434 protein-coding genes, 9 tRNA genes, 5 pseudogenes and 1 other annotated feature (1 of these 449 cut by a window edge) are annotated in these 455332 nt (G+C 68.8%); of the genes and pseudogenes, 202 read left to right on the top strand and 246 right to left on the bottom strand.

Annotated elements, in window-relative coordinates:
* Nucleotides 1–1956: the 3' portion of a DEAD/DEAH box helicase gene (locus tag IE660_RS02230; RefSeq protein ID WP_328701803.1), read on the top strand. The gene continues 867 nt to the left of window position 1, outside the view; only the last 1956 of its 2823 coding nucleotides appear in the window; the start codon falls outside the window, past its left edge; the stop codon is at nucleotides 1954–1956.
* A 505-nt stretch (nucleotides 1957–2461) separates the two neighbouring features.
* On the opposite strand, the gene IE660_RS02225 is transcribed toward IE660_RS02230, so the two are convergent.
* The 3 genes from IE660_RS02225 to IE660_RS02215 are packed head-to-tail and all read right to left on the bottom strand — an operon-like array spanning nucleotide 2462 to nucleotide 6044.
* A complete protein-coding gene (locus tag IE660_RS02225; protein ID WP_203566669.1) occupies nucleotides 2462–3883 on the bottom strand; it encodes a metallopeptidase TldD-related protein in 1422 nt (473 codons plus the stop codon).
* Nucleotides 3883–5388 (bottom strand): TldD/PmbA family protein, encoded by a 1506-nt coding sequence (locus tag IE660_RS02220; RefSeq protein WP_203566668.1) that lies wholly within the window; start codon nucleotides 5386–5388, stop codon nucleotides 3883–3885. Before IE660_RS02220 ends, IE660_RS02225 begins: the two co-directional genes overlap by 1 nt.
* A gap of 17 nt (nucleotides 5389–5405) precedes the next feature.
* Nucleotides 5406–6044 carry a polysaccharide deacetylase family protein gene (locus tag IE660_RS02215; protein WP_203566667.1) on the bottom strand — a complete coding sequence of 213 codons (639 nt, stop codon included), beginning with the start codon at nucleotides 6042–6044 and terminating at the stop codon, nucleotides 5406–5408.
* Between the two features lie 16 nt (nucleotides 6045–6060).
* Between IE660_RS02215 and IE660_RS16305 the strand changes: the two genes are divergently transcribed.
* The 11 genes from IE660_RS16305 to IE660_RS02160 all read left to right on the top strand — a co-directional run bounded on the left by IE660_RS16305 (nucleotide 6061) and on the right by IE660_RS02160 (nucleotide 16010).
* A complete protein-coding gene (locus IE660_RS16305; protein WP_203566666.1) occupies nucleotides 6061–6336 on the top strand; it encodes a hypothetical protein in 276 nt (91 codons plus the stop codon).
* 95 nt (nucleotides 6337–6431) lie between these two features.
* Nucleotides 6432–7076 carry an imidazole glycerol phosphate synthase subunit HisH gene (gene hisH, locus IE660_RS02205; RefSeq protein WP_203566665.1) on the top strand — a complete coding sequence of 215 codons (645 nt, stop codon included), beginning with the start codon at nucleotides 6432–6434 and terminating at the stop codon, nucleotides 7074–7076.
* Nucleotides 7073–7888 carry an imidazole glycerol phosphate synthase subunit HisF gene (gene hisF / locus IE660_RS02200; protein ID WP_203566664.1) on the top strand — a complete coding sequence of 272 codons (816 nt, stop codon included), beginning with the start codon at nucleotides 7073–7075 and terminating at the stop codon, nucleotides 7886–7888. The genes hisH and hisF overlap by 4 nt, the downstream gene beginning before the upstream one ends.
* Complete coding sequence (locus IE660_RS15585) at nucleotides 7885–8817, top strand: 2-hydroxyacid dehydrogenase (RefSeq protein ID WP_203566663.1); 933 nt, start codon at nucleotides 7885–7887, stop codon at nucleotides 8815–8817. The genes hisF and IE660_RS15585 overlap by 4 nt, the downstream gene beginning before the upstream one ends.
* A complete protein-coding gene (locus IE660_RS02190) occupies nucleotides 8814–9194 on the top strand; it encodes an HIT family protein (RefSeq protein ID WP_203566662.1) in 381 nt (126 codons plus the stop codon). The genes IE660_RS15585 and IE660_RS02190 overlap by 4 nt, the downstream gene beginning before the upstream one ends.
* A gap of 289 nt (nucleotides 9195–9483) precedes the next feature.
* A complete protein-coding gene (locus IE660_RS02185; RefSeq protein ID WP_203566661.1) occupies nucleotides 9484–10110 on the top strand; it encodes a hypothetical protein in 627 nt (208 codons plus the stop codon).
* A 286-nt stretch (nucleotides 10111–10396) separates the two neighbouring features.
* On the top strand, nucleotides 10397–12151 hold the full coding sequence (locus tag IE660_RS02180) for an acetolactate synthase large subunit (RefSeq protein ID WP_203566660.1): 1755 nt from the start codon (nucleotides 10397–10399) through the stop codon (nucleotides 12149–12151).
* A complete protein-coding gene (ilvN, locus tag IE660_RS02175) occupies nucleotides 12148–12678 on the top strand; it encodes an acetolactate synthase small subunit (RefSeq protein ID WP_203566659.1) in 531 nt (176 codons plus the stop codon). Before IE660_RS02180 ends, ilvN begins: the two co-directional genes overlap by 4 nt.
* A 39-nt stretch (nucleotides 12679–12717) precedes the next feature.
* Complete coding sequence (ilvC, locus tag IE660_RS02170) at nucleotides 12718–13746, top strand: ketol-acid reductoisomerase (protein ID WP_328701801.1); 1029 nt, start codon at nucleotides 12718–12720, stop codon at nucleotides 13744–13746.
* A 116-nt stretch (nucleotides 13747–13862) separates the two neighbouring features.
* Entirely contained in the window at nucleotides 13863–14399 is a 537-nt protein-coding gene (locus tag IE660_RS02165; RefSeq protein ID WP_203566658.1) for a hypothetical protein, read from the top strand.
* Between the two features lie 72 nt (nucleotides 14400–14471).
* On the top strand, nucleotides 14472–16010 hold the full coding sequence (locus tag IE660_RS02160) for a flotillin family protein (protein WP_203566657.1): 1539 nt from the start codon (nucleotides 14472–14474) through the stop codon (nucleotides 16008–16010).
* A 44-nt stretch (nucleotides 16011–16054) separates the two neighbouring features.
* On the opposite strand, the gene IE660_RS02155 is transcribed toward IE660_RS02160, so the two are convergent.
* The 3 genes from IE660_RS02155 to IE660_RS02145 are packed head-to-tail and all read right to left on the bottom strand — an operon-like array spanning nucleotide 16055 to nucleotide 18660.
* Nucleotides 16055–17014 carry an alpha/beta hydrolase gene (locus IE660_RS02155; protein WP_203566656.1) on the bottom strand — a complete coding sequence of 320 codons (960 nt, stop codon included), beginning with the start codon at nucleotides 17012–17014 and terminating at the stop codon, nucleotides 16055–16057.
* A gap of 37 nt (nucleotides 17015–17051) precedes the next feature.
* Nucleotides 17052–18131 carry a 3-isopropylmalate dehydrogenase gene (locus IE660_RS02150; RefSeq protein WP_203566655.1) on the bottom strand — a complete coding sequence of 360 codons (1080 nt, stop codon included), beginning with the start codon at nucleotides 18129–18131 and terminating at the stop codon, nucleotides 17052–17054.
* Nucleotides 18132–18174: 43 nt separating this feature from the next.
* Nucleotides 18175–18660, bottom strand: a complete 486-nt coding sequence (locus IE660_RS02145; RefSeq protein ID WP_203566654.1) for a GNAT family N-acetyltransferase — start codon at nucleotides 18658–18660, stop codon at nucleotides 18175–18177.
* 92 nt (nucleotides 18661–18752) lie between these two features.
* Here IE660_RS02145 and IE660_RS02140 point away from each other — a divergent pair, with 92 nt between their 5' ends.
* The 4 genes from IE660_RS02140 to IE660_RS02125 all read left to right on the top strand — a co-directional run bounded on the left by IE660_RS02140 (nucleotide 18753) and on the right by IE660_RS02125 (nucleotide 21182).
* Nucleotides 18753–19094, top strand: a complete 342-nt coding sequence (locus IE660_RS02140; RefSeq protein ID WP_203566653.1) for a hypothetical protein — start codon at nucleotides 18753–18755, stop codon at nucleotides 19092–19094.
* Entirely contained in the window at nucleotides 19084–19368 is a 285-nt protein-coding gene (locus tag IE660_RS02135) for a hypothetical protein (RefSeq protein ID WP_203566652.1), read from the top strand. Before IE660_RS02140 ends, IE660_RS02135 begins: the two co-directional genes overlap by 11 nt.
* Before the next feature lie 62 nt (nucleotides 19369–19430).
* Entirely contained in the window at nucleotides 19431–20180 is a 750-nt protein-coding gene (locus IE660_RS02130; protein WP_203566651.1) for an aminoglycoside phosphotransferase family protein, read from the top strand.
* Nucleotides 20181–20264: 84 nt separating this feature from the next.
* Nucleotides 20265–21182 carry a hypothetical protein gene (locus IE660_RS02125; RefSeq protein ID WP_203566650.1) on the top strand — a complete coding sequence of 306 codons (918 nt, stop codon included), beginning with the start codon at nucleotides 20265–20267 and terminating at the stop codon, nucleotides 21180–21182.
* An 80-nt stretch (nucleotides 21183–21262) separates the two neighbouring features.
* Here the strand turns inward: IE660_RS02125 and IE660_RS02120 are convergent, their stop codons facing one another.
* Nucleotides 21263–21667, bottom strand: a complete 405-nt coding sequence (locus IE660_RS02120; protein ID WP_203566649.1) for a VOC family protein — start codon at nucleotides 21665–21667, stop codon at nucleotides 21263–21265.
* A gap of 34 nt (nucleotides 21668–21701) precedes the next feature.
* Between IE660_RS02120 and IE660_RS02115 the strand changes: the two genes are divergently transcribed.
* Entirely contained in the window at nucleotides 21702–22784 is a 1083-nt protein-coding gene (locus tag IE660_RS02115) for a branched-chain amino acid aminotransferase (RefSeq protein ID WP_203566648.1), read from the top strand.
* 109 nt (nucleotides 22785–22893) lie between these two features.
* Entirely contained in the window at nucleotides 22894–24477 is a 1584-nt protein-coding gene (cimA, locus tag IE660_RS02110; RefSeq protein ID WP_203566647.1) for a citramalate synthase, read from the top strand.
* A 9-nt stretch (nucleotides 24478–24486) separates the two neighbouring features.
* Here cimA and IE660_RS02105 read toward each other — a convergent pair whose 3' ends face one another.
* Complete coding sequence (locus IE660_RS02105) at nucleotides 24487–25782, bottom strand: thymidine phosphorylase (RefSeq protein WP_203566646.1); 1296 nt, start codon at nucleotides 25780–25782, stop codon at nucleotides 24487–24489.
* A 35-nt stretch (nucleotides 25783–25817) separates the two neighbouring features.
* On the opposite strand from IE660_RS02105, the gene IE660_RS02100 reads away from it, so the two are divergent.
* The 4 genes from IE660_RS02100 to IE660_RS02085 all read left to right on the top strand — a co-directional run bounded on the left by IE660_RS02100 (nucleotide 25818) and on the right by IE660_RS02085 (nucleotide 27863).
* Nucleotides 25818–26624: a fumarylacetoacetate hydrolase family protein gene (locus tag IE660_RS02100; protein ID WP_203566645.1), complete on the top strand. Its 807-nt coding sequence runs from the start codon at nucleotides 25818–25820 to the stop codon at nucleotides 26622–26624.
* Nucleotides 26621–27553 (top strand): CPBP family intramembrane glutamic endopeptidase, encoded by a 933-nt coding sequence (locus IE660_RS02095; protein WP_328701800.1) that lies wholly within the window; start codon nucleotides 26621–26623, stop codon nucleotides 27551–27553. Before IE660_RS02100 ends, IE660_RS02095 begins: the two co-directional genes overlap by 4 nt.
* Before the next feature lie 89 nt (nucleotides 27554–27642).
* Nucleotides 27643–27714: transfer RNA gene (locus IE660_RS02090), tRNA-Gln, on the top strand.
* A 73-nt stretch (nucleotides 27715–27787) separates the two neighbouring features.
* Nucleotides 27788–27863 (top strand) — tRNA-Glu (locus IE660_RS02085).
* A 57-nt stretch (nucleotides 27864–27920) separates the two neighbouring features.
* Here IE660_RS02085 and IE660_RS02080 read toward each other — a convergent pair.
* Together IE660_RS02080 and IE660_RS02075 are read right to left on the bottom strand one after the other, a co-directional pair.
* Nucleotides 27921–28811, bottom strand: a complete 891-nt coding sequence (locus IE660_RS02080; protein ID WP_203566644.1) for a phosphotransferase family protein — start codon at nucleotides 28809–28811, stop codon at nucleotides 27921–27923.
* Complete coding sequence (locus IE660_RS02075) at nucleotides 28808–29533, bottom strand: IclR family transcriptional regulator (protein WP_203566643.1); 726 nt, start codon at nucleotides 29531–29533, stop codon at nucleotides 28808–28810. Before IE660_RS02075 ends, IE660_RS02080 begins: the two co-directional genes overlap by 4 nt.
* A 52-nt stretch (nucleotides 29534–29585) precedes the next feature.
* On the opposite strand from IE660_RS02075, the gene leuC reads away from it, so the two are divergent.
* From leuC to IE660_RS02055, 4 genes are read left to right on the top strand one after another with little or no spacing between them, the layout of a single operon-like run.
* Nucleotides 29586–31004, top strand: coding sequence for a 3-isopropylmalate dehydratase large subunit (gene leuC / locus IE660_RS02070; RefSeq protein ID WP_203566642.1), 1419 nt, complete (start codon nucleotides 29586–29588; stop codon nucleotides 31002–31004).
* A 2-nt stretch (nucleotides 31005–31006) separates the two neighbouring features.
* Entirely contained in the window at nucleotides 31007–31612 is a 606-nt protein-coding gene (leuD, locus tag IE660_RS02065) for a 3-isopropylmalate dehydratase small subunit (protein WP_203566641.1), read from the top strand.
* Between the two features lie 17 nt (nucleotides 31613–31629).
* Entirely contained in the window at nucleotides 31630–32397 is a 768-nt protein-coding gene (locus IE660_RS02060) for a lysophospholipid acyltransferase family protein (RefSeq protein WP_207730862.1), read from the top strand.
* Between the two features lie 51 nt (nucleotides 32398–32448).
* The gene (locus tag IE660_RS02055) at nucleotides 32449–33579 is read left to right on the top strand and encodes a D-alanine--D-alanine ligase family protein (RefSeq protein WP_203566640.1); all 1131 of its coding nucleotides are present in this window, start codon (nucleotides 32449–32451) and stop codon (nucleotides 33577–33579) included.
* A gap of 18 nt (nucleotides 33580–33597) precedes the next feature.
* Here IE660_RS02055 and IE660_RS02050 read toward each other — a convergent pair whose 3' ends face one another.
* Both IE660_RS02050 and IE660_RS02045 read right to left on the bottom strand, forming a co-directional pair.
* On the bottom strand, nucleotides 33598–34062 hold the full coding sequence (locus tag IE660_RS02050) for a DUF3515 domain-containing protein (RefSeq protein WP_203566639.1): 465 nt from the start codon (nucleotides 34060–34062) through the stop codon (nucleotides 33598–33600).
* Nucleotides 34062–34295 carry an Lrp/AsnC family transcriptional regulator gene (locus tag IE660_RS02045; protein WP_203566638.1) on the bottom strand — a complete coding sequence of 78 codons (234 nt, stop codon included), beginning with the start codon at nucleotides 34293–34295 and terminating at the stop codon, nucleotides 34062–34064. The genes IE660_RS02050 and IE660_RS02045 overlap by 1 nt, the downstream gene beginning before the upstream one ends.
* A 100-nt stretch (nucleotides 34296–34395) precedes the next feature.
* Here IE660_RS02045 and IE660_RS02040 point away from each other — a divergent pair, with 100 nt between their 5' ends.
* From IE660_RS02040 to IE660_RS02005, 8 genes are all read left to right on the top strand, one after another.
* Nucleotides 34396–35379 (top strand): thiamine-phosphate kinase, encoded by a 984-nt coding sequence (locus IE660_RS02040; protein ID WP_203566637.1) that lies wholly within the window; start codon nucleotides 34396–34398, stop codon nucleotides 35377–35379.
* Nucleotides 35380–35428: 49 nt separating this feature from the next.
* On the top strand, nucleotides 35429–37957 hold the full coding sequence (locus IE660_RS02035; RefSeq protein ID WP_203566636.1) for a DNA translocase FtsK: 2529 nt from the start codon (nucleotides 35429–35431) through the stop codon (nucleotides 37955–37957).
* Between the two features lie 67 nt (nucleotides 37958–38024).
* Nucleotides 38025–39506, top strand: a complete 1482-nt coding sequence (locus IE660_RS02030) for a DNA-3-methyladenine glycosylase 2 family protein (RefSeq protein WP_203566635.1) — start codon at nucleotides 38025–38027, stop codon at nucleotides 39504–39506.
* On the top strand, nucleotides 39503–40006 hold the full coding sequence (locus tag IE660_RS02025) for a methylated-DNA--[protein]-cysteine S-methyltransferase (protein WP_203566634.1): 504 nt from the start codon (nucleotides 39503–39505) through the stop codon (nucleotides 40004–40006). Before IE660_RS02030 ends, IE660_RS02025 begins: the two co-directional genes overlap by 4 nt.
* 8 nt (nucleotides 40007–40014) lie before the next feature.
* Nucleotides 40015–41433, top strand: coding sequence for a 30S ribosomal protein S12 methylthiotransferase RimO (rimO, locus tag IE660_RS02020; RefSeq protein WP_203566967.1), 1419 nt, complete (start codon nucleotides 40015–40017; stop codon nucleotides 41431–41433).
* On the top strand, nucleotides 41430–42038 hold the full coding sequence (gene pgsA, locus IE660_RS02015) for a CDP-diacylglycerol--glycerol-3-phosphate 3-phosphatidyltransferase (RefSeq protein WP_203566633.1): 609 nt from the start codon (nucleotides 41430–41432) through the stop codon (nucleotides 42036–42038). The genes rimO and pgsA (IE660_RS02015) overlap by 4 nt, the downstream gene beginning before the upstream one ends.
* Nucleotides 42035–42532: a CinA family protein gene (locus IE660_RS02010; protein ID WP_203566632.1), complete on the top strand. Its 498-nt coding sequence runs from the start codon at nucleotides 42035–42037 to the stop codon at nucleotides 42530–42532. The genes pgsA (IE660_RS02015) and IE660_RS02010 overlap by 4 nt, the downstream gene beginning before the upstream one ends.
* A gap of 102 nt (nucleotides 42533–42634) precedes the next feature.
* Nucleotides 42635–42913: a helix-turn-helix domain-containing protein gene (locus IE660_RS02005; protein WP_203566631.1), complete on the top strand. Its 279-nt coding sequence runs from the start codon at nucleotides 42635–42637 to the stop codon at nucleotides 42911–42913.
* 66 nt (nucleotides 42914–42979) lie between these two features.
* On the opposite strand, the gene IE660_RS02000 is transcribed toward IE660_RS02005, so the two are convergent.
* The gene (locus tag IE660_RS02000) at nucleotides 42980–43738 is read right to left on the bottom strand and encodes a DeoR/GlpR family DNA-binding transcription regulator (RefSeq protein ID WP_203566966.1); all 759 of its coding nucleotides are present in this window, start codon (nucleotides 43736–43738) and stop codon (nucleotides 42980–42982) included.
* 128 nt (nucleotides 43739–43866) lie between these two features.
* Nucleotides 43867–48327: a DEAD/DEAH box helicase gene (locus tag IE660_RS01995; RefSeq protein WP_203566630.1), complete on the bottom strand. Its 4461-nt coding sequence runs from the start codon at nucleotides 48325–48327 to the stop codon at nucleotides 43867–43869.
* 67 nt (nucleotides 48328–48394) lie between these two features.
* Here IE660_RS01995 and IE660_RS01990 point away from each other — a divergent pair, with 67 nt between their 5' ends.
* The 4 genes from IE660_RS01990 to rny all read left to right on the top strand — a co-directional run bounded on the left by IE660_RS01990 (nucleotide 48395) and on the right by rny (nucleotide 51990).
* Nucleotides 48395–48589, top strand: a complete 195-nt coding sequence (locus IE660_RS01990) for a DUF3046 domain-containing protein (protein ID WP_203566629.1) — start codon at nucleotides 48395–48397, stop codon at nucleotides 48587–48589.
* A 211-nt stretch (nucleotides 48590–48800) separates the two neighbouring features.
* A complete protein-coding gene (recA, locus tag IE660_RS01985) occupies nucleotides 48801–49850 on the top strand; it encodes a recombinase RecA (protein WP_203566628.1) in 1050 nt (349 codons plus the stop codon).
* Between the two features lie 98 nt (nucleotides 49851–49948).
* Nucleotides 49949–50410, top strand: coding sequence for a regulatory protein RecX (locus IE660_RS01980; protein WP_203566627.1), 462 nt, complete (start codon nucleotides 49949–49951; stop codon nucleotides 50408–50410).
* 56 nt (nucleotides 50411–50466) lie between these two features.
* Complete coding sequence (rny, locus tag IE660_RS01975; RefSeq protein ID WP_203566626.1) at nucleotides 50467–51990, top strand: ribonuclease Y; 1524 nt, start codon at nucleotides 50467–50469, stop codon at nucleotides 51988–51990.
* Here rny and IE660_RS01970 read toward each other — a convergent pair.
* Nucleotides 51964–52731 (bottom strand): amino acid ABC transporter ATP-binding protein, encoded by a 768-nt coding sequence (locus IE660_RS01970; RefSeq protein ID WP_328701799.1) that lies wholly within the window; start codon nucleotides 52729–52731, stop codon nucleotides 51964–51966. The genes rny and IE660_RS01970 overlap by 27 nt on opposite strands.
* Entirely contained in the window at nucleotides 52728–53645 is a 918-nt protein-coding gene (locus IE660_RS01965) for an aldose 1-epimerase family protein (RefSeq protein ID WP_203566625.1), read from the bottom strand. The genes IE660_RS01970 and IE660_RS01965 overlap by 4 nt, the downstream gene beginning before the upstream one ends.
* Nucleotides 53646–53726: 81 nt before the next feature.
* On the opposite strand from IE660_RS01965, the gene miaB reads away from it, so the two are divergent.
* Complete coding sequence (miaB, locus tag IE660_RS01960) at nucleotides 53727–55196, top strand: tRNA (N6-isopentenyl adenosine(37)-C2)-methylthiotransferase MiaB (protein WP_203566624.1); 1470 nt, start codon at nucleotides 53727–53729, stop codon at nucleotides 55194–55196.
* 79 nt (nucleotides 55197–55275) lie between these two features.
* On the opposite strand, the gene IE660_RS01955 is transcribed toward miaB, so the two are convergent.
* From IE660_RS01955 to IE660_RS15580, 3 genes are all read right to left on the bottom strand, one after another.
* Nucleotides 55276–55536, bottom strand: a complete 261-nt coding sequence (locus tag IE660_RS01955) for an antitoxin (RefSeq protein ID WP_328701798.1) — start codon at nucleotides 55534–55536, stop codon at nucleotides 55276–55278.
* 113 nt (nucleotides 55537–55649) lie between these two features.
* Nucleotides 55650–56084 (bottom strand): hypothetical protein, encoded by a 435-nt coding sequence (locus IE660_RS01950; protein ID WP_203566623.1) that lies wholly within the window; start codon nucleotides 56082–56084, stop codon nucleotides 55650–55652.
* Between the two features lie 22 nt (nucleotides 56085–56106).
* Entirely contained in the window at nucleotides 56107–56427 is a 321-nt protein-coding gene (locus tag IE660_RS15580) for a hypothetical protein (protein ID WP_235996703.1), read from the bottom strand.
* 132 nt (nucleotides 56428–56559) lie between these two features.
* Between IE660_RS15580 and miaA the strand changes: the two genes are divergently transcribed.
* The 4 genes from miaA (at nucleotide 56560) to IE660_RS01930 (ending at nucleotide 62007) form a co-directional block, all read left to right on the top strand.
* The gene (miaA, locus tag IE660_RS01945) at nucleotides 56560–57525 is read left to right on the top strand and encodes a tRNA (adenosine(37)-N6)-dimethylallyltransferase MiaA (RefSeq protein WP_328701797.1); all 966 of its coding nucleotides are present in this window, start codon (nucleotides 56560–56562) and stop codon (nucleotides 57523–57525) included.
* Nucleotides 57526–57538: 13 nt separating this feature from the next.
* Nucleotides 57539–58393 (top strand): diaminopimelate epimerase, encoded by an 855-nt coding sequence (gene dapF, locus IE660_RS01940; protein ID WP_203566621.1) that lies wholly within the window; start codon nucleotides 57539–57541, stop codon nucleotides 58391–58393.
* 61 nt (nucleotides 58394–58454) lie between these two features.
* Nucleotides 58455–59948 (top strand): GTPase HflX, encoded by a 1494-nt coding sequence (hflX, locus tag IE660_RS01935; RefSeq protein ID WP_203566620.1) that lies wholly within the window; start codon nucleotides 58455–58457, stop codon nucleotides 59946–59948.
* A 103-nt stretch (nucleotides 59949–60051) separates the two neighbouring features.
* The gene (locus IE660_RS01930) at nucleotides 60052–62007 is read left to right on the top strand and encodes an ATP-dependent DNA helicase (protein WP_203566963.1); all 1956 of its coding nucleotides are present in this window, start codon (nucleotides 60052–60054) and stop codon (nucleotides 62005–62007) included.
* Between the two features lie 11 nt (nucleotides 62008–62018).
* Here the strand turns inward: IE660_RS01930 and lexA are convergent, their stop codons facing one another.
* A complete protein-coding gene (gene lexA / locus IE660_RS01925; RefSeq protein WP_203566619.1) occupies nucleotides 62019–62834 on the bottom strand; it encodes a transcriptional repressor LexA in 816 nt (271 codons plus the stop codon).
* Nucleotides 62835–63110: 276 nt separating this feature from the next.
* Between lexA and IE660_RS01920 the strand changes: the two genes are divergently transcribed.
* Nucleotides 63111–63446 (top strand): hypothetical protein, encoded by a 336-nt coding sequence (locus IE660_RS01920; protein ID WP_203566618.1) that lies wholly within the window; start codon nucleotides 63111–63113, stop codon nucleotides 63444–63446.
* A gap of 72 nt (nucleotides 63447–63518) precedes the next feature.
* Here the strand turns inward: IE660_RS01920 and IE660_RS16300 are convergent, their stop codons facing one another.
* The gene (locus IE660_RS16300) at nucleotides 63519–64220 is read right to left on the bottom strand and encodes an RDD family protein (RefSeq protein ID WP_203566617.1); all 702 of its coding nucleotides are present in this window, start codon (nucleotides 64218–64220) and stop codon (nucleotides 63519–63521) included.
* Nucleotides 64221–64295: 75 nt separating this feature from the next.
* Here IE660_RS16300 and IE660_RS01910 point away from each other — a divergent pair, with 75 nt between their 5' ends.
* The 3 genes from IE660_RS01910 (at nucleotide 64296) to IE660_RS01900 (ending at nucleotide 68275) form a co-directional block, all read left to right on the top strand.
* Complete coding sequence (locus tag IE660_RS01910) at nucleotides 64296–64697, top strand: DUF2752 domain-containing protein (RefSeq protein WP_328701796.1); 402 nt, start codon at nucleotides 64296–64298, stop codon at nucleotides 64695–64697.
* 178 nt (nucleotides 64698–64875) lie between these two features.
* Nucleotides 64876–65358: a transcriptional regulator NrdR gene (gene nrdR, locus IE660_RS01905; protein WP_203566616.1), complete on the top strand. Its 483-nt coding sequence runs from the start codon at nucleotides 64876–64878 to the stop codon at nucleotides 65356–65358.
* Between the two features lie 58 nt (nucleotides 65359–65416).
* Nucleotides 65417–68275 (top strand): vitamin B12-dependent ribonucleotide reductase, encoded by a 2859-nt coding sequence (locus IE660_RS01900; RefSeq protein WP_203566615.1) that lies wholly within the window; start codon nucleotides 65417–65419, stop codon nucleotides 68273–68275.
* 183 nt (nucleotides 68276–68458) lie between these two features.
* Here IE660_RS01900 and IE660_RS01895 read toward each other — a convergent pair whose 3' ends face one another.
* From IE660_RS01895 to IE660_RS01885, 3 genes are read right to left on the bottom strand one after another with little or no spacing between them, the layout of a single operon-like run.
* On the bottom strand, nucleotides 68459–69784 hold the full coding sequence (locus IE660_RS01895) for a carbohydrate-binding domain-containing protein (RefSeq protein ID WP_203566614.1): 1326 nt from the start codon (nucleotides 69782–69784) through the stop codon (nucleotides 68459–68461).
* 20 nt (nucleotides 69785–69804) lie between these two features.
* Complete coding sequence (locus IE660_RS01890) at nucleotides 69805–70632, bottom strand: polyphosphate polymerase domain-containing protein (RefSeq protein ID WP_203566613.1); 828 nt, start codon at nucleotides 70630–70632, stop codon at nucleotides 69805–69807.
* Nucleotides 70629–71213 (bottom strand): DUF4956 domain-containing protein, encoded by a 585-nt coding sequence (locus IE660_RS01885; RefSeq protein WP_203566612.1) that lies wholly within the window; start codon nucleotides 71211–71213, stop codon nucleotides 70629–70631. The genes IE660_RS01890 and IE660_RS01885 overlap by 4 nt, the downstream gene beginning before the upstream one ends.
* Before the next feature lie 442 nt (nucleotides 71214–71655).
* Here IE660_RS01885 and IE660_RS01880 point away from each other — a divergent pair, with 442 nt between their 5' ends.
* The 7 genes and pseudogenes from IE660_RS01880 (at nucleotide 71656) to IE660_RS01850 (ending at nucleotide 75609) form a co-directional block, all read left to right on the top strand.
* The gene (locus tag IE660_RS01880; RefSeq protein WP_203566611.1) at nucleotides 71656–71913 is read left to right on the top strand and encodes a hypothetical protein; all 258 of its coding nucleotides are present in this window, start codon (nucleotides 71656–71658) and stop codon (nucleotides 71911–71913) included.
* 15 nt (nucleotides 71914–71928) lie between these two features.
* Nucleotides 71929–72114, top strand: coding sequence for a hypothetical protein (locus tag IE660_RS01875; RefSeq protein WP_203566610.1), 186 nt, complete (start codon nucleotides 71929–71931; stop codon nucleotides 72112–72114).
* 15 nt (nucleotides 72115–72129) lie between these two features.
* A pseudogene (locus IE660_RS01870) lies at nucleotides 72130–72735 on the top strand (alpha/beta hydrolase); the annotation flags it as partial.
* Between the two features lie 71 nt (nucleotides 72736–72806).
* Nucleotides 72807–73664: an alpha/beta hydrolase gene (locus tag IE660_RS01865; RefSeq protein ID WP_203566608.1), complete on the top strand. Its 858-nt coding sequence runs from the start codon at nucleotides 72807–72809 to the stop codon at nucleotides 73662–73664.
* A 99-nt stretch (nucleotides 73665–73763) separates the two neighbouring features.
* Nucleotides 73764–74105 (top strand): YciI family protein, encoded by a 342-nt coding sequence (locus IE660_RS01860; protein ID WP_203566607.1) that lies wholly within the window; start codon nucleotides 73764–73766, stop codon nucleotides 74103–74105.
* Nucleotides 74105–74758, top strand: a complete 654-nt coding sequence (locus tag IE660_RS01855) for a nucleoside/nucleotide kinase family protein (RefSeq protein ID WP_203566606.1) — start codon at nucleotides 74105–74107, stop codon at nucleotides 74756–74758. Before IE660_RS01860 ends, IE660_RS01855 begins: the two co-directional genes overlap by 1 nt.
* A gap of 68 nt (nucleotides 74759–74826) precedes the next feature.
* The gene (locus IE660_RS01850; RefSeq protein WP_203566605.1) at nucleotides 74827–75609 is read left to right on the top strand and encodes an SDR family oxidoreductase; all 783 of its coding nucleotides are present in this window, start codon (nucleotides 74827–74829) and stop codon (nucleotides 75607–75609) included.
* A 17-nt stretch (nucleotides 75610–75626) separates the two neighbouring features.
* Here the strand turns inward: IE660_RS01850 and IE660_RS01845 are convergent, their stop codons facing one another.
* Both IE660_RS01845 and IE660_RS01840 read right to left on the bottom strand, forming a co-directional pair.
* Entirely contained in the window at nucleotides 75627–76340 is a 714-nt protein-coding gene (locus IE660_RS01845) for an LrgB family protein (RefSeq protein ID WP_203566604.1), read from the bottom strand.
* Nucleotides 76337–76693 (bottom strand): CidA/LrgA family protein, encoded by a 357-nt coding sequence (locus IE660_RS01840; protein WP_203566603.1) that lies wholly within the window; start codon nucleotides 76691–76693, stop codon nucleotides 76337–76339. Before IE660_RS01840 ends, IE660_RS01845 begins: the two co-directional genes overlap by 4 nt.
* Nucleotides 76694–76777: 84 nt before the next feature.
* Between IE660_RS01840 and IE660_RS01835 the strand changes: the two genes are divergently transcribed.
* Nucleotides 76778–78454 carry an ABC1 kinase family protein gene (locus tag IE660_RS01835; protein ID WP_203566602.1) on the top strand — a complete coding sequence of 559 codons (1677 nt, stop codon included), beginning with the start codon at nucleotides 76778–76780 and terminating at the stop codon, nucleotides 78452–78454.
* Nucleotides 78455–78887: 433 nt separating this feature from the next.
* On the opposite strand, the gene IE660_RS01830 is transcribed toward IE660_RS01835, so the two are convergent.
* Nucleotides 78888–80336: a DEAD/DEAH box helicase gene (locus IE660_RS01830; protein WP_203566601.1), complete on the bottom strand. Its 1449-nt coding sequence runs from the start codon at nucleotides 80334–80336 to the stop codon at nucleotides 78888–78890.
* 548 nt (nucleotides 80337–80884) lie between these two features.
* Between IE660_RS01830 and IE660_RS01825 the strand changes: the two genes are divergently transcribed.
* The 7 genes from IE660_RS01825 to IE660_RS01795 are packed head-to-tail and all read left to right on the top strand — an operon-like array spanning nucleotide 80885 to nucleotide 88269.
* Nucleotides 80885–82561: a TIGR04028 family ABC transporter substrate-binding protein gene (locus IE660_RS01825; protein ID WP_203566600.1), complete on the top strand. Its 1677-nt coding sequence runs from the start codon at nucleotides 80885–80887 to the stop codon at nucleotides 82559–82561.
* Entirely contained in the window at nucleotides 82558–83505 is a 948-nt protein-coding gene (locus IE660_RS01820; RefSeq protein ID WP_203566599.1) for an ABC transporter permease, read from the top strand. Before IE660_RS01825 ends, IE660_RS01820 begins: the two co-directional genes overlap by 4 nt.
* The gene (locus IE660_RS01815) at nucleotides 83502–84392 is read left to right on the top strand and encodes an ABC transporter permease (RefSeq protein ID WP_203566598.1); all 891 of its coding nucleotides are present in this window, start codon (nucleotides 83502–83504) and stop codon (nucleotides 84390–84392) included. The genes IE660_RS01820 and IE660_RS01815 overlap by 4 nt, the downstream gene beginning before the upstream one ends.
* Nucleotides 84389–86029, top strand: coding sequence for a dipeptide ABC transporter ATP-binding protein (locus IE660_RS01810; protein ID WP_203566597.1), 1641 nt, complete (start codon nucleotides 84389–84391; stop codon nucleotides 86027–86029). Before IE660_RS01815 ends, IE660_RS01810 begins: the two co-directional genes overlap by 4 nt.
* 19 nt (nucleotides 86030–86048) lie before the next feature.
* The gene (locus IE660_RS01805; protein WP_203566596.1) at nucleotides 86049–87068 is read left to right on the top strand and encodes a putative FMN-dependent luciferase-like monooxygenase; all 1020 of its coding nucleotides are present in this window, start codon (nucleotides 86049–86051) and stop codon (nucleotides 87066–87068) included.
* Entirely contained in the window at nucleotides 87065–87676 is a 612-nt protein-coding gene (locus tag IE660_RS01800; protein WP_203566595.1) for a CMD domain protein, read from the top strand. Before IE660_RS01805 ends, IE660_RS01800 begins: the two co-directional genes overlap by 4 nt.
* Complete coding sequence (locus IE660_RS01795) at nucleotides 87673–88269, top strand: alkylhydroperoxidase domain protein (RefSeq protein ID WP_203566594.1); 597 nt, start codon at nucleotides 87673–87675, stop codon at nucleotides 88267–88269. Before IE660_RS01800 ends, IE660_RS01795 begins: the two co-directional genes overlap by 4 nt.
* A 2-nt stretch (nucleotides 88270–88271) precedes the next feature.
* Here IE660_RS01795 and IE660_RS01790 read toward each other — a convergent pair whose 3' ends face one another.
* Entirely contained in the window at nucleotides 88272–88745 is a 474-nt protein-coding gene (locus IE660_RS01790) for a DedA family protein (RefSeq protein WP_328701795.1), read from the bottom strand.
* Nucleotides 88746–88823: 78 nt separating this feature from the next.
* On the opposite strand from IE660_RS01790, the gene IE660_RS01785 reads away from it, so the two are divergent.
* The 5 genes from IE660_RS01785 to IE660_RS01765 all read left to right on the top strand — a co-directional run bounded on the left by IE660_RS01785 (nucleotide 88824) and on the right by IE660_RS01765 (nucleotide 96584).
* The gene (locus IE660_RS01785; protein ID WP_203566593.1) at nucleotides 88824–89759 is read left to right on the top strand and encodes an AEC family transporter; all 936 of its coding nucleotides are present in this window, start codon (nucleotides 88824–88826) and stop codon (nucleotides 89757–89759) included.
* Nucleotides 89760–89786: 27 nt separating this feature from the next.
* A complete protein-coding gene (locus IE660_RS01780) occupies nucleotides 89787–90704 on the top strand; it encodes a T3SS (YopN, CesT) and YbjN peptide-binding chaperone 1 (RefSeq protein WP_203566592.1) in 918 nt (305 codons plus the stop codon).
* 46 nt (nucleotides 90705–90750) lie between these two features.
* Nucleotides 90751–91656, top strand: a complete 906-nt coding sequence (locus tag IE660_RS01775) for a universal stress protein (protein WP_203566591.1) — start codon at nucleotides 90751–90753, stop codon at nucleotides 91654–91656.
* 136 nt (nucleotides 91657–91792) lie between these two features.
* Complete coding sequence (gene hrpA, locus IE660_RS01770; protein ID WP_235996904.1) at nucleotides 91793–95662, top strand: ATP-dependent RNA helicase HrpA; 3870 nt, start codon at nucleotides 91793–91795, stop codon at nucleotides 95660–95662.
* Between the two features lie 64 nt (nucleotides 95663–95726).
* Nucleotides 95727–96584, top strand: a complete 858-nt coding sequence (locus tag IE660_RS01765) for an acyl-CoA thioesterase (protein ID WP_203566589.1) — start codon at nucleotides 95727–95729, stop codon at nucleotides 96582–96584.
* A 3-nt stretch (nucleotides 96585–96587) separates the two neighbouring features.
* Here IE660_RS01765 and IE660_RS01760 read toward each other — a convergent pair whose 3' ends face one another.
* The 4 genes from IE660_RS01760 to IE660_RS01745 form a co-directional block, all read right to left on the bottom strand.
* Nucleotides 96588–96743, bottom strand: a complete 156-nt coding sequence (locus IE660_RS01760) for an META domain-containing protein (protein ID WP_203566588.1) — start codon at nucleotides 96741–96743, stop codon at nucleotides 96588–96590.
* A 57-nt stretch (nucleotides 96744–96800) separates the two neighbouring features.
* Nucleotides 96801–97724 (bottom strand): sigma-70 family RNA polymerase sigma factor, encoded by a 924-nt coding sequence (locus IE660_RS01755; RefSeq protein WP_203566587.1) that lies wholly within the window; start codon nucleotides 97722–97724, stop codon nucleotides 96801–96803.
* Nucleotides 97725–98010: 286 nt separating this feature from the next.
* The gene (locus tag IE660_RS01750) at nucleotides 98011–98493 is read right to left on the bottom strand and encodes a hypothetical protein (RefSeq protein WP_203566586.1); all 483 of its coding nucleotides are present in this window, start codon (nucleotides 98491–98493) and stop codon (nucleotides 98011–98013) included.
* 27 nt (nucleotides 98494–98520) lie between these two features.
* Complete coding sequence (locus IE660_RS01745) at nucleotides 98521–100686, bottom strand: S9 family peptidase (protein ID WP_203566585.1); 2166 nt, start codon at nucleotides 100684–100686, stop codon at nucleotides 98521–98523.
* A 131-nt stretch (nucleotides 100687–100817) separates the two neighbouring features.
* Between IE660_RS01745 and IE660_RS01740 the strand changes: the two genes are divergently transcribed.
* Complete coding sequence (locus IE660_RS01740; RefSeq protein ID WP_203566584.1) at nucleotides 100818–102461, top strand: RNA polymerase sigma factor; 1644 nt, start codon at nucleotides 100818–100820, stop codon at nucleotides 102459–102461.
* Nucleotides 102445–102996 carry a GNAT family N-acetyltransferase gene (locus IE660_RS01735; RefSeq protein ID WP_328701794.1) on the top strand — a complete coding sequence of 184 codons (552 nt, stop codon included), beginning with the start codon at nucleotides 102445–102447 and terminating at the stop codon, nucleotides 102994–102996. The genes IE660_RS01740 and IE660_RS01735 overlap by 17 nt, the downstream gene beginning before the upstream one ends.
* A 136-nt stretch (nucleotides 102997–103132) precedes the next feature.
* Here IE660_RS01735 and IE660_RS01730 read toward each other — a convergent pair whose 3' ends face one another.
* Both IE660_RS01730 and IE660_RS01725 read right to left on the bottom strand, forming a co-directional pair.
* A complete protein-coding gene (locus IE660_RS01730; protein WP_203566583.1) occupies nucleotides 103133–105082 on the bottom strand; it encodes an acyl-CoA dehydrogenase family protein in 1950 nt (649 codons plus the stop codon).
* Nucleotides 105079–105750 carry a TetR/AcrR family transcriptional regulator gene (locus IE660_RS01725; protein ID WP_203566582.1) on the bottom strand — a complete coding sequence of 224 codons (672 nt, stop codon included), beginning with the start codon at nucleotides 105748–105750 and terminating at the stop codon, nucleotides 105079–105081. The genes IE660_RS01730 and IE660_RS01725 overlap by 4 nt, the downstream gene beginning before the upstream one ends.
* An 89-nt stretch (nucleotides 105751–105839) precedes the next feature.
* On the opposite strand from IE660_RS01725, the gene IE660_RS01720 reads away from it, so the two are divergent.
* From IE660_RS01720 to IE660_RS01710, 3 genes are read left to right on the top strand one after another with little or no spacing between them, the layout of a single operon-like run.
* On the top strand, nucleotides 105840–107084 hold the full coding sequence (locus IE660_RS01720; RefSeq protein WP_203566581.1) for an acetyl-CoA C-acetyltransferase: 1245 nt from the start codon (nucleotides 105840–105842) through the stop codon (nucleotides 107082–107084).
* Between the two features lie 2 nt (nucleotides 107085–107086).
* Entirely contained in the window at nucleotides 107087–108490 is a 1404-nt protein-coding gene (locus tag IE660_RS01715; RefSeq protein ID WP_203566580.1) for a 3-oxoacyl-ACP reductase, read from the top strand.
* On the top strand, nucleotides 108490–109377 hold the full coding sequence (locus tag IE660_RS01710) for a MaoC family dehydratase (protein WP_203566579.1): 888 nt from the start codon (nucleotides 108490–108492) through the stop codon (nucleotides 109375–109377). Before IE660_RS01715 ends, IE660_RS01710 begins: the two co-directional genes overlap by 1 nt.
* A 231-nt stretch (nucleotides 109378–109608) precedes the next feature.
* On the opposite strand, the gene IE660_RS01705 is transcribed toward IE660_RS01710, so the two are convergent.
* Together IE660_RS01705 and IE660_RS01700 are read right to left on the bottom strand one after the other, a co-directional pair.
* Nucleotides 109609–110463: an aldo/keto reductase gene (locus tag IE660_RS01705; protein ID WP_203566578.1), complete on the bottom strand. Its 855-nt coding sequence runs from the start codon at nucleotides 110461–110463 to the stop codon at nucleotides 109609–109611.
* 144 nt (nucleotides 110464–110607) lie between these two features.
* Nucleotides 110608–110805 carry a DUF7455 domain-containing protein gene (locus IE660_RS01700; RefSeq protein WP_203566577.1) on the bottom strand — a complete coding sequence of 66 codons (198 nt, stop codon included), beginning with the start codon at nucleotides 110803–110805 and terminating at the stop codon, nucleotides 110608–110610.
* 257 nt (nucleotides 110806–111062) lie between these two features.
* On the opposite strand from IE660_RS01700, the gene IE660_RS01695 reads away from it, so the two are divergent.
* Nucleotides 111063–113132 (top strand): DNA gyrase/topoisomerase IV subunit B, encoded by a 2070-nt coding sequence (locus IE660_RS01695; RefSeq protein WP_203566959.1) that lies wholly within the window; start codon nucleotides 111063–111065, stop codon nucleotides 113130–113132.
* A 143-nt stretch (nucleotides 113133–113275) separates the two neighbouring features.
* Entirely contained in the window at nucleotides 113276–114538 is a 1263-nt protein-coding gene (locus IE660_RS01690) for an MFS transporter (RefSeq protein ID WP_203566958.1), read from the top strand.
* A 4-nt stretch (nucleotides 114539–114542) separates the two neighbouring features.
* Here IE660_RS01690 and IE660_RS01685 read toward each other — a convergent pair whose 3' ends face one another.
* The 6 genes from IE660_RS01685 to IE660_RS01660 all read right to left on the bottom strand — a co-directional run bounded on the left by IE660_RS01685 (nucleotide 114543) and on the right by IE660_RS01660 (nucleotide 121111).
* Nucleotides 114543–115037: a beta-class carbonic anhydrase gene (locus IE660_RS01685; RefSeq protein ID WP_203566576.1), complete on the bottom strand. Its 495-nt coding sequence runs from the start codon at nucleotides 115035–115037 to the stop codon at nucleotides 114543–114545.
* 10 nt (nucleotides 115038–115047) lie between these two features.
* On the bottom strand, nucleotides 115048–115911 hold the full coding sequence (locus tag IE660_RS01680) for a type 1 glutamine amidotransferase family protein (protein WP_203566575.1): 864 nt from the start codon (nucleotides 115909–115911) through the stop codon (nucleotides 115048–115050).
* Between the two features lie 212 nt (nucleotides 115912–116123).
* Nucleotides 116124–117188: an SIS domain-containing protein gene (locus IE660_RS01675; protein ID WP_203566574.1), complete on the bottom strand. Its 1065-nt coding sequence runs from the start codon at nucleotides 117186–117188 to the stop codon at nucleotides 116124–116126.
* A 9-nt stretch (nucleotides 117189–117197) separates the two neighbouring features.
* Entirely contained in the window at nucleotides 117198–119690 is a 2493-nt protein-coding gene (locus IE660_RS01670; protein ID WP_203566573.1) for a DNA gyrase/topoisomerase IV subunit A, read from the bottom strand.
* A 103-nt stretch (nucleotides 119691–119793) separates the two neighbouring features.
* Nucleotides 119794–120837, bottom strand: a complete 1044-nt coding sequence (locus IE660_RS01665; RefSeq protein ID WP_203566572.1) for an App1 family protein — start codon at nucleotides 120835–120837, stop codon at nucleotides 119794–119796.
* Nucleotides 120838–120898: 61 nt separating this feature from the next.
* Nucleotides 120899–121111 (bottom strand): hypothetical protein, encoded by a 213-nt coding sequence (locus tag IE660_RS01660; protein ID WP_203566571.1) that lies wholly within the window; start codon nucleotides 121109–121111, stop codon nucleotides 120899–120901.
* 95 nt (nucleotides 121112–121206) lie between these two features.
* Between IE660_RS01660 and IE660_RS01655 the strand changes: the two genes are divergently transcribed.
* The 4 genes from IE660_RS01655 to IE660_RS01640 are packed head-to-tail and all read left to right on the top strand — an operon-like array spanning nucleotide 121207 to nucleotide 124433.
* Nucleotides 121207–121794 (top strand): DUF5998 family protein, encoded by a 588-nt coding sequence (locus IE660_RS01655; protein ID WP_203566957.1) that lies wholly within the window; start codon nucleotides 121207–121209, stop codon nucleotides 121792–121794.
* 38 nt (nucleotides 121795–121832) lie between these two features.
* Complete coding sequence (locus tag IE660_RS01650; protein WP_203566956.1) at nucleotides 121833–122942, top strand: alkaline phosphatase family protein; 1110 nt, start codon at nucleotides 121833–121835, stop codon at nucleotides 122940–122942.
* Nucleotides 122935–123606: a thymidine kinase gene (locus tag IE660_RS01645; RefSeq protein WP_203566570.1), complete on the top strand. Its 672-nt coding sequence runs from the start codon at nucleotides 122935–122937 to the stop codon at nucleotides 123604–123606. The genes IE660_RS01650 and IE660_RS01645 overlap by 8 nt, the downstream gene beginning before the upstream one ends.
* A complete protein-coding gene (locus IE660_RS01640) occupies nucleotides 123603–124433 on the top strand; it encodes a sulfurtransferase (RefSeq protein ID WP_203566569.1) in 831 nt (276 codons plus the stop codon). The genes IE660_RS01645 and IE660_RS01640 overlap by 4 nt, the downstream gene beginning before the upstream one ends.
* Nucleotides 124434–124463: 30 nt before the next feature.
* On the opposite strand, the gene sepH is transcribed toward IE660_RS01640, so the two are convergent.
* Both sepH and IE660_RS01630 read right to left on the bottom strand, forming a co-directional pair.
* The gene (gene sepH / locus IE660_RS01635) at nucleotides 124464–125492 is read right to left on the bottom strand and encodes a septation protein SepH (RefSeq protein WP_328701793.1); all 1029 of its coding nucleotides are present in this window, start codon (nucleotides 125490–125492) and stop codon (nucleotides 124464–124466) included.
* A 165-nt stretch (nucleotides 125493–125657) separates the two neighbouring features.
* On the bottom strand, nucleotides 125658–125870 hold the full coding sequence (locus IE660_RS01630) for a DUF6458 family protein (protein WP_203566567.1): 213 nt from the start codon (nucleotides 125868–125870) through the stop codon (nucleotides 125658–125660).
* A 212-nt stretch (nucleotides 125871–126082) separates the two neighbouring features.
* Between IE660_RS01630 and IE660_RS01625 the strand changes: the two genes are divergently transcribed.
* On the top strand, nucleotides 126083–126379 hold the full coding sequence (locus IE660_RS01625) for a DUF4193 domain-containing protein (protein ID WP_203566566.1): 297 nt from the start codon (nucleotides 126083–126085) through the stop codon (nucleotides 126377–126379).
* 35 nt (nucleotides 126380–126414) lie between these two features.
* Here IE660_RS01625 and IE660_RS01620 read toward each other — a convergent pair whose 3' ends face one another.
* A complete protein-coding gene (locus IE660_RS01620; RefSeq protein ID WP_203566565.1) occupies nucleotides 126415–126684 on the bottom strand; it encodes a DUF4235 domain-containing protein in 270 nt (89 codons plus the stop codon).
* Nucleotides 126685–126751: 67 nt separating this feature from the next.
* On the opposite strand from IE660_RS01620, the gene IE660_RS01615 reads away from it, so the two are divergent.
* Genes IE660_RS01615 through IE660_RS01600 form a run of 4 tightly spaced genes read left to right on the top strand, consistent with a single transcriptional unit; the run spans nucleotide 126752 to nucleotide 128902 of the window.
* Nucleotides 126752–127216 carry a DUF3093 domain-containing protein gene (locus IE660_RS01615; protein ID WP_203566564.1) on the top strand — a complete coding sequence of 155 codons (465 nt, stop codon included), beginning with the start codon at nucleotides 126752–126754 and terminating at the stop codon, nucleotides 127214–127216.
* 20 nt (nucleotides 127217–127236) lie between these two features.
* Entirely contained in the window at nucleotides 127237–127692 is a 456-nt protein-coding gene (gene dut / locus IE660_RS01610; RefSeq protein WP_203566563.1) for a dUTP diphosphatase, read from the top strand.
* Nucleotides 127693–127732: 40 nt separating this feature from the next.
* Nucleotides 127733–128521, top strand: a complete 789-nt coding sequence (locus IE660_RS01605) for a DUF3710 domain-containing protein (RefSeq protein ID WP_203566955.1) — start codon at nucleotides 127733–127735, stop codon at nucleotides 128519–128521.
* Nucleotides 128522–128524: 3 nt separating this feature from the next.
* On the top strand, nucleotides 128525–128902 hold the full coding sequence (locus IE660_RS01600; RefSeq protein WP_203566562.1) for an OB-fold nucleic acid binding domain-containing protein: 378 nt from the start codon (nucleotides 128525–128527) through the stop codon (nucleotides 128900–128902).
* 33 nt (nucleotides 128903–128935) lie between these two features.
* On the opposite strand, the gene IE660_RS01595 is transcribed toward IE660_RS01600, so the two are convergent.
* Both IE660_RS01595 and IE660_RS01590 read right to left on the bottom strand, forming a co-directional pair.
* A complete protein-coding gene (locus tag IE660_RS01595; protein WP_203566561.1) occupies nucleotides 128936–129625 on the bottom strand; it encodes a potassium channel family protein in 690 nt (229 codons plus the stop codon).
* Between the two features lie 27 nt (nucleotides 129626–129652).
* Complete coding sequence (locus tag IE660_RS01590; protein WP_235996880.1) at nucleotides 129653–130300, bottom strand: potassium channel family protein; 648 nt, start codon at nucleotides 130298–130300, stop codon at nucleotides 129653–129655.
* A 140-nt stretch (nucleotides 130301–130440) separates the two neighbouring features.
* Between IE660_RS01590 and IE660_RS01585 the strand changes: the two genes are divergently transcribed.
* From IE660_RS01585 to acnA, 3 genes are all read left to right on the top strand, one after another.
* Nucleotides 130441–132459: an APC family permease gene (locus tag IE660_RS01585; protein WP_203566560.1), complete on the top strand. Its 2019-nt coding sequence runs from the start codon at nucleotides 130441–130443 to the stop codon at nucleotides 132457–132459.
* Nucleotides 132404–133642: a class I SAM-dependent RNA methyltransferase gene (locus IE660_RS01580; protein ID WP_203566559.1), complete on the top strand. Its 1239-nt coding sequence runs from the start codon at nucleotides 132404–132406 to the stop codon at nucleotides 133640–133642. The genes IE660_RS01585 and IE660_RS01580 overlap by 56 nt, the downstream gene beginning before the upstream one ends.
* A gap of 95 nt (nucleotides 133643–133737) precedes the next feature.
* Nucleotides 133738–136416 carry an aconitate hydratase AcnA gene (gene acnA / locus IE660_RS01575; RefSeq protein ID WP_203566558.1) on the top strand — a complete coding sequence of 893 codons (2679 nt, stop codon included), beginning with the start codon at nucleotides 133738–133740 and terminating at the stop codon, nucleotides 136414–136416.
* A gap of 76 nt (nucleotides 136417–136492) precedes the next feature.
* Here the strand turns inward: acnA and IE660_RS01570 are convergent, their stop codons facing one another.
* Nucleotides 136493–137188, bottom strand: coding sequence for a hypothetical protein (locus tag IE660_RS01570; protein WP_203566557.1), 696 nt, complete (start codon nucleotides 137186–137188; stop codon nucleotides 136493–136495).
* Nucleotides 137189–137332: 144 nt separating this feature from the next.
* Here IE660_RS01570 and IE660_RS01565 point away from each other — a divergent pair, with 144 nt between their 5' ends.
* Together IE660_RS01565 and dxs are read left to right on the top strand one after the other, a co-directional pair.
* Nucleotides 137333–137812 (top strand): hypothetical protein, encoded by a 480-nt coding sequence (locus tag IE660_RS01565; RefSeq protein WP_203566556.1) that lies wholly within the window; start codon nucleotides 137333–137335, stop codon nucleotides 137810–137812.
* A gap of 90 nt (nucleotides 137813–137902) precedes the next feature.
* The gene (gene dxs, locus IE660_RS01560; protein WP_203566555.1) at nucleotides 137903–139837 is read left to right on the top strand and encodes a 1-deoxy-D-xylulose-5-phosphate synthase; all 1935 of its coding nucleotides are present in this window, start codon (nucleotides 137903–137905) and stop codon (nucleotides 139835–139837) included.
* Here dxs and IE660_RS01555 read toward each other — a convergent pair.
* From IE660_RS01555 to msrB, 3 genes are read right to left on the bottom strand one after another with little or no spacing between them, the layout of a single operon-like run.
* Nucleotides 139808–141049 (bottom strand): HRDC domain-containing protein, encoded by a 1242-nt coding sequence (locus tag IE660_RS01555; protein ID WP_203566554.1) that lies wholly within the window; start codon nucleotides 141047–141049, stop codon nucleotides 139808–139810. The genes dxs and IE660_RS01555 overlap by 30 nt on opposite strands.
* A 7-nt stretch (nucleotides 141050–141056) precedes the next feature.
* Nucleotides 141057–141656 (bottom strand): DUF3000 domain-containing protein, encoded by a 600-nt coding sequence (locus IE660_RS01550; RefSeq protein ID WP_328701791.1) that lies wholly within the window; start codon nucleotides 141654–141656, stop codon nucleotides 141057–141059.
* Between the two features lie 55 nt (nucleotides 141657–141711).
* A complete protein-coding gene (gene msrB, locus IE660_RS01545) occupies nucleotides 141712–142143 on the bottom strand; it encodes a peptide-methionine (R)-S-oxide reductase MsrB (RefSeq protein WP_203566552.1) in 432 nt (143 codons plus the stop codon).
* 63 nt (nucleotides 142144–142206) lie between these two features.
* Here msrB and IE660_RS01540 point away from each other — a divergent pair, with 63 nt between their 5' ends.
* The gene (locus IE660_RS01540) at nucleotides 142207–143145 is read left to right on the top strand and encodes a PPK2 family polyphosphate kinase (protein ID WP_407928975.1); all 939 of its coding nucleotides are present in this window, start codon (nucleotides 142207–142209) and stop codon (nucleotides 143143–143145) included.
* Nucleotides 143146–143176: 31 nt separating this feature from the next.
* Here the strand turns inward: IE660_RS01540 and IE660_RS01535 are convergent, their stop codons facing one another.
* Nucleotides 143177–144001: a sirohydrochlorin chelatase gene (locus IE660_RS01535; protein ID WP_203566551.1), complete on the bottom strand. Its 825-nt coding sequence runs from the start codon at nucleotides 143999–144001 to the stop codon at nucleotides 143177–143179.
* 117 nt (nucleotides 144002–144118) lie between these two features.
* A complete protein-coding gene (locus tag IE660_RS01530; protein WP_203566550.1) occupies nucleotides 144119–145075 on the bottom strand; it encodes a YihY/virulence factor BrkB family protein in 957 nt (318 codons plus the stop codon).
* A 154-nt stretch (nucleotides 145076–145229) separates the two neighbouring features.
* Here IE660_RS01530 and IE660_RS01525 point away from each other — a divergent pair, with 154 nt between their 5' ends.
* Entirely contained in the window at nucleotides 145230–146132 is a 903-nt protein-coding gene (locus tag IE660_RS01525; RefSeq protein ID WP_203566549.1) for an NAD-dependent epimerase/dehydratase family protein, read from the top strand.
* Nucleotides 146133–146135: 3 nt separating this feature from the next.
* Nucleotides 146136–147389 carry an enolase C-terminal domain-like protein gene (locus IE660_RS01520; RefSeq protein WP_203566548.1) on the top strand — a complete coding sequence of 418 codons (1254 nt, stop codon included), beginning with the start codon at nucleotides 146136–146138 and terminating at the stop codon, nucleotides 147387–147389.
* A gap of 56 nt (nucleotides 147390–147445) precedes the next feature.
* On the opposite strand, the gene IE660_RS01515 is transcribed toward IE660_RS01520, so the two are convergent.
* Nucleotides 147446–147517 (bottom strand) — tRNA-Val (locus tag IE660_RS01515).
* Between the two features lie 159 nt (nucleotides 147518–147676).
* On the opposite strand from IE660_RS01515, the gene IE660_RS01510 reads away from it, so the two are divergent.
* The 19 genes from IE660_RS01510 to gcvP all read left to right on the top strand — a co-directional run bounded on the left by IE660_RS01510 (nucleotide 147677) and on the right by gcvP (nucleotide 164999).
* Nucleotides 147677–147749, top strand: a tRNA-Gly gene (locus IE660_RS01510).
* A gap of 43 nt (nucleotides 147750–147792) precedes the next feature.
* Nucleotides 147793–147863: transfer RNA gene (locus IE660_RS01505), tRNA-Cys, on the top strand.
* 1 nt (nucleotide 147864) lies between these two features.
* Nucleotides 147865–147939: transfer RNA gene (locus IE660_RS01500), tRNA-Val, on the top strand.
* 184 nt (nucleotides 147940–148123) lie between these two features.
* Nucleotides 148124–151030 (top strand): family 49 glycosyl hydrolase, encoded by a 2907-nt coding sequence (locus IE660_RS01495; protein ID WP_203566547.1) that lies wholly within the window; start codon nucleotides 148124–148126, stop codon nucleotides 151028–151030.
* A 142-nt stretch (nucleotides 151031–151172) separates the two neighbouring features.
* On the top strand, nucleotides 151173–153200 hold the full coding sequence (gene thrS / locus IE660_RS01490) for a threonine--tRNA ligase (protein ID WP_203566546.1): 2028 nt from the start codon (nucleotides 151173–151175) through the stop codon (nucleotides 153198–153200).
* A gap of 1 nt (nucleotide 153201) precedes the next feature.
* Nucleotides 153202–153771 (top strand): HIT family protein, encoded by a 570-nt coding sequence (locus IE660_RS01485; RefSeq protein WP_328701790.1) that lies wholly within the window; start codon nucleotides 153202–153204, stop codon nucleotides 153769–153771.
* The gene (gene pgsA / locus IE660_RS01480; RefSeq protein WP_203566545.1) at nucleotides 153771–154385 is read left to right on the top strand and encodes a phosphatidylinositol phosphate synthase; all 615 of its coding nucleotides are present in this window, start codon (nucleotides 153771–153773) and stop codon (nucleotides 154383–154385) included. Before IE660_RS01485 ends, pgsA (IE660_RS01480) begins: the two co-directional genes overlap by 1 nt.
* Entirely contained in the window at nucleotides 154372–155247 is an 876-nt protein-coding gene (locus tag IE660_RS01475) for an LpxL/LpxP family acyltransferase (protein ID WP_203566544.1), read from the top strand. Before pgsA (IE660_RS01480) ends, IE660_RS01475 begins: the two co-directional genes overlap by 14 nt.
* Nucleotides 155244–156359, top strand: coding sequence for a glycosyltransferase family 4 protein (locus tag IE660_RS01470; protein WP_203566543.1), 1116 nt, complete (start codon nucleotides 155244–155246; stop codon nucleotides 156357–156359). Before IE660_RS01475 ends, IE660_RS01470 begins: the two co-directional genes overlap by 4 nt.
* A 9-nt stretch (nucleotides 156360–156368) precedes the next feature.
* On the top strand, nucleotides 156369–156983 hold the full coding sequence (locus IE660_RS01465) for a CDP-alcohol phosphatidyltransferase family protein (protein WP_203566542.1): 615 nt from the start codon (nucleotides 156369–156371) through the stop codon (nucleotides 156981–156983).
* Nucleotides 156984–157045: 62 nt separating this feature from the next.
* Entirely contained in the window at nucleotides 157046–157804 is a 759-nt protein-coding gene (locus IE660_RS01460) for a DUF881 domain-containing protein (protein ID WP_203566541.1), read from the top strand.
* 34 nt (nucleotides 157805–157838) lie between these two features.
* On the top strand, nucleotides 157839–158171 hold the full coding sequence (locus IE660_RS01455; RefSeq protein WP_203566540.1) for a small basic family protein: 333 nt from the start codon (nucleotides 157839–157841) through the stop codon (nucleotides 158169–158171).
* On the top strand, nucleotides 158164–159114 hold the full coding sequence (locus tag IE660_RS16295; protein WP_328701789.1) for a DUF881 domain-containing protein: 951 nt from the start codon (nucleotides 158164–158166) through the stop codon (nucleotides 159112–159114). The genes IE660_RS01455 and IE660_RS16295 overlap by 8 nt, the downstream gene beginning before the upstream one ends.
* Nucleotides 159115–159216: 102 nt before the next feature.
* Nucleotides 159217–159603, top strand: a complete 387-nt coding sequence (gene gcvH, locus IE660_RS01445) for a glycine cleavage system protein GcvH (RefSeq protein WP_203566539.1) — start codon at nucleotides 159217–159219, stop codon at nucleotides 159601–159603.
* Nucleotides 159604–159655: 52 nt separating this feature from the next.
* A complete protein-coding gene (locus IE660_RS01440) occupies nucleotides 159656–160147 on the top strand; it encodes an FHA domain-containing protein (RefSeq protein WP_203566538.1) in 492 nt (163 codons plus the stop codon).
* Nucleotides 160147–160845, top strand: coding sequence for a transcriptional regulator FtsR (gene ftsR / locus IE660_RS01435; protein ID WP_203566537.1), 699 nt, complete (start codon nucleotides 160147–160149; stop codon nucleotides 160843–160845). Before IE660_RS01440 ends, ftsR begins: the two co-directional genes overlap by 1 nt.
* 15 nt (nucleotides 160846–160860) lie before the next feature.
* Nucleotides 160861–161355 (top strand): bifunctional nuclease family protein, encoded by a 495-nt coding sequence (locus IE660_RS01430; protein WP_203566536.1) that lies wholly within the window; start codon nucleotides 160861–160863, stop codon nucleotides 161353–161355.
* A 162-nt stretch (nucleotides 161356–161517) separates the two neighbouring features.
* Nucleotides 161518–162105 carry a MerR family transcriptional regulator gene (locus tag IE660_RS01425; RefSeq protein WP_328701787.1) on the top strand — a complete coding sequence of 196 codons (588 nt, stop codon included), beginning with the start codon at nucleotides 161518–161520 and terminating at the stop codon, nucleotides 162103–162105.
* 29 nt (nucleotides 162106–162134) lie between these two features.
* Entirely contained in the window at nucleotides 162135–164999 is a 2865-nt protein-coding gene (gene gcvP / locus IE660_RS01420; protein WP_203566534.1) for an aminomethyl-transferring glycine dehydrogenase, read from the top strand.
* A gap of 49 nt (nucleotides 165000–165048) precedes the next feature.
* Here the strand turns inward: gcvP and IE660_RS01415 are convergent, their stop codons facing one another.
* The gene (locus IE660_RS01415; RefSeq protein WP_203566533.1) at nucleotides 165049–165204 is read right to left on the bottom strand and encodes a hypothetical protein; all 156 of its coding nucleotides are present in this window, start codon (nucleotides 165202–165204) and stop codon (nucleotides 165049–165051) included.
* A gap of 108 nt (nucleotides 165205–165312) precedes the next feature.
* On the opposite strand from IE660_RS01415, the gene IE660_RS01410 reads away from it, so the two are divergent.
* Nucleotides 165313–166596 carry a YhjD/YihY/BrkB family envelope integrity protein gene (locus IE660_RS01410; protein ID WP_203566532.1) on the top strand — a complete coding sequence of 428 codons (1284 nt, stop codon included), beginning with the start codon at nucleotides 165313–165315 and terminating at the stop codon, nucleotides 166594–166596.
* A gap of 18 nt (nucleotides 166597–166614) precedes the next feature.
* Here IE660_RS01410 and IE660_RS01405 read toward each other — a convergent pair whose 3' ends face one another.
* From IE660_RS01405 to IE660_RS01390, 4 genes and pseudogenes are all read right to left on the bottom strand, one after another.
* Nucleotides 166615–169833, bottom strand: a complete 3219-nt coding sequence (locus IE660_RS01405; protein ID WP_203566531.1) for an efflux RND transporter permease subunit — start codon at nucleotides 169831–169833, stop codon at nucleotides 166615–166617.
* Nucleotides 169834–169895: 62 nt separating this feature from the next.
* A complete protein-coding gene (locus IE660_RS01400; protein ID WP_203566530.1) occupies nucleotides 169896–171116 on the bottom strand; it encodes a pyrophosphate--fructose-6-phosphate 1-phosphotransferase in 1221 nt (406 codons plus the stop codon).
* A gap of 102 nt (nucleotides 171117–171218) precedes the next feature.
* Complete coding sequence (locus IE660_RS01395; RefSeq protein ID WP_203566529.1) at nucleotides 171219–171827, bottom strand: TetR/AcrR family transcriptional regulator; 609 nt, start codon at nucleotides 171825–171827, stop codon at nucleotides 171219–171221.
* 114 nt (nucleotides 171828–171941) lie between these two features.
* Nucleotides 171942–172169 (bottom strand): annotated as a pseudogene (locus IE660_RS01390) (MFS transporter); the annotation flags it as partial.
* 113 nt (nucleotides 172170–172282) lie between these two features.
* Between IE660_RS01390 and IE660_RS16075 the strand changes: the two are divergent.
* Both IE660_RS16075 and IE660_RS01380 read left to right on the top strand, forming a co-directional pair.
* Nucleotides 172283–172687, top strand: a complete 405-nt coding sequence (locus IE660_RS16075) for a pilus assembly protein TadG-related protein (protein ID WP_203566527.1) — start codon at nucleotides 172283–172285, stop codon at nucleotides 172685–172687.
* A gap of 43 nt (nucleotides 172688–172730) precedes the next feature.
* Complete coding sequence (locus IE660_RS01380) at nucleotides 172731–173354, top strand: L-threonylcarbamoyladenylate synthase (protein ID WP_203566526.1); 624 nt, start codon at nucleotides 172731–172733, stop codon at nucleotides 173352–173354.
* Nucleotides 173355–173369: 15 nt separating this feature from the next.
* Here IE660_RS01380 and IE660_RS01375 read toward each other — a convergent pair whose 3' ends face one another.
* The 3 genes from IE660_RS01375 to IE660_RS01365 all read right to left on the bottom strand — a co-directional run bounded on the left by IE660_RS01375 (nucleotide 173370) and on the right by IE660_RS01365 (nucleotide 177489).
* A complete protein-coding gene (locus IE660_RS01375; protein WP_203566525.1) occupies nucleotides 173370–174296 on the bottom strand; it encodes an HpcH/HpaI aldolase/citrate lyase family protein in 927 nt (308 codons plus the stop codon).
* A 109-nt stretch (nucleotides 174297–174405) separates the two neighbouring features.
* Complete coding sequence (locus IE660_RS01370; protein WP_407928974.1) at nucleotides 174406–176940, bottom strand: sodium-translocating pyrophosphatase; 2535 nt, start codon at nucleotides 176938–176940, stop codon at nucleotides 174406–174408.
* A 165-nt stretch (nucleotides 176941–177105) separates the two neighbouring features.
* Nucleotides 177106–177489, bottom strand: a complete 384-nt coding sequence (locus tag IE660_RS01365) for a DUF4870 domain-containing protein (protein WP_203566524.1) — start codon at nucleotides 177487–177489, stop codon at nucleotides 177106–177108.
* A 142-nt stretch (nucleotides 177490–177631) separates the two neighbouring features.
* Here IE660_RS01365 and IE660_RS01360 point away from each other — a divergent pair, with 142 nt between their 5' ends.
* The gene (locus IE660_RS01360; protein WP_203566523.1) at nucleotides 177632–178126 is read left to right on the top strand and encodes a DUF456 domain-containing protein; all 495 of its coding nucleotides are present in this window, start codon (nucleotides 177632–177634) and stop codon (nucleotides 178124–178126) included.
* Between the two features lie 31 nt (nucleotides 178127–178157).
* On the top strand, nucleotides 178158–178427 hold the full coding sequence (locus tag IE660_RS01355) for a DUF2277 domain-containing protein (protein ID WP_203566522.1): 270 nt from the start codon (nucleotides 178158–178160) through the stop codon (nucleotides 178425–178427).
* Nucleotides 178428–178478: 51 nt separating this feature from the next.
* On the opposite strand, the gene IE660_RS01350 is transcribed toward IE660_RS01355, so the two are convergent.
* The 5 genes from IE660_RS01350 to IE660_RS01330 form a co-directional block, all read right to left on the bottom strand.
* On the bottom strand, nucleotides 178479–179150 hold the full coding sequence (locus tag IE660_RS01350; RefSeq protein ID WP_203566521.1) for a rhomboid family intramembrane serine protease: 672 nt from the start codon (nucleotides 179148–179150) through the stop codon (nucleotides 178479–178481).
* 83 nt (nucleotides 179151–179233) lie between these two features.
* A complete protein-coding gene (locus IE660_RS01345) occupies nucleotides 179234–179881 on the bottom strand; it encodes an IMPACT family protein (RefSeq protein ID WP_328701786.1) in 648 nt (215 codons plus the stop codon).
* Nucleotides 179878–180495: an HD domain-containing protein gene (locus tag IE660_RS01340; RefSeq protein WP_203566520.1), complete on the bottom strand. Its 618-nt coding sequence runs from the start codon at nucleotides 180493–180495 to the stop codon at nucleotides 179878–179880. The genes IE660_RS01345 and IE660_RS01340 overlap by 4 nt, the downstream gene beginning before the upstream one ends.
* Entirely contained in the window at nucleotides 180474–180884 is a 411-nt protein-coding gene (locus IE660_RS01335) for a hypothetical protein (RefSeq protein ID WP_203566519.1), read from the bottom strand. Before IE660_RS01335 ends, IE660_RS01340 begins: the two co-directional genes overlap by 22 nt.
* Nucleotides 180884–181504, bottom strand: coding sequence for a transposase (locus IE660_RS01330; RefSeq protein ID WP_203566518.1), 621 nt, complete (start codon nucleotides 181502–181504; stop codon nucleotides 180884–180886). The genes IE660_RS01335 and IE660_RS01330 overlap by 1 nt, the downstream gene beginning before the upstream one ends.
* Nucleotides 181505–181639: 135 nt before the next feature.
* Between IE660_RS01330 and IE660_RS01325 the strand changes: the two genes are divergently transcribed.
* Entirely contained in the window at nucleotides 181640–182017 is a 378-nt protein-coding gene (locus IE660_RS01325; protein WP_203566517.1) for a VOC family protein, read from the top strand.
* Here IE660_RS01325 and IE660_RS01320 read toward each other — a convergent pair.
* Nucleotides 182004–182942 carry a PAC2 family protein gene (locus IE660_RS01320; protein WP_203566516.1) on the bottom strand — a complete coding sequence of 313 codons (939 nt, stop codon included), beginning with the start codon at nucleotides 182940–182942 and terminating at the stop codon, nucleotides 182004–182006. The two genes, IE660_RS01325 and IE660_RS01320, sit on opposite strands and share 14 nt — an antisense overlap.
* 173 nt (nucleotides 182943–183115) lie before the next feature.
* Between IE660_RS01320 and IE660_RS01315 the strand changes: the two genes are divergently transcribed.
* The 3 genes from IE660_RS01315 to IE660_RS01305 are packed head-to-tail and all read left to right on the top strand — an operon-like array spanning nucleotide 183116 to nucleotide 186631.
* Entirely contained in the window at nucleotides 183116–183994 is an 879-nt protein-coding gene (locus IE660_RS01315; RefSeq protein WP_203566515.1) for a bifunctional 5,10-methylenetetrahydrofolate dehydrogenase/5,10-methenyltetrahydrofolate cyclohydrolase, read from the top strand.
* A 50-nt stretch (nucleotides 183995–184044) separates the two neighbouring features.
* Nucleotides 184045–184356 carry a metal-sensitive transcriptional regulator gene (locus IE660_RS01310; protein ID WP_203566948.1) on the top strand — a complete coding sequence of 104 codons (312 nt, stop codon included), beginning with the start codon at nucleotides 184045–184047 and terminating at the stop codon, nucleotides 184354–184356.
* A 1-nt stretch (nucleotide 184357) separates the two neighbouring features.
* Complete coding sequence (locus IE660_RS01305) at nucleotides 184358–186631, top strand: heavy metal translocating P-type ATPase (RefSeq protein WP_203566514.1); 2274 nt, start codon at nucleotides 184358–184360, stop codon at nucleotides 186629–186631.
* 4 nt (nucleotides 186632–186635) lie between these two features.
* Here the strand turns inward: IE660_RS01305 and IE660_RS01300 are convergent, their stop codons facing one another.
* From IE660_RS01300 to IE660_RS01280, 5 genes are all read right to left on the bottom strand, one after another.
* A complete protein-coding gene (locus IE660_RS01300) occupies nucleotides 186636–186989 on the bottom strand; it encodes a DUF2200 domain-containing protein (protein WP_203566513.1) in 354 nt (117 codons plus the stop codon).
* 1 nt (nucleotide 186990) lies between these two features.
* On the bottom strand, nucleotides 186991–187239 hold the full coding sequence (locus IE660_RS01295; RefSeq protein ID WP_203566512.1) for a hypothetical protein: 249 nt from the start codon (nucleotides 187237–187239) through the stop codon (nucleotides 186991–186993).
* A gap of 83 nt (nucleotides 187240–187322) precedes the next feature.
* On the bottom strand, nucleotides 187323–187520 hold the full coding sequence (locus IE660_RS01290; RefSeq protein ID WP_203566511.1) for a hypothetical protein: 198 nt from the start codon (nucleotides 187518–187520) through the stop codon (nucleotides 187323–187325).
* A gap of 113 nt (nucleotides 187521–187633) precedes the next feature.
* Nucleotides 187634–187804 carry a CsbD family protein gene (locus IE660_RS01285; RefSeq protein ID WP_203566510.1) on the bottom strand — a complete coding sequence of 57 codons (171 nt, stop codon included), beginning with the start codon at nucleotides 187802–187804 and terminating at the stop codon, nucleotides 187634–187636.
* A gap of 96 nt (nucleotides 187805–187900) precedes the next feature.
* Nucleotides 187901–189442: a glycoside hydrolase family 31 protein gene (locus IE660_RS01280; RefSeq protein WP_328701784.1), complete on the bottom strand. Its 1542-nt coding sequence runs from the start codon at nucleotides 189440–189442 to the stop codon at nucleotides 187901–187903.
* 41 nt (nucleotides 189443–189483) lie between these two features.
* On the opposite strand from IE660_RS01280, the gene IE660_RS01275 reads away from it, so the two are divergent.
* Nucleotides 189484–190194, top strand: a complete 711-nt coding sequence (locus tag IE660_RS01275; protein ID WP_203566509.1) for a tocopherol cyclase family protein — start codon at nucleotides 189484–189486, stop codon at nucleotides 190192–190194.
* Between the two features lie 7 nt (nucleotides 190195–190201).
* On the opposite strand, the gene IE660_RS01270 is transcribed toward IE660_RS01275, so the two are convergent.
* The 8 genes from IE660_RS01270 to IE660_RS01235 all read right to left on the bottom strand — a co-directional run bounded on the left by IE660_RS01270 (nucleotide 190202) and on the right by IE660_RS01235 (nucleotide 198619).
* Entirely contained in the window at nucleotides 190202–190993 is a 792-nt protein-coding gene (locus IE660_RS01270) for a nitrilase-related carbon-nitrogen hydrolase (protein ID WP_203566508.1), read from the bottom strand.
* A 52-nt stretch (nucleotides 190994–191045) separates the two neighbouring features.
* Entirely contained in the window at nucleotides 191046–192086 is a 1041-nt protein-coding gene (locus IE660_RS01265; protein WP_203566507.1) for an ester cyclase, read from the bottom strand.
* On the bottom strand, nucleotides 192083–193114 hold the full coding sequence (locus IE660_RS01260; RefSeq protein ID WP_203566506.1) for a LacI family DNA-binding transcriptional regulator: 1032 nt from the start codon (nucleotides 193112–193114) through the stop codon (nucleotides 192083–192085). Before IE660_RS01260 ends, IE660_RS01265 begins: the two co-directional genes overlap by 4 nt.
* The gene (gene hisD / locus IE660_RS01255) at nucleotides 193111–194445 is read right to left on the bottom strand and encodes a histidinol dehydrogenase (RefSeq protein WP_203566505.1); all 1335 of its coding nucleotides are present in this window, start codon (nucleotides 194443–194445) and stop codon (nucleotides 193111–193113) included. The genes IE660_RS01260 and hisD (IE660_RS01255) overlap by 4 nt, the downstream gene beginning before the upstream one ends.
* A 78-nt stretch (nucleotides 194446–194523) precedes the next feature.
* Entirely contained in the window at nucleotides 194524–195411 is an 888-nt protein-coding gene (locus IE660_RS01250) for a GNAT family N-acetyltransferase (protein ID WP_203566504.1), read from the bottom strand.
* A 47-nt stretch (nucleotides 195412–195458) separates the two neighbouring features.
* Entirely contained in the window at nucleotides 195459–195809 is a 351-nt protein-coding gene (locus tag IE660_RS01245) for a ribonuclease E inhibitor RraB (protein WP_203566503.1), read from the bottom strand.
* A gap of 27 nt (nucleotides 195810–195836) precedes the next feature.
* Nucleotides 195837–196724, bottom strand: a complete 888-nt coding sequence (locus tag IE660_RS01240; protein ID WP_203566502.1) for an alpha/beta hydrolase — start codon at nucleotides 196722–196724, stop codon at nucleotides 195837–195839.
* Between the two features lie 275 nt (nucleotides 196725–196999).
* Entirely contained in the window at nucleotides 197000–198619 is a 1620-nt protein-coding gene (locus tag IE660_RS01235) for an ABC-F family ATP-binding cassette domain-containing protein (RefSeq protein WP_203566501.1), read from the bottom strand.
* 182 nt (nucleotides 198620–198801) lie between these two features.
* On the opposite strand from IE660_RS01235, the gene IE660_RS01230 reads away from it, so the two are divergent.
* The 3 genes from IE660_RS01230 (at nucleotide 198802) to IE660_RS01220 (ending at nucleotide 200204) form a co-directional block, all read left to right on the top strand.
* Nucleotides 198802–199032, top strand: coding sequence for a type II toxin-antitoxin system Phd/YefM family antitoxin (locus IE660_RS01230; RefSeq protein WP_203566500.1), 231 nt, complete (start codon nucleotides 198802–198804; stop codon nucleotides 199030–199032).
* Nucleotides 199029–199430: a type II toxin-antitoxin system VapC family toxin gene (locus IE660_RS01225; RefSeq protein WP_203566499.1), complete on the top strand. Its 402-nt coding sequence runs from the start codon at nucleotides 199029–199031 to the stop codon at nucleotides 199428–199430. Before IE660_RS01230 ends, IE660_RS01225 begins: the two co-directional genes overlap by 4 nt.
* Nucleotides 199431–199895: 465 nt before the next feature.
* On the top strand, nucleotides 199896–200204 hold the full coding sequence (locus IE660_RS01220; RefSeq protein ID WP_203566498.1) for a putative quinol monooxygenase: 309 nt from the start codon (nucleotides 199896–199898) through the stop codon (nucleotides 200202–200204).
* 45 nt (nucleotides 200205–200249) lie between these two features.
* Here the strand turns inward: IE660_RS01220 and IE660_RS01215 are convergent, their stop codons facing one another.
* The 3 genes from IE660_RS01215 to IE660_RS01205 are packed head-to-tail and all read right to left on the bottom strand — an operon-like array spanning nucleotide 200250 to nucleotide 203319.
* Complete coding sequence (locus tag IE660_RS01215) at nucleotides 200250–201764, bottom strand: hypothetical protein (protein ID WP_203566497.1); 1515 nt, start codon at nucleotides 201762–201764, stop codon at nucleotides 200250–200252.
* Between the two features lie 14 nt (nucleotides 201765–201778).
* The gene (locus IE660_RS01210) at nucleotides 201779–202111 is read right to left on the bottom strand and encodes a helix-turn-helix domain-containing protein (RefSeq protein WP_071416681.1); all 333 of its coding nucleotides are present in this window, start codon (nucleotides 202109–202111) and stop codon (nucleotides 201779–201781) included.
* Entirely contained in the window at nucleotides 202108–203319 is a 1212-nt protein-coding gene (locus IE660_RS01205; protein WP_203566496.1) for a tyrosine-type recombinase/integrase, read from the bottom strand. Before IE660_RS01205 ends, IE660_RS01210 begins: the two co-directional genes overlap by 4 nt.
* Before the next feature lie 520 nt (nucleotides 203320–203839).
* On the opposite strand from IE660_RS01205, the gene IE660_RS01200 reads away from it, so the two are divergent.
* Nucleotides 203840–204409 (top strand): protein-L-isoaspartate O-methyltransferase family protein, encoded by a 570-nt coding sequence (locus tag IE660_RS01200; protein ID WP_203566495.1) that lies wholly within the window; start codon nucleotides 203840–203842, stop codon nucleotides 204407–204409.
* A 4-nt stretch (nucleotides 204410–204413) separates the two neighbouring features.
* Here the strand turns inward: IE660_RS01200 and IE660_RS01195 are convergent, their stop codons facing one another.
* Nucleotides 204414–205766 carry a permease prefix domain 1-containing protein gene (locus IE660_RS01195; protein WP_203566494.1) on the bottom strand — a complete coding sequence of 451 codons (1353 nt, stop codon included), beginning with the start codon at nucleotides 205764–205766 and terminating at the stop codon, nucleotides 204414–204416.
* Nucleotide 205767: 1 nt separating this feature from the next.
* Entirely contained in the window at nucleotides 205768–206136 is a 369-nt protein-coding gene (locus tag IE660_RS01190; RefSeq protein WP_203566493.1) for a PadR family transcriptional regulator, read from the bottom strand.
* A 106-nt stretch (nucleotides 206137–206242) separates the two neighbouring features.
* Here IE660_RS01190 and IE660_RS01185 point away from each other — a divergent pair, with 106 nt between their 5' ends.
* The 5 genes from IE660_RS01185 to IE660_RS01165 all read left to right on the top strand — a co-directional run bounded on the left by IE660_RS01185 (nucleotide 206243) and on the right by IE660_RS01165 (nucleotide 208388).
* Nucleotides 206243–206575: a hypothetical protein gene (locus IE660_RS01185; RefSeq protein ID WP_203566492.1), complete on the top strand. Its 333-nt coding sequence runs from the start codon at nucleotides 206243–206245 to the stop codon at nucleotides 206573–206575.
* Between the two features lie 80 nt (nucleotides 206576–206655).
* Nucleotides 206656–207387 carry a type 1 glutamine amidotransferase domain-containing protein gene (locus IE660_RS01180; protein WP_203566491.1) on the top strand — a complete coding sequence of 244 codons (732 nt, stop codon included), beginning with the start codon at nucleotides 206656–206658 and terminating at the stop codon, nucleotides 207385–207387.
* A 13-nt stretch (nucleotides 207388–207400) separates the two neighbouring features.
* A complete protein-coding gene (locus tag IE660_RS01175) occupies nucleotides 207401–207745 on the top strand; it encodes a DUF1801 domain-containing protein (protein WP_203566490.1) in 345 nt (114 codons plus the stop codon).
* A gap of 60 nt (nucleotides 207746–207805) precedes the next feature.
* The gene (locus tag IE660_RS16290; RefSeq protein WP_203566489.1) at nucleotides 207806–208138 is read left to right on the top strand and encodes a TraR/DksA family transcriptional regulator; all 333 of its coding nucleotides are present in this window, start codon (nucleotides 207806–207808) and stop codon (nucleotides 208136–208138) included.
* Nucleotides 208139–208148: 10 nt separating this feature from the next.
* Nucleotides 208149–208388, top strand: a complete 240-nt coding sequence (locus tag IE660_RS01165) for a hypothetical protein (protein ID WP_203566488.1) — start codon at nucleotides 208149–208151, stop codon at nucleotides 208386–208388.
* 31 nt (nucleotides 208389–208419) lie between these two features.
* Here the strand turns inward: IE660_RS01165 and IE660_RS01160 are convergent, their stop codons facing one another.
* The 3 genes from IE660_RS01160 to IE660_RS01150 are packed head-to-tail and all read right to left on the bottom strand — an operon-like array spanning nucleotide 208420 to nucleotide 212224.
* The gene (locus IE660_RS01160) at nucleotides 208420–210789 is read right to left on the bottom strand and encodes an ATP-binding cassette domain-containing protein (protein WP_203566487.1); all 2370 of its coding nucleotides are present in this window, start codon (nucleotides 210787–210789) and stop codon (nucleotides 208420–208422) included.
* Nucleotides 210790–210846: 57 nt separating this feature from the next.
* Nucleotides 210847–211581: a class I SAM-dependent methyltransferase gene (locus IE660_RS01155; protein ID WP_203566486.1), complete on the bottom strand. Its 735-nt coding sequence runs from the start codon at nucleotides 211579–211581 to the stop codon at nucleotides 210847–210849.
* A 31-nt stretch (nucleotides 211582–211612) separates the two neighbouring features.
* Nucleotides 211613–212224 carry a cation transporter gene (locus IE660_RS01150; RefSeq protein ID WP_203566485.1) on the bottom strand — a complete coding sequence of 204 codons (612 nt, stop codon included), beginning with the start codon at nucleotides 212222–212224 and terminating at the stop codon, nucleotides 211613–211615.
* Nucleotides 212225–212274: 50 nt separating this feature from the next.
* On the opposite strand from IE660_RS01150, the gene IE660_RS01145 reads away from it, so the two are divergent.
* The 3 genes from IE660_RS01145 to IE660_RS01135 all read left to right on the top strand — a co-directional run bounded on the left by IE660_RS01145 (nucleotide 212275) and on the right by IE660_RS01135 (nucleotide 214461).
* On the top strand, nucleotides 212275–212730 hold the full coding sequence (locus IE660_RS01145) for a hypothetical protein (protein WP_203566484.1): 456 nt from the start codon (nucleotides 212275–212277) through the stop codon (nucleotides 212728–212730).
* Between the two features lie 32 nt (nucleotides 212731–212762).
* The gene (gene yaaA / locus IE660_RS01140) at nucleotides 212763–213539 is read left to right on the top strand and encodes a peroxide stress protein YaaA (RefSeq protein ID WP_203566483.1); all 777 of its coding nucleotides are present in this window, start codon (nucleotides 212763–212765) and stop codon (nucleotides 213537–213539) included.
* A gap of 82 nt (nucleotides 213540–213621) precedes the next feature.
* A complete protein-coding gene (locus IE660_RS01135; protein WP_203566946.1) occupies nucleotides 213622–214461 on the top strand; it encodes a pseudouridine synthase in 840 nt (279 codons plus the stop codon).
* On the opposite strand, the gene treS is transcribed toward IE660_RS01135, so the two are convergent.
* The gene (treS, locus tag IE660_RS01130; protein WP_203566482.1) at nucleotides 214453–216681 is read right to left on the bottom strand and encodes a maltose alpha-D-glucosyltransferase; all 2229 of its coding nucleotides are present in this window, start codon (nucleotides 216679–216681) and stop codon (nucleotides 214453–214455) included. The genes IE660_RS01135 and treS overlap by 9 nt on opposite strands.
* A gap of 45 nt (nucleotides 216682–216726) precedes the next feature.
* Between treS and IE660_RS01125 the strand changes: the two genes are divergently transcribed.
* The 4 genes from IE660_RS01125 (at nucleotide 216727) to IE660_RS01110 (ending at nucleotide 220458) form a co-directional block, all read left to right on the top strand.
* Nucleotides 216727–217638: an AEC family transporter gene (locus IE660_RS01125; RefSeq protein WP_203566481.1), complete on the top strand. Its 912-nt coding sequence runs from the start codon at nucleotides 216727–216729 to the stop codon at nucleotides 217636–217638.
* A 69-nt stretch (nucleotides 217639–217707) separates the two neighbouring features.
* Nucleotides 217708–217893, top strand: a complete 186-nt coding sequence (locus IE660_RS01120) for a hypothetical protein (protein WP_203566480.1) — start codon at nucleotides 217708–217710, stop codon at nucleotides 217891–217893.
* Between the two features lie 121 nt (nucleotides 217894–218014).
* A complete protein-coding gene (locus IE660_RS01115; RefSeq protein WP_235996693.1) occupies nucleotides 218015–219424 on the top strand; it encodes a hemolysin family protein in 1410 nt (469 codons plus the stop codon).
* Nucleotides 219421–220458, top strand: a complete 1038-nt coding sequence (locus IE660_RS01110; protein WP_203566479.1) for a CNNM domain-containing protein — start codon at nucleotides 219421–219423, stop codon at nucleotides 220456–220458. Before IE660_RS01115 ends, IE660_RS01110 begins: the two co-directional genes overlap by 4 nt.
* Nucleotides 220459–220469: 11 nt before the next feature.
* Here IE660_RS01110 and lpdA read toward each other — a convergent pair whose 3' ends face one another.
* Complete coding sequence (gene lpdA, locus IE660_RS01105; protein WP_203566478.1) at nucleotides 220470–221870, bottom strand: dihydrolipoyl dehydrogenase; 1401 nt, start codon at nucleotides 221868–221870, stop codon at nucleotides 220470–220472.
* An 84-nt stretch (nucleotides 221871–221954) separates the two neighbouring features.
* On the opposite strand from lpdA, the gene IE660_RS01100 reads away from it, so the two are divergent.
* The gene (locus IE660_RS01100; protein WP_203566477.1) at nucleotides 221955–223481 is read left to right on the top strand and encodes a helix-turn-helix domain-containing protein; all 1527 of its coding nucleotides are present in this window, start codon (nucleotides 221955–221957) and stop codon (nucleotides 223479–223481) included.
* Nucleotide 223482: 1 nt separating this feature from the next.
* Here the strand turns inward: IE660_RS01100 and pdxY are convergent, their stop codons facing one another.
* The gene (gene pdxY / locus IE660_RS01095) at nucleotides 223483–224340 is read right to left on the bottom strand and encodes a pyridoxal kinase PdxY (RefSeq protein ID WP_203566476.1); all 858 of its coding nucleotides are present in this window, start codon (nucleotides 224338–224340) and stop codon (nucleotides 223483–223485) included.
* Between the two features lie 92 nt (nucleotides 224341–224432).
* On the opposite strand from pdxY, the gene IE660_RS01090 reads away from it, so the two are divergent.
* Nucleotides 224433–225212: a glycerophosphodiester phosphodiesterase family protein gene (locus tag IE660_RS01090; protein WP_235996692.1), complete on the top strand. Its 780-nt coding sequence runs from the start codon at nucleotides 224433–224435 to the stop codon at nucleotides 225210–225212.
* Between the two features lie 96 nt (nucleotides 225213–225308).
* On the top strand, nucleotides 225309–225647 hold the full coding sequence (locus IE660_RS01085) for an RNA polymerase-binding protein RbpA (protein ID WP_203566475.1): 339 nt from the start codon (nucleotides 225309–225311) through the stop codon (nucleotides 225645–225647).
* Nucleotides 225648–225683: 36 nt separating this feature from the next.
* Here IE660_RS01085 and IE660_RS01080 read toward each other — a convergent pair whose 3' ends face one another.
* The 4 genes from IE660_RS01080 to IE660_RS01065 are packed head-to-tail and all read right to left on the bottom strand — an operon-like array spanning nucleotide 225684 to nucleotide 229076.
* Nucleotides 225684–226229 (bottom strand): FxsA family protein, encoded by a 546-nt coding sequence (locus tag IE660_RS01080; RefSeq protein WP_203566474.1) that lies wholly within the window; start codon nucleotides 226227–226229, stop codon nucleotides 225684–225686.
* On the bottom strand, nucleotides 226226–227008 hold the full coding sequence (locus IE660_RS01075) for a polyprenol monophosphomannose synthase (RefSeq protein WP_203566473.1): 783 nt from the start codon (nucleotides 227006–227008) through the stop codon (nucleotides 226226–226228). Before IE660_RS01075 ends, IE660_RS01080 begins: the two co-directional genes overlap by 4 nt.
* A 44-nt stretch (nucleotides 227009–227052) precedes the next feature.
* Nucleotides 227053–228627, bottom strand: a complete 1575-nt coding sequence (gene lnt, locus IE660_RS01070) for an apolipoprotein N-acyltransferase (RefSeq protein WP_203566472.1) — start codon at nucleotides 228625–228627, stop codon at nucleotides 227053–227055.
* Complete coding sequence (locus tag IE660_RS01065) at nucleotides 228624–229076, bottom strand: Lrp/AsnC family transcriptional regulator (protein ID WP_203566471.1); 453 nt, start codon at nucleotides 229074–229076, stop codon at nucleotides 228624–228626. The genes lnt and IE660_RS01065 overlap by 4 nt, the downstream gene beginning before the upstream one ends.
* A gap of 18 nt (nucleotides 229077–229094) precedes the next feature.
* Between IE660_RS01065 and IE660_RS01060 the strand changes: the two genes are divergently transcribed.
* Nucleotides 229095–230057 (top strand): 5'-3' exonuclease, encoded by a 963-nt coding sequence (locus tag IE660_RS01060; protein ID WP_235996690.1) that lies wholly within the window; start codon nucleotides 229095–229097, stop codon nucleotides 230055–230057.
* Between the two features lie 9 nt (nucleotides 230058–230066).
* Here IE660_RS01060 and metW read toward each other — a convergent pair whose 3' ends face one another.
* Together metW and metX are read right to left on the bottom strand one after the other, a co-directional pair.
* A complete protein-coding gene (gene metW / locus IE660_RS01055; RefSeq protein WP_328701782.1) occupies nucleotides 230067–230690 on the bottom strand; it encodes a methionine biosynthesis protein MetW in 624 nt (207 codons plus the stop codon).
* The gene (gene metX, locus IE660_RS01050) at nucleotides 230687–231829 is read right to left on the bottom strand and encodes a homoserine O-acetyltransferase MetX (protein WP_203566470.1); all 1143 of its coding nucleotides are present in this window, start codon (nucleotides 231827–231829) and stop codon (nucleotides 230687–230689) included. Before metX ends, metW begins: the two co-directional genes overlap by 4 nt.
* Nucleotides 231830–231851: 22 nt before the next feature.
* Here metX and IE660_RS01045 point away from each other — a divergent pair, with 22 nt between their 5' ends.
* The gene (locus IE660_RS01045; protein ID WP_203566469.1) at nucleotides 231852–232058 is read left to right on the top strand and encodes a hypothetical protein; all 207 of its coding nucleotides are present in this window, start codon (nucleotides 231852–231854) and stop codon (nucleotides 232056–232058) included.
* A 21-nt stretch (nucleotides 232059–232079) separates the two neighbouring features.
* On the opposite strand, the gene IE660_RS01040 is transcribed toward IE660_RS01045, so the two are convergent.
* The 3 genes from IE660_RS01040 to IE660_RS01030 all read right to left on the bottom strand — a co-directional run bounded on the left by IE660_RS01040 (nucleotide 232080) and on the right by IE660_RS01030 (nucleotide 235254).
* Nucleotides 232080–233366: an O-acetylhomoserine aminocarboxypropyltransferase/cysteine synthase family protein gene (locus tag IE660_RS01040; RefSeq protein ID WP_203566468.1), complete on the bottom strand. Its 1287-nt coding sequence runs from the start codon at nucleotides 233364–233366 to the stop codon at nucleotides 232080–232082.
* A 92-nt stretch (nucleotides 233367–233458) separates the two neighbouring features.
* On the bottom strand, nucleotides 233459–234223 hold the full coding sequence (locus IE660_RS01035) for a VIT1/CCC1 transporter family protein (protein ID WP_203566467.1): 765 nt from the start codon (nucleotides 234221–234223) through the stop codon (nucleotides 233459–233461).
* Between the two features lie 209 nt (nucleotides 234224–234432).
* Nucleotides 234433–235254 carry a sugar phosphate isomerase/epimerase family protein gene (locus IE660_RS01030; RefSeq protein WP_235996684.1) on the bottom strand — a complete coding sequence of 274 codons (822 nt, stop codon included), beginning with the start codon at nucleotides 235252–235254 and terminating at the stop codon, nucleotides 234433–234435.
* Between the two features lie 56 nt (nucleotides 235255–235310).
* On the opposite strand from IE660_RS01030, the gene IE660_RS01025 reads away from it, so the two are divergent.
* The gene (locus tag IE660_RS01025; RefSeq protein ID WP_203566466.1) at nucleotides 235311–235709 is read left to right on the top strand and encodes a (deoxy)nucleoside triphosphate pyrophosphohydrolase; all 399 of its coding nucleotides are present in this window, start codon (nucleotides 235311–235313) and stop codon (nucleotides 235707–235709) included.
* Here the strand turns inward: IE660_RS01025 and IE660_RS01020 are convergent.
* Nucleotides 235693–237660 carry a GMC family oxidoreductase gene (locus IE660_RS01020; RefSeq protein WP_203566465.1) on the bottom strand — a complete coding sequence of 656 codons (1968 nt, stop codon included), beginning with the start codon at nucleotides 237658–237660 and terminating at the stop codon, nucleotides 235693–235695. The two genes, IE660_RS01025 and IE660_RS01020, sit on opposite strands and share 17 nt — an antisense overlap.
* A 134-nt stretch (nucleotides 237661–237794) precedes the next feature.
* Here IE660_RS01020 and IE660_RS01015 point away from each other — a divergent pair, with 134 nt between their 5' ends.
* From IE660_RS01015 to IE660_RS01005, 3 genes are all read left to right on the top strand, one after another.
* Complete coding sequence (locus tag IE660_RS01015) at nucleotides 237795–237980, top strand: DUF6767 domain-containing protein (RefSeq protein WP_203567007.1); 186 nt, start codon at nucleotides 237795–237797, stop codon at nucleotides 237978–237980.
* Between the two features lie 91 nt (nucleotides 237981–238071).
* Nucleotides 238072–240675, top strand: coding sequence for a glycoside hydrolase family 2 protein (locus tag IE660_RS01010; RefSeq protein ID WP_203566464.1), 2604 nt, complete (start codon nucleotides 238072–238074; stop codon nucleotides 240673–240675).
* 3 nt (nucleotides 240676–240678) lie between these two features.
* Entirely contained in the window at nucleotides 240679–241503 is an 825-nt protein-coding gene (locus tag IE660_RS01005; protein WP_203566463.1) for an SAM-dependent methyltransferase, read from the top strand.
* Nucleotide 241504: 1 nt separating this feature from the next.
* Here IE660_RS01005 and IE660_RS01000 read toward each other — a convergent pair whose 3' ends face one another.
* Nucleotides 241505–242512 (bottom strand): phosphotransferase family protein, encoded by a 1008-nt coding sequence (locus tag IE660_RS01000; RefSeq protein ID WP_203566462.1) that lies wholly within the window; start codon nucleotides 242510–242512, stop codon nucleotides 241505–241507.
* Between IE660_RS01000 and IE660_RS00995 the strand changes: the two genes are divergently transcribed.
* Nucleotides 242463–243341, top strand: a complete 879-nt coding sequence (locus IE660_RS00995) for a sulfite exporter TauE/SafE family protein (protein ID WP_328701781.1) — start codon at nucleotides 242463–242465, stop codon at nucleotides 243339–243341. The genes IE660_RS01000 and IE660_RS00995 overlap by 50 nt on opposite strands.
* A gap of 81 nt (nucleotides 243342–243422) precedes the next feature.
* On the top strand, nucleotides 243423–244190 hold the full coding sequence (locus IE660_RS00990; protein WP_203566460.1) for a nucleotidyltransferase domain-containing protein: 768 nt from the start codon (nucleotides 243423–243425) through the stop codon (nucleotides 244188–244190).
* A gap of 269 nt (nucleotides 244191–244459) precedes the next feature.
* Here IE660_RS00990 and IE660_RS00985 read toward each other — a convergent pair whose 3' ends face one another.
* The 3 genes from IE660_RS00985 to IE660_RS00975 all read right to left on the bottom strand — a co-directional run bounded on the left by IE660_RS00985 (nucleotide 244460) and on the right by IE660_RS00975 (nucleotide 248820).
* Nucleotides 244460–247075 carry an ATP-binding protein gene (locus tag IE660_RS00985; protein WP_203566459.1) on the bottom strand — a complete coding sequence of 872 codons (2616 nt, stop codon included), beginning with the start codon at nucleotides 247073–247075 and terminating at the stop codon, nucleotides 244460–244462.
* Nucleotides 247076–247198: 123 nt separating this feature from the next.
* Complete coding sequence (locus tag IE660_RS00980; RefSeq protein ID WP_203566458.1) at nucleotides 247199–248344, bottom strand: site-specific DNA-methyltransferase; 1146 nt, start codon at nucleotides 248342–248344, stop codon at nucleotides 247199–247201.
* A gap of 128 nt (nucleotides 248345–248472) precedes the next feature.
* The gene (locus tag IE660_RS00975; RefSeq protein WP_203566457.1) at nucleotides 248473–248820 is read right to left on the bottom strand and encodes a hypothetical protein; all 348 of its coding nucleotides are present in this window, start codon (nucleotides 248818–248820) and stop codon (nucleotides 248473–248475) included.
* Nucleotides 248821–249031: 211 nt separating this feature from the next.
* Here IE660_RS00975 and IE660_RS00970 point away from each other — a divergent pair, with 211 nt between their 5' ends.
* Nucleotides 249032–250423, top strand: coding sequence for a tyrosine-type recombinase/integrase (locus tag IE660_RS00970; protein WP_203566456.1), 1392 nt, complete (start codon nucleotides 249032–249034; stop codon nucleotides 250421–250423).
* Nucleotides 250424–250463: 40 nt separating this feature from the next.
* Here IE660_RS00970 and IE660_RS00965 read toward each other — a convergent pair.
* The 7 genes from IE660_RS00965 to dop all read right to left on the bottom strand — a co-directional run bounded on the left by IE660_RS00965 (nucleotide 250464) and on the right by dop (nucleotide 256371).
* Nucleotides 250464–250537 (bottom strand) — tRNA-Pro (locus tag IE660_RS00965).
* A 103-nt stretch (nucleotides 250538–250640) separates the two neighbouring features.
* Nucleotides 250641–252077, bottom strand: coding sequence for a ribosome biogenesis GTPase Der (gene der, locus IE660_RS00960; RefSeq protein WP_203566455.1), 1437 nt, complete (start codon nucleotides 252075–252077; stop codon nucleotides 250641–250643).
* Nucleotides 252037–252801, bottom strand: coding sequence for a lysophospholipid acyltransferase family protein (locus IE660_RS00955; RefSeq protein ID WP_203566454.1), 765 nt, complete (start codon nucleotides 252799–252801; stop codon nucleotides 252037–252039). The genes der and IE660_RS00955 overlap by 41 nt, the downstream gene beginning before the upstream one ends.
* A gap of 4 nt (nucleotides 252802–252805) precedes the next feature.
* On the bottom strand, nucleotides 252806–253477 hold the full coding sequence (cmk, locus tag IE660_RS00950) for a (d)CMP kinase (RefSeq protein WP_203566940.1): 672 nt from the start codon (nucleotides 253475–253477) through the stop codon (nucleotides 252806–252808).
* A 97-nt stretch (nucleotides 253478–253574) separates the two neighbouring features.
* Nucleotides 253575–254648 (bottom strand): prephenate dehydrogenase, encoded by a 1074-nt coding sequence (locus IE660_RS00945; RefSeq protein ID WP_203566453.1) that lies wholly within the window; start codon nucleotides 254646–254648, stop codon nucleotides 253575–253577.
* Nucleotides 254645–254848, bottom strand: coding sequence for a ubiquitin-like protein Pup (locus tag IE660_RS00940; protein ID WP_203566452.1), 204 nt, complete (start codon nucleotides 254846–254848; stop codon nucleotides 254645–254647). The genes IE660_RS00945 and IE660_RS00940 overlap by 4 nt, the downstream gene beginning before the upstream one ends.
* 26 nt (nucleotides 254849–254874) lie before the next feature.
* Entirely contained in the window at nucleotides 254875–256371 is a 1497-nt protein-coding gene (gene dop / locus IE660_RS00935; RefSeq protein WP_203566451.1) for a depupylase/deamidase Dop, read from the bottom strand.
* A 24-nt stretch (nucleotides 256372–256395) separates the two neighbouring features.
* On the opposite strand from dop, the gene IE660_RS00930 reads away from it, so the two are divergent.
* Nucleotides 256396–256809, top strand: a complete 414-nt coding sequence (locus IE660_RS00930) for a DUF3054 domain-containing protein (protein ID WP_203566450.1) — start codon at nucleotides 256396–256398, stop codon at nucleotides 256807–256809.
* A 5-nt stretch (nucleotides 256810–256814) separates the two neighbouring features.
* Here IE660_RS00930 and IE660_RS00925 read toward each other — a convergent pair whose 3' ends face one another.
* From IE660_RS00925 to IE660_RS16510, 3 genes and pseudogenes are all read right to left on the bottom strand, one after another.
* Nucleotides 256815–257285: an HNH endonuclease gene (locus tag IE660_RS00925; RefSeq protein WP_203566449.1), complete on the bottom strand. Its 471-nt coding sequence runs from the start codon at nucleotides 257283–257285 to the stop codon at nucleotides 256815–256817.
* A gap of 59 nt (nucleotides 257286–257344) precedes the next feature.
* Nucleotides 257345–258958, bottom strand: a complete 1614-nt coding sequence (gene arc / locus IE660_RS00920) for a proteasome ATPase (protein WP_203566448.1) — start codon at nucleotides 258956–258958, stop codon at nucleotides 257345–257347.
* A gap of 50 nt (nucleotides 258959–259008) precedes the next feature.
* A pseudogene (locus IE660_RS16510) lies at nucleotides 259009–260659 on the bottom strand (HAD-IA family hydrolase).
* 80 nt (nucleotides 260660–260739) lie between these two features.
* On the opposite strand from IE660_RS16510, the gene IE660_RS00905 reads away from it, so the two are divergent.
* Nucleotides 260740–261948: an MFS transporter gene (locus IE660_RS00905; RefSeq protein WP_328701779.1), complete on the top strand. Its 1209-nt coding sequence runs from the start codon at nucleotides 260740–260742 to the stop codon at nucleotides 261946–261948.
* Nucleotides 261949–261951: 3 nt separating this feature from the next.
* On the opposite strand, the gene metH is transcribed toward IE660_RS00905, so the two are convergent.
* On the bottom strand, nucleotides 261952–265446 hold the full coding sequence (gene metH, locus IE660_RS00900) for a methionine synthase (RefSeq protein WP_203566445.1): 3495 nt from the start codon (nucleotides 265444–265446) through the stop codon (nucleotides 261952–261954).
* 91 nt (nucleotides 265447–265537) lie between these two features.
* On the opposite strand from metH, the gene IE660_RS00895 reads away from it, so the two are divergent.
* Nucleotides 265538–266380: a PAC2 family protein gene (locus IE660_RS00895; protein WP_203566444.1), complete on the top strand. Its 843-nt coding sequence runs from the start codon at nucleotides 265538–265540 to the stop codon at nucleotides 266378–266380.
* 5 nt (nucleotides 266381–266385) lie between these two features.
* On the opposite strand, the gene rpe is transcribed toward IE660_RS00895, so the two are convergent.
* The 15 genes from rpe to IE660_RS00820 all read right to left on the bottom strand — a co-directional run bounded on the left by rpe (nucleotide 266386) and on the right by IE660_RS00820 (nucleotide 282764).
* Nucleotides 266386–267060 (bottom strand): ribulose-phosphate 3-epimerase, encoded by a 675-nt coding sequence (gene rpe / locus IE660_RS00890; RefSeq protein ID WP_203566443.1) that lies wholly within the window; start codon nucleotides 267058–267060, stop codon nucleotides 266386–266388.
* 29 nt (nucleotides 267061–267089) lie between these two features.
* Nucleotides 267090–268436, bottom strand: coding sequence for an RsmB/NOP family class I SAM-dependent RNA methyltransferase (locus IE660_RS00885; protein WP_203566442.1), 1347 nt, complete (start codon nucleotides 268434–268436; stop codon nucleotides 267090–267092).
* The gene (fmt, locus tag IE660_RS00880) at nucleotides 268433–269359 is read right to left on the bottom strand and encodes a methionyl-tRNA formyltransferase (protein WP_203566441.1); all 927 of its coding nucleotides are present in this window, start codon (nucleotides 269357–269359) and stop codon (nucleotides 268433–268435) included. Before fmt ends, IE660_RS00885 begins: the two co-directional genes overlap by 4 nt.
* 30 nt (nucleotides 269360–269389) lie before the next feature.
* A complete protein-coding gene (locus IE660_RS00875) occupies nucleotides 269390–269650 on the bottom strand; it encodes a hypothetical protein (protein WP_203566440.1) in 261 nt (86 codons plus the stop codon).
* Between the two features lie 17 nt (nucleotides 269651–269667).
* Nucleotides 269668–271656, bottom strand: coding sequence for a primosomal protein N' (locus IE660_RS00870; RefSeq protein WP_203566439.1), 1989 nt, complete (start codon nucleotides 271654–271656; stop codon nucleotides 269668–269670).
* A gap of 47 nt (nucleotides 271657–271703) precedes the next feature.
* A complete protein-coding gene (gene metK / locus IE660_RS00865) occupies nucleotides 271704–272891 on the bottom strand; it encodes a methionine adenosyltransferase (RefSeq protein ID WP_203566438.1) in 1188 nt (395 codons plus the stop codon).
* A gap of 1 nt (nucleotide 272892) precedes the next feature.
* Entirely contained in the window at nucleotides 272893–273234 is a 342-nt protein-coding gene (rpoZ, locus tag IE660_RS00860; protein WP_203566937.1) for a DNA-directed RNA polymerase subunit omega, read from the bottom strand.
* 63 nt (nucleotides 273235–273297) lie between these two features.
* Nucleotides 273298–273864: a guanylate kinase gene (gene gmk / locus IE660_RS00855; RefSeq protein ID WP_328701778.1), complete on the bottom strand. Its 567-nt coding sequence runs from the start codon at nucleotides 273862–273864 to the stop codon at nucleotides 273298–273300.
* 8 nt (nucleotides 273865–273872) lie between these two features.
* Nucleotides 273873–274184 (bottom strand): integration host factor, actinobacterial type, encoded by a 312-nt coding sequence (gene mihF / locus IE660_RS00850; protein ID WP_203566437.1) that lies wholly within the window; start codon nucleotides 274182–274184, stop codon nucleotides 273873–273875.
* A 102-nt stretch (nucleotides 274185–274286) separates the two neighbouring features.
* A complete protein-coding gene (gene pyrF, locus IE660_RS00845) occupies nucleotides 274287–275102 on the bottom strand; it encodes an orotidine-5'-phosphate decarboxylase (protein WP_203566436.1) in 816 nt (271 codons plus the stop codon).
* Nucleotides 275099–276238 (bottom strand): quinone-dependent dihydroorotate dehydrogenase, encoded by a 1140-nt coding sequence (locus IE660_RS00840; RefSeq protein ID WP_203566435.1) that lies wholly within the window; start codon nucleotides 276236–276238, stop codon nucleotides 275099–275101. The genes pyrF and IE660_RS00840 overlap by 4 nt, the downstream gene beginning before the upstream one ends.
* Nucleotides 276235–279540 (bottom strand): carbamoyl-phosphate synthase large subunit, encoded by a 3306-nt coding sequence (carB, locus tag IE660_RS00835; RefSeq protein WP_203566434.1) that lies wholly within the window; start codon nucleotides 279538–279540, stop codon nucleotides 276235–276237. The genes IE660_RS00840 and carB overlap by 4 nt, the downstream gene beginning before the upstream one ends.
* The gene (gene carA / locus IE660_RS00830; RefSeq protein WP_203566433.1) at nucleotides 279540–280682 is read right to left on the bottom strand and encodes a glutamine-hydrolyzing carbamoyl-phosphate synthase small subunit; all 1143 of its coding nucleotides are present in this window, start codon (nucleotides 280680–280682) and stop codon (nucleotides 279540–279542) included. Before carA ends, carB begins: the two co-directional genes overlap by 1 nt.
* Before the next feature lie 153 nt (nucleotides 280683–280835).
* On the bottom strand, nucleotides 280836–281531 hold the full coding sequence (locus tag IE660_RS00825; protein ID WP_203566432.1) for a ThuA domain-containing protein: 696 nt from the start codon (nucleotides 281529–281531) through the stop codon (nucleotides 280836–280838).
* A 9-nt stretch (nucleotides 281532–281540) separates the two neighbouring features.
* On the bottom strand, nucleotides 281541–282764 hold the full coding sequence (locus IE660_RS00820; protein ID WP_203566431.1) for a Gfo/Idh/MocA family protein: 1224 nt from the start codon (nucleotides 282762–282764) through the stop codon (nucleotides 281541–281543).
* Nucleotides 282765–283078: 314 nt separating this feature from the next.
* Here IE660_RS00820 and IE660_RS00815 point away from each other — a divergent pair, with 314 nt between their 5' ends.
* Nucleotides 283079–283669, top strand: a complete 591-nt coding sequence (locus tag IE660_RS00815) for a hypothetical protein (RefSeq protein ID WP_203566430.1) — start codon at nucleotides 283079–283081, stop codon at nucleotides 283667–283669.
* Between the two features lies 1 nt (nucleotide 283670).
* Here the strand turns inward: IE660_RS00815 and nusB are convergent, their stop codons facing one another.
* The 3 genes from nusB to IE660_RS00800 all read right to left on the bottom strand — a co-directional run bounded on the left by nusB (nucleotide 283671) and on the right by IE660_RS00800 (nucleotide 286856).
* Nucleotides 283671–284189: a transcription antitermination factor NusB gene (nusB, locus tag IE660_RS00810; RefSeq protein ID WP_203566429.1), complete on the bottom strand. Its 519-nt coding sequence runs from the start codon at nucleotides 284187–284189 to the stop codon at nucleotides 283671–283673.
* Nucleotides 284189–284749 (bottom strand): elongation factor P, encoded by a 561-nt coding sequence (gene efp / locus IE660_RS00805; protein WP_203566428.1) that lies wholly within the window; start codon nucleotides 284747–284749, stop codon nucleotides 284189–284191. Before efp ends, nusB begins: the two co-directional genes overlap by 1 nt.
* Before the next feature lie 214 nt (nucleotides 284750–284963).
* On the bottom strand, nucleotides 284964–286856 hold the full coding sequence (locus IE660_RS00800; RefSeq protein ID WP_203566427.1) for an alpha-amylase family protein: 1893 nt from the start codon (nucleotides 286854–286856) through the stop codon (nucleotides 284964–284966).
* A 57-nt stretch (nucleotides 286857–286913) separates the two neighbouring features.
* Between IE660_RS00800 and IE660_RS00795 the strand changes: the two genes are divergently transcribed.
* Complete coding sequence (locus IE660_RS00795) at nucleotides 286914–287582, top strand: pentapeptide repeat-containing protein (protein ID WP_203566426.1); 669 nt, start codon at nucleotides 286914–286916, stop codon at nucleotides 287580–287582.
* A gap of 99 nt (nucleotides 287583–287681) precedes the next feature.
* Nucleotides 287682–288572 (top strand): universal stress protein, encoded by an 891-nt coding sequence (locus IE660_RS00790; protein ID WP_203566425.1) that lies wholly within the window; start codon nucleotides 287682–287684, stop codon nucleotides 288570–288572.
* Here the strand turns inward: IE660_RS00790 and IE660_RS00785 are convergent.
* The 9 genes from IE660_RS00785 to alaS are packed head-to-tail and all read right to left on the bottom strand — an operon-like array spanning nucleotide 288536 to nucleotide 297094.
* On the bottom strand, nucleotides 288536–288865 hold the full coding sequence (locus IE660_RS00785) for a hypothetical protein (protein WP_203566424.1): 330 nt from the start codon (nucleotides 288863–288865) through the stop codon (nucleotides 288536–288538). The genes IE660_RS00790 and IE660_RS00785 overlap by 37 nt on opposite strands.
* Nucleotides 288862–289167 carry a hypothetical protein gene (locus tag IE660_RS00780; RefSeq protein ID WP_203566423.1) on the bottom strand — a complete coding sequence of 102 codons (306 nt, stop codon included), beginning with the start codon at nucleotides 289165–289167 and terminating at the stop codon, nucleotides 288862–288864. Before IE660_RS00780 ends, IE660_RS00785 begins: the two co-directional genes overlap by 4 nt.
* Before the next feature lie 28 nt (nucleotides 289168–289195).
* Nucleotides 289196–290278, bottom strand: a complete 1083-nt coding sequence (gene aroB / locus IE660_RS00775; protein ID WP_203566422.1) for a 3-dehydroquinate synthase — start codon at nucleotides 290276–290278, stop codon at nucleotides 289196–289198.
* Nucleotides 290275–290766 carry a shikimate kinase gene (locus IE660_RS00770; RefSeq protein ID WP_203566421.1) on the bottom strand — a complete coding sequence of 164 codons (492 nt, stop codon included), beginning with the start codon at nucleotides 290764–290766 and terminating at the stop codon, nucleotides 290275–290277. The genes aroB and IE660_RS00770 overlap by 4 nt, the downstream gene beginning before the upstream one ends.
* Nucleotides 290766–291983, bottom strand: coding sequence for a chorismate synthase (gene aroC / locus IE660_RS00765; protein WP_203566420.1), 1218 nt, complete (start codon nucleotides 291981–291983; stop codon nucleotides 290766–290768). Before aroC ends, IE660_RS00770 begins: the two co-directional genes overlap by 1 nt.
* Before the next feature lie 13 nt (nucleotides 291984–291996).
* Nucleotides 291997–292818 (bottom strand): shikimate dehydrogenase, encoded by an 822-nt coding sequence (locus tag IE660_RS00760; protein ID WP_203566936.1) that lies wholly within the window; start codon nucleotides 292816–292818, stop codon nucleotides 291997–291999.
* Between the two features lie 8 nt (nucleotides 292819–292826).
* Nucleotides 292827–293945 carry an endolytic transglycosylase MltG gene (gene mltG / locus IE660_RS00755; protein WP_203566419.1) on the bottom strand — a complete coding sequence of 373 codons (1119 nt, stop codon included), beginning with the start codon at nucleotides 293943–293945 and terminating at the stop codon, nucleotides 292827–292829.
* Between the two features lie 40 nt (nucleotides 293946–293985).
* Nucleotides 293986–294396: a Holliday junction resolvase RuvX gene (gene ruvX / locus IE660_RS00750; RefSeq protein WP_203566935.1), complete on the bottom strand. Its 411-nt coding sequence runs from the start codon at nucleotides 294394–294396 to the stop codon at nucleotides 293986–293988.
* 22 nt (nucleotides 294397–294418) lie between these two features.
* A complete protein-coding gene (gene alaS / locus IE660_RS00745) occupies nucleotides 294419–297094 on the bottom strand; it encodes an alanine--tRNA ligase (RefSeq protein ID WP_203566418.1) in 2676 nt (891 codons plus the stop codon).
* Nucleotides 297095–297163: 69 nt separating this feature from the next.
* On the opposite strand from alaS, the gene IE660_RS16285 reads away from it, so the two are divergent.
* Complete coding sequence (locus IE660_RS16285) at nucleotides 297164–298492, top strand: HAD-IIIA family hydrolase (protein WP_203566417.1); 1329 nt, start codon at nucleotides 297164–297166, stop codon at nucleotides 298490–298492.
* Between the two features lie 49 nt (nucleotides 298493–298541).
* Nucleotides 298542–299279, top strand: coding sequence for a hypothetical protein (locus IE660_RS00735; RefSeq protein ID WP_203566416.1), 738 nt, complete (start codon nucleotides 298542–298544; stop codon nucleotides 299277–299279).
* A 23-nt stretch (nucleotides 299280–299302) separates the two neighbouring features.
* Here IE660_RS00735 and IE660_RS00730 read toward each other — a convergent pair whose 3' ends face one another.
* The 9 genes from IE660_RS00730 to IE660_RS00690 form a co-directional block, all read right to left on the bottom strand.
* A complete protein-coding gene (locus tag IE660_RS00730; RefSeq protein WP_203566415.1) occupies nucleotides 299303–299551 on the bottom strand; it encodes a hypothetical protein in 249 nt (82 codons plus the stop codon).
* Nucleotide 299552: 1 nt separating this feature from the next.
* On the bottom strand, nucleotides 299553–299933 hold the full coding sequence (locus IE660_RS00725) for a DUF948 domain-containing protein (RefSeq protein WP_203566414.1): 381 nt from the start codon (nucleotides 299931–299933) through the stop codon (nucleotides 299553–299555).
* Between the two features lie 65 nt (nucleotides 299934–299998).
* Nucleotides 299999–301411, bottom strand: a complete 1413-nt coding sequence (locus tag IE660_RS00720; RefSeq protein WP_203566413.1) for a replication-associated recombination protein A — start codon at nucleotides 301409–301411, stop codon at nucleotides 299999–300001.
* Nucleotides 301412–301696: 285 nt separating this feature from the next.
* Nucleotides 301697–302371, bottom strand: coding sequence for an MOSC domain-containing protein (locus IE660_RS00715; protein ID WP_203566412.1), 675 nt, complete (start codon nucleotides 302369–302371; stop codon nucleotides 301697–301699).
* The gene (locus IE660_RS00710) at nucleotides 302368–303060 is read right to left on the bottom strand and encodes a dienelactone hydrolase family protein (RefSeq protein WP_203566411.1); all 693 of its coding nucleotides are present in this window, start codon (nucleotides 303058–303060) and stop codon (nucleotides 302368–302370) included. The genes IE660_RS00715 and IE660_RS00710 overlap by 4 nt, the downstream gene beginning before the upstream one ends.
* A 49-nt stretch (nucleotides 303061–303109) precedes the next feature.
* The gene (aspS, locus tag IE660_RS00705; protein WP_203566410.1) at nucleotides 303110–304924 is read right to left on the bottom strand and encodes an aspartate--tRNA ligase; all 1815 of its coding nucleotides are present in this window, start codon (nucleotides 304922–304924) and stop codon (nucleotides 303110–303112) included.
* Nucleotides 304925–304979: 55 nt separating this feature from the next.
* Nucleotides 304980–305579 carry a histidine phosphatase family protein gene (locus IE660_RS00700; protein WP_203566409.1) on the bottom strand — a complete coding sequence of 200 codons (600 nt, stop codon included), beginning with the start codon at nucleotides 305577–305579 and terminating at the stop codon, nucleotides 304980–304982.
* On the bottom strand, nucleotides 305576–306931 hold the full coding sequence (hisS, locus tag IE660_RS00695) for a histidine--tRNA ligase (protein ID WP_203566408.1): 1356 nt from the start codon (nucleotides 306929–306931) through the stop codon (nucleotides 305576–305578). Before hisS ends, IE660_RS00700 begins: the two co-directional genes overlap by 4 nt.
* Entirely contained in the window at nucleotides 306931–307647 is a 717-nt protein-coding gene (locus IE660_RS00690; protein ID WP_203566407.1) for an MBL fold metallo-hydrolase, read from the bottom strand. The genes hisS and IE660_RS00690 overlap by 1 nt, the downstream gene beginning before the upstream one ends.
* A 30-nt stretch (nucleotides 307648–307677) precedes the next feature.
* Between IE660_RS00690 and IE660_RS00685 the strand changes: the two genes are divergently transcribed.
* Both IE660_RS00685 and IE660_RS00680 read left to right on the top strand, forming a co-directional pair.
* Nucleotides 307678–308922 carry a DUF349 domain-containing protein gene (locus tag IE660_RS00685; protein WP_203566406.1) on the top strand — a complete coding sequence of 415 codons (1245 nt, stop codon included), beginning with the start codon at nucleotides 307678–307680 and terminating at the stop codon, nucleotides 308920–308922.
* Nucleotides 308923–308937: 15 nt separating this feature from the next.
* Nucleotides 308938–309489, top strand: coding sequence for a nucleotidyltransferase domain-containing protein (locus tag IE660_RS00680; protein WP_203566405.1), 552 nt, complete (start codon nucleotides 308938–308940; stop codon nucleotides 309487–309489).
* On the opposite strand, the gene IE660_RS00675 is transcribed toward IE660_RS00680, so the two are convergent.
* From IE660_RS00675 to hisD (IE660_RS00600), 16 genes are all read right to left on the bottom strand, one after another.
* Nucleotides 309479–311812 carry a RelA/SpoT family protein gene (locus tag IE660_RS00675; protein WP_407928973.1) on the bottom strand — a complete coding sequence of 778 codons (2334 nt, stop codon included), beginning with the start codon at nucleotides 311810–311812 and terminating at the stop codon, nucleotides 309479–309481. The genes IE660_RS00680 and IE660_RS00675 overlap by 11 nt on opposite strands.
* A 65-nt stretch (nucleotides 311813–311877) precedes the next feature.
* On the bottom strand, nucleotides 311878–312969 hold the full coding sequence (locus IE660_RS00670) for a potassium channel family protein (protein ID WP_203566404.1): 1092 nt from the start codon (nucleotides 312967–312969) through the stop codon (nucleotides 311878–311880).
* An 18-nt stretch (nucleotides 312970–312987) separates the two neighbouring features.
* On the bottom strand, nucleotides 312988–313518 hold the full coding sequence (locus tag IE660_RS00665; RefSeq protein WP_203566403.1) for an adenine phosphoribosyltransferase: 531 nt from the start codon (nucleotides 313516–313518) through the stop codon (nucleotides 312988–312990).
* Nucleotides 313519–313546: 28 nt separating this feature from the next.
* The gene (gene secF / locus IE660_RS00660) at nucleotides 313547–314695 is read right to left on the bottom strand and encodes a protein translocase subunit SecF (RefSeq protein WP_203566402.1); all 1149 of its coding nucleotides are present in this window, start codon (nucleotides 314693–314695) and stop codon (nucleotides 313547–313549) included.
* Nucleotides 314696–314698: 3 nt separating this feature from the next.
* Nucleotides 314699–316393, bottom strand: a complete 1695-nt coding sequence (secD, locus tag IE660_RS00655) for a protein translocase subunit SecD (RefSeq protein ID WP_203566401.1) — start codon at nucleotides 316391–316393, stop codon at nucleotides 314699–314701.
* A 23-nt stretch (nucleotides 316394–316416) separates the two neighbouring features.
* Nucleotides 316417–316938, bottom strand: a complete 522-nt coding sequence (yajC, locus tag IE660_RS00650; RefSeq protein ID WP_203566400.1) for a preprotein translocase subunit YajC — start codon at nucleotides 316936–316938, stop codon at nucleotides 316417–316419.
* 93 nt (nucleotides 316939–317031) lie between these two features.
* Nucleotides 317032–318054: a Holliday junction branch migration DNA helicase RuvB gene (ruvB, locus tag IE660_RS00645; protein ID WP_328701777.1), complete on the bottom strand. Its 1023-nt coding sequence runs from the start codon at nucleotides 318052–318054 to the stop codon at nucleotides 317032–317034.
* Nucleotides 318055–318074: 20 nt separating this feature from the next.
* Entirely contained in the window at nucleotides 318075–318680 is a 606-nt protein-coding gene (ruvA, locus tag IE660_RS00640; protein ID WP_203566398.1) for a Holliday junction branch migration protein RuvA, read from the bottom strand.
* Nucleotides 318677–319258, bottom strand: a complete 582-nt coding sequence (ruvC, locus tag IE660_RS00635; protein WP_203566397.1) for a crossover junction endodeoxyribonuclease RuvC — start codon at nucleotides 319256–319258, stop codon at nucleotides 318677–318679. Before ruvC ends, ruvA begins: the two co-directional genes overlap by 4 nt.
* Nucleotides 319259–319327: 69 nt before the next feature.
* Nucleotides 319328–320098, bottom strand: a complete 771-nt coding sequence (locus IE660_RS00630) for a YebC/PmpR family DNA-binding transcriptional regulator (RefSeq protein WP_203566396.1) — start codon at nucleotides 320096–320098, stop codon at nucleotides 319328–319330.
* Nucleotides 320099–320135: 37 nt separating this feature from the next.
* A complete protein-coding gene (locus tag IE660_RS16280) occupies nucleotides 320136–321149 on the bottom strand; it encodes a GNAT family N-acetyltransferase (protein ID WP_203566395.1) in 1014 nt (337 codons plus the stop codon).
* Nucleotides 321146–323506, bottom strand: a complete 2361-nt coding sequence (locus tag IE660_RS00620) for an HAD-IB family hydrolase (RefSeq protein ID WP_203566394.1) — start codon at nucleotides 323504–323506, stop codon at nucleotides 321146–321148. The genes IE660_RS16280 and IE660_RS00620 overlap by 4 nt, the downstream gene beginning before the upstream one ends.
* A complete protein-coding gene (priA, locus tag IE660_RS00615) occupies nucleotides 323503–324273 on the bottom strand; it encodes a bifunctional 1-(5-phosphoribosyl)-5-((5-phosphoribosylamino)methylideneamino)imidazole-4-carboxamide isomerase/phosphoribosylanthranilate isomerase PriA (RefSeq protein WP_203566393.1) in 771 nt (256 codons plus the stop codon). The genes IE660_RS00620 and priA overlap by 4 nt, the downstream gene beginning before the upstream one ends.
* A gap of 44 nt (nucleotides 324274–324317) precedes the next feature.
* Nucleotides 324318–324932: an imidazoleglycerol-phosphate dehydratase HisB gene (gene hisB / locus IE660_RS00610; protein WP_203566392.1), complete on the bottom strand. Its 615-nt coding sequence runs from the start codon at nucleotides 324930–324932 to the stop codon at nucleotides 324318–324320.
* Nucleotides 324932–326071, bottom strand: coding sequence for a histidinol-phosphate transaminase (locus IE660_RS00605; RefSeq protein WP_203566391.1), 1140 nt, complete (start codon nucleotides 326069–326071; stop codon nucleotides 324932–324934). The genes hisB and IE660_RS00605 overlap by 1 nt, the downstream gene beginning before the upstream one ends.
* Nucleotides 326064–327386 carry a histidinol dehydrogenase gene (hisD, locus tag IE660_RS00600; protein ID WP_203566390.1) on the bottom strand — a complete coding sequence of 441 codons (1323 nt, stop codon included), beginning with the start codon at nucleotides 327384–327386 and terminating at the stop codon, nucleotides 326064–326066. Before hisD (IE660_RS00600) ends, IE660_RS00605 begins: the two co-directional genes overlap by 8 nt.
* A gap of 41 nt (nucleotides 327387–327427) precedes the next feature.
* Between hisD (IE660_RS00600) and IE660_RS00595 the strand changes: the two genes are divergently transcribed.
* Entirely contained in the window at nucleotides 327428–328204 is a 777-nt protein-coding gene (locus IE660_RS00595) for a DUF554 domain-containing protein (protein WP_328701776.1), read from the top strand.
* A gap of 694 nt (nucleotides 328205–328898) precedes the next feature.
* On the opposite strand, the gene dnaE is transcribed toward IE660_RS00595, so the two are convergent.
* Nucleotides 328899–332471, bottom strand: coding sequence for a DNA polymerase III subunit alpha (dnaE, locus tag IE660_RS00590; protein WP_203566389.1), 3573 nt, complete (start codon nucleotides 332469–332471; stop codon nucleotides 328899–328901).
* 323 nt (nucleotides 332472–332794) lie between these two features.
* On the opposite strand from dnaE, the gene IE660_RS00585 reads away from it, so the two are divergent.
* Nucleotides 332795–333142: a hypothetical protein gene (locus IE660_RS00585; RefSeq protein ID WP_203566388.1), complete on the top strand. Its 348-nt coding sequence runs from the start codon at nucleotides 332795–332797 to the stop codon at nucleotides 333140–333142.
* 14 nt (nucleotides 333143–333156) lie between these two features.
* Here the strand turns inward: IE660_RS00585 and IE660_RS00580 are convergent, their stop codons facing one another.
* Nucleotides 333157–333882 carry an SDR family oxidoreductase gene (locus tag IE660_RS00580; RefSeq protein WP_203566387.1) on the bottom strand — a complete coding sequence of 242 codons (726 nt, stop codon included), beginning with the start codon at nucleotides 333880–333882 and terminating at the stop codon, nucleotides 333157–333159.
* Between the two features lie 57 nt (nucleotides 333883–333939).
* Between IE660_RS00580 and IE660_RS16275 the strand changes: the two genes are divergently transcribed.
* Both IE660_RS16275 and IE660_RS16270 read left to right on the top strand, forming a co-directional pair.
* Nucleotides 333940–334596 carry a phosphotransferase gene (locus IE660_RS16275; RefSeq protein WP_203566386.1) on the top strand — a complete coding sequence of 219 codons (657 nt, stop codon included), beginning with the start codon at nucleotides 333940–333942 and terminating at the stop codon, nucleotides 334594–334596.
* Nucleotides 334556–334837 (top strand): phosphotransferase, encoded by a 282-nt coding sequence (locus IE660_RS16270; RefSeq protein ID WP_328701823.1) that lies wholly within the window; start codon nucleotides 334556–334558, stop codon nucleotides 334835–334837. The genes IE660_RS16275 and IE660_RS16270 overlap by 41 nt, the downstream gene beginning before the upstream one ends.
* On the opposite strand, the gene IE660_RS00565 is transcribed toward IE660_RS16270, so the two are convergent.
* The 9 genes from IE660_RS00565 to IE660_RS00525 all read right to left on the bottom strand — a co-directional run bounded on the left by IE660_RS00565 (nucleotide 334822) and on the right by IE660_RS00525 (nucleotide 346289).
* A complete protein-coding gene (locus tag IE660_RS00565; RefSeq protein WP_203566385.1) occupies nucleotides 334822–336291 on the bottom strand; it encodes a glutamate synthase subunit beta in 1470 nt (489 codons plus the stop codon). The two genes, IE660_RS16270 and IE660_RS00565, sit on opposite strands and share 16 nt — an antisense overlap.
* Nucleotides 336284–340810: a glutamate synthase large subunit gene (gene gltB / locus IE660_RS00560; protein ID WP_203566384.1), complete on the bottom strand. Its 4527-nt coding sequence runs from the start codon at nucleotides 340808–340810 to the stop codon at nucleotides 336284–336286. Before gltB ends, IE660_RS00565 begins: the two co-directional genes overlap by 8 nt.
* Nucleotides 340811–340900: 90 nt before the next feature.
* Nucleotides 340901–341758, bottom strand: a complete 858-nt coding sequence (gene lgt / locus IE660_RS00555; protein ID WP_203566932.1) for a prolipoprotein diacylglyceryl transferase — start codon at nucleotides 341756–341758, stop codon at nucleotides 340901–340903.
* A 43-nt stretch (nucleotides 341759–341801) separates the two neighbouring features.
* On the bottom strand, nucleotides 341802–342446 hold the full coding sequence (locus IE660_RS00550) for an SCO family protein (protein ID WP_203566383.1): 645 nt from the start codon (nucleotides 342444–342446) through the stop codon (nucleotides 341802–341804).
* Nucleotides 342446–343270, bottom strand: a complete 825-nt coding sequence (trpA, locus tag IE660_RS00545) for a tryptophan synthase subunit alpha (protein WP_203566382.1) — start codon at nucleotides 343268–343270, stop codon at nucleotides 342446–342448. Before trpA ends, IE660_RS00550 begins: the two co-directional genes overlap by 1 nt.
* Nucleotides 343267–344520: a tryptophan synthase subunit beta gene (gene trpB, locus IE660_RS00540; protein WP_203566381.1), complete on the bottom strand. Its 1254-nt coding sequence runs from the start codon at nucleotides 344518–344520 to the stop codon at nucleotides 343267–343269. Before trpB ends, trpA begins: the two co-directional genes overlap by 4 nt.
* A gap of 33 nt (nucleotides 344521–344553) precedes the next feature.
* Nucleotides 344554–345336 carry an indole-3-glycerol phosphate synthase TrpC gene (trpC, locus tag IE660_RS00535; RefSeq protein ID WP_203566380.1) on the bottom strand — a complete coding sequence of 261 codons (783 nt, stop codon included), beginning with the start codon at nucleotides 345334–345336 and terminating at the stop codon, nucleotides 344554–344556.
* A gap of 2 nt (nucleotides 345337–345338) precedes the next feature.
* A complete protein-coding gene (locus IE660_RS00530; RefSeq protein WP_203566379.1) occupies nucleotides 345339–345632 on the bottom strand; it encodes an HGxxPAAW family protein in 294 nt (97 codons plus the stop codon).
* Between the two features lie 33 nt (nucleotides 345633–345665).
* Nucleotides 345666–346289 (bottom strand): Trp biosynthesis-associated membrane protein, encoded by a 624-nt coding sequence (locus IE660_RS00525; protein WP_203566378.1) that lies wholly within the window; start codon nucleotides 346287–346289, stop codon nucleotides 345666–345668.
* Between the two features lie 36 nt (nucleotides 346290–346325).
* Here IE660_RS00525 and IE660_RS00520 point away from each other — a divergent pair, with 36 nt between their 5' ends.
* Nucleotides 346326–348218 carry an anthranilate synthase family protein gene (locus tag IE660_RS00520; RefSeq protein ID WP_203566377.1) on the top strand — a complete coding sequence of 631 codons (1893 nt, stop codon included), beginning with the start codon at nucleotides 346326–346328 and terminating at the stop codon, nucleotides 348216–348218.
* A 7-nt stretch (nucleotides 348219–348225) separates the two neighbouring features.
* Here IE660_RS00520 and hisI read toward each other — a convergent pair whose 3' ends face one another.
* Entirely contained in the window at nucleotides 348226–348606 is a 381-nt protein-coding gene (gene hisI / locus IE660_RS00515) for a phosphoribosyl-AMP cyclohydrolase (RefSeq protein WP_203566376.1), read from the bottom strand.
* Between the two features lie 32 nt (nucleotides 348607–348638).
* Between hisI and IE660_RS00510 the strand changes: the two genes are divergently transcribed.
* Nucleotides 348639–349280, top strand: coding sequence for a TIGR03085 family metal-binding protein (locus tag IE660_RS00510; RefSeq protein ID WP_203566375.1), 642 nt, complete (start codon nucleotides 348639–348641; stop codon nucleotides 349278–349280).
* 1 nt (nucleotide 349281) lies between these two features.
* Here the strand turns inward: IE660_RS00510 and IE660_RS00505 are convergent, their stop codons facing one another.
* The 4 genes from IE660_RS00505 to gatC are packed head-to-tail and all read right to left on the bottom strand — an operon-like array spanning nucleotide 349282 to nucleotide 353502.
* Nucleotides 349282–350136 (bottom strand): SMP-30/gluconolactonase/LRE family protein, encoded by an 855-nt coding sequence (locus tag IE660_RS00505; protein WP_203566374.1) that lies wholly within the window; start codon nucleotides 350134–350136, stop codon nucleotides 349282–349284.
* Between the two features lie 10 nt (nucleotides 350137–350146).
* The gene (gene gatB / locus IE660_RS00500) at nucleotides 350147–351655 is read right to left on the bottom strand and encodes an Asp-tRNA(Asn)/Glu-tRNA(Gln) amidotransferase subunit GatB (RefSeq protein WP_203566373.1); all 1509 of its coding nucleotides are present in this window, start codon (nucleotides 351653–351655) and stop codon (nucleotides 350147–350149) included.
* Nucleotide 351656: 1 nt separating this feature from the next.
* Nucleotides 351657–353192 carry an Asp-tRNA(Asn)/Glu-tRNA(Gln) amidotransferase subunit GatA gene (gene gatA, locus IE660_RS00495; protein ID WP_203566372.1) on the bottom strand — a complete coding sequence of 512 codons (1536 nt, stop codon included), beginning with the start codon at nucleotides 353190–353192 and terminating at the stop codon, nucleotides 351657–351659.
* A 1-nt stretch (nucleotide 353193) separates the two neighbouring features.
* Entirely contained in the window at nucleotides 353194–353502 is a 309-nt protein-coding gene (gatC, locus tag IE660_RS00490) for an Asp-tRNA(Asn)/Glu-tRNA(Gln) amidotransferase subunit GatC (protein WP_328701775.1), read from the bottom strand.
* A gap of 106 nt (nucleotides 353503–353608) precedes the next feature.
* Between gatC and IE660_RS00485 the strand changes: the two genes are divergently transcribed.
* Nucleotides 353609–354220, top strand: a complete 612-nt coding sequence (locus IE660_RS00485) for an ACT domain-containing protein (protein ID WP_203566931.1) — start codon at nucleotides 353609–353611, stop codon at nucleotides 354218–354220.
* 26 nt (nucleotides 354221–354246) lie between these two features.
* On the opposite strand, the gene IE660_RS00480 is transcribed toward IE660_RS00485, so the two are convergent.
* The 5 genes from IE660_RS00480 to IE660_RS00460 are packed head-to-tail and all read right to left on the bottom strand — an operon-like array spanning nucleotide 354247 to nucleotide 358541.
* The gene (locus IE660_RS00480) at nucleotides 354247–354444 is read right to left on the bottom strand and encodes a hypothetical protein (RefSeq protein WP_207730882.1); all 198 of its coding nucleotides are present in this window, start codon (nucleotides 354442–354444) and stop codon (nucleotides 354247–354249) included.
* Nucleotides 354445–354479: 35 nt separating this feature from the next.
* Nucleotides 354480–355469 carry a uroporphyrinogen decarboxylase/cobalamine-independent methonine synthase family protein gene (locus tag IE660_RS00475; RefSeq protein ID WP_203566369.1) on the bottom strand — a complete coding sequence of 330 codons (990 nt, stop codon included), beginning with the start codon at nucleotides 355467–355469 and terminating at the stop codon, nucleotides 354480–354482.
* The gene (mnmA, locus tag IE660_RS00470) at nucleotides 355469–356554 is read right to left on the bottom strand and encodes a tRNA 2-thiouridine(34) synthase MnmA (protein ID WP_203566930.1); all 1086 of its coding nucleotides are present in this window, start codon (nucleotides 356552–356554) and stop codon (nucleotides 355469–355471) included. Before mnmA ends, IE660_RS00475 begins: the two co-directional genes overlap by 1 nt.
* Nucleotides 356551–357747 carry a cysteine desulfurase family protein gene (locus IE660_RS00465; RefSeq protein WP_203566368.1) on the bottom strand — a complete coding sequence of 399 codons (1197 nt, stop codon included), beginning with the start codon at nucleotides 357745–357747 and terminating at the stop codon, nucleotides 356551–356553. Before IE660_RS00465 ends, mnmA begins: the two co-directional genes overlap by 4 nt.
* Entirely contained in the window at nucleotides 357744–358541 is a 798-nt protein-coding gene (locus tag IE660_RS00460; RefSeq protein WP_203566367.1) for an enoyl-CoA hydratase/isomerase family protein, read from the bottom strand. Before IE660_RS00460 ends, IE660_RS00465 begins: the two co-directional genes overlap by 4 nt.
* Nucleotides 358542–358650: 109 nt before the next feature.
* On the opposite strand from IE660_RS00460, the gene glgX reads away from it, so the two are divergent.
* From glgX to glgB, 4 genes are all read left to right on the top strand, one after another.
* A complete protein-coding gene (glgX, locus tag IE660_RS00455; RefSeq protein ID WP_203566366.1) occupies nucleotides 358651–360813 on the top strand; it encodes a glycogen debranching protein GlgX in 2163 nt (720 codons plus the stop codon).
* Nucleotides 360814–360918: 105 nt separating this feature from the next.
* On the top strand, nucleotides 360919–362895 hold the full coding sequence (locus tag IE660_RS00450) for an alpha-1,4-glucan--maltose-1-phosphate maltosyltransferase (RefSeq protein ID WP_328701822.1): 1977 nt from the start codon (nucleotides 360919–360921) through the stop codon (nucleotides 362893–362895).
* Between the two features lie 8 nt (nucleotides 362896–362903).
* On the top strand, nucleotides 362904–364244 hold the full coding sequence (locus IE660_RS00445; RefSeq protein WP_203566364.1) for a maltokinase N-terminal cap-like domain-containing protein: 1341 nt from the start codon (nucleotides 362904–362906) through the stop codon (nucleotides 364242–364244).
* A gap of 2 nt (nucleotides 364245–364246) precedes the next feature.
* A complete protein-coding gene (glgB, locus tag IE660_RS00440; protein ID WP_203566363.1) occupies nucleotides 364247–366181 on the top strand; it encodes a 1,4-alpha-glucan branching protein GlgB in 1935 nt (644 codons plus the stop codon).
* 22 nt (nucleotides 366182–366203) lie between these two features.
* On the opposite strand, the gene IE660_RS00435 is transcribed toward glgB, so the two are convergent.
* Nucleotides 366204–367154, bottom strand: coding sequence for a tetratricopeptide repeat protein (locus IE660_RS00435; RefSeq protein ID WP_203566362.1), 951 nt, complete (start codon nucleotides 367152–367154; stop codon nucleotides 366204–366206).
* Between the two features lie 77 nt (nucleotides 367155–367231).
* Between IE660_RS00435 and pgm the strand changes: the two genes are divergently transcribed.
* Nucleotides 367232–368860: a phosphoglucomutase (alpha-D-glucose-1,6-bisphosphate-dependent) gene (gene pgm, locus IE660_RS00430; RefSeq protein WP_203566361.1), complete on the top strand. Its 1629-nt coding sequence runs from the start codon at nucleotides 367232–367234 to the stop codon at nucleotides 368858–368860.
* 4 nt (nucleotides 368861–368864) lie between these two features.
* Complete coding sequence (locus tag IE660_RS00425) at nucleotides 368865–369644, top strand: hypothetical protein (RefSeq protein ID WP_203566360.1); 780 nt, start codon at nucleotides 368865–368867, stop codon at nucleotides 369642–369644.
* 23 nt (nucleotides 369645–369667) lie between these two features.
* Here the strand turns inward: IE660_RS00425 and IE660_RS00420 are convergent, their stop codons facing one another.
* From IE660_RS00420 to IE660_RS00410, 3 genes are all read right to left on the bottom strand, one after another.
* Nucleotides 369668–370912, bottom strand: coding sequence for a potassium channel family protein (locus IE660_RS00420; RefSeq protein ID WP_203566359.1), 1245 nt, complete (start codon nucleotides 370910–370912; stop codon nucleotides 369668–369670).
* 174 nt (nucleotides 370913–371086) lie between these two features.
* Nucleotides 371087–371632 carry a PH domain-containing protein gene (locus IE660_RS00415; protein ID WP_203566358.1) on the bottom strand — a complete coding sequence of 182 codons (546 nt, stop codon included), beginning with the start codon at nucleotides 371630–371632 and terminating at the stop codon, nucleotides 371087–371089.
* Nucleotides 371633–371661: 29 nt separating this feature from the next.
* Nucleotides 371662–371805 (bottom strand): hypothetical protein, encoded by a 144-nt coding sequence (locus IE660_RS00410; RefSeq protein WP_203566357.1) that lies wholly within the window; start codon nucleotides 371803–371805, stop codon nucleotides 371662–371664.
* Nucleotides 371806–371992: 187 nt separating this feature from the next.
* Between IE660_RS00410 and mce the strand changes: the two genes are divergently transcribed.
* Together mce and IE660_RS00400 are read left to right on the top strand one after the other, a co-directional pair.
* Nucleotides 371993–372436 carry a methylmalonyl-CoA epimerase gene (mce, locus tag IE660_RS00405; RefSeq protein ID WP_203566356.1) on the top strand — a complete coding sequence of 148 codons (444 nt, stop codon included), beginning with the start codon at nucleotides 371993–371995 and terminating at the stop codon, nucleotides 372434–372436.
* Nucleotides 372437–372561: 125 nt separating this feature from the next.
* A complete protein-coding gene (locus IE660_RS00400) occupies nucleotides 372562–373794 on the top strand; it encodes a coiled-coil domain-containing protein (protein WP_203566355.1) in 1233 nt (410 codons plus the stop codon).
* A 3-nt stretch (nucleotides 373795–373797) separates the two neighbouring features.
* Here IE660_RS00400 and nucS read toward each other — a convergent pair whose 3' ends face one another.
* Entirely contained in the window at nucleotides 373798–374508 is a 711-nt protein-coding gene (gene nucS, locus IE660_RS00395; protein ID WP_203566354.1) for an endonuclease NucS, read from the bottom strand.
* A gap of 53 nt (nucleotides 374509–374561) precedes the next feature.
* Between nucS and IE660_RS00390 the strand changes: the two genes are divergently transcribed.
* Nucleotides 374562–374834, top strand: a complete 273-nt coding sequence (locus tag IE660_RS00390; RefSeq protein WP_203566353.1) for a hypothetical protein — start codon at nucleotides 374562–374564, stop codon at nucleotides 374832–374834.
* Entirely contained in the window at nucleotides 374831–375667 is an 837-nt protein-coding gene (locus tag IE660_RS00385; RefSeq protein WP_328701774.1) for an alpha/beta fold hydrolase, read from the top strand. Before IE660_RS00390 ends, IE660_RS00385 begins: the two co-directional genes overlap by 4 nt.
* Nucleotides 375668–375674: 7 nt before the next feature.
* Here the strand turns inward: IE660_RS00385 and IE660_RS00380 are convergent, their stop codons facing one another.
* Entirely contained in the window at nucleotides 375675–376328 is a 654-nt protein-coding gene (locus IE660_RS00380) for a peptidylprolyl isomerase (protein ID WP_203566352.1), read from the bottom strand.
* A gap of 29 nt (nucleotides 376329–376357) precedes the next feature.
* Here IE660_RS00380 and IE660_RS00375 point away from each other — a divergent pair, with 29 nt between their 5' ends.
* A complete protein-coding gene (locus IE660_RS00375) occupies nucleotides 376358–376987 on the top strand; it encodes a cob(I)yrinic acid a,c-diamide adenosyltransferase (RefSeq protein ID WP_203566351.1) in 630 nt (209 codons plus the stop codon).
* Between the two features lie 33 nt (nucleotides 376988–377020).
* Here IE660_RS00375 and IE660_RS00370 read toward each other — a convergent pair whose 3' ends face one another.
* From IE660_RS00370 to IE660_RS00245, 26 genes are all read right to left on the bottom strand, one after another.
* Entirely contained in the window at nucleotides 377021–377473 is a 453-nt protein-coding gene (locus IE660_RS00370; RefSeq protein ID WP_203566350.1) for a DUF2550 domain-containing protein, read from the bottom strand.
* A gap of 46 nt (nucleotides 377474–377519) precedes the next feature.
* Nucleotides 377520–377921, bottom strand: coding sequence for a F0F1 ATP synthase subunit epsilon (locus IE660_RS00365; RefSeq protein ID WP_203566349.1), 402 nt, complete (start codon nucleotides 377919–377921; stop codon nucleotides 377520–377522).
* A gap of 1 nt (nucleotide 377922) precedes the next feature.
* The gene (atpD, locus tag IE660_RS00360) at nucleotides 377923–379377 is read right to left on the bottom strand and encodes a F0F1 ATP synthase subunit beta (RefSeq protein ID WP_203566348.1); all 1455 of its coding nucleotides are present in this window, start codon (nucleotides 379375–379377) and stop codon (nucleotides 377923–377925) included.
* 27 nt (nucleotides 379378–379404) lie between these two features.
* Nucleotides 379405–380325 (bottom strand): F0F1 ATP synthase subunit gamma, encoded by a 921-nt coding sequence (locus IE660_RS00355; RefSeq protein ID WP_203566347.1) that lies wholly within the window; start codon nucleotides 380323–380325, stop codon nucleotides 379405–379407.
* A gap of 3 nt (nucleotides 380326–380328) precedes the next feature.
* The gene (atpA, locus tag IE660_RS00350) at nucleotides 380329–381963 is read right to left on the bottom strand and encodes a F0F1 ATP synthase subunit alpha (protein WP_203566346.1); all 1635 of its coding nucleotides are present in this window, start codon (nucleotides 381961–381963) and stop codon (nucleotides 380329–380331) included.
* Nucleotides 381964–382035: 72 nt separating this feature from the next.
* Nucleotides 382036–382830, bottom strand: coding sequence for a F0F1 ATP synthase subunit delta (locus tag IE660_RS00345; RefSeq protein WP_203566345.1), 795 nt, complete (start codon nucleotides 382828–382830; stop codon nucleotides 382036–382038).
* Complete coding sequence (locus IE660_RS00340; RefSeq protein WP_203566928.1) at nucleotides 382830–383369, bottom strand: F0F1 ATP synthase subunit B; 540 nt, start codon at nucleotides 383367–383369, stop codon at nucleotides 382830–382832. The genes IE660_RS00345 and IE660_RS00340 overlap by 1 nt, the downstream gene beginning before the upstream one ends.
* Nucleotides 383370–383389: 20 nt before the next feature.
* The gene (gene atpE / locus IE660_RS00335; RefSeq protein ID WP_203566344.1) at nucleotides 383390–383608 is read right to left on the bottom strand and encodes an ATP synthase F0 subunit C; all 219 of its coding nucleotides are present in this window, start codon (nucleotides 383606–383608) and stop codon (nucleotides 383390–383392) included.
* 64 nt (nucleotides 383609–383672) lie between these two features.
* Nucleotides 383673–384446, bottom strand: coding sequence for a F0F1 ATP synthase subunit A (atpB, locus tag IE660_RS00330; RefSeq protein WP_203566927.1), 774 nt, complete (start codon nucleotides 384444–384446; stop codon nucleotides 383673–383675).
* Between the two features lie 46 nt (nucleotides 384447–384492).
* Nucleotides 384493–384723 (bottom strand): hypothetical protein, encoded by a 231-nt coding sequence (locus IE660_RS00325; protein ID WP_203567005.1) that lies wholly within the window; start codon nucleotides 384721–384723, stop codon nucleotides 384493–384495.
* A 35-nt stretch (nucleotides 384724–384758) separates the two neighbouring features.
* Entirely contained in the window at nucleotides 384759–385223 is a 465-nt protein-coding gene (locus IE660_RS00320; protein WP_203566343.1) for a hypothetical protein, read from the bottom strand.
* Complete coding sequence (locus IE660_RS00315; protein WP_203566342.1) at nucleotides 385216–386328, bottom strand: MraY family glycosyltransferase; 1113 nt, start codon at nucleotides 386326–386328, stop codon at nucleotides 385216–385218. Before IE660_RS00315 ends, IE660_RS00320 begins: the two co-directional genes overlap by 8 nt.
* Nucleotides 386328–387431, bottom strand: coding sequence for an L-threonylcarbamoyladenylate synthase (locus IE660_RS00310; RefSeq protein ID WP_328701773.1), 1104 nt, complete (start codon nucleotides 387429–387431; stop codon nucleotides 386328–386330). The genes IE660_RS00315 and IE660_RS00310 overlap by 1 nt, the downstream gene beginning before the upstream one ends.
* Nucleotides 387428–388300: a peptide chain release factor N(5)-glutamine methyltransferase gene (gene prmC / locus IE660_RS00305; RefSeq protein WP_203566341.1), complete on the bottom strand. Its 873-nt coding sequence runs from the start codon at nucleotides 388298–388300 to the stop codon at nucleotides 387428–387430. Before prmC ends, IE660_RS00310 begins: the two co-directional genes overlap by 4 nt.
* Entirely contained in the window at nucleotides 388290–389360 is a 1071-nt protein-coding gene (prfA, locus tag IE660_RS00300) for a peptide chain release factor 1 (protein WP_203566340.1), read from the bottom strand. Before prfA ends, prmC begins: the two co-directional genes overlap by 11 nt.
* 89 nt (nucleotides 389361–389449) lie before the next feature.
* Nucleotides 389450–389653 carry a 50S ribosomal protein L31 gene (gene rpmE, locus IE660_RS00295; protein WP_203566339.1) on the bottom strand — a complete coding sequence of 68 codons (204 nt, stop codon included), beginning with the start codon at nucleotides 389651–389653 and terminating at the stop codon, nucleotides 389450–389452.
* Nucleotides 389654–389832: 179 nt separating this feature from the next.
* Nucleotides 389833–390621: an ABC transporter ATP-binding protein gene (locus IE660_RS00290; RefSeq protein ID WP_203566338.1), complete on the bottom strand. Its 789-nt coding sequence runs from the start codon at nucleotides 390619–390621 to the stop codon at nucleotides 389833–389835.
* On the bottom strand, nucleotides 390621–391655 hold the full coding sequence (locus IE660_RS00285; RefSeq protein WP_203566337.1) for an ABC transporter ATP-binding protein: 1035 nt from the start codon (nucleotides 391653–391655) through the stop codon (nucleotides 390621–390623). The genes IE660_RS00290 and IE660_RS00285 overlap by 1 nt, the downstream gene beginning before the upstream one ends.
* Nucleotides 391652–392632 (bottom strand): ABC transporter permease, encoded by a 981-nt coding sequence (locus IE660_RS00280; RefSeq protein ID WP_203566336.1) that lies wholly within the window; start codon nucleotides 392630–392632, stop codon nucleotides 391652–391654. The genes IE660_RS00285 and IE660_RS00280 overlap by 4 nt, the downstream gene beginning before the upstream one ends.
* Nucleotides 392629–393639 carry an ABC transporter permease gene (locus tag IE660_RS00275; RefSeq protein WP_203566335.1) on the bottom strand — a complete coding sequence of 337 codons (1011 nt, stop codon included), beginning with the start codon at nucleotides 393637–393639 and terminating at the stop codon, nucleotides 392629–392631. The genes IE660_RS00280 and IE660_RS00275 overlap by 4 nt, the downstream gene beginning before the upstream one ends.
* 80 nt (nucleotides 393640–393719) lie before the next feature.
* Nucleotides 393720–395501 (bottom strand): ABC transporter substrate-binding protein, encoded by a 1782-nt coding sequence (locus IE660_RS00270; protein WP_235996672.1) that lies wholly within the window; start codon nucleotides 395499–395501, stop codon nucleotides 393720–393722.
* Between the two features lie 315 nt (nucleotides 395502–395816).
* On the bottom strand, nucleotides 395817–397694 hold the full coding sequence (gene rho / locus IE660_RS00265) for a transcription termination factor Rho (protein ID WP_203566334.1): 1878 nt from the start codon (nucleotides 397692–397694) through the stop codon (nucleotides 395817–395819).
* A 210-nt stretch (nucleotides 397695–397904) separates the two neighbouring features.
* Nucleotides 397905–398795, bottom strand: a complete 891-nt coding sequence (gene thrB / locus IE660_RS00260; RefSeq protein WP_203566333.1) for a homoserine kinase — start codon at nucleotides 398793–398795, stop codon at nucleotides 397905–397907.
* A complete protein-coding gene (locus IE660_RS00255) occupies nucleotides 398795–400138 on the bottom strand; it encodes a homoserine dehydrogenase (RefSeq protein WP_407928972.1) in 1344 nt (447 codons plus the stop codon). The genes thrB and IE660_RS00255 overlap by 1 nt, the downstream gene beginning before the upstream one ends.
* Before the next feature lie 53 nt (nucleotides 400139–400191).
* A complete protein-coding gene (gene lysA, locus IE660_RS00250; RefSeq protein ID WP_203566332.1) occupies nucleotides 400192–401592 on the bottom strand; it encodes a diaminopimelate decarboxylase in 1401 nt (466 codons plus the stop codon).
* Nucleotides 401593–401659: 67 nt separating this feature from the next.
* Nucleotides 401660–402211: a hypothetical protein gene (locus IE660_RS00245; RefSeq protein ID WP_203566331.1), complete on the bottom strand. Its 552-nt coding sequence runs from the start codon at nucleotides 402209–402211 to the stop codon at nucleotides 401660–401662.
* Nucleotides 402212–402298: 87 nt separating this feature from the next.
* Between IE660_RS00245 and IE660_RS00240 the strand changes: the two genes are divergently transcribed.
* The 6 genes from IE660_RS00240 to galK all read left to right on the top strand — a co-directional run bounded on the left by IE660_RS00240 (nucleotide 402299) and on the right by galK (nucleotide 410351).
* Nucleotides 402299–402373: transfer RNA gene (locus IE660_RS00240), tRNA-Arg, on the top strand.
* Between the two features lie 181 nt (nucleotides 402374–402554).
* A complete protein-coding gene (locus IE660_RS00235; RefSeq protein WP_203566330.1) occupies nucleotides 402555–403781 on the top strand; it encodes a glycosyltransferase family 87 protein in 1227 nt (408 codons plus the stop codon).
* Nucleotides 403781–405040 (top strand): glycosyltransferase family 87 protein, encoded by a 1260-nt coding sequence (locus IE660_RS00230; protein WP_203566329.1) that lies wholly within the window; start codon nucleotides 403781–403783, stop codon nucleotides 405038–405040. Before IE660_RS00235 ends, IE660_RS00230 begins: the two co-directional genes overlap by 1 nt.
* A 112-nt stretch (nucleotides 405041–405152) precedes the next feature.
* The gene (locus tag IE660_RS00225; protein ID WP_203566328.1) at nucleotides 405153–409001 is read left to right on the top strand and encodes a multifunctional oxoglutarate decarboxylase/oxoglutarate dehydrogenase thiamine pyrophosphate-binding subunit/dihydrolipoyllysine-residue succinyltransferase subunit; all 3849 of its coding nucleotides are present in this window, start codon (nucleotides 405153–405155) and stop codon (nucleotides 408999–409001) included.
* A 1-nt stretch (nucleotide 409002) separates the two neighbouring features.
* Nucleotides 409003–409182: a DUF6104 family protein gene (locus IE660_RS00220; protein WP_203566327.1), complete on the top strand. Its 180-nt coding sequence runs from the start codon at nucleotides 409003–409005 to the stop codon at nucleotides 409180–409182.
* Nucleotides 409179–410351 carry a galactokinase gene (gene galK / locus IE660_RS00215; protein ID WP_203566326.1) on the top strand — a complete coding sequence of 391 codons (1173 nt, stop codon included), beginning with the start codon at nucleotides 409179–409181 and terminating at the stop codon, nucleotides 410349–410351. Before IE660_RS00220 ends, galK begins: the two co-directional genes overlap by 4 nt.
* 7 nt (nucleotides 410352–410358) lie before the next feature.
* Here galK and IE660_RS00210 read toward each other — a convergent pair whose 3' ends face one another.
* Nucleotides 410359–410757, bottom strand: coding sequence for a hypothetical protein (locus tag IE660_RS00210; RefSeq protein WP_203566325.1), 399 nt, complete (start codon nucleotides 410755–410757; stop codon nucleotides 410359–410361).
* A gap of 193 nt (nucleotides 410758–410950) precedes the next feature.
* On the opposite strand from IE660_RS00210, the gene IE660_RS00205 reads away from it, so the two are divergent.
* Nucleotides 410951–411202 carry a WhiB family transcriptional regulator gene (locus tag IE660_RS00205; RefSeq protein ID WP_203566324.1) on the top strand — a complete coding sequence of 84 codons (252 nt, stop codon included), beginning with the start codon at nucleotides 410951–410953 and terminating at the stop codon, nucleotides 411200–411202.
* A gap of 30 nt (nucleotides 411203–411232) precedes the next feature.
* Here IE660_RS00205 and IE660_RS00200 read toward each other — a convergent pair whose 3' ends face one another.
* Nucleotides 411233–412690, bottom strand: coding sequence for a sensor histidine kinase (locus IE660_RS00200; protein WP_203566323.1), 1458 nt, complete (start codon nucleotides 412688–412690; stop codon nucleotides 411233–411235).
* A 102-nt stretch (nucleotides 412691–412792) separates the two neighbouring features.
* Here IE660_RS00200 and IE660_RS16505 point away from each other — a divergent pair, with 102 nt between their 5' ends.
* Nucleotides 412793–412867, top strand: coding sequence for a 50S ribosomal protein bL37 (locus tag IE660_RS16505; RefSeq protein ID WP_407928980.1), 75 nt, complete (start codon nucleotides 412793–412795; stop codon nucleotides 412865–412867).
* 77 nt (nucleotides 412868–412944) lie between these two features.
* On the opposite strand, the gene IE660_RS00195 is transcribed toward IE660_RS16505, so the two are convergent.
* The 4 genes from IE660_RS00195 to IE660_RS00180 all read right to left on the bottom strand — a co-directional run bounded on the left by IE660_RS00195 (nucleotide 412945) and on the right by IE660_RS00180 (nucleotide 415430).
* Nucleotides 412945–413220 carry a zf-HC2 domain-containing protein gene (locus IE660_RS00195; protein ID WP_235996671.1) on the bottom strand — a complete coding sequence of 92 codons (276 nt, stop codon included), beginning with the start codon at nucleotides 413218–413220 and terminating at the stop codon, nucleotides 412945–412947.
* Complete coding sequence (locus tag IE660_RS00190) at nucleotides 413220–413864, bottom strand: sigma-70 family RNA polymerase sigma factor (RefSeq protein WP_235996741.1); 645 nt, start codon at nucleotides 413862–413864, stop codon at nucleotides 413220–413222. Before IE660_RS00190 ends, IE660_RS00195 begins: the two co-directional genes overlap by 1 nt.
* Before the next feature lie 127 nt (nucleotides 413865–413991).
* A complete protein-coding gene (locus IE660_RS00185; RefSeq protein WP_235996669.1) occupies nucleotides 413992–414573 on the bottom strand; it encodes an alpha/beta hydrolase family protein in 582 nt (193 codons plus the stop codon).
* A gap of 74 nt (nucleotides 414574–414647) precedes the next feature.
* Nucleotides 414648–415430, bottom strand: coding sequence for an SOS response-associated peptidase (locus tag IE660_RS00180; RefSeq protein ID WP_203566321.1), 783 nt, complete (start codon nucleotides 415428–415430; stop codon nucleotides 414648–414650).
* Nucleotides 415431–415526: 96 nt separating this feature from the next.
* Here IE660_RS00180 and IE660_RS00175 point away from each other — a divergent pair, with 96 nt between their 5' ends.
* Genes IE660_RS00175 through IE660_RS00160 form a run of 4 tightly spaced genes read left to right on the top strand, consistent with a single transcriptional unit; the run spans nucleotide 415527 to nucleotide 419263 of the window.
* Nucleotides 415527–416108, top strand: coding sequence for a DoxX family protein (locus tag IE660_RS00175; protein ID WP_203566320.1), 582 nt, complete (start codon nucleotides 415527–415529; stop codon nucleotides 416106–416108).
* Nucleotides 416105–417406 (top strand): 3-phosphoshikimate 1-carboxyvinyltransferase, encoded by a 1302-nt coding sequence (gene aroA, locus IE660_RS00170; protein WP_407928971.1) that lies wholly within the window; start codon nucleotides 416105–416107, stop codon nucleotides 417404–417406. The genes IE660_RS00175 and aroA overlap by 4 nt, the downstream gene beginning before the upstream one ends.
* The gene (gene rsgA, locus IE660_RS00165; RefSeq protein ID WP_203566319.1) at nucleotides 417403–418431 is read left to right on the top strand and encodes a ribosome small subunit-dependent GTPase A; all 1029 of its coding nucleotides are present in this window, start codon (nucleotides 417403–417405) and stop codon (nucleotides 418429–418431) included. Before aroA ends, rsgA begins: the two co-directional genes overlap by 4 nt.
* A 37-nt stretch (nucleotides 418432–418468) precedes the next feature.
* On the top strand, nucleotides 418469–419263 hold the full coding sequence (locus tag IE660_RS00160) for an inositol monophosphatase family protein (RefSeq protein WP_203566318.1): 795 nt from the start codon (nucleotides 418469–418471) through the stop codon (nucleotides 419261–419263).
* A 28-nt stretch (nucleotides 419264–419291) separates the two neighbouring features.
* Here the strand turns inward: IE660_RS00160 and serA are convergent, their stop codons facing one another.
* Genes serA through IE660_RS00130 form a run of 6 tightly spaced genes read right to left on the bottom strand, consistent with a single transcriptional unit; the run spans nucleotide 419292 to nucleotide 425481 of the window.
* Entirely contained in the window at nucleotides 419292–420488 is a 1197-nt protein-coding gene (serA, locus tag IE660_RS00155; RefSeq protein ID WP_203566317.1) for a phosphoglycerate dehydrogenase, read from the bottom strand.
* A 44-nt stretch (nucleotides 420489–420532) separates the two neighbouring features.
* Nucleotides 420533–421336 carry an ATP-binding cassette domain-containing protein gene (locus IE660_RS00150; protein WP_203566316.1) on the bottom strand — a complete coding sequence of 268 codons (804 nt, stop codon included), beginning with the start codon at nucleotides 421334–421336 and terminating at the stop codon, nucleotides 420533–420535.
* Nucleotides 421333–422172 (bottom strand): ATP-binding cassette domain-containing protein, encoded by an 840-nt coding sequence (locus IE660_RS00145; RefSeq protein ID WP_203566315.1) that lies wholly within the window; start codon nucleotides 422170–422172, stop codon nucleotides 421333–421335. The genes IE660_RS00150 and IE660_RS00145 overlap by 4 nt, the downstream gene beginning before the upstream one ends.
* A complete protein-coding gene (locus IE660_RS00140; protein ID WP_203566920.1) occupies nucleotides 422169–422984 on the bottom strand; it encodes an ABC transporter permease in 816 nt (271 codons plus the stop codon). Before IE660_RS00140 ends, IE660_RS00145 begins: the two co-directional genes overlap by 4 nt.
* Nucleotides 422984–423943 carry an ABC transporter permease gene (locus IE660_RS00135; RefSeq protein WP_203566919.1) on the bottom strand — a complete coding sequence of 320 codons (960 nt, stop codon included), beginning with the start codon at nucleotides 423941–423943 and terminating at the stop codon, nucleotides 422984–422986. Before IE660_RS00135 ends, IE660_RS00140 begins: the two co-directional genes overlap by 1 nt.
* Nucleotides 423940–425481 (bottom strand): ABC transporter substrate-binding protein, encoded by a 1542-nt coding sequence (locus IE660_RS00130; RefSeq protein WP_203566314.1) that lies wholly within the window; start codon nucleotides 425479–425481, stop codon nucleotides 423940–423942. Before IE660_RS00130 ends, IE660_RS00135 begins: the two co-directional genes overlap by 4 nt.
* Nucleotides 425482–425640: 159 nt before the next feature.
* Here IE660_RS00130 and IE660_RS00125 point away from each other — a divergent pair.
* Nucleotides 425641–425717: transfer RNA gene (locus tag IE660_RS00125), tRNA-Met, on the top strand.
* An 82-nt stretch (nucleotides 425718–425799) separates the two neighbouring features.
* Nucleotides 425800–426492 carry a hypothetical protein gene (locus IE660_RS00120; protein ID WP_203566313.1) on the top strand — a complete coding sequence of 231 codons (693 nt, stop codon included), beginning with the start codon at nucleotides 425800–425802 and terminating at the stop codon, nucleotides 426490–426492.
* 90 nt (nucleotides 426493–426582) lie between these two features.
* On the opposite strand, the gene IE660_RS00115 is transcribed toward IE660_RS00120, so the two are convergent.
* From IE660_RS00115 to IE660_RS16500, 6 genes are all read right to left on the bottom strand, one after another.
* Nucleotides 426583–429360: a DUF4365 domain-containing protein gene (locus IE660_RS00115; protein ID WP_203566312.1), complete on the bottom strand. Its 2778-nt coding sequence runs from the start codon at nucleotides 429358–429360 to the stop codon at nucleotides 426583–426585.
* Between the two features lie 8 nt (nucleotides 429361–429368).
* Nucleotides 429369–430094 carry a M48 family metallopeptidase gene (locus IE660_RS00110; RefSeq protein ID WP_203566311.1) on the bottom strand — a complete coding sequence of 242 codons (726 nt, stop codon included), beginning with the start codon at nucleotides 430092–430094 and terminating at the stop codon, nucleotides 429369–429371.
* Complete coding sequence (locus IE660_RS00105; protein WP_203566310.1) at nucleotides 430081–433173, bottom strand: type I restriction endonuclease subunit R; 3093 nt, start codon at nucleotides 433171–433173, stop codon at nucleotides 430081–430083. The genes IE660_RS00110 and IE660_RS00105 overlap by 14 nt, the downstream gene beginning before the upstream one ends.
* Nucleotides 433170–434363 carry a restriction endonuclease subunit S gene (locus IE660_RS00100; RefSeq protein ID WP_203566309.1) on the bottom strand — a complete coding sequence of 398 codons (1194 nt, stop codon included), beginning with the start codon at nucleotides 434361–434363 and terminating at the stop codon, nucleotides 433170–433172. Before IE660_RS00100 ends, IE660_RS00105 begins: the two co-directional genes overlap by 4 nt.
* The gene (locus IE660_RS00095; RefSeq protein ID WP_203566308.1) at nucleotides 434363–436795 is read right to left on the bottom strand and encodes a type I restriction-modification system subunit M; all 2433 of its coding nucleotides are present in this window, start codon (nucleotides 436793–436795) and stop codon (nucleotides 434363–434365) included. Before IE660_RS00095 ends, IE660_RS00100 begins: the two co-directional genes overlap by 1 nt.
* A 181-nt stretch (nucleotides 436796–436976) precedes the next feature.
* Nucleotides 436977–437291, bottom strand: a complete 315-nt coding sequence (locus tag IE660_RS16500) for a helix-turn-helix domain-containing protein (RefSeq protein WP_203566307.1) — start codon at nucleotides 437289–437291, stop codon at nucleotides 436977–436979.
* 108 nt (nucleotides 437292–437399) lie between these two features.
* Here IE660_RS16500 and IE660_RS00085 point away from each other — a divergent pair, with 108 nt between their 5' ends.
* Both IE660_RS00085 and IE660_RS00080 read left to right on the top strand, forming a co-directional pair.
* Entirely contained in the window at nucleotides 437400–437606 is a 207-nt protein-coding gene (locus IE660_RS00085; RefSeq protein WP_203566306.1) for a helix-turn-helix transcriptional regulator, read from the top strand.
* Nucleotides 437599–438258 (top strand): hypothetical protein, encoded by a 660-nt coding sequence (locus IE660_RS00080; RefSeq protein WP_203566305.1) that lies wholly within the window; start codon nucleotides 437599–437601, stop codon nucleotides 438256–438258. The genes IE660_RS00085 and IE660_RS00080 overlap by 8 nt, the downstream gene beginning before the upstream one ends.
* Here the strand turns inward: IE660_RS00080 and IE660_RS00075 are convergent.
* Together IE660_RS00075 and IE660_RS00070 are read right to left on the bottom strand one after the other, a co-directional pair.
* Nucleotides 438180–438689, bottom strand: a complete 510-nt coding sequence (locus tag IE660_RS00075) for a nucleotidyl transferase AbiEii/AbiGii toxin family protein (protein WP_203566304.1) — start codon at nucleotides 438687–438689, stop codon at nucleotides 438180–438182. The genes IE660_RS00080 and IE660_RS00075 overlap by 79 nt on opposite strands.
* On the bottom strand, nucleotides 438686–439198 hold the full coding sequence (locus IE660_RS00070; RefSeq protein ID WP_203566303.1) for a helix-turn-helix domain-containing protein: 513 nt from the start codon (nucleotides 439196–439198) through the stop codon (nucleotides 438686–438688). Before IE660_RS00070 ends, IE660_RS00075 begins: the two co-directional genes overlap by 4 nt.
* 138 nt (nucleotides 439199–439336) lie before the next feature.
* On the opposite strand from IE660_RS00070, the gene IE660_RS00065 reads away from it, so the two are divergent.
* Nucleotides 439337–439840 carry a hypothetical protein gene (locus IE660_RS00065; protein ID WP_203566302.1) on the top strand — a complete coding sequence of 168 codons (504 nt, stop codon included), beginning with the start codon at nucleotides 439337–439339 and terminating at the stop codon, nucleotides 439838–439840.
* Nucleotides 439841–439847: 7 nt separating this feature from the next.
* On the opposite strand, the gene IE660_RS00060 is transcribed toward IE660_RS00065, so the two are convergent.
* Complete coding sequence (locus tag IE660_RS00060) at nucleotides 439848–440552, bottom strand: hypothetical protein (protein WP_203566301.1); 705 nt, start codon at nucleotides 440550–440552, stop codon at nucleotides 439848–439850.
* On the opposite strand from IE660_RS00060, the pseudogene IE660_RS00055 reads away from it, so the two are divergent.
* Nucleotides 440551–441781: pseudogene (locus tag IE660_RS00055) on the top strand (IS3 family transposase). The gene IE660_RS00060 and the pseudogene IE660_RS00055 sit on opposite strands and share 2 nt — an antisense overlap.
* Nucleotides 440831–440959 (top strand) — a sequence feature (AL1L pseudoknot). It overlaps the preceding pseudogene by 129 nt.
* 98 nt (nucleotides 441782–441879) lie before the next feature.
* Here the strand turns inward: IE660_RS00055 and IE660_RS00050 are convergent.
* Nucleotides 441880–442821 (bottom strand): MerR family transcriptional regulator, encoded by a 942-nt coding sequence (locus tag IE660_RS00050; protein WP_203566300.1) that lies wholly within the window; start codon nucleotides 442819–442821, stop codon nucleotides 441880–441882.
* Between the two features lie 134 nt (nucleotides 442822–442955).
* Here IE660_RS00050 and idi point away from each other — a divergent pair.
* The 5 genes and pseudogenes from idi to IE660_RS00030 all read left to right on the top strand — a co-directional run.
* A pseudogene (gene idi, locus IE660_RS15555) lies at nucleotides 442956–443519 on the top strand (isopentenyl-diphosphate Delta-isomerase); the annotation flags it as partial.
* A gap of 165 nt (nucleotides 443520–443684) precedes the next feature.
* A complete protein-coding gene (locus tag IE660_RS15550) occupies nucleotides 443685–444620 on the top strand; it encodes a polyprenyl synthetase family protein (RefSeq protein ID WP_268882456.1) in 936 nt (311 codons plus the stop codon).
* Entirely contained in the window at nucleotides 444617–446104 is a 1488-nt protein-coding gene (crtI, locus tag IE660_RS00040) for a phytoene desaturase family protein (RefSeq protein ID WP_203566298.1), read from the top strand. Before IE660_RS15550 ends, crtI begins: the two co-directional genes overlap by 4 nt.
* Complete coding sequence (locus IE660_RS00035) at nucleotides 446101–447027, top strand: phytoene/squalene synthase family protein (protein ID WP_203566297.1); 927 nt, start codon at nucleotides 446101–446103, stop codon at nucleotides 447025–447027. Before crtI ends, IE660_RS00035 begins: the two co-directional genes overlap by 4 nt.
* Nucleotides 447024–448577 carry an FAD-dependent oxidoreductase gene (locus IE660_RS00030; protein WP_328701772.1) on the top strand — a complete coding sequence of 518 codons (1554 nt, stop codon included), beginning with the start codon at nucleotides 447024–447026 and terminating at the stop codon, nucleotides 448575–448577. Before IE660_RS00035 ends, IE660_RS00030 begins: the two co-directional genes overlap by 4 nt.
* A gap of 57 nt (nucleotides 448578–448634) precedes the next feature.
* Here IE660_RS00030 and IE660_RS00025 read toward each other — a convergent pair whose 3' ends face one another.
* Both IE660_RS00025 and IE660_RS00020 read right to left on the bottom strand, forming a co-directional pair.
* The gene (locus tag IE660_RS00025; RefSeq protein WP_203566296.1) at nucleotides 448635–449855 is read right to left on the bottom strand and encodes a cytochrome P450; all 1221 of its coding nucleotides are present in this window, start codon (nucleotides 449853–449855) and stop codon (nucleotides 448635–448637) included.
* On the bottom strand, nucleotides 449852–450940 hold the full coding sequence (locus tag IE660_RS00020) for a lycopene cyclase family protein (protein WP_203566295.1): 1089 nt from the start codon (nucleotides 450938–450940) through the stop codon (nucleotides 449852–449854). Before IE660_RS00020 ends, IE660_RS00025 begins: the two co-directional genes overlap by 4 nt.
* Before the next feature lie 243 nt (nucleotides 450941–451183).
* On the opposite strand from IE660_RS00020, the gene IE660_RS00015 reads away from it, so the two are divergent.
* From IE660_RS00015 to IE660_RS00005, 3 genes are read left to right on the top strand one after another with little or no spacing between them, the layout of a single operon-like run.
* The gene (locus IE660_RS00015; protein ID WP_203566294.1) at nucleotides 451184–452449 is read left to right on the top strand and encodes an NAD(P)/FAD-dependent oxidoreductase; all 1266 of its coding nucleotides are present in this window, start codon (nucleotides 451184–451186) and stop codon (nucleotides 452447–452449) included.
* Nucleotides 452446–453882 (top strand): cryptochrome/photolyase family protein, encoded by a 1437-nt coding sequence (locus tag IE660_RS00010; RefSeq protein WP_203566293.1) that lies wholly within the window; start codon nucleotides 452446–452448, stop codon nucleotides 453880–453882. Before IE660_RS00015 ends, IE660_RS00010 begins: the two co-directional genes overlap by 4 nt.
* Before the next feature lie 29 nt (nucleotides 453883–453911).
* On the top strand, nucleotides 453912–455261 hold the full coding sequence (locus tag IE660_RS00005) for an IS3 family transposase (RefSeq protein WP_203566292.1): 1350 nt from the start codon (nucleotides 453912–453914) through the stop codon (nucleotides 455259–455261).
* The last annotated feature ends 71 nt before the right edge of the window (nucleotides 455262–455332 follow it).

Genomic DNA, 455332 nt, shown 5'->3' with positions numbered 1-455332 from the left:
CGTGACCGTCGTCCCAGTCTGACTCCACGCCGAGACGCAACCGTCGAGGTGCTGCGCAGCCACGACCTGCTGCCGGCGATCGTGTTCATCTTCTCCCGCCAGGGCTGCGACGGTGCCGTGAGGCAGCTGTTGGGCAGCGGCATCCGGCTCACCAACGCCGCGGAGGCGCGTGAACTGCGCGAGATCGTCGACCGCCACACTGGCGGGCTGGACGACGCCGAACGACGCGCCCTCGACCACGACACCTTCGTCGAGGCCCTCACCCGCGGCATCGCTGCGCACCACGCCGGCATCCTGCCCGCCTACAAGGCGGTGGTCGAGGAGGGATTCGAGGCCGGGCTGATCAAGGTGGTCTACGCCACCGAGACGCTGGCCCTGGGCATCAACATGCCCGCCCGCACCGTGGTGATCGAGAAGCTGGTCAAGTACAACGGCGAGACCCACGCCGACATCACCCCCGGTGAGTACACGCAGCTGACCGGACGAGCGGGCCGGCGCGGCATCGACGTCGAGGGCCATGCCGTCGTGCTCTGGCAGGCCGGGATCGACCCCAGGGCCCTGGCCGGACTGGCGTCGCGTCGCACCTACCCGCTGCGCAGTTCGTTCGCCCCGACCTACAACATGGCGGTCAACCTGGTCGCCCGCCTGGGACGTGCCCAGGCCCGTAGCCTGCTCGAGCAGAGCTTCGCCCAGTTCCAGACCGACCGCACCGTGGTCGGCATGGCACGCGAGGCCAACCGGGATGAGGAGGCGATCGCCGGCTACCTCGAGTCGGCCAGTTGCCACCTGGGGGACTTCGCCGAGTACGCCCGGCTGCGAGAGCAACTGTCGAGGCTCGAGGCCGAGGCGGCTCGGGGACGCAAGGCTGACCACCGGGCCGAGTCGCTGAGTGCCCTGTTGGCCCTCGAGCCGGGCGACATCATCTGGGTGCCGCACGGTCGCCACGGTGGCTGGGCGGCGGTCGTCGACCCCGGGCGGGGACGAGACGCCGAACCGCACCCGCTGGTGATGACCGAGAAGCGTGACCTGGTCAGGCTCACGTTGAAGGACTTCCCGACCCCCACCGCCAGCGTCGGCCGGATCAGGATCCCTCGCCGCTTCGACCCCAAGTCGGCCCCGGCGCGCAAGTCACTGGCGGCGTCACTGCTCGACCGGCTCTCGCTGCTGCAACCCGAGCCCCCGGCCCGGTCTCGTCCCGATCGGGACGAGGAGGTCGCCCGCGAGGTCGACCGGCTGCGCAGGGCGCTGCGCCAACACCCCTGCCATGCCTGCCCCGACCGGGAGTCGCATGCCAGGTTCGCCGAGCGGGCGATGCGGCTGGAGCGCAAGCACACCGAGCTGTCCGAGCGGATGGCCCGGCGCACCAACACCATCGCGGTGAGGTTCGACCGGATCTGCCAGGTGCTGGTCAGCCTGGGCTACCTCGACGCGGAGGATCCCGACGTGGTGACCACCGAGGGGCTGCGGTTGCAGCGCATCTACTCCGAACTCGACCTGGTCGCCGCCGAGAGCCTGCGTGACGGTGCCTTCGACGACCTCGACGTGCCGCAGTTGGCGGCGGTGCTGTCGACCTTCGTCTACGAGGCCCGTCGGGTCGACCACGCCCGGATCGCCCGGATGCCCGACCGCACTTCGGAGCAGGCCGGGCAACTGGTGCGCCAGACCTGGCGTCGGGTGAGCCTCGTCGAGCGCGACTTCAAGCTCGACCGTGCCCCCGAACCCGACATCGGCTTCGCCGAGGCGGCCCACGCCTGGGCCGGGGGAGCGGGACTCGACGTGGTGCTGTACACCTCGGGCCTGCCCGCCGGCGACTTCGTCCGCTGGGTGCGCCAGGTGGTCGACTTCGCCGGTCAGGTCGCCGACGCTGCCGGCCCGGGCGACCTGCGCCGCCGCTGCCGTGACGTGATCAGCGCCATGCGCCGCGGCGTGGTCGAGTTCGATCCCGACGAGGACTGAGAGTGAGGGGCGGGCGGGCTCAGCGCTTGAAGGTCATCGTCCCGTAGGCCCCGGTCAGCAACTTTGATCAGCCGACCCGTGGTGCTGCCCGCGGGCTCGCGCGAGCCGACCATCGTCCTCGCGGGCTTGACCACGACGAAACTGTCGCCCTCGGCGCGCAGTGTGCCCGCCGTGCGGTTGATCGAGTCGTGGAACCACACCCACTGTCGGGTGATCTCGAAGCCGGGACGCATCGTCCGCTGGTGCATCGAGACGTCGACTGTGCCCTGCTGGTCGGTGAGGCTGATCGGGTGCCACTCGACGTCGAGTGGGATGTCAGCGACCGGTGTGCCCGGGGAGGGCGTCGGCGTCGTTGACGGTGTTGCCGGTGATGGCGAGGGGGCCGCCGGGGCCGTCGGCGATCCACTGACCGACGGTGAGGGCGCCGGCACGTCTTTCTGCGAGCAGGCCGCAGCCGCGACGACGATCCCGGCAAGCACGCTCCGTCGGGCGATGTCCATGCGGATCAGTAGGCCTTCGACACCGTCGACATGGTGAAGTCGGGCACCCGCAGCGCCGGGGCGCTGGTCAGGGTGAACCAGTCGTTCCACTCCCGGCAGAGCACCTTCTCGGCGACCGAGGCCTCGGTGGCGCGCCCCAGCAGCGAGATCGGTGACTCGTTCCAGCGGAAGTTGTTCACCATGCCGGTCACGCGGCCGTCCTCGACCAGGTAGACGCCATCGCGGGTGAGGCCGGTGAGCAACAGCGTCTCGGGGTCGACCTCGCGGATGTACCACAGACAGGTCAGCAGCAGTCCGCGCTTGGTCGAGGCGATCATCTCGTCCAGGCTCGCGGTCCCGCCGGCGTCGACCAGCAGGTTGTCGGTCGGCCACGGCAGCGGTGACTCAGGGCCTCCGGTCTTGGCCAGCTCGGCCCGGGTCTCGATCAACTGGACGAGCCTGCCGTCGCGCAGCCAGTCCACCCGTGCCGCCGGGAGGCCGTTGTCGAACACCGACGCCGTGCCGGCTTGTGAGGAACCCGTGACGGCGAACCCGGGCTGCTCGAGCCCGGCCGCGGTCGGATCGCTCCAGATCGAGACCGGCAGCGTCGCCAGTCGCTCACCTACCCGGGTGGTGCCACCCTTGCCGGCGAACACGGTGCGTCCCTCGCGGGCGTCTCGACCCGACGAAGTCCAGTAGGCGTAGATCAGCAGGTCGGCGACCGCGCTGCCGGGCAGGATCGTCTCGTAGGAGCCCGCGGGCAACTCGATCCGGTTCTCACACCAGGCCAGCCTCTGCAGCACCTCGTCGACGCACGCGGCGATGTCGACGTCGCTGAAGTCGGTGGTCGCTCGTCCGACCCAGGCCGAGCCGATCATGTCGGGGTGCTTGGCGTTCAGCTCCATCCGACCCAGGCGGGTGACCGCACGGCGGCGGGTGCCGGCGGTGGTGCCCAGCCAGGTGGTGGTCGAGGTGTGCTCGGCGAACCCGAAGAACAGGTGGTGCTCACCGGCCGCCTCGAACGCGGCACCCAATCCGGCGGCGAGGTCGCTGAACACCTCCACCGAGGTGGGCACCGCAGCAGCACCGAAGTCGTCATCGGTGCCGCCGTCGGCCAGGGGCATGGCGTCGGGGTCGGCCGGGGTCTGGGTTGCCGCCCGGGCAGCGGCCCGCACCAACGCGACCAGGTCGTCTGCGCTGGCGACGGGTGCGTCGAGGCAGCCCGCGGCCACACCGTCGTCCACCTGGGCCAGCGCCACGACCTGCCCGGTGCGCGAGTGCATGATGCCGTTGGTGGTCAGGTGGTTGTTGGCCCAGCGCAGGTTGACCTGGCTGGTCTCGTTGACGATCACCACGCAGCCCTGCTCGGTGCCGGGCAGACCGTCGGCGGTCTGCAGCGCCTGCTCGATCCAGTCGTTGACCTGGGAGATCTGTTCGAGGTGCGACATCACTGGCCGCCTTCCTGGGTGGTGTTGAGCACGTTGACCTCGCGGAACAGCGCCACCGGGGCGCCGTGACTGACCGCGGCGACCTGGCCGGGCTGGCCCTTGCCGCAGTTGAAGGCACCCGACAACAGCCACGTCTGCTCGCCGCCGACCGCCTCCATCGAACCCCAGAAGTCGGTGGTGGTGGCCTGGTAGGCCGCGTCACGCACCTGTTCCCCGGTGAGGCGGCCGTTCTCGATCACCAGGAACCGCTGCGCGGTGAACTGGAAGTTGTAGCGCTGCATGTCGATCGACCACGACTTGTCGCCGACCACGTAGAGGCCACGGTCGACCTTGGAGACCAGGTCATCGAGCGAGATGTCGTCCGGGCTGGGTTGCAGGCTGACATTGGGCATCCGCTGCAGCGGGAGGTGCCCGGCGGAGTCGGCGAAGGCGCAGCCGTTCGATCGTCCCAGCGCCTGCTCATGGGCCATCTGCCGGTTGAGCTGGTAGCCGACCAGGGTGCCGTCGCGGATGATGTCGAAGGTCTGCGCCCCGACACCTTCGTCGTCCCAGGCGACGGTGGCCAAGCCGTGCTCGGTGACCCGGTCGCCGGTGACGTTCATCACGGGGCTGCCGTAGCGAAGGCTGCCGAGCTGGTCGAAGGTGGCGAACGAGGTGCCGGCATAGGCGGCCTCGTAGCCCAGGGCCCGGTCGAGCTCGGTCGCGTGGGCGACCGACTCGTGGATGGTCAGGAACAGCTGGGTCGGGTCGATCACCAGGTCGAGCGGACCGGCCTCGACGCTGCGGGCGGCGACATTGCCGGCCAGGTGGCCACCCATCTCGGCGATCTCCTGATCGAAGTCCCAGCCGGTGCCGGTCAGGTACTCCCAGCCGCGTCCGGCGGGCGGTGCGATCGTCCGCATGGACGAGTAGCCGCGCTCACTGACGTTGCTGGCCTCGAGTTCGGGGTGCACGCGGACGCGCTGCTGCCGGGTGCGGGTGCCGGCCAGGTTGGCGAAGAACTTGTTCTCCTGCACCACCATCAACCGGGCCTCGGTGTGGGTGACGCCGGGTTGCCCGCCGAGTGCCCGTGAGAGCTCGACCAGCCGGTCGAGGCGCTGACGCTCCGGCACCTCGAACGGGTTGACCTCGTAGGCCGAGACCCATTCCCCGGTGTGTACAGGCTCGTCGGCGAGTTCCACACTGCGCGGGTTGAGCGGTGCCGACACCTTCGCCATCGCGACCGCCTGGTCGGCCAGGTCGCGGGCGGCCTGCGTGGTCAACGTGATGCCGGCGGCGAAGCCCCACGACCCGGCGTGCACGACGCGCAGGCTGATCCCGAGGTCGACCGAGTCGGACGAGGACGCCAGCTCGGCGTCGCGCAGCACCGTGGTGGCGGTGCGGTGCCGCTCGATCCGCACGTCAGCGTGGCTGGCGCCGAGCTCCGCTGCCCGGGCGAGCGCAGCGTCGGCGAGGTCGTCCAACGGCAGCGCGACGAAGTCGGCGTCCATCTCGTGGTGGGTCATGAGCCGACACTAGCGGCTCAATCGAGGGCGGCCTCCAGGGTCACGAAGGTGTATCCCAACGCTTGTAGTCCGGCGATGATGCCCGGCAGCGCGTCCGCATCGAGGACCGAACCGTCGTCGGGGTTGGCCCCCACGTGCATCAGCACGATCTGGCCGGGTTGGGCGTTGGCGAGGACCCGGCTGGTGACGCTCTGCACGGACTGTCCGCCGGAGGTGCCCTTCCACCCCAGCGTGTCGACGCTCCAGCGGAACGGCACGTAGCACTCGTCGTTGACCAGGGCGATGGTGCGCTGGTCGACCGCGCCGAACGGGAACCGGAACAGCGGCTGAGGATCCTGACCGGTGACCGCACGGATCCGGGTCGCTGCGCTGCGCAACTCCGTGCGGACACCCGAGTCACCCAAGGTCGTCAGGTCGGGATGGTTCTGGGTGTGGTTGCCCACCGGTCCCCAGGACGCCATCGCCTTCGCGCTCGTGGGGAAGACGTCGACGAAGTCACCGGTGAGGAAGAAGGTGGCCGGCACACCCTCACGCTGGAGCGTCGCCAGGATCCGCGCCACGCCCGCGTCGCTGCCACCGGCGTCGAAGGTGAGCGCCACCACCTTGCGCTGGGTACCGAGGGTCTGCAGGTCACGTCCGAGCAGCGATGTCGGCACATGGCAGGACGATGTGGTGGCCGGCGGCGGAGTCGTGCTCGCCGGGGGAGTGCTGACCGACGTCTGCGAGGACGGTGAGGCTGGGGTCGACGGTGGGTACGACACCGGCAGCGACGACGAGTGTGCTGGAGACGACGGTGCCGGGCTCGGAGGCTGGTGCACCGCCGGGGTCGACGTCGGCGGTGGCGTCAGCGCACTGTCACTGGCGCAACCTGCGAGGGCGAGAGCCAGCACTACCACGGTGGTGAACCGCTGCACTCTGGTGAAACCCCGCACCGCGCTCATGGCCTGATCCTCCACCCGTACCACGCTCGAGTGGGCCTGCGGGTTGACCGTCGGCTGGGACGAGCCGATCCTGACGCTGTGGCCGCTCGATAGTCTGGGCGCATGTCCACCCCGCAGCGTCCCGAACCCGGCGCCCGCGTGGCCCTGGTCGACTCGGGTGGCACCAACATCGCCTCGGTCGCCCACGCCATCGAACGGCTGGGATCGCACGCGTCACTGACCGCCGACCCGGACGAGATCCTGTCCGCCGACCGGGTGATCCTGCCCGGTGTCGGTGCCGCTGCCGCCGGCATGGCCAGGCTGCGAGAACTCGGTCTGGTCGAGGTGCTGCGCGAGGTCACTGCACCTGTGCTGGGCGTCTGCCTGGGCATGCAGTTGTTGTTCGAGCACTCCGAGGAGGACGGCGGCGTCGACCTGCTCGGCTTCCTGCCCGGACGGGTCCGCCGCATCCCTGCGGTCCCGGGCCTTCGCGTGCCGCACATGGGCTGGAACATCCTCGACCTGCACCGAACCCAGGCCCCGCTGTTGGCCGGCCTGTCCAGCGGTCAGCGCGCCTACTTCGTCCACTCCTATGTCGCAGAGCTCGGAGAAGCCACCCTGGCCACCACCACCCACGGCGTCGAGTTCTCGGCGGTCGTTGGTGACGGTCGGGTCTGGGGTGCCCAGTTCCATCCCGAGAAGTCGGCCGACGTCGGCGCCCGGTTGCTCGCCAACTTCCTCTCACCGTCGATCCAGGAGACCCCGTGACCGCGAACCCGACCAGCCGCCTCGCCAAGCGGATCATCCCCTGCCTCGACGTGCAGGACGGGCGGGTGGTCAAGGGCACGCAGTTCCGCAACCACGTCGACATGGGCGACATCGTCGACCTGGCCACCCGCTACCGCGCCGAGGGCGCCGATGAGCTGGTCTTCTACGACATCACCGCCTCACCCGATGGTCGCGGTCCCGACATCGAGTGGGTGCGCCGCGTCGCCCGCACCCTCGACATCCCGTTCTGTGTCGCCGGCGGCATCACCTCGGGCGAGACCGCCCGGGAGGTGCTGCACGCCGGCGCCGACAAGGTGTCGGTCAACACCCCCGCCACCCAGCGCCCCGAACTGGTCACCGAACTGGCCGAAGCCTTCGGTGTGCAGTGCGTCGTGGTCGGTGTCGACTCGCTGCGCGACCCCGACGGGATCTGGCGGATCCGCCAGTTCACCGGACGACCTGACGCCACCAAGGCGCTCGAGGTCACCACGCTCGACTGGGTGCAGCGCGTCCAGGACCTGGGTGCCGGCGAGATCGTGCTCAACTGCATGGGCAGCGACGGTGTGCGGGCAGGCTATGACCTGGAGCAGCTGTCGGCGGTCCGCGAGATCTGTCGAGTCCCCCTGGTCGCCTCGGGTGGGGCTGGTGAGATCGAGCACTTCGTCGACGTCTTCCGTGAGGCCGACGTCGACGCCGCCCTGGCGGCCTCGGTGTTCCACTCCGGCCACGTGCCGATCGGTCAGCTGAAGGACCGGCTCGCCGAGGCCGGCATCGAGGTTCGTCGTCCCGACCACGAAGGAGTCACGAAGTGAGCCGCATCGCCTGGGTCCCCTATGCCGATGCCGACGAGGCCTGCAGCATCCTCGGCGAGCACGAGGGCGTCACCTACCGCAGCTACACGAAGGTCGACGAGCCCCCGGCCGACCCGGCCGAGGTGAACTTCCTGGTCATGCCCTACATGAGCAGCCCGAGCCTGCTCGACGACCCCTCACGCCTCAGCGGCCTCGAGGTCGTCCAGATGCAGAGCGCCGGCTACGACAACGTGCCCGAACTGCCCGAGGGTGTGCTGCTGTGCAACGGCGGGGGCATCCACGACTCGGCCACCGCCGAACTCGCCGTCGCGCTGACCCTCGCCCACGCGCGCCACTTGGACGACTTCGCCCGCAACATGACCACCGGCACGTGGAAGGGGCAGTGGGGCACCGGACTGGCCTACCGCCGGGTGACCATCGTCGGCTACGGCAAGATCGGCAAGGCGATCGAGCGTCGGATCGAGGGCTTCGACGCCACCTCGATCACCCGCGTCGCCCGCACCCCGCGCACCGACCCCGAGGTGCGCCCGGTGAGCGACCTGCCCCAGGTGCTCGCCGAGACCGACGTCTGCATCATCATCCTGCCGCTGACCGACGACACCCGAGGCCTGTTCGACGCCCAGATGCTCGCGCACCTGCCCGACGGGGCCCTGCTGGTCAACGTCGGACGAGGCCCCATCGTCGACACCGAGGCGCTGCTGGCCGAGGTCAGCAGCGGTCGGCTGCATGCCGCCCTCGACGTCACCGACCCCGAGCCGCTGCCAGCCGATCATGGCCTGTGGAGCCAGCCCAACGTGCTGATCAGTCCCCACGTCGGTGGCTACACCAATGCCTTCGAGCCTCGCCGTGATGCCCTGCTGCGCTCCCAGGTCGAGGCTTGGGCGCAGGGCCGTCCGCTCGACCACGTCGTTCGTGGGGGTCAGCCGTGAGCGAACAGCAGGCCTGCGTCTTCTGTCGAATCGTCGCGGGCGAACTGCCCGCCTCGGTGGTGCACAGCGACGAGCACGCGGTGGCGATCCTCGACCTGTCGCCCGAGGAGCCCGGGCACACGCTCGTGCTCTCGCGCCGCCACGTGGCCGACCTGGTGGACGATCCCATGGCTCTCGCCGAGGTGGCCCCGACCGTCTCGTCCGTAGCCGCAGTGCTGCTGGAGCGACTGGGGGCCACCGGCATCAACGCCGTCGTCAACTGTGGTGAGTCGGCGGGCCAGACCGTCGACCACCTGCACGTGCACCTGCTGCCGCGCGAGGTCGCTGATCTCGACAAGGACGATGCTGCGGCCGTGCTGGCACGGATCACTGGTTGAACTGCCGGGTCCCACCAGCCTGATGTGTTGCTGATGGCGGCTGCGCGGCGTCGCCCATTCCTCAGGTGAATCGTTGTGGAGTCCACCGATCGAAGCGGCCATAGTCATGGATCTCTGCGGTGGCCGCCGTCATGTCACGTGAGGCGGTTGTTGATCGCTTGATTGTGTACCCCCGCACAGTTCAGCGATGGACCACTGCCGTAGCGTTTCCTCGGGTCAGCGGCCACCCCGTGTCGTTGAGCCAGTCCCCCCGTTTGGGTGCCGTCAAACCCAGAAAGGTTGCCCTCGCATGAGTGCAAAGCCCGCCAAGATCGTTGGCATCATCTCCCTCATCGCCGGTCTCGTCATGCTGATCGCCGGCGCCATCACCTGGGGCATCGTCTCCTCGCAGCTCAAGGACGAGCGCATCACCGTCCCCGGCGATGCCAAGCCCGTGCTCGGCATGCCGGTCGCCGGCAAGAAGGTCAATGGCCCGATCACCGCCTTCGGGCAGGCCGAGATCATCAAGGAGCACGCGCTCCGCAGCAGTGAGAACAAGACCTACGCCGAGCTCGGCGCCGAGCAGACCCGCGTGCGCAACAAGGCCAAGGAACTCGGTGTCGAGGACCTCAACAGCACCGATCCGGCCGTCGTCGGCAAGATCGAGGGCGATCCCGAGCTCAAGGCCCTCAAGGAGGAGCTGGACAAGTGGACCGCCGCTCGTACCAGCAACATGAACGGCGCCTTCCTGCGTACCTCGCTGTTCAGCTCGGTCATCACCTACGGCGTGGCCGCCCTGGTCATGGGCCTGGGCCTGATGAACCTGCTGTACGGCTGGGCCTTCCTGAACCTGGCCAAGCGCGCCCCGGTTGCCGCCCGCGACAACGTGGTTGTCGACCGTGACCGCGACGGTGTTCGCGACCGCGACGAGGCCTGATCGCTCGTCCGCACCAGATCGGCGTTGGCCGTCCCGCACTCGCGGGGCGGCCAACGCCATGTGGGGCCCAGTGACCTGGGGTGCAGGTCGTCGTCCATGATGTGGAACCCGAGCGGGTCGGTCTTGACGACTGGGGTTGGATGACGACATGGTGGAGACGTGCAGCAGTCCCTTCTCGTAGTCACATCGCGCTGAGTCGTCCCTCGACCCAGCGCTCCCTCGTGTGCCATCCCTGGCGGCGGGGGTTTTTTGTTGCACGGACCACCTCAAGACGAAGGACGAGACCATGGCAGGCGAAACGCCCACGGCCCCGACGACGATGACTGGTGCGCAGGCACTCGTTGCCTCGCTCGAGCGGATGGGTGTCGACGTAGTCTTCGGGATCCCGGGAGGGGCGATCCTGCCCGCCTACGACCCGCTCTACGATTCGAAGGTGCGCCACATCCTGGTGCGCCACGAGCAGGGGGCCGGTCACGCTGCCGAGGGCTATGCCGTCGCCACTGGCCGCGTGGGCGTCTGCATCGCCACTTCTGGCCCCGGTGCCACCAACCTGGTCACCCCGCTGGCCGATGCCTACATGGACTCGGTGCCGATCGTGGCGATCACCGGACAGGTGAACTCCTCGTTCATCGGCACCGACGCCTTCCAGGAGGCCGACATCCGCGGCATCACGATGCCGGTGACCAAGCACAACTACCTGATCACCCGCACCGAGGACATTCCCAAGGCGATCAAGGAGGCCTTTCACATCGCCTCCACCGGTCGTCCGGGACCGGTGCTGGTCGACATCTCCAAGGACGCCCTGGTCGACTCCGCTCGCTTCGTGTGGCCGGCTCAGGTCAAGATGGCCAGCTACCGTCCGACCGTGCGTCCGCACCTGGGCCAGGTGCGCCAGGCCGCGAAGATGATCGCCGAGGCAGAGCGCCCGGTGCTCTACATCGGCGGTGGTGTGCTCAAGGCGCGGGCATCTGAGGAACTCAAGACCTTTGTCGAGATGACCGGCATCCCGGTGGTCACCACGTTGATGGCGCGTGGCGCGTTCCCCGACAGCCACGACCTGGCCCTCGGCATGCCCGGCATGCACGGTGCGGTGGCCGCCGTCGGCGCCATCCAGCGCAGCGACCTGCTGATCGCGATCGGCACCCGGTTCGACGACCGGGTGACCGGACGTCTGGACAGCTTCGCGCCGCTGGCCAAGGTGATCCACGCCGACATCGACCCGGCCGAGATCAGCAAGAACAGGGTTGCCGACCTGCCCATCGTGGGTGACGCCAAGGCCGTGCTCGAGGGCCTGATCACCGCCAGCCAAGACCTGCAGCGCACAGACCTGACCGCGTGGCAGACCTGGGTCGACAGCCTGAAGCGTCGCTACCCGACCCGCTTCGACGACCAGACCGAGGACGGATCGCTGTCGCCGCAGTACGTGATCCGCCGACTCGGCGAGATCAGCGGACCCGAGACGATCTTCGCCGCCGGTGTCGGTCAGCACCAGATGTGGGCTGCCCACTTCCTGCCCTTCGAGCGCCCCGACAAGTGGCTCAACTCAGGCGGACTGGGGACGATGGGCTACTGCGTCCCTGCGGCCATGGGCGCCAAGGTCGGCCAACCCGATGCCGTGGTGTGGGGGATCGATGGTGACGGGTGCTTCCAGATGACCAACCAGGAGTTGGTCACCTGTGCGCTCAACGACATCCCGGTCAAGATCGCGGTGATCAACAACGAGTCGCTGGGCATGGTCCGACAGTGGCAGACGCTGTTCTACGAGGGCCGCTACTCCAACACCGACCTGCAGTCGCGCCGCATCCCCGACTTCCCCAAGCTCGCCGAGGCGATGGGCGCGGTCGGGCTGCGCGCCGAGACCGTCGACGAGGTCGACGAGGTGATCAACCAGGCCATGGCGATCAACGATCGTCCGGTGGTGGTCGAGTTCGTCGTCCACAAGGACGCCATGGTGTGGCCGATGGTGGCCGCCGGCACCAGCAATGACGAGATCAAGATCGCGCGCGACCTCGCGCCCGAGTGGGAGGAGGAGGTGCTGTGAGCACCCACACCCTGAGCGTGCTGGTCTACAACCGGCCAGGCGTGCTGACCCGGATCGCGGGTCTGTTCTCGCGGCGTGGCTTCAACATCGAGTCGCTGACCGTCGGCGTCACCGAGAAGCCCGAACTGTCGCGAATGACCGTCGTGGCCACCGTGGACGACGAGATCGCCCTGGAGCAGATCGTCAAGCAGCTCAACAAGCTGATCGAGGTGCTCAAGGTCATCGAACTCGAGGACAACGCCGTGCAGCGGATGATGGCGCTGATCAAGGTGCGTTCTGACTCCGACCACCGCAGCCAGATCATCGACACCGTCAGCCTGTTCCGCGGCAAGGCGGTCGACGTCAGCCACGACTCGATCACGGTCGAGGCCACCGGCAGCCGTGACAAGATCAGCGCCCTGATCTCGATGCTCGAGCCATTCGGCATCCTCGAACTGGTCCAGTCGGGCCAGGTCTCGCTGGGCCGTGGCGCCCGATCGATCACCGACCGCACCCGCTCGGACCTTCGGCGCGCAGCCGAGGACTGACCACCACCACCCGAACCACGCCAACACAAGGAGAAACCCGTGGCAGAAATGTTCTACGACCAGGACGCCGACCTGTCGATCATCCAGGGCCGCAGCGTGGCCGTCATCGGCTACGGCTCGCAGGGCCACGCCCACGCGCTCAGCCTGCGCGACTCCGGTGTCGACGTGCGCGTCGGCCTGAGCGAGGGCAGCAAGTCGCGGGCCAAGGCCGAGGCCGAGGGCCTGCGGGTGCTCACCGTGGCCGAGGCGGTCGAAGAGGCCGACGTGATCATGATCCTCACCCCCGACCAGACCCAGCGCAAGCTCTACGCCGAGCAGATCGAGCCCCACCTGGTGCCCGGCGACGCGCTGTTCTTCGCCCACGGCTTCAACATCCGCTTCGGCTACATCACCGCCCCCGAGGGTGTCGACGTGTGCATGGTCGCGCCCAAGGGCCCCGGCCACCTGGTGCGCCGCGAGTACGCCGACGGACGAGGCGTGCCGGTGATCGTGGCTGTCGAGAAGGACGCCTCGGGCAAGGCCTGGGACCTCACACTGAGCTACGCCAAGGCGATCGGAGGCCTGCGCGCCGGCGGCATCAAGACCACCTTCACCGAGGAGTGCGAGACCGACCTGTTCGGTGAGCAGGCCGTGCTCTGCGGTGGCGCGTCCAAGCTGATCCAGACCGGTTTCGAGGTGCTCACCGAGGCCGGCTACCAGCCCGAGGTGGCCTACTTCGAGTGCCTGCACGAGCTGAAGCTGATCGTCGACCTGATGTACGAGGGTGGCATCGCCAAGCAGCGCTGGAGCATCTCCGACACCGCCGAGTTCGGTGACTACGTCTCGGGCCCGCGGGTGATCGACGACCACGTCAAGCAGAACATGCAGGCAGTGCTGGCCGACGTGCAGTCGGGCGCCTTCGCCAAGCGGTTCATCGACGACCAAGACGCCGGCGCCCCGGAGTTCAAGCGTCTGCGCGCCGAGGGCGAGCAGCACCCGATCGAGAAGACCGGACGCGAACTGCGCCAGCTGATGGCCTGGGTCAAGAGCTCCGACTCCGACTACGTCGAGGGCACCGCCGCTCGCTGAGCAGCCGCCCTGTCGCACGACCTGACCAGCGCGTCGTCCACCCCGGTGGGCGGCGCGCTGGCGTCTTCCGGGCTGGTCCGGCCCACCAGTAGACTGTCCCCAAAGGGGGAACCAGCGTGGTCTTCATGGTGATCGGCGTCATCGGCGCGCTGGTCCTGCTGTTGTCGCTGGTCATCGGAGACATCGGTGACGTCGACTTCGGCCACGACTGGGACTTCGGCGCTGACCTGTTCTCGATCGCCGCCCTGGCCGGCTTCGCCGGGGCGTTCGGCTTCGGTGCGGCGCTGGTCGAGTCACTGACCGGGCAGACCTGGCTCGGGGTGCTCGCCGGTGTGCTGGTGGGTGCGGTGATCGCGTGGCTGGTCGCCAGGCTCACCCGCGCGCTCAAGACCGGCGGAACGGCGGGCACCGTCAGGACGTCGAACCTCGTGGGGTTGGAGGGTGTGGTGCTCTCCAGCATCCCGGCAGGAGGATTCGGCGAGGTCCGCATCCGCGCCCACGGACAACAACTCAAGCTCAACGCCCGCTCCGAGGCCGCCCTCGAGACCGGGCAACGGGTCTGGGTGAGCGGTGTCGTCTCACCCACCGCGGTCGAGGTGCGCGACAGCGACCCCCTCGACTCAGCCTTCGCCCCTGGGGCCATCGAGTCCTGACCCGCACGACCAGCACAGCACGAACAGAACCACACGCAAAGAACCGCACGAACACGAGGGAGAACCGCGCCCATGCCCGACATCTCGTCCGTCGCGATCGCGATCATCGGCCTGGTGGCCGTGGTCGTGCTCGCCGTCCTGCTGGTGATCAGCCGCTACAAGGTGGCCGGTCCCAACGAGGCCTACATCGTCACCGGCCGCAAGGGCAAGGAGGTGCGCAACCTCGAGACCGGGGTGGTCTCCACCGATCTGTCCGGCCAGAAGGTGGTCATGGGCGGTGGCGTGTTCGTGCTTCCGTTCGTGCAGCGCCGCCACGTGCTCGACCTGTCCAGCCGCCGCATCATGGTGCAGATCCGAGGCGCCGTCTCGGGCCAGGGCATCAAGCTGAACCTCGACGGTGTCGCCATCGTCAAGGTCGGTGGCAACGAGGACTCGATCCGGGCCGCCGCCCAGCGCTTCCTCACCCAGCAGGAGGAGATCGAGACCTTCACCCAGGAGACGCTGGCGGGTTCGCTGCGTTCGATCGTCGGTTCGCTGTCGGTCGAGCAGATCATTCGTGACCGTGCTGCCTTCGCCCAGCGGGTGGCCGACGAGTCGGAGTCGTCGCTGACCGGTCAGGGCCTGGTGCTCGACACCTTCCAGATCCAGGACATCACCGACGACGGGTCCTACCTGTCCGACCTCGGTCGTCCCGAGGCTGCCAAGGTGCAGCAGATCGCCTCGGTCGCCGAGTCGAACGCACGCCAGGAGGCCGAGCAGGCGCGACTGGCCGCTGAGCAGCAGATCCTGGTCTCGCAGCGTCAGCTGATGCTGAAGCAGGCCGAGATCAAGGCCGAGACCGACGCCGCCGCCGCGCAGGCCGCAGCCGCCGGACCGCTGGCCCAGGCCGACCGTGACCAGGCCATCCTCACCGAGCAGGAGAAGGTGGCTGTGCGCCAGGCCGCCCTGAAGGACCGCCAGCTCGACACCGAGGTGCGCAAGCCCGCCGACGCCGAGCGGTACCGCATGGAGACCGAGGCCGAGGCCCGTCGCAACTCCGAGATCTTCCAGGCCGACGCCAGCAAGGCCGCCGCAATCGCGCGCGCCCAGGCCGACGCCGAGACCGCACGGCTCACCGGTGAGGGCGACAAGTCCCGCCGTACCGCCCTGGCCGAGGCCGAGGCGATCGAGGGTGCCCGTCGTGGTGAGGCCGAGAAGGCCCGCCGTATCGCCGAGGCCGAGGCCGTCCGGGCCGAGGGCGAGGCCAAGGCGTCCGCCGTGCTCGCCGTCGGTGAGGCCGAGGCCGCCGCGATGAACAAGCGCGCAGAGGCGTTCGCCCGCTACAACGAGGCCGCCGTGCTGCAGATGCTGGTCGAAGTGCTGCCGCAGGTCGCCGAGAAGGTGGCCGCCCCGATGGCCGGCATCGACAAGCTCACGGTGATCTCGACCGACGGCGCCAGCTCGGTGCCCAAGCAGGTCACCAACAACGTGGTGCAGACCATGGAGCTGATCAAGAACACCACCGGGGTGGACCTGTCGAAGCTGCTCGAGCGCTACCAGGACAAGGCCGAGGAGGCTGTCGCGGGTCAGGCCGACCCGTCCGCCCCCACGGTCACCGGCCCCGTCAAGTGACGCAGCTCAAGTGACCCAGTCCGAATGGCCCGGTTCGTCGATGATCAGTCAGCGATGAACTGGGCCATCCGGTCGAGGGTGGCCATCGTCACCGGGTGACCGAGCAGGTTGAGGTGACCGTGCTTCATGCCCTCCGCGGTCTCGCAGGTCACCTCGACACCGGCCTGCTCCAGTGAGCGCGCCAGCGCCTCGCCCGAGCCGCGCAGTTCGTCGTACTGGTCGTTGATCACCAGGCAGCGTGGCAGACCCTGCAGGTCGTCGCGCTCGCCGATGTAGCCGTAGGGGTCGTCGGCCGTTGCGCCGTAACACTCGCCGACGAAGGCCATCGCCTCAGGGGTGAAGCCCGAGTTGTGCTCGGCCAGGTCGGCCGCGAGTTCGTCCGAACGTTCGGGGCTGGCCACGTGCACCGCCGGGTAGATCGGCAGCCAGGCGTGGGGGAGGGGTCCACCCTCGTCCCGCAACCGGACGACGGCACCCGCGCTCAGGTTCGCGCCGGCAGAAGCACCCCCGAACGCGATCCGATCCGGGTCGAGGCCGAGTTCATGGGCGTGTGCGACCACCCAGAGCCAGGCTGCGTGCACGTCGTCGTGGCCGACCGGGTACTGGTTGGGCAGGCTCTCGGGCACCGGCGGCTGCAACGGTGGGTCGTCCCCACCGGTCAGCCGGTAGTCGACCGAGACGACGACTCCCTGCAGCCTGTCGGCGATGCCGCGGGAGGTCTGGTCAGCCTCGGGCATGTCCAGGTCGCCGAACATGAAGGCGCCGCCGTGGCACCAGACCAGGCCGGGACGGTTGGCTCCCGCGGTGACGCTGGGGTGGGAGTAGATCCGCAGCGGGATCGGGCCGTGTGGTCCGTCGATCGAGCGCTCCCGGACGTCGAGTTCAGCCTCGACGCCGGGGCCGTAAGGACGACCCGTGATGGCTTCGACATCGGCGGGCAGGGCGTTGGGGCCGAGCGCAGCGGCCTCGGCCTCACGGGCGGCGAACAGGGGATTGAGCGGCATGCCGCCCACGTTACTGCGCTGGGACGAGTCGCAGACCCTAGAGCGCTGCAGCGATCGCGTCGCCGATCTCGACCGTGGTGCGGTAGCCCTGCGAGCCCTCGATCCGGCGCACGTCGCCGGCGCTGCGTGAGGCGATGTCGGTCTCGACCGCGGCCTCGACCCGGCGGGCGTCGTCGGCTCGTCCCAGGTGGTCGAGCATCAGCGCGACCGACGAGATCGCCGCTGTCGGGTCGGCCTTGCCGGTGCCCGCGATGTCGGGGGCCGAGCCGTGCACCGGCTCGAACATGCTCGGGTACTCGCGGCTGGGGTTGATGTTGCCGCTGGCGGCCAGGCCGATGCCACCGGTCACCGACGCGGCCAGGTCGGTGACGATGTCGCCGAACAGGTTGTCGGTCACGATCACGTCGAAGCGCGAAGGGTCCTTGGTGAGGTGGATCATCGCGGCGTCGATGTGCTGGTAGTCGCGGGTGACCTCGGGGTACTCCTCACCGACCTGCTCGAAGAGCCGGTTCCAGAGCTGGCCGGCGTTGACCAGCACGTTGTGCTTGTGCAGCAGGGTGAGGTGCTTGCGGCGGCGCATGGCCCGCTCGTAGGCGTCACGAACGACCCGCTCGACCCCGAACGCAGTGTTGATGCTGACCTCGGTGGCGATCTCGTGGGGCGTGCCCACGCGCACCGCGCCGCCGTTGCCGCAGTAGAGGCCCTCGGTGCCCTCGCGGACCACGACGAAGTCGATCGGCTTGCCCGCCACGACGCTCTCGCTCAGCGGCGACGCCACGCCCGGGTACAGCTTGGACGGACGCAGGTTGACCGCGTGGTCGAGTGCGAACCGCAGCTTGAGCAGCAGGCCGCGTTCCAGCAGACCCGACGGGATCGCCTTGTCGCCGGGGGCCGCACCGACCGCGCCGAGCAGGATCGCGTCGACTCCCCTGAGTTCCTCGATCACGCTGTCGGGCAGCACCTCGCCGGTGCGCTGCCAGCGCTGCGCACCCAGGTCGTGCTCGACGATCTCGAAGGCCTGCTCGCCGACGGCAGCCTTGAGCACCTTGATCGCCTCGGCGGTGACCTCGGGGCCGATGTAGTCGCCACCGATGACGGCGAGGGTGGGAGTAGTCATGCAGGGCAGCCTAGTCAACGACGCTCTGGCGGCCCGGCGCGTCTCAGGTCGCGGGGTCGAGCGGTGTGTCGAGGTAGAGGTCGGTCGCCTCGTAGCCCATGCTCCGGTACAGGTCCAGGGCCCGGGTGTTGCCGCCGAAGACGTGCAGCCTGATCACGTTGCAGTTGCGGGCGCTGTCCCGCTGCTCGGCGAACTCCATCGCCGCCCGACCCCAGCCGCGTCCGCGGGCCTCGGGCCTGATCAGCAGGTCGTAGATGAAGAAGGTGCGAGGTCGTGACTGCAGGGCGCCCACCCACAGGAGCCCCGACGGCTCGGCGTCGGGGGCCTCGTGGTCGTCGCGGATCAGGTACACCTCGTGGCCCGGCAGTGGTCGCCCCTCGGGGAACGACTCGGCGGTCTCCTCGATGGCGGCCTTCCTCGCCTCCTCGACCGGCCATCCGCCCTGCTCGACCTTCTGGCGTGCGTACTCCACCTCGATCTGGGCAATCAGGGCGGGCAACTCGCCATCGGTGATCGGGTCGAGCCTCATGGCGGCCACGGTTGCGAACCGCGGCCGGCGATCGGCGCAGACCGGTCCACTGGGGTGCGCCCAGCACGAGCAGGGCAACACCACAAGCGCAGATGCCGGTCGCGGACTCCAAGGACGTCCGGCTCCGCAACCGTGCCCTGTTGCCCAGTTCGTTGCGTGACGTCGGCCAGGCGACCACCACCGAACTGACGGCCGCCACCGGTCTCTCACGACCCACGGTCGAGGCGATCCTCGACGGTGAGCTCGGCGCTGTGGTCTCGCGGGCCGACGGCGTTGTCGCCACCCCCGGGCGACCCGCCCGGGCCTGGCAGCTCGTCCCGCCGCCGGGTCAGGCGCTCGGTGTCGACGTCGGGGTGCACCTCGTCCGAGCGAAGGCGGTAGACCGGTCGGGCACGGTCGTCGCCGGGGTGACGCTGCCGGTCGGTGGTCGATGACCTGTCACGCACCCACCGATCCCGGGTGAGCGTCGACAACGAGATCCGCTTCTTCCTGCTCGGGGCGCAGTCGGTGCAGGTGCCGCTGCCAGCGGTCAAGACCGATCGTGGCGTCGACGCCCATGAGGGTGTGCGCAACGACAAGCTGCCGGTCACCCTGGTCGTCCGCGACTCGAGTGGCAACGAGGTGGCCAGGGCCGAGCTCGCCGCTCGCGTGGCTGCTGCCAAGGGTGCGTGGTCGGGTCACGCACCCACCGCTAGGGTTGCAGCGTGAGCGCAGCCCATGTCGAGGTGGTCACTGTGGCCGACCCTCTGCCCCGCCACTGGCGGTGATCGATGGGGCAACCGGATCAGGACGAAGTTCTTGCTGGCGGCAACTCCGGCGAGGTCGTGCGTCGTGGCGACACCGTGCTGCGGACGGCAGGGGAGTGGACGCCCGCGGTGCACCGCTTGCTGCGCCACCTCGAGTCGGCCGGCATGCCTGGCGTACCGAGGGTGCTCGGTGTCGAGGACGATCGTCGGGAGCGGTTGAGCTTCGTCCCGGGGGAGTGCGCCCAGTACCCACTGCCAGACCATGTCTGGGGCGAGGACGTACTGCTCGATGTCGCCCGGCTGACCAGGCGCCTGCACGACGCCTCGATCGGCTGCGACCGGACCGGCCCCTGGCGAAGCGTCCCGGTCGAACCCTCCGAGGTGATCTGCCACGTCGACATCGCCCCGTACAACGTCACCTTCGACGAGGGCGGACGTGTCGTCGGCCTGATCGACTTCGACCACGCCACCCCTGCCCCGCGAATCTGGGACGTCGCGCACGCCGTCTACCGGTTCGCGCCGCTGACCACCGATCCCTCCACCGACCCGTTCACCGAGGACGAGCGGCTGGCCCGGGTGGACGCCTTCGTCGACGCCTACGGCTGGCCGTGGACGCGTGCCGAGGTGCTCGCGGTGATCGTCCAACGCCTGGTCGGTCTGGAGGACCATGCCACCGCAGAGAGCGTCAAGCAGGCTCGGTCGGACTTGCTGGAACACGCTGCGCTCTACCGCCGCGACGCGGCCTTCGTGAGGTCGTTGATCGGCGTCGTCTGAGTCGCCCGAAGACTGCAGGAAAGTTGTTCACAGATCGCCGTCACCCATTGTCAGAGTGCAATTCGGCACACTACAATGGAACACATGATCGAGGTCGAGGTGGAGTCGCGAGAGCATCGTTGCCGCGCCCAACTCGAGCGCCTGCGCCAAGGGGCCGACATGGTCGTGCGTGGCGAGATCGAACAGATGGAGTCGATCACCGCCCTGTGCTCCGCCCACGGCGTCGACGACCCCGACGAGATCGACCCGTTCGAGCGGATGGTCTCCAGCGGACGCGACGGCACCCCCTCGGTCTCGGAGTTCTGCTGCCTCGAGGTGGGTGCCATGCTCGGGCTCAGCCCCGAGAACGCGGCCGGCCTGATCTGGTCGACCCTCGACCTGGTGCACCGTCACCTGGTGATGCACCAGCAGGTGCGTGAGGGCAGGGTGCGGTTCTGGCAGGCTCGCCGGATCACCGGTGCTTCGTCCCACCTGTCGTGTGAGGCCGCCCAGTGGGTCGACCGTCAGATCAGCCCGGCCTTGGGACGATTCAGCTTCGGTCGGGTGATGCCGATGGTGACCGGCCTGGTCGCCAAGGCTGATCCCGCACTGGCCGCTGAGCGCGCCGACCAGCAGCGCCGGGCCCGCGAGGTGAAGGTGCAGCACGAAGCCGGGTTCGGCGTCAGCCGACTGTTCGCCACGCTCGACCACACCGATGCCATCATGCTCGACTCGGTCTGCACCCTGCCGACGCCTACGAGATTCCCGAGCGCATTCGCCGGGCAGTCCAGTGGCGCACGCCGTACGACGCCTTCCCGTTCGGGGGCCGGCAAGCCGGCTCCTGCGACCTCGACCACGTGGTGCCCCACGACCCGCTCGGGCCACCGGGGCAGACCGCCGTCGGCAACCTCACCCCGCTGGGCCGCCGCTCACACCGGGCCAAGACCTGCCGACGATGGCGCTACCGACTCACCCCGAGCGGGCACCACCACTGGCGAAGTCCGCTCGGCCACCACTACCTGACCGGGCCCAGGGGCACCACCCGGCACGACTCACCGCTCGAAGCTCGCCTGCAGGAGCAGATCGACCTGCTCTGAACCTGCTCAGCCCTCGTCCAGGTAGAGGCAGAACGGGTGGCCATCGGGGTCGATCAGCACCCGCACGTCGTCCTGCGGCTGGAACTCGGCCAGGCTCGCTCCCAACGCCAGCGCCTCGTCGACCGCCGGGCCCAACTCCCGCACCCCGACGTCGAGGTGGAACTGCATCTGCTGGGCACCCTCGAGACCCGGCCAGACTGGTCGCTGGTGCACCTGCTCGAGTTGGAAGGCCAGGTTGCTGCGGGTGGGCACCCCCTCGGCATCGCGCATCAGCATCGTGATCCAGGTCTTGCCGTCGCCGCCGCTGATCGGCCAGCCCATCAGGTCGCGGTAGAACTCAGCGAGTCGCTGAGGTTCGGGGCTGCCCAGCACCACGCCGAGCCAGCCGGTCAGTCCAGTGATCCCTGCCATACCGGCAGCCTATGTCAGCGGTAACCTGACGCCCATGGCCCTGACCTTCACCGTCCCCAGCGACCCCCAGCACAGCACCGCCGAGCAGATCGCCGCAGTGCACGCCGATCCGGGGTTCGGACGGTTCTTCACCGACCACATGACCACCATCCAGTGGTCGGTCGACCAGGGCTGGCACGACGCCCAACTGGTCCCGTATGGGCCGATCACCCTCGATCCCGCAGCGGCGGTGCTGCACTACGGCCAGGAGATCTTCGAGGGCATGAAGGCCTACCGGCACGCCGACGGCTCGGTGTGGACCTTCCGACCCGAGGCCAACGCCGCGCGCTACAACCGCTCCGCCCGCCGGCTCGGTCTGCCCGAACTGCCCGAGCAGGACTTCCTGACTGCGATCGAGAAGCTCGTCCAGGTCGACGAGCGCTGGGTTCCGTCGGTGGGCGAGCAGAGCCTCTACCTTCGTCCCTTCATGTTCGCCAGTGAGTCGTTCCTCGGCGTGCGACCCGCCCACCACGTCACCCACATGGTGATCGCCTCACCGGTCGGCCCGTACTTCCCCGGCGGCGTCCAGCCGGTCGACATCTGGCTCGAGACCGCCTACTCCCGCGCGGCCCCCGGCGGCACCGGTGCCGCCAAGTGCGGCGGCAACTACGCCGCATCGCTGACCGCCCAGGCCGAGGCGTACGAGCGTGGCTGCTCGCAGGTGCTCTTCCTCGACGCGGTCGAGCACCGCTGGCTCGAGGAACTCGGCGGCATGAACATCTTCCTGGTCACCGCCGACGGCCAACTGCTCACCCCGGAGTTGTCCGGCACCATCCTCGAGGGCGTGACCCGCGACTCGGTGCTCACCGTGGCCCGCGACCTCGGCCTGGAGACCGTCGAGCGCCGGATCAGCCACGACGAGTTGGCCGAGGGCGTGCGCTCGGGCCACGTCACCGAGGTGTTCGCCTGTGGCACGGCAGCGGTGATCACGCCGATCCGTGCGATCAAGTCGAGTGGCGACCAGATCGTCCTGCCCGACGCGCCCGACGGGGTGAGCCTGCGGATCCGCCAGCAGTTGGTCGACATCCAGTACGGACGAGCCGCTGACCCCCACGGTTGGTTGCACCGTCTGGCCTGATCGGTCACCGGGTCCGAGTGCTGGAACCGTCGCCCGGGCCCGCGATCAGCGACGACACTGGTCCGCAGCCCCCACGCCGGGGGCCCCGCGGCAGGTCACAGGAGAGCAGATGACGGTCAACCCGGTCGCCCCGGAGCACTTCCACGTCTACGACACCACCCTGCGTGACGGCGCCCAGCAGGAGGGCATCCGGCTCAGCGTCCACGACAAGATGCGGATCGCCACCCTGCTCGACGAGCTCGGTGTCACCCACATCGAGGGCGGTTGGCCCGGCGCCAACCCCAACGACACGGAGTTCTTCCGCCAGGCCGCCGAGAAGCTCACCCTGCGCAACGCCAAGCTGGTCGCCTTCGGCGCCACCCGCCGCGCCGGCGCCAAGGCTGCCGACGACCCGCAGGTGGCCGCCCTGCGTGACGCCGGCACCGAGATCATCTGCCTGGTCGCCAAGAGCCACGACCGCCACGTCGAGCAGGCCCTGCGCACCACCTTGGACGAGAACCTCGCCATGGTCACCGACACGGTCAGCCACCTGGTCGCCGAGGGCAAGCGGGTGTTCGTCGACTGCGAGCACTTCTTCGATGGCTTCCGCCGCAACAGCGCCTACTCCCTCGAGGTCGTCCGCGCAGCCGCCGAGGCCGGCGCCGACGTGGCCGTGCTCTGCGACACCAACGGCGGCATGCTGCCCAGCTGGATGGGCGACATCGTCTCGGCCGCCAGCCAGATCGGTCTCGACCTGGGCATCCACTGCCACAACGACACGGGCTGTGCGGTGGCCAACTCGCTGGCTGCCATCGAGGCAGGCGCCATGCACGTGCAGGGCACCGTCAACGGCTACGGCGAGCGCACCGGCAACGCCGACCTGACCACGGTGGTCGCGAACCTGCAGCTCAAGTACGGCTGGGACCTGCTCGGCGGCCAGGGCCTGGAGTCACTGACCCACATCAGCCACGGCATCGCCGAGATCACCAACCAGCCCCCGCAGGTGCGCCAGCCCTACGTCGGGCACTCGTCCTTTGCCCACAAGGCTGGGCTGCACGCCAGCGCCATCAGGGTCGACCCGAACCTCTACCAGCACATCGAGCCCGAGCTGGTCGGCAACGGCATGCGCATGCTGATCTCTGACATGTCGGGTCGCGCCAACATCCAGATCAAGGCCGAGCAGATCGGGGTCGACCTCACCGATCGCGACCAGGCCGCCAAGGTGGCCGACCGGATCAAGCAGCGTGAGATGGACGGCTACTCCTACGAGGCCTGCGACGCCAGCTTCGAACTGCTGCTCAGCGACGAACTCGGGCAGCTCGACAAGCCGTTCGAGGTCGACGCCTGGGCGGTCACCACGCGCCAGAAGGGCAGCGGCCCCGAGATCTCCGACGCCACCATCGGTCTCACCATCGGTGGTGAGCCGGGGGAGTGGAGCGGCTCGGGCAACGGTCCGGTCAACGCTCTCGACGCCGCCCTGCGCGACGCCCTGGTGCCCCGCTTCGGCCACGTCGACGGCTGGCGGCTCACCGACTACCGGGTGCGCATCCTCGACGACGGCCAGGGCACCGACGCCAAGGTGCGGGTGCTGATCGACACCGACAACGGCGAACAGACCTGGACCACGGTCGGCGTCGGCTTCAACGTCATCGAGGCCTCGTGGGAAGCCCTGTCGGACGCCTACCTGTACGGGCTGTTCAAGCAGTTCGCCTGACGTTGCTGGTCAGCTGATCCGGTCGATCACGATCGGACGACGCTCCGGCGCCTCGACCCCGATCGCCCAGCAGTCGGCCAGCGCCTGGTGCGCTCGCTCGAACGCTGCCGGGGTGTCGGTGTGCAGGGTGGCCAGCACCTGCCCGGCCTGCACCCGCTCGCCGGGCTTCGCGTGCAGGACGACACCGGCACCGGCCTGCACCGCATCCTCCTTGCGGGCACGTCCGGCACCCAGGCGCCAGGCGGCGAGCCCGACCGCCATCGCGTCCACCCTGCTGATGATGCCGTCGACCGCGGCCACCATGTGGTCGGTGTGACTGGCCCGGGGGAGTGGGGCGTCGGGATCGCCGCCCTGGGCGCGGATCATCGCCTTCCACACATCCCTCGCCGACCCGTCGGCCAACTTGTCGGCGGGGTCGACGTCGACACCGGCCGAGGCGACCATCTCGCGGGCCAGCGCCAGCGTGAGCTCGACCACGTCAGCCGGTCCGCCGCCGGCCAGCACCTCGACCGACTCGGCCACCTCGAGCGCGTTGCCGGCGGTCAGGCCCAGCGGGGTGTCCATGTCGGTGAGCAGGGCGGTGGTGTTCACACCTGCGGCGCGACCCAGGGCGACCATCCTGGTCGCGAGCTCTCGGGCCTGGTCGATGGTTGCCATGAACGCACCCGAGCCGACCTTGACGTCGAGGACGAGCGAGTCGGTGCCCTCGGCGATCTTCTTGCTCATGATCGAGCTGGCGATCAGCGGGATCGCCTCGACCGTACCGGTGACGTCGCGCAGCGCGTAGAGCTTCTTGTCGGCCGGGGCCAGACCCGACCCGGCCGCACAGATCACCGCGCCGACCTCGTCGAGTTGGCGCAACATCTGGTCGTTGGTCAGGTCGGCCCGCCAGCCAGGGATCGCCTCGAGCTTGTCGAGGGTGCCGCCGGTGTGGCCGAGGCCTCGTCCACTCAACTGCGGCACGGCCACACCGCAGGCGGCCACCAGCGGGGCCAGCGGCAGGGTGATCTTGTCGCCCACGCCACCGGTGGAGTGCTTGTCGGCGGTGGGACGCGACAGCGACGAGAAGTCCAGTCGTTCACCGGTGTTGATCATCGCGGTGGTCCAGGTCGACAACTCAGCATCGTCCATGCCGCGGAAGTAGACCGCCATCGCCATCGCCGACATCTGCTCGTCGGCCACGTCGCCGCGGGTGTAGGCCGGGATCAACCAGTCGATCTGCTCGTCGGTGAGCCGCTGACCTGAGCGCTTGCGGCGGATCAGTTCGACGGCGTCGAAGGTGGGCGTGCCGGCCGGGTTCGTCATGATCGGCAGTATCCCAGCCCGCTAGGCTCTCAGCCATGCGCATCGCCCGTTTCAGCCTGCCCGGGCAGGACCCGGCCTACGGCATCGTCGAACTCGCCGCAGACGGTGGTGACCACCCCGACACCGTGGCCACGCTGACCGGCGATCCCCTGGCCGGTCCGGTCAACTACACCGGCCAGCGCCACGACATCGAGGCGGTGCGGCTGCTGGCCCCGGTGATCCCGCGATCGAAGGTGGTCGGGGTGGGCCGCAACTACGCCGCCCACGCTGCTGAACTGGGCAACGAGGTGCCCGAGACCCCGCTGCTGTTCTTCAAGCCCAACACCTCGGTGATCGGGCCCGGTGAGCCGATCGTCAAGCCGTCTGAGGTCAACGAACTGCACCACGAGGGTGAACTCGCCGTCGTCATCGGACGGATCTGCAAGCAGGTGCCGCCGGAGCGGGTGCCCGAGGTGATCTTCGGCTACACCGTCGCCAACGACGTCACCGCCCGCGCCCTGCAGAAGACCGAGCCCCAGTGGGCGCGCGCCAAGGGCTGGGACACCTTCTGCCCGCTCGGGCCCTGGATCGTCACCCACCTCAGTCTGGACGAGGCCGGCCAACTGGGGGTCACCACCGAGGTGGACGACGAGGTGCGCCAGCAGGGCAACACCAAGCTGATGATCCACTCGATCGCCGACCTGGTCAGCCACATCTCCGGCTTCACCACCCTGCTGCCCGGTGACGTCATTCTCACCGGGACCCCCGCCGGCGTCGGGCCGATGCTGCCCGGCCAGACCGTGCAGGTCACCGTCGACGGCATCGGCACGCTCAGCAACCCGGTCGTGGACGAGGACGCGTGAGCAGCACACCACCACCCGGAGGGCTGGTCGTCCTCGAGAAGCTCCCGCCGCCCTCGGGCGTGGGCTACACCCAGGTGCTGCGCAGCACCGACGGCCGCGGCGTGGTCAGGGGCGGGTTCGGGGTGGCGTTGGCGCTGGCCGGCTACGCCATCTTCGCGCCACTGATCGCCCAACTGGTGCTCGGCCTGGGCTGGCTGCTGCGCGGACGACCCGACAGCTTCTCGTCCTACTTCCGCACCGCGATGGCCTACGAGCTGCCCGACGGTCTGGTCGCCAGCCACCTCGGTCTGGCCAGCCTGATCGGGTTGAGCATGCTGCTGGTGCGCTGGTGGCACCGCCGCGGGGTGCGGTGGCTGGTCTCGGTGCAGCCCGGCATGCGATGGCGCTACCTGCTCGGCTGCCTGCTGATCGCCGCGGTCGGGCTGAACGTGGTGTTGTGGCTGGGTCAGCTGGGCACCCCGTGGGTGCTCGACGTCGACACCAGGCCCTGGCTGTGGCTGCTGGTGATCATCCTGTTCGCCCCGCTGCAGGCCGCCGGTGAGGAGTTCTTCTTCCGCGGCTACCTGATGCAGGCGCTGGGGGCACTGGTGACCAACCGGTGGTTCGGAGTGGTGCTGTCGGCGCTGGTGTTCGCACTGTTCCACGGTGTGCAGAACACCTGGCTGTTCATCGACCGGCTGGCGTTCGGGCTGCTGGCAGGAGCGTTGGTGCTGATCACTGGCGGGCTCGAGGCCGCGATTGCCGCGCACGTCGCCAACAATCTGTTCGCGTTCGGCTACGCGGTCTTCTTCGGGGGCGTGGCCGCAACGAAGTCGCTGCGTGAGATCGGGCCGGTCGATGCGGCCGTCGACATCGCCGGGTTCCTGGTGGTCGGGCTGGGTGCGTGGTGGCTCGCTCGCCGGATGCGGGTGGCCACCACCACGCCCTGAGCGCAGGTCGGGGGATTTGAGCCCGACGACCCTCGTCCACTAGCATGGTTCCTCGGTGCTGACCGCCCCTCGGGGAGGCCCAGCCACCTAGGGGTATGGTGTAATTGGCAACACGAGTGATTCTGGTTCACTTATTCTAGGTTCGAGTCCTAGTACCCCTGCGACAAGGCCAAATGGCACTCCTCGCGGACGTGCTGCTAACCTTCTCAAGCGCCTCTCGTCGAGGCACGCTAGGGCCCCGTTGTGTAGCGGCCTAGCACGCCGCCCTCTCAAGGCGGTAGCGCGGGTTCGAATCCCGTCGGGGCTACCAAGACCCTCCGTCGATGCGGAGGGTTCTTTGCATTTGGGGGGATGTTCGCGTCCGGCCTCAGCTCAGCACCGGCATGGTGCTGCCGTGCTGCTTGGGGTTGCCCCGGCCGGCCGCGGCTGCGTGGAAGTCCTCGACGAACGAGGCGATCACGCCCGCGTCGCCACCGTGCTGGTCGTTCCACAGCGCCGCCCGCAGCGAGGTGACTGCCGCCCACCAGTGGGCCCGCGTGGTCGCCGCCGGCCACTGGTCGTGCGAGAGGCTGAGCGAGCGCCATGCGGCGTCGTAGTCAGGTCGCGCGCAGTACCACCACAGCATCGTCCCGAGGTCGCGGGCTGGATCTGACAGGCACAGCCCGTCCCAGTCGACCAGGGCGAGGCTGCCATCGCGCAGCTGGATCACGGTGGTGTTGTTGGGGGCGGTGTGGCTGGGGACCAGGTCGGTGTCGTTGTCAGTCCCGGCTTCGGTGCGCAGCCTTGCCGCGGTGCTGGTGCAGGACGCGTCGGTCAGGGTCGGGTCGCTCGCCTCGGCCAGCCACCCCAAGGTCTCGTCGATGACGGTTGTTCGATGGCCGGCCAAGGTGGCGCCCGGCTCCAGTGCTCGCAACTGGTCGGTCAGGTCGGCATCGGTGGCGTAGTGCGCCACCAGGGCGACCACGTCGGCGATGTGCTCACCCATCCAGCCCCAGGTGCGGGCGGTGCCGTCGAGGTAGGACTGCACGTGCACGTCTTCCTCGGCCGCGAGCATGCGGCAGGCGACGCCGAGGTCGGCCAGTCGTCGGTGGCAGGGTGGTGCGGGGGCGAACTTCACCACCACGCGTCCGTCCGCTGAGTCGGCGTAGACGGTCCGGCCATGGATGCCCTTGTCGGGCCAGGCGAATCGCCAAGGACCGGGCAGTCCGGCTCGGGTCAGGACGCCGGCCGCGTCGGAGAGTGAAGCGGGCAGGCTCACTCGCTGACCGCCGAGCGGCGCAACACCTCTGACAGCTTCTCGGCGGCGCTCATCACCGCGGCTGCGTGCAGTCGTCCGGGCTGGCGAGACAGTCGCTCGATCGGACCGGAGACCGACACGGCGGCGATCACCTTGCCGGCGGGGGAGTGCACCGGAGCCGACACCGAGGCCACACCGGCCTCGCGCTCGGCGACCGAGTGGGCCCAGCCCCGGCGACGGACGGCCGCCAGGGCCACCGCGGAGAAGTTCGCCGAGGTGAGCCCCTTCTGCACCTTGTCGGGCTCCTCCCAGGCCAGCAGCACCTGGGCGGCCGACCCGGCCGACATGGTCAACTGGGCGCCGACCGGGATCGTGTCACGCAGTCCCGAGGGACGTTCGGCCGTGGCAGCACAGACGCGGTAATCGCCCTGACGGCGGTAGAGCTGGGCTGACTCGCCGGTGATGTCGCGAAGCCTGGCCAGGATCGGCCCAGCCGTGGCCAGCAGGCGGTCCTCGCCGGCAGCCGAGGCCAGTTCGCTCAGGCGCGGGCCCAGGATGAACCGGCCCTGCAGGTCGCGTCCGACCAGGCGGTGGTGCTCGAGCGCGACGGCGAGACGGTGGGCCGTCGGGCGGGCCAGGCCGGTGGCGGTCACCAGACCGGCCAGCGTCGTCGGGCCCTGCTCCAGTGCGGTCAGCACCAGGGCGGCCTTGTCGAGCACACCCACACCACTTGAGTCGTCCATAGGGTGAGATTACGTCTCGCATGCTGAAACCGCAAGGCGTACAGTGAGCGGCATGGCGACCACTCTCAGTGACAAGGTGTGGGACGCCCACGTCGTACGGACGGCGGAGGGCGAACCAGACCTGCTCTACATCGACCTGCACCTCGTCCACGAGGTGACCAGCCCCCAGGCCTTCGACGGCCTCCGGCTCGCGGGACGCGGCGTGCGTCGCCCGGACCTCACGCTGTGCACCGAGGACCACAACACCCCCACCCTCGACATCCTGAAGCCGATCGCCGACCCGGTCAGCCGGCTGCAGGTCGACACCCTGCGCAAGAACGCCGAGGAGTTCGGTCTTCGGATCCACTCCCTGGGTGACCCCGACCAAGGTGTCGTGCACATCATCGGCCCGCAGTTGGGCATCACCCAGCCCGGCATGACGATCGTCTGCGGCGACTCGCACACCTCGACCCACGGGGCGTTCGGGGCGCTGGCCTTCGGCATCGGCACCAGCGAGGTCGAGCACGTGCTCGCCACCCAGACCCTGCCGCAGGCCCGTCCCAAGACCATGGCCGTCACCGTCAACGGCGAACTGCCCGAGGGTGTCACCGCCAAGGACCTGGTGCTCACCCTGATCGCCAAGGTCGGCACCGGCGGTGGCCAGGGCTACGTCGTCGAGTACCGCGGCTCGGCCATCGAGGCGCTCTCGATGGAGGGCCGGATGACGATCTGCAACATGTCGATCGAGTGGGGCGCCAAGGCCGGCATGGTCGCTCCCGACCAGACCACCTTCGACTACCTCAAGGGCCGCCCGCACGCGCCTCAGGGTGCTGAGTGGGATGCCGCCGTCGAGTACTGGAAGACCCTGCGCACCGACGACGACGCCACCTTCGACGCCGAGGTGGTCATCGACGCCGCCGAACTCACCCCGTTCGTCACCTGGGGCACCAACCCCGGCCAGGGTGTTCCGCTGGGTGCTGCGGTGCCCGCGCCGGAGACCTTCGACGACCCGGTCGAGCGCGGTGCGGCCGAGCGGGCCCTGGAGTACATGGGGCTGTCGGCCGGCACCCCGATGCGCGACATCGCCGTAGACACCGTCTTCCTGGGTTCGTGCACCAACGGACGCATCGAGGACCTGCGCCTGGCTGCCAGCGTGCTGCAGGGCCAGCGGATCGCCGACTCCGTGCGCATGCTGGTCGTCCCCGGATCGGCGCGGGTGCGCCTGCAGGCCGAGAGCGAGGGCCTCGACCAGGTCTTCCTCGCCGCGGGTGCCGAATGGCGCGCCGCTGGGTGCTCGATGTGCCTGGGCATGAACCCCGACCAGCTCGCCCCCGGCGAGCGCAGCGCATCGACCTCGAACCGCAATTTCGAGGGACGCCAGGGCAAGGGTGGCCGCACCCACTTGGTCTCGCCGGCCGTGGCCGCCGCCACCGCCATCACCGGACACCTGTCGGCCCCGGCCGATCTCGCCAACGCCGTGAGTGAGGCCTGAGCATGGACAAGTTCACCAACCACGTCGGCATCCCCGTCCCGCTGCGGCGCGGCAACGTCGACACCGACCAGATCATCCCCGCCGTCTACCTCAAGCGGATCACCCGCACCGGCTTCGAGGACGGGCTGTTCGCCGCCTGGCGCAACGACCCCGACTTCGTGCTCAACCAGGACGCCTGGCGCAACGGGACGATCCTTGTGGCCGGCCCTGACTTCGGCACCGGGTCGAGCCGCGAGCACGCCGTCTGGGCGCTGCAGAACTATGGCTTCAAGGCGGTCATCGGCACCCGGTTCGGTGACATCTTCCGCTCGAACTCGGGCAAGGCCGGGCTGTTGATCGCCACGGTCACCCCCGAGGTGGTCGACAAGCTGTGGGAGCACGCCGAGGCCAACCCCGGCCAGGAGATCGAGGTCTGCCTCGAGAGCCGCACCATCGACACCGGTGCCGAACGATTCGAGTTCAGCATCGACGACCACACCCGGATGCGCCTGCTCGAGGGCCTCGACGACATCGGCTCGACGCTGCAGCACGAGCAGTTGATCAGCGACTACGAGGCCGGTCGTCCCGCCTACAAGCCCGCCACCATCCCGGTGAAGGTCGCCGACTGAACGACCAGCGGGCACGGTTGCCGCTCGCACAGGTCAACCGCGAACCCACCACGCCGGTCTTTCGGGCACTCGCCCGCACGGTCAACCGACTGCTCAACGGCGTCGGCATGCGCCGACTCTGGCTCGACCATCACAACCTGCCCACGACCGGGCAGGTAATCGTGGTCGCCAACCACATGTCGTACTTCGACGCGCTGGCGGTGGGGGAGTTCGTGGTCTGGTCGGGACGATGGCCCCACCACCTGGGCAAGGCCCAACTGTGGCGGGTGCCGATCCTGGGGTGGCTGGCCCGTCGCACCGAACAGATCCCGGTGCACCGCGGCACCACGCACGCTGCCGATGCCCTGGTCGCTGCCCGCGCGGCACTGGCCACCGGCCGGTGCGTGGTGGTCTACCCCGAGGGGACGCTCACCCGCGACCCCGACCTGTGGCCGATGGTGGGACGAACCGGCGCGGCGCGGCTGGCGCTGGCCACCGGGGCGCCGATCGTCCCGGTGGCGCACTGGGGTGCCCAGCAGGTGATCCCTGGCGCGAAGGCCGGGCTGCCGCGGCTGTTCGGCGGCAAGGTCGTCACGGTGCGCTGCGGTGAGCCGATCGACCTGTCCGACCTGCACGCCTGTGTCGGCACCGAGGACGAGCACCGCGCCGTGCAGGTCGCCACGGTGCGGATCATGGACGCGATCACCACGCTGCTCGAGACCCTGCGCGACGAGCCGGCGCCGCCGACGCGATGGGACGAGCGCGCCGGGCGGCGGGTGCAGCCCGGACCGGCCACGCTTGGTTAGGCTGTAGCTCGGTCCCGGCCCTGACGACCGGTGATTGAGGAGGATGCCGCGATGTCCCAGGCCCCCAGCCAAGCCCCTCGTCCCCGTGTGGTCGTGGTGTTCGGTGGCGCGTCGTCGGAGCACCCGGTGTCGTGCCTGACCGCGGCCAGCGTGCTCAAGGCGATCGACCGCGACCGTTACGACGTCGACTGCGTCGGCATCACCGAGGGCGGACGCTGGACCAGGATCGACCCCCTGTGGGCAGCGCGCATGGCCACGACCGCCGGACGCCTGCCGACCGTGCCCGACGACGGGGTCGGTGCGGTGCTGGTGCAGGACGACGAGCGCACCCTGCTCTGCTCGGTGACCGAGGATGGCTTCGCCGACGTGGTGGCTGTCGACGTCGCCTTCAGCCTGCTGCACGGCCCGTTCGGTGAGGACGGCACCATCCAGGGCCAGTTCGAGATGGTCGGTCTGCGCTACGTCGGTTCGGGTGTGGCCGCCAGCGCCATCGGCATGGACAAGCACCTGATGAAGGTGGCCCTGGCCGCTGCTGGGCTGCCCCAGGGTGACTACCGGGTGATCAGGCCCGAGCAGTGGGTGCGCGACCAGGCTGCCGCGCTGGCCAGCCTCGACGGCCTGTCGTACCCGCTGTTCGTCAAGCCCGCCCGCGCCGGGTCGTCCATCGGCATCACCCGGGTGACCAGCCCGGACGAACTGCCCGCGGCGATCGAAGGGGCCCGCAAGCACGATCCCAAGGTGGTCGTCGAGGCCGGCATCGTCGGCGCCCGTGAGATCGAGTGCGCCGTGCTCGGCGGACGAGGCTTCGACACCCCGCGCGCGTCACTGGTCGGCGAGATCCGCATGCACACCGAGGAAGCCTTCTACGACTTCGACGCCAAGTACCTGCCCGAGGAACAGGTCAGCCTCGACATCCCCGCCGACGTCGACGACGACCTGCAGCGACGCGTGCAGGACCTGGCGGTGGCCACCTTCGAGGCGATGGGTGCCGAGGGACTGGGACGGGTCGACACCTTCGTCCTGCCCGACGGCCAGGTGCTGGTCAACGAGATCAACACCATGCCCGGCTTCACCGAACTGTCAATGTTCCCCGCGCTGTGGAACGAGACCGGGATGAGCTACCCCGACCTGGTCGACGAACTGCTCACACTGGCGCTGCAGCGTCCGGTCGGCCTGCGCTGACGATGCCCGCACGGGCACTCACACGCAGGGCTTGACCTCGGCCACCTTCGCCACCGCGCCCGACAGGTCGACCAGGACGTCGGCCTCGGGGGCGTACTTCGACGGCACGACCACCTCGACGAAGGCCGCTCGGCCGATCGTGGTGAACCGGTACCCGTCGTCGGTCTGTTCGGTGAACCAGCCGATCTCGTTCACCACGTCACAACGGCTGGTCTGCTCGAGTGCGGCCGGTTTCGGAACCCCGCAGCGCAGCACCACGGGGTCCTTCTCACCCCAGTAGGCCACCAGGGCGGTGCGGTTGGCCAGGCCGGTGTGGCCGGCGATCGTGCCGGGCAGGTTCTCGAACAACTGCTGGCAGGCCGCCCGCTCGCTGGGCTGCGGGCTGGGCGTGACGATCGACCTGCTCGGATCGCCCGAGCAGGCCGACGTGGTCAGCAGCACCGCCGCCAGGGCAGCCGCTGCCCGAGCGGCCGCCGGGGGCATCAGACGTTGACCACCGGGCAGGTCACGGTGCGGGTGATGCCGGGCACGGCACCGACCTTCGAGATCACCAACTGGCCGAGCTGGTCGACCGACTCGGCCTCGGCGCGCACGATCACGTCGTAGGGTCCGGTGACGTCCTCGGCGAGCACGACGCCCTCGATCTCGCGGACCGCCCGGACCACCTCGGCGGCCTTGCCGACGTTGGTCTGGACCAGGATGTAGGCGTTCACCATGGGGCTGCTCCTTCGCTGCGGCGTCATTGCGCGCCTGACGGGTTGGCGCCCACGGTAGCGTGAGTGCAGAGCCACTGACACCCTCGTTCCGGGAGATGACATGAGTCCTGCCACGCCGACGGACGGTGCCGAGACCTTCGCCGACGTGGGTGAGTTCGCACTGATCTCGCGGCTGGTGCGCGACCTGCCGGCCGCGCCCGCGGTCTCGGTCGGCCCCGGCGACGACGCAGCGGTCTTCCTGGTGAACGGCTCGGCGGTCACGAGCGTCGACCTGCTGGTCGAGGGCGTCCACTTTCGCAGTGACTGGTCGAGCGCCTCCGACATCGGGCGCAAGGCGGTCGCTGTCAACGTGGCCGACCTCGAGGCGATGGGTTGCGAGCCGCTGACCATGGTGATCGGCCTGGGCGCGCCTGCGAGCACCACCACCCAGTGGGCCCGCGAGTTCATGACCGGGGTGCGTGACGAGGCCGAACTGGCCGGGATCACCCTGGTCGGCGGCGACACCACAGCGGCCGACAAGCTGGTGGTCAGCGTGACCGCGATCGGCCAGACCGGCGAACTCGCGCCGGTGCTGCGCAGCGGAGCCCGACCCGGTGACGTCGTCGCCATCCGTGGTCGTCTGGGCTGGGCCGCCGCCGGGCTCACCGTGCTGGGACGAGGCTTCCGCTCACCGAGGGCTGCCGCCGATGCGCACCGCGTGCCGCTGGTGCCCTACGGTGCCGGACGACAGGCCGCGCTGGCCGGTGCCACCGCGATGGTCGACGTCTCCGACGGGCTGCTCGCCGACCTCGGCCACGTCGCCCGTGCCTCCGAGGTGCGGATCGACCTCGACCGGGCCAGGATCCCGGTGGACGAACCGTTGCGGGTGGTCGCCACCGCCATGGGCGGCAGTGACCCGCTGCGGTTCGCGTTGACCGGGGGAGAGGACCACGCCCTGGCCGCCACCTTCCCGCTCGGCCGGGTTCCGGAGGACTGGACCGTGGTCGGGCAGGTGCTCGAGGCCGACGAGGACGATCCGCCGGTCGTGCTGGTCGACGGTCAGCCCTGGCAGGACGAGGCCGCGGGCTGGCAGCACTTCGCCTGACGGCGCGCCACGCGTGGCGCCCGAATCGGGCTCGGCTACCCTGTGCACCATGGCGACCCGCGCGTCTTCCCCACCGCGGTCGTCGACCAAGGCCTCCCCGAGGTCGGCGTCGGCATCGCGGTCGTCCGGAAGCAACTCGAAGAACAGCACCCGCTCCCGCAGTGCGTCCCCACGGACGACGCAGGGGCGATCGGGTGCATCACGAGCAACCGGCAACCGCCGCGCGCCGGCCAAGCGCCAAGGACCCAATCCGATCACCCGCGCCCTGTCCGCCATGTGGCGCGGCACCGCCGGCCTGGTCGGCTCCGGTGCCCGCCGCGTGGGTCACACCGCGCTCGAAGTCGATCCGCCGCTGCGCCGCGACGGTGCCGGGCTCGCCCTGATCGCAGTGGCGATCATCGTCGCCGCCGAGTTCTGGTTCGGCATCCCCGGCATGGTCGGGCGCTGGCTGCACATCGGTGTCTCCACCATCTTCGGGGCGCTGTCGATCGCCCTTCCGCTGTTCGCCCTCGCCATGGCCTGGCGGACCCTGCGCCACCCCACCAAGAACGGACCGGCGGGCCGCCAGGTGGTGGGCTGGAGCGCCCTGCTGCTCGGCCTGCTCGGACTGATCAACCTGGCCAAGGGTTCACCCGGGCCTGACCAGGCCGAGGAACTGCGCATGGCAGGCGGCATGCTCGGCCACATCGCCTCGTCTCTGCCCAGTCAACTGCTGACGGTCTGGGTGACCGTGCCGCTGCTCATCCTGCTCATGCTGTTCGGGCTGATCGTGATCATCGGCATGCCGCTGTACGAGATGGTCGACCGGGCCGGCGAGTACCGCGAGAAGGTCGCCGAGCACCGGGCTGCCCGAGCCGCGAAGGTCAGCGAGATCGAGGTCGGCGTCGACCAGGCCTACGACACCCCCCTGATCGGTGACCCGGGCGACCCGCTCGAGCCTGAGCAGGACGAACTGCCTGCCGAGGTCTACGACCACGACGCGGTCGAGGCCTCGTCCGCTGGCAAGAAGGTCACCGCCGGCCTGCCCGCCGGCGTCGAGGTCGGCCAGCCGCTCGAGGCGCCGCAGCACACCCCGATCCCGCAGCGGGTCGAGCAACTGCAGTTGTCGGGTGACATCGCCTACACCCTGCCCGACTCGCAGGTGCTCAAGCCCGGCTCGACCCCCCGCGCGCGCACCCAAGCCTCGGACGCCATCGTCGGACGCCTGCAGGAGGTGCTGCGCCAGTTCGAGATCGACGCCACCGTCACCGGTTACACCCGTGGCCCGACGGTCACCCGCTACGAGGTCGAACTCGGCACCGCGGTCAAGGTCGAGAAGGTCACCGCCCTGGGCAAGAACATCGCCTACGCGGTGGCCTCGCCCGAGGTGCGGATCCTGTCGCCGATTCCCGGCAAGTCGGCCATCGGCATCGAGATCCCGAACGCCGACAAGGAGACCGTCTCGCTCGGCGACGTGCTGCGCAGCTCACGCGCCCGCAACGACCAGCACCCGATGACCGTCGGTCTGGGCAAGGACGTCGAGGGCGGCTACGTGGTAGCCAACATGGCCAAGATGCCGCACCTGCTGGTGGCCGGTGCCACCGGCTCGGGCAAGTCCAGCTTCATCAACTCGGTGATCACCTCGATCATGATGCGGGCCACTCCTGACGAGGTGCGGCTGATGCTGGTCGACCCCAAGCGCGTCGAACTCACTCAGTACGAGGGCATCCCGCACCTGGTCACGCCGATCATCACCAACCCCAAGAAGGCGGCCGACGCCCTGCAGTGGGTGGTGCGCGAGATGGACATGCGCTACGACGACCTGGCCGCGTTCAACTTCCGCCACGTCGACGACTTCAACAAGGCCGTCCGGGCCGGGCAGGTCAAGCCGCCGCCCGGGTCGGAGCGGGTGATGACTCCCTACCCGTACCTGTTGGTGGTCGTGGACGAGTTGGCCGACCTGATGATGGTCGCCCCGCGTGACGTCGAGGACTCGGTGGTGCGGATCACCCAGTTGGCCCGTGCTGCAGGCATCCACCTGGTGCTGGCCACCCAGCGTCCCTCGACCGACGTGGTCACCGGCCTGATCAAGGCCAACGTGCCGTCACGGCTGGCCTTCGCCACCTCGTCGATGACCGACTCGCGCGTGATCCTCGACCAGCCCGGTGCCGAGAAGCTGGTCGGCCAGGGCGACGGACTGTTCCTGCCGATGGGCGCGGGCAAGCCGATTCGCGTCCAGGGTGCCTGGGTGACCGAGCAGGAGGTGCGCTCGGTGGTCAAGCACGTCACCGCGCAGCTCACCCCGCAGTACCGCGAGGACGTCACCGCACCTGCCGCCGGCTCGCAGAAGGTCGCCGAGGACATCGGTGACGACCTCGAACTGGTGATCGACGCCGCCCGGTTGGTGGTCGAGTTGCAGTTGGGCTCGACCTCGATGCTGCAGCGCAAGCTCAGGGTCGGTTTCGCCAAGGCCGGACGACTGATGGACATCCTCGAGACCAGGGGAGTGGTCGGCCCGTCCGAGGGTTCCAAGCCGCGCGAGGTGCTGGTCAAGCCCGACGACCTGGACGAAGTGCTGGCCAACCTGGCCCAGGGCTGAGGGCCAGGTCACGGTCATGTCCGATTTCCGCCAGCGTCGGGAGCGGTGATCGTCCAGACTGGACGACGTGACCACCGCCCTGCCCGACCACGACAGTTGCTACCGCGCAGTGTCGGGGCGCGATCGCCGCTTCGACGGCTGGATCTACGTCGGCGTCACCTCGACCGGTATCTACTGTCGGCCCAGTTGCCCGGCAGTGACACCGAAGCCCCAGAACTGCCGGTTCTACGCCACCGCCGGTGCCGCGCAGGAGGCGGGCTTCCGGGCCTGCCGCCGTTGCCGTCCCGATGCCGTGCCGGGCTCACCGCTGTGGCGGGTCGGCGACGACGTGACCGCCCGCGCCATGCGGCTGATCGGCGACGGTGTGGTCGACCGTGAAGGGGTCGCCGGCTTGGCGCGACGGCTGGGCTACTCGTCGCGTCAACTGCACCGGCTGATGGTCGACCACGCCGGAGCGTCACCGCTGGCGCTGGCCAGGGCCCAACGTGCGCATGCGGCCAGGATCCTGCTCGAAGGCACCGGCCTGGCCATCACCGACGTGGCCTTCGCCGCTGGTTTCGGCAGCGTGCGGCAGTTCAATGAGACCATCCGCGAGGTCTTCGCCAGGACTCCCCGCCAGGTTCGCCAGTCCGCCCACCCGGTGGACCGCGCCAGCGCGGGCCAGGTCAGTGTTCGCCTGCCGACGCGTGCCCCGTTCGCCGTCGAGCCGCTGCTGGACCACTTCGCCCGTCGCACGGCAGGCGGAGTCGAGTCGTCCCACTGTGACGGGCTGGCCCGGAGCGTCCGGATGGAGCACGGCCCCGGCGTGGTCGTCGTCCGGCGCGACGGTGAGGGCCTGCGCGCCGACCTCGCCCTCACCGACTGGCGCGACCTCGCCCCACTGCTGGCCCGGCTGCGCCGCATGCTCGACCTCGACGCCGACAGCCGGGCGATCGACGCAGCTCTGGCTGCTGACCCCCGGCTCGCCCGCTCGGTGGCTGCTCGACCCGGGGTGCGACTGCCCGGTGCCCTGGATGCCGCCGACCAGGCAGTGCGCACGATCATCGGTCAGCAGATCTCGGTGACCCGGGCCAACCAGATCTGGCATGACCTGGCCGAGCGGCACGGTGAACCACTGCCGCCGGCGCTGGGCGAGGTGGCCGCCGCAGCGGGCCACCGGTTGACCCTGCTGCCTCCGTCGGCCTCAGCGCTGGCAGCCATCGACCCCGAGACCCTGCCGATGCCGCGGGCGAGGGGACGAGCCGTCGTCGGTCTCGCCGCGGCGATCGCGGCTGGAGAGATCGACCTCGGCGCCGGCGCCGACCGTGACGAGGCCCGAGCCAGACTCGAGGCCCTGCCCGGCATCGGCGGGTGGACCAGCGGCTACATCGCGATGCGGGCCCTCAACCACCCCGATGTCGACCTGACCCGCAGCGACCTGGTCGTACGACGATCGGCAGGCCTGCTGGGCATCAGCGATGCCGCACCCTTCGCGCCTTGGCGTTCGTACCTGTGTCAACACCTGTGGCTGCACGCCACCCCCGCACCCGAGGCCGAGGAGACCCGATGAAGTTCAGCACGCTCGACACCCCCGCCGGACCCTTCAGTTGGGTCACTGACGATGGCGCCGTGGCCGCGTCGGGGTGGACGACCGACCCGCACTACCTGTTCGACCTGGCTCGACTGGGGCGTCCCGAGCTGACCGGAGACGACCCCGACACTGCTGCGGCGGTGGCCGACTTCATCGCCGGTGACACGGCCGCGCTCGACCGGGTGAGGGTCCGTCAGCGGTCGGGGGAGTTCATCCAGCACGCCTGGGACGTGCTGCGCACCGTGCCTGCTGGACGCACCATCACCTACACCGAGTACGCCGCACTCGCGGGGCGTCCGGCGGCCGTCCGAGCCGCAGCCTCGGCCTGCGCCACCAACCGCTGCGCGCTGTTCGTCCCCTGCCACCGGGTGCTGCGCAGCGACGGAAGCCTGGGCGGGTTCCGCTACGGGCTGGACGCCAAGCGGGCGATGATCGACTTCGAGGCCACGCTGGGGGATGCGATACTTGCCCGACCATGACTGATCTGATGAACGTGCACCTGGTGACCCTGGGGTGCGCCCGCAACGAGGTCGACTCCGAGGAGTTGGCCGCACGGCTCGCCGACGGCGGCTTCCGCCTGGTCGACGACCCCGAGGATGCCGACGCCGTCATGGTCAACACCTGCGGCTTCATCGAGCAGGCCAAGAAGGACTCGGTCGACACCCTGATGGAGGCCGCCGACCTCAAGGACTCCGGACGGGCGAAGGCCGTCGTCGCCGTCGGCTGCATGGCCGAGCGCTACGGCAACGAACTGGCCCAGGCGATGCCGGAGGCCGACGCCGTCTTCGGCTTCGACGACTACGCCACCATCGCCGACAAACTCTCGGCCATCCTGCACGGCGGCCACCACGAGGCGCACGTGCCCCGCGACCGGCGCCAACTGCTGCCGATCACCCCGATCGACCGCGCCGCGGCAGCGACCGCGGTCTCGGTGCCCGGCCACCACACCGACCTGCCGGCAGGCCTGGCGCCGGCCAGCGGACCCCGCACCCTGCGTCGACGTCTCGGCAACGCCCCGCACGCTCCGTTGAAGATCGCCTCCGGCTGCGACCGCCGCTGCACCTTCTGCGCGATCCCGAGATTTCGTGGCTCCTACCTGTCCCGGCCGGCCGACGAGGTCGTCGAAGAGGCCCGCTGGCTGGTCGACCACGGGGTGAAGGAGGCCTTCCTGGTCAGCGAGAACTCCTCGTCCTACGGCAAGGACCTGGGCGACATGCGCGCGCTGGAGAAGCTGCTGGTCGACCTGAGCGCCATCGACGGTCTGGAGTGGATCCGGGTTTCGTACCTGCAGCCGGCCGAACTGCGTCCCAGCCTGGTCAAGGCGATGCTGGCCACCGAGAAGGTCGTGCCCTACTTCGACCTGTCGTTCCAGCACGCCTCGGCGCCGCTGCTGCGCCGGATGCGCCGCTTCGGGGACGCCGAGAGCTTCCTCAACATCGTCGACCAGATCCGCTACGCCGCACCCACCGCGGGCATCCGCTCGAACTTCATCGTCGGCTTCCCCGGCGAGACCGAGGACGACCTCGAGACGTTGCGCCAGTTCGTCCAGGCCGCCCGCCTCGACGTCGTGGGCATCTTCGGCTACTCCGACGAGGACGACACCGAGGCCAAGGGCCTCGACGGCCACCTCGACGAGGACGAGGTCGCAGCCCGCGCCGCCGAACTGTCCGACCTGACCGCTGAACTGTGCGCCCAGCGCGCCGAGGACCGGATCGGTGAGGTGGTCACCGTGCTGGTCGAGGGCCACGAGGACGGCGACCCGGTCGGCCGTGCTGCCCACCAGGGCCCCGACGTCGACGGCGTCACCACGCTGCTCGGCATGAGCGCCGAGGTCGGTGACTTCGTGGTCGCTGCCGTCACCCAGAACGACGGGGTCGACCTGATCGCCGAGGAGCTGGACCGATGAGACTGCCCGGCACCAACACCACCAGCGAGTGGAACCTGCCCAACTTCCTCACCGCGGTGCGGATGGTGGCGGTGCCGATCTTCGCCTGGATGCTGCTCGCCCATCCCCACGACATGGGGTGGCGGGTCGCCACGACGGTGGTGTTCATCCTCGCCAGTCTCACCGACATGGCCGACGGCAAGATCGCCCGCAAGTACGGGTTGGTCACCAACTTCGGCAAGCTCTGGGACCCGATCGCCGACAAGGCGCTCACCGGCATGGCCTTCGTCGCCTTGAGCATCCTCGGCGAACTGCAGTGGTGGGTGACCATCATCATCCTGGTGCGCGAGTGGGGCATCACCCTGCTGCGCTTCGCCATCCTCAAGTACGGGGTGATGGCCGCCAACCGTGGCGGCAAGGCCAAGACCCTGATGCAGTCGGTCGCGCTGGTGCTCTACCTGCTGTGGCTGCCGCACCTGCCGCCCGTGGTGCAGTGGGCCGGCTGGATCGCCATGGCGATCGCTTTCGCGCTGACCGTGCTCACCGGGCTGGACTACCTGCGTGAGGCCTGGAAGTTGCGGCGAGCCGCGCACCAGCGGTGTTCCGAGGGACGAGGAGACCGATGACCGACACCGTGGAGCGCCTGGTCGCCGAACTCAAGAGCCGCGAGATGACCGTGGCGACCTGCGAATCGCTGACCGCCGGACTGGTCGCGGCCAGGATCGCCGACGTGCCCGGGTCGTCGGCGGTGCTGCGTGGTGGTCTGATCACCTATGCCACCGACCTGAAGGCCTCCCTGGCCGGCGTGGACGAGCACTGGCTCGAGGAGCACGGTGTGGTCGACGAGACCACCGCCGTGGCGATGGCCAGCGGGGCTCGGCATCGTTGCGGCGCGAGCATCGGGCTGTCCTGCACCGGAGTGGCCGGCCCTGATCCCCAGGACGGCGTGGAACCGGGCACCGTGTGGGTCGCCATGGTGATGCCCCGACAAGGGCTCGACGACGCCGTGTACACCCGGCGGCTCAGGCTCGGCGGAGACCGGGCCCAGGTGCGCCGGCAGACGGTCGATGCCCTTCTGACGTGGCTGTTGGACACCCTTGCCCCGGTCGGGGACGACTGATCAGGGTCGAGTCAGGGTCGCCGGTGGGGAATGCGGATGCACCCCGGTGACGTTGAGGTGGTGTGAGTCCGCACCAGCGGACCCCATGAAAGGCGGTACCCAGTGAAGCAACTGCTCGTGCGAGAACTCATCGGCGAGACCCTGCGAGAGCTTCGATTCGGTCAGGGCCGTACCCTGCGTGACGTCTCGCTGTCGGCGCGGGTGAGCCTGGGCTACCTGTCCGAGGTCGAGCGTGGTCAGAAGGAGGCCTCCAGCGAGCTGCTGGCCGCCATCTGCCAGGCGCTGGACGTGCCGCTGTCGCAGGTGCTCGGCCAGGTGAGTGACAAGCTCAGCGTGGCCGAGGCCGCCCAGGCCCGCCCCCAGGTGGTGGTCGCGGCCTGAGGCCGGCCCCCAGACCCACACGTGGCCCCGGAACCCTCGAGGTTCCGGGGCCACGTCATGTCTGGCTCACTGGTGGTCGACGTGGACGACCTGCACCTCCACACCGGAGCGACGGATCCTGGCCAGGGCGGCAGGATCAGCGGTCGAGTCGGTGATCAACAGGTCGATGTCGGTGAGGTCGGCCAGCTTGGCCAGGGTCACTCGTCCGATCTTGGTGCCGTCGGCGACACAGATCACCCGCTGCGCCCGCTCGATCATGGTGTGGTTGGTGCCGGCCTCGACGTGGTCGTGGGTGGTCAGGCCGCCCTCGAGGCTGACCCCGTCGGAGCCGACGATCGCGGTGCCGACGTTGAACTGCTTGAACGTGCTCTCGGTGAGCGAGCCGACCAGTTCGAGGGAGTTGGCCCGCAGGATGCCGCCGGCGATCAGTACCCTGAGCTGGCCGCAGGCCGCGGCCTCGATCGCCAGCGAGACCGAGTTGGTGATGATGGTCAGGTCGTGACGCTCGCCCATCGCCCGCAGCACCTCGGTGGTGGTGGTGCCCCCGGTCAGCGCCACGGCATGGCGTCCGTGGGGGAGTTGGTCGACCGCCGCCTGGGCGATCGCCTGCTTGGCCCGGCGGTTGCGGCCGTCACGAAGCTTGACCGGCAGCTCGTCACCGTGGTTGGTGCGCCGGGCACCACCGTGGGTGCGCACCAGCAGCCCCTGCTCGGCGAGCACGGCCACGTCACGACGGATCGTGGCGGTGGAGGCTCCCAGCTCGACCGCGAGCTCACTGAGGACGACCTCGCCATGCTCAGCCACCGCAGCCAGCAGGGCCACCATCCGCTCGGAGCGCTTCCCCGAGGGGTTGTCCAGGTCGTCCCGCGTGCTCTGCGCCATCGATCCTCCATTGTCGGTTCGCTCATCCGAGCCTACGACCGTGAGCGAATGAGCAGCAAACGCGCAGACGGTCAGTGCCGCAGCCGGTAGCCCTGAGGGGTGATCCGGAAGCCAGCGGCCGTCAGCAATTCACCCCAGGAACGGTCGGTGAGCACCTCGACGCCATTCACCCGGGCAACGGTGACCGAGCGCAGCCGGCCGTCGCGGACGGTGTCCGCGACCAGCGCCAGTGCCCTGGCCCACTGCTCCGGGTCGCCGTCGGCGAAGGTCACCAGCGTGCGCGCCCCGCGCTCCAGGTAGGCCACGCAGGCGCCGTCCTCGATCACCACGAGCGCACCGGCCCGCCTGGTCGGACGGTGTCCCTCAGACGTGGGCCAGGGCAGCGCGGCACCGAACGGGTTGGCTGGGTCACACGCAGCCAGCAGTCGTGCACGGGGGTGCCCCTCGACGTCGGCGGGGACCTCGCGCAGCCGATCGACCGCCCCGGGCAGGGCGAACTGGGCGGCGCCGAGCCCCTCGACGAACCAGCCGCGGCGGATCGCCCCGGTGCCCTCCATCGCACTGAGCACCGCATACGCCTCGGAGAACGAGCCGAACAGGGGATCGGAGGTCACCGCCCCACGGGTGACCACGCCGTGGCGCCCCAGCAGCATGCTCGCGGCCACCACGCCGGCGCGTTCGTCCCGGTCAGGGGCGGGCACCAGCGACCAGCGCCCCGACGGGCCGGCCAAGCGTGGCACCCGCAGTTGGGCGAGCAGGCTGCGTCGTCCCGACCGCGGGGTGGGTGGACGCCGGACCGCCCCAGCCTGGCTGAGCTCGCGCAGCGGGGCCCAGGTGTTCGGACTCACCCGGCCCGCCCAGAACAGCTCCCACAGCGCGTCGGTGTCGGCCGGCGTCACCGGGTGGTCGCACAGTTCGGCCAGCGTCCAGGCCCCACCAGAGGAGAGCCGGTCGAGCAGTTCCCCGGCTCGCTCGCCCAAGGGCTCGTCGGAGGGGCGGGCCAGCACGAACCCCCGGGGCCACAGCTGCACCCAACCGTCGGACGACCCGATCGGGGCGGGCCCGGGGACCACGACGTCGCCCTGGCCCAGGGCCTCGTCGAGCAGGGTGTCGAGTCGTCCGCGTACCCGCGGTCCGAGGATGAACCCGTCGAGCATCGAGGCCGGCACCGGGTGCCCGGCCAGTTGCTCGACCGCGGCGAGCAGGGCATCCATGCCGTGGCCTGGCTCGTCCAGCTCGTGCCACTGGGCCAGGAACCTGGCCAGCTGGCGGGGTTCGACCGCTTCGACGCTTCGGCGCAGCAGCGCCAGGGTGCGGTTGCGCACCATCCGCAGCACGCTGGGGTGCCACCAGCGCTGGTCGAGTCGGGTGAGCCCCTCGATGGGCTGCAGTCGGCGCAGTGACTGGCTGACGACCTCGGTGGCCACCCCGAGCCGTTGGGCGAGGACTTCGTCGTCGACTGCCACGTGGGTGCGCAGCCACCGCAGCACCAGCCGGTCGAGGGCATCCTGTGGGTCGACCGGGTCGACGGTGACGTGGCCCGGGGGCACCGGGACACCCAGGGCGTCGCGCAGCAGGCCCAGGTCGTCGCCGGTGACCAGAACCTGGCTGCCCGCGAGCCCGACCCGGGCGAGCCGGCGCGCCGCGAGCAGGTTGTCGACCCAACCCGGCTCGGCGCCGACGGCAGCAGCCTCGGCCTCGGTGAGTGGACCGGTGGTGCGCACCACGTCCCAGAACGCCTCCGCCGACGTGGGGTGGGTGCTCTCGCTGCGCCGGGCGAGGTCGTCGGCCACCTGGGCGACCGCCTGCTCGTCCAGCAGTTCCGATGACGACTCCCTGCCCAGCAGTTCGGCCAACAGGTGCTGGTTGAGGCTGAAGGCGGCCAGTCGGCGCTCGGCCAGCGGCTGGTCGCCGTCATAGAGGAACTCCCCGACCTGGCTGAACAGCAGGCCGCGGGCGAACGGTGAGGGTTCGACGGTCTCGACCTCGACCAGCCGCACGCGGCGGGCCTGCAGGTCGCGCAGGGTGCCCAGCAGCCCGGGCAGGTCGAACACGTCCTCGAGGCACTCGCGCAGCGTCTCGAGCACGATCGGGAAGTCAGGGTGCTGTGCGGCGACCTGCAACCGCTGGGCCGAGCGCAGCCGCTGCCTCCACAGCGGGGTGCGACGGGTGGGGTCGAGCCGCGGCAGCAACAGCGCGCGCGCCGCGCACTCGCGGAACCGGGCCGCGAACAGCGCCGACCCCTGCACCTGGTCGGTGACCACCTGTTCGACCACATCGAGGTCGATGTCGAGCAGGTCGGCCCCAGGCGGGGCGTCCTCGACGTCGGGGAGCCTGACCAGGATGCCGTCGTTGGTGGCCATCGCCCGGGCCTGGATGCCGTAGCGCTGCTGGGCCTGGTGCTCGATCACCAGGGCCCAGGGCTGCAGCACCGGCTGGCCCAGGGGTGAGTGGATGCAGACCTGCCAGTCGCCCAGTTCGTCGCGGAACCGCTCGACGACGAGGTGGCGCGAGCCGGGCACCGTGCCGGTCGCGCGCTGCTGCTCGTCGAGGTGGGCGAGCAGGTTGTCGCGCGCCCACGGGTCGAGGCCGTGCCCGGCCAGCTTGTCGTCGCGGGCGGACTCGTCGGCGGCCATCAGCTCGTCGGTGAAGTCGCCGATCGCCCGCCCCAGCTCGACTGGGCGAGCCATCGCGTCGCCGTGCCAGAACGGCAGCCGGCCGGGCTGCCCGGGCGCCGGGGTCACCAGCACCTGATGGGGCGTGATCTCGTGGATCCGCCAACTGCTGGTGCCCAGGGTGAACACGTCGCCCACCCGTGACTCGTGCACCATCTCCTCGTCCAGTTCGCCCACGCGACGCCCGGGGCTGCCAGGTTCGCCCACCAGGAAGACCCCGAACAGGCCGCGGTCAGGGATCGTCCCCCCGCTGGTGGTCACCAGACGTCGCGCACCCGGTCGTGCCTGCAGTTCGTCGGTGGCGCGGTCCCAGGTCAGACGGGGACGAAGGTCGGCCCAGTCCTCGCTGGGGTAGCGGCCGGTGAGCATGTCGAGGCAGGCGTCGAAGACGGCTCGTCCCAGCTCGCGGAAGGGATCGCTGCGGCGCACCAGGCGATAGGCCTCCGCCGAAGTGAGCGGCCGGTCGATGGTCATCGAGACCAACTGCTGGGCCAGCACGTCGAGCGGGTTGGAGAGCCTGGGCACCTGTTCGATGCCGCCGGTGACCATCCGCGAGACCACCACCGCGGCCTCGACGATGTCACCGCGGTGGGTGGGCAGCACCACGCCGCGGGAGACCGCGCCCACTTGGTGGCCCGCCCGGCCGACCCGCTGCAGGCCCGAGGCCACCGAGGGCGGCGACGAGACCTGGATCACCTGGTCGACCGCGCCCATGTCGATGCCGAGTTCCAGCGACGAGGTGGCCACCACGCACGGCAGCCGGCCCGACTTCAGGTCGTCCTCGATCTGGGCGCGCCGCTCCTTGCTCACCGAGCCGTGGTGGGCGCGGGCGAGCGTGACCGAGGAGTCAGGGTCACGTCCGGTGCTCGACCCGGACTGGGCCATCACCTGGGCTGGGGCGGCGCCGACGGTGACCGGGTCTTCCCCTTGGCGCACCGCCCAGACCTCGTTGAGTTGGGAGGTCAGCCGCTCGGCAACCCGGCGGGAGTTGACGAAGCACAGCGTGCTGCGGTGACCGGCGACCAGGTCGACGATCCGCTCGGTGACGTGGGGCCAGATCGACTGGTTGGGGGGCGCCTCGCCGGTGACCGGATCGGGGGCCAGTGCCAGTTCGGTCATGTCGGGCAGGGGTGACTGGATCGACAGGTCCCACTGCTTGGGTGAGCCCGGTGCCACCACTTCGACCGGGCGGTCACCGGCCAGGAAGGCGGCGACCCGTTCGGGGGGTCGCACGGTGGCTGACAACCCGATGCGCTGTGCCCCCGGGCCTTCGCGCAGCGCGTCGAGGCGCTCCAGACTCACCGCCAGGTGTGCACCGCGCTTGGTGCCGGCCAGGGCGTGCACCTCGTCCACGATCACGGTCTCGACCCCGGCCAGGATGCGGGCCGACTGGCTGGACAGGATCAGGAACAGCGACTCCGGTGTGGTGATCAGGATGTCGGGCGGACGAGTGAGTTGCCGGCGACGTTCGGCTGCGGGGGTGTCGCCGGTGCGCACCCCGACACTGATCGGGCGATTGGGCAGACCGAGGCGGCCGGCCGCCAGTTCGACGCCACGCAGGGGAGCGGTGAGGTTGCGCTCGACGTCGACAGCCAAGGCCTTCAGCGGTGAGACATAGAGCACCGAGACCGTGCGAGCGCCGTCCTTGGCCGTGGTGGTCGGTTCACGACGGCTGAGCGTGTCGATGCACTGCAGGAAGGCCGCGAGCGTCTTGCCCGACCCGGTGGGGGCGATCAGCAGGCTGTGGTGACCCGACCTGATCGCCTGCCAGGCGGACACCTGGGCGGGGGTGGGAGCGTCGAAGGCGTCGTCGAACCAGGCCCTGGTGGCCGGCCCGAAACCCTCCATGACGTCCATGGCTGCCATCGTGGCACGACGGTGTGACAGTGCGCGTCGGGGTTGGGCTGCGGGGTAGGGTGTGCGGGTGCGTGAGACCGAGCTGTGGGCCAGGCTGAAGCAGCACCTCGGCTCCGGCTACGCCGGGGTGTGGGCCGAGCAGGTGGGCCTGGCCGGGCTGCAGGGACGCACCGTGGTCGAGGCGCTGGCCGATGGCGTCGACTGCAAGACGATCTGGCGCGCGGTGTGGGTGTCACTGGAACTTCCCGACCGCGAGCGCTGAGCACAGCGTCGCTCGGCTTGAAATCGTCGCGACGCGTCGGCGTGTTGCTGGCATTCGAACGTCTGTTCGGTAGAGTCGTCGGCGAAGAGGTTGTTCACAGTCGCGTCGCCGCTCGCAGCGTCATCCACAGGGTGAAGGCGGCTTGACCGAATTGTCGGTGCCGATTCCTACAGTGCAGGTGACGGCATCGAAGACACGGAAAGGTACCCCGATGGCAGTGGCAGACCGGCAGAAGGCGCTCGAGGCAGCGCTCGCCCAGATCGAGAAGCAGCACGGCAAGGGATCGGTGATGCGCCTGGGTGAGGAGACCCGGCAGCCGATCGCCTTCATCCCCACCGGCTCGGTGGCCCTCGACGTCGCGCTCGGCATCGGCGGACTGCCGCGCGGTCGCGTGGTCGAGATCTACGGCCCGGAGTCCTCGGGCAAGACGACGGTGGCGCTGCACGCCATCGCCAACGCGCAGCGCGAGGGCGGCATCTGTGCCTTCATCGACGCCGAGCACGCCCTCGACCCCGAGTACGCCGCGAAGCTGGGCGTCGACACCGACGCGCTGCTGGTGAGCCAGCCCGACAACGGCGAGCAGGCGCTCGAGATCGCCGACATGCTGATTCGTTCAGGCGCCCTGGCCCTGATCGTCATCGACTCGGTGGCCGCGCTCACCCCGCGTGCCGAGATCGAGGGCGAGATGGGCGACTCCCACGTGGGCCTGCAGGCCCGGCTGATGAGCCAGGCCCTGCGCAAGATGACCGGCGCACTCAGCCAGGCCGGCACCACCGCGATCTTCATCAACCAGCTGCGCGAGAAGATCGGCGTGATGTTCGGCTCGCCCGAGACCACCACCGGTGGGCGCGCGCTGAAGTTCTACTCCTCGGTGCGCCTCGACGTTCGGCGCATCGAGACCCTCAAGGACGGCACCGAGTCGGTCGGCAACCGCACCCGGGTGAAGGTGGTCAAGAACAAGGTGGCCCCGCCCTTCAAGCAGGCCGAGTTCGACATCCTCTACGGGCAGGGAATCTCGCGCGAGGGCTCGCTGATCGACCTCGGCGTCGACGCCGGCATCATCCGCAAGGCCGGTGCCTGGTTCACCTACGAGGCCGACCAGCTGGGTCAGGGCAAGGAGAACGCTCGCTCGTTCCTGCGCAACAACCCCGAGGTGGCAGCCGAGATCGAGGGCCGGATCCGCAAGGCTCTGGGTCTGGATCGCAGCAAGGACGATGTGCCCGAGGGCGTCGATCCTGACACCGGCGAGGTGGCGTTCTGAGCTGGAACCGAGGCCGTCGCAGCTCTGGTCGGGGTCGAGAGGAGCCTGACCAGAGCAGCAGCGACATCGCCGGCGACCAGCCCGCCGACCCTGTCGCGGTGGCTCGAGAGATCGCGCTGCGCAAGCTCACCCAGCGTGCCCACAGCCGTGCCGAGTTGGCGCAGGCGATGCAGGCACGCCACGTGCCACAGGAGGCCATTGACGAGGTGCTCGACCGCTTCACCGAGGTGAACCTGGTCGACGACGCGGCCTTCGCTGCCGAGTGGGCACGCAGTCGTCACGAGTACAAGCGCTCGTCCAAGCGGGTGATCACCGAGGAACTGCGCCACAAGGGGATCGACCAGGAGCTGATCGTCGAGGCGGTCAGCGGTATCGACAGGGACTCCGAACTCGCGGCTGCTCGTGAGATCGCCGCCAAGAAGGCGAGGAGCCTCTCCGGGCTCGACCCCGCAGTGGCGCAGCGTCGGCTGGCTGGTGCGCTGGCCCGGCGTGGCTACGGGCCTTCGGTGGTGCAGCAGGTGGTGCGTGAGGCGACCACGGGGTCGGACGAGCACTGGTGACCGGTACGCTGGCCCATGCCGCGGAGCACCGCAGCTGAGGACTCGAGGAGGATCGCATGGGCTGGGCCGAAGCACTGGTGCTCGTGCTTCTGGCTGCCGTGTTGGTGCTGCTCACCCTGGTCTGGCGCACTGTGGCGCAACGACGCGTTGAGGCCGTCGCCACCGAGCCCCCGCGGGCTCCTGTCGAGGCCGGGCCCGATCCGCTCGATGAGCAGCGGCTGCTCCTGCAGCAGCAGGACCGCGAAGTCCACGAACGGCGACGCGAGATCGACGCCCAGCGCCGTGAACTCGACCAGCAGCAGCTCGAGATCGAGCAGCAACGGCTTGTACTCGACCAGGAGCGTCTGGAACTCGATCAGCGTCGTCGTGACGCCGAGGCCGAGACCGAGCGACTGCTCGCGGCACAGCAGGAGGTGCTCGCCCAGCAGGAGTCGGCCTCGTCGGAGTTGGAGCGCATCGCCGGCCTCGACGCCGCCACTGCCAGGACCGAGGTGCTCGCTCGGGTCGAGCACGAGGCTCGACTCGAGGCTGCAGCCCTGACCCGCGACATCGAGCGCGAGGCCCGCGACACCGCCCAGCAGCGAGCCCGCAAGGTGGTGGTGACCGCGATCCAGCGGCTGGCCTCGGAACAGACCACCGAGACCACGGTCAGTTCCGTCGACCTTCCCAGCGACGAGATGAAGGGCCGGATCATCGGTCGCGAGGGTCGCAACATCCGTGCCTTCGAACAGGTCACCGGAGTCAACCTGATGATCGACGACACCCCCGGACTGGTGCTGTTGTCGGCCTTCGACCCGGTCCGCCGCGCAGTGGCCAGACTCACCCTCGAGGAGTTGGTCGCCGACGGCCGGATCCACCCGCAACGCATCGAGGAAGTGCACGCTCGCAGCGAGCGGGCGATCGCTGACCACTGCCTCGAGGCGGCCGAGGACGCCCTGCTCGAGGTGGGGATCTCTGACCTGCACCCCGAGCTCAAGCCCGTGCTGGGAGCCCTGCGCTACCGCACCAGCTACGGTCAGAACGTGCTGGCCCATCTGGTCGAGTGCGCGCACCTGGCGGCGCTGATGGCCACCGAGTTGGGTCTGGACCCCACCCTGGCCAAGCGAGGCGCCTTCCTGCACGACATCGGCAAGGCGCTCACCCACCAGTCCGAGGGATCACACGCCCTGGTCGGCGCCGACCTGGCCAGGCGCCACGGCGAGCACCCCGATGTCGTCCACGCCATCGAGGCCCACCACAACGAGGTCGAACCCACCACCGTCGAGGCCCTGCTCACCCAGGCCGCCGATGCCATCTCGGGATCGCGGCCGGCTGCCCGGCGCGAGTCGCTCGAGGCCTACGTGCAGCGCCTGGAGCAGTTGGAGCAGATCGGGCTGCGCCACGAGGGCGTCGACCGGGTGTTCGCGATGCAGGCAGGCCGCGAGGTGCGGGTGATGGTGCTGCCCGAGGTGGTCGACGACGCTGGAGCCGACGCGCTGGCCCGAGAGATCGCCCGCGAGATCAGCGACGAGCTGACCTTCCCCGGCCAGATCAGGGTGACCGTGGTGCGGGAGTCACGCGCCACCCAAGTCGCCCATTGAGGCCTTCTCGACGAAGGCGCGCGCACGGTCACTGGCCGCTGCTGAGAAGAAGGTGGTCGGGTCGGTGTCGTCGACCACGCGACCACGATCGAGGAACAACACCCTGCTGGCCGCCCGCCGGGCGAATCCCAACTCGTGGGTGACCACGATCATGGTCATGCCCTGGGCGGCCAGGCCTTCCATCACCTCGAGCACCTCGGCCACCATCTCGGGGTCAAGGGCTGAGGTCGGCTCGTCCATCAGCAGCAGCTCGGGCTCCATCGCCAGGGCCCGGGCGATCGCGACTCGCTGCTGCTGTCCGCCCGACAGCTCACGGGGCAGCCGGCCGGCCTGGTCGGCCAGCCCCACGCGGGCGAGCACCTCGCGGGCTCGGCGCTCGGCATCCTCCGTGCCCAGCTTGCGCACCTTGACCAGGCCCAAGGTGAGGTTGTCGAGGGCAGTGCGGCCACTGAACAGGTTCCAGGACTGGAACACCATCCCGACCCGCGAGCGCAGCTCGGCCAGACCCCGGGTGTCGCGGGGCAGCGGCTGTCCGTCGACCAGCAGTTCCCCCGAATCGACCGTCTCCAGTCCGTTGACCAGCCGGCACAGCGTCGACTTGCCCGACCCGGACGGGCCGAGCACCGCGACCACCTCACCTCGCCTGACCGTGGTGGTCACGTGGTCGAGCACCACCACCTCGCCGAAGCTCTTGCAGACGGCGCGGAACTCGACCAGCGAGTCGCCCACGATCGCGTTCACCCAGCCTCGATGCCCCAGCGAAGCGTGTGCTCCTCGCCCGACTCCAGTCGGATGACATCGGCGTGGGTCGGGCCCTCGTTGAACGCGTCCGGTCCGCAAGTCATCGGCTCGACGGCCAGGCTCGCCCGGTCGTCGGGGGTGTAGACCTGCAGCCACGTGCACGGCTGCTCGCTCCACAGGCCGACCCGGTCATCGCCGTGGCTCGCCCTCACCATCCAGCGACCCTGCTGGTCGGTTCGCACGCCTCTGAACGCGGTGTCGAGCGTCGTCCCACCGAAGGTGCGAGCGGTGGTGAAGTCACCAGGCGCACCGGCAACCGGTGACACCTCGATCGGCAGCAGTCGCTCGTCCACCACCAGGAACTCGTCGAAGGGGATCTCGACGGTCCACTCGTCCAGCGGTGCGTCGAGCTTCAGGTAGGGGTGGGCGGCGTAACCGTAGGGGACCGGCGTGGAGCCGGTGTTGCGCACCGTCACCTGCACCTGCAGCCCGTGTTCGTCGACGCGGTGGGTGATGGTGGCCTCGATCACCCCGGGCCAACCGGGTTCGGCCAAGACCACGATGCGCTGGGTGACCGAGTCCTGCTCGTGGCTGACCAGCTGCCAGGGACGCCAGTTCACCAGTCCGTGGATCGCGTTGTTGCGCTCGGGCTCCGAGATCGCCAACTGCAGGCCCTGACCGTCGAAGGTGTAGCGCCCGTCCCTGATCCGGTTCGGCCAGGGCAACAGGTGCTGGCCCTGGCAGCCGACGGGGGAGTCGCCCTCCCCGAAGCCCAGGGCGACCTCTCGTCCGCCACGGGTGAGGCTGCGCAGGGTGGCCCCCTGCTCGGTCACCACGGCTCGCCAGTCGCCGTGGACGATCTCGTACTGTTCGCCCGTGGGCGCACAGGGGGACTGCGGGGTCTGCTCGCTCATGGCCTCCAACCTAGTCCTCGAACCCGGCAGGGAGCCGAGATTGTGGGCGGCGCCAGCCCCACCCCTACAGTGGTGGGCACCATGTCAGCGCCTGTCCTCACCCCGCGCAGCTACCAGGTCATCACCTACGGCTGCCAGATGAACGTGCACGACTCCGAGCGCATCGAGGGACTGCTCGAAGACGCCGGCTACGTGCGCAACGAGGCGCCGGTGGCCCAGGCAGGCGGCGCCGACATCGTGGTCTTCAACACCTGCGCGGTGCGCGAGAACGCCGACAACCGGCTCTACGGCAACCTGGGCCACATGGCCTCGGTCAAGGCCACCCGCCCGGGCATGCAGATCGCTGTCGGTGGCTGCATGGCCCAGAAGGATCGTGACACCATCCTGCGCAAGGCCCCCTGGGTCGACGTGGTCTTCGGCACCCACAACGTCGGCTCGCTGCCGGTGCTGCTCGAGCGCGCCCGGATCGAGCAGGAGGCCCAGGTCGAGATCGTCGAGGCCCTGCAGACCTTCCCGAGCAACCTGCCCACCCGGCGGGACTCGGCCTACGCCGCCTGGGTGAGCATCAGTGTGGGCTGCAACAACACCTGCACCTTCTGCATCGTGCCTGCCCTGCGCGGCAAGGAGACCGACCGGCGCCCAGGTGACATCCTGCGCGAGATCCGCACGCTGGTCGACGAGGGTGTGCAGGAGATCACCCTGCTCGGCCAGAACGTCAACTCCTACGGCGTCGAGTTCGGCGACCGCGGCGCATTCGCCAAGCTGCTGCGCGCCTGCGGCGAGGTCGAGGGCCTCGAGCGGGTGCGCTTCACCAGCCCCCACCCGGCCGCCTTCACCGACGACGTGATCGCCGCCATGGCCGAGACCCCGAACGTGATGCCGCAGCTGCACATGCCGCTGCAGTCGGGCTCGGACCGGGTGTTGCGGGCCATGCGCCGCTCGTACCGCAGCGACCGCTTCCTGGGCATCCTCGACCGGGTGCGCACGGCCATCCCCGACGCCGCGATCACCACCGACATCATCGTCGGCTTCCCCGGCGAGACCGAGGACGACTTCGCCGCCACCTTGTCGGTCGTCGAGCAGTCCCGCTTCGCAGCGGCCTTCACCTTCCAGTACTCGATCCGCCCCGGTACGCCGGCGGCCACCATGGACGACCAGGTGCCCAAGCAGGTCGTCCAGGAGCGCTACGAGCGTCTGGTCGACCTGGTCAACGAGATCACCTGGCGCGAGAACCTCGCCTGGCAGGACCGCGAGGTCGAGGTGATGTTCGCCGACGGTGAGGGCCGCAAGGACGAGGCCACGCACCGGATGTCAGGTCGAGCGCGTGACAACCGGCTCGTCCACGTCACCGTGCCTGACGATCCGGCCGCACGTCCGCGCCCCGGTGACATCGCCTGGACCACGGTCACCCACGCAGCACCACACCACCTCAACGCCGATGCCGGCATCCGCGACCTGCGCCGGACCAGGGGTGGCGACGCCTGGCAGGCACGTCAGCAGGCCCCGACACGAGGCGTGAGCCTGGGCATGCCCACGCTCGGCCCGCGCTGATCGCACGGTCGCCCGCACGACGCGAACGGGGAGGCTGACGTCGTCAGCCTCCCCGCGCGTGTGTATCAGCGTGATGGTGTCACAGGTTGCCGGTGCGATCCTTGATGAGGTCCTGCCCCTGGTCGACCTGACCAGCGAACTTGCCACCTGTCTTGTCGTCAACGAAGTCCGCGGCCTGGTCGACGCCAGCGTCGATCCGGTCGGCGTTCCGATTGGCGAGGTCCTGACCCTTGTTGATCAGTTCGGTGTCGTTGCTGTCGTCACCATCGAACGCATTCTTGATGTCATCGACGATCCCCATACAGCCAGTCCTCTCTCTTGGCGCCGGGCCGTCGTCCACGATGGGGACGGGACCCGACTACCCCAGGTGGGGGTTCAGCGACCAGTGTGCTCCTGCTGACCGATGCTGGCAATGGTTGTCGACGACAACGCCTGCGTGCATCGATCAAGCGATCACATCGGGCCGTCGGCCTCGCGCTCCAGACGCGGTGCGTTCTCGTCGAGCGGACGTTCGTCGCCGTACTGGTCGGCCTCGACGCCGTCCATGGCCTGGTCGCTGGCCGCAGCAGGACGATCACCGATCTCGTCCGGTGCACCGAAACCGGCGTCCGGATCGCGCATCTGGTCCTCCTGGCGCTCGTAGGCGTCGCCCACGGTGTCGCTGGCGCGGTCGTAGTGGGCGTCAGCATCGCCCTTGGCGTCCAGCGGCTGGTCGTCCACGGTGCGGTTCGGGTCGTCGAGCACGGTGGCGTCGATGACGCTGTTCCTCGGGTCGTGGATGTCGGCCTCGTGGCCATCGGTGGCGATGACTTCACCGTTCTCGTCGGTCACGACGTCGTCACGATCGTCATCGTCGAAGGCGTCCTTGATCTTGTCGAAAACTCCCATGGTCATTTCCTCTCGGTGGTGGTCAGTGGTACTCGTCGCTGGGGGTGGCAGTGGCGTCGTCGCCCGTCACGTCAGTGGCGGAGACGTCAGTGGTGGGGAAGTCGGCTGGCAGGTCGCTGGGACCGGCGGGTACGTCCTCGGGCAGCGTGAGCGGGTCCGGGCGTCCGGTGAGGACGTCGGGCGCTGCCTGGTGGGCGTCGTCGGCGGTGATGACCTGGCCCGCACCCAGCGGACCAGTGTCGAGGTCGTCGTCCGTGTGGACCGGATCTGGTGCGGCAGTGGGTTGGTCGTCCGCGCTGTCGTCCGCACCGAACTTGCCCAAGAGGTTGTCGAGCAGCCCCATCGGGTCGTCCTCTCGCAGGGCCGGCCACCTCGTCGTGACCGGTCGGGGAACCAGCACAGCACACCCGCCCGGGCCCGCTGGGAGGCCGTGCGACCAGACCACCCAAACGGGTGGTTGGGGCACAATGCGGGGGTGCCCACGCTGCCCGTTGTCGTCCTGGTCGGTCCGACCGCCAGCGGCAAGTCCTCGCTGGCGGTCGCCCTGGCTTGCGCGCTGCAGCGACGTGGCCAACCGGCCGAGGTGGTCAACACCGACTCGATGGTGGTCTATCGCGGCATGGACATCGGGACCGCCAAGCCCACCGCGAACGAGCGGGCCGGCGTCGTCCACCACTTGGTCGACGTGCTCGACATCACCCGCACCGCGTCGGTCGCAGAGTTCCAGCAGATGGCCCGAGACGTGGTGCAGGACTGCCGTCGACGTGGCGTCGTCGCGATCCTCGTCGGCGGGTCGGCGCTCTACACCCGGGCCGTTGTTGACGAGTTCGAGTTCCCCGGCACGGACCCGGCGGTCCGAGCCCGCTGGCAGGCGCGACTGGACGAGGTGGGGGTCGAGGTGCTGCACGCCGACCTGGCCGAACGAGCCCCAGAGGTGGCCCGCGACATCCTGCCGGGCAACGGGCGCCGTATCGTCCGCGCCCTCGAAGTGCTGGAGCTCACCGGAGGATTCAGGGCCCAGTTGCCGCCGTGGACCTACCACCTCGACGGCGTGCTGCAGTTCGGGCTACGTCTCGACCGCGAGGTCATGGACGAGCGGATCGCCCAACGCGTGCACCAGATGTGGGCCGACGGCCTGGTCGACGAGGTGCGCGCGCTGGTCGGTCAGGGGCTTCGTGAGGGACGGACCGCCTCGCGGGCCCTCGGCTACCAGCAGGTGCTGGCTGTGCTGGACGGGACCCTGGGTGAAGCCGAGGCGATCGAGCAGACCATCACCGGAACCCGGCGCTTCGCGCGCAAGCAGCTGGGCTGGTACCGCCGCGACCCACGGATCACCTGGTTCGACGCCCCCGCCGACGAGGGGCAGCGCGACGAGTTGGCCGAGCTGCTGGCAGGCCTGACCGTCGGCCCCGACCCAGGACGGGGCGACGGTCCGCACTAGGCTTGGCCCCATCATGCGGACGCTCAGCTTCGCCAAGGGCCACGGCACCGGCAACGACTTCGTCATCCTGCTCGACCGCACCGGCCTCACCCCGGTCAGCGCCGCCGAGGTGGCTTGGTTGTGCGACCGCCACTTCGGAATCGGCGCCGACGGCTTGCTGCGGGCGGTACGGGCCGGCCAGGTGCCCGAGTGGGGCGATGACCCACGCATGTGGTTCATGGACTACCGCAACGCCGACGGCTCGATCGCCGAGATGTGCGGCAACGGGCTGCGGGTCTTCGCCCGCTACCTGGTCGAGGAGGGGCTGGTGCCGCACGAGCCGTTCCGGGTCGCGACCCGGGCAGGCGTGCGTCACTGCGACCCGTGGGCCGATGGTCAGGTCAGTGTCAGCATGGGCCGGCCCCGCCTCACCGGACAGGTCGAGGTCGAACTTGCCGGCCAGGTCTGGGCGGCCCAAGGGGTCGACGTCGGCAACCCGCACGCGGTCGTCCTGCTCGACGGAGGCACTGCGCTGGACGACCTGCCGGTGCACCTGCCCCCGTCCTGGCAGCCCGTCGAGGCGTTCCCCGAGGGGGTCAACGTGGAGTTCGTGGTGGCCCAGGGTGACCGCGCGCACGCGCTGCGCGTCCACGAACGCGGATCGGGCGAGACCCTGTCGTGCGGCACCGGGATCGTCGCCAGCGCCGTGGCCCGCGCAGCGGCCGAAGGACTGGCCGATGACCAACCCAGCAGTTGGCAGGTCGACGTGCCGGGCGGCCGGTTGACCGTGGAACTGGGTGGCGACGAGGCCGTGCTGACCGGGCCTGCGGTGGTCGTCGCCCGCGGCCAGGTGCACCTGCCCGACCTGGACCGAGTGGCTACGCCCTGACCGAAATGGTGTGGCGTCGCTTGCGGTGGTGAGGCAGGCTTGGACAACGATGAGTCAACCGATGCCCGCAGACCAGTCCCGAGACGACGACGCCTTCGACCAGTTCGACGAGGCCGACGACTTCGACTGGAGCCAGCCCGATCCCGACGACCTGGAGTTCAGTGACGACTTCAGCGACGAGGTCGACCCCGACGGGCTGCAGATCGACCGAGAGGCCCGCCACTCACTGAAGCGGGTCGCCGGGCTGTCGACCGAACTCGAGGACGTCACCGAGGTCGAGTACCGCCAGTTGCGTCTGGAACGCGTCGTGCTGGTGAGTGTGTGGACCAGTGGCTCGGAGGTGGACGCCGAGAACGCCATGATCGAGCTCAAGCTGCTCGCCGAGACCGCCGGGTCACAGGTGCTCGAAGGGCTGATCCAGCGCCGCCACAAGCCCGACCCGGCCACCTACATCGGCCGCGGCAAGGTCGACGAGGTGCGCGAAGTGGTCATCGCCACTGGTGCCGACACCGTGATCTGCGACGGCGAACTGCAGGCCGCCCAGCTGCGCAACCTGGAGGACCGGCTCAAGGTCAAGGTGGTTGACCGCACCGCACTGATCCTCGACATCTTCGCCCAGCACGCCCACAGCGTCGAGGGCAAGGCCCAGGTCGAACTGGCCCAGCTGAACTACCTCAAGCAGCGCCTGCGCGGTTGGGGTGGCAACCTGTCGCGCCAGGCCGGCGGACGAGCAGCCGGTGGCGCTGGTATCGGCGGACGAGGCCCCGGTGAGACCAAGATCGAGACCGACCGGCGCCGGATCAACACCAGGATCAGCCAACTGCGCGCCAAGCTGCGCGAGATGGACGGCAACCGCGACACCAAGCGTGCCTCCCGCGTGCGCAACCGCATCCCCTCGGTGGCGATCGTCGGCTACACCAATGCCGGCAAGAGCTCGCTGCTCAACCGGCTCACCGGAGCCGGCGTGCTGGTCGAGGACGCGCTGTTCGCCACCCTCGACCCGACCACCCGTCGCACCCAGACCGCCGACGGGCGGGTGTTCACCCTCACCGACACCGTCGGGTTCGTCCGGCACCTGCCCCACGACCTGGTCGAGGCCTTCGCCTCGACGCTGGAGGAGACCACCGCAGCCGACCTGCTGGTGCACGTCGTCGACGGCTCCGACCCCGACCCGGTCGGCCAGATCGGGGCCGTGCGCACCGTGCTCAACGACATCGGCGCAGGATCGGTGCGCGAGCAGATCGTGATCAACAAGATCGACCGTGCCGAGCCCGAGGCGCTGCTGGCGCTGCGCAGCCAGTACCCCGACGCCGTGCTGGTCTCGGCGCGCACCGGCGAGGGCATCGACCAGCTGCGGGCGATCGTGGAGTCACAACTGCCGATGCCCGAGACCGAGGTGCGGGCGCTGGTGCCCTACGACCGCGGCGACCTGCTCGACAAGGTGCACCGGCTCGGCCAGTTCATCACCACCGAGCACACCGCCGAGGGCACCCGGATCGTGGCCATGATGCACCCGGAACTGGCGGCCGAGTTCGAGGGCTACACCCTGAGCTGACCGGGCTACAGTGTGGCGGGTGACCGCCTCCTCCCAGCACCGCGACCTGCTCGCTGCAGCCGTGGGCGAGCTCGGCGGGGCCACCCGCGAGGGCCAGGTGGCGATGGCCGACGCGGTCGCCGAGGCCTTCACCACCGGCGTGCACACCCTGATCCAAGCCGGCACCGGCACCGGCAAGTCGCTGGGCTACCTGGCTCCGGCACTGGTGCACTGTGCCAGCAGCGGCGAGCGGGTGGTGATCGCCACCGCGACCCTGGCGCTGCAGGCACAGTTGGCCAAGAAGGACATTCCCACCGCCCTGGCCGCGGCCGAGAAGGTGCTGGGCAAGCAGCCGCGCACCGAGATCCTCAAGGGCCGCACCAACTACGCCTGCCTGCTCAAGGTGCGCGACGGCGCCGGCGACGAGGCCCAGTCGGCGTTGCTGGGCGGCAGTGAGGTGGTCGAGGCCACCAAGGCGAAGAAGGGCACCCCGGAGTCGCTGCTGGGCGCTGAGGTGGTGATGCTGCGGGAGTGGGCCGAGCAGCAGGCCACCGACGGTCTGGTCGGCGACCGCGACGATGCCCCCGCCCACCAGCCCCGGGCGTGGGAGCAGGTCTCGATGCCGGTGCGCGAGTGCCTGGGTGTGCAGCGCTGCCCCTATGGCAGCGAGTGCCTGGTCGAGGCGTCCCGCGACCGTGCGCGACAGGCCGACCTGGTGGTCACCAACCACGCCCTGCTGGCGATCGATGCCATGCACGGCCAGACCGCGCTGCCCGAGCACGACGTGGTGATCATCGACGAGGCCCACGACCTGGTCTCGAGGGTCACCGGTGCCGCGAGCGACGAACTCAGTCCGCAACTGCTGGAGCGCGTCGCCCGGCGTGCGCTGACCTGGCTGGACGACGACCTCGGGGTCGACCTGCTCGAGTCGTCCGACGTGCTGCGCGAGGCGCTCGAGGCGGCACCGTTGGGCCGGGTGACCGAGCCGGGGACGATGACCGCCGCCTTCGAGTCGGTGCGCGAGGTGACCCGCCGGGCGTTCAGCGCCATGTCGTCCAAGGGCGGTACGCACGAGACCGCGCAGGGGGTGGACGCGGAACGCTCCCAGGCGGCGGCCGCGGTCAAGGAACTGTTCGACATCGCCGAACGGATGGCCGCGCTGAAACCTGCCGACGTGGTCTGGACCAGTGAGCGGGAGCGGTTCGGCCGCTGGGCGCACGTGGCGCCGCTGTCGGTGGCGGCACTGATGCGCGACGCGGTGATGGGCAATGCCACCGCGGTGCTGACCTCGGCCACGCTGACCGTGGGCGGGGAGTTCGAGAACCTGGCCGCGCAGGTGGGGCTTCGCCGAAGCGAGCGGGTCGACGATCCCGCCCAGGTCGATGACGACGTCGAGATGGCCTGGCGGGGCCTCGACGTCGGCTCACCCTTCGACCACCGCCGTCAGGGCATCCTCTACGTGGCCGCCGACCTGCCCAACCCCAGCCGTGACGGCATGGACGAGGTGGTGCTCGCCGAGATCGCCGAGTTGGTCTGGGCGGCGGGGGGACGCACGCTGGGCCTGTTCGCCTCGCAGCGCAACGCCGAGGCCGCGGCCAGGCACGTGCGGGCCCAGCTGCCCGAGATGACCATCCTGTGCCAGGGCGATGCCCAACTGCCCGAACTCACCCGCAGGTTCATCAGCGAGCCCGAGACCTCGCTGTTCGGCACGCTCTCGCTGTGGCAGGGGATCGACGTGCCCGGCGACATCTGCGAGTTGGTGATCATCGACAAGATCCCCTTCCCGCGCCCGGACGACCCGCTGATGCAGGCCCGGCAGCAGGCGGTGGCCGAGGCCGGGGGCAACGGGTTCATGGCGGTGGCCGCCAGCCACGCCGCGTTGCTGCTCGCCCAGGGGTCGGGCCGGCTGATTCGTCGCTCCACCGACCGAGGGGTGGTGGCCATCCTCGACCCTCGTCTGGTGAAGGCGCGCTACGGCAGTTTCCTGCGCGCAAGCATGCCCAACTACTGGATGACCGCCGACCGGGAGACTGCGGTGCAGGCCCTCAAGCGTCTGCAGGAGGCGCGCGACCAGTCCTGAGGGGTGACCCGTCAGACCTTGCGCATCACCGCGACGACCTTGCCCAGGATCGAGGCGTGGTTGCCGTCGATGGGGTCGTAGTCGGGGTTGTGGGGCAGCAGCCAGACCTGGTCACCGGTGCGCTTGAAGGTCTTCACCGTGGCCTCGTGGTCGAGCAGTGCCGCCACGATGTCGCCGTTGACTGCGGTCTGCTGCTGGCGCACGACCACCCAGTCGCCGTCACAGATGGCCGCCTCGATCATCGAGTCGCCACGCACCTCGAGCAGGAACAGCGTGCCCTCGCCGACCAACTGACGCGGCAGCGGGAACACGTCCTCGACCTGCTCCTCGGCCAGGATCGGGCCACCAGCCGCGATCCGGCCGACCACCGGCACGTTGACCGCGGTCGGGAAGCTGTCGCCGATGCCGGTGGGGTCGATGTCGTCGGGCACCTGGTTGCGACGGCTGGGCGTCTTGCGGGCCGGCTCGTCGGGAAGGTGCACCTCGAGGGCGCGCGGACGATTGGGGTCGCGCCGGATGAAGCCCTTGGCCTCGAGTGCGCGCAACTGGTGCGAGACCGATGAGGTCGAGGCAAGACCGACGAACTCACCGACCTCGCGGATGCTCGGCGGGTAGCCACGGGTCTTGACCACGTCGCGGATGACCTCGAGGATCAGCCGCTGGCGCGGCGTGAGCCCGTGGGCGTCGGCAGGGCCGTCGGGCAGTGCCCCGAGTTCGGCTGCCACCTCCTGGTTGGTCGGACGACCGACGCGCCGCTTGGGATGGTCGCTCGGGGTCAGCGTGCGACGCCGCGGCTTCCTGCCCGGGGTCTTGGAGTTGGTGGCCATGAGGTCACGGTAGGGGAGTGCGACCGGCTATTCAAACATCTGTTCGACGTGTCGCGAAACTCGTCCCAATGGCCTGCGCGGAAATTGTCAGAGCCTGCTGGTGGACTCTCGTCATGGCCGAAGAGCGGCCCCTTTCCGGGGTCCGCGACACGCCATTCGAACGGGTGTTTGAAAGGTTGCCGCCGACGTCCTAGGCTGGCCTTTCGAACAGACGTTCGAGATGGTCCACTCGCCGAGTGGCCCGGGTCGAGACCAACACGCCGCAGGAGGCACACCATGAGCACGACCGCCCTTCAGCGTCGGCAGTCCGCGCCGACCACTCGTCCGTCTCGTCGCGTCCGTCGTGACGACCACCGCCGGCCCCAAGCCCGACCAGCTGGCCTTCTGGCCCCGGCCGACCTCTCCTTCGGCAGAGGACTGGCGGGCAGCTCTGCACACGCCCGCGCCTGCCAGGTGCAGGTGCCGGCCCGTCGTCGCGTGGTGGCCGGTGGCTGGCAGTGGACCGAGCGCGGCTACGCCGCCATGGTCTCGTTGAGCGCCGCTGCCGCCCTGTTCCTGGTCTCGATGGTGGTCTGGGCCTTCCTCGGCTTCAGCAACGCACCCCTGGGCTGAGGCCTTGGCGCGCCCACGCACGACGAAGGGCGCCAGCCGAAGCTGGCGCCCTCCGAGTGGGATCGGTGACGATCAGGCGCGGTTGACCGGGCCGGTCTGGCTGATGTCGTAGACCTTGGTGTTCATGATCTTGTCGGCCAGGGTCTGGCGCTGCTTGTCCCACAGCGGGAACCACCAGGTGAGGCCACAGGGGATCGCGAGCAGGTACTGGACGATGTAGCGGCCGAGTCCCTTGCCCAGGCTCACCGGACGCATGTTCTCGTCCAGCAGCTGGGTCTTGGCGACCTTGCGGCCGGGGGTCTGTCCATCCTTCGAGGCGAGGAACGACCAGGCTGCGAACAGGGCGAGCCACAGCAGGATCTGGACTAGGGAGCCGGTGCCCGAGATGCCCAGGTCGACCGAGTCGGCAGTGGTGGTCGCGGTGACGTCCTGCGGGAAGGCGCTGCTGATGATCGTGCCAATGATCAGGCTCGGCACCAGCCAGTCGATCAGCCAGCCGAGGGCGCGCTTGCCCCAGCTCGCCAAGGGGGCGGCCGGAGCGCCGTAGCCAGCGCCGTAGGCAGCAGCGTTGGGGTCCCAACCCTGGGTCGCGGGGTTGTAGTTGCTGGCCTGGGGCTGGTCCCAGCCCTGCTGGGGCTGACCGGGCTGTCCGGGCTGCTGCTGGTTCGGGTCCCAGCCGGGCTGCTGCTGGTTCGGGTCCCAGCCGGGCTGCTGCTGGTTGGGGTCCCAACCACCTTGTGGCTGGTTCTGGTTGTTCCAGTTGTCGTTGGTCACGTACGCGTTCCTCTCTGGTGACGTCGAGGAAGATGATAGGTGGTCAAGGGGCTACCGCCGCGCCATACTTGCACGGTGATCACGCTCGAGTCGTCCTTCGACCCACGGCAGGCGCTGGCGTCGTTGGCCGGCCTCGCCGGCGTGGGCGCAGCGATGGCTGTGGTCAACGTCGCCACGGGTTGGGGCGTGCCGTGCCCGTTTCGGGCGATGACTGGCCTGTGGTGCCCGCTGTGTGGCTCCACCCGCATGGGTGCCTCGCTGGTGCGCGGTGACCTGGCCGCGGCCTGGGCTTGGAACCCGGTCGTGCTGGTCGGGTTCGTGGTGATGGCGGTCTGCGCGGTGTTCTGGGTGGTCGAGGCGCTGGGTGGTCCGGCCTGGCGGCCGCTGCGCCCTTGGGGAGGGTTCAGCCAGCGTCGCCTGTACTGGGTGATCGGGGTCGTCGGCGTGGTCTGGACCGTGGCTCGCAACCTCGTGTGAGCATCTGGGCGTGTCTTTCGCGCCGCTGCTTGACCTTGTGATGATGTCGGCCTAGTCTCCCTACATCTAGTAGTTACACCGTTGTGGTTCGTCCACAGGTTGTGGTTGTTCTCCACATCCTGTCCACAGGCCAATCCACACGCAACCACCGCTGCAGCGTCGCTGAGAGGAGTCCGTCGTGCACTGCCCGTACTGCCGCCACTGCGACTCCCGCGTGCTCGACTCGCGTGTCGCCGAGGACGGCTCGAGCGTGCGCCGTCGCCGCCAGTGCCCGGCCTGCGAACGCCGCTTCACCACTCTGGAGCAGATGCAGTTGGTCGTGGTGAAGAAGTCCGGCGTGATCGAGCCGTTCAGTCGTGACAAGGTCGTCGCCGGAGTGCGCAAGGCGTGCACCGGTCGTCCGGTCTCGGATGCCGACCTGGCCAAGTTGGGCCAACAGGTCGAGGACGCCCTGCGCGCCTCGGGCCAGTCCGAGGTGCCCGCCCAGGACGTGGGCGTGGCGATCCTTGGCCCGCTCGCAGAACTCGACCCGATCGCCTACCTGCGCTTCGCCAGCGTGTACCGCCACTTCACCTCGGTCGACGACTTCGTCACCGAGATCGCCCGGATGCAGTCGCCGTCCGGCCCCAGTTCCACCGCCGACACGCCAGTCACTGTCTGACCGGCCTGTCACCATCACAGCCACCACCCGTCCCAGAAGAGAGCCAGAGAGGGCCACCATGACCGAGACCACCCGCGCCACCAGGAAGTCCGGGGGCAAGAAGCCGTCCGGGCTCACCATCGAGCGCGTGTTCACCACCGAGGGCGTCCACCCGTACGACGAGGTGAACTGGGAAAAGCGCGATGTCGTCCAGACCAACTGGAAGACCGGCGAGAACGTCTTCGAGCAGAAGGGTGTCGACTTCCCCGACTTCTGGAGCCTCAACGCCTCGACCATCGTCACCACCAAGTACTTCCGTGGGGCGCTGGGCACCGAGGCCCGCGAGAAGAGCCTGCGTGAGCTGATCGACCGCGTGGTCAAGACCTACGCGCGGGCCGGCTGGGACCACGGTTACTTCGCCACCGAGGCCGACGCCGAGGTCTTCGAGCACGAGCTCACCTGGATGCTGCTGCACCAGTACTTCAGCTTCAACTCACCGGTCTGGTTCAACGTCGGCACCAAGAGCCCCCAGCAGGTCAGCGCCTGCTTCATCCTCTCGGTCGACGACTCGATGGACTCGATCCTCAACTGGTACAAGGAGGAGGGCTTCATCTTCAAGGGCGGCTCGGGCGCCGGCCTGAACCTTTCGCGCATCCGCTCGTCCAAGGAACTGCTCAGCAGCGGTGGCACCGCCTCGGGTCCGGTCTCGTTCATGCGTGGCGCCGACGCTTCGGCGGGCACCATCAAGTCCGGTGGCGCCACCCGCCGTGCGGCCAAGATGGTCGTGCTCGACGTCGACCACCCCGACATCGAGGAGTTCATCGAGACCAAGGCGCGCGAGGAGGACAAGATCCGCGCCCTGCGCGACGCTGGCTTCGACATGGACCTGGGTGGCAAGGACATCACCTCGGTGCAGTACCAGAACGCCAACAACTCGGTGCGGGTCTCCGACGAGTTCATGACCGCGGTCGAGGAGGACGCCCTGTTCGGCCTGCGCGCCCGCGGCGACGGCTCGGTGGTCGAAGAGGTCAACGCCCGCGAACTGTTCGGCAAGATCGCCAAGGCCGCCTGGGAGTGCGCCGATCCCGGCATCCAGTACGACGACACGATCAACGCCTGGCACACCAACCCCGAGACCGGCCGGATCACCGCGTCGAACCCCTGCTCGGAGTACATGAGCCTCGACAACTCCTCGTGCAACCTGGCCAGCCTCAACCTGCTGAAGTTCCTCACCGACGCCGACACCTTCGACGTCGCCAAGTTCGTCAAGGCCGTCGAGCTGATCATCACCGCGATGGACATCTCGATCTGCTTCGCCGACTTCCCGACCGAGTCGATCGGTGAGACCACCCGCAACTTCCGCCAGCTGGGCATCGGCTACGCCAACCTGGGTGCCCTGCTGATGGCGCTCGGCAAGGGCTACGACTCCGAGGGTGGACGCGCGCTGGCCGCAGCGATCACCTCGCTGATGACCGGCACCTCGTACCGTCGCTCGGCCGAACTCGCGGCGATCGTGGGCCCCTACAACGGCTACGCCCGCAACGAGCAGGCCCACCAGCGGGTCATGCGCAAGCACCAGGTCGCCAACGACAACCTGCGCACTGTCGGCTCGCTCGACGGTGACGTGCAGACCGTGGCCACCCGCGAGTGGGACCAGGTCGGCAAGCTGGGCGCCCAGAACGGCTTCCGCAACGCCCAGGCCTCGGTGCTGGCACCCACCGGCACCATCGGCTTCATGATGGACTGCGACACCACCGGCATCGAGCCCGACTTCTCTCTGGTCAAGTTCAAGAAGCTGGTCGGCGGCGGCTCGATGCAAATCGTCAACCAGACCATCCCGCGGGCGCTGAAGAACCTCGGCTACCCGGCCGAGACCGCTGAGGCGATCGTGGAGTACATCTCCGAGCACGGCCACGTCATCGACGCTCCCGGCCTGCGGATGGACCACTACGAGGTGTTCGACACAGCGATGGGCGCTCGTGCGATCAAGCCGATGGGCCACGTGCGGATGATGGCGGCCACCCAGCCGTTCCTGTCGGGCGCCATCTCGAAGACGGTCAACCTGCCCGAGTCGGCCACCGTCGACGAGATCGCCGACGTCTACATGCAGGGCTGGAAGCTCGGTCTGAAGGCGCTCGCGGTCTACCGCGACAACTGCAAGGTCGGCCAGCCGCTCTCGGACGCCAAGAAGAAGGAGGAGAAGGCCGCCGAGGCTGCCCCTGCTCCCGCGCCGGTGGCGGAGTACCGTCCGCGTCGTCGTCGGATGCCCAAGCGTCGCAACAGCCGCACCACCTCGTTCACCGTGGGTGGGGCCGAGGGCTACCTGACCGCCGGCACCTACGACGACGGCGCCCTGGGTGAGGTCTTCCTCAAGCTCGGCAAGCAGGGTTCGACCCTGGCCGGCGTGATGGACGCCTTCTCGCTGGCGATCTCGATCGGCCTGCAGTACGGCGTGCCGCTGGAGACCTACGTGCAGAAGTACACGAACCTCAAGTTCGAGCCGGCCGGCATGACCGACGACCCGGACGTGCGGATCGCGCAGTCGATCATGGACTACATCTTCCGCCGCCTGGCCCTGGACTACCTGTCCTTCGACGAGCGTGCCGAGCTGGGCATCTACACCGCCACCGAACGGGCCCGCTACGTCGAGACCGGCACCTACCTGTCTGAGGAGGACGAAGCCCAGATGCCGGAGGCCGAGCAGCTCAAGAACGACGACGCCGACAACCTGCGCATCGACGAGGCCGGACCGGTGCAGCCGGCCCTGGTCAGGGTGGAGGAGACCCAGAACTCCCCGCACACCTCGTCGGAGCTGCTGGAGAAGATGACCGGGCACGCGGTCGACGCCCCCCTGTGCGTCACCTGCGGGACGAAGATGCGCCCGTCCGGCTCCTGCTACGTCTGTGAGGGCTGCGGCTCGACCAGCGGCTGCAGCTGAAAGCCCGCCGTACTCAGTAGGGGCATCGCTGGGGGTCGCTCGTTCGACGGGCGGCCCCCAGCGCTTCGGGCCGAGCGGGCGAGGTGAGGCTGCGATGCGCTCGACGAGTTCCGGGGAACCGACTACTGGTCCATTCAGGCCCTTCGTGGCTGGGTACGGCGAGCCGGCAGAGTGTGCCGCAGGTCAGCGGCGGGGCGACGGCGCCATTTCGCCACGGGGTCCGCCACGGTGAACGGCCAGCGGGTCGGCGGAGGTGATCGCGGTGCCGTTGGCGGTCATCTGTGTACCGTCCAGGGTCAGCTCGCCGTTGACATCGACGGGGCTCTCCATCCCGTTGGCGGCGCTGGTGATCGTGATGGTGCCGCCGAGCAGCTCCGCGGAGCCGTTGACGTCGAGACCATCGGTGCCGGCCACGACCGTGACCGTCCCGCCGCTGACCCGGAGCAGCGAGCCGTCGTCGGACTCGGCGCCGCCCTGGATCCCCTCGACGGCGGTCGCGTTGAGGCCGTCGTCGGAGGCGGTGACCGCCACTGTGCCGCCGCTGATCAGGATCGCGGCCGACTCCATACCCTCGACCGAGGAGGTCACGGTGACGGCCCCTGAGGAGACCTGGAGTCCCTGCTCACCCTTGACCCCGTCATCGCCTGCGTCCACGGTGACGTCGGCGCCGCCGACCAGCACCCAGCCGCGGTCGGCATCGGTGGTGTTGTCGGCCTTCACGCCATCGCCGCCGGCGGTGATCGTGAGGGTGCCGCCGAGCAGGTCGACGTAATCCTTGCCGCGGACGCCGTCGTCGACGGCCTTGACGCTGACCCGCCCGGTGCCGGGGGTGAGGACCAGTCCGTCGCTGGAGCTGATGCCGTCGTTCGTGCGACCCGTCACGGTCAGCGACCCGGACCCGGTGAGGGTGAGGTCGGACGCGGAGGCGAGGGCGGCGACCGGGGTCGCGTCGTCGGCCACCTCGTAGCCGACGCCGTCGGGGAGCGTGGTGTCGGTCCCCTCAGCGAGTACGAGGGTGACCTCATCCGCGCTGACAACCGCAAGGGCTGGGCCAGCGGTGCTCGTGATGTCGACACCATCGAGGATCAGTGTCACGGTCTCGTCATCGGGGGCGGTCACGACCACCTGCCCGTCGCTGAGCGTGCCGGTGAGCCGGTAGACGCCGCCGGCGGTGATCGTCACGACGTCTTCGTCCACGGTGACGTCCGCGGAGTCCTCTTCGCTGGCGCCGGCGGCGAGGGCGACGGACTGCTCTTCGGCAGGATCCCAGACCAGATCGTCCTCGTCCCAGTGGGTGTCGAGTGATCCGAACCCCGTCGTCGTGGCGGAGCCGGTGGTGCCGGTAGAGGTGGAGGTGGCCGCGGTGCTGGAGATCTGCGATCCCTGGCTAGTGCCGGTGACGGTGGATGCCGGCGTCTGCGCGCTGCTCGCACCCAGAGTCGTGCAGGCCGCAAGGGTGAGGGCGACCAGGCCGGCGGCGCTGTTGGTGACAAGGCGGTTGATGTTCATGGGTTCTCCTGAGGTGGTGGTCAGCCCGCCAGCGCGAGCGACTTTGTTGATGGGTGTGGGGGGTTGAGGTCGGCGCGGAGCAGGGAGGTCGTGCGGTGCCAACGGTTGGCTTTGAGTCCGTGGGTGAGCGCCATACCTGTCGCATACTTGGACAGCCGGACCGGACGGATCCCGGCTGCCCACAGGGCCCGGTCGGCACGGCCCGGCCGGGAGCCCGACTTGGTCTCGATCACGACGAGGTCGTCCAGCACGGCCGGCGCCCCGGCGCGCACGCCCTGGGGAAGCGACCAGGACAGCCCGGTGTCCAGGGTGACCCGAGCCGCCTCGTCAGGGACGAGCAGCGTGGTGCGACGGTAAGCGGTGACCAGGACGGGATGCAGCCCGTGCAGCGCGAGGCAGTCCCCGGTGCGGGCGGCGAGACGCCCGGCGACGAAGTCGAGCTCCTCGGCCGTGAGCCCCACCCGGTCACCCGCCGTCCCGGCCTGACGCAGGAGCCGCTCCTTGACCGCTGTTCCTCGAGCTTCCCGAGTCTTGACCTCCACGTAGGCCTCACCGCTGTCGAGGTAGGTGCGAAGGCGCACCTTGGGCCTGCGTCGGCGGCCGGTCGCGGCGCAGCGGTAGAAGTCCAGTTCCGGCGTGTCCAGGTAGGTGGATCGGTAGCCGAACTGGCGTTGAGTCCCGATCTGCAGGATCTGGAGCCCGTCATGGTGCGAGCCGGCCAAGGTGGCGACCACTTGGTCGAGGAGTGAGGAGGGCACGAGGTACTTCCGGTCGGTGCGGCTCATCAGGGCCGCCCGCTCCGTCAGCTCGGCCAGCGAGACCGGCCGTAGACGATCGAGCGCACTCATGCCAGGGCCCGCGCTTTGGTGCCGACGACGTCTCGGCTCCCGATTCGGTAGCGGACGTCGACTGTGGTGCTGTCGTTGACCAGGTCGGTCTTGATCAAGGTCACCGCCGACACGTCCGTGCCGAGGAGCTGGGCCAGGTGCTGACGCAGCTGGGCCTCGTCGCAGAACGCTTGGTCGATGACCAGGACCTGGCGGCGGTGACCGGACAGGAACGCCGAGGAGTCGATCGCCGCCATGGTGGCGACGATGAGGGCCATGAAGGCCAGTGCGAGCCAGGGGGTCGTGGTGCTGGCGAGGCCGCCCACGAGGCCGAGCGCCAGAACGGCGAAGTAGTAGGCGATCTCGTGCTGGGCCAGCTCGTCCGAGCGCAGCCGGATGATCGACAGCACGCCGAACAACCCGAGCCCGAGCCCGGCGGTCACCGAGGACGCGGCGAGCAGGGCTGCGACCGCCAAGACCCCGACGTTGACGCCGAGGAAGGCGACCACGAGGTCACGCCGACGGTGCCGGGGCCAGTAGATGCCGACCGTCAGAGTCGCCACTGCGACCAGGTCCGCGGCGTAGAGGACAAGGGTGCTCATCGCGTCTCCTTCAGGGATGGGCCCGCTCTGCCGGGCTGCTGTTCATCACTGTGCGAGATCGAGACAAGCGCCACCTGTGCGGCATCTGTGCGGGACCTGTGGGGTGCGAAGCCGGGCGTTGGACCTGGACGACCCCTCCCTCTCGCCCACCCCATCGGTGACCATGCCAAGCGGTACGTCAAGCCCCTGCAGAAGGCTGGGCGCTGGGCTCGTCGTTCGGAGTACTTTGCGTCTCCGCGCCTGAAGATGGGCTTGCAGAACCTTGTACAGGCGTCCCTCCAGACAATCGTCGATTCGTTTCCGACCAGCGCTGAGTCTTCGGACAGCGGTGGAGCCTGCCGAGAGCAGATGGGAACCACCCAAGCCCTTGTCGCGGAGGGTCTCATCCGACCACCCCCATTTCGCTCTGTTCGCGCGAGCAGGGTGCGACCTATGATCTGGCATGGCGCTGCGTCGGCTGCGCGATCGCGTGCTCGCTCGAGTGGTGCCGCCCACCATGCGGGTGGTGCTGAACCTGCCTGAGTCGGTGCAACGTCGCCCGGCGGGACGACCGATCGCGATGGAAGGGCATCAGCTGGCCACCGACGTGCAGTTGATGCTGAAGCTGCTCAGTCGAGCGCCAGGCCCACCGATCGAGAGCGTGCCGGTCGAGCAGGCACGCCTGACCGTGGCGCAACAGACGAGCGCCGCGGGCGGATGACAGCTGATCGGCTCGGTGTGCGACCTCGAGGTGGACGGCGCCGAAGGCGCGCTGCCAGCAGGGCTGTCCACGCCCACCAACCACCCCGGTACCGAGCAACCGGGCACCGGCCAGCCGACGCCGCTGCTGGTCTTCTTCCACGGTGGTGGGTTCTGTCTGGGCGACCTGGACTCCTATGAGGCAGCGACCCGCTTTCTGTGACAGGCCTCGGGGGTCGGGGTGTTGTCGGTCGGCTACCGGCTGTCACCGCAGGCCAAGTTCCCCGCACCCCATGACGACTGTGTGGCCGCCTACCGCCGGGTGGTCTCTCACCGCGCCCAGCTGGGGGCCGACCTCGATCGGCTCGCCGTGGGTGGTGACTCCGCGGGGGCCAACTTTGCCGCCACCACGGCCATCGAGGTCGCTCGTGAGGGTCTTCCGTTGCGTCTGCAGTTCCTGCTCTACCCGGTCACCGACTTCACCGGGACCCACCTCAGTCGCGTCGCCTTCGGCGAGGGGTTCTTCCTCACGGAGGCCTTCATCCAGGTGTCCACCGACCGCTACCTGCGCGATCGCTCCCAGAGGGACGATCCGGCGGCGTCCCCGCTGTTCGCCGAGATCCCGACCGGTCTGGCGTCCGCCTACATCGCCACCGGAGGCTTCGACCCCCTGCGCGACGAGGGTGAGGCTGACGCTGACCGCCTCGAGGCGGCCGGGGTCCGGGCGATCCGAAGGCGCGTCGGCGACCAACTGCACGGGTTCATGAACGTGGTCGGGGCCGGACGGTCAAGCCGGGCGGCCGTGCGCGAGGCAGCCGGGGTGCTGCGCGCGGAACTCGCGTGATCCGACCTCTGCTGACGGGCCAAAGTGCGCGTTCGCCAGACTCGGGGCTGAGCGGGTGACACAGTCAGTTCATGAAGGAAACCACGATCCAGGTGCCCTCATCTGACGGCATCGACCTGCAGGTCTACGTCTGGGAGCCGGCCGCCGAGCCGCGCGCGATCGTCCAGGTGCAGCACGGCCTGGGCGAGCATGCTGGCCGCTACAAGCGCTTCGCTGAGGCGCTCACCGCCGCCGGCTACCTGGTCTACGGGGCTGACGTCCGGGGTGCCGGACGTACCGCCCAGGGCAACTACGGGCAGTACGGCGACCTCGGCTGGCCCGGCTGGGTCGACGACGTGGTGCAGGTCAACCGACGCATCCGCGCCGACCATCCCGACGTCAAGCTCGTCCTGTTCGGGCACAGCATGGGCTCGTTCGCCAGCCAGCACTTCCTGCTCGACCACTCCGGCGACATCGACGCGGTCGTGCTGTGCGGCAGCACCGAGGTGGGAGGGATCGCCGACATGTTCGGCGCAGACGAGCCCGCCGACCTCAGTTCGCTCAACGCCGCCTTCGAGCACCGCACCGGCTTCGAGTGGCTGAGTCGCGACGAGGCCGAGGTCGACGCCTACATGGCAGACCAGGCCAACGGCTGGGCCTACGCCATCGGCAGGTTCAACGACATCGACAAGCTCCGCGAGGCCACCGACCCCGAACGGTTGAGCGCCATCCGCGACGACCTGCCGATCCTGCTGATCTCGGGCACCGCCGACCCGATCGCTGGTGGCGGACAGGCGATCCAGTTGGTCGCCCAGCGCTACCGCGACGCGGGCGTCAACGACGTCGAGGTGATCCTCTACCCCGACGCTCGCCACGAGATCCTCAACGAGACGAACCGGGACGAGGTCACCCAGGACGTGTTGGAGTTCCTGCAGCGCACCGTGGGCTGACGAGGTCTGTCACGCGGGCGAACAGCAATTCGGGTACCGCTGTCGAATCCTCGACCCCGGGCGCGTCATCGTGGTGACAGTGACACTCGAGGAGGACCCATGCAGTTCCTGATGTTCGTCGTGACCGACCCCGACCACACCGCTGCCGATGTCGAGTCTGCTCCTGACGTCGAGCAGTGGTGGACCCAGCTCAACGACGCCGGGCAGTGGCTCGCCGGTGACCCGCTTCGTCCTGCCCCCGAGGCCCGATCGGTCCGGGTACGTGGCGGAGAGGTGCTGGTCACCGACGGCCCCTACCTGGAGTCGACCGAGGCGATCGTCGGCTTCGACGTGATCAAGGCCGCCGACATCGACGAGGCGATCCGCATCGCCGCCGGGCACCCGATGGCCTGGGGTGGGCGGATCGAGGTGCGTCCGATCCAACCGATTGACGAGGCCTGATGCCTGCCGAACTGCCCTGGGTCGAAGCCGCTGGCCGCCTCGCCGGCCTGGTCGAGGCGGCCCACGGTGCGCGCGTCCTGCTGGGCATCGTCGGGGTGCCGGGTGCCGGCAAGTCCACGCTCGCGGAGCACCTGGTCGCGCGGGCACAGGCCGACGGTGTGTCAGCGGTGAACGTGCCGATGGACGGCTACCACTTGGCTGACGTCGAACTCGAGCGGCTCGGACGCCGTGATCGCAAGGGCGCCATTGACACCTTCGACGGCCACGGCTACCTCGGCATGCTGCGACGCGTCGCCGCTGACGACGGCACGATCGTCTACGCACCGACCTTCGAGCGTGACCTCGAGCAGCCGATTGCCGGGGCGATCGCGGTGCTGCCCGAGCACCGGCTCGTGGTGACCGAGGGCAACTACCTGCTCGACGCTGACGACCCCTGGCCCGAACTGGCGGGGGTGCTCACCGAGGTCTGGGCCGTGGTCGGCGACGACGAGGTCCGCCGCTCCTGGCTGGTGGCCCGCCACATCGAGTTCGGCAAGACGCCCGACGCCGCAGCCGCGTGGGTCGCCGCCGTGGACGAACCCAACGCCGCCCGGATCCGGGCTCGGATGGTCTCTGCCGACGTGCTGGTCGTCCAGCCTGCCCCTGGGAGGTGACGGCCGACCCTCCCTCGCCGGCGGTAATCCGGCTTGACTGGACCCACCACCGTCGAAGGAGAGACCGCATGAGCCAGCTCGCCGTCCTGGTCGTCGGAGCCACCGGCAGCATCGGGCGCCACGTCGTCCAGAAGTGCCTGCAGGCCGGTCACGCCACCCGTGCGCTGGTGCGCAACCCGGCGCGGGCCGACCTGCCCGCCGGGGTCGAGGTCGTGGTCGGTGACCTCACCGACCCAGCGTCCCTCGCAGCGGCAGTCGACGGCGTCGACGCGGTGGTGTTCACCCACGGTTCGGATGGCGGTGGAAAGGTTGGTGCCCGCACCGTCGACTACGGCGGCGTGCACCAGGTACTCACGGCCCTGGGCGACCAGCCGGCCCGGATCGCGCTGATGACCGCGATCGGCACCACGGTGCGCAACACCTCCTACAACCAGAGCACCGAGTCGCACGACTGGAAGCGCCGCGCCGAACGACTGGTGCGGGCCTCGGGTCGCGACTACACGATCGTGCGCCCGGCGTGGTTCGACTACAACGCCGACGACCAACTCGCGATCACCCTCTTGCAGGGCGACACCCGCCGCTCGGGAACGCCGGCTGACGGCGCCATCGCCCGCCGCCAGATCGCCAAGGTGCTGGTCGACAGCCTGACCAGTGAGGCAGCCAACCACAAGACCTTCGAACTGGTCGCCGAGACCGGTCCCGAACCCGACGACCTGGACCCCTTGTTCGCCGCGCTCGACGCGGACGAGCCCGACGCCATCGACTCGGTGCACGACATCGACAACCAGCCCTGGGACGACGAGCCCGAGCAGGTGAGGGCCGAGTTGGAGGTCCTTCGGCGTCCTCGCTGAGGTTGACGGGGGACGGCTCAGCCGGGCACCAGCCAGGTGATCACCAGCGAGATCGTCAAGCCGGTCAGGCCCATCGCCAGACCCGAGAAGGCGCCCTGGGTCTCGCCCTCGAGCAGCGCCCGGGAGGTGCCGATGCCGTGGGACGACACTCCCATCGCCAGCCCGCGCGCCCGGGGATCGGTGACCCGAGCCAGGTCGAGCAGCTTGGGGCCGAGCACCGCGCCCGAGAGTCCTGAGACCATGACGAACGCCACGGCGATCGACGCAACACCGCCGATCTGTTCGGCCAACGGCATCGCGATCGGCGCGGTCGCCGACTTGGGGGCCATCGATGCCGCCAGTTCGGCAGTGCCCCCCAGTGCCCTCACCACCCAGTAGCCGGCGAGCACTGAGAGCACCGCGCCCGCGGTGACCGCTCCCAGCACCATCGGTGCTGCTCGTTGCACCAGCTTCAGTTGCCGGTGCAGCGGCAGCGCCAGCGCCACGGTGGCCGGTCCCAGCAGGAAGGTGAGGATCTTCGCGCCCTCGGCATAGGTGGCGTAGTCGATGCGCAGCACCACCAGCACCACGCCGATCACGACGACCGTGACCAGCAGGGGAGTGAGCAGGGCGCGCCGCCCCAGTCGGTCCCACAGCTTCTCGGCCAGCCAGTAGGTGCCCACGGTCAGTGCCAGGGCTAACAGCGGCGAGGTCGACAACCACGCCCAGGTCTGGTCGAGCCGCTCGTTCACGATGCCTCCTGCCGGGGTCGTGGACGAAGCAACATCGCCACCCAGCCGACCAGCACGAAGGTGAGCAGCCACGTGCCGAACGAGCCGACCACTGCCGGCAGCCACTGGCTGGCCAGTTGTCGTCCGTGGACGACGATGCCGACGGTGACCGGCACGAACATGATCGACAGGTAGCGCATCAGCGTCGAAGCCGCCCGCACCGACCCGGACTGGTCATCCGGGCGACGCCATTGCAGCCATCCGAAGAAGAGCACCATGCCGGCCACGGGGCCAGGGACCGGCATCCCGGTCAGTCGGACGAGCACCTCGCCGACCACCTGGCACGCCAGGATCACCGCCAGACCACCCATCATGCTGGCAGTCTCTCACCCGCCTCCCGGCACCGAGCCGTAGGCTCGGGGGTGCACCCACCCCGGTCGCGCGAACAAGGAGACCCCATGAGCAATGCCGCCCGTCTGGCCAAGCTGGTGCGTCTGGCGGCCAAGCACTCAGGGCTCGGACTGTCGGCCGCCAAGGGTGACCCGGAGTTCCTCGTCGACGCCGACCCGGCCGACCTCACGCCCGGTCGTCCCGACGAGTTGGCCGGCGAACTGGAGGAACTGGGCCCGACCTTCGTCAAGCTCGGCCAGCTGATGTCGACCCGATACGACCTGCTGCCGCCGGCCTACAGCGAGGCCCTCGGCCGGCTGCAGGACGGCGTCGAGCCCTTCGACGCCGCCGAGGCCCGACAGATCATCGAGTACGAACTCGGGGCCCCGGTCTCGACCCTGTTCACCGAGTTCGACGACACCCCGCTGGCGTCGGCCTCGCTGGGGCAGGTGCACCGTGGCATCACCCGCAGCGGACGAGACGTCGTGGTCAAGGTGCAGCGACCCGGTGTGCGCGAGCAGGTGCGCGACGACATGGAACTGCTCAGCTCGTTGGCCGGACTGGTCGACCAGACCAAGGCCGGCCAGCGCGTCGGCACCGCCGCCATGCTCGCCCACTTCCGGCGCTCGCTGGCCGACGAACTCGACTACCGCAAGGAGGCGTCCAACCTCGAGCGGTTCGGTGCACTGACCGCCGACGAGAAGCTGATCGCCGTCCCCGCCCCGCTGCGTGACTACTCCACCTCGAGGGTGCTCACCATGGAGCGCGTCGTCGGCCGCAAGGTCACCGACATCGGGCCGCTCGGCCTGATGGACCTCGACGGTCCCGAACTGGCCGACGCCCTGTTCCGGTTCACCCTGACCACGCTGCTCAGCGAGGGCCTGCTGCACGCCGACCCGCACCCGGGCAACCTGCTGGTCAACGACCAGGGTCAGGTCGCCATCATCGACCTCGGCATGGTGGCCACCATCCCGCGCAGGGTGCAGAGCCGCCTGATCAAGCTGCTGCTGGCGGTCGCCGAGGGCGACGGCGAGGGTGCAGCGGTCGTACTTGCCGGCATGGGGCACCCACTCGACGACTACGACGCCGCGGCCTTCCGCGACGACGTCTCGCACCTGGTCTCGGGCACCGTCGCCCTGGGCGCGGAACTGCAGGCCGGCTCGGTGCTGGTCGAGCTCGCGCGGATGTCAGGGGCCCACGGGCTGCGACCGCCCGCCGAGATGTCGATGGTGGGCAAGGCACTGCTCAACCTCGACCAGGCCACCCAACACCTCGACCCCGACTTCGTCCCCGTCGATGCGATCGCCGAGCACCTGCCCCGGGTCCTGGTCACCTCGATGGCGCCGACACCGGCCACCGTCGCCACCAGCGCACTCGAGACCAAGGAGTTCGTCCAGGACCTGCCCAGACGCGCCAACCGGATCATGGACCAGCTCACCGAGGGCGAACTGGCGCTGCGCGTCCACGCGATCGACGAGGACCGGGTGCTGCGGCAGGGCCAGAAGTGGGTGAACCGGCTCACCACCGGCATCGTGCTCGCCGCGATCACGGTGGCCGCAGCCCTGATGATGGGCGTCGAGGGCGGCCCGCGGCTGTTCGGCTACCCGGCTGTGGCCATGCTGTTCTTCCTGATGGCGGCGATCACCGGATTCGGGTTGGTGATCAGCATCTTCCTCACCGACCGCCGCGTGGCACGCCGTGCCAAGCATTCCGAGGACCGTCGCGACCGCATCCCCGGCGCTTGACTCAGTCGGCCAGGACCACCTCGGCGCGAAGCCCCAGGAACTCGCCGTAACGACCAGCTGCCCATCGACCAGGGCCATGCCGACCGAGGCCCCCCGCTCGTGCGGGGTCACCCCCGCAGCGTCGAGCGTCCAGCGCGAGTCCTGGTAACCGCGATACATCTCGTCCAGCAACTGCAGCAGGAACGCGCGCGGCTCGCCACGGCTGGTCGGTGGCTCGCTGTCGGCAGCGTGCCAGAACGTGCGCCCGTCGTGGGTGAAGCTGCCGAGCTGGTCCGCGACGGCGCCCAGGCCGCGTGAGTTCAGCATCGGTCAGGGCGTTGACCACCACGTCGGTCATGGCAGGCACGTCGGCGGCGTCGGGTTGCACGGTGCGCACCGCAACCGCCCAGGCCGACTGGCTGGCCGGTTGGGGGGCAGCTGGGACGAGGGCGCGTCAGCGGCCGCGCCGGAAACCCGCGCTGAAGGCAGCCGCGGAGCGAGTCTGGCCTGCCGGCTGGGTTGCCCTGCGGGTGTCGCTCCGGCGAGCCTGTCCCTGGCGAGCCTGCCCCGACCGGCCTTCGGGGCGACCCTGGCCCTGTCGTCCCTGTCCCTGCGCCGGTGCGCTGGTGGCCCGCGACGATCCGTTGCGGCGCGGGGTGCCGGTGCGCGGACGACGCGGTGCCTGCGGCTGCGGGGTGTGCCCGTTGCGGGCGGCCTCAGCGGCCTGTTCGGGCGTCAGGTAGGTACGCTCGCCGGGAGCCAGGTCGGTCAGTACCGGGTGCCCGACTCGGGCATCGGTGGTGGTCGCGGTGATTTTGGCGGCCCGCATCAGCGAGCGCACCTCGGCGGTCTGCTCGGGGGTGGCCAGGGTGAGCACGGTGCCGGCCTTGCCGGCGCGCGCGGTGCGTCCCGAGCGGTGCAGGTAGGCCTTGTGCTCGGCGGGCGGATCGGCATGGACGACCAGCGCCACGTCGTCGACGTGGATGCCGCGGGCGGCGATGTCGGTGGCGACCAGGGTCTGCACCGCGCCGGAGTGGAAGGCATCCAGGTTGCGGGTACGAGCGTTCTGGGCGAGGTTGCCGTGCAGGTCGACCGCGGGCACCCCGTGGCCGAGCAACTGCTTGGCCAGCTTCTTGGCGCCGTGCTTGGTGCGGGTGAACACGATCACCTTGCCCGGTGCCGCGGCCAGGTCGGCGATCACCGCGGTGCGGTCGCTGCTGGCGACTCGCAGCACGTGGTGGTCCATGGTGGCCACCGGCGACTGCGCCGAATCGGCCTGGTGGGTGACCGGACGGGTCAGGTAGTGCTTGACCAGCACGTCGACGCCCTGGTCGAGGGTGGCCGAGAACAGCATCCGCTGACCCTTACGGGGGGTCCTGTCGAGGATGCGGCGCACCATCGGCAGGAATCCCATGTCGGCCATGTGGTCGGCCTCGTCGATGACGGTGATCCCCACCCCCGACAGGTCGACATGGCCCTGCCCGATCAGGTCGAGCAGGCGGCCGGGGCAGGCGATCAGGATGTCGACGCCTGCGGCCATCGCCCGCACCTGCGGGTTCTGATTGACCCCACCGAAGATGATCGCGGTGCGCAGGCCGGCTGCCTTTGCCAGCGGTGCGATGGTGTCCTCGATCTGGCTGGCCAGCTCGCGGGTCGGTGCCAGCACCAGCGAGCGGGCCTGGGTGGGGCGCGGACGGGGTCCGCCGGTGAGCCGGGCCACCAGCGGCAGCGAGAAGGCATAGGTCTTGCCCGAACCGGTGCGGCCACGGCCGAGCACGTCTCGTCCCGACAACGAGTCGGGCAGAGTGGCCGTCTGGATCGGGGTGGGGGTGGTGATGCCGCGCTCACTGAGCACGGCGACAAGGTCAGTGGGCACGCCGAGGCGTGCGAAGTCGTTCGACAAGAGTGGTCTTCCTGGTGGTCGATGGGCCCGTGAGGACTGCGTGCCAGCTCGGGAGAGCCGTCAACCAGCGGTCCAGCGACGGACGGGGTCCAGGCTCACGGAGGCCTGAACAACTGTCCCAGTCTACCGGACGCGGCCTGCAGACCCCGCATCCGTGGTGGTGCCGGCGAGTCAAGACCGCTGGTCTCACAGGATGAGACTCGCATTTGGTCAGCTTGGACGTATGAGTGAAGATCGTCACATGTCAGAGTTCGCGACGCGTCGCCGTCATGTCGACTTCGGTCGTATGTCGACGATGCGCTGTTGCGCCTGACGGTGACGACCTGCGCCGCCTGAGCGCCACGGGACACCATACCGCACCCTGAAAGCACCTCCCTCGATGGAGGTCGTGCGGCGTACCCGCGGCCAGCCCGTCCGGTCCGTCGTCCACGCGGACGAAGCACCACCAGCAAACCTCGCCGGAGTCGACCCGGCGGTCTCGTGCACCCCGCAAGTCGCTGGAGCGTGCACCCACGTCGTCCCCAGAACATTTCCCGAAAGGCCCATCCATGACCCTGGCCCACCGCCACCTGTCCCGCCGCAACCTGTTCGGTCTCGGCATCGCTGCCGCCAGCCTCACCGCCCTGACCGCCTGCGGCGGGGGAGCGCAGGCCAACAACCAGACCGAGGCCCCTGCCGGCGACCCGGTCAAGGGCGGCACCCTGACCTACCTCGACGCCCAGCCGCACACCTCGCTCTATCCGCCGTCGGCCGGCTTCTACCCCAACGGCGGTCTGGTCAACAACATCACCGACCGACTCGTGCACCAGAACGCCGAAACCCTGGAGTTCGAGCCGTGGATCGCCACCGAGTGGACCGTGAACGACGACGCCACCGAGTTCACCTTCACCCTGCGTGACGACGTCACCTTCTCGGACGGCACCAAGCTCGACGCCGCCGCGGTCGCGAAGAACTTCGACCTCTACGGCCTCGGCGACGCCGCCCGCGGCCTGACGGTCTCGGAGGCGATCAACAACTACAAGTCCTCGACGGTGGTCAACCCGACCACGGTCACCTTCCACTTCAGCGCGCCGGCGCCGGGCTTCCTGCAGGCCACCTCGACGATCAACTCGGGACTGCTCTCGCCCAAGACCCTCGACGGAAAGCTCGAGGACTTCGGTGCCGGCAAGGGCCCCACCATCATCGGCACCGGCCCCTTCGTCGTCGCCTCGGAGAAGATTGGCTCCGAGGTCGTGCTCAAGGCCCGCACCGACTACGCCTGGGCACCCAAGTCGGCCCCCAACCAGTCCCGCGCCCACCTCGACCAGATCACCTACGTGGTCACCCCCGAGGCCGGGGTGCGGGTCGGCGGGCTCACCTCGGGCCAGGCCCACATCGCGCGCCAGATCGCGGCCACCGACGAGAAGCAGGTCACCGCAGCCGGAGCCAAGCTGCTCGCCCCGCAGACCCGCGGAGTCAACAACGGCTTCTCGCTGCGGTTCCGCAACGAGGTGCTGGCCGACAAGAACGTGAGGCAGGCGCTCAGCCTGGGCACCAACCGTCAGGAGGTGGTCGACACCCTGTTCACCGAGAACTACCCGCTGGCCACCTCGGTGATCGGCAAGACCGCCCTGGGCTACCAGGACAACTCGTCCAAGCTCGTCCACGACCCCGGCAAGGGTGCCCAGTTGCTCGAGGATGCCGGCTGGAAGCTCGGCTCCGACGGCTACCGCACCAAGGACGGCAAGCGGCTCACGTTCACCGTCAACGAGGCCGCACCCCAGCCGCGGTCGTTCGACGTCACCACCCTGGTCTCGCAGCAGTGGAAGGCGGCGTTGGGCGTCGAGTTGAAGATCCTGCGCGCCGACGCCGGCACGTACACCAAGGCGATCAACGACGCCAACCAGGTGCAGGTCTACCACTCGATGGTCGGACGCGCCGACCTCGACGTGATCAAGAGCCAGTACGCCGGCAAGAACCGCAACACCCTGCTCAACCGCGACCCGGCCGACGACTCGATCGGCGACACCAAGCTCGAGGAACTGCTCACCAAGGTGGCCAGCACCCCCGACCACGACGCGCGGATCAAGGCCAGCCAGGACGTGCAGGCCTACCTGCTCGATGAGTTCTACGTCATCCCGCTGTTCGAGGAGCCGCAGGTCTTCGGTCTCGGCCCCAAGGTGCACGGCTTCGAGGCAGAGTCGGTGGGTCGTCCCACCTTCCACAACACCTGGGTGGCCGAGTGACCCCGCGCGCACTCGCCACCCGCTTGGGCCAGAGCCTGCTGGTCATCGTGCTCGCCTTCACCGGCGCGTTCCTGATGCTGCAGGCCCTGCCCGGTGACGCGGTTCTGATCAAGTTCGAGAACCCCGAACTCGGGCTCACCCCCGCCCAGATCGCCGAGATCCGTGAGGCGTACGGCGCCGACACCCCGATCTGGACCTCGTTCTGGCACACCCTGAGCGGGTTCGTGGTCGGCGACTTCGGCTACTCGATCCAGAACGGCACTGCCGTGCGTGACCTGCTCGCCGAGGTGCTGCCGAGCACCGCCCTGCTCGGGGTGCTCGGTTTCGCCGCGGCCGTCGTGCTGGCCTGCGTGGTCGCCTTCACCGCGATGGGGGTGCGCAACCCGTGGCTGCGCAACACCCTGGCCAGCCTGCCCTCGGTGCTGGTGTCGGTGCCGGTGTTCTGGCTGGCGATGGTGCTGATCCAGGTGTTCTCGTTCCGGCTGGGCCTGGTCAGGGTGATCGGTGGTGGCCCGGTTGAGTCGCTGGTGCTGCCGGTGCTGACCCTGGCCGTGCCGATCAGCGCCCCGCTGGCACAGATCCTGGTGCGCTCGATCGAGGACGTGCAGCGCCAGCCCTTCATCGCCGTCGTCCGCGCGAAGGGTGCCTCGCGCTGGTGGGTGCTCACCCGCAACATCGTGCGCAACGCCCTGGTGCCGACGTTGACCATCGCCGGCGTGCTGCTCGGTGAACTGGTGGCCGGTGCGATCGTCACCGAGACCGTCTTCGGACGAGCCGGCCTGGGTCGGCTCACCGAGCAGGCCGTCGCCAACCAGGACGTGGCCGTGCTGCAGGCGGTGGTGGTGCTCACCGCCGTGATCTTCGTCGTGGTCAATCTCGCCGTCGACCTGGTCGCCCCGCTGGTCGACCCCCGACTCAAGAAGGAAGTGAGGGCCGCCGCATGAGTGACCAGGTGACCACCCAGGCGTTCGTCCTGCCCCGGATCGGGGCCTTCGGACGACGCCTCACCCTCAACCTGCGCGGCCTGCGCCGGATCTGGCGCCAGCCCGGTCTGGTGCTGTCCGTGCTGGTGCTCGCGCTGGTGATCACCGCAGCCCTGCGGCCCGCGGTGTTCACCAGCCACGACCCGATCGCCGGACGTGCCCGGGACGCCCTGCAGGCACCCAGTGCCGCCCACTGGTTCGGCACCGACGCCACCGGACGAGACCTGTTCGCCCGCGTGGTGCACGGGGCCATCCACTCCCTGGGTGGTGCCCTGGTCGCGGTCGCGGTCGGTCTGGTGGTCGGCACCGGCATCGGGCTGCTGGCCGGCTCGATCGGCGGACTGCTCGACCAGGCCCTGATGCGACTGGTCGACGTGCTGCTCGCTGTGCCCGGACTGCTGCTGGCGCTCAGCGTGATCATCCTGCTCGGCTTCGGCACCACCAACGCCGCGATCGCCGTCGGCATCACCTCGGTGGCCATCTTCGCCCGGGTGAGCCGCTCGGAGGTGATCCGGGTGCGGCGCAGCGACTACGTCGAGGCCGCCTTCGGGTCCGGTGCCCGGTTCGGGGAGGTGCTGGTGCGCCACATCCTGCCCAACTCGCTCAACGCCGTCGTCGCGCTGGCCGCACTGCAGTTCGGCACCGCGATCCTGGCCATCTCGACCCTGGGCTTCCTCGGTTACGGCGCCCCGCCGCCCACGCCCGAGTGGGGCCTGCTGATCGCCGAGGGACGCACCTACGTCGCCACCGCCTGGTGGCTGACCACCCTGCCCGGTCTGGTGGTGATGGCCGTGGTGCTGTCGGCCAACCGGCTCAGCCACGCCATCTCGAAGGAGGTCGGACGATGACCGCCCTCACCCAGGCCGCGCCCGACACCGTGTCGGACGACAGCCAGCCGCTGCTCGAGGTCGAAGGCCTCACCCTCAGCTACGACACCCGCCAGGGCCGGGTCGAGGTCGTCCACGACGTCTCGTTCCGGGTCGGACGCGGCGAGGTCGTCGCCCTGGTGGGCGAGTCGGGTTCGGGCAAGACCAGCACCGCCCAGGCCGTCATCGACCTGCTCGCCGACAACGGACGACGCGACTCCGGCCGGGTCGTCCTGGCCGGCAGCGAGCTCACCGGATTGAGCGACAGGGCGATGCGCCAGGTACGCGGACGCCGGATCGGGCTGGTGCCCCAGGACCCGAACAACTCACTCAACCCGGTCAAGACCATCGGTGACTCCCTCGCCGAGGTGCTCAAGATCCACGGCTGGGGCTCCAAGCCGGCGATCGCCCAGCGGGTGCTCGACCTGCTCGAGAAGGTCGGCATCGATCGCCCCGAACTGAGGGTCACCCAGTACCCGCACGAACTGTCCGGGGGCATGAAGCAGCGGGTGCTGATCGCCTCGGCGATCGCCCTCGACCCCGAACTGATCATCGCCGACGAGCCGACCTCGGCCCTCGACGTCACCGTGCAGCGCCGGATCCTGGACCTGATCGACGCCCTGCGTGCCGAGACCGGTGCCTCGGTGCTGCTGGTCACCCACGACCTGGGGGTCGCCAAGGAGCGGGCCGACCGGATCGTGGTGATGCGCGGCGGCCAGATCGTCGAACAGGGCCCCACCGCCCACGTCGTCGAGCACGCCGAGAACCCCTACACCCGCACCCTGCTGCACGAGGCCGCAGCGGTGGCCTGGGCCACCCCGGCCCCACCCCCGGCCGACCTCGCCGAGCGCGATGTGGCCATCGAGGTGACCGACCTGGTGCAGGACTTCGACCAGGGGCGGGGACGCGAACCTTTCCGCGCCGTCGACCACGTCTCGCTGGCGGTCGCGAAGGGCTCGACCCACGCCATCGTGGGGGAGTCCGGTTCGGGCAAGACCTCGACCGTGCGGGCCATCCTCGGCTTCCAGCGCCCCACCTCGGGCGTGGTCCGGGTGGCGGGCCACGAGGTCACCAGCCTGCGTCCTCGCCAACTGCGAGACCTGCGCCGCTCGGCGCAACTGGTGCTGCAGAACCCGTACTCCTCGCTCGACCCCAGGCAGGCGGTCGGTGACATCGTCGCCGAACCACTGGTCAACTTCCGGTTGGGCAACCGGGCCGAGCGGTCCCGCCAGGTCGCCGCCTACCTCGACAAGGTGGCACTGCCCGCCACGATCGCCCAGCGGCTGCCCCGCGAACTGTCCGGTGGCCAGCGCCAGCGGGTCGCGATCGCCCGGGCGCTGATCATCCACCCCGAGGTGGTCGTGCTCGACGAACCGGTCTCGGCCCTCGACGTCACCGTGCAGGCCCAGATCCTTCGCCTGCTCGACGACCTGCAGCGAGACCTGGGGCTCACCTACCTGTTCATCTCCCACGACCTGGGGGTGGTCGGCCAGATCAGCGACACCGTCTCGGTGATGCAGTCCGGTCGCGTCGTCGAGCACGGCACCACCCACGAGGTCTTCTCCGACCCGCAGACCGACTACACCCGCGAACTGCTCGCAGCCATTCCCGGCCGCTGAGCTGGGCGAAAGGACCACCATGACCACCCTTGGGTACTTCACCCGACTGCTCGACGACACCTCCCCGGCCGAGCGCTACCGGATCGCCACCGAGCAGGTGCGCCACGCCGAGGACCTCGGCTTCCAGACCGCCTGGGTCGCCCAGCACCACTTCCACGGAGCCGAGGGCGGCCTGCCCTCACCGCTGGTCTTCCTGGCCCACACCGCGGCGCTGACCAGCCGGATCAGGCTCGGCACCGGGGTGATCTGCATCCCGATGGAGGACGCCGTGCGCACCGCAGAAGACGTGGCCGTGCTCGACGAACTCTCCGACGGCCGCGTCGAGGTGGGCATCTCGACCGGCGGCACCCCGGCCTCGTTCCCCGCCTTCGGTGTCGACTTCGCCGACCGCTACACCCTGTCGGCCGACAAGCTGGCCACCCTGCGCGGTGCCTGGGCCGGCAACGAGATCAACGGCACCGCCAACCGGCTGTACCCGGCCGCCTCGGGACTCAACGACCGCATCTGGCAGGCCACCTTCTCCGCCGACGGTGGCGCACGGGCCGGCCACGACGGCGACGGGCTGATGCTGTCGCGCACGCAGCCTCGTCCCGAGGGTGCCCCCGACGCCACCCTGGCCGACCTGCAGGTGCCGATCGTCGAGCGCTACCTGGCCGAACTGCCCCAGGGTGCCACCCCTCGGGTGATGGCCTCGCGCACGATCTTCGTCGCCGACACCTCCCAAGCCGCCCGCGGTTGGGCCGAGAAGGGTCTGCGGGCCGCGGTCGCCCGCTCGCCGCGCGCCTTCGGGGCCCGGGCCGCAGTTGAGGGAGACCTCGACGCCCTGATCCGCGCCACCGACACATTCGTCGGCTCGCCGCAGGAGGTGGCCGAGGCACTGGCCGCCGACGCCACCTTGGCCCACGCCACCGAACTGTCGGCCCAAGTGCACTCGGTCGACCCGCCGCACCGCGAGGTTCTGCGTTCGCTGGAACTGCTGGCCAGCCAGGTCGCCCCCGCCCTGGGGGTCGAGGTCGCCACCGCGAGGAGTGCCGCATGAGCCCCGAATCGATCGACGTCGACCTGATCGACCAGGTCGTCGGCATCGCTCCCGGTGACCCGCTCGACACCATCCGCCGGGCCCGCCCGGTGGCCCGCGACCAGGTGCAGGCCGCCGAGCAGGCCCTGTTCGAGACCGACACCAACGACATCCCCCGCGACCAGCGGTGGCTGGTGGGGGCTTTCGTCACCGCCCTCACCGTGCCCGGCACGCCGTTGGACGAGCACCGTCGCGCAGGCCTGGACCCGGACCGGGCGGTACTGCTCGAGCAGTTGCTGTCCTCGGCACCCGACCAGGGGCCCCGAGGCAGCTACCGCGAGCCAGGCCTGGCAACCGAGAGCCAACCGGTCGAGCGGTGGCTCGTCCCCGACGACGTGCGCGCACAGCTGGGTGAGCCGCTCGCCGCCGTGGTCGAGCACGCCCACCTGCTGGTGATCCATCCCCGCGACTCACGGCCCGCGGTGCTGGGCCGGCTGGTCGAGGCGGGGTGGACGCGTCAGCAGGTGGTGACCTGGTCGCAGTTGGTGGCCTTCACCAGCTTCCAGACCCGGGTCGTGACCGGCCTGACCGCACTCAAGCAGAACCCCGGAACGGAGCAGGCAGCATGACCGAGATCCTCACCCACCCAGACCTGAGTCGTCCCGAGGCCTTCACCCGTGCCGAACTGGGCTGGGTGCCCTGGATCGAGCCGTCGGCGGCCGAGGACCTGAGCGAGCGCCAGGTCGAGTCGCTGGTGCAGCCCTCCCGCACGGCCAGCCCCTACTTCCGGCTGCTCGCCGACGACCCCGACGTGGTCGAGGCCCGCACCAAGGCCGATCTGGAGATCTTCCAGGCCAAGGGCGGGCTGGAGCGGGCCGACCGTGAACTCGCTGCCGCGGCGGTCTCACGACACAACGGCTGCGTGTTCTGCGCGTCGGTGCACGCCAGGTTCGCCGCCCACTACTCCAAGCAGCCCGACCTGGTCGACCAACTGCTGGACGAGGGAGTGGGTGCCGAGCTGGGGCAGCGCTGGAACGCAGTGGTCGCCGCCTCGGTGGCCCTGACCGACACCCCGGTCGCTTTCGGTGCCGACCAGGTGACCCAGTTGCGTGAGGCCGGGCTGGACGACCTGGAGATCTCAGACGTGGTGCACTCAGCAGGCTTCTTCAACTGGGCCAACCGGCTGATGCTCTCGCTCGGGGAGCCCGAGAACCCCAGCTGAGTTCAGGCGGCGCGCTCGCGGCGGACCCGGCTCACCACGAAGGCGGCCAGCCCACCCACCGCGAGCACGGCCAGCGTCCAGGCCAGCGCCGGTGAGCGCTCGTGCAGGGCCGAGAAGGTGCGCCAGCCCACGAACCCGACCGTGGAGTAGATGATCGCCCACAGCACGCAGCCGACGGTCACCGCCGGCAGGTAGTGGCGAAGCTTCATCCGGGTCGCCCCGGCGGCGAGGTTGACCAGGGTCTGCACCCCGATGGTCAGGAACGACACCGCCACCACCGGTGCGCCCCAACGGTCGAGCCAGGCCTCCGCACGCCGGTAGCCGGGGCTGCCCAGCAGCCGCGAGTAGCGGGTGCGTGCGGTGCCGGCGGCCGCGGCTCGTCCCAGCCAGTAGGTGCCGTTGGCTCGGAACATCACGATGACGAACAGACCTGCGGCGACCACAGTCCAGTGGGCGTTCCACGCCAGTGGATTCACGCAGTTGCTCCCTCACCCACCGGTCTCGGTGCTCGTCGTCCGACGGCCAGCTTAGCGGGCCGCCACTAGGCTGAGCGCGTGCTCGACGTGCTCAGCGGCTTCGCCACGATCTGGATCGTGATCGGGGTCGGCTGGTTGCTCGCACACCTGAAGGTGCTCGACACCACCGGCCAGACCGTGCTCAGCCGGGTCACCTTCTTCGTCGGCGCTCCGGCTCTGCTGTTCACCATGGTCGCCGAGGCCGACGTCAAGCGGATCTTCGCGATGAACCTGGTGGTCAGCGCCCTGGCCACCGTCGCCAGCGGGGCGATCTTCCTGCTGCTCAGCCTGGTGCTGTGGCGGGCGATGGACCTGCCCCACCGGGTGATCGGCACCTACGGTGCCGGCTACGTCAACGCCGCCAACCTGGGCATCCCGATCGCTGCCTACGTGCTCAAGGACGTCACCTGGGTGGTGCCGATCCTGCTGATCCAGGTGCTGATCCTTCAGCCGGTCGCCCTGTCGCTGCTCGACAGCCACTCCGCGAGGAGCACCGGCAACAAGCCCTCGATGGCCAGAAACCTGTCGATCCCGTTCCGCAACCCGATGACGGTGGCCACCCTGGCCGGGCTGGTGGTCAACCTCACCAACCTCAAGCTGCCCACCGTCCTGCTCGACCCGCTGCACCTGCTCGGTGCCCTCAGCGTGCCCGGCATGTTGCTCGCCTACGGCATCTCGCTGCGACTTGGCCCGATGCCCGGACGAGGCGGTCAGACAGGACCCACCGCTCTGGCCGCCGGACTCAAGCTGCTTGGCCAGCCGTTGATCGCGTGGGCGCTGGCCCGGGCGTTCGGGCTCGACCAGACCACGACGCTGGCGGTGGTGGTGATCGCCGGCCTGCCGGTGGCCCAGAACGTGTTCGTCTGGGCGGTGCGCTACGAGAAGGCGATCGTGCTGGCCCGCGACGTGGTGTTCATCACCACCATCGCCTCGATCCCCAGCATCATGCTGTTGTCGGCGCTGGTCGCTCGCTAGGTTGGGCCTCGACGAAAGGACGACCGCATGCCCCAGTCAACCGACTTCGACCTCGACCGCAGCATCACCGAGGCCTGGCAGCAGTTCCAGGACCGGCTCGCCGAGGTGGTCTCGATGGTCGACGACGGCAGCCTCACCATCGGCACCCTGTCGACCAGCGACGACCAGGCCCCCTTCGTCCGATTCAGCCACGCGCGCGGCCGAGATGACATCGTGCTCGAGGCCACCTCGAACGCCAGCCTCGGCGAACACTTCCAGCTCAGCCTCGACCAGCTGAACGCCCTCGAGGCCTTGGGCTACCAACCCCCGTCGGTGGACGAGGGCGCCGGATCGGCGCTGTTCCAGTTGGCCAGGCCGCAGGCCGACTACGTCGAACTGGCCCGGGTCGCCGTGGCCACGCTGCGCGACGTGTTCGGGGTGCAGCACCCGGTGTTCCTGGCCCCCGACCAGCTCGCCGAGGTGTTGACCGACGAGTCGCCGACCAGCCACGAGTCGCTGTCGCGCTACGACGCCGACGACCTGGTCGCCATCGTCCCCGACGACCAGGGCCACCTCGATGCCCTGGTCAGTGCCGAGTTGACCCAGATGTTCGGCCACCCCCCGATCCGTGACTCCGAGGGCGATGTCGCGCTGCGGGTGGGGTCGACCATGGTGTTCATCCGCTCGATGCCCAAGGCCGACGAACTGTTGCTGTTCTCAGCCCTCGTCCACGAGGTCGAGGGACGCTCCCGTGCGGTCGAGGTGCTCAACGACCTCAACGTCGAGTCACGGTTCGGGCGGTTCGCGCTGCACCGCGATCGGGTCTTCGTCACCCTGTCGGTGCTGGCCCACCCCTTCGTGCCTGCCCACCTGCACCAGGCGCTGCGGGTGATCTCAGAGATCGCCGACGGCATCGACGACGAACTGGCGTTGAAGCTCAAGGGCCGCACCACGTTCACCGATTGAACCGGCCGGACCAGCAGTAGGCTTGCACCAAGGAAGGGAGTCACCCATGACCACGCCCGACGCCACCAGCAACCAGAACACCGAGTACCCCCGCATCCTCGTCGGTGTCGACGGATCCGAGGACGGCCTGCGCGCCGTCGCCTACGCCAGCCGTTCGGCCACGCTGTCGGGTGCCGGGTCGATCCACCTGGTGCACGCCGTGGACGATGCCGTCCTGGCCGGCGCCTGGGGTGTGGTCTACGACCCGGGCAGCCTCGAGCGGGTCGGGCGCAGCGCCGTCGAAGAGGCCACCGAGTACGCCGTCGGGCTCGGTGTCGACCCCTCCCGTGTGCATGGCGACGTCGTGCTGGGCAACGCCTCGGCCGTGCTCGCCAAGATGAGCGGTGACCACGACCTGCTGGTCACCGGCCGTCGCGCCGTCAGCGGCTTCGAGCGGATGTTCGTCGGCTCGACCAGCGTCTCGCTGGCCTCCACCGCCAAGTGCCCGCTGGTGGTCATCTCGGCCGCCTCCAGCCCCGACGAGACCGGCCGCAAGCGGTTGATCGCGGTCGGCGTCGACGGTGAACGGCACTCCGAGACCACCCTGCGCTACGCCTTCGAGGAGGCCCAGCGCCGCGGTGCCCGCCTGCTGGTCGCCAACGTGCAGTCCCAGGTTCCGGCCGGTGTCTTCGGCGGCTACCGGCTCACCGAGGAGGCCCAGCAGCAGGTGCTCGACGCCGCCCGTGCGCAGATCGAGTCGCAGGTTGGGGCGCTGGCCGGCCACTACCCCGACGTCGAGTACGAGATCGAGGTGCAGATGGGCCACCCGGTCGACGTGCTCATCGCCACCACCGAGAAGGTCGACCTGCTGGTCATGGGCATGCGCGCCCCGTCGGTGATGGGCTTCTCGATCGGCGGTGTCACCCGCGCCGTGCTGGCGCATGCGGCCTGCCCGCTGTGCATTGTCCGCTGACCGTTCCGCTCCTCACCAGGGCCCACCCGGTACGCCCCCGCCCGCTCGACGGCGGGGGCGTCCCCCTGCTGACCGTCCCCCCACTGGCCGGCGCCGGTCTGGTCAGCAGGGCGCACGGACACGCCCGGTACCCCCGCTGCCCGAGGGCGTGAGGCTCGAGTTCGACCCCAGCCTGCCGATCGCCGAGCACCACGAAGAGATCGCCGCGCTGATCCGCGACCACCAGGTGGTCGTGGTCGCCGGTGAGACCGGCTCGGGCAAGACCACCCAGTTGCCCAAGATCTGCCTGACGCTGGGCCGAGGCCGGATCGCCCACACCCAGCCCCGCCGGATCGCGGCGCGCACCGTCGCCGAACGGATCGCCGAAGAGGTCGGCGTCAGCATCGGTGGCCTGGTCGGCTACCAGGTCAGGTTCACCCGCCAGGCCGGCCGTGACACCCGCGTCAAGGTGCTCACCGACGGCGTGCTTCTGGCCGAGATCGGCCAGGACCGCGACCTTCGCCGCTACGACACGATCATCATCGACGAGGCCCACGAGCGCTCGCTCAACATCGACTTCCTGCTGGGCTACCTCAAGCAGTTGCTGCCGCGGCGGCCCGACCTCAAGGTGATCGTCACCTCGGCCACCATCGACACCGCGCGGTTCGCCGAGCACTTCACCGACCCCGACGGCCGACCCGCGCCGATCATCGAGGTGTCAGGCCGCACCTACCCGGTCGAGGTGCGCCACCGTCCGCTCGACGAGGACGCCGACCAGGTCACCGGCATCTGCGAGGCGGTCGAGGAACTGTTCACCGAGGGCCCCGGCGACATCCTGGTCTTCCTGTCCGGCGAGCGCGAGATCCGTGACACCGCCGAGGCGCTGACCGGAATGGACCTGCCCGACGTGGAGGTGCTGCCGCTGTACGCCAGGCTCTCGGCGGCCGAGCAGCACCGGGTGTTCCAGCGCCACGACCGGCGCCGCATCGTGCTGGCCACCAACGTCGCCGAGACCTCGATCACGGTGCCCGGCATCCGCTACGTGGTCGACCCCGGCACCGCCCGGATCTCACGCTGGTCGGCCCGCACCAAGGTGCAGCGGCTGCCGATCGAGGCGATCTCGCAGGCCAGCGCCAACCAGCGCGCCGGGCGCTGCGGACGCCTCGGGCCAGGTGTCGCGATCCGGCTCTACAGCGAGGACGACTTCCTGTCGCGTCCCGAGTTCACCGAGCCCGAGATCCTGCGCACCAACCTGGCCTCGGTGATCCTGCAGATGGCCGAGGCCGACCTGGGAGACATCGCCTCGTTCCCGTTCGTCGAACGCCCCGACTCCGGCCAGATCACCGACGGCATGCGGTTGCTGGACGAACTGGGCGCGCTCCGCCCCGGCAACCGGCACCGTCCCCGCCTCACCGACGTCGGGCACCAACTGGCCCGGCTGCCGGTCGACCCGCGGCTGGCGCGGATGCTGATCGAGGCCCACAAGCTCGACTGCCTGCGCGAGGTGCTGGTGCTGGTGTCGGCACTGGCCATTCCCGACGTCCGCGAGCGTCCCGCTGAGAAGCGTGAACAGGCCGATGCCATGCACGCCCGGTTCCACCTCGCCACCATTCCGGCGCCAAGGGCCAGCACCGACGACCAGGGTCGCCCCCGTAGTGATCAACCGCTCCGGCACACCGCGCACACCGGCACCCGCAAGGAGGTCGCCCCCGCCGTGGGCGAGGGCGGTGACGTGATCGCGCTGCTGCGGTTGTGGCACCACCTGCGCCAGGCCCGGCGCCACCTGTCGGGCAACGCCTTCCGCCGGCTCTGCCGAGACGAGTTCCTCAACTTCCTGCGGGTGCGCGAGTGGGAGGACCTGCACGCCCAACTGCGCGAGATCTGCCGCGAACTCGACTGGCGACGCAACGACTCACCCGCACCGACCGACCATGTGCTCACCGCCGTGCTGGCCGGGCTGCTCAGCCACGTCGGCCTGGCCGAGGTGCAGCCCACCGAGCAGCCCAAGGGCCAGGCCGGCCGCAGCGGGCCGGGACGTCGCCGTCGTCCCATGCAGGAGTACCTGGGTGCCCGGGGCGCGAAGTTCGCGATCAACCCGGGCTCGGCGCTGGCCAAGAGCCCACCACCGCTGGTGATGGCGGTCGAACTGGTCGAGACCACCCGGCTGTGGGCCCGGACGGTCGCCGAGGTGCGCGCGGAGTGGATCGAGCAGGTCGGCGGCCACCTGATCAAGCGCCATCACTCCGAACCGCACTGGAGCTCCAGTTCCGGATCGGTGATGGCCTACGAGCGGGTCACCCTGTACGGCATCCCGATCGTGGCCGAACGGCCGGTCAACTACGCCCGGATCAACCTCGAAGAGGCCCGCCAGATCTTCATCAGGCAGGCCCTGGTCGAGGGCAACTGGCGCACCCAGCACGAGGTGTTCGCCCACAACGCCGCCATCCGGGCCGAGGCCGAGGCGCTCGAGGAACGCAGCCGACGCCGCGACGTGGTGGTCGACGACCAGGCGATCGTCGACTTCTACGACCGGCGGATCCCGCACGAGGTGGTCTCGGCCAGTCACTTCGACGCCTGGTGGCGCCGCGTCGACGACAAGTCGGTGCTCGAGATGCGCCTGGACGACCTGGTGCACGACACCGACGCCGTCGACCTGTCGGCTTTCCCCGACCAGTGGCGCATCGGTGAGGTGGTGCTGCCGGTTCGCTATGTCTTCGAACCCGGCAGCGGCCACGACGGGGTGACCGTCACCATCCCGATCGCGCAACTCAACCAGGTGACTGCCGAGCCGTTCAGCTGGCAGGTGCCGGGGCTTCGCCAGGAACTGGCGACCGAGCTGATCCGCGGACTGCCGAAGTCGGTGCGCACCCAGTTCGTCCCTGCCCCGAACCATGCCCGTGAGGCGCTGGGCTGGCTGGACGCCCACGGTGGGGGAGACCGGTCGAAGCGGTTCGCCGATGAGCTGGGACGAGCCCTGCAGGCCTTGACCGGGCACCGGGTCGAGGCGGGCGACTGGAACCCCGACCAGGTGCCCAGCCACCTGCAGGTGAGCTTCGAGGTGAGCGAGCGGGGGGTCGCCGAGCCCAAGGGACGAGACTTCGAGACCCTGCGCCGTGAACTGGCCACCCGGGTCAGCACCACGCTCACCCGCGCCACCCAGGATCGGCGGGTGACCGGGGCGACCGCCTGGACATTCCCCGACCTTGAGCCCTCGATCACCGTCACTCGCGGCGGCACCACCGCGGTCGGCTATCCCTGCCTGGTCGACGAGCAGACCAGCGTGGGCGTCGTGGTCGCCGACTCGGTCGAGACCCAGGCCCGCAACCACCGGTTGGGACTTCGGCGGCTGCTGACCCTGACGCTGCCCGACCAGACCAAGTGGGTGGTCAGCCACATGTCCAACACCGAGAAGGTGGCGCTGGCCCACAGCCCCTACGGCAGCGTCGCGGAGTTGCTGGCCGATGCCCGGCTCAAGACCGCCGAGGCGCTCGCCGGCCAGTTCGCGGGTGACCTGGGCCAGGTGAGGACGAAGCAGGCCTTCGACGCCCTCGCGCTGCAGGTCCGTCAGGCCCAGGCCGACCGGATGCGTGAGATCGTCTCGGTGGCCGCGCAGGTCTTGCAGACCCGAGTCGAGGTCACCGGGCTGCTGGAACGCGCACCGGCCTCGACCCGCGCCGACGTCTCGACCCAGCTCGACAACCTGGTCTTCGCCAAGTTCATCTCGGCCACCCCTGACCCCTGGTACGGGCACCTGCCCCGCTACCTCAAGGCGATGGTGGCCCGGCTCGAGGCGGCGATCGCCCAGCCCGCCCGCGACCAACAGGTGCAGGAGCAGGTCGACGACGTCGAGGACCACTACGCCGAACTGTGCGCCGACCAGCCGCCGGGGCCGCTGCCTGCTGCGGTGGAGGCGATCGGCTTCCTGGTCGAGGAGTTGCGGGTCAGCCTGTTCGCCCAACGGCTGCGCACTGCACAACCGGTGTCGGTCAAGCGGTTGCACCAGGCGATGGACGCGATCTCGTCCTGAGCCGGCGCCGACCTGGGGACTGGGGCGGTTGGCGCGCGGTGGCGGTGTGCTGCAACAGTGAGGTGTGCCCGCCACCACTGCTGAACTCGTCTCGCTGCTCGACCTGGAGGAGATCGAGGTCGGCCTGTTCCGCGGCCGCCACCCGCAGACCATGCTGCAGCGCACCTTCGGCGGGCAGGTGCTGGCCCAGGCCCTGATCGCGGCCTACCGCACCGTGCCCACCGAGCGGATCTGCCACTCGCTCAACGCCTATTTCCTGCGCCCTGGACGCAACGACTCACCGATCATCTACGACGTCGAGGTGACCCGCGATGGCGGCAGCTTCTCGTCGCGGAGGGTGCTGGCCCGCCAGAGCGGACAGGTGCTGTTCACGCTGTCGGCCTCGTTCCACGTGCTCGAGGACGGGCTCACCCACTCCGACCCGGTGCCCAGCGACGTCACCGCTCCCGAGGACTGCCCGCGCCTGGCCGACGTGATGAACCAGCGGTTCGGCGTGCAGTCGCGGCTGTGGCGGGAGTGGGACGCGCTCGACGTGCGCTACGCCGGCGACACCAGTCACGAACCCAAACTCACCGGACGACAGCACTCGGCGGCGATGCGGGTCTGGCTCAAGACTGCCGACCCTCTGCCCGACGACATCCGGCTGCACCAGGCAATCACCGCCTACGCCAGCGACATCACCTTGCTCGGGGTCTCGACCGTGCCGCACGAGGTGGTCTTCCTGTCACCGCAGGTGCAGGCGGCCTCGCTCGACCACGCCATGTGGTTCCACCGGGCGCTGCGCGCCGACGAGTGGATGCTCTACGACCAGATCTCGCCGTCGGCCTCGCACGCACTGGGGTTCTCGGTCGGTCGACTCATGCAGCACGACCACCTGGTCGCCTCATGCAGCCAGGAGGGCCTGATCCGGGTGGTCAGTTGACCATCAGCGGGTACGGGTGAACACCACGCCCTGACCGTCGTCAGCGCTGAGGGTGAGGGTGTCGCCATCGACCGACCACGCAGGGTTGCCGGTCAGGAACTGCCAGAACCAGGTGTGGGGCAGGGCGACGAGCAAGACTGCGCCCGAAATCGTGGCCACCGCCGGCGCCCCCGGGAGAGGGTGGGGCAGCCGACGGTGGCCTGTCAGGGGGAGGGGTCAGGCGGCAGCCGCCACCCTCAACTGGGCGAGCGCATTGCGCTCGATCTGGCGGACGCGCTCGGCGGTGATGCCCCACACCGCGCCGATGTCGGCGAGCTTGGCCTGGCGTCCGTCGATCAGTCCGTAGCGGCGACGCACCACGTCGGCGGAGCGCTCGTCCAACTCAGTGAGCATGCCCTCGAGCAGGCCGTGGTTGGCGGCCTCGACCACGAGGTCGTCGGGGCCCGGGGTGGTGTCGCGGGCGAGCAGGTCGCCCAGGGCGGTGCCACCGTCGTCGTCCACGGGCGCATCGAGGCTGACGTGCTCGCGGCTGAAGCGGATCAGCTCGACCACCTTGTCGACGTCGAGTTCGAGCTCGGCGGCGATCTCGGCGACCTCGGGCTCGCGACCCAGGGTGCGCTCGAGCTGGCGCCTGGCGGCGGCCACCTGGTTGACCTGCTCGGCGACGTGCACCGGCAGGCGGACGATGCGTCCCTGCTGGGCGATGCCGCGGCTGATCGACTGGCGCACCCACCAGGTGGCGTAGGTGGAGAACTTGAAGCCCTTGGCGTAGTCGAACTTCTCGACCGCGCGGATCAGGCCGGTGTTGCCCTCCTGGATCATGTCGAGCATCGGCATCGGTGCGCGGTGGTACTTGCGCACCACCGACACCACGAGGCGCAGGTTGGCCTTGATGAAGTGCTGCACCGCGCGGTCGCCGTCCTCGGCGAGGGTGAGCAGTTCGGCATCGGTCGCCTCGACCGTGCGCTCGACGGTGCCGTCGAGGATGGCCCGGGCGAACAGCCCGGCCTCGATCCGGCGGGCCAGCTCGACCTCTTCGACTGCGGTGAGCAGGGGAGTGCGCGCGATCTCGTCCAAGTAGAGCCCGACGGCGTCCTTGCCCTCGATGCCCTCTCCGCTGCGTACGCGATACCTGTCCATGTCACACACCTCTCTGCGTGGCTACACCTGACTCAACGCACGACTGCGCGGATTCGTTTCACCGATCCAGTGAGAACGACCGAAGTACGCCAGAAGCGATCACCGATGTCAGACCGTGGTCGTACACCCCTTCAGGGGGTGGTGGGGGATCGGACCGTCAACCCAGCCAGGTCACGGCGACCTGGTTGGGGTTGACGTCGGTGGCGGTGATCCGGGCTTTCCAGCGCCCCTTGGTCATGGAGGCCACAGGCTGGCCTGGTCGCGTCCGCGGGGGTTGCTTCCAGCCCTACTGTTCGAAGGTCGAGACCAGGTCGTTGCGGGCCTGTTCGAGGGTGTCGGGCACCCGGTGGGTCCGGCTCACCTGCGGAGATCCCTTGAAGCACCAGGTGTTGCCGCGCACGTCCTCGCTGCTGAGCTCCCAGCCGGCTGGCATCGTCGTCGCATCGGCCAGCTTGACCAACCGGGCGGGCTCAGGAGGGGCTGTCCGCCCGACAGCGGTGCCGGCCAGCAGGCCGACCACCACTGGCCCGATCAGCACCCAGCGCTGGTAGGGGAACCGGAACAGCGCCAGGACGCCGACCAGTCCGAGCGCCATGATCGCGCCCGTGGTCAACCAGCCGTACGAGGTGGACGACAGGCCGAGGAACCCGGCGACCATCCACACCGTGAGCAGCCAGACGATGCCCAGCACCAACGCCCCCAGCACCTTGAGCAGCGGCTTGATCGACGAGGACGGCCGCTCGGCGACCGGTGGTGTGGCTGAGGTCATGGGCGGCAGCGTAGGGCAGGGACTGGGTCAGTCGGCGTCGTCGTGCGTGAGGTGGTGAGCGGTGCCCTGGTCGATCGTCCAGGCCAACTCGAAGGCCAGTTCGCGCCACTTCTCGTACCGCCCGGTGACACCGGCGTGCCCGGCCACCATCTCGGTGCGCTGAAGCACCGGACGATCAGGGTCGGCCACGGTGGTGTGGCGCAACTGCTGCACCCACTTGGTCGGCTCGACCACCTCGACCCGGGTGTCGTTCAGGCCGGTGGTGGCCAGGATCGCCGGGTAGCGCACCGCAGCGATGTTCTCGTAGGGGGCATAGGAGGCCATGTAGCGGTAGACCTCGGGGTCGTGCAACGGGTCGCCCCACTCCTCCCACTCGGTCACCACCAGCGGCAGCGACGGGTCGAGCACCGTGGTCAGGCAGTCGACGAAGGCCACCCCGGCGTGCACCGCCCGGAACAATTCCGGGGCCAGGTTGGTCGCCGCACCGACCAGCAGGCCGCCGGCGGATCGTCCCTCGGCGACCAGCCGGTCGGGACTGGTGTAGCCGTGGTCGACCAGCCAGCGAGCGGCGTCGACGAAGTCGGTGAAGGTGTTCTTCTTGGCCAGCGTCTTGCCCTGGTCGTACCAGGCCCGACCCATCTCGCCGCCGCCGCGGATGTGGGCGATGACGTAGGTGAAGCCGTGGTCGAGCAGGCTGAGCCGGGGGATCGAGAAGGTCGGCGGGATGCAGATCTCGTACGACCCGTAGCCGTACAACAAGCACGGTGAGCTGCCGTCGAGCGGGACGTCGGCGCGCCTGATGATCGACAGCGGCACCAGGGTGCCGTCGCCGGCGGTGGCCCACTGCCGTTCCTCGACGTAGTCCTCGCGCCGGTACGGGCCGTGCACCGGGTGGTCGAGCACCGGGGTCACCTTGAGGGTCTCGAGGTCGGCGCTGTCGAAGTGGTACTCCAGCACCGAGGCCGGCGTACGCAGTGAGGTGTAGCGGATCCTGACCCGGTCGGTGTCGACGTCGTCGCCGGAGACCGCCTCGGCCTCGTGCACCGGGTCGTCGAAGACCACCGGACGTACACCTTGGGGTCCAGCGGCGGCGAGGTCGTGCACCTCGATGCCGGCCAGACCGTCGCGCCGGCGGCTGACCACCACATGGCCGCGGTAGGCGTCGACGCCGGTGTAGCGCACCCCGTCGCTCGGCCCGGCGAAGTCGCGCCACGACTCCCGTGGTGCCAACTCGTCGCCCTCGCGCTCCCAGTCCAGCGGTGCCCGCGAGACCTGGAAGTCGTCGGAGTTCGCGTTGTGCAGGATGAAGACCTCACCGTCGCCGACCTCGACCTCGTAGTCGAGTCCCTCGGTGCGACGGGCGACCGGACGAGGGTCGGCCTGCGGTTGGTCGATGGGCAGCAGCCACCACTCCGCAGTGAGCTTGGAGCCGTCGGCGATCACGATCCAGCGCCGGTCGCGGGACTCGACCGCGCCCAGCCAGTAGCGCTCGTCCGGCTCGGAGAAGACCAGGCGGTCGGTGGCAGGGTCGGACTGCAACTCGTGCATCCAGACCTCGTGTGGCCGCCAGGCCTCGTCCACCCGGGTGTAGACCAGACGTTCGTCGCCGACCCAGGCGATGCCGTGCCCGACTCCGGTCAGGAACGGTCCGAAGGTGCGATCCTGCGCGAACACCCTCAGCGACACGTCGAAGCGCTCGTCGCCGGCGTTGTCGACCGAGTAGGCCAGCATCGAGCCGTCGGGGGAGACCGAGAACGCCCCGAGCGAGAAGAACTCATGGCCCTCGGCCTCGATGTTGCCGTCGAGCAGCACCTGCTCGCCCTCGACCGCGGACGAGGGGTCGGGGCGGTGGTCACGATCAGTGGCCGGCACGCGGCACCAGATCGGGTACTGCTGACCCTCGACGGTGCGGGTGTAGTACCAGTAGGCCTGCCCACTGGTGTGGGTGCAGTACTCGGGCACCGAGACGTCGGTGAGCTGGGTGCGGGCCACGATCGAGTCGTAGACCTCGGTGCGCAGCGCCTCGAGGTGGGCGGTCACCTGCTCGGTGTAGGCGTTCTCGGCCTGCAGGTGGGCGATCACCTCAGGGCTGGTCTTGTCACGCATCCACTCGTAGGGGTCCTCGAAGACCTCACCGTGGTGCTCGCGGACGATCGGCCGGCGTTCCGCGACCGGCGGTTGGGGCATCGACATGCGCCCCATCCAACCACGGGGTGGCTGTTGGTTATGGGCGAGTGGCGTGCAAGAATGGACGACTCAGGGTCTTGACAGCCTCGTGCCTTTTCATGCCCTGAATCCGATTCACCCGTACCGAAAGGGTACCTGTGCCATCACGCGCCACTGCTCAGGACAAGACCGTCGCCGCCGCCGAGGACCAGGCCCCGAAGACCACGCGACGCAGGAGCACGGCAGCGAAGGCGGACACCCAGTCGAGCGCTGCTGAGGCCTCCGCCAAGCCCGCCACCTCGCGCCGAGCGAGCACGGCCACCAAGGCTGCTCCCGCGGCGAAGACCGCCCCTGAGACGAAGGCTGCCCCGGCGACCAAGACGGCTGCGGCCAAGACCCCCGTCGCGAAGACGACGACCGCCAAGGCCGCGACTGCGAAGACCGCTGCCGCCAAGGCCGAGGACGTCGAGACCAAGGCCGCTCCTGCTCGGACGCGCGCCAAGGCCGCCCCTGCCAAGACCGCAGCGGCCAAGGCCGCGCCGGCGAAGGCGACCACCACGCGCACCCGGGGCAAGGCTGCCCCCAAGGTCGAGGCGCCGGCCGACGATGTCGACGAGAACACCGAGGTCGACGAGCTCGACGAGGGCGAGGACGAGCCCACCGTCGCTGCTGTCGCCACCCGCGAGATCGAGGTCGAGGCCCAACTCGACGGTGACGACGTCGTCCTCACCGTCGGCGGCAAGAAGCGCTCGCTCGACGACGTCGACGAGTCGACCTTCGAGCCCGCCGAGACCGCCAAGGAGGAGAAGGAGCTCGTCGAGGACGAGGGCTTCACCGTCTCCGACGCCGACGACACCGATGAGCCCGAGCAGCAGGTGATGGCCGCCGGTGCCACCGCCGACCCGGTCAAGGACTACCTCAAGCAGATCGGCAAGGTCGCCCTGCTGAACGCCGAGATGGAGGTCGAGCTCGCCAAGCGGATCGAGGCCGGCCTGTTCGCCGACGAGCAGCTCAACGACCCCGCCGTCACCGTGAAGGCCAACGACTTCGACGACTTCGAGTGGATCGCCGAGGACGGTCGCCGCGCCAAGAACCACCTGCTCGAGGCCAACCTGCGCCTGGTGGTCTCGCTGGCCAAGCGCTACACCGGCCGCGGCATGCTCTTCCTGGACCTGATCCAGGAGGGCAACCTGGGCCTGATCCGTGCGGTCGAGAAGTTCGACTACACCAAGGGCTACAAGTTCTCGACCTACGCCACCTGGTGGATCAAGCAGGCGATCACCCGCGCCATGGCCGACCAGGCCCGCACCATCCGCATCCCGGTGCACATGGTGGAGGTGATCAACAAGCTCGCCCGCGTCCAGCGCCAGATGCTGCAGGACCTCGGTCGCGAACCCACCCCGGAGGAGCTGGCCAAGGAACTCGACATGACCCCTGAGAAGGTCGTCGAGGTGCAGAAGTACGGCCGTGAGCCGATCTCGCTGCACACCCCGCTGGGCGAGGACGGCGACTCCGAGTTCGGTGACCTGATCGAGGACTCCGAGGCCATCGTCCCGGCCGACGCGGTCAACTTCACGCTGTTGCAGGAGCAGTTGCACGACGTGCTCGACACCCTGTCGGAGCGTGAGGCCGGCGTGGTCTCGATGCGCTTCGGCCTGACCGACGGCCAGCCCAAGACGCTGGACGAGATCGGCAAGGTCTACGGCGTCACCCGTGAGCGGATCCGCCAGATCGAGTCGAAGACCATGTCGAAGCTTCGTCACCCGTCGCGCTCCCAGAGCCTGCGTGACTACCTCGACTGATCGCATCGTTGCCCTGTCCAGGCCGGGCAGGTTCCGCATCCGGCAGGCCGGATTGGACGACCTGCCGGCGCTGGCCGCGGTCAAGGCCTTGGCCTGGCGCCAGGCCTACGACTTCGACGAGGCCGTCTTCGTCCGGCAGGACGAGCTGGCCGCCCGCGCGGCCGAGTCATGGCAGCAGCGAGCCCGCCAGGGCAGCTACTTCTGGGCCGTGGTCGACACCCAGACCATCGACCCGGTGAGCGGGCAGCCGTCATTCGTGGGTATTGCACATGCCTGTGCGGCTCGTGACGACGACGCCCCGCAGCCGCTGGAGCTGGCGATGATCTACCTGCTCGAGGTGGCCAAGGGTTCAGGGATCGCCGATCGCCTGCTCGAGATCTGCATCGGCGACGCCCCCGCCTACCTGTGGGTGCTCGAGGGCAACGAACGCGCGATCAGCTTCTATCGTCGGCACGGCTTTGAACTCGACGGGGCCGCCCAGCCCCTGAGTGGGGAGCTGAGCGGCCACCGCGAGGTGCGGATGGTGCGTTCCTGAGGCATGAGGGAGCCGACCCTGGTGGTCGAGCCGGAGTCACGGAAGCGACCGTCAGAGGCGCCCCGCCGACCGCCCGTGAGCCGTCAGGCGCCGTCGCGCCAGGTCGCGGAGTGATCTCCGGTCGACTCACCCTCGCTCAGGAGGCGAGCTCGACCGTGACCTCGGCCGGCTTGGCCTCGTCCAGCATCGCCGAGTTGAGCCAGCGCTCCTCGACCCCGAGCCCCTCGACCAGTTCCAGCGCCACCGGACGCAGCTCCTGGCACAGGTCGTCGACGGCCTGGGTGATCGCCTTGCTGCGCGAGGCGTCGATCCGCTCGTGCTCGAGGTACCAGGCCCGGTGCTCCTCCATCGTGGCCAAGGCGAACAGGTCGCAGACCCGCACCAACAGCGAGTTGATGTAGGGATCGTCGACGTGGTCGATCGCCTCGATGAAGGCCTCGAGCACCACCCGGTCGGTGTGGGCGCGGGCCGCTACCAGCATGTGCTCCTGGCAGGCGTTGATGGCGGCGAAGGCCTCGTCAGCGCCGAGCTTGCCGGCCGCGCGCATCCGCTTGGCCAGGCCCTCGACGACGTGACGCTCGCGGTCCTCGAACATCTGCACGTGCCAGCCGCGGGCGCGCAGCTTGTCAGACTCCGGCTGGCGCGACGCGGTGGTGACCAGACGGTCGATCAGGCTGCGGGCGGTCGTCCGTTCGAGGAAGGTGCCGCCGAGCATCCGGGCCGTCGCCTGGGCGGTGCCGCGCAGGTCGAGGTCGCCCCAGGTCTGCTTGTAGTCGAGCAGCAGGGCCTTGGCCACCAACTGTGACAGCACGGTGTTGTCGCCCTCGAAAGTGGCGAACACGTCCGCGTCCTGACGGATCTGGGTGATGCCGTTGGAGCTCATGTAGCCGGCGCCGCCACAGGCCTCGCGGGCGACCTGGATGGTGTCGTTGGCCCAGCGGGTGAGAGCCACCTTCATGCCCGCGGCGCGGGTCTCGAGCTCACGAGCCGCGCGCGGGTCGGAACCAGCCGCGTCCGAGACCCGCTGCAGCGCCAGCGACAGCTCGTTCATCGCGAACCCGTAGGCGTAGGCGCGGGCGATTTCGGGCAGCAGCTTGCGCTGGTGGGTCTGGTAGTCGAGCAGGGTGATCTCGGCGCCCAGGCCCGGACGACGGAACTGGGTGCGCTGCAGGCCGTAGCGGGTGGCGATGCTGAGGGCCTTGCGGGTGCCCGAGGCAGCGCCACCGGCGACGCAGATTCGGCCGCGCACCAGGGTGCCCAGCATCGTGAAGAAGCGAGCGTTCTTCGACTCGATCGGCGAGGTGTAGGTGCCCGACTCGTCCACGCCGCCGTAGCGGTCGAGCAGCTGCTCGCGGGGAACCCGTAGGTGGTCGAAGGTGATGGTGCCGTTGTCGACACCGAGCAGGCCACCCTTGTGGCCCTGGTCACCGGTGGTCACGCCGGGCATGTCGTTGAGCTCGTCGTCGCGGATCTGCACCAGGGCGACGTGCACGCCATGGTTCTCGCCGTGGACGACGAGCTGGCCGAACACCGCAGCCCACTTGCCGTGCTGGCCGGCGTTGCCGATGTAGGCCTTGGTGGCGCTGGGAGTGGGGGAGTGCACCTCGAACTCCGAGGAGTCCGGCAGCCAGGTGATCGTGGTCTCGACGCTCTGCACGTCGGAGCCGTGACCGAGTTCGGTCATCGCGAAGCAGCCGGTGCGCTCGCAGCTGATCGTGGCAGGCAGGTACTCCAGGTGGTGGCGCTGGGTGCCCAGGTTGGTGATCGCACCGCCGAACAGGCCGTGCTGCACGCCCGACTTGATGGTCAGGCTGAGGTCGCCCATGGCGAGCATCTCGAAGTGTGCGACCGACTGGGCCTGCGTGCCCTGCCCGCCGACCTCTTCGGGGAAGCCGGCGATGGCGAACTTGCGCTCGGCCAGGCCGACCAGCTTCTCCAGCGCCCACTCGCGGGCCTGCTCCAGCGGCATCGCGGGGTCACGGACCATGTCGTCAGCGCTCACCTCGGCGCGCCAACGCTGCTTGACCTCGTGGTGGGGGCCGTCGAGGGCGCGGCGAAGGGCCTCTCCGGTGGGGGTGATCGTCATGACAGGGACTCCTTTGTCTCTCGTGGTGCAACAGTCGTCGTGGTCGGGGCAGTGGTGATCTGGGCCGCGAAGGCCGGTTCGAACAGGTCGAGGACGAAGCCGACGATGTCGGCGCGGGGACGACGCAGGTCGGTGAGGATCCAGCGGTCGGCGACGGCCCAGACGAAACCGACGACACCGTGGCCCCAGGTGTTGGCCGGCGCGGTGTCGTGCCCATGGGCCTCGAGCCAGCGGGCGAAGGTGGCCGAGATCTCGTCGCCGATCACGTTGGTGACCCCGAGCACGGGGTCGGGAGAGTCGCCGGCGGGACGGTTGGCCACGAACCGGTAGATCTCCTGGTCGGCCTCGACCACGGCCAGGTAGGCATCGGCCAGGTCAGCGACCATCGAACTGGGGTCGGCATCGCTCGACAGCGGTTCCGCTAGGTTGCCCAGGATGAACCTGTGCACCGACTCGACGACCGCGGTGTACAGCCCCGCCCGGTCGCCGAAGTGGCGGTAGAACACCGGCTTCGAGGTGCCGGCGGAGGCGGCGATCTCGTCCATGCCCACGTTGTGCCCGTGCTGGCGGATGGCGCGCAGCGTCGCCTCGACCAGTTCGGTGCGCCTGGTGGCGTTGTGCTCGGCCCACCGCGTCGTGCGGCCGTCGACCACCCCGGATGTGCTCATGTCCAGAACAGTACCCGAAACTGTGAGTATCTGCTACCGTCAGTTTCACTCAATTCTCCCTCCCCACATCGGATCCCCGAGGAGACCCCATGGCAGTCCGCAACGCCGTCATCGTCGGCGGCAACCGGATCCCCTTCGTCAAGGCCGGCGGCAAGTACGCCCAGGCCTCCAACGTCGACATGCTCACCGCCACCATCGACGGGTTGGTCGCACGTTTCGGCCTGGCCGGCGAGAAGCTGGACGAGGTGGTCGCCGGTGCCGTGCTCAAGCACTCCCGCGACTTCAACCTGACCCGCGAGGCCGTGCTCGGCTCGGCGCTCGACCCGCACACCCCCGCCTGTGACCTCGCCCAGGCCTGCGCCACCGGCCTGGAGGCCGTCACCTACCTGGCGAACAAGATCCGGCTCGGGCAGGCCGACGTCGGCATCGCCGGCGGCGTCGACTCCGCCTCGGACGCCCCGATCGTGGTCTCGGAGCCACTGCGCCGCGCCCTGCTCAAGGCCAACCGGGCCCGTACCCTGCCCGACCGCCTCAAGGCGTTCGCCTCGGTGCGCCCGGCCGACCTCGCCCCCGTGCCCCCGGGTGTGGTCGAGCCGCGCACCGGTCTCTCCATGGGTGAGAGCCAGGCCCTGACCACCGCCAAGTGGGGCATCAGCCGCGAGGCGCAGGACGAACTGTCGGCCCGCAGCCACCAGCGCCTGGCCGCAGCCTGGGACGCCGGGTTCTTCGACGACCTGGTCACCCCCTACTTGGGCGTCACCCGTGACGGCATCCTGCGCCCCGACACCTCGGTCGCAGCCCTCGGCAAGCTCAGGTCGGTCTTCGGTGGGGCCGACGCCACCATGACCGCCGGCAACTCCACCGCCCTGTCCGACGGGGCCGCGGTCGTCCTGATCGCCGACGAGGACGAGGCCCGCCGCCGCAACTGGCCGGTGCTCGCCCGGGTCGTCGACACCCAAGTCGCCGCCACAGACTACGTCACCGGCAACGAGGACCTGCTGCTCGCCGGTGCCCGCGCCATCCCCGAACTGCTCGAACGCAACGGCCTCACCCTGGCCGACTTCGACGCGGTCGAGGTGCACGAGGCCTTCGCCTCGACCGTGCTCGCCACGCTCGCCGCCCTTGAGCAGGACGGCCACGGCACCGTTGACGTCGACAAGCTCAACGTGCACGGCAGCTCGCTGGCCGCGGGCCACCCGTTCGCCGCCACCGGCGGACGCATCGTCGCCAGCCTGGCCAAGGTGCTCTCCGAGAAGGGCCCCGGATCGCGGGGCCTGATCTCGGTCTGCGCCGCCGGTGGGCAGGCCGTCGCCACCATCCTCGAGGCGGTGTGACCATGAGCATCCTGGAGAAGATCTACACCTCACCGATCGGGCGCACGCTGGCCCCCAAGGTCGGGCTCAACGAGCCGCCGAAGCTGCGTCGCGGCCGCACCATGCCGACCGGGGCGGTGCTGCTCGCTGAACTCGACGGTGGCGGGCTGGCACGCCAGGTGCTCGAGGCGCTCGGCGTTGAGACCGCCGAGCCGCTGCTCGACCTGCCCGAGCACCGCACCCCCGACGACCGTGGTCGGCCGCAACCGCCGCGCTACCCGACCAAGGCCGGAGCCGTCGTGGTGGACGCCACCGGGCTGCGCGAGATCGCCCAACTCGAGGGCATCCGCCAGGTGCTGCGTCCGCTGATGCGCGGGCTGGAGTCGTCGGGTCGGGTGATCATCCTGGCCAGTGATGCCTCGGCGGTCACAGGGCTTGAGGCCAAGGCCGTCGCCCAGGCCATCGATGGCATCAACCGCACCGTTGGCAAGGAACTGCGGGCAGGCGCCACCGCCAACCTGGTCTTCGTGCGTGAGGGCACCACCGCCGACGACCTCACCTCGACCCTGCTGTTCCTGCTGCAGGGACGATCGGCCTTCGTCTCGGGCCAGACCTGGCGGGTCGGCCCGGCCAAGGCCGGCGATCGTCCCGGTGGGGACTACAGGTCGGATCGTCCGTTCGAGGGACGCGTGGTCGTGGTCACCGGAGCCGCCCGCGGCATCGGCGCGGCGATCGCTCGCACCTTCGCCCGTGACGGCGCCAAGGTGGTCGCCCTCGACGTGCCCGCCGCCGGCGACGCCCTGTCGAAGGTGGCGAACGAACTGCGCGGCACCGCCCTGCAACTCGACATCACCTCCCCCGAGGCCGGGGTGCGGATCGCTGCGCACGTCGCCCAAGTGCACGGGGCCGATGCCAAGATCTGGGCGATCGTCCACAATGCCGGCATCCTGCGCGACCGATTGCTCGCCAACCTGGACGAGAAGAGCTGGGCCCAGGTGCTCGAGGTCAACCTCGCCGCCGAGATGCGGATGAACGAGGCGCTGCTCGACACCACGCTGCCCGGAGGGCTCGGCGAGCAGGCCCGGATCATCGGCATCGCCTCGACCTCCGGCGTGGCCGGCAACAAGGGCCAGACCAACTACGCCGCCTCGAAGGCCGGCGTGATGGGCCTGGTCTGGGCCGAGGCCGACGAACTCGCTGACCGGGCCGTCACGGTCAACGCCGTGGCTCCCGGCTTCATCGAGACCGACATGACCGCCAGCATCCCGTTCGTGCAGCGTGAGGTGTTCCGCCGCACCAACTCGCTGCAGCAGGGCGGCCAGCCGGTCGACGTCGCCGAGACGATCGCCTGGCTGAGCGACCCGGCCTCCGGTGGGGTGAACGGCCAGGTCGTGCGGGTCTGTGGCCAGAACCTGGTGGGTGCCTGATGCCTCAGGTGCTGCACTTCGACGAGTTGCCCAGCGTCGCCGGGATGCTCGCCAAGCAGGTGACCCGGGTGCGCCTGCCCCGGCTGGGCTCGGCGCCTGCGCCACGCACCCTGCCCGACCGCCGGGCGGTGGTGACCTCGCACCGACAGGACCCCGACCGGCTCGCCCGCTACGACCGGGTGTGCGGCTACACCGTGCGTGACGAGGTGCCGGCCAGTTGGTTGAACGTGCTGACCTTCCCGCTGCAGACCGCGCTGATGGCCCAACCCGACTTCGGGTTCGGGCTGGCCGGGCTGGTGCACGTCAGCAACACCATGACGCTGCACCGGCCGGTGTCGGTGACCGAACAGTTGTGGCTCTCGGCCTGGGCTGACAACCTCGGCCCCCACCGCCGGGGTGCCACCTTCGACATGCATGGCGAGGTGCGGGTCGGCTCCGAGGTGGTCTGGTCGGGCACCAGTACCTACCTGGTCAACGGCGCCCAGGCGCCGGCGGGGACGACGGCTCGTCCCGTGGTCGAACCCGGCGACGACTGGCCCACGGTGCGCAGCCAGACCTGGCGACTGCCAGCCGACCTGGGCCGCCAGTACGCGGCGGTCTCCGGTGACGTGAACCCGATCCACCTGCACCCGGCGACGGCCCGGTTGTTCGGCTTCAAGCGCCCGATCGTCCACGGCATGTGGACCCACGCCCGAGCGGTCGCGGCCCTGGCCGGTGCGCTGCCCGCCGCCCACACGGTCAGGGTGCGCTTCGCCAAGCCCGTGCTGCTGCCGACCAAGGTCGGCTTCGCGGTCGAGCAGACCGCTGACGGGCACCGGTTCGCCGTGGTCGGGTCTGACGATCGCCCGCGTGTCGTCGGTGTGGTGGAGCCCGCCCAAAAGGGCTGAGACACGCCGAGGCGTCCGACACGATCACACTGGCTGCACGGTTCCGCAAGCGCCGTGCAGCCAGTGTGGTGGCTTGTCCGGCCTACGCCGACAACTCCGTGGTCATCCAGATCCTCGACGGATCGATGGTTCCCGTCTGATCGCCTGAGAGCCTGATCACCTGACACAACAGATCGGCGGTGGTCCCCTTCGGGGGGCCACCGCCGATCTGCGTGGTGTGGGGGAGTGTCGTCAGACGAAGATGGTGCGGTAGTCGTCGACCGCTGCGAGCACCTCGGCGGCCTCGTCCACGCTCATCCGGTTCTGCTCGGCCTGGTAGGCCAGCGGCAGCAGCGTCGACTCTCCCGCGGTGGCCAGGCCGGCGATCTGCGGGAAGCTGCCCAGCACCCACGACACGGCGGCGGTGACATGGGTCTGGTCGTCGAACGGCTCGTACCAGGTGGCGTAGCGGTGGTCGTCCTCGAGCCAGGGGCGGCGGGCGATCGCCTTGATCGTGCGAAGACCCACGTCGCGCTGTTCGACCAGCTCGAGCAGTTCGTTCCAGCCGTCGGCGAACACCGGGTCCTGGTGCAGCTGGTAGTTCATCGGGCACAGCACCGAGTCGAAGTCGAAGCGGCGCAGCGCCTCGGCGTGCACGCGCGGTGCCGCCTCGGTGTGGCCCGTGATGCCGATCCAGCGGGTCAGGCCCTCGTCACGAGCCCGCTCGAAGGCCGCGATCGGGCCGCCCTTGGCGAACACCTTCTCGAGGTCGTCGTCGTTGCAGACCGCGTGCACCTGCAGCAGGTCGACGTGGTCGGTCTTGAGCAGTTCCATCGAGCGGGTGATCTCGGCCCAAGCAGCCTCTTCGGTGCGCTCGGTGGTCTTGGTGGCCAGGAAGATGTCGGCACGGGTCCTGGCCACGAAGTCACCCATGACCTGTTCGGCGTGCCCGTACGAGGCCGCGGTGTCGTAGTGGTTGATGCCGGCGTCCATGGCCAGGGCCAGGGACTCGTCGGCGACCTGCTGGCTGACGCCACCGAGTCCGGCAGCGCCGTAGACCAGCACGCTGGTCTGGTGGTTGGTGCGCCCGAAGCGCCGCAGTTCCATGTTTTGTCCTTCTCGCGAGGGGGTCTGCACCAACGCTACGCCTTCGCCCTGGCTGCTGGACGATCCCGACCCCAAACGCACCGAGGGCCCGACCGCGACGGTCGGGCCCTCGGCCACTGTGTGCTTGGGGGACTGGGCAGGGCCTCAGTTCACCGAGCCGGTCTCGTCCTGGATCTTCAGGGCGACCTGGCGCAGCTTGTCCTCGTGGGCGCGAGCGTGGTGGGCGCAGAACAGCAGCTCTCCGCCGCTGGCAAGGATCACTCGCAGGTAGGCCTGGGCGCCGCAACGGTCACAGCGGTCAGTGGTGTCGAGGGTCCTGTCGTCGAGAACGGGAGAGGTCATGGCTGGCTCCTCACTGCTTGGTGCCTCACGCGCCGATCAGCTGATCGACACTTGGTGGACGCCGGTCACGGACCAAGAGTTCCGTGAGCGGCCTCCTGATCTGCAACACCAGACCGGTGCGGGTTGTTCCCGCCGGCTGGGGCGTCCAGACCAGGTCCAACTGCCACCCACGCTAGCGGGTCGGGTCAAGTGCTTTGCCGGGCGCGCCAGAGCGAGGGTTTGTCAGACCCGGTCGGTAGGCTCATCGGGTGGCACAGATGAAGGCAGTTCCGCAGGGTGGCCGAGACTACGAGGCCAAGCACCTGCTCGTCCTCGAAGGACTCGAGGCCGTGCGCAAGCGTCCTGCGATGTACATCGGGTCGACCGACACCAAGGGCCTGATGCACTGCCTGTGGGAGATCATCGACAACGCGGTCGACGAGGCGCTGGCCGGCTTCGGCACCCAGATCGTCGTCCGGTTGAACGAGGACGGCTCGCTGTTCGTCGCCGACCAGGCCCGAGGCATTCCTGTCGACACCGAACCCCGCACCGGGTTGTCGGGTGTCGAGGTGGTCTTCACCAAGCTGCACGCCGGTGGCAAGTTCGGCTCCGGCTCCTACAACGCCACCGGCGGCCTGCACGGGGTGGGCGCCTCGGTGGTCAACGCGCTGGCCAGCAGGCTCGACGTCGAGGTCGACCGCGGTGGGGTCACCCACCAGATGAGCTTCCGACGCGGGCAGCCCGGCGTCTTCGACGGCCCCGGCCCTGACGCCGGCTTCACCCCCAGCCACGAACTGCGCAAGGTGGGCAAGGTCAAGCGCGGTGTCCAGGGCACCCGGGTGACCTACTGGCCCGACCGCCAGATCTTCCTCAAGGACGCCGAGATCTCACTCGAGCAACTGCTCAACCGGGCCCGCCAGACCAGCTTCCTGGTGCCCGGACTGGAACTGCAGGTGCACGACGAGCGCCACGCTGACCAGGTGCACGAGACCTTCCTGCACGCCGGTGGCATCACAGAGTTCTGTGACTTCCTGGCCGAGGGCGAGAAGGTCTCCGACATCGTCCGGCTGCAGGGCAGCGGCGACTTCACCGAGACGGTCCCGGTGCTCGACGACGCCGGGGCGATGACCCCCACTGATGTCGAGCGCACCCTCGATGTCGACATCGCCCTGTGCTGGACCAACACCTACGACACCACCACCCGGTCGTTCGTCAACGTGGTCGCCACCCCCAAGGGCGGCACCCACGTCGCCGGTTTCGAGCAGGGCCTGACCAAGGCCTTCGTGAACTCGATGCAGGGCACCCGCATCCTCAAGAGCGGTGAAGAGATCGTCAAGGACGACATCCTCGAGGGCATGACCGCGGTGGTCACCGTGCGCCTGGCCGAACCCCAGTTCGAGGGCCAGACCAAGGAGGTGCTGGGAACCCCGCCGGTGCGACGCCTGGTCGCCCGGACGGTCGAGACCGAGGTGGGGAGCTGGCTGACCTCGAACAAGGCCGCGATCAAGGCCCAGGCCCGCACCGTGATGGAGAAGGTGGCCAATGCCTCCCGGGCCCGGGTCTCGGCTCGTGCCCACAAGGAGAACCAGCGCCGCAAGAACGCCCTGGAGTCGTCGACCCTGCCGCCCAAGCTCAAGGACTGTCGCTCCAGCGACGTCGACCGCACCGAGTTGTTCATCGTCGAGGGTGACTCGGCGCTGGGCACGGCCAACGTGGCGCGCAACTCCGAGTTCCAGGCGCTGCTGCCGATCCGGGGCAAGATCCTCAACGTGCAGAAGGCCTCGGTGGGCGACATGCTCAAGAACGCAGAGTGCGCCGCGATCCTGCAGGTGGTCGGTGCCGGGTCGGGACGAAGCTTCGACCTCGACCAGGTGCGCTACGGCAAGATCGTCTTCATGGCCGACGCCGACTCCGACGGCGCCCACATCCGCTGCCTGCTGGCGACGCTGTTCTTCAAGTACATGCGACCACTGGTCGAGGCCGGCAGGGTCTACTCGGCGGTGCCGCCGCTGCACCGCTTCGAGCTGATCAACCCCAAGCGCGGCTACGACAAGTACCTGTACACCTATTCCGACGCCGAGTACCAGCGCAAGCTCGCCGAACTCAGCAAGCGTGGCCAGAACTTCAAGGAGCCGCAGCGCTACAAGGGTCTGGGCGAGATGGACGCCAGCCAGCTGAAGGAGACCACGATGGATCCGCTGCACCGCACCCTGCGGCGGATCACCGTGGACGAGGCCGCTGCCGCCGAGTCGACCTTCGAGATGTTGATGGGCAACGACGTCGCCCCGCGCAAGGAGTTCATCATCGACGGTGCCTACCAGATCGACGCCGCCGCCATCGACGCCTGAGCTCGTCGCACGCTCCGCAGCCGGGGTGGTGCCCTAGAGTGCGGCGTGTGACGAACCCGTACGCCACCAGCATCGTCCAGCCACCCACCACCGCCCTGGAGTCGGCGCCGCCGTCGTCCCCGCGCAAGGTGGCTGCCTGGGCGATGTGGGACTGGGGCACCCAGCCGTTCAACACCGTGATCACCACGTTCGTCTTCTCGGTCTACCTGACCAGCCAGGCGTTCGGCGACACCAACTACACCTCGACCGCCCTGGCGATCTCGACCGCACTCGCCGGTCTGTTGGTCGCCGTGCTGGCGCCCGTGCTGGGCCAGAACGCCGACCGATCCGGCACCACGGTGCGCAACCTGCGCGTCCAGACCTGGGTGCTGGCGGCGCTGTCGGCCTCGCTGTTCTTCGTCAAGCCCGAACCAGGCTTCCTGGTGCTCGGGCTCGTGCTGCTCGGGGTGGGGTCGATCATCTCCGAGATCGCCGGCGTCAACTACAACGCCACCATCGAACAGGTGGCCAGCCCCAGCAACGTGGGCAAGGTGTCGGGCTTCGGCTGGGGGATGGGGTACCTGGGTGGCATCATCGTGCTGCTGGTGATCTTCTTCGCCTTCATCCAACCTGACGTCGGACTGTTCGGGGTGACCGGCGAGGATGGCCTCGACATCCGGGTCTCGATGCTGGTCTGCGGGCTGTGGACCCTGCTGTTCACCATCCCGACCTTCGCGATCCTGCGCGACCGCGCCCCCAACGGACGACCCCGGGTCGGCTTCCTGGCCAGCTACCGTGAGTTGTTCGGCACCATCAGGACGCTGTGGAACACCTCACGCCAGACCGCATGGTTCCTGCTGGCCTCAGCGCTGTTCCGCGACGGCCTGGCCGGCGTCTTCGCCTTCGGTGCGGTGATCGCCGCCGGGACCTTCGGCTTCAGCGCCGGCGACGTGATCATCTTCGGCGCGGTGGCCAACATTGTCGCCGGAGTCTCGACCATGCTGTTCGGGCTGCTGGACGACAAGCTGGGCCCGCGCACCGTCATCCTGTTCGCGCTCGCCGGCCTGAGCATCACCGGCGTGGCGATCTTCATGCTGTACGACCGCGGGGCGACCGTGTTCTGGATCTGCGGGCTGATCATGTCGGCCCTGGTCGGACCGGCCCAGTCGGCGTCCCGCAGCTTCCTCGCCCGGCTGATCCCCGAGGGCAAGTCGGGCGAGATCTTCGGTCTCTACGCGACCACTGGGCGCGTGGTCTCGTTCCTGTCACCGGCCTTCTTCGGTCTGGCCATCGGTATCGGCGCTGCTGTCACCGGCCGGGAGAACACCCAGTACTGGGGGATCCTCGGCATCGTGGTGATCCTGCTCGCAGGGTTCGTGGCGATGCTGTTCGTCAAGGAGCACCACCAGCACTCCACGATGGCCTGATGGTTCAGCTGAGCTGTTCCAGCAAGCCGGTGTCGACGTCATACATGAACCCGCCGACCTTGGCTCGTCCGGTGATCAAGGGGTGGGTGCGCAGCAACTGCACGTCGTAGCGCAGCGCGTTCGCCTGGTCGGGGCTGGCACCCAGACGCATACCGCGGATGTCGGTGTCGTTGCGCTCGAGCACGGCCGCCGCGATCGAGGCGTCGTCACCGCTGGCCATGGCGCACCGGGTGTGCGGCACCAGCATGATCCGGTTCACCCGCAGCAGGTGCACGCCGAGGATGCAGCCGACGAGGGTGTCCTCACTGACCCGGCCACCCGGGGTGCGCAGGATCTTGGCGTCGCCCAGCTTGAGCCCGAGCATGCCCAGGGGTTCGATCCGTGAGTCCATGCAGGTGACCACCAGCACGCCCGCGTGCGCGATGCCGTCGAAGCCGCCGTCGCTGAAGGTCTCGCCGAAGGTCTTGTTGGCGGCGAGCAGGTCGTCGAAGTCACCCATGCCGCACACTCTAGGACGCCTCAGCGACGCCGATGACCACCAACACCTGGTGGGGATCGATGCCGGCCTCGCCCTGGCCAGACCACTCGCCGACCACGACCGTCGGTGCAGCTGCCCCTTCGGGCAACCGAACCGGGGCGCTGATCCGGTCGGCCGTGTGGTTGGTCACCACCAACAGTCCGCCCTCGTCGCCGGTCAGTGCACCGCAGGTGGCGTCGGGGTGTTCGAGCGCGTCGGGCAGCCCAGCACCAGCGAGGTCGGCCAACCCCCGGTACAACTGCCAGGCCCCGCTGTCGGCGAACGGATCGTCCGGCTGCGACGCGAGCAGCAACTCCACCGGGTGGCTCACGGTCACCACCCGCCCTTGACCATGGGTGTGGACGAGCACGGCTGGTCGTCCGAACTGGTCGCGGGCTACCACCTCAGCACCCACCGGCTCCAGCCAGGCGCCACGCAGGGTCATGTCGGTGGTCGGTGCCGGGCACAGCAGCAGTGACCGGTCACCGAGGCCGGCCAGTGACCCGTCGACCTGTTCGCGCTGGAACGAGACCGCCACCTGCGCCTGGCTGGCCAGGATGAAGCTCGCCAGCCAGCCCTGGGTCAGCAGTTGCTCGTCGCGCACCGGGTTCCACACCGGCTCGGTCGGCGTGTAGGGGCCGGACACCCCCTCGCCCAACCCGTATGCGGCCGGGTCGTAGGGCTTGTGGATGACCCGTCGTCCCAGCAACTGCTCGGGGAAGATCCAGAACGGCGGCTCGTCGGTGAGGTCCCAGGCGATGATCTCGGCGTGCCCTGCCCAGCGCCTGGCCAGCATCGCGGCGTGCCGCTCCTGCAGTTCGAGCAGTTCGGGGGTCCCTGTGCGGGTTGCGGCCACGGGCCCAGGGCAGGTCCCAGTAGGCGTCGCCCACCTCGCCACCGACGAACAAGGTCGGGTGCAGCCACAGCCCGTGCCGGTCGAACTCGGCGTCGTCGACTCGCCAAGGCCAGTCCGGCCCACTGCGCGGGACGAAGTGGGTGCCGGTCGGGACGATGCTGCGTCCGTCGCGGCTCAGGAAGTGCCGACCAGTGGTCACCCGCTGTGACATGTCACTCCTTGGTGGTGGTCTTGGCCCCCTTGATGAACTCGCCGGGGGCGCTGGAGCGTTCGTGGGCCAAGGCCCACACCAACAGTTGCATCGGGACGAGCGCGAGCGCGGCGTCGAGCAGTGATCCGTCACCCGGCATGTGCACCAGCGGCCACGGCGGGGGAGTCCGGTCGGGAGCGGCCTCCCCGAGCGTGCTGATCTGGACGAGCCTCGTCCCGTGGCCGGCCAGGTCGTGCAGCAGCGCCTCGTCCAGGCCGGCCACCGAGGGTTCGGTGCTGATCACGGCCACCGCCAGACCGGGACCGGCGAGTTCGAGTGGGCCGTGGCGGAACTCTGCGGCGTCCATGGCGGTGGCCACCTGCATGCCGGCCTCCTTCATCACCAGGGCCGCCACCTCGGCGGTGGTGATGCCCTGTCCCCGGGCCAGCAGGAAGCAGGGAACCTCACCCACCCAGTCGCGCAGCAGTGTGGTCGTGCGCTCCCGGTCGCCGAGCGCCTCGTCGACCCGGGCCGCCAGACGGGTGACGCCGGCCTCGACCCGGTCGAGCACCTGGTCGAGGGGCGCATCGTCGACCAGCACCTGCTCGATCGCGTGGCAGACCACGATGCTCGCCAGCACACTCTTGGTCGAGGGGCCGTGCTCGGGGCCGACAGACATCGGCAGCACGACGTCCGCACGTCGGGCGGTGGGGGAGCCGGGGTCTTTGGTGATGCCCACCACCGACACCTGGTCGACCTCGCCGAGGCGCTCGAGCAGACGGACGAGTTCGGCGCTCAAGCCTGACTGGCTGACCGCGAGCACCACGCTGCCCGGGGCCAGTCGGGTGGAGTTCAGCAACTCGGCGGTGTGTACCGCCACGCTCGGCACCCCGGCCCGACGCAGTCGGCTGTCCAGCCCCAGCAGCACGTCGAACGAACTGCCCATGCCGGTGAGCACGAGCGGTCGTCGATCGCCGGTGACCCACTCGCGCACGCGGCGCAGGCCGTCGGCGTGATCCCGCAACCCCGCGGCAGCCCGGCGCAGCGCCTCTGGCTGCTCAGCGATCTCGTCGCCGAAGTGGTCCACCGGTACTCCTCAGTCGAGCAGGGACTGTTGCGTCGGTTCGTCCTGGGTCGCAGTGGGGGTGCTGCCCCGGGTGGCGACGGCCAGCACGGGCTGGGCACTGGGGGTTCCGGAGCCGTCACGTCGTCCGGTGGCCGGCGGCAGGTCTACCGGTGAGCCGGAGGCCGCACACGCGACCGCTGGCGAGGCTCCCGCCCAGCCGAGCAGCAGTGCGTCCTCACCCTTGAGGAAACGGTGGCATCGCACGCCGCCGGTGGCTCGTCCCTTGCCCGGGTACTCGTCGAACGCGGTGACCTTGACCTGGCCCGCCTCGGTGCCGGGCAGCGACGAGGAGCTGCCCGAGATGGTGACGACCACCGAGCCCTCGGCCGGTGCAGCGCCGAACCAGATCGCGGTGGCGCCGGCGCCGAGCTTGATGCCGGCGATGCCGCCCCCGTTGCGACCCTGCGGACGCACCTGACCAGCACCGAAGTGCAGCAGGTTGGCTTCGCTGGTGATGAAGACCAGCTCGACGTCCTCGGTGGTGAGCTCGAGCGCCCCGACCAACTGGTCGCCGTCGTCGAGCCTGATCACCTCCCAGGAGTCGCGGCCGAGCACCTCGGGGTTGACCCGCTTGACCACACCCCGCTTGGTGCCCAACGCCAGCCCCAGCGAGTCGGTCGACAGGGTGGTCAACGCCAGGGGACGTTCGCCGGTCTGCAGAGGCAGCAACTCGGTCGCCCTCGACCCACCCTGCAGGTGGGGGGCATTGGCGGTGGCGGGCACGGTTGGCAACTCGATCGCCCGGGCCTTGAGCAGCCGGCCGTGTGAGGTCACCACCCCGAACTCGGCATGGGCACTGGCCCTGATCGCCGAGGCGACCACGTCGTGGTTCGCGCGCGGCCCGGTGCTCGACAGGTCGGCGTCGGAGTCGATCCGGGCCAGCAGGCCGGTGGCCGACAGCAGCACCCAGCAGGGGTCGTCCGGTACTTCGAGCGGGGTGGCGGCCACCGCGGTGACCACGCCACCACCGGCCAGGAGCACGGTGCGCCTCGGCGTGCCGAACTGGCCCGCCATCTCACTGAGTTCGGACGAGACCAGCGCACGCAGCACCGCGTCGTCCTCGACGATCTCGGTGAGCCGGGCGATTGTGGCCCGCAGCTCGTCGCGTTCGGCCTCGAGCCTGATCGACGACAGCCGGGTGAGCTGGCGTAGCTGCATGTCGAGGATGTAGTTGGCCTGGGCCTCGGTGAGTTCGAAGGCCTCGATCAGGCGCGCCCTGGCCTCGGCGACGTCGTCGGAGGTGCGCACGATCGCGATCACGTCGTCGATGTCGACGATCGCCAGCAGCAGCCCCTCGACCAGGTGCAGCCGGTCGCTGGCCTTGGCCAGCTGGAACCGGGTGCGGCGCAGGGTGACCTCGAGGCGGTGGTCGAGGTAGACCTGCAGCGCCTCCTTCAGGCTGAGCGTGCGTGGCTGGCCGTCGACCAGGGCGACAGCGTTGATCGAGAACGAGTCCTCGAGCTTGGTCAGCCTGTAGAGCTGCTCAAGGATCGCGTCGGGATTGATGCCGTTCTTGACCTCGATCACCAGCCGGGTACCGTGGGCCAGGTCGGTGAGGTCCTTGACGTCGGCGATGCCCGAGAGCTTCTTGGACTGCACCAGCGTCTTGATCTGCTCGATGATCCGTTCCGGGCCGACCATGTAGGGCAGTTCGGTGACCACGATGCCTCGGCGGCGCGGACTGACCTGTTCGACCCGGGCGGTGGCCCGGATGCGGAAGCTGCCCCGGCCGGTGGCGTAGGCGTCGCGGATGCCGTCGAGCCCGATGATCTTGCCGCCGGTGGGCAGGTCGGGACCGGGGATGAACTGCAGCAGGTCGTCCAGGTCGGCGTCGGGGTGGTTGATCAGGTGCTTGAGCCCCTGCACCACTTCGACCAGGTTGTGCGGCGGCATGTTGGTCGCCATGCCCACCGCGATGCCGGTGGTGCCGTTGACCAGCAGGTTGGGGAAGGCCGCGGGCAGGACCGTCGGTTCGGTCTCCTTGCCGTCGTAGTTGGGCCGGAAGTCGACGGTGTCCTCGTCGAGGCCGGCGGTCATCGCGACCGCAGCCTGGGCCATCCGGCACTCGGTGTAGCGCATGGCAGCGGGGCCGGCGTCGAGCGAGCCGAAGTTGCCGTGGCCGTCGATCAGGGGCAGCCGCATCGCCCACGGCTGCGCAGTGCGCACCAGCGCGTCGTAGATCGCGCCGTCGCCGTGGGGGTGCAACTGGCCCATCACCTGGCCGACCACGCGGGCCGACTTCACGTGCGAACGATCGGGGCGGATGCCCATGTCGTCCATCGAGTAGAGGATGCGCCGCTGCACCGGCTTGAGGCCGTCGCGCGCGTCGGGCAGGGCGCGCGAGTAGATCACCGAGTAGGCGTACTCCAGGAAGCTGGTCTCCATCTCGGTCGAGACGTCGACGTCGATGATCTTCTCGGACAGCTCGTCGTCCAACTGGTCCTGGGTGGGCTTGCTCGCCATCTGCTTCGGTGCGCTCCTTGCTGGTCGTCGCGACCCCTCATTGTCGCGTGCGCCCACTCATGGTTGCACCAGCACACGCCGCGCGCTCGGCCGCCGGTGGCGATCAGCCCTCGTCGAGCACCGCCCAGAGCTTGGGCGCCAGGTCGTCCCCGTCGGGCCCCTTGACCATCGGGGCGACCTCGGGGGTCCACTCGACGTCGTCAGGATCGGCCAGCACCGTGGTGGTGCCGTGGGCCAGCACCTGCTGGGCCATGGTCAGCTGCCGGATCGCGATCAACCGCACCTTGTCGGGCTGCAGGTTCGAGAACTCGGTGTAGAGCACCGGGTCGTGCTGCCCGTCGTCACCGACCAGCACCCAGCGCACGTTGGGGAAGTCGCGAGCCAGTTCGCGTAGCGCGGTGCGCTTGTGGTCGGGGCCGCTGCGGAACCACCCGGTGTTGGTGGGCCCCCAGTCGGTGAGCAGCATCGTGCCCTGCGGGTAGCCGTGGCGACGCAGGAACCGGCTCAGGAACGGGTAGGTGTTCCAGGCGCCGGTCGAGACGTAGACGACCGGGGCCCCTGGGTGGCGCTCGAGCAACTGCTGGTACATCCGCGCCATCCCCGGGACGGGCTCGCGGGCCTGCTCGGTGACCACGAAGCTGTTCCACGCGGCGATCAGGATGCGGGGCAGGAAGGTCGACAGCACGGTGTCGTCGATGTCGCTGACCAGACCGAGGGTCTCGTCGGACTCGATGATCTGCACCGGCACGGTGGCCGTGGTGCCCTCGGCGGTGGTCACCTGCACCTCGTGCCAGCCTGTAGGCAGACCCGGGTTCTTCAGGCGGACGTCGAGGTAGCCCGATCGGTCGGTCTCGATCTCGATCTCGGAGTCGCCGGCCTGCACCCTGACGGTGCGGCGTGCCAGTGGCACGGCGGCGAAGTTGCGCCACCCACGCTGTGACAGGAAGGCGTCGGCAGCCTTGAGCAGGTCGGTGCGTGGCGCCTGCGGGGTCAGCACGACCCGGCCCAGCACCCGCACCTGGTCGGGGGTGCCGTAGCCGGCGTAGGGGATGATCGCCTCGACCCAGCCGCGCTTGCGGAACCGTGAGGCGAGTTGGGCGGTGACACGTTCCTCGGCGCGTGCACCGAAGAAGGGGCGGGTGCTCATGTCACCCAGCCTAACCAGCGGCGAGAAGGCGTCGCCGAAACCGTGTCAACACCCAACCTGCTCAGCACTCGGGGTCTGCGCCCTGGGCGCCGAACAGCAGCAACCGCTGTTGCTCACCGACGTCGACCGCATCGGCACGCACGTCGTCCAGCATGGCCTCGGTGAGCTCGACCGCAGGGTCGAGCAGGTTGGCCACGACGTCGTTGCGGTAGAGCCCGGGGTCGTGGTCACCACCCTCGTGGTCGGGGCGGGCGCGGTGCAGCACGTGGGTCATGGGTCGTCCTCGCGATGCTGGGGGTTGGGCCCACCCTAGGCGCTGGCTCCCGACCGGTCATGGATCAATGACAAGATGGCCCGGTGAGTTCCTCAATGGTGCGCGAGCTGCCCGGCCGGCTGCGTCAGGAGATCGTCGACTGCGGCTACTACCCCGAACTGGTGGCCGACGGGCTCGCCATGACCCTGGGTGCCGAGACGGTGCTCGACCACCTCGTGCACCACGAGGCCACGTTCAACTCCGACGAGGTGCAGCGGCACCTCACCGTGCTGGCGCTCACCGAGCAGCGGCTGGTGGTCAGCCACACCGACGAGTCGAGCGAAGGTGACCTCGAGCACGCTGCTGGTGAGGTGCGCGCGATCAGCTCCACCGAGTCGATCCCGCTCTCGGCGATCACCTCGGTCGGGCTGACCCGAGTGGTGCGCGAGCCGCACCGCTTCGGCCAGGTCGCCCGGCCGGTCGTCGAGACCTGGCTCACCCTGGGCTGGGGGACGATGCGCCGGCTCAACCTCGAACCCGCCACCTGCGGCGACCCCCAGTGCGACGCCGACCACGGCTACGCAGGTTCGTTGGTCGCCGACGACCTGGTGGTGCGGATGAGCCCCTTCGCCGACGGCGAGGACGCCGTGGCCCGCCTGGTTGCCTTCGGCACGGCCATGCAGTGCGCGGTGGGGCACCGGTGACCCAGGTGTTGCCCGGCGCCCATGGCGCCGACCTGTCGATGGTCCTGCCGTCGATCGGGGCGCACCTCGACGTCCCGGGCTGTCAGGACCAGCTCGGCCTGCCTGCTGCCACGCGCTGGGTGGTACTGATGGTCGACGGCCTGGGCTGGCAGCAACTGCAGGACCACCGCCACCTGGCCGCCCAGTTCAGTGACATGCAGGGCAGGCCGATCAGCGCCACCGTGCCCTCGACCACCGGCACCTCGCTGACCAGCCTTGGCACCGGGTTGTGGCCCGGACGCCACGGCATGGTCGGCTACCTGTTCCGCCCCGCTGTCGGCGAACCGCTGGTCAACGCCGTCACCTGGGACAACGGCCCTGATCCGCTGGCGCTGCAGCCCGAACCCACCGTCTTCGAACGCGCCACCGCCGCCGGGGTGGAGGTACGCAGCGTCGTCCCCGCCCGGTTCGAGAACAGCGGTCTGACCGGCGTGGCCCTGCGTGGCACCGAGGTCTCAGGCCTGGTCGACGAGGACGACCTGGACGACCGGCTGCAGCGTACCGTGGAGGCCGTCGGGACCGGCGAGCGCAGCCTGGTCTACGTCTACGAGAGGGCCCTCGACCACACCGGCCACCGGCTCGGTGTCGACTCACCGCAGTGGCGCGAGGTGCTGCGGCGCACCTCGGAGTTCACCGCCGACCTGGTCGACGCCCTTGCCGAGCGCCATGGCGACGAGGTGGCCGTGGTGGTCACCGGTGACCACGGCATGGTCGACGTGCCCGGACACCACCGGGTGATCGTCGAGTGGGAGCCCTCGCTGCTGACCGAGGTCGCCCAGGTCGCCGGAGAAGGCCGGATGCGCCAGCTCTACACCGAGTCGCCCGGGTCGGTCGCGGCCCGCTGGCGGCGGCTGTTGGGCGAGCGAGCCTGGGTGCTGCGCCGCGAGGAGGCCATCGAGGCCGGTTGGTTCGGACCGGTGGACCCCCGGGTGGCACCTCGCATCGGCGACGTGCTGGTCGCGATGCGCAGCGACTGGGCGGTGATGACCACCGCCTACCCCAAGGAACTCGACCTGGTCGGCATGCACGGCAGCCTCACCCCGGACGAGATGCTCGTCCCCCTCCTGGTCGAGGGCGGACGGTCGGTCGATGGTGGGCACCATGGCTGAGTTGGTCTTCTTCACCGGGCCGATGGACTGCGGCAAGTCGACCCTGGCCCTGCAGATGCACCACACCCAGTCGGCCCACGACCGGGTCGGCGAACTGTTCACCTGCCACGACCGCTCGGGCCAGGCGGTGATCACCTCGCGGATCGGTCTGGCCGCACCGGCGCTCGAGGTCGACGCCGACTTCGACTTCTGGACGACGGTGGTCGACCGGCTGCACCACGGGGCGCGCCTGGACTACCTGATCTGCGACGAGGCCCAGTTCTACACCGCCGGCCAGGTCGACGACCTGGCCCGGATCGTGGACGACCTCGGCATCGACGTGTTCTGCTTCGGCATCCTGGCGGACTTCCGCACCGAGCTGTTCCCGGGGTCGAAGCGCCTGGTCGAACTCAGCGACCGGATGGAGACCCTGCAGGTGCAGCCGTTGTGCTGGTGCGGTGAGCGGGCCACCCACAACGCACGCACGATCGACGGCGTGATGGTCACCGAGGGCTCGCAGGTCGTCGTCGGCGACACCGAACTCGATCCCGACCGCCCGGTCAGCGAGGTGCGCTACGAGGTGCTCTGCCGCCGTCACCACCGCCAGCAGATGAACAAGTCGGTGGCCATGGCGACCCTGTCGCCCGAGGTGCTGCCGTTCGACACCAGCCAGGAGGAACTGTGAAGCCACTCGTCCAGCCGGCCGAACTGGCCGAGCTGATCGCATCCGACGACCACGTGATGGTGCTCGACGTGCGCTGGTACCTCACCGATGCCGAGCGCGGACGCCGCGAGTACGACGCCGGCCATGTGCCCGGCTCGCGCTTCGTCCCGATCGAGCACGACCTGTCGGCCCCGGTGGCGGACGACGGACGCGGCGGTCGTCACCCGCTGCCCAGCGCGGACGACCTGCAGGCCGCCCTGCGCCGCGCCGGCATCGATGACGACTCCCACGTGGTCGTGCTCGACCAGGGCCCTTCGCTGGGGGCCGGGCGCGCCTGGTGGATGCTGCGCGACGCCGGTCTGGAGCGAGTGCAGGTGCTCGACGGCGGGTTCGCTGCCTGGCAGGAGTATGGGGGAGCGATCACCACCGACCTGCCCGAGGTGAGGCCGGGAACCGTGACGGTGCGCCCCGGACAGCTGCCCTCGGTCGACGCCGACGGTGTCCGGGCCCACCTCGATGCCGGCGGCAGGGTGGTCGACGTGCGGGCAGCCGAGCGATTCCGTGGCGAAGTCGAACCGATGGACGCGGTGGCCGGTCACATCCCCGGTGCGCTCAACCTTCCCGCCACCGAACTGCAGGACCATGGCAGGTTCCGTCCGGCCGACGAGGTGGCTGAGATGCTGTCAGGACTGCAGCCCGGCGACGTGCTCTCGTGCGGGTCGGGGATCACCGCAGCGCAGGCGCTGCTGGCAGCAGAGCACGCCGGGATCAGCGGGCTGCGGCTCTACCCGGGATCGTGGTCGGACTGGATCAGCGACCCCGACCGGCCGGTGGCCACGGGGGAGTAGCGGCACAGGGCCCGGGGTCCCGGCTGGGACTCAGTCCTTCGGGTCCTTCTTGGGGCCGCCGAACATGATCTCGTCCCAACTGGGCACCTGGGCGCGCTTGCGCCGGCTCTTGGCCTTGCCCTCGCGGGGGCGAACCAGGGTCGGCTCGTTCTCGGCCTCGAGCAGGGAGTCCTGCTCGGGCTCTGCAGTTGAAGCCGGCTTCGGGACGCTCGTGGCCGGCTCCCCCACGGGCGTGGGCTCCTCAGCCAGCGGGGGCTCCTCGGCCGGTGTGGGCTCCTCAACCACCGGTGCGAGGTCGTCCTCCACCACGGGCTGGGTGAGCCCGGCGTAGATGTTGACCGAGTCCTCGTTGAAGCTCGACAGCATCTCGTAGAGCACGTCCATCTGCGACTGCGGCGGGATGATGTCGTAGACCCCGTCGACCTGGCTCAACTCGGCCTCGGAGTAGTCCTCGGGCTCGTCGGCGTCCGCGACCGGTGCGGTGACCGGACGCTCCTCGGTGTCGGGCTGGATCGCCCGCACCAGGGCCAGTTCGTCATTCAGGTCGACGGTCGGTTCCTGGTCGGGGTCGCGGCGCTTGCGCCCGGGCTGGGGGCCGTGCGAGGGGCCGGACTCGTTGATCAGCCAGCGGGCCTCGTCGTTGCGGGCCACGCTGTAGCGGCCACGCACGTCATAGGTGAACAGCGCCTCGTGCTGGGCGCTGCCCGAGGCGTACTCGCCGCGCACCGTCCAGCGGCGGTCGGGGTCGCGCCAGGCCTGCCAGGTCACGTCGTCGATGTCGATGCCACGCTGCTGCAGGCGTTCTGCCACCACAGCCCTGAGCGATCGTGCCGAGGAACTCTCACCGCTTCGGCGTACGGCGGCGGCCAGGGCACTGCCGGCGACGTGCTCGAGCTCGGCGATCACCGGTGCTGCGTACACCTCGATCTGGTCAGCCGGGACACCGGCGGCGCGGGCCACCTCGTCGAGGGACTCGCCGGAGCGGATGCGCGTCTGGATCTCGCGCGGGCTCAGTTCGCTCTGCATGGCTATCTCCAGTGTCTCCTGTTCGAACCGCACGGTGGGGTCTGACGGCCGGTCCGGCACTCGTCCACCACCCCCTGGGTTCCACCTTGGTGCGACCCTACCGCGAGCGCACAGCGTTCCGCCCCCACCGCTGCCGGTGAGGGCGGAACAGATGCGCTGGTGGCGCGTGACTTGCGCCGATGCACGTGCGCGGGGCGATCAGACCTCGCGGTGCACCTCGTCCACGACGACCTCGCTGCGCGCACGCTGCCGCTGGCCCTGAGCCAGGAACGACAGGATGATGGCGGCGATGCCGGCGATGATGAGGATCCATCCGAGGACGTCGTCCGAGATGAAGGGGATGTCGACGTTCACCGCGAAGCTCAGGATGGCGCCGACGACGATGAGGAAGATCCCAAGGCCGATCCACATGGCTGTACTCCTTACCGGCTCCCACGTGGAGCCACCTGCCGGAAACGCTAGCCCAGTGAGTTCTGCGTCACACTGACGGCGCGCGGTGAGGCCACCCCTGCGGGTGGTGTGTCCCAGTGCGGGGGGCCATGGGCGTGGGGCCTTTGCCGCATGTGATACACATGTGCGCGACACCGCGGCGCGGCAGGGCAGGACGAGGGAGAGGCACGCAGATGGCGACTGATTACGACGCACCACGCAAGACCGACGAGGAGATGAACGAGGACTCCATCGAGGAGCTCAAGAGTCGCCGCAACGACAAGAACTCAGGCAAGGTCGACGAGGACGAGGTCGAGGCCGCGGAAGCGTTCGAACTGCCGGGCGCCGACCTCTCCCACGAGGAGCTGACCGTCCGGGTGCTGCCCCGTCAGGCTGACGAGTTCACCTGTGCCTCGTGCTTCCTGGTGAAGAACCGCAGCCAGCTCGCCGAGGAGCGCAAGGGCCAGAGCTACTGCGTCGACTGCGTCTGAGGCGGCCTCAGCGGGCCGGCGGCGTGTGCGCTCGCTCAGCTGGCCTTGTCGACCTGCTGGCGCACCCACGAGCGACGCGCGTTCATCCGCTTGATCGCCAACTGGGCGGCACCCACGCCGACACCGCTGGCCATCGCCCAGACGAAGGCGGTGGTCGCCGGCACCTCGGGATTGGTGGGTTCGGGCGGCTCCTCGCCGGTGGCCAGCTTCCATGCCTGCGCGAGGATCTTCTGGGTCACCAGCGTGACCACGCCGCCGATGGCTGCGGCGTAGACCTTGTTCAGGAGCTTCTCCGAGGTGCTCATGCGCCCAATCCTAGGGTCTGCCGGCCCCCGAACTGCACCTCGTGGCCGAGTCGGTAGCCTGATCGCCATGTACGCAGAGCGACTGCACGTGCCCGCCTGGTGGTGGGCCGTCGCCCTTCCGCTGGCCGGGAGCTTCGTCGTCGCCGTCTGGGCGATCCTGGGCGACCGTTGGGGATTGGCCAGCCTGGTGGTGGCCCTCGGGTTGACCTCGCTGGTGTTGTGGCAGTGGTCGCGCGCCACGGTCGAGGTGGACGAGCGCTCGCTGCAGGCCGGTGGCGCCCGGGTCGAGGGGGAGTGGATCGCCTCGGCGGAAGCGCTCGATCCGGCCCAGACCCGTGACGCCATGGCACGCGCGGCCCGCACCGGTGACCACCTGGTGCTCAGGCCCTGGCTGGGTCACAGCGTGCGCATCGTGCTGGACGACCCGTCCGACCCGCACCCCAGTTGGCTGGTCAGCAGCCGTCGCCCCGACGAGTTGGCTGCTGCGGTCAACGCGTTGGCCGGCCACCAGGTCGCCGAGGCCACGACATGACCGAGTCCGACACTGGTCCCATGACGTCCCAGCCCACCGTCCTGGTGCAGCGGATCGACCCCGATGCCGTCGTGCCGAACTTCGCCCACCCGCTCGACGCGGGTGCCGACCTGGCCTGTGCCGAAGACGTGGTGCTCGCCCCCAGTGAGCGCGCGCTGGTGCGCACCGGCATCGCCATCGCCCTGCCGCCCGGTCATGCCGGCTTCGTGCACCCGCGATCTGGTCTGGCCACGCGCCACGGGCTCAGCATCGTCAACGCTCCCGGCACCGTCGACGCCGGCTATCGCGGCGAGGTCATGATCAACCTGGTCAACCTCGACCCACGCGAGACGGTGCGCCTGAGCAAGGGCGACCGGATCGCCCAACTGGTCGTCCAGAAGGTCGAGTCGCCGGTCTTCGAGGTGGTGGACGAGCTGCCGGCCTCGGTGCGGGGGGAGCGCGGCCACGGATCCTCGGGCGGCATCACCGGTTGGTAGGCTTGATGAGTTCATCGCCCCAGAAGGAGTTCGTTTCGTGATCTTCGGCCGCAGGAAGCGCAGCACCGACGAGGAACTGGTCGCCAGCCCAGCCACCCCCGACGAACGTGAGGACGACGAACTCGACGACGAGCTGGACGACGTGGATGATGACGACCTCGACGAGGACGAGGACGATGACGAGCTCGTCCCCGACACCGAGGAGCTGGATGCCGACCTCGATGAGGTCGACCACGACCTGCGCGACGACGGTCCGTTCGACATCTCCGAGGTCGACCTCGATGCCGACGACATCGATCGGCTCGACTTCGGGGCGGTCGTCCTGACCCCCTTCGACGGGATGCAGGTGCAACTGCAGGTCGACCAGGCCACCAACCAGGTGCAGAGCGCACTGGTGATGTACGAGCGTTCGGCGCTCGAGGTGGCCCTGTTCGCCGCCCCGGCCTCGACCTCGATGGTCGCCGACGTGGCGCAGGCGATCATGGCGGCTGCGCTCGAGCAGGATGGTGCCGCCGAACTGGCCGACGGACCCTTCGGCGACGAGGTGCGTCGTGAGATCCCGGTCATCGGCGAGGACGGCGAGCAGCAGGGCCTGCACATCTCGCGTACTTGGCTGACCCAGGGTCCGCGCTGGCTGCTGCGCGGTGTACTGATGGGTGAGGCGGCGCTGCCCGACGGGCCGGCTGCTGACACCGCCGAGCTTTTCCTGGAGTTCTACCGCAACATCGTGGTGCGCCGTCATGACGCCCCGATGGTGCCCGGTGACGTGATCGCGATGACCCTGCCCGAGGCGATGCTGGCCGAGGCCGAGGGTACCGAAGGGCGCTGACCCATGCCCCAGTCAGCCAAGCCGTCCAGCCCGTTGGCCCGGGCCTGGAAGCGGCTCACCGCCAGCCAGACCGAGCTGGCCCACGACGACCTGGCCGCTGAGGCGCAACGCGCGGGTGCCTCGCCGGTGGCGGAGTGCACGGTGCGCTCACGGGTCGTGCTCCAGGGGCAGATCTCGATGGTGGCGGTCAGCCCTCGCTCGGCCAGGCGTTGGCTCGAGGTGTCGCTCGACGACGGCACCGGTGTGGTGACGCTGATCTGGATGGGTCGCCGCGAGATCCCGGGCATCGAACCCGGGCGACGGCTGCGGGTCGAGGGTCGGTTGGCCGACGACAACGGGCGCCGGGTGATCTACAACCCGCAGTACGAACTGCTCGACTGAACTCGTCCCCACGTCACAGCGGAGGTCGTGCGCTCAGGCGGTCGGCTTCACCGTCGGTGCCAGCATCTGCTTCAGGCTCGGCTCGAACTCCGGTGAGACGATGAACAGCAACTCGTCGCCGGCCTCGATGGCGCCGTCCTTCTCCGGCGGCAGCGGGGCCCCGTCGCGCACGATCGCCACCATCACCGCGTCACCGGGGAAGGTGAAGTCGCGCACCAGGTGACCCACCGAGGCGGCGTCCCTGGGCAGGGTGATCTCGACCAGGTTGGCCGAGTTCTTGGCCTGGTTGCCCTTGTTGAACGACATCAGCCTGACCAGGTCGCCGACGCTGACCGCCTCTTCGACCAGGGCCGACATCAGTCGCGGGGTCGAGACCGCGACGTCGACGCCCCAGACCTCGTTGAACATCCACTCGTTGCCGGGGTGGTTGACGCGTCCGACGGTGCGCGGCACCCCGAACTCGGCCTTGGCGAGCAACGAGTGCACCAGGTTGGCCTTGTCGTCGCCGGTCGCAGCGATCGACACGTCGCACGAGTCGATGCCGGCCTCCTCGAGCGAGTCGAGTTCGCAGGCGTCGGCCAGCAGCCACTCGGCCTCGGGCACCGACTCGGTCTTGAGGGCCTTGGGGTCGCGGTCGATCAGCAGCACCTGGTGGCCGTTGGCGATCAGCTCACGGGCGATGGAGCGGCCGACGTTCCCGGCCCCGACGATGGCGACGCGCATGTGTCACTCCTGGGTGGTGGGTGGAAGTCAGTGGCGGGCGGGCGGCCGGGCGAAGATCGCCTCGAGTTCGCTGACCCGCTCGGTGCTGCAGGCCACGAACAACAGGTCGCCGTCCTGCAGGATGGTGTCGGAGTCGGGCACGACTCCCTTGCCGAAGCGCACCACGAACGGCAGCGGGGTGCCGACCTGGCTCTGGATGGCGTGCACCTTGCGCCCCACCCAGTCATGGTGGGTGTGCATCTGCACCAGCCGCACCAGCCCGGCCGGGTCGCGCCAGACCGGCTCCGACCCCTCGGGCAGCAGGCGGCGGAGCACCTGGTTGGCGGCCCAGCGCACGGTGGCGACCGTCGGAATGCCGAGTCGCTCGTAGACCTCGGCGCGGCCCTGGTCGTAGATCCTGGCCACGACGTTGTGCACACCGAACTGCTCACGCACCACGCGGGCGGCCAGGATGTTGGAGTTGTCGCCGCTGGAGACGGCGGCGAACCCGTCCGCCTCGCGGATGCCGGCCTCGGCGAGCACCTCGCGGTCGAAGCCGACACCCTTGACGGTGCGTCCTCGGAAGTCGGGTCCCAGGCGGCGGAACGAGTCGACGTCGACGTCGATCACCGCGACCGAGTGGCCTCGCTTCTCGAGGCTCTTGGCGAGGCTCGCACCGACGCGGCCGCAGCCCATGATGATGATGTGCACCCGTTCCTCCTCACCGGTCCAACTCGCTGGGGGGATGCCTGCGCTCACGCTATCGCAACCGAACCGTGACGAGTGGTTCGCACCTGGGTCGAGATGCATGGACCTGACAGGTCTACAGTTGCGCCGTGCATGCAGCCTCAGCGCTCAAACGGCTCCTGGTCGGCAGGAAACTCGCCAGCACCCAGTTGGGTGAGACGCTGCTGCCGAAGCGGATCGCCCTGCCGGTGTTCGCCTCGGACGCGCTGAGCTCGGTGGCCTATGCGCCGGACGAGATCCTGCTCACCCTGTCGCTGGCCGGCATGGCCGGTTTCGCGTTCTCGTGGAAGATCGCCCTGGTCGTCGCCGTGGTGATGTTCGTGGTGATCCTGTCGTACCGCCAGAACGTGCACGCCTACCCCAGTGGTGGCGGGGACTACGAGGTCGCCACGGTCAACATCGGCCCCAACGCCGGCCTCACCGTGGCCAGTGCGCTGCTGGTCGACTATGTGCTCACGGTGGCGGTGTCGGTCTCGTCCGGGGTGCAGAACGCCGAGGCCATGCTGCCCTTCATCCGTGGGCACGAGGGCTGGATCGCCGCCGCGGTGATCGCGGTGCTGATGGCGCTCAACCTGCGTGGAGTGCGCGAGTCGGGGACGATCTTCGCCATTCCCACCTACTGCTTCATGGTGGGCGTCATCGGGATGACCCTGTGGGGCTTGGCGAGGATCTTCGTGCTCGGACAAGACCTGCGCTCACCGACCGCGGACTGGGAGGTGATCGGCACCTCGGCCTACGACAACTTCACTGGCTTCGCCATGGTCGCGCTGCTGGCGCGTTCGTTCTCGTCCGGTTGTGCCGCGCTGACCGGTGTCGAGGCGATCTCGAACGGCGTGCCGGCCTTCAAGCCCCCGAAGAGCCGCAACGCGGCCACCACGCTCGCCCTGCTGGGATCGATCGCGGTGGTGATGCTGCTCGGCATCATCACTCTGGCCAACCTCACCAAGGTGCACCTGGTCGACGACCGCGGCGGGTCGATCTACCGACTGCCCGACGGCAGCATTCGTCACGAGCCCGGCAGCACGGTGATGGGCCAATTGGCCCGGGTTGTCTTCTACGACGACTTCAGACCGGCCTTCTACTTCATGGTCGCGGTCACCATGCTGATCCTGTTCCTGGCTGCGAACACCGCCTTCAATGGCTTCCCGGTGCTCGGCTCGATCCTCGCCCGTGACGGCTACCTGCCGCGTCAGTTGCACACCCGGGGCGACCGGCTGGCCTACTCCAACGGCATCGTCGCCCTGGCCCTGGCCGCCATCGGGTTGGTGCTGATCTTCAATGCCTCGGTGACCGCGCTGATCCAGCTCTACGTGGTCGGGGTCTTCGTCTCGTTCACCGTCAGCCAGTGGGGGATGCTGCGGCACTGGACGAGGCGTCTGGCCACCGAGGCCGACCCCGGTGTGCGACGCCAGATGCAACGCTCGCGGGTGATCAACGGTGTCGGCCTGGCGATGACGGGCACGGTGCTGGTGATCGTGCTGATCAGCAAGTTCACCCACGGCGCCTACCTGGCCATCATCGCCATGGTCGTGGTGTTCATGGCGATGAAGCTGATCAGCCGCCACTACAGCGCCGTGGCCCGCGAACTCGCCTACCGCGACGAGTCCGACCGGGTGCTGCCCAGCCGTGTGCGCAACGTGGTGTTCGTCAACCAGTTCAACAAGCCCACGGTGCGTGCGGTGATGTTCGCCAAGGCCGCTGTCGGCTCCTCGCTCGAGGCGGTCATGGTGTCGATCGACCCCGACGAGACCCGCACTCTGCTCGAACAGTGGCAGGCCGCCGACCTCGACGTGCCGCTGAAGGTGATCGCCTCGCCCTACCGCGAGGTCACCACCCCCTTCATCGACCACATCCGAGCGATGCGTACCGAGAACCCGCGCGACGTGGTGAGTGTCTACATCCCCGAGTACGTCGTGGGGCACTGGTGGGAGCACATGCTGCACAACCAGACCGCCCTGCTCATCCGCACCAGGCTGCACTTCATGCAGGGCGTCATGGTCACCTCGGTGCCCTACCAGCTGCGCAGTTCCGCCGATGCCGTCCCGGTTCCCCATGACCCGCAGCCGTGGCGCCGGGTGGGAGTCACGGACCGGTCCAGTGCCGGCTGAGGGCGGTGCCGCCGTCCCGGGGCAACTGATCGGACCGCTCGAGGTCGGGCCGATCGCCCACGGTGGTCACTGGGTGGCCCGCCACGAGGGGCGGGTGGTGTTCGTTCGCCACGCCCTGGCCGGTGAACGGGTGATGGTGCGGCTGACCGACACCAGCCACGCGAGCTTCTGGCGGGGTGATGCCGTCGAGGTGCTCGAGCCCTCACCACATCGGGTCTCGGCACCCTGCCCGATCGCGCACCGCTGCGGTGGTTGCGACCTGCAGCACGTCGACCCGGCAGCCCAGTCGGGGCTGAAGACCCAGGTGCTGCGCGACCAGCTGACCCGACTCTCGCGCGTGGAACCAGCGCTGGTCGAGGCGGTCGAGGTCGAACCGGTCGAGCCGGTGGTGGGCTGGCGCACGCGGATGCAGTACCGCACCGCCCGCGATGCCGACGGACGAACCCGCGTCGGCCTGCGCGCCCACCGCAGCCACGAGGTGGTGCCGCTGCCCGATCATGGCTGCCTGATCGCCGCTCCCGGCCCCTCGGTGGAGGAGTTGGTACAGGTCGCCGAAGCGCACCAGGCCGAGGTGGTGCAGGTGGTGGCCGCCGATCCGCCGACGGTCCTGGCCGACCGTCAGGTGATCAGGGGTGCTGACGTGGTCGCTCACGCCGTGCTGGGACGACGCGATCGGGTCAGGGCTGACGGCTTCTGGCAGGTGCACCCGCGCGCAGCCGAGGTGCTGGTGGGCACGGTGCTGCGGATGCTCGAGCCTCGTCCGGGAGAGCGGGCGCTCGACCTGTACTGCGGCGTCGGGCTGTTCGCCGGGGCGCTGGTCGATGCCGGTGCCGAGGTGGTTGGCGTCGAGACCTCGCGCTCGGCGGTCGCGCTGGCGCGCGAGAACGTGCCCGAGGCCCGGTTCATCGCGGCGCCGTTGGAGCGAGCGTTGGCCCGGCTGCCCCGCAGGGTCGACCTGGTCGTGCTCGACCCGCCGCGGGCTGGAGCCGGGGCGAAGGTGGTGCGCCACGTCGCCGGACTCGGTGCTCGAGCCATCGTCCACGTCGGGTGCGACCCGGCAAGCTTCGCCCGCGACCTGGGCCTGTTCGAGCGAGCCGGCTACCGGACGACCCAACTGCGCGCATTCGACCTGTTCGGCATGACCCACCACTTCGAGTCGGTGGCCCTGCTGCAGCGCATGTAGCAGACTGGGCCTGGGTGGCGCCGCGAGGACGCCGTCCATGATATCTTGACATCAAGATAGTTTTCCCCGGTCTCAGTGAGGAGCAGGACAGTCAGATGAGCGTGAACAGTTTCGGCGCCCAAGCAGATCTCGACGTCAACGGCACGACCTACCAGATCTTCAAGCTCGATGCCGTCGAGGGATCGGAGAAGCTGCCGTACAGCCTCAAGGTGCTGCTCGAGAACCTGCTGCGCACCGAGGACGGCGCCAACGTCACCGCCGAGCAGATCCGTCAGTTGGGGCAGTGGGACGCCACCGCCGAGCCCAACCACGAGATCCAGTTCACCCCGGCCCGGGTGATCATGCAGGACTTCACCGGTGTGCCCTGTGTGGTCGACCTGGCCACCATGCGCGAGGCCGTCACCGAACTCGGTGGTGACCCAGCCAAGGTCAACCCACTGTCGCCGGCCGAGCTGGTCATCGATCACTCGGTGATCGCCGACGTCTTCGGCACCCCCGACGCCTTCGTCCGCAATGTAGAGATCGAGTACGAGCGCAACAAGGAGCGCTACCAGTTCCTGCGCTGGGGCCAGACCGCCTTCGATGACTTCAAGGTCGTCCCCCCGGGCACCGGTATCGTCCACCAGGTCAACATCGAGCACCTGGCCCGCGTGGTGTTCCCGCGTGAAGTGGGCGGCGTGCTGCAGGCCTACCCCGACACCTGTGTCGGCACCGACTCGCACACCACCATGGTCAACGGCCTCGGTGTCGTCGGCTGGGGCGTGGGTGGCATCGAGGCCGAGGCGGCCATGCTGGGCCAGCCGGTGAGCATGCTGGTGCCGCGCGTGGTCGGCTTCAAGCTCTCGGGCAAGCTCAACGAGGGCACCACCGCCACCGACCTGGTGCTGACCATCACCGAGATGCTGCGTGAGCACAAGGTGGTCGGCAAGTTCGTTGAGTTCTACGGCGACGGCGTCTCGCAGGTGCCGCTGGCCAACCGCGCCACCATCGGCAACATGAGCCCCGAGTACGGCTCGACCATCGCGGTCTTCCCGATCGACGACAAGACCATCGACTACATGCGCCTGACTGGACGCGACGAGCAGCAGCTCGCCTTGGTCGAGACCTACGCCAAGGCCCAGGGCCTGTGGCACGATCCCGCGGTCGAGCCGGTCTACTCCGAGTACATCGAACTCGACCTGTCGACCGTGGTCCCCTCGATCGCCGGCCCCAAGCGTCCCCAGGACCGCATCCGGCTGGACGAGTCGAAGGCCAAATTCTCCGGCGCCATCGGTGACTACACCTCCGAGCCCGGCAAGACCGTCCCGGTGTCGCTGGCCGACGGTGCCAACTTCGAGCTCGCCCACGGCGCGGTCACGGTGGCCTCGATCACCAGCTGCACCAACACCTCGAACCCGAGCGTCATGCTCGGTGCCGCACTCGTGGCCAAGAAGGCGGTCGAGAAGGGCCTGACCCGCAAGCCGTGGGTGAAGACCTCACTGGCCCCCGGCTCGCAGGTGGTCACCGACTACTACGAGAAGGCCGGGCTCACCCCCTACCTCGACCAGCTGGGCTTCAACCTGGTCGGCTACGGCTGCGTCACCTGCATCGGCAACACCGGCCCGCTGATCCCCGAGATCAGCTCGGCGGTCAACGACGACGACATGGTGGTCAGCGCGGTGCTCTCGGGCAACCGCAACTTCGAAGGCCGGATCAGCCCCGACGTCAAGATGAACTACCTGGCCAGCCCGATGCTGGTCATCGTCTACGCGATCGCCGGCACGATGGACATCGACCTGTTCAACGACCCGATCGGCACCGACGCCGACGGCCAGCCGGTGTACATGCGCGACATCTGGCCGACCCAGGCCGAGATCGACGAGGTGATCGCCTCGTCCATCAACGCCGACATGTTCTCGTCGCGCTACGCCGACGTGTTCAAGGGCGACGACAAGTGGCGCTCGCTGCCCACGCCCGACGGTGACACCTTCGAGTGGGACGACGCCTCGACCTACGTGCGCAAGCCCCCGTACTTCGAGGGCATGGGTGCGACGCCGGAGCCGGTCACCGACATCGAGGCCGCCCGGGTGCTGCTGAAGCTCGGCGACTCGGTCACCACCGACCACATCTCGCCGGCCGGGTCGATCAAGGTCGACTCGCCCGCGGGCAAGTACCTGGTCGAGCACGGTGTCGAGCGTCGTGACTTCAACTCCTACGGCTCGCGTCGTGGCAACCACGAGGTGATGATCCGCGGCACCTTCGCCAACATCCGGCTGCGCAACCAGGTGGCCGAGGGCACCGAGGGTGGCTTCACCCGCGACTTCACGCTCGAGGACGCCCCGGTGACCACCGTCTACGACGCCTCGATGAACTACCAGGACGCCGGCATTCCGCTGGTCGTGCTGGCCGGCAAGGAGTACGGCTCGGGCTCGTCGCGCGACTGGGCGGCCAAGGGCACCGCGCTGCTGGGGGTCAAGGCGGTCATTGCCGAGAGCTTCGAGCGCATCCACCGCTCGAACCTGATCGGCATGGGCGTGCTGCCGCTGCAGTTCCCCGAGGGCCAGAACGCCGACAGCCTGGGGCTGAGCGGTGAGGAGACCTTCTCGATCTCGGGCGTCACCGAACTCAACGAGGGTCGCACCCCGCGCACCGTCAAGGTCGTGGCGGTCAAGCCCGACGGCGGCCAGGTCGAGTTCGACGCGGTGCTGCGCATCGACACCCCGGGAGAGCGTTCCTACTACACCAACGGCGGCATCATGCAGTACGTGCTGCGCAACCTTGCCAAGGCCAGCTGAGCCGGCCCGGCCCCGGACGAGACGATCGCCCCCACCGCCGAAGCGGTGGGGGCGATCGCGGGTGGTCGGTGCTGGCTCAGGCGGCCCTCGCGGCGGCAGCCTTCTCGACCAGCGGCTTCAGCTGGGCAGCGGTCTTGCCCTGCTGGCTGAGGATCACCTGGTGTGCGGATCCGTCCTTGATGTAGACCAGGTCGACGGTGGCGGCACCGGCGAGCTTGCCCTGGATCATCACGGCCTCCGAGGCGCCCGGCACGCTGGCCTCGACCACTGTCGAGTCCTGGAACTGCACCTGGATCTGCTTCACCAAGGAGTCGAGGGCGATACCACCGGTGGCAGTGATCTGGCTGACCGCGATCGTGGAGTTGTCGCCGGAGTAGGTGCACAGCGACGAGCCCATGATCTCCGACGGCTTGGCGGTGGTCAGCTTCGAACCGGTGGCGGTGTTGAACTCCTCGACCGTGAGCAGTTCGCACGCGTTGCCGGCAGCGGCAGCGGTGCTCGTGGCGGAGGCGCTGGTGGTGGCCGGTGCGCTGGTCTGGGCGGCCGACGTCTCGGCTGCACTGGTCTCAGCTGCGCTGGTCTCAGGGGCACTGGTCTCAGGGGCACTGGTCTCAGGGGCACTGGTCTGGGGCGCGCTGGTGCTCGGGGCGGCGCTGGTGACCGGTGCGGTGGTGGTGGGGGTGTCGCGGGCGGTCTCGTTGCCGCAGGCCGCGATCGCGACCATGGCGAGGACGGCGAGGCCGGCGCGCACGGCGCGGGCTGGGCTGGTCATGGGTGCTCCTCAAGGCTGGGGTTGACCCGTCGAGCGTAGTCGCGGCCGGGGTCAGCACCCCCACGGGTGGCGCTGCCGGGAACAGGGGTGGAAATCGTCAGGGGGTCGTCCTATCATCGAACACACGTTCGAAAAGGAGTAGCGATGAGCACCACCGTGTTTCGCCACGACTGGCACAGGGTCGATGATGCCCCCGAGTCCGGTGGTCGTTCGCGCCACAGGCCGGGGGAGCGCACCAAGGCCGTTCCCGACCACGTGCGTAGCTACGTGCCACCGGGTTGGCCCGAGCAGGTCGTCCCGCCCTGCGAGCTGGACTGGGAGCACTCGGCGGTGGCGTTCCTGCTCGACTGCTGCCCCGCCGACTACCGCGGCTACCCGCTGCTGAGGCGCCAGCCGGTGGTGCTGGCCCGTCTCGCGGCCGAGTTCGTGGAGTCCCAGGTCAGGGCCTGCCGGCAGAGCATCGGCCAGGCCCGGGCCCAACTGGCCGACTACGTCGATGCGCCGGTGCTCGATGGCACAGTCGAGGTGCTGCAGAGCGAGGAGGCGCGTCTGGTGAGGCTGCGCCGCGCCGTGATGCTGGTCGAGGAGACCCTGCGCGGGCGGGTGTTCATCAGCCGATTGTGAGAGCGCTTGGGCCCAGCCGCGCCGAACACACCCCGGCTGACCAGCGCAGGAGGGCGCCACAGCTGGTGTGTGCGGTTTAAACTGGCGGACATGTCTGTTCTGGAGCGCATCGGCGAGCCGCGCGACCTCAGGGGTCTGTCGCGAGACGAGCTCGATGTGCTGGCAGGCGAGATCCGACGCTTCCTGATCCGCTCGGTGAGCCGCACCGGCGGGCATCTGGGCCCGAACCTGGGCGTGGTCGAGCTGACCATGGCGATCCACCGGGTCTTCGATTCCCCCCAGGATCCGATCATCTTCGACACCGGCCACCAGAGCTACGTGCACAAGATGCTCACCGGACGACTGGACGGCTTCGAGCACCTGCGACAGGCCGGAGGTCTCTCCGGATACCCCAACCGCACCGAGTCCGACCACGACTGGGTCGAGAACTCTCACGCCTCGACCGCCCTGTCGTGGGGCGAGGGCATGGCCAAGGGCTTCCGGCTGACCCGTCAGGACCGCACCGTCGTGGTCTTCGTCGGTGACGGCGCGCTCACCGGCGGCATGGCCTGGGAGGCGCTCAACAACATCGCGTCCCAGAAGGACCTGCCGCTGGTCATCGTGGTCAACGACAACGGACGCTCCTACACCCCGACCGTGGGCGGCCTGGCCGACCACCTGGCTGGGCTGCGCACCCACAAGCACTACGAGCAGGCACTCGGCGTGGTCAAGCGCAGCGTCAACAAGACCCCGTTGGTCGGCAAGCGCGCCTACGACCTGCTGCACGGCATCAAGACCGGCCTCAAGGACGTGCTCGCACCGCAGACCATGTTCTCCGACCTCGGGCTGAAGTACATCGGGCCGATCGACGGGCACGACCTGGCCGCCACCGAACGTGCGCTGCAGCAGGCCAAGAACTTCGGCGGACCGGTGATCGTCCACTGCCTGACCCGCAAGGGGGCCGGCTTCGCCGCCGCCGAGAGCCACGAGGAGGACCGCTTCCACGCCGTCGGCCAGATCGACGAGATCACCGGTGAGCCGCTGGCCAGTTCGCCGCGGGCGACCTGGACCGAGGCCTTCGGCGACGAGATGGTGCGCATCGGCGACCAGCGTCCCGACGTGGTCGCGGTCACCGCCGCCATGCTCTACCCGACCGGCCTGGCCCGCTTCGCCGCGGCGCACCCCGAACGCACCTTCGACGTCGGCATCGCCGAGCAGCACGCGGTGGTCTCGGCTGCTGGCATGGCCCGCGCGGGCCTGCACCCGGTGGTGGCGCTGTACGCCACCTTCCTCAACCGGGCCTTCGACCAGGTGCTGATGGATGTGGCCATGCACCGGCTCGGGGTGACCCTGGTGCTCGACCGTGCCGGCGTCACCGGGCCCGACGGGGCCTCGCACCACGGCATGTGGGACATGAGCCTGATGGGGCTGGTGCCCGGGCTGCGCCTGGCCGCCCCACGCGATCAGCAGCGGCTGCAGGATGCCCTGTGGACCAGCATCGACGTCGACGACGCGCCCTGTGTCATCCGCTACTCCAAGGAGAAGCTGCCCGATCCGATCCCGGCGATGCGCCACGAGCACGGCGTCGACGTGCTGCTGGCCTGCGAACGCCCCGAGGTGATCGTGGTCGGCCACGGCCAGTTCGTGGGGTTGGCGCTCGAGGTCGGACGACGCCTCAACGAGCAGGGCATCAGCGCCTGTGTGGTCGACCCGCTGTGGTCGCTGCCGGTCGACGACGGTCTGGTCGAGTTGGCCAGTCGCCACCAGATGGTGGTCAGCATCGAGGACAACGTGCTGGTGGGCGGGGTCGGGCAGCGGCTCGCCCAGCGGCTGCGCGAACGCGACAGCGACGTCCAAGTGCGCGCGTACGGGCTGCCCCCGGAGTTCATCGACCACGCCAGCCGCGAGCAGATCCTCGAGCAGCTCGGCCTGACCGCCCAGACCATCTCGCGCGAGGTGATCGAGCACCACTCCCGGCGCCACGACGCGGTCGGGCAGTTGCCCCTGCTGACCGCCTCAGCCCAGGAGTTCGGCCAGAAGGGCTGACAGCTGCTCGCGCTGCCAGGGCCTGGCCCCCAACTCGGCCAGCCGTGCATCGACCGACTCGCTCGACACCTCGGCCGGCGGCTGCCAGGCCAGACGCCGCAGCACATCGGGCTGCACCAGGTTCTCGGGCGGCAGTTCGAGCTGGCCGGCCAACTCGTTGGCCGCAGGACGGATCGCCTGCCACCGGGCCCACGCCTCGGGGTGGCGCTGCTCCCACGATCGGGGTTGTGGGGGGCCGTCGCTGGGCAGCCGAACCGCCGGCCACTCCCGGCGCGACAGCTGGCCAACCCGATCGATCGCCCCGATCCAGTTGTTCTCGAAGCGGCGGGCGTTGCGGCGCTTGAAGCCGTCGATGGCGCGCAGCTCGGCTCGCCCGGGCAGGGTGAGCTTCTGGGTGTCGACCAGTGCGGCCAGCTCGGTGATCGCGCGGTCCTGCACCACCTTGCCCGGTGCCAAGTCGTAGCGCTCGGCGAGCAGGTCGCGTTCGTCCCACAGCTCCCTGACCAGCGCCATCGCCAGTGCGTGCTTGACCTGGTGCAGCCCGTTGGTGCGTCGCCAACGCTCGGGGTCGTCGGGGCGGGGGCTGGCGAACTGGCGCACCTGCCACTCAAACTCCTGCTCGGCCCACTCCCGCTTGCCGGCGGCGACCAGGGCTTCGTCGAGCCGGTCACGAAGCCCCACCAGCAGCTCGACGTCCAGGGCGGCGTAGGCCAGCCAGTCATGGGGGATCGGCCGCATCGACCAGTTGGCGGCGCTGTGCTCCTTGAGCAGTCGCACGCCGAACTCGTCCTCGAGCAGCGCGCCCAGGCCGACCTTGGGTCGTCCCAGCAGCCTGCCGGCCAGCTCGGTGTCGAAGATCCGCTGCGGCACCAACCCGGCCATGGCCAGGCACGGCAGGTCCTGGCTGGCCGCGTGGATCACCCACTCGTGGGGGGTCATCACCTCAGCGAGCTCGTGCAGGTCGGCGTTGCCGTCGGGGTCCTCCAGGGCCACCGGGTCGACCAGGTGGGTGCCGGCCCCCTCGCGACGCAGTTGCAGCAGGTAGGCCTTGGACGAGTAGCGGAACGACTGTGCCCGCTCGGCGTCGACGGCGATGGGCCCCTGCCCCTGGCCCAGCGCGACCGCGGACTCGTGCAACGCCGCGGGCGAGTCGACCACGTCGGGGATTCCGTCGGCGGGCACCGTCAGCAGAGGCAGTTCGGGTTCGGTCACCAGCGCCTCACCAGGGCCGCAACGTCGTGGTGCGGGGCGTGAGTTGGACGATCCCCTCGGGCAACGGCGAGAGCCCCGAGGTGAGGCAGAGCAGGTCCTCCCAGGCGGCCACGTGCAGGGCCAGCGGGGCGCCGTCGCCGAGCAGCGGCGTCCACGAGGCGCGGATCTCGACCTCGGCGCGGTCGGGTTCGTCCGACATGCCGCCGAACGACCGGCTGACGACCGAGGTGACGGTGCCCGAGGCTGCCGCGTAGGGGGCGCCGCGCTGGTCGAGCGCGTCGGTGAGCCAGGCCCAGCCCACCTCGGTGAGCAGAGGATCGGTGACCATCGCCTGGTCGACGTCGGCGCGGGCGAACGAGACCAGCCGGTAGGTGCCCTGCCAGGCCTCGTTGCCGGCGGGGTCGTGCAGCAGGACGAGGCGCCCGTTGCCGACCTCGGTGCCCGCCACGGTCACCTCGGCTGCGATCGCGGCCGAGTGTGGGGCGATCTTCTGCGGTGCAGGGATCTCGTCGGCGTGCACCTCGGCCCGCCAACGGTGCCCGAGCAGGTCGGCCAGCGCGCTGCGGAACTGGGCCGCGCTGGCCGTGCTGGGCGGATGAGCACTCACATCTCCAGACCCTACGGGGCGGCGCGCCGACCGAGGGCGGTGGCACGCCGAGCCGTCACTGACCGTCGGTGGCGGTCGGCTCGAGCACGAGGCAGACCGAGTTGATGCAGTAGCGCAGGTCGGTCGGGGTGTCGTAGCCCTCGCCCTCGAAGACATGGCCCAGGTGGGAGTCGCAGGAGCTGCAGCGAACCTCGACCCGGGGTCGTCCGGGGATCGACTCGTCCGACAGGTACCGCACCCGGTCCTCGGCCAGCGGGGCGAAGAAGCTCGGCCAGCCACAGTGCGAGCTGAACTTCTCGTCGCTGCGGAACAGTTCCGCCCCACAGGCACGACAGCTGTACACCCCGGCGGTGGTGGTGTCGGTGTACTCGCCGGTGAAGGGGCGCTCGGTGCCGGCCTCGCGCAGCACGTGGTAGGCGAAGTCGCCGAGCTGGGCGCGCCACTGCTCGGGCGACTTCACGACCTGGGGGGTGGGGGACTCGTCCATGCCGCAAGCCTAGGTGAGTGCGCAATCACCCGCGCCCCACCCTCGGTGCGGCAGAATCCCGACATGGCCAAGAAGAGCAAGAAGTCCAAGGCGAAGAAGTCAGCAGCCAAGAAGGCCGAGCAGTTGGCCCAGGCCGTGGTGCCGATCGAGCCGATGGCTCCGCTGCGAGACCTGCTGCGCGTGCCGCAGGGTCCGGTCGAGATGGCTGCCCTCGATGCTCGGGCCACCCCCGGCTATCCGGGCAAGGGCAAGGAGGACGCGGCCGCCTTCACCGCTGCACTGGGTCCGCAGTTGTCCGACCTGCAGGAGCGGCTCTATGCCGACGGTCGTGACGACGCGGCCGGAGCCAAGCGGGTGCTGATGGTGCTGCAGGGCATGGACACCTCGGGCAAGGGTGGCGTGATCAGGCACGCCATCGGCCTGGTCGATCCCCAAGGGGTGCACCTGAAGGCGTTCAAGGCGCCGACCAAGGAGGAGCTCTCCCACCACTTCCTGTGGCGGATCAAGCAGGAGCTGCCTGGCCCCGGCATGATCGGCATCTTCGACCGTTCCCACTACGAGGACGTGCTGATCGGTCGGGTCAACGAGCTGGCCTCGGCGCGCACGATCACCTCGCGCTACGACCAGATCAACCGGTTCGAGGCCGAGCTCGTCGAGCAGGGCATCACCGTCATCAAGTGCTTCCTGCGCATCAGCCGGGACGAACAACTCGCCAGGCTCAACGAGCGGCTCGACAACCCCGAGAAGCACTGGAAGTACAACCCGGGTGACGTCGACTCCCGGGCGCGGTGGGACGACTACGAAGAGGCCTACGCGCTCGCCCTGGAGAAGTGCAACACCGACGTGGCGCCGTGGTACGTGCTGCCCTCGGACCGCAAGTGGTACCGCAACTGGGCTGCGGCGCAGCTGTTGCTGGAGCATCTGGAGGCGCTCGATCCGCAGTGGCCCAAGGCCGACTTCGACGTCGAGGCCGAGAGGCAGCGACTCAACGCGCTGGGCTGACCGGGAGCCGGCCCACCGCGCGCCACACGACTCAGGTGGCGAGGACGACGGCCGTCGCGTCGGAGTCGGACGACAGCTGTGCCGATGCGGTCTCGTCCTGCTCGCAGGCCTCCTCGACGTCGTCGAGCAGGTCCATGGCGGCGTAGGCGTAGCGGCTCATCGCCAGGTCGAGCAGACGGTCGTGGGCACCCAGTGGGGGGCTGACCGCGATCGCACCGTGGGCCAGAGCCTGCTCGCTCATCTGGGCGAAGCCCTCACCGTCGGCGAGGTAGACCGATCCGACCGCGATGTGGCGTCGGCCCTGGCTGCGCAGGCTGGCCAGGGCGGTGACCACGCTGGGACCGGAGTGGTCGCCGACCGCCACGACCACGGGAAGGCGGTGGTGGGCCGACCACTGTCGCGCACGGCGCGAGACCAACGCGTTGCCGCGCACGTCGCCGCCGTGGGGGAGTGCGAGCACCAGTCCATCGAGTTCGGTGGTGCGGCTGGCCCGCAGCGCGGTGCGCAGTCGTTCGTCCACGATGGTGAGCAGTTCGGGTGCGGGGCCCACTGGGCGCGAGACGCTGACCTGCAGCGTGGGGTGGGCGTTGCGCACCTCGGTCACCGTGGCCTGCAGTTCGTCGGAGGCCTCGATGGCCCGGCACAGGTCGATCGGGACGAACACGACCTCGCTGGCGCCGCGCGCGGCCAGGGCCGAGACCACCTGCACACCGGTGGGCGAACCGCCGAGGCAGGCGAGGTGGATCGAGACGGCGGGGCGGGCGATCTGCAGCTGCTTGCGCAGCACGTGGACGACCTGGGCGACCCGGGGGTCGTCGGTGCCATCAGCCACGAGCACGAGAGCGGGCGCTGTCATGGGTCAGCCCTTCGTCAGAGGTTCACCGGTGACGGCTCCGTTGCCGCGTGAGACAAGAGTCCACCTGTTGGACACCCTTGCGCAAGCAGGCATCTCAATCAGTGAGATTCAGTACCACTATGCGGACGAACCGTCGGTGACCTCGTCTGCGATCTCCTGCGCGCGTTGGCGCGAGATGCCGGCGAAATGTGGCCAGACTGAACTGATCGCGGCGTTGAACGAGGCTCCGATCAGGGTGGCCAGGGCCATCAGGTACAGCCACATCATCACCGCGATGGGTGCGGCCAGCGGCCCATAGAGGGCCGACCCGCCCAGTGACCGGTCGAGCACGAGGCGCAGCAGCCACGAACCGCCGAGCCAGATGGCCAGGGTGAGCAGGGCTCCCGGCAGGTCGGCGCGCCAGCGTCGCCGCACCGGCACGGCCGCTGAGAAGAGCGTGGTCAGGGCGAGCACCGAGCCGACCAGGACCACCGGCCAGTAGAGCCGGTTCACCCACTGTGCCTGCGGGGGCAGCACGGCGCTGACCAAGTTGGGTCCGGCCAGCACCAGGGGCAGCAGGATGGCGGCGGTGATCAGCACCGCGACGTAGATGCCGAAGCTCAGCGCGCGGGCTCGGATGATGCCGCGCTTGCCGGCGTGGCCGTACATGATCGAGACGGTGTCGAGGAACACGCTCATCGCTCGTGAGCCCGACCACAGGGCGAGCAGGAAGCCGATCGAGACCACCTCGACCCGGCCGGCGGTGAGCACGTCGTCCAGGGTCGGTGCGAGCACCTGGTCGATGGCCTGCGGGCTGAGTGCCCTCGATGCCAGGGCGACGATGTCGGCCCGGAACTGGGCGACGGTCTGCACGCTGAAGGTCTTGGTGAGGAAGCCGATCGAGCCGGCCAGCCCGAACAGCAGCGGCGGCAGCGACAGCAGTGCGAAGAAGGCCGACTCGGCGGCCAGTCCCAGCACCCGGTAGCGCATGCCGGCCTGGATGGTTCGCCACACGACACGACCGAACGACCCCAGCGCAGCGGTCAGCGGGTTGCGCTGGACGGCTGCGAGGCGGTCACGCAGTGGTGTGGGCACGACGACTACTGTCCCGGTCAGCATGGATGGGGAAGGCTCTCATGACGGTGGGCTACCAGCCGGGGAAGTGACTGGCCACACGATCATTCCATGAGATGGGGTCGTGCCCGTGGCGACGTGCCGGAGCGGGGTCGTGCTGCACTACGGTTGGCGAATGCATCCAGCTGCAGACCTCAGCCGACGAACAGTGCTGGTCACCGGTGCAGCCGGCCAGATCGGACGCGTCACCACCAAGCACCTCGCCGACCACGGAGCGCGCGTGGTCGCGCTGTCGCTCGATGGTGACGAGGTCGAGGGCGCCGCGGTGTGCATCGCCGGCGATGCCTGCCGGGTCGACGACGTCAAGGCTGCCCTCGACGGCGTGGATGCCGTCGTCCACCTGGCCGCCCTGGCCCACCGTGACGTCGGCACGCCCTACGAGGTCTTCGGCATCAACGTGGTCGCCACCTTCACCGTGCTGGTGGCCGCGGCCGAACTGGGCATCAACCGCGCCGTGGTGGCCTCGAGCATCAACCGGTGGGGACTGCCGTTGGGCGTCGACGACGATGCCGCCCCGCCGTACTGGCCGCTCGACGCGCAGACCCCGGCCCAGCTGTCGGACTGGTACAGCCTGTCGAAGTACAGCGACGAGGTGACCTGCCAGATGGTGGCGGCCCGCTGGGGGATGACGATCGTCTCGCTGCGGTTCCCGCTGACCATGCCCCGCGAACGCCTGGAACGGGTGGCCCGCCACCTGCGCGACGAGCCCGGTGACCGGGCGATCGAGGGCTGGAGCTACCTCGACCTCAGGGACGCGGCACGTGCGATCGAGGCCGGGCTGACCGCCGACGTGGACGGTGCCTGCGCCTACTACCTGGCCGCGCCGTTGACCGCCTCGCCGTACCCGACCGAACAGCTGCTGGACAGGTTCTGGCCCACGGTCGAGCGACGTCGTCGCTTCGAGGGACGCGAGGTGCCGATCGACCTGACCGAGGTCGAGCGTGACCTCGGCTTCACCGCCATCCACCTGCTCGACCAGCCGGAGCTGTCGCTGGAGGACCCACCACCACAGGAGTGAACCATGTCGTCGAACTTCGACAACCCCTGGCCGTCGCGCGAGCCGCTCGCCATCACCGGCGTGCGTGCCATCGTCACCGCCCCCGAGGGCATCCCCCTGGTCGTGGTGCGCGTCGACACCGACGAACCAGGCCTGTACGGACTCGGTTGTGCCACCTTCACCCAGCGTTGGAAGGCCGTGGCCACGATCGTCGACGAGTACCTGCCGCGACTGTTGGTCGGCCGTTACCCCGGTGACATCACCGATCTCACCCAGCTGATCGGGCTCACCGGCTACTGGCGCCAGGGTCCGGTGGTCAACAACGCCATCTCCGGCGTCGACCAGGCGCTGTGGGACATCGCCGGCAAGCGTGCGGGCATGCCGGTCCACGAACTGCTCGGCGGCAAGGTTCGGGCCGCGGCCGACTGCTACCTGCACGCGGCCGGGTCGACCATCGACGAGACCCTCGACCGGGCTGAGCAGTTGATCGAGCAGGGCGCCCGCCACGTCCGGCTGCAGGCGTCGACCCCCGGCCGCGCCGGCTACGGCGCCCCGCAGGTACCCAGCGACTACCCCGGAGCCCTCTACCCGAACGGCTGGAGCGTCAAGGCCTACCTGCGTGACGCCCCGAAGCTGTTCAAGGCCGCGCGGGAACGTCTGGGGGAGGAGGTCGAGCTGCTGCACGACGTGCACTCGCGACTGACTCCCAAGGAGGCCGTGGTGCTGGCTCGTTCACTGGAGCCCTACCGGCTGTTCTTCCTCGAGGACGTGCTCGCCCCGGAGTGGTGGGACCAGTTGCCCGCGGTCAGGGCCGCCTCGCCGATGCCGATCGCGGTGGGGGAGTTGGCCACCTCGTGGACCGATGCCGTGCGCCTGGTCACCGGTGGCGGTGTCGACATGATCCGCTGCCACGTGTCGGACATCGGCGGGCTCACCCCGGCCAGGAAGCTGGCCGGCATCGCCGAGGCCGTGGGCGTCCAGACTGCCTGGCACGGTCCCGGTGACACCTCACCGATCGGTGCGGCGGCCAATGTCGCCCTCGACGTCACCTCGCCCAACTTCGGCATCCAGGAGGGCCACGTCTACAGCGAGCCCGTGCACGAGGTGTTCCCGGGCACGCTGCGGGTCACCGATGGCTGGTTGTTCCCCAACGAGGCTCCCGGCTGGGGGATCGAGGTGGACGAGCAGGCGGCGGCCCGCTACCCGGCCGACCTGTCCAACCACGACCGCTGGGCCGCCGGTGCCCGGCTGATCGATGGTTCCCTGGTCAAGCCCTGACCCCCGGAAATGCGGAACGGCTCCTGACGCGCTTGTCAGGAGCCGTTCCAGCAAGGTGGGCGATACTGGGTTCGAACCAGTGACCTCTTCGGTGTGAACGAAGCGCGCTACCACTGCGCCAATCGCCCGTGCGAGAAGCAACGGTAGCGCACCGCTCGTCGGTGCGTGAAATCGGGGCCGGTGGTTGCTCGTCGGCCACGCCGGGCCGGGGTGTTTTGCGCGCCCGTCCCGGGTGGGCTATGGTTTTCTACGCCCCTGAAGCGGTGTCACCGCATCAGACAAGGCATGCGGACGTGGCTCAGTTGGTAGAGCATCACCTTGCCAAGGTGAGGGTCGCGAGTTCGAATCTCGTCGTCCGCTCGGAAGGGTCTCAACCCCATCCAGGCTTGAGGTCACTTCTCCTGGTGGAGTGGCCGAGAGGCGAGGCAACGGACTGCAAATCCGTGTACACGGGTTCAAATCCCGTCTCCACCTCGGGCGGCTGGCGCAGTGGTAGCGCGCTTCCCTGACACGGAAGAGGTCACTGGTTCAAACCCAGTGTCGCCCACCAGACGAACCGGCTCCTCGTGAACCGGTTCGCTGCATTTCGGGCCCGACTGCCCACCCCTGCCGGTGTGGTCAGGCCCCCAAAGGGTCACCATCGGTGAAAACGACACAGCCCGCGAGTTAGCCTGCCGGTGCGCAAGTGACGCACCCCTGCTGACCCCGACGTGCACCGTGAAGGGACCGCTCTCATGAGTCGTGCCGCCCGAACTCCCCGATCTCGAAGCTGGGCCCTGATCGGCGCCCTCAGCCTGGTTGCGGCCCTGGTTGCCCCGGCCAGCACGGCCTTGGCTGAGGCCTCGTTGCCGGCGGCGCCACCGTCGAAGAAGGCGGTGGTCACCACCTGGGACCACGAGAACGCCGTGGCCACCCAAGAGCCGATCGCCGGTGACCAGGTGCGTCGTTCGCGGTTCTACGACGCCACGGTGACCCCGGCCAAGGGCCCCAAGACCTCGCAGCAGTCGTTCGTCTACATGAGCGTGCCCCGGGCAGGCAACGACAAGATCGGCTACACCGAGCAGGACGGGGCCGAGTTCGCTGCCGATGCCGACCTGACGATGAGCTGGACGAGCTTCGTCTACACCGGCGATGTCTGGGTCGACGTGCACCTCAAGACCGGCCAGACCATCAGCTCCGCCGACCAGGTGACCATCCGGCCCACCGACCTGGGCCTGAAGAAGCAGCTGGTCAACTCCTCGACGGTGCGGGTGTGGGTGCCCCACAGCGCCGACGGTTTCCGCTTCTCGGTCGAGTTCGACCCGCAGTTGATCACCTCGTACAACGACCTCAGCGGTGCCAGCGGCACGCTGACCACCCAGGCCGACGGCAACAGGGCCATCCACACCGAGCCGCAGAACGCGATGCTGGTGTTCGCCAACCCGGCCCCGGCTGCCGACTCGATCCCCACCGAGGCCGACGGCACCATCCATCGTCCCCAGCCCGGTGCGGTCACCGACCTGAACACGATCACCGAAGAGATCGTCTACTTCGGGCCCGGCACCTACCACATGGGTTCGCAGTACCACGCCGTGCTGCCCGAGCAGGTCAAGTGGGTCTACCTGGCTCCCGGCGCCTACGTGAAGGGCGCGTTCCGGTTCCTGCACGACCCCCAGCCGAGCTACCGCGTGACCGGTCTGGGGGTGCTGTCGGGTGAGCAGTACGTCTACGAGGCAGACACCACCAACGGCTACCAGCACAACGTCAACGACAACTGCCACGTCACCTGCGTGAAGATGCTGCAGTTCGAGTCGTCCAACGAGGGGCAGACCCTCGACCTGCAGGGCATCACCATCAACGAACCTCCCTACCACTCGTTCGTGGTCTACGCCCATGACGAGGACGGCACCGAGATCGGTGTCGAGAACTTCAAGATGACCGTGCAGAACTACAAGCAGGTCGGCGCCTGGTACTGGCAGACCGACGGCATCGAGTTGTACGCCGACGGCACCATGAAGAACACCTTCTTCCACGCCAACGATGACGTGCTGAAGCTCTACCACTCCCGGGTGACCGTCGAGAACACCGTGATCTGGAAGAACGAGAACGGCCCGGTCATCCAGTGGGGCTGGGTGCCGCGCGAGATCGACGGCGTCCGGGTCACCAACACCGACATCATCCACAACCGGATGTACTGGAAGGACGTGAAGTACAACACCTGCGTGTTCAACTCCTCGTCCCACTACGAGGACATGGGCGCCACCGACCGCGCCGACACCACGATGACGGTGCAGAACATGATCTTCACCGACACCCGGGTCGAGGGCATGGTCAACTGCGCGGTGCGCATCTTCGCGCTGTCGAACACCGAGAACATCGAGATCGACGGACTCGAGATCGAGGCCTGGAACGACCTCGACCCGACCTCGCAGGTCAGCCTGCTCAAGCGCTACACCGACCGTGAGGGCAACAAGGTCACCATCGGCAACGAGATGACCGAGGGCAACGGGCTGCTGCTGCACAACTACACCGTCGGTGGCGAGGCCATCCTCAAGGCCGGCGACAACTGGGCTGCCGACGAACTGGGCCGGCTCAACTTCGACGCCGACACCTGGCTGAGCTGGAACGCCACCAGCGACGACCAGCCCACCGGCGCCGCACCGACGCTGACCGTCAACGGCCCCGAGGACGGCTCGATCGCCGACTCGCGCGAGGTGACCTTCAGCGGCACCAGCAACGCCAAGCAGGTGATCATCCGGGTCAACGGCGAAGACACCGTCGTGCGGGTGCACAAGGGTCAGTGGTCGGCGACTGTCACCCTGCCCGACATCACCAACCGGGTGGTGATCGTGGCCACCGGAAACAGCGGTGTGATGACCGTCGACCGGCGCACCATCACCGCCTACGGCACCGCCATCGGCTCACTGAGCGACCCGACCGGCGACGACCACGGCCCGGGCAGCTACACCTACCCGACCGACAGCGCCTTCAACCCCGGCAGCATGGACCTGACCGGAATGACGGTCTACCGCGACGGCGACACCATCCGTTTCGTCACCACCACGGCCGCCCCGATCACCAACCCGTGGGGCGGCAACGGGATGAGCATCCAGCGGCTGAACATCCACCTCAGTTCGCTGGACTCGACCACCACCACAGCGTTGCTGCCGGGGACGAACACCTTCGCAGCTGGCCCGTGGACCTACGCCATCGTGGCCGACGGTCGCTACGACGACGCACGGTTCGGCAGTGGCGTCTACGGTGCCGACCTGTCCCGGGTCGGTGACATCACCCTCGACGTCGACCCGAGTGGGGTGATCATCGTCTCGGTGGACGCCAGCGTGCTCGACGGTGTCGACCTGGGCACGGCCGGCTACCAGGTGTCGATGTTCAGCGACGCCGAGGACGGCGAGGGCATCGGCAACGTGCGCCCGGTCTACAGCGCCGAGTGCGCCCAGGGGATCGGCTGCCCCTCGTTCATCGGTCCCTACCGGATCGGTGGCGGAGCAGGGGAGTGGACCGACTCGATCCCGTCGCAGGACACCGACACCACCGACTCCAACGCGATCGACATCATCTCGGGCGAGGCCTCACAGGCCGAGGTGATGGACTGGACGAAGGGCCCGGTGGTGGCACCGTACGTGCGTCTCGACCTGGCCTGACCCTCCGCGGGGGCGGTTGGGGGACGCACGGGGGAACCCGTTTCCGTGGCCAGAGCCGATCGGGCAGAATGGCCCATGGCCGCCCCCGAGGCGGCCACCGAGGCAAATCACGGCCTCGGGCCCTGCCTCGAAAGGAACCCTCGTGTCCGCCCAGATCTCCATCCTCCGCAACGGCACCGTTGACGCGGTAGCGGTGGAGACCACCACCACGGGGCTCGACCTGTTCGGCGACGACCGCAGCGTCGTGGCCATGAAGGTCAACGGGGAACTGCGCGACCTGCAGCGCGAACTGGCTGCCGGTGATGAGGTCGAGCCCGTGCTGATGACCTCTGAAGAGGGGCTGTCGATCGTGCGTCACTCGGCGGCCCACGTCGCTGCCCAGGCCGTGCAGGGGCGCTTCGCCGATGCCCGACTCGGTATCGGCCCGCCGATCGTCGATGGCTTCTACTACGACTTCCAGGTCGACCCGTTCAAGCCCGAGGACCTCAAGTCGCTCGAGCAGGACATGGGCCGGATCATCAAGGAGCGCCAGCGCTTCGTGCGTCGCGTGGTCTCCGACGACGAGGCGCGCGCCGAGCTCGCGTCCGAGCCGTTCAAGCTGGAACTGATCGCCGACAAGTCCAACGCGACCGACGCCGATGGCGCCTCGGTCGAGGTCGGCGCCGGCGAACTCACCATCTACGACAACGTGCGTCGCGACGGCTCGGTGGCCTGGAAGGACCTGTGCCGCGGCCCGCACGTGCCGCACACCGGCTACCTGAACGCGGTCGCGCTGACCCGCAGTTCGGCCGCCTACTGGCGTGGCGACCAGCGCAACGCCGGCCTGCAGCGTCTCTACGGCACGGCCTGGGCCACCCGCGACGACCTCAAGGCCCACCAGACCCGGCTCGAGGAGGCCGCCAAGCGCGACCACCGCAAGCTGGGCAACGAACTCGACCTGTTCAGCTTCCCCGACGAGATCGGCTCCGGCCTGGCCGTCTTCCACCCCAAGGGTGAGGCGATCAAGCAGGAGATGGAGGAGTACTCCCGGCGCCAGCACATCGCCCACGACTACTCCTTCGTGAGCACCCCTCACGTCACCAAGGCCCAGCTGTTCCAGACCTCGGGCCACCTGGAGTGGTACGCCGACGGCATGTACCCGCCGATGCGCATCGACGAGGAACGCAACGAGGCTGGTGAGGTCACCCGCCAGGGCGTCGACTACTACCTCAAGCCGATGAACTGCCCGATGCACAACCTGATCTTCGCCAGCCGCGGGCGCTCCTACCGCGAACTGCCGCTGCGGCTGTTCGAGTTCGGCACCGTCTACCGCAACGAGAAGTCCGGCGTGGTGCACGGCCTGACCCGGGCGCGGGGCTTCACCCAGGACGACGCGCACATCTACTGCACCCGCGAGCAGATGCGCGACGAACTCACCGGGCTGCTCACCTTCGTCCTCGACCTGCTCGCCGACTACGGCCTCAACGACTTCTACCTGGAGCTGTCGACCAAGAACCCCGAGAAGTTCGTCGGCGACGACGCCACCTGGGACGAGGCGACCGAGGTGCTGCGCCAGGTTGCCACCGACTCCGGGCTCGACCTGATTCCCGATCCCGGTGGTGCGGCGTTCTACGGCCCGAAGATCTCGGTGCAGGCGCGTGACGCGATCGGGCGCACCTGGCAGATGTCGACCATCCAACTCGACTTCAACCTGCCCGAGCGCTTCGACCTGGAGTACCAGGCCGCAGACGGCACCCGGCAGCGTCCGGTGATGATCCACCGCGCCCTGTTCGGCTCGATCGAGCGCTTCTTCGGCGTGCTGCTGGAGCACTACGCCGGCGCCTTCCCGGCCTGGCTCGCCCCGGTGCAGGTCACCTGCGTGCCGGTCGCCGAGGAGTTCAACGCCCACCTGCTCGAGGTGGCCGCCAAGCTCAAGGCTCACGGCGTGCGGGTCGACGTCGACACCTCCGACGACCGGTTCGGCAAGAAGATCCGCAACGCCACGAAGGACAAGGCGCCGTTCATCCTGATCGCCGGTGGTGACGACCGTGACGCCGGTGCGGTCAGCTTCCGGTTCCGCGACGGTTCCCAGCGCAACGGTGTGCCGGTGGACGAGGCAGTGGCGCTGATCGTGGCGACCATCGCCGAGCGCAGCAACACCAGCCCGACCGCAGCCGAGCCGGAGGCCTGAGGTGGAGGCCGAGCGGGCCGACCAGTTGGCCGGCGTCCCCGATGCCTTCGACCGGTTGTGGACCCCGCACCGGATGGTCTACATCAACGGCGAGAACAAGCCGGCCGACGCCACCTCGGGCCAGTGCCCGTTCTGCCGGGTGCCGGGTGAGGACGACGAGACCGGCCTGATCGTGCACCGTGGCGAGCACTGCTTCGTGGTGCTCAACCTGTACCCCTACAGCCCGGGGCACCTGCTTGTCTGTCCCTACCGTCACGTCTCGGACCTGACCGAACTCACCGAGGGTGAGGCACGTGAGTTGATGCTGCTGAGCCAGCAGGCGATGGGCACGTTGCGAGCCGTCTCGGCCCCGCACGGGTTCAACCTCGGGCTCAACCAGGGTGACGTCGCCGGCGCCGGCATCGCCGCCCACCTGCACCAGCACGTGGTGCCCCGGTGGAAGGGTGATGCGAACTTCATGCCGGTCGTCGCCCAGACCCGCGCCCTGCCCATGCTGCTCGGCGACACCCGCCGGCTGTTGGCCGAGGGCTGGGTCGACCAGGCCGAGCGCACCAGTGGGGGAGAGGCCTGATGCTCGAGCAGTTCCGCGGCCTGTGGACGAAGCTGATGACCCCGCCGGCGAGGCTGTTCATCGCCCTCAAGGTGCATCCGGACGCGATCACCTGGGCGGGCACCCTGATCACGGTGGTCACCGCGATGGTCTTCCTGCCTCGCGGGTGGCTCTGGCAGGGAGCGGCGTTGCTGCTGGTCTTCATGCTGTCGGACGGCATCGACGGCCAGATGGCCCGGATGACCAACCGGGTCTCGACCTGGGGGGCCTTCCTCGACTCCAGCCTGGACCGGATCGGTGACGGCGCGGTCTTCGGCGCCGTCGTGCTCTACTACGCAGGCCGTGGCGACTCGGTGCTGTGGGCAGGCATCGCCCTGGGGGCGCTGGTCATGGGCCAGGTCACCAGCTACGTCAAGGCACGCGGCGAAGCGCTGGACATGAAGGTCGTGGGTGGCCTGGCTGCCCGTGCCGACCGCGTCCTGGTGCTGCTGCTCGGTCTGGCGCTGGCCGGTGTCGGGCTGTTCTGGGCACTGCCGGTGGCCCTGTGCTGGCTGCTGCTGGCCTCGACCATCACCGTGGGCCAACGGATGGCCCAGGTGCATCGACAGGCCGAGGCCCGAGATGCGGCGGTCTGACCGGGTACGCCAGGCCTTCCTGACCACGGCGGCCCGCATCCCGTGGCCGGTGTGGATGCCGGCCGCGGCCTTGGCCTCGGTGGCGATGGCCGTGCTGCCGGCCCGTCCCCTGCGACAGTGGCAGGCCAACGTGGCCGCGCTCACCGGCGACCGACCCGGACGACTGCACACCGCGCGCGCGGTCTGGTCGTGGGCCCGCAACACCGTCGAGTCGATGCACCTGGGCAGCTGGAGCCGGGAACGCATCGACGACTACGCCATCTTCTCCACCGAGGACGAACACCGGCTGCGCAGCCTGGCCGCCGACCCCGGGGCCGTGATCGGCCTGCCCCACATGGGGTCGTGGGACCTCGCCGGTGCGTGGGCGTGCGGGGCGGGCATGCCGGTCTCGACGGTGGCCGAGCAGTTGCTCGCCCCCGAGTTCGCGCTGTTCCGCAGGGTGCGCGAGAACTTGGGCTTCATCGTCCACGGCCACCGGGAGGCCTCGGTCACCAGCGCGCTGGTCGACGAGTCGCGCCAAGGTCGGCTGGTCTGCCTGATGGCCGACCGCGACTTCTCCCGACGCGGCGTGCCGGTGGTCTGGCCCGGTGCCACGGGCGGGGTCACCGCCACCATGCCCACCGGCCCGGCCACCATCGCGCTGCGGGCCGGGGCGGTGCTGCTCGGCGTCGCCTGCCACTACCAGGGACGCCGGATGCGGCTGGTGGTCAGCCAGCCGATCACCCCGCCCGAGGGTGCCGACCACGAGACGGCGGTGGCGGCGATGACCCAGGGCCTGTGCGACTTCTTCGCCGACCAGGTGCGGCGCCACCCCCACGACTGGCACATGCTGCAGCCGATCTTCCCGGGGGTGCGGGCATGAGGATCGCCATGGTCTGCCCCTACTCCCTCGCCGAACCCGGGGGAGTGCAGAACCACGTCATCGGGCTCACCGCGTGGCTCGCCCGGGCTGGTCACGAGGTGTTCGTCCTGGCGCCGGGCCGGGCCGAACCGCAATGGCTGCTGAGGCACGGCGTCGACACCCACACCGTCACCAGCACCGGGCGCACCATCGCGGTCCCGTTCAACGGATCGGTGGCCAGGCTCACCTTCGGCCCGCTGACCTCGGCCCGGGTTCGTCGCTGGCTCGACGAGGTCGTCCCCGACGTCATCCACGTGCACGAGCCGATCACCCCCAGCGCCTCGGTGCTCGCGGTCTGGCACCGCAACGCGCCGATCCTGGCCACCTTCCACACCGCCACCCCCGGCTCGCGCACCATGCGCCTGGCCGGGCAGTTGATGCCCGCCACCGTGGCCGCGCTCGACTCCGGCATCGCGGTGTCGCAGGTGGCCCGCGAGGTGGTGCGCCGCCACATCGGGCTCGACCCGGTGGTGATCGGCAACGGCATCCAGGTCGACGACCACACCCTGGTCGCTCCCGCGGGTCGGTGGCGAGGAGGTCCGCGTCCGCGGGTGACCTTCGTCGGGCGCCACGACGAGCCCCGCAAGGGGTTCGGGGTGTTCGCCGCAGCCATCGACCTGCTTCGAGGCCAGGGAGTCGAGGTCGATGCGGTGGTGGCGGGCGCCGGCAAACGCCGGTCCCATCCTGGCATCCGGTTCGTCGGCCGGGTGACCGACGCCGAACGAGATGCCCTGCTGTCCTGCTCTGACGTCTACGTCGCACCCCACCTGGGCCGGGAGAGCTTCGGCATCGTCCTGCTCGAGGCCCTCGCCTCGGGCGCCTCGGTGGTCGCCAGCGACCTGCCCGCCTTCCGTGAGGTGCTCACCGACCAGTCCGGACCGGTCGGCACGCTGGTCCCGGTCGGAGTCCCGCAGGCCTTCGCCACAGCGATTCGGAACGTCCTGGCCGCGCCGGTCGACCCGCTGCGTGGACGAGCCCGCGCCGCCCAGTTCGACTGGTCGGTGGTCGGCCCCCAGGTGGAGTGGCACTACCGGCACGCCACCGGCCGCGGTCGGATGACCCGGATCGCCTAGGCTGGCCCCGTGGAGCAGCCGACCTACCAGACCGAGCGGGTGTGGACGCTGCCCAATGTGCTCTCGTTCCTGCGCCTGGCCGGGGTGCCGCTGTTCGTCTGGCTGGTGATCAGCCGTCAGGGTGACGTCTGGGCCGTGGTGCTGCTGATGGTGGCCGGTGCCACCGACTGGCTCGACGGTTTCCTGGCCCGGCGGTGGAACCAGGTCTCACGGGTCGGCCAGATGCTCGACCCGGTCGCCGACCGGCTCTACATCCTGGCCATCATCGTCGCGATGGCGGTGCGCGACCTGGTGCCCTGGTGGCTGGTGGCGCTGCTGGTCGCCCGTGACCTCGTCCTGCTGGCCCAGGTGCCCGCGCTCAAGACCCGCGGCTACACCAGCCTGCCGGTGCACTTCCTGGGCAAGGCTGCCACGTTCTGCCTGCTCTACGCCTTCCCGCTGGTGCTGCTGGGCGATGGCAGCAACACCTTCTCGCAGTGGTGCCAGGTGATCGGCTGGGCGTTCGCGATCTGGGGCACCGGCCTGTACTGGTGGGCCGGCCTGCTGTACCTCAAGCAGACCGTCACCCTGGTCAGGACGCTGCCCCCAGTGGCTGATCCGGCACGACTCGGTCGGACTGGTTGATGGTCCGCGGGCGGGACGAGCGGCGCACGACCTCGCCGGCCAGGCGAGCGGTCGACGCGTCCATGTCACTGCTGCGTGACCTCGACGACACCTCGCTCGACCCCGACTACGAGCGGGTCACCCGGACCGGCGCCCCGCCCAGGCGTCGATGGGTGCTGTTCACCACGCTGCTGCTGGCCGGGGCGATGTTCGGTCTGGCGGCGATCCAGACCGCACGCTCGGCCCCGGCGCTGCAACGTGAGCGCGACCAGCTCGTCGGCCACGTCAAGGCCGCCGAGGCAGAGAACCGGCAGTTGCAGCAGACCCTGCTGACCGAACGCCAGGCCGTGCGCGAGCTGCAGGAGCAGGCCCTGGCCAGCGACCCCTCGGCGCAGGCCCAGCTGAGCGAACTCGAGGTCACCACCGGGGCGGTCGCCGTGGTCGGTCCCGGCGTCGTCGTCATCGTGGACGACGCACCCACCCTGGGCAATCCCTCGGCCGTCGTGGTCGACCAGGACCTGCGGCAGCTGGTGAACGGCCTGTGGGCCAGTGGCGCCGAGGCGATCGCGATCAATGGGCACCGACTCAGCACCCGCACGGCGATCAGGGGAGCAGGCAGCGCCATCACCGTCGACTACGTCTCGCTGACCCCGCCCTACCGGGTCGAGGCGATCGGTGACCCCAAGTCCATGCCGGCAGCGCTGCAGGAGTCGTCAGCGGGGGCCTGGTGGCTGTTCCTCAAGCAGAACTACGGCATGCGCTACGAGGTGTCGACGGCGGACGAGCTGCGACTGAATCCCGACGCGAACCTGGCCACGCGGCACGCGGTGCCACCCCGATGACGCGCGGTAGGGTCGACGACGTGAGGAGTGCGGGATGATCGCCATCTTCGGGTTGCTGCTGGGCATCGTGCTGGGTCTGGTGCTCGAGCCCACGCTGCCCGCGATGCTGCAGCCCTACCTGCCGATCATGCTGGTCGCCGCCATGGACGCGATCTTCGGCGCCGCCCGGGCCTACCTCGAGGGCACCTTCGTCGACAAGGTCTTCGTGGTGTCGTTCCTGAGCAACGTGCTGATCGCTGCGCTGATCGTCTTCATCGGTGACCGGATCGGCGTCGGCGCCCAGCTGTCGACCGGTGTGGTCGTCGTGCTGGGCATCAGGATCTTCAACAACGCCGCAGCCATTCGAAGGGCGTTGCTGCGTGCCTGAGCCCGAGACCCCACGTCGTCCCCGGCTCGGCCGATCCGGCCGGCTGGTCGGGGCGGCCCGACGTCGGCAGGCCCGTCGACCGTCAGGCGTCGAGGACGAGCAGGCGCTCGACTCCACGACTAACGAGGCGCCGGCGGCAGCGGTCGTCTCGTCCGACGAGCACGCACTGCTGACCGACGAGGTGAGCAGCGCCCCCTCACGAGACGTCCGCCAGGCCCAGCACCGTCCACTGCCGACCTGGCGCCGGATGCTGCGCGACCTGGTCAGGCCGTCGAGGGCGCAGGCGGTGATGGCGCTGATCCTGTGCCTGTGCGCGATGGCAACCGTGTGGCAGGTGCGCGCCCGCGCGTCCGACCAGGCCTACTCGCAGATGCGCCGACCCGAACTGGTGGCGATGCTCGAACAGCTGAACACCAACTCCGGGCAGCTGCGCGACGAGATCAGACGTCTGGAGACCACCAAGCGCGAGCTGCAGACCGGGGCCAACACCACCAGGGTCGCCCAGGAACAGGCCCGCAAGCGCGTGCAGGAACTCCAGATCCTGGCCGGCACCGCGCCGGCCCAGGGGCCCGGGGTGACGATCACCATCGCCGACCCGCAGGGCAAGGTCAGCCCCGAACTGCTGCTCGACGCCATCGAGGAGATGCGGGACGCCGGTGCCGAGGCGATCGACCTCAACGGTGTACGGGTGGTCGCCAGCTCGTGGCTTGGTCGCGGCACCGACGGCATCGTGGTCGACGGGGTGCCGATCGAGGCGCCCTACGTGCTGGTGGTCATCGGTGACCCGCAGACACTGGAGGAGGGTGCCAGGTTCCGTGGGGGTCTGGTCTCGCAGGCCCAGGCACCACAGGTCGGGGCCCAGGTGACCATCCGGCAGAGCGACGAACTCACGATCACCTCACTGCACACCCCCAAGGCGCCCCAGTTCGCGCGCCCGGCCTGATCACCGCAACAGGTCGTACCATCGGGTCAGTCCGGTCGGTTATTGTGACGGCGGACGACTGCGCACCCGATGTCGCGGCCGCTGTGAAGGAGACATGACACCATGAGCCGTTATCCCGAGGACCTGAAGTACAGCACCGAGCACGAGTGGGTCCGTGAGGGCAATGGGCGCAGTGTGCGGATCGGGATCACCGACTACGCCGCCGACGCCCTGGGCGACATCGTCTACATCTCGCTGCCCACCGTCGGTGAAGAGGTCGCCGCCGGTGACAGCTGCGGCGAGCTGGAGTCGACCAAGAGCGTCAGCGACCTGTTCAGCCCCGTCTCCGGCGTGGTCACCGCGGTCAACGACGTGCTCTCGGACGCTCCCGAGACCGTCAACGCCGACCCCTACGGTGACGGCTGGTTGTTCGAGGTCGAACTGGCCGACGACAGCGAGGACGACGACCTGCTCGACTCCGACGGATACGCCTCCCACGTGGGGGAATGAGTCCCCTAGACTGGTCGGAGCGCAGGATCCGGCGGAAAGTGTGGTCAACACCATGATCAAGTGCCCCAGTTGCGGTACCGACCTGACACCGGGCAGCAGGTTCTGCTCCCAGTGCGGCACGAAGCTGGGCGAGGTGACCGGCGACACCACGCGAACCATCACCGCGATCACCGACGACACCCGCCCGGTGGAGATGACCGCCGACCTGGTCAACGCCATCAACGAGCTGCCCTCAGACCGGGCCCTGCTGGTGGTGCAGCGCGGCCCTGACACCGGCGCGCGGTTCCTGCTCGACACCGATGTCACCACCGTGGGACGCCATCCCGACTCCGACATCTTCCTCGACGACATCACCGTCTCGCGCAACCACGTGAAGTTCATCCGCACCGACGAGGGCTTCGACGTGCAGGACCTGGGCAGCCTGAACGGCACCTACGTGAACAGGTCGCTGGTCGAGGGTGTGACCCGGCTGCGGGCCGGGGACGAGGTGCAGATCGGCAAGTTCCGGATGGTCTTCCACGTGAGCGAGCGTGAGCGGCGCTGATGCCCTCGCCGATGCGCAGCATTGGGCAGGTCCTGGCCGTTCTCAAAGCTGAGTTCCCCGACATCTCGATCTCCAAGATCAGGTTCCTGGAGAGTGAGGGGCTGCTCTCACCCGAACGTGCCCCCTCGGGCTACCGGCGCTACGCCAGCGGCGACATCGAACGACTGACCTACATCCTGCGGGTGCAGCGCGACCAGTACCTGCCGCTCAAGGTGATCCGTGAGCACCTCGAGGTGATGGACGCCGGCGGCGAACCGCCCTCGTCCGAGCAACCCCCGGTACCACCGGTGGCCACCACCGACGACGAGGTGGTGCCGGCGGCCCGTGGGGGCGAGCGGATCCCCAAACGACCGCTGCGGATGAGTCGGCGCGAGCTGCTCACCGTGAGCGGGCTGAGCGAGGGAGTGCTGGTGGAGCTGGAGCGCCAGCAACTGGTGTTCCCCCGCCGGGGCACCAACTGGTACGGCCGCGAGGCGCTGACCATCTGTGTCGTCGCCCGCAAGCTGCAGGCCTACGGCATGGACTCACGCCACCTGCGGGTGGTCAAGCAGTCGGCCGAGCGTGAGGCCGGCCTGGTCGAACAGGCGATCGCCCCCTACCTGCGCCGCCGTGGCGCGGCCAGTGAGGCCGCGGCCGAGGTCACCACCTTGGTACTTCACGCCCATGCTGCGATGATGCACACGATGATCGAACGCTGAGACTGAGGAGTCGTCATGCGCGAGCTGGAGGTCGTCGGGGTCAGGCTCGACGTCTCGAACGCCCCCATCCTGGTGCTGCGCGAGCAGGGTGGACGACGCTGCCTGCCGATCTGGATCGGCGCCAACGAGGCAGCGGCCATCGTCAACGCGCTCGAGGGTGTCGTCCCCCCGCGTCCGATGACCCACGACCTGCTGGTCACCGTGTTGCGCACCCTCGGCGTCACCCAGACGCTGGGCCGGATCGACAGCATGGACGAGGGCACCTACACCGCCAGCATGCAGCTGGGGGAGCACTGGATCCAGGTGCGTCCCAGTGACCTCGCCGCGATCGCCGTGCGCACCGGTATGCGGCTGGAGTGCAGCGAGGAACTGGTCGACGAGATCGGTGTGGTGCTCGACGAGGACGGCGGCGACGACGAGATGGAGAAGTTCCGCGAGTTCCTCGACAGCGTGACCCCCGAGGACTTCGAGGGTGGCGAGCCCGGCGCCGAAGGCTCAACCAGCCCTTGATGCTTGGGCCCTGGTTGGCGTGCCACGGCGTGTCCCAGCCCGGAGCGCTCGACGCCACGTCCTAGCGTCATCTGCACGCACCGCCGTCCCGCGACAGGGCTCCGGATGCGACAATGGAGCCCCAGCCCGACTCGCAGGAGTCGGCGGAACCCGAGGACAGCCGTGAACGAGCAGCGAGACGAGCGCACCGACCTGGCCCCGCAGGATGCCCTGTTCGACCAGGACGTGTTGTTCGACGGAGACTTCTCGCCCCTGCCCAACGACCTCGGCTTCCGTGGCCCGGTCGCCTGTGGTGCTGCAGGCATCACCTACCGCCAGCTCGACTACTGGGACCGCACCGGCTTGGTCAGCCCGAGCGTTCGCGGCGCTGGTGGTTCGGGAACCCAGCGGCTGTACTCCTTCCGTGACGTGCTGATGCTCAAGGTGATCAAGCGGCTGCTCGACGCCGGCATCTCGCTGCAGCAGATCCGTGTCGCTGTCGACCACCTGCGCGCCCGCGGCCACGCCGACCTGACCTCGGTGACACTGATGAGCGACGGGGTGTCGGTCTACGAGTGCACGACCGACCACGAGGTGATCGACCTCTTGCGCGGCGGCCAGGGCATGTTCGTGATCGCCCTGGGCCGGGTCTGGCAGGACATCGAGGGCGACCTGCTCGAGCTTCCGGGTGAGCGCACCGCCGAGGTGGCGCCGGTGGTCGGCGACGACGAGCTGAGCCTTCGCCGGCAGCAGCGTCGCGCCGCCCAGTGAGGCCTGAGCGACCCCGTTAGGCTGGTCGGGTGAGCCAACCCGATCCCTTCGTCAGCCGCCACCTCGGTCCTCGTCACGATGACCTCGCCACCATGCTCGACGTGGTCGGGCAACCGTCGCTGGAGGCACTGGTGTCGTCGGCGATGCCGGCGGCGATCATCATGGACCACCCGATGGAGTTGCCCCCAGCGTTGGACGAGGCCGCCCACCTGGCCAGGATGCGCGAGCTGGCCGCACGCAACGTTCCCGGCCGGTCGATGATCGGCATGGGCTGGTACGGAACCGTCACCCCGGCGGTGATCAGGCGCAATGTGCTCGAGAACCCGGCGTGGTACACCGCCTACACCCCCTACCAGCCCGAGATCAGCCAGGGCCGGCTCGAGGCCCTGCTCGCCTTCCAGACCATGGTCGCCGACCTGGCCGGACTGCCCACGGCGGGCTCGAGCCTGTTGGACGAGTCGACCGCTGCGGCCGAGGCGATGGCGCTGTGCCGCCGCCAGGTCAAGAAGGGCTCGGTCTTCCTGGTCGACTCCCAGACCCTGCCGCAGACCCTGGCCGTGCTGCGCACCCGGGCCGAACCGCTCGACATCGAGGTGGTCGTCGCCGGTGACGACATCGTCGAGTCGTTGCAGCAGCACGAGGCCTTCGGGGTGCTCGTCCAGACCCCCGGCGTCGACGGACGGCTGCAGCCGCTGGCCGAGCTGCAGGCCATCGCACAGAAGGCGCACGACAACGGCGCCATGGTCGTGGCCGCGGCGGACCTGTTGGCGCTCACCCTGGTCGAGGCACCCGGCAGCTGGGGTGCCGACGTCGCGGTGGGCACCACCCAGCGGTTCGGGGTGCCACTATTCTACGGCGGTCCACACGCGGGCTACATCTCGGTGCGTGCCGGGCTCGAGCGCAGCCTGCCCGGCCGCCTGGTCGGCGTCTCCCTCGACGCCGACGGGGTCGCGGCCTACCGGCTGGCGCTGCAGACCCGCGAGCAGCACATCAGGCGTGAGAAGGCGACCTCGAACATCTGCACCGCCCAGGTGCTGCTGGCCGTGGTGGCCGCGATGTATGCGGTCTACCACGGGCCCGACGGCTTGACCTCGATCGCCAAGCGCGTCCACGACCGCACCCGCAGCCTGGCCGGGGCACTGTCCGCTGCCGGGCGCCCGGTGGTGCACTCCAGCTTCTTCGACACCCTTCTCGTCGAGACCGACGACGCTGCCGCGGTCGTCCGGGCAGCGCGCGAGGGGCTCGTCCACCTGCGCCTGGTCGACGAACGCCATGTCGGCATCAGCGTGGGCGAGGACTCCAACGATGACGACCTGGCCACGGTCGCCCGGGCGTTCGGCGCACAGTGGTCGTCCGAGATCGAAGCGTTCGGCGACCTTGCCGGACGCGAACGTGACGCGGACTGGTGTCGCCACGAGGTGTTCACCTCGCACCACAGCGAGACCCGGATGATGCGCTACCTGCGCACGCTCGCCGATCGTGACTTCGCCCTCGACCGGGGCATGATCCCGCTCGGGTCGTGCACGATGAAGCTCAACTCGGCGGCCGAACTCGAACCGATCAGCTATCCCGGTTTCGCCGACCTGCACCCGTACGTTCCGGCCGAGGACGCCACCGGCTACGCCGAACTGATCGGCACGCTCGAGGACTGGCTGGTCGAGGTCACCGGCTACGACCGGGTCTCGCTGCAGCCCAACGCCGGCTCGCAGGGCGAGTTCGCCGGCCTGGTCGCGATCCGCGAGTACCACCGCTCGCGCGGTGACGCCCACCGTGACGTCTGCCTGATCCCGAGTTCGGCGCACGGCACGAACGCCGCCTCGGCCGCGATGGCCGGGCTGCGGGTGGTCGTGGTCAAGGCCGCAGCCGATGGCTCGGTCGACCTGGACGACCTGCGCGACAAGCTCGAGCAGCATGCTGACAACCTCGCGGCGATCATGGTGACCTACCCCTCGACCCACGGGGTGTTCGAGGAGTCGGTCGTCGAACTGTGCGACCTGGTGCACCAGGCCGGGGGACAGGTCTACGTCGATGGCGCCAACATGAACGCCCTGGTCGGACTGGCCAGGCCCGGACGGTTCGGCGCTGATGTGAGCCACCTCAACCTGCACAAGACCTTCGCCATCCCGCACGGCGGCGGTGGCCCGGGCGTCGGGCCGGTGGCGGTGCGCGGGCACCTCGCCCCGTTCCTGCCCAACCACCCGGTGGTCGAGCAGGCCGGTCCGTCCACCTCGGCCGGCGCGGTCTCGGGTGCGCCCTACGGGTCGGCGGGAGTGCTGCCGATCTCGTTCGGCTACATCGCGATGATGGGGGCCGAAGGACTGCGAGAGGCCACCCAACTGGCTCTGCTCAACGCCAACTACGTCGCCGCGCGCCTGCGCGAGCACTACCCGGTGCTCTACACCGGGCGCGGCGGGCTGGTCGCCCACGAGTGCATCCTCGACCTGCGAGAGATCACCCGGACGACCGGTGTGACGGTCGACGACGTCGCCAAGCGGCTGATCGACCACGGCTTCCATGCCCCGACGATGAGCTTCCCGGTGGCCGGCACGCTGATGGTCGAGCCGACCGAGAGCGAAGACCTCGCCGAGCTCGACCGCTTCTGCGACGCGATGATCGCGATCCGGGGCGAGATCGCCCAGGTGCAGGCAGGGGTGTGGCCGGCGGACGACAACCCGCTGCGCAACGCCCCGCACACGATGGCCCGGGTCAGCGCCGACGCGTGGACCCACCCGTACACGCGAAGCCAGGCGGCCTACCCCTCGGGGCAGCACCGGGGCCCGATCGCCGGGTCCGGTCGCGACAAGTACTGGCCGCCGGTGGCCCGGATCGACAACGTCTACGGCGACCGCAACCTGGTCTGTTCGTGCCCACCCCCGGGGGCCTACGAGGACTGAGCGCAGTCTGTTGGTCGCCCAGGAGCGCTTACGCGACGTGTCGAGAGGCTCACGGCTCGCCCAGCACGCACAACTCGTTGCCCCTCGGGTCGCGCATCACCGTCCAGGGCAACTCACCCCAGTCATGCTCTACCAGGCTGCCGCCCAGATGCTCGATGCAGACGTCGAGCCACGTCGGTCCCACCCGCACGTTAGCCAGCACCACAGTCGACCCAGCCCTTCCGGGTGGCATCGAGGCCCGGGCGTGCCACCCCTGGCGCAGGGGTCGGTAGGCTCGCAGCGATCAACGGCACCGACGAGTCAGGGGAGAGCAGTGAAGGACAAGCTGGCCCAGTTGAAGGCCAAGCCCTGGGTGGCGCACCTGCTGCGTGCCTGGGCGCGCTACAGCAACCGGATGGGTGGGCAGTTCGCCGCCGCGGTCACCTACTTCTCGGTGCTGGCGATGGTGCCGATCCTGATGTTCGGCTTCTCAATGCTGGGCATGACCCTGACCGTGCTGCGCCCTGACTGGCTGGCCGTGGTCAAGGACGAGGTGACCGACATCATCGGCACCGGACGCTTCACCGACCTGATCGACCAGTACCTGCAGAACTGGCGAGGCGTCGGCCTGGTCGGCCTGCTCTCGCTGCTCTACGCCGGGTCTGGCTGGGTGGGCAACCTGCGTGGCGCCATCCGGGCCCAGTGGCGCCCGGAGTTCGAGTTCGACGAGAAGAAGCGCAACTTCTTCCTCAAGATCATCATCAACGCCGGCACGCTGATCGTCCTGCTGATCGGCATCGGCCTCACCGGCGCGATGGCGATCATCGGCACCTCGTTGTCGAACGTGGTCGTGCGCTGGCTGGGGCTGACCGAGTCGCTGGTGGGACGACTGGGCGTCCGGGCTGGGGCCATTGTCGTCACCGTGCTGTGTGCCTGGCTGCTGTTCGGCCTGATCTACTGGCTGCTGCCGCGCGAGCCCGCACCGCTCGGGGCCAGGGTCAAGGGTGCGCTGGCGGCCGCGGTCGGCCTGGCCGCCCTGCAGTTGGGCGCCGGATCGCTGATGGGCCTGTTCAGCCAGAACCGGGCTGCCGCGCTGTTCGGGCCGGTGATCGTTCTGATGCTGGTGCTCAACCTGTTCGCCCAACTGGCCCTGTTCATCGCGGCCTGGATCGCCACCGCCAAGCAGCCAGCGATCGCCTATCGCTGGAACGAGGCGGACGAGCTGCTGCGCGGCAGGAGCGACACCGAGACCGCTCCCGGCCACTGGGAACGGGCCGACGAGGACCGCGCCCGGATCGAGGCCGAGGAGGCCGAGGAGGAGCGCAAGGAGGCCGAGGAGAAGGCGCTCAAGGAGGGACGACCATTGCTGCCGTCGTCTGCCGGCGCCCGACGCCCACTGCGCGTCGAGGCGTTCCGGGCCCAGGTCGAGCGTGACCCGGTGTCCATCGCGCCTGACGGCAGCCACCCCGAACCAGATCCCGACGTCCTGGTGCCCCAGGACGTGGCCGCGAACTCGGTCAAGGTGGCCGGTGTCACCGGCTACGCCGTCGGTGCCGCCACCGGCATCGGTCTGGGTGCGATGGTCGCGGCCCTGTTGGGACGACTGGTCCGCCGCTGAGCCCGGCCTGGCGCCGGGTCATTCCTCCAAGGATCGACGGGCGGGACGAGCCGGCGGCTCGTCAGCTTGGGCGGCGTCAGGCAGGTCACCAGTGGTGGCTTGGTCGTCGGTCTCGGCGGGCTCGTCGTCGGCCTGCACCTCTTCGAGCCGGTGACCTGTGACCGGGTCACGACCTTGGGCGATCCGGCGTCGCTCCTGACGTGCCTCGACCAGGTGGTAGAGCACCGGCACCAGCACCAGGGTGAGCAGGGTCGACGACAGCAGGCCGCCGATCACCACGATGGCCAGCGGCTTGGAGATGAACACCCCGCCCCCGCTCAAGCCCAGCGCCATCGGCACCAGGGCGAAGATCGTGGCGATGGCGGTCATCAGGATCGGCCGCAGACGTTGCCGCGCCCCGTTGATCAGGGCATCATCGACCGACTGCCCCTGGGCTCGGTAGTGGTTGACCAGGTCGATCAGCACGATGGCATTGGTCACCACGATGCCGATCAGCATCAGCACACCGATCAGTGACGGCACCCCCAGCGGGGTGTCGGTGATCAGCAACGCGGCCAGGGCCCCGGTCGCCGCGAACGGGATCGACACGGCCAGGATCAGCGGCTGCACCAGGCTCTTGAAGGTCGCCACCATCACCACGTAGACGATCGCGATGGCGATCAGCAGCGCCAAGCCCAACTGGCGGAAGGCGTCGGCCTGCTCGCGGCTGATGCCACCGACCTCGGCGGTCGCGCCCTCGGGCAGGGTGACGCCGGCCAGGGCCTCGTTCACGTCACTGGTCACCTGTCCCAGGTTGTCGCTGACCGGGGTGATCGACACCGTCACCGAGCGTTGCCCATCGGTCCGGGCGATCACGGTGGCGACGTTGGTCCGCTCGACCCTGGCGACATCGCGCAGCGCCACTGGGCCCGACGGTGACTGGATCATCAGTCCGCTCAGCGCCTCCAGGCCTGCTGGGCGGTCCACGGGCACGAGCACGACGTCGATGCTGCCCCCGTCTGCCTGCTCGTAGCGTCCCAGCGTGGTCGGGCTCAACGCGCCACGCACCGCCTGCTGGACGGCAGCGTCGGTGAGCCCCCGAGCCGCCGCCCGGGCCGGATCGGTCACCACGGTCACCTGGGGACGTTCATCGGTCAACGACGAGGTCAGGTCAGTGCCGGTGGTGACCTCACCCAGAGCCTTCACCACAGCGTCGTTGGCCTCGGTGAGGCGCTGCCGGTCAGCTGCCTTGATGATCACCTCGACGTCACTGGATCCCTGCAGCGCGGCAGCGCTGACGGTCAGGTCGCCGTCCTCGCTGAACGGGGCGATCGCGGTGCGCACCCGGGTCTGCACGTCGGCGGCCGCGGCGTCCTCGTCCAGGCTCAGCGAGAAGGTGGCGGTGTCGGCTCGTCCACCGAAACCGAACGGCGTGCCGTCGGAACCCACGGTGACCAGCACGGTCTTGACGCCCTCGACGCCGATCAGCGCCTTCTCGACCTTGGCGGCGCGGGCGTCCTGCTCGGTCAGTGACAGGGCCGATGGGTACTCCTGGCTGACGGTGAGGGTGTCCTGGCCGGCGTCGCCGAGGAAGTTGGTCTTGAGCCTGGGAGCCAGCGCGAGCGTCGTGGCCAGGATCGCCACGGCCACGACCAGGGTGATGACCGGGTGGCGCAGCGTCCACTCAACCGTCGGCACGTAGGCGCGCTGCAGCCAACTGTTGCGCTCCTTCTCGTGGGCGACGCGTTCGACCTCTTCACGATCACCGGTGGGACGACCCTGCGGCAGCAACCAGTAGGCGAGCACGGGGACGATGGTGAGGCTGACCAGCAACGAGCTGAGCAGGGCCAGCGTGACGGTCAGGGCGAACGGTCGGAACAGCTCACCGGTCTGGCCCCCGACCAGGCCGATCGGCAGGAAGACCGCCACGGTGGTGATGGTGGCCGAGGTGATCGCGGTGGCCACCTCGCGCACCGCGGTGAGGATCGCCCTTACCGTCGACTCGCCGTAGGACAGGTGCCGCTTGATGTTCTCGATCACCACGATCGAGTCGTCGACCACGCGGCCGATGGCGATGGTGAGAGCCCCGAGGGTGAGGATGTTCAGGGTGTAGTCGGCGATGTCGAGCCCGATCATCGTCATCAGCACCGACACCGGGATCGAGATCGCGGTGACCAGGGTCGAGCGGATCGACAGCAGGAAGACCAGGATCACCAACACGGCCATCACCAGGCCCATGCCGCCCTCGACCAACAGGTCGTGGATCGACTGGCTGATGAACGGGGCCTGGTCGAAGACCGGGGTGAACCTGGCCTGGTTGCCCAGTTCGGCCTCCAACTCGGGCAGCAGTTCCTTGACGGCGTCACTGACCGCGACCGTGTTGGCGTCGGGCACCTTGGTGACGGCCAGCGTCAACGAGTTGCGTCCGTCGGTGCGTGAGTACGAGGTCAGTGCCCCCTCACCCTCGGTGATGGTGGCCACCTGCCCCAAAGTCAAGGACTGCGGTGGCTGGGTGGCATCGGCGGCCGGCACCGTGATCCGCAGTTGACGCAACTGGTCGAGCGAGGTGTAGCGCTGGCCGACAGTCACGTTGAGGGTTTGGTCGCCGTCGTCGAGGCGTCCGGCCGCCACCAGGGTGCCCGAGCCGGTGACCGCCTGCCTCACCAGCGCCGCCGGCACCGAGGCGGGCAGCTTGTCGAGCTTGATCTGCACCTGGCGTTCAGGTGCGCCGGTGACCTGCACCGCGCTGACGCCCTCGATGCGTTCCAGGCGTGGGACGACCACGGTGCGCAGTCGCTGGGCCAACTCGATCGGTGACGACTCGTCGCTCACCGACAGCGCCAGCACCGGGATCGAGTCGAAGCCGCCGGTGATCACCTGGGTGTCGACGCCCTCGGGCAGGAACGACTCGATCCGTGAGATGGCCGCGCGCGCGTCCTGCTGGACGATCGACATGTTGCTGCCGTAGCGCATCGTCACCACGATGGACGAGGTGCCGCTCACCGAGGTGGACGAGGTCGACTCGACCCCCTGCAGGGTCAGCATCGCCTGTTCGATCGGGACGGTGACCTTCTCCTCCATCACCTCGGGGCCGGCCCCGGGGTAGGAGGAGACGATGAACACCTGCGGGAACTCCACCGAGGGGATGAGTTCCTGCTTGAGCCGCCCGGTGGTGACCACCCCGAACACCAGCACGAAGACGGTGATCAGGGCGATCAGCGCCCGGTTGGCGAGGCTGAGGTCAGCGAGTCGATGCATCCGGGGCTCCTTGGCGGGGGCGGCCCGGCCCACGCCAAGGCCGGACGGTCAGGGGGAGGGGGTCAGTGGGGCGGGGCAGCCACCGGGGCGGGCTGGCCGATGGCCTCGATCATCTCGGTGTACCACGACTGGGTGATGTCGAAGGCCTTGCCACCCTTGATCCGGTCGAAGGCGATGGCGCTCAGCACGTCACCGTTCTCCTCGTCGTGGCCGATCACGCCGGCCTTGCCCTCGAGGGCGCAGTCGACGGCGAGGTCGGTGCACTGCTTGATCAGGTCGAGGTCGGCCTGGTTGGCGGCCGCCGAGCGCGAGAAGTACCCGGACTTCTGGATCATCACCTTCTCGGCACCCAGCAGCTCGGCGAACTGCTCACCGAACCAGGCACCGGGGTTGACCTTGTCGAGCTTGACGTGGCCGAAGGGGTCGCGCGGCACCTCCTTGCCCGACTTCTCCAGCTCGGCGACGATCGAGTCCAGGCCGGCGCCCTCGGAGAGGAAGATCGTCACGTTGCCGACCTCGTCCATCACCTTGTTGAGCCGGGCGGCCTCGGCCTCGAGGTCGATCACGGCCTCGGGCACGTAGACGGCGTGGATGTCCCACGCTTCGCGCGACAGCCCGATCTCGGGCAGCCAGGTCTGGGTGTCGAGCCACTCGCGGTACTTCTGCGCCGTGGCGGCGGTGAGCCAGCCACAGTGGCGTCCCATCACCTCGTGGACGATCAGCATGCGCGAGCCGGAGTTGTGCTCGGCCACGATGTTCTCGGCGAAGACCGCACCCTGCTCGGCGGCGGTCCAGGCGCCCAGCGACTGGCGGATCGGGATCACGTCGTTGTCGATGGTCTTGGGCAGTCCGACGACGGTCAGGCCGTAGTCGTGCTTGGCCAGGTAGGCGGCCAAGTCGGCAGCGGTGGTGTTGGTGTCGTCGCCGCCGATGGTGTGCAGCACGTCGACGCCGTCGGCGACCAGCCGGTCGGCGGCCACCTTGAGGGGGTCGTCACCCTCGGCGACCAGGCCGCGCTTGACCAGGTCCTTGACGTTGGTGAGCTTGACCCGCGAGTTGCCGATCGGGGAACCGCCGAACTTGTGCAGCAGGCCGGCGTTGCGGCGCACCTCGTCGGTCACGGTGAGGAAGTCGCCGCTCAGCAGGCCTTGGTAGCCATGGCGGTAGGCGATGATCTCGACCTCGGGGGCGACCTCGCTGTAGCGCTGGATCAGGCCTGCGATGGCCGATGACAGGCACGGGGCGAAACCGCCGGCGGTGAGCAGGGCAACCTTCGAGACCATCGTGGTCCTCCTTGGACGCTGGAGTGCTGAGGGTTCCAGCCTAGTGGCTGGGTCTGGCGCGATGCGGGGTGGGTCCGGCAGAGGACGACCAGCCGGGGAGCCTCAGCCGTCGGCCTTGCGCAGACGGTCGACCAGGGCATCGGCAGCGAACGCCATGCCTGCGGCCATGTCGATGTCGGGGTTGAGCAACCACTGCACCTGCAGACCGTCCATCACGGCCACCAGGGCCTGGGCGGCGGACCTGCTCGCGGGGGAGCTGCCCTGGGGGTCGAGGCCCGCACGGCAGCGCAGCGCAGCCTCGACTTCCTCGCGGACCGTGACGTACCGGTTGCGGAACCAGTCCTGGGCCGGGTGGTTGGTGGTCACCGACTCCGCCGACAACACCGCGTAGAGCTGGGTCAGGCCCGGGGTGCGTTGGTTGCGCGCGGCAGTATCGACCATGTGGTCGATGAGGGCTGACCCGGTGGTGGCCTGGTTCTCGCGCGAGACCTTGTCGCGCCAGGCCAGCACCTCGGTGAGCAAGTTCTCCTTGGAACCGAAGTGGTGCAGGATGCCGGCAGCGGTCATGCCGAGTTGATCGGAGATCGCGGTCAGTGACGTGTTGTGGTAGCCCGACACCGAGAAGGCCTCGGCGGCGGCCAAGACGATCTCGTCCCGCCTGTTTGGGCGCCCCCCACGGCGCTTCGTCGTGCCGCCCTCAACAACACTCACGCTCCGTATCCTACGCCTGCTGCTGAATGATTGTTAAGCCCCCGCAGGGTGCAATACGCCGCTGATGCGCCCAACGCCGCCACTGACCCCGGTGGGGCGAGGTCAATCGATCAGTCCTGCTGCGCGCGCCGCAGCCATGATCGACAGACCCACGGCATTGACCAAGTACAGGGGCAACACGAACACGAGCGCGAACTCGCCTGCGCTGACCGCCGTCGCGGTCAGGTTTCCCCACGTGAAGGTGGGGATCCGCAGCAGAGTGAGGTCGAGCAGGGCGGAGCGCCCGTTGTTGGCGCGGTGGCGTTCCCAGCCGACGAACAGTCCGAGCATGACCAGGCCGAGGCGACCGCATCAACCCTTTGGTTGGTCGTGGGGCCAGTTCGGTGCGGCCCTGCCTGACGCGGGTGTCCACAGGTTCGCCGCGTGGTGCACCCGCCACCGGCAAGACTGTGCCCGTGAATCGTCCTGAGCACCGCACCGGCCGCGAGCGAGGCGTGAGCCTCTCGGCGTTCTTCGCGGTGGTCGTGGTGTGCCTGCTGCTGTTGGCGGGGCTGGTCATCGATGGGGGAGCGAAGGTGTCGGCCGATCGCCGGGCCGAGGCCGTGGCGGCCCATGCCGCTCGCGCCGGCGCTGACGCCGCCGTGGGCCACCGCCTGGTCGGCAACGACCCGTCCAGTGCGGCCCACCGCGCAGCCCTAGCCGTGCTCGACGACGCCGGGGTCGCCGGACAGGTCACCGTCACCGGCGAGCGGGTCAGCGTCACCACCACGATCACCGTCGAGACCACCTTCCTGTCGCTGATCGGTACCGACACCCTGACTGGTCACGGGCGGGCCAGCGCCACCAGCGTCGAAGGCTGAACCCGCCTCGTCCCGCCCTGACCGGCACACCTAGGCTGCGGCCATGGCCCGCCACCTCGACGTCCACCCGGTCAACCCGCAACCACGCGCGCTGCGCGCCGTGGTGACCACTCTCGAGGACGGCGGACTGGTGGCCCTCCCCACCGACTCCGGCTACGCGCTGGTCTGTTCGATGGGAAACAAGGAGGGGTTGGAGCGCATCCGCAGCATCCGCCACCTCGACCAGCACCACCACTTCACGCTGCTGGTCAGCGAGTTCGGCCAGGTCGGGCAGTGGGTCGAGATGGACAACTGGGTGTTCCGTGCCGTCAAGGCAGCCACTCCCGGGCCCTACACCTTCATCCTCAAGGCGACCCGTGAGGTGCCCCGGGTGATGCAGCACCCGCGCAAGAAGACCATCGGCATCCGGGTGCCCGACCATGTCACCACGCTGGCCGTGCTCGACGCCGTCGGCGCCCCGCTGATGTCGAGCACGCTGATCATGCCCGACCAGGACGTCCCGCTGTCGCAGGGCTGGGTGGTCGCCGACGAACTCGAGCACCTGGTCGACGTGGTGGTCGACTCCGGCGACTGCGGCATCGATCCGACCACCGTGGTCGACCTGTCGAGCGGCGAACCCGAGGTGTTGCGGGTGGGCGCCGGTGACCCGGAGCCGTTCGAGGCCTGAGGCGCGCCGATCGGCTCAGTAGTGGTAGGTGTCGCTGGGCGGCGGGAAGCCGTGGTAGCCCTCCGGCGGCTCCATCGCGAAGGCCTTCGCCAGCGCGAGGATCTTGTTGGCCCTGGCCAGTCGGGGCAGGTCGGAGCCGTTGCGGATCTCGCCGCCCTCGGCCTCGAACTCGGCCAGGAACTCCAGCGCCCACGAGATGTCGCCCAGCGAGGGCGACAGGATCTCGTTGACCGTGTTGCACTGCTCGGGCATCAGGCAGATCTTGCCGGTCATCCCGAAGGTGACGGTCACCCCGGCCGAGTCGGCCAGGGCCACGCCCAGCGCACCCACCGCGGGGCCGTCGATCGGGCCGGGCAGCCCGGCGGCCCGTGAGGCGATGGTGAACTGGCTGCGGGTGTAGGCCAGGGCGTGTGGGTCGTCGGCGAAACCGGTGTCGCGGCGGTAGTCGCCCAGACCGAAGGCCAACCGGAAGGTCGAACCGGACTCGGCGATGGCCGACAGGTTCTGCACACCGCGCGCGGTCTCGACCAGCGCGACGATCTTGCGCCCGGGCAGCGCCTTCTGGGTCACCTTGACCGACTCGGGGGAGTCGACCATGGCGAGCATCACGCCCTGAACGTTGTCGTAGGACGACAGCAGGTCCATGTCGGCGCGCCAGTGCTCGGTGTCGATCGCGTTGACCCGTGCCCAGGTCGGGTGGCCCTGCTCGAGCCACTCCTTGACGTGCTGGCGGGCAGCGCCCTTGTTCTGCGGGGCGACCGCGTCCTCGAGGTCGAGCAGGACGAGGTCAGCCGGCGACGACTGGGCCCGGACGAACCGCTGCGGCACGAACGCGTTGACCAGCAGCCAGGAGCGGGCGAGGTCTGGCCCGAAGGTGGCGCCGTCGGCGGCCTCGACGGTGGGGGCGGTCCGGGACTCGGCCTGGGCGGCGTCGACGGTCACTGCTGCCTTCCTCTCACGTGGGCGACAATGCCAACGGCCACCCTAGCCCTGTCGGCGGGGGAGGTGCGTCCGCGTTCAGGGCCGGGTGGCCGTCGGTGTCAGGTGAGGGTCAGGCGGTGATCTCAGCAGGCTCGTCGGCCGGGTCGATCATCGGTGCGTTGATCCGCATGCCGTAGAACGAACGCAGCACGAAGAAGGCGCTGACCAGGAAGAACACAGCTGACAGGATCCGCACCATCGTGCCCATGCCCTGACCGGTGAGAGCCACGGCCAGTTCGACCGCGAGCAACCCGAACAGGGTGGTGAACTTGATGACCGGGTTCATCGCGACGCTGGAGGTGTCCTTGAAGGGGTCACCCACGGTGTCACCGACGATGGCGGCATCGTGCAGCGGCGTGCCCTTGGCGTCCAGGTCGACCTCGACGATCTTCTTGGCGTTGTCCCAGGCTCCGCCGGCGTTGGCCATGAAGATGGCCTGGTAGAGGCCTGTCACGGCGATGCCGATCAGGTAGCCGATGAAGAAGTACGGCTCGAGGAAGGCGAACGACAAGGTGACGAAGAAGATCGCCAGGAACATGTTGAGCATGCCCTTCTGCGCGTACTGCGTGCAGATCTCGACCACCCGCTTGGAGTCCTCGACCGAGGCCTTGGTCACCCCGTCGAGCTGGATGTTGGCCTTGATGAACTCCACCGCCCGGTAGGCGCCGGTGGTCACGGCCTGGATCGTGGCTCCGGAGAACCAGTAGATCACGGCGCCGCCGGCGATCAGGCCGAGCAGGAACGGCGGGTGCAGCAGGCCGAGCTTGATCAGCTCGTCGGAGTCGGACAGGCCGTGGGTGAGCGCCATGATGATCGAGAAGATCATCGTGGTGGCACCGACCACGGCCGTGCCGATCAGCACCGGCTTGGCGGTCGCCTTGAAGGTGTTGCCGGCGCCGTCATTGTCCTCGAGGAAGTGCTTGGCACGATCCCAGACCGGGGTGAAGCCGTAGTCCCGCTGGATTTCGTCGTCGATGTTGGGCATCTGCTCGATGGTCGACAACTCATAGACGCTCTGCGCGTTGTCGGTCACCGGGCCGTAGGAGTCGACCGCGATGGTCACCGGACCCATGCCGAGGAAGCCGAACGCGACCAGGCCGAAGGCGAAGACCGCCCACTTCACGTGCTCGAGGGTGCCCATGTCGCCCAGGCCGGTCGACGACACCAGGAAGGCGGTGCCCATCAGGCCGATGATGGCCAGACCCAGCCAGTAGGCCGAGAAGTTGCCGGCCACCAGCCCCGAGAGGATGTTGAGAGAGGGTCCGCCCTGCCGGGACGAGACCACGACCTCCTTGGTGTGGGCGGAGTGGGTCGAGGTGAACACCTTGACCAACTCGGGGATCAGCGCGCCGGCGATGGTGCCGCACGACACGATGATCGACAGCTTCCACCACAGGCTGTCGGGGTTGCCGTGGTCGGGGGTTCCCGGACCGATCAGCAGCCAGCTGGTCAGGAAGGTGAGCACGATCGACACGATCGAGGTCAGCCACACCAACGCCGACAGCGGCGTCTCGAAGTTCATCGAGTCGACCTCGTTGTACTTGCGGCGGGCCATCACGTAGTTCCCCAGGTAGCTGACGCCGGAGGCGAGCACCATGACGGCGCGAATGACGAAGATCCAGACCAGGAACTGCACCTGGGTGGCGACGTTGGGCACCGCGAGCAGGATGAAGGTGATCAGCGCGACACCGGTCACGCCATAGGTCTCGAAGCCGTCGGCCGAGGGGCCGACCGAGTCGCCGGCGTTGTCGCCCACACAGTCGGCGATGACGCCGGGGTTGCGGGCGTCGTCTTCCTTGATCTTGAAGACGATCTTCATCAGGTCGGAGCCGATGTCGGCGATCTTGGTGAAGATGCCGCCGGCGATGCGCAGAGCCGAGGCGCCCAGCGACTCACCGATGGCGAAGCCGATGAAGCAGGCACCCGCGATCTCGCCGGGCAGGAACAGCATGATGACCAGCATCATGATCAGCTCGATGCTGATCAGCACCATGCCGACGCTCATGCCCGAGCGCATCGGGATCTCGTAGACCGGGTAGGGCTTGCCACGCAGCGACGCGAACGCGGTGCGCGAGTTGGCGAAGGTGTTGACCCTGATGCCGTACCAGGCGACCGCGTACGAGCCGGCCATGCCGATCAGGCTGAAGAGCAGGACGACCAGGACCTTCCACAGCGGCATGCCGACCAGGGCTGCGAAGTAGAGCACCATGATCGCGGCGATGAACACCCACAGCAGCAGCAGGAACTTGCCCTGCTGCACCAGGTAGGACTTGCAGGTCTCGTAGATCAGTTCGCTGATCTCGCGCATCGACTTGTGCGTCGGCAGCGCCTCGAGCTGCTTGTAGGTCCACAGGCCGAAGCCGAGGCCGGCGATGCAGACGACGATGCCGATCATCAGCAGGTGGGTTCCGGCGATGCCCCCCAGGAACGACACCTGGGACAGGTCGGGAAGGGCCAGGTTGGCCTCGCCCCCGATCTCGGCCCCGCCCTCGCGGGTGCAGCCGGCCAGCAACAACCCGAGTCCGGCGAGCCCGACGGCGGCGAGCCGGCGGAGTCGTCCCGGGTGTCGGGAGGTGGGGGATTGGACGACGGTGTCGGTTTTCACGGCAGTTGGCCTTCTCTCGGCGCGGCCTGTCAGTTCTAGGCCTCCCGAACAGGCTATGACGACCGATTTCGCCCCCGGGCATGGGGGTCGGCGAATGGGTTGCCACACGCCGAACCGGCCGCCGACGGGTCTCGTCGGCGGCCGGTCAGAGCGGGTTTGCGCTGGTCAGCTCAGGATGCGGATCTGGAACGGGTAGTCGTAGGTCTCGCCGCGGCTGGCCCGGAAGGCGCCCTTGATGTGGCACCACAGGGTGGCGATGGCGGCGATGGCCATCAGCACGAGGCCGACCGGGAGCAGCACCACGGTGAAGACGCAGATCCAGCCGACGATCGTCATCACCCACATGCCGATGTTGAAGTTGAACGAGCCGGCGGCGGCCCGGCGAACGAACGGGGAACGGTCCTTGTTGAGCAGCCACATCACCAGTGGTCCGACGAAGCTCAGCCAGCCCACCGAGATGACCATCGAGATGATGGTCGCCAAGTGCGACAGCATGGCTCCGGTGCGCTCGTCGGCGGTGGTGTGCGGGCGGTACGTCGTGTGGGTCATGTCTCCAGTGTGACCCTGCTCGGGTCGCCAGCAGGGCCTTGCCATGGCGGTCTTGGGGTGGGCTCGGGGGAGCCTCAGGGGTGCCACCGAGAGGCGCTCGCCGTCGCGGTCGGCAGCGGGGTCGATGCCTTACCCTGAGGTGGTGCCAGCTGATCTCGCAGCCATCGTCGCCGTGCTGCTCGCCATCGTCGGTGTCGTCGGCATCGTCGTCCCCGTGCTGCCCGGCAGCATCACCATCGTGGTCGCCCTGCTGGTCTGGGCGGTGTGGGGTGGCTCGGCGTGGGGATGGGTGGCGTTCGCCGTCGGGACGGTCGCCGTGCTGGCCGGTGCCACCGCGAGCTTCCTGCTGACCAAGCGCAACCTCGAGGCCCGTGCGGTGCCCAAGTGGCCGCTGCGGGTCTCACTGCTGGTCGGGGTGGTCGCCAACTTCCTGTTGCCGGCGCTGGGGCTGGTGATCGGCTTCCTGGTCACGCTGCTGGTCTGTGAGTGGTTGCGGGTGCGCACCCTGCGCGAGGCGCTGAGCACCAGTTGGCTGGCGGTGCGTTCGATCGGCCTGGGCATGATCATCGAACTGGGCTGTGCCCTGTTCGCCTGCACCCTGCTGGCCATCTCGATCCTCACCTCGCTGGTGATCTGACCCACGCCCCGCCGACCCCAAGGAGCACCGCGTGTGCCGCAACATCCGCCCCCTGCACAACTTCGACCCGCCCGCCACCGAGGACGAACTGCACGCCGCGGCCCTGCAGTTCGTCCGCAAGATCTCGGGCATGAACAAGCCCTCGCACGCCAACCGTGAGGCCTTCGACCGGGCCGTGGACGAGATCGCGCACACCGCCGCTCACCTGCTGGACGACCTGGTCACCAGCGCTCCCAAGAAGGATCGTGAGGTCGAGGCTGCCAAGGCGAAGGCTCGTTCGGCCGCCCGCTTCGCGAGCTGAATCGTTGCGGGGGCGAACCCCCTGCACGCCCCCCGCACGGCGCTCGGGGCCTCAGGCGTAGAACAGGTACTTCACCGCGACCAGAGCCACCAGCGCGAGCCCGAGCGCGGCCAGGCTCGGCCACCATGGCAGCTTCTTGCGCTCCTTGACCGAGCGCTCGAGCGTCCAGAACAGCAGCGCCATCGCGGCCAGCCCGGTCAGGAACCCGCCGATGTGGGCCTGCCAGGCGATGCCGGGGATGACGAACGAGATCACGGCGTTGATCGCGAGCACGCCCCACAGTTGGCTGGTGTTGGCGCCCAGGCGGCGCTGGGCCACGGCCAGTGCGCCGAACAACCCGAACACCGCCCCCGAGGCCCCGACCAGGCCGACGTTCCAGTTCGACCCGAGTGGGTTCATCGCGGTCGGCGGTGTGGCCAGGGCCACGAAGAGCACCGAGCCGCCCAACGCCGACAGCAGGTAGACGCTGAGGAAGCGGCGCCAGCCCAGGAAGTGCTCCAGGCCCTGGCCCACCATCCACAGCGCCATCATGTTGAACATGATGTGCATCGGCGACAGCGAGTGGGTGAAGGCCGAGGTCAGCCAGCGCCAAGGCTGGCTGACGCCCAACGACGGCGCCAGCGCCAGGTCGTCGATCAGGCCTGGGATGGTGAGTTCGGCCACCCAGACGGCCGCGCAGATCGCGATCAGCGACAAGGTGGCAGGGTTGCGCTGGAACTTCATCGGCGGTGCTCCTGTCGTGACGGCCGTCGACGGCTGGTGACGCTGGTCGGCGGGCGTCAGGGGTCAACGATACGCAAGAACCCTCAACCCCAGTCGACCCCGGTCTCGACCACGCCCGCCGTCCCGTGGGTGAGTCGGGCAAGCAACGCACGCAGGTGCTCGTCCTGGTCGTCCACCACGGCCAACGTGAGCACCGCGGAATCAGCGGTGAAGCGGGTGTCGCTCGGGGTGAACCCTTCGGTGATCAATACGTTCTGCACCCGGCCCAGGTCAGCCATCGCCACCGTGGCCTCGAGCAGACGACGCTGCTGCACCAGTCGCCAGCGGGCCACGTCCAGGGTCTGGTTGACCGACTCCGAGTACGCCCGGGTGAGTCCACCCGCACCGAGTTTGGTGCCACCGAACCACCGGGTGACCACCGCCACCACGTCGGTGACCGGCGGCTCGCCGGCGGCGGCGCCGTGGCGCAGCAGCGCCTCGAGCATCGGGATGCCAGCCGTCCCGGCCGGCTCGCCGTCGTCACTGGAGCGCTGCTGGTCGCGCAGCGGGCCCAGCACGAAGGCCGAGCAGTGGTGCCCTGCGTCGTGGTGGGCCCGGCGTGCCGCGGTGATCGCGGCACGAGCCTCGCCCTCACTGGTGACGTGGGTGAGGGCACACCTGAAGGTCGAGCGCTTGACCTCGAGGTCGGTGATGACCGGACGCGAGCCGGCCAGACGTCGGTAGCTGGTCACGACCCGGCCAACTCGTCGAGTTCGCGGCTCAGGTTGGCGCGTGCAGCGGCCTCCCCCACTCCCGTGCCCCTGGAGTGGAACAGCGTCGGTCTGGCGAGCAGTTGCCGCAAGCGGGCGGCGCGAGCCCGCTGCCAGACCTCGAGGTCGAGGTCGAGGCGTTCGGCGCGCAGGGCGGCGACCTGGTCCGTGTAGTCGGGCCACGGTAACGACAGTGGGTGCAGGTCGGTGTCGCAGAGCAGCGCGCCGGGCTGGTCGTCGGGTCGGGGCTGGTGGTGGCTGGTGAGCAGGACGAGCCGGACCACCTCGGCCACCTGGTCGTCCTCGACCAGACCCGACAACTGCTGCTCGGCGAGGGCGGCGGAGGCCTGTTCATCGGCGGGGGAGCGGTTGCTGTGCACGGCGTCGTGGAACCACCAGGCCAGTTCGACGACGTGTGGCGCCTGGGCCTGGTCGAGCAGCGTGAGTCCGTGGTGCAGGTGCGCCGGGCCGTGGTAGTGCCGGTGGGGCTCGTCCCAGCGCTGCAGCAGGTCGAGGCCGATGGCGGGGGGCAACGCGAACCTTCGCTGCCAGCGTTCCAGCAGGTCGGCCTCGCTCACCACAGGTGGATCACCCACCAGGCCAGACCTGCCGCGGCGCAGGCGACCAGGACGCTGACGAAGGTGCCGATGATGAAGCGTTCGGCAGCACCGGTCTGGGTGGCCTTGAGTTCGGGGTAGCGCGCCAACCCCTTGACGGCCAGTGCCAGCGCCATGCCCTCGGGATAGCCGCTGAGCAGGGCGGCATAGATCGCCAGTCGCTCGAGCATGCCGATCCAGGCGCCGCCGCGCAGTTGTGAGGCCGCGGCCTGGGCCTTGGTGGGCACTGGCCCGGCCGTGGTGTCGGATGATCGCGAGGCCCGATCGGCCAGCTTGAACACGGCGTCGACGACTCGTCCGCCCAGCAGCACCGTCACCAGCCCGATGACGAGCACCACGGCCACCGTGGCCACCTGCAGCCAGTCCATCAGGGCTCCAGCCCCAGGTCGACCAGCATCGAGATGGCCAGTTCTCGACCGCGGCGGTCTTCGACGATGTGTGCGCGCGCGCTGCGCTGGCTGACCGCTGAGGGACTGATGCCGAGTTCGGCGGCGACGTCAGCAGCGGTGTTGGCGTGCTCGAGCATCTGAGCCACCTCCCATCCTTGCGGCGTGCGCCGACCCCACACGGTGCGCAGCAGCCACAACACGGTCTCGGCTGCCTGCACCCGATCGTAGGCCCCGGCTGTGACATCAGGGCCGAGCAGCCGCAGCTCGGCGGCCACGCTGCGCGAGCGTTCCACGGCCTCCCGGGCCAACAGATAGGCCGGCCCTCGCGCCTCACGGGTGGTGCCCGGCAGCGGCTGGTCGACCTCGCCGAGCCCCAACCCGATCCGCCAGTCCCCGAGCCGCGAGAGCCGCATGACGGCCTCGACCACGCTCGACGCGCTGCGCACCAGCCCCTGCACCTCGTCCCCTGTCGTCCGCTCGAAGGCGAGCGCCATCCCCGGCAGGTCGTTCAGCACGGCCAAGGCCTCGGGGACCCTGTCGGGTTGCCGTCGGCTCCGGCGCTGGTCAGCGGTCAGCACGATGAAGGGTGATGGCTTCATGCACTCAGAATAAGGTTGTGGACTTCACTTGTCGAGATGAAGCAGCCAGACTCCGGCTGACGAGGGGCCAGTGCAGGCGCTAGGCTGCCTCACCACCCGCCCGGGGACGCCGGACCCTTCAGCGAAGGAGCATCCATGTTGCTGCACCAGGTCGCCCTCAAGGCCGACGACCTCGAACGGGCCACCGAGTTCTGGACCGAGCTGCTCGGTGAGGGGCCGATCGCCAGCTTCGATCCGCCCGGCCTGGTCTTCTTCGGGTTGGGCGAGGTGCGTCTGCTGCTCGAACGCAACGCGCCGGCCTCGCTGGTCTACCTGCGGGTGGACGACGTGGACGCGACCGTCGAGCAGCTTCGCGAGCGCGGAGTGCAGATCGACACCGAGCCGCACACCATCTTCTCCGACGCCGAGGGGCTCTTCGGCAGCCCGGGTGAGGACGAACGGATGGCCTTCCTGCGCGACAGCGAGGGCAACCTGGTCGGGCTGGCCTCGCGCCGGCCGATCACACCGCAGTAGGCGGGCTGTCGTCCTTGCCCTGCTCGTCGGCGAGCTGGCGCAGGAAGTTCTCGGCCTCACGGCCGATGTCGTCGGCGGTCGGCAGGTCTTCGTGGGTCGGCTCGATCGAGGGGCGCGGACGTGCCTCGTGGAAGGCGTCGTACTGCTCCTCGAGCGCCGAGACCAGGGCCTGGGCTTCCTCGGACTGCTCCAGCTCCGCACCGATCTGTGCCCGGGCGGCACCCGCGCTCACCGCCAGTGCCGAGGTGGGAATGGTGTGGCCGGTGGCCTCGGACAGCGCCCTCAGCAGGGCCAGGGTGGCGTCGGGAAAGTCGGACTGGGCCAGGTAGTGCGGCACGTGGGCCGTGATGCCGATGACCTGTCGTTCGGCCTCGGCCAGACGCACCTCGAGCATCGAGGGGAACGACCCGGCCAACTGCACCCGCCCGAACAGCGGCTGGTTGCCCGGAATCAGGCTGGGGTCACTGGCGTGCCGGGTCAGGGTCACCGGACGGGTGTGCGGCACCGCCATCGGGATGGCACCCAGCATCACCGTGGTCTGCACGTCGAAGGTGTCGACCAGTTGCTCGATCGCCTTGGCCAGGCGCTCCCACTGCAGGTCGGGTTCCTGGCCTGCCAGCAGCAGGAAGGGCACCCCGGACTCGTCCACGACCTGGTGCAGGGTCATCGACGGTGCGTGGAACTCCAGGAAGCGGTCGGTGTCGAACACCATGCTCGGACGCTGCCCGCGGTAGTCGACCAACTGGTCGATGTCGAAGGTCGCCACCTTGTGGTTGGGCAGCGTCGAGGTGACGTGTTCGTCGAACAGCCGTTGCGCGTGCCCGGCGTCGACGAACCCGGTCAGGGTCACCACCAGGGTGCGCGCCCTGATCGTGCGCGGGTCGATGTAGCTCTCGAACTCGTACAGTCCAGTGGGGTCCAGCACCATGCGCCTCCTCGATTTCTGTGGTGGTGCAACCGCCTGCGACGAGGCGGCATTCCAGCTGGTCGGGGTTGAGCTCTCAGCTTACCGGCGCACGCTGACACCGACGGGGCACACCGGGTGCGGCGCGTCCGCCGTGGAACAATGCAGACAACGTCCGACGCCGAGGAGCCCCGATGACCGCACGCCTGCTGCCCGGAACCCCTGTTGCCGAGGCGGTGTTCGCCAGCCTCGAGCCGCGGATCGCCGCCCTGCGCGAGGCCGGGCGGACCCCGGGTCTGGCCACCCTGCTGGTCGGTGACGACTCGGCCAGTGCCGGCTACATCAGGATGAAGATCGAGAAGGCCGAGTCGCTGGGCTTCACCGCCCCTCACGTGCACCTGCCCCAGGACGCCAGCCAGGCCCAGGTCAACGACGTGATCGCCGAGTTCAGCGCCGACGACGAGGTCGACGGCATCCTGTTCCAGAACCCGCCGCCGCCGCACATCGACTTCGACGAGGCGATGGGTCTGATGGACCCCGACAAGGACGTCGACGGGCTGCACCCGCTGAACATGGGTCGCCTCGCCCTCGGCATCGCGGCGCCGGTGCCCTGCACCCCCGCCGGCATCGAGGCGCTGCTGGCCCACCACGAGATCCCGGTCTCGGGGCGTCATGTGGTCGTCCTGGGTCGGGGAACCACGCTGGGTCGTCCCCTGGCGATGCTGCTCACCCAGAAGCGCCCCACCGCCAACGCCGCGGTCACCGTCGTCCACACCGGCGTGCCCGACTGGGCGCAGTACACCCGCGAGGCCGACATCGTGATCGCCGCCGCCGGCGTGCCCGGCATCCTGCAGCCCGAGCACATCCGCCCCGGTGCGGTCGTGGTCGGTGGGGGAGTGCGCTACGAGGGCCGCCGCCTGCTGCCCGACGTGGACGAGCGCTGCGCCGAGGTCGCTGGGGCGATCACGCCCCGGATCGGTGGGGTCGGGCCGACCACCATCGCGATGCTGTTCAAGAACGCGGTCGATGCCGCCGAGCGTCGACTCGAGATGGCCGAGTACGACCCCCGGTGAGTTGATTGCATACCCCCTAGGGGTATGATGGTGGGGTGAGCGAGACACCCATGTGCCCCCCTGCCGACACCGGTGAGCAGCACCACGGCTACCACAGTGAGAAAGGCGCCTACCTCCGGCGGATGGGTCGCATCGCAGGCCAGGTCAAGGGCATCGAGCGGATGATCGAGTCCGACACCTACTGCATCGACATCCTCACCCAGGTGTCAGCGGTCACCAAGGCCCTGCAGGCGGTCGCCCTCGGTCTGGTCGACGAGCACATGACCCACTGCGTGCTGGATGCCGCCAAGCGAGGCGGGCCCGAGGCCGACCAGAAGATCAAGGAAGCCAGCGACGCCATCAGGCGCCTGGTCAGGAGCTGAGATGAGCACCACCACCCCCGAGACCATCACCCCCGACACCCTCGACGAACAGACCGAACTGCTGCTGCAGGGCATGACCTGCGCCTCGTGCGCCAACCGGATCGAGAAGAAGCTCAACAAGCTCGACGGCGTCAGCGCCACGGTCAACTACGCCACCGAGAAGGCGCGGGTGCAGCACAACTCGATGATCACCCCCGAGCAGTTGGTGGCCGCGGTCGAGGCCGCCGGCTACGGCGCCACCCTGCCCGAGCCGCCGGCGCCCGTCACTGATCCCGACGCCCCACAGCCGGTCAGCGCCGACGACCTGCACGTGGCCGAGTTGCGCCGCAAGTTGCTGATCGTGGTCGCGCTGACCGTGCCGGTGATCGCGATGGCGATGGTGCCGGCGCTGCAGTTCACCCACTGGCAGTGGCTCTCGCTGGTGCTGGCCGCCCCGGTCGTGGTCTGGGGTGGGTACCAGTTCCACCGGGCCGCGTGGACGAACCTGCGCCACGGCAACGCCACCATGGACACGCTGGTCTCGCTGGGCACGCTGGCCGCCCTGGGCTGGTCACTGGTGGCGCTGTTCTTCGGCCACGCCGGCATGCCCGGGCTCAAGCACCCGTTCGAGCTCACCGTGCAGCGTGGCCATGGCCTGAGCAACATCTACCTTGAGGCCGCCGCCGGGGTGACCATGTTCATCCTGGCCGGGCGCTACTTCGAGGCCAAGGCCAAGCGCCAGGCCGGCGCCGCGCTGCGGGCCCTGCTCGATCTGGGTGCCAAGGAGGTCGCGGTCGTCCGCGACGGTCGAGAACTCAGGATTCCGGTCGACCAGTTGCAGGTCGACGACGAGTTCGTGGTGCGCCCCGGCGAGAAGATCGCCACCGACGGTCTCGTGGTCGAGGGACGCTCGGCGGTCGACGAGTCGATGGTCAGCGGCGAGTCGGTGCCGGTCGAGGTCGACCAGGGCTCGCCCGTGGTCGGTGCGACCGTCAACACCAGCGGACGCCTGCTGGTGCGCGCCACCCGGGTCGGTGCCGACACCCAACTTGCCCAGATGGCCAAGTTGGTCGAGGACGCCCAGACCGGCAAGGCAGCCGCCCAGCGGTTGGCCGACCGAATCTCGGGCATCTTCGTGCCGGTCGTGATCCTGCTCGCCCTGGGCACCCTGGTCGGCTGGTGGCTGGCCGGGGCCGGCTGGACCGCGGCGTTCACCGCTGCGGTCGCCGTGCTGATCATCGCCTGCCCCTGTGCGCTCGGTCTGGCCACGCCGGTCGCGTTGATGGTCGGCACCGGACGAGGTGCCCAGCTCGGCATTCTGATCAAGGGACCCGAAGCGCTCGAACAGACCCGCCGGGTCGACACCGTCGTGCTCGACAAGACCGGCACCGTCACCACCGGCCAGATGGCACTGCGAGAGGTGGTCGCCGCCGAGGGTGTCGAGCAGGACGAGGTGCTGGCCCTGGCGGGGGCCGTCGAGCACGCCTCTGAGCACCCGATCGCCCAGGCGATCTCGTCGGCCGCAGCCGAGCGGGCGCCACTGGCCACGGTCACCGACTTCACCAACCACGAAGGGCTGGGGGTCAGCGGCAGCGTCGACGGCCGTCGTGTCGTGGTCGGGCGGCACGGCTTCGTCACCGACCAGGGCGTCGTCGTCCCGGCCTGGCTCGAGGCCGAACTCGACCGCACCCAGCGTGAGGGTGGCACGGCCGTGGTCGTCGGGCTGGACGACCGAGCCTTCGGCCTGGTGGTGGTGGCTGACCGGGTCAAGGACGGTTCGGCCGAGGCGGTCCGCCGCTTCCGCGACCTCGGACTGACCCCGGTGCTGCTCACCGGTGACCACGAGACCGTGGCCCGATCGGTCGCCGCAGAGGTCGGGATCGACAACGACCAGGTGTTCGCCGGCGTGATGCCCGCCGACAAGGTCGATGTCGTCCAGCGCCTGCAGCAGCAGGGCCGAGTGGTGGCCATGGTCGGCGACGGCGTCAACGATGCCGCGGCACTGGCCCAAGCCGACCTCGGGCTGGCGATGGGCACCGGCACCGACGTCGCCATCGAGGCCAGCGACCTGACCCTGGTGCGCGGAGACCTGCGGGTGGCGGCCGACGCCATCCGGCTGTCGCGGCGCACCCTGGGCACGATCAAGGGCAACCTGTTCTGGGCGTTCGCCTACAACGTGGCGGCGATCCCGCTGGCGATGGCCGGGCTGCTCAACCCGATGATCGCAGGTGCGGCGATGGCCTTCTCATCACTGTTCGTGGTGGGCAACAGCCTGAGGCTGCGCAGCTTCTCCTGACGGCTCAGCCTGCCCGCAGGATCTTGTTCATCTGCTTGCCGCGGGCGAGTTCGTCGACCAGCTTGTCCATCCAGCGGATCTGTTGCAGCAGCGGGTCCTCGATGTCCTGCACGCGGTACCCACAGATCGAGCCAGTGATCAAGGTGGCGTTCGGGTTCATCCGCGGTGCCTGGGCGAAGAACTCCTCCAGGTTGGTGCGCCGCTCGAGTTGGTCGGCCAGGCCCGCGGCGTCGTAGCCGGTGAGCCAGCAGATCACCTCGTCCACCTCGGCGCTGCTGCGCCCCTTGCGCTCGGCCTTGGCCAGGTAGTGGGGGTGGATGTCGGCGAAGGCGGTGTCGAAGATCCGGTGTCGGGCCACGTCAACTCCAGCTGTTGGGATTGGTGAAGACCCGGTAGATCACGGCCACCACCATCGAGGTCAGCAGCACGACCAGGGCCAGCAGGTAGAGCCACCAGCGCCGACGCACCATCGCCCCGCGGGAGGCGATGACGTAGGCGCGCAGCATCATCGTCCAGAAGGCACCGATGATGACGATGCGCACGATGAAGGGGCCCCAGGGCTTGTCGCGCGAGGCGACCTCGAAGCCCAGTTGGACGAAGGCGGTCACCACGACCAAGGTCGTCGCGACCGCGACCCCCCACACCATCGAGGCTGGGGGACCGGCTCGGTGGTGTGGAGCGGGTGGCATCGTCAGGCGTCGCCGGCCTCGGCGGCGGTGTCCTCGTCGTCGTTGCGGCGACGCAGCCACTCGGGCACGTTCTCACCGGGCGGGGTGTTGTTCCAGTTGTCGGCGTGCTCCTGGACGACCTGGCCATCCTGGCCGTCGAGTTCGGTCACATCCTGGGCGGACTGCTCGTCCACCTGTTCCTGGGGGTCGCGCTCACTCATGCTTGGAGCTTAGTTGGCCGGTGCGACAGCGCGCGGCAACCGTGTGCAGACGCGGCGAGGGGAACGACGCCCTCAGACGTCGTCCCCCTCGCGCCGGGAGTGGGTGGGCCGGCCTACTTGAAGGCGTCCTTGACCTTCTCGGCGGCCTGCTTCAGATCGCCCTTGGTCTCCTGGGACTGACCCTCGGCCTCCAGACCGGGATCGTCCTTGGCGTCGCCAGCGGCCTGCTTGATCTTGCCGACAGCTTGGTCCTTGGTGTTCTCGAGCTTGTCATCGACGCCCATGTGGGCCTCCTCTGGTTGGCGTGCAGTGCTGGTCACGCTGCCACACCCGCCTGCACCAGACCTCGACAAGTCGCCCCGGCACACCCCTTTGGGTCGTCAGTCGAGGCGCCGGAACCGGGGCAGCGACCGCAACTGCACCGCCACCTCGACCGTGGTCGGGCCCTCGATCTGGTCGCCGGACTCCTCGTTGCGCCAACGACCCGAGGGCACCACGACAGTGCGCTCGGTGGCGCCCCGGCGAAGCACCGGGGCCACCAACAGGTTCTCACCGAGCAGGAACTGGTCGGTGACGTGACCGAGGTCGGGGTGGTGGAACGCCAACGGACGAAGGATCGGGTCACCGGTGCGGGCCGCGTGCGCGAACAGGGCGGAGATCTCGTCGACCAGTCCCTGTCGGATGGCGACCACCTCGGTGACCGAGGCCAGGTGCTCGTCGTCCAGCACCCGCCACGGCACCAGAGAGAACTGCATCATCGGGAACAGCGCCGAGCACTGGGCGAACCGGACGAACAGCTCCTGGTCGATCTCACCGCCCTGCTCGAACGAGCCCAGCTCGCCGCCGCCGATCATGTCGGGACAGTTGAAGGCGTGACCGATCAGGCCTTGGGCGATGCCCTCGGGAATGAGTGACTCGATGCCCATCTGGCCCCAGGCCCGCGGCTTGTCGTGCAGGCGCTGGGCCAGTGGCTGCCCGCCGAGCTTCCAGCAGGCCCGCATCTCGTTGAGCGGGTACTCGCTGCCCAGCCGGGCCCAGGCCTCGCACTGGGCGACCGCACCCCCGCCGCCGTGGGTGACCTCGGTGTCTGAATAGTAGCGCAGGTCGCCGGCATCGAGCTTGAACCCGTCGACGCCCAGGCCGCGCAGTGCGGCGAACTTGCCTCGCACCCAGTCGAGGGTGGCCGGGTTGGTCAGGTCGAGCACCGACGACCAGCCGTTCCACCAGTGGTGCAGGCTGAGTTCTCCGTCGGGTCGGGTGATCAGCAGCCCCTCGCGGGCCAGCTGTCGCGAGGTCGGGCTGTCCGGGCTCAGGTAGGGCACCACCCAGAGCATCACCTTGAAGCCCATCTCGTGCAGTTCTCGGCACATCGCCCCCGGGTCGGGGAACTGGGTGGGCTCGAACTCCCAGGTGCCGTAGTCGGGGGCCCACAGGTCGTCGATCATGATCACACCCGGCGGCAGGCCGTGCTCGAGCACGCCGTGGGCGTAGTCGAGCACCTTGCCCTGGGTGGGCACGTAGGGCGCCTCGATCCAGGTGTTGTACTGCGGTGCGGTGTACATCAACTCGTCGACGCAGCGCCCCGAGGGCGGGAAGTGCGCCGCCTGGGCGGCACGGTAGGCGCCGGCCAGGTCGTCGCCGGCCTGCTCGATGACGATGTCGTCGCCGATCAGGGTGAGGGTGCGGTCGGGCCCGAACAGGAACCGGAAGGGCTGGTCGCACCACACGTAGCGGCCCTTGGTGCTGACCAGCACCGGCGCGGACTGGTTGGCGCCACCCATGTGGTCCCAGAAGTGGCCGGCGTTGGTGGCCAGGTCGCGGTGGTGGGCCGAGCCGCCCATCGGCATGAACAGACCGTCGGCAACCGCACCCCCGAACCATCCCTCGTCAGCGAGCAGGTCAATGGTGGTGTGGCTGGTCACGACTTCAGCCTAGGGATCACCGTTGCGCCTAGGGTCGTCAGATGAGCCCTTTCATCGCCCCCACTCCCCGGATCGGCGCCGGTTGGCCGAGGCGTCGCTGGGGCGGTTCGAGCGTCTTCCACCTGGTGCCCGGGCTGAACCAGTACTGGCACCCCTGGCTGCTGGGTGGACGTGCCTCGGGCACGGCGGTGGTGGGTGGTGAGACCTGGCTGCTGGACGGTGCCCAGGTCTACGGCGAGAAGAACTGGGGACGCGAGGGCTTCCCGAACTCGTGGTGGTGGGGTCAGGCGCAAGGCTTCGACGACCCGGCTGCCTGTGTCGCCTTCGCCGGTGGCGAGGTGATCGCTGGTCCGCTGCGCACCACGGTGACCGCGCTGGTCGTCCGCCTGCCGTCGGGGCGGGTGCTGCGGCTGGGTGACCCCGTGGTCTCACCGGTGCGCACCTGGGCCAGCGCTGAGTCGTGGTCGCTTCGGGGACGAGGCTTCGGCTGGTCGGTCGAGGTCGAGGCCCACTCACCGGTGGGCAACGCCCACGTGCTGCCGGTGCCGTTGCCCTCGGAGCACCGCAACACCCCGGGAGCGATCGAGCACCTCGATGGCCAGATGACGGTGTGGGTGCGACGCCGCGGGCAGCTGGTCTGGCGCGGTGAGACCGCCCTGGCCGGCCTGGAGTACGGCGGACGAGGCCACGCCGAGGCCGAGCTCGCCCGCCGTGGGGTGCCGATCACCGAGCCAGGTGCCCCGGCCCAATAGGGGGCTGTCAGTACAGGTCGGGACGCCTGTCGTCGACCACGTGGTTGCGCCGGCCCAACGTCTTGTTGCGCGAGGCGGCGAGGTCGACATTGGCCATCAGGACGATCGGGGCGGCGGTCTGGCCCACTGGGGTCACCGGGCCGACCACCGGGTAGCCGTCGGCGTCGACGACCATGCTGCCGCCGATCCACTCGACCCCGCGTTCGGTGCCGCAACGGTCGGCGATCGCGATCGCCACCCGGTAGCTGGCTGCGGCTGCCATCGCCTTCGCGGCCTCGATCGGTCGCTCCCCGTCGGGACGGGGCAGCAGTGGCCAGTTCACCGGCGCCGCGACCAGGTCGGCCCCGGCCTCGGCGGCCAGGCGCACCCACTCGGGGAACTCCAGGTCGTAGCAGACCATCACCCCGACTCGTCCGACCGAGGTGTCGACCACCAGCGGCGGCTGGTCGCCCGGGGTGAACACCGACTGCTCCTCGCCCCACAGGTGCACCTTGCGGTAGGTGCCCAGAAGGCGGCCGGGGTCGACCACGACCGCCGCGTTGTGCCCCTGGTCGCCGTCCACCTCGGCCCACCCGCTGACGATCACCAGGTCGAGGTGTCGCGACCACTGCGCCAGGGTCTCCAGTTGGTGGCGCGACCGGTGGGCGAGGGCACGCGCCTCGTCAGCGTCGTGGAACACGTACCCGGTCCAGGCCAGCTCGGGAAGCACGACCAGGTCGGCGCCCTGGGTGGCGGCGAGCTCGACCGCTGCGGCCAGCCGTGAGCGGGTGCCCCCGGGGTCGTCGATGTCGATCGCCACCTAGGCGACCGCGATGCAGGTCTTGTGGGTCGGCATGGCTCAACCGGCCCGCTCAGTAGAGGTTGGCGAAGGTGAACTCCTCGCCATCACCTCGGCCCGCGTTGACCTGGGCGCGCAGGCAGACGTCGTCCCAGATCCGGATCTCCTTGACGATGCGGCCCTCGTGGAACTGGAACTGGCTGATGCCGAGCAACTCCACCGGCTTGCCGGTGAGCGGGCCGTAGTCGGCCACGCCGTCGTAGTCGCCGACCAACTTCCAGACCACACCGACGCGCACGCCGCCGTAGCGGGTCGACTCGTTGGTGTGCAGGTCACGCACCTCGAACTGGCTGCCGGGGAAGGCGCGGATCAACCGCAGCAGGGCCCGCTGGTAGCCGTCGGCGCGCACGACCGAGGTGTCGCCGATGGTGTGCAGGAACACGTCGCGCTCGACCAGGTCGTTGACCAGGTTGAGGTTGCGGGTGTTCCAGCCCTCGTGGATCAGTTCGAGCACCTTCTCGCACTCGGCACGGTGCTGGTCGGGACGAGGGCCCGAGTCGCCCACGGTCAGCGGGTCGGCTGGTGCCGGCTCGGTGAAGCTGGGCGCGTAGCCAGCGAAGGTGTGCTGCAGGGCCAGTTCGTCGGGGTCATGACCCTCCTGCAGGGCGTGGGCGAGCGAATCGCGCACCACCCACTCCTCGACCATCCGGCCGCGGCGGTACAGGCAGGTGGCGATGGTGCGGCTGCGGATCGTCCGCGGGCCGAGCACACCCTGACGAAGCCTCGCCTCGACCTCGTCGGCAGCCCCGGGGTGCTCGTCGATCGAGAACACCAAGTGGCTCGAGACGAAGGCGTCGTCGCCGCGCTGCTCCCAGATCACGTCCTCGGCCTGGCCGATGTGGCTGGGCACCTGGGCGATGCGCATCATCGAGCCCTGCACCACCTGGTCGACGCCGATGGCGGTGCCGAGTGGGCCGTGGACGATCGAGCCGTGTTCGTAGTTCTCGCGGATGTGGGCGATGTCGCGGTCGACCCAGATGCGGTCGGTGACGTCGCGGATGAAGGCGTCGGGGTCCTTGTGGGGCAGGTGGGCGATCGGGTCGAGGGTGCTCATCGTGTCTCCTGGTGCGGGTGGGCGTTGCGGGGCGTGGTGGGCACTGCGGTCGAGCGTCGGGGGCGGGCGGTGGCGCGGATGCGCCGGTGTTGGGGAGCAGAAGGTTCGTGCTGGTCGATGCGGGCGAGCAACAGGTCGACCGCCTCGGCGGCCAGGTCGTCGACGTCGTAGCCGACGGTCGAGAGTTGGACGAGTGGCCAGCCGGCCATCGGCAGGTCGTCGAAGCCGGTGACGGCCAGGTCGTCGGGCACCCGCAGTCCGAGGGTGGCGGCAGTGTTCAGCACGCCGAGGGCGAGCAGGTCACTGGCGCAGACCACGGCCGTGGGGCGCGGGTCGGCGCTGAGCAGGTCGTGCCCGGCCTGCTGACCGGCCTCCAGGGTGAACGGGAGTTCCCGCCACCACCCGGTCGGCACCTCGATGCCACGGTCGTCCATGACGTCTCGGACGACCCTGGCCCGCTCGAGGCCGGTGCTGGTGTCGGAAGGCCCGCTCAGCACGGCGACCCGCTGGTGGCCCTGGTCGAGCAGCCCGCCGACCAGCTCGGTGAGCGCCTCGGTCGGGTCGACGTCGACCAGGTCGGCACCGGGCGTGCCGCGCTGCAGGCAGACGCAGGGCACGCCGCGTCGACGCAGCTCGTCGGGCAGGTCGGATCCCTCGGTGGTGCTGGTCATCAGCACCCCGTCGAGCCCACTGGCCAGCACACGCTCGGCCACGCGGGCGGGAGTGCCCCCGCCGGCCTGCAGCACCAGTTCGTGGTCGCGAGCAGCCAGTGCCCGGTGCACCGGTTCGATCAGCAGCGGGTAGTAGGCGTTGTCGAGGTCGGTGACCAGCAGCCCGATGCGGCCGGTTCGTCCCAGCGACAGGGCCCGCCCGGCTGCCGACGGCACGTAACCGAGCCGATCGGCGGCCTCACGGACCCGTTGTCGGGTGGCCGGGCTGATCCCCGGAGCCTCGCGCAGGGCCCTGGAGACGGTGGGTTGGCTCACCCCCGCCAGTGCCGCCACGTCGTGGCTGGTGACCGAGCTCACCCGGCGCTCGCGTCGTCCCCGAGCAGGTCGAGTCGCAGCTGGGCCGAATCGCGGTGGGCCGGCATCTGCTCGTAGTCGGCGATGGTGACCACCAGCTCGGCCTGCGAGCGGGTCGACTCCTTGGTCGCCTTCTGGAAGGTCAGCTGCTTGAGGAAGCGCGAGACCGACAGCCCAGCGGTGTAGCGGGCGCCACCGGCGGTGGGCAGCACGTGGTTGGTGCCCGACATGCCCTTGTCGGAGTAGGCGACCGTCGACCACTCGCCCAGGAACAGCGACCCGTAGCTGGTCAGGTTGGTGGCGTACCAGTCGAGGTCACTGGTGAGGATCTCCAGATGCTCCGGTGCCAGGGTGTCCATGATCGCGGCGGCGGTCTCACGCGACTGGGCGACGTAGACCGAGCCGTAGTCGCGCCAGGCGGCGCCGGCGATCTCGTGGGTGGCCAGCCCTTCGAGCTGGCGCTCGATCTCGGCGATGGTCTCGCGACCCACGCGCTCGGAGGTGGTGACCAGACAGGCCGGCGAGGTGGGGCCGTGCTCGGCCTGGGCCAGCAGGTCGGCGGCCACCATCACCGGGTTGGCGGTGTCGTCGGCGATCACCGCGACCTCCGACGGGCCGGCCAGCACGTCGATGCCCACGCGGCCGTAGAGCTGGCGCTTGGCCTCGGCGACGTAGGCGTTGCCGGCGCCGACCAGCATGTCGGCAGGCTGTCCGTCGAGCAGGCCGTAGGCCATGGCGGCCAGGGCCTGAACACCTCCGACGGCGAACACGCGATGGGCACCGGAGGCCTTGGCAGCGTAGAGCACGGCCGGGTGGGCCCGGCCGTCACGCTGCGGGGGAGTGCACGACAGCACGGTCGGCACCCCGGCGGCGCCGGCCACGTTGACGGTCATGAAGGCGCTGGCCAGCAGCGGGAAGCGCCCCGCTGGCAGGTAGGCGCCGACCGACTGCACCGGAACGTAGCGCTGGCCACAGATCACGCCGGGAATCACCTCGGCCTCGAAGTCGACGAGGTGTTCACGCTGCATCTCGGCGAAGCGTCGGGTGCGCTGGGCGCCGGCGTCGAGGGCGCCGCGCAGGCTCGCCGGCAGGTCGTCGCCGCCCCGGGCGATCTCGTCGGCGCTGACCTCGAGCTCGGTGCCGGTGAATCCGTCGAGATCGCGGGAGTACTTGAACACGGCGTCGAGACCGTTGGCCTCGATGTCGGCCAGCATCGACGACACGGTGTCGACGACCTGGGGGTCACGCTGCTGGGGCATGTCGGGGCCGTCGGGCTCCTTGAGGACCGTGAAGTCGGAGGGCAGCCGGTCCTTGTCGCTCTGGTTCAGGTGCATACGTATACGATGCACGCTGATCAAATGCTCGGCAATGGGTCGCCACCCTTTGGACGGGACCCTCGGGCTGGGGGCGTGTCAGGCCGGGGGATAGGGGTGCGAGCGGTACCCCACCAACTCGGCATCGAGGCTGAACCCGAAGCGCTCGTACAGCGCGATGGCTGCGGGGTTGTCGTCGCGCACGGTGAGGTTGACGCTGGCCTGCGGTGAGCTGGCCAGGATGCTGCGGCCGATGGCGGCGAGCAGTCCGCGGGCGAGGCCTCGTCCGCGCGACGACGGCGCGATCACGATGAAGTCGAGGTAGCCCTCACCGTCGGGTTGCACCTGCGCCGAGGCGTATCCGGCGAGCCCGTCGGCGCCGTCGAGGACGAGGGTGGTGCGGTCGTCGTCGGTCAGCAGGCCACGGGCACTGGCGTAGGTGCCGGGGAAGGCCTGGTCGTGCAGGGTGGCCACCGCGGCCAGGTCGTCGTCGGTGGCCGTTCGGGCCTGCGGGCTCGAGGCGGGCCAGCCCTGGTCACTGTGCGCGACGTAGGCACGGTTCACCACGGAGCGGTGCCAGCCACGCGAGCCGGCGAGGTCAGCCATGCGATGGTTGGCCGGGGCTGCACTGACCTCGTGGTCGTCGCTGCCACCGAGGTCTCGGGCGAGGGCGGTCATCGCCTCGAGCAGGTCGTCAGCATGGTCGTCCCAGGCCTGGCCGTCCGCAGCCCATGGACCGTGGATCCAGCTTCGTCCGGTGTCGTCGGCGTCGACGTCGACGCAGGCCGCCGCGACCACCCGGCCGTCACGCAGTCCCACGCGCAAGGTGTCGCGCCAGGTGGGGGACAGGTCGTCCAGCTCAGCGAGCACACCCGAGCGCTCGGTGCCGACGTAGCTGCAGGCGGTCGCCGGGTCGGCCTGCTGGGCGATGATCAGGTCGAGCGCCTCTTCGGCCTGGTCGGCGCTGACCAGCACGGGGTCGTTCATGGGACGTCCTTCGATCCGAGAGTTGGGTGGCGAGCAGCGTACTGCGATCAGTCGGCGCCAGCTTCCCACCCCTGGTAGGTCAACCCAGTGATCTCGCGCTCCAAGGACGAGAAGAACGCGCGTGCCCGGGCGACGCCGCCAGCATCGAGCACCGCTTGGTCGAGCCCTGCGACCACCAGCCAGCCGCCGTCGTCGCTGATGCGCTCGCGCCCGATGATCGTCCACCCGGCTGAGCGGATCCGGTCGGCGGCGGCCCGGGCGCCGGCCTCGTCGAGGCAGTGGACGAAGTGGGTCCAGTCCCGCGGTTGGCTCAGGTCGGAGTGCTTCGCCAGCGCCTTGAGCGTCCTGCGGTCACCACGGTTGACGTGTCTGGCCCAGACCCGGTCGCGAAGTCCCATGGGTCGAGCATCTCACCGTTGCGTGGCTCAGCGTTGGGCAGCACGGTCCCAGAAGTCGACCGCTTGGTCGATCCACCCCTCGGCGCTGGTGCCCACCCCGAGGCCGAAGCCATGACCGAGTCGCGGCAGCAGGTGGAACTCGGTGTCGATCCCGCGTGAGGCCAAGGTGTCGATCCGTCGGCGCATCACCCTCCAGTCGACGATCCCGTCGTGCTCGCCGACATGGGCCCAGGTGGCTGGTTGGTGGCCGCTGACATCGCTGTGCCCGGTGTACTGGGTGACCACGGCAGCGGGGGAGGGCAGCTCGTCCCCACCGAAGGAGCCGGCGCCACGCGACCCGACCAGGGCTGCCACCCTGCCGCCGGCCGACCCTCCCCACAGCGAGTACCCACCGGTGCCGACCTGCCACTCGGTGGCATGGCGGACGATCAGCGACAGGGCACGTGCGAGGTCGGTGCAGCCGACCTCGGCGCCACCGGTGCGGTAGTGGACGGCGAACCCGTGCACGCCGCGGCTGCTCAGTTCGAGGGCGTGCGGCAGGCTCTCGTGGATCGTCCCCACGTAGTGGAAGCCGCCGCCGGCGTTGATCGCGGCGAAGGGGGCGCCGGGGGCTCCCGGCAGGTGGAACAGCCCCGCGCCGGCGCGGGAGGGGTCGGCGCGCACCTCGTCCGCGGTGTACAGCGGGTGGAAGACCTGGTGGCCCGCTTCCACGAGGTCGACCAGGTGGTGCAACACCCGCAGGGTGGTGCTGGGTTCGACGTGGGAGTGGTACGGCAGCAGGTGGTCGGTCTCGGCGAGCGTGAGCCCGCGGGTCGAGCCGAAGGTGGTCGGGAACAGCAGGTGGCCGAACCCGGCCAGAGCGGGGTGGGCGGTGACCTCATCGATCCTCGTGGTGGGCGTGAAGGGTGGGGTCATGGGGTGAGCATCTCATCAGCGTGCACTCGGCCCGGCCCTGGTCGGTCAGGTCGCCGACGTCACCGGGTCGCTGTCGGACGGGCTTGCGGTGGGCACGGTGTTCCCGGTGGTGATGCTGGTCGCCGTGCTGGTGCGGATCCGCCGCCGGTTTCGAGCCAGCCGACCCAGAAGCGTTCGTCGTGACGGGTTAGGAGGGCGTTTGTGGCCACCACGGTCTCGATCAGCCCCGCAAGGCGGTCGTCGAACGTCTGCTCCATGCCTTGACGCTAGCCGCGTCAGCCCAGCGAGGGCATCTCGTGGACGAGCCCAGTCCACCGGCGACGAAGCCAGCGGTCGTGGGTGGCGACCACGACGGTGGCCGGGGTGGCCTGCAGGGCGTCCTCCAACTCCGATGCCAGCACCAGCGAGATGTGGTTGGTCGGCTCGTCCAGCAGCAGCAGTCGCGGATGTTCGGCGATCACGATGGCGAGGGCGAATCGTCGCTGCTGCCCGACCGACAGCGCCCCGACGGGGCGGACGAGGTCGGCGCCGTTGATCAGTCCGAGATCCATCAGGGACGAGCGGTCGTCCAACCCGGTCAATCGCTGGAAGGTGGCCCGGACCGTCCAGGACGGTTGGGCGAAGGTGACGTCCTGGGGCAGGTAGCCGATCCGGCCGGGTGGGGTGAACAGGGCACCGCTGGTGGGCTCGAGTTCGCCGGCGATCGCCTTGAGCAGTGACGACTTGCCGCAGCCGTTGGCACCGGTCAACAGCAGGTGGTCGCCGGAGCTCACGTCGAGCAGCGGTACGTGGATGCGCTCGCGCAGGACGAGGTCGCGCACGCTGATCTCGGTGCGGGATGCCCCGGCGTCCAGCGGTGGCAACTCGAAGGTGAGGCCCTTGCGCGGCTTGCGCACCTGGTTCTGCATGGCCTGGTCGAGCTTGGCCTGGGCGGCGCGGACCCGCCGTGACACCTGCTTCTCGACGGTGCCGGTCTTGAAGTCGTAGGTGGCCAGGCTGTGGTCGCTGCGGGCGTGCACCGGGGTGTGGTTGCTGATCGAGCGCGAGGTGACCTTGAGGTCGCGTTCGAGCTTCTTGATCTCGTCCTGTTGGGCGGCCCAGAGCTGTTCCCACCGGGCACGGGCTGCTCGCTTGGCGTCGAGGTAGTCGCTGAAGGTGCCCGCGAAGGTGTTGCCGCCCTGCCCGTCGATGCCGATCGGGTTGTGGTCGGTGTCGACGATGTGGGTGCAGGCGTTGTCGAGGAAGGTGCGGTCGTGGCTGGCGACCACCACGATGCCGGGCAGGCTGACCAGGAACTCCTCGAGCATGGCCAGGGCGGTGTCGTCGAGGTGGTTGGTCGGTTCGTCCATCACGACGCACTCGGGTCGGCGGGCGATCAGGCAGGCCAAGGCGAGCCGTACCTGCTGGCCACCGGACAGGCTCGAGACCAGCCGCTGCGGTTCGAGGTCGAGACCCAGTTCGTGGGCGGCGACGGTGGCTCGGCGGTCGGCGTCCCACGCGTCGTGGGCCTCGGCCCACTCGAGGCGTTCGGCGTAGTCGTCGTGCAGTTGTTGGTCGTCGGGACGCTCACCCATGGCGATCGCGAGCCGATCGAGGTCGGCCAGGCAGGCGTGCAGGTCACCCAGCGCGTCGGCCAGGGCGTCCTCGATGGTCGAGTCGGCCGGGAACTGCGGCGTCTGGGAGAGGTAGCCCAGGTCGTTGGGCCGAGTGACCGTGCCGTCGTCGGGTGCGTCGATGCCGACCAGAAGGCGGATCAGCGTCGACTTGCCCGAGCCGTTCTCGCCGACCAGCCCGACCCGCTGACCGGGGGAGGCGGTGAGTGAGAAGCCGTCGAGCACGGTGTGGTCGCCGTAGCGCCGGACGAGTCCGGTGCCGATCAGGGGGTGGAATGCCATGGGGGAGAGTCCTCGAGGTCGCTGGGAGCCCACCGGGCGCAGCGCATGTCATGCAGGCCTCGGGCGTGGGCGGGGGCGTCGACTCAATCCGTCATGGTGGCTCCATGCTAGGGCGAGCGCGGCGCTGCAGCCAAGTGCGATTGGCTCTTGATAGCAGACTGGTCGGCGACTAGTCTGATCTTATGATCAGTGTCGGCTCGTACGAAGCCAAGACCCACCTGCCCCGTCTGTTGGACGAGGTGGAGGCGGGCGAGACCTTCGTCATCACCAAGCACGGGCGACCTGTGGCGCGACTTGTCGGCGTCGGTCGGAGCGAGCGACGAGAGGGACTGGTGGAAGCCTTCCGCGCCGCCCGCGAGGGTCAGTATCTGGGCCTTGACGTGGCCGAGGCCAAGGCGGCTGGCCGCCGATGATGGTGGTGGACGCGTCACTTGCCATGGCGTGGTGTTTCGAGGACGAGCGCACCCCAGCCACGGATGCCGCCCTTGCCGAGGTGGTGGCTGATGGTGGAGTCGTTCCAGACCTGTGGGGGCTCGAGGTGGCCAATGTCCTGCTGACGGCTCTCAGGCGAAAGCGGATCACCGAGGCGAGGATGGCGCACCTGGTCGAACTCCTGGAATCTCTTCCGCTGGAGCACGCGGAGACCGAACCCACGATCTCTGAGTTGATCGATCTGGCCGAGCGCCACTCGCTGTCGGCCTACGATGCCGTCTACCTGTCCGTGGCGATGCGCGAGGGACTGGCGCTGGGGACACTGGACCAATCGCTGCGCGCGGCAGCCACGTCGGCGGGTGTGCCGCTCGCGCTCTGAGCTCGATCAGAGGGCGGCGACCAATCGGTCGCAACGCAGGGACAGGAGTCAGCGGTGAAGTACAGCGTCCTCGGAACCACCGGCACCAGGGTGTCGCAGATCTGCTTGGGCTCGGCCACCTTCGGCGTGGCGCCGACCGCGAGTGAGGCCGACGGTACCGATCGGTGGATGAGGCCGGCATGACGGCTCGGGTCGAGGTCCTCGTCGAGGACGCGCTACGGCGACTCGTGTAGCGACAAGGCGAGCCCCCACGAATTCTCGTGGCAGAGAGTCGTGGGCTGGGAGATCGCATGGCCCGATCCGGTGGACGAGGGGAGGCAGAGGGTGCTCCCGTTCGGTCCTTACTGGACAGCCTGCGTATCAAGTTCAGGCGTATGGGTCAGCTCAACCGGAGTTCGACAGCCGCACAGCAGTGCAGCGTCGAGTCCCGACGGAGTGTCAGTGCAGGCTCGTAGAGTGATGGCCATGACATACGCAAACGTTGGCACCTTGGGTGCCGTGCCCGGAAAGCGTGACGAGCTCGTCGCCCACCTCACGAGCTCGAAGCCTGGGCTGGCGGAAGCTGGCTGCCTTCTTTACGAGGTGGGAGTGTCCGATGACGAGCCGGACACCGTGTTCGTCGCCGAGTTGTGGACCTCAGCGGAGGCGCATCGGTCGTCTCTTGAACTCCCCGAGGTGCAGCAAGCGATCGCGGCTGCTCGTCCTCTGCTCTCTGGCCAGTTCGGTGGATTTGCCTTCAACGTGATCGGCTCACCTGTCCGCGCCAACGACTAATCGTCAGGGCAGCATTTCGATAGCCTCATCGTCTCCTGCAAGGTGTCAAGGCGCCTTCAGAGAGCGGCCGGCGTAGCGAGCCCAAGGCTCGGCGGCCTTGTCGGCATGTAGGAAGGCGACCTGGGGGCTGTATCCGAGTGCTTCCGCGACGAGCGAGGGCGGGCACTCGAGGACGAGTTCGCCGATCGCCCGGTTGCGGGCGCCGAGGAGGTTGACGCCGAGGTCGCGGAGCCGGTCCATGACCGTGTTCGGATGCAGGTGGCGGCCGGCGAGGGTGCTGGGGAACATCCAGGGGCTGTCGGTTCCTGCGCCGGTACGGAGATTGGGCCGTGAGGCGAGATGCTCCCTGATGAGTGACGCGAAGGGATCGGGAACGTCAGTCGGGTGCGTGCCGAGCGTGATACTCATGCCGTCGTCGCTGTCGTCGATGATGCTGGTTGGGAAGCTGACGACCTTGACCAGCGGTTGGGCGTAGAGCAGCAGGAGCATGGCGGCCACCCGGTAGGGGAGTGACTCGCTGGTGCCGGTGAGTAGCTCGTGGATCCAAGCGAGCCGCTGGTCCTGGCTCAACGACCGGCTCGTCTTCGCCGCTCGATGCTGAATGGTGACCTCGGTATTGAGGCGCGACTTCTTCGCGAGCACAAAGAAGGTCCGGATCGCGCTGCGCGTCGTCGGGCCAGTGGCTAGCCACTCGTCGACATCTTGCTGTGTGCACGTAGTGGCGGTGCGTTCGTAGGTCTCGTGCAGCCACACGAGGAACTTCACCGTTTCGGTGATCTCCTGCTTCGCAGAGTGGACCGGGCCACGCGTTGCCGCGCCGGCTGCTGCCTTGGCGCGGATACGGCGTAGGTGGTGCCAGGTGGCGAAGTGCTGCACTGGTTGACGCACCTCGTCGGGGAGTCCGTCGAGCTTCCTGTCGATCCATTGTTCGAAGCGGGGGAGGTATGGGTCGCGCTGGGGGAGTAGGCCATGGTGCTGGAGCAGGGCACGCAGATGCTCGGTGGGCTTGCCGGGGATAGTGTCGAGTCCCTCGTGGGTTACCGGGATGGTTCCGTCGCCCAGGTCGCGGAGGAGGCCCTGCACCTTGGGAGAGCGCTTCCAGACTAGGATCGACTCAGGCCGGTCCGATGCACAGAGCGCGTCGACGAGTCCGATCAGCGCGAGATTGCTGGGTTCGCCGCCGAGTAGCCCGTGGAGGTCGTCGCGCAAGGCGCAGCGAGCACACAGGCGGCCGCGGTGGTGGCCGGCTTCGACGTCGCAGCGTTCGCAGTGGAAGTCATAAGGGATGTCAGCGCACGTCGAGCAGATGGGGAGGCCGTCGGCATTGGGCGGTCCCGGCAGCAGGCGGTCCTGGAGGCACTCTGGGCAGGTGCCGCGGGTGTGAATGGCATCGAAGTAGCAGATGTTGCAGAGCCTGCCTTCTGGCCAGCGCGCTGCAAGTCGGGGGATGTTCCGCCCGCAACGCGCGCATGGGTCGTCGCGACCGTTCCGCGATTGGTCCGTTCTGGGCCGTCCGCGCACGGTGGATCGAGGGGAGAGGCCCGTCGGCTTCGGATCCATCGATGCTCCTGGCGCTACTCGTCGAGGATGTTTGCGCGCCGCGGCCGCACGCTGCGGTCGAGCGAGACGACGTTCGGCGGGGAAGCGGTGCCCGTCTTGCGCACGCGTACATCCGTCGCCGTCGTCGTGAACAGGTCCGTCGACTCGCACTCGAAGATGTCGCACAGCGCCGCGATCAACATCAGGGAGACGCGCTCCGGCCGCTGGTTCACCAGCCGGTACACCTGCGGTCGAGACAGATTGATGTCGCGCTCGGCCAGCAGGGGAATGAGATCCGTGGTGTTGTGCAGGCCCCGGGCGGCCATCAGCTCGGCCAGGCGCCACGTGTAGTCGACCTTGCGCTTCATGATGTTCCGTCCTCGGTCTTGCGGGCCATGGCTTCCTTCACCGTACGGTCCAAGGCGCTCCTGAGCGTGGAGCGTCTGAACTCGTCGGACACGAAGTGATAGATGCCGGTTGTCGCCCCGTGCTCATGGCCCATCTGGTCCTGCACGAACCGCGGGTCCCATCCAGCTTCGAGCAGGTGAGTGGCGTACGAACGACGGAACGAGTGGAGATCGAGCCCATCGGAGAATCCCAACTCCTCGCAGTAGCGCCGGACCCGTCGGATCAGAGTCGACTCGACGACCAGTCCGCCGCGTTCGCTGGGGAAGAGGTCCAGGGTGCCCGGATCACCGCGGCCGTTGGCGAGCCAGTCCTCGATGATGCCGGGCGTCCACCGCCAGACAGTGAGAACGCTCCGCGGCTTGTGCGGCGAGGACCGCTTCGCCTTGCCGTAGCGAACCTTGCAGACGCCGAACGCGCCGAACTCTCGGGCGTGTGGGTTGCGGGCGAAGTCGACCGTTTGTAGGTGCCTCAACTCGTTGAACCGGAGCCCGTAGCCGTACGCGATCTTCATCATGACCGCGTCCCGGTACGCGGCCTGCCAGCCCTTGCGGCCCGACTTGCCGATCCGTTCAACCTCGTCGTCGGCGTGGTCGAAGAGTTGACTGATCTCCTCACGGGTGTACGGACGCTTCTTCGGGCGTCCGTCGTACTCCTGGACGTGGGGAGCGGTGTTCCAGTCGAAGAACACCTGCGCCGGGTGGGTGCCGAAGAACCGCTCGCACACGACGTCGAACCCGTAGTCGGGATTGCTGATGTAGCTGGTGAAGGCACGCAACGCGGAGTGGTAGCCGCGCAGCGTCGAGTGGGCAACGTGCTTCTGGGTGCGTAGGTCCGCCGAGAACTCCTCGACGAGCGCGGGCGTCCAGTTCCACGGGTCTTCGTTGACGTGGCTGATGAAGCGCTCCACCATCCGTAGCCGCTGGTCGATGGTCCCGAACTGCAGGTTGCGTGACAGCTGCTGGTTCCGCCAGCCCTCGAGCATCTTCTGGAGCACCTGCTCGTCGGGCCGGAGGACCGGCACCGACTCGACCAGGCGGACCCGTCCGGAGCCATCAACCTGCATCGAATCCTCCCGAGAATCTGGTTTCATCCAGTGATTCCATGATGCATCCGATGAGACGCCGGATGTGTTTGCGCAGGTCAACGGCGTGTCGCGGTGGCCGCGCAACGCCTGATCGTTCCGCCGCCACGCACGGTTTTGACGCCGTTACGTCGACGTTCGGTGCTGCGTTTCCGCTGGTCAGAGCTGGGTTCAGTCCGGCCAGCGGGGCAGTGGGTCAGCCGCCGCGATTGATTCATCCGATGCAATACGCAGACTAAGGAATGACATAATGTCGCTTATCGGACAAACCACCCCGGGGCTAGGGACGCTTCGCGTCCCAGGTGGTGGCAACCCCTTCTGTCTGCCAGGCCGTGAGCAGATCTCGATCACCTGAGATGGCGACCAGTTGGTCGTCGTTGACAGCCAGCGCAGCCGCGCAGTGGGGGGCGTCATAGCTGCGGAGTTCGTGAGTTCGGGCCAAATCCGCTCCAGGATGCGGGCCGTGATCGACGGCTCAGTCAGCACGATCGACGACAGGAACACGTGGTCAAAGCCAGATTGCAGGTAGGGGTTGACCCGCCAGACGTCATCGCCGAACGCGTCGGATCGCACGCACCGCCACCCGTCGTGACATAACGTGAATGGTATGGCGCTCTCCCCCACCGCCCGGGTGCGAGCCGCGTTCGCCGCGGCGCCGCGACATCGGTTCCTACCGGCCGACCTCGTGGGTCATGCCCAGCTCGACACGCCCCTGCCGATCGGCCACGGTGCCACCAACTCCCAGCCCAGCACCGTCGCCACCATGCTCGAACTGCTCGACCCGCAACCCGGCGACCTGGTCCTCGACGTCGGTGCCGGTTCGGGCTGGACGACCGCGCTCTTGGCCCACCTGGTGGGTGACGACGGCCACGTGATCGGGGTCGAACTCGTGCCAGAGCTCGTCCAGACCGCACTCCCCCGCCTCACGCGCCATTCGAACGCCACCATGCAGGTGGCCTCACCTGAGGTTCTCGGACTGCCCGAGCGGGCACCCTTCGACCGCATCCTGGTCTCGGCCATGCCGGACGAGCTGCCGCAGTCGCTGGTCGACCAACTGGCCGACGGTGGACGCATGGTCATCCCAGTCGACGGACTGATGCTGGTGGTCGACAGGTGCGGTGGCGAGGTCGAAGTGCACCGGGCGCCAGGCCGTTACCGGTTCGTCCCGCTGCTGTGAGTGCTCAGCGGAAGCCGAACACCAGCGGCAGCACCACCACGACCACAGCGGCCCAAACCCCCACCACCGGCAGGTAGCGGCTCTGCCAGCGCTCCAGGTCGAGCACCGGGCGACGCCGCCGCAGGAAGCCCAGCAGCAGCCAACCCGACCAGGCCAGGTTCACCAGCAGCACCAGGTTCTCGCCCAGCGCAGCCACCTTGTTCGGGCTCGCCCCGAACTCCTGAATGCGTCCAGCCATCGCGGCCAGCACCACCACGTCGACCACCAAGGTCACCAACACCAGCGCCAGCTGCAGCCAGTCGCCCAGCCGGGGTGGACCGTCCCGTCGAGAGACCACCGAGAACACCACCAGCCCCCAGACCACCACCAGCACCAGGTCGACGATGATCAACACGTCGCGGTCCTCGATGCCTCCGGTCGCCGCCATCGCGGTCAGGAAGCCCAGCAGCAGCACGGTGAACAGCGGGGTGAAGACCGCGGTCAGCACCGGCGCCATGTTCTCGACGGCACTCTTCTTGGCCTCGACCAGCCACGCCGCCACCACGATCGCGCCACCGACGCCGAGCGGCACCACCCACTCGATGACCGGTTCAGGGTTGAGGCCGAGCATGTCGAGCAGCGCCGCGGTCAGTCCGACCAGGACTCCACCGCCCAGTGCGATCAGGGCGTAGTAGACCACCAGTTCACCGACGAACCGCAGGTAGTCGGTCCACGCGGCCACGGTGCGCCAGGCTCGTCTCGCGTGCGCGATGCCGAGGACCACTGCCAGCATGATCGGCAGGTGCATCAACGACAGGAACTGGGTGTCGGCCCAGTCGCTGCGCCACGGGTAGAACGCCTGGGTGAGCAGGCCGACCGCCACCGCGGCCAGCATCGTCACGACCGAGGCGAGCACCGGCGGACGACGACGCCACCAGAACCAGCCCGCGAGCGCCAGGAAGACGCCACTGCCCGCCAGTGCCACGGTGAACTGCGAGCCGCCCTCGTCCATCGACACCCCGAAGGTCAACCGTGCCGCCAGACCGGCCAGCATGGCGAAGACCAGCATCGCCCCTGGATCACGCCAGCCCTTCGGGCCCGGCTCCTCGGGTTCGAGCACCAGGGTGCGCCACAGCCGAGCGGAGTTCTCCTCGGCGAACTCCCGGGCGATGGCGTGCTGGTCACCGACGCGCTTGACCGCGACCAGGAACGCCTCGTCCGGGCTCAGCCCAACCGACTCGAGGGCATCGACATGGCCGAGCAGGTGGTCGGTCAATTCGTCCACGTCACCGGCATCGACGCCGGGGCGCTTGGCGAGCTGCTCCCGCCACAGCCCCACCTGCTGGTCGAGGCCACTCTCGGTCGGATTCACGCTCACGTCACTTCCCCCATGCCAACTGAACCGGGGCCAGGACTCGTGCCATCTGGTCCCACATCGTCGTCAAGGCATCGTTCACCGCACGCCACTGGGTGCGGTGCTCATCGAGTGCCTCACGCCCCGCCCTGGTGAGGCGGTAGTAGCGGCGCCGGCGTCCGGACTCAGCCCTGCCCCACGATGACTCCACCTGGCCCTGCCGCTCGAGCCGGTGCAGCAACGGGTACAGCAGCCCCTCGCTCCACTCCAGGTCGCCGCGAGACAACTCCGCCACTCGCTGGATGATCGCGTAGCCGTAGCTGTCACCCTCGGCCAGCACGCCCAGCACCAACGGTGCCGACGACGCTGCCACCAGGTCCTTTCCGACGCGCATCCGACCTCCATACCTAGAACTTCTAGGTAAGAGCATAGCCCCCCTCTGGGGTGGGCGGTCCACCCGGCCGTCCTGGGAGTCGCCGCGTCCGTGTGAGGCTGGACCCATGAGCATCGAAGGCCACCGTGACCTGCCCGAACCCGAGGACTTCCCCGTGCGTGAAGCGCCTGACCGCGACGCCGTCGAACTGGTCGACCAGGCCGAGGACGAGTTGCTGACCACCCAGTCAGACGTCACCACCGAAGACCTGTCGACCGACGACCTGATTGACAACGGGGCCCTGCCCGAAGACCTCGAACGCTCCCAGTTCGGTGCTCGTGAGGCCGCCCAGGACATGGTCGACCCCAGTCATGACGACACGATCGACGAGCGGGTGCGCCAGGAGGAGTACGACCCGAACTCCGCGGTCGTCCCGCCCCAGCTTCGCGACGACCGCTGACCGCGGGCGGCTCCATCCGCCGGGGTGGGATGCGAACAGGCTGAGGTCGAAGTACCGACCGGGTCTGCCACCGTTGAGCCATGGCGAAGAAGGACAGGAAGACGGCGAGCACCGACCCCACCAAGCGCATCCTGGTCGTGGTCACCTCTGCAGGCTCGTACGAGAAGGTCGGCTACCGCACCGGTCTGTGGCTGGGTGAGTTGACCCACTTCCACGACGTCGTCGAGAAGGCGGGCCACGCCGTGGTGATCGCCAGCGTTGCCGGCGGGCGCGTCCCGATCGACCCCGAGAGCCTCGGCTCGCTGGTGCTGAAGATGGGCGGCACCCAGGAGCGTTACGAGGATCCGGCCTACATGGCCCTGCTCGAGAACACCCTCTCGCTGGACGAGGTGGCCGACCAGCAGTTCGACGCGATCTACCTGGCCGGCGGACACGGGACGATGTTCGACTTCCCGCACAGCGACGCCCTCGGCCGACTCATCGTCGACACCTGGCAGCGTGATGGCATCGTCTCGGCGGTCTGCCACGGGCCCGCCGGCCTGATCACCGTGCGGCTGCCGGACGGCACGGCACTCATCAAGGGCCGCAAGCTCACCGGCTTCTCGTGGGCCGAGGAGAAGCTGGCCGGACGCGACCAGGCCGTGCCCTTCCGACTGGACGAGCAGCTCAAGGCGCAAGGGGCGAAGTACACCAAGGCGCTGCGTCCGATGGCCGAGAAGGTCGTGCGTGACGGCAACCTCGTCACCGGTCAGAACCCGATGAGCGCCAAGGGCGTTGCCGAAGAAGTCGTGAAGTTGCTCGCCCGGTCGTGAGACCATCGACGGCATGGCTGACCTGCATGCCGTCGAAGCCCGGCTGTGGGAACTGCTGCGCGCTCACCAGCCGCCGCTGGTCGACGCCACGATCTACAACATGCCGAGCCTGACCTGGCCAGGCACCAAGGGCCACGAGTACTTCGCCGCGGTCAAGCGAGCCAGCAAGCACGTCGGGTTGTTCATGATCATCATGGAGCGCTACCCCGAGGCCCTCGAGGGCTGTTCGGCTGAGCTGTTGAAGCGACGAACGGGCAAGTCGACGCTGCAGTTCAGCTCGTTGGACGACCTCGCGGCCGAGCTGGAGGAGCTCATCGCCCGACTGTTCGATGCCTACAGCGCCGACCACGCCGGCTGACTGAGCAGGGGTTCACCACGAACCGCTCGCGGCGATGGTGTGCGGGCGGATACTGGACGGGTGACTGTTCCTGACCTGGCCGAGGTCTCGGCCGAACTGGACGCCAAGGCCGCACAGTTGCGTGCCGAACTGGCGCGTCTCACCACTCCGGTCGACTCCGACACCACCATCGGCTTCGGCAAGCGCATCGGTGACGGCACCACCCAGGCGATCGGCCAGATGGAGGACGCCTCGGTCGCCCAGAACGCCCAGACGGTGCTCGACCAGGTCAACCGGGCCCGCCACAAGTTGATCGAGGGCAGCTACGGTCGCTGCGACGTGTGCGATCGTCCGATCGGTGAGGCCAGGCTGGAGTTCCGACCCTGGTCGACCACCTGCGTCGACCACGCCTGAACCGTGGACTATGCGCGACGCCCTGGTGGCCCTGAACCTCGTACGGGTGCCGATCAGCCTGGCGATGCTCGCGATCGGCGGCACGCTGGTGGTCGCGCCGGGCATCGTGTGGATGGCACTGTCGGCGCTGGCCACCTACTTCATCGGTGCCCGCCTGTTCCGGTCGATGGACGCCTCACGCTACGAGGGCCTGGTGCTGATCGCCCTGCTGCTGGCCGCGATCACCGCCGCCGTGACCGCTCTGGCCTAGGCGCAGACGCCCGCCTGCCAGCGCTCCGGCCTCAGCCGACGTAGCGGGCCAGGTGCTTGCCGGTCAGCGTCCCGGAATCTGCGACCAGATCAGCCGGCGTGCCCTCGAAGACGACCCGGCCACCCTCGTGACCGGCTCCGGGGCCAAGATCGATGATCCAGTCGGCGTGGGCCATCACGGCCTGGTGGTGCTCGATCACGATCACCGACTTGCCGGAGTCGACCAACCGGTCGAGCAGGCCGAGCAGTCGATCGACATCGGCCAGGTGCAGGCCCGTGGTCGGCTCGTCCAACACGTACACCTCGCCCTTGTCGCCCATCTGCGAGGCCAGCTTGAGCCTCTGTCGCTCACCACCCGACAACGTGGTGAGCGGCTGGCCGAGCGTGAGGTAACCCAGGCCCACGTCGGACAACCGGGCCAGGATCGCGTGCGCTGCGGGCACCTTGGCCTCGCCCTCGGCGAAGTGCTCGCGGGCCTCGTCCACCGGCATCGCCAGCACCTGGCTGATGTCCTTGCCGCCCAGGGTGTACTGCAGCACCTCGTCCTGGAAGCGGCGTCCCTCGCACACCTCGCACGGGGTGACCACGGTGTCCATGAAGCCCAGTTCGGTGTAGATCTGGCCCTGCCCGTTGCAGGCCGGGCAGGCGCCCTCGGAGTTCGAGCTGAACAGGGCGGGCTTGACCCCGTTGGCCTTGGCGAACGCCTTGCGCACCGGCTCGAGCAACCCGGTGTAGGTGGCCGGCGAACTGCGCCGCGAGCCCTTGATCGCACTCTGGTCGATGGTCACCACCGCCGCGTCGGTCGGCATCGACTGGTTGACCAGTGAACTCTTGCCCGAACCCGCGACCCCGGTCACCACGCACAGCACGCCGAGCGGGATGTCGACGTCGACCCCGGTCAGGTTGTTCGCCCTCGCACCCCGGATCTCGATGGCTCCTGTCGCCGTGCGCACCGACGGCTTCACGCGCGCACGGTCGTCCAGATGCCGACCGGTCACGGTGTCGCTGGCTCGCAGTCCCTCGACAGTGCCCTCGAAGCAGATCTCACCGCCGTGGCTCCCGGCACCCGGGCCGAGGTCGACCACGTGGTCGGCGATGGCGATGGTCTCGGGCTTGTGCTCGACCACCAGCACGGTGTTGCCCTTGTCGCGCAGCCTGAGCAGCAACTCGTTCATGTTCTGGATGTCGTGCGGGTGCAGCCCGATGGTGGGCTCGTCGAACACGTAGGTGACGTCGGTCAGCGATGACCCCAGGTGGCGGATCATCCGGGTGCGCTGGGCCTCACCGCCCGACAGGGTGCCCGACGGACGATCCAGCGACAGGTAGCCCAGCCCGATCTCGACGAACGAGTCGAGCAGGTGCTGTAGGCCCTTGACGATCGGGGCGACCGAGGCCTCGTCCACCACCGGCAGCCAGGCTGCCAGGTCGCTGATCTGCATCGAACACAGGTCGGCGATGCTCTTGCCGTGGATGCGGGACGAACGTGCGCCCTCGCTCAGTCGGGTGCCATCGCACTCGGGGCAGGTCTGGAACGTGACTGCCCGCTCGACGAAGGCGCGCACGTGCGGCTGCATCGCCTCGGGATCCTTCGACAGCATCGACTTCGAGATCTTGGGCACCAAGCCCTCGTAGGTGACGTTGATGCCGTCGACCTTGATGCGAGTGGGCTCCTTGTACAGCAGAGCGTCGAGTTCGCGCTTGCTGTAGTCCCTGATCGGCTTGTCGGGGTCGAAGAAGCCCGAGCCGATGAAGACCCGTCCGTACCAGCCCTCCATCGAGTAGCCGGGGATGGTGAACGGGTTCTCGTTGAGCGACTTGGACGCGTCGTAGAGGGCGGTCAGGTCGATGTCGTTGACCCTGCCCATGCCTTCGCAGCGTGGGCACATGCCGCCGGTGATGCTGAACTCGCGGCGCTCCTTGACCTGGCGGCCGCCCTTGTCGAGGGTCACCGCACCGGCGCCGCTGATCGACGGCACGTTGAAGGCGAACGCCTGCGGCGGGCCGATGTGCGGCTCACCCAGTCGGCTGAACAGCATGCGCAGCAGGGCGTTGGCGTCGGTGGCGGTGCCCACGGTCGAGCGCGGGTTGGCCCCCATCGGCTCCTGGCCGACCAGGATCGCGGTGGTCAGCCCTTCGAGCAGGTCGACGTCGGGACGAGCCATAGTCGGCATGAAGCCCTGGACGAAGGTCGAGTAGGTCTCGTTGATCAGCCGCTGCGACTCCGCGGCGATGGTGTCGAACACCAGCGAGCTCTTGCCCGACCCGGAGACCCCGGTGAACACGGTGAGCCGCCGCTTGGGCAGGTCGACGCTGACGTCACGCAGGTTGTTCTCGCGCGCGCCCTGCACCCGGATCAGGTCATGGGCATCGGCCGGTGGCGCAGTCGGGGCATCAGAAGTCACTGCGCGATGGTGACACGCGACCACCGATGCTGCCAAGGGGCAGCCTGCAAGTCGCGCTCAGCCGGCGCGGTGCGCCTCGATCTCGAGGCGCACGTAGTCGACCACGGGTTCGGGCATCGCCAGCCGGACACCGCGGACGAAGGACGGCTGCTCCTGCTCGGGCAACTCGGCCAGGTAGTTGCCCAGGCACACCGTGGCCAGGTAGGCCTCGAGCTGGGCGTCATCACGCAGCCGGATCGGGTCGCGCCTCAACCGCACGTCCTCGACGACGAACCCAGCCTCTTGCAGGTCGCGTCGGGTCTGGTCGACCCCGGCGAACTCGACACCGCGCTTGGGCCGACCGGTGACGGCCTCGAGGCCCTCCTCGACGTTGGCGATGTTGCCCAGCCCTCCGCAGTCACTGACCAGTCGTCCCCCGGGGACGAGCACCGCGGCCAGGTTGGCGAACAGGCTTCGATGGTCGGCGACCCAGTGGAAGGCGGCCACGCTCATCACCGCATCCACCGGCTCGTCCAGAGGTAGCGGCTGGGTGAGGTCGGCCAGCAGCACAGTGGCGCGATCCCCCAGGCGCTCCCGGGCCGCCTCGACCATCGCCTGGGAGGCATCGACACCGGTGACCCGCAGGCCCGGCCAGCGCTCCAGGGCGGCCTCGGCGTCTCGTCCGGTGCCACACCCGGCGTCGAGCAGGTGTTCTTCACCGCGCAGGTCGAGACGGTCCAGCACCCCGCGTCCCCACGCCACGTGCGGCAGCGGCAGCGCGTCGTAACTGGTGGCGTCCCACTCGTGCACCATCGTCGTCCTCCTCGCAATGTGGGGGTGGGGGTCAGTCGTCGTCGAAGTCGCCGGCCAAGGCTTTGGCTGCCAACTCCTCCTCGGTGGCAGCCTCCCAGACCTCCTTGGCGGCGGTCAGGTTGAGCGCCAGGATGCCCAGCCCGAGGATGATGTCGGGCCAGCCGCTGCGCCACACGAAGGTCACCAGACCCATGGCGATGATCGCGATGTTGGCGAAGACGTCGTTGCGGGCGGTCAAGTAGGCGGCCTTGGTCAGTGAACCACCGTGGTGGCGGTACTGGGCGAGGATCCAGGCGCAGACTGAGTTGACCACGATCGCGCCACCGGCGGTGACCACCATTGAGGTCGGGTCGGGGGCGGTCGGGTCGAAGAACTTCAGCACGGCCTGCACCAGGGCGGCCGCCGCCGGAACGCAGATGATGATCGCCATCAGCTTGCCGACCCGAGCCCGTCTGGCCAGCGACCAGCCCAGCGCGAGGAAGATCAGCAGGTTGACCGCGGTGTCCTCGAGGAAGTCGACCGAGTCGGCGAACAGCGACACCGAGGCGATCGCCAACGCGATGGTGATCTCCACCCAGAAGTAGGCGAAGTTGAGCCCGGCCACCGCCAGCACGGTGCGCCGAAGGCGGCGGGTCTGGTCCACGGCTGCGACGTTAGCGCCGGACGAACCGCAGTCGGGTTAGCGTTCGCGCCATGATCATCTGGCGTGGGTGGGGCATTCTGACGGCGCTGATCGCTCTGGCCGGCATCGGTGGCGGAGCAGTCATCGGCGGTGCCATCGGTGGCACGTCGACGACCGGCATCCTGATGCTGGTCGGCGGACTGGCGGCGGCAGCCGCGAACTGGTTCCTCGGCGTCCACCTCAACCAGACCACGCCGCAGCAGCGCATCGACGCCCATGCCGCCGAGCGCGCACAGTTCCTGCAGGCCTCGGTCGCGCGCGGCGACTTCACGCTTGGTCCCGGGCAGCCTCGTCCGCAGTCGATGGAGGAGGCCCAGGCCCAGGCCGCCTGGCTGCTCGACCAGGAGAAGGCGCAACTGGCCGCCCTGAAGAACCAGCACTCGCTGTTCTTCATCCCGATGCAGTGGTTCAGCGTCGTGCTGGCCATCGTTGCGGTGGTCATCGGCATCAGCGTGCTGACGAACTGACCCCCTCGCCACACCGTCGGTAGGGTGGGCGCATGCTCGTCCTGCTCTCCCCCGCCAAGTCGCTGGACTTCGAGTCCAAGCCGGCCACCCGCAAGCACAGCGAGCCTCGGTTGCTCGAGCGCAGCAGCGAACTCGTCGAGGTGATGCGCACCAAGACCCCTGACGACCTGCGCGCGCTGATGGGCGTCTCGGACGAGTTGGCCCACCTCAACGTCGACCGGTTCCGCGAGTTCCAGACCCCGTTCACCATCCGCAACGCCCGCGCGGCGGTGCTCGCCTTCTCGGGTGACGTCTACCAGGGGCTCGACGTGGCCGAGCGCTTCGACGAGCGTGACTTCACCGAGGCGCAGAAGACGATCAGGATCCTGTCCGGCCTGTACGGCGTGCTCCGCCCGCTCGACCTGATCCAGCCCTACCGACTCGAGATGGGCATCGGTCTGGCCACCGACCGCGGCAAGAACCTCTACGACTACTGGGGCGACACCGTCACCGAACTCCTCAAGGACGACCTCGAGGCCTCACCCGGCGCTGCCGCGGTGGTCAACTTGGCCTCGGAGGAGTACAGCAAGGTGGTCCGGCCCGACGTGCTCGACGCCCGGGTCGTCTCACCGCGCTTCGAAGACGTCTCCAACACCGGTCAGCGCAAGGTGATCTCGTTCAAGGCCAAGCGTGCCCGTGGCGAGATGGCCGGGTGGATGGTGCGCAACCGGGTGCGCTCGGTCAAGGCATTGCAGGAGTTCTCCGAATCCGGCTACCGCTTCGACGCCGACGCCTCCACCGCCGACGTGCCGGTGTTCGTCCGCGACTGAGGTGCCTCGCTCTCCCCTGCCCCAGCGCTTCGGTCTCGAGGCTGCTTGGTTGCGTACCCCACGCGAGCCTGACTGGACGACCATGCGCGACTTCCTGGTTGAGCGACTCGGACGACGCCTCACGGGTGAACGCATCGACCAGATGTTCGACGAGCAGGTCTGGCACGACGAGACCGGCACCCCGATCCCGCTCGACGCCCCGTACCAGCCGCACCGGTTCATCTGGTTCCACCGTGACCTGCCCGATGAGACCCCGCTGCCGTGGGAGCCGGTGGTGCTGCACCGTGACGAGCGCCTGGTGGTGGTCGACAAGCCGCACTTCATGGCCTCGATCCCCCGCGGCAACCACATCCAGCAGACGGTGGTGGTGAAGCTTCGCCAGTCGCTGGACCTGCCCGAACTCGGGCCGGCCCATCGTCTCGACCGCAACACCGCCGGTGTGCTGCTGTGCACCACCGAGCGACGCTGGCGTGGCGCCTACCAGGAGGTGTTCACCCACCGCGGCGTCGCCAAGCGCTACCTGGCCGTCGCCGCCGCCCGCGACGACCTGCTCGAACCAGCCGAGGTGCGCAGCCACATCGTCAAGGAGCGCGGCAACCTGCAGGCCATCCAGCGCCAGGACGTCGAGCCGAACGCGCACACCACGGTGCGGCTGCTCGAGCGGCGAGGTGACCTGGGGCTGTACGAGGCGATCCCGCACACCGGGCGCACCCACCAGATCAGGTTGCACCTGCACCTGCTCGGCATCCCGATCATCAACGACCCGCTCTACCCCGAGGTGCTCGACGTCTCGATCCACGACTTCAGCGCACCCCTGCAACTGCTCGCCGCAGAGCTGTCGTTCACCGACCCGGTCGAGGCCACACCGCGTCTCTTCCGCTCCGCGCGCAGCCTGGCGGTCTGGGACGAGGCCTCAGGCTGACTCCCCCACGGGCTCCTTGACCAGCAGGGCCAAGGCCCCGAAAGCGGGCAGGTTGACGTTGAAGCCGCCCAGGTCGTCCACCTCACCCAGTCGACGGCGGGTGGCGAGGTTGACCACCCGACCGGCCGGGATGTGGGAGGACTGCACCCGGCCGCTGATCGACTCCTCGGAGAAGTTGAACACGCTCACCTGCACTGCGCCGATCGCCAACCGGTTGACCATCACCAGCATCGCCGGGTGTGACACGTCGGGCACGTCGAGCAGGGCACCGGTGGCCAGTCCGTGGCGCTTGCGGACGTCGAGCATCGCCGACAGTCGGCGGGCGAACGAGTTCTGGTCATCCAACTGCTCTGGCAGCGACCCGTACAGCGCTCGGGCCATCGGCAGTCCGCTGGCCGACTGGGTCGCGTCGGGGCGCGCCCCCAGCAGGTCGTAGGCGCCGCGGTTGATCCAGCGGGTGTCGCCGTCGCGGATCAGTGCCGAGACCTTGTCGCGGGGCAGCGTCAGGGCACCGACCAGGTCCCACCCCGACAGCGCGAAGATGCCCGGCTGCCAGGCGTTGTAGCTGGCCAGCAGCAGGTGGGCGCTCTTGATCCGCTCGACGTCGTCGTCGGTGATGGCGTCGTGGTCGCTGATGCCCAGGCTGGCGGTCACGACCGAGGTGGTGGTCGAAGCGATGCCGTTCTCGACGAACTTCAGGTTGTACGGCGCGGCCTTGCCGGTGATCCGGTCACGCAGGGTCTGGCGCACCTGCTCGGCCAGGTCGCGCCCGGTGACCTGCTCACCACCGAACTCGAAGGTCTCGTTGCCATGGCGCTCGAAGTGCACCAGTTCGTAGGTGAGTTCGTCGTGGTTCTGCAGGGCGTGGACGAGCGAGGCCTGGTCGATGCCGAACTTCATCGCCTCGCGCAGCGTCAGCCGCAGGAACTCGGTCTCGCCGGTGGCCAACGCCAACTGGTAGGCCGGCCGGGTGATGAAGTCATAGCTCAGGTCGGGCCCGGTCGAGCCGGTGTCGCGGATGTCGTCCACGGCCAGGTTGAGCTCCTGGAAGGTGAACCCGCCCACCTTGCGCACCATCGAGCCCATCAGCTGGTTGGCCAGTTGCGACATCGGGTGGCCTTCGGACCAGGCTGCTTGGTCGGCGCGCTTCTCGACCCCGAGGAAGCCGTTGGCGTCCAGCCGCAGTCCGCCGGTGCCCAGGTCGGTCAGGGAGTGCATGGCGTCGCCCATCACCATCCGCATACCGGCGAAGGTCGGGTCGATCCAGTTGATCGAGGGCTGGCCGTCCTTGAAGTAGTGCAGGTAGACCCAACGCCGCTCCACTCCGTCGACACCGTGCACCGGGCGGGTCACCGACCAGTTGGTCTCCTTGATGCCGGGCTCGTAGAAGATCACCCGCTGCAGCGCGCCGATGATGTAGCCCTCGTCGGTGAGCACCTGTTCGGTGGCGGCATCGAGGTTCACCGAGTCGGCACCCTCGGCCACGTCGGGCAGCAGGTGCCAGGCCTCGGCGGGGATGTCGACCATGTGGTAGATGCCCGGGTAGTCCTGGTGGTTCAGTTCGGCCAGCCTGAAGTCGGCCCCCTTGCCGGTGTGGGCGGGCACCAGGTCGTCGATGATCGTGCCGCCGAAGCTGGTGGCTGCCGCGCACATGGCCCGGAACTCGTCCTCGGTGCCGAAGACCGGGTCGATGGTCATCGAGATCCGGTCGAAGTGGCCGTCGACGCTGGGGGTGCGGTCCCAGCCGCTGATGCCGCCGGCGAGCTTGACCGGTCCGGTGTGGATCGCCTCGATGCCGATCTCGGCGAAGGCCTTCCACAACTCCTCAGACCCGAGCCCGGCGATGAACGACTCCCCCGCGGCGGTGACCTGCGACAGCGGGTAGGCGGTGTACCAGACCGCGGCACGGTCGGCGGCAGCCCGCGGGTCGGGAGCGGCGTAGGAGTTCGACAGCATCGCGTCGTTGCCCGCCAACTGTCGTGAGATCACGGTGGCGTCAGCGAGCATCGACTGCTCGACCAGCCAGTCGACGTAGGCGCGGTTGCGCCCGTCGGGCTCGAACGGAGGTGGCACGACCGGTGCAGCCACCGCTCCACGACGGTGGGCCCTGGGCCGCAACTTGGCCGGACGAGCCGGGTAGCGCTGGGCGTCGAAGCTGAGCTCCAGGTCGTCGACCAGGTCGGCATCGGTGGTGGGTTCGGGTTCAACGGTGTCAGCCACGCCCCCACGCTAGTGGCTCGACATGGGCGGGCGTAGCCTGAGCCCGTGGTTCAGGTGATCGCCCAGGCGCTGTCGCTGGTGGCGATCATCGGGATCGGTCACCTGATCCGCCGCATCGGCTGGGTCAAGGTCACTGACTTCACGATCTTCTCGCGCATCGTGTTGTGGATCACGCTGCCGGCCGCGCTGGTGACCTACTTCAACACCTTCCACATCACTGTCTCGCTGTTGGGACTGGCCCTGGTCGGCATGCTGGTCAACTTCCTCGACCAGGTCACCTCGTGGGCACTGACCCGGTCGAGGGGACGACGCGCGCAGGCGTTCGGGGTGCTCAACACCGGCACGTTCAACATCGGCGCTTTCGCCACCCCCTACATGAGCGGCTTCGTCGGGCCGGGCGCGATCCTCTACACCTCGATCTTCGACGTCGGGAACTCGCTGGCCGCCGCGGGTGTCGGACGAGCCTGGGGCCTGTCTCTGGCCCGGCCCGAGATCCGCGCCACCATCGGCATGTTCCTTCGGCGGATGTTCAGCTCGGTGGTGTTCGTCACCTACCTCAGCCTGCTGATCATGCGGCTGGCCGGCATCACGCTGCCCTCGCAGGTGATCACCTTCACGTCGACGGTGGGGGCGGCCAACCCGTTCATGGCGATGTTGATGATCGGCATCGGGCTCGACCTGGAGCTGTCGCGTCGCCAACTGCGGGCCGCCGCGTCGTTCCTGGCTGTGCGCTACTTCTGGTCGACGCTGGTGGCGATCGGGTTCTGGCAACTGACCAGCTTCCCGCTCGAGGCCAAGGTCGCCATCACCATGGTGCTGTTCGCGCCGATCGCCGCGATGACCCCGGGCTTCACCGACGAGGGTGGCCTCGACGTGCAACTGTCGAGCTTCATGACCACCGTGTCGATCCTGGTGGCGATCGTCGTGCTGCCCACGCTGTACCTGGCGTTGGGCTGACCCGCCTTTCGGGTGGGTCGGACTGCCCCATCCACGTGCGGCAGCCTTGGGGCTTCCTAGCCTCGTGCCATGACTGAGAAGCCCACCACCGACGAGCGCAAGCACAGCGTCGTCCCCGCCGAAGGACCAGCGGACGAGACGCCCTCGGGCGACCTCGATCCCCGCGAGAGCAGCCAGGCGCCCGCTGAAGGCAAACGTCGCGTCGCGATGGGCGACGGCACCTACGAACAGGACGGCCCTCCCGGGGACGCCTGATCGTCGTTCGCCCATGCCGCTGGTCAGGGGTTTCTCTCACCAGCGGCTGGTAGCCTCCAGCAATGCCACCCCACCAACGCGCGTGTGACCTGTCCCCCTGCCCGCAGCAGGGAGCACAGCGATGATGCAGGCCGCGTTGCTGCTCCTGGGTGGCATCGCGCTGATCCTGGTGATCATTGCCGTCAACGGCTACTTCGTGGCCCAGGAGTTCGCCTACATGTCGGTCGACCGCAACCGGTTGGCCGCTCGAGCCCGGTCGGGCGACGCCTCGGCCGAACGTGCGCTCAAGGTCACCCGTCGCACCTCGTTCATGCTCTCGGGTGCCCAATTGGGCATCACCGTCACCGGTCTGCTGGTCGGCTTCGTCGCCGAACCGATGGTCGGCGAGGCACTGGGCGTCATGCTCGGCGGCGCGGGCATCTCGCCCGCGGTGAGCATCTCGGTCGGCACCGTGGCGGCGCTGGCGATCGCCACGGTCGTCCAGATGCTGATCGGTGAGCTCTACCCCAAGAACCTGGCCATCGCCAACGCTGATCCGATGGCGCGCAGGCTGGCCCGCTCCACGCTGATCTACCTGACCGTGTTCGGCTGGCTGATCGCCTTCTTCGACAAGTCGGCCAACCTGCTGCTGCGCCTGGTCGGCATCGAGCCGATCCACGACCTTGACACCACCGCCACCGCCGACGACCTGGAGCGGATCGTCGCCGACTCCCGTGACTCCGGTGACCTGCCGCACGAACTGTCGATGCTGCTCGACCGGATCCTTGACTTCCCCGACCAGGACGTCGAGCACGCCATGGTGCCCAGGGCCCGGGTCGACGTGGTCGCGCCCGACTGCTCCGCCGACGAGGTGATGGCGCTGATGGCCAGCGGGCACACCCGCTACCCAGTGGTGGGGCCCGAGGGCGAGGCGCTCGGTGTGGTGGCGCTCGGCGACCTGCTGCGGTTGTCTGACGAGCAGCGCTCCCGTGCCACGGCGACCGACGTCTTGCAGCCGCCGACGGTGGTGCCCACGTTGATGCCGCTTCCTGCGGCCGCCGAGGTGTTGGCCGGCGCCGACCACCCGATTGCCTGCGTGGTCGACGAGTACGGCGGATTCGCCGGCATCCTCACCCTGGAGGACCTGGCCGAGGAGTTGGTCGGCGAGATCACCGACGAGCACGACGAGACCACGCCCGAGTTGATCGAGCGCGATGACGACGACCGCTGGACGATGGACGGTGACGTGCACCTGGACGAGGTCGAACGCGCAATCGACCGTGAACTGCCCGAGGGCGACCACGAGACCATCGCCGGCCTGCTGATCGCCCAGGCCGGACGACTGCCCGAGGTGGGTGAAGTGATCGTGGTCGACCTCCCGGACGACCCGGCTGAGGTGGTCAACGACGACCCGCAGGCGCACCGGCTCGAGGTGGAGGTGCTCGAGGTCGCCCGCCACGTGCCCGCCCGGGTGCGGGCGACGCTGGTCAGTCGACCCCTCACTGAGGTGGCCGAGACCGAGGCAGTTGCCGATCAGGAGGAGCAGGCATGAACGGCTGGGTCGTGCTCGCAGTGACGGTGGCACTCATCGTCCTCAGCGGCTTCTTCGTGATCATCGAGTTCGCGCTGCTCGGCGCCCGACGCCACCGGCTGGAGGCCGAGGCCCCGACGTCGCGCGCAGCCCGATCGGCGCTGCGCGGCATGAACGAACTCACCCTGATGCTGGCCGGCGCCCAGTTGGGCATCACCGCCGCCACCTTTGCCCTCGGTGCGATCACCAAACCGGCCATCGACCACTGGCTGGGCCCGGTGCTGCAGGGCTGGGGCGTGCCGGCCTGGCTCGCCGGGGGCACCTCGTTCGCGCTCTCGCTGTTCTTCGTCACCTTCCTGCACCTGGTGGTCGGCGAGATGGCGCCCAAGTCGTGGGCCCTGGCCCATCCCGAGACTGCAGCCAAGCTGGTCTCGCCCGGGGGGCGGGCGTTCATGTGGGTGGTGCGCCCGCTGCTGGTGGGCATCAACAGCCTGGCCAACCGGATGGTCAAGGCCAGCGGCATCACCCCGGTCGCCCGGGCCGCCGCGGGCGGGCAGGACGCCGCGACGATCAGGCAACTGGTCGAGCAGTCGGCTGCCCAGGGTGCGTTGAGCACCCAGGTGCAGGCGCAGATCAGCGAGGTCATCGAACTGCAGGAACTCACCGTCGGTGACTTGGTGCCCGAGGGGCAGACCCGCACCGGGCTCCCCTCCGACGCCACCATGGGGCAGGCGCGACAGGCCGCGGCCGACAGCAGCCACCTGCGCATCCTGGTGGACGACGCCGACGGTGGCCTGCCCTCGGTGGTGCACGTGCGCGACACCCTCACCCACGCCGCCGACGCGCCGGTCGCGGCCGTGGCACGTCCCGCATTCACGCTCGCCTCGACCACCCCGGTCTACGAGGCGCTGGCCAGGATGCGCGCGCAGTCGCAGCAGTTGGTGCTGGTTGTCGACGACGATCAGCCGGTCGGGTTGGTCAGCGTGGCCGACATCCTGCGCCGGGTGATGCCCAGCGCCGAACAGTTGACCGCACCGACTCGCCCGCGGGGCTGATCAGACGCCGATCAGAAGTTGATCATGTGGCCGCCGATGCCCTCGGCAGCCTCCTTGAGCGCCTCCGACAGAGTCGGGTGGGCGTGCACCGCGCGTCCGATCTCATCGGTGGTCAGGTCCCACTGCTGAGCCAGGATCAGCTCGGGCAGCAGTTCGGTCACGTCCGGGCCGACCATGTGGGCGCCCAGGATCTCGTTGTGGGTGGCGTCGGCGACGATCTTGACGAAGCCGACTGCCTCACCCAGGCCCCAGGCCTTGCCGTTGGCCATGAACGGGAACTTGGCCGTCTTGACGTCGAAGCCCTTGTCCTTGGCCTGGGCCTCGGTGTAACCGAACGAGCCGACCTGGGGCTGGCAGTAGGTCGCCCGCGGAATCATGTCGTAGTTGATCGGCATGGTCTCGGCGCCGGCGATGGTCTCGGCGGCCACGACGCCCTGGGCCTCGGCCACGTGGGCGAGCATCAACTTGGCGGTGACGTCACCGATGGCGTAGATGCCGTCGACGTTGGTGCGCATGAAGTCGTCGATCTCGATCGCGCCACGATCGGTGGCCTTCACCCCGGTCTTGTCCAGTCCGTAGCCGTCCAAGCGCGGCGCGAAGCCGATCGCCTGCAGCACCTTGTCGGCCTCGAGCACCTGCTGGTCGCCGCCCTTGGCCGGTGAGACGGTCACCTTGACCTTGTCGCCGGAGTCGTCGATCGACTCCACCTTGGTGCCCGTGAGCACCTTGACGCCAAGCTTCTTGTAGGCCTTGGCCAGCTCGGCCGAGACCTCGGGATCCTCCAGCGGCACCATCCGGTCGAGGAACTCCACGATGGTCACGTCGACGCCGTAGTTGGCCAGCACGAAGGCAAACTCGGTGCCGATCGCGCCCGAGCCGGCGATGATGATCGAGCCCGGCACCTCCTGCGCGAGGATCTGCTCCTCGTAGGTGACCACGCGCTCCGACAGACTGGTGCCCGGCAGCAGACGGGTGGTGGCGCCCACGGCGATGATGCAGTTGTCGAAGGTGACCTGTTCGGACGAGCCGTCGTCGCCGGTCACCGTGATGGTCTTGGCGTCGACGAACTCACCCCAGCCGTTGAACTCGGTGATCTTGTTCTTCTTCATCAGGAAGTGGATGCCCTTGACCATGCGCTCAGACACCGCGCGGCTGCGCTTGAAGGCGGGCTCGTAGTGCGGGGTCATCGTGCCCTCGAGGCCGAAGGTGTCGGCCTCTTTGGTGACGATGTGGGCGATCTCGGCGTTGCGCAGCAGCGACTTGGTCGGGATGCATCCGACGTTGAGGCAGACCCCGCCCCAGTACTTCTTCTCGATGATGGCGGTCTTCTTGCCCAGCTGGGCCGCGCGGATCGCGGCCACGTACCCACCCGGGCCAGCACCCAGGACAACGACGTCGAAATGTGCGCTCATGGCTCCCACCTTAGTGGCTTCCCAGCAGCTGCGAGCACGACGCGAAAGCTGTCGTTATCACATCTGTGAGTTATGGTGGTCGGCATGACCGAGACCTCTCCCACCCTCGTCGGGCGCATGATCCGCGACGCCCGCAAGCAGCGCGGACTCACCCAGGCCCAGCTGGCCGAGGCCCTGTCGACCTCACAGAGCGCGATCGCCCGGATCGAGACCGGCGGGCAGAACCTCAGCCTCGAGACGATCAACAAGATCGCCGAGGCGCTCGAGGCGCCGCTGATCGAGCCCGCGGGCACCGGCACGCTCAACTTCAGGATCCAGGGCCCGACCACGCTGTCGGGTTCGATCGAGGTGCGCTCGTCCAAGAACGCCGCCGTGGCGCTGTTGAACGCCGCCCTGCTCAACCGGGGGACGACGCGCCTGCGCGGGATCGCCCGGATCGAGGAGGTCAACCGGATCCTCGAGGTGCTGGCCAGTATCGGGGTCAACGCGACCTGGAGCGACGACCGCTCCGAACTGGTGCTGACCCGGCCGGCCGAGCTGGCGATCGACCGGATGGACAACGACGCCGCACGACGCACCCGCTCGTACTTCATGTCGCTGCCGACGCTGATGAACGAGTTCGAGGAGTTCAAGCTTCCCTACGCCGGCGGGTGTGACCTCGGCGCGCGCACCATCGAGCCCCACCTGCAGGCTCTTCGTCACTACGGCCTGCGGCTGGTCGCCCACGACGGGTTCTACGCCTGCACCATGGCAAAGGCCGATCCCGGGGTGATCGCCTACACCATGACCGAGCGCGGCGACATGGCCACCGAGAACGCCATCCTGGCCGCTGCCCTGCACCAGGGCACCACGATCATCCGCAACGCCAGCCCGAACTACATGGTGCAGGACCTGTGCTTCTTCCTGGCCGACCTCGGTGTCGACATCGAGGGCATCGGCACCACCACGCTGACGATCACGGGGCGCGAGAGCTTCGACGCCGACATCACCTACGCCCCCAGCGAAGACCCGATCGAGGCGATGAGCCTGATCACCGCGGCCATCGTCACCGATTCCGAGCTCACCATCACCCGGTGCCCGATCGAGTTCCTCGAGATCGAACTGGCGACCCTCGAGACGATGGGCCTGGACTACACCCGGGGCCCGGAGTACACCTCGCACAACGGCCGCACTCGACTGGTCGACCTGACCGTGCGTCCCTCGAGGCTGACCGCACCGCTCGACAAGATCCACCCGATGCCGTTCCCGGGGCTCAACATCGACAACCTGCCGTTCTTCGCCGTGATCGCCGCGGTCGCCCAGGGCCCCACCCTGCTGCACGACTGGGTCTACGAGAACCGGGCGATCCACCTGCTCGACCTCGGCAAGCTCGGGGCCAGCGTGCAGTTGCTCGACCCGCACCGGCTCAACATCGTGGGACCGACCTCGTGGCGGGGACGAGACATCGTCTGCCCGCCGGCACTGCGCCCTGCGGTGTGCCTGCTGCTGGCGGCGTTGGCGGCCCGCGGTGAGAGCGTGCTGCGTGACGTCTACGTGATCAACCGGGGCTATGAGGACCTGCCGGCCCGGTTGAACGCGCTGGGCGCCAGCATCGAGGTGTTCCGGGACTGACTCACCCGGCGACCGGAACCGCCTCGAAGGTGTGCGTCGGGGCGACGATCTGGTCCTGGTTGGGCACCAGCACCAATTCGGACGAGCCTGCGTCGGCAGTCCGGCGCAGGATGCCGTAGACGATGCTCGCGGTGGCCGACAGCGCGGCCGCCGGGTCGCCGGTACGCAGCAGGTGTGCCAGGAACACCGCCGTGGTCAGGTCGCCCGACCCGGTGAAGTTGCGGTCGATCAGGGGTGTCTCGACCTGCCAACTGCCGTCGGCGGTGACCGCCACCATGCGCATCACCTGCTCGTCGCCGGGGTGGACGACCGAGGTGACCAGCACTGTGCGGGGGCCGCGCGCGCGCAGTTCGTGCGCCGCCACGACGGTCTGGGCCACCGTGGTCAGCTCGCTGCGCCCGGTCAGGAACTCCAACTCGAACAGGTTGGGGCTCATCACGTCAGCGGCCGGCACGACGTGGTCGCGCATGAACTCAGGGATGCCCGGACGAGCGTAGAAGCCTCGTCCGAAGTCGCCCATCACCGGGTCGCAGCAGTAGATCGCCTCGGGGTTGCGCTGCTTGACCAGCGCGGCCGCCTCGAGGATCACCCGGCCGACCTCGGCCCCACCCTGGTAGCCCGACAGCAGGGCGTCCACACCGGCCAGCACCCCACGGTCGTCGATGCCGCGCACCACCTCGAGCACGTCGTCGGCGGCGATCAGCGGACCGCGCCACGACCCGTAGCCGGTGTGGTTGGAGAAGTTCACCGTGTAGACCGGCCAGACGTCGATGCCCAGCCTCTGCAGGGGGAAGACGGCCGCGGAGTTGCCCGCGTGCCCGTAGGCGACGGCTGACTGGATGGAGAGGATCTGGGTCACGCCCTCGATTCTCGCCCCGGCCGAACTGGCACGACAAACTCGGAGCTTATGGCAAGCTTGTGGGCCACCAGTCGGCGCACCAGAGCAGGGGGTTGAGGCAGTTGGCCGAGGGCTACTTCGACAGGCAGTTCATCGCCATGGCCCACCGGGGCGGACCCTTGCTCGCCGAGAACGTGGGCAAGGAGAACACCCTGCGGGCCTTCGAGAACGCCTGGCGACTCGGCTACCGGCACATGGAGACCGACGTCCACCTCACCAAGGACGGTCAGCTGGTCGCCTTCCACGACGCCGAACTGGAACGGGTCACCGGCCGACCCGGTGGCATCGGCGAGCACAGCTACGCGCAGTTGCGTGACATCTCGGTCGGCGGTGAGCCGATCCCGCTGATGTCGGAGTTGTTCGAAGCGCTGCCGGGCGCGCGCTTCAACATCGACATCAAGATGGACGGCGCCGAGGAGCCGCTCGCCCACCTGGTCAACTGGCACCAGGCTCGTCACCGGGTGTGCGTCGCCTCGTTCAGCAGCCGCCGCATCCGTCGGTTCCGCCGCTACATGGGGGCACGGGTGGCGACCACGGTCGGTCCAGTCGGCACCTCGATGACCGTCGGCCGCGTGGCCGCCGGCCCGCTGGCGCCCCCCGGGTTGGTCTACCAGGTGCCCGAGCACCACACCGTGGCCGGCCGGCCGGTGCGGATCGTCTCCCCCGCCTTCATCGACCGGGTGCACCGGCTGGGCAAGTTCGTCCACGTCTGGACGGTCAACCAGAGGGCCGACATGGAGCGGCTGATCGACTGGGGGGTCGACGGACTGATCGTCGACAGCATCGACGTGCTCAAGGACGTGCTGGTCGGCCGTGGGCTCTGGGACACCTGAGATCTCGGCCCTTCCACAAACGCCTCGCCGGGCTTGAGGTTCTCGCTACCCTCGACACAGACGAGTGTCGCCAACCAGTTGCACGAAGGAGAGGCCATGGCTGATCGAGCGCTGCGAGGCATGGGCTTGGGCTCGAAGAGCTTCGAGGACGAAGAGGGCATCGAGTTCGCCGCACGGCAGCGGCTGGGATTCGACTGCGAGTTGGGCCACCACTTCGAACTGACCTTCGCCGTCGAGGCCGACCTTCCGGCGGTGTGGGAGTGCCCCCGCTGCGGTCGTGAGGGTCGTCGCACCGACGGCACCCAGCCCGAGGAGAAGGACGAGAAGCCGGCGCGCACCCACTGGGACATGCTGATCGAGCGCCGCTCGATCAGTGACCTGGAGGAACTGCTGCAGGAGCGGCTCGAGCTGCTCCGCAAGGACCAGTTGCCCTGATCACCCGGATCTGATCCCAGCAACTGCTGCCAGGACTCAGTCCAGAACCCTGCCCTCGATCGCGGGCGGGTCGGTCGCGTCCGGGTCACTGCGCCGTGGGTCGCGTCCGGGTGCGTCGTCGACCACACCGTCGACCACCACGCCGGGGATCACGTTGCCGCCACCGCGCGGGACCCGCAGGTCGATGCCGTTGCGACCTGCCTGGCGTCGAGCGATCCAGGCGATCAGCCGACGTGGGATGGCCCGGGTGAACGGAATCAGGCAGACCAGTCCGACCAGGTCGGTGAAGAAACCCGGCATCATGAACAGCGCACCACCCAGTAGCACCAGCGCGGCGTCGGCCAGTTGTCGGCTGGGCATGGCGCCACGGTTCATCGCGCCGCTGAGTGCCTGCCAGGCCCTGTTGCCCTCACGCTTGACCAGCCAGGCACCGAAGATGGCCTCGGCCACCAAGATGGCGATGGTCGGCAACGGTCCGATCGCGCGACCGACCTGGATCAGTCCGAAGACCTCCAGGATCGGGACGACGATCAGCACCAGGGCGATGACGGCGAGCCCGCCACCACCGGCCCGACGGATCACTTGCGCAGTTCCTTGGCCTTGTCGGCGGCCTTGCCCGCAGCGCCCGCGAGCTGCTTGGCCCGGTGGTCCAGGCCCCACAACGTGGTGCGGATCATCGCCTCGATGACGATCGCCCGGTTCATCTTCGACTCACCGAACTCACGCTCGACGAACTCGATCGGCACCTCCGTGATCTTCAGCCCCTTCTTGTGCGTCCGCCAGGCCAGGTCGATCTGGAAGCAGTAGCCGGCTGAGGCGATCTCGTCCAGGTCGATCGCTCGAAGCGTCGAGGCGCGGAAGGCGTTGAACCCGCCGGTGACGTCGCGCAGCGGAAGGCCGAGCACTGCGGCGCTCCACAGGCTGCCGCCCCGGCTGATCAGCTTGCGGCTGACCGGCCAGTTCACGGTGCTGCCGCCCTTGACGTAGCGCGACCCCTTGACCATGTCGGCGTCGGCCAGGGCAGCCAGCAGGCTCGGCAGCTGTTCGGGTTGGTGCGAGCCGTCGGCGTCCATCTCGACGATGGCGTCGTAGCCATGCTCCAGGCCCCAGTCGAAGCCGGCCAGGTAGGCGGCCCCCAGCCCCTGCTTGCCCGCGCGGTGCATGACGTGCACCCGGTCGTCGGACTCAGCCAGCCGGTCGGCGATCGCGCCGGTGCCGTCGGGTGAGTTGTCGTCGGCGATCAGCACGTGCACCGTCGGGTTCGCCGTGTGCAGACGGTTGACGATGCTCTCGATGTTCTCCGCCTCGTTGTAGGTGGGGATCACCACCAAGACCTTGTCGAGGGGACTCCGGTCGCTCATGCCGCTCCAATCTCTGGCCACCGTCGAACGGGGCACCCTCCAGACTACCCGGCGGGCGTGGCGCCCGAGCGTCGACGCCCGACCAGGGCCCACCCCATGCCGACCGTCGCGAGGGCGGCCAGTCCCCAGTCAACCCAGGTGCCGATCCGAGCCGCGAGCGAGACACCTGTGCGGGTCGGCACGGTGTAGGTGCGCGCCGCTGCCGTCGCCTCGTCGGTGACGTCGAGCACCCTGCCCTTCGGGTCGATCGATCCGGAGAACGAACTCGTGGTCGCCACCACCACCTCGCGGCGCAGTTCGATGGCCCGCACCCGGGTGATCTGGAACTGCTGACGGGGTTGGCCGGTCCCGGTGTAGGTCGCGTTGTTCGACTGGACGAGGACGAGTTGGGCGCCACCGCGCACCGTGTCGTAGACGGTGCCGTCATAGGCCAATTCGAAGCAGATCACGTCACCCAGGACGAGGGCTCGTCCGTCGACGTTCACCGGCAGCACCCCGGGCCTGGTGCCCGGAACGCCCTGTGAACCCACCTGTTCGAGGATCGGCAGCAGCGGCAGCAGCAGGTCACGCAACGGGATGTACTCCCCGAACGGCACCAGGTTGCGCTTGTCGTAGCGCGCCCCGACGCCCTGCTCGGGGTCCCACCACAACCCGGTGGTCTGGCGCTGCCCGGGCCCCGGACCCCGGGCGGCGATCCCCATCAGGATCGGGCGATCGGCGATCCTGAGGGCGTCGCCGACCAGGGCGGCGGTCTCGGCGTCATGGGTCGGGTCGATGTCGGTGGAGTTCTCGGGCCACAGTACGAAGGTCGGCATCGGGTCGAGCCCGGTGCGCGCGCGGGCCATCAGGGTGATGGTCTCGGACAGGTGGTTGTTGGTCACCGAGCGGGCATAGCCCATCGCCTGCGACCCAGCTGTGCCGTCGACGTTGCCCTGCACCATGCCGACGGCGACGGTGTCGCCCTCGTCGTTGGGCAACGGCACGGCCCACAGGCCGGCGCCCAGACCGGCGACGGTCACCACACCGGCGGTGGCGAGCACGACCTGGCGGCGCGAGTCACGCTCGGCGACCATCACCAGCAGGGCGGCCACCAGTGCGACCAGGAAGCTCACCCCTGCCACCGACAGCCAGGGCAGGTAACCCCCCAGCGGCTGGTCGGCGGTGGTCCAGGCCAGCCTGAACCAGGGGAACCCACCGACCGGGAAGCGGGCGGCGCAGAACTCGGCGAACGACCACGCGGCGGCAGCCCAGATCGGCCACCAGCGGCTGCGCCGGGTCAAGGCGACACCGGCGCCGGTGACCGCCTGGAAACCGGCCATCACCAGCACCAGCACCACGCCGATCCACCAGCCCAGCACGCTCACCCACCCCACCAGGGCGGTCTGGAAGCCGAGCCCGAACAGGTAGCCGCGGGCCAAGCCGGAGCGGATGCCCAGACTCGACTGGGGCAGGTCGTGGCGTACCAGCCGGAAGAACAGCGCCACACCCACCAGGGCCAACGGCCACCACTGGGCAGGGGCGAACGCCAGCGAGGTGAGGCCACCGGCGCCGACCAAGGCCACCGAGCGGACGATCCTGACCTGCCGGGTGGACGATCGAGTGGGAGCGGGCGCCGTCATGCGTCGCTGGGGGCGACCAGCGTCCGGTCGCGGAAGTGGGTGGTCAGCACCACGGTCGTGGTGGTGTCCATCTTGGCCTGCCCCCGGATGCGGCTGAGCAGGGCATCGAGTTCGGCGGTGTTGGCCACCTGCACCAGCACCACGTACGACGCGTCGCCGGCGACCGACCAGCACGAGACGACCTCGGGCATCGCCTCGAGCAGGCGTGCGGCCTTGTCGTCATCGGCCGGGTCGAACGCCTTGGTCTCGACGAAGGCGGTGAGCGGGTGGCCCAGCGCCTCGGCGCTCAGCGAGGCGTGGTAGCCGGTGATCAGGCCGCGCTGCTCGAGGCGGCGCACCCGTTGCTGTGCCGCCGAGGTCGACAGGCCTGTTGCCTTGCCGATGTCGGTGTACGACATCCGTCCGTCAGCGGACAGCAGCGCCAGGATCTGCCGGTCGGTGCTCTCCATGGGGCTCATCGTGGCACCATGGCCGACGTGACGACCGACCAGCTCATGATCTTTGACACCGCATCATTGTACTTTCGCGCGTTCTTCGGTGTTCCCAGCAGCGTCGTCGCCCCTGACGGCAGCCCGGTGAACGCCGTGCGCGGCCTGCTCGACGCGATGGCCCGGCTGGTTGAGCAGTACTCCCCCACCGACCTGGCCTGTGCCTGGGACAACGACTGGCGTCCGACCTGGCGGGTCGACCTGGTGCCCAGCTACAAGGCCCACCGGGTCGAGCAGGCCGACGCGGGCACGACCGTGGTCGGCGCCGGCGGTGTGGGTGCGGTCAGCGGGCAGGCCGAGGAGGCACCCGCAGGCCTCGAGGCCCAGGTGCCGGTCATCCTCGAGGTGCTGGCCGCACTCGGCGTCCCGGTCATCGGGGTGGACGACCACGAGGCCGACGACGTGCTCGGCACGCTGGCCACCACCAGCCCCTGCCCCACCCTGGTGGTCACCGGTGACCGTGACCTGTTCCAGTTGGCGCACGGCACCACCCGGGTCGTCTACGTGGGACGAGGCGTGGCCAAGCACGACCTGGTCGACTCGGCGTGGGTGCGTGAGCGCTACGGCATCGACGCCGAGCAGTACGTCGACTTCGCGGTGTTGCGCGGTGACCCCTCCGACGGGTTGCCCGGCGTCAAGGGGATCGGCGACAGGTCGGCGGCCAGCCTGCTGCAGACGCACGGCAGCCTCGAGCAGATCGTGGCAGCCGTGGCCGATCCCGACGCGGCCATGTCGGGCTCGCTGCGCAGCAAGATCGCGGCCGCCGTCGACTACCTGGGGCCTGCGACCGAGGTGGTGCGGGTGGTCACCGACCTCGAGATCGAGCCGTTCACCAGCCGGATCACCGACTGGAAGGTGGACGAGGATGCCCTCGCCGCGCTTGACGAGCGCTGGGGCCTGGGCTCGAGCCTGGCCCGGTTCCGGACCGCCTGCGGACTCTGAGCAGCCGCCTCAGGCCTTTCGGCGCAGCACGTAGATCGCAGCACCCGCGAGCAGGTTCGCCACACGTCCACTGTGGCGCGACGGTCGCCCGTCCTCGTCCAGCGGGATGCGCCGCTCGATGCGTAGGCCCAGCTCGGCGAACAGGGCCTCGAGGTCGACCAGGGTGGCGTGGTGCAGGTTGGGGGTGTCGTGCCAGCTGTAGGGCAGGTCCTTCGAGCGCGGCATGTGCCCGCTGAGCAGGCGCAGGCGGTGGCGCCACAGCCCGAAGTTGGGCATCGACACCACCAGTCGCTCACCGATGCGTGACATCTCGGTGAGCAGGTGGCCGGGATGGCGTACGGCCTGCAGGGTGCGTGACAGCACGACCACGTCGTAGGAGCCGTCGGCGAACTCCGACAGTTGCGAGTCGAGGTCGAGTTCGATCACCGGCACGTCGGCGGCGATCGCGGCCAGCACGTCGTCCGGTTCGCGCTCGACGCCGGTGCCGCGGCAGCCCTTGGTCTCGATCAGGTGGGCCAGCAGCGCCCCGTCGCCGCAGCCCAGGTCGAGCACCCTCGAGCCGGCCGGCACCAGGCCGGCCACCAGGGTCAGGTCAGGGCGCAGCAGCCCGGGGCGGGGGGTCTGGTCGGTCACGTCGTGCTCCCCGCGCCGAGGAAGGCCCGCACCGTGTCGTGGTAGTCGTCCAACTGCAGCAGGAAGCTGTCATGACCCCACGGTGACTCCAGTTCGCGGAAGGTCACCGGCAGGCCGGCCTGCTCGAGGTGGCGGACGATGGCTCGCGAGTGCGGGGTGGCGAAGCGCCAGTCCGAGGTGAAGCTGGCGACCAGGAAGCGCACCGGGTGCTGTGTGACCAGGGCGAGGGCGTCGGGGTCGCTGAACGGGTCGAAGTAGTCCATCACCCTGGTCAGGTAGAGGTAGCTGAGCGCATCGAATCGCGTCAGGAACACCTCGCCCTGGTGGTCGAGGTAGCTCTCGACGGCGAAGTCGATGCCGAATCCGCGCCCGTCGCGGCCCTGCTGCAGGGTGCGGCCGAACTTCTCCTGGAAGGCCTGCTCCGACAGGTAGGTGATGTGGGCCATCATCCGGGCGATCGACAGTCCGACGTCGGGGTTGGCGCCATGGGTGCTGAACTGGCCACCGTGGAAGGCCTCGTCGCGCAGGATCGCCTGACGACCGACAGCCGAGAAGGCGATGTTCTGGGCGGTGAGTCGGGCCGAGGCGGCGATCACCACGGCGCGGTCGAGGGTGTCGGGATGGCGCAGCGCCCAGTCCAGCACCTGCATGCCACCCAGCGATCCCCCGATCACGGCATGCCAGTGCTCGATGCCCAGGCGGCGACCCAGCTCGAGGTGGGCGGTGACGAAGTCCTGCACCTCGACCAGGGGGAAGTCCAGTCCGTAGGGGGTCCCGGTGTCGGGGTTGACCGACGAGGGTCCGGTCGTGCCCCGGCAGCCGCCGATCAGGTTGGCGCACACCACGAACCAGCGATCGGTGTCGACCGCCCGGCCCGGGCCGATGAAGTTGTCCCACCAGCCCGGACGACGGTCGCCGGGGTGCCATCCGGCGGCGTGGGCGTCGCCGGTGAGGGCGTGGCAGATGAAGACCGCGTTGCTGCGGTCGGCGTTGAGGGTGCCGTAGGTCTCGTAGGCGATGTCGACTTCGGTCAACGAGGCGCCGCTGGCAAGGGTGAAGGGGCGCCCAGGCTCGGTGATGCGTAGGTGGTGGGTGTCGACGACGCCGATGCCTGGCGGGGCGGGGGCTGGGGTCGTCATGGGGTCAAGTCTGCCGACACCGGTGGGTCTTTGGCCAAACGTGCTCACCGCCCAAGCTGATGACTCACTGAACCAGCAGCCGAGCTCGTTGCCCGGCGCCGAGGCCCGTCGTACTTTTTGCTGGCCGGGCAACCCCGACCCGGCCAAGCTGATCATGAACTCGATGCTGCACCCCGCCGACTTCTCGGGGCTGGGCGGGGCACCGCCTGATCGCACCTCACGCGGCTGAACCGTCAGCCCAGCTGGCGGCTCAGGCCAGCTTGGCCAGTGCCTGGTCGATGTCGGCGATGATGTCGTCGACGTGCTCGATGCCGATGCTGAGGCGCACCATTTCGGCCGGCACCCCGGCGGCGGCGAGTTCGTCCTCGTCGAGCTGGGAGTGCGTGGTGCTGGCGTTGTGAATGACCAGCGACTTGGCGTCACCGATGTTGGCCAGGTGGCTGAACAGCTCCAGGTGACCGACGAACTGCTCGCCGGCCGATCGTCCGCCCTTGAGCCCGAACGACAGGACGCCGGACGCCCCGTGCCCGGTGAGTACGCGCTCGGCGACCGCCTTGTACTTCGAGGAGTCCAGCCCGGGGTAGTTCACCCACTCGACCTGCGGGTGCTGCTCGAGGTGCTGGGCGACGGCCAGGGCGTTGGACGAGTGCCGCTCCATGCGCAGGTGCAGCGTCTCCAGGCCCTGCAGCATCAGGAACGAGTTGAGCGGAGCGGCAGCGGCACCGGTGTTGCGCAGCATCACGGTACGGGCCCGGATGATGTAGGCGGCCTGGCCGACGGCCTCGGTCCAGACCACACCGTGGTAGGCCGCGTCCGGCTTGGTCAGGCCCGGGAAGCGCTCGGCGTGCGCGCTCCAGTCGAAGCGTCCGGAGTCGACGATGACCCCACCCAGCGAGGTTCCGTGGCCACCGACGTACTTGGTGGTGGCGTGCACCACGATGTCTGCGCCATGCTCGAAGGGGCGGCACAGGTAGGGGGTGGGCACGGTGTTGTCGACCACCAGCGGCAGTCCCTGGGCGTGGGCCGCCTCGGCCCAGGCGGGCAGGTCGACCACGTTGATGCTCGGGTTGCCGATGGTCTCGGCGAAGACCAACTTGGTGCGCTCGTCGACGTGCTGGGCCAGGTCTTCGGGGCGATCGGGGTCGACGAACCGGGCCTCGATGCCGAACTGGGCCAGGGTGTGGGCGAACAGGGCGTAGGTGCCGCCGTACAGGGTCGACAGGGCGACGATGTTGTCACCGGCGAAGGTCAGGTTGAGCACGGCGTAGGTGATGGCCGAAGCGCCCGAGGCGGTGGCCAGAGCGCCGACCCCACCCTCGAGGGCGTTCATCCGCTCCTCGAGCACGCTCGAGGTGGGGTTCATCAGCCGGGTGTAGATGTTGCCGGGGGTCTTCAGCGCGAACAGGCTGGCAGCGTGCTCGGCGTCGTCGAAGACGTAGCTGGTGGTCTGGTAGATCGGCACGGCGCGCGCGTTGGTCGCAGGGTCGGCGTTCTCCTGACCGGCGCGGACGGCCAGGGTTTCGGGACGAAGGTTCACGCTGGGGCTCCTCAGGGCAGGTTGGTTCGCCCCACCCTAGGAGCCCTCAGGGGCCCACATGCCGTCAGCCCAGCACGTGGTCAGGGCCCTGGTCAGCCGAAGGTGCCGAACAGGATGCCGACGACATAGGTGATCGCCATGGCCAGCGCACCGCCCAGGACGTTGCGGATGACGGCCGGTCGGATCGGTGCTTCGCCGAGCTTGGCACTCGTCCCACCGGTCAGCGCGAGGGCGACCAGCACGGAGCCGAAGGTGATCGGCACGCGCCACGACGGGCCCGGCAGCAGGATCGCCAGCAGCGGCAGCAGCGCGCCCAGCGAGAAGGCCAGCATCGACGCCCAGGCGGCGTGCCAGGGGTTGGTCAGTTCGTCCGGGTCGACTCCGAGGGCGGTCTCGGCGTGGGCGGCGAGTGCATCGTTGGCGCTGAGTTCCTTGGCGACCTGGACGGCGAGGTCACGGTCGAGTCCCTTGGCCTGGTAGAGCCGGGTCAGGGTCTCGAGTTCGCGTTCGGGGTGGGACGACAGTGCCGACTTCTTGCGGGCGATGATCGCCTTCTCGCTGTCGCGCTGGGTGCTGACCGACACGTACTCCCCCGCCGCCATGCTCAGGGCGCCGGCGACCAGGCCGGCCACGCCGGCGATCACCAGGTGCATGCGGTCGGTGGATGCGCCGGCGACACCGACCACGAGGCCGGCGATGCTGACGATGCCGTCGTTGGCACCCAGCACCGCAGCACGAAGCCAGTTGAGCTTGGTGGTGAAGCCGGCGTTGCCGATCGGGTGCTCGGCGTGGTCCACCAGTGCTCGGTTGCCTTCGGGACCAGTCACGGTGTCGGGGCGGGAAAGCGTCGCGGTCATGCGCACTCCTTCGAGAGTTCTCCCTCCACACTGTGCTCCCGCGACGGCAGGACTTCCAGCAAGGTGAGGCATACCTTCCCAGTCCCACTAGGTGCGTCGTCTCAGTTGTTGACATGAACGAGGGGCACCCGGCCCGACGTGTTCGTCGGTGCTGGGTGCCCCTCGGTGTGCTCGTCTCGTCCCGGGAGATCAACGCCCCGGGTGGGTTGTCACTTGCCGTTGAGGTAGGCGAACGACTCCCGCACGGCGGTGGTCTTGTCGGTGGAGCAGTCGTCGAGTTCGATGACGCCGTAACGCATCGACGGGGCTGCTGCCACGAAGTCCATGATCGGGATGACGCCCTGGCCGGCAGCGACCTGCTTCTTGTTGTCGCGTGAGCCGTCGCCGTCCTTGAGGTGCAGGGCGATCACGCGGTCACCGAGCCGCCCGAGCAGCGCGTTGACATCGGTTCCACCCACGCTTGCCCAGTAGGTGTCGACCTCGATGCGCACGGCCGGATCGACCAGGCTGGCGAGCACGTCGAGACCGGTGCCCTCGTCGAACGGGGTCTCGATCTCCCACCAGTGGTTGTGGTAACCGACCTCGAGGCCGCGCTCGGCAGCCAGGGCGTTGGCCTTGTTGAGCATCTCGGCCACCTGGGCGATGCCGTCGCGGGTCTGCCACAGTTCGGGCGAGCTGGCCGGGCAGATGATGGTCTTGACACCCACCTTCTCCGCGGCGTCGAGCACCTCGTTGGTGTCGACCTCGACCTCACGCGAGCCGGTCAGCGTGCCGAGCATGGAGTGGGTGGTGGGGGCGACCAGACCGTGCTTGGGCAGGCCCTCGGCGAGCACGTCGGCGAAGTTGGTCAGGCCGAAGGGCTCGACGTTCTTGAACCCGATCTCGGCGAGGTCGGCGAGGACCGCCTCGGGCTCCTCGGCGAGCCGCTCACGAAGCGTGTAGAGCTGTACGGACAGGTTGGACTGGTCGAGCAGGTGGCACCTTCCAGGTGGTTCTGTCTGAGGATTACCGTGTGGGGTCCATTCTGCCAATCGGGCCCGGTGCCCGGGCCGTCGGGTGAACGATTGACCAGGTGGAGGGCGATGGCATGGCACGACCGACGATCGTCGTCGCGGCCGGCGTGTTCTCGCGCGGGGACGAGGTGCTGGCCTTCCGGCGTCGACCCGATCTCGCTGCCGGCGGGTCGTGGGAGTTCCCCGGTGGGAAGGTCGAGGCCACGGAGTCCCCCGCGCAGGCGCTCGCCCGCGAACTGGAGGAGGAGCTCGGCTGCCGGGTCGTCGTGGGTGGCTTGGTCGATCGGACGACCACCACCATCGGCGAGGTGGACATCGACCTGGTGGTGCACCGGGTCGAACCAGTCGGGCAGTGGCCGACCACCAGCACCGACCACGACCTCATCCGGTGGGTGCACAGGGCTGACTTGCGCCAGCTCGACTGGGCGCCGCCCGACCTGCCGGCGGTCGCAGCCCTCAGTCCTGGAGCATGAGGGCTGAGGTGCGCCAGGCCAGGGCCAGGCCGGTGTGCACCGGGTTCACTCCCCCATTGGTGACGTGCACCGAGGTGTCGGCGACGTAGAGGTTGGGGTGCCCCCAGACGCGTCCACGCGGGTCGACCACCGAGGTGGCCGGGTCGTCGCCCATCCGGCAGGTACCGGCCTGGTGCTGACCCACCGAGGGGCCACGGGGGGCGACCCGCATCGGCACCACGGTGTGACACCCGGCAGCCCCGACCCATTGCGCGGCACGCTCCATCATGAACTCGGCGGTGCGCAGGTCCTCGGGGTGCACCGAGCCCTCGAGCCTGACCACGGGCACGCCGAGGTGGTCACGAACGCTCGGGTCGAGCCGCACGCGCGAGTCGGGGTTGGGCACCTCCTGCACGGGGCCGAAGACCATGATGTGGCGGCGGTAGTGGTGGCTGAGTCCCTCGTGCACTTCGGCGCCGTGGGTCGGCAGGATGCCGGTGCGGCTCAGCAGGGCGAGCGTGAACTGCGGCAGCGGGACGAAGTCGTTGGCGAGCATGCCGCCGCCGACCAGGCCGGGATTGCCGTGCCGGAAGTGGTTCACCGAGACCGTGGGGCCCGGCCCGATGCCCTCCTGGACGACCTCGTCGGTCAGCCCCAGCGCCCCGGGATACAGGTGTGACTGCAGGTGTCGCCCGACCTGGTCGCTGCGGTTGCCCAGACCGGTCGGCTCGTCATCGGTCGTGCTCAGCAACAGCAGGCGTGCGCTCTCGACCGCACCGGCAGCCAGGACGACCCGTCCGGCGTTGATGGTCCGCTGCTCGCCGGTGGTCACGTCGGCCACGACGACACCGGTGACCCGTCCGTCGGCCCCACACTCCAGCCGCACCGCCCTGGTCTGCAGCACCAGGTCGCAGCGGCCGGTGGCCAGCGCCTCGGGCAGGACGGTGTTGTGGGTGCCGTTCTTGGCCTCGGCCCGGCAGGGGAACCCCACGCAGGCGCCGCAGGAGCGGCAGGCTGGTCGTCCGTCTCGGGCGACGGAGTTGACCAGCAACGGCACCCGGCTGGTGGGCCAGCCCAGCTGTTCGGCCGCCCGGGCCAGCAGTTCGCCCGACCGGTTCAGTGGGGTGGGTGGCATCGGGTAGCGCACGTCGGTGCCGGCGAATCGGTTGCCGGTGGGGTCGCCACTGACGCCGAGTTCGTCCTCGACGATCGCGTACCAAGGGTCGAGCTCGCTGGGGGCGAAGGGCCAGTCGGCCAGCGAACTGCCCTCGGGCACGCCGTAGGTGGTGGCCATCGTGAAGTCCTCGGCCGCGAACCGCCAGGCCTGGGCGCCGTAGACACGCAGCCCCCCGCCGAGGGTGAACGCGTTGTTGCCCCAGCCCGGGCCGGCCGGTCCGACCGCGACACCGGGCTCGCCGACCACCCGTGGCCAGCCGACCAGTGGGGGCCCGGCAGGGGTCTCGAGGCCGGTGCCCAGGCGCTGGTTGCGCAGGGCGTCCGGTGTGAGGGTCTCGCGTCCCATCCACGGACCGGCCTCGACCAGCAGCACGGTGGCGCCGTCCTCGGCCGCCAGCTTGGCGGCGATCGCACCGCAACCGGACCCGATCACCACGACGTCGTAGCCAGTCTTGACCTGCGCGAACGGTGTGGTGGCCGGGTCGTCCAACTCGACCTCGGGCCAGCCTTTCCCATCGGCAGGCTCGGTGGTGTAGCCGATGTCGCGCCAACTGCTCACCTGCTCAGCGGGACGCTTCGAAGGGTTGCCGTACCGCGCCTGGTGGGCCATGGCGATCGCGTGCTGCAGCGCGACGTTGTCAGCATCGAGGTCGGCGTCGGTGGTGCCTGCGTCCGCCAAGGCCAGCACCTGGGCCAGGTCGTCGGGCCGGTCACGACGCCAGGCCTCGGCGACGAGGTCGGCATCACGCAGGTCGAGGCCCGGAGAGAGACGGTCGAGCAACTCGTGCAGGGTCATGGCACCAGCACAGCAGGCCGACACGCGGTTCGGCGTCGAAGCCGATGGATTAGCCGGGAGCGGGCCCAATTGGCCACCCCGGTGCGTCCTGCCTGTACCCACCCTGAGATGATTGAAGCGTGAAGGAGGTCTGCGTGACCACTCGTCCCACCCCCCGTCGCCGACCCGAGGCCAAGTGCCCGCTGCGCCCCGGCGACACCTGCTCGTTGTGCGTCCCCGGCGCGACCGGGCCGCAGGACTGTGGTCTGGTCTACCTGGTGATGGACGATCCCGACCTGCGCGAGGAACTGGCCAGGAAGAGGCGCGCCGCCAAGGCCTGACCTCGCACCCCGGCTCCCGGGACGCACGGGCGCTTTCCTAGGCTTTGGTACACGCGGACGACGCGGTTCGCGTGGGGCGAAGGGGATGGCCATGACCAGGACAACCATGTTCCTCGAGCACTTCGAGCTCGCCGATTCCGAGGTCGGCGGTGAACTCTCCCGCGACGCGACCTGGGTTCCTGCCGTGGTTCCCGGGGGTGTCCACGAGGCGCTCCTGCAGGCTGGACGCATTCCCCATCCCTACCTCGACCAGCACGAGCGCGACATCACCTGGATCGAGCAGCGTGACTGGTGGTACCGCACCGCGTTCGAGGGGCCCACAGACCTGGCAGCCGACGAGCGGGTGCGGCTGGTCTTCCACGGCCTCGACACAGTCGTTGACGTCACGCTGAACGGTGAGCACCTGGCCTCGCACGAGAACATGTTCCGTCCCCTGGTGGTCGACGTGACCCAGCTGCTGCGGCCCAGGAACGAGCTCGTCCTGCGATTCACTCCCCCACTGCACGGGCTGGGCGTGGCCGATGCACCGCGCGAGATGCTGCAGCGCCTGATGGCGGTGATGGGTGCCTCACTCACCGAGGAGGGCGACGAGGGCGGGGGTTCTTCCTTCGAGGTCATGCCGATCGCCTGTCAACGCCGCAAGGCCGCATTCTCGTGGGGTTGGGACTTCGGTCCGCGGGTGCCGTCGGTGGGCATCTGGAGGCCGGTCGAGCTGAGGCGTGAGCGCCGGGGTGTGCTCTCGTCCCACTTCGTCAGTACCGAGCAGGTCGACCGCGAGGCGGGTACCGCCACCGTGCGGCTCAGCGTCGAGGCCGAGGTGTGGGCGAGCAGGGGGGCGCCCTCGGCGCGGATGGTGTTGGCGCCCGCCGACGGGCAGCCCACCATGGTCGTCGTCCCACTCACCGTGGACGACGGCACCGCTCGCGGCGAGGCGTTGGTCACCGTCGACGACGCTCGGCTGTGGTGGACCAACGACCTGGGTGAGGCCCACCTCTACCAGGTCACCACGACGCTGTTCGACGGCGAGGACGAGGTCGACGAACTGGTCGACCGAGTCGGGCTGCGCACCATCTCCCTCCACCAGGCCGAGGATCCCGAGGGTGGCAACCTCTTCCGGTTCGTCCTGAACGGTGTGCCGCTGTTCGCGCGGGGCGCAAACTGGCTGCCGGCCAGCCTCATGGTCGGCTCAGTCGCTCCCGAGACCTACCGGATGCTGATCCAGCGCGCCCACGACGCCGGCATGAACATGATTCGCATCTGGGGCGGGGGCATCTACGAACACCAGGCCTTCTACCAGGCATGCGACGAGCTGGGGGTGCTGGTCTGGCAGGACTTCATGTTCGCCGTGATCGACTACCCCAGCGCCGACCCCCACCTGCAGGACGAGGTGCGCGCCGAGGCGGAGTACCAGGTCAAGCGGCTGCGCAACCACCCCAGCATCGGGCTGTGGTGCGGCAACAACGAGGTGCAGGCCCTCCACGGCTACGCCTACCAGAACTACGAGCCCGGCGACTGGGGCTGGCACTTCTTCCATGACATCCTGCCCACCGCCGTGGCCGAGTTCGCCGGCAAGGTGCCCTACTGGCCCGGGTGTCCGTGGGGCGTGGCCGAGGCCGAGGGCTTCATGGCGGTCAACGGCCAACTCGACGGTGACCGGCACGCTTGGGAGGTGTGGCACGGGCTTGACTACGCCATGGATCCCAGTCGCTTCGCCTCGATCGGGCACGCCCGTCACTTCCGCCGCTACGCCGAAGACCGGGGAAAGTTCATCAGCGAGTTCGGCATCCACGCCTCACCCGAGCTGAGCACCCTGCGCACCTGGATGACCTCCGACGGTTTGGCGCTGCACGACTCTGACTTCCAGCACCGCAACAAGGACCATCCCAAGAACAAGCACAACGCGGTGCTCGAGATCGTCACCGGATTGCCCACCACGCTCGAGGAGTACGCGGACTTCACGATGGTCTCGCAGGCCGAGGGCCTGAAGTTCGGCATCGAGCACTACCGCCGCCGCCAGCCGCACTGCTCGGGCACGCTGGTGTGGCAACTCAACGACGTCTGGCCGGGCTTCAGCTGGTCGGTGATCGACCACCATGGTGTCGGCAAAGCGGGCTACCACTACCTTCGCCGGGTCTACTCGCCCACGTTGGCCAGCTTCCGCGACGGGGACGACGACACGCTGGAGCTGTGGGTGACCCACAACGGGCTCGAGCCGGTGGCCACCCGGTGCGTGGTGACGGTCGAGACGTTCGCTGGAGATGTGACTCGGAGAGACGAGCTCGACGTCGAGGTCTCCCCCGGTGGCAGCCAGATGGTCTGGAGCATTCCGCGGGTAGGCGTCGGCGACCCCACCACCCACCTGCTCAGGGTGACCACTGACGACGGCGCCTTCCCCGCCAACCGGCTGTTCCTGGCAGAGGTCAAGGACCTGCAGTTCGGTGCCGCTCGGCTGGACTGGACGGTCGAACCCACCGGGGTCGGCACGGCCTCGATCACCATCGCCTCGCGGGGATACAGCTACCTGGTGCGCGTGCTGTCACCCACACCCGGGGTGAGCTTCAGCGACAACTACCTCGATCTGCGTGACGGCCAGAGCGTGCGCATCGAGGTCTCCGGCCTGCCGGAGGGCTTCGACCTCGCCGAGTTCGACGTGGGCGGCTACGCCGGTCAGCAGGTGACCTCGGTGAGAGGCTGACGCATGACGGAAGCGGCAAGACCTGAGCCTTGGGGCGCGTTCACCACGCCTGAGTTCTGGGACGACCCCCACATCTCGTCACGGATGCTGGGCTTCCACCTCGCTCCCGACAACGACATGGCCTCCAGGCGCCACGAGTTCATCGATGCCTCCGTGGCCTGGCTGGTCGACGTGCTCGACCTGGACGAGGGGTCGACGCTGCTCGACCTGGGCTGCGGACCCGGTCTCTACGCCAACCGGCTCGCGGCCCGCGGGGTGCGGGTGACCGGGGTCGACGTGTCGGGCAGTTCGCTCGCCCATGCCCGTCAGGTCGCCGCGGCCGACGGCCTGCCTGCGAAGTTCGTCCGGGGTGACTACCTGACGACCGACCTCGGTCACGATCAGAGCGCGGCGATCATGATCTACGAGGACTACTGCGCGCTCAGCCCCGCACAGCGCGCGGCGTTCCTGGCTCGGGTCAGCGATGCACTGGCCGACGGTGGCCGGTTCGCGTTCGACGTGACCAGCGCGGCACGGTTCGCCGGAGAGCAGCCCGGGGTGCGGACGGCCGAGGACTTCCAGGATGGCTTCTGGGGGCCTCCGGGCTACGTCGGCACCGAGGAGACCTTCACCTGGCCCGAGCACAGGCTCGTCCTGTACCGCTACACCATCGAGCGTGACGGCGACTCCAAGCAGTTCTGGAACTGGATGCACTGCCTGACACCGGACGAGGTCGCCGACGAACTGACCGCCGCGGGGTTCGAGGCGCCACAGGTCTTCGGAGACGTCGCAGGTGCCCCGTACGACGAGCACTCCCCCACCTTCGCGGTGGTGGCACGCAAGGCCTGACTCAGCCGCCTGCACGGGTTGGCTGCACGAACTGGGCCACGGCGTCGGCGAGGGTGGCCTTCGCCCACTCGTACTGGGTCGGGTCGGTCAGGCCGCGGAACTCGGTCTCGACCACCATCACCAGCATCTGGTAGAGCACGTACAGTTCGCGGCGTTGGCGTTCGGTCTCGGTGAACTCGGCGCTGCGGCCGTAGCCGCGGAAGAACGCCTCGAGGTCTGAGAAGCCCTCCAGCCAACCACCGTTGAAGCCGCCCTCGAACAACGGGTCACCGAAGACTGCGCGCTCGTGGTCGAGCAGGCTGACGATGCGTCCATCACGGACGATGACATTGCCCGGCCACAGGTCCCACTCGACCAGTTGCGGGCTGCTCACCTCGTCCAGGCTGTCGGCGCGGTCCTCGAACAGCTCCCGGACGCGCTCGTAGGGCATGCCGAGGTTGACGTTGCGGCGTCGTCCGTCGTCGACCACGTCGGCCAGCAGTTGGGTGAAGGCGGCCCGCCAGGTCGGGTGGACCGGTTGGCGCACCGGGCCGTAGCCAGTGCCGACCACGGTGTTGATCTCGCGGTTGAGGGTGCCCAGTTGTTCCCACAGGTCGGCGTTGACGTCGTGGCCCCAGTCCTGGGAGTGCATGCCCCAGGTGTCGCCCTCGACGTAGGGCATCGCAAACCATGGCGTCGGGCACACCTCGAGCGAGTCGTCGGCGAACTCGACCTCGGGCACCGGCACGCTGGTCTGGCCAGCGATCAGGTCCAGGGTGAGCAGTTCGGTCTCCATCGCGCCGATCTCATAGGTCATCACCTCGGGCTCGGGCAGCGGGGCGATCTTGAGGACGACCCGTCGTCCGCCGGCCAGTCGGCACACGTAAGCGGCGTTGAACCAACCGAAACCGAGCTCCTCGAGCCAGTCCGCGGCCTCGTCCAGGGGTGGTGTCTCGGCCTCGCCGTAGGCACGGCGCAGCATGGCTTGGATGGTGGCTGCGGGCTGGCGGAACTTGGTGTTGGAGTCCACGCCGTCACCCCAGTGGGCGGCCCAGGACCGGCAGTGCCAGACTGGATCGGTGAGCACAGAGCAACCAAGACCGAAGTTGGCAGCACTGATCGGCATCGGCCTGGTCGCCGGGTTCCTGTCGGGCATGTTCGGCGTCGGCGGGGGCATCATCATCGTGCCTGCGCTGATCGCGGTGGCCCACTTCGTGCGCAAGCGTGCCTCGGCCACCTCACTGGTCGCGATCATTCCCACCGCGCTGGTCGGCGTGACCACCTATGCCCTGGCCGGCGACGTCGACGTGATCGTGGCGGCGGTGCTGGCTCTGGGTTCGGTCGTGGGTGCGCAGGCCGGGTCGTGGTTGCTGCACCGCTTGCCGGTGGCGGCGGTGCGCTGGACCTTCATCGCCTTCCTGGTGTTCGTGGTGGTGCAGTTGTTCCTCACCACGCCCGCGCGCGATGCCGTCTTCCACTGGTCCGTTGGATCGGCTGTCGCCATCGTGGCGCTCGGGTTGGTGACCGGTGTGCTGTCGGGCCTGCTGGGTGTCGGTGGCGGCATCATCGTGGTGCCGGCTCTGATCCTGGGCTTCGGGATCTCTGACCTGGTGGCCAAGGGCACCTCACTGCTGATGATGATCCCGACAGCGATCTCGGGCACGGTCAGCAACGTCAAGCGTGGGCTGGCCGACGTGAGGGCGGGGCTGATCGTGGGTGGCTCGGCCTGCCTGACCTCGGCGGCCGGCGCCTGGGTGGCGCGGTTGCTCGATCCCCGCACCGCCAACATCGTGTTCGGGGTCTTCGTGGCCGGCGTGATCATCCAGATGGTGGTGCAGGCCCGGCGCAAGCCCGAGTAGGTCCGAGTTCTGCGCGATCGAGTGCGTGTGTGCCTGCGCGTGCTGTGATGAGGCTCTCATCTGCTTGGAGGAGGCCACCCGATGAGTGCGCGCGAGTTCGCCAGCCGAGCGGAACGCTGGGCCGAGGACGAGACGTCGGTCAGGGCAGCGGTGGTGTTCGGGTCGGTGGCGCGGGGTGAGGACAACGAGTTCTCAGACTTGGACCTGATCCTGGTCACCGAGCCCGGCGCTGCCGACGACCTGTGGGCGCGGCGGGCCGACATCGCCACCAGCATCATGGGAGGTGTGCCGGCCTACGTCCAGGAACCGCACTGGCAGGGCGAGCACCGCTACCAGGCGTGGGACGGCGACGGGTACCAACTCGACCTCACGATCGCTGAAGAGCCCGTGCCTGTCTTCGGAGGGCTCGCCCGTGGGTTCACCACGTTGGTTGATCGCGATGGCGTCGCCGAGCGACTCACCGCCCAGATCGAACGCTGGTCGGAGCCCGAGTTCGACGCCGCCGCGATGGACGGCGGCACGTGGGTGTGGCTGGCGTACCTACAGGGCCGGTTGCGCCATGGAGAGCGGTTCGCCGTCCGCGCCGGTCTCACCGACACGCTGATGGGACGCGTCGTGCCCCTGCTGGGAGGGCAGTGGCACTCGGCGCACGCGCAGCTGGCTGCTGTGGACCTTGAGCGTGTGCATGGCGCCATGCCGACCTCGGACGATCCCACCGAACTGGGCCGTGCCCTCCGCGAGACGGCAAGGGTGTACGACTGGGCGCTCGACCGTTGGGTCGAGCGCACTGGGCGTGAGCGGCCGTCGCATCCGTTGGCGTCGATGGTGCTTCGACGACTCGACGCGTGAGCTGGAAGAAGGGGCCTGCCCGAGCGATTTCCCGCTCTGACAAGCCCCTTCATGCGTCGGGCTGACAGGATTTGAACCTGCGACCCCTTGACCCCCAGGCGTCCAGACGGCTCCGACGAGGCCAGATTCCGCATGATTACGGGGATCAGATCATGCAGAGCACGTCACGAGATGCATGGTTTGCATGATTCTGGTCCCCTTCTGGTCCCCCTCGTTCGCTTGAGCAACACGGCGAAGTCACACCAACCGACTCCATGCACGCCAACGCTTTACGCAGCACCCGTCTTCTTGAACTTCTCCGGCAATTGCGCGACCTGAGCCAGAAGGGCCTGGCGAAACTTGTCTGGCCGTGCTCCAAGAAACACGTTGTCACCTTGTACACGAATGAGATGGGGCGTGAGAATCTGCATGCCTTGAAGTACCTTCGCCACATCTTGCTTGGTCGGGAAAGCGGAGCCATTGCGATCGCGTATGGTCTTAGCGATAACCGGACTCGTCAGCATGTCTGGGCTGTCGAACCCAATCTCTTCCAACGCGTCGAAGATTTCGGCGTAACTCAAACTCGGCGCTGCAGCCGAGTCAGCCAAGAACTCATCCACGAACTTAGCGACTTCGGCGGGGTCATACAGCTTGAAAACACCTCGGAGCTTATCGAGGTCAAGTTGTCCTCGCTGGGTCGTTGCTATGATCAAGCGCCCGAGGTCAGCAGCAGTCATCGGCGTGATCAACTGAGTCTTGCACTCCTTCTGTAGAGCGCCGTCCTCAAACCCCGGACCAACGACCAAGGTGTGGTCCGCCTTATGGTCCTCCCTGTGGCGAACTAGCCCACCCGTACCGACGTTACCTGTCTTCACCTTCTTCTTCGCGGATGACTTTGCATCGTACGTAAACGAGTATGACGCTGTCTGCGAAGTCCGTTTTGGAGACAGGGGGGCGACCGCGACGCCTTCAGGGTTGTCACTTCCGCCGAGCCTTTCGACGATGAACCCTAGGGCTTCGAGCGCGTCGCCAAGAATGACTTCAAGGGCTTTGTCCTTCTTGTGGCTGGCAGCTTGGTCCAACAGCTCTGCGATCTGAAAGCCGGTCCTGCGGCGTAGCCTGGCTAGAAGCCGAAGCAACTGATCACGGTAGAGCTCAACTTGCTGAGTCGTGGCATGGTCGACCCCGAGCTGAGTCATATAGGCAGACGTGAGCAAGTCAGCCATAGCCTGGTCCCGAAGGAGAAGCTTGAGTTCGTGACTATCGCCGTACTCCCGCACGAAGGGATGGCTCTCGTTGACAATCACCTCACGCGACTCCAGATCGTACTCAACGACTGGCTCGTCCACTCCCCTTGGCGTGAACTTCACGTCCCGCACAACGTCGGAATGACTAGTGACACCACCCCACGAGGAGCGCTGCGCGTCAGTAGGCTCATCGTCCAACTTGGTAACGAACGACGGCAATTCGCCACTGGAAATGCCTTGCTCAATTGCCGACTTGAGCGGTTCAAAAGGAACCGTACCCCATGCTTCCGTCAGGATGTCGCCTGCGTCTGGCCAGTTCGCCTTGCTCGCGGCATCGTAAACTGAACGCGCGTGGTTGAACATCGCTTTCAGCAAGCCACGCACTATGTCGAGAGAACGGCCTTCAAGAAGCCCCTCGCGGTTGATTGAGACGCTATCGTTCAACCCGTCTATGCGAACAGTAGCGCGGAACCTAGCCCAAGCCGCGTGGTTCAGGTTGGAGAGTCCAAAGTACGGATCGTCTGGGTTTATCACTCGCCCCAGGATGTTCACAAAGAACCCGTTGGATGATTCGAGGATGTTGCTTTTTCCCTGCGAGATGGGCTCTTTGTAAAGAGATAGAGACCCGGTGGCAACACCCAACTCAGGGATCACAAGATGCGGATAACCTTCATCGGAGGGCGATAGCTCTAGTTCTTCGTTGTCCTCATCGCCGCGGCGATCGAGGGAGAATCGTTTGATCGGAAAGTCTGGTCCGAGCGTCCACGACTCCATCTTCTCGATCTCGATCTTGCTCGATTCCAACTGAGTTCCGTTGAAATGAATCGAGAATGTCGATCCGAGGGGAAGGCTTGTGCGAAGCATTCTCTTTAGAATCCCGCTCTTGATGCGGCGCCCTTCGTCCTTGAGTGAAGTCATGATCGCAAGGGTCCAGGTTCCCCGCGGGTCGGGCGGACTAATCTCCTGACCGCCGTACTCATCCGAAGAGCTCCAATCTGGCGGAGCACCGAGAGCTTGAATCTCGCCCCAAATGTCTGATCCACCGTGAATCTTGGAGATCACGTCGCGTACGTCCTGCTCCGTTACTTCCCTCACGGGCAGCGGCACGGGGTCGATGTGCAGAGCGTTCGGCTTATCACCCCCGATCCAGCGGTAGTCCATCGAAACGACCCGAATCGCACCATCCGACGCCCGACAAACGTAGGTGAGCTGATGAGCAAGCAGGTACGTCGCGAGCTTGCCAATCCCGAACTTCCCAATCTGGGGTCGTGGGGCATCGACGCGCGCCGACTTCTCGCTCGTAGCCACTGACCAGAGGCGCTTGAACCCCTCGATATCCATCGACTCGCCGTTGTCCAGCACCCAGATGGCGGAGTCAGAGTCCGAAAGGTCGTCAGGCAGGCCGATTCTGACGTCCGTGGCGCCAGCATCCCAACTGTTGGAAATGAGTTCTTCGAACGTCTTGTTCGGCGAGGTATAGAGCTGGTTGCTAAAGAGCTCGAGGAATTGCGGGCCGATCGTGACCTTAACATCCGCATCAGGGACCACGCTGCCGGTCGACTTAAAAGTGGTGACGACCTGAGACTCGCCTGCACCTACGGACGGCGCTTCTTCGGCATCCGTCCCGTCTGGGTCGATAGACGTATCAGACTCAGTCATGGTGCGCCGCCGACCTCGGCCTAGCCTTGAACTGCCCCATGCGACAGCCGGGATGCTTCATCGTGACGCACGCCCTCTGTGGTTCTGGAGTAGACCTCCTTGATCGTGAGTTCTTCATCGGAATCAAGGCCTTTCTACTGTTAGGACGACTTCGGTGCGCATACGCTTCGCCATCGACGATTCCCGGTTGACGGTCCGAACTGGAAGATACCTGCGGTTTTCTGGCAACTCACGCTCGGCGCGGGCCACCACTCGGAATCCTGAATGCTCATACGCCTTTCGAACGAGAATGTCGTTCTGGATGTAGTTTCCTCGCAGAGTGGAGTTTCCAATCACGGTGACGACTTCAGACTCGGGCTTGCACACACGATGAAGTTCACGTGCGAAAAGAGCAAGATCGTGCGCGTAGCGCGTGATAGTTGCTAATGGAAGTGCATCGGGCTCGTCCACCGAGTCTTTTATGTACTGCACCATATCTTCGACCTGCTTCATGGCGTCGCCGTCGAGCGCTCGCTCAGCACCGATGCTGTGGGAGCGAATCTTTCGTAACTCCGGGATCGTGTGCCCGAACCAGATCAACGACATCTTGTGCCCGCGTAGGTAGTCAATCGCGTTGAGGTATGGCGGTGACGTAATAATCAGATCGACTGATGAGTCAGGAAGGTCGAGCGCGCGCGCATCCCCTCTACGGACCTCCACCTGTCCGGCGATGGCGATGGATCGTTCATCGAGCAACTTCTTGAGGCTGGCGACCGACCCCTCGAACCCGCGGTACACGTCGTAGGCGGATTCAGTCGCTACACGGTGCGGCCTGCTGTGTGATGTGTCGGCTGCCAGCGAGGCCTTGGGCGCCTTCGTGACGATGATCCGACTCAAGGCCAGTTGAAGGGCCTGACGAACGGCATCATCGCTAACCCCGTCCAGCTCCCGTGACAGCCGGTTGAGCTGACTACGCTGCGACGCCGCAAACCAGTACTCAGCGAACTTGACGGTCTCTGCGTCATCCCACCGCGGCTCATCCACGCTGGAGGCTCGCGCACGCGCGCAAATGCGCTCGGCCTCTGCGACAACCTGCGCGGTGTCGACGGCCTGGGTTGCAACCGAACTCATGAGGACAGCGAGAGGATCGACATCGAACCCACGTGCTGCGTGGCCCCGGTCGACCGCTGCGGAGAGGACGGTCCCTGATCCGCACATCGGGTCGAGGACCACCAGCTCCGCCTCGCCCGCCGTGGAGTCCAGGTGGTCGATGGCGATGTCGGGGGCCATCCTGGCAGGGAACGGGTGGATCGTCCTTGCTCCCATGAGCACTCCTTCGACTCGTACGTTCCGGCACGAGCAGGCGTGCTCCTAGAAGCCGTTCACCCTCCCATCATCCCAGGGGCGCGGGAGTCAGGTCAAAGAAGCCTGCCGGCGTGTCCGAGCCTATCGGCAGCCTCCGACACGCTCCTGGCGCCTGCGCCGCACGAGCTGGACGAAGCTGACGGGTCCGATCCAGAGGAACTTGAATGCGTTCCAGACGAACAGCAGGACCACAGGTAGAGCGGGCCGGGGCCTTCGCGCTGGATGATCGTGTAGCAGATCGCCGTGGCGAAGTAGTAGCCGCCGCCCAGGAGCAGCATGGCGGGGATGCCCCACTTCAAGCCTCGGCGGCGATAGCGAATCGCGCCGAGCAGCAGGTTTGTGGGCGCGTACCGGAACAGGCCGTAGCCTCGTTCGCTCAGGTTCATGGATGTGCGGAGCACTGCGGGCCTCTTTCGTCGTCATAGCGCGACGGGTGTCCGTCGTGGAGGCGGCTATGAACCGAGTGCCCGCGAGGGGCCGTCCCGAAGGACCCGCGTAGTTTGCTGAACCTGCCTCGCTCCCGAGTCTAAGGCCGACTCGTGACAGAGGGAACCCCAGCGGCAGATGGGCGTGTACCTCGTCGGTGACCTTGGAGCGGAAGGGACACCGATCATGGCGACGCTGGCGGAGCAGGTGCAGGATGAGCGGATGGCGCGGATCGCGCTGTCGATGATCGCCGAACCGAACGACCCGACCACCGGGTACGTCCTCGCCCGTCACGGCGGGATCGAGACGCTGCCGCTGATCGAGTCCGACGACGAAGTGCCCGGCCTGGCCCGCGCCGACGTACTGATGTGGCGTGAACGGCTGGCCGCGCGGATCACGTCTGGCTTGCTGGATCAGACGGAGCGGCACGGGTTCGGCACCCTCATCCCGGCTGACAAGGAATGGCCCGCCGGTCTGAACGACTTGGGCGAGCGTGCCCCCTACCTGCTGTGGACGCGCGGCGCGGCCTCCTTCTTGACGACGGCGCTGAGCGATCGAGCCACGATCACCGGCTCACGCGGAGCGACCTCCTATGGCGAGCAGGTCGCGGGCGAGCTGGCGATGGGTCTGGCCGATGACGCCCCGCTCGTGCGGGTGCTCGATGAAGCGGTGCGGGACGGGCTGATCCAGATCAACCCGGCGAAGAACCGTGCCAAGCGGAGCCTGAACCGCAACGCCTTCCGCGGACAGTCCGCCGAGCAGTCCTCCCCGCGGGCGCACGCGATCCCGGATATGAAGACTCTCAACCGGCTCGCCAGTGCGTGCGGGAAGGTGCATCAGTCCTACAGCGACTTTGTGATGCTCGCCGCGCTGCTCGCCGCACGGTCTTCGGAGGTGTCCGGGTTGCGGGCCGGGGACGTGGACTACGGCAAGAACCTCGTCGTGATCCGCAGGCAGGTGTTCCCAGGCAAAGGTGGCCTAGTCACAAAGCCGACCAAGAGCCGCAAGGAACGTCGCGTGCCGATCCTCGAACCCCTGCGGCCCGTACTGGAACGCCTTACCAACGGCAAGCAGCCCGAGGACTCGTTGCTGGTCGGGCCGAAAGGCGGCTACCTCACCACCGCGACCGTCCGCGACGCCACCGACTGGGACAGCATCGTCGCGAAGCTCGGGCTACCCGACCTCACCCGACACGGCCTGCGCCACACCGGCGCAACATGGATGGCCGACGCCGGCATCCCGCTGCACGTGCTGCAAGACATCCTCGGGCATGCCTCAATGGAAACCACCCGAGGCTACCTGCACCCCGACGACAGGCATCTCGCGTCGGCGGCCGAGCAGGCCAACGCCTTCTTTCCGCCGCCGGGCAGCGCAAGCAGGCCCGGCTCGGCGGCCCCTCAACCAGGCGCCTGTGATGTGCGCCCGCGGCGCGAGTGGCCTCGCAGGCGTTCTGGTCCCCTTTTGGTCCCCTTATCCACAGGGAAGCGGGTCGAGGCGGTCCGGCTGTCCACAGGCGACCATCCGCCGTCACCCCAGGGGGACCAGAGGGGGACCACGGAAAACGACCCTCGGACATGACGAAGCCCCGGTGAGAAACCTGCTCTCACCTGGGCAAACGTCGGGCTGACAGGATTTGACCCTGCGACCCCTTGACCCCCAGTCAAGTGCGCTACCAAGCTGCGCTACAGCCCGCCGGGTCTTGCGACCCGAGGAGAAACACTATCGCACCTCGTGAACCGGGCACCAATCCCCCGGTCATCTCGACACGGGCGCTCGTACCTCGCGCCCTACTTGATCAACGCTTGGAGCGCTTGGCCCGGGCCCGCACCTCGACGTGCACCGGTGACCCGGTGAACCCGAAGTCCTCACGCAGGCGCCGCTCAACGAACCGGGTGTACTGCGGGTCCAACTGGCCCGAGGTGAACAACACGAAGGTGGGCGGGCAGGCGTGGGCCTGGGTGCCGAACAGGATGCGCGGCTGCTTGCCGCCACGCACCGGGTGCGGGTGGGCGGCGGCGACTCGTCCGAGGAAGGCATTGAGCTTGCTGGTCGGAACCCGGGTCTCCCAGCCCTCCAACGCGGCCTCGATCGCGCGGGCCAACTTGTCGACGTTGCGTCCGGTGAGCGCCGAGATGTTGACGTGCGGCGCCCACGCGAACGCGTACACGTCGCGCTCGATCTCGCGCGACAGGTAGCGGCGACGCTCCTCATCGGTCAGGTCCCACTTGTTGTAGGCAATCACCAAGGCACGGCCGGTCTCCTCGACCCGCGACAGGATCCGCAGGTCCTGCTCGCTGATCTCCTCGCTGGCGTCCACGACGACGATGCAGACCTCGGCCCGCTCGATCGCGCCCTGAGTGCGCAGCGAGGCGTAGTACTCGTGCCCGGAGGCCTCCTTGACCCGGCGTCGGATGCCGGCGGTGTCGATGAAGCGGTAGGTGGTGCCGCCAACCTCGACCAACTCGTCGACGGGGTCGACCGTCGTGCCCGACACGTCGGAGACCACCGAGCGATCGGCGCGGGCCAACTTGTTCAGCAACGACGACTTGCCCACGTTGGGCTTGCCGACGATGGCGACGCGACGAGGACCGGTGCGACGCTCCACCAGCCCCTCCGGGTCGGTCGGCAGCACCTCGAGCAGCGCGTCGAGCATGTCACCGGTGCCGCGACCGTGCAGCGCCGAGACCGGCCACGGCTCCCCCAGCCCGAGGTTCCACATGGTGGCCGCCTCCGACTCGGTGCGCTGGTCGTCCACCTTGTTGGCGACCAGGATCACCGGCTTGCGCGAGCGGCGCAGCACCTGCACGACCGCCTCGTCCTCGTCGGTGGTGCCGACGGTGGCGTCGACCACGAACATCACCGCGTCGGCCAGCGAGATGGCGATCTCGGCCTGCTCGGCGATCTGGGCGGCCATGCCGCGGGCGTCGGAGACCCAGCCACCGGTGTCGACCAGGACGAAGTCACGTCCCGACCAGTCCGCGTCGTAGGAGACCCGGTCGCGGGTCACACCGGGGGTGTCCTGGACGACGGCCTCGCGTCGACCGATGATCCGGTTGACCAGGGTCGACTTGCCGACATTGGGTCGTCCGACAACGGCCACCACGGGACGAGGGACGTACTCCTCGGACTCGTACTCGCTGAACTCGACCTCGTCGATGTCGTAGTCGGTCAGGTCGAAGTCAGCCGGGTCATCAGGGGTGATCTGGAGTTCCGGGCCCTGGGGCTCGCTCATGGGGTGTCCTCGTCCGGGGCAGGTGCGGAAGGCGCATGCCGGTGGTGAGTTCGGCCCAGCGCACGTGCTCGGAACAGATCCGGGTCAGCTGCTGGGTGGCCTGCGCAACATCCGTCGTGCGACGAGGCCACTGCCTGGTCGGCAGGTGAACCTGTTCACCGTACACGATGTGCAGCGCCGACCCCGGTGGAGGAAGCGCACGCTCGTCCGCACCGTTCAGACGGGTGCCCATCAGCGCCACCGGGACGATCGGCGCCCCGGTCACCATCGCCAGGTACGCTGCTCCCCCACGCAGGCTGGTCATGTCGCCGTGCCCGCGACGCCCCTCGGGGAAGATCACCAGCGGACGGTGCTCGAGCAGCACCTGCACGCACCGGCGCACCGCTCCGACGTCGTGCAGGGTCCGGTCGACCGGGAGTTGCCCGGCCAGGTGGAGCATCCGACCGACCGCACCACGGAACAACTCACGCTTGGCCAGGGCCAACGCGCCGGGGTGCAGGCTGACCAGCAGTGGCCCGTCGAGTGCGCCCAGGTGGTTGGCGGCCAGGATCACCGGACCGCTGCCCGGCAGGTGCTGACGCCCATGTTCGTGCACCCGGTAGAGGCGCTGGAACACGGTGGCGGCGGGCTTGCGCACGAGGTCGAGCAACCTGGTCCTCAGCACGGGAAGGTGGTCGGTGCGGGGCAGGTCGAGTCCCGCGCCGGGGCTGAGGTCCACGGTCATCGGGTCACTCCTGCGGGTCGGGGACGAGGGCGCAGATCGCCTCGATCACCTCGTCGAGGCTCAGGTGGGTCGAGTCGATCAGGGTGACCCCGTCGGCGGGGGTCTCGAACTGGCTGACGGTGGCGTCGTCGTGGTCGCGGCGCACAACCTGGTCGGTGACCTCGTCGGTCGAGGCGGCGCCGGCGAGTTCGGCTTCGCGTCTCCGGATCCGGGCGGCGGGGTCGGCGACCAGCAGTACGCGCACCTGGGCCTGGGGCCAGACCACGGTGGTGATGTCTCGTCCCTCGACGACGATGCCCTCGTCGTGGTCGCTGATCAGGCGCCGCATCTGGTCGGTGAGCACCCGACGCACCTCGAGGTTGGTGGCCACCACCGAGACGTGCTGGCTGATCCTGGGCTCGCGGATGGTCGCGGTGACGTCGACCCCGTCGACGGCGGTGGTCGGACGAGCCGGGTCGGTGCCAACCTCGATGCGCACCTGCGAGGCCAGATAGCCGATCGCCTCGACCTCGTCGGCGGCAAGGCCGGACTCGAGGTAGGCGACGGCCACCGCCCGGTACATCGACCCGGTGTCGAGGTAGCCCAGCCCCAGCCGTTGGGCGAGGCCGCGGGCGGTGGACGACTTGCCCGACCCGCTGGGCCCATCGATCGCGACCACCAGTGGCTGCGAGCCCACCTGACCGTGCTGCACGCTGTTCACGCTAGGGACCTCCCGTGACGAATCGGACAACGACATCTTGCCGACACCTGACGCGGCGGCGACGCAGAAGTGCTCAGCTGAGCGTCCAGCCCTTCGTCCGGATCGCCTCGGTGAGCCGGTCGCCGTGCTCAGGGGTGACGTCGACGGCCAGGAAACCGACCTCGCGCACCGGGTCGTGCTCGATCTGCAGGTCTTCGACGTTGACCCCGGCAGCCTCGATGTCGGTGAACAGCCGTGCCAACGAACCGGGTGCGTCGGGGATCTCGATGACCACCCGGACGAGGTCCTGGGCGGCGAGACCGTGCTTGCCGGGAAGCGTGCGGGCACCGGCTCGCCCCCGGGCCAGAAAGGCCTCGAGCTGGTCGGGGTCGTCGAGGGCGGTGAGCAACTCGTCCATGTCGGCGCGCACCCCCTCGAGCTCGGTGCGGATGGCGGCGCGGTTGGCGGAGATGATCTGGCGCCACAGCACCGGGTCGGACCCGGCGATCCGGGTGACGTCACGAATGCCCTGCCCAGCCAGCGGCAGGTGCTCGACCGGCACCAGTCGCAGGTGACCGGCAGTCAGTGAACTCATCAACTGGGGCAGGTGCGACATCTGCGCGACGGCGCGGTCGTGCACCTCGGCCGGCATCTCGACGGTGCGGGCACCACAGGCCTGGGCCAGGTCTGCCACCACCGTCACGGCGTCGGACGAACTCTGCGCGTGCGGGGTGACCACCCAGGTGCGGTCGACGAACAGGTCGGCATCGGCGGTCAGCGGCCCGGTGTGCTGGGAACCGGCCATCGGGTGGGAACCGACGTAGCGGGTGGCGTCGACGCCGGAGTCGTGCAGCGCGTCGATGATGCTGGCCTTGATCGAGGCGACGTCAGTGACGGTGGCCCCGGGGAAGCGCGCGAGGGCGTCGGTGACCACGTCGGGCACCGCTTCAGGGGTGACGGCGACCACCACCAGTGCGACCTCGCGCGAGGGTGCGGGGGTGATCAGGCCCGCCCCTCGTCCGGCCGCGACGATGGCATGGCTGGGCACCCGGTCCTCCAGGTGCACGGTGCGACCGGCACGAGTCAGTGCGCAGCCGATCGAGGCGCCGACCAGACCGGCACCGATCACCACCACCCGCGACGCCGGCTCGCTGGCCTGAGGGGTCACTGGCCACCCTTCTGGACGAAGGAGCGCACGTACTCCTCGGCGTTGGTCTCGAGCACGCTGTCGATCTCGTCGAGCAGGGCGTCGAACTTGGCGTCGTCGCGCTCGCGGTCCTGCCGGCTCGACTGCGCCGAGGGGGTGTCGGCGGCCTGTTCGGGTCGGCGGTGCCGCTCACTGCGGGACAACCACTGCTGCTCACTCATGGTGGCCCCAGCCTATCCGGGGCGGCTCAGCGTCGACGACCACGCCCGAGCGCGATCACCAGCTGCTCGACCGACGCGACGTCGACCAGCGCCTCGGCCCAGTCGTCGGCGGTGTCGGCCAGTGGCTCGGAGAGGTCGATGCCGTGCAGCCTGCCGTCGCGGCTGACCAGGGTGAGGTGGTCCCAGTTAACCCCGGCCAGTTGCGCGCCGAAGCGCGAGACGAGTTGGCCGCGCAGCCAGGCCCGGGTCGTGGTGGGGGCCGCATGCATCGCCCACTCGACGTTCTGGTCGGGCCAGATCGTCTGCAGGGCGCCGGACGCCGCCAGGCGGGTGCCCAGTCCGTCGGTCGGGTCGAGGTCTGACCACTGCAGGTCGAGCGCGGCGAGTTCCGGGGCGCCCCAGTCCAGGTCGCGGCGGCGACGCATCCCCTCGAGCAGGCGAAGCTTGGCGGCCCAGTCGACCCGGTCGGCGAGCAGCATCGGGTCGTCTCTGGCATCGGTGAGCAGGTCGTCCCACGCGCTGAGGACGGTCTCGGCGTCGGTGATCCAGGGGTCGTCCAGACAGGTGTCGACGCAGGCCTGCCACCACTCCCGCTGCAGTTGCAGCGCGGTGCGACGGATGCCGTCGAGGCAGTCGAGTTCGACCGACAGCGTGGTGTCGTGCGAGACCTGGTGGAAGGCGCGGACCGGGTCGGTGAGCACTGGCAGCAGCCGCTGGCCGTCGGCGATCACCTGCAGCACGAGCGCCGCCGAACCCACCTTGACCGAGGTGGCGACCTGACCGATCAGGGCGTCGCCGGTGATCACGTGCAGGCGACGCCAGCGGCGGGGGTCGGCGTGCGGTTCATCGCGGGTGTTGATCACTGGACGCCGGATCGTGGTCTCAAGGCCAGCCCGGGCCTCGAAGAAGTCGGCCCGTTGGGTGAGCTGGAAGCCGGCTTGCTGGCTGCGTTGGCCGAGGCCCACGCGTCCGGCCCCGCACAGAACCGACCGGGTGACCAGGTGGGCGCTGAACTGCGACACGATCCGCTCGAAGGGCACCGAGCGTGGCACCAGGTAGTTCTCGTGGCAGCCGTAGGAGGCGCCCTTGCCGTCGGTGTTGTTCTTGTGGATCCGCACTGGCAGGCCCAGCCGTTCGGAGGCCTTGGCAGCGGCGTCGAGGACGATTCGGTCACCGGCGGCATCCCACAGCACGGCCTCGCCTGCCGAGCGCACCTCGGGCCCGGAGTACTCGGGGTGGGCGTGGTCGACGTAGAACCGGGCGCCGTTGGGCAGCAACCGGTTGGCGTGGCGGGTCTCGTCGGCGATCAGTTCGTTGGTGAGCATCTCGGGCAGCGCCTCGTGCCGGGGCAGGTGGCCGCCGCGCTGGTCGCGCAGCGGCGACTCGTGGCTGAAGTCCCAGCGGGCCGCAAGCGGGGTTCCGGCGGTGACCACGGCGGCCGACAGCGCGACCGGGTCGACGGCGTCACCCGGCACACCGGCCACCGAGATGCCGTACTCGTTCTCGATGCCGATCACCGTCATGGGCACCACCCTAGGCTGGGACCCATGTCAACCACACCCGGCACGAACTCCCGTCTGACCACCAAGCACGGCGTCATCATCGACCTGTTGCTGGTGGCACTGTTCGCGCTGATCGGACGAGCCAGCCACTCGGAGTCGCTGACGCCCAGCGGGGTGTTCCAGACCGCGTGGCCATTCCTGTTCGCCCTGGTCGTGGGCTGGGCGGTGATGCTGGTGCGTCGGCGTCGGGCGTTCACGCTTGGTGCGGGGGTGTTCCTGTGGGTGGTGACCGTGGCCGGTGGCATGGTGCTGCGGGTCTCGTCCGGTGACACCGCAGCGACCGCGTTCATCATCGTGGCCACCTTGGTGCTCGGGGCCTTCCTGGTGGGTTGGCGGCTGCTGTTCGGACGACGGTTCCGCGAGACGGGCGCCGAGCCGGAGGGCTCTGCGCACGCCTGATCACCCTAGGCGGCAATGGCGACCGCTGGCCTCTGGCGTTCACACAGCACCCGGACGCACTCGTGCAGTGAGAACCCAGCACCGGCCTGGCGGGGGAAGATCCGGCTCGGGTCGTCCGACGCCGTGGCCTTGGCGAGATGCTGCAACCGCCAGAGGATGACCTCGTCATTGCTCTGCCGGAACCAGTGCTCGGCGAACGGCGATCCATCGGCGAGCATGAACGTGAACCTTGACGGTTGGTTGCCGGCGGTGATCGTGACGCCGCCCTCGTGGACGAAGGTGTGGTGGCGTCGGCACAGCAGGATCAGGTTGTCGAGGTCGGTTGCCCCTCCTGCCGACCACGGCACCAGGTGGTGGGCGTCGAGGTGGTGGCTCGTGGTGCACCCCGGGAACTGGCAGGTGTTGCGATCGCGCACCCGTAGCGCCCGCCGTTGGGCGCGGGTCGCCAGGCGCACGGTGCGTCCGAGGGTGAGCACGTTGCCCAACCGGCCGACGACCGCCGGCAGCAGGGGTGTTCCACAGGCAGCGACCTGGCTCAGCGTGCCTCGTCGTCCAACCGGTGCGCGTGCTGGCTGACCAGCGACTGCACGAACACGATCCGCTCGCCCTTGCGGCCCGAGATCCTGGCCCAGTCGTCGGGGTTGGTGGTGTTGGGCAGGTCTTCGTTCTCGACGAACTCCTCGCGGCAGGCCGCCACCAAGCCAGTTCTCGAGACTCCCCCGCCTCGCCCCGCCAACTCGTCCTTGATCGCGTACTTCTTGGCCCGGTCGACGACGTTGCGCAGCATGGCACCGGAGGCGAAGTCGGCGAAGTGCAGCACCTCGGTGTCGCCCGAGGCATAGGTCACCCGCAGGAACTCGTTGGCCGGCACCTGGTCATAGATCGAGGCGACGGTGGCCTCGACCAGCGCCGTCACGGTCGCTGCCCGGTCGCCACCGTGCGCGGCCAGGTCGGCAGCATCGAGCGGCACGTCGACGGTGAGGTACTTGCCCAGGATGTCGACGGCACCCCGGCGGCTGGGCCGGTCGAGCTTGATCTTCACGTCCAACCGCCCGGGACGAAGGATGGCCGGGTCGATCATGTCCTCGCGGTTCGAGGCGCCGATGATGATCACGTTGTCGAGGCCCTCGACCCCGTCGATCTCCGAGAGCAACTGCGGCACGATCGTGGACTCGACATCGGACGACACCCCGCTGCCTCGGGTGCGGAACAGCGAGTCCATCTCGTCGAAGAACACCACGACGGGGATGCCCGCGGTGGCCTGCTCACGCGCCCGCTCGAACACCAGCCTGATCTGGCGCTCGGTCTCGCCGACGAACTTGTTCAGCAGTTCGGGTCCCTTCACGGTGATGAAGGACGAGCCGGCGCCGGAGTCGGTGAGCTGGTCTGCCAGCGACTTGGCCACGGCCTTGGCGATCATCGTCTTGCCACAGCCGGGCGGCCCGTACAGCAGGACGCCCTTGGGCGGCTTGAGCTGGTAGCTGCGGTACAGGTCGGGGTGCAGGAATGGCAGTTCGACCGCGTCACGGATGCGCTCGATCTGTTCGTCCAGCCCGCCGATGTCGGTGTAGGCGACGTCGGGCACCTCGTCGAGGACGAGTTCCTGCACGTGCTGCCGGGCCACGGTGGTCAGCACCAGGCCGGCCGTGCGGTCGATCGCGACCGACTCCCCCGCCGACGGGGGTTCGGCGAGCACGCCTGGGCCGAGCCGCAACCGGACCTCGTCGGTGCCGGTGGTGACCACGGCATGCGTGGCGTCGACCTCGACCACGGTGGCCAGGTCGTCGGCACCGCTGGGCTCACCGGGGTTGAGCACGCCGACGATCACCTGCGACTCGTTGAGCAGGACGACGTCGCCGACCTCGAGGCCTGCGATGTCGCCCCACTCGGGGGTGACCGCGACCCGGAGCAGTCGCCCCTGGGTGGCGACGTCGACGATCTGGTCGTGCAGGGCGACCACGCGGCCGCGTCCCAGCGGGGGTTGGCCGAGGGCATCGAGCTGGGCCTTGAGCGAAACCAGGTGGGCCCGGGCTTGCTTGAGCGTCTGGTTCAGCTTCTCGTTGGTCTGGGCGAGTTGGCGGGCATCGGCACGGGCGTCGGCCAGCCGGCGCTCCAGCTGATCGGTGCGTTGCTGCTCAGGACTCGACACGTGGCCACGCTACCGCGGGCGGTCTCGACACGCCGTTCGTTCCTCGCGGGCTACTCGACCGACGTCACCCGGGCTGAAGTCTCGACACCGTGGCGCTGGTGCTCGGCCGACACGTTGGCCGGACGAGGCCCGGTGTAGTCGGGTCCGTACGCACCAGGCGCCGGACGACGCTTGCGCATCGGTGCCTTCACCCCCGGAGCCAGCCGCCTCGAGATCACCAGGAAGCCGGTGTGGCCGCTCGTCCCGTGGCCGGGGCGGATCGCCAGGCCTTCGGCGTGCCACTCCCGGATCGAGTTCTCGGTGGCGTGCGGTTCGGTGAAGCCGCCATGGGCACGTAGGGTGTCCATCGTCCGCCCCAGCTGGGTGGTGGTGGCGACGTAGCAGCACAGCACTCCCCCGGCCACCATCGCCTCGGCCACGGCGTCGATGCACTCCCATGGCGCCAGCATGTCGAGAATCACCCGGTCGATCGGCTCGTCCGGTGCCCGACCGCCTTCGAGCGACTCGACCAGGTCGCCGACGGTGAGCGTCCAGCCCGGGTGCTCGCCCTGGATGAAGGTCTCGACGTTGCGCCGGGCCACGTCGGCGAACTGCTGGCGTCGTTCGTAGGAGTACAACCGGCCGTCCGGGCCCAGCGCCCGCAACAGCGCGATCGACAGGGCGCCTGAGCCGACGCCTGCCTCGAGCACCCGGGCGCCGGGGAAGATGTCGGTCCACATCACGATCTGGGCGGCGTCCTTGGGGTAGATCACCGCCGCCTCGCGCGGCATCGACACCATGAACTCGCTCATCACCGGACGAAGGCACAGGAACTGCATGCCGGCCGCGCTGGTCACCACGACGCCCTCGGGGCCGCCGAGCAAGTCGTCGTGGTTGATGCCGCCCTTGGTGGTGTGGAACACCTTGCCGGGCTCGAGGACGACCGAGTGGCGGCGTCCCTTGGGGTCGGTGAGGGTGACCCGCTCCCCTGGCTGGAGGGGCCCGGTGCGCACCCCGGCGAAGTTGGGCTGGTCAGGCACGATGGGTCCTCCAGATCTCACGCAGCCGGGCCAAGTCGACGCCCGCCAGACCATCCAGTTGCAGGTCGCCGGCCATGTCACCGGCGGTGGTGGCCGAAGGGACGGCGATGGTGAGCGCCCCTGCCGACGAGGCCGACTGCGACCCGGGAATCGAGTCCTCGATCGCGAGGCACAACCTTGGGTCGACGCCCAAGCGCTCAGCGGCGGTCAGGTACGGCTCGGGGTGCGGCTTGCCCTGCGACACCTCGACACCGTTCACGACGGCACCGAAGAAGCCCTGGGGCAGGTGCGCGAGCACCGGGTCGATCAGCAGCGGCGGCGAGGCGGTCACCAACGCCTGCGGGATGCCGGCCTCGTCCAGTTCGTTGAGCAGGGCCTGGGAACCCGGCTGCCAGGGCAGTTCGCGTTGCGACACCTTCTCGACGACCTTGGTCACGACTTCGCGTGCCAGGGCGGCCACCTCGAGGCCCTGCGGTGGGCACTGGGCGATCATCAACCGGCACGACCACTCGTTGCTCTGCCCGGTGGTGCGGTGGGCCAACTCCTCGCTCCAGGTGCCGCCGTAACCCTCGACGACCTCGAACTGCACCTCCATCCAGATCGGCTCGGTGTCGACCAGGGTGCCGTCCATGTCCCACAGGACGGCGGCGAACTGGCCGGGCTCGGAGGTGTCTGGACGCATGGGGTCAAGTCTCTCGTGCCGTTGCGCCACTGGCCAAACCCCCGTGATCGCGACCAGCGTCGGCGGGGCATACTGTCCCGGTGAGCCAGCCCACGAATCTGACCCGCCAGCAGTGGCGCAGGCTCGGGGTGGCCGTCTACCTGCCCACGACCCTGTCCTACATCGGCATCAGCGCGGTCGTCCCGCTGCTCGCCCTCACCGCCCACGACCTGGGCGCATCCACCGCCGAGGCGGCGGTGATCCTCGCGCTGATGAGCGTCGGCGGCCTGGTCGGTGCACTGCCCGCCGGCATCGTCGCCGCCCGCTTCGGCGAACGCAAGGCCCTGGTCGGTTCCTTGGTGGTCGACGCTGCCCTGATGGTGGTGGCTGCGCTGGCCACGTCGGTCTGGGTTCTCGGTGCCGCGGTCTTCGGGCTCGGCCTGTCGGGTGCGGTGGTGCTGATCGCCCGCCAGGTGTTCCTGACCGAGTTCGTCCCGTTCCGCTACCGGGCGCGCGCCCTCTCGACCCTCGGTGGGGTGTTCCGGATCGGCTTCCTGCTCGGGCCGTTGTCGGGGGCGGCGGTGGTGTCGAGCCTCGGGCTGCGGGCCGCCTACTGGTTCGCGGTCGTGATGATCCTGCTGGCCGCTGCGGTCAGCGCACTGCTGCCCGACCTGCCGGATCGTGACGCCGGCGGGGTGTCGACCAGCACGCTCAGCGTGATGAGCCGGCACCGGCGTGCGCTGCTGACGGTCGGGGTGGGTGCGGCGGCCCTGATGCTGGTGCGGGCCTCGCGCGACTCGCTGCTGCCCTTGTGGGCCGCCCACATCGGGTTGGACGCCGCGCAGACCAGCCTGCTGTTCGCCGCGAGTTCGGCGATCGACCTGACCCTGTTCTACCTCGGTGGCTCGATCATGGACCGCTGGGGACGACGGGCCGTGGCAGTGCCGGCGATGGTGATCATGGGCACGGTCTTCGGACTCATCCCGCTGACCAGTTCGATGGTGGGCCTCACCCTGGCCGCGATCGGGCTGGGGCTGGGCAACGGCATCAGTTCCGGGGTGGTGATGACGCTCGGCTCTGATGCCTCCCCTGCGGTCGGACGACACCAGTTCCTGGGTGCCTGGCGACTGACCACCGGCGTCGGCCAAGCGCTCGGGCCGCTGGCGATCGCGGCGATCACCGCGGTCGCACCGCTGGCCTGGGCGTGCCTCACCGTCGCGGCACTCGGTTGGGCGGGTGGTGCCTGGCTGTGGCACCACGGCAGCCCGCAGAAGCTTGCGGCTTTCGGTGACGACCGGGCGTCGAGCTAGCGCTCAGCGCGCGCTGAAGTACTTCGCCTCCGGGTGGTGGACGACGATGGCATCGGTCGACTGCTCCGGGTGCAACTGCAACTCCTCGCTCAACTCCACCCCGATCCGGCTCGGGTCGAGCAGGTCCACCAGCTTGGCCCGGTCCTCCAGGTCGGGGCAGGCCGGGTAGCCGAAGCTGTAGCGCGAGCCGCGGTAGGCCTGGTCGCGGATCGCAGCATCGACCGCACCGTCGTCGCCCAGCAGACCGAGCTCACCGCGCACCCGGTGGTGCCAGTACTCGGCAAGCGCCTCGGTCAGCTGCACGCTCAGCCCGTGCAACTCCATGTAGTCGCGGTAGGAGTTCGCGGCGAACAGCTCACCCGTGCTGCGGGCGACCTCTCGTCCCATGGTCACCAACTGCATCGACAGCACGTCGGGGCCGAGCTCGGCGGCCTCGGCCTCGTCGCGGAAGAAGTCGGCCAGGCACAGCCGCCGGTCGCGCCGCTGCCGTGGGAACGTGAACGAGGTCAGCTCGCGCGAGTGGTCGTCAGGGTCGAGGACGACCAGCGTCTCGTCCCTGCTGACCACCGGCCAGTAGCCGTGGACGACCGCGAACTCGGCGATGCCCTCGGCGCGGATCCGCTCCAGCCACATCCGCAGCCGCGGACGGCCCTCGGTCTCGACCAGTTGCTCGTACGAGACCCCGTCACGAGACCCGCGAAGCCCCCACTGGCCCATGAAGGTCGCCCGCTCGTCCAACCAGGTCGCCACCTCGGCCAGGGCGATGCCCTTGGTCACCCGCGACCCCCAGAACGGTGGGGTCGGCACCTCGACCCCGCCGGTAGGGGTCGGCCGCGCCACGTCGGAGCGCACCCCCAGTTCGGGTTCGGGGATGTCGATCGACGAGCCCCGTCGCACCCGGCGCTCGCGGATCTCGGGCAGCGCCGCCCCCGGTTCGCCTCGCTTGACCGCCATCACCGCGTCCATCAGGGCCAGGCCCTCGAAGGCGTCGCGGGCGTAGCGCACCTCACCGTCGAACATGTCGTTGAGGTCGTGCTCGACGAAGCTCCTGGTCAGCGCGGCGCCACCCAGCAGCACCGGGTAGCGAGAGGCCAGTCCACGGGCGTTGAGTTCGGCCAGGTTGTCCTTCATCACCATGGTCGACTTCACCAAGAGCCCCGACATGCCGATCGCATCGGCCTTGGCCGCCTCGGCGGCTTCGATGATCTCGGTGATCGGGCGCTTGATGCCCAGGTTGACCACGGTGTAGCCGTTGTTGCTGACGATGATGTCGACCAGGTTCTTGCCGATGTCGTGCACGTCGCCCTTGACCGTGGCGAGCACGATGGTGCCCTTGCCGGAGTCGTCGGCGTCGACCTTGTCGATGTGCGGCTCGAGGTGGGCGACCGCCTTCTTCATGGTCTCGGCTGACTGCAGCACGAAGGGCAACTGCATCTGTCCCGACCCGAACAGCTCACCGACGGTCTTCATGCCGGCCAGCAGGTCTTCGTTGATGATCGACAGCGCGGGCTTGTCGGCCAGCGCCTCGTCGAGGTCGGCGGTCAGGCCCTTGTCATTGCCGTCGACGATACGGCGCTGCAGCCGCTCCAGCAGCGGCATCGCAGCCAGTTCGGCCTCACGTTCCTGCTTCATTGACGCCGCGGTGACACCCTCGAACAGTTCCAGGAAGCGCTGCAGCGGGTCGTAGCCCTCGGTGCGGCGGTCGTGGACGAGGTCGAGCGCCACCTGGCGCTGCTCGTCGGGGATCCGGTCCATCGGCACGATCTTGGCGGCGTGGACGATGGCCGAGTCGAGCCCGGCGGCCACGCATTCGGCCAGGAACACCGAGTTGAGCACGATCCTGGCGGCAGGGTTGAGGCCGAAGGAGATGTTCGAGACGCCCAGCGTGGTTCGCACCCCGGGGTAGCGCTGCTTGAGTTGGCGGATCGCCTCGATGGTCTCCAGACCGTCGCGGCGGGTCTCCTCCTGACCGGTGGCGATCGGGAAGGTCAGGCAGTCGACCAGGATGTCGCCGACGTCGAGGCCCCAGTTCTGGGTGAGGTCGTCGATCAGCCTCGACGCGACGCGCACCTTCCACTCCGCGGTTCGGGCCTGGCCCTCCTCGTCGATGGTGAGCGCCACCACGGCCGCACCGTGCTCGACCACCAGCGGCATCACCCGGCCGTAGCGCGAGCCGGGACCGTCGCCGTCCTCGAAGTTCACCGAGTTGATGATGCTGCGCCCGGGCAGGCTCTCCAGACCGGCCTCGACCACCTCGGGCTCGGTCGAGTCGAGCATCACCGGCAGGGTCACCGCGGTGGCGAACCGGCTGGCCACCTGGCGCATGTCGTCGGCGCCGGGTCGTCCGACGTAGTCGACGCACAGGTCGATCAGGTGCGCGCCCTCGCGGGTCTGGCTGCGGGCGATGTCGACGCACTCGTCGAGGTTGCCGGCCAGCATCGCCTCACGGAACGCCTTGGAGCCGTTGGCGTTGGTGCGCTCACCGATGGCCAGATAGCTGGCGTCCTGGGCGAAGGGCACGTCGTGGTAGAGCGAACTCACTGCTCGCTCAGGGGTGACCTCACGCTGCACGACCTCGCGCTCGCCGAGGGTCTCGACCACCCGGCGCAGGTGCTCGGGCGTGGTGCCACAGCAGCCGCCGACCACGGCCAGGCCGTAGTCGCGGGTGAAACGGTCAAGTGCCTCGGCCAACTCGTCGGGGGTGAGCGGGTAGCGGGCACCGTCGGCGGTGAGCTCGGGCAGGCCGGCGTTGGGCATCGTCCCCAGCGCGATGCGGGCGTTCTGCGACAGGTGGCGCAGGTGCTCGGTCATCTCGGCCGGTCCGGTGGCACAGTTGAGGCCGATGACGTCGATGCCGAGCGGTTCCAGGGCGACCAGGGCGGCGCCGATCTCGGATCCGAGCAGCATCGTCCCGGTGGTCTCGACGGTGACATTGACCAGGATCGGCAGGTCGACCCCAGCCTCGGTGCGTGCGCGCTTGGCGCCGATCACCGCGGCCTTGGCCTGCAGCAGGTCCTGGCAGGTCTCGATCTGGACAGCGTCGATGCCGCCACGGATCATCGCCCTGACCTGGGCGTGATAAGCGTCACGCACGGCGGCGAAGGACACCTGGCCCAAGGTCGGCAGCTTGGTGCCCGGGCCGACCGAACCGAGGACGAAGCGCGGCTTGTCGGTGTAGGAGTCGGCCACGCGGCGGGCGATCGCGGCGGCGGCCTCGGCGAGCTCCTCGAGCCGGTCGACGACGTCGTACTCGGCGAGTGCGGCCAGGTTGGCGCCGAAGGTGTTGGTCTCGACGGCGTCACAGCCGACCTCGAAGTAGGCCCGGTGGATGGCCTCGACCACGTCGGGACGGGTGACGTTGAGCACCTCGTTGCAGCCCTCGAGCCCCTCGAAGTCGCGGTCGACGTCCAGGTCGAATTCCTGCAGCATCGTGCCCATGGCCCCGTCGGCGATGATCACGCGGCGGCCCAACAGGTCACGGAAGCTGGCAGAAGTCATGCGGGACAGCCTAGGGCGGACCGGCGGGGGTACCCAATGTCGGTCCACTGTCCATCTCGGTCTCGAGGCGCCCGGCGCTAGGCTGGCGAGCATGGCAGTGTCGTTGAGCACCTTGCGCTCCCCCGTCGTCCTGCTGGCCTTCTCGGGCTGGAACGATGCCGGTGAGGCAGCGACCGGGGTGGTCGAGCACCTCAAGGAGTGCTACGACACCGAAGACCTCGACGCCCTCGACTCCGAGGACTACTACGACTTCTCCCAGAGCCGCCCGCTGGTGCAGACCGACCCGGTCACGGAGAACAGGATCCTGGTCTGGCCCGGCACCGAGTTGTTCCTCGTCCGGCTGGTCGAGCGCGACCTGGTGGTGGTGATCGGGCGCGAGCCCAACATGCGCTGGCGCAGCTACTGCGACGACGTGCTGCGCCGCCTCGACGGTCTTCGTCCCGAGATGGTGGTGGCGCTGGGCTGCATGATCACCGACGACCCGCACACTCGTCCGCTCCCGGTCTACGCCTCGAGCCCCGACCTGGCGGTGCGTGACCGCTTCGGCGCCCAGCCCGAGACCTACCAGGGCCCGACCGGCATCACCGGGGTGATGGCGCGCGCGTTCGCCGACCAGGGCTACGACACGCTGTCGTTGTGGGGGACGACCCCGCACTACAGCACCCGCCACGAGTGCCCGAAGTCGACGCTGGCGTTGCTGCGACGCCTGGGTGAGGTGGTGGACGAGGACCTGGTCGAGGGCGACCTGCCGATGGAGGCCGCCCAGTGGGCGGCCGACGTCAGCGAGGTCGTCGCCGACGACACCGAGTTGTCGAGCTACGTCGCCTCACTCGAGGAGGCCCAGGACGAAGGCCTGGGCGAGACCACCGGCGACGACATCGCCGCGGAGTTCCAGCGCTACCTGCGCCGGGAGCGGCGAGAGCCCAACAGCTGACGCCGCTACTCGACCGACGGCTGCGCGTGCTGGGCGGCCAGCTCACGCAACTCGCGCACCATCGCGTCGGGGTCGTCGGCGCGGTAGACCGCCGAGCCGGCCACGAACACATCGGCTCCGGCCTCGGCGCAGCGACCGATCGTGTCGACCGAGACTCCCCCGTCGATCTGGATCCAGATCTCCTGGCCGGTGGCCTTGACCAGCTCACGTGTGCGGCGAAGCTTCGGCAGCACCATGTCGAGGAATTTCTGGCCACCGAATCCTGGCTCGACGGTCATCAGCAGCACCATGTCGACCTCGGGAATCAGGTCGACCCAGGCCTCGATGGCGGTTGCTGGCTTGAGCGCCATCGCGGCCCTGGATCCCAGCGCCCGCAGCTCGCGGGCCAGACGCACTGGTGCGCCGGCCGCCTCGACGTGGAAGGTCACCGACTCCGCCCCTGCGTCGGCGTAGGCGGGTGCCCAACGGTCGGGGTCGGCGATCATCAGGTGGATGTCGAGTTCCTGCGTGGTCACTGTGCGGATCGCCTCGACCACAGGCAGGCCGATGGTCAGGTTGGGCACGAAGTGGTTGTCCATGACGTCGATGTGCACCATGTCGGCCGAGGGGATCTTGGCGATCTCGCCGCGCAGGTCGGCGAAGTCGGCGTTGAGGATGCTCGGGGTGATCTTCATGCCCATACCGGTGAGCCTAGCCCTCACCCTCCCCGTCAGGTTCGACGCAGCAGCGCGAGGAACATCGCGTCGGTGCCGTGACGATGCGGCCACAACTGGACGAACCGCTCGTCCTCTGTGCGCCGGCAGTCGGACACCTCGGCCAGCACCGCGGGCGCGTCCAGCACCTTGACGTCGGTGCGTGACCCGATCACCGCCCTGACCGCACCCACCGTCTCGTCCGGGTGCGGCGAGCAGGTGACGTAGGCCACCACTCCCCCGGGCGTCACCGACTCCAGCGCCGAGGCCAGCAATGACTGCTGCAGGTCGACCAGGTCGGGCAGGTCGTCCGGGCTCTTGCGCCAGCGTGCCTCAGGACGACGTCGCAGCGCCCCCAATCCGGTGCAGGGCACGTCGGCCATCACCGCGGCGAACTGGTCCGGCCGCCAGGCCGGACGTGTGCCGTCACCGGCGACCACCTGCCATCCGTGGGGGTAGGCGCGAAGCCCCTGCCGCACCAGGGCGGCGCGGTGGGGTTGGGCTTCGTTGGCGAGCAGCCAGGTGCCGGCCTCGCGGGCGAGGCCGGTCAGCAACGCCGCCTTGCCACCGGGTCCGGCGCACAGGTCGAGCCAGGGCTGCTCGTGGTCGGCCACCCGGGCCAGGGCCAGTGCCACCAGTTGGCTGCCCTCGTCCTGCACACCGACCGTGCCGCCCCGCACCTGGCGCAGCTCGCCCGGCGCGGTGGTGCTGGTGAAGCCCCACGGCGACCACCGGGTGGGCTCGGCGCCCTCAACGCTGTCACGGTCGGCGAGCCCGGGCCTGACCACGAGCGTCGGACGAGCAGCCTGGTTGTTCGCGGCCAGCGCCAGCGACGCCTCATCGTCGCCGAGCAGGCCGCGGTGGACGTCGGCGATCCAGCGCGGGTGGTGGTGGCGGACCGCCCACGCCTCGTCGGCGGGAAGGCCGGCGGTGACCACGTCGAGCCACTGGTCGAGGCTTCGGCGGGCGATCTTGCGGGCGACGGCGTTGACCAAGCCGGTGACCCGGTGACCGGCGACCCGGCGAGCCAGGTCGACGGCCTCGTTGACCACGGCGTGGTCGGGTGCGTCCATCACCAGCAGCCGGTGTGAGGTGAGCCTGAGCACGGCGCGCAGCGGCGCGTCCAGTTGGTCGGCACGGCGTCCGGACGCGGCCTCGATGATCCGGTCGTGGGTGCCCAACAGCCGGCAACAGCCGAACGTGAGCTCGGTCGCGAACGGGCGTTGCCGCTCCGGCACGCGGTCGATCTGGTCGGCCAGGGCGAGGTTGGCGTAGGCGTTGGCGGTGTCGACGGCCAACAGGGTGGCGTGGGCCGCGAGCAGCGCTGGGGGCACCTTCGGCGCCCGTGGGGGTCGGCTGCTCACGTCAGTCGGGTGCCGGCGACCAGCCGCACCCCACGCGCCCAGTCGGCCCCGGCCATCGGCTGCTTGCCAAAGGCCTGCACCCGGACCAGTTCCAGCTGTCCGTCACCAGTGCCGACGAACAGGGCCCGCTTGGTCGCCAGCAACTCCCCCGGCGCCAGGCCATCATCGCAGAGGTCGGCGGACTCGATGCCGAGCACCTTGAACCGCTGGTCGTCCAGCAGGCTCCAGGCACCGGGAGCGGGCGTCATCGCCCTGATCTGGCGAGAGACCTCGACCGCCGGGCGCGACCAGTCGATGCGGGCGTCGTCCACGCTGATCTTGGGGGCCAGGGTGAGGCCCTCATCGGTCTGGGGGGTGGGTTCCTGACCTCGTGCGATCCGGTCGAGGGTCGACACGAGCAGGTCGGCGCCGCTGAGCGACAGTGCCTTGAGCACCTCGCCGGAGGTCTCGTCCCCGGTCAGCGGCAGTTCGAGCATGTCGTACACCGGGCCGGCGTCGAGCGCTTTCACGATCCGGAAGGTGGTCGCGCCCGTCACGCTGTCACCGGCCCAGATGGCGTGCTGCACCGGGGCCGCCCCCCGCCACCTGGGCAGCAGCGAGAAGTGCAGGTTGATCCAGCCCCGGGGCACCACGTCGAGCACCGACTGCGGCAGCAGCGCGCCGTAGGCCACGACGGCGACCGCCTCGACGTGGAGGCTCTCCAGTTCCTCGGCGAACCACTCCTCGCGCGGGTGGGTCGGCTTCAGCACCACAAGACCAAGCTCGGCCGCCCGGGCTGCCACCGGTGAGGGAACCAGCTTCTTCGAGCGGCCGACGGCGGCATCCGGGCGGCTCACCACGGCCACCACGTCGTGCGACGAGGCGACCAGGGCGTCCAGGGCCGGCACGGCGACGTCCGGGGTTCCGGCGAAGGCGATTCTCACCCCGTCAGCCTAGCGAGGGCCGACGACCGATCAGGTCGCGAAGAGCTCCTGGCGGATCCGCGCCTCGGGCACACCGGCCTCGAGCAGTTCCTCGTGCAGGCTCTCGATCATCGCCGGTGGTCCGCCCAGCAGGAACTGGTAGCTGGCCAGGTCCTGGGGCAGGTGGCGCCGCAGCACGTCGGCGTCGACGTCTCGCGCGCGCTTTCGGCCTCCAGTCGCTGCCACAGCCGCCGGAACGGGGGTGATCCCGATGCCGCCGGCGATCAGGACCGTCGGCAGGCCGGTGGCCATGGCCGGACGGCCCGGAATCAGCCCACGACCACGGGGTCGACCCTGACCCGGACCGGTGTCCCCTTGCGCGCCGACCGCACCGCCAGACCTTCTCGCACCCGGGTCACCAGCGCCGGGCCGTCGGGCGAACTGGCCCGCAGGGTGAGTCGCACCAGGTCGTCCAGTTCACCGCCGACCGGGCTGATCGAGCGTGGCAGCGGCACCGGACCGAGCATCTCGACGCCGTCGAGGTCGTCCAGACGCGCGGCAGCGACGAGTTCCCGCACCCCGGCGGGGGTGCCCTCCACGGTGACCACCCGCACCGCAGGCGGCAGTCCGGCGTCGCGCCGCTGCTGGAGTTCCCTGCGGGCGAAGCCCTCGGGGTCGGCGCGGACCAGGGCCTGCACCGCCGGGTCGTCGGGTGGCCCGACCACACTGACCGTGCCACCGTCGCCGCCCCCGCGGACCAGTCCGGTGGCGTTGAGCCAGCGGCGAAGCGCCTCCTCCGGCGCACGCAGGTCGGCTCGTCCCAGCAGGCCGGCGGCGTCGAGCAGCACGGCCGCCGCGTAGCCGTCCTCGGCGACTGGCTCGGCCCCCGGGGTGGCCACGACCAACTGCGGCCTGGTGCCAACCCCGGCGACCACGTGATCGCCCGAACTGTCCACCACCGTGGTACCGGGCAGCGCCCGACCCAACTGCTGGGCGGTCAGCGAGGCCCCGACCACCGGCGCCCGCCAGCGGCGGTGGCCGCACTCGGGGCACGGGTGAGCCGACTGGGGACGACCGCACTGCCCGCAACTCAGGCCGCGGTCGGGGTGCCCCTGCACCGTTCCCGCGCACACCTCGCAGCGCACCGGCGTGCGGCAGCGTTCGCAGACCAGCACGACCAGGTGGCCCGCTCGGGGCACCTGCACCAGCACCGGGCCCTGGGCCAGTCCGGTGCGGATCGTGTCGAACACCAGCGCGGGCAGGCGCACCTGCCGGGCGAGGGGGTCCTTGGCCAGGGCCCAGTCGCTGTCAGCAGCGACGTTGACCACGGGCGAGGCGCGGCGGGCCTCGGCCCGGGGCAGGGCGAGTTGGTGCATCCAGCCGTGGTCGAGCCACGCGGCCACCTCGGTGGAGCAGGCCCGCGAGGCGATCAGCAGTCCGCAGTCATCGATCGGCACCCGCAGGGCTGCCACGGTGCGGCTGTGCGGGTAGGGCACCAGTGGGTTGGCGTGCAGGTCGTCGCCGTCGTCGACCAGCACGACCAGACCCAGGTCGCGCATCGGCGCGAAGGCAGCAGCACGGGTGCCCACCGCGACCTTGGCGTGGCCGCGCAGGCAGGCCAGGTAGTTGCGGTAACGAGTGGACGGGCCGAGATCGGCGTGCAGCACCGCCACGGTGCCCTTGCCCAGGACTGACTCGAGGGTGGTCACCATCCGGGTGACGTCTCGCACGTCGGGGACGACCACCAGCGCGCTGCGTCCGCCGGTGAGGGTGGCCGCCACCGCTTCGACGACTCCCCCACCCAGGTCGCCCACCGCGTTCGCGGCGGCCGGCACCTGCCACCAGGCCCGTGGGGCATGGCCATCACGCAGGGCGGTGAGGAAGCCCTGGGCACCGTCGGCAGCCGACAGCGCACCTGGCGGCGTCGAGCCCGGTTCGGGTTCGGCCCAGGGACGCGGCGTGGCCTTCTCGGTGGCAGCATGCCGGGGAGGCACCGCCAGCCGGACGACGTCGGCGAACGATCCGGCGTAGTGGTCGGCCACAGCCCTGACCAGGGCCACCTGCTCGGGAGTGATCGCGACCTGCGCCGACACCACGCGCTCGAGAGGCGCCAGCTTGCCCGGCGCATCGGACTCGACACGTCTTTCCAGGACGAACCCGTCGACCAGGCGGCCGGCGAACCGCACCCGCACCCGGACCCCGGGCTGGGCCTCGGCGTCCATCGCCTCGGGCACGAGGTAGTCGAACGGACGATCAAGGTGCGCCAGCGACACGTCCACGGCAACCCGCGCCACTGGCAGCGCGGGAGCCTCGGTCATGCTGGCCATTCTTGCGCAGAGGGCCGACAGTCGGAGGGCGGGCCGACTCAGCCAGCCAGACGTGCCAGCTGCTCGGCGCGGTCGGTGCGCTCCCAGGTCATCACGTCGAGTTCACGCCCGAAGTGGCCGTAGGCGGTGAACTGCGAGTAGATCGGACGCAGCAGGTCGAGGTCGCGGATGATCGCCCCCGGCCTCAGGTCGAAGGTCTCCTGCACGGCGGCGAGGATCCGTTCGTCCGGGACGACCCCGGTGCCGAAGGTGTCGATGTAGAAGCCGACCGGGTGGGCTCGTCCGATGGCGTAGGCGACCTGCACTTCGCAGCGGGTGGCCAGGCCTGCGGCGACCACGTTCTTGGCGACCCAGCGCATCGCGTACGACGCCGAGCGGTCGACCTTCGAGGGGTCCTTGCCCGAGAAGGCGCCACCGCCGTGGCGGGCCATGCCGCCGTAGGTGTCGACGATGATCTTGCGGCCGGTCACCCCGGCATCGCCCATCGGGCCACCGATCACGAAATTGCCGGTCGGGTTCACGTGCAGCGTGTAGTCGTGGTGGGCCAGCTCGTAGCGCTGGAGCACCGGTTCGATCACCAGGCGACGGATGTCGGGCTCGAGGGTGCCGCGCAGGTCGATGCCCTCAGTGTGCTGGGTCGACAGCACCACGGTGTCGAGCGCCACCGGGCGGTTCTGCTCGTCGTACTCGACGGTGACCTGGGTCTTGCCGTCGGGTCGCAGGTAGTCGAGTTCGCCGCTCTTGCGCACCTGGGTCAGGCGTTCCGACAACCGGTGCGCGAGGTCGATCGGCAGCGGCATCAGCGTGGGGGTCTCGGTGCAGGCGTAACCGAACATCAGGCCCTGGTCGCCGGCACCCTGTCGGTCGAGGGCGTCCCCGGAGCCGTCGCGGGCCTCCTCGGCGGCGTCGACACCCTGCGCGATGTCGGGCGACTGGCTGCCCAGTGCCACCGTGACGCCACAGGAGTGTCCGTCGAAGCTCTTGTCGGAATGGTCGTAGCCGATGTCGAGGATCGTCTGGCGGGCGATCCCGGCGACGTCGGCGTACTCGCTGGTCGTCACCTCACCGGCAACCACCACCAGGCCGGTGGTGACCAGGGTCTCGACCGCGACCCGGGCGAGCGGGTCGACGGCGAGCAGCGCGTCGAGCACCCCGTCCGAGATCGCGTCGGCGACCTTGTCGGGGTGTCCCTCCGTGACCGACTCGGAGGTGAACAGCCGACCCATGTCAGGCAGGGTCGAGGTCGGTGAAGTCGTCGCCGAAGATCAGGTTGGTGTCGACAGCGGCCTCGGCGCGGGCGGCAGCCTCGGCCTCAGGATCGATCTCGGAGCACTCCAGCACTTTGTTCTGGATCTCGCGCATCGCGATCGACAGCGGCTTCTCGGTGACGGTGTGGTCAACCAGCGGGCCGACGTTCTCGAGCAGGCCCTCACCCAGCTGGGAGTAGTAGGCGTTGATCTGGCGTGCGCGCTTGGCGGCGAACAGCACCAGACGGTACTTCGAGTCGACCTGGTCGAGCAGTTCGTCGACCGGCGGGTTGGTGATGCCTTCGGCAGCGTTGATGGACACGGTCACCCTTCGTGGACTGGTGTGGGGTGCGAGCGGATCGTCGACCGACGGGGGTCGTCCGGCTCACAGACTCAGTAACTCTACCAAACGGGCCACGGTTTCATCGATCTCGCCGTTGACCACGATCTCGTCGAACTCCTCGGCGGCTGCCAGTTCCTCGCGCGCGGTGGCCAGTCGACGGTGCTGCTGCTCAGGCGTCTCGGTGCCCCGCCCGACCAGCCGACGCACCAGTTCGTCCCAACTCGGGGGCGCCAGGAAGATCTGGCGGGCCTGTGGGTAGCTGGTGCGCACCTGACGGGCACCCTGCAGGTCGATCTCGAGCAGCACGGTGCGGCCCTGCGCCACCGCACGCTCCACTGGTTCCCGAGGTGTGCCGTACCGGGCCGCGCCGTGGACGACCGCCCACTCCAGCAGGCCCTCGGTGGCGATCAGGGTGTCGAAGGTCTGTTCGGAGACGAAGTGGTAGTGCACGCCCTCGACCTCGCCCGGACGAGGGGCCCGGGTGGTGGCCGACACCGAGACGAAGATCTCGGGATGCAATTCGCGGAGCCGGTTGACGACTGTGCCCTTGCCGACCGAGGTGGGGCCGGCAAGGACGAAGACACCGGCCCGGCGCTCGGGGGGCGACACCTGTTCGGTCAGCTGAACTCGGCCTTGAGTCCAGCGACCTGGTGGCGCCCCAGGCCGCGCAGACGGCGGTTGGGGGCGATCTCGAGGCGCTCCATGATCTCGGCGGCGCGCTTGTCGCCGACACGGGGCATGGCCTTGAGCAGGTCGACCACCTTGAGGTGGGCCAGTGCCTCGTTCTCGTTTGAGGCGTCCAAGGCCTTGGCGAAGCTGGTCTTGCCGCTGCGGACGTCGTTCTTCAGCTCGGCGCGTGCCCGGCGGGCAGCAGTGGCCGCTGCGCGGGCCTGCTGCAGTTGCTCAGGCGTCAGCGTGGGAATCGCCATCGTTACTCCATTCCACCTGCTCGCACCGCGATCGAGGTGCGAGTTCCCTTGCGGACAACCTAGCCCACAGTGCCTGGTGCTGGGTCCCCAGTCAGGTGATCTTCAGGCGTGGTGCGCAGCCAGACCGTTCAGGCGCTGCACCAGGCCGTTCACCGTCGGGCCGCCCAGCAGCACCTCACGGCTCGCGCTGGGCAGCACCACACCCTCGACGTTGCCGAACCGGGCGGCGAGGTCGGCGATCGAGCCGCCCTGGGCGCCGATGCCGGGCACCAGGATCGCGCCGCTGAATCCGGCCAGGTCGATCTTGAGGTCGGCGTGGGTCCCACCGACGACCAGTCCCACGTGACCGACTCCAAAGCGACGGTTGTCGGCCTCGGCCTGGTCGACGACGGCCTGGGCCACGGTGCCGCGCTCGCCCTTGGCCAACTGCACCGCGGCGCCCTCGGGGTTCGAGGTGCGGGCGAGCACGTGCACTCCCCTGCCGTGCTCGGCGGCCAGGTCGAGTGCGGGACGAAGGGACTCATACCCCAGGTAGGGCGAGATGGTGATCGCGTCGACGGACAACGGCGCGTCGGGGCTGAGGTAGGCCTGCGCGTAGCCGGCCATGGTCGAGCCGATGTCGCCCCGCTTCACGTCGAGGATGCTCAGGGCGCCGGCGTCGCGGATGTCACGCAGCACCTGCTCGAGCACGGCGATGCCACCAGAACCGAACACCTCGTAGAAGGCCGACTGCGGCTTGAACACCGCGACCTTGTCACCGAGCGCCTCCACCGTGCGCCGGGCACACAGTTCGACGCTGCGCAGGTCGTGGGGCAGGTCCCAGGCCTGCAGCACCGACGGCTGCGGGTCCAGACCCACGCACAGTGCGCCGCGATCGGCGACCAGTCGGGTGAGTCGGTCACGGTAGGACGAGGTCATCGGGTCTCCCGGTTCTCGTGGGCGTGGGTCGTGGTGGTACGACCGTGGAGTGCGGCCACCTCTCGCACCAGGGCTGGTCCACGGTAGATGAAGCCGGTGTAGAGCTGGACGAGTTGGGCACCGGCGTCGAACATCGCCCGGGCGTGCTCGGCCCGCATCACTCCCCCGACCCCGACCACCGGGATCTCGGCCCGGGCGGCCACCCGCGAGACCACCCGCAGGGCCAACGGGGTCAACGGTGCCCCGGAGAGGCCTCCGGCCTGGTCTGCCAGGTGGCGGTCGACCTCGGCCAGTCCGTCGCGCGACAGCGTGGTGTTGGTGGCGACCAGGGCCGATGCCCCAGCCTCCTGGCAGACCTCGACCAGTTCGTCGAGGGCCTCGTCGGCGAGGTCGGGGGCCATCTTCACCCACACCGGCAGCGGCCGGTCGGGGTTGAGTCGGCGTGCCTCGTCCACCAGCGTGGCGACCAGCGCCCGCAGCTCGGCGGCATCCTGCAGCGCGCGAAGGCCCGGGGTGTTCGGGCTCGACACGTTGATCGCCACGTAGTCGGCGTGCGGGGCCACCGCGGTCATCGCGGCCAGGTAGTCGTCGGTGGCGTGTTCCAGGCTGGTCGTCCGGTTCTTGCCGATGCTCACCCCGAGCGGGATGCCCGCAGCGGCGTTGCCCCGCCAGATGCCCCAGCGCTGCAGCCTGCGGGCGAGCGCCTCGGCCCCGGCGTTGTTGAAGCCCATCCGGTTGATGATCGCCCTCGAGGCCGGCAGCCGGTACAGCCTGGGGCGGTCGTTGCCCGGCTGCGGGCGCGGGGTGACCGTGCCCAGTTCGGCGAACCCGAATCCGAGCCGGCCCCAGGCCCGCGCGGCGTGCCCGTCCTTGTCGAGGCCCGCCGCCAGACCGACCCGGTTGGCGGCGGTGATGCCACCGACGGTGACTGGACGAGCGCTCGGCGCGAGTGCTGCGCCCACGACTCGACCAGCTGCTGGGGGCAGCGCGCCGAGTCGGTGGATCAGCTGCTCGTGGATCGCCTCGGGGTCGCCGTGGTGGCTGCGGAACAGGATCGGCCGCAGCACCCGCTGGTAACCGCCGGCCAGGCCTGCGGTCCAGGCCCGGTCGACCAGCGCCGGATCGGGGCGAATCATCGCACTGCCGACCAACTCTGCAGCGAGCGCACCCCGATCGTCCCGGCCCTTGCGGCCTCGATACCCTGCACCGCTGCTGCCAGCCCTTGCACCGTGGTCACGCACGGCACTTCGTGGCGGATGGCCAGTGTGCGGATCTCGTAGCCGTCGGCACGTGGCGCACCACCGGGGGTCACGCCCTGCGGGGTGTTGAAGATCAGGTCGATCTCGTCGGCCTGGATCAGTTGGGTGATGGTGGGCTCACCATTGGGGCCCGGACCCTCGGAGTGCTTGCGCACCGGGGTCACCTCGACACCGTGGCGGCTCAGTACCGTGGCGGTGCCGGCGGTGGCGTAGATGGTGAACCCGAGGTCGGCCAGGCGCTTGACCGGGAAGATCGCGTGCCGCTTGTCGCGGTTGGCGACGGCGACGAACACGCTGCCCTCGGTCGGCAGGGTCTGGTTGACCGCACTCTGCGACTTCGAGAACGCCGATCCGAAGGTGTGGTCGAGCCCCATCACCTCGCCGGTGGAGCGCATCTCGGGTCCGAGCACCGTGTCGACGCCCATGCCCTCGGCGGTCCGGAACCGGTTGAACGGCATCACGGCCTCCTTGACGGCCAACGGCATACCGTCTCGGAAGGTCGTCCCGTCGCCCGCGGCCGGCAGGTGGCCCGAGGCCCGCAGGTCGGCGATCGATCGTCCGACCATGACCAGCGCGGCCGCCTTGGCGAGCTGTGATCCGGTGGCCTTCGACACGAACGGCACCGTGCGCGAGGCTCGCGGGTTGGCCTCGAGCACGTAGAGGGTGTCACCGGCCAGGGCGAACTGGATGTTGATCAGGCCGCGCACACCCACACCCTCGGCGATGGCCGTGGTCGAGGTACGGATGCGGTCGACGACCTCCTCACCCAGGGTGATCGGCGGCAGCGCACAGGCCGAGTCACCGGAGTGGATGCCGGCCTCCTCGATGTGCTCCATCACCCCACCCAGGTAGAGCTCGGTGCCGTCGTAGAGCGCGTCCACGTCGATCTCGACCGCGTCGTCGAGGAAGCGGTCGACCAGCACCGGCTGGTCAGGGGTGATCAGCGTCGACTCACGGATGTAGCGGGCCAGCGAGTCGTCGTCGTAGACGATCTCCATGCCGCGACCACCGAGCACGTACGAGGGACGCACCAGCACCGGGTAGCCGATCTCGGCCGCGATCGCCCGGGCTGCCTCGAACGACTCGGCCATGCCGTGCTTGGGGGCAGGCAGGCCTGCAGCCTCGAGCACCGCACCGAACGCGCCGCGCTCCTCAGCCAGGTGGATCGCCTCGGGACTGGTGCCCACGATCGGCACCCCGGCGTCCTTGAGCGCCTGGGCCAGCTTGAGCGGGGTCTGCCCACCCAGCTGGACGATCACACCGGCCACCGGACCGGCCGCCTTCTCGGCGTGGTAGACCTCGAGCACGTCCTCCAGCGTCAACGGCTCGAAGTAGAGCCGGTCAGAGGTGTCGTAGTCGGTGGAGACCGTCTCGGGGTTGCAGTTGATCATCACCGACTCGAAACCGGCCTCCGACAGCGCCATCGCGGCGTGCACGCAGGAGTAGTCGAACTCGATGCCCTGCCCGATCCGGTTGGGCCCGCTGCCCAGGATCAGCACCGCAGGCTTCTCGCGCGGAGCGACCTCGCTCTCCTCGTCGTAGGACGAGTAGAGGTAGGGGGTGCGGGCCTCGAACTCCGCCGCGCAGGTGTCGACGGTCTTGAACACCGGACGAACCCCCAGCGCCCAGCGCACCCCACGCACCACGTCGGGGCTGAGGTGGCGCAGGTCGGCGATCTGGACGTCCGACAGCCCGTGCCGCTTGGCCCGACGGAGCAACTCGGGGGTGAGGTCGTCGGAGGTGGCGACCTCGTCGGCCACCTCCTTGATCAGCAGCAACTGGTCGAGGAACCCCGGATCGATCCGGGTGGCCTCGAACAACTCGTCGGGGGTGGCTCCGGCCCGCAGGGCCTGCATGACCAGCTGCAGTCGTCCGTCGTGGGGACGACCGACCTGAGCGAGCAGCTCGTCCTTGTCGCCGGGCTCGGAGGAGAAGTCGAAGGGGGCGCGGGGATCCTCGAGCGAGCGCAGCGCCTTGCCGAGGGCCTCGGTGAAGTTGCGGCCGAGCGACATCGCCTCGCCCACCGACTTCATGTGGGTGGTCAGCGTGGAGTCGGCGTGGGGGAACTTCTCGAAGGCGAACCGGGGCACCTTGACCACGACGTAGTCCAGGGTCGGCTCGAAACTGGCCGGGGTCTCCTGGGTGATGTCGTTGTCGATCTCGTCCAGGGTGTAGCCGACGGCCACCTTGGCCGCGATCTTGGCGATCGGGAAGCCGGTGGCCTTGCTGGCCAGGGCGGACGAGCGCGACACCCGCGGGTTCATCTCGATGACGATCACCCGGCCGTCGTCGGGGTTGACCGCGAACTGGATGTTGCAACCGCCGGTGTCGACGCCGACCGCGCGGATGATGCCGATGCCGATGTCACGCAGCCGCTGGTACTCCCGATCGGTCAGCGTCATCGCCGGGGCGACGGTGATCGAGTCACCGGTGTGCACACCCATCGGGTCGAAGTTCTCGATCGAGCAGACGATGACGACGTTGTCGGCCTTGTCGCGCATCACCTCCAGCTCGTACTCCTTCCAGCCCAGGATCGACTCCTCGATCAGCACCTCGGTGGTCGGCGAGGCGTCCAGTCCGGTGCCGGCGATCCGGCGCAGGTCGTCCTCGTCGTGGGCGAAGCCCGAACCGAGTCCACCCATGGTGAACGAGGGACGAACCACGACCGGGTAGCCGAGGTCCTCGGCGGCGGCGATCACTTCGTCCATGGTGTGGCAGATGGCTGAGCGGGCCACCTCGGCGGTGCCGCCGGTGATGCCGGTCAGGCCGAGGCAGATCTTCTTGAACTGCTCACGGTCCTCACCACGCTGGATGGCCTCGACCGAGGCGCCGATCAGCTCGACGCCGTAGCGCTCGAGCACACCGCGCTCGTGCAGGGCGACGGCGGTGTTGAGCGCGGTCTGGCCGCCCAGGGTGGCCAGTACGGCGTCAGGGCGTTCGGCGGCGATCACCTTCTCGACGAAGTCGGGGGTGATCGGCTCGATGTAGGTGGCGTCGGCGAACTCGGGGTCGGTCATGATCGTGGCCGGGTTCGAGTTGACCAGGATGACCCGATAGCCCTCCTCGCGCAGCACGCGGCAGGCCTGGGTGCCGGAGTAGTCGAACTCAGCGGCCTGCCCGATCACGATCGGACCGGAGCCGATCACCAGGATCGACTGGATGTCGTCGCGGCGGGGCATCAGTTCTCGCCTCCCTCGGAAGTGGTCGGTCGACCCTCGAGCAACTCCACGAACCGGTCGAACAGGTAGGCGGCGTCATGCGGACCGGCGGCGGCCTCGGGGTGGTACTGCACCGAGAAAGCCTTGACCCGCCCCTGCTCGTCGCGCAGTTCGAGCCCTTCGACCACGTCGTCGTTGAGCCCGATGTGGCTGACCCGGGCGATGCCGTAGGGGGTCTCGATGTCGGTGTCGAGCGGCGCCTGGACGGCGAAGCCATGGTTCTGCGAGGTGATCTCGACCTTGCGGGTGCGCAGGTCCATCACGGGCTGGTTGACCCCGCGGTGTCCGAAGCGCAGCTTGTAGGTGTCCAGGCCCAGGGCTCGCCCGAACAACTGGTTGCCGAAGCAGATGCCGAAGTAGGGCAGGCCGGCGTCGAGCACCTGGCGCAGCAGCCCGATCTCGCGCTCGGCGGTGGCCGGGTCGCCGGGGCCGTTGGAGAAGAAGACACCATCGGGGTTGAGGGCGAGCACCTCGTCGAAGGTGGTGGTGGCGGGCAGCAGGTGCACGTCGATGCCGCGCTGGCTCATCCGCTGCGGGGTCATCGCCTTGATGCCCAGGTCGATCGCGGCCACGGTGAACCGCTTCTCGCCCTCGGCCGCGATCAGCTTCGGCTCGGGTGTGGTGACCTCGTCGATCAGGTTGGCGCCGAGCATCGGCGGCTGCCGCAGCACCCGCTCGAGCAGCTTGGCCGGGTCGGTCTCGACGGTGGAGATGCCCACGCGCATCGACCCCTTGTCGCGCAGGTGGCGGGTCAGGGCACGGGTGTCGACGCCTGAGATGCCGACCACGCCCTGGCGAGCCAGTTCCTCGTCCAGCCCGCGCCGGCTGCGCCAACTCGAGTGGCGTCGCGCCGGGTCGCGCACGACGTAGCCGGCGACCCAGATGCGTGAGGACTCGTCGTCCTCGTCGTTCCAGCCGGTGTTGCCGACGTGCGGGTAGGTCATCACGACCACCTGCCGGTGGAAGCTCGGGTCGGTGAGCGTCTCCTGGTAGCCAGTCATCGCAGTGCAGAACACCGCCTCACCGAAGGTCTCACCAGTGGCCCCATAGGGCTCACCACGGAATGCCCGTCCGTCCTCCAGTACCAGTAGCGCTTGGCCCATGTCCATCCTTCCTGCCCGGCGGCAGGGTGCGTGCTGAAGCGGTCCGTCAGACACTATCAGCGCACGGCGGAGTGGCTCGACCGTCGCCCAGCGGACGGGCTGCTACCTGGAGGCCCCCGTCACCTCGAAGCCCCCGTCACCTCGAAGCCCCCGTCACCTCGAAGCCCACAGCATCGAGCGCTGCACCAACGTGGTGACCGTGGGGTGCTCGAGCACGTCGAGGCTGTGACCGGGGGTGATGATCGCGATCCTGCCCTGGCCCCACTGCCTGGTCCAGACCGCTGGTGAAGTCACCGGCCGGTTCCAGGTTCCCCACGGGATGACCGCCTGGGTGGTGGTGGCCAGCACGTCGACGTAGTCGTCGCTGAGCACCCAGTACTGTTCGGTGACCAGGTCGAAGTCGTCCAGCCCTTGGGTGATCGGGTGGCTGCGTCCGGCCTCGTTGAACTCGATCCGGTAGCCGACGAAGTTGTCGGACGCTTCGCCCACCAGGGTCGAGGGCTCCTTGCTCGGGTGGCAGGCGAACTGGCCGCCGACCAGGTGCAGGTAGTCCGAGGAGTTGCGGTAGCTGTCGGCGATGCCGCCGTGCCAGCCGGCCATGCCGGTGCCGGCGGCGACCGCTTCGCGCAGGCCCTTCAACTGGTCGGCCTCGATGGTGCTCATGGTCATGCACTGCACCACCAGGTCGGTGTCGGCCATCGCGTCGGCGTCGGCGTAGACGGCCGGTGAGTCCTCGACGCGCACCTCGAAGTCGTTGTCGCGCAGGAAGGGGATGAACATGTCGGTGGCCTCGACCGGGGCGTGCCCCTCCCAGCCACCGCGGACGACCAGAGCCTGACGTGCTGCCATGATCCGAGCCTAGTTCGCGGCTGCGGCCCCGGGGCCGACCGGGGTCCAGCAGGCGTCATCGCCGGCGCTGCGTTCGACCGCGTCGAGCACCTGTTGGATGTGCAGGGCGTCGTCGAAGCTCGGACGAGGCTGCGTGCCGTCGCAGATTGCCTGGACGAAGCCCACGACTTGGTGGACGAAGCCGTGCTCGTAGCCCAGCCCGTGCCCGGTGGGCCACCAGTGGCCGGTGAAGGGGTGGTCGGGCTGGGTGACGAGGATGCGGGTGAAACCCTGCTCGGTGCCCGAGACGCTTGCGTCGTAGAACTGCAGGGTGTTCATGTCCTCGAAGTCGAAGAAGATCGAGCCGAGGGTGCCGTTGACCTCGAGGTGGATGCCGTTCTTGCGTCCGGTGGCGACCCGGGTGGCTTCGAAGTTGCCGGTGGTGGGTCGGGGACGACCGTCCGCGTCGGTGAACCTGGCGAGCAGCAGGGCGGCGTCGTCCACGGTCACCGGCCTGGTCTGGGTGGGGGCCGAGCCGTCGACGGCGCGCCCCAGGGCGGACGCCGAGTCGGCGACCGGACGCTCGTGGACGAAGGTCTGCACGGTGGCGGCCACCTGCGAGACCCGCAGGCCGGTGACGTACTCGGCGGCGTCGATGATGTGGGCCCCGATGTCGCCCAGCGCGCCAGAGCCGGCGATGTCCTTGTCGAGTCGCCACGACCAGGGCACCTGCGGGTCGGTCAACCAGTCCTGCAGGTAGCGTCCCCGCACCTGCAGGATCTCGCCCAGTCGTCCCGCCCCGACCAGGTCGCGAGCATGGGTGAGCGCCGGCACCAACCGGTACGAGAACCCACACATCGACCGTGCCGGTTCGGGCTGCTCGAGGGCTGCGCGAGCGGCGTCGGCCATCCGGGTGGCGTCGGCGAGAGTGGTGGCCAGCGGCTTCTCGCACATCACGTGCTTGCCGGCCGCCAGCGCGGCGATGGCGATCTCGGCGTGGGAGTCGCCGGGCGTGCAGATGTCGACGATGTCGATGTCGTCGCGGGTGACCGCAGTGCGCCAGTCGTCGGATGACTCAGCCCACTCCAGACGGGTGGCACCCTGAGCCGCGCGGTCGCCGTCCCGTCCCACCAGCAGGGTGCACTCGACGGGTCGGGGCAGGTCGAAGAAGCGGCCAGCAGTCTTCCAGGCCTGGGTGTGCATGCGTCCCATGAAGGCGTGGCCGACCATGGCCACGCGCAGTGCCTCGCTCATGGCTTCGAGTCTGTCAGCGTCGTGACCGATTTGTGACGTTGCGCCCCTGGTGGGTGGCTGGCAGGCGAATCTAGAGTAGAGCAGGCGCGACTCGAGGAGAGGTCATGGGGCGCAGGTCGTCGGTCAGGTGGGGGCTCCTTGCGGCACTGGTGATGATGGTTCCCGGATGTGCGTTGGCGCAGTCAGTGGGGTCGATGCCGATCCCCGACGCAGGCACTGAGAGGGCGAGCGCCTCGACGTCGGCGTCGGCGCCCGCAGCCACCCCGTCACCGTCGCGGAAGCCGCACCACAGCACGCTTGATCCCACGCAGTCGTTGGCGTCACCGTCCTTGTCGACCTACAGCGGCAAACGTGCTCCCTACGAGTGGACCGACAAGGCCGTGGCCAGCCTGGTCACAGGCCTGTACGACCTGGACATGGAGCGACTGCAGGTCTTCGACGGGGCCGAGGTGAGGTCGGCGCAGATGCGGGCGTCGGTGAGTCCCAAGGTGTGTCGCACCATTGCCACCGGCATCAACGACCTGCTCGACGTCGACGGCGCAGCGGTTGCAGCGGGTCGGACCTACTCCGGCGTCATGATCGAGGTGGTGGCACTCCCGACACTGGCGCAGGCGACCGCATGGACGAAGGCGCGCGACGCCGGCAACAAGGCCTGTCGCAACACCTCACTCACGATGGACGACGACTCAGGTGTCGTCGACATCACCGGCGTGCTCCGGCCGAGGACCCAGACCTACTACGTCGAGCACCTCGCCACGATCAGGGCCTCCAACGGCGCCTACGCCCTGGCGAGCACCCAGGTGGGCAAGGTGGTCATCGTGGTGACCTTCTACCCAGAGGAGGCCGAGGCAGCCTCAGACCTGCTCGAGAGCGCCGCCTACCAGGCCAGCCTCTACGAACTCTGAGTCAGGCCTGCTCGGCCGCGACCTCGTCGTCGTGCACCCGGGCGAGCTCGTCCTCGTCCATCAGCGGCTGGCCGGCGACAGCCGACAGCACCCCGTTGAGGAACGACGGTGACTCGTCGGTCGACAACTCACCGGCCAACAGCAGCGCCTCGGCGATGGCCACCCGGGCGGGCACGCGGGCGTGGTCGATCTCGTAGATCGCCAGCCGGGCCAGGGCGCGGTCGACTCGCGGCATCCGGTCGAGGCTCCAGCCAGCACTGAGGCTCGACCGCAGGCGCTGGTCGATGGCCTCACCGTGCTCGACGACGCCCTCGACAAGTTCGGCGGTGTACTGCCGCACCGGGGGGTCGGCCTCGATGCTGCGCTCCCCCAGCGTCGCCAGCGGGTCGGTGTCGCGCAGGTCGGCCTCGAACAGGATGTCGAGGGCGCGCTTGCGAGCCTTGGTGCGCGCCGAGAAGTGGGGGCGCCCCGATCGACCCGCGAGGTTGCGGGCGTCGTCCCCCGTGGAGGGGTCAGGCATCAGTTGACGCGGCCGAGGTAGCTGCCGTCGCGGGTGTCGACCTTGACGCGCTCGCCGGTGGTGATGAACAGCGGCACCTGGATCTGCTTGCCGGTCTCGATGGTGGCGGGCTTGGTGCCGCCGGTGGAGCGGTCGCCCTGCAGACCGGGCTCGGTGTAGGTGATCTCCATCTCGACCGAGGCGGGCAGTTCGATGAACAGCGGGGTGCCGTTGTGTCGGGCCACGGTGGCGGTGCCGTTCTCGAGCAGGTAGTCCTTGGCGTCACCGACGGTGTCGTCGGGAATGGTGAACTGGTCGAAGGTGACCTGGTCCATGAAGACGTAGCCGTCACCGTCGTGGTAGAGGTACTGCATCTCGGAGCGATCGACGGTTGCGGTGTCGACCTTGGTGTCGGAGTTGAAGGTCTTGTCGACGATCTTGCCGGTGAGCACGTTCTTGAGCTTGCTGCGCACCACGGTGTTGCCCTTGCCCGGCTTGTGGTGCTGGAACCACAGCACCTGCCACAGCTGACCGTCCAGGTCGAGCACCATGCCGTTCTTCAAGTCGTTGGTCGACGCCATCGATAGTCCTCTTCTCGCATCAAGCCCGGTCGTCCCGGGCAACCCGGACGATTCTACGCGAGCCCACCATCGGGAAGCGATTCGGCGGCGGCCGACCAGGCCCTCGACATCGCCTCGAGCGACTCGAACCGCTGAGCGCGGTCGGGCTGGAGGGCCCGGGTGGCGACGGCCAGCAGGTCGTCGCTCCCCCGCCAGAGCGTGGGGTCCCTCGCTCCTACTCGACCGGCGACCTGACCAGCCACAGCGGCTGGTAGGGACGGATCCGCAGGTACTCGGGCTGGAGTGACCAGGTGTTGCCGCTGATCAACTCATCTGCGTGTTCGCCGAGCCGGTCGCGCAGTGGTGCGGCCCACAGTTCGACCTCGTCCTCGCTGAGGTTGTAGGCGCAGACCATCATCCCGAGCGGGTGGTCGCGGGTCAGTAGGAGGATGCGCGGGTCAGGACTGGGCAGCACCCGCGACTCGACGCTGGCGTGCAGGTGCGGCGTGCGCTTGCGCACCCCGATCAGGTGACGCATGGCCACCAGTACCTGTCCCTGCGGGCTGGCGTGGTCGTCGTCGGCCTCGGCCACCGCGTCCCAGTCCATCTTCGGACGATGCACCCACCGGTTGTCCGCGGCGTGCTCGGGGTCGTCGAGGTAGGAATGGTCGTTGAGCATCGCCACCTCGTCACCCATGTAGAGCAGCGGCACCCCACCGAAGCCCAGGATGACCGCGTTCAGCAGCACGATCCGGGCGATCGCGTCGCGCAGCGCCCCGTCATCGCCGGCGGCCAGTGCCTTCTCCAGGCCCGCCAGGCTGGCCAGGGTGCCCGAGATCCGGCGATCGCCGGTGGCGCGGTTCTCCTGGAACACCAGTCCGGTGGCGAAGCTGCCGGGGTGGTCGCCGGAGTAGAAGTCACTCAGGAACCGGCGGTGGGCGAACGGGTCGAGCCCGGCCTGACCGGCGTCGGAGTCGCTCACCGCCCAGCCGATGTCGTCGTGGCAGCGCACGTAGGTGCCCCACGTCGTGGTGGTCGGCTTGGGCGGGAAGTTCGACAGTGCCACCTCGAACAGTCGCACGTCGCGGCTGGCCAGCGCACTCCACAACTGCACCATCACCGAGTTGTGGTAGGCCATGTCGCTGACCAGTCCGTGGTGGGCGCCTCGTCCCAGGTAGCCGATCAGGTCGGCCGGGCCGACGATGGCCTCGGCCTTGAAAGCGGTGGCGGGGGCGGCGATCCGCAGCGCCGCACGCAGGGCCTGGGTGATGAAGTGCACCGGCGGCTCGTTCTGGCAGTCGGTGCCCAACTCCTTCCAGATGAACGCGATGGCGTCGAGCCGGAACACCTCCGCACCCTGGTTGGCCAGGTGGCACAGGATCTCGACGAACTCGCAGAACACATCGGGGTTGGCCCAGTTGAGGTCCCACTGCCAGCGGTTGAAGGTGGTCCACACCCAGGCCTGCAGGTCGTCGTCGTAGGTGAAGTTGCCGGGGGCGAAGTCGGGGAAGATCTCGGGCAGCGTTGCCTCCCAGGCGTCGACGTCGGCCCGGTCGGTGAAGGTGTGGAAGTAGTCGCGGTACTTCTGCTCGCCAGCCCTGGCACGCTGCACCCACTCGTGCTGGTCGGCGACGTGGTTGAGGACGAGGTCCATCACCAAGCTGATCCCCCGGGGGCGCAGGGCGGCGGTCAGCGCCGCCAGGTCGTCCATCGTGCCGAGGTCGGGGCGGACGCTGCGGAAGTCCTTGACCGCGTAGCCGCCGTCGTTCTCGCCCTCGCGCGGGGTGAGCAGCGGCATCAGGTGCAGGTAGGTCACCCCCAGCGACTCGAGGTGGTCGAGGTGTTCGGCGACGCCGTTGAGGGTGCCTGCGAACCGGTCGGTGTAGGTGACGTAGCCGATCGCGTCGGGGCCCTGCAGCCAGTCGGGGCGAAGCAGTCGGGCCTCGTCCAGTCGGCGAAGGTCGGCGGGCCGGTCACGCAGCGTGTCGGCAGCGATCCGCAGCACACGGTCGGCGGTCTCATCCGCGCGGTCGCCGTAGACCGCGGCCAAGCCCTCGCGCAGCTGTGGCCCGTACCGCTCCACGCGAAGGTCGAAGGTCTGCTGCAAGGTCTGCACGTCGGTGGGCATGTCGGCAGCTTAGAACAGGGCACCGACGCTGTCGGTGGCGGCCCCTAGGGTGTCGACATGCCCACCGACCACCTGCCGCGCCCGCCCGCTGCACCGCGGTTCGACCAGCTGCGTGCGGTGGACGAACTCACCACTCACCAGGTCGGCGACGACGCCCTGGTCAGCGACCTCGACGCCGCCCGGGTGGTGCTCGAGGGGCACGGCAGTGAGTTCGTCGAGTGGTCACAGGGACGAGCGCGCGGTGGCACGTTGGCCGAGAGTGACTGGTACCGGCCGTCCTGGCGTGACCTGGCCTGGAGCGACCTCGATGCCGCCAACAGCCTGGTGCAGGAGGGCAGCCTCACCCGGCTGCTGGTGGAGCGCTGCCGATTGACCGGCGTGGTCTGGTCGGGATCGACGCTCAGCGACGTCGCCTTCACCGACTGCGTGCTCGACCTGGCCACACTGCGCGACACCACCCTGCGCCGGGTCAGCTTCACCCGCTGCCGGCTGGCCGGCGCCGACTTGTCGATGGCAGCACTGGCCGACGTGGTCTTCACCGAGTCCGACCTGAGCAGGGCCCAGTTCCACCAGGTACGGATCGTCGAACGGGTGAGGATGCAGGGTTGCGAGTTGTACGGTGCGGGCGGTCTGGCCAGGCTTCGGGGTCTGCAGGTGCAGCCGGTCGACCCGCTGGCCTTCGCCGGTCAACTGGCCCAGGAACTGGGCATCGAGGTGGACTGGTGACCAGCGCGACAGGCGTTGTCAGGAGTAGACTGGTCACAGAGCAGCAAGCACCCCCGCGGGCGTGTCGGCACGATGTCGTACGCACAGCCAGGAGGAAGCATGTCTGACGTGGACTTCACCGATCGCATCGTCGTGGGGACCGACCTCTCCCACCCCGCTCGCGGAGCCGTGGACTGGGCTGCCCAGCGCGCCGCCCGCGACGGAAAAGTGCTGCTGATCGTGCTGGTGCTCCCCGAACTGCCGCTGCCCCGCAAGGGGCACGTGTTCGCGGCCATGCGCGACGGCAACTACCTGGCCCAGTTGACCGAACGGGCCGAGAAGAAGCTCGCCGGCGAGCGTGATCGGGTCGCCATGGACCATCCCAGCCTGGTGATCGAGACCGCCGTCGTCGAGGGCATCGCCTCGTACGTGCTGGCCAGGGCCACCAAGACCGCCACCATGGTCGTGATCGCAGCCCGAGGTGAGCGGGTGCCCGTGGGGGTTCGTGCCCTGGGTGGGACGGCCGACGCCGTGGCCACCCACGCCCATGGACCGGTGGCCGTGGTCACCGGCACCGAGTTCCATCCCGACGGTCCGATCGTGGTGGGTGTGGATGACTCCACGGCGGCACGGGCGGCCATGGAGTTCGCCAGCGAGGAGGCGTCCAGGACGAACAAGCCGCTGCGCGTCGTCCACACCTGGAACATCGGCCCGCGCGAGTTGCACGCCGCAGAACTGGGCACCTACGACCTGACGACGGTCACCGAGGCCGCCGACCGCGCGGTCACCGAGTGGCTGGCGCCGACCATCTCGAAGTACCCGATGCTGTCGATCGACCGGATCGTCGCCCACGGGTCGGCCGGCCAGGCGCTGGTCGAACAGTCGAAGGACGCCAGCCTGGTCGTGGTCGGTTCACGGGGTCGAGGCGGTTTCACTGCCCTGTTGCTGGGCAGCACCAGCAAGGAGGTGCTGCGTCAGTCCCACAGCCCGGTGGTGGTCCTGCGCGGCTGACGGCGCACCGGTTCGACGGTGCCGGGGGCCGGTCGTGGGCGTGAGGTGATCACGCCCATGGCCAGCAGCACCAGCGCCGCCAACGTCGACAGTTGCCGCAGCAGCGAGCCGATCTGACCGGCGGGCAGCACCAGCGACAGCAGGAAGTGGTTGACCAGCATCAGTGCGAGCGCGCCCGCGGTGAACAGCCGCGACCTGCCACGGGCCCAGAACAGCACGACGGCGAGGTCGAGCACCAGGGTCATCCCCCAGTAGATGCCGACCATCACCCACACGCCTGCGTCGTCGCTCATGCGTCCTCCTTCGCGACGAACGGCTTGTTGTCCTCATCGGCCTGGGTCTGGATGCCGCCGATCAGCACGGCGATCACCGCCAGGATCACCCCGCCGAAGCTGAGCGCAGCCTGGAACCAGAACGGGAAGTTGCGTATCGGCTGAATCGCGCTGGCGTAGTTGTAGATGCCCGAGACGGTGAGCATGGCGAAGGCGAAGCCGCCCAGCATGCGCACCATGCCGGGCCGGGTGCGCATCATCACCATGACGAACAGCGTCAGCGGAACGACGATGCCCGCCAGGTACTGCAGCAGGACGATCACGACGGCCAGCCTAGACGCATGCCGCTGGTCACCGTTCCACCGACGCGTGGCACAGGGCCAGCACGTCCTCGTCCGGGCCCTCGATCAGTTCGACCTCACCCAGCCGGGGCACCCCGATGAAGCGCAAGGTGGCCCCACGGTTCTTCTTGTCCAGGGCGACCACCTCGCGCAGCCGCGGCCAGTCGGCCACGTCGTGGTCGATCGGCAGGCGCAGCGCCCGCAGCACGTCGCGGTGTCGGTCGACGACCTCGCGGTCGAGGCCGAGTGCGTGGTGGGACAGCTCGGCGGCGAACACCATGCCGACGCTGACCGCCTCGCCGTGGCGCCAGCGGAAGTCGGCCAGTTGCTCGATGGCGTGCGCCAGCGTGTGCCCATAGTTGAGCTTCTCGCGACCCACCCAACTGGACGACGAGGTCGCCTCGTGCAGGTCGACGGTGACGGTGTCGACCTTGACCTCGATCGCCCGGCGCACAAGTTCGGCGAACCGGATCGAGGTGACCGTGGTGGCCTCGGCAGGGTCCTGCTCGACCAGGTCGAGGATCTTCGGGTCGGCGATGAACCCGCACTTGACCACCTCGGCCAGGCCTTGGCGCACCTCGCTGTCGGGCAGGCCCTCGAGCAGGTCGAGGTCGCAGATCACCCCGCGTGGCTCGTGGAAGGCGCCGACCAGGTTCTTGCCCTGGGGCAGGTTGATGCCGGTCTTGCCGCCGACGGCAGCGTCGACCATGCCGAGAACAGTGGTCGGGACGACCACCCAGCCCACCCCGCGCAGCCAACTGGCGGCCAGGAACCCGGCCAGGTCGGTGGTCGCTCCCCCGCCCAGGCCGACCACCATGTCGCTGCGGGTGAACCGTGCCTCGGCGAGCCGGGTCCAGGCCTCGGCCAGCACCTGCGGGGTCTTGGCCTGCTCGGCGTCGGGCACCTCCAGTTGCAGCACCTCGATGCCGTGGTCGGCGAGCAGGGCGGCGACCTCGAGTGCCCGGTCGGTGAGGGTCTCAGGCCGGACGATCGCGACCTTGGCCGCACCGGCGACCAGGCCGGGCAGTTCGGCCAGGGTGCCGGGGCCGATGAAGACCTGGTAGGGCTGTGCGGTGGCGACGTCGACGATCATGTCAGCCTCTCGGTGATCTGGGCGACGATGTCGTCGACCCGTCGCTTGTTGGTGTCGATGGTCACTGTTGCGAGCTCGCGGTAGAGCGGTTCGCGCTCGTCCATCAGCCGCTGCAGGTTGGCCCGCACATCCCCCAGCAGCAGCGGCCGCATCACGTTCATGCCGACGCGGCGGGTGGCGTGGGTGACCGAGACCTGCAGCCACACCACGTCGTGGCCGACCAGGGCGGCGCGGATGTCGGGGTTGAGCACCGCTCCCCCGCCCAGGCTGACCACACCGCCGCGGTCGAGCAGTTCCAGGGTGACCTCGCGTTCGAGGGTACGAAAGTGCGCCTCGCCCTCGTCGGCGAACATCTCGGGGATGCTCTTGCCCGAGCGGTGCTCGATCTCGTGGTCGACGTCGACGAAGGGCAGGTCCAAGGACTGGGCGAGCCGTCGGCCCACGCTCGACTTGCCCGAGGCGGGCGCACCGACGACAGCGATCGCCATCAGCCCTGCTCCCCGCTCGGTGAGTGCCGCACCCGCAGTCCGCGGCCGGCGACCTGCTCGAGGTAGGACTCGATGTTGCGGCGGGTCTCGTCGACCGAGTCGCCACCGAACTTCTCCAACAGGCACTCGGCCAGGACGAGCGCGACCATCGCCTCGGCGACCACCCCGGCCGCCGGCACCGCACACACGTCGGAACGCTGGTGGTGGGCCTTGGCCTCGTCACCGGTGCTGACGTCGAGCGTGCGAAGCGCCCGGGGAACGGTGGCGATCGGCTTCATCGCGGCGCGCACCCGCAGCAGTTCACCGGTGCTCATGCCGCCCTCGGTGCCGCCCGAGTGGTGGCTGAGCCGGGTGATGCCGTCGGAGGATGGGGTGATCTCGTCGTGGGCCTGGCTGCCGCGCACCCGGGCCAGGGCGAACCCGTCACCGAGTTCGACACCCTTGATCGCCTGGATGCCCATCAGTGCCCCAGCGAGGCGGGCATCGAGACGTCGGTCGCCCTGGCTGTGTGAGCCCAGGCCCGGGGGCAGACCCCAGGCCAGCACCTCGACCACCCCGCCGAGCGTGTCGCCCTCGCGGTGGCAGGCCTCGACCTCGGCGACCATCCGCTCGGAGGTCTCGGGGTGGGCGCAGCGCACCGGGTCGGCGTCGATGGCGTCCAACTGGTCGGGGGTGGGGTGGATGCCGAGGGGGACGGCCACCGGGCCGAGTTCGACCACGTGGCTGAGCACCTCGATGCCGGCCGCCTGGCGCAGGAACGCCTTGGCGACCGCCCCCAGCGCCACGCGGGCGGCGGTCTCGCGGGCGCTGGCCCGCTCGAGGATGGGACGAGCCTCGTCCCAGTCGTACTTCTGCATGCCGGCCAGGTCGGCGTGCCCGGGACGAGGGCGGGTGAGTGGGGCGTTGCGGGCCTGCTCGGCCAGCACATGCTCATCGACCGGGTCGGGGTTCATCACCTCGACCCACTTGGGCCATTCGGTGTTGCCGACGATGATCGAGACCGGTGATCCCAAGGTCTCGCCGTGCCGGAACCCGGCGACCATGGTGATCTCGTCGGCCTCGAACTTCATCCGGGCACCGCGTCCCACCCCGAGTCGCCGCCTGGCGAGGTCGCGACGCAGGTCGTCGCTGGTCACCTGCACGTGGGCAGGGATCCCCTCCATGGTGGCGACCAGGGCCTGGCCGTGGGACTCCCCGGCCGTCATCCATCGCAACATGCGGGCCAGTCTCTCAGGTCGTGGCGCGGGCGGCGATGGCGTCCCGCGCTGCGGTGCGCAACAACTCGAAGGTCACCGTGCCGCCGGTCATCCAGCGCACCTGGTCGACGGCCTGCCCAGCGAGCAGGTCCAAGCCGTTGAGGACGAGTCGTCCGGTGGTGGAACCGGCCTCGGCCAACGGGGTCGGCCACGGGTCGTAGACCGAGTCGAAGACGACCGGTGCCAGCGCCACCAGAGCCTCGGCGTGTGGGCCCGAGCCCGACACCGGCACCGTCGAGACCACCAGGTCGGACGAGCGTGCCTCGTCCCCCAGCCCGGTGGCGGTGACGTCGACGCCGAGCTGTTCGCCCAACGCGACCAGGCCGACGGCGCGCTGGGGGTCACGGGCCAGCACGTCGACGCGGGTGGCGCCGAGCCCGGCTGCGGCGACCAACGCCGATCGTGCCGTGGCGCCGTTGCCGACGATGGTGGCCGAGCCGAGCGAGGTGATGCCGTGGGCGGCCAGCGCGATCCCGAAGCCGGGCACGTCGGTGTTGCGCACCAGCGTCGTCCCGGGGTCGGCGGGGCGTCCGTCGAAGACCAGCGTGTTGGCCACACCGACCAGGTCGACCACCTCGTCGGTGGCGCCCATGGCGACGATCGCCTCCTTGTGGGGCATGGTGCAGCTCAGGCCCCGCCAGGACTCGTCCAGCGAGGTGACGAAGTCGGGCAGGATGGCCAGGGTGACGTGGCAGGCCTGGTAGTGCCAGTCCAGACCCAGTGCTCGATAGGCGGCCAAGTGCAGCGCTGGTGACAACGAGTGGTGCACCGGGTCGCCGATGACGGCGCAGCGCATGGTGTTACTCAGCACCGGCCGGTGTTCTCCTGGCACCACTGCTGGAACTTCTTGACGTTGACCTGGTGCTCCTCGTAGGTCTTGGCGTACAGGGTCTCGCCGGTGTCGAGGTTGACCGTCACGAAGAACAGGAACTCGTGGTTCGGCGGGTTGACCGCGGCCTCGAGCGCGACCTTGCCCGGTGCCGAGATCGGGCCGGGCGGCAGGCCCTTGTTCAGGTAGGTGTTGTAGGGGTTCTTGGTCTCGCGCTGGGCGTTGGTGGTGGTCACCTTGCCGTCGGAGTCGGTGTTGGTGAAGTAGTGCACCGTCGAGTCCATCTGCAGCGGCATGCCCGCCTTGAGGCGGTTGCGGATGACGCCCGACATCATCTTGACGTCCTCGTCGGTGCCGCCTTCGCGCTCAAGGATCGAGGCGATGATCAGGGCGTCCCTGGACGAGATGCCGGTCGCCTTGGCCCGCCCGTCGAAGTTGATCTCCTTGGTGACCGTCTTGTAGCGGGTGACCATGGTCTTCAGCAGTTGGGCGGCGGTCGTGGTGTCCTCGACCTCGTAGGTGTCGGGGAACAGGAAGCCCTCCATGTTGCTCTTGGCGTAACCGGGCAGTCCGACCGGGTTGGGTTTGGCGACCAGCGCGTCGAGGTCCTTCTTGGTGATCGAAGTGCCCTTGACGATGATGTCGAACTGGCGACTGAGGCGGTAACCCTCGGGGATGGTCACCCGGCGCACGATCCGGTTCCGCGGATCGGTGAGCACCTCGACGGCTGCGGCCGCCGACATCTGGGTCTTGAGCGCGTAGCGCCCGGCCTGGATGGTCTTGCCGGCGTCGAGTTCGGCGACCGCCTTCTTGTAGGCCTTGACAGACTTGATCACGTCGGAGTCGAGCAGGATGTAGCCGATGTCGGTCATCGTCGAACCGGCAGGGATGGTGATCTCGACCGGGTCCTTGCCCTCACCCAGGTAGTCCTCGGTGGTCCGCACCGCGGTCCAGGCCTGACTGGCCCCCCGCTGCACGAGGACGACGGCAGTCACCAGGATGGCGATGCTCAGCAGCACCGCGAACGCGCTCTTGAGGTGGTAGCTCCACCACTTCCAGCCGCGTCCCTGGTTGTCGACGAAGGGTCCGCTCACCTGTTTCCACCTTCCATGGGCCCTGTCCCCCGGCTCCACCTCAGCGGTGGCGTCGGGACTCCAGAGCCTGCTCCAAGATGCCCACCGCGGCGGCCTGGTCGATGACCCCACGGCGTTGCCGGGAGTTGCGCCCGGCGGCTGCCAGTCTACGTGCCGCATCGGCAGTGCTCATCCGCTCGTCGACCAGCACCACGGGGATCGGGTCGAGAACCCGCTCGAGATCAGCCAGGACGAGTCGCATCCGCTCCACCGCGGGACCCTCGACACCCCGGAGGTTGCGGGGCCAACCGAGCACCACCTCGACCGGCTCGTACTCGTCGGCCAGGGCGCGCACCCGGTCGAGGGCGTGCTGGTTGGCGGGGATGGTCTCGACCGGGTGGGCGAGCAAACCGTCGGGGTCACACGCGGCAACCCCGATGCGCGCCTGGCCCCAGTCGAGGGCCAGCCGCACACCACGGCCATCGCTGAGCTCATCAGCGGGCAAGCTCACTCCTGATCGCCTCCAGCGCCTGGGACACGGCCGCACCGTCGGTGCCGCCACCCTGGGCGAGGTCGTCCTTGCCGCCCCCTCGTCCGCCCAAAACCTGGGCGCCGACGCCGATCAGGGCCCCGGCCTTGGCGCCGAGTTCGCGGGCGGCAGCGGTGGTGGCCACCACCAACGCCGGCTTGTCAGCGGTGCCGCCGGCCAGGGCGACCACGCCCGGCTGGTCGCCCAAGCGGGCGCGCAGGTCGGTGGCGACACCGCGCAGGTCGTTGCCCGAGGCCGAGGGCAGGTGCTCGGCGACCACGACGAAGGGCCCCACCTGGCCGGCCTTGGCGAGGATCGCGTCGACACCGGCGGCCAGCTGAGCCGACTTCAGGTCGGCGATCTGCTTCTCAGCGTCCTTGAGTTGGCTGACCAGCTTCTCGACCCGGTCGGTGAGCTGGTCGGGCTGAACGCGCAGGATGTCGCTCAGCGAGCTGACCAGCGCCCGCTCGGCAGCGAGTTGGTTGAAGGCGTCGGTCGAGACCAAGGCCTCGACACGTCGGGTGCCCGAACCGATCGACGACTCCCCCAGCAGCGACAGCAGCCCGATCTGGCCGGTGGTGTCGACGTGGGTGCCGCCGCACAGCTCGCGCGACCAGGCGCCGTTGAGTTCGACCATGCGCACGATCGGCGGGTACTTCTCACCGAACATCGCCATCGCCCCCATGGCCTTGGCCTGATCGAGCGGCATCTGGGTGTCGGTGACCGAGAAGTTGTCGCGGATGGCCTCGTTCGAGCGGGCCTCGATCTCCTGCTTGAGCGCGGCCGACAGTCCCTGCTGGGACGAGAAGTCGAAGCGCAGGTACCCCGGCTTGTTGTACGAGCCGGCCTGGGTCGCGCCCTGGCCGAGGAACTCGCGCAGCGCGGCGTGGATGATGTGGGTGGCGGTGTGCGCCTGGCACGACCCGAGCCGGTGTGCGGCGTCGACCGCGGCCTCGACCGGGTCGCCGGTGGCCAGGTCACCACTGACGGCGACCTTGTGGACGACCAGCCCCTGGACGGGTCGCTGAACATCGAGCACCTCGAGGTCGAAGCCTGCGGCGCGCAGCACGCCGGTGTCGGCGTCCTGGCCGCCGGACTCGGCGTAGAACGGGGTCTCGTCCAGCACGACCTCGACCACCGACCCGGCCGGCGCGGCCTGGACCAGTTGGCCGTCGGCGATGATGCCGCGCACCCGAGTGGGCACGACCAGTTCGTCGTAGCCCAGGAAGGGGGTCTCGCCGGCATCGCGCAGGCCGCGGTACACCTCGGTGGAGACCCCGCCGCCCTTCTTGGCGCGGGCATCGGCCTTGGCCCGGTTGCGCTGCTCGGCCATCAACTCCGTGAACTTCTCACGGTCGACGCTGAGGCCCTGTTCGGCGGCCATCTCGAGCGTCAGGTCGAGGGGGAAGCCGTAGGTGTCGTGCAGCTGGAAGGCCTTGTCACCGGTGAGCACGGTCGAGTTCGACGAGCGCACCTGGCTCGCGGCCGCCTCGAACAGCTGGGTGCCCGAGGCCAGGGTGCGGGCGAAGCTTCCCTCCTCGGCCTCGGCCGCCTCGGCGACCCGGTCCCAGGTCTCGTCCAGTTCGGGATAGGTGTCGCGCATCACCTGGCGTGAGGTGTCGAGCAGGTCGACCAGGCTCGGCCGGTCGTGGCCGAGCAGGCGCATCGAGCGCACCGAACGGCGCAGCAGGCGGCGCAGTACGTAGCCGCGGGCCTCGTTGCCGGGGCGCACGCCGTCCGACATCAGCATCAGGCCCGAGCGCACGTGGTCGGCGATCACCCGCAGCCGCACGTCGTCATCGTTGTTGGCGCCGTAGCGACGTCCGGTCAGTTCGGCGGCGCGGTCGATGACCGGCGACACCTGGTCGATCTCGTAGAGGTTCTGCTTGCCCTGCAACAGGGTGGCGATCCGCTCGAGGCCGGCGCCGGTGTCGATGTTCTTGCTGGGCAGGGCACGGGCGACGTCGAAGTCGTCCTTTCCGCGAACCACCGAGAGCTCCTCCTGCTGGAACACGTTGTTCCAGATCTCCATGTAGCGGTCCTCGCTGACGTCGGGACCACCGACCGGTCCGTAGTCAGGACCGCGGTCGAAGAAGATCTCCGAGTCCGGGCCGCCGGGTCCGGGAACACCCATGTGCCAGTAGTTCTCGCTGAGGTTGCGTCGCCAGATGCGCTCGTCCGGCATGCCGATCGAGCGCCAGATGTCGATCGCCTCGACATCACCGTCGGGGTAGGCCGGGTGGAAACCGGGGCCGAGCACGCTGGGTGAGAGCCGGTCGCCGTCGAAGCCCAGGTTGCCGTCCTCGACGCGCCCGGTGAGGAACTCCCAGGTCCACGGGATGACCTCGGCCTTGAAGTAGTCGCCGAAGCTGAAGTTGCCGAGCATCTGGAAGAAGGTGCCGTGGCGGGCGGTCTTGCCGACCTCCTCGATGTCGAGGGTGCGGATGCACTTCTGGATGCTGACCGCACGCTTCCACGGGGCGGGGATCTCACCGACGAAGTAGGGCACCATCGGCACCATGCCGGCGACCACGAACAGCAGGTTCGGATCGTTGTGCACGAGGGACGTGCTGGGCACCACGGCGTGGTCGCGGGCAGCGAAGAAGTCCTCGTAGCGGCGGCCGATCTCAGCGGTTCTCATGCGTTGTTCCCTCACTCGTGCCGCGCGGGCGCGCAGCGCGGTGCAAGCCTAGCCGCCTAGGCTTGGGGCGTGCGCATCGCTCACCTCACCGACCTGCACCTGCGACACCACCTGCCGGGCTCGGCGACGATCCAGATCAGGCGCAGTCGCCGGATGCCAGAGCTGTTCGCCCGGGCGTTGGGCGACGCCCGCTCCCGTGGCGCCGACGTGGTGGTGGTCACCGGTGACCTGGTCGACGTGCCCGACCACCTGTTCGCGCGTGAGCGTGACGCCGCGCTCGATGCTCCCCGCTGGGAGCAGGCCCGCCGTGATTACGAGCTGGTGCTCGGGCTGTTGGAGGACTGCGGGCTGCCGTGGTTGGCGCTGCCGGGCAACCACGACTCGCAGCGGGTGATGCGTGAGGTGTTCGGTGACCGCGAGCGCGCCGTCGAGATCGATGGGGTGCGTTTCGTGGCGTTCTGGGACCAGGAGTGGCAGGCCCACCGGCCGCAGCGGATCCTGGACGACCGGGTGCTGTTCGACGCGGTGCTGATGGGTGAGGACGAGACCCCCCAGGTGCACCTGCAGCACTACCTGATCACGCCGAGGATCGACGAGAGCTACCCGCACACCTACCTCGAGGCGGAGTGGCTGCGTGACCGGCTGGTGGCCTCAGGTCGGGTGCCGCTGGCGTTGTCGGGGCACTACCACCCGGGGTGTGAGCCGGACCGTCTCGGCACCACCACCTTCAGCGTGACGCCGGCGCTGTGCGAGGCGCCGCACCGCTACCGGCTGTTCGACCTCGACCCGACTCGTCCGGACGAGGCGCCCAACTGGGAGCAGGTGGCGCTGGAGCCCGAGGTCGAGGCGGCACCGGTGGTCTTCCTCGACCGGGACGGCTGCATCAACACCCTGCCGGCCTACGACACCGGACCCGAGGCGATGGAACTGCTGCCCGGTGCCGCCGAGGGCATCGGCCGACTGCGCCAGGCTGGGTACCGGGTGGTCGTGGTGACCAACCAGGCCTGCGTGGGCGCCGGGCACGTGACGGCCGCCGTGGTCGACGAGGTGCACGACCGGATGTCGGAGTTGCTGGCCGAGCAGGGTACCGAGGTGGACGCGGTCTACTCCAGCTTCGAGGCCGGTCCGAGGGCGGTGGCACCGCAGTTCGCGACTGCCGACACCCGCAAGCCGAGCCCTGCGATGCTGCGCCAGGCGGCACGGGAGCTCAACCTCGACCTGACCCGCGCGGTGATGGTGGGTGACCGCGCCGGTGACCTGGAGGCCGGACGAGCCGCCGGCGCCCGAGTGGTGCTGGTGCGCACCGGGTTCGGGGCTCGCACCGAGGACGAGGGGCACCACGGCGACGCCGAGGTCGTGGATGACCTGGTGGGGTTGGCCGACCGGCTGCCGCGCTGATCGCCGGGTTGCCCGTCACCCTGACGGGACGGCGCTGTAGCTTCTTTTCGTGAAGATGGCCGAGTGGCCTGCGGTGGTCGACAAGGCACCCGGTTGGTACCTCAGCCCGGACGACATGCTGGTTGCCTCGGGACTGGTGGCTCGAACCCACGCCGCCGGCGTCGTGGTGCGTGTGCTGGCACAAGACATCGAACGCGTGTTCCGCAAGGAACGCTCGATCAGCTACGCGCAGCAGGCTGTCGTCGAGCGGGTCTCGGCGACCTCGTCGGTTGTCTGCTTCGGGATCCACGTCCCGCAGCAGAACCAGGAGCGCGCCGGAATCCTGCTGATGGAGGCCCTGAGCGATCGATTCTTCTCTGCCGGGATCACGGCCGACGAGATCACCAACCAGCAACTGCTGCGCTCCCCCTATGAGAATGACCAACGTTTCGGCTGGGAGGAGACGAGGGTCGCGGGAACGCAGCGCCAGCTCGGCGAGGGAGTGGGACCGGACCTCGACACGACAACGTGGCATGACGTGCGCCGTGACCACGACCGGTTCATGAGCAGGCTACTGGTCGGGTTGCCCGGGCAGAGCACAGTGCCACTGAACATGCACGCCAGTGAACCCCGACGGGCTTACCTGATGGGCCGCAAGGACAGGGTGCCGGGCCCGGTGGTGTTGGTCGTCGGGATGGCGGTGGGTTTCGTCCTGCTCATGCTGAACAACGCCCTGACGACGCCGGTGTTCCTGGCCACAGGAGTGGCCTCCTGGATGGTCCAGCGAAGTGCCTCTAACCCTGACTGAAACGTGGCTGTGGGGTCACGGGCTCAGCGAGCGGACTGGACGACCGCTTCCTCGTCCATGTTGAGTTCGGCGCGCAGTTCGTCCTCGCGGCTCTTCATCGCCTCGGTGAAGGTGCTCAGGAACTCACTCGCCCGGTGCTGCAGCGACTCGGTGCGTGCGGCCACCTGCTCCTGCACCCCGGCCGGGGTGGCCTTGCGCATGAGCTCCTTGCCCTTGACCACGACGAAGACGGTGACGCCCACGCCGACGGTGAACCAGACCAGCTTGCCCATGTCAGCGACCGGCCTTCTTGCGGCCCTTGACCGCGGTGCGCAACCCGTAGGTGAACGCTGCGGTCTTCACCAGCGGTCCGCCCAGGGTGGCGGCGAACAACTGCGACATGGTCGCGGCGTTCTCGGTGACCACGGTGGCGTGCGAGCTGGCCTTGGCGACGTCGTCGGTGACCAGGGCGAGCTTGGCGATCTCGTTGTTGGCCTCGGCGACGGTCCCCCGCAGTTCCTGCAGGATCGGCACCGAGTTGTGGCCGACGTCGCGCACCAGCAGCCGGGTCTCCTCGAGCACCCGCCCGAGCTTCAGCAGCGGCACGGCGCAGAAGGCCACCAGCGCCACGGCGGCGATGGCCGCGATCAGGCCGGCGATCTCACCGATCGACATGTCTCCCCCATCGGGTCGGGTCGTCCCCGGCCGGTCTGCCGGGAGCAGTCGCCACTCTACTGGACTCAGGTTGAGCCGCTGCCTCCCGCATCGGGGCGCCCGAGCAACTCGTCCAGCAGCCTCACCCTTTCCTGCATGGCGGCCTCGTTGCCGTGGTCGGTGGGCTCGTAGTAGCGGGCACCGACCAGTTCGTCCGGCAGGTACTGCTGCGCGGCGACCGCGTGGGGCTCGTCGTGGGCGTACAGGTAGCCCTGCCCATGGCCCAGGCCCTTGGCGCCAGCGTAGTGGGCATCGCGCAGGGGTGGTGGGACGAGCCCGATCCGTCCGGCCCGCACGTCGGCGATGGCGGCATCGATGGCGGTGTAGACCGCATTCGACTTCGGCGCCAGGGCGCAGGCGATGGTTGCGTGGGCCAGGTTGATCCGCCCCTCGGGCATGCCGATGAAGGCCACCGCATGGGCAGCGGCGATGGCGGTCTGCAGCACCGAAGGCGCGGCCATCCCGATGTCCTCCGAGGCCAGGATCACCAGCCTGCGCGCGATGAAGCGGGGATCCTCACCGGCCTCGATCATCCGGGCCAGGTAGTGCAGCGAGGCCTGCACGTCAGAGCCGCGCACCGATTTGATGAAGGCGCTGATCACGTCGTAGTGCTGGTCGCCGTCGCGGTCGTAACGCAGCGCGGCCCGGTCATTGGCCTGCTCGATGATCTCGGGCGTGATCGTCGACTCGTCCAGTGAGTCGGCAGCCAGTGCCGCCTCCTCCAGCGAGGTGAGCACCCTGCGGGCGTCACCGCCGCTGAGCCGCAGCAGCATGTCGCGGGCCTCGTCGGTGAGGGTGAAAGTAGTGCCGTCGCCACGTCTCAGACCCCGTTCGTCAGTCAACGCACGGTCGATCAGCACCTGCAGGTCGTCGTCGGTCAGCGCCTGCAGTGTGAGCAGCAGCGAGCGTGACAGCAGCGGTGAGATCACCGAGAACGAGGGATTCTCGGTGGTGGCGGCGATCAGGGTGACCAGCCGGTTCTCGACCGCGGGCAGCAGCACGTCCTGCTGGGCCTTCGAGAAGCGGTGCACCTCGTCGACGAACAACACGGTCGAGGTGCCCCGGGCCAGTTCACGCTTGGCGGTATCGAGTTCGGCACGCACCTCCTTGACCCCGGCGGTGACCGCCGAGATCTCGACGAAGCGCCTGCCGGTGGCCTGCGAGACGACTGCGGCGATCGTGGTCTTGCCCACCCCGGGCGGCCCCCACAGGAACACCGAACTGGCGTGGCCTCCCTCGGCCAGACGTCGCAGCGGTGAGCCGGGGCCGAGAAGGTGTCGTTGGCCGACGATCTCGTCCACACTGCGGGGACGAAGCCGCGCCGCCAGCGGCAGTTGGTCGTGGGCCGCGCTGGCCAGGCTCCCGCCGGTCAGGGCGCCACCGCCCGAGGCGGCGGCCTGGGTCTGCCGCGGGTCCTCGTTGCCGAACAGGTCTGTCATGATCGGCCCAGCCTACGGGGCTCAGGTGAGGTGGTCGTGGTCACCCCGCACCCATGCCGCGTGACGCTCGGCCGAGGCGCGGACGACCTGCTTGGCCCTTTCCAGGATCACCACAACCGATGCCGACGGCTGGCTCAGTGGTCAGGCTGACAAGACCGGGTTCGGGGTGGGTGATGACCAGATGGTGGCCTCGGGCGACCAACTCGTCAACGTTCGTCCACTCCTGGCCGGTGGCCGGCACCGACGCTGGTGGCCCGACCGCGACAGGTCAGTCGAAACTCTCCATCAGTCAAAGCCCTGGCGCCGCCGGGCGCGGTCCCGCAGTTCATCGGGGAGGTCATCGCCTGCCCGCAGAAGACCGGGGAGCAGGTCACGTTCGAGGGTCAGCGCCCGAAAGCTCTCGCTGACGGTCAGATCGTGCTCTGGACGACCGATGACCACGACCTCGTCCCCGGCCTGCACCGAACCGGGCTCGACCACGGCCAGGTAGGCGCCACAGCGACCGTGCTCGTTGAACCGCCGGATCCAGTTCGGGATGCCCAGGAATCCCTGGAAGGTGGCACACGGAATGCGTGGCGCCCGGACCTGCAGCACCGCGCCGCGTCCCACGGGGCCCACCTGCCAGATCTCACCGAGCAGGGCATCGTCCACCTCGACGCCTACGGTGGTCAGGTTCTCACCGAACATGCCGTCGGCCAGCTCGCGGCCGAGTTCGCTCGACCACCAGTCGAGTTCCTCCCGAGCCACCGCATAGACGGCCTGGTCATCCCCACCATGGTGTCGACGGTTCATCACCGCGTCGCCCACGATGCCCGAACCAAGACCACCCTTCTTCGGGCCGGGCGGGCGCACCTCGACCAGTTCGGTCACCGGTCGCTTGTCGATACCGGTCGTACCCTCCCCCGGTGCGCGGTGGGGACGAGGGCTGCCGAGGTTGACGCTCCTGACCAGACCGGTCATGCCGGGTAGTGCTCGGCCAGCCAGTCCAGGGTGACCTGCCACGCCTGCTCGGAGGCCTCGGCGTGGTGGAACTGCGGCGCCGGGTTGTCGAAGGCGTGGTCGGCACCGGGCCAGGTGTGGAACTCGGCGTCCTCGTTGCGGGTGACCACCTCGCGGATGTGCTCGACGGTCTCCATCGGGATGAACGAGTCCGACTCGCCGAAGTGGTGCAGGCTGGGCACCTCGACGGGGTCACCGTCGACCAGGTTCGGCAGCGCCGACCCGTAGTAGCTGATCAGGGCGTCCGCTCCCTGAAGGCGCTGCGCCCCCTGCGCTGCCGCGTAGGCCAGCCCACCGCCGAAGCAGAAGCCGACCAGCGCCACCCGTTCGTCGGTGTCGGGCTCGAGGCGCAGGGCCCCGACCGTCGCCCGGACGTCGTCGACGGCCTGCTCCCAGTCGACTTGGCTCATCAGTCCCATCGCCTTCTCGAGCGCGCCCTCGCTCGACTCCTCGATGGCGTCCTCACCGAGCCGCCAGTAGATCTGCGGCAGCACGACGCAGTAGCCGTAGTCGGCGAGGTCCTGGGCACGCTTGCGCATGTAGGCGGTGCGGCCGAAGATCTCCTGCACCAGGACGATGCCGGGATCGTGCCCGGCCTCGGGCCAGAAGGTGGTGGCGGGCATCCCGTTGGGCAGGGTGATCTCGGGCATGGCGACTCCTGTGGGGCGCTGGTTGTCTGTGCCGCGAGCCTATCGCGGGTCAGTGGGCGGCGTCGGGAGCCTTCTCCCCTTCACCCTTCACGGCACCTTTGGGCTTGGCGTCCACGCCGGCCTCACGACGCTGCTGCAGTGTGATCGGCGCAGGAGCCGCAGTCAGCGGGTCGTAGCCGCCACCGGTCTTGGGGAAGGCGATCACCTCACGGATCGACTCCGCGCCACACAGCAGCATGACGATCCGGTCCCAGCCGAAGGCGATGCCGCCATGCGGCGGTGCGCCGTAGGCGAAGGCGTCGAGCAGGAAGCCGAACTTCTCCTGCGCCTCCTCCGGTCCGATCCCCATCACCTGGAAGACCCGCTCCTGCACGTCGCGGCGATGGATACGGATCGAGCCACCACCGATCTCGTTGCCGTTGCACACCATGTCGTAGGCGTAGGCCAGGGCCTCACCGGGGTTGGTGTCGAAGTCGTCGAGGTGTTCGGGCTTGGGCGAGGTGAAGGCGTGGTGCACCGCGGTCCACGCTCCCCCACCAACAGCCACGTCGCCCTCGGCGACCGCCTCGGAGGTGGACTTGAACAGCGGCGCGTCCACCACCCACAGGAAGCTCCAGGCGTCCTCGGGGATCATGTCGCAACGCTTGGCGATCTCGAGCCGGGCAGCCCCCAGCAGCGACTGCGAGGCGGAACGGGCGCCAGCGGCGAAGAAGATGCAGTCGCCCGGCTTGGCGCCGGTCCACTCGGCCAGGCCGGCCCGCTCGTCCTCGGAGATGTTCTTGGCCACCGGCCCGCCGAGTTCGCCCTCGGCCGACAGGGTGACGTAGGCCAGGCCGCGGGCTCCACGCTGCTTGGCCCACTCCTGCCAGGCGTCGAAGGTGCGCCGCGGCTGGTCGGCGCCGCCGGGCATGACGACAGCTCCCACGTAGGGGGCCTGGAACACCCGGAACGGGGTGTCGGCGAACTTGTCGGTGAGCTCGACGATCGGGTTGTCGAAGCGCAGGTCGGGCTTGTCGGAGCCGTAGCGGTCCATCGCCTCGGCATAGGTCATCCGCGGGAAGGGGGTGTCGAGTTCGACCCCGATCAGCTTCCAGATCTCGGCGACGATCGCCTCACCTAGTTCGATCACGTCGTCCTGGTCGACGAAGCTCATCTCGATGTCGAGCTGGGTGAACTCGGGCTGGCGGTCACCGCGGAAGTCCTCGTCGCGGTAGCAGCGTGCAATCTGGTAGTAGCGCTCCATGCCGGCCACCATCAGCAACTGCTTGAACAGCTGAGGGCTCTGCGGCAGGGCGTACCAGTTGCCGGGGCTGAGTCGCGCCGGCACCAGGAAGTCGCGGGCGCCCTCCGGCGTCGACCGAGTCAGGGTGGGCGTCTCGATCTCGACGAAGTCCCGCTCACCCAGCACCGTGCGGGCGGCCGCGTTCACCTTCGAGCGCAGGCGGATCGCGGCTCCCGGCGCCGGACGACGCAGGTCGAGGTAGCGGTGACGCAGCCGGGCCTCCTCGCCGACGCTGACCCGCTCGTCGATCTGGAACGGCAGCGGCGACGAGGCGTTGAGCACCTCGAGTTCGCGGATCGCCACCTCGATCTCGCCCGAGGCCAGATCGGGGTTGGCGTTGCCCTCGGGACGCAGTTCGACCTCACCCACCACGCGGATGCAGAACTCGTTGCGCAGGTCGTGGGCGCCGGAACTCTCGAGCACCTCGTCACGCACGACCACCTGGCACACACCGGACGAGTCACGCAGGTCGATGAAGGCGACACCGCCGTGGTCTCGACGCTTGCCCACCCACCCGGCGAGGCTGACGGTCTGGCCGATGTCGGAGGCGCGCAGCGTTCCGGCGGAGTGGGTGCGAAGCATCGATGTTCCTTTCTCGACCCCCGCAGAGACGGTGCGGGTGGCTCAGCCCCTGATGCTAGCGCTCGTCGAGGACGACCTCACCCCAGCGCTCAGTGCGCCAACCCTCGGCGCTCGAGCCGGTCATCACGATCACCGACGTGTTGGGCAGGCGCCACTGCATGCCCGAGCCGGTCTCCATGTTCTGCGACGCGTAGGGCACCCAACTTGAGATCGCCGCCCCGTGGCTGACCACGACGGCGCAGTCGACACCGGTGGCCTCGACCTGCTCGATGCCGCAGTCCCAGCGGCTGAGGAAGTCGTCCCAGGACTCCCCGCCGGGCAGCTTGGCCGAGGTGTCGGTGAACCACTGCTGGAAGACGTCGAAGTAGGGCTGCCAGTCGGTGGCCATGTCGTGCTCGCCGGCGTAGATCTCGCGGAAGGCCGGCAGTGCGACGGCCTCGACCCCCAGCGCCTCGGCCAGCGGCTGGGCGGTCTGCTGGGCGCGCAGCAGGTCGGACGAGAACACCGCGTCGATCGTCTCGCCGGCCAGCGTCTCGACCAGGGTGGCCGCCTGCTCCGAACCCAGCACGTTCAGCGGAGCACCGGGGTGGCCGGTGTCGAGCAGCTTGCCGACGTTGGAGTCGGTCTGGCCGTGGCGAACGAGGATGAGTTTCACGAGGTCTCCTGCGCGCTCGTCGTGATCGGCCCGGTGACGTTGGGCCACCGGTCCTGATCGGGTGGGGTCCAGGTGGTGGCGTCGGCGCCCGACTGCTCACCTGAGCGAATGTCCTTCACCTCACCAGCCATCCCCCCGAACCAGACGAACGGGATGCCACGGCGGTCGGCGTTGCGGATCTGGCGACCGAACTTGTCGGCACGGTGGGCCACCTCGCACGGGATCCCCCGGGCACGCAGGGCCTGGGCGACCTCGACCGCCACCGACCGGGTCGACTCGTCGTCCACCGCCACGTAGACACAGCTGGGCACCGACCGCGAGGCGCTCAGGATGCTCTTGGCCAGCAGCGGCACCAGCAGGCGGGTGACACCGATGGTGAGGCCCACCCCCGGGTAGGTCCGCTTGCCGTCGGAGGCCAGGGCGTCGTAACGCCCACCCGCTGAGATCGAACCGAGCGACTCGTACCCCACGAGTTCGGTCTCGAAGACGCTGCCGGTGTAGTAGTCGAGGCCGCGGGCGATCCGCAGGTCTGCGACGATTCGTCCGGGGAAGCGGGCCGAGACCACCTCGAGCAGCGAGGCCAGCTCGGCCAGACCCTCGTCCAGCAGGTCGTTGGTCACGCCGAGGGCGCGCACCTGCTCGACGAACGAGGTGTCCTCGGTCTGGATGCCGGCCATCGCGAGCACGGCCTCAACCTGCTGGTCGTCCAGCCCCAACTCCTCGCGAAGCTGGGTGGCCACGCCGGCTGCACCGATCTTCTCGAGCTTGTCGACGCGCTGGATCACCGCGAGCGGGTCGCTGATGCCAAGCCCGGTGTAGAAGCCCTGGGCCAGCTTGCGGTTGCTCACCCGCATCAGCACCGGCGGCACACCCAGGTCAGTGTGCAGCGCCTCGAGCGCCTCCAGGGCCACCAGCACCACTTCGGTGTCGTGGTGGGCGGCCAGAGTGTCCTGGCCGACGATGTCGATGTCGGCCTGGCAGAACTCGCGGTAGCGGCCCTCCTGCGGACGCTCACCGCGCCAGGCCTTCTGGATCTGGTGGCGACGGAACGGGAAGACCAGGTGGCCGGCGTTCTCGAGCACGTAGCGGGCGAACGGCACGGTCAGGTCGAAGTGCAGGCCGAGGTCGGCGGCATCATCCTCGGCGGCGTGCAGCCGGCGGACGACGTAGACCTCCTTGGTGATGTCACCCTTGCGCGACAACTGCTCCAACGGCTCGACCGCCCGGGTCTCGATCCGGGCGAAGCCGTGCAGCCCGAAGCGGTGGCGCAGGGTGTCGATCACCTGCTGCTCCACCGACGACTGGGCGGGCAGGAACTCCGGAAATCCGGACAGGGCGGTGGGGCGTGCCATCAGCTGAGGCCTCCATCGAGGATCGCATCGGTCAGGTAGGGGTTGGTGCGGCGCTCGTGGCCCACCTGGGTGAGCCCGCCGTGACCCGGCAGCAGGTGGGTGGCGTCGTCGAGGGTGAGGACGACCTCGCGCAGGGTGCGGGTCATCGCCGCGGGATCGCCCCCGGGCAGGTCGAGTCGTCCGATCGAGCCGGCGAACACCACGTCACCCGAGAACACCACCGGTCCGTGGGGCGTGTCGGCCAGACGCAGCAGTGTGCAGCCAGCGGTGTGGCCGGGTGCGTGCAACAGGTCGAACTCGAGGCCGGCCACCGACAGGCGCTGACCGTCGGCCAACCCGTGCAGGTCGGCAGGTGGGGTGAGGCGGGCGGCTCCGAAGTACTGCTCGACCAGCACCCGGCTCTCTGGACTCAGCCCCGCGGCCGGATCACTGAGCAGGTGCTCATCGGCCGGGTGCAGGTGCACCGGCAGGCCATGGGCGTCGGCGAACTGGGCTGCGCCGGCGACGTGGTCGATGTGGCCGTGGGTGAGCAGCACCGCCTGCGGCACCAGCGACTCACGGGCCAGCAACTGCTCCAGGTCGTCGACCGCGTCCATGCCCGGATCGACCACCACGCAGGGTGCGCTGCCCTCGGCAGCATCGGACTGCTCCTCGCGCGGCGAGACCACGTAGCAGTTCGCCTGCCACGGGCCTGCGGGAAATGAGGCGATGAGCACGCGCTCGAGCCTATCGGGCAAGATGTACCCATGAGCGAATCATCAGGGCCGGAGCAATTCGGTCGCGTCGAGGCCGACGGCACGGTCTACGTCATCACCGCCGAGGGCGAGCGCCAGGTCGGGCAGGTTCCCGACGTGTCACCCGAGGAGGCCATGGGCTTCTTCGTGCGCCGCTACCAGGCACTCGACACCGAGGTGAACCTGCTGGTCAGGCGGGTGCAGTCGGGTGCTGTCTCACCCGACGACGCCCGCAAGGTGGTCAACGCCCTGCAGAAGACGATCACCGAGGCCAATGCCGTCGGTGACCTGCAGGCGCTGCTGACCAAGCTCGACTCGCTCACCCCCACCCGCCCGGCCGCCGCCGAGGCGCGCAAGGCCGCGCGTGCCGAGGCCGCCGCCAAGGTGCGCGCCGACAAGGAGGCGATGGTCGCCGAGGCCGAGCAGTTGGCCACCGGCAACGACTGGCGTGGCGGGGTCAACCGTTTCCGTGACCTGCTCGAGCAGTGGAAGGCGCTCCCCCGCATCGACCGCGCCACCGACGACGCCCTGTGGCACCGGTTCTCCAGCGCCCGCACCACCTACACCCGTCGTCGCAAGGCGCAGTTCACCGCCCAGAACGAGGCTCGCTCGGCTGCCCGGCAGACCAAGGAGCAGATCATCGAGGAGGCCCGTGAGTTGGCCACCGTCACCGACTGGGGTGCTGGTGCTGCGGGCTTCCGTGACCTGATGACCCGCTGGAAGGCCGCCGGGTCGGCCCAGCGCCGCACCGACGACCAACTGTGGGCCACCTTCCGCGGCCTGCAGGACACCTTCTTCGAGGCCCGCAACGCCGCGATGAACGAGCAGGACGCCGAGTTCAAGGGCAACCAGGTCGCCAAGGAGGCCCTGCTCGACGAGGCCGAGAAGTCCATCCTGCCGGTCACCGACCACGCCGCCGCCCGCACCGCCTTCCGCGACTTCCTCAGCAAGTACCACGAGCTGGGCAAGGTGCCGCGCGACGCCATCCGTCCGCTGGACGACCGGGTGCGCAAGATCGAGCAGGCGGTCAAGCAGGCCGAGCAGGACGAGTGGAAGCGCACCGACCCCGAGGCCCGCCAGCGCGCCTCGGACACCGTCGAGATGTTCACCGCCCAGATCGGCAAGCTCGAGACCCAGCGCGAGGCCGCCGAGGCCAAGGGCGACACCAAGAAGGCCAAGGAACTCGCCGGCAACATCGCCACCTACCGCACCTGGCTCGACCAGGCTCAGGCCACCCTGGACGAGTTCACCGCCTGAGTGCGGGGCGAGGCGATGAGCGCGGCCACCGAGCGCAAGCGCGCGAAGTTCGCCGCCTTCGTCGAGCGCCACGTGGCGCCGCACCCGACGATCAGGGCGGTCGCGGTGTACGGCAGCGTGGCCAGCGGCCATGCCCGTGACGACTCCGACGCCGACGGGCTGCTCGACGACGATCCCGACTCGACGTGGCAGACCCTGGGACCAGCTGAGGCGCACGACCGGCTGAATGCGCTGTGGGAGGCGTTGGTGGCCGGCTGCTACGCCGTCAACAGCACCTGGCTCCCCTACCGTGGACGAGCGGCGCGTGGGCTGGGCTCACTGGACTGGTCCTGGCCCCAGGACGACCTGCTCACCTTGGTCGCCGCGCCGGGCCACGACCAGCAGGCGCACCATCGCCGGGCCGAAGCGCTGACGGCAGCCTTCGAGGCACTGCTGGAGCGGCTTCGTGATGAGGTCGACTACGGCGACGACCCGATCTTCGCGGCCTTCCTGCGGGCGCTCGACGAGCCGGGACGCGCCTGGAACATGGACGAGTGGAACAGTCGCCGCCGCGACGTCACTGCCTGACCCGGTAGACGTCGTAGACGCCCTGCACCCTGCGGATCGCCGCCAGGATGTGCTCGAGGTGGGTGGGGTCGGACGACTCGAAGCTCAGCTTCACCTTGAACAGCCGGTCCTTGGTGGCGTGCATCGTGCAGGCCAGGATGTTGGTGTGCTGGTCGGCCAGCACGCGGCTGACGTCGGCCAGCAGGCCCGCCCGGTCGAGGCCCTCGATCTGCACGTTGACCAGGTAGCCCTGTGACTTGGTGTCCGACCAGGCCACCGGGACGATCCGCTCCGGGGTCGACAGCAGGCTCGAGGCGTTGGTGCAGTCGCGCCGGTGCACCGACACCCCGTCACCTCGGGTGACGAAGCCGAGGATGTCGTCGCCGGGCAGTGGGGTGCAGCACTTGGCGAGCTTGACCCACACGCTCGGGTCGCCGTCGACGACCACACCGGTGTCGCTGCCCCGCTTGGTGTAACTGGTGGCCAGCGGTTTGTCCTCGAGGCTCTCCTCGGCGGCAGCCTCGGCACCGCCCTCGGTGGAGATGATCCGGTGCACCACGTTCTGCGGGCCCACTGTGCCCTCACCGATCGCGGCGTAGAGGGCCTCGACGCTGGGCAGTCGCAGCTCGTTGGCCACCGAGGTGAGGTGCTCGATGGTGAGCAGGCGCTGCAGCGGCAGGCCAGCCTTGCGCAACTGGCGGGCCAGCAGGTCCTTGCCGTGCTCGATCGACTCCTCACGCCGCTCACGGGTGAAGTGCTGCTTGATCTTCTGCCGTGCCCTGGGTGAGGCCACGAACGACAACCAGTCCCGGGACGGTCCGGCGTGCTGGGCCTTGCTGGTGAGCACCTCGACCACGTCGCCATTGCTCAGCTTGGTGTCGAGCGGCACCAGGCGCTGGTTGACCCGGGCACCGATGCAGCGGCTGCCGACCTCGGTGTGCACGCTGTAGGCGAAGTCGACCGGGGTCGAGTCGGTGGGCAGGGCCACCACGTCTCCCTTGGGGGTGAACACGTACACCTCGGAGGACTGGATCTCGAAGCGCAGGCTGTCGAGGAACTCACCGGGGTCGTCGGCCTCACGGCTCCACTGGTTGAGGCTGTGCACCCAGGCCAGTTCGGTCTGCTCGCGGTCGGCCTTCGAGCCGTGCTTGTACTTCCAGTGCGCCGCGACACCCAACTCGGCCCGACGGTGCATCTCGTGGTCGCGGATCTGCAGTTCGACCGGCTTGCCGCCCGGCCCCAGCACCGTCGTGTGCAACGACTGGTACATGTTGAACTTGGGCATCGCGATGTAGTCCTTGAACCGGCCGGGCAGCGGGTTCCAGCGTTCGTGCATCACACCCAGCACCGCGTAGCAGTCGCGCGGTGAGTCGACCAGGATGCGCAGCCCGACCAGGTCGTAGATCTCGGAGAACTCGCGGCCGCGCACCACCATCTTCTGGTAGATCGAGTAGTAGTGCTTGGGGCGTCCGTAGACCACGGCACGGATGCCGGCGGCGGAGAGGTCGGCCTCGACCTGACGGATCACCTCACGCAACTGCACCTCACGCTGGGGCGCGTTCTCGGCGACCAGGCGGACGATCTCGTCGTAGACCTTGGGTTGCAGGGTCGAGAACGACAGGTCCTCCAGCTCCCACTTGACCGCGTTCATGCCCAGCCGGTGCGCCAGTGGGGCGAAGATGTCGAGGGTCTCGTGGGCGATCCGGCTCTGCTTGTCGGGACGCAGGAAGCCCAGGGTGCGCATGTTGTGCAGCCGGTCGGCCAGCTTGATCACCAGCACCCGGATGTCGCGACTCATCGCGATCACCATCTTGCGCAGGGTCTCGGCCTTGGCCGAGTCGCCGTAGGCCACCTTGTCGAGCTTGGTCACCCCGTCGACCAGCCCGGCGACCTCGTCACCGAAGTCGGCCCGCAGCTGCTCCATCGTGTAGCTGGTGTCCTCGACGGTGTCGTGCAGCAGGGCCGCCACCAGGGTGGGCTCGGTCATGCCCAGTTCGGCGAGGATGGTGGTGACCGCCAACGGGTGGGTGATGTAGAGGTCACCCGACTTGCGCAGCTGGCCGCGGTGGTAGTGCTCGGCGGTCTGGTAGGCACGCTCCAGCAGGGCCAGGTCGGCCTTGGGGTGCGAGGTCTTGACCACGCGGAACAGCGGGTCGAGCACCGCCGACTGGGGGGACTTGACCGCGCCCAGCCTGGCCAACCGCTGCCGCATTCGCAGCCGGGGCTGCTCGGGGCCACCGAAACGTTCGCCGGTGGGGCTCAGCGGGCTGGTCGGCGCGGGGCTGGGCTGACCTTGGGCAGGCGTGCCGAGGCGGTTGTTCGTCCTCACCTCGTCAGTGCTCACGCGCGGCCTCTCTGGTCGTGGCCCGTCCTGTCTGGCCGCCAGTCTAGCCCGCTGTCAGCGACGGATCAGAAGTCGTCGTCGGCGTGGAAGTTGGGGTACGGCTTGGCCGGTGTGGCCGAGCGGCGCACCACCACCAGCGAGTCGCCGAGCTGCAGGCTCTCGACGGTGGGGTCGTAGTAGCGCCGCAGCACCTCGTGGCGGACGACGCCGAGCACCTTCTCATCGGTGATCGCCCCCGGCGAGTTGCCCACCTCCTCGGGCTTGACCTGGCGCAGTCCCACCTCGAGACCCTCACCGTGGGTCAGCAGGTCCTCCATCACCGTGCCGACGAACGGGTTCACGCTCGACAGGCCCATCAGTCGTCCCACGGTGTCGGAGCTGGTCACCACCATGTCTGCACCCGACTGGCGCAGCAGGGGCACGTTCTCGTGCTCACGCACCGAGACCACGATGTGCGCCCGCGGGTTGAGCTGGCGCACGGTGAGCGTGGTCAGGATCGCGGTGTCGTCGCGATCGAGGGTGATGATCACCTCGCGGGCCTTGCCGATCTCGACCCGGTGCAGCAGGTCGCGACGACTGCCGTCACCCTGGAAGGCGGCCACCCCGTCGATGTTGGCGTCGTTGACGTTCTGGGAGTTGACGTCGATCACGACGATCTTGTCCATCGGCAGCTCATGGCGCCGCAGGGTGTTGACCGCGGCCCGGCCCTTGGTGCCGTAACCGATGATCACGGTGTGGTTGCGCATGCGTTTCCTCCAGGCAGCGTCCTTCATGCCACGGCGACCCTCGTTGGCCAGCACCTCGAGGGTGGTGCCGACCAACAGCACCAGGAACCCGATGCGCAGCGGGGTCACCACGATCGCGTTGATCAGGCGGGCATGGGGGGCCAGTGGGGTGATGTCACCGTAGCCGGTGGTGGTGACGGTGACCGTCGAGTAGTAGATGGCGTCGACCAGCGAGATGCCGTCCTGGCCGGTGTTGTCGACGTAGGAGTCACGGTCGAACCAGACGATCAGGGTGCTCAGGGTGAGCAACAGCGCGGCCAGCAGCATCCGGCGAAGCAGTTCCCGGAACGGCGTCGACCCCGGCCGCCGGGGCATGCTGACCAGGGCCTGCTGGCGCCAGTTGCTCGAGGTGCGTGACCGGTTGCTCGCCATGGCAGGTGATCCCGGCGCTCAGACGGTCAGCACCGACGCGAACGAGTCGATGCCCTCACGCTCGAGGCGGGCCCGACCCCCGAGGAAGCCGAGTTCGACCAGCACCGAGACCTGGACCAGTTCGGCTCCGAGCTTCTTCAGCAGCCCGGCGGTGGCCCCGATCGTGCCGCCGGTCGCGAGCACGTCGTCGATCACCAGCACCCGGCTGCCGCGTGGCACCGCGTCGCGGTGCACGGTGAGTGTCTCTGCGCCGTACTCGAGGTCGAACGACTCCTCGAAGACGTCGCCGGGCAGCTTGCCCGGCTTGCGAACCGGGACGAACCCCGCACCCAGCCGCAGGGCGACCGGGGCCGCGAAGATGAACCCTCGCGCCTCCATGCCGACGACCACGTCGACCTCACCGCTGATCGACTCGATCAACGCGGTGACCGCCTCGTCGAAGCCCTGGGGTGAGGCCAGCAGCGGGGTGATGTCCTTGAACACCACGCCCGGCTTGGGGAAGTCGGGTACGTCGCGGATCAGCGACGCGATCAACTCGAGATCAGCCATGCCAGTGATCCTGTCACTCGTGTGGGGCTCAGCGGCCTCGTCCGCGCCGAGAGGTCTTGCGGGGCTGCACCCGCGGGGTCTGGACGACCTCGCCGTCCTCGTCGGTGACGCCCACCGGGAGGTCGACCGGGGCGAGGTCCTCGTCGTCGGCGCTGGCCACGGTGACCGGGGTGCCGGCCACGGTCGCACTGACCGCGCGCTTGCCGTGGCGACGCGCAGCCGCCCGGGCCAGGGCCTGCATGTCGGGCTCACGCTCGCGCATCTGCGCCAGCAACGGGGTGGCGATGAAGATGGACGAGTACGCGCCGGCCACCATGCCGACCAACAGGGCCAGGCCGAGGTCCTCCAGGGGGCCCTGGCCGAGCACGAAGGCACCGGCGATCAGCAACGCCGCCACCGGCAGCACGCCGATGATCGTGGTGTTCAGCGAGCGGATCAGCACCTGGTTGACCGCGTGGTTGGCCGCCTCGGAGTAGCTGCGGCCGGTGTTGGCCAGACCGGCCACGTTCTCGCGGACCTTGTCGAAGACCACCACCGTGTCGTACAGCGAGTAGCCGAGGATGGTCAGCACGCCGATCAGGCTGGCGGGGGTGACGGTGAACCCGACGATCGCATAGACGCCGACGGTCACGATCAGGTCGTGCACCAGGGCGACCAGGGCGGCCACCGACATCTTCCAGTCCCGGAAGTAGGCCCAGATCATCAGCGCGACCAGGGTCATGAAGATGATCAGCGCCTGCAGGCCCTTCTGGGTGATCTGGTCACCCCAGGACTTGCCGACCGAGGAGTAGGCGATCTGCTCCTTGGTGCTGCCGAACTCCGCCGCCAGCGCCTCGCGCACCTTCGAGACCTCCTCGGTGGTGAGGCTCCTGGTCTGGGCGCGCACCGTCTGGTCGCCGATGGTGACGACGTTGGCATCGCTGAGTGCCTCGACACCACTGTTGGCCAGCGCCGTGCGGGCGCGATCGACGGTGTCGGCCGAGACCTGGGTCGGGGCCTGGAAGCTGGCGCCACCGGTGAACTCGATGCCCATGTTGAGCCCACGCACCGCCAGGGCGAGCAGGCAGATGGTCAGGATGACCGCCGACAGGATGTACCAGCGCCGGCGGTGCTTGACGAACTCGAAGGCGAAGTCGCCGGTGTAGAGCCGCTCGCTCAACTTCTTGGTCGGAGCCATGGCTCAGGCCTCCTTCACGCGACGGCGGGTCTGGCGGGCACGTCGTCCCAGCAACGAATCACGGGAAACGCCCATGTGCCGGGCGTCCAGGCCACTGAGGCGGTGACCCTGGCCGAAGAACTTGGTGCGTCCCAGCAGCGACATCAGCGGCTTGGTGAAGAAGAAGATGATCGCCAGGTCGATCAGGGTGGTCAGGCCGAGCGTGAACGCGAAGCCCTTGACCGCACCGATCGCCAGGATGAACAGCACCAGGGCCGACAGCAACGAGACCGCGTCGGCGATCACGATGGTGCTGCGCGCCTTCTGCCATCCGGTCTCGATCGCGGTACGCAGTGGTCTGCCGTCGCGGATCTCGTCACGGATGCGTTCGAAGTAGATGATGAACGAGTCGGCGGTCATGCCGATGGCGACGATGGCGCCGGCGATGCCGGGCAGGTTCAGCGCGAATCCGACCGCCTCGCCGAGCAACACCATCGAGGCGTAGGTCATCACACCGGCCACCACCAGTGAGCCGACCACGACGATGCCCAGACCGCGGTAGTAGAAGAAGCTGTAGGCGGTCACCAGGATCAGGCCGACGATGCCGGCGATGATGCCTCCGCGCAGTTGCTCGCCACCCAGCGACGCCGACACGTTGTCGACCGACGACACGTCGAAGGCCAGCGGCAGGGCGCCGTAGCGCAGCACGTTGGCGAGTTCGGTCGAGGTCTGCTGGTTGAAGCTGCCGCTGATCTCGGCGCTGCCGCCGGGGATCGGCTGGCTGACCGACGGAGAGCTGATGACGTCACCGTCGAGGACGATGGCGAACCGGTTCATCGGGTCCTGCAGGGTTGACAGCCGCGTGGTGGCGGCCAGGAAGGCGTCGGTGCCCTGCTTGTTGAACTGCAGGGTGACCACGTAGATGATGTCGCCCTGGCGCATGCCGGCCTGGGCGTCGGTCACCCACTCGCCGGGAATGATCTCGGGGCCGAGCAGGTACTTCTGGGCAAACACGTCGCACGCGAACAGCGGCTGGTCAGGCACGTCGGGCATCGGGTCGCCACAGTTCCAGGTCGAGAAGTCGACCATGTCCTGCTGGCTGGGCTGCCACTGCAGCTTCTCGTCCAGTTCGGGCTGCACGGGGGCAGGGGTGCTGGGACGAGGGGTGGGCTCCGGCGGCGGCGCGGTGGGCAGGCCCGGTGGGGTCGGGGTGGCCTGGACGCTCGGGGTCGGGCTGGCCGACGGGCTGGCACTGGTCGAGGGGGACGCCGATCCGCTCGGTACGGCGCTGCCGTTGCCCGGGGTCGGGCTCGGTGTCGCGGCCGGGGGCATGCTCTGGGCGCTCTGGTAGATGTTTCGGAAGCTGAGCATGGCGGTCTGGCCGACCAGGCGGATCAGCTCGTCACGCTGCACGTTGGGCACGCTGACCACGATGTGGTTGTCGCCCTGGGTGGTCACCTCGGCCTCGCCGACACCCAACGAGTCGACGCGCTGCTGGATGATGCCTCGCGCCAGTTCGAGGCTGGTCGCCGAGACGCTGCCCGAGCCACTGGTGTTGCGGGCGGTCAGGGTGATGGTGGTGCCGCCGCGCAGGTCGAGACCCAGGCGCGGAGTCCAGGTCTTGGCCAGCGCCATCAGGCCGAACATCGACGCGCAGACCAGCAGGAACACCAGCAGGGTGCGCCCGGGGTGGTGCCGCCGTGTGCTCTGTGTCGCCACGGTTGTCTACCTTCTCGAAGGGGTCAGGCCCGCGGCGCGGGGTCGCTGGGGGGTTCGGTGGGCTCGGCGGGTTCGTTGGAGATCACCGGGGCGAACTGGTCGTCGTCGGCACCGATGCTGTCGCGGCCGAAGACCTGCTCCTCGTGCAGCTGCTCCCCGTGAACCTGCTCGTAGCCGTGGACGACCGGCTCATCGCCCTCGACAGCTCCGACCACCTCGAGTTCGTCGTCGCCGTCGTCGTAGTCGAAGTCCTCGTCCTCGGGGGCGAGGATCCGGCTCACGGCGTCCTTGAGCACGGTCACCTCGATGCCCGGTGCCAGTTCGAGGATGATCTGGCGTTCACCGACCACGCGGACGGTACCGATCAGCCCACTGGCCAGCATCACCCGGGCACCGACCTCGGTGCCTGCGTTCACCTCCTGGCGCTGGGCACGCTGGTTGGCCATCTGCTTGCGGGCCGGCCGGATGATCATGAAGTAGAACAGCAGACCGGCCAGGGCCAGCATGATCAAGGTCGAGGGGACCTGGGTCTGGAGCGTGTGCACGACTGTGAAACTCCTCGCGGGGGTTTGGACCTGCCAAGACTAGCGACTCACGCCCGAAAAGCCCGAACCGCCCCCGTGGAGCGCGATTGCTCCTCAGCTGGAGAACAGGTCGGCGTCGCCCCGGGGTTCGTCCATGCCCAGGTGGCGCCAGGCGCGCGCAGTGGCGACCCGCCCCCGCTGGGTGCGCATCAGGAAGCCCAGCCGCACCAGGTAGGCCTCGGCGACCTCCTCGACGGTCTCGGTCTCCTCACCGATAGCGATGGCCAGCGTCGACAACCCCACCGGTCCCCCACCGAAGCGCAGGCACAGCGCCTCGAGCACGTTGCGGTCGAGCCGGTCGAGCCCGAGTTCGTCCACCTCGTAGAGCTGGAGCGCCTCGGCGGCCAACTCAGGGGTGATCGTCCCCGCGTTGCGCACCTGCGCGAAGTCACGCACCCGGCGCAGCAGCCGGTTCGCGATGCGCGGCGTGCCCCTGGACCGCGAGGCGATCACCGCGGCGGAGTCCTCGTCCACGCCCACCCCGAGCACGCCCGCCGAGCGCAGCACGATGTGGCGAAGCGGCGTGTCGTCGTAGAAGTCGAGGCTGGCGGTGAACCCGAAACGGTCGCGCAGTGGACCAGGCAGCAGCCCCGCGCGGGTGGTGGCGCCGACCAGGGTGAACGGCGGGATGTCGATCGGGATCGCCGTGGCCCCGGGACCCTTGCCCACCACCACGTCGACCCGGAAGTCCTCCATGGCCAGGTAGAGCATCTCCTCGGCCGGCCGGGACATCCGGTGGATCTCGTCGAGGAAGAACACCTCGCCCTCGCTCAGGCCCGACAGGATCGCGGCCAGGTCACCGGCGTGCTGGATGGCCGGCCCCGAACTGATCCGCAGAGGTGCCTGCATCTCGGCGGCGATGATCATCGCCAGCGTGGTCTTGCCCAGCCCGGGCGGTCCGGACAACAACACGTGGTCGGGCACCGTCCCCCGGTGCTTGGCGGCGTCGAGCACCAGGCCCAACTGGTCGCTGACCCGCGGCTGGCCCTCGAACTCGCCGAGCGTGGTGGGACGAAGCTGTGCCTCGACGGCCCGCTCCTCGGGCTCGGCGTGCGGATCGACCTGCGAGTGACTCACGGTGCCCACTGTTGCACGACTCAGCGAGCCAGGCTCTTCAGCGCGGCCCGCATCAGCGTGGCCACCCCCACCGATGGGTCGTCGGCGGCCATCGGGGCGACCGCGTCGCAGGCCGCCTCGGCATCCCTGGCTGACCATCCCAGGCCGACCAGCCCGTCAGTCACCTGTTCACGCCAGGCCTGGTCAGCGCTGCTGACCGCCGGTGCGGCCGGGGTGTCGACGCCCAGGCTGAGCACCTTGTCCTTGAGTTCGATGACCAACTTCTGAGCGCCCTTGCGGCCGATGCCGGGCACCGCACACAACCGAGTGAGGTTCTCGGTGCTGATGGCCTGCACCAGATCACTGGGGCTGAGCACGCTGACGATGGCCTGGGCGAGCTTGGGGCCGACTCCTGAGGCGGTCTGGACGAGTTCGAAGGCATCGCGTTCGGTGGCATCGGCGAAGCCGTACAGGGTGAGTGAATCCTCTCGCACGACCAGTGAGGTGTGCAGCACCGACTCCTCGCCCAACCGGACACCGGCGGCGGTCGCCGGCGGGCACAGCGCCCTCACCCCGAAACCGGACAGGTCGAGCACGACCCAGGTGGCACCAGCGGCCACCACGGTGCCGCGCAGTTGGGAGATCATCGTCTGGTTCCTCTCGAGCCGGCGTGGCGCTCCACGAGTTCGGCGTAGCGGTTGGTGGCCGAGCCCCGCCACAGGTGCGTGATGGCCAGGGCGACCGCGTCAGCAGCGTCAGCCGGACGGGGCGGCTCGTCCAGTCGCAGCACCCGGGCCACCATCTGGGCCACCTGCTGCTTCTCGGCGCGGCCCGAGCCGGTGACGGCAGCCTTCACCTCGGTCGGGGTGTGGGTCACCACCGGGATCCCCCGCCGGGCGGCGACCAGCATGGCCACCCCTGCGGCCTGGGCGGTGCCGGTGACGCTGTGCAGGTTGTGCTGGGCAAAGACTCGTTCGACGGCCACCCGGTCGGGCCGGTGCAGCGTGAGCCACTCCTCCAGACCCTCTTCGATCCGCAACAGTCGGATCGCCGGGTCGAGGTCTGGCGTCGTCCTGATCACCCCGACCGCCACCAAGGTGGGCGGGCGGCCCACAGTGCCCTCGACCACGCCGACGCCACAGCGGGTCAGGCCGGGGTCGATGCCGAGCACCCGCACGGGCCCACGCCGGCCCGTCACGGGCACGCTGACAGGGGCCGAACACATGTTCGAAACCCTAGCCGGTCGCCCCGCGGCGTGCCGTGGCGACACGCTGCGCAGCACCCGCCCGTGGGCTCACTCGGCGTCGAGGGCCGCCGCAACCTCGTCGGGCAGGTCGACGTTGGTGTACACGTTCTGCACGTCGTCGGAGTCCTCCAGGGCGTCGATCACCCGAAACAGCTTCTGGGCCTCGTCGACCGAGGTCAGCTGCTGGTCGAAGTCGGCCCGGAACTCCACCTCGGCGGAGTCGTAGTCGAGACCGGCGGCCTGGACGGCCTTGCGCACCTCGACGACCACGCTCGGGTCGCTGACCACTTCGAAGACCTCACCGGAGTCGACGACGTCCTCGGGCTCGGCATCGAGGGTGGCCTCGAGCACGTCGTCCTCGGTCACCGTGCGCTCGCCCTGCTGCTTGGGGACGATGACGACGCCCTTGCGGGCGAAGATCCGCTGCACCGAACCACCGTCGGCCATGGTGGCGCCGTTGCGGGTGACGGCGACGCGCACGTCGGAGATCGCCCGGTTGCGGTTGTCGGTCAGGCACTCGATCAGGATCGCCACACCGGCCGGGCCGTAGGCCTCGTACATGATGGTGTCGTAGTTGGCCCCGCCGCCGTCGGCACCCGAGCCGCGCTTGACCGCACGGTCGATGTTGTCGTTCGGCACCGAGCTCTTCTTGGCCTTCTGGATGGCGTCGTAGAGCGTCGGGTTCCCCCCGGGGTCACCACCACCGATCCGGGCTGCGACCTCGACGTTCTTGATCAGCTTGGCGAACAGCTTGCCGCGCTTGGCGTCGATGACTGCCTTCTTGTGCTTGGTGGTGGCCCACTTGGAGTGACCGCTCATGGTTGCCTTTCGTCGCGCTCAGGTGCGAGAGACAAGTCTAGGCGAACCTCTGGCCGTACAGCACCACGGCATCGGCCTGCACGAAGCCCAGCCGCTCGAACAGTCGCTCGGCACCGGCCGGGTTGTCGGAGTCGACCCCGACCCCTGCCCCCTCGAGCCCGGCGCGCTGGTAGCTGGACAGGCAGGCCAGGACGAGGGCCTGGCCGATGCCTCGTCCGCGAGCCTGCTCGAGCACGCCCAGACGGTCGATCCAGCCCTCGCTGGAGCCCATCGGTTCCCAGTCGGCCTCGTAGGCCGAGCTCATCGCGTAACCCAGCACGGTGGGTGGCTCGTCGGTGGTGTCTGGAGCGGTCAGGGCAACCCAACTCCACTGCGGACGCGCGGTCGCCACCACCAGCGAGTGCTCCCACTCGACCAGCGCCACCTTCTGTGACGACTCGAAGACCTGGTTGTGGGCCTGCCAGACCGCCGGCGACCACTCCGGCGCGAACGGCACCAAGCGGGTGCCGGCAGGTGGTGTGGGCGGGGTGTCGGCGAAGTCGTGGTCGCCGAAGTGCACGTGCATGTCGCGGTAGATGTGCTCACCGACGAAGTCGTTGCGCTCGAGCTGGTGGCGCCGAAGGCCCAACTTCTGGTCGGCGTAGCAGCCCATCCACAGCGGCGGACGAGGCCGGTCGGGCGCGACCTCGTCGTACCACTGGCGTCCACGGTCGCGAAGCCACGCCACGACGGCACCGCCGATCTGGCGATGGCGCATGGCGGGGTGCACCCGCCACTCCAGCCACATCCGCGGTCGACCCTCGCTGAAGCCTCGTCCGTGCAGCCAGCCCACCGCGAGCGCGGTGCCCACCCGGTCGCGGCCGACCACGCCGTGGCGGGCGAGGTCGGCACCGGGCGCGCTCAATTGGGCCGCGATCTCCTCGAAGGTGATCCGCTGGGCGGGGTCGTCGATGTAGTCGCAGGCCTCGCACAGTTCTGCGATGTCGACCAGGTCGTCCATCGTCAGGCTCGCCCACTCCAGGGTGGGCTCGACGATGGGCTGGGCGATCACAGCGGCCGGAGTCGCCGCTTGGGCTTCTCCACGGGCCAGTCGACCACCGACCAGCCGTTGCTCCTGGCGGCCCGCATCAGGGCGATGTCGGGGCTGACCACGACGGGGTTGCCGACCGTGGTGAGCATCGGCAGGTCGACGTGTGAGTCGGCGTAGGCGTAGCTCTTGGTCAGGTCGATGCCGTGCAGGGTCGCGTAGTGGCTCAACCAGGCCGAACGTGACTCCCCCACCATCGGCGGCCCGTCGAGGTAGCCGGTGCACACGCCATCGGCGTCGGTGGACAGCTCTGCGGCGACCACGACGTCGAACAGGTCGGAGAGCGGGCGGGTGAATGGCCGCACCGCCCCGGTGAGCAGGATCGTGGTGTGACCGGCGTCGCGGTGCTCCTGGATGCGGGCCAGGGCATCGGGTGAGACCCGGTCGAGGATGTACTGGCGCAGCTGGGTGTCGACGACGTCGTTGAGTTCGTCGATCCGCAGACCCGCGTAGCGCCGGTAGATGCTGCGCAGGAAGTCACCGCGGTCACGCCGTTCGGCGCTCAGGTAGAAGGGCAGACGACCCAGGATGCCGGCCACCTCACGGGCCTTGCGAGGCACCGACAGCTTCGGCATCCGCGCCCACAGGTACTGCTCGACGACGTTGGTGGCCATCACCGTGCCGTCGAGGTCGAAGACCGCCAGCACCGGCTCGTCGGTGCCCGTCTCGGACGCCTTGAGCGGCTTGTAGGTGGACGAGCGGGCGGCACGCCGCTTGCGCAGGGCCTCCAGCCGCTTGACCGGGTCGGTGATCGCCGGCACGTGCACGTCGTGCAGGTAGTGGGTCCAGTCGATGTCGGCGGAGTCGAAACCGAACGCCTCGACGTCGTCGGCGTGCAGGCTGCGGTGCAGCGCCAGGGTGCAGTCGTCGACGAAGTGCAGTTCCGACTGCAGGTACTCCCCGTAGAGGTTGAGGTACTTGCGGAAGAAGCCCAGGCTTCGTCCCTGCTTGTCGAGCACGAGTGCGACCTTGCGGGTGCGGGCCGAGCGCGGCGCGTAGCTGATCAGCCGCTCACCGGCGCCGTGGGCGACCTCGGCGACCTTCAGCAGCCGCTCGATCGGCACGTGGCCGGGGAACTTCCAGTGCGCTGGCTTCACCGGCTTGTCGTCGACCAGGTAGGGGTTGCGGGTGAAGTACTCGCGGATCTGGTCGTGGATGCCCTTGAAGGTCAGCGGGTTACGGGCACCCGAGGCGCAGTGGTAGTACTCGGGGCGGCCCACCTCGGGTTCGGTGGCGCAGACCGCGACAATCGCGTTGACCACCTGGTCGCAGGGGACGATGTCGATCACCGAGTCGGGCGAGGCCGGGAACTCGGGCAGCTCTCCCTTGGCGTAGGCCAGGATGATCGGGTCGGCCATCTTGAAGCCCTCGATCCACCCCGGGTAGGGATGCTTGAGCGAGGACTCAACGATCGCCGGGCGGACGATCGAGACCTTGATCTCGCGACCCAGTTCCTCGACGGCGCGCTCCCCCATCGCCTTGGCGAAGGTGTAGACGTCGGTCCAGCCCAGCGAACGGGCCCGCTCGGTACCCGCGGCGACCAACTGCTGCTTGACCCACTCGGCCCGTCGTCGCTCGGTGTCGACAGCGGTGGTGAGGAAGCCGGCCTGCTGGTGCAGCCGCTCGGCCTCGCGGCGCAGCGTGGTGAGCTGCTCGCTGGTGCGTGACTGCCGCTCGATGTGCTCCTTCATCTCGTGGGCGTGCTCGGCCTCGGCGTGGTGGTCGACCCGGTGGGGGTGACTGGCCTCGGGGATCGCGCCCCGGCGGCGTCCGGCGGTGTAGGCGGTCGAGACGTGCACGTAGTGCGGGATGCGTTCGAGCTTGCCCTCGGCGTCGCGGCAGGAGTCGAGGAACTTGGCCATCAGCACGCTGGTGCCCTCGACGTTGGTGGCGAAGGCCTCGTCGATCGGCGGGTCGAACGACACGTCACCGGCGCAGTGCACCAGCACGTCGATGTCACGGGGCAACTCGGGCACGTGCGGCAGGTCACCCTCGAGCACCTCGACCCGCTGGTCGACCAACTGCTCGGCTCCCCCGGCGGCCTCGACCAAGGGCTTGAAGATCGGCTTGCGCACCAGGGCCACGACGCGCTCGTGGGCGGTGACCGATCCCTTGGCACGCACCAGCACGGCCACCCGCGTCTGGGGCAGTTCGGTGAGCACCTTCCACAGGACCTGCTCGCCGATGAAGCCGGTCACACCGGTCATCGCGATCTTGCGTCCGGCCAGCAGGTCGGCGAGCCGACCCTGCAGCAGCGGAGGCGTGTGGGTCATCTCGTAGCGCCCGAAGGTGGCCGCCGGGCCCTGGGTGTGGAGGGTCATGCTGGTGGCTCCTGCTCTGTTGGCACCGACTGGCCACGGGCCACCGCCAGGGCGTCCTCGAGGGTGAAGTTCCCGACGTAGAGGGCGGTGCCGATGATGGCGCCTTCGACACCACGGCCCACCATGGTGCGCAACGTGGCCAGGTCGGCCAGGGACGAGATTCCGCCCGAGGCGATCACGGCGGCGTCGGTGCGGTCGCAGACCTCGCCGAGCAAGGTGGTGTTGGGGCCGGTGAGCATGCCGTCGCTGGCGACGTCGGTGACCACGTAGCGCTGGCAGCCGGCCGCCTCGAGGCGGTCGAGGGTCTCGTGCAGTTCACCGCCCTCGCGGGTCCATCCGCGGGCCGCGAGCCGTGTACCCCTGACGTCGAGGCCGATCGCGATCCGGTCGCCGTACTCGCCGATCACCTGCTCGCACCACTCGGGGTTCTCCAGCGCTGCGGTGCCGATGTTGACCCGGCGCGCACCGGCGTCCAGGGCACGCCGCAGGCTGGCGTCGTCCCTGATCCCACCGGACAGTTCGACCTGGATGCCGAGTTCGCCGGTGATCCGGGCGGTGACGTCGGCGTTGGAGCCTCGACCGAAGGCGGCGTCGAGGTCGACCAGGTGGATCCACTCGGCCCCGGCGCGCTGCCAGCGCAGAGCTGCCTCGAGCGGGTCGCCGAAGACCTTCTCGGAGCCGGCGACGCCCTGCACCAGTTGGACGGCCTGGCCGCCCGCCACGTCGACGGCGGGCAGCAGGACGAGGTCGTCAGTCGAATTCTCCACGGTCGCTCAGCCTAGCCGGTGGCCATGCCCGGTCGACGCCGGGCTCACAGGCTGCCCTTGGTCGAGGGAACACCGACCACACGCTCGTCCCGGGCCACCGAAGCGCGGAGTGCACGGGCCAAGGCCTTGAACTGGGCCTCGACGATGTGGTGGGGATCGCGTCCGGCGAGCAGGCGCAGGTGGACGCACAGCCCGGCGTTGAGGGCGAGCGACTCGACAACGTGGCGGGTCATCGACCCGGCATAGGGCACGCCCGAGCCACCGATCAGCGCGTAGGCCTGGCCCTCGGGTTCGCCGGAGCAGACCACGTAGGGGCGCCCGGCCACGTCGACCACGCAGTGGGCCAGCGCCTCGTCCAGCGGCACGGTGGCGTCACCGAAGCGGCTGATCCCCTTCTTGTCCCCCAGGGCCTTCGCCAGTGCCTGTCCGAGTGCGATCGCGGTGTCCTCGATCGAGTGGTGTCCGTCGATGTGCAGGTCGCCGGTGGTCTCGACGGTCAGGTCGATGCCGCTGTGGCGCGACAGTGCGGTGAGCATGTGGTCGTAGAAGCCGACCCCGGTCGAGATGGTGCTCTCGCCGGTTCCGTCGAGGTCGACGGTGACCTTGACCGACGACTCGCTGGTCACCCGCTCGACGGTGGCGATGCGACGGTTGTCCATCAGGACTCCTTCGAGGTGGTGGGGTCGAGCCGCTCGGCGAGTTCGTCGTGCAGCACCTCGCCGAGCGCGGTGCGGAACAGCTGCATCTCGGCGGGGGTGCCGGCGCTGACCCGCAGGTACCCCTGCGGCCCAGTCTCGCGCACCAGGACGCCCCGGTCGAGCAGGGCCTGCCAGACCGCGTGCCGGTCGGCGAAGCGACCGAACAGGCAGAAGTTGGCCTCGCTGGGCACGACGTCGAGCCCGGCATGGCGAAGCCACGCCTGAAGGTCGACGATCTCGTCGCGCAGCTGGTCGACCCGGGCGAGCATGCTGCCGGCGTGGCGCAGCGCCACCTCGGCCAGGGCCTGGGTCTGGGCCGACAGGTGGTAGGGCAACCGGACGATCCTGCAGGCGTCGACCACTCCGGGCCCGGCAGCCAGGTAGCCGAGTCGTCCCCCGGCGAACGCAAAGGCCTTGCTCATCGTCCGGGTCACCACCAGGTGGCCGAACCTGGGCAGCAGCGCCATCGAGGAGTCCTGGGGGAACTCGGTGAACTCCTGGTAGGCCTCGTCGACAACCACGATCCTGCGGGTGGCCTCACAGACCTCCTCGATCACCGAGACCGGGGTGACGGTGCCGGTGGGGTTGTTCGGGGTGGTGATCAGCACCACGTCGGGGTCGTGCTCGTCGATCGCGGCCAGGATGGTGGCCGAGTCCAGGCGAAAGGCCGCATCGCGCTTGGTGGTGACGTAGCGGGTGTGGGTGTTGCGGGCGTACTCGGGATACATCGAGTAGGTCGGCGTGAAGCTGAGCAGCGTGCGCCCCGGGCCACCGAAGGCCTGCAGCAGGTGCACCATCACCTCGTTGGACCCGTTCGCGGCCCAGATGTTGTCGGCACTCAGCCCGTAGCCCAGGTACTTGGCCAGGGCGGTGCGCAGTCCGAGCGCCTCGCGGTCGGGGTAGCGGTTCATCCCACGGGCCAACTGGGTCACTGCCCTGGCCAGGTCGGCGATCACCTGGTCGTCGGGCGGGTAGGGGTTCTCGTTGACGTTGAGCCGGGCCGCGACGTCGAGCTGGGGGGCGCCATAGGGCTGTTCGCCGACCAGTTCGTCGCGAAGCGGCAGGTCGGCCAGTCGCACCGGCGGTGGCAGGTCAGTCATCGATGGCTCCCGTGGTCGGGCGGCGGACGGTGATGGCGGCGGCGTGGCCGGGCAGGTCCTCGGCGAGGGCGAAGGCCTCGACCCCGTCGGCCAGGTCGAGCAGGGCCTCGGCGGTGTAGTCGATCACGTGCACCGCCTTCATGAACGAGCGCACCGACAGGCCCGAGGAGTGGCAGGCGCAACCGGCGGTGGGCAGCACGTGGGTCGAGCCCGCCGAGTAGTCGCCGAGCGAGACCGGGGCGTGGTCGCCGACGAAGATCGCGCCGGCGCTGGTCACCCGGTCGGCCACGGCAGCGGCGTCACGGGTCTGCACCTCGAGGTGCTCGGCCCCGTAGGCGTTCACCACGGCCAGCCCCTGCCCGAGGTCACGGACGAGGACGAACGCCGACTGGCGGCCGGTCAGCGCAGTGGTGACGCGCTCGTGGTGCTTGGTGGCGGCGACCTGCGCGACGAGTTCGTCGCGCACGTCATCGATGAGTGCCTCTGACTCGGTGACCAGCACCGATGCGGCCTGCGGGTCGTGCTCGGCCTGCGAGATCAGGTCGGCGGCCACGTAGGCGGGGTTGGCGGTCTCGTCAGCGAGGATCGCGATCTCGGTGGGTCCGGCCTCGGAGTCGATGCCGACCAGTCCGCGCAGGAGTCGCTTGGCCGCCACCACGTAGATGTTGCCGGGACCGGTCACCATGTCGACCTTCTCGCAGACGCCGTCCACCCCATGGGCGAACATGGCGATCGCCTGGGCACCGCCGACGGCGTACACCTCGTCGACACCCAGCAGGTGGCAGACCGCCAGGATCGTCGGGTGCGGCCAGCCGTCGTGGTCGCGCTGCGGGGGCGAAGCCAGCGCGATCGACCCCACTCCGGCCACCTGGGCCGGCACGACGTTCATGATCACGCTCGAGGCCAGGGGCGCGAGCCCCCCGGGCACGTACAGCCCGACCCGCCCGACCGGGACGATCCGCTGGCTGACCCGCGCGCCGGGTGCGAGTTCGACGCAGTGGCGCTCCTGCTCACGCTCGGCGAGTTCGCACACCGCACGGCGACGGCGGATCGACTCCTCGAAAGCTTCACGCAGGGCGGGGTCGAGGGCGTCGGCGGCGGCCTCGATCACCTCCGACGGCACTCGCACCGAGGCCGGCACCACCCGGTCGAAGCTCAGGCTGAACTCCTGCAGCGCCTCGAGCCCACGTTCGGCCACTGCGGCGACGATCGGCCGCACCTGTTCGACGGCATGCTCGACGTCGAACTCGGCCCGCGGCACACAGCGTGCCGCCTCCCGGTCGGACATGGAGCGCACATCGAGCAGTTGGAGCATGGGGTGAAGTCTAGAGGGCGCTGCTGGACTACATTGGCCCGGTGCCCAGCCACATCGCCATGACCACCGTGTTCATCGGGTTCGGCACGGTGGTCAACATCGCCACGGTGCTGGTCGGCACGGTGCTGGGTCTGGTGATCGGCAACCGGCTCGGCGAGCGCACCCGCTCGACCGTGACCGACGTGCTGGGGCTGTTCACCATCGTGATCGGCGCCTTCTCGATCCTGCCGTTGCTGCGCGACCCGCTGGCCACGGCGGTGCCCGGCGGGGCTGCCAGCGTGGTCATCCTGGTCGCCCTGCTGGCTGGGGCGATGGTCGGCAGTGCTCTGCGCCTGGAGGACCGGGTCGAAGACCTGGCGGTCTGGATCAGGCGCAGGGCGATCGGTGGAGCCGACCCGGCCGGCGACACCGCCCGCTTCGTCAATGCCTTCGTCACCAGCACCCTGCTGTTCTGTGTGGGCCCGATGGCGATCCTGGGCTCGTTGCAGGACGGACTGGGGCAGGGGGCCTCGCTGCTGCTCACCAAGGCGGTGCTCGACGGGTTCGCCGCCATCGCCATCGCCAGCGCACTCGGCGCCGGGGTGTTGGCCGCTGGTGGCGCGGTGGGTCTCTACCAGGGGACGCTCACGCTGCTCGCGGTGCTGTTGGGGCGACTGCTCGATCCGGTGCTGGTCGACTCGCTGTCAGTGGCCGGTGGGGTGATCCTGGTCGGACTGGGCATTCGGCTTCTCGGCTTGAAGGCGATCCGGGTCGCCGACCTGATCCCGGCGCTGGTGCTCGCCCCGGTGCTGGTCTGGCTCGTCCAGCGCCTGGGCTGAGGCGACGGCGGGCGCCACCAGCACGGGGGCGGTCCTGACCGGACGACGCCGCCACCCGCGGGCCTCGGGCTCTGACCCGAAGGACGAGCCGACCAGGATCGGAACCATGGCCATCATCGGCCACACCAGCAACGCGGTCCACGACCGCAGCGCGAAGTCGATCTCGACCCGGTCACCGGGTCTGGCCTGGGCGATGCGCTGGTCGAAGTCGTGGGGACCCAGGGCAAGCCCGGCCCCCCAGCACATGAGGCCGGCCAGCAGTGCGGCACCCAGGGCCAGCAGCACGCAGAGCCAGCCGCGTCGACCCGTCCACCACCAGGTCAGCACGCCGATCACCAGGCCACCGACGGCGGCGAACAGCACGTACCAGGCGTCGCTGCCGAAGAACTCGGTCAGGCCGCGCTCGGTGGTCGACGCCCCGGAATTGGCGTCGATGACGTAGGTGGGCAGGTCGACGACCAGGTTCCACAGCACCCCGAGGACTCCGCCGAGCAGGACCGAGACCGACAGCAGCAGCGCCACCGGACGAAGGTGCTCGGGCAGTCCTCGGCGGCCGGGGTCGACGAACACCGAGGGCGAAGTGGGTGAGGCCGGTGCCAGCGGCTGTGCCGTCTGGGGGCTCGACTCGCTGTGCAGGCTCACGGCGCACACTGTACCCACTGTGTGGGGAGTGCAGGCACCGCTGGCTCAGGGGTCAGCCGACGCAGCTGGGACCGAGCAGCGCCTTCAGGTCGGCCATCAGCGGTTGCGACACGGTCACCCGCAGGGTGTCGTCCAACCGGAAGGTGGTGGCCTTGCCGGTGCTCAGCAACGTGAGCCTCACCTCCTGCATGCCCGGGTGGCGGCCCAGCACCTCGCGCAGCCTGACAACCACCTCGGGCGTGCAACGCACGGTGGGCAGTTGCACGGTGATCGGTCCGGTGGCCTGACCCTCGTCCACGTCGGGGGCGCTGATCTCCTGCGCCTGCAGGCTGATCCGCTCGTCCTCACGGCGTAGCCGGCCCTTGATCCGCAGCACCGTGTCGGTGCCCAGCAGCATCGCGTACTGGTTGTAGGCCTTCGAGAAGACCATCACCTCCATCGAGGCCTCCAGGTCTTCGACGGTGATCGTCGCCCAGATCTCGCCGCGCTTGTTCTGCCGTCGCACCACCGAGGTGACCAGACCGGCCACGGTGATCATCGAACCGTCGGGCGGGCCGTCCTCGTCGAGTGCTCGCGCCATCGTGCAGTCGCGGTGGGCCGCCAACACGTGCTCCAACCCCTGCAGCGGGTGGTCGGAGACGTAGAGGCCGAGCATCTCGCGCTCGAAGGCGAGCTTGGTGCGCTTGTCCCAGTCGTCGACCTCTGGGATGGTGCGCCCGGCGTAGCCCGCGCCGTCGTCCTCGTTCGCCAGACCGAACCCGAAGTCGAAGGAGTCCTGGCCGTGGGCCTCGTTGCGCTTGAGGTCGGTGACCTCGTCGATCGCGCCCTCGTAGACCTCCATCAGGGCTCGACGCGGGTGGCCCATCGAGTCGAAGGCACCCGCCTTGATCAGCGACTCGACGACCCGCTTGTTGCACACGCTGAGCGGCACCTGGTCGAGGAAGGCGTTGAAGTCGGTTGCCGGGCCGTGCTCGTCCCTGGCCTCGACGATGCTGGCCACCACGTTCTCACCGACATTGCGGATCGCGGCCAGGCCGAAGCGGATGTCGTCGCCGACGGCGGAGAACTCGGCCTCGGAGGAGTTGACGTCGGGCGGCAGCACCTTGATGCCCATCGCCCGGGTGTCGGCCAGGTAGATGGCCATCTTGTCCTTGTCGTCACCGACGCTGGTGAGCAGTGCGGCGCCGAACTCGGCCGGGTAGTTGGCCTTGAGCCAGGCCGTCCAGTACGACACGTAGGCGTACCCGGCCGCGTGGGACTTGTTGAAGGCGTAGTCGGCGAACGGCACCATGACGTCCCACAGCGCCTTGATGGCCTGCGGCGAGAAGCCGTTGGCGGTCATGCCGGCACTGAACCGGTCCCACTCCTTGTCGAGGATCTCCTTCTTCTTCTTGCCCATCGCCCGGCGCAGCAGGTCGGCGCCACCCAAGGAGTACCCGGCCAGCTGCCGGGCCGCCGCCATGATCTGCTCCTGGTAGACGATCAGGTGGTGGGTCTCGCCCAGGATCGGGTCGAGGGCTTCCTTGAGTTCGGGGTGGATCGGGGTGGCCACCTGCCGGCCGTTCTTGCGCTCGGCGTAGTTGATGTGGGCGTTGGCACCCATCGGTCCGGGCCGGTAGAGCGCGATCACGGCGGTGATGTCGTCGAAGGTGGTCGGCTTCATCTGCCGCAGCAGCGCCCGCATCGGCCCACCGTCGAGCTGGAAGATGCCCAGGGTGTCGCCGCGCGACAGCAGTTCGTAGGTGGCGGTGTCGTCGAAGGGGATGTCGCGCAGGTCGACCTCGAGGCCACGGTTCGAGGCGATGTTCTTGATCGCCTGGTCGATCACGCCGAGGTTGCGCAGCCCGAGGAAGTCCATCTTCATCAGGCCCATGTCTTCGCACTGGGGGTAGGCGAAGCCGGTGATGATCATCCCGTCCTTGTCGCGACGGTGCATCGGGATGACGTCGAGCAGCGGCTCGTTGGAGATGATGAAGGCGCAGGCGTGCACGCCGTGGCCGCGCATCGCGCCCTCCAGGCCCAGCCCGGTGTGGACGACCTTGCGCACGTCGGGTTCGGCCTCGAACAGGGCCCGGAACTCCGCACCCTCGGCGTGGCGGGCGTGCGACTCGTTGAACAGGTCGTGCAGCGGCACGTCCTTGCCCATCACCGCCGGCGGCATCGCCTTGGTGATCCGCTCCCCCAGCGAGAACGGGTTGCCCAGGATGCGGTTCGCGTCCTTGATCGCGGCCTTGGCCTTGATCGTCGAGAAGGTGTTGACCTGGGCGGTGTATTCGCGGCCGTACTTCTCGGTGACGTAGTCGATGATCTTGTCGCGCTGGCGGTCGTCGAAGTCGAGGTCGATGTCGGGAGGGCTGACCCGCTCGGGGTTGAGGAACCGCTCGAACAGCAGCCCGTGGGCCATCGGGTCGACCTCGATGATCTGGGTGAGGTAGCTGACCAGCGAACCAGCGGCTGATCCTCGTCCCGGCCCCACCGGCACCCCGTTGTCGCGGGCGTACTGGCAGATGTCGGCCACGATCAGGAAGTACGACGAGTAGCCCATCGGCTCGATGACCCGCATCTCGGTCTCGATCCGCTCGAAGACCTCGGCAGGCGGGTTCTCGCCGTAGCGCAGGGTGACGCCCTCGGCGATCTTCTTGCGCAGCCAGGAGCTCTGCGTCTCGCCCTCGGGCACGTCGAACTGGGGCATCCGGTCGACCGGGGCGAACACCTCGTCGTAGGGATCGACCATCTCGGCGATCAGCAGGGTGTTGTCGGAGGCCTCGGGCAGGTCGCGGAACAGAGAGCGCATCTCGTCGGAGGTCTTGATGTAGTAGCCCGACCCGTTGAACCGGAACCGGTTGGTGTCGTCCTTGTTGCGTCCGGTGCCGACACAGAGCAGGTTGTCGTGGGCGTCGACCTGGTCCTGGGTGACGTAGTGGGAGTCGTTGGTGAGCAGCAACGGGATGCCCAGGTCCTTGTGCAGGCGCAGCAGGTCGTCACGTACCTGGCGCTCGATGTCGACCCCGTGCTCCATCAACTCGATGAAGTAGAACTCCGGCCCGAAGATGTCGCGGTAGTCGGCTGCTGCCTGACGGGCGGCCTCGTACTGGCCCAGCCGTAGCCGGGTCTGCACCTCGCCCGATGGGCAGCCGGTGGTGGCGATGATCCCCTCGTGGTGCGCCGCGATCAGTTCACGGTCCATCCGGGGCTTCATGTAGTGGCCCTCGAAGCTGGCCAACGACGACAGCCGGAACAGGTTGCGAAGCCCCACAGGGTTGCGGGCCCACATCGTCATGTGGGTGTAGCGGCCGCCACCGGAGACGTCCTTGCCGCCCTCGGCGTCCGGGTCGGACGGGTCTCGGCGTCCGCCCGGTGCCCAGAACTCCTGCACCCGGCTGAACCGGGAGCTCGGTGCGACGTAGGCCTCGATGCCGATGATCGGCTTGACATCGTGGTTGCGGGAGGTGTGGAAGAACTCGTGGGCACCGAACATGTTGCCGTGGTCGGTCATCGCGATCGCGGGCATGCCCTGGCGCTCGACCTCGGCAAACAGCTGCTTGTTCTTCGCCAACCCGTCGAGCATCGAGTACTCGGTGTGCACGTGCAGGTGCACGAAGTTGGACGACGGCGTGCTGGCCATGAGGTGGGCATCCTCCCGCTGGATCGGATCGGTTCGGTGCCCCGGCTGCGGGGAAGGTCAGCGAGGAATCCCCACTGTAGTGCGGGACGCTGACACAACCGGGCCGCGGCCCCGGCGGGTCGCAAGACCGCGCCCGACCTGGGTGAGGACAGCCTTCGCTTGCTGGCGGAGCCACTGTGACCGAGCTCACACTCAGGGTTCATGAGCATTCCTCTGCACCCGCTGGTGGTGCACCTCGCCGTCGTCGCCCTGCCGGCAGCAGCCCTGCTGGCCCCCGTCCACACCTGGTCCCCCGCTGGCGCTGGCTGCTGCGCTGGCCCGCGGTGGCCGCTGCCATCGTCGCCGCGCTGTCACTGCAGGTCGCCCGGATGACCGGCGACTCGCTGGCGCACAGCCTGGGTGGTGAGCACGCCAACGCCCTGATCGAGCGTCACGACATGCTCGCCGGCCTGCTGACCGCTGCCGCCTATCCGTTCGCGGCGGCGGTGCTGGTCGCGGCATGGACGCTGCCGGCCACCTCGCCGCTGCCGAGTGGGGCGGGGTCCCGGCCGGCCCGGTGGCCGCTCGCGGGCCTGCTGGCCCGGATCGGGGTGCCGGTGCTGGCCATCGCGGTGGTCGTGCTGACCATCCTCACCGACCATGCCGGCGCGGTCGCGGTCTGGAACAGCTGAGCGAGGGACTCGTCCTACAGGTCGAAGTTCGACGGCATCACGATCATGTCGCGCACGGTCACACCGCGCGGGCGGGTGAGCATGAACATGATCGCCTCGCCGATCTGGTCGGCATCCATCAGCGAGCCGTCGGCCTTGGCCGCAGCCAGTCGGTCGCCCGGCCAGTCGGCGACCAGGGCCGAGTCGACCGGTCCGGGTGAGATCGCGCTGACCCTGATGTCGTGCTTGTAGACCTGCCGACGGGTGATCTGGACGAAGGCGTCGACGGCCCACTTGCTCGATGAGTAGACCGGCTCCCATGGGGTCGGGTAGTGCGCGGCCAGCGAACTGGTCACGATCACGTCACCGCCGCCCTGGGTGATCATCACCTCGAGCACGTCGCGGACGTTCTTCATCACCACGTTGACGTTGAGGTTGAGCATCCGGTCGATCTGCTCGCCGGTGGCCTCGACCAGGTCACCGCCGATGTAGCTGCCGGCGTTGGCGTGGAAGATGTCGATGCCACCGATCGCTGCCTGCAGCTTCGGGACGAGCTGTGCGCAGTCAGCCGGGTCGAGCAGGTCGACCTCGACCGGGACGAGTCTCTCCCCCAGCTCGTCGCGCATGGCCTGCATCGCCGCCACGTCGCGGTCGACGACGGCCACCGTCGCTCCGGCGGCCAGCATCGCCCGCACACTGGCTCGTCCGATCCCTGATGCCCCACCGGTGACCGCTGCCCGCTTGCCCTCGAGTTGTGCCATGACACCACTGTGCCTCAGCAGGGCCACCGAAATCGATGCCTGGCCTAGGCTCACTGGGTGACCGAGATCACTGCCGCACTGGTCAGCGCCCTGGTGGACGAGCACCTGCCACAGTTCGCCGGGCTTGCGGTCGTGCCCGTGGAGCCACAGGGGTGGGACAACCGCACCTTCCGGCTGGGTGACGACCTGGTCGTCCGCCTGCCCAGCGCCGACGGCTACTCCTCGGGCATCGAGAAGGAGGACCGAGTCCTACCGCTGCTCGCCGGCCGGCTGCCGGTGGCGTTGCCCGAGGTGGTCGCCTCGGTCGGCCCGTCGGTTCAGTTCGGACGACCATGGACGGTGCGCCGCTGGTTGCCGGGAACCACGCCCGACCGGCTGGACGAACTCGACCTGGTCGCTCTCGCCGACGACCTCGGCAGCACCCTGCGCGCGCTGCGAGAAGTGCCGGCGACGGAAGGCCCTTGGGCCGGTCAGCACACCCACCACCGCGGGGTGCACCCCAGCGTGTACGGCGCCGACGTGCAGGCCTGCCTCGTGCTGCCGCAGTTCGCCGACGTCGCCGCAGCTGCCCGCGAGGTCTGGCTCGAGGGCATGGACAGGGGGTGGTCGGGCGAGCCGGTCGGGTTCCCCGGCGACGTCGCCGTGGGCAACATGCTCATCGTCGACGGGGCGGCTGAGCGCCCTGATCGACTTCGGCCAGTGCGGTGTCGGTGACCCCGCCTGCGACCTGGGGGTGGCCTGGACGCTGTTCGACCACGCCCAGCGCAGGGTCTTCGCCGGGGCGGTCGACCTTGACGAGGCCACCTGGCGACGCGGACGCGCCTGGGCGCTGTGGAAGGCCCTGATCACCGTCCGCGGAGGCCCGGGTGGTGCGTTGTACCCGATTCACGCCAAGGCACTCCCCCAGATCCTGGACGACCCGGTGGTGGGCCGTCCCGCTCAGGCGAGCAGCTGACGCACCTGGGGTCCGATCGGGCGAGGCAGCTCCGAGGGCGTGCCCATCAGGAACTCGTCCACGCCCTGGGCGCAGGACCGTCCCTCGGCGATCGCCCACACGATCAGGCTCTGGCCTCGTCCGGCGTCACCGCAGGCGAAGACGCCTTCCACGTTGGTGGCGTAGCTCTCGTCGCGCTGGATGTTGCCACGCGGGTCGAGCTCGACCCCAAGCTCGTCGACGATGCCCGTGGCCTCAGGCCCGACGAAGCCCATCGCCAGCAGTACCAACTGCGCCCCGAGCTCACGTTCGGTGCCCTCGACCGGGACGAAGCGTCCGTCGCTGAACTCCACCTGCGACAGGGTCAACCCGCGCAGGTTGCCCTCGTCGTCGCCGAGGAACTCCGAGGTGTTCACCGCGTAGACCCGGTCGCCGCCCTCCTCGTGCGCCGACGACACCCGGAAGATCATCGGGTAGGTGGGCCACGGCTGGTTGACCGGACGAGCCTCCGGCGGGATCGGCATGATCTCGAGCTGGGTGACCGAGCGGGCTCCCTGCCGCAGCGACGTGCCCAGGCAGTCGGCGCCGGTGTCGCCGCCACCGATGATGATGACGTCCTTGCCCTCGGCGCTGACCTGGTTCTCGACACTCTGGCCGACGGCGACCCTGTTGGCCTGCGGCAGGAACTCCATCGCCTGGTGGATGCCACGCAGCTCACGTCCGGGGATCGGCAGGTCGCGGGCGACGGTCGAGCCGATCGCCACCACGACGGCGTCGAACTGGTCGTAGAGCTGTTCCCAGGTGATGTCGACACCGATGGTGGTGCTCGGCTTGAAGACCGTGCCCTCGAGCACCATCTGCTTGAGCCTGCGCTCCAGCACCGACTTCTCCATCTTGAACTCGGGGATGCCGTAGCGCAGCAGGCCACCGATCGCATCGGCGCGTTCGTAGACGACCACGGTGTGGCCCTGCCGGGTCAGCTGCTGGGCGACCGCGAGGCCCGACGGCCCCGAGCCGACCACGGCCACCGTCTTCAGCGAGTGCCACTCGGGCACCTGGGGAACCACGCGACGGTCGTCCCAGGCCTTGTCGGCGATGGCGACCTCGACGTTCTTGATGGTCACCGGGTCACGGGTGATGCCGACCACGCAGGCGGTCTCGCACGGCGCTGGGCAGAGCCGGCCGGTGAACTCGGGGAAGTTGTTGGTGGCGTGCAGCCGCTCGGTGGCACCGACCCACTCGTCGCGCCAGACCAGGTCGTTCCACTCCGGGATCAGGTTGCCCAGTGGGCAGCCGGTGTGGCAGAACGGGATGCCGCAGTCCATGCAGCGCCCGGCCTGGGTCGAGATGATCGGCAGCAGTGCCCGGCCGGGCCCACCGGGGTAGACCTCGGACCAGTCGTTGAGCCGTTCCTCGACCGGACGACGGCTCGCGACCTCGCGCGGGGTGGTCATGAAGCCCTTCGGATCAGCCATGGGCGGCCTCCATCATCTTGGCGGTGGTCATGGTCTCGTCGAGGCCGAGTTCGGCGGCCTCGGCCCGGGCCTGGACGACCCTGGCGTAGTCGCGGGGCAGCACCGTGGTGAACTGCGTCCGCAGCTGGTCGCGGCCGGCCTCGAGCAGTCGGGCCGCCACGGTGGAGTCGGTCTCGTCGCGGTGGCGCTGCAGCAGTTCGGTGATCCGGTCGAGGTCGGCCTCGGTGGGCTCGCTGGCGTCGACCAACTCGGTGTTGAGCCGACGCTGGTCGAGCCCGAGCACCCAGGCCACGCCCCCGGACATGCCGGCGGCGAAGTTGCGACCGGTCGGGCCGAGCACCAGTACCTCTCCCCCGGTCATGTACTCACAGCCGTGGTCGCCCACGCCCTCGACCACCGCGGTGGCGCCGGAGTTGCGCACACAGAAGCGCTCGCCGACAGTGCCCCGCAGGAAGATCTCACCCGAGGTGGCACCGTAACCGATGACGTTGCCGGCGATGATCTGCTCGCTGGCCTCGAAGGGGGCCGACTCATCGGGACGCACCACGATCCGCCCGCCCGAGAGCCCCTTGCCGACGTAGTCGTTCGTGTCGCCCACCAGCCGCAGGGTGACACCTCGGGGCACGAACGCCCCGAACGACTGCCCCGCGGTGCCCCGGAAGGTGAAGGTGATGGTGCCGTCGTCCAGACCCTCACCGCGGGTGGCCTTGGTCACCTCGTGACCCAGGATCGTGCCGACGGTCCGGTCGACGTTGCGCACGCTCAGCTCGTGCTCGACCCGATGACGATCGAGCAGGGCGGGCTGGGCCAACTCGACCAACTGCACGTCGATCTTGGCGCCCAGACCGTGGTCCTGGGCGGTGGTGTGGTGCAGGGCCGAACCCTCGGCGACCTCCACCCGGTGCAGCACCGGGGCCAGGTCGAGCCCCTGGGCCTTCCAGTGAGCGATCGCCGGTCGGGCGTCCAGCGCCTCGACATGACCGACCGCCTCGGCGATCGAGCGGAAGCCCAGCGCAGCCAGGTGCTCGCGCACCTCCTCGGCGATGAACTGGAAGAAGTTCACGACGTGGTCGGCCTGACCGTGGTAGTGCTTGCGAAGCTCAGGGTTCTGCGTGGCGATGCCCACGGGACAGGTGTCCTTGTGGCAGACCCGCATCATGATGCAGCCGCTGACCACCAAGGGGGCGGTGGCGAAGCCGAACTCCTCAGCGCCGAGCAACGCGGCGATCACGACGTCTCGTCCGGTCTTGAGCTGGCCATCGCACTGGACGACGATCCGCTCGCGCAGGCCGTTGAGCAGCAGGGTCTGCTGGGTCTCGGCCAGGCCGAGTTCCCAGGGACCACCGGCGTGCTTGATCGAGGTGAGCGGGGCGGCACCGGTGCCACCGTCGTGGCCCGAGATCAGCACCACGTCGGCCTTGGCCTTGGCGACACCGGCGGCAACCGTGCCCACACCCATCTCGGCGACCAGCTTGACGTGCACCCGGGCCGAGGGGTTGGCGCACTTGAGGTCGTGGATGAGCTGCTTGAGGTCCTCGATCGAGTAGATGTCGTGGTGCGGCGGCGGCGAGATCAGTCCGACACCGGGGGTGGAGTGCCGGGTGCGGGCCACCCACGGGTAGACCTTGGGGCCGGGCAGCTGGCCACCCTCGCCGGGCTTGGCGCCCTGGGCCATCTTGATCTGGATGTCACTGGCGTGGGTGAGGTAGTCGCTGGTCACCCCGAACCGGCCCGAGGCCACCTGCTTGATCGCCGAGCGGCGCACCGGGTCGTGCAGGCGCTCGGGGTCCTCGCCGCCCTCGCCGGTGTTCGACTTGGCGCCGAGCCGGTTCATCGCGATGGCCAGGGTCTCGTGGGCCTCCATCGAGATCGAGCCGTAGCTCATCGCCCCGGTCGAGAACCGCTTGACGATCTCACTGACCGGTTCGACCTCGCTGATGTCGACCGGCTCGCGCTCGCCGGAGAACTCCAGCAGCGAGCGAAGCGTCATCAGCCGTCGGGAGTTGTCGTCCACCAACTGGGTGTAGCGCTTGAAGATGTCGTAGCGCCCGGTCTGGGTGGCGTGCTGCAGCCGGAAGACCGTCTCGGGGTCGAACAGGTGCTCCTCACCCTCGCGGCGCCACTGGTACTCACCCCCCACGGGCAGGGTGCGGTGTGCCTGTGGGACGCCCGAGGCCGGGTAGGCCTGCAGGTGCCGGGCCTTGACCTCGTCGGCGATCTCGTCCAGACCGATGCCCTCGACCCGGCTGGTCGTGCCGGTGAAGTACTCCTCGACCAGGTCGCTGGCCAGCCCGATCGCCTCGAAGATCTGGGCGCCGTTGTAGCTGGCGATGGTCGAGACACCCATCTTGCTCATCACCTTGAGCAGGCCCTTGTCGAGGGCCTTGGCGACGTTGGTGAGGGCGGTCTCGGGGTCGACATCGATGTAGAGCTCATGGCGGGCCATGTCCTCGGCAGTCTCGAAGACCAGGTAGGGGTTGACCGCTGCCGCACCGTAGCCGACCAGCAACGCCAGGTGGTGCACCTCGCGCACGTCACCGGCCTCGACCACCAGACCGACCTGGGTGCGGGTCTTCTCACGCACCAGGTGGTGGTGGATCGCCGAGGTCAGCAGCAGCGACGGGATCGGGGCGAGTTCGGCATTGGCGTGCCGGTCGGACAGCACGATGGTGCGTGCGCCCTGCTCGATCGCCCGGCTCACCTCGCCGCGGATCTCCTCCAGGCGGGCCTTGAGGGCCTCTCCCCCGCCGTCGACCTCGTAGAGCCCCCGGATCACGTGGGCGGCCAGGTGGGGACGGTCGCCGTCACGGTTGACGTGGACGATCTTGGCCAACTGCTCGGAGTTGAGGATCGGGTGGTCGATCACCAGCTGGCGCGCCGAAGCCGGGCCGGGCTCGAGCAGGTTCGACTCGGGTCCGGTGGTCGACGACAGAGAGGTCACCAGCTCCTCCCGGATCGCATCGAGCGGTGGGTTGGTGACCTGGGCGAACAGTTGGCTGAAGTAGTCGAAGACCAGGCGTGGACGAGAGCTCAGCACGGCCAACGGCGTGTCGGTGCCCATCGACCCGATCGCCTCGTAACCGGTGGCGGCCATCGGGGCGATCAGCTGGCGCAGTTCCTCGTGGGTGTAGCCGAACAGCTGCTGGCGGCGGGTGACCGAGGCGTGCGAGTGGACGATGTGGGTGCGCTCGGGCAGGTCGTCGAGGTTGACCCGATTGTCGTCGAGCCACTGCTGGTAGGGGTGCTGGGCGGCGAGTTCGGACTTCACCTCGTCGTCGGCGATGATCCGGTGCTGCTCGAGGTCGACCAAGAACATCCGGCCGGGCTGCAGGCGGCCCTTCTGCACCACCTGGTCGGGCGCGACCGGCAGCACGCCGGCCTCGGAGGCGAAGATCACCCTCCGGTCGGCGGTCACCCAGTAGCGGGCCGGGCGCAGCCCGTTGCGGTCGAGCACGCCACCGATCTGGGTGCCGTCGGTGAAGGTGACGCAGGCAGGTCCGTCCCACGGCTCCATCAGCGAGGAGTGGAACTGGTAGAAGGCGCGGCGGGCGGGATCCATCTCGGTGTGGTTCTCCCACGCCTCGGGGATCATCATCAGCACTGCGTGCGGCAGCGAGCGCCCACCCAGGTGCAGCAGTTCGAGCACCTCGTCGAAGCTGGCTGAGTCGGAGGCGTCGGGCGTGCAGATCGGGAACAGCCGCTCGACGTCGCCGGGGATCAGGTCGCTGCCCAGCAGGGCTTCGCGGGCGCGCATCCAGTTGCGGTTGCCGCGCACGGTGTTGATCTCGCCGTTGTGGGCGATCAGACGGTAGGGGTGTGCCCGGTCCCAGCTGGGGAAGGTGTTGGTCGAGAACCGGGAGTGCACCAGGGCCAACGCCGAGCAGAACGCCTCGTCGTGCAGTTCGGGGAAGACCACCTCGAGCTGTTCGGTGGTGAGCATGCCCTTGTAGACCAGCGTGCGTGCGCTCAGTGAGGCGAAGTAGACCCCGGCTTCGTTCTGGGCGCGCCGGCGCAGCCCGTACACCTGCCGGTCGAGGTCGAGGCCCGCGAGCTCACCGCCGGCCGCGCGGACGAACAGCTGGGCGAAGTGCGGCATCACCGCGATCGACACCGGGCTGAGGGTCTCGGTCACCACCGGTACGTCGCGCCAGCCCAGGACGACGAGTCCTTCCTCGGTGGCAGCGTCATCGATCCGGCGGACAGCCTCGTCCCGCTCGTCCTGACCCATCGGCAGGAAGGCCATGCCCACGGCGTAGCGGCCGGCCTCGGGCAGGTCGAAGTCGACCGACGCCCGAAGGAAGTCATCGGGCACCTGCACCAGGATCCCGGCGCCGTCGCCGGCCGCCTCGTCGGCGCCGGTGGCACCGCGGTGGTCGAGGTTCCTCAGTGCCTCGAGGCCCTGTTCGACGATGTCATGGGATGCGCGACCGTCCAGCGTGGCGACGAAGGCGACGCCACAGGCGTCGTGCTCGAAGGCAGGGTCGTAGAGGCCCTGCTTGGGATGGTGTCCGAAGACCATGTCGACTCCTGTCCGTCCGCCGGCGTGGGCGGCTCCCATGTCACAACGGCTTTGTTTCGGCTGCGTTACAGCCGCTCGTTCCGTGAGATTTCATTCCTGGTCGTCGCCGGCGGGCAACGGATCGTCCTTGTGGAACGGGTGTTCGTCGATGCCCGGACGAGTGCGTTGCAGCCACACGAAGGTGGCCACGGCGGCGACGAACACGATCACGCTGGTGTAGTTGTTCAGCCGGAAGCCACCCGGGGTGTTGACCGTGTCGATCCGCAGCGCCTCGATGAAGAAGCGCCCGAAGCAGTAGATCGCCACGTACAGGGCGAACAGCTTGCCCCTGCCCAGCCGGTAGCGCTTCTCGAGCCACAACAGCGCCGCCACACCGAGCAGGTTCCACACCATCTCGTACAGGAAGGTGGGGTGGAAGGTGGCGAACTGGGCGTAGCCCTCGGGTCGGAAGGCGGGGTCGATCTCCAGCGCCCAGGGCAGCGTGGTGGGACGACCGAACAGTTCTTGGTTGAACCAGTTGCCCAGCCGCCCGATCGCCTGTGCGGCCAGGATGCCAGGGGCCAGCACGTCGGCTGCCAACCCGAACGAGACTCCTGCCCGTCGGCTCAGCCACCAGACTGCCAGCGCGCCGAACAGCACCCCACCCCAGATGCCGAGCCCGCCCTGCCACAGCTTGAGCGCGTCGACCGGGTTGCGGCCCGGGCCGAAGTACAACTGCGGATCGGTGGCGACGTGGTAGACCCGGGCGCCGAGGATGCCGGCCAGCACGGCCACGGTCATCATCGTCTCGATCTGCTCGGGGTCACCCCCGCGGGCCTCCCAGCGGCGTCGTGACATCCACCAGGCCACCGCGATGCCGGCCAGGATGCACAGGGCGTAGAAGTGGATGCGCAGTGGGCCGAGGTCGAATCCCGAGATCGAGGGGCTGGGGATGCTCAGGGGGAGCAGCCCGGACAGGGTGAGCAGTGCGCCGGCGGTCATCGGTTCGTCCTCAGTCCTGTCGTGAGAGCAGCAGCGCGATGTCGTGCTTGTAGTTGGCCACCGAGGTGCCCTCGCTCCACAGCACCTGGGCCTTGTGGTTCTTGCCGAAACCGATGACCTGGGTGCCGTGTTCGATCTCGTAGCCTCCGCTGGGCAGCTTGACCCCGTCCTCGATGGCGATGCCCATGCCCTGCGCGATTCGCTTGATGAGCGCAAGGTCGGCGGTCAGGCCAACGAAGCGTTCGTCGATGCGGTGCAGGTAGTCCTTGATCACCTGCGGCGTGTCGCGGGCAGGGTCGGTGGTGACCAACAGCACCTCGACCTTCTCGGCCTGTCCGGCGTCCAGGCGCTGGATGGCGCTGGACAAGTCGGCCAGGATCCCGGTGCACACGTCGGGGCAGTTGGTGTAGCCGTAGAACAGCAGGGTGACCGTGCCCGCCCGGTCGACCATCGACGCGGGCTTCCCGTCGGTGTCGGTCATCGGGTCGGTGGAAAGGGCCCAGATGTCGGCCAACTGGGTGCCGGCCAGGTAGCCACCCGGACGCTCCCCCACCTCGGCGGCAGGGCCGTCGGTGTCGTCGGACGAGCAGGCCGTCAGGCCGGCGGTGGCCGCGGCCAGCCCCCCGGCCAACCGCAGCAGTCGCCGTCTCTGCATCACGGGGCGCCCACCCCCGGGCGCCGCACGCCGGCGGCCAGGTCGGCCACGACCCGGCGCAGACCAGGGCCAGCGTCTCCGCCGGTGCGCTCGGCCTCGATCACCTCGTTGACCAGCACCGAGCCGACGATCACGGCGTCGGCGTAGCCGGCCACGGCAGCGGCCTGGTCACCGTTGGAGACCCCGAGACCGACCCCCACCGGGATGTCGCTCACCTGGCGGATCCTGGCCACCAGTTCGGGGGCGGACGAGGCCACCTGCGTCCGGGTGCCGGTGACCCCCATCAACGAGGTGGCATAGACCCAGCCTCGGCAGGCGTCCAGGGTCATCGACAACCGACGATCGGTCGATGACGGCGAGACCAGGAAGATCCGGTCCAGGCCATGGGCCTCGGAGGCGGCCATCCACGTCTCGGCCTCGTCGGGGGTGAGGTCGGGAGTGATCAGGCCGGCACCACCGGCCTGGGCCAGGTCGGCGGCGTAGCGGTCGACCCCGTAGCGCTCGACCAAGTTCCAGTAGGTCATCACCACCACGCCACAGCCGGCCTCGTTGACCGCCTCGACGGCGCGGAAGACGTCGCTGGTGCGCACCCCGCGCTCCAGGGCTCGGGTGGCGGCGTGCTGGATCGACACCCCGTCCATCACCGGGTCGCTGTAGGGCGCGCCGATCTCGACGAGGTCGACACCGGGACCGTCGCCGGGCGCGACGATCGTCCGCATCGCCTCGATGCTGCCCTCGACGCTGGGGTAGCCGACCGGCAGGTAACCGACCAACGCGGCGCGCCCCTCGTCCTTGGCGTTGCGGAAGATGTCGCCGCTGCTCATGACAGGCCCCCCGAGGTGTGGTCGGCCCGGCCGGTCAGGCCGAACCAGGCGTTCGCGGTCTCGACGTCCTTGTCACCGCGGCCCGACAGCGAGACCAGGATCGTCGGCTGCTCACCGGCAGCGGCGAGCTCGAGGGCCAGCCGTCGGGCGCCGGCGACCGCGTGCGCCGACTCGATGGCCGGCATGATCCCCTCGGTCTGGGTGAGCACCTTCAGCGCGTCCATGGCCTCGTCGTCGGTGACCGGCTGGTACTCGGCCCGCCCGGTGTGGGCGAGCCAAGCGTGCTCGGGGCCCACTCCCGGGTAGTCCAGTCCCGCCGAGACCGAGTGCGACTCGATGGTCTGGCCGTCCTCGTCCTGCAGCACGTAGGTGCGCATGCCGTGCAGCACCCCCACCTCACCGCTGGTGATCGTTGCGGCGTGGCGACCGGACTCGACGCCCTCGCCGCCGGCCTCGAAGCCGAGCAGCCGCACCGAGGTGTCGCCGATGAAGTCGTAGAAGATGCCCATGGCGTTCGAGCCACCACCGACGCAGGCGGCCACCACGTCGGGCAGCCCACCCCACCGCTCGAGCATCTGGGCCCGGGCCTCGGTCGAGATCACCCGCTGGAACTCGCGCACCAGCATCGGGAACGGGTGCGGTCCCCCGACGGTGCCGATCAGGTAGTGGGTGCTCTCGACATTGGTGACCCAGTCGCGCATGGCCTCGTTCATCGCGTCCTTGAGGGTCTGTGAGCCCGCCTCGACCGAGACCACCTCGGCGCCGAGCAGTTGCATGCGGGCCACGTTGAGGGCCTGACGCTCGGTGTCGACCTTGCCCATGTAGACCCGGCACTCCAACCCCATCAGGGCGGCAGCCGTGGCGGTGGCCACCCCGTGCTGGCCGGCACCGGTCTCGGCGATCACCCGGGTCTTGCCCATCCTGCGGGTGAGCAGGGCCTGGCCCAGCACGTTGTTGATCTTGTGGCTGCCGGTGTGGTTGAGGTCCTCACGTTTCAGCAGGATCCGAGCTCCCCCGCAGTGCTCCTGGCCGAAGCGGGCGGCCTCGGTGATCGGCGTGGGCCGGCCGGAGTACTCACGGCGCAACCGGTCGAGTTCGGCGACGAATTCCGGATCGGCCTGGGCCGCGGTGAACTCGGCCTCCAACTCTGTCAGCGCGGCCTGCAGGGCCTCAGGCACGAACTTGCCGCCGAAGGCCTCGAAGTGTCCGGCCGCGTCGGGCAGGCGGACCGGTTCGGTCGGGATGGGCATGCAGGCCTCCGGGTCAGTGGGGGAAGGGATTCGTCAGGGGGCGGAAGAGCGTAAGGCGGCGACCGCGGTGGTGGGGTCGGCCTGGGTGACCAGCGACTCGCCGACCAGGACGACGTCTGCGCCCTCGCTGGCCACGCGAGCGACGTCGTCGGGGCCGCGCAGACCCGACTCGGCGACCTTGACTGCCTCGGCCGGCAGGTGCTCGACCAACCGGGCGAACTGGGCGATGTCGACCTCGAGGGTCTGCAGGTTGCGGTTGTTGACCCCGACCAGGGCGGCACCCAGGTCGGCGGCGCGGCGGGCCTCGTCGGTGGTGTGCACCTCGATCAGGGGGGTGAGCCCCAGCTCGACGGCGAGATCGTGCAGCCGCACCAGTGTGGGCTGGTCGAGCGAGGCCACGATCAGCAGGGCCAGGTCGGCGCCGTGCGCCCTGGCCTCGACCAACTGGTACTCGGTGACCATGAAGTCCTTGCGCAGCACCGGGGTCTCGACCCTGGCGCGCACGGCGTCCAGGTCGTCGAGGCTGCCGCCGAAGCGGCGACGTTCGGTGAGCACGCTGATGGCTGCTGCTCCGCCGGCGGCGTAGCACGCGGCCAACTGCGCCGGGTCGCTGATCTCGGCCAGCGCGCCCTTGCTGGGGCTGGACCGCTTGACCTCGGCGATCACCTGGATGCCGGGGGCCCTGAAGGCGGGCATCGGGTCACGCGGCGCCGGGGCCCGGTCGAGCTGGCGCTCAAGGTCGGCGCGCGGGAGTCGCTGCTCGCGCTCGGCGAGGTCCTCCAACACGCCGGCGACGATGTCGTCGAGCACTCCCACGGTCAGTTGTTGCCGTAGCCGGCGGCCTTGAGCAGGCCTCCGGCCACCAGCCCGGCGAGGACGAGTCCGCCCGAGATCCAGACCAGCGTCCAGTTGGGCCCGGTCATCGCGGCCACCGAGCCGAGCAGGAAACCGATGCCGGACAGGATCACGCCGGTCCACGCGGCCGGGTTGCGGCCGTGGTGGTAGTGACGCACCGGGCGAGTGCTGCGGGCGGCCACGTGGTCAGCGGTGCGCTCGGTCTGCCCCGTCTCGGTCAGCCCCGTCTCGGTCAGCCCCGTCTCGGTCTGGCTCATGGTCGATCGTCCTCTCGCAATGGTCACCCAACACTATCGCGTCGCACTCGAGGTCTGGTCGCGCTCCACGTCCGGTGTCTCCGCGTCCCGCGATGGAGTCTCAGCGGTGGGGTCGAGCCCGGCGTCCATCGCCTTCCAGGGATCGGCCTGGGCGTCGGGCGCTCGGGTGGAGGTCTCACTGCGGTGGCGCCTGGCTGGCCACAGGTGGGCGGTGCTGGCCAGGACCGCCCCGGCGAGCGCGGCGACGGCCGCACCAACCACGGCCCACCAGGCCCCGCCGCTGGCACTCCCCTCGCCGACAGCGACCCCGGCTTGGGCCAGTTGTTCGGCCGAGGGAGTTCGTGAGTCGAGCGTCCCCACCAGGCCGATGACCCCGATCACGATGGTGAGGGTCCCGGCCACGACTCGTCCCCAACGCCCCACCACGAGCAGCAGCAGCACCAGGGCGGCCAGGGCCAGCGCCAGTGCGCCCAGCAGCCCGCCGGCAAGATCGTTCCCGGTCCAGGTCCGGGTCGCCGCTCGGTACCAAGGGCGTGACTCGGCGACCTGGAGCAGCAGGGCGGCCAGCAGCATGCCGCCCACTGCGGCCCAGCGCAGCCTTCCTGCCATCGTCGCCACCCCTCCTGGTCGGATCGTGCCCACAGGATAGGTGGGCACCGGGGGCTCGTGGCAATCGCGGTTAGGGTGTTCGCCATGGCCGACGCTCACTCCCTGCACCCCCTGCTCGACGAGATCCTCTCGCACGAGGCGTGGGCCATCATCCGGCGCAAGAACGAGCCGAACGCCGGCCTGCTCGGCGGCAGCCGCACCGAGGTCGCCTCGCTGCTCGACATCCCGGTCGAGCAGACCGCCGACCGCACCGACCGGATCGCCGACCTGCTGGTGGCGGTGCCGTTCCGACAGATCCGCGAACGTGGCTTCGAGGCCCACGACGATGGGACCCCCTTGGTGGTGGTCGACGTCGCCGTCGAGCACGAGGTACCCGTCGACGAACTGCTCTCGGCCCTGCCTGACGTGCCGATCGAGTTCAGCGAACGCGGCGGCTTCGTCACCTCCGACGACGACTACGCCGCCATGGTCGAGCAGATCATCGGCGACGAGATCGGTCACGGCGAGGGCGCGAACCTGGTGATCGGACGTGACTACCGAGCGAAGCTTGCCCAGTGGGGGCCGATGGAGGCCCTCACGGTACTGCGCCGCCTGATCGAACGTGAGCGTGGCGCCTACTGGACCTACGTCTTGTTCACCGGCGACCGCTTCCTGGTCGGGGCGTCACCCGAACGCCATGTCAGCGTGCGTGGTGGCGACGTGCGGATGAACCCGATCTCGGGCACCTTCCGGGTCAAGGGCAAGCAGCCGCACGAACTCAAGCCGGCACTGCTGGACTTCCTCGCCGACGAGAAGGAGATCTACGAGCTGTTCATGGTGGTCGACGAGGAACTCAAGATGATGTGCGCCATCTGCTCCGAGGGTGGGCAGGTGCTGGGGCCGTTCCTCAAGCCGATGACCCACCTCGTCCACACCGAGTACCTGCTGGCCGGGCGCACCGACCGAGACGTGCGCGAGGTGCTGCGCGACACCATGTTCGCCGCCACCGTCACCGGGTCACCGGTCGAGAACGCCTGCCGGCTGATCCAGCGTTACGAGACCAGGGGACGCGGCTACTACTCCGGTGCCCTGGCCGTCTTCGGCCGCGACTCCGCCGGCGTGGTGACCATGGACTCCCCCATCGTCATCCGCACCGCGGACGTCGACCTCGACGGCAACCTGACCGTCACCGCCGGTGCCACCCTGGTCCGTGACTCCGACCCCGCCCACGAAACCGCCGAGACCCACGCCAAGGCCAACGGGATCCTGTCGGCGTTCGGGCTGGTGCCTCCGGCGGGATCCCCGGCCTCGGGGCTGGCCGACCTGGCCCGCGACGAGGACGTCGTGCTGGCCCTGAACTCCCGAAACGCCCGGCTGTCGCGGTTCTGGTTGACCGACCAGGCCGGCACCGCGCCAGACCCGCGACTGCGCGGCAAGCGGGTCGGCATCCTCGACGGCGAGGACGACTTCGTCAACATGCTGCGGCACGTGTTCGGTGTGCTGGGTCTGGTCACAGAGGTCGTCCGCCACGACGAGTACGTCGACGGATGCCTCGACGACGTCGACCTGGTCGTGGTCGGCCCGGGTCCCGGCGACCCCCGCGACGATGCCGACCCGAAGATGGCGGTGCTGCGATCCTGCGTCGACCGGCTGCTCGAGCGCGGCCAACCCTTCCTCGCGGTGTGCCTGGGCCACCAGGCCCTCTGCCACCGGCTGGGCATCCCCTTGGTGTTCAAGGACATCGTCTTCCAGGGCACCCAGGCTGAGGTCGCACTCGCCGGGCGGGTCGAGCGTGTCGGCTTCTACAACACCTTCGTTGGCCGGATCGACGAGCAGGTGGTCCTGCCTTCTCACGTCGTGGTGGATTGCGACCCGACCACCGGTGACGTGCACGCCCTGACCGGCCCGCACTACCGCGGCATCCAGTTCCACGCCGAGTCGATCCTCACCGAGCACGGCTACGAGGTGCTGCACCGGCTGGTGCACGACCTGCTCTGACGCGGCCCTACCCGTCGTCGCCGAGCAGCAGGTCGGCGTCGAAGCAGGTGGCGTCACCTGTGTGGCAGGCGCCACCGACCTGGTCGACCGTGACCAGCACCGTGTCGCCGTCGCAGTCCAGGCGCACCTCGCGCACGTGCTGCGTGTGCCCGCTGGTCAGCCCCTTGACCCACAGTTCACCGCGGCTGCGCGACCAGTAGGTGCCCCGACGGGTGGCCAGGGTCAGGGCCAGCGCCGCGTCGTTCATCCACGCCTGCATCAACACCGCCCCGGTGGTGGCATCCTGCACCACCGCGGCCACCAGCCCGTCGGCGCTGCGCTTGAGCCGGGCGGCGATCGAGGGGTCGAGCGTGGCCCGTTCCTGGGCAGGGCGGTCGAGGTCAGCCATGGCGGCCATTGTGCCGGGCTAGTCTGGCCCCTGTGAACCTTGCCCATGACGAGCGTGCCACGCTGGCCGACCTGTTCACGACCCTCGGGCCGGATGCCCCCACCCTGTGCGAGGGCTGGACGACGGCCGACCTGGCCGCCCACCTGTACGTGCGCGAGAACGACCCGATCGCCGCTGGCGGCATCATGATCGCCCCTCTGGCCGCCCACACCGAGCGCAAGATGGAGCAGGCCCGCCGATCCCGTTCGTGGGACGACCTGGTCGCCCTGATCCGGCGCGGGCCCACCGGCTTCTCGCTGTTCCGCGTACCCGGGGTGGACGAGGCTGCCAATGCCGTCGAGTTCTTCATCCATGCCGAGGACATCCGCCGCGCCCAACCCGGCGGGGCCTCTCCCCGTGACCTCGGTGCCGAGGTCGAGGACTTCTTCTGGCGGAGGCTGCGGCTGATCGGACGAGCCATGTTCCGCAGCGTCGACGCCGGCGTGGTGCTGGAGCGTTCCGACGTCGAGGCCGAGCCGTTGAGGCTTCGCCCGGGGTCGTCGACGGTGACCTGCATCGGTCGTCCGTCGGAACTGCTGCTGCTGGCCTCGGGACGCGCAGACCATGCCGTCGTCGAAGTGGTCGGGGAACCCGACGTGGTGGCCAGGTTCAGGCTGTCGCTGTCGTCGCTGTGAGTCAGGTCGCCAACCCGACCCGGTAGAGCCTCGTCGCCCCGGTCAGGTACAGGTGGCCAGGCTCGTCCACGGGGACGAAGCACAGGTTGGAGACCACTTCGGCCACGGGCAGGAACTCCAGGTGGTTCCCGTCGGGGTCGTACACGTGGACGCCGTCCGCGGCAGAGCTGAACAGGCGGCCCGCGGCGTCGACCCTGATGCCGTCGGGAACCCCGTCCTCGATCCGGGCGAACAGCCGCCCGTTCTTGCAGAGCCTGCCCTCGAGCACGTCGTAGACCCTGATGTGACCCGAGCCGGATGGGTTCTGCGCACCCGAGGAGTCCGCCACGTACAGCAGTTGCTCATCGGGTGAGAAGGCCAGGCCGTTCGGGGCGAGCACATCGGTGACCGCCACATCGATGGCACCGGTGGCGGGGTCATGGCGCAAGACCCAACGGTCGCCGTACTCGCGCACCCCGGGATGGCCCTCGACCTCCTGCTCGATGCCATAGGCCGGGTCGGTGAACCAGATCACACCACGGCTGTCGACGACGACGTCATTGGGCGAGTTGAGGCGGTGCTCGCCCCAGTGGTCGACCAGCACCGTGACCTCGTCACCGCGTCGGCGCTGCACCGCTCGACGCCCGTGCGAGCACTCCACCAGCGAGCCGTCGAGGTCGAGGGTGCGCCCGTTGGTGAACTCGCACTCGTTCTCGACCACGCGCACCTCACCGGTCTGTGGCAGGTATTCCAGCACCCGGTTGCCGGGGATGTCGGAGAACACCACGCTCGAGCGTGACGGCGCCCAACAGGGCCCTTCGAGCCAGTCAGCGAGCCTCTCGGTCAGCTGCTCCAACTCACCGGCGAACACCGACATCGCGCCCTCCTCAGGACAGCTTCTGAAGGATCAACTCACGCACCCGAGCGGCGTCGGCCTGGCCGCGCATGGCCTTCATCACCGCTCCGATCAGGGCCCCGGCGGCCTGCACCTTGCCCTCGCGGATCCGCTCGGCGACGTCGGGGTTGGCCGCGATCGCCTCGTCCACCGCCTGCGACAGCGCGCCTTCGTCGCTGACCACGGCGAGTCCCCGGTCGGCCACCACCTGGGCGGGTTCACCCTCGCCGGCGAGCACCCCCTCGATCACCTGGCGGGCCAGCTTGTCGTTGAGTGAACCCTCGTCGACCAGGGCCTGCACTGCGGCGACCTGCTGTGGCGTGATCGTCAGGTCGGCCAGGTCGACCCCGGCGTCGTTGGCGCGGCGGGCCAACTCGCCCAGCCACCACTTGCGGGCGGCAGCCGCGCTCGATCCGGCCAGCACCGTGGCCTCGATCAGGTCGAGTGAGCCGGCGTTGCCCAGCACGTCACGCATCTGGAGGTCGGTGAAGCCGTACTCGGCCTGCAACCGGGTGCGCTTGGACGCGGGGGGCTCGGGCAGGCTGGCGCGCAACTGCTCGACCCACTCCCGGCTGGGTGCCACCGGCACCAGGTCGGGCTCGGGGAAGTAGCGGTAGTCCTCGGCGGTCTCCTTGCTGCGGCCCGGTGAGGTCCAGCCCTCCTCGTGCCAGTGCCGGGTCTCCTGGACGACGCGTCCGCCTTCGGCCAGCAGGGCACCCTGGCGTTGGATCTCGAAGCGCAGCGCGCCCTCGACCGATCGCAGCGAGTTGACGTTCTTGGTCTCGGTGCGGGTGCCGAGCTCGTCCGATCCCTTGGGCATCAGCGACACGTTGGCATCACAGCGCAGGTTGCCCTGCTCCATCCGGGCGTGCGAGACGCCCAGGGCGACCATCAGGTCTCGCAGGTGCGCCATGTAGGCACGGCCCACCTCGGGGGCGCGTGTCCCAAGACCACGGATCGGCTTGGTGACGATCTCCATCAGCGGGACGCCTGCGCGGTTGTAGTCGACCAGGGAGTGGTCGGCGCCGTGGATGCGTCCGGTGTCGCCGCCCTGGTGGACGAGCTTGCCGGCGTCCTCCTCCATGTGGACGCGCTCGATCTCGATCCGGAAGACGTCGCCGTTGACCTCGAGGTCGACGTGCCCGTCGAAGCAGATCGGCTCGTCGTACTGGCTGACCTGGTAGTCCTTGGGCATGTCGGGGTAGAAGTAGTTCTTGCGCGAGAACCGGCACCAGGTGGCCACCTCGCAGTTGAGTGCCAACCCGATCCGGATGGCGGACTCGACCGCGGTGCCGTTGACCACCGGCAGCGAGCCGGGCAGGCCCAGGCACACCGGGCAGGTCTGGGTGTTGGGGTCAGCACCGAAGGCGGTCGAGCACCCGCAGAACATCTTCGAGGCGGTGTTGAGTTCGACGTGCACCTCGAGGCCCAGCACGGGGTCGAAGCGCTCCATCGCCTCGTCGTAGTCCATCAACTCGGCAGTGGTCGTCACCTCGGCCATCTCAGTTCCCTCCCTGATCGTCGAGCAGGCTGTGCTCGAGCCGTGGTGCCATCGCCATCATCGAACGACCCCACTGCTGTTCCAGGAACCGTTCGATCGCAGCGCCAACCCGGTAGACCCGGTCGTCGGCCATCGGCGGGGCCATCACCTGCAGCCCGACCGGCAACCCGTCCTCGGGCGCGAGTCCGATCGGGAACGAACCCGACGCGTTGCCGGCCAGGTTCGACGGAATCGTGCACAGGTCGGCCTTGTACATCGCCAGCGGATCGTCGATCCGCTCACCGATCTTGAAGGCGGTGGTCGGCGTCGACGGCGAGATCAGCACGTCGCAGGCCTCGAAGGCAGCCTCGAAGTCACGCACGATCAGGGTGCGCACCTTCTGCGCCGAGCCGTAGTAGGCGTCGTAATAGCCACTCGACAGTGCATAGGTGCCCAGCATGATGCGGCGCTTCACCTCGGCACCGAACCCGGCGCCGCGGCTGGCCCGCATCACGTCCTCGGTGGAGTTCTCGCCGTCGTCGCCGACACGCAGGCCGTAGCGCATCGCGTCGAAGCGAGCCAGGTTCGAACTGACCTCGGCCGGCATGATCAGGTAGTAGGCGGCCATGGCGTGGACGAAGTGGGGGCAGCTCACCTCGACGATCTCGGCACCGGCCTCACGCAACAACGCGACCGCCTCGGTGAAGCGCTGCTCGACGCCGGGGGCATAGCCCTCACCGCCCAGTTCGGTGACAACGCCGATCCGCATCCCGGCGACGTCGCCGTGGCGGGCGGCCGCCACCACGTCGGGCAGCGGCTGGTCGATCGAGGTGGAGTCGCGCGGGTCGTGGCCGCCGATGACCTCGTGCAGCAGGGCGGCGTCCTCGACGGTGCGGGCGCACGGCCCGGCCTGGTCGAGGCTGGAGGCCATGGCGATGATGCCGTAGCGCGAGACCCCGCCGTAGGTGGGCTTGACACCGACGGTGCCGGTGACCGAGGCGGGTTGACGGATCGACCCACCGGTGTCGGTGCCGATCGCCAGGGGTGCCATGAAGGCGGCGACCGACGAGGACGACCCACCGCCGGAGCCGCCGGGAACACGGTCGAGGTCCCACGGATTGCGGCTGGTGCCATAGGCCGAGGTCTCGGTGGACGAGCCCATCGCGAACTCGTCGAGGTTCGTCTTGCCCAGGATGACCAGGTCGGCCGCGACCAGGCGCTCGACCACGGTGGAGTCGTAGGGGGGCATCCACCCCTCGAGGATCCTCGACCCGGCGGTGGTGGGCAGCCCGGCGTAGCAGAGCAGATCCTTGACCGCGATCGGCACGCCGGCCAACGGCCCGAGCTTCTCACCGCCGGCTCGCCGGGCATCGATCGAGCGGGCGGTGGCCAGGGCTCGCTCGGCGTCGACGGCCAGGTAGGAGTTGACGTGGGGGTTCAGGGCCTCGATCTGGTCGAGGTGGGTCCGGGTGATCTGCTCACAGCTCCAGGTGCCGGCCTCCATGGCCGCCACCAGTCCAGCGGCGGACGAGGTGAGGATGTCGTGGGCCTGGCTCATCTCAGTCCTCCCCGAGGATCCGCGGCACCCGGAACCTGTCGTCCTCGCTGGCCGGGGCGTTGGCCAGCACCGCCTCGACCGGCAGCGACTCGCGCACCTCGTCGGCACGGAAGACGTTGGTCAGGGGTAGGGCGTGCGAGGTGGGGGGCACATCGGCGCGCGCGACCTCGGAGACACTGGCGACGGAGTCGAGGATGACCTCGAGCTGGGGAGCGAAGTGCTCCAGTTCCTCGGTGGTGAGGTCGATGCGCGCCAGGGCGGCGAGCCGCGCGACCTCCTCCACTGAGAGGGTCGTCGGGGACTGGGCCACGGCGTGTTCTCCTCGTACTGGCGGGCGGACGCGTCCCATCCTAGGGGGTGTCATCGCGGCTGGAGTTGGGCTGGGGCTGCGGCTGCGAGACACTGGGCACGTGCTGATGCTGCGTGTGCAACTCCCGGACCGACCCGGCTCACTGGGTGCGGTCGCCACCGCCATGGGCACCCAGGGTGCCGACATCTCGGCGATCGAGATCGTGGAACGGGGCGTGGGGTTCGCGATCAACGACTTCATGCTCAGCATGCCGCCCGGCTCATTGCCCGACAGCCTGGTCAGCGCCTGCAACTCCGTCGAGGGGGTGCGGGTGCTGTGGCTGTCGCGCTACCCCGCGAGCTGGGGGGTCGAGAGTGACATCGACACCATCGACCGGATGGCCAACAGCCCCGAACGGGCCCTGGAGGTGCTGATCGAGTCGGCGCCGCGGGTGTTCCACTGCCAGTGGGCGCTGTGCGTCGACGAGAACGGTGACCAGCGGGCGCGCACCGACCTGGCCCCCGACGTCGATGTACAGACGATCGCGGCGCTGGGCGGCCACGACGAGGTGGGTGCCCACGACCTGCCCGAAGGGTGGTTGCCCGGTTGGGGAGACACGTCGGTGGCGGTGATGCCGGTCAGGGGCGAGGGTTTCGTCGCCCTGGGACGATCGGGTGGCCCGGCCTTCCTCGCCTCGGAGCTTCGGCGGTTGCAGCACCTGGTCTCACTGGCGCACTGACCGACTGACGCCGACGATGTGGCGGCTCAGCCGCCCTGGAGCATGTCGTAGAAGTAGTAGCCCAGGCCGACCAGCGCGGCCAGCGCCAGCACGAAGGCGATGCTCACCCAGATCCTCATCCGCTTCTTGGCGGCGGTGGTGGGCACACCGCGGGGCCCCCACTCCCCCACCTTCGGCTGCACCCGCGGCGGAGCGTCACCGTTGAGGTTGAGGTTGGAGAACATGCGCACGGGCCCACTGTAGCCGTCCGCAGGACTGCTCAGCCCAGTCGCTCCTCGACGAGGTCGGCGGCCTCACGCAGCGCACGCAACGCGGCGGTGACCGGGCCGGACGACCACCCGGCCAGCCCACAACTCGGGGTGAGCGCACCGCCACTGACCAGCACCGGCAACGGGTGCCCCAGTCGCTCGGCCACCGCCAGCCAGCGTTCGGCCAGATGGTCCGGCCGCGGCACCTGGTCGATCCGCGAGGCGTCGAGCACCCCCCACCAGACCCCACGGTCCTCGTCCACCCAGGCGGCGAGGGCATCGAGGTCGGCAGTGGACAGTTGGCCGACGTCGAGCGCGACGGTGCTGATCCCCGCCCGGCGCACCACCTCGAGGTCGAGGCCCGGAGCGCAGCAGTGCACGGCCACCGACTCGACATCGTCGTCCACGCGCCGGGCCAGGGTGGCCAGGGCGTCGGACAGTTCGGCAGCGGCGACGCTGCGGTGCCTGGAGAAGCCGGACGCAGTCGAGATCCTGCCCTGCTGCACCGCAGGCAGGGCGGGCTCGTCGACCTGCAGCACCCAGGTGACATCGGGCACCCTGCGACGCAACTCAGTGACCAAGCTGTGGGCGCCCTCGGCGAGCGCGGCGGCCAGGTCTCGTCGGGCGCCATGATCGGCCAGCACACGATCGCCGCGTGGTCGTTCGACCGAAGCCGTCAGCGTCCAAGGACCAGCCAGCGACAGCTTCATGGTGCCGGTGAAGCCCTGCACGGCCTCCTCCCAGTCGTCCAGGTCTCGGCGCAGCAGGCCCGTGGCGCGTTGGTGGTCGATGCCGTCGTGGTCGGTGAGTCGCCACCCGGCGGGCTGCAGGTCGAATCCGAGTCCCTCGATGACGGCCAGAGTTCGACCGATCATCTGGGCCGTGGCACCTCGTGCGGGCAGCTCGGGAAGGGGTGCGAGCTCGGGCAGGTGGGTGAGCATGTGCCGCACGGCGGGGGCGAAGTCCTCCCCGGGCAGTGACCCGAGAGCGGTGACCAGCATCAGCTGCTCCTGGTGGAACGGGCGCTCGAGATGGTGGCGCTGCCGACCACACGGTCGCCGTCGTGGACGACGCAGGCCTGTCCGGGGGCGATGCCGGCGGCTGGTTCGTCGAGCTCGACCAGCAAGCGCTCGTCGTCGAGTTCGACCCAGGCGGGCATGGCCTCGCCGTGGGCCCTGACCTGCGCCGTTCCGCGCCATCGTCCGCGGTGGTCGGTCGACAGCCGGGTGGTGCGGATGCCCTCGATCCGGTCGACCGCGAGGCGATCGCGCGAGCCAACCGTGACCCGGTTGTGCACCGGCTCGATCTGCAGCACGTAGCGGGGTTCACCGTCGGCGCTGGGCACCCCGAGGTGGAGACCTCGCCGTTGGCCGATGGTGAACTGGTGGTGACCGGTGTGCTGGCCGACCACCTCGCCGCGCTCGTCGACCACGTCACCGGGTCGGGTGCCAAGGTGACGGGTCAGGTAACCCGCAGTGTCGCCGTCGGGGATGAAGCAGATGTCGTGCGAATCGGGCTTCTTGGCCACGCCCAGGCCGAGGGCGGCGGCCTCCTCGCGCACCTGGCTCTTGAGCGAGTCGCCCAACGGGAACAGGGCGTGTTCGAGCTGGGCTGTGGTGAGCACGCCGAGCACGTACGACTGGTCCTTGGCGGGGTCGGCGGCCCGGTGCAGTTCCCAGCCCTGCGGGCCTTTCACCCGCCGTGCGTAGTGGCCAGTGGCGACCGCGTCGAAGCCGAGGGCTCGTCCTCGGTCGAGGACGGCGGCGAACTTGATCGCCTCGTTGCAGCGCAGGCAGGGGTTCGGGGTGCGGCCGGCCGCGTACTCGGCGAGGAAGTCGTCGACGACGTCGCGGCGGAAGTCCTCCGACAGGTCCCACACGTAGAACGGGATGCCGAGCCGGTCGGCGACCCGGCGGGCGTCGTGGGAGTCCTCGAGCGAGCAGCAGCCGCGTGCCCCGCTGCGGTAGGACTGGGGGTTCTTCGACAGGGCCAGGTGCACCCCGCTCACCTCGTGGCCGTCGGCCACCAGGCGTGCCGCGGTGACGGCGGAGTCGACCCCGCCCGACATCGCTGCCAGCACCCTCATTCGTTCCACCCACCTCGTCCTGTTCGGCGACCACCCAGACTAGCCCGGGCCTGCCCGACGGCCGCAGGCAGCACCGTGGCGAGGGGGTCGAGGTCGACTGAGGACGAACTGTGTCCGAGCGAGAAGCGCACCGTCGAGATCGCTCGCTCATGTCCACCACCGCAGGCCAGCACCACCTCGCTCGGCTGGTGGACGCCTGCCCGACAGGCAGAGCCGACCGAGGCATCGATCCCCTCACGGTCGAGCAGCAGCAACAGGTCGTCGGCCCGGATCCCGTCGAAGGTGGCCGAGACGATGCCCGGATGCGCGAGTTCGCCATCACCGGCACCGTTGAGCGAGGCGCCCTCGATCTCGAGCACGATGCGCCGAAGCCTTGCGCCCAGAGTCCGGACGCGGGACAACTCCTCGTCCCGGTTGGCGGTGAGCTCGGCGACCGCCGCGGCCATCGCCGCCGCGAGCGCCGCCGACTGGGTGCCGGAGCGCACGTCACGCTCCTGTCGTCCCCCCAGACCGATCGGGTCGAGCGGGGCGTCACGACGGGCCAGCAGCACGCCGACACCAACCGGTGCCCCGACCTTGTGACCCGACAGGCTGACCAGGTCGGCGGGCGAGGCGGCGAAGTCGACCCCGGGCCAGAGCAGGGCCTGCACCGCGTCGGTGTGGAAGCGTGCCCCGACTCGGTGGGCCGACTGGGCTGCCAGGTCGGTCGGCTGCAGGGTGCCGACCTCGTTGTTGACCGTCTGCACACTCACCAGCCCTACGGTGTCGTCGAGCGCTCCGGTCAGCGCGTCGAGGTCGAGGCGGGCGGTCTCGTCCGCCCCGACCACTTCCGTGGACCGCCAGAGCGCGCGTGCGCCCAGCACCGCCGGGTGCTCCACGGCGCTGACCACGAGACGTTCCCGGCCGCTGGCGCGCACGCCGCCCACCACCGCCAGGCTGTCGGCTTCCGACCCCCCTGAGGTGAACAGCACCTCGGTGGGATGTGCACCGAGGTCGTCGGCCAACTGCTCACGGGCGTCCTCGAGCACGCGGCGGGCCGCCCGCGCCGAACCGTGCAGAGCGCTGGGATTGCCGACGGCCTCGGTCGCCTCGAGCCAGGCACTCCTGGCAACGGGACGAAGCGGCGAGTTCGCCGCGTGGTCGAGGTAGCTGCGCCCGTGTACTCGTCCCGGCTCGGGAGCCGAGGGGCTCATCGTCCTCGGAACTCGGCGCGGCCCGGGCCCTGCTCGAGGAAGCTGGCCATGCCCTCGCGCCGGTCGTCGGTGCTGAACAGGGCCGTGAAGCCGGTGGCCTCGACCAGGAGGCCGTTGTCGATGTCGGTCTCGAGCCCGGTGTCGATCGCTTCCTTGGCCCAGCTCAGGGCCCAGCTCGGTGCCTGCGCGAACTGCTCGGCCCACTCGAAGGCTCGTCCCAGCAACTCCCCCGGCTCGACCACCTCGTCGGCCAGACCCAGGCGCATCGCCTCGTCGGCGTCGACCTGGCGACCGGTGTAGATCATGTCCTTGGCTGCAGCCGGTCCGATCAGGCGCGGCAGCCGCTGCGTGCCGCCGATGCCCGGCATGATTCCCAGCTTGATCTCGGGCTGACCGAAGACGGCTGCCTCCGAGACGATGCGACGGTCCGCGCACAACGCCAACTCACACCCCCCACCCAGGGCGTAGCCGTTCACCGCTGCCACCACCGGCTTGGGGATCTTGGCCACCGCGGTGAAGCAGGCCTGCATCACGTGCACCCGCTCGGCCATCTGAGCCATCGACATCTGGGCCATCTCGGCGATGTCGACACCGGCCGCGAACGCGCGGCCCTGGCCGGTGATCACCACGGCCTTGATCTGGGGGTCGTGGCTGAGCTGGGTGGCCACCTCACCCACGCGATCCTGCATGTCCATGGTCAGGGCGTTGACCGGTGGGCGGCTCAGGGTGAGCAGCGCCACGTGGTCACGGACTTGCAGCGACACGCCGCGTTCGGCGGAGTGGTCAGTGGTCATGGTGAAAAGCTACCGCAGCAACGAACAGCGCTGGTGGCGGCTGGGTCGAGAACGTCGCAGCGAGTACCATGCGACGTGGCGCTCGTCGCCAGTCGACCAGAGAGAGCACATGATCAAGCCGTCCCCCATCGTCCTTCCCCCCGGCCCCCAGGACACGTCGGTACTCGGCGCGACCCTGACCAACAGCGGTTGCCGCTTCGGGCTGTGGGCACCCCGTGCGTCGCGTGTGGAGTTGGCCCTGGTCAACGCCGACCGCAGCCAGACCAACCACGACATGACCCTGTCAGACGGGGTCTGGACGGTCGAGGTGCCCGGCGTCGCGGCCGGGCAGCGCTACGGCTACCGGGTGCACGGCGAGTGGAATCCCAACAAGGGCATGCGCTTCAATCCGGCCAAGCTGCTGCTCGACCCCTACGCCCGGGCGATCACCGCGGGCGTCGACTACGCGGGCCCGATCTCCGACCACACCGCGGAGTCGAACTACCAGCCCGACACCCGCGACTCGGCGATGTCGGTGCCGCTGTCGGTGGTGGTGGCCAACACCCCGCCCCCACGCCCGATCGCGCGGCGTCGTCCGCTGTCGGAGTCGGTGATCTACGAGACCCACCTCAAGGGCATCACCCAGACCCATCCGCAGGTGCCCGAGCACCTGCGTGGCACCTATGCCGGCATGGCCTACCCGGCGGTGATCGACCACCTGCTCGACATCGGCATCAACACCGTGGAGTTCCTGCCGTTGCACCACTTCGTCAGCGAGCCGTTCGTGGTCGGCCGCGGGCTGGTCAACTACTGGGGCTACAACACGTTGGGGTTCTTCGCGCCGCATGCCGCCTACAGTTCCTCGGGCAGCCTGGGCGGCCAGGTCGGCGAGTTCAAGGAGATGGTCTCGGCACTGCACGACGCCGGTATCGAGGTGATCCTCGACGTGGTCTACAACCACACCGGTGAGGGCGGCCACGAGGGTCCCACGCTGTCGTTCCGGGGCATCGACCACGGCTTGTACTACCGGCTAACCCAGGACCTGCACAACGACTACAACGTCACCGGCACCGGCAACTCGCTCGACACCTCCCACGAGGGGGTGCTCGACATGGTGCTGGACTCGATGCGCTACTGGGTCACCGAGATGGGCGTCGACGGTTTCCGCTTCGACCTCGCCACCACGCTGGTACGCGACGGCGAGCACCACGTCGACCAGAACCACCCGTTCAAGCGCGCGATCGCCGACGACCCGGTGCTGGCCGACATCAAGATGATCGCCGAGCCGTGGGACATCGGCCCCTACGGTTACCAGGTGGGCGCCTGGGGCCCGGGCTGGAGCGAGTGGAACGACAAGTTCCGCGACTTCGCCCGCGACTACTGGCGCGGCGCCACCCACGGAGTGCAGGTGCTGGCCACCAGGCTGGCCGGCTCGCCCGACCTGTTCGACCAGCACGGACGAGACGCCACCGCCAGCGTCAACTTCATCACGGCCCACGACGGCTTCACGATGCGTGACCTGGTCACCTACGACATGAAGCACAACCAGGCCAACGGTGAGCACAACCGCGACGGCCACGACCACAACCGCTCGTGGAACCACGGCTGGGAGGGCGAGACCGACGACGAGGAGATCGTCGAACTGCGCCACCGCCAGGTCAAGAACATGATGGCGACCCAGTTGCTGGCCTCGGGGGTGCCGATGATCACCGCAGGCGACGAGATGGGACGAACCCAGCGCGGCAACAACAACGCCTACTGCCAGGACTCCCCGCTGTCGTGGGTGCACTGGGAGACCATCGAGGAGTGGGGCGACGTCGCCGACCTGACCCGCCAGGTGTTGGCCCTGCGGGCCGAGCACCCGGTGCTGCGCCGGGCCGAGTTCGGCCGCCACGCCGTGGTGCTGGATGAAGCGGGCGAGCCCACGGGCCGCTTCGACCTGGCCTGGCTCGACGGTGACACCGGCGAGATGGGTGACGAGGACTGGACCGACCAGTCGCGCACGGTGCTGGGCATGTACCTGTCCGACCAGGACGAGGCCTTCGTGGTCTGGTTCCACAATGGACCCGACGACCGCGTGATCACGCTGCCCCCCGAGCCCTGGGGCGTGGGCTACCGCGTGCTGGTCTCGACCGTCGCCGAGCAGCCCGAGCAGCAGCTCCTGCCCGGCGACAGGTACACCCTGACCTCACGCAGCCTGGTGGTCATGGGCGTCGACCTCGTCGCGGACGACCAGCCGCTGCAGTTCAGCGCGTCGGACGACGCACGGCTGGACGACGCCGAGATGGACTGAGCCACGCCCCGGGCCACGCAGCCCACTGACACATCGCCGCAATCTCGCTAGGTTGGAGCCGTGAGCACCCGCACCCCTCGCGCCGCCAAGCCTGCGCCTGAAGCTATCGTCCGCAACCAGCACCCGGCCAGCATCCGAAGGATTCCGGTCACCAACGTCGAACCGGTCGTCGAGGCCGGCGCCTACCCCGCGAAGGCCGTTGTCGGCGAGGAGTTCCCGATCTCGGCCAATGTGTTTCGTGAGGGCCACGACGCGGTGGCCGCCTCGGTGATCCTGACTGCTCCCGACGGTACCGCCCGCCGCATCGACATGGCCCAGGTCGAGCCGTTGGGTCTGGACATCTTCGAGGTCTGGGTGCGGCCCGACGTCGAGGGTGACTGGACCTTCCGGGTCGAGGGCTGGAGCGACCCGTGGCACACCTGGTTGCACCACGCCGAGGCCAAGTTGCCGCTCGAGATGGACGTCCCGTTGCTGTGCCTGGAGGCCCAGCAGTTGTTCGAGCGGGCCTCGGCCATCGCCTCCGAGCAGGGTGACACCACCGCGTCGACCGTGCTGCGCAGCGTTGGTGCCACCATGCTGCCCGAGCGTCCCAGCGAGGAACTGCTCGAATCGGTCGGCACCACCGCGATCCGCCGGGCCATGGCTGCCTACGGACCTCGCGAGCTGGTCTCGCCGACGCGTGAGTTCCCACTGCGGGTCGAGCGTCGCCGTGCCCTGTTCTCCAGCTGGTACGAGTTCTTCCCCCGCTCACAGGGGGCCCACCAGGCCGCCGACGGCAGCTGGGTGTCGGGCACCTTCGCCAGCTCCTACGAGCGGCTCGAGGCGGCCGCAGCGATGGGCTTCGACATCGTCTACCTGCCTCCGGTGCACCCGATCGGCACACAGTTCCGCAAGGGCCGCAACAACACCCTCACCCCCGGGCCGGACGACCCCGGGTCGCCGTGGGCGATCGGTTCGTCCGAGGGTGGCCACGACACCATCCATCCCGACCTGGGCACCATGGCCGACTTCGAGGCCTTCGTCGCCAAGGCGCGCGAGCTGGGTCTGGAGGTGGCCATGGACTTCGCCCTGCAGGCCTCCCCCGACCATCCGTGGGTGACCGAGCACCCGCAGTGGTTCTCGACCCGGGCCGACGGAACCATCGCCTACGCCGAGAACCCACCCAAGAAGTACCAGGACATCTACCCGATCAACTTCGACAACGACCCCGAAGGCATCTACGCCGAGTGCAAGCGGCTGCTCAAGCTGTGGATCTCGAAGGGGGTCACCGTCTTCCGGGTCGACAACCCGCACACCAAACCGGTCGACTTCTGGGCCTGGCTGCTGGGCGAGATCCACGCCGAGCACCCCGAGGTGATCTTCCTGGCCGAGGCGTTCACCCGGCCGGCGATGATGCACGCCCTGGGCAAGGTGGGCTACCAGCAGTCCTACACCTACTTCACCTGGCGCACCGAGCGGACCGAGATCGAGGAGTACCTCACCGAACTCTCCACCGAGACCGCCCCGTTCTACCGCCCCAGCTTCTGGGTGAACACCCCCGACATCAACCCCTTCCACCTGCAGTCCGGCAACCCGGCCGCGTTCTCGACGCGGGCCGTGCTGGCGGCCACGCTGTCGCCCTCATGGGGGGTGTACTCCGGCTTCGAGCTGTGTGAGCACCTGCCGGTGGCCCCGGGCCGCGAGGAGTACCTCGACTCGGAGAAGTACGAGTACCGTCCTCGCGACTGGGAGGCCCAGCCCAACCTGTCGATGCTGCTGGGTCGGCTCAACGAGATCCGTCGGGCGAATCCCGCCCTGCAGCAGCTGCGGCGCATCCACTTCCACCACACGTCCAACGACGACATGGTCGCCTACTCCAAGCGGGATGGGTCCAATGTGGTACTGGTGGTGTGCTCCCTGGCTCCCGAACGAGGCGTGGAGGGCGAGGTGCACCTCGACCTCGAGGCGCTGGGCGCCGGCCCTGGCGACGTGATCAACGTCACCGACCAGCTCACGGGTGCCAGCTACCACTGGGGCGGCAGCAACTTCGTCCGGTTGAGCCTCGACAACCCCTCGCACATCTTCCTGGTCCGCCCCCTGTGACCGCCGAGATGCCTGGGAGCCCCCAGTCGCCGGTCGGTGACGAGCAGGTGACCGAGTCGGGTGACGTCGGCCTGTGGGCCGCGTTCGACGATGCGCGCTGGTTCGGCGGCAAGGGTCGCGACGGACGATGTGTCTCGGTCACCCCGCTCGACTGGTACGGGCCTGGCCCGGGGGACGCTTCGGTCGCGGTGCGCAGCGAGGTCGCCACCATCGCCTACCCCGACGGCGGCGTCGAGGACTACCAGCTGCTGGTGAGCTATCGCCACGAGGTGCTGCCCGAGGCCGAGCTGGCACAGGGTGCCGAGGTCGAGGGGGCCGGTCGTGCGCACGACGCGCTGCGTGACCCTGAGGCCCTCGCCCTCTACGTGACGGCCATCGCCCGCCAGGCCGAGACGCCCAGCTGGTCGGCGGTCGTGCGGCAGTCGGATGCCCTTCAGGGGGCGGTGCGCGTGTTCGGCGGTGAGCAGTCCAACACCTCGCTGATGGTGGGCACCTCGTCGATGGTGAAGCTGTTCCGCAAGCTCGAGCACGGCCACAACCTCGACATCGCCGTCCACGACGCCCTCGGACGATCCGGGGTCAGCGTCGCTGCCGCCCTGCACGGCTGGGTCGAGGGTCGGGTCGCACCCGGGGATCGTCCGGCCTTCCGCACCGACCTGGCCATGGTCGTCGAACAGTTGCGTGAGGCAGCCGACGGCTGGGACCTGGCCACCGCCTCGGCCCACGACGGAACCGACTTCACCGACCAGGCCCGGGCGCTTGGACGATCGCTGGCCTCGGTGCACCAGGCGCTTGCCGACACCTTCCCGGCCGGCCGGGTCGACGGCCGCGTCGTCGCCGACACCATGGAACGCCGGCTGGAGGCGGCGACCAAGGTGGCACCCGTGCTCGCCGAGCACGCGCCCGCACTGCGCCAGTTGTTCGACGGCCTGCGCGGCATGCCGCTCAACGTGCAGCAGATCCATGGCGACTTCCACCTCGGCCAGACGCTGTCGACGCCGCACGGCTGGCGCATCATCGACTTCGAGGGTGAGCCGATGAAGACCCTGTCCGAGCGTGCCGAGCCGGACTCGAAGTGGCGTGACGTCGCCGGCATGGTGCGCTCGTTCAGCTACGCCACCTCTGGCGCGGACGACCCGTCCTCCCCCGCGGCGCGGGCCTGGGGTGAGGCGACCACCGAGGCCTTCCTGGCCGGGTACTCCTCGTCCATCACGGCCGCCCAGCGAGCCGCGCTCGACGCCTACACCGCCGACAAGGCGATCTACGAAGTTGTCTACGAGACACGCAACCGCCCCAGCTGGGTGCACATCCCGATGCGTGCGATCGTCGCGCTGACCGAAAGGAACTGACCATGGCACACGATTTCTTCGGTGGGCTCACCGGCTGGGACTTCGAGGGATGGCACCAAGGGGGCGACACCGAGTGCTGGAAGCGCCTGGGTGCCCACGTCATCGACGTCGCCGACGACGAGCGCGGCACGGTGACCGGCACACGGTTCTCGGTGTGGGCGCCCAACGCTCGCCGGGTCTGGGTGCTGGGCGACTTCAACGGCTGGCACGGCGACGAGATGCGCCTGATCCCCGGATCGGGCATCTGGGGCATCTTCATCGAGGGACTGGGCACCAACACCCTGTACAAGTTCCGCATCGAGGGCCCTGACGGTGTGTGGCGCGAGAAGGCCGACCCGATGGCGCAGTTCTGCGAGGCCGCTCCCTCGACCGCCTCGATCGTCTACCAGTCGCAGTACCTGTGGGACGACCAGGAGTGGATGGACCGGCGCGCCAAGGCGCAGGCCCACGCCGAGCCGATGAGCATCTACGAGGTGCACCTCAACAGCTGGCGCAAGGGACGCACCTACCTGCAGCTGGCCGAGGAACTGGTGGAGTACGTGAAGTGGCAGGGCTACACGCACGTGGAGTTCATGCCGATCGCCGAGCACCCGTTCGAGGGCTCCTGGGGCTACCAGGTCACCGGATACTTCGCACCGACCAGCCGGATGGGTCGCCCCGACGAGTTCCGCCACCTGGTCGACCGACTGCACCAGGCCGGCATCGGCGTCCTGCTCGACTGGGTGCCCGGGCACTTCCCCAAGGACGAGTTCGCGCTCGGCCGCTTCGACGGCACCGCGCTCTACGAGCATGCCGACCCCCGCCAGGGCGAACACATGGACTGGGGCACCTACATCTTCAACTACGGCCGCAACGAGGTGAAGAGCTTCCTGGTCTCGAACGCGCTGTACTGGGTCAACGAGTTCCACATCGACGGACTGCGGGTCGACGCGGTGGCCTCGATGCTCTACCTGGACTACTCCCGCGAGGCCGACCAGTGGGTGCCCAACGAGTTCGGTGGACGCGAGAACCTCGAGGCGATCGACTTCCTGCGCTACGTCAACACCCACCTCTACGAACGGGCGCCGGGTGTGCTGATGATCGCCGAGGAGTCCACCAGCTTCCCCGGGGTCACCCGGCGGGTCGACCACGGTGGCCTGGGCTTCGGGTTCAAGTGGAACATGGGGTGGATGAACGACTCGCTGCGCTACCTGCAGCGTGACCCGGTGCACCGCCAGTACGACCACCACCTGATGACCTTCGCCATGGTCTACGCGTACTCCGAGAACTTCCTGCTGCCGATCAGCCACGACGAGGTGGTCCACGGCAAGGGCTCGATGCTGGGCAAGATCCCCCAGGACGACTGGCGCAAGTTCGCCACGCTCAGGGCTTTCTACTCCTACATGTGGAGCTTCCCGGGCAAGCAGTTGCTGTTCATGGGCCAGGAGTTCGCCCAGCGCGCCGAGTTCTCCGAGGAGCGCGGCCTGGACTGGTGGACTGCGGACATGTGGGGCCACCGCGGAGTCAAGGAACTGCTGCGTGACCTGAACCACATCTACCGCGCCGAGCCTGCGCTGTGGGAACTCGACAACGACCCCGCCGGCTTCCAGTGGATCAACGCTGACGACAGCGGCGCCAACGTGTTCAGCTGGCTGCGCCGTGACAGCTCGGGCAGTGTGCTGGCCTGCATCACCAACTACTCCCCCGAGCCGCACACCGCCTACCACATCGGCTTGCCCAAGTCCGGGGTGTGGCGCGAGATCCTGAACACCGACTCCCCCGTCTACGACGGCACCGGCAACTACGGCAACCTGGGCCAGGTCGTGGCACGGGGAGTGCCCGGCGACCACGGTGCCATGGCTGGCGCGACGGTCTGCCTGCCGCCCCTGGGCGCAGTCTGGCTGAAGTGGGACGCAGAGTTGACCGCGGCCGACAGCACCGGCGACTACGGGATCTGAGCACTCCGAGCGACAGGCCCGATCAGAACAGTGCGGTCGACAGCGCCCGGCGTGCCCTGAGCACCGCCGGGTCGCTGTTGCCCACCACGGCGAACAGTTCGAGCAACCGGACGCGGGCTCGCTCGCGCTCGTCCCCGTCGTTCTCACGCACCACGGTGAGCAGGCGCTCGAAGGCGCCGTCGAGGTCGCCCTGGACGAGCAGTTGGTCGGCGGCAGCCAGTTCGGCACCCACCGGGTCGTCCCCGTCGGTCGCCTCCCCCTGGGCACGCATCATCAGTGCGACCTGGGCCCGTCCGGCCTGCACCTGGGCATCCCGGGGGGTCTGGGCGAGCAGCGCGTCGTACTCGGCCAGGGCTGCGGCGAGGTCGCCGCGCTCCAGGGCCTCGTCTGCCTTGGCGAACCGGGGATCGGCCACTGGCTCCTGTTCGCCGGTGGGGCCACCGGCCACCGGCTCGGCCCGGCCGACGATGCCACTGGCCGCCGACACCTGGACGACCTGGTCGAGGGCTGCCTTGATCTGCTCACGGGGCTGGGTGCCCTGGAACAGCGGCGCCAACTGCCCGCCGATGACCGCCACCACGGTCGGCACCGCCTGCACCTGCAGGGCCTGGGCGATCCGTGGGTCGGTGTCGACGTTCACCCTGGCCAGCAACCACTGGCCGGCAGCGGCATTGGTGAGCTGGACGAGGTCGGCACTGAGCTGCTCGGCGCCCTGGGCGCGCGGCGACCACAGCTCCAGCACCACGGGATGACGCAGTGACAGCTGCATGGTCTGGTCGAAACTGGCCTCGGTGACCTGGATGACCCACGACGAACCCGCTGCGGCAGGTGCATCAGGCCCACCGCCGGTCGCCGGTTCGGCACCTGCGGCCTGGGTGAGGCCGGACAGGTCCATCGCGCCGGGGCGGGAGAACTGGGCGTTGGCGGTGGTGTTGTCCGGGCTGGTTGCTCCGGGCACGGGGGCGTCGGTCATGGGCCCATTCAACCAGTGCGGGCACAATTCACGGCAACCGCTACCCGGGCGCAACCCCGACCGGACAGGATGGAGCCATGGCACATGAGCGCGCGGGCCAAGTGGCCCAGGAATCCGACCTGATCGACGTTGAGGCCCTGCTGGCGGCCTACCACGACCTGGTCCCCGACCCGAGCAACCCCGACCAGATGGTGGTCTTCGGCACGTCCGGTCATCGCGGCTCCAGCCTCGACGTGGCCTTCAACGACGCCCACATCGCCGCCACCACCCAAGCGATCGTGGAGTACCGGGCGCAGCAGGGCACCACCGGTCCACTGTTCATCGGCAAGGACCCGCACGCACTGTCGCTGCCGGCCTGGACGACCGCCATCGAGGTGCTGCACGCCCACGGCGTCCAGGTGCTGGCCGAGCGTGACGACGAGTACACCCCCACCCCGGCCGTGAGCCGGGCCATCATCCAGTACAACCGGCAGCACGCGCAGAGCCAGGCCGACGGGATCGTGGTCACCCCCTCGCACAATCCGCCGCGTGACGGGGGGTTCAAGTACAACCCGCCGAACGGTGGACCCGCCGACACCGACGCCACCAGTTGGATCGCCGACCGCGCCAACGAGCTGTTGGCCGACCCGGGCTCGATCCGGCGCACCCCCTACGCACGGGCCGACGCCGACGTGGTGCGCTTCGACTACCGCACCGCTTACTGCCAGGACCTGGTCAACGTCGTCGACCTCGACGCCATCCGCGAGTCAGGGCTGCGGATCGGCGCCGATCCGATGGGTGGGGCCTCCGTGCAGTACTGGGAGTACATCGCCGAGCACCTGCTGCCGAACCTGACCGTGGTCAACCCCACGGTCGACCCGACCTGGCGCTTCATGACCCTCGACACCGACGGCAAGATCCGGATGGACTGCTCCTCGCCCAACGCCATGGCGTCGCTGATCGCCAACCGCGATGCCTACGACATCTCCACCGGCAACGACGCCGACGCCGACCGCCATGGCATCGTCACCCCCGACGCCGGGCTGATGAACCCCAACGCCTACCTGGCGGCCGCCATCCAGTACCTGTTCACCCACCGACCCGGGTGGCCGTCCGCCGCAGCGGTCGGCAAGACCCTGGTGTCGAGCTCGATGATCGACAAGGTCGCCAGCCAGATCGGACGACGGCTGGTCGAAGTGCCAGTCGGGTTCAAGTGGTTCGTGCCCGGACTGATCTCGGGTGACTTCGGTTTCGGCGGTGAGGAGTCCGCCGGTGCCAGCTTCCTGGAGCTCAACGCAGGCACGTGGACCACCGACAAGGACGGCCTGATCCTCGACCTGCTCGCCAGCGAGATCACTGCCGTCACCGGCAGGACGCCCAGCCAGCACTACGCCGACCTCGAGGCAGATTTCGGCCGCAGCTACTACGCCCGGGTGGATGCCGACGCCAACCGCGAGCAGAAGGCCAGGCTGAAGGCCCTCTCCCCCGCCGACGTCACGGCCACCGAACTCGCCGGCGAGCCGATCGTGGCCACGCTCACCGATGCTCCGGGCAACGGCGCGGCGATCGGTGGCATCAAGGTGGTCACCGAGAACGCCTGGTTCGCTGCCCGCCCCTCGGGCACCGAGGACAAGTACAAGATCTACGCCGAGTCGCTGAAGAGCCCCGAGCACCTGGCCCAGGTGCAGGCCCAGGCGCGCGAGGTGGTCGATGCGGCCCTGGCCTGAGTCCTTGGCCGTCCCCGAGGACCTGCGGGGCCTGCTGACCACCCTGCTCGCCGACCTGGCCCGCCAGGAGCGCGTCCGGGCGGTCTTCGCGGGCGGTTCGCTCGCCGCGGGTACTGCGGACCGTTGGAGCGACCTCGACCTGCACCTGCTCACCGAACCTGGCTTCGAGGTCCTTGCCTGGGTCACCGGGCTGGTGCGGACGGTGATCGCTGACACCCTCCCCGGGGTGGCCGGCGGACACCTGTTGGTCACCCCGGACTGGTTGCACGTCGACCTGATCGTGCACGACGTCGACGACGCCCTCGACGACCTGCCGCGGGTCGTCCTGCTCGACAAGGACGACCGGCTGGACGACATCGCACCGGCACCGTCGTCCACGGAGCCCTACTGGCCCGTCGGGCGACCCGAGGTCTTCTGCTACTTCGTCGGCAACCTGGTCGCGGTGGCCGGGCGTGGCGAGTGGCTGGCAGCCTCGGCGGGCACGGCGATGATGCGCGACCAGTGGCTGGTTCCACTGATGCTGGCCGAGAACGGTGTGCGCAAGAACGACGGTGCCAAGCGACTCAACCGGTACCTGACCGCCGAGCAGCACTCGGCCTTGGCCGCGATCGGCCCGATCGGGGTGGACGAGGCATCGGTGCTGCGTGCCCAACAGGGAATCGTCGGCGAGTACCTTCGACGAGGACGCCGTTTGGCCGAGCAGACGGGCACGCTGTGGCCCGCTGCGGTCGAGCAGGCGGCGTTGGCGGTCTGGGAACGCGAACTGGGACTGCGCCCCCACTGACAATGCCCCTTTGCCGGAAGACGTCAGCGAGCCACCAGCCGATTGAGCCCGGCCAGGCCTGACCTGGTCGCCGCCACGGCCACCAGGTCACCCGGGCGCACCGAGGTGTTGGCCGGGACCGTCCAACTCCACTGCTCAGACTGGCGGCGATGCGCCAGCACCCGCACCTGGTGGGGCGCCTCGAGTTGGCCGACCAGGGCGCGGTCACCCCCGGGCACGCGCGCCACCTCGACCTCGGTCAGCACCAGCACCTGGCGACCGACCGAGACCACCCGGTCGACACGGTGGCCCAGCACGGCCGCCGCGAAGGCAGGCGCAGCCACCATCGACACCGAGCGGGTCTGGCCCAGCCCCAGCCGCCGCTCGACCCGTTCGGCCAATCCCTGGTCGAAGAGTCGGATGACCAGTCGTACGTCGGGGCGCACGTGTCGTGCAGTCAGAGCGATCTCGAGGTTGGCGGCATCGTTGTCGGTCAGCGCCATGACGGTGTCAGCGCGCGAGACCCCGGCCTGCTCGAGCACCTGGGCGTCGCTGGCCTCGGCCACGATCACCGGGATGCCGGCCTGGCGTGCCTGGCTCACGCCGGTGGTGGTCTCGGTGCGCTCGATGGCGATCACCGGCATACCCCGCTGCTTGAGGTCGAGCGCGACCGCTCGCCCGATCCGTCCCAGTCCGCAGACCACGACGTGGTGGGTGGGTTTGCCGCGCACTCCCCCGGCCAGGGCCGCCAGCCGGGCGCTGAGCAGGGCGTCCACGATGACGGCGGTGATGCCGGAGCTGAGCACGAGTCCGAACAACTGGATCGCGAGCGCACCGAAACGCGCTGCAGGGGACATCTCGCCGATGTCGCCGATCCCGGTCAGGGTCGAGGCGGTGACAGCGGCGTAGAACGCCAGTGACCACTCCAGTCCGGCCACCATCCGGAAGTAGACCGTCGAGGCCAGCATCAGCAGCACCAGGATGGTCACCACCCAGCGAAGCCTGCGGTCGAAGACGCGGGCGACGGCTCCGACCACGCCGTTCTGGCGCGCAGGTGGCCGCGACACCGGCAGCACTCGACTGCCCAGCACCACGTCGCCCTCGTCCCCCGGCAACGCCGCCGAGCCACGCCCCCTGCTGTTGCCCAGGACGGCCAGCAGGGGCCCGCCGACCAGTTCCCGGGCGCCTGCGACCACCCGTCGTCCGGCGAGGTCGAAGGAGTCGGCCTGGCCGCCGGGCAATCCGGCGGCGACGAACGACGGGGTGGCCAACTCTGCCGACGACAGCACCCTGCAGTGCCCCAGCAGCTCGCTCAGGGTGCCACCACGTCGACCGTGACTCCCGCGCCGAGGAGTTCGTCCACCAAGCGCAGGCTGGTGCTGGTGCAACCCACCACGACCACCCTCACTGGCTCGTCCCCCATGCCGCGCAGCCTAGCGAGGCGGGGTCGCAGGGGCAGCGGCTCAGTTGCCGTCGCGGTCGTCGGGGTCGGCCCGGCGAACCATGCTGCGCAGTCCGGCGCGCTGGATCGTGCGCTGGATGGTCAGGTCGCGCTCCTCGGGGTGGCCCACGTACTTGATGTCGCGCAGCCCCTGGTCCTGGGCGGCCGACTCGAAGACGAAGTGGCCGTACCCGGCAAGCCGTCCGAAGAAGGGCTGGTACACCGAGATGTCGAGGATTCGGGTCATCGGCATGGTCGCGAGGTGCTGGCTGAGGATGCCGTGCACGCGGAACACCCGCATGTTGGTCACCACGAACCGATCCATGTACTGACGGTGGATGCCCAGCAGGCCGTAGACCAGCAACGCGGCTCCCAGCACCAGGCCGGCCCAGAACCACGGCCCCATCCAGGGCATCGCCCCGAAGGCGAGCATGCTGGCCACCACGGCGGCGACGGGCACCACGATCGTGATCCAGTGCTTGGCCACCTCGTCGATGACGTACTCGCCCTCGTCGTCGAGCAGGTGCCTGTCGACGTCAGGGACGAGGAAGCGCCTCAGGAACGCCATGGCTGACCGACCGGCGACAGCGTCGCGGCTCAGCCGGCGAGTGCGCGGAACAGCCTGATCAGGCCGGAGAAGAAGCCCCGGATCGCGGCCGCAGTCTGCTCGGGTTGGGTGAAGACGTAGAACAGCGCGAACGCCACGACGAGCGTCCACACCACTTTCTTGACCCAGCTCATAGATGCTCTCCTCGTGGCAGATGGGGAAGGTCGTCGCTCGAGGCACCACCCGCTGCCACACTGGCGCTGCCCGTCGGACGACGTGGGTTCATCATGCATGACGAGGGCCGCCGATCCGAGGCGGCGCGCCGTGGGCATCGCGCACCCCACCCAGTGCCGCAGGGCGGGCACATGACAAGCTGGACCCATGGACAACAGCGATCTCTTCATCTGCATCGACCATGTCGGCCTGGCCGTCCCCGACCTCGACGAGGCCATCAAGTTCCACACCGAGGTGTTCGGCTGGCGCGTGCTGCATCGTGAGGTCAACGAGGAGCAGGGTGTCGCCGAGGCGATGATGGGCACCGGTGCCCAGCTGCCCGAGAACGCCCAGATCCAGCTGCTGGCCCCGCTCAACGAGAACTCCACCATCGCCAAGTTCATCGCCAAGAACGGCCCTGGCATGCAGCAGCTGTGCTACCGCGTGGCCGACATCGACGCGGTCTCTGCGACCCTGCGTGAGCGTGGCGTCCGGCTGCTCTACCCCGAACCGAAGACCGGCACCGGCGGCGCCCGGATCAACTTCGTGCACCCCAAGGACGCCGGTGGAGTGTTGCTCGAGCTGACCCAGCCCGGCAACGCCGACCACTGATCCTCGGACGACCCTGACAGCACGCGACGCGCCCCGGAAGAATCCCCGGGGCGCGTCCCTGCTTCGCTGATAGGTTTGACGCCGACGACCCAGCCCCCGGCACGTTGCCTGTAGGGAGGACAAGCGTGACTGAGCCACGACTCGGCGACGAACAGTACGAGGACACCGGACTCAACCTCTTCGACGACAAGGCCAGTGCGGCCGGCAGCTTCCCCGGCGCGATGTGGGGCTACGAGCGCCACGAGGTCGACCGCTACGTCCGCGAGATCGAGACCCAGCTCTCGACGCTGAAGCACCTCACCCGGCAGTTGCGTCGCGAGGTGGTCGCCGCCCAGCAGAGCAGTGGCGCCAGCGACCTGAGCAAGCTCAGCGCCCACGCCACCGCCATCCTGAGGGCCGCCGAGGCCCAGTCGGCCGACCTGGTCGCCAAGGCAGGGCTCGAGGCGGAGCGCATCAAGGAGGAGGGCCGGCGGGTCGCGGCCGACCTTCGCGCCAATGCCCAGGCCGAGGCCGACGACATCCGGGTCGCCGGTCTGGCCAACCTGCGCAGCCTGCGTGCCGAACTGGACGCCAATGCCGAGTCCACACTCAAGCAGGCCCGCGCCCAGGCCGGCTCGTTGGTCACCTCGGCCAAGCGGGAGTCCGACAGCCGACTCGCTGAGGCTGATCGCAACGCCACCGGGATCATCGAGGCTGCGACCCTCGAGGCGGTCAGGCTGCGCGAGCAGGCCCAGCAGGAGGCCGCTGAACTGCTGCTCGCCGCGCGCACCGAGGCCTCGGGCGTGGTCGAGGGAGCCCAACTGCACCACGCCGACGTCAAGGACCGTGCCAGTGCGTTGATGGCCGAGCTCACCGCCCACCAGGAGCGATCGGCCGCCCACCTTGCCGGGGAGGCCGAGGCCGCCCAGCGACTGCGGGCCCAGGCCCTCGACGAGGCCGAGCGGGTGCGGGTGCACGCCACCCGCGAGGCGGAGTCACAGATCTCTGCCGCCCACCGGCAGACCGCGATGATGAAGGACCGGCTCGAGGAGCAGTACGCCTGGCGCAAGGAACAGCTCGAGCGCGAGGTCGCCGTGTTGTTGCAGCGCAAGTCCTCGATGATCGCCCAGTTGCAGAACCTGCGCGCCCTGGCCGGTGAGGCCGGCGCGGACTTCCCCGACACCGACCCGTTCGACGGCCTCGCGGCGGACGAGTCGTCGCGCCCCCGCCCCAGGCCCGAGGCGGCTGCCCAGGACGCCGAGCCCACGGTCGTCCTGGAGCCGGGACAGGAACCGCCCTCGATCGAACCTTCCGCCACGAACGACGCGGAGGCGGCCAAGCAGGATGGCGAGGAGCAGGATCGCGACCAGCGGGACTGAGGGTCAGAACAGCCGGTCGTCGGCCGAGTCCATGCCGCGCAGCGCGTCGTAGTCGACCACCACGCAGGCGATGCCGCGGTCGGTGGCCAGCGTGCGAGCCTGGGGCTTGATCTGCTGCGCGGCGAACACGCCTTGGACGCTGCCCAACAAGGGGTCGCGGTTCATCAGCTCGAGGTAGCGGGTGAGTTGCTCGACACCGTCGATCTCGCCGCGGCGCTTCACCTCGACCGCAACGTAGGCACCGGTGACGTCACGACAGAGCAGGTCGACCGGGCCGATCGGGGTCAGGTACTCGCGCTGGACGAGGGTCAGCCCCGCCTTGAGCGTGGCTGGGTGCTCGGCCAGCAGGGCCTGCAGGTGGGCCTCCACGCCGTCCTTGACCAGGCCGGGGTCGACCCCGAGTTCGTGGGTGGAGTCGTGAAAGACCTCGCCGATGCTGATCTGCAGGGTGTCACCGCTCTTGGCCTCGACCACCCAGACCTGGCTGAGTTGCGCGTCCACCTCGGCTACGGCGGCCGCCTCGTCCTCGCGCGGTTCGCGGATGGTGAGCGTGCACGGCGGGCTCATCCAGTTCAATGGCTTGTAGGCGCGGTCGTCGGCATGGATCGACACCGACCCGTCGGCCTTGACCAGGATCAGCCTGGTCGCCATCGGCAGGTGCGCGGTGAGGCGTCCTGCATAGTCGACCTGGCACTGGGCAATCACGACACGCACCGCGCCAGCCTAGCCGGTTCGCAGCCGTCGACCGGGACCGTAGACTCTGGCCCGTGGCACGACGACCGAGCAAGCACCTCAGACCAGCACGTCCGCTGAACGCGGGTCACGCCACCGACGCCCACAAGGCCGACGGGCGCTGGATCGTGCGCAGCGTCGCCGGGGACCGCACCACCAAGAGCTACACCTGCCCGTGGTGCCACCGCACCATCGGCGTCGGCCAGGCCCATGTCGTCGCCTGGCCCGACACACCCGGCTGGCAGGACGAGCGGGCAGTCGACAACCGGCGCCACTTCCACACCGGCTGCTGGGGGCGCAAGCCGTGAGGGTGCACCACACCGAGGTCCCCGACGAGCTGCACGTGGCCGAGGTGGGCGACGGTTCCCGCCGGGTGGTCTTCCTGCACGGACTGTTCGGCCAGGGACGCAACTTCCACACCATCGCACGTAGCCTGTGCGAGGCCGACCCGAGCCTGCGCTGCCTGCTGGTCGACCTGCCCGACCACGGTCGCTCGCCGTGGACCCAGTCCTTCGACTACCAAGCGATCGCCGACCGCGTGGCCGCCCAGGACGACCTGCTCACTGTCGACTCCCCCGCCCTGCTGGTCGGGCACTCGATGGGCGGCAAGGTGGCCATGCAGGTCGCCCTGCGCCATCCCACGCTGGTGTCGCACCTGGTCGTGGTCGACATCTCGCCGGCAGCCACAGACGCGATCCGTCGCCAGTTCAACCCCTTGGTGACCGCGCTGGCCGGCATCGACCTCACCACGCTGGCCTCACGCCAGGAAGCCGACCGCGAACTGGCCGTCGCGGTCACCAACCCCGGGTCGAGGGCATTCCTGTTGCAGAACCTGCGCCACGACCACCACGCCGAGCACGGCAGGCAGTGGCGCTGGCGGATGAACCTCGAACTGATCGCCTCGCACCTCGATGAGATCGGTGACTGGCGCACTGACGATGGTCAGGTGTTCGACGGGCCAGTCACCTGGGTCGCGGGCGCCGACTCCGACTACGTGCGTGACGAGCACGTCGACCCGATGCGCGAACTCTTCCCGCGGACTCGTCGGGTGACGGTCAAGAACTCCGGCCACTGGGTGCACGCCGACCAGCCCGAGGCGTTCACCGCCATCCTGCAGAAGGCCCTGGCCGACCAACAGTGACGCCGGCTCAGCCCATCACGACGGTCTTGATGCTGGCGTCGGCGATCGGTGAGACCCCGTCGACGCCGTCGACACCCTGCGAGGCGATCTGCTGGATGACTTCGAGTGAGGCCGGGTCGACGGTGCCGAACACCGTGTACTTGGGGTCGAGCTGGGTGTCGGCCCAGACGATGAAGAACTGTGAGCCGTTGGTGTTGGGGCCGGCGTTGGCCATCGCCACGGTGCCGGCCGGGTAGGTCTCGGATCCGGTGAGTTCGTCGTCGAAGGTGTAGCCCGGGCCGCCGGTGCCGACCGCACTCGGGTCGCCGCACTGCAGGATGAAGATGCCGGTGTCGACCAGTCGGTGGCAGCGGGTGTCGTCGTAGAACTGCTGTTGCACCAGCGACTCGAATGAGTTCACCGTGCAGGGGGTCTTGGCGCGATCCATGGTGATGGTCACCGTGCCTGCCGCCATCTCGAGGGTGGCGGTGGCTGTGCCCGTGCGGGCCGGCTCGCTCGGCGGGGGGTCGACCGGACGAGCCGGCGTGCGCGACGTGGGGTACTCACAGCTACGCGCCTGGTTCGTCGGGGCCTCGGTGGTGCCGCCATCCTCGGCGCACCCAGTGACCGCCGACAGCACCACGATCATCGCCAACGCCCAGGCCCGCCTCGTCCACCCCATGTACCGAAACCTTGCCTACAGTGGTGGGCATGGTCAACTTGACGCGCATCTACACCCGTACCGGCGACCGGGGCGAGACCCGGCTCAGCGACAACTCGGTTGCCCGCAAGGTCGACCCGCGGGTGCGGGCCTACGGTGACGTGGACGAGGCGAACGCCCAGATCGGTCTGGTGCTGGCCGGCGATGACCTGCCCGAGCCGATCAGGGCCGCGCTGCGCATCGTCCAGAACGAACTCTTCGACGTCGGAGCCGACCTGTCCACCCCGGTGGTCGCCGAGCCCCAGTGGGAGCCACTGCGCGTCCTGCAGACCTCGATCGACCGGTTGGAGCATTGGTGTGACGAGTTCGGTGAGCCGCTGCCCAACCTGCGCTCGTTCGTCCTGCCGGGAGGAAAACGGACGGCCGCGCAGCTGCACGTCGCCCGCACGGTCGTGCGACGGGCGGAGCGCAGCGCCTGGGCTGCCGCCGACGAGTACGGTCTCGACCAGACGACCGACACCGGGGAGCCCGCCGCCGAGGGGGGACTCAACCCGTTGGCCCTGACCTACCTCAACCGGTTGTCAGACCTGCTGTTCATCATGAGTCGCCACGTGCTCACCAACGGTGGCGCCGACACCGACGCCGAAGTGCTGTGGGTGCCGGGCGGCGAGCGGGAGTAGGGCTGGCGAGGGGGCTGTGCCTGTGCCTACGCGTCACTCCACCCCGGGGTAGCGGCCACGCCCGGGCGGTGAGGCCTCGAGCCAGCTCATCAGACCGGTCACCGAGCCCGGCGTCATCGCCAGTTCGACATCGCGTTGGCGGGTCGCGTCGTGCAGTTTGACCACCTGGTGTTCGGCGAACAGCACGAGGGCTTCGACCTGATCGGGGTCACGGTGGCTGACCACGCTGGTGCTGTTGCGCTCCAGCTGCACGGTGGGGGTGAACCGCAGTGAGAACGCCCGGTACCACTCCAGGCGATCGGCCTCGTAGCGAGCGAGGCCCAGCGCCCATCCCCCACTGGCGATGTCGCGGACTCGCATCGCACAGTCGAACACCCCGCCCTTGGCCGACAGCCAGCGCCGGCGGGCGAACATGAACGCGAGCGGCAGGACGACGAGCAGGAGCAGCAGCAGGGCTGCCAGTTCGACCCACTCCAGCCACCCCATGCGAGCAAGTTACCCGATGCGTGCTGGTCCGTTGACGGCGTCCGGCTCAGGTGGACTTCTCGACGGCCTTGAGCTGCGCCGTCGCGATGTGCATCCGGTGCACGTCCTCGTCGGTGTGGTCACCGGCGTCGATGACTCGCTGCAGGTGGTCGAGTTCGCGCTGGGCCTGGGTCGGGGTGATCTCCCCGGCCAGGGTGGCGAACTGCGACAGCAACGACACCCGGCCGGCCGAGACCGACATGAAGCCACCGTCGACGGCAATCACCTCGCGACGGCCGTCGTCGGTGACGATCTCGGCCGCGCAGGGCACGAGCACCGCGATCAGCGGCTCGTGGCCCGGCAGGATGCCGATGTCGCCCTCGGTGGTGCGCACGATCACGTTGACCGCACGCCCCTCGAAGACCAACCGGTCAGCGCTGACGACCTCGATGACGAAGGGTTCGGCCACCTCAGGCGTCCTTGCTCATCTTGTCCCAGTTCTCCATCACCATGTCCATGCCGCCCACGTTGAAGAAGGCCTGCTCGGCGATGTGGTCGACGTCGCCGTTGCAGATCATCTGGAAGCTCTCGATGGTGTCCTTGAGCGGAACCGTCGAGCCCTCGATGCCGGTGAACTTGGTCGCCATGTAGGTGTTCTGGCTGAGGAACTGCTGGATGCGGCGGGCCCGGTTGACGATGATCTTGTCCTCCTCGGACAGTTCGTCGACACCGAGGATGGCGATGATGTCCTGCAGTTCCTTGTTGCGCTGCAGGATCTGCTTGACCCGGGTGGCCGTGTCGTAGTGCTCCTGGCCCACGTACTGCGGGTCGAGGATGCGACTGGTCGAGGTCAGCGGGTCCACCGCGGGGTACAGGCCACGCGAGGCGATCTCGCGCGAGAGCTCGGTGGTGGCGTCCAGGTGGGCGAAGGTGGTCGCCGGAGCCGGGTCGGTGTAGTCGTCGGCGGGCACGTAGATCGCCTGCATCGAGGTGATCGAGTGGCCCCGGGTCGAGGTGATCCGCTCCTGCAACTGGCCCATCTCATCGGCCAGGTTGGGCTGGTAACCCACGGCCGACGGCATCCGGCCGAGCAGGGTAGAGACCTCCGACCCGGCTTGGGTGAACCGGAAGATGTTGTCGATGAACAGCAGCACGTCCTGGTTCTGCACGTCGCGGAAGTACTCGGCCATGGTCAGCGCCGACAGCGCCACCCGCAGACGGGTGCCCGGCGGCTCGTCCATCTGGCCGAAGACGAGGGCGGTGTCCTTAAAGACTCCCGCCTCCTCCATCTCGTTGATCAGGTCGTTGCCCTCGCGGGTGCGCTCCCCCACACCGGCGAACACCGAGGTGCCACCGAAGTTGTGGGCGATGCGGTAGATCATCTCCTGGATGAGCACGGTCTTGCCCACGCCGGCGCCGCCGAACAGGCCGATCTTGCCGCCCTGCACGTAGGGGGTGAGCAGATCGAGCACCTTGATGCCGGTCTCGAGCATCTCGGTCTTGGACTCGAGGGCGTCGAACTTGGGCGGGTCGCGGTGGATCGGCCAGCGCTCGGTGATCTCGAACTCGCTGGCGTCCTGGTTGAGGCAGTCACCGGTCACGTTCCAGACCCGGCCCTTGGTGACGTCACCGACGGGCACGCTGATCGGGGCACCGCTGTCGCGCACCTCGGCGCCACGCTGCATGCCGTCGGTCGGCTTGAGGGCGATAGCACGCACCATGTTGTCGCCCACGTGCAGGGCGACCTCCATGGTCATGGTGCGCTTCTCGCCCATCACCTCGGTGTCGACCTGCAGGGCGTTCATGATGTCGGGCATCTGGTCGACGGGGAACTCCACGTCCACCACGGGGCCGATGACGCGGCTGACACGCCCCACCCCGGCCGGCTTGGCCTGGGTCTGGGGATCAACTTGGGTGGCAGTCATTTGCTCTGTCCTCACTCTTTTCCGGCGTCACTCTGCTTGGGCGGACTCGGTCAACGCGGAGGCGCCGCCGACGATCTCACTGATTTCCTGGGTGATCTCGGCCTGGCGCGCCTGGTTCTCCTCGCGCGTCAGGGTCTCGATCAGGGTCTGGGCGTTGTCGGTGGCCGACTTCATCGCCCGCTGCTGGCTGGCCAGCTGGGAGGCCGCGGACTCCAACAGGTAGAACCAGAAGCGGTTCCTGACGTAGAGCGGCATCAAGGTGTCGAGCACGGTCTCGGGATCGGGTTCGAACTCGTACTGCAGCGGCATTTCCACCGGCTTGAGCTCGTTGACCTTGTCCGAACCCTCCTCCACCACCTCGATCGGCAGCACGCGACGGACTCGGGGCTCCTGGATGAGCATCGACTTCATGCGGGTGTAGACCGCGTAGATCTCGTCGACGCCGCCCTCGTCATGGGGCCGCATGAAGTCGGCCATCACCGCATCGGCGATGTCGACCGCGTTGGCGTAGGCCGGGGAGTCGGAGAACCCGTCCCAGGTGTCAGCCAGCTCGACCTTGCGGAACCGGAAGTAGTTGATGCCCTTGCGCCCCACCACGTAGCGCTTGACCTCCACGCCTTCGGCGGTGAGGCGTTCAGTCAGCCTCAGCGCCGTCCGAATGGCGTTGGACGAGTAGGCGCCCGCGAGCCCTCGGTCGGAGGTGACCACCACCACCGCGGCCCGACGCACCTTCTCGGGCTCGGTGGTGAGCGGGTGCTCGATGGTGGAGTAGGTCGCCAGGGCGGCCACTGCTCGGTTCAGCTCGCTGGTGAACGGCAGGGCAGCCCGGGCTGCCCGGTCGGCCTTGATGATCCGCGAGGCGGCAATGAGTTCCATCGCCCGGGTGATCTTCTGGGTCGCCCGGACCGAGTTTCGCCGCTGTCGCAGCTCACGAAGACTGGAGGCCATCGATCAGCCTCGCTTCGGGGTGACGATCTGCTCCTGGTCGATGTCGTCCTCGTCGATCGGAGCATGCTCCTCGCGACCCACCAGCAACTTGCCCTGGGAGGTGCGGAAGCCCTGCTTGAAGTTGGAGATCTCCTCGCGCAGCGCCTGGGCGGTGTCGTCGTCGAAGTTCTTGGTCTCGGCGATCGTGGTGAGGATCGAGGTGTTGTGCCGCAGGTGCTCGAGCAGTTCCTGCTCGAAGCGCAGCACGTCGTCGACCGGCACCTCGTCGAACTCACCGTTGGTACCTGCCCAGACGCTGACCACCTGGTCCTCGACCGGGTACGGGGCGTACTGACCCTGCCGCAGCAGCTCGGTCAGCCGTGCACCACGATCGAGCTGGCGCCGCGAGGTGGCGTCGAGGTCGGAGGCGAACATCGCGAAGGCCTGCATGTCGCGGTACTGGGCCAGATTGATCTTCAGGGTGCCCGAGACGCTCTTCATGGCCTTGATCTGGGCCGCGCCACCCACGCGCGAGACCGAGATGCCGACATCGATGGCCGGACGCTGGTTGGCGTTGAACAGGTCGGACTGCAGGAAGATCTGGCCGTCGGTGATCGAGATCACGTTGGTCGGGATGTAGGCCGACACGTCGTTGGCCTTGGTCTCGATGATCGGCAGGCCGGTCATCGAGCCGCCACCGAGCTCGTCGGACAGCTTGGCGCAGCGCTCCAGCAGGCGGGAGTGGAGGTAGAACACGTCGCCGGGGTAGGCCTCGCGGCCCGGGGGACGACGCAGCAGCAGCGACATGGCGCGATAGGCCTCGGCCTGCTTGGTGAGGTCGTCGAAGACGATCAGCACGTGCTTGCCCTGGTACATCCAGTGCTGGCCGATGGCCGAACCGGCGTAGGGGGCGATGTACTTGTAGCCGGCCGGGTCGGACGCCGGAGCGTGCACGATGGTGGTGTACTCCAGCGCGCCGGCCTCTTCGAGCGCACCGCGCACCTCGGCTACCGTGGAACCCTTCTGACCGACCGCGACGTAGATGCACCTGACCTGGAGCTTGGGGTCGCCGGACTCCCAGTTCTTCTTCTGGTTGATGATCGTGTCGATGGCGATGGCGGTCTTGCCGGTCTTGCGGTCGCCGATGATGAGCTGGCGCTGTCCGCGGCCGATCGGGGTCATCGCGTCGATGGCCTTGAGACCGGTCTGCAGCGGCTCGCGGACCTCCTGGCGGTCCATCACGCCGGCTGCCTGCAGCTCGAGCGCGCGACGCGCCTCGGCCTTGATCTCACCGAGACCGTCGATCGGGTTGCCCATCGCGTCGACCACGCGGCCCATGAACGCGTCACCGACCGGCACCGAGAGCACCTCGCCGGTGCGCTTGACGCCCGAACCCTCTTCGATGCCCTCGGAGTTGCCGAGCACCACGACGCCGATCTCACGCACGTCGAGGTTCAGGGCGATGCCCAGTGTGCCGTCGTCGAAGCGGAGCAGCTCGTTGGCCATGGCCGAGGGCAGGCCCTCGACGCGGGCGATGCCGTCACCAGAGGTCACGACGGTGCCCACCTCCTCGCGGCTGGCAGCAGCCGGGGTGTAGTTCTGGACGAAGGTGTCCAGGGCGTCGCGGATCTCGTCCGGACGAATCGTCAGTTCCGCCATTGCGTTCTACTCTCCTACGTTCGTGTCGGGCACGAGCTGAATGTGTGGTGGTCGATGGTGTCGGTCTGGTGGTCAGGCGATCTGGCGTCGGGCGTCCTCGAGGCGCTGGGCGATCGTGCCTTCGATCACCTCGTCGCCCAACTGCACACGCATGCCGCCGAGCACCTCGGGGTCGACGGTCACCTGCACGTCGACCTGGCGCCCGGCGATCCGGATCAGGGCCGCACGCAGGCGCGCGTCCTGGTCGGCCGTCAGGGGCTGGGCGACGGTGACCTTGGCCACCTGGCGGTCGCGCAGCTGTGCGGCCGTGGTGGCGTAGTTGTCGAGGGTCAGGGCGTAGGTGCGCTCGCGGGCTGAGACGGCCCGCTCGGCGAGCCGCACCGTCGCCGGAGAGGCCTTGCCGGCCAGCAGCGTGGTCACCAACTGTCGGCGGGCCGCCAGCGGCACCCGGCCGTTGCCCAGTGCCTCGCGCAGCTCGTCGTTGCCGGCGACCGTCTGACCGAACCGGAACAGCTCGTCGCTGACCTGGTCGAGCTGACCTGCCGACGAGGCCGAGGAGAACTCGGCCCGGACCGCCTGGCGCTCGACGGCGTCGGCGAGTCGCTTGGGACTTCCCCACCGTCGCACCGCAGCCGCCTTCAGCACTGCCAACGCACCCGCACCCACCTGGGTGCCGAACAGGCGGTCGACCAGCGTGCCCTTGGCCGACTCGTCGGCAGCGGGGTCGCTGAGCGCACGCCTGAGGGCAGGTGTGGTGTCGAGCACGTCGACGATGGCGAACAGCTGCGACGCCAACTCAGGGGCAGCGCCCTGCTGGTCGAGCACCGCGTCGAGTTCGCGCAGGCGACTGTCAGTGGACTGTGACATCAGCGCTCACCAGCTCCGATGGGGGTCGACTCGAGTTCGGCCAGGAAGCGCTCGACCGTGCCACGTGCCCGCTGGTCGTCGGTCAAGGACTCACCGACGATCTTGCCGGCCAGTGTGGTCGCCAGACCACCGACCTCGGCGCGCAGTTGGCTCGACGCCTGGGCTCGCTCGGCCTCGATCTGTGCGCGGGCGCTCTCGACCATGCGCTCAGACTCCTTGGCCGCGCGTTCGCGCATCTCGGCCAGGATCTGGGCTCCTTGGTTCTTGGCGTCCTCACGGATCTTGGCGGCCTCCTCGCGAGCCTCAGCCAGTTGGCTGCGGTACTCCTGAAGGGCCTGTTCGGCCTCGGCCTGAGCCTTCTCGGCACGCTCCATGCCGCCCTGGATGGCGTCGGCGCGCTCGGCGTACATCTTCTCGAACGCCGGGACGACGGCCTTCGCCAGCACCACGATGATGAGCACCATGAGCACGATGCCCATGATGATCTCGCTCAGGTAGTGCGGAGCGAGCGGCCCGAGGTTGATCTCGAACGCAACCATGGTGGTCACCATGGCAGGGCTCACAGAACGAAGGCGAGCGCGATGCCGATGATGGCGAGGGCCTCGACCACGGCGAAGCCGATGAAGGCAGTGCTCATCATGGCGCCACGAGCCTCAGGCTGGCGAGCGGTTCCATTGATCACGGAGGCGAAGATCCACGCCACGCCCAGGGCCGGGCCCAGAGTCGCGAGCGCGTAACCGATCATGTTGATCGAGCCGCCGATTTCCATGGGGGTCATCTGGTTTCCTTTCGGATGTTCTCCACCGGCGTGGAGAAGGTCTGTGGGTTTGTTGCGGTGTTGGTCAGTGGTGGTCGGAGATCGAGGACGAGACGTACTGGGCGCTGAGCACGGTGAAGATGTAGGCCTGAAGCGCACCGATGAACAACTCGAGGAACAGGATGGCGATGCTGAAGATCAGCGAGACGCCACCGGCGACGTTGTAGAACCAGTTGTTGTCGACGGTGAGCAGGTAGCCGCCGCCGATCACGAACACCGTGACCACCAGGTGGCCGGCGAACAGGTTGGCGAACAGACGCAGCGCGAGCGTGATCGGGCGGGTGATGAAGTTCGACAGGAACTCCAGCGGGATGATCAGCCACCACAGGTACCACGGCACGCCCTCGGGCAGCAGCGACATCTTCAGGTAGCGGATGCCGTGCTTCTTGAAGCCGGCGCCGATGTAGATCACCCAGGTCAGCAGGGCCAGGCCGTAGGCGTAGCCGACCCGCGAGAAGGTCGGGAACATGAAGTAGAAGAACTCGCCGAACCAGTTGTTGACCAGGATGAAGCTGAACAGTCCGAGCAGCCAGGGCAGGTACTTGCGGTAGTCGTGGCCCAGGGCGTCACGAGCCACACCGTTGCGGATGAACTCGTAGATGAACTCGCTGAAGAACTGTCCCTTGGTCGGCACGGTCTTGAGCCGGCGCGCGGCCCAGACCCACAGCACGATCACCAGCAGGGCGGCGATGATGGCCTGCACCGTGGTGCGGTCGACCTGGTCGATGCCGAACAGCGTCGGGAAGTAGAAGTCCTCCACCGACGGGGGCTTGTAGCCGCCCTCGCCGCCGGTCTCCATCGGCAGGAACGGAAGGGTCAGCATGCCTGCTCCTTGCTGCTGGAGATCATCGCGTGGGGCTCCCATAACGCTTGACGACGAGGTACACACTGGCGAGGAGGCCAAGGATCAGTCCGGCCGGCAGCATCCAACGGTGGCCGAGGTAGTGGGCCCCGGCCCACCCCAGACCGCCGTAGAACAGGATGCCTGACAGGATGTAGCTCAACACCACGAGTCCGTCGTCGGTACTGGCCGGGCCAGATCCCTTCGAGGGCGTGGGTGCGCTCTTGTCCTCCATGACGTGATGGACTCTAGCAGTCAGGCCCGTGCCGGTCACACCGATCGGCCACCCGTGGGACCCTCGTCCCACTGGCTGTCGTAGATCGGGATGCGCAGCCGGGAGTGAACCCAGAACATGCCCGCCAGCCAACCGAGCAGGACGACCATCACCGAGACGAAGAACGGCCCACGCAGGAACAGTGCGTCGAGCCGCGCGTCGTTCATGGCCAGCCACAGCAGCCCACCGAGCACGGCGACCCTGGCCAGGTACGACAGCATCGCCAGCCCGACCCCGGTGCGCGGGTCCATCTCACCGGCCAGCAACTGCACGCCCTGACCGGCTCCGAAGAAGAACAGGACGAGCGCACCACCGACCGCTGCGTTTGCGGCACCGAGGCCTTGCGCCCACCAGAACCCGATCCCGACCGCCACCAACCAGGCCACGTGGGCGAAGGCGAACGAGCCCTTGACCATCGCCGACAGCAGCCGTCGGCTCACCGAGGGCGTGCGGTCAGCCACCAGTGACCTCGCGCCGGCCCCTCAGCTGGGGGAGCAGCGTGAAACCCGTGGCCAACAGTGCGGCACCGGCGACGGCACCGATGCTGCGCCACCCGGGGTCGAGTCCGATCAGCACGGTGCCGAATGACAGCACCGCCGCCCAGGCGTACATCACGGCGACGGCCCGCACGGTCGAGTGCCCCAGTTGCAGCAACCGGTGGTGCAGGTGCTGCTTGTCGGCCACGAACCACCAGCGCCCGGCGATGGTGCGGCGCACGTAGGCCAGCACCAGGTCGAGCAGCGGCAGCGCCATGATCGCGACCGGCAGGATGATCGGTAGGTAGGCCGGCACCAGGCCACCGCTTCGGGCAGTCAGTGCGCTGGCGTCGATCTGGCCGGTCAACGAGATCGTCGAGGCGGCCATCAACAACCCGAGCAGCATCGCGCCGGAGTCACCCATGAACATCCGTGCGGGTGAGAAATTGTGCGGCAGGAAACCCAGGCACACGCCGGCGATGGCGATGGTGATCAGGCTGGCCGTGGTCGCCCGGACGAGTTCCTGCTCGTACGCCAGCAGGTAGGTGTAGCCGAAGAAGGCAGTGGCACCGATGGCGATCACGCCGCTGGCCAGACCGTCGAGCCCGTCGACGAAGTTGACCGCGTTGGTGCACAGCACGATGAACAGCACGGTGATCAGGATCGAGGTGGCCGTGTCGAGGGCGATGATCGAGTTCGGCAGCGGGATCCAGTACATCCGCACCCCGTTGGCCACGACGATCCCGGCGGCGAGCACCTGCCCAGCGAACTTGGTGATTGCCGAGAGCTCCAACCAGTCGTCGAACACCCCCACCACGCAGATCACCGCGCCGGCCAGCAGGATCGCCGCGGCGTCATGGCTGACCAGGGCATGGCGTCCCAGGAAGGGCAGTTGAGCCGCCAGCAGCACCGCGGTGGCCACACCACCCAGCATCGCCACTCCCCCGCCATAGGGCACCGGGACGGCGTGGACGTCGCGGTCGCGCACCATGGCGAGCATGCCGGTGCGCAGCGCCACCCGACGGCACAGACCACCCAGCAGGTAGGTGGTCATCGCCGCCATCAGCAGCACCAGCAGGTACTCGCGCATCAGTCAGCGGCGTTGCGTGGTGGGGTCGGGGTCTCCTGGACAGGCGGCACGTCGTCTGGCGGCGCGTCGACTCGCGTTTCCTCGGTGGACGGGGCGACAGTCGGGGCATCCTCGGCGGGCGCCTCGTCGGCCGGAAGGTCGTCCTGGGGTCCGTCGTCGGTGGGTACCCCGTCTGTGGCGACCTCGTCAGCAGGCTCGTCCTCGGCAGGCTGGTCGACCTCGGGAGCCGGCTCGTCCGCCACTGGCTTCTCATAGGTCATCAGGGGCGCATAGGCCAGCAGGATGCCCTCGTCCAGCGCCCCGAGGCGGACGAGCTCGCCGGCGGACGAGACGGTGAAGTCGACGATGCTGCTGGGGGCCGAGCCCGGCGTGTCACCGGAGTCGAGGTAGACCGCCACGCTGTTGCCCAGTTGCGCGATCGCATCGTCGATGCTGGTCGAGGCCGGCTGGCCCGAGATGTTGGCACTCGAGACCGCCAGCGGGCCGGTCCTGCGCAGCAGCTGCCGGGCGAACTCGTGGTCGGGCACACGCACAGCGATGGTGCCCTCGGTGTCGCCGAGGTCCATCCCCAGGCCCTCCTGGGCGGTCAGGATCAAGGTCAGCGGCCCGGGCCAGAACTGGGAGGCCAGGCCGAGGGCGTAGTCGGTGAGCTCGTCGACGAGTGCGCCCACCATGGCGGTGTCAGCGACCAGCACCGGCGGCGGCATGTCGCGCCCACGGCCCTTGGCCTCGAGCAGCCTGGTGACCGCTGCGGCGTCCTGGGCCCTGACCCCGATGCCGTAGACCGTGTCGGTCGGCAGCACGATGCACTCCCCCGCCCGGATGGCGGCCACGGCAGCGGCCAAGGCCTCCTCCATGACGGACTCGTCGGTGACGTCGAAGCGCGTCCACGTCGGCTGCTCGGGCTCGGGTGCGGGCTCATCGTGGGCCTCGGGCTCGGCGTCCCCGACCACCTCTGGCTCGTCCAGATGGTCGGGTGACACGATCGCCTCGATCGGCTCCGGTGCCGCCGGCAGACCGGGTTCCTGGGTCGGCTCGGGTGTTGGGGGCTCGTCGACGGGCTGCCTCTGCTCGACCGGCTCGTCCTGGGCGTGCTCACTCACGACGCCCATCCTGCCACGAACCCCTCCGGCATCCGCGCGGTCACGAAGCGGGGTCGTCCTGTCAGGTCGTGGTGGTCGCGCACGTGCTCGAACCCGGCGTGCGCGAATACCTGTGGGGCCGACTCGTGCTGCACCTCGGCATGCTCACTGCAGACCCAACCGCCGCCGACCAGCAGGCGCTGGGCCACGCGCGCCACGACCCTGGTCGCCACCAACCCGTCATCGCCGGAGAACAGTGCCAGTTCGGGGTCGTGGTCACGAACGTCCGGCTGCACCGACTCCCATGCCTCGAGGGGGATGTAGGGAGGGTTGACCACCACCACGTCAACGGTCCCGTCGAGGTCACCGAATGCCTCGGCCATGTCGCCCTCGCGCAGGTCGACCCCCTGACCCTCGAGGTTGCGCTGTGCATAGTCGACCGCTGTGGGGCTCAGTTCGACGGCGTGCAGGTCGGCATCGGGTCCTTCGGCCGCCAGGGCCTTGGTGATCGCCCCGGACCCGGCACACAGCTCGACCACCACGGGTCGACGCCCGGTCGCCGAGACATCACGCATCCGATCCAGGGCCCAGCCGGTCATCACCTCGGTCTCCGGGCGCGGGACGAAGACGCCCGGGCCGACCTCGAGGCGCACCGTGCGGAACCAGGCCTCACCGGTGAGGTGCTGGACCGGTGTGCCGGACAGGCGGCGGCTCACCAGGTCGTCGAAGTCGGCGCACTGCTCGTCGCTGAGGTCGGGGGCGACCAGCAACCCGGCGGGGGTGGTGCCGAGCACGTGGGCGAGCAGGGTGCGGGCCTCGGCGGCACCGCTGCTGTACCCGGCGGCGACCAGTCGATCGGCAGCGCCCCGGGCCAAGGAGTCAGCCCTCATCGCCGGCAAGTCTCGCTGCCAGGTCGGCGGCCTGCAGCGCTTCGACCAGGGTACCCATGTCGCCGGCGAGCACGTGGTCGAGGTTGTGGGCCTTGTAGCCGATGCGGTGGTCGGCGATCCGGTTCTCGGGGAAGTTGTAGGTCCGGATCCGCTCGGAGCGGTCGACGGTGCGTACCTGTTCCCGGCGGGTTGCCGAGGCTGCTGAGGCGGCCTGCTCCTCGGCCAGTGCGGTCAGGCGTGCCCGCAGCATGCGCATCGCGGCATCGCGGTTCTGCAACTGGCTGCGCTGGTTCTGGCACGAGACGACGGTGCCGGTGGGCAGGTGGGTGATCCGCACGGCGGAGTCGGTGGTGTTGACGCCCTGACCCCCGGGGCCCGAGGACCGGAAGACATCGATGCGCAGGTCGTCCTCGTCGATGACCACCTCGTCGGCGTCGACGTCCGGCATCACCAGCACGCCTGTGGCCGAGGTGTGGACGCGCCCCTGCGACTCGGTGACCGGCACACGCTGCACCCGGTGCACGCCGGCCTCGAACTTCATCACCCCATAGGGCGCCACGTCGTCGGTGCCTGCGGCCTTCACCACGAAGGTGACCGACTTCCACCCGCCCAGGTCGGAGGCCTGGCTGTCGAGCACCTCCAACGACCACCGCATCCGCTCGGCGAATCGCGAGTACATGGTGAACAGGTCCCGGGCGAACAGCGCAGACTCCTCACCGCCCTCGCCCGACTTGATCTCGACCACGGCATCGAGGCTGTCGTGGGGGTCGCGGGGTGCCAGCAGTTCGGCCACACGGGCTTCGGAGGCGGCCAGGCGCACCTCGATCTCATCCACCTCGTGGGCGAAGTCGGCGTCACCGAGCTCTGCCAGTTCGCGCGCGGCCGCCAGGTCGTCGACCAGGCCCAGGTGCTCCGCCAGGGCGGCAACCACGCCACGCAACTCGGCGTAGCGACGACCCACCCGGCGACTGCGCGCCAGATCGGCGTGCAGGGCAGGGTCGAGCAGTTCTGCCTCGAGGGCTGCGTACTCGTCCAGCAACGGCCTGGCCGACTCGAACATGTGACCTTCCAGCAACGGTGATCTGAACAGGCTGGGGAAATGACCGAGGGACGCCGCGGAGGGATCCGCGGCGTCCCTCGGACGTGTGACTACCTCTTGTAGCGGCGCTCGAAGCGGGCGACCCGGCCTCCGGTGTCGAGGATCTTCTGCTTGCCGGTGTAGAACGGGTGGCACTCCGCGCACACGTCGGCGCTCATGTGCCCGCCCTTGGCGGTGCTCTTGGTGGTGAACGTGTTGCCGCAGGTGCAGGTCACCTGGGTGTCCACGTAGTCGGGGTGGATGCCCTGCTTCATGGTGTCTCCTTGGGTGTCAGGTGCGCCGGGTCGCTCGGACGAGGTCCGCATCGATGCGTGAACCGGCACGACCGGTCCATTCTGCCACGCGAGCGCCACGCTGACGAATCGGGCCGCGCGCCCGAAATGTGAAGGAGGGGGTGGGCCGTTCGGCCACACCCCCTCCTGTCAGGGAGTCCTCAGTGCACCATCTCACCGAGCTCACCGTGCAGCTTCGGCACGTCGGCCAGCAGCTGCTTGGTGTAGGTGTGCTGCGGATTGAACACGACCTCCTTGGACGACCCCTGCTCGACCATGTCACCCTTCTCCATCACCAGCATCTGCTCGGCCACGTAGCAGGCCTGGCCGATGTCGTGGGTGATGATCATGACGGTGGTGCCGAGGTTGTCGCGCAGGTCGCGCAACACGTTGAGGACGTTCACCCGCAACGAGGCGTCGAGCATCGAAGTCGCCTCGTCGGCCAGGAGCAGCTTGGGACGCATCATGAGCGCACGGGCGATCATGATCCGCTGACGCTGGCCACCGGACAGTTCGTGCGGGTGCTTCTTCAACACGTCGCTGGCCTCGAAGCCGACGTGCCCGAGTGCCTCGTGCATGCGCTCGGTGGCTTCCTTCTTGTCCTCGATGAGCTTCATCGAGCGACCCAGCAGTCGCTGCACGGTGAAGAACTGGTTGAACGCGCTGAACGGGTCCTGGAAGACCGCCTGCACGTCGCGCCAGTACCGCTGGCTCTCCATGAACGAGAGCTTGGTGACGTCGCGACCGTCGAACTCCAGCGTTCCGCCGGTCGAGGGCAGCAGCCCCAGCACCAGACGGGCCAGCGTCGACTTGCCGGAGCCGGACTCACCGACCACTGCGGTGATGGTGCCCTCCTCCAGTTCGAAGGTGGCTCCCTTCACCGCGTGGACGGCGTTCTTGCCGTGGCCGAACGTCTTCTGGATGTTGTTGGCCTTCAGAAGGGCAGCCATCACTCCTCCACTTCGTCATTGCGGGCCAGGACGTCCTCGACCCTGATCACCTGATCGGGGTGCTGGGCAGTCCAGTGGCAGCAGGCGAACTCCAGGTCGGTGCCGACCGGAGCGGGCTGCTTGGCCGAGCAGATGTCCATGACCAGACCGCAACGCGGGTGGAAACGGCACCCGGACGGGGGCTTGGCCAGGCTCGGCGGTGCACCACGGATGCCCTCCACACGCTTCACCAGGGTGTCCGGCTCGGGCGCCAGGACGGCGTTGAGCAGGGCCGTGGAGTACGGGTGGCGAGCATTGTCGGCGATCGTCTCGGCCGAGGCGACCTCGACGATCTGGCCCGCGTACATGACCGCGATCCGGTCGGAGATGCTCTTGAGCAGGGGAAGGTCGTGCGTCACGAAGATGACGCCCTTCATGATCCCCTGGTTGAGCATCTCGCGAAGCATCTCGACCAGAGCCCGCTGGCTCGACACGTCCAGTGCCGAGGTGGGCTCGTCGGCGATCAGCAACTTTGGGTTCAGCAGCGTCGAGATCACGGTGATCACGCGCTGCTTCATGCCGCCGGACAACTCGTGGGGGTAGGCATCAAGGGCCCGGGGCGGCAGCCCCAGTTCCTTCATCCTGTCCCGCGCGCGGTCGAGCGCCTCATCCTTGCCCATCTTGGCGTCGTGCGCCTTCATCACATCGCCGACCAGGTTGCGGATGCGGGCCGTCGGTGACAGTGAGTTGAGTGCGCCCTGCGGCAACATGGACACGACCTCACCACGCCAAGTGCGAGGAACCTTGTTCTCGCGGTCGAGGCTGATGGTCTGGCCGTCGATGGTGATCCTGCCGCTGATCGGGTACAGCGGCGGACGAGCGGTCAGCGCCAGCACGTTGCCCAGCGTGGACTTGCCACAACCGGACTCACCAGCGCAGCCGAGGATCTCGCCCTCGTCGATGTAGAGCGACACGTCATCGACGGCCTTGACCTCACGCCCCTCGGGCGTCAGGTAGGCGGCGTTGAGGTTCGTCGCCTCCAACAGACGGCTCATTGGGTGGTCCCTCCTGAATCCTTGCCTTCGGCCACGGTGGCCGACATCAGGGCGGCCGGTCCGACCGAGGCGCCCGGCTCACCTTCCGGTTCGTCGATCTCTGCAGTGGCCGCACCGCCGCTTGCTGCCGGCACCAACTTGCGCTTCTTGCCACGACGCAGCCGCGGGTTGAAGACCTCGTCCAAGCTGGACTGCACCAGGTAGAGCGAGAAGGCGATCAGCGTCAGCATGACCGTCGGCGGGATGAAGGCCCACCACGCCCCGACGCGAATCGAACCCCAGGCCAGTGCCCAGTTCAGCATCATGCCGATCGACACGATGTTGGACGGGCCCAGACCGAGCATCGACAGCGACGACTCGGTGAGGATGGCGCTGGCGACCTGCAGCACGAAGGCCATGACCACGTAGCTGAGCAGGTAGGGCAGCACGTCCCAGGCCAGGATGCTCCAGAACTTGGCGCCCGACATCTTGGCGACCTCGATGTGTTCGCGGGTGCGCACCGAGGTGGCCTGCGCGCGCACGGCACGAGCCGTCCACGGCCATGCCGTGATGCCGATGACCAGGGCCAGGGTGAAGATGTCACGACGTGGCAACGAGACCGAGAGCAGGATGACGATCACGATGCTGGGGATGGCCAGCACGATGTTGGTCAGACCCATCAGGATCTCTTCCAGCATGCCGCCGGCGTAACCGGCGATCAGGCCGATCACCAGGCCGATGGAGCTGGCGATGATTCCGGCGATCAGGCCCACGAGCAGCGAGGTGCGCGTGCCGTAGACCAGGTTCGACATGACCGACTGTCCCTCGTTGTCGGTGCCCAGCCACCACTGCATGCCCGGGCCAGTGCCCGGCTTGTCGTAGAGGCCGCCGATCGAGGCGTTGGGGTCGACACCGACGATGAACGGGCCGATGAAGCCGACCAGGAGCACCAGGATGACGAGCGTGGCTCCGAAGTAGAAGCGCCCGGAGAACCTCATGACTTGTCACCTCCCTGGGTGGCCTTGATGCGGGGATCGATGAACCCGTAGAGCACCTCGACCGCGAAGTTGGCCATCAGCACCGTCACCGTGATGATCAGGGTGATCGCCTGGATGACCGGGTAGTCGTTCGAGCTGATCGCGCCGAACAGCAGTGAGCCCATGCCCGGGTAGTTGAACACCAACTCGGTGATCAGGGCGCCACCGACCAGGCCGCCGATCGACAGGGCCAGACCGGTGATCTGCGGCAGCATGGCGTTGCGGAAGATGTAGCGCACCATCTGCGAGTCCTTCATGCCCAGACCACGTCCGTAGTTGACGTAGTCGGAGCCGAGTTCGTAGATGGCCATCGACCGCATGCCGACGGCTTGGCCGCCGATGAAGATCAACACCAGTGACAGGAACGGCAACCACCAGTAGCTGATGGCGTCGTTGAGGAAGGTGAAGCTGAACTCAGGAGTGAGTCCGAGGGAGTACGCGCGGCCCTGCGGGAACATCGGGTACCAGACCGCGAGCCCGAAGAGCAGCAGGATGGCGAGGCAGTAGTAGGGCATCGACGACAGGAACAGCGAGCCGACGAAGGCGCCCTTGTCGAACCAACCACCCTTGAACGCCGCGATCGCGCCGAGCAGGTTGCCGATCAACCAACCGAACAGGATGGCCGGCAGCTGCAGGGCGACGCTGAACGGCAGGGCATCGCCCACCAGCTTGTTCACCGACGCGGGATACTGCATGAACGAGGTGCCAAGGTCGCCCTTGGCGAGATTGCCCAGATAGATGAAGAACTGCTGCCACATGGGCTTGTCAAGCCCGAATTCCTTGACGTACTGGGTGTGCATCGCCTGCAGCTGATCGCTACCGGCGCCGCCCTGCGACAACCTGCCCACCAGCGCATCGACCGGGTTGCCCGGGATGAGGCGCGGCAGGAAGAAGTTCAGCAGGAGGGCGACGAGCAATGCACCCAGGTACCACAGGAACTTGCGCAACAGGTAGCGGCCAAGGCCCATGATTCCCCCTTCAGGGTGTCGTCCTGACAACCGTGTCGGGTGGTGGTGCCTCGTGGCACCACCACCCGATCGGCATCAGGTCAGCTTCCGACCTTCTTGATGTTGAACAGCACCTTGAAGCCAGGACCCTTCCAGGTCGGCGGGCAGTAGGCGTTGTCCTCAGTCGGGAAGTTCGTCCAGGTGCCCTGGTTGAACTCGTAGAACTGGCTCGGACGGTACATGGCCGACACGCACGGGATCTCCTTGCGATAGAGCTCGTCGAGCTGCTGGTAAATCTCCTTCAGCTTGGCCTCATCGGTCTCGGCGGCAGCCTGCTCGAGCAGACCCTTGACCGTGTCGTCCTTGAAGCGACCGTAGTTCCAGAAGGCACGGGTGCCGATCGGTGCGCTCTCGCTGAGCACGTCGCGGAACCGGGTCCAAGGGCTGGCCGGTCCGACCGATGCGTAGGAGTAGTGCGCCAGGTCGAAGTTGCCGTTCTGCATGGCGTCGATCATGGTCGCGGCCTGCGGGAAGTTGGTCGACACGTCGATGCCGACCTCCTGGAGGCTCTTGGCGATGATCTCGCACGAGGTGTTCCAGTCGGTCCAACCGGTCGGGGTGATCAGCTTCCACGGGCCCAGACGGGTGCCGTCCTCGAGCACGTAGATGCCATCGGAGCCCTTCTTGGCCTTCGCCTCGTTCTCGAGGATCTCGATGGCCTTGGCCTTGTCGTACTTCCAGCCGGTGGCATCCACCTTGGCCTGGTCGTAGAACTTCTCCTCCGAGCCCTGGGGCAGGATCTGCGAGGCCTGCATCTCACCGGAGTACTCCGACATGGCCTTGGCCGCGATGTCGGGGTAGTTGACGGCGTAGGCGATGGCCTTGCGCACGGCGACGTTGTCGAGGCCCTTCTTGGTCACGTTGAAGATCAGCGAGGGCATCGAGCCGGGCAGGTAGTACGGCTTGTCCTTGAGGAACGTGGCGACCGGCTTGCCCTTCTCCCACATCTTCCAGATCTGGGCGGTGAACTGCTGGCTGCCGTCGAGCTCACCGGACTCGAGCTTGAGGTCGCCGTCGTTGTTGGCCTTGAAGATCGGGTGCACGACGTGGGTCGGCTTGGCCTCACCGAAGACCGACTTGCCCCAGTAGTTGTCGTTGCGCTTGTAGACGATCTGGGTGGCGTCGTACTTGTCGAGCATGTAGGGGCCAGAACCCAGCGGGCTCATGTTGGCGTCCTTGGTCAGGTCGGCCGGCGACAGCTTGCCGTAGTACGACTTGGGCAGGATGCCCACCCAGCACAGGAAGTCGCGGACCAGCAGCGGGTTGTACGGAGTCTCCTTGAGCTTCACCACGACCGTGCGGTCATTGGCGGTGATCGAATCCATGTAGGTCCAGATCGACGCGTAGCCGACGTTGGCCTCCTTGGCCAGCTCGAAGGTGAACACCACGTCCTCGGCCGTCAGGTCCGAGCCGTCGCTCCACTTGGTGCCGTCCTGCAGGGGCAGCTCCCAGGTGGTCTTGTCGACCTCCTTGAGCTCCTTGGCCAGGCGTCCCTCGATCTTGCCGTCGAGCTGGTTGAACATGATCAACTGCTCGTACATGATGTCCATGCCGTTGGCGGCTGCGCCGAAGGCCGGGCTGGCGTTCAGCGGGCTGAAGCTCACCGGCGCGCCCCACTGCATGCCGCCAATGAAGAACTGGTCGCCGGCAGCGCCGCTACGGATGGGCTTGGCGCCGTTGCCAGCGGAACCCCCACCGGTGGTGTTGCCGCCGCCGGGCGTGTTGGTGGCGCTGCCACAGGCCGACAGGGCCATGCCTGCCGTGGCGGCAGCCGCCAGTCCGAAGAATCCACGACGCGTGGGCGTCCAGGATGCGTTGCTCATAATGCTCCTTTGCATTCGGACCCTGCTGTCCGTTCAGGGTTCCAGGTGGGCGAAGGCTTGACGCTCTCGTGCACCCCGCACTCCCTCGTGCCGCCACCGCTCTAGCTTCACTGAATCACCGTTCAGTGTGCCCCGTCAAGGACTTGCCGAACCGTTGCCAGATCGTGACCTTTATGTGACATTCCCCCCAGTCGGCTTGAAATCGATTGACCTTGGTCGGGTTATCGATACACCAAATCTGGGGTGGATGTGGACAACCGCCGCGACCCTGGGTTCGGGGTGCGGGGGGTTGGCCATGTCAGGGGTGGTGGATCGTCAGTTCTCGGACGACGGGGTGGTCTTCGAGATGACGACGAGGAACTCGTTGTTGGTCTGGGTCTTGCGCAGCCGACTGAGCAGCATCTCCAGGGCCTGCTGGTCCTCCAGCCCCGACAGCACGCGGCGCAGCTTCCACATGATCGCCAGCTCCTCGCGTCCGAGCAGCAGCTCCTCGCGACGCGTGCCCGAGGCGTCCACGTCGATGGCCGGGAAGATCCTCTTGTCGGCCAGCTGGCGCTGCAGGCGCAGTTCCATGTTGCCGGTGCCCTTGAACTCCTCGAAGATCACCTCGTCCATCTTCGAACCGGTCTCGATCAGCGCGGTCGCCAGGATGGTCAGCGACCCGCCGTTCTCGATGTTGCGGGCGGCACCGAAGAACTTCTTGGGCGGGTAGAGCGCAGCGGAGTCCACGCCACCGGACAGGATCCGGCCCGAGGCCGGGGCGGCCAGGTTGTAGGCACGCCCCAGGCGGGTGATGCCGTCGAGCAGGATGACCACATCGTGGCCGAGTTCGACCAGGCGCTTGGCCCGCTCGATCGCCAGTTCCGAGATCACGGTGTGGTCCTCGGCGGGACGGTCGAAGGTCGAGGCGATCACCTCGCCCGAGACGGTGCGCTGGAAGTCGGTGACCTCCTCGGGACGCTCGTCGACCAGCACCACCATCAGGTGAACCTCGGGGTTGTTGGTGGTGATCGCGTTGGCGATGTTCTGCATGATCATCGTCTTGCCGGCCTTGGGCGGCGAGACGATCAGGCCACGCTGGCCCTTGCCGATCGGCGAGACCAGGTCGATGATCCGGCCGGTCATGTTGACCGCGCTGGTCTCCAGACGCAGCCGCTCCTGCGGGTACAGCGGTGTGAGCTTGTTGAACTCCGGCCGCTGGCGCATGTTCTCGGGGTCGGTGCCGTTGACGGTGTCAACCCTGACCAACGGGGCGAACCGCTCACGACGCTCGCCGTCTCGCGGCTGGCGCATCGCACCGGTCACCACGTCGCCCTTGCGCAGGTGGTGCTTGCGCACCTGGGCCAGGGAGAGGTAGGCGTCATTGGGCCCGGGCAGGTAGCCCGAGGTGCGCACGGTGGCGTAGTTGTCGAGCACGTCGACGATGCCGCCGACGTCGACCAGCACGTCGTCCTCGGAGACGGTGGGCTCGGCCTCGAGGTTGCCCACACCAGAACTGCCACCCCGGCGACGGTTCTGCCGGTCGCGCTGGCGGCGACGGCGGTTGCGACGGCCACCGGACTCGTCGTCGTCGCGGTACGACCCGCCGCCGGAGTTCTGGTTGCGCTCGTTCTGGTTGCGGTCGTTCTGGTTCTGGCGATCGCCCTGGCGGTCGTTCTGGTTCTGCCGGGCACCCTGGCGGTCGCCCGGGTTGCGCTCAGTGCGCTGCTGGCGCTCGCCACGCTGGCCGCCGGACTCGCCGCCATCAGCTCGGAACTGGGCGGAGTCGTCGGTGCCGCCCTGCTCGGGCGCAGCCTCGTCCGACCCCTCGCCCTGACGGCCGCGGCGACGCCGGGTGCGTCCGGTCTCGTTGCTCAGCTGGGCCAGACGGGCGCCGACCTCGTCGCTGGTGCTCGCCGGACCGCTCTCGCCGGACGAGGCATCGCTGCGCTCGCGGGTCACCACGGGTGCAGCCTCGGCCGATTCGTCGACCGGACGTGCGCCGCGCTCACGCCGGGCACGAACCGGGCGGGTCTGGCCCTGCTCGCTCGAGCCGGCCTGCTGCTCACGGCGCCCGCCCTGGGCCGACGAGATCGCGGCGACCAGGTCGGCCTTGCGCATGCCGCGGGCACCGGGAATGCCGAGGCCGGCAGCGATGGTCTTGAGCTCGGGGAGCAGCTTGGCGCTCAGCGGAGCGCCGGTGGATTCGGTCACAGATTTCCCTTCGGAGTCCGGGCGTTCGTGCTCGGATGCACGCGGCCACTGGGGGTGTGCCTGCGGTTGGAGAGTGACGCGGAACCGCTCGTGATCAGCGGCGAACTCGACGGTGACACCTCACATGGTGGGCACCGGATCGTCCAGCACGTCGAGCCAAGATTAGCAGCCGCGGGCTCGAGCGCACCACTGCGCGCCCGGCGAAGTGGCTCAGCCGTGGTCGATCTCGAGCTCGAGCCCATGACCCAGCGGCAGGGTGTGGGCGACGAAGCCGGTCGCCTCGACCCGGTCCGACACTGCCAACTGCTCCGGTGTGCCCAGGGCCAGCACCGTCGGACCGGCGCCGGAGATGACCGCGGCCACCCCGGCGTGTCGCAGCCGGCGCAGCAGGTCATGGCTGGTCGGCATCAAGGGACCCCGCAGGTCCTGATGCAGCCAGTCCATCGTGGCCCGCCACAGCAGCTCTGGCTGACGGGCGAGTGCGTGGACGAGCAGCGCCGCCGTGCTGGCCTGGGCGATCACCTCTGGACGAGGCAGCGCCGAAGGCAGCACCGCGCGGGCGGTCACCGTGGGCAGTTCCACCGAGGGCACCCAGACCCGGGCACGCACGTCGGGGTGCACCTCGAGCGCCGCGGCGCCGACGTCGTCGGGGTCGAGCCAGGCCACCACCGCGCCACCGAACACCACGGCCCCGGCGTTGTCGGGGTGGCCCTCGGCGAGGCTGCCGAGTTCGAAGACCCGCTGCCGGTCGATCGGCTCATCCGGGTGGGTCAGCCCCCAGGCCAGACCGAGGCCGGCACCGATGGCGGCCGCGGACGAGCCCAGACCCCTCGCGTGCGGGATGGTCGAACGGGCGCTCAGTCGCAGCGCCATGTCGGGATCAGGATGACCGAAGGCACGCAGGCCGTCGCGCAGGCTGCGCAGCACCAGGTGGGTCTCGTCACGCGGCACGTCAGCAGCACCCTCACCGCTGAGGTCGAACTCGAGTCGGTCGGACGGGGTGACCTCGATCTCGTCGTACCAGGCCACGGCCAGACCCATGGAGTCGAAACCCGGCCCCAGGTTGGCCGAGGTCGCCGGCACCCGCACGCGGACCCTCATCAGGCACCCAGCCCGACGACCCGGAGCACACGGATGGCACCGCATACGAAGTCGCTGGCCGCCAGGTCTCGCACGCAGGACTGCAGGTCGGCCTCGCGCGCCTCGTGGGTCAGCATGCCCAACGTCGCGGACAGCCCGTCGTCGCGTGCCACCGCCTCGGCCGTTGACTGCTGCACCGTCTGCACACTCACCCGGTGCTCGGCGAAGATCTGAGCCGCTCCGGCGAGCACGCCCGGCTCGTCGCGCACCTCGAAGCGCAGGAAGTAGCGCGACATCGCCTCACCGATCGGGGCGACCTTGCGCGCGCAGTAGGTGCTGGTCGCCGGCCCGGCGACGCCCCTCACCCGGTTGCGGGCCACGGTGACCAGGTCGCCCATCACGGCGCTCGCGGTGGGCGCTCCCCCGGCCCCCGGCCCGAGGAACATCAGCGACCCGGCCTCACGTGAGTGGATGAAGATCGCGTTGTTGGCCCCCTTCACCGAGGCCAGCGGATGGTCGTTGGGCACCATCGCCGGGTGCACCCGCACGCTGACGGTGTCGTCATCGGTCAACTCGGCGATCGCCAGCAGCTTCACCTGGAAGCCCATGGCCAGCGCGGCTGCCACGTCGGAGGAGTCCAGGTCGGCGATGCCCTCGTGGTACACCTCGTCCCCTCGGATGCGGGTGTGAAAGGCCAGCGAGGCCAGGATCGAGGCCTTCGCGGCCGCATCCAGACCTTCGATGTCAGCGGTCGGGTCAGCCTCGGCGAAGCCCAGCGACTGGGCCTCGGCGAGCGCATCGGCGAAGCTGGCGCCGGTGCTGCACATCTGGTCGAGGATGTAGTTGGTGGTGCCGTTGACGATCCCCATCACCTCAGTGATGGCGTCGCCGACCAGCGACTCGCGCAGCGGTCTGATGATCGGGATCGCCCCGGCCACCGCCGCCTCGAAGTACAGGTCGACGCCGCGCCGTTCGGCGGCGTCGAACAGTTCCTGCCCGTGGGCGGCCAGCAGGGCCTTGTTGGCGGTGACGATGCTGGCGCCGTGCTCGATCGCGGTGAGCAGCAACTCACGACACGGATCGACACCACCGATCACCTCGATCACCACGTCGAGGTCACCACGGCTGACCAGCCCGGGGGCATCGGTGGTGAACAACGCACGCTCGAGGCCGGCCCGGTCGCGGTCGGCGTTGGCCACCGCAATGCCGACCAACTCGATTGGGCAGCCGATCCTGGCCGCCAGGTCGTCGGCCTGGTCGAGGATCAGTCGGGCCACCTGTGCACCGACCACGCCGCAGCCCAGCAGGGCGACCTTGAGCGGGCCCTCGATCGAGGGCGCCACGGGCTTGGGTGGGGGGTTCACTTCTGGTCCTCCAGCGTGGGTGTGTCAGTCGTGCGTGGACGAGTCGGTCGCGCTCAGCCGACGTCAAGGCCGAGCAGGTCCTCCAAGGTCTCGCGTCGCAGCAGGGTCGTCAACTCGCCGTCACGCACCGCGACCACCGGCGGCTTGGTGGCGTGGTTGTAGTTGGAGGCCATCGAGCGCGAGTAGGCCCCGGACGCGGGAACGCCCAGGATGTCGCCGGGCCGGATGTCGCCGGGCAGGAAGACGTCGCGCACCAGGATGTCGCCGGACTCGCAGTGCTTGCCCACCACCCGGCACAGCACAGGCTCGGCCTGCGAGCTGCGCGAGACCAGGGCGGCGGAGTACTCGGCGGCGTACAGGGCGGGTCGGATGTTGTCGCTCATGCCCCCGTCGACCGAGACGTAGACCCGCTGCGCCCCGCCGTCGAGGTCGACGACCTTGACCGTGCCGACGGTGTAGAGCGCGGTGCCCGAGGGTCCGACGACCGCTCGTCCGGGCTCGATCGACATGGTGGGCACGGCCATCTGGTGGCCGCGGGCCTCGTGCTCGACGATCTCGCGCAGGTCAGTGGCCAACTGGTCGGGGGTGGCCGGGGAGTCCTGCGAGGTGTAACGGATGCCGAAACCGCCGCCCAGGTCGAGTTCGGGCAGGTGCTGGCCGGTCGCGGAGTGGAACTGCGCCATCAGCTTCATCGTCCGGCGCGCCGCGACCTCGAAGCCGTGGGTGGCGAAGATCTGTGACCCGATGTGGGAGTGGATGCCCAGCAGGTCGAGGCTGGGGCTGACGTGGCAGCGCACCATCGCGACCAGGGCCTGGCCGTTGGCGATCGAGAAGCCGAACTTCTGGTCCTCGTGGGCGGTGGCGATGTACTCGTGGGTGTGCGCCTCGACACCGGCGGTCACCCGCACCATCACCTGGGCGCGGCAGCCGTGCTGCTGACACAGCTGCTCGAGCCGGTCGATCTCGTCGAGGGAGTCGACGATGATGCGACCCACCCCTGAGGTGATCGCCAGTTCGAGTTCGTCGACCGACTTGTTGTTGCCGTGCAGACCGAGCACCGCTGGGTCGACACCAGCGCTGAGCACGGTGGCCAGCTCTCCCCCGCTGGCGACGTCGATGCCGAGACCTTCCTGGAAGGCCCAGCGGGCCACACCGCGGCACAGGAAGGCCTTGGCGGCGTAGAACACCCTCCAGCCCTCGAACGCGGTGGCGAAGGCCTGGGCCCGGCTGCGGAAGTCCTCCTCGTCCATCACGTAGACCGGGGTCTGGGTGGTCTCGACGATCTCGGTGACCCCGAGCCCGCCGATGGTCAGCTCCCCTGACTCCGAGCGCTTGCTGGTGTGGCTCCACAGGGCAGGGTCGACGGCGTTGACATCCTGGGGGCGCTGCAGCCACTGCGGGCCCGGCGCGGCGACGTTGGCATGGATGTCGCCGGCCATGTGGGTGTGGGTCATGGCCGCAAGCCTGCCAGAAACGCCCCACTGGGCCCGACCACGACCACGGCCCGAGCGCCTCACATGCTCAGCTGGTGGCCCTGACCTCGATCCGATCGGCACCGCGCAGGACGAAGCCGAGCGGTTCGTCCACTGGTTGGCCGTCGGCGGCGACCTTGAGCCCACCGCAGGCACTGCCCAGGCAACCAGCCTCGAAGCGCACGCCCCAGAGCTGGAAGAACTGGCCCAGGGTGACCTCGCGGTTGCCGCGGCCCTCGAGCCAGACCTGCCCGGTCTCGTCGTGGGTGTGCACCGGGGCCTGCACCGCACGCACCCGGTCGACCCCGATGTGGGGGGGAAGTGTCACCGCGGCCCCGTCGACGGTGACGGTGAACTCGACGATGTGCGGGTCGGCGGTGTCAGTGAGCGGCAGTTCGGGCAGGCCGGCGGCCTTGATGTTGCTGATGGCATCGCGCGGTGCCGGCCACGGCGGTGGCGTGGTGGCGGTCGAGGCGGGCTCAGGCTCTTCGGGGGCGACGCACCCACCGGCGCCGAGCAGCAGGGTCGTCAACCCGGCCAGCCCCGACAGGACGACGCGCCGCGACGGGGCCGCCGATGACGGCACAGGCTCTGGGCTCACCGGGCCAGTCTAGGGACGCGACCGCGGGTCTCGTCCTGCTAGTCTTGTCGCGGCCCAGACGGGTGGGGGTCGCCCAGGCGACCACCGGCCCCCGTAGCTCAGGGGATAGAGCACCGCCCTCCGGAGGCGGGAGCGCAGGTTCGAATCCTGCCGGGGGCGCCACCGCGGCTGCGACGCGCAGCTGCTGATGCCACCGGATCCTCGATTGGGGGCAGTCGCATGGACGTCAACACGCGAGCCGCCCCCCCCCAGGGCCGGCCAGTCCGCCCACCGGGCGGTCCGTGGACGATGGTGGCACTGGGCGCTGTGGCTGCCAGAGCACCGGCTGCACGACGGTCGCTTCATGGTCAGGGCGTGGCTGGTCGCCCGTGCCGCTGTCTTCGCCGTCTGGCTGCTGCTCGCCCCGTCGACCCAGGGCGATGTCGTCTACTACTTCCGCAAGATCCATGCGATGTCGGTGGTGGGACCCGAACAGACCCTGATCGAGTACCCCACCCCGGTGGTCTGGCTGCTCTCGATCCCCTACTGGCTCGGGCTGCGCACCCAAGTGGGCTACGTGATCGCCTTCGTCGTCATCATGCTGGCGCTGGACGCATTGTTCGCCCGCCTGCTGTGGCGCACGGGGGGTCGCCAGTCAGGCCGGGCCGTGCTGTTCTGGATCGTCTTCCTCGCTCTGATCGGCCCCACCGCCTACCTGCGCTTCGACCTGATCCCCTCGGTGCTGGGTGGGGCCGCCCTGGTCGAACTGGTGCGCCGCCGGCAAGGTCTGGCGGGCATGCTGATCGGTCTGGGCGCAGCGGTGAAGCTCTGGCCGGCCCTGATGTGGCCGGCGCTGCTCGGCGGGCCGCGCAAGGCCCAGGTCAGGGCGACGGTCGGAGTCTTCGGCTTTGGCGGGCTGCTGGCACTGGCCTCGCTGGTGTGGGCTGGCTGGGACCGGCTGCTGTCACCTCTGGACTGGCAGTCGGGCCGCCACCTGCAGGTCGAGTCGATCTGGGCCAGCGTGCCGATGCTCGTGCGACTGTTCCGGCCGCTGGACTACTGGGTCGGCATCTCGCACTACCAGGCCTTCGAGATCTGGGGCCCGGGCGTCAGCTTCATGCTGACGCTCGCGTCGTTGTCGGCGATCGTGGGCTACCTGATCGCCATCGTCGCCTACGTCATGTGGCTTCGTCGTCCACGTCGCCGCTTGGTCGAGGCCGCCGTGCTGATGCTGATGGTGGTGCTGGTCATGATCGTCACGAACAAGGCGTTCTCTCCTCAGTACATGATCTGGCTCGGTGGACCGCTGGCGGCGGGGTTCGCGATCCTCGGCGTGCCGGACGACCGCACGTCGGCGCCGGAACTCGCCCGCGACGAGCGTCGGCTGGTGCGCTGCGCGACCGCGCTGATGGCGCTCACTCTGATGACCCAGGTGGTCTACCCGATTGGGTACGCCCCGCTGGTCAAGGGCAGCCTCGGTGTCACCGTGGTCACCCTGGTGCTGGTGGTGCGCAACATCGGTGTGGTCGCCCTGCTGGTCTGGGTGCTGCGCTGGATCTGGGGCTTCCTGCGTCGACCGGTTGAGCAGTGATGCGGGCGCTGTGGCGCTCGCCGTGGCCGTGGTTGCTGCTGTGGTTGGCCTCTCGGGTGTGGACGTGGCAGGACTGGAGTGAGCACTGGACCCACATCGCCAACGACGTGCGCTACTACTTTGGCAACCTGAGCAACCCGGCCCTGGGTGACCAACGCCTGGTCGAGTACCCGGTACCGGTGGTCTGGTTCCTCGACATCCTGCGCATCCTCGGACCCGACCAGCACAGCTACCTGGTGGTGTTCGCCCTCGCCATGGCACTGCTCGACCTCGGCCTGACCTACGCACTGTGGCGCACCGGTCGGATGGAGGCGGTGGCCTTCTGGATCGCCTTCGTGCACTGCTACGGGTCGCTGGTGTGGTTCCGCTACGACATGGTGCCGGCCATGGCAGTGGCGCTGGCTGCACTGTGGGTCACCCGCCACCCTCGGCGAGCCGGCGCGATGGTCGCGCTGGGTGCCTCGCTCAAGCTGTGGCCCGCTCTGTTGATCCTGCCCCTGGTCGGACGACACCGCCCCGGCATGGCCCGGCTGCAGGCCTTCGGGGTGGTCGGCTTCACCATGGCGCTGCTGGCCTTCGCCGGCGGAGGCTTCCGGCGGTTGCTGTCACCGCTGACCTGGCAGGACGATCGTGGGCTGCAGATCGAGGCCATCCCCGCCACCTGGCTGATGTGGCAGCACGGGCAACCCGAGCACTTCGCCTGGTTCGTCCGCTTCTCGCAGTACAACGCCTTCGAGATCTACGGACCGGGCACCGAGACCTGGCTGGCCATCGCCTCAGCGCTGATGGCACTCAGCGTGGCCATCGCCGTGGCCATGGGGGTCGTGGTGTGGCGGCGTGGAGCCCTGCCCGCCGACGTGCTGACGCTCTGCATGGTCGCTGTCGTGGCAGGCATGCTCGTGGCCAACAAGACCTTCTCGCCGCAGTACCTGATCTGGCTGGGCGCCCCGCTGGCGGTGCTGCTGGTCGAGTCGCACCGCAGGATGCAGTGGCAGGCTGCGGTGCTCGGGGTCGTCGGACTGGTGGTCGCCGCCCTGACCCGACAGGTCTACCCGGTGCGCTACGGGGGCCTGATCAGCAATCCCGGTGACACCGACGACACCGTCGTGCTGGTGGTGCGCAACCTGCTGCTGGTCGGGCTGTGGCTGCTCAGCACCACCTGGGCCTGGTACCACCTGCTGCGTCGTCCGCGGGCTCGTCGTCCGATCGCCCACAAGCACTGGGACGAGGCCGAGGTGGTGGCCCACACCACTCACTGATCGGTCCGGCAGGGGTGATGGGCCCGCGTGGATGGACCAGCGGCTGGAAAGCTTCGATAGCATCACTCGTGGCGGGCAGTGCTGCCCGAGAGGACCGATGCGGAAGAAGGCGATGGTGGCATCCTCCACCGGACAGACGACCAGTGACCCGAGCAACTTCGGAGCCAACGACTGGCTGATCGACGAGATGCGAGAGCAGTACCGCGACGACCCGGATTCGGTCGATCCCAGTTGGGCCGAGTTCTTCGCCCGCGAGGACGGTGCCCAGGCCTCCGACCCCGCCGCGAGCAAGGCCGAGGAACCCCAGAAGGCGGCCCAGAAGGAGTCGGCTCAGCAGTCCGCGGCCCAGCCGCAGGCTCCCCAGGCCGGACCCAAGCCGCAGCCCGCCCCCGCCGCGAAGACCGAGACACCCAAGGCAGAGGCACCCAAGGCCGATCAGGCGAAGCCTGCCCAGACGGCCCCCCAGCCGGCCAGGGTCGCTCGTCCGGCACCGGCCAACCGCCCCGACCTGCCCAACATCCCGGGCGCCTCCGGCGGCCTGTCGGCCGATGCCCCCACACCCACGGTCCGCAAGCCGGTCGAGGCCTCCGCACCGGTCACCACCCCGCTCAAGGGCGCCCCGATGCGCACGGCGCGCAACATGGACGCCTCGCTGTCGATGCCGGTGGCGACCTCGGTGCGTTCGGTGCCGATGAAGCTGGTGATCGACCAGCGAATGATGATCAACAACTTCCTGCGGCGCTCCACCGGCGGCAAGGTGAGCTTCACCCACATCCTCGGTTTCGCGATGGTGCAGGCGATCCGCGCCGTGCCGGCGATGAACAACGCCTACGCCGAGGTCGACGGCAAGCCCAACCTGGTCACCAACCCCTCGATCAACCTCGGCCTGGCCATCGACGTCTCCAAGCCCGACGGCACCCGCCAGTTGCTGGTGCCCAACATCAAGGGCTGCGAAGACCTCGACTTCGCCCAGTTCTGGGCCGCCTACGAAGACCTTGTCCGTCGTGCCCGCAACAACACGCTCACCGTCGACGACTACGCCGGCACCACCGCCTCGTTGACCAACCCCGGTGGCATCGGGACGAACCACTCCGTGCCCCGGTTGATGAACGGACAGGGCACGATCCTGGGTGTCGGCTCGATCGACTACCCGCCGGAGTTCCAGGGCAATTCGCAGTCGCGGCTCAACGAACTCGGCGTCGGCAAGCTGATCACGCTGACCTCGACCTATGACCACCGCGTCATCCAGGGCGCGCAGAGTGGCGAGTTCCTCAAGAAGATCCACGAGCTGCTGCTGGGCGCCGACGGCTTCTACGACGCCATCTTCACCAGCCTGCGCATCCCCTACCCGCCGATCCGCTGGGCCAACGACATCTCGGCGCACCGCACCAACCAGGTCGCCAAGGTGGCCCGCGTGGTCGAGTTGATCCAGAGCTACCGCAACTTCGGCCACCTGGCCGCCGACATCGACCCGCTCGAGTACCGGGTGCGCACCCACCCCGACCTCGACATGGAGACCCACGGCCTCACCCTGTGGGACCTCGACCGCGAGTTCGCGGTCGGCCGGTTCGGGGGCAACCGCCGCGCCCACCTGACGCTGCGTGAGATCACCCAGATCCTGCGTGACTCCTACTGCCACACCATGGGCATCGAGTACATGCACATCTCCGACCCCGAGCAGCGCAACTGGTTCCAGGAGCGGGTCGAGAAGCCGCACGAGCCGCTCAGCCACGAGGAGCACCTGCGCATCCTCGACAAGCTGAACGAGTCCGAGATCTTCGAGACCTTCCTGCAGACCAAGTTCGTCGGGCAGAAGCGGTTCTCGCTCGAGGGTGGCGAGTCGGCGATCGTGGTGCTCGACGAGATCTGCGAGCAGGCCGCCAACGCCGGCCTAGACGAGGTCTGCATCGGCATGCCGCACCGTGGCCGCCTCAACGTGCTGGCCAACATCGTCGGCAAGAGCTATGGCCAGATCTTCCAGGAGTTCGAGGGCAACATCGACCCCCGCGCCACCCAGGGCACCGGTGACGTCAAGTACCACCTGGGCGCCGAGGGCCAGTTCACCGCACTGTCGGGTGCGAGGGTCAAGGCCTCGGTCGCGGCCAACCCCTCACACCTCGAGGCGGTCAACCCGGTCGTGGCCGGCATCGCCCGCGCCAAGCTCGACCAGATCGGGTCGACCGAGGGCTGGCCGGTGCTGCCGATCCTGATGCACGGCGACGCCTCATTCTCGGGCCAGGGCGTGGTCTACGAGACCCTGCAGATGAGCCAGTTGCGCGGCTACAAGACCGGCGGGACGATCCACCTGGTGGTCAACAACCAGGTCGGTTTCACGACCTCACCGCTCGACTCGCGCACCTCGATCTACTCCACCGACGTCGCCAAGACGGTTCAGGCGCCGATCTTCCACGTCAACGGCGACGACCCCGACGCCTGCGTGCAGGCCGCGCGGTTGGCCTACCAGTTCCGCGAGCGGTTCGCCAAGGACGTCGTGATCGACCTGGTCTGCTACCGACGTCGCGGCCACAACGAGGGCGACGACCCGAGCTTCACCCAGCCCCGGATGTACGACCTGATCGAGCAGAAGCGTTCGACCCGCAGGATCTACACCGAGTCGCTGATCGGCCGAGGCGACATCTCGCTCGAGGACGCCGAACAGGTGATGAACCGGTTCCGCGACCGGCTCGAGAACGTGTTCCGCGAGGTGCGCGAGGCCACCCCTGAGGAGGAGTACCACAAGGTGCCCTTCTACCCGAAGAAGCCCGAGGGTTTCACCGGTACCGCGATCAGCCCCGAGATGATGGCCAAGGTCGCCGAAGTGCACACCAACTTCCCCGAGGGCTTCCACGTGCACCCCAAGGTGCTGCCCCAGTTGGAGCGCCGGGCCAAGAGCATCATGGAGGGCCCGATCGACTGGGCCACCGGCGAGCTGCTGGCCTTCGGGTCGTTGTTGATGGAGGGTCGTCCGGTGCGGATCAGCGGGCAGGACGCCCGCCGTGGCACCTTCAGCCAGCGCTTCGCCGCGCTGGTCGACCGCACCACGAACGAGACGTGGGTGCCGCTGAAGCACCTGACCGACGACCAGGCCCGCTTCGACGTCTACGACTCGCTGCTCAGCGAGTACGCGGCGATGGGCTTCGAGTACGGCTACTCGGTGGCCGCTCCCGACGCGTTGGTGCTGTGGGAGGCCCAGTTCGGTGACTTCGCCAACGGCGCCCAGACCATCACCGACGAGTTCATCAGCTCGGGCAACGCCAAGTGGACCCAGAAGTCCGGTGTCGTGCTGCTGCTGCCCCACGGTTACGAGGGGCAGGGCCCTGACCACTCCAGCGCCCGGATCGAGCGCTGGCTGCAGCTGTGCAGCGAGAACGCCCTGGCGGTCTGCCAGCCCTCGACCCCGGCCAGCCACTTCCACCTGCTGCGCCAGCACGCCTACGTGAACTGGCACCGCCCGGTGGTGATCGCCACGCCGAAGTCGATGCTGCGCAGCAAGATGGCCGCGTCGCGTCCCGAGGAGTTCACCACCGGCAAGTGGGAGCCCGCACTGGACGATCCGACCATCACCGATCCCAGCAAGGTGAAGGCCATCCTGCTCTGCTCGGGCAAGGTGCGCTGGGAACTGGTCGCCGACCGAGCCAAGCGCGGACTCGACGGCCAGGTCGCGATCGTGGCGCTGGAGCGGCTCTACCCGCTGGCCGACAAGGAACTGGACGCCATCCTGGCCCGTTACGACCACGTCAGCGACATCCGCTTCGTCCAGGACGAGCCCGAGAACCAGGGTGCCTGGGAGTTCCTGCTGCTGCACCTGCCCTCGGCGGTCAAGGCCATCAACGGCCGCGAGTTCTCGATGGTGCCGGTGACCCGGCCGCCGTCGTCGGCCCCGTCGGTGGGTTCGGCCAAGCTGCACCTGGCCCAGGCGGCCCAGCTGATGGAGCGTGCCTTCGAGGGACTGGGCGGCTGAGGTGTACTTCACCGATCGCGGGTTGGAGGAACTCGAGCGTCGCCGCGGCGAGGAGGAGGTCAGCTTCAGCTGGCTCTCCGAGCAGTTGCGCACGTTCGTCGACCTCAACCCTGAGTACGAGGATCCGATTGAACGCCTGGCCACGTGGCTGGCCCGGCTCGACGACGAGGACGACGAGTGAACCCGTTGCAGCCTGCCATCGACCGCTACACCGAACTGGTCGGTGACTCCCCCACCGGTGTCTGGGCTGGGCCCGGCAGGGTCAACCTGATCGGCGAGCACACCGACTACAACGACGGTTTCGTCATGCCGTTCGCCCTGCAGCATGCCGCGCTGGTCGCGGCCGGGGTCCGCGACGACGACCAGGTCGTGGTCGACTCACTCGACCTGTCCGAGACCCACACCGTGGCCCTGGACGACCTGACTCCCTTCGACGCCCCCGATGCACCTGAGCGTCGCTGGTCTGACTACCTGCTGGGCTGCGTCTGGGCCCTGCGCGAGGCCGGCCACGCGGTCGGCGGGGTGACCCTGGTGCTCAGCTCCGACGTCCCGGTCGGGGCGGGGCTCTCGAGTTCGGCCGCCATCGAGTGCGCCGTGGTCGGAGCCCTGTGCGACCTGTTCGACCTCGACATCTCACCGATGGATCGGGCCAAGCTGGCCCGGGTCGCTGAGAACGCCTACGTGGGTGCTCCCACCGGCCTTCTCGACCAGGCCGCCTCGACGCTGTGCACCTTGGGCCACACCCTGTTCCTGGACTGCCGCAGCCTCGAGACCCGCCAGATCCCGATCGACCTGGCCGCCGCCGGGCTCGAGATCCTGGTGCTCGACACCAAGACCCCTCACAGCCACGTTGACGGCGAGTACGCCGAGCGTCGGGCCACCTGCGAACGGGCGGCCGCCATCCTGGGCGTGCCGGCCCTGCGTGACGTGGACGACCTGGGCTCGGCCCTGCGGGTGCTGGCGGCCGAGGCCGACAACGACCGTCTGGTCAAGCGGGTGCGCCATGTCGTCACCGAGAACGACCGCGTGCTCGAGGCCATCGAGGTGGCAGACTCCGGCGACCTGACCAAGCTCGCTCCCCTGCTCGACGCCTCGCACGCCTCGATGCGCGATGACTTCGAGATCACCGTGCCGACGGTCGACCTGGCCGTCGAGACCGTTCGCGACGCCGGTGCCCTGGGGGCACGGATGACCGGTGGTGGTTTCGGCGGCTGCATCATCGCGCTGTGCCGTGAGGGTGAGGGTGAGGGCATCGGGCAGCGTGTCGCCGCGGCCTTCGCCGAAGCCGGCTTCGGGGCACCGGTCTGGTTCACCGCCACCCCAGCCGAAGGTGCTCGCCGACTTGCCTGAGGCGAGGTCAGCCGCGGCTGTCGACCACGCGGGCGTGGATGCCGGCCACCAGCGTGGCCAGCAGCACCGGGGTCGTCCACCACATCCAGGCCGCGTCGTTGACCGCGGTCGAGCCGACGACGAGCAGGTGCAGGACGGCAGCGGCGATCACCATGCCGGTCAGGGCGAGCGCTCCGCGCAGGGCGAACAGCCCCAACGCGCCCACCAGCAGGCTGTAGAGCACGAGCATCGCCCCGACCCCGACCGAGAACGTCCCGTGGCCCTGGGCCAGCGTGCCGACCGCGACGACAAGCAGCAGCAGTGCGGTGACCAGGGTGAGTGCACCGGCGATCCGCAGGCTGCGGACCGCGGCTGACGCGTTCGGCTCGGCGCCGGCGGGCTGGTCGGTGGCGGGGCTGTGGCTCACCCGCGCCAATCTAGCGAGGTGGCGCCCACACCTCCACCGCCGGACCAGCCCCAGCAGGGTCATCTGGTGGGATGCTCGGCGTATTGCCCTTGAAACCCCTAGCGGTGCGGCTAGGCTGACTGCTGCGTTCCCTGTGGTCGTCCGCGATGCGTCGACGGGCACAGAACCACCCGCGAGAAGGAGTACTGATCCCATGGATTGGCGCCACAAGGCTGCCTGCTTGACCGAGGACCCGGAACTCTTCTTCCCGATCGGGAACACCGGGCCGGCCATTCTGCAGATCGAGCAGGCCAAGATGGTCTGCCGCCGCTGCGACGTGCGCGAACAGTGCTTGGCGTGGGCGCTGGAGGCTGGGCAGGATCACGGTGTGTGGGGTGGACTCAGTGAGGATGAGCGGCGCGCCATGAAGCGTCGTCAGGCCAGGTCGCGCCTACGCAACAGTTGATGCTGCGCAACAGCTGATCCTGCTGCTCGCTCAGTCGGCGATCGGCACCACCACGTGGGCCCTCGAACCCGAGCCATCAGGGTTGTTGCCCAGGTGGAACGAGCCCCCCATGTCGGTGACCAGGGTGCGCACGATCGACAGACCGAGGCTGCGCGGAGGCGGTTCGAAACCCTCCGGCAGTCCCCCACCGTTGTCGAGCACGGTCACCTCGAGGCGTCCCTCCATGCGGGCAGGCACCACCAGCACCGTGCCCGAGGAGCGGTGCAGCCCGTGCTCGATGGCGTTCTGGCACAGTTCGGTGATCACCAGCGACAGCGGGGTGGCCATCTCGGCGCGCACGTTGCCGAAGCTGCCCTGTCGTCGAGCGTCGACCTGGCCCTGGGCCGCCGCCACGTCTCCCACCATCCGTAGGATGCGATCGGCCACGTCGTCGAAGGCCACCACCTCGTCGAAGGCCTGCGACAGGATCTCGTGCACCACCGCGATCGCCTGAACGCGGCTCATCGCGTCCTTGAGCGCGAGCTGGCCCTCCTCGGACTCGATGCGTCGGCTCTGCAGGCGCAACAGCGCGGCCACCGTCTGCAGGTTGTTCTTCACCCGGTGGTGGATCTCGCGGATGGTGGCGTCCTTGGTGATCAGGGCGCGTTCCCTGTGCCGCAGGTCGGTGGTGTCACGACAGAGCACCATCACCCCGGCCGGGCCACTCAAGTCGCGCAGCGGCACCACCCGCAGCACGATCGTCGCCGAGCGGGTCTCGAGGTCGAGTTCTCGCACCTGGCTGCTGGTCAGGTCGGACGAGACGGTCTGCCCCAACTGGGGCTGGTCAGCCACCAGCGAGCGGGTCAGGGCGCGCAGGTCCTCACCCTGCAGGTCGCCCGCCCAGCCCATCCGACGAAAGGCCGAGACCGCGTTGGGGGTCGCGTACGACACGATGCCTGCCAGGCTCGACAGGATCATCCCGTCACCGACCTTGGGGCTGTGCGAGGGGTCCGAGGGCGGACGCACCGGGTAGGTGGCCTGCCAGACCATCGTCGACAGGATGTCGGCGGTCTCGAGATAGGCATCCTCGAGCGCCCCCGGGGCCCTCACCCCCATCCGGTTGGTGTGCCTCTCCACGATGCCGATGACGTGGTCGTCACCGCGCACGATCGGGATCGCCCACACGTCGACCGGGATGCCCGCGCGCAACTGGTTGTCGCTGGTCTCGCAGATCTCCTGCGACAGGTAGGCCGAGGTGACCAGGTGTTCGGGGTCGTAGGCAACCTGCTCGCCGACCACGTCGTCCTCGAGCGCGGTCGGACCGGTGTTCGGCCGGGTCTGGGCGACCGCCCAGAAGATGTTGTCGTCGACGTCGGGCACCCACAGGATCAGGTCCGAGAACGAGGTGTCGGCCAACAGGTGCCACTCGTTGACGAAGGCAGTCAGCCAGTCGACGTCGTCGGCGGCGAGGCTGGTGTGCTCGGCGATCAATTGCGACATCGAAGCCATGCCCGCGAGTGTAGCCAGCCGCACTTTGGCCAGCCCTCGCCGCGTCTGGCAGAATGGACAGCCGTGCCACGAGGCACCAACGTCGAACTGGAGGAGGCCGTCATGGGCAAGGGTGGACGCAAGCGTCGCGCTCGTCGCAAGAACGGCGCGAACCACGGCAAGCGCCCCAACGCCTGAGCCGCACGCGCCAAGACCTCGAACACCCCCGCCACCTCAGGTGGTCGGGGGTGTCTCGTTGTCAGGCGTGGAATGTGTCAGCCGTCGAAGTGGGTGACCCTGATGCTGGTGATCCGCATTCGCAGCGTCGAGGGGGCCTCGGCCGGCGGATGACATCGCCGCAGCAGAGCAGAAATGGCGTTCTCGACGTCGAAGCTGTCAAGGCAGGTCGCGCACGCCTGCAGGTGGGTACGAATCGTGTCGGCGGCGTTCTCGTCCAACTCGCCGTGCAGGAACTCCTGCAGGCTGCTCAGGGCGGCCACGCACTCATCGTGGGCCTGCTCGTCGTGGTGGGCACTGGGCATGTGGCTCATCAGCGGGGCCCCACTCCGATGCCCATGCCGGCGGCATGGTCGGCGAGCAGGTTGCGCAACTGGCTGCGTCCTCGGTTGAGCCGCGACATCACGGTGCCGATCGGCGTGCCCATGATCTCGGCGATCTCCTTGTAGGCGAAGCCCTCGACATCGGCCAGGTAGACCGCGTCGCGGAAGTCGGGCGAGAGCTGCTGCAGGGCGTCGACCACGACCTGGTCGGGCAGCGCGTCCAACGCCTCGATCTCGGCCGAGCGCAGGCCGGTCGAGCTGTGCCGCTCGGCCCGGGCGAGTTGCCAGTCCTCGACATCGGGACCACCGCTGGTCTGCGGCTGGCGCTGCGCCTTGCGGTAGGTGTTGATGTAGGTGTTGGTCAGGATCCGGTACAGCCAGGCCTTGATGTTGGTGCCGGGGGTGAACTGGGCGAACGAGGCGTAGGCCTTGGTGTAGGTCTCCTGCACCAGGTCTTCGGCGTCCGAGGGGTTGCGGGTCATTCGCAGCGCCGCGCCGTAGAGCTGGTCGAGATAACCCAGCGCATCGCGCTCGAACCGGGCGGTGCGCTCCTGGGCGGTCTCGCTGTCGAGGTCGACGACCTCGACCTGGTCGGGCGTGACGACCGCATCGGCCGACTGCGGACTGGTGGGCAGGCTCACGAGCCACGAGCCTACCGAAAGCCGTGGGGCACCGCCGATCGGCGCACTCGTCCCACCCCTGCTGGTGGCGTGCTCGACGACGGAGGTGGTCATGCCGGGCACAACACCGCCACGGCTGGGGCTATTCCCCCAGCCAGTCGATGACCGCCCCCCACAGCCGGTCCCAGGCGCCCTCGTGCTCGGGGTGCCGCTTGGGCACCCTCAGGTCGTGAGCAGCACCGGCGACCGCGACCACACGATGGCCGGTCCCGGCTCCGGCGCCCTGCAGTGCGGCGCGCACCTCCTCGTCCGAGCCGAACGGGTCACGCTCACCCTGGAGCGCCAGGCAGGGCACCTGCACCTGGGCGAGTTCGTCGATGCGTGATCGGTCGGGGCGGCCGGGTGGGTGCAGTGGGAAGGCCAGGGTGAGCACGTGCGAGGCAGCGACCGCGGCAGCGGTGCGACAGGCGACCCGGGCGCCGGCGGATCGTCCGCCCACGGTCAGGTCGATCTCGCCGAGCCTCCCGCGTAGCGCCTCGATCGCGGGCAGCCACCCCTCGTCCAGCACCGCGGGGCGAGGGGCGACGCGTCGTCCGGCGACCCGCCAGGGCTGCTCGTACAGGGCGACACCGACGCCGTGCTCGGGCAGTCGCTCGGCGAGGACGACCAGGTCGGGGGCCTCGATGCCTCCGCCGGTCCCATGCCCCAGGGCGAGCCAGCGCAAGAATCCCGCATCGAGAGGGTGATGCAGTGTCCAGCGACCGGTGCCGACGGGCGTCTGCACGTCGAGTTGGCGGCTCACCGCTCCTCCGGCAGGGGCTCGATCAGTTCGGGCCCGTCGTTGGTGACGGTGTTGACCAGTCGCGAAACGGCATGGGCGACCATCTCGCCCGGTTCGGGCACGTGCGCCAGGGCGCGCGCAGCCTCGGAGTCGGTCAGGTTCGGGTCGAGCCAGGCATCCCAGTTCTCATGCGCCACCTGCACCGGCATCCGGTCGTGGATGTGGCCGAGGTCGTCGCTGGCGCTGGTGGTGATGATGCAGGTGCTCACCAGCCACGCCGAAGGGTCGTCGGAGTCCAGTGTCGGGTCACGCCAGAACTCATACAGCCCTGCCATCACCATCGGTCCACTCACCGGGCGGATGTAGAACGGCTGCTTCACCGGCCGGTTGCGCTCCCCCACCACCGGGCTGCCGTCGGCGTGCAGCAGCGGGTACCACTCGTAGTAGCCGTCGGCGGGCAGCAGACAGCGTCGGGACGCGAAGGCCTTCGCGAAGCTGGGCTTGGCCGCCACCGTCTCGAACCGGGCATTGACCAGCGGCCGGCTCGAGGCCGGTCCGCCGCCGGCAGCGGGCTTCGTCCAACTGGGAACCAGTCCCCAACGCAGCCCGGTCAGGCGTCGGACGACCTCGCCCGAGGTCTTGTCGACGCGCTCGAGCACGCTGCTGACCTGGTCGGTGGGGGCGATGTTGTAGCGCGGAGCCTGCCACGGAGGAGGCTGCGGTAGGTCGGCGACGAGGTCGACCTCGAAGGTCTCGACGAGGTCGGCCTGTGCCGCTGACGCTGCGTACCTGCCACACACGTCGCCCACAGTAGCCCCACCCGGCAGGGTGGCCGCGTCGGTCACAGATTCACCCGCCTGCTCGCGCGACGACCCGGTTGCCGGTTGAATGGCTCCATGAGTCTGATCCGATTCGCAGGACGTGCCATGCTGGCCAGCTTCTTCGTCGTCAACGGCGCCAAGACGGCGATGAAGCCCGAGGCGCTGGTCGACAGCGCCGAGCCGATCGCCCAGAAGGTGGTGCCGCTCGCGCAGCGAGTCGCCCCGCCGACCGTGGCCCCCTACATTCCCAACGACACCACCCAGTTGGTGCGCCTGACCGGCGTCGCCCAAGTGCTGGGCGGCCTCGGACTGGCGACCGGCATCGGACGCCGGCCCGGTGCGGGCCTGCTGGCTGCCTCGATGGTGCCGCACGTGCTGGCCTCGCGCGCGCCCAAGACCGCCACCCCGGACGAGCGCAGCACCGCCCGTGGCCTGATGCTGCGCAACGTCGCCCTGTTGGGCGCTGCGTTGATCGCCGCCCAGGACACCGAGGGCAAGCCCAGCCTGGGTTGGCTCGCCAAGGACTCCTCGCGCCGACTCGGTGGCGCTGCCTCGCGGCAGAAGCGGGCTATCGGCAAGGACGCTGACCACCTGGCCAGCCAGGCCAAGCTGCGCATGCAGTTGGCCAAGAAGCAGCTCGAGAGCGCGGTCAGTTGAGCCCTGGCAGTGCCGCGGGAGCGTGGCCGGCGCCACGCTCGCACCGGTCGCTGGACGCCTCGGTCCGTGTTCCCGGATCGAAGTCCGAGACCAACCGCGCATTGTTGCTGGCGGCACTGGCCAACGGCCCCAGTCGGCTGCGAGGCGCGCTGGTGAGCCGCGACTCCGACCTGATGCGGGCCGCGTTGGCCCAGTTCGGTGTCGAGGTCGACACCAGCGAAGAGACGTGGACGATCACACCCCCGGCCACGCTGACCGTGCCCAAGCAGCCAATCGACTGTGGCCTGGCCGGCACGGTGATGCGCTTCATCCCTCCCCTGGCCGCGCTGACCGGGGGCACCGTGGTGGTCACCGGCGACGAGGAGGCCTTCGCCCGGCCGATGGCACCAGTGCTGCAGGGCCTTCGTCAACTGGGCTGTGAGATCGACAGCGACCACCTGCCGCTCACCCTCACCGCACCGGACGAACTCGGCGGACCCCGGGTCGAGATCGACTCATCGGCCTCCAGCCAGTTCATCTCCGCACTGCTGCTGTGCGCCCCGAGGTTCCCCCACGGCATCGAGGTCGTGCACACCGGTGAGCAGATGCCCTCGATCCCCCCGATCGAGATGAGCGTCGAGATGCTGCGCGAGCGCGGGGTCGAGGCCAGCCGCAGCGGTGAACGCCGTTGGCAGGTGCTGCCCGGGCCGGTGCAGGCCCGCGACAGCGTGGTCGAGCCCGACCTCACCGGCGCCTCGGTGTTCGTCGCAGCCGCCGCGCTCGCGGGTGGTGAGGTCACCATCGCCGACTGGCCCTCAGAGACCACCCAGTCCGGAGCACTGCTGCTCGGGGTGCTCGACCAGATGGGCGTCGAGCACGAGCTGAGCAGTGACGGCCTGGTCGTCCGCGCCGGAGCACCATTGCGGGCGGCCACGATCGACCTGCGAAACGCCGCCGACCTGACACCGGTCGTCGCAGCCATGGCGGTCTTCGCCGAGGGCACCACGACCATCACCGGTGTCGCCCACATCCGGGGTCACGAGACCGACCGACTGGCCGCACTGGCCACCGAGTTCTCCAGGATGGGTGTCGACATCACCGAGACCGACGACGGGCTGCGGATCGAGGGCTGCGGCCCTGATGGCACCGGGCTCACCGGGGGCGAGTTCCGCACCTACGCCGACCACCGCATGGCCCACGCCGGTGCGCTGGCCGGGTTGGTCGTCGACGACGTCGTCCTCGACGACGTGACCTGCACGTCGAAGACGATGCCCACGTTCCCCACGCTGTGGCGCGACCTGGTCGGGGACCAGGCGTGAGCCCGCGCACCACCCGCGGCCAGTTGGGCCACCGGCTCGACCAGGACGAGCACGCCGGCTTCGACCGTCCGGGCAAGCGCACCCGACCGCGCACCAAGGACCGGCCAGACTACTCGTCGCTGCCGATCGGCCGGGTGATCACCGTCGACCGGGGCCGCTACCGCTGCATCGTCGACGACGTCATGGTCACCGCCACCAAGGCCCGGCAGCTGGGCCGCAAGGCGGCCATCGTCGGCGACCTGGTCAGGCTCGACGGTGACGTCAGCGGCGCCGAGGGCACCCTCGCGAGGATCGCCGAGGTGGCCGAGCGCACCACCGTGCTGCGCCGCACGGCCGACGACGACGATCCCTACGAGCGTCCGATCGTGGCCAACGCCGACCAGTTGATGATCGTCACCGCGCTGGCCGACCCCCCACCTCGGATGGGCATGATCGACCGGATCCTGGTCGCCGGCTACGACGCCGGGATCGACCCGGTGCTGTGTCTCACCAAGGCCGATCTGGCCAGCCCTGACGAACTGATCGCCGCCTACGCCCCGCTCGACGTGCCGATCGTGGTGGTCGAGCCCGACGCCGACCTCAGTGCGGTCCACGAGGTGCTCGCCGGACGGGTGACGGTACTGGTCGGGCACTCCGGTGTCGGCAAGTCGACCCTGGTCAACGCGCTGATCCCCGGGGTAGACCGGGCGATCGGTGAGGTCAACGAGGTCACCGGGCGGGGCAAGCACACCTCGACCAGCGCCATCGCCCTGGAACTGCCGGCCCTCGACGACCAGGAGCCGGGCTGGGTGATCGACACCCCCGGTGTGCGCTCGTTCGGCCTGTCGCACGTCTCCCAGGCTCGTGTGCTGGCCGCCTTCGGCGACCTGGCCGAGCACACCGAGGACTGCCCACGTGGCTGCGACCACAGTTCGCGGGCCACCGAGTGCGGGCTGGACGAGGCGGTCGCCCGCGGCGAACTCGCACCTGCCCGGCTGGAGTCCTTCCGCCGGATGGAGCAGGCAGGCCGCGGCCCCGAGTGGTGAGCGGCCGCGGAGAGTTCGCGTCGATAGAGTGACGAGCATGACGAGCCGGGACTTCACCGACGACCTGCGCCTTGCGCACCTGCTGGCCGACAACGCCGACTCGGTGTCGATGCAGCGGTTCAAGGCGCAGGACCTGGTGGTCTCGACCAAGCCCGACTCCACCTGGGTCAGCGACGCCGACACCGCCACCGAACAGGCGATCCGTCGCACCCTGGCGAAGGCCCGTCCTCGTGACGCGGTGCACGGCGAAGAGGGCGACGACACCGGCTGGGGCCCCCGGCGCTGGATCATCGACCCGATCGACGGCACCAACAACTTCGTGCGCGGCGTGCCGGTCTGGGCCTCGCTGATCGGTTTGCAGGTCGATGGCGAAATGGTCGCCTCGGTGGTCTCGGCGCCGGCCCTCAACCGGCGCTGGTGGGCCTCCAAGGGCGGCGGCGCCTTCACCGGGTCGACGCTGCTTCGACCCAACCCGATCAGGGTCTCGAAGGTGTCCACGATCGCCGACGCGTCGCTGAGCTACTCCTCGATCGGTGGCTGGATCGAAGCCGGCCGAGGCCAGCAGTTCGTCGACCTGATGCGCGACTGCTGGCGCACCCGGGCCTACGGAGACTTCTGGAGCTACATGCTGGTCGCCGAGGGCGCGGTCGACATCGCCTGCGAACCAGAGCTGGCGCTGCACGACATGGCCGCACTCGAACCGATCGTCACCGAGGCCGGGGGCCGGTTCTCGGCGATCGACGGCACCGCCGGGGTCGAGGGACCCGGGGCGCTCGCCACCAACGGGGTGCTGCACGACCTCGCGCTGGCCGCACTCGCCGTCGAGGATTGAGCCCCGTGCGGCTCAGCCGCGCCTGGTGTCAGCTCAGCACGCGGGTGCGCACGGTGTCGGGCAGGGCCTCGAGCTCGTCGTGCAGTCCCTCGGGCAGCGCCGACACGTCGGTGATTGCATAGCCCAGCGCACCGTGGGTGGCCAGCGTCTGGAACTCGATGTTGGCGCCGTGGTCACTGAACAACTGGTTCAGCGTCGCCATCACGCCGGGCACGTTGCGGTGCAGGCAGACCACCCGAGTGGTGCCGCTGTGCTGACCGACCTGGATCTGGGGCAGGTTGACGCTCATCAGCGTCGACCCGTTGCGCGCGAAGTCGGCCAGCTTGTTGGCGACATAACGGCCGATGTCGACCTGCGCCTCCTGGGTGGACCCGCCGATGTGCGGGGTGAGGATCACGTTCGGGATGCCCTGCAGGGGGTCGACGAACGGGTCACCGGAACTCTTGGGCTCCTCGGGGAAGACATCGACCGCGGCCCCGGCGATGTGCCCACTGCGCAGGTTCTCGACCAGGGCGTCGTGGTCGACGACCATGCCGCGGCACAGGTTGAGGAACAGCGACCGCGGACGCATCTTGGCGAACTCCTTGGCGCCGAAGAAGCCCTTGTTGCTGGCCCGGCCGTCGACGTGCAGCGAGATCGTCTCGCACTCGGCCAGCAACTCCTCCAAGCTGTTGCACTTGCGCGCGTTGCCCAGCGCCAGCTTGTCGGCGACGTCGTAGAACATCACCCGCATGCCCAGGGCCTCCGCCAGTACCGACAGCTGGGCGCCGATGTTGCCGTAGCCGACGATGCCCAGGGTGCGTCCACGGATCTCGTGGGAGCCCCTGGCCGACTTGTCCCAGACCCCGGCGTGCATCTGGGCGTTCTTGTCAGTGAGGTGGCGAGCCATCGCGATCAGGTCGGCAATCACCAACTCGACCACGCTGCGGGTGTTGCTGAACGGGGCGTTGAACGCGGCCACGCCTCGTTCGGCCGCCGCGGCCAGGTCGATCTGGTTGGTGCCGATGCAGAAGGCCCCCACCGCCCCGAGGGTGTCGGCGGTGGCGTCGAGCACCCGTTCGGTGACCTGGGTGCCCGAACGGATGCCGAGCAGGGCGACACCCTCGAGGGCTTCGATCAGCTCGTCCTCGGGCAACGCACCGGCCCGGGTCTCGACCTCGAACCCCGACTCGACCAGGATCCGCTCGGCCTCGGGATGGATGTTCTCCAGGAGCAACGCCTTCACGACGGGCAAGTCTAGGCCGGCCCGCGCGGCGGTCGCGCAGAGTCTCAGGTGACCGCCAGCCGCGGCATGGCGGCGAGCAACTCCTTGGTGTAGGGATCGGACGGGGCGTCCCAGACCTGTTGCAGCGGGCCATGCTCGACGATGCGTCCCTGACGCATCACCGCCACCCGGTCGCAGACGTGGCGCACCACCGCCAGGTCGTGGCTGACGAACAGCATGGTCAGGTCCTCCTGCCTGACCAGGTCGGTGAGCAGGTTGAGCACCTGCGCACGCACCGAGACGTCCAGGGCCGAGACCGGCTCGTCGGCGATCAGCACCCGCGGACGAGGCGCCAGGGCGCGCGCGATCGCGATCCGCTGCCGCTGCCCACCGGAGAACTCGTGCGGGTGCCGAGGCGCCATCTGTGGTTCGAGGCCGACCAGTTCGAGCACCTCGGCCACCCGGGCTCGCACGTCACGGGGGGTGTCGGGCAGGCGACGGATGAGCCGTGAGGTGAGCGGCTCGGCGACGATCTCACCGACCCGCATTCGGGGGTCGAGCGAGCTGCGCGGGTCCTGGAAGACGATCTGCACCTGGCTGCGCAGCGTCGCCAGTTGCTTGGACGAGGCCCTGGTCACGTCCTGCCCGTTGAACCAGACCTGGCCCGAAGTCGGCCGGTCGAGGGCGGCCAACAACCTGATCAGCGTGGTCTTGCCCGACCCGGACTCCCCGACGATCCCCAACTGGTCACCACGGTGCACCTCGAGGTCGATGCCGTCGACCGCCCGCACCACGCGGCCGTCCCGGCGGAACTCCCTGGTCAGACCGGCCGCCCTGAACAACGGGCCCTCAGTTCCAGGTGTGGTCATGAGGCGCCCCCGTCCCGGGCGAAGTCGTCGACCAACGGCAGCCGGCTGCCCGGCTCGGCGTGCTCCAGGCTGGCCACGGCCACCAGTCCACGCGTGTAGGGCCGCTGGGGGGCGCCGAGCACCTGCGCGGTGGTGCCCTGTTCGACCAGGCGGCCGTGGCGCAGCACCGCCACCCGGGCGCAGACCTGCGAGACCACCGCCAGGTCGTGCGAGATGAACAGACAGGCAGCACCGGCGTCGTCCAACCGTTCGTCGAGGGTGGCCAGCACCCGAGCCTGCACGGTGACGTCGAGCGCGGTGGTCGGCTCGTCACACACCACCAGGTCGGGCCGGTTGACCAGTGCCATCGCCATCAGCACCCGCTGGCGCTGCCCGCCCGAGAGCTGGTGCGGATAGGAGTCGGCGATCCTGACCGGATCGGCCAGACCCACCGCGGCGAGCATCTCGAGCACCAGTGGACGTGAGGCACCCCGCGCCATGCCGCGGTGCAGCCCCAACACCTCCGCGACCTGGCGCCCGGCCTTCATCAGCGGGTCGAGCGCGGTCATCGGCTCCTGGAACACCATCGAGAACTCCTGGCCGCGCAGCTTGGCCAGTTCGCGGTCGGGCAGGCCGAGGATCTCTCGTCCCTGCCACCGCACCGACCCGGTGACCGTCGCGGTCTCGGGCAGCAGTCCCAGCACCGCCAAGGCGGTGACCGACTTGCCCGAGCCCGACTCCCCCACCAGACCGAGCCGGTCACCCTCGTCCAAGGTGAGCGAGACCCGGTCGACCGCCAGCGTGCGGTGTCGACCGAACCGGACGGACAGGTCGCGCACCTCGAGCAGGGCACTCATTCGGCGACCTCCTTCAGCCGGGGGTCGAGCAGGTCGCGCAGGCCGTCACCGAGCAGGTTGAAGCCGAGCACCGCCCCGGCGATCGCCACCGCCGGCGCGATCGCCAGGTGGGGATCGTTGAGCAGGTGGCGCTGCGCGTCGTAGAGCATGCGTCCCCAGGTCGGCACCTCCGGAGGGGTGGCCAGCCCGAGGTAGCTCAGTGCGGCTTCAGCCAGGATCGCCAGTGCGAAACTCACCGACGCCTGAACCCCGATCAGCGGCGCAATGTTGGGCAGCACGTGCCGCCAGGCGATCCGCAGCCAGCCGATGCCGCTGACCCGGGAGGCGGTGATGAAGTCCTGGCTCATCACCTGCAGCACCCCGGCGCGAGCGATCCGGGTGAACACCGGGATGGTGGCGATGCCGATGGCCAGCATTGCGGTCGTGGTGGACGACCCGAGCGCCCCGGCGAACAGGATGGCCAGCAGTACCGCCGGGAAGGCGTAGAGCACATCGGTGGCGCGGACGACGACGCGACCCAACCACCCCGAGTTCATTCCGGCGACGATGCCCAGCGGCACGCCGACCAGGGCGGCGATGCCGACCGCGAACACCCCGACCAGCAGCACGCTGCGGGCCCCGGCCATGATCCTGCTGAGGATGTCAATGCCGAAGGCGTCGGTGCCCAGCCAGTGCGTCGCCGAGGGCGACAGCAGCCGGTCGCCGGGAACCACCCGGGCCGGGTCGTAGGGAGTCCAGACCAGGCCGACCAGCGAGACCATCAGCACCAGACCCACCAGCACGGCGCCCACGACCAACGACGCCCGGCGCATCATCGCTGCTCCTTGGCCCGGATCCGCGGATCGAGCACCGCCTGCAGCAGGTCGACCACGGTGTTGACCACGAGCACGGCCACCACCAGCAGCATCACCACGCTCTGCACGACGATGAAGTCACGTTGCACAACCGCGCGGAGCACCATCGACCCCAGACCCGGCAGCACGAAGACGTTCTCGACCACGATCGCCCCGACGAACAGGCTGGCCACCTGCAGGCCAAGGACCGTGACCAGGCTCAGGCCCGCCTGTCGCATGCCGTGGCGCCACAGGGCGGCGAGCTTGGTCCATCCCACGGAACGAGCGGTGGTGATGTGGTCCTCGGTGAGCACCTCGACGAAGGCCGAGCGCACGTAGCGCACCAGCAGGGCCCCCTGCACCAGCACCAGCGAGACCACCGGGAGCACCAGGTGGCGGGCCCATTCGCCCGGATCGCGGGCCAGCGGCACGTAGCCATTGGCCGGCAGCCATCCCCACCGCACCGCGACGACGAGTACGAGCAGGATCCCGGCCAGGAAGGCGGGCACGGCCATGCCGAACTGGCTGAGCGCGTTGACCGCGAACCCGTCCCAGTGGCGACGTCGCAGCGCCGACCACATGCCCAGCGGCAGTGCCACCAGGATCGAGCCCAGAGTCGACCACAACACCAACCAGCCAGTGACACGGATGGGTCCGGCGACCAGGTCGGTGACCCGCAGCCCCGACAGGGCCGAGGTGCCCAGGTCGCCGCGCACCATGTCGCCCACCCAGTCGAGGTAGCGGACGACCCAGGGCCGGTTGAGGCCCAGTCGCTCGCGCAGCGCCTCGATCTGGGCGGGGGTGGCGCGCTCCCCCAGCATCACCTGGGCGAGGTCGCCGGGCAGCGCTTGGACGACCAGGAAGATCAGCACCGACGCGCCTGCCAGACTCAGCACCAGCGTCAGCAGCCGGCCGAGCACCACCCGGGGCACGGTCAGCCGTTGCGCGAGGCGATGGTGGTGACGTCGAAGCTCAGCGTGGTGGCGTTGACGTTGACCCCCGACAGGTCGGCCTTGCAGACCACCAGGTTCGGGAACAGGAAGAGGAAGTCGGCCACGGCGTCGTCGGCCAGCACCTTGCCGGCCTGCTTGAGCTTGTCGACCATCTCGGCCTCAGGGGCCTCGTCCGCCTCGACCACGAGGGCCTGGAACTCGGGGTTGTCGTAGCGCCAGTAGTACTGGGGGTTGGCCCAGTTGACCAGGTCGCGTGGTTCGACGTGGGCGACGATGGTCATGTCGTAGTTGGCCTGGGTGTAGACCTGCTCGATCCAGGTGGTGAAGTCGAGTTCCTCGACCTGGACGGTGATCCCCACCTCCTTGAGCTGGCTGGCCACGACCCTGGCCGCCGACGGGGCGTACGGCAGGGCGGGCACCCTCAGCCGCAGGGTGATGTTGGTGACGCCGGACTCGCTCAGCAACTGGGTGGCGACCGCCGGGTCGTAGGGGTAGGTCTGCGACAGGTCCTCGAACCAGGGGTCGGTCGGGGGCACCATCGACCCGATCAGCGTGCCCTTGCCTGCCCAGACGGTGTCGATCAGCCCCTGCCGATCGATCGCATGGTTGATGGCCTGGCGCACCTTGAGGTTCTTCAGCGGCTCGCTGGAGTGGTTGAAGCCGAGCACGACCTCACCATTGGTGGTGCCCTCGATCACGGTGTAGGTCTCGGTGTCACTGAACTGCGGCAGCGACTCGGGCGCGGTCACGTCGGAGATGATGTCGATGTCACCGGCCAGCATGGCCGAGGTCAGCGCCTGCGGGTCGGGGAAGTAGCGGAAGGTCACCGTGCCGAACTTGGGCTGGTTGCCCCAGTAGTTCTCGTTGCGTGGCAGTTCGATCGAGCTGCCACGCTGCCACGCGCCCACCGTGTAGGCGCCCGACCCCTTGGGTTCGGTGGCGATGGACGACAGGCTCTCGGGGTCGAGGATGGTGCCAGCCCGGCCGGCCAGGTTGTAGAGCAGGAAGTTCGAGGGGCGGCTCAGGGTCAGCTGCACCACACCGGGCTCGGGGGTCTCGACCGCTTCGACGACCTCGAGGTCGGCGGCATTGGCGGCCGAGGCGCGGTGGTGCTCCAGGCTCTGGACGACGGCCTCTGCAGTCACCTCGGCCCCGGAGGAGAACCGGATGTTGTTGCGCAGCGTGAACGAGTAGGTCAAACGGTCGTCCGACAGCGACCACGCGCTCGCCAGCAGCGGCTTGAGTGTTCCCTCGGAGTCGATCTTCACCAAGGTCTCGAGCACGTTGTACAGCAGCAACTGCGGCACAGCGGCCTTGGCGTTGTTGGCGATGTCCAAGGTGTCAGGCTCGGCGGTCGCGCCGACCACCAGGGTGGTGCGCGGCCCGCTGCCGTCGCTGGTCGCCGACCCCCCGCCGTTGGGCGAGCGGCCCTGGTCGCCGGTGCAGGCGGACAACGACGCCAGGGCCCCGATCGCTGCTGCTCCGAGCAGTAGGCTCCGGCGGTCAAGACTGAACTGGGCCATGGAGGTGAGGTCCCCTCGTTCGAGTGCCCCTGCCAGCCGGGGCCGTCCGGCGACAACCATACAGGCCCACACCCACTGACCAGCGCGTACGCGGCAGCCGATGGACCTGGTGGGCTGATTTGGCCCCACCTGCCGGGCACGGTAGAGTAGGGGGAGCGACGCGGGGTGGAGCAGCTCGGTAGCTCGCTGGGCTCATAACCCAGAGGTCACAGGTTCAAATCCTGTCCCCGCTACCAAGAAGGAAACGTTAGAACCTGCAGCCTGAGAAGGCTGCAGGTTTTTTCGTTCCCAAGCGAAGAGGCCACCGGGGCGCTCACGGTGCAGGAAGGTCCGACTGAAGTAGCGCACGACTCCGTGCCGCTCGGATGGTCGGTCGGGTGTCGAGTCCTCCTGAAGTGCAGCGACAGGATTCTCGTCGAGCATCGGACGGAAGACCCGTCGCAGGTCACAGCCAGCTACTTCATCATCTTGGATATAGATGCGCTCGAGCACCGCCTGGTTGAGGTCACGCCGGATCTGCGGATCGTCGCAGCCGAGGTAGCGACCGTGGGCCCTATCGAGATGCTGGACTGCGACGTCCAACGCAGCGTGGAGACGTTCGTCGTCCACCTCGGCCTGAGCCAACTGGGACTTAATCACCCCACGCTCAACGGCGATTCTGCTCTGCTCTTCCTTCAGGAGATCCACAGGCAGGGCATCCGCGTAGTAGGCCTGCATCAGCTTGTCCGCCTCCGATTGCAGTTGCGCAAGACGCCGCTGCGCGGCTTCTCGTGCCGCACGCTTCTCGTGGAGGGAGTTGTTCACGTGTTCGGTGAGGATGTGGCGAACCTGAGTCAGCTGGCTCGCTTCGAGTTCGACCGTCGCCCAGTGATTCTCGATGAGCCGTTCAAGATGGTGGGCCTGGATCGCGACGAAGGTGCAGCCGTTCTTCCGGGATTGGCGCCCGAGGCAGTAGAAGTACTCGTTATGGTGCACCGAACGATGATCACCGTCGGCGTCCTGACCACCTAGAGGCGACGATCCAGCCGACTACGGCCTGCCCCGTGCCTCTACAGTTGATGATGGCGAAGTAGTCCATGTCGGCGGCTGACTTGAGCCGGCCTAGTCGCTCAGTCCAGCAGCCACCCGGGCACGCACGAGAGCGGATGGATGGTCGACGAGCGACCGCAGCAGTGCGCGCTGCAGATTGTTGGAAGGCATATCCAGCAGGTACGCAGTCACGTGTTTAGCCGTCAACGGTCCTCCAGCCTCGACTAATGCTTGTACTCTCGCAGAGAGTTCCGCATTGTCTTCCTCGCCTGCAAGCCACTTGGCCAGGCCCACGATCGCGGCCGTGCGTACTTGGGGCTCGGAGTCGCGGACTAGTGAGACCAGCAGATTCTGATCTCCATTTGCACGCCGATCGCCTGCACAATTGGCGGCTACCTCTCGGTCACCGGGTGTCCCAGAAAGCAAACCCTGCATCGTCAAATCCGTCAGCTTCTCCGGGAAGAATTGGAATAAAGCGAGTTTAGCGGCCGATTGCGGGCTCGCGTTGGATGGAATGAAGGCAGTATCACGTTCATAGGCTGGTCTGCGAGCAATTCCTTCGAGAATAGGCTCGAGGCGCATCCTCTCGGGAGCTGGAAGTTGCTTCGCGACCCTTCCCAAGATGCGCAGTGTGCCGAGGATGTGACTTGGGTGGGACTTCGGCTCGGACAGAAGCGTCCACACTGTATCCCAATCGGCAACGTTCAGATGCCAAGCATTCAGTACGACTAGCGCTTCACCGAGTTCGGGTCCCCCGAAACTGTACATTCTGCTGCGAGCTTGTGCAATCTGGGTTTCTATCCGAGAAACAAGGTGTGTTATCGCATCGCGAGCCACGTCCTCCGGCAGCTCAGTGACCCTGCCAAAGTTGCCCAGCGCAGTGAGATCTCCCAGTCTGATTTTCTCTTGAAGCCCAATTCTGAAGTCCGGATCGCTCGCCGCGAGAACACCATCGATATCGTCTTGAAGCTCCCAATTGTCATCGCTTCGGGCGGACAAGCGCGAGAGGTCATCGTCGGACCAGTCATCCTCTCCCACGAGAGCGATAATTCGTCCATAGCCGCCTGCCAAGCTCTGGTCCTCGATGACCGGGAGACTCAGGAGGTGGTCAATGACTTGACGTCTCATCGGTGGAGAGATGCTCCGCATCAACCCACCAAGGGCTTCCAGCAAGGAAACTTCGATCAAGAACATTGGCTTCAGACGTTCACGCAACTCGTCAGGATTCCCAAGTGAAGAGACCAACCATGCTGCATGTCGATCAGCGTTCGCAGTGTCGGCGAAATCTCCGGCGTAGCGTAGGAAGGCGAGCGCCGACTGGAGACATGACCTCGGGGTCGACCCCAAGTCCAGACGAGCAGTCAGGGCCACGAGCGGCTCTGCAGGACCATCGTCACCCAACTTACGAGTTGCCAGCACCAACTCCTTCTTGGCACCTGCCCTGAGCAAGTCCGTCAGCGACTCCAAGATGACCTCAGTATTCGTTGAGGTCGCCTTCATCAGTTCCCGGCGCGCGAGTAGAGACATCGTGTGCCGCCAACCACCCTGGTCCGCACCTAATCCGGCTAGAAGAGTCGCCGAACGAATGCTCGTCCACACCGTGTCCGCGGCGGCCCACGTGACACTTGAATCTCGTCCCCAACCGTTGAACTGTTCATTGAAGTGCTTCTCAAGACCGCTGGCGATGGTCTGAGACCGCCACCAGCGAGTCGAGGTGTCAATAGACTGAATCAGCTCGCCGACGTCCCGGATACCAAACCCGCTCATGTCGAATACGAGAATGGTGCTGACGGCGACAAGCGCTGTGGCGGTAGGATCGCTCGGCGCTACGGCTCGAAGTTTCTGCACTTCGAGGGCAAGGTCTCGAGCTTCCTCTAGGTGGCCCAACTCAACCAGGCAACGCGACTCGTGGCTCCTGAGCCACGCAAGATCGACCGTGCCGAGCCCTTCTCGAGACCTCACAGCGCGGACAGCAGCGAGAGCTGCTTCAGGCTGGCCGTGCTCCATCAACGCTGCTGCTTGCACGACCGCCGTCGCCGCAAGATGGCGGTCGTCCGCCGATTCGGGGAGATTACCGAGGCTGGCTAGGTCGCCCGATACCGCCCAATTCCACATGGCATCGAATAGATCCCACAAGTAGGAATCGAGATCAGCGACTCCTTCGGTATCCTTGCGCTTGCCAGGTGAAGCTACATTCCTAAGATTACTGAATCGACCCTGCATCAGCATTGCTATGGCTTCCGTGGCATCAGGAAGCACTTCGCCCCTATTTGGGTGTGGCGCAACCAGGCGAGGGGCCATCAACGCGTACCTAAGGCGGTCAGACTGCGAGACTTTCCAAATGGCTCCCCAGGCGCTGCCATCGAGGCTGACCGCCTTGGCAGGACTGGTAGCAACAGACGTGAGGGCATCACGGCTTCCTTCCTCAACTCTCTGCGAAGCAGGGACGAGGATCTTGTTACCTTTGCCGGTTGATTGAATGGAATTTGAGGTCACGTGAACCCAGTAGGACGTCTTGGCCGTGGCATCGCGCAGCACAAGGATGTGCGGAGTCGTGTGTTCACTCCAGTAGTCGAAGTGGCTGTCGTCTTCTTCGGCGTACCACCAGCCGACGACGTCGCCCGACTCGTCGTCCTTCTTTGCGCTCTTGAAATAGGACTCGCCCGTCTTGACTTGAGCACCGACGAGCGCACCCAAATCGAATCGGTTCTTATCTCTAGCCATCAGCCAGAGATCTGTACCGAGGTCGTGCTCCGGATTGGGGACGGCACCCCAACCCAGTTCTTCGAACTCGCCCTTCACGAACGATTGGCCGGACGTGCCGGCCGCCTCGTTCTGGGGTGCGCGCATTTTGGTACCTATGACGACCACTCCTCCTGTGCGAGCGGTGAGCCATTGAGCTGTTCGCGTCGGCTACGCCAGTCAGGCAGGGACTTGTCCATCAGTTGAGTGAAGCGCTCGCCATGGTTGCGCTCGAAGTAGTGAGCCATCTCGTGAACGACGACGTACTCAAGGCAGTCGGGGTGTTTCTTTGCTAACTCCACGTTGAACCACAGGTGCCGGGTCTCCCTGTTGCACGATCCCCATTTTGTCTTCATACGTCGGATTGTCCACTTGGGGACTGACACTTCCAACTTCTGCTCCCAAGTGTTTATGACTGCGGGAATGGCTTCACGCAGCTGTCCTCGGTACCACTGATCGAGTGCCGTGCGGCGTTGCCCGGCTGTGGTCTGGCCGGACGTGTAGAGCAGCAATCGGTCACCGTCAACTTCGAGATGGGTGCGGCCCGTTCGCTCGACAACCCTCAATCGTTTCCGGAGACCCCAGACGTAGTGGGACTCTCCAGTGATCATCTCTCGTTCCGTCTGACGCGGCGCAGCCTTGAGCTGCTCGCGCTGACGCTTGATCCATGGCAGTCGCTGGATCACGGCGAGTCTGACCTGGTCGTCGTTCAGCCGCGTAGGTGCAGCCACGCGCACACGTCCGAGCGGTGGGTAGACGCCGATGTGAAGATTCTTGATGTCCTTGTAGATGACGTCGATCTCTATACCCCGAATGGTCAGGTAAGCACTAGCTGTACTCACGGCGCGCCTTCACCAGTTCGAAGAGTTCGTTGAGTTTGGCCTCGTCAAAGCGGTCGCGGAGGTTGGAGCGGATAGCGTTCTTGACCTTGCGCTCCTTGATCGGGTTGCCAACCCAAGCGTCGGGCTTGGTGTGCCGAACGATGGTGTCGATCTCGATCGCGAGGTGGTCGTCGGGGAAGAAGAAGTCGATCAAGGCGCGCTTGGCGCCGTTGTCCGCCCAGTCCGGATACTTGGTGTCGGACTCCTTCGTGCCGAGCTGCTTGGCAGCATCGAGCAACCTGGCGAGGTATTCCTGGTAGTCGATCGCCTGCTGGCGTCGCTCCTCGATGAGGGCGTCCAGTAGTTCGCTCATCTTGTCGTAGTACTTCGGGTTCATCGCGCGCTCATCGATGATCACCTTGCGCATGTTGTTGGCGATCGTCTCGGCCACTGCCTCAGGGCTGTTCTTGATGCCCGCAGGCAGCTTGTCGATCGCACCTGCGCCGAGCTTGACGATGAGGTCGATGAGTCCCGTGTCTTCGAAGTTCGAGACGGTCTCGGATGCGCTGGCCTGAATGTAGGTGTCGAGGAGGAAGCGCATGCCGGCTTCGTATTGTTTGAAGTCGACGTCTTCACCGGCTCCGAGCTTCACCTCTGCGCGCACATCGACGTAGTGGGCGATCTCCTTCTTGATCGTTGCCGCCTCGGCCTCGCTGTAACCCGCTTCGGTCATCTCGTTGGCGAGGTTCGCGAAGGCCCGCGTCACCGCGGCGACTGCCTTGTAGAGCTCAACGCGCTTAGGTTCGTTCGCCTTGAGTTGCTCGGCGTTACCTTGCTCCATCGCACAGAAGTACTGCTGGTACTGCAGCGTGTTCTTCGGTGGGGCGACGGCCTCCACGAGGGCGCGGATCCGCTCCAACGCGTCATCGAGGTCTTCACGTGCCTTCTCTATACGGTCGCTGAGCAGCCCTTCGATGTCCTTCTTTTCGTAGCCGTCCAGAGCCCCCGACGTGTAGTCCGTGATGGCGTCCTCGAGCGAGTTGAAGAGGTCTTGGTAGTCGATGACGTAGCCGTAGTCCTTGTCGTCACCGTCGAGACGGTTGACTCGGCAAATGGCTTGGAAGAGGCCGTGATCGCGCATTTTCTTGTCGATGTAGAGGTAGGTGGCACTCGGAGCGTCGAACCCGGTGAGCAGCTTGTCAACCACGATCAGGAGTCGCATCTGACCTGGGTTCTCGATGAACTGCTTCTTGACAGCCTTCTCGAACTCCTCGACCTTGTTGACAGCGACGTCTTCGGGTTCGTCGAAGTAGTCGGCAAGCATCTTGCGGTAGATGTCGTACTGGCGGATTTTCTCGGTCTTTCCTTCGCCGGAGTCTTCCTTGGAGATGTCGCTGGCATTGGGGACGTAGCTGGTGACGATCGCGCACTTGCCCTTGAAGCCGGCGTTGCAGAACAGCTCGTAGAACTTGCAGGCTTGGTAGATGCTGCCGCCGACAAGCATCGCGTTGCCGTGCCCGTCCATCAGGCGCGGCTTGGTCTCCATGTCGAGCAAGATGTCGTTGACGATCTGCTTGGCGCGCGGCTCACTGGAGACGACCTTCTGCATGGTGCCCCAGCGCTTCTTGAGCTCGGCCTTCGACAGATCGGTCATGCCCTTGGTCTTGACCTCGAACCACTTGTCCACTTGTGCCGGCGACGTCAGGTTCTGGTCGATGTTGCGGGCCTCATAGCGAAGATCCAGTACGACGCCATCTTCGACGGCCTCGTCGAACTTGTATGAGTGGATGAAGGAGCCGAAGGTCTCAATGCTGGTGGCCTTGTCGGCCTTCAGGAGCGGGGTGCCAGTGAAGCCGATGAACATGGCCTCCGGCAGGAGCTGCTTCATTGCCGTGTGCATCTTGCCGGACTGGGTGCGGTGAGCCTCGTCGACGAAGACGAAGATGTTGCCCTTGGCTTTGAAGTCCTTAGGGATCTTGGCGTTCAGTTCGGCGATGAAGTCCTCGCCAGCCTCGTCAATTGCCTGGTCGTCATCGCTGCCTCGGAACTTGTGTACGATGGAGCAGATCAGCCACTCCTGTGTCTGATTGATCGTGCCCAGTAGGTCGGCGCCACTCGATGTTCGGTAGATCTGCTCGTTGACGCCGTTGAACACCTTCTCAATCTGGTCATCAAGCTCGGTGCGGTCGGTGATCAGCAGAACCCTCGAATCGTCCTGATGTTCGCGAATCCACTTGGCGAGCCAGACCATCGTCAGGCTCTTGCCCGAGCCCTGGGTGTGCCAGATGATGCCGCCTTCGCGCCTGGCTATGCGGTCTTGGGCAGCTTTGATACCGAAGTACTGGTTGTGCCGCGGGCCCTTCTTGATGCCTGCGTCGAAGACGATGAAGTCGTGGATCAGTTCAAGGAAGCGGGTCTTGTCGCATAGCTGCAGCAGGGCACGGTCGAGGGGATCGGCAACCTCTGACGGCTCCTTCCACTCCAGCCAATACTTCTCAGGGGTGTCGATGACGCCGTAGCGCAGCCCCTCGACGTCGTTACCCGCGAAGACGAACTGCACGGTGGAGAAGAAGGGGCGGATGAACTCGGGCTTCTGGTTGCCGATGGTCTGCCGGATCCCCTCGGTGACAGACACCTTTGATCGCTTGAGTTCGATGGTCGCTAGGGCGATGCCGTTGACGTAGAGCACGACGTCAGGGCGCTTGGTGTGCTGACCGAGCACGGTGACTTCTTCGACCACGACGAAGTGGTTAGCGTCAGGGTGCGCCCAGTCGATGACCCAGACGGTCTCGGTCTGCTCTCCAACGCCGGGCTTGACCTTCACGCCATACCGCAGCAGTTGGTACACGTCCCGATTGGCCTCGTACAGGTCATGGCCAGCGCCGACCGAGGCAGCCTTGCCGAGCTGATCGACGGTGCGGGTGATCAAGCGGTCGTCGTAGCCACGAGCCTTGAGGTTTTGAACGAGCAGGTCGGTCTCGATGTTCGAGTTGCCGTTGCGGTACTCCCAGTTGCCGAGGTATTCGTAAGCGAGCTGGTCACGAAATAGCTTGACGACGCGCTCCTGCGCTTTCCGCTCGATCTGTCCGACGTCGCTCATGATGCGCCCTCCACGGGCAGGCGAACGCGCCCAGTCAATAGTTGCTGCATCATCCCGGTCTTGATGGCGCGCGCCTTCGCTAGGCGACTCTTCAGAGCGTCAAGCTCGGTGTCAGCGCTGCGCAGAGCTTCACCAATCGCTTGCTGTTCGCGCAAACTCGGCTCTGCAAGCGGGATTCCGGCGACCTTCGTGGCGCTGATCTCTAGGAAGGTGCTGCCAGCCGAACGGCTCTCAAGTTCTGCGTGGTTCTGCTGTACCCAGTAGTAGAGGAACCAGGTTGACCTGCGATCCCTCGGGATCATCGACGCGAAGCCCTGATTAGTGGCGACCGGAACCGCAGCGACTGCGCAGTGTCCGATGCTGGCGCGCGATGTGACTAAGACGGACCCTTCCGGAAGAAGTGTGGCCGCTGACCTAGCGAGCCCAAATTGCGTGATCGCGCGCGCGGAGGACGAGACGAGACCAGACCCCTCGGACTTGATCTCAGCAGGAGTAAACCACGGGATGTCACCGTTCCAGTACGCACTGACCCGCGTGGACGGCGTCCCTCCGCCGGTAACACGCGCGACAGCACCGATTATTGAGTCAGTCCATGCACTGTCAAACCCTGGCAGGCGCGTGCGGCCGGTCAGGAGCTCCTGCATCATGCCCTCCTTGATCGCATGCTTCTTTGCAGCAAGGCGTTCGAGCATGGCGATCAAGTCATCGACGTCTTGGAGCGCATCTGCCGCGCGTGTCTGCTGTGCTTTCGGAGGCAAGTTCAGTTCGAAGTGCCGCATGTCAGCCGCGTAGAGGTGATAGACCGTGCTGCCACGGACGAGCTTGAGCACCTGATTCGCGTCGTTCCGGATGGCATAGGCAAGGTACCTGGAATCTATGCTGGCGCCATCAGGCCTAATCACGAGAATGTCGCCGCCGAGCGTCACGCCGTCCTGGAGGATCGCCGAGGCCTTGGCCAGGCCACGCGGCGTGACATCGGACGTCGGCATAAGAACATCTCCTGCGATCGAGGTGACCGGAAGATCAGCGTTGGTGCGACTTATGGGCGCATTGATGACAGCGCCGTACTTCGTGAACAGCTCGCCGTAATGGATGCACGGAACCCTGCCGTCTGATTGCAGATCTGACTTAGGAAGCCCGGCTCCCTTTCGAAAGCTCGCGAGACTGCCGAGTGCGACGGTCGAACTCATCAATTCACCCCCATGGCGGCGAGGTGCTCACCAACTCTGGCTTCGAGCTTCTCCAACACGGCGTCAAGTTCTCCAACAGTCTCAGCATAGCGATCGCCAAGCTGCTGGATTCTGGCTACTAGATCGAGGGTGAGCGCGTTAGCTTCGCCCACGACTCGGTTGCGAACCGTTGCCATCCATTTGTCGTCAAGCACCAGGCTCTTCACGTCGTCTTCGACAAGCTCGCCGTACTTCTTGAGGGTGGCCAAGTCGAGCGCAGCCTGGGCGTCCTTGACTTCCTTCTTGGCTGCAGCCTCGGCGTCGTAGAGTCTGACGGCCTGTTGCAGGGACTTGACTTCCTCCAGATCGGAACCTTCACGCTTAGCGACCCGCAGGCGAGCCACGACAAGCGCCTTCGAGATCTTGTCGTCATCCATCGCCTCAGCGAGTAGTCCCTCCTCCACGGCGTGTTCATCCAAGTACACCTCGACGGCGCGCGCGGCTTCGTCGGCGGCTGCAGTGAGCTCGTCGACCTTGACCTGCTCGACGGCGAAGTAGCGAGCCACGATGAGTGAGGGTGGGATGAGATCCATCTTGTACTTGGTCGCGCTCCGGCCAGAACCGACCACCAGATCTGCCGTCTCCGAAAGCTTGCGCTCCTTGTCCTCGATGGTCTTGCGTGGCTTCGCGGCACTCAGCCATCCCTCGTTCATGACGAGGAAGACGTCGTCGTGCATGGTGCCGTGCCAGTAGTCCATGAGTTGCTCGTAGACGTCGTACTCGTCGAGGAGCGACACGGGCCTAAAGCGCACGAGCAAGTCGTCGCCGATGCTGGCAATAAGGTCATTGGGCCGGGTATCGGCGTCGATCGTGGCGAGAGTGTCGCGGTGAGCAGTGAACCAGTCGACCGTGAGCTGCTTCGCCTCGGTGGCGAACTTCTGAAACTCAGTCGAGTCGATGATGGCCTGCTGCACCTGGCCCACGTCGATCGTGAGGTCGCTATATCCGGATCGGTTCGGCTCAAAGAGTTGGCTGCGGAGCTGAGGGAACGCGTCCCAGTACTCGCTGAGGGCATCGAGATCCCTGTCAGGGATGCCCCCGTGTAGATGGGCATGAAGATCCTGGAGGTCCTCGGGATCCGAGGAGTCGATGTAGCGCGGGATGTTGAGGTTGTAGCCGTTCTTCGAATCAGCGATCTCGCTCATCGACACCATGCGCGAGTAGCGGTCGATCTCGATCTGCTTGTTGAACGTGTCCACGATCTTGTGGATGTCCTGGCTGCGAAGGCGATTCTTGTTACCGTCCTTCTTATAGCCCTTGGACGCGTCGATCATAAAGACGCCGGTGCGAGCGTGGGCGTTCTCCTTGTCGAGTATGACGATGCACGCAGGGATGCCGGTACCATAGAAAAGGTTGGCGGGAAGCCCGATGATGCCCTTGACGAAGCCTTGTTTCAGCAGCCGAGTACGGATCGTGCCCTCTGTGCCGCCCCGGAACAAGACGCCGTGAGGGAGGATGATAGCCGCCTTGCCGGTGCTCTTGAGTGACGTGAGTGCATGCAACAGGAAGGCGTAGTCGCCGTTCTTCTCCGGCGGACGACCGTACTCGAACCGGTTGTAGTCGTTCTCGAGGCCGTTATTCCATGATTTTATTGAAAACGGCGGGTTCATGACGATGTAGTCGAAGGTTCGCAGCCGATCACCCTTGGTGAATTGCGGGTTGGTGATCGTGTCGCCCTTCTCGATCTCGGCGATCTCGTTGCCGTGCAGGATCATGTTCATCTTCGATAAGGCCCAGGTGGCGTTGTCCTTCTCCTGGCCGTAGATCGTCATGCCGCGGGGAGCCTCAGCGGCAGCCTTGAGGAGCAGCGAGCCTGATCCACAGGCAGGGTCGTAGACAGTCTGGTCCTGTCGCGTGTTCGGTCCGATGCCGACGACTTTGGCGAGGATGCGGGAGACCTCGGCCGGGGTGTAGAACTGGCCCTTGCTCTTGCCGGACTCGGTAGCGAAGTGCCGCATCAGGTATTCGTAGGCGTCGCCAAGGAGGTCGTCGCCCTCGGCGCGTGAACCACGGAAGTCGAGGTCGTTGAAGATCGTGACGAGTTTGGAGAGGCGGTCCTGCATCTCCTTGCCCTTGCCGAGCTTCTCCTCGTCGTTGAAGTCGGCCTGGTCGATGACGTTACGCAGGCCGTTGGCCTCGGCAAGCTTGGCGATGATCTTGTTGAAGCGATCGCCGATCTCCTTGTCGCCCTTGGCGGCGAGCATGTCATCGAAGGAACCGCCAGCAGGTACATCGATCAGACTATTTGGATCCGTCTTGGCTTTGTCGGAGACATACTTCACAAACAAAAGCGTCAGGATGTAGTCCTTGTACTGACTGGCGTCCATACCGCCGCGCAGCTGATCACAGCTCGCCCAGAGAGATGCGTAAAGATCGGACTTCTTCAGAGCCACTGCTGGTCTTCCTAATGTTGTGTCATTGCGCATGTTCTATATACATTCTACCCTATTTACGAACATGCGTACGAAAATCGACTAGCGAAGCGCCTCGCCATGCGTCAATCCCCAGTATGGCAGAGCAGTAGACGGAGCGACCGAGTGCCTGAGCGCGTGTCCTGGGGCTCCTTGGGATGCGTTAGTAGTGGGCACCGACCGGGCGCATTGGGACGTTCGCCCGCTTGAGGACTGTGAGGACTGTGGCCTTCGAGACGCCGACCTCGTCTGCTACGTAGCGTGTGCTCTTCCCCTGCTCGTATAGCTCAACGATCTGTGCACGGTCGCGGGCCGTGATGCGTCGCCGCCCAGACTGCCGGCGATCATCGAGGCGAGCGGCAGGCGGCCGGAGCGCAACAGGGGTGTTGGCAGAGAATGAGGCGAGGGCTACCAAGAAAGTCCAGGTCAGCCCATGGTTGACCTGGACTTTCGCTTTGGGGGCGAGATGCGATCCCATCGTTTACCCATCACATTGACAGGTGCGCAGCGCCGCCCAGCCGGGTGTCGTGGTCGTCGGTTCCGATTGCCTCGGGGCTGCTCGGTCTGGCTCGCACACCTGATGGGCATGAACACCACAGAATTGGGGCTGGAGCGCCTGATCGGGGTCGAGGAGCTCGCCGAGTACCTCGGTGTCCCCGTGCAGACCATCTACGACTGGCGGCTGTCCGGCCGGGCGCCGCGAGCCTTCAAGCTTGGCGAGCACCTGCGTTTCGCGGCCAGCGACATCGCCGCGTGGCTGGAGGAGCGACACGAGGGTGGCTCCCATGAGTAGGCCGCGCATCCCGATCGGCGGGTACGGCGAGATCGCCTTCATCCAGCGGTCGAAAGGCAAGGTCGAGTCCCGAACCCGCTTCCGCGACTGGGACGGCCAGACGCGCCTGGTGCAGGCGACCGCGTCGTCGAGGCCGGCGGCCGAGGCGGCGTTGAAACGGCGGTTGGCTGAGCGCAACGCGTTCCAGCCGGTCGACACGACGCTGACGCCCGACAGCCCCTTCCCGGCGCTGGTCGACTACTGGCTGGCCGACCTTGATCTGGAGAACAGGATCGCCCCGGCGACCCGTTTCAACTACGAGCGCGACATGAACCGGCTCGTGCTCCCGGCCTTCCGCGGCTACGCGCTGCGCGAGATCGGCGTCGGGGAGCGACGCCCTGCTCAAGGAGCTCGGCAAGCAGTCGTACGCCCGCTCGAAGCGGGCGAAGACTGTGCTGCGGCTCGCGTTCAGCCTCGCGGTGCGGCACGAGGTGATCCACCGCAACCCGATCGACGGCGTCGCGCGGCTGCACAAGCGGAAGCGGACGCCGACCGCGCTTACTGCGACCGAGGTCAACGCGATCCGAGCGGTGATCAAGGCGTGGGAGCAGTCGCGCGGCAGGTCCGGCCCGAACCCGTCTCCTCGCGGTCGAATCGCTGGTGCAGCACGTAGACGTCGACAAAGTCGCGGGGTTCCGCGCGGCCGAACAGCGCGAGTGTCTTGCGGATCGCAAGCTCGTCGGGCGCGAAGCTCGGGCCGGCGATCGTGACGGTCGGAGTGCTGGAGGCGGGGCTGTCGACCGCGAGGTCCACGAGAACCGTCTCCGGACCGGTGATCGCCCACCGCCGAAACTCCTCGCCGGTCCGCACCAACTCGTGTGTCCACCCGCGAGCCGTGACCGCAGCGATGAGGGCATGGCTCGCTGCCACGACGCTGCCTGAGTGACGCGATGTGAAGAAGTCGAGGTCTTCGGTCGGCCTCGGCACGATCCCCTGCGCGATCAGCGCGCCGCCGCCGGCGAGTAGGAAGCCTGCCGACTCTGGCAGGGAGAAGAACACGTTGGCCAGTTCGACCTGGAAGTCGCTCAGCCGTGAGTCGCTCACGCGATGGCACCGAACGAAGTGATGAGCGGCTCCCAAGCGCTTCGGATCGCCTTCGAAATGACGAGCTCGTCCCAGAGGTCGACCAACAGTGCTCCATCGACATAGGCGAGCAGATCGCCGGGCTCACCTTCCCGAAGCACGATCTCGTAGACCCTGGCGCGGTCGCGCCGATTGCGAAGGTTGTAGGGACGGGACGGGCCGGACCAGTGCAGATGCTGGGGCAGCGTCACTGTCGCGAAGGCTGAAGCTGTGTCGAGGCGCCACAGGCGATCAGGGACGACGAACGGCTCACCGCGAGCACCGGGGTGGGTGGTGAACTCGACGCGGGGCACGAGGTCGAGATCGAAGCCGCTGCTGTTGACGATCCTCTCGGCCACAGCGAGCGTCGGCGACTTGGTGCCGTGCTCGTAGGTCGAGAGCGTGGGCTGCGAGGTGCCCGAACGGCGCGCCAGTTCGCGCTGCGACAGTCCACTGCCGCGGCGTGCCCGCTCGATGATCGTTCCAGCCATGTCCCCCATGATATCCGCTTAGATATCGCTCCTCAAGGTCTCGCAGGCGCGTCATCGGAAATCGCTTGGTCATGTCGGAGGCGATCCGTAGCGTCGATCTCGGCCAGGAGGCAGTCAGAGGAGCAGAGGGGGCCGGCTGTGCAGATGATTGTCGTGAACGCGAAGCCCGGAGGCTTCGGGCTGTCCCGCGAGGCCGCCGCTGCGCTCGGACTGGAGGTCGACGAGAAGTCGTCGTTCATGCAGCCCTACCGAGTCATCGGCGAGAACGCGCTCCGCAGAAACGATTCTCGCCTCGTTGACGTCGTGGAGACCCTCGGCCAGGCCGCCAGCGGCCCCAACGCCGAGCTCGTCGTGATCTGCATCCCCGACGGCGTCGACTGGGGAATCGCCGAGTATGACGGTGCCGAGTGGGTGGCCGAACGGCATCGCACGTGGACACCGCAAAAGAGCGACGTAGAAGGCTACGAGGGTGTGTTCCAGACACCTGCAGCCGTTGTCGCGCCGCGCCGCCACATAGCCTCGCTGCTCGCTGCGGAAGCCGAGGTTGCCGAACGTGCGGAGGCGACCAGCGACCCGAACGAGCCGCTGCCGCCCAACGTCAAGGTCACCCGCGGCAGGTCGCCTCGCGTCGACGGAGACTGACGCGCCGTCAGGGCAGCCCTGCTCGGTCGAACTCCTGCTGCAGCCGCGGACGGCGCCGATGGGTCTTGCGCAGGTCCGCGATCAGGTCGTTGACCTCGGCTGACTTGTGCGACCCAGCGCTGAGCTTCCGCATCTTCGCCAGCCTTCGCGCTGCCAGCCGGTAATGCTGGGCGCCGGCCTCGACCAACTCGTTCTTGACGAGGCGCTGGTGGATCGGCAGCGTGGCGATCGGGTCGACTTTCTCGTACGCCTTCACCAGCTCGCTCCAGGTGTGGTCGCTGTCGAGCGCCAGCGAATGCGCGAGGTTCCACGCGAACTCCGGCTCCTTCAAGGTGAGAAGTGCGAACAGGACCGCGTCCCGCGGACTCGCCGCCAGGATCGCCACAACCTCGTCGCGGTGGTTCGGCCAGGACTTGCCCGCCGCATCGTGCAGCCGAGCCGCCGAGGTCGACGACGGCCACTTGCGGAACACCGAGAGTCGCGCGTCGAGCGCCTCGGCCGGCCGGTGTGTCTCCAGGAGGCCGCACCAGTAGTCGGCAGCTTTGAGCGACTGGTGCCCGTGGTCGAATCCGGTCGCCCGTTTCGCCCAGTCGATGGCGAGATCGATCTCGCCGATCTCCTCGAACGCCTCGGCGGTGTCCTCCAGCCACGCCGCAACCTGAACCGCCCCGGCATGTCCGGAGAGTGAATTCGTTGAAAGGATCACTCTCATGGCACGTCCTTCGAAGTACCCGCCCGAGTTGCGCCAGCGGGCTGTCCGGCTGGTGATGGAGTCCCGCGAGGAGCACGAGACTGAGTCGCCGCGATCAAGTCGGTGGCCGCCAAGTTGGGGATCACTTCGCCCGAGACGTTGCGCAAGTGGCTGCGCCAGGCCGAGATCGACCAGGGTGTCCGCCCTGGGGTGACAAGCCAGGAGTCGGCCGAGTTGAAACGGCTGAAGCGGGAGAACGCAGCGTTGCGCCGCGCGAACGAGATCTTGAAGGCGGCCTCGGCCTTCTTCGCGGCGGAGCTCGACCGCCCCGGCAGGTACTAGTCGATTTCGTCGACGCCCAGCGTGACCGTTTCGGGGTCGAGCCGATCTGCAAGGTCCTGCGTGAGCACGGCTACCAGATCGCCCCGAGCAGCTACTACGAGGCCCGCCAACGCCGGTCCTCGGCCCGGGCCCGTCGGGACCAGCAGCTGGTCGAGCTGATGCGCCAGCTGCGCGAGTCGAACCGCTTCCTGACCCGCTTCGGTGTGCGCAAGATGTGGATCTTCCTGCGCTCGCAAGGCCATGACGTGGCCCGCTGCACCATCGAGCGGCTCTACCGCGCCCAAGGCTGGCAGGGCGCAACGCGGCGGCGCAGGTTCAAGCCCATGCCCTCGGACGGGACACCGCGGCCGGCGGACCTGGTCGACCGGGGGTTCTGGGCGGCTCGGCCCAACCGGTTGTGGGTCGCGGACTTCTCCTATGTCCCGACGTGGTCGGGGATGGTCTACGTCGCGTTCGTGATCGACGTGTTCAGTCGCAGGATCGTGGGCTGGCGGGCGGCAACGCGCATCATGACCACCGACTTGGTCCTCGACGCGTTGGAGCAGGCCCTGTGGTCACGCAAACAGCAAGGCATCACCAGCTTCACGGTGCTGGTCCACCACAGCGACGCCGGGTCGCAATACGTCAGTTTCGCCCTCACTCAACGGCTGGTCGAGGCCGGCGTGGATCCGTCGGTCGGGTCGAACCACGACCCCTACGACAATGCCCTGGCCGAGTCCACGATCGGGCTGTTCACAGCGGAGTTGATCCGGCCGGAGGGCCCCTGGCGCAGTGTCGAGCACGTCGAGCTCGAGACCCTGCGCTGGGTCGACTTCTACAACACCCTCCGTCCCCACGAGGCACTCGACGACCTGGCTCCGATGCAGGCCGAGGACCTGCACTACCATCGGCTCAAGCTCACCGCCTGAGCCACCAAACCAAGTCTCCGGACACCCCGGGGCGGTTCAAGGGGAAGTGCGTCATGGGGCGAGGGGATGTGTCGTGGTGACCGCGTCGGACGGGTTGTTCACTGGTGGCTCCTGAGCTGTTGACTGGTGGATTGCGGGGACTCGGGTTCTGCAGCGCTCGTGTTGTGCAGAGGGCGGGACCAGCTGGCAAGGGCGGAGGCGATGACGTCCGCCGCCATCGGGATATCCTGGGGAAGCTGGGTGGCCACTTTCGTCTTGGGCATCTGCGGCCCCCCGACGAACATCAGTGGCACCCGGCCAGCACAGGCTTGGATCGCCGACGCCGCACTGTGCGTGTCCGCCCGCATGAGCGTGCCCAGCACGATGGCCCGGGGCGCGAACATGTCGCAGGCGGATGCCCAGCTCTCATCGGGGGTGTCAGCTCCCAGGAACTGGGCATCAACGTGTCTGCGGCGCAGGCAGATGGCCAGGGCGAGCGATGGGATCTCGTGCCGGGCGGCGGCCGGTAGGCCCACCAGCACCCGTGGTCCGTCGGAGGGCAGTGCGTCGAGCAACGTCCCGAGCTTGTGGCGGATCTGGATGCTGATGAGATGTTCGGTGGCAATGTCCAAGTGCCCTTCCGCCCATGCGTGGCCGACGTTGCGCAGGTTGGGCATGAGCCAGGTGGACAGGACCGTCTCGAACGGCGCAGAGGCGAAGACCTCGTCGATCACCCGTCGCAACTGCGCCGGCGCGGTCGAGTGGCGCACCAGGAGCAGTGGGTCGTCGAGCGGCCCCGACAGGGCGAGTCGGGAGTTGGCGAGCGGCGCCTTCTGCAGCATCGCTGCGGCCTTGCGCGCGGGCAGCCCGGAGTCCACCAGGTGTTTCATCGTGCGGACGGTCTCCAACTGCGCCTGGGTGTAGCGACGGGTAAGGCCCTCCGACCGAATCGGGTCGACCAATTGGTACCGCACCTCCCATGAGCGCAGCGTCGAGGCACTGATCCCCGCAGCAGCAGCCACGTCACCGATGCTCAGGTCGCGGGCGGGCGGCGTCTCCATGCGGGAATTTTATCAAGACTTCTGGGCACCCGTTTGCCCACTATCGCTGCAGTGCGTAGATTTCTGAGCAGGTTACTGTCTCGCACTGACAGAGACCCACAGCATCGGGCGAGACCCCCGCACAGGAGAGCCGCATGACCGACCTCAGCACTAACAGCGGTTCAATGATGGACCAAGCCGTGGACGACCTCGTCATCCTGCTCGATGACCAGGGCACCCCGGTGGGGACAGCCCCCCGCCATGCCGTCCACACGAGCAACACCCCCTTGCACAGGGCATTCTCCTGCTACCTGTTGGACGATCGAGGTCGCGTGCTGATCACTCGTCGTGCGCTGACCAAGAGCACCTGGCCGGGCGTCTGGACCAATGCCTGCTGCGGTCACCCCCGCCCAGGAGAGGACGATCGGGAGGCCGTTCGTCGACGGGCCCACGAAGAACTGGGCATTGCCATCCATGATCCGAGACCTGTCCTGCCCGACTTCCGCTACCGCGCTGTCGATGCGGGTGGAATCGTCGAGAACGAGATCTGCCCCGTCTACGTCGCCCGTGCCGACGGGGGTGAGCTCAACCCTGACCCTGACGAGGTCATGGACTGGGCCTGGGTGGAGTGGGAGGCGCTGCGCGCCGCGGTGACAGCTACTCCCCAAGTGTTCAGCCCTTGGTCAGTGCTCCAGGTGGAGCAGCTCGCGGACCGGCTCAGGGGCCCCACCCCGACCTCCGAGCAATGCTGCCCCGTAGACCTGACTGCATTCCTGGCAGCTGTGGAGGACGAGTTGGTGGAGCAGCTGGGCGACCTGGACGCGAGATGGCACCTGGATGCCCAGGCGGTCGGCCTCGACGTGCTGTCCGACGACCTGCCTGCGATGTTGAACGCGCACCTGATCGGCAAGGGCAAGAGGTTCAGGGCAACCATGGTGTGGTGGGGATTTCTCGCAGGAGGCGGCAGCGCGGCCAGCGGTCAGCAGATCGCCCAGGCGGTGCGAGCGGCCGCCGCCCTGGAGCTGCTCCACCTCTTCGGCCTGATCCACGATGACGTGATGGACCAGTCGCAGATTCGGCGCGGCCTGCCCGCGGCGCACATCGCAGCCAGCCGCCACCACGAGGATGCCGGGGTCCTGGGCTCCAGCAGCGTCTTCGGGAACAACATCGCCATTCTCCTGGGCGACCTGGCGCACATGCTGGCGGACCAGATCATGGCAGAGGCACCTCGGCCCATGAGGGACGTCTGGTACCAGCTGTGCACCGAGCTCATGGTGGGCCAGCGGGCCGACCTGACAGGTGCAGCAGCAGGGCGCAGGGACCGCGACCATGCCGCCCATGTGGCGCGGCTCAAGTCGGGGTGCTACACGATCGACCGGCCGCTCCAGCTGGGAGCCATGGCCGCGGACGCCAACGACGCAGTGCTCGAGGTCCTTGGACGCTACGCCGAGCATGCCGGCACTGCCTTCGCCTTGCGTGACGACCTGCTGGGAGTCTGGGGGGACCCGGATGTGACGGGCAAACCCGCCAGTGACGACCTGGTCGAAGGCAAGGCCACGATGGTCCTGAGCCTGGCCGCCGACGTCCTTGAGGGAAGCGATGCAGACCTGCTCGGACGGGTCGGGTCGGAGAGATTCAGCAAATGGGAAGCTTCTCGCCTCGCCAAGGTCTTGGAGCGCGCTGGCGTGCGCCGCCGCATGGAGGAGCTGATCACCTCTGAACATGACCGCGCCGTCGCGTCGCTGACGCCACCACTCGAGGAGCCCTGCATCGCCGGGCTCACCGCAGCCGCCGGACAGATCGCGTGGAGGAACCGATGAACGCCATGGGCACCACCACCGTGGTCGTCGGCGCTGGCCTCGCCGGTCTGGCAGCTGCCATGCACCTGCGGGGAGCCGGCCACCAGGTGACCATCGTCGAGCGGGAGTCCTTCCCGGGCGGACGCAACGGTACTCTCGAGCAGGACGGGTTCCGCTTCGACACGGGCCCGGTCGTGTTCACCATGGTCTCTCTGCTGCAAGAGGCGTTCGCAGCCCTCGGGGAACAGGTGAAGGACCACGTCACACTCGACCTGCTGGACCCCTGCTACCACGGCGTCTTTGCCGATGGTTCCACCCTTGACGTACGGCCGGGCCGCGAGCTCATGCGCGAGGAGATCGCCCGCGAATGCGGGACCAAGGACGCCGCAGCCTTCGACACCTTCGTCGACTGGCTGCAAAAGCTCAACGACCTCGAACTGCCGCACTTCATCGACAAGAACTTCTCCTCCCCGCTGTCGCTGTTCAGTTCGCCGAGCGCCGCGCTGAAACTGGTGCGGCTCAGGGCCTTTGCCAGGCTGGGACCCGAGGTCAACCGCCGCTTCGACGACGAACGACTCCACAAGCTGTTCAGCTTCCAGGCCATGTACGCAGGCCTCGCTCCGGCCAAGGCCCTCGCACTGTACTCGGTCATCACCTACATGGATTCGGTGCAAGGAGTCTGGTTCCCACGAGGCGGCATGCACGCGGTGCCCAAGGCCATGGCCGCAGCCCTGGAATCGCACGGCGTCCAGATCCGCTACTCCACGTCAGTGGACCACATCCTGCGAGACGCCAGTCGAGCAGCCCGCGGGGTCGTACTGGACGATGGGGAGCAGTTGTTCGCCGATGCGGTGGTGGTCACGGCCGATCTGCCCACTGCCTACGAGCGCATGCTCCCGGGCCTGCGCGCCCCCTGGGTGGCGCGGCACGGTGAGTACTCGCCGTCGGCCGTGGTCTGGCACCTCGGTGTCGAAGGCACCGAGATCCCCGCCGGAGCCCTTCACCACAACATCCACTTCGGAGACCAGTGGGACGAGGCCTTCGACGACCTGATGGTCGCCGGGCGACCCATGAGGGACCCGTCGCGATATGTGGCCATCCCGTCGCTGCATGACCCCGCAGCAGCCCCCGATGGCTGCCAGAGCCTGTACATCCTGGAACCAGTGCCCAATCTGAAGGTTGGGCACGTGGACTGGGAACGCGAGGCGCCTGCAATGCGTGAGCGGATGCTGTCCTTCCTGCAGACGGCAGGCTATCCCACGGCCATCCGCACCGAGAAGCTCGTGACCCCGCTGGATTGGCAGTCACAGGGGATGGCCGCCGGGACGCCCTTCGCCCTGTCACACACCCTGCGTCAGAGCGGTCCGTTCCGGCCCCGGAACATTGACCGACGAGTGCCAGGCCTTGCCTTCGCGGGATCTGGAACCACTCCGGGAGTCGGGATCCCGATGGTGCTGATCTCGGGCAAGCTCGCCGCACAACGCATCCTGGAGGCTCTGCGATGACAGCGTTGGCCGCTGGCTACCGTCGCTGTGCTGCGCTGACCCGCCAGCACGGCACCACCTACTACTGGGGCGCCATGCTGCTGCCGAAGGAGCAACGGCGTGACGTGTACGCGGTCTATGCCCTGTGTCGTCTGGCCGACGACATCTTGGACGAACCCGATCGGGAGATCGCCGGGATACCGGAGGGAAGTCCCACCGAACGATTGGCCGCCTTCCGCGGCGCCTTCAGAGACGCCATTGACCGGGGGACGTCGCCGGATCCGGTGCTGGCCGCCGTCGCCGACAGCCTCACGCGTCGCGGAACTGATCTGGAATGCTTCGACCGCTTCTTCGACGCGATGGCCCTGGATCTGGTCACGACGACCTGGGCCTCATGGCCCGACCTGCGCGACGGGTACATGGAGGGTTCCGCAGCGGTCATCGGGGAAATGATGCTTCCGGTCCTCGAGCCCCTCACGTCCGAGGCCAGGCACCCGGCGCGGATGCTCGGGCATGCTTTCCAGCTGACCAACTTCCTGCGTGATGTCGGAGAGGACCTGGACCGCGGACGTGTGTACCTCCCGGCCGACGAACTGGCCGCCCACGTCGCAGATCCGTGGCAACGGGTCGTGACACCCCAGTGGCGCAGCCTGATGGCGATGCAGATCGAGCGGAACCGGGAGCTCTACCGTGAGGCAGAAACTGGCCTCCCCATGCTCCCTGATTCCTCACGACGCTGCGTGGCAACTGCCCTCGAGCTGTACCGCCGCATCCTGGTGCGCATCGAGGAGGCCGATTACGACGTGTTCACCGAACGCCGCCGCGTACCGACGCGTGAGAAGGCCGCGCTAGCTGCACGCGCCTGGGCCGGTCGCGACGTCATCTCTGCGTCGCCTGGCGTGACCACGCGCCCTGATCCCAGCAAGTGTAGGGAGCAACAGTGATCCCGCCAACCGGCCGACCGGGCATCGATCGCCACGCGGTGCGTCACCCCGGTCGCGCTGGGGATGACGTGGTGCACGACCGAACGGTGGTGGTCGTGGGAGGTGGCATCGCCGGCCTTGCCGCTGCCACGGCGCTTGCCGAACGCGGAGCCCACGTCACGCTCCTGGAAGCTGGACCGCGGCTGGGCGGCCGGGTGCAGTCCTGGCCCGTCGACAGACAGCGCACGATGAGCCGCGGCTTCCACGCCTTCTTCCGCCAGTACTACAACCTGCGAGCGCTGCTTCGCCGGGCTGACCCCGACCTCGAACGCCTCGTTCCCATCGACGACTACCCTGTCCAACGTCCGGACGGCACCCGGGACAGCTTCACCGGCCTGCCCACCACACCGCCGATCAACGTCTTGGAGTTCGTCCGCCGCAGTCCAGCCTTCTCCGCACGCGCCCTGGCGAAGGTCGACAAGATCGCCGCGCTCGAGATGCTCCAGGTCCACTTCCCAGGCACCTACGACCGCTATGACGGTGAGTCGGCGGGCGCCTTCCTGGACCGGTTGCGCTTCCCGGAGAAGGCACGAGACCTGGCGTTGGAGGTCTTCGCCCGCTCCTTCTTCGCCGATCCCTACCAATTCGCCGCCGGCGAGCTCGTGGCGATGTTCCACACCTACTTCGTGGGCTCGGCCGAGGGCCTGCTCTTCGACGTCCCTGACGATGACTACGACAGCACCCTGTGGGCTCCCCTTGGCGCCCACCTGACGCGCCTTGGCGTCGAGGTCCGCACAGACACGGCGGTCACGGGCATCGAGGCAGGCCCCGACGGAATCATCGCCCACACCGATCACGGCGACCATGCCGCCGACGCCGTGACCATCGCCACGGATCCCCGCGTCGCCCGCCGCTTGTGCGCGTCCATCCCCGGCGACGACCACGAGGTCGTGGAGTGGCGCGAGCGCGTGGGGGCAACCCGCAACGCTCCGCCGTTCGTCGTCGTGAGGCTCTGGCTCGACCGTCTGGTTGACGCCGATCGCCCAGCATTCCTGGGGACCGCCGGATACGGCCCGTTGGACAACGTCTCGCTGCTCGAACGCTTCGAGCGTGGCGCGGCGCAGTGGGCCGCGGAGCACACAGGTTCGGTGGTGGAGCTGCACGCCTATGCCTGTGCCGGGGACCTGATGGAGAATCCACAACGACGCGACCAGTTGGTCGACGAGCTGCTGCAGGAACTGCATCGCGCCTACCCCGAGACACGCCTGACGAACATCCTGCACCGCGAAGTCCTGGTCCAGGACGACTGCACCCTCGTCACCCCCGAACCGTGGGCGCGCAGACCTGGGGTCGAGACGCCGTGGCCCACGGTCACGCTGGCCGGCGACTGGGTCCGCACCGATTTGCCGGTGGCGCTGATGGAGCGGGCCGCCACCACCGGGTTCCTGGCCGCCAACCACCTTCTGGCGCAGTGGGGCGGTCGAGGCCATGACCTCTGGACCGTTCCGATGCACGGCCTGCTGACCGCACAGCGGCTCACTCCCCCGGTACTGCGTCGTGCCAAGCCGTGAACACACCCCAGTAGCGCGTCGCACAGCGGTTGCGGTGGGGTGCCCGCCGCTGGGCTGTCAGCCTCGGTCGAGGGCGACTGCCATGCCGCGCAGCTCGTATCCGCTGACCAGGTCGTCCCAGCCGATCGACGGTTCCCTCAGCATCCGCGGGTTGCGTGCCAGCAGCCGCGTCAACAGCACGTCGGCCTCCATGAGCGCCAGCGTTTCGCCGGGGCACCTGTGGGCCCCGTCGCCGAAGCTGAGCACAGCCGCGCGAACTCCCCGGGGCAGCTCGCGAGCGGGACACAGTGCCAAGGGGTCCTGCATGGCGAGTGGATCGGCGTTGGCGTCGCGCACCGACACGTCGACCAGGTCGCCGGCCGGGATGGTGTGCGAGACGCCACCGTCGGTGATGACGATCTCCGCGCACGTCCGCCGGTAGAGGTGGCCCACGACGGGTTCAAGGCGGATCAGCTCGGTCAGGATGGCCAGGCGCTCGCGCTCCCCCGCGACGACATACCGCTGCGCCAGGGCCGGGCTCGTCATCAGGTGCCACGCGGCCATGCAGATGAACTCCCGCGTCGTCACCATCCCGGCGGTGCCGTAGGTGACGGCCTCCACCAGAATGTTGGTGCTGGACCATCCCTGGCTTGCCAGGTGGCTGATGACATCGTTGCCGGGATTGCGACGCCGCTCCCGGATGGCCGGGCGCACGTCGGCGAGGTAGAAGCTGAGCAGCGGCCACAGACCCTTGTGAGCGGCCCGTGCCCATTGCCTGCCACTGCGCCCCAGGTCCTTGCGCGACAGGTCGATGGGGGGTTGGTCGAAGAAGGCCACGAGCCGACGTGACATGGTGCGCACCGCCCGATCCCGTGCCGCGGGGCTCCGCTGGGCCGACCTGTGGGTGAGTCCCACGATCTCGGCGGTCACCTCCACCGTGTAGTGCAGGGCCACCTGGTGCAGATCGACCTCGCCACCGACGCCCACCGCATCCAACAGCCGATCCGCGCAGGCAGCGATCATCTCGCCGTAGCGTTCCTCCACCACCGCCGGAGCGAAGAAGCGGGCGACCTGGCTGCGTTGCTCGTCATGGGCGGGCCCGTCCGAGATGAGGATGGGGCGGTGCTCCAGTCGCCCCTGGGGAATGAACTCTGCCGTGAACCCGGCCTGTGTCGTCTGGTGACGCGCTCGCAGCAGCTGCCGCGCTGCCTCCAGGGAACCGACGCGCCAGATGCCGCCGACCTTCTCCACCCGCATGCCGGACTCTTCGTCCGCGCGGACCGCGCGCCGTGCCGTCATGATCGACCCCGATGGAACAGGCCGCGGGCGGTGGCGGAGACGAGCCGATTCCGGCCCGACATCAACAGCCACTGCTGCGCCAGGCTGCGCAGCAGTGACCGGTCAGGCGTGCCCGGATCGAGCACGGCCTGCTGACTGCCGAAAGAGAGCCTGCCAAAGGCGTCGAAGAGATCGACGACGGCCTCGGGCGAGAGTTGGAGCAGGGATTCCAGGGCCTGGGTCCGCCAGGCAGAGGTGCGGCTGCTCCACGGTTGCCCGCTCGCGAGGCAATCGGCCACCTCGTCGGCGCGGGCGAGGGAGGCGAAGACGCTGTAGCCGCTGATGGGATTGACCTCACGGCCGGCGGCGCCGAAACCGTGGCGTGCGCCCGGGCGCGGGAGCATCGGGATATGCACCCGCTCCGCGTCGGCGTCGCGCTGTCCCGGAGGTTCGATCCCATGGACCCTCAGCCTGTGGTGCAGTCGTGTGGCCAGTTCGTGCTGGGACAGCGCCGGTCGGCCCGCCAGACATGTCTCCTCGGCGAGGATCCTGCCATCCGGCAATGGCACCACGTAGCAGAAGCTGGGTGACCGGGTTCCCCAGCGCGATGTTCCGTCGAAGGGCCGCCAGTCCATCAGGATGGCCTCGGCACCAGCCAGCAGGGGCCGCGCCTGGTGCGGATCCAGCCGAACCCCAAAGGCCGTCTGGGCCACGGCCACCCCACCACGCATGCCCACCCGGTTGCCCCGACAGTCGACCACTCGGGGCGCCAAACAGGCCATCTCCTTGTCGGACACCCACCGCGCCTCGACGGTGGCACCGTCGAGGGGCAACGACCGCTGCAGCCGTTCGTTGTCCAGCACGACGTACTCGCCGGGGAGCACATGGTTGCCCCGCGCCACCAGGCGGGTGTCGCCGCTGGTGGCGCCCACCGCGGTGTCGTCTATCCAGGACGGGAGCTGATGCAGCCAGCCCCCGTAGGTCGCTGCCCAAGGGCGGTCCGGGTGCGGGTCCACGGCCATGACGCGCACTCCGCGGGCCAAAAGCCGATGGGTCAGGGCCCGGCCAGCCGGGCCCACGCCAACCACCGCGACCTCGACGCTCACGCGGCGATCCCGTGCCGGTCTGGCCACAGGCCGGAGGTGAGGACGGTCAGTGCAGAGTACTCATCCATGCCACTACTGTCGCCCATTGCTGCCCGTACCTGGCAATCCGCTGCGGGCGGACAGCGTGCCAAGCACCACGTCCGGGCACCGGACTGACGCTAGGTTTGCCTCAGGTCCCCATCGAGGGATGTCACCATCCGTAGCGCTCAAGGCAGACGAAGTCCGGAACGAGGAGGACACCCGATGAGCCTTCATGACGTGATCGTGGTGGGAGCGGGCCTGGCTGGCCTGGCCTGTGCCGCCGCCCTGGAGGATGCAGGCTTCAAGACCGTGGTGCTGGAAGCCACGGACCGCGTTGGCGGACGGGCCACCAACGACGAGGTGGACGGCTTCCTGCTGGAGCGCGGCTTCCAGGTGCTCAACCCCGCCTATCCCCATCTGCGTGCCACCGGGGTGCTGGCCGGCCTGGACCTCCAGCCCTTCCCCCGCGCCATCCGAGTGCGGCGCGGTGGGCAGATCGACGAGCTGGTCGACCCGACGCGCCACCCTCGGGCTATCGCCCGGGACCTGCGCAGCGGGCTGGTCTCTCTTCGTGATCTGGCGGCGGCACGCCTCGCCCTGCAACTGCCCAGCTCCGATCGTCGCCGGGGCGATGCCTTCGACGCCGCCGGTTTCCGGGGCCCGCTGCGCCGCCACGTCGTGGACCCCTTCCTCGCAGGGGTGGTGTGCGAGGCAGAGGGCTCCACCTCGCTGCGCTTCACCGCCTGGCTGGCGTCGATGTTCCTGCGGGGCACCCCCAGCCTTCCCAAGGGCGGCATGCGACGCCTGCCCGAAGTGCTGGCCGACGGGCTCGACGTGCGCCTCGATCATCGCGTGACAGCGGTGGACACCGTGGCGTCAGGGGTCTCGACGCCCCACGGTGACTTCACCGGGCGGGCGCTGGTCCTGGCGGCGGGTCCGATCGGCGCCGCCTGTCTTGCCGGCGAGCAGCCTCCAGTGACGCACCCGACCACCACCTGGTGGTTCGCCACGGACCGGGCCCCCAGTCACAGCGGCGCCATCCACGTCGACGGCGAGTCATCCGGCCCGGCGGTCACCACCGCAGTGGTGAGCCACGCCGCACCGGACCACGCACCCGCCGGCCAGCACCTCGTCGCGGCCCTGACCCTGGCCGACGGTGACGTGAGCGATGGCGATCGGGCCGATCGCGACGCGGCCGATGGCGGCGTTGACGAGCAGCAGGTGCTCGCGCACCTGGGGCACATCTACGGCGCGGACACCGACGGGTGGCGCACCCTGGCAACACACCGGATCCCCCACTCGCTGCCCGCTGTCGCCCCGGGACAGTTCGCCCATGGCCGCATCGGTTATCGCGACGAGGTGGTGCTGTGCGGTGACCAGTTCGGAAATGCCTCCATTGACGGAGCCGTCGCCTCCGGGCAAGCAGCCGCCAGCGAGGTCATCCGTCGCCTTCGCACCCAGATGCCCCATGAGAGGACCACGGGGTGACAACCCTGCTGTGGCTGCGCGACGACCTCAGGGTCCACGACCACCCGGCACTGAGTGCTGCACTGCAGGACAACGGGGTGGTGGTGGCACTGTGGATCCGCGAATTCAGCCCGCCCGCACCCAAGGGCGAGGCCCGAGGACCGCGCCCGCTGGGAGCAGCGAGCCGCTGGTGGTACCACCAGAGTCTTGTGTCGCTCTCGCAGTCCTTGGCCGAACTGGGCATCCCCTTGCTGTTCGCCCAGGGTGACGCTCGCCAGATCCTGCCCGACCTCGCGAAACGCTTGGGAGCAAGAACCCTCAGGTGGACTCGCCGATACGCCCCGGCAGCCCGCGCGCTGGACGCCGAGGTGAAGGCGGGATTGCTGGCGGCTGGCCTGGCGGCGCACAGCCACCCCGGCAGCCTGCTGGTGGAACCGTGGACGCTCTCCACCACCACCGGCGGGCACTACACGGTCTTCACCGCCTTCCACCGCCAGGCCTCGGAGCTCTACGTGGGTACCTGCCTGCCCGCCCCGGACACCCCGCCGCAGGCCGCAGACGGCGCGATGGCGCTGCCCGACGACCTGGGTGAGGGCGTCACCCGCCAGGTCGACGACCTGGGGCTGCTCGACGACCACCCGCAGTGGTGGCGGGACACGGTCGCACAGCACTGGTCCCCCGGGGAGGACGAGGCGCTGGCCCGCCTCGACGCGATCGAGCAATGGCTACCGGGCTACCGCACCTCACACGACCTGCCCGCGGACCACGACTCCACCAGCCGCCTGTCGCCCCACCTGCGCACCGGGGAGGTCTCCCCGAGGCAACTGCTCGAGGCAGCCAACCGGGTTGACGTAGCGGCGACCGACCGCCAGGCCTGGCTGCGGCAGCTCTACTGGCGCGAGTTCTGCTGGCACCTGACCTTTCACCTCGACGACCTCTCGACCCGCCCGATGCGGAGCCAGTTCGAGGCCTTTCCCTACGAACCGGACGAGGAGCACCTGCGGGCCTGGCAGCAGGGACGCACCGGATACGACCTGGTCGATGCGGGCATGCTGCAGCTGTGGCAGACGGGTTGGATGCACAACCGGGTGCGCATGGTCACCGCCTCACTGCTCACCAAGAACCTGCTGCAGCCCTGGTGGCTGGGCGAGCAGTGGTTCTGGGACACCCTGGTGGACGCCGACGAGGCCAACAATCCGGTCTCCTGGCAGTGGGTGGCCGGCTGCGGCGCCGACGCGGCGCCCTATTTCCGGGTCTTCAACCCCGAGCTCCAAAGGGCCCGCTTCGACCCGGACGGCGCCTACACCACCCGATGGCTCCGCGACGCAAGACCCAGGCCGCTGACACCCGTCGTCGACCTGAAGCAGTCCCGGCAGGAGGCCCTGGATGCCTACGAGGAGGTCCGTCTGCGGCGAGGGTCTGCTGCAGGGATGGGTGACATTCGAGATGGCTAGCCCGAGAGGCTGGCTGGCGGGATGTCAGCATGCCCAAGCCCTCCCCGAGAGAGTTCCGCGAGGACGTGCTCCGGGTCGCCCGCAACCGCGAGGACGGCGTGACTCTGGAGCACGTCGCCAAGGACTTCGGCCTGCACCCGATGACGCTGAACAAGTGGCTGCGCCAGGACCGCATCGGCATCGGCGAACGAGCCGGAACGACCACCGCCGAGTCAGCGGCGTTGCGGGAGGCGAACCGGCGCATTCGTCTTCTCGAGCAGGAGAACGAGGTCCTGCGTCGGGCGCCGCCTATCTGTCTCAGGCGAACCTTGCGGGACAAGGCTCTACCCGCTCGCGAGCGAGCTCGCCGCCGACCAGATCTTCGTGGTGGTGACGTGCCGGGTACTGCTCGCCCGCCAGCCCTACTACCGCTGGCTCGCGAAACCCGTGACCGACGCCGACTGGGTCGAGGCCCACGCGCCAACGCCTTGTGCGACGCGCACCAGGACGATCCGGAGTTCGGCCACCGGTTCCTGGCTGGCGAGGCCCGCGACACCGGCCAAGCGATGGCCGAACGGACCGCGTGGCGAATCCGCCAAGCCAACCAGCGGTGGTCAGTGGTCGGGAAACCAGCCCGTGGCAGACACGAACGCCCCGGCCCGCAGGTTCACGACGACCTGGTGGAACGTCACTACACCGCCGAGGGGCCGAACCATCTCTGGCTCACAGACGTCTGGGAGCACACCAAGCGAGAGGGCAAGGTCTACCTCTGCGCCGTCAAGGACGTGTACTCCGGCCGGATCGTGGGCTACTCGATCGACTCGCGCATGCAGGCCCGCCTCGCCGTCACCGCGCTGGACACCGCCGTTGCCAGACGCGGGATCGAGGGTCACTCGGTGGCCGGCTGCGTCCTGCCTTCCGACAGGGTCAGTCAGTTCCGGTCGAGGAAACTGCAGCACGCGATCAACCGTCACGCCATGGTCGGGTCGATGGGCAGACCCGGGGCGGCCGGCGACAACCCGGCGATGCAGGGCTTGTTCGGGCTGCTGCAGAACAATGTCCTCAACCTGCGCCACTGGGGCACCCGGGAGGGACTGCGGATCGGGATCGTGACCTGGATCGAACGCACCCAATCACCGCCGCGGACGCCAACACCGCCGCGGACGCCAACACGGCCTCGGACGATTGCCCCCCTCGAGTTCGAGACGATCATGAAACCAGCAGCCGCTCAGGCCGCATCACCACTGTCACCTGATCCTGCAGCAGACCCAAGTCCGAAATGTTGGTCACAGTGTGGTCAAGATCGGCCGTGCGAACTGGCTTCAGGCCCCGCGGTGAGCCACGATTGGGCTCGGACCCGGAGCGACGATGCAACGGGTGGATCCAGGAGGATTGCATAGATGAGCACGTTCACTCGACGTTCGCTTCTGAGCGCTGCTGCTGTGGGTGGTGCCGCGTTGACGCTGGCCGC

It is taken from the genome of Aestuariimicrobium ganziense (assembly GCF_015352975.1).
GTDB lineage: Bacteria > Actinomycetota > Actinomycetes > Propionibacteriales > Propionibacteriaceae > Aestuariimicrobium > Aestuariimicrobium ganziense.
Note: the sequence above shows the minus strand (reverse complement) of the source record. Positions and strands in the feature narration are given on the sequence as shown.

Coding starts and splice junctions, on each gene's coding strand:
- IE660_RS02225 (WP_203566669.1), bottom strand. CDS start 3,883: ATGTCGCACCTCGAACAGATCTCCCAGGTCAACGACTGGATCGAGCAG.
- IE660_RS02220 (WP_203566668.1), bottom strand. CDS start 5,388: ATGACCCACCACGAGATGGACGCCGACTTCGTCGCGCTGCCGTTGGAC.
- hisH (WP_203566665.1), top strand. CDS start 6,432: ATGTCCACCCCGCAGCGTCCCGAACCCGGCGCCCGCGTGGCCCTGGTC.
- IE660_RS02185 (WP_203566661.1), top strand. CDS start 9,484: ATGAGTGCAAAGCCCGCCAAGATCGTTGGCATCATCTCCCTCATCGCC.
- IE660_RS02180 (WP_203566660.1), top strand. CDS start 10,397: ATGGCAGGCGAAACGCCCACGGCCCCGACGACGATGACTGGTGCGCAG.
- IE660_RS02160 (WP_203566657.1), top strand. CDS start 14,472: ATGCCCGACATCTCGTCCGTCGCGATCGCGATCATCGGCCTGGTGGCC.
- IE660_RS02155 (WP_203566656.1), bottom strand. CDS start 17,014: ATGCCGCTCAATCCCCTGTTCGCCGCCCGTGAGGCCGAGGCCGCTGCG.
- IE660_RS02150 (WP_203566655.1), bottom strand. CDS start 18,131: ATGACTACTCCCACCCTCGCCGTCATCGGTGGCGACTACATCGGCCCC.
- IE660_RS02145 (WP_203566654.1), bottom strand. CDS start 18,660: ATGAGGCTCGACCCGATCACCGATGGCGAGTTGCCCGCCCTGATTGCC.
- IE660_RS02140 (WP_203566653.1), top strand. CDS start 18,753: ATGCCGGTCGCGGACTCCAAGGACGTCCGGCTCCGCAACCGTGCCCTG.
- IE660_RS02130 (WP_203566651.1), top strand. CDS start 19,431: ATGGGGCAACCGGATCAGGACGAAGTTCTTGCTGGCGGCAACTCCGGC.
- IE660_RS02125 (WP_203566650.1), top strand. CDS start 20,265: ATGATCGAGGTCGAGGTGGAGTCGCGAGAGCATCGTTGCCGCGCCCAA.
- IE660_RS02120 (WP_203566649.1), bottom strand. CDS start 21,667: ATGGCAGGGATCACTGGACTGACCGGCTGGCTCGGCGTGGTGCTGGGC.
- IE660_RS02115 (WP_203566648.1), top strand. CDS start 21,702: ATGGCCCTGACCTTCACCGTCCCCAGCGACCCCCAGCACAGCACCGCC.
- cimA (WP_203566647.1), top strand. CDS start 22,894: ATGACGGTCAACCCGGTCGCCCCGGAGCACTTCCACGTCTACGACACC.
- IE660_RS02105 (WP_203566646.1), bottom strand. CDS start 25,782: ATGACGAACCCGGCCGGCACGCCCACCTTCGACGCCGTCGAACTGATC.
- IE660_RS02100 (WP_203566645.1), top strand. CDS start 25,818: ATGCGCATCGCCCGTTTCAGCCTGCCCGGGCAGGACCCGGCCTACGGC.
- IE660_RS02075 (WP_203566643.1), bottom strand. CDS start 29,533: ATGGACGACTCAAGTGGTGTGGGTGTGCTCGACAAGGCCGCCCTGGTG.
- leuC (WP_203566642.1), top strand. CDS start 29,586: ATGGCGACCACTCTCAGTGACAAGGTGTGGGACGCCCACGTCGTACGG.
- leuD (WP_203566641.1), top strand. CDS start 31,007: ATGGACAAGTTCACCAACCACGTCGGCATCCCCGTCCCGCTGCGGCGC.
- IE660_RS02055 (WP_203566640.1), top strand. CDS start 32,449: ATGTCCCAGGCCCCCAGCCAAGCCCCTCGTCCCCGTGTGGTCGTGGTG.
- IE660_RS02050 (WP_203566639.1), bottom strand. CDS start 34,062: ATGCCCCCGGCGGCCGCTCGGGCAGCGGCTGCCCTGGCGGCGGTGCTG.
- IE660_RS02045 (WP_203566638.1), bottom strand. CDS start 34,295: ATGGTGAACGCCTACATCCTGGTCCAGACCAACGTCGGCAAGGCCGCC.
- IE660_RS02040 (WP_203566637.1), top strand. CDS start 34,396: ATGAGTCCTGCCACGCCGACGGACGGTGCCGAGACCTTCGCCGACGTG.
- IE660_RS02035 (WP_203566636.1), top strand. CDS start 35,429: ATGGCGACCCGCGCGTCTTCCCCACCGCGGTCGTCGACCAAGGCCTCC.
- IE660_RS02025 (WP_203566634.1), top strand. CDS start 39,503: ATGAAGTTCAGCACGCTCGACACCCCCGCCGGACCCTTCAGTTGGGTC.
- rimO (WP_203566967.1), top strand. CDS start 40,015: ATGAACGTGCACCTGGTGACCCTGGGGTGCGCCCGCAACGAGGTCGAC.
- pgsA (WP_203566633.1), top strand. CDS start 41,430: ATGAGACTGCCCGGCACCAACACCACCAGCGAGTGGAACCTGCCCAAC.
- IE660_RS02010 (WP_203566632.1), top strand. CDS start 42,035: ATGACCGACACCGTGGAGCGCCTGGTCGCCGAACTCAAGAGCCGCGAG.
- IE660_RS02000 (WP_203566966.1), bottom strand. CDS start 43,738: ATGGTGGCCCTGCTGGCTGCGGTGGCTGAGCATGGCGAGGTCGTCCTC.
- IE660_RS01995 (WP_203566630.1), bottom strand. CDS start 48,327: ATGGACGTCATGGAGGGTTTCGGGCCGGCCACCAGGGCCTGGTTCGAC.
- recA (WP_203566628.1), top strand. CDS start 48,801: ATGGCAGTGGCAGACCGGCAGAAGGCGCTCGAGGCAGCGCTCGCCCAG.
- rny (WP_203566626.1), top strand. CDS start 50,467: ATGGGCTGGGCCGAAGCACTGGTGCTCGTGCTTCTGGCTGCCGTGTTG.
- IE660_RS01965 (WP_203566625.1), bottom strand. CDS start 53,645: ATGAGCGAGCAGACCCCGCAGTCCCCCTGTGCGCCCACGGGCGAACAG.
- miaB (WP_203566624.1), top strand. CDS start 53,727: ATGTCAGCGCCTGTCCTCACCCCGCGCAGCTACCAGGTCATCACCTAC.
- IE660_RS01950 (WP_203566623.1), bottom strand. CDS start 56,084: ATGGGAGTTTTCGACAAGATCAAGGACGCCTTCGACGATGACGATCGT.
- IE660_RS15580 (WP_235996703.1), bottom strand. CDS start 56,427: ATGGGGCTGCTCGACAACCTCTTGGGCAAGTTCGGTGCGGACGACAGC.
- dapF (WP_203566621.1), top strand. CDS start 57,539: ATGCGGACGCTCAGCTTCGCCAAGGGCCACGGCACCGGCAACGACTTC.
- hflX (WP_203566620.1), top strand. CDS start 58,455: ATGCCCGCAGACCAGTCCCGAGACGACGACGCCTTCGACCAGTTCGAC.
- IE660_RS01930 (WP_203566963.1), top strand. CDS start 60,052: ATGGCCGACGCGGTCGCCGAGGCCTTCACCACCGGCGTGCACACCCTG.
- lexA (WP_203566619.1), bottom strand. CDS start 62,834: ATGGCCACCAACTCCAAGACCCCGGGCAGGAAGCCGCGGCGTCGCACG.
- IE660_RS01920 (WP_203566618.1), top strand. CDS start 63,111: ATGAGCACGACCGCCCTTCAGCGTCGGCAGTCCGCGCCGACCACTCGT.
- IE660_RS01900 (WP_203566615.1), top strand. CDS start 65,417: ATGACCGAGACCACCCGCGCCACCAGGAAGTCCGGGGGCAAGAAGCCG.
- IE660_RS01895 (WP_203566614.1), bottom strand. CDS start 69,784: ATGAACATCAACCGCCTTGTCACCAACAGCGCCGCCGGCCTGGTCGCC.
- IE660_RS01890 (WP_203566613.1), bottom strand. CDS start 70,632: ATGAGTGCGCTCGATCGTCTACGGCCGGTCTCGCTGGCCGAGCTGACG.
- IE660_RS01885 (WP_203566612.1), bottom strand. CDS start 71,213: ATGAGCACCCTTGTCCTCTACGCCGCGGACCTGGTCGCAGTGGCGACT.
- IE660_RS01880 (WP_203566611.1), top strand. CDS start 71,656: ATGGCGCTGCGTCGGCTGCGCGATCGCGTGCTCGCTCGAGTGGTGCCG.
- IE660_RS01865 (WP_203566608.1), top strand. CDS start 72,807: ATGAAGGAAACCACGATCCAGGTGCCCTCATCTGACGGCATCGACCTG.
- IE660_RS01860 (WP_203566607.1), top strand. CDS start 73,764: ATGCAGTTCCTGATGTTCGTCGTGACCGACCCCGACCACACCGCTGCC.
- IE660_RS01855 (WP_203566606.1), top strand. CDS start 74,105: ATGCCTGCCGAACTGCCCTGGGTCGAAGCCGCTGGCCGCCTCGCCGGC.
- IE660_RS01850 (WP_203566605.1), top strand. CDS start 74,827: ATGAGCCAGCTCGCCGTCCTGGTCGTCGGAGCCACCGGCAGCATCGGG.
- IE660_RS01840 (WP_203566603.1), bottom strand. CDS start 76,693: ATGATGGGTGGTCTGGCGGTGATCCTGGCGTGCCAGGTGGTCGGCGAG.
- IE660_RS01835 (WP_203566602.1), top strand. CDS start 76,778: ATGAGCAATGCCGCCCGTCTGGCCAAGCTGGTGCGTCTGGCGGCCAAG.
- IE660_RS01825 (WP_203566600.1), top strand. CDS start 80,885: ATGACCCTGGCCCACCGCCACCTGTCCCGCCGCAACCTGTTCGGTCTC.
- IE660_RS01815 (WP_203566598.1), top strand. CDS start 83,502: ATGAGTGACCAGGTGACCACCCAGGCGTTCGTCCTGCCCCGGATCGGG.
- IE660_RS01810 (WP_203566597.1), top strand. CDS start 84,389: ATGACCGCCCTCACCCAGGCCGCGCCCGACACCGTGTCGGACGACAGC.
- IE660_RS01805 (WP_203566596.1), top strand. CDS start 86,049: ATGACCACCCTTGGGTACTTCACCCGACTGCTCGACGACACCTCCCCG.
- IE660_RS01800 (WP_203566595.1), top strand. CDS start 87,065: ATGAGCCCCGAATCGATCGACGTCGACCTGATCGACCAGGTCGTCGGC.
- IE660_RS01795 (WP_203566594.1), top strand. CDS start 87,673: ATGACCGAGATCCTCACCCACCCAGACCTGAGTCGTCCCGAGGCCTTC.
- IE660_RS01780 (WP_203566592.1), top strand. CDS start 89,787: ATGCCCCAGTCAACCGACTTCGACCTCGACCGCAGCATCACCGAGGCC.
- IE660_RS01775 (WP_203566591.1), top strand. CDS start 90,751: ATGACCACGCCCGACGCCACCAGCAACCAGAACACCGAGTACCCCCGC.
- IE660_RS01755 (WP_203566587.1), bottom strand. CDS start 97,724: ATGGACAGGTATCGCGTACGCAGCGGAGAGGGCATCGAGGGCAAGGAC.
- IE660_RS01750 (WP_203566586.1), bottom strand. CDS start 98,493: ATGACCTCAGCCACACCACCGGTCGCCGAGCGGCCGTCCTCGTCGATC.
- IE660_RS01745 (WP_203566585.1), bottom strand. CDS start 100,686: ATGTCGATGCCCCAACCGCCGGTCGCGGAACGCCGGCCGATCGTCCGC.
- IE660_RS01730 (WP_203566583.1), bottom strand. CDS start 105,082: ATGACGATCACCCCCACCGGAGAGGCCCTTCGCCGCGCCCTCGACGGC.
- IE660_RS01725 (WP_203566582.1), bottom strand. CDS start 105,750: ATGAGCACATCCGGGGTGGTCGACGGCCGCACGACGCGGTGGGCCGAG.
- IE660_RS01720 (WP_203566581.1), top strand. CDS start 105,840: ATGGCAGTCCGCAACGCCGTCATCGTCGGCGGCAACCGGATCCCCTTC.
- IE660_RS01715 (WP_203566580.1), top strand. CDS start 107,087: ATGAGCATCCTGGAGAAGATCTACACCTCACCGATCGGGCGCACGCTG.
- IE660_RS01710 (WP_203566579.1), top strand. CDS start 108,490: ATGCCTCAGGTGCTGCACTTCGACGAGTTGCCCAGCGTCGCCGGGATG.
- IE660_RS01705 (WP_203566578.1), bottom strand. CDS start 110,463: ATGGAACTGCGGCGCTTCGGGCGCACCAACCACCAGACCAGCGTGCTG.
- IE660_RS01700 (WP_203566577.1), bottom strand. CDS start 110,805: ATGACCTCTCCCGTTCTCGACGACAGGACCCTCGACACCACTGACCGC.
- IE660_RS01695 (WP_203566959.1), top strand. CDS start 111,063: ATGAAGGCAGTTCCGCAGGGTGGCCGAGACTACGAGGCCAAGCACCTG.
- IE660_RS01690 (WP_203566958.1), top strand. CDS start 113,276: ATGTGGGACTGGGGCACCCAGCCGTTCAACACCGTGATCACCACGTTC.
- IE660_RS01685 (WP_203566576.1), bottom strand. CDS start 115,037: ATGGGTGACTTCGACGACCTGCTCGCCGCCAACAAGACCTTCGGCGAG.
- IE660_RS01670 (WP_203566573.1), bottom strand. CDS start 119,690: ATGGCGAGCAAGCCCACCCAGGACCAGTTGGACGACGAGCTGTCCGAG.
- IE660_RS01665 (WP_203566572.1), bottom strand. CDS start 120,837: ATGAGCACCCGCCCCTTCTTCGGTGCACGCGCCGAGGAACGTGTCACC.
- IE660_RS01660 (WP_203566571.1), bottom strand. CDS start 121,111: ATGACCCACGTGCTGCACCGCGCCCGCCCCGACCACGAGGGTGGTGAC.
- IE660_RS01655 (WP_203566957.1), top strand. CDS start 121,207: ATGGTGCGCGAGCTGCCCGGCCGGCTGCGTCAGGAGATCGTCGACTGC.
- IE660_RS01650 (WP_203566956.1), top strand. CDS start 121,833: ATGGTCCTGCCGTCGATCGGGGCGCACCTCGACGTCCCGGGCTGTCAG.
- IE660_RS01645 (WP_203566570.1), top strand. CDS start 122,935: ATGGCTGAGTTGGTCTTCTTCACCGGGCCGATGGACTGCGGCAAGTCG.
- IE660_RS01630 (WP_203566567.1), bottom strand. CDS start 125,870: ATGTGGATCGGCCTTGGGATCTTCCTCATCGTCGTCGGCGCCATCCTG.
- IE660_RS01625 (WP_203566566.1), top strand. CDS start 126,083: ATGGCGACTGATTACGACGCACCACGCAAGACCGACGAGGAGATGAAC.
- IE660_RS01620 (WP_203566565.1), bottom strand. CDS start 126,684: ATGAGCACCTCGGAGAAGCTCCTGAACAAGGTCTACGCCGCAGCCATC.
- IE660_RS01615 (WP_203566564.1), top strand. CDS start 126,752: ATGTACGCAGAGCGACTGCACGTGCCCGCCTGGTGGTGGGCCGTCGCC.
- dut (WP_203566563.1), top strand. CDS start 127,237: ATGACGTCCCAGCCCACCGTCCTGGTGCAGCGGATCGACCCCGATGCC.
- IE660_RS01600 (WP_203566562.1), top strand. CDS start 128,525: ATGCCCCAGTCAGCCAAGCCGTCCAGCCCGTTGGCCCGGGCCTGGAAG.
- IE660_RS01595 (WP_203566561.1), bottom strand. CDS start 129,625: ATGCGCGTCGCCATCGTCGGGGCCGGGAACGTCGGCCGCTCCATCGCC.
- IE660_RS01590 (WP_235996880.1), bottom strand. CDS start 130,300: ATGGGCTGCGGCCGCGTCGGTGCGAGCCTCGCCAAGAGCCTCGAGAAG.
- IE660_RS01580 (WP_203566559.1), top strand. CDS start 132,404: ATGACCCGCAGCCGTGGCGCCGGGTGGGAGTCACGGACCGGTCCAGTG.
- acnA (WP_203566558.1), top strand. CDS start 133,738: ATGAGCGTGAACAGTTTCGGCGCCCAAGCAGATCTCGACGTCAACGGC.
- IE660_RS01570 (WP_203566557.1), bottom strand. CDS start 137,188: ATGACCAGCCCAGCCCGCGCCGTGCGCGCCGGCCTCGCCGTCCTCGCC.
- IE660_RS01565 (WP_203566556.1), top strand. CDS start 137,333: ATGAGCACCACCGTGTTTCGCCACGACTGGCACAGGGTCGATGATGCC.
- dxs (WP_203566555.1), top strand. CDS start 137,903: ATGTCTGTTCTGGAGCGCATCGGCGAGCCGCGCGACCTCAGGGGTCTG.
- msrB (WP_203566552.1), bottom strand. CDS start 142,143: ATGGACGAGTCCCCCACCCCCCAGGTCGTGAAGTCGCCCGAGCAGTGG.
- IE660_RS01540 (WP_407928975.1), top strand. CDS start 142,207: ATGGCCAAGAAGAGCAAGAAGTCCAAGGCGAAGAAGTCAGCAGCCAAG.
- IE660_RS01535 (WP_203566551.1), bottom strand. CDS start 144,001: ATGACAGCGCCCGCTCTCGTGCTCGTGGCTGATGGCACCGACGACCCC.
- IE660_RS01525 (WP_203566549.1), top strand. CDS start 145,230: ATGCATCCAGCTGCAGACCTCAGCCGACGAACAGTGCTGGTCACCGGT.
- IE660_RS01520 (WP_203566548.1), top strand. CDS start 146,136: ATGTCGTCGAACTTCGACAACCCCTGGCCGTCGCGCGAGCCGCTCGCC.
- IE660_RS01495 (WP_203566547.1), top strand. CDS start 148,124: ATGAGTCGTGCCGCCCGAACTCCCCGATCTCGAAGCTGGGCCCTGATC.
- pgsA (WP_203566545.1), top strand. CDS start 153,771: ATGCTCGAGCAGTTCCGCGGCCTGTGGACGAAGCTGATGACCCCGCCG.
- IE660_RS01475 (WP_203566544.1), top strand. CDS start 154,372: ATGCGGCGGTCTGACCGGGTACGCCAGGCCTTCCTGACCACGGCGGCC.
- IE660_RS01470 (WP_203566543.1), top strand. CDS start 155,244: ATGAGGATCGCCATGGTCTGCCCCTACTCCCTCGCCGAACCCGGGGGA.
- IE660_RS01460 (WP_203566541.1), top strand. CDS start 157,046: ATGTCACTGCTGCGTGACCTCGACGACACCTCGCTCGACCCCGACTAC.
- IE660_RS01455 (WP_203566540.1), top strand. CDS start 157,839: ATGATCGCCATCTTCGGGTTGCTGCTGGGCATCGTGCTGGGTCTGGTG.
- gcvH (WP_203566539.1), top strand. CDS start 159,217: ATGAGCCGTTATCCCGAGGACCTGAAGTACAGCACCGAGCACGAGTGG.
- IE660_RS01440 (WP_203566538.1), top strand. CDS start 159,656: ATGATCAAGTGCCCCAGTTGCGGTACCGACCTGACACCGGGCAGCAGG.
- ftsR (WP_203566537.1), top strand. CDS start 160,147: ATGCCCTCGCCGATGCGCAGCATTGGGCAGGTCCTGGCCGTTCTCAAA.
- IE660_RS01430 (WP_203566536.1), top strand. CDS start 160,861: ATGCGCGAGCTGGAGGTCGTCGGGGTCAGGCTCGACGTCTCGAACGCC.
- IE660_RS01405 (WP_203566531.1), bottom strand. CDS start 169,833: ATGCATCGACTCGCTGACCTCAGCCTCGCCAACCGGGCGCTGATCGCC.
- IE660_RS01400 (WP_203566530.1), bottom strand. CDS start 171,116: ATGGTCTCGAAGGTTGCCCTGCTCACCGCCGGCGGTTTCGCCCCGTGC.
- IE660_RS01380 (WP_203566526.1), top strand. CDS start 172,731: ATGGCCCGCCACCTCGACGTCCACCCGGTCAACCCGCAACCACGCGCG.
- IE660_RS01365 (WP_203566524.1), bottom strand. CDS start 177,489: ATGACCCACACGACGTACCGCCCGCACACCACCGCCGACGAGCGCACC.
- IE660_RS01350 (WP_203566521.1), bottom strand. CDS start 179,150: ATGAAGTTCCAGCGCAACCCTGCCACCTTGTCGCTGATCGCGATCTGC.
- IE660_RS01335 (WP_203566519.1), bottom strand. CDS start 180,884: ATGGACTGGCTGCAGGTGGCCACGGTGGCCGTGGTGCTCGTCATCGGG.
- IE660_RS01330 (WP_203566518.1), bottom strand. CDS start 181,504: ATGAAGCCATCACCCTTCATCGTGCTGACCGCTGACCAGCGCCGGAGC.
- IE660_RS01325 (WP_203566517.1), top strand. CDS start 181,640: ATGTTGCTGCACCAGGTCGCCCTCAAGGCCGACGACCTCGAACGGGCC.
- IE660_RS01315 (WP_203566515.1), top strand. CDS start 183,116: ATGACCGCACGCCTGCTGCCCGGAACCCCTGTTGCCGAGGCGGTGTTC.
- IE660_RS01310 (WP_203566948.1), top strand. CDS start 184,045: ATGTGCCCCCCTGCCGACACCGGTGAGCAGCACCACGGCTACCACAGT.
- IE660_RS01305 (WP_203566514.1), top strand. CDS start 184,358: ATGAGCACCACCACCCCCGAGACCATCACCCCCGACACCCTCGACGAA.
- IE660_RS01290 (WP_203566511.1), bottom strand. CDS start 187,520: ATGAGTGAGCGCGACCCCCAGGAACAGGTGGACGAGCAGTCCGCCCAG.
- IE660_RS01285 (WP_203566510.1), bottom strand. CDS start 187,804: ATGGGCGTCGATGACAAGCTCGAGAACACCAAGGACCAAGCTGTCGGC.
- IE660_RS01275 (WP_203566509.1), top strand. CDS start 189,484: ATGAGCCCTTTCATCGCCCCCACTCCCCGGATCGGCGCCGGTTGGCCG.
- IE660_RS01265 (WP_203566507.1), bottom strand. CDS start 192,086: ATGAGCACCCTCGACCCGATCGCCCACCTGCCCCACAAGGACCCCGAC.
- hisD (WP_203566505.1), bottom strand. CDS start 194,445: ATGCACCTGAACCAGAGCGACAAGGACCGGCTGCCCTCCGACTTCACG.
- IE660_RS01250 (WP_203566504.1), bottom strand. CDS start 195,411: ATGAACGACCCCGTGCTGGTCAGCGCCGACCAGGCCGAAGAGGCGCTC.
- IE660_RS01245 (WP_203566503.1), bottom strand. CDS start 195,809: ATGGGACTTCGCGACCGGGTCTGGGCCAGACACGTCAACCGTGGTGAC.
- IE660_RS01240 (WP_203566502.1), bottom strand. CDS start 196,724: ATGACCCCACCCTTCACGCCCACCACGAGGATCGATGAGGTCACCGCC.
- IE660_RS01235 (WP_203566501.1), bottom strand. CDS start 198,619: ATGGCATTCCACCCCCTGATCGGCACCGGACTCGTCCGGCGCTACGGC.
- IE660_RS01230 (WP_203566500.1), top strand. CDS start 198,802: ATGATCAGTGTCGGCTCGTACGAAGCCAAGACCCACCTGCCCCGTCTG.
- IE660_RS01225 (WP_203566499.1), top strand. CDS start 199,029: ATGATGGTGGTGGACGCGTCACTTGCCATGGCGTGGTGTTTCGAGGAC.
- IE660_RS01220 (WP_203566498.1), top strand. CDS start 199,896: ATGACATACGCAAACGTTGGCACCTTGGGTGCCGTGCCCGGAAAGCGT.
- IE660_RS01215 (WP_203566497.1), bottom strand. CDS start 201,764: ATGGATCCGAAGCCGACGGGCCTCTCCCCTCGATCCACCGTGCGCGGA.
- IE660_RS01210 (WP_071416681.1), bottom strand. CDS start 202,111: ATGAAGCGCAAGGTCGACTACACGTGGCGCCTGGCCGAGCTGATGGCC.
- IE660_RS01200 (WP_203566495.1), top strand. CDS start 203,840: ATGGCGCTCTCCCCCACCGCCCGGGTGCGAGCCGCGTTCGCCGCGGCG.
- IE660_RS01190 (WP_203566493.1), bottom strand. CDS start 206,136: ATGCGCGTCGGAAAGGACCTGGTGGCAGCGTCGTCGGCACCGTTGGTG.
- IE660_RS01185 (WP_203566492.1), top strand. CDS start 206,243: ATGAGCATCGAAGGCCACCGTGACCTGCCCGAACCCGAGGACTTCCCC.
- IE660_RS01180 (WP_203566491.1), top strand. CDS start 206,656: ATGGCGAAGAAGGACAGGAAGACGGCGAGCACCGACCCCACCAAGCGC.
- IE660_RS01175 (WP_203566490.1), top strand. CDS start 207,401: ATGGCTGACCTGCATGCCGTCGAAGCCCGGCTGTGGGAACTGCTGCGC.
- IE660_RS01165 (WP_203566488.1), top strand. CDS start 208,149: ATGCGCGACGCCCTGGTGGCCCTGAACCTCGTACGGGTGCCGATCAGC.
- IE660_RS01155 (WP_203566486.1), bottom strand. CDS start 211,581: ATGGTGCACGAGTGGGACGCCACCAGTTACGACGCGCTGCCGCTGCCG.
- IE660_RS01145 (WP_203566484.1), top strand. CDS start 212,275: ATGATCATCTGGCGTGGGTGGGGCATTCTGACGGCGCTGATCGCTCTG.
- yaaA (WP_203566483.1), top strand. CDS start 212,763: ATGCTCGTCCTGCTCTCCCCCGCCAAGTCGCTGGACTTCGAGTCCAAG.
- IE660_RS01135 (WP_203566946.1), top strand. CDS start 213,622: ATGCGCGACTTCCTGGTTGAGCGACTCGGACGACGCCTCACGGGTGAA.
- IE660_RS01120 (WP_203566480.1), top strand. CDS start 217,708: ATGACTGAGAAGCCCACCACCGACGAGCGCAAGCACAGCGTCGTCCCC.
- IE660_RS01115 (WP_235996693.1), top strand. CDS start 218,015: ATGATGCAGGCCGCGTTGCTGCTCCTGGGTGGCATCGCGCTGATCCTG.
- IE660_RS01110 (WP_203566479.1), top strand. CDS start 219,421: ATGAACGGCTGGGTCGTGCTCGCAGTGACGGTGGCACTCATCGTCCTC.
- lpdA (WP_203566478.1), bottom strand. CDS start 221,870: ATGAGCGCACATTTCGACGTCGTTGTCCTGGGTGCTGGCCCGGGTGGG.
- IE660_RS01100 (WP_203566477.1), top strand. CDS start 221,955: ATGACCGAGACCTCTCCCACCCTCGTCGGGCGCATGATCCGCGACGCC.
- IE660_RS01085 (WP_203566475.1), top strand. CDS start 225,309: ATGGCTGATCGAGCGCTGCGAGGCATGGGCTTGGGCTCGAAGAGCTTC.
- IE660_RS01075 (WP_203566473.1), bottom strand. CDS start 227,008: ATGAGCGACCGGAGTCCCCTCGACAAGGTCTTGGTGGTGATCCCCACC.
- lnt (WP_203566472.1), bottom strand. CDS start 228,627: ATGACGGCGCCCGCTCCCACTCGATCGTCCACCCGGCAGGTCAGGATC.
- IE660_RS01065 (WP_203566471.1), bottom strand. CDS start 229,076: ATGGAGAGCACCGACCGGCAGATCCTGGCGCTGCTGTCCGCTGACGGA.
- IE660_RS01060 (WP_235996690.1), top strand. CDS start 229,095: ATGGCCGACGTGACGACCGACCAGCTCATGATCTTTGACACCGCATCA.
- metX (WP_203566470.1), bottom strand. CDS start 231,829: ATGACGACCCCAGCCCCCGCCCCGCCAGGCATCGGCGTCGTCGACACC.
- IE660_RS01035 (WP_203566467.1), bottom strand. CDS start 234,223: ATGACCGCGACGCTTTCCCGCCCCGACACCGTGACTGGTCCCGAAGGC.
- IE660_RS01025 (WP_203566466.1), top strand. CDS start 235,311: ATGGCACGACCGACGATCGTCGTCGCGGCCGGCGTGTTCTCGCGCGGG.
- IE660_RS01020 (WP_203566465.1), bottom strand. CDS start 237,660: ATGACCCTGCACGAGTTGCTCGACCGTCTCTCTCCGGGCCTCGACCTG.
- IE660_RS01010 (WP_203566464.1), top strand. CDS start 238,072: ATGACCAGGACAACCATGTTCCTCGAGCACTTCGAGCTCGCCGATTCC.
- IE660_RS01005 (WP_203566463.1), top strand. CDS start 240,679: ATGACGGAAGCGGCAAGACCTGAGCCTTGGGGCGCGTTCACCACGCCT.
- IE660_RS00995 (WP_328701781.1), top strand. CDS start 242,463: ATGGCTTGGATGGTGGCTGCGGGCTGGCGGAACTTGGTGTTGGAGTCC.
- IE660_RS00990 (WP_203566460.1), top strand. CDS start 243,423: ATGAGTGCGCGCGAGTTCGCCAGCCGAGCGGAACGCTGGGCCGAGGAC.
- IE660_RS00985 (WP_203566459.1), bottom strand. CDS start 247,075: ATGACTGAGTCTGATACGTCTATCGACCCAGACGGGACGGATGCCGAA.
- IE660_RS00980 (WP_203566458.1), bottom strand. CDS start 248,344: ATGGCCCCCGACATCGCCATCGACCACCTGGACTCCACGGCGGGCGAG.
- IE660_RS00970 (WP_203566456.1), top strand. CDS start 249,032: ATGGCGACGCTGGCGGAGCAGGTGCAGGATGAGCGGATGGCGCGGATC.
- der (WP_203566455.1), bottom strand. CDS start 252,077: ATGAGCGAGCCCCAGGGCCCGGAACTCCAGATCACCCCTGATGACCCG.
- IE660_RS00955 (WP_203566454.1), bottom strand. CDS start 252,801: ATGACCGTGGACCTCAGCCCCGGCGCGGGACTCGACCTGCCCCGCACC.
- IE660_RS00940 (WP_203566452.1), bottom strand. CDS start 254,848: ATGAGTGAGCAGCAGTGGTTGTCCCGCAGTGAGCGGCACCGCCGACCC.
- dop (WP_203566451.1), bottom strand. CDS start 256,371: ATGACGGTGATCGGCATCGAGAACGAGTACGGCATCTCGGTGGCCGGT.
- IE660_RS00930 (WP_203566450.1), top strand. CDS start 256,396: ATGTCAACCACACCCGGCACGAACTCCCGTCTGACCACCAAGCACGGC.
- metH (WP_203566445.1), bottom strand. CDS start 265,446: ATGACTTCTGCCAGCTTCCGTGACCTGTTGGGCCGCCGCGTGATCATC.
- IE660_RS00895 (WP_203566444.1), top strand. CDS start 265,538: ATGGCAGTGTCGTTGAGCACCTTGCGCTCCCCCGTCGTCCTGCTGGCC.
- rpe (WP_203566443.1), bottom strand. CDS start 267,060: ATGGGCATGAAGATCACCCCGAGCATCCTCAACGCCGACTTCGCCGAC.
- IE660_RS00875 (WP_203566440.1), bottom strand. CDS start 269,650: ATGGCCACCGGCCTGCCGACGGTCCTGATCGCCGGCGGCATCGGGATC.
- IE660_RS00870 (WP_203566439.1), bottom strand. CDS start 271,656: ATGACCGAGGCTCCCGCGCTGCCAGTGGCGCGGGTTGCCGTGGACGTG.
- metK (WP_203566438.1), bottom strand. CDS start 272,891: ATGGGTCGGCTGTTCACCTCCGAGTCGGTCACGGAGGGACACCCCGAC.
- mihF (WP_203566437.1), bottom strand. CDS start 274,184: ATGGCGATTCCCACGCTGACGCCTGAGCAACTGCAGCAGGCCCGCGCA.
- pyrF (WP_203566436.1), bottom strand. CDS start 275,102: ATGACCTCGTCCTACCGTGACCGACTCACCCGACTGGTCGCCGATCGC.
- IE660_RS00840 (WP_203566435.1), bottom strand. CDS start 276,238: ATGATTCGCCCCGATCCGGCGCTGGTCGACCGGGCCTGGACCGCAGGC.
- carB (WP_203566434.1), bottom strand. CDS start 279,540: ATGCCCCGCCGCGACGACATCCAGTCGATCCTGGTGATCGGCTCCGGT.
- carA (WP_203566433.1), bottom strand. CDS start 280,682: ATGGGCCAAGCGCTACTGGTACTGGAGGACGGACGGGCATTCCGTGGT.
- IE660_RS00825 (WP_203566432.1), bottom strand. CDS start 281,531: ATGGCAGCACGTCAGGCTCTGGTCGTCCGCGGTGGCTGGGAGGGGCAC.
- IE660_RS00820 (WP_203566431.1), bottom strand. CDS start 282,764: ATGAGCGAGGCACTGCGCGTGGCCATGGTCGGCCACGCCTTCATGGGA.
- nusB (WP_203566429.1), bottom strand. CDS start 284,189: ATGCCTGACCCCTCCACGGGGGACGACGCCCGCAACCTCGCGGGTCGA.
- efp (WP_203566428.1), bottom strand. CDS start 284,749: ATGGCGTCGACCAACGACTTGAAGAACGGCATGGTGCTCGACCTGGAC.
- IE660_RS00800 (WP_203566427.1), bottom strand. CDS start 286,856: ATGCCCACCGACGTGCAGACCTTGCAGCAGACCTTCGACCTTCGCGTG.
- IE660_RS00795 (WP_203566426.1), top strand. CDS start 286,914: ATGCCCACCGACCACCTGCCGCGCCCGCCCGCTGCACCGCGGTTCGAC.
- IE660_RS00790 (WP_203566425.1), top strand. CDS start 287,682: ATGTCTGACGTGGACTTCACCGATCGCATCGTCGTGGGGACCGACCTC.
- IE660_RS00785 (WP_203566424.1), bottom strand. CDS start 288,865: ATGAGCGACGACGCAGGCGTGTGGGTGATGGTCGGCATCTACTGGGGG.
- aroB (WP_203566422.1), bottom strand. CDS start 290,278: ATGATCGTCGACGTCGCCACCGCACAGCCCTACCAGGTCTTCATCGGC.
- IE660_RS00770 (WP_203566421.1), bottom strand. CDS start 290,766: ATGGCGATCGCTGTCGTCGGTGCGCCCGCCTCGGGCAAGTCGAGCGTG.
- aroC (WP_203566420.1), bottom strand. CDS start 291,983: ATGTTGCGATGGATGACGGCCGGGGAGTCCCACGGCCAGGCCCTGGTC.
- IE660_RS00760 (WP_203566936.1), bottom strand. CDS start 292,818: ATGCGCTGCGCCGTCATCGGCGACCCGGTGCACCACTCGTTGTCACCA.
- alaS (WP_203566418.1), bottom strand. CDS start 297,094: ATGAGAACCGCTGAGATCGGCCGCCGCTACGAGGACTTCTTCGCTGCC.
- IE660_RS00730 (WP_203566415.1), bottom strand. CDS start 299,551: ATGGGCAAGCTGGTCTGGTTCACCGTCGGCGTGGGCGTCACCGTCTTC.
- IE660_RS00725 (WP_203566414.1), bottom strand. CDS start 299,933: ATGTCGATCGGTGAGATCGCCGGCCTGATCGCGGCCATCGCCGCCGTG.
- IE660_RS00720 (WP_203566413.1), bottom strand. CDS start 301,411: ATGACAGACCTGTTCGGCAACGAGGACCCGCGGCAGACCCAGGCCGCC.
- IE660_RS00715 (WP_203566412.1), bottom strand. CDS start 302,371: ATGACCGGTCTGGTCAGGAGCGTCAACCTCGGCAGCCCTCGTCCCCAC.
- IE660_RS00710 (WP_203566411.1), bottom strand. CDS start 303,060: ATGCCCGAGATCACCCTGCCCAACGGGATGCCCGCCACCACCTTCTGG.
- aspS (WP_203566410.1), bottom strand. CDS start 304,924: ATGCTTCGCACCCACTCCGCCGGAACGCTGCGCGCCTCCGACATCGGC.
- hisS (WP_203566408.1), bottom strand. CDS start 306,931: ATGGCACGCCCCACCGCCCTGTCCGGATTTCCGGAGTTCCTGCCCGCC.
- IE660_RS00685 (WP_203566406.1), top strand. CDS start 307,678: ATGAGCGAATCATCAGGGCCGGAGCAATTCGGTCGCGTCGAGGCCGAC.
- IE660_RS00680 (WP_203566405.1), top strand. CDS start 308,938: ATGAGCGCGGCCACCGAGCGCAAGCGCGCGAAGTTCGCCGCCTTCGTC.
- IE660_RS00670 (WP_203566404.1), bottom strand. CDS start 312,969: ATGGCGAGCAACCGGTCACGCACCTCGAGCAACTGGCGCCAGCAGGCC.
- IE660_RS00665 (WP_203566403.1), bottom strand. CDS start 313,518: ATGGCTGATCTCGAGTTGATCGCGTCGCTGATCCGCGACGTACCCGAC.
- secF (WP_203566402.1), bottom strand. CDS start 314,695: ATGGCTCCGACCAAGAAGTTGAGCGAGCGGCTCTACACCGGCGACTTC.
- ruvA (WP_203566398.1), bottom strand. CDS start 318,680: ATGATCTCCCAACTGCGCGGCACCGTGGTGGCCGCTGGTGCCACCTGG.
- ruvC (WP_203566397.1), bottom strand. CDS start 319,258: ATGTGTTCGGCCCCTGTCAGCGTGCCCGTGACGGGCCGGCGTGGGCCC.
- IE660_RS00630 (WP_203566396.1), bottom strand. CDS start 320,098: ATGAGCGGTCACTCCAAGTGGGCCACCACCAAGCACAAGAAGGCAGTC.
- IE660_RS00620 (WP_203566394.1), bottom strand. CDS start 323,506: ATGACCCTCCACACCCAGGGCCCGGCGGCCACCTTCGGGCGCTACGAG.
- hisB (WP_203566392.1), bottom strand. CDS start 324,932: ATGGACAACCGTCGCATCGCCACCGTCGAGCGGGTGACCAGCGAGTCG.
- IE660_RS00605 (WP_203566391.1), bottom strand. CDS start 326,071: ATGACTGACCTGCCACCGCCGGTGCGACTGGCCGACCTGCCGCTTCGC.
- hisD (WP_203566390.1), bottom strand. CDS start 327,386: ATGCTCCAACTGCTCGATGTGCGCTCCATGTCCGACCGGGAGGCGGCA.
- dnaE (WP_203566389.1), bottom strand. CDS start 332,471: ATGGCCAGCACGCCGTCGTCCAACTTCGTGCACCTGCACGTGCACACC.
- IE660_RS00580 (WP_203566387.1), bottom strand. CDS start 333,882: ATGGCACAACTCGAGGGCAAGCGGGCAGCGGTCACCGGTGGGGCATCA.
- IE660_RS00565 (WP_203566385.1), bottom strand. CDS start 336,291: ATGGCTGATCCGAAGGGCTTCATGACCACCCCGCGCGAGGTCGCGAGC.
- gltB (WP_203566384.1), bottom strand. CDS start 340,810: ATGGTCTTCGGACACCATCCCAAGCAGGGCCTCTACGACCCTGCCTTC.
- IE660_RS00550 (WP_203566383.1), bottom strand. CDS start 342,446: ATGCAGAGACGGCGACTGCTGCGGTTGGCCGGGGGGCTGGCCGCGGCC.
- trpA (WP_203566382.1), bottom strand. CDS start 343,270: ATGAGCAGCGGCGACATCTTCCGCAACGCCAAGGACGAGGGGCGCGCC.
- trpB (WP_203566381.1), bottom strand. CDS start 344,520: ATGCCCATCCCGACCGAACCGGTCCGCCTGCCCGACGCGGCCGGACAC.
- IE660_RS00530 (WP_203566379.1), bottom strand. CDS start 345,632: ATGAGCCAGACCGAGACGGGGCTGACCGAGACGGGGCTGACCGAGACG.
- IE660_RS00520 (WP_203566377.1), top strand. CDS start 346,326: ATGGCCGACGCTCACTCCCTGCACCCCCTGCTCGACGAGATCCTCTCG.
- hisI (WP_203566376.1), bottom strand. CDS start 348,606: ATGGCTGACCTCGACCGCCCTGCCCAGGAACGGGCCACGCTCGACCCC.
- IE660_RS00505 (WP_203566374.1), bottom strand. CDS start 350,136: ATGTCGGTGTTCGCCGGTGAGTTGGAGCAGCTGACCGAGAGGCTCGCT.
- gatB (WP_203566373.1), bottom strand. CDS start 351,655: ATGGCCGAGGTGACGACCACTGCCGAGTTGATGGACTACGACGAGGCG.
- gatA (WP_203566372.1), bottom strand. CDS start 353,192: ATGAGCCAGGCCCACGACATCCTCACCTCGTCCGCCGCTGGACTGGTG.
- IE660_RS00485 (WP_203566931.1), top strand. CDS start 353,609: ATGCTGCGTGTGCAACTCCCGGACCGACCCGGCTCACTGGGTGCGGTC.
- IE660_RS00480 (WP_207730882.1), bottom strand. CDS start 354,444: ATGTTCTCCAACCTCAACCTCAACGGTGACGCTCCGCCGCGGGTGCAG.
- IE660_RS00475 (WP_203566369.1), bottom strand. CDS start 355,469: ATGCTGGTCACCGCTCTCGGGTCACTGCCCGGGGAGGACTTCGCCCCC.
- mnmA (WP_203566930.1), bottom strand. CDS start 356,554: ATGAGGGTGCTGGCAGCGATGTCGGGCGGGGTCGACTCCGCCGTCACC.
- IE660_RS00465 (WP_203566368.1), bottom strand. CDS start 357,747: ATGAGCCCCTCGGCTCCCGAGCCGGGACGAGTACACGGGCGCAGCTAC.
- IE660_RS00460 (WP_203566367.1), bottom strand. CDS start 358,541: ATGACCACTGACCACTCCGCCGAACGCGGCGTGTCGCTGCAAGTCCGT.
- glgX (WP_203566366.1), top strand. CDS start 358,651: ATGATCAAGCCGTCCCCCATCGTCCTTCCCCCCGGCCCCCAGGACACG.
- IE660_RS00445 (WP_203566364.1), top strand. CDS start 362,904: ATGCCTGGGAGCCCCCAGTCGCCGGTCGGTGACGAGCAGGTGACCGAG.
- glgB (WP_203566363.1), top strand. CDS start 364,247: ATGGCACACGATTTCTTCGGTGGGCTCACCGGCTGGGACTTCGAGGGA.
- IE660_RS00435 (WP_203566362.1), bottom strand. CDS start 367,154: ATGACCGACGCCCCCGTGCCCGGAGCAACCAGCCCGGACAACACCACC.
- pgm (WP_203566361.1), top strand. CDS start 367,232: ATGGCACATGAGCGCGCGGGCCAAGTGGCCCAGGAATCCGACCTGATC.
- IE660_RS00415 (WP_203566358.1), bottom strand. CDS start 371,632: ATGGCGTTCCTGAGGCGCTTCCTCGTCCCTGACGTCGACAGGCACCTG.
- IE660_RS00410 (WP_203566357.1), bottom strand. CDS start 371,805: ATGAGCTGGGTCAAGAAAGTGGTGTGGACGCTCGTCGTGGCGTTCGCG.
- mce (WP_203566356.1), top strand. CDS start 371,993: ATGGACAACAGCGATCTCTTCATCTGCATCGACCATGTCGGCCTGGCC.
- IE660_RS00380 (WP_203566352.1), bottom strand. CDS start 376,328: ATGGGGTGGACGAGGCGGGCCTGGGCGTTGGCGATGATCGTGGTGCTG.
- IE660_RS00375 (WP_203566351.1), top strand. CDS start 376,358: ATGGTCAACTTGACGCGCATCTACACCCGTACCGGCGACCGGGGCGAG.
- IE660_RS00370 (WP_203566350.1), bottom strand. CDS start 377,473: ATGGGGTGGCTGGAGTGGGTCGAACTGGCAGCCCTGCTGCTGCTCCTG.
- atpD (WP_203566348.1), bottom strand. CDS start 379,377: ATGACTGCCACCCAAGTTGATCCCCAGACCCAGGCCAAGCCGGCCGGG.
- IE660_RS00355 (WP_203566347.1), bottom strand. CDS start 380,325: ATGGCCTCCAGTCTTCGTGAGCTGCGACAGCGGCGAAACTCGGTCCGG.
- atpA (WP_203566346.1), bottom strand. CDS start 381,963: ATGGCGGAACTGACGATTCGTCCGGACGAGATCCGCGACGCCCTGGAC.
- IE660_RS00345 (WP_203566345.1), bottom strand. CDS start 382,830: ATGTCACAGTCCACTGACAGTCGCCTGCGCGAACTCGACGCGGTGCTC.
- IE660_RS00340 (WP_203566928.1), bottom strand. CDS start 383,369: ATGGTTGCGTTCGAGATCAACCTCGGGCCGCTCGCTCCGCACTACCTG.
- atpE (WP_203566344.1), bottom strand. CDS start 383,608: ATGACCCCCATGGAAATCGGCGGCTCGATCAACATGATCGGTTACGCG.
- atpB (WP_203566927.1), bottom strand. CDS start 384,446: ATGGAGACCGGCGGCGAGGGCGGCTACAAGCCCCCGTCGGTGGAGGAC.
- IE660_RS00325 (WP_203567005.1), bottom strand. CDS start 384,723: ATGGAGGACAAGAGCGCACCCACGCCCTCGAAGGGATCTGGCCCGGCC.
- IE660_RS00315 (WP_203566342.1), bottom strand. CDS start 386,328: ATGCGCGAGTACCTGCTGGTGCTGCTGATGGCGGCGATGACCACCTAC.
- prmC (WP_203566341.1), bottom strand. CDS start 388,300: ATGAGGGCTGACTCCTTGGCCCGGGGCGCTGCCGATCGACTGGTCGCC.
- prfA (WP_203566340.1), bottom strand. CDS start 389,360: ATGTTCGAGTCGGCCAGGCCGTTGCTGGACGAGTACGCAGCCCTCGAG.
- rpmE (WP_203566339.1), bottom strand. CDS start 389,653: ATGAAGCAGGGCATCCACCCCGACTACGTGGACACCCAGGTGACCTGC.
- IE660_RS00290 (WP_203566338.1), bottom strand. CDS start 390,621: ATGGCTGCCCTTCTGAAGGCCAACAACATCCAGAAGACGTTCGGCCAC.
- IE660_RS00285 (WP_203566337.1), bottom strand. CDS start 391,655: ATGAGCCGTCTGTTGGAGGCGACGAACCTCAACGCCGCCTACCTGACG.
- IE660_RS00280 (WP_203566336.1), bottom strand. CDS start 392,632: ATGAGGTTCTCCGGGCGCTTCTACTTCGGAGCCACGCTCGTCATCCTG.
- IE660_RS00275 (WP_203566335.1), bottom strand. CDS start 393,639: ATGGGCCTTGGCCGCTACCTGTTGCGCAAGTTCCTGTGGTACCTGGGT.
- IE660_RS00270 (WP_235996672.1), bottom strand. CDS start 395,501: ATGAGCAACGCATCCTGGACGCCCACGCGTCGTGGATTCTTCGGACTG.
- thrB (WP_203566333.1), bottom strand. CDS start 398,795: ATGAGGGTCCGCGTGCGGGTGCCGGCGACCTCGGCCAACCTGGGGCCG.
- lysA (WP_203566332.1), bottom strand. CDS start 401,592: ATGACCCACACCCACATGGCCGGCGACATCCATGCCAACGTCGCCGCG.
- IE660_RS00235 (WP_203566330.1), top strand. CDS start 402,555: ATGGTCAGGGCGTGGCTGGTCGCCCGTGCCGCTGTCTTCGCCGTCTGG.
- IE660_RS00230 (WP_203566329.1), top strand. CDS start 403,781: ATGCGGGCGCTGTGGCGCTCGCCGTGGCCGTGGTTGCTGCTGTGGTTG.
- IE660_RS00225 (WP_203566328.1), top strand. CDS start 405,153: ATGGTGGCATCCTCCACCGGACAGACGACCAGTGACCCGAGCAACTTC.
- IE660_RS00205 (WP_203566324.1), top strand. CDS start 410,951: ATGGATTGGCGCCACAAGGCTGCCTGCTTGACCGAGGACCCGGAACTC.
- IE660_RS00200 (WP_203566323.1), bottom strand. CDS start 412,690: ATGGCTTCGATGTCGCAATTGATCGCCGAGCACACCAGCCTCGCCGCC.
- IE660_RS00195 (WP_235996671.1), bottom strand. CDS start 413,220: ATGAGCCACATGCCCAGTGCCCACCACGACGAGCAGGCCCACGATGAG.
- IE660_RS00175 (WP_203566320.1), top strand. CDS start 415,527: ATGAGTCTGATCCGATTCGCAGGACGTGCCATGCTGGCCAGCTTCTTC.
- IE660_RS00160 (WP_203566318.1), top strand. CDS start 418,469: ATGACGAGCCGGGACTTCACCGACGACCTGCGCCTTGCGCACCTGCTG.
- IE660_RS00150 (WP_203566316.1), bottom strand. CDS start 421,336: ATGACCACACCTGGAACTGAGGGCCCGTTGTTCAGGGCGGCCGGTCTG.
- IE660_RS00145 (WP_203566315.1), bottom strand. CDS start 422,172: ATGAGTGCCCTGCTCGAGGTGCGCGACCTGTCCGTCCGGTTCGGTCGA.
- IE660_RS00140 (WP_203566920.1), bottom strand. CDS start 422,984: ATGCGCCGGGCGTCGTTGGTCGTGGGCGCCGTGCTGGTGGGTCTGGTG.
- IE660_RS00130 (WP_203566314.1), bottom strand. CDS start 425,481: ATGGCCCAGTTCAGTCTTGACCGCCGGAGCCTACTGCTCGGAGCAGCA.
- IE660_RS00115 (WP_203566312.1), bottom strand. CDS start 429,360: ATGCGCGCACCCCAGAACGAGGCGGCCGGCACGTCCGGCCAATCGTTC.
- IE660_RS00105 (WP_203566310.1), bottom strand. CDS start 433,173: ATGAGCGACGTCGGACAGATCGAGCGGAAAGCGCAGGAGCGCGTCGTC.
- IE660_RS00100 (WP_203566309.1), bottom strand. CDS start 434,363: ATGAGTTCGACCGTCGCACTCGGCAGTCTCGCGAGCTTTCGAAAGGGA.
- IE660_RS16500 (WP_203566307.1), bottom strand. CDS start 437,291: ATGGGATCGCATCTCGCCCCCAAAGCGAAAGTCCAGGTCAACCATGGG.
- IE660_RS00085 (WP_203566306.1), top strand. CDS start 437,400: ATGAACACCACAGAATTGGGGCTGGAGCGCCTGATCGGGGTCGAGGAG.
- IE660_RS00080 (WP_203566305.1), top strand. CDS start 437,599: ATGAGTAGGCCGCGCATCCCGATCGGCGGGTACGGCGAGATCGCCTTC.
- IE660_RS00070 (WP_203566303.1), bottom strand. CDS start 439,198: ATGGCTGGAACGATCATCGAGCGGGCACGCCGCGGCAGTGGACTGTCG.
- IE660_RS00060 (WP_203566301.1), bottom strand. CDS start 440,552: ATGAGAGTGATCCTTTCAACGAATTCACTCTCCGGACATGCCGGGGCG.
- IE660_RS00050 (WP_203566300.1), bottom strand. CDS start 442,821: ATGGAGACGCCGCCCGCCCGCGACCTGAGCATCGGTGACGTGGCTGCT.
- IE660_RS15550 (WP_268882456.1), top strand. CDS start 443,685: ATGTTGAACGCGCACCTGATCGGCAAGGGCAAGAGGTTCAGGGCAACC.
- crtI (WP_203566298.1), top strand. CDS start 444,617: ATGAACGCCATGGGCACCACCACCGTGGTCGTCGGCGCTGGCCTCGCC.
- IE660_RS00035 (WP_203566297.1), top strand. CDS start 446,101: ATGACAGCGTTGGCCGCTGGCTACCGTCGCTGTGCTGCGCTGACCCGC.
- IE660_RS00025 (WP_203566296.1), bottom strand. CDS start 449,855: ATGACGGCACGGCGCGCGGTCCGCGCGGACGAAGAGTCCGGCATGCGG.
- IE660_RS00015 (WP_203566294.1), top strand. CDS start 451,184: ATGAGCCTTCATGACGTGATCGTGGTGGGAGCGGGCCTGGCTGGCCTG.
- IE660_RS00005 (WP_203566292.1), top strand. CDS start 453,912: ATGCCCAAGCCCTCCCCGAGAGAGTTCCGCGAGGACGTGCTCCGGGTC.